371 protein-coding genes, 3 tRNA genes and 4 pseudogenes (1 of these 378 running past the window's edge) are annotated in these 397,903 nt (G+C 65.7%); 232 read left to right on the forward strand and 146 right to left on the reverse strand.

Going from position 1 to position 397,903, the window contains the following annotated elements:
* From ACIBW7_RS11340 to ACIBW7_RS11350, 3 genes are all read left to right on the forward strand, one after another.
* Window positions 1-562 carry the 3' portion of an NAD-glutamate dehydrogenase gene (locus ACIBW7_RS11340; RefSeq protein WP_397046160.1) on the forward strand. 4,376 nt of this gene lie to the left of the window's left edge, so only the last 562 of its 4,938 coding nucleotides appear in the window; the start codon falls outside the window, past its left edge; the stop codon is at window positions 560-562.
* Window positions 559-1,026 carry an acyl-CoA thioesterase gene (locus ACIBW7_RS11345; RefSeq protein ID WP_397046161.1) on the forward strand — a complete coding sequence of 156 codons (468 nt, stop codon included), beginning with the start codon at window positions 559-561 and terminating at the stop codon, window positions 1,024-1,026. The genes ACIBW7_RS11340 and ACIBW7_RS11345 overlap by 4 nt, the downstream gene beginning before the upstream one ends.
* A 133-nt stretch (window positions 1,027-1,159) precedes the next feature.
* On the forward strand, window positions 1,160-1,825 hold the full coding sequence (locus ACIBW7_RS11350; protein ID WP_397046162.1) for a hypothetical protein: 666 nt from the start codon (window positions 1,160-1,162) through the stop codon (window positions 1,823-1,825).
* Between the two features lie 78 nt (window positions 1,826-1,903).
* Here the strand turns inward: ACIBW7_RS11350 and ACIBW7_RS11355 are convergent, their stop codons facing one another.
* Entirely contained in the window at window positions 1,904-2,224 is a 321-nt protein-coding gene (locus tag ACIBW7_RS11355) for an AzlD domain-containing protein (protein WP_397046163.1), read from the reverse strand.
* A gap of 148 nt (window positions 2,225-2,372) precedes the next feature.
* A complete protein-coding gene (locus tag ACIBW7_RS11360) occupies window positions 2,373-3,077 on the reverse strand; it encodes an AzlC family ABC transporter permease (RefSeq protein WP_397046164.1) in 705 nt (234 codons plus the stop codon).
* Between the two features lie 122 nt (window positions 3,078-3,199).
* Between ACIBW7_RS11360 and ACIBW7_RS11365 the strand changes: the two genes are divergently transcribed.
* Window positions 3,200-3,760, forward strand: coding sequence for a helix-turn-helix domain-containing protein (locus ACIBW7_RS11365; protein WP_397046165.1), 561 nt, complete (start codon window positions 3,200-3,202; stop codon window positions 3,758-3,760).
* A gap of 194 nt (window positions 3,761-3,954) precedes the next feature.
* Here ACIBW7_RS11365 and ACIBW7_RS11370 read toward each other — a convergent pair whose 3' ends face one another.
* Window positions 3,955-4,560, reverse strand: coding sequence for an HNH endonuclease (locus ACIBW7_RS11370; protein ID WP_397046166.1), 606 nt, complete (start codon window positions 4,558-4,560; stop codon window positions 3,955-3,957).
* Between the two features lie 292 nt (window positions 4,561-4,852).
* On the opposite strand from ACIBW7_RS11370, the gene ACIBW7_RS11375 reads away from it, so the two are divergent.
* The 4 genes from ACIBW7_RS11375 to ACIBW7_RS11390 all read left to right on the forward strand — a co-directional run bounded on the left by ACIBW7_RS11375 (window position 4,853) and on the right by ACIBW7_RS11390 (window position 7,782).
* Window positions 4,853-5,257: a globin gene (locus tag ACIBW7_RS11375; protein ID WP_397046547.1), complete on the forward strand. Its 405-nt coding sequence runs from the start codon at window positions 4,853-4,855 to the stop codon at window positions 5,255-5,257.
* Between the two features lie 133 nt (window positions 5,258-5,390).
* Window positions 5,391-6,995, forward strand: a complete 1,605-nt coding sequence (locus ACIBW7_RS11380; RefSeq protein WP_397046167.1) for a glycoside hydrolase family 13 protein — start codon at window positions 5,391-5,393, stop codon at window positions 6,993-6,995.
* 60 nt (window positions 6,996-7,055) lie between these two features.
* Window positions 7,056-7,331, forward strand: coding sequence for a hypothetical protein (locus tag ACIBW7_RS11385; protein WP_397046168.1), 276 nt, complete (start codon window positions 7,056-7,058; stop codon window positions 7,329-7,331).
* Window positions 7,318-7,782: a DUF5130 domain-containing protein gene (locus ACIBW7_RS11390; protein WP_062992034.1), complete on the forward strand. Its 465-nt coding sequence runs from the start codon at window positions 7,318-7,320 to the stop codon at window positions 7,780-7,782. The genes ACIBW7_RS11385 and ACIBW7_RS11390 overlap by 14 nt, the downstream gene beginning before the upstream one ends.
* A gap of 137 nt (window positions 7,783-7,919) precedes the next feature.
* Here the strand turns inward: ACIBW7_RS11390 and pepN are convergent, their stop codons facing one another.
* Window positions 7,920-10,502, reverse strand: coding sequence for an aminopeptidase N (gene pepN / locus ACIBW7_RS11395; protein WP_397046169.1), 2,583 nt, complete (start codon window positions 10,500-10,502; stop codon window positions 7,920-7,922).
* 138 nt (window positions 10,503-10,640) lie between these two features.
* On the opposite strand from pepN, the gene ACIBW7_RS11400 reads away from it, so the two are divergent.
* Complete coding sequence (locus tag ACIBW7_RS11400) at window positions 10,641-11,477, forward strand: phosphoribosylaminoimidazolesuccinocarboxamide synthase (RefSeq protein ID WP_397046170.1); 837 nt, start codon at window positions 10,641-10,643, stop codon at window positions 11,475-11,477.
* A 189-nt stretch (window positions 11,478-11,666) separates the two neighbouring features.
* Here ACIBW7_RS11400 and ACIBW7_RS11405 read toward each other — a convergent pair whose 3' ends face one another.
* From ACIBW7_RS11405 to ACIBW7_RS11420, 4 genes are all read right to left on the reverse strand, one after another.
* On the reverse strand, window positions 11,667-12,143 hold the full coding sequence (locus tag ACIBW7_RS11405) for an NUDIX domain-containing protein (protein WP_397046171.1): 477 nt from the start codon (window positions 12,141-12,143) through the stop codon (window positions 11,667-11,669).
* A 241-nt stretch (window positions 12,144-12,384) separates the two neighbouring features.
* On the reverse strand, window positions 12,385-13,608 hold the full coding sequence (locus tag ACIBW7_RS11410) for an RNA polymerase sigma factor (RefSeq protein WP_397046172.1): 1,224 nt from the start codon (window positions 13,606-13,608) through the stop codon (window positions 12,385-12,387).
* Between the two features lie 9 nt (window positions 13,609-13,617).
* Window positions 13,618-14,016 carry a YciI family protein gene (locus tag ACIBW7_RS11415; protein ID WP_397046173.1) on the reverse strand — a complete coding sequence of 133 codons (399 nt, stop codon included), beginning with the start codon at window positions 14,014-14,016 and terminating at the stop codon, window positions 13,618-13,620.
* Window positions 14,017-14,113: 97 nt separating this feature from the next.
* Complete coding sequence (locus tag ACIBW7_RS11420) at window positions 14,114-15,361, reverse strand: NAD(P)/FAD-dependent oxidoreductase (protein WP_397046174.1); 1,248 nt, start codon at window positions 15,359-15,361, stop codon at window positions 14,114-14,116.
* A gap of 163 nt (window positions 15,362-15,524) precedes the next feature.
* Between ACIBW7_RS11420 and ACIBW7_RS11425 the strand changes: the two genes are divergently transcribed.
* Window positions 15,525-16,187, forward strand: a complete 663-nt coding sequence (locus ACIBW7_RS11425; protein ID WP_397046175.1) for a DsbA family protein — start codon at window positions 15,525-15,527, stop codon at window positions 16,185-16,187.
* Between the two features lie 9 nt (window positions 16,188-16,196).
* Here ACIBW7_RS11425 and ACIBW7_RS11430 read toward each other — a convergent pair whose 3' ends face one another.
* Both ACIBW7_RS11430 and ACIBW7_RS11435 read right to left on the reverse strand, forming a co-directional pair.
* The gene (locus tag ACIBW7_RS11430; protein WP_397046176.1) at window positions 16,197-17,339 is read right to left on the reverse strand and encodes a M48 family metalloprotease; all 1,143 of its coding nucleotides are present in this window, start codon (window positions 17,337-17,339) and stop codon (window positions 16,197-16,199) included.
* 169 nt (window positions 17,340-17,508) lie between these two features.
* A complete protein-coding gene (locus ACIBW7_RS11435; protein WP_397046177.1) occupies window positions 17,509-18,060 on the reverse strand; it encodes a hypothetical protein in 552 nt (183 codons plus the stop codon).
* A gap of 167 nt (window positions 18,061-18,227) precedes the next feature.
* Between ACIBW7_RS11435 and ACIBW7_RS11440 the strand changes: the two genes are divergently transcribed.
* From ACIBW7_RS11440 to ACIBW7_RS11450, 3 genes are all read left to right on the forward strand, one after another.
* Window positions 18,228-18,701, forward strand: coding sequence for a ribose-5-phosphate isomerase (locus tag ACIBW7_RS11440; protein WP_327096189.1), 474 nt, complete (start codon window positions 18,228-18,230; stop codon window positions 18,699-18,701).
* A 76-nt stretch (window positions 18,702-18,777) separates the two neighbouring features.
* The gene (locus tag ACIBW7_RS11445) at window positions 18,778-18,930 is read left to right on the forward strand and encodes a hypothetical protein (protein ID WP_397046178.1); all 153 of its coding nucleotides are present in this window, start codon (window positions 18,778-18,780) and stop codon (window positions 18,928-18,930) included.
* Window positions 18,923-19,738, forward strand: coding sequence for an Fpg/Nei family DNA glycosylase (locus ACIBW7_RS11450; RefSeq protein ID WP_397046179.1), 816 nt, complete (start codon window positions 18,923-18,925; stop codon window positions 19,736-19,738). Before ACIBW7_RS11445 ends, ACIBW7_RS11450 begins: the two co-directional genes overlap by 8 nt.
* Window positions 19,739-19,747: 9 nt before the next feature.
* Here ACIBW7_RS11450 and ACIBW7_RS11455 read toward each other — a convergent pair whose 3' ends face one another.
* Genes ACIBW7_RS11455 through ACIBW7_RS11480 form a run of 6 tightly spaced genes read right to left on the reverse strand, consistent with a single transcriptional unit; the run spans window position 19,748 to window position 26,142 of the window.
* Window positions 19,748-20,206: a MaoC family dehydratase gene (locus tag ACIBW7_RS11455; protein WP_397046180.1), complete on the reverse strand. Its 459-nt coding sequence runs from the start codon at window positions 20,204-20,206 to the stop codon at window positions 19,748-19,750.
* A 28-nt stretch (window positions 20,207-20,234) separates the two neighbouring features.
* Complete coding sequence (locus tag ACIBW7_RS11460) at window positions 20,235-21,749, reverse strand: long-chain fatty acid--CoA ligase (protein WP_397046181.1); 1,515 nt, start codon at window positions 21,747-21,749, stop codon at window positions 20,235-20,237.
* Window positions 21,746-22,621, reverse strand: coding sequence for an amidohydrolase family protein (locus ACIBW7_RS11465; RefSeq protein WP_397046182.1), 876 nt, complete (start codon window positions 22,619-22,621; stop codon window positions 21,746-21,748). Before ACIBW7_RS11465 ends, ACIBW7_RS11460 begins: the two co-directional genes overlap by 4 nt.
* Window positions 22,618-23,541 carry an SDR family oxidoreductase gene (locus ACIBW7_RS11470; RefSeq protein ID WP_397046183.1) on the reverse strand — a complete coding sequence of 308 codons (924 nt, stop codon included), beginning with the start codon at window positions 23,539-23,541 and terminating at the stop codon, window positions 22,618-22,620. The genes ACIBW7_RS11465 and ACIBW7_RS11470 overlap by 4 nt, the downstream gene beginning before the upstream one ends.
* Window positions 23,542-23,567: 26 nt before the next feature.
* Window positions 23,568-24,668, reverse strand: coding sequence for an NAD(P)-dependent alcohol dehydrogenase (locus tag ACIBW7_RS11475; RefSeq protein ID WP_397046184.1), 1,101 nt, complete (start codon window positions 24,666-24,668; stop codon window positions 23,568-23,570).
* A gap of 19 nt (window positions 24,669-24,687) precedes the next feature.
* Window positions 24,688-26,142 carry an aldehyde dehydrogenase family protein gene (locus ACIBW7_RS11480; RefSeq protein ID WP_397046185.1) on the reverse strand — a complete coding sequence of 485 codons (1,455 nt, stop codon included), beginning with the start codon at window positions 26,140-26,142 and terminating at the stop codon, window positions 24,688-24,690.
* A gap of 194 nt (window positions 26,143-26,336) precedes the next feature.
* Between ACIBW7_RS11480 and ACIBW7_RS11485 the strand changes: the two genes are divergently transcribed.
* From ACIBW7_RS11485 to ACIBW7_RS11510, 6 genes are all read left to right on the forward strand, one after another.
* Window positions 26,337-26,795 (forward strand): MarR family transcriptional regulator, encoded by a 459-nt coding sequence (locus tag ACIBW7_RS11485; RefSeq protein ID WP_327096197.1) that lies wholly within the window; start codon window positions 26,337-26,339, stop codon window positions 26,793-26,795.
* 12 nt (window positions 26,796-26,807) lie between these two features.
* A complete protein-coding gene (locus tag ACIBW7_RS11490) occupies window positions 26,808-27,551 on the forward strand; it encodes an IclR family transcriptional regulator (RefSeq protein WP_397046186.1) in 744 nt (247 codons plus the stop codon).
* 95 nt (window positions 27,552-27,646) lie between these two features.
* Window positions 27,647-28,726: a Rieske 2Fe-2S domain-containing protein gene (locus tag ACIBW7_RS11495; protein WP_397046187.1), complete on the forward strand. Its 1,080-nt coding sequence runs from the start codon at window positions 27,647-27,649 to the stop codon at window positions 28,724-28,726.
* Window positions 28,723-28,917 carry a hypothetical protein gene (locus tag ACIBW7_RS11500; protein WP_040687624.1) on the forward strand — a complete coding sequence of 65 codons (195 nt, stop codon included), beginning with the start codon at window positions 28,723-28,725 and terminating at the stop codon, window positions 28,915-28,917. The genes ACIBW7_RS11495 and ACIBW7_RS11500 overlap by 4 nt, the downstream gene beginning before the upstream one ends.
* A complete protein-coding gene (locus ACIBW7_RS11505) occupies window positions 28,914-29,849 on the forward strand; it encodes a PDR/VanB family oxidoreductase (RefSeq protein ID WP_397046188.1) in 936 nt (311 codons plus the stop codon). The genes ACIBW7_RS11500 and ACIBW7_RS11505 overlap by 4 nt, the downstream gene beginning before the upstream one ends.
* Before the next feature lie 25 nt (window positions 29,850-29,874).
* Window positions 29,875-30,657, forward strand: coding sequence for an alpha/beta fold hydrolase (locus ACIBW7_RS11510; protein ID WP_397046189.1), 783 nt, complete (start codon window positions 29,875-29,877; stop codon window positions 30,655-30,657).
* A 43-nt stretch (window positions 30,658-30,700) separates the two neighbouring features.
* Here the strand turns inward: ACIBW7_RS11510 and ACIBW7_RS11515 are convergent, their stop codons facing one another.
* Window positions 30,701-31,654 carry a diguanylate cyclase domain-containing protein gene (locus ACIBW7_RS11515; protein WP_397046190.1) on the reverse strand — a complete coding sequence of 318 codons (954 nt, stop codon included), beginning with the start codon at window positions 31,652-31,654 and terminating at the stop codon, window positions 30,701-30,703.
* Between the two features lie 513 nt (window positions 31,655-32,167).
* Between ACIBW7_RS11515 and ACIBW7_RS11520 the strand changes: the two genes are divergently transcribed.
* The 4 genes from ACIBW7_RS11520 (at window position 32,168) to ACIBW7_RS11535 (ending at window position 35,620) form a co-directional block, all read left to right on the forward strand.
* Window positions 32,168-32,241, forward strand: a tRNA-Gly gene (locus ACIBW7_RS11520).
* Window positions 32,242-32,285: 44 nt separating this feature from the next.
* Window positions 32,286-32,359: transfer RNA gene (locus ACIBW7_RS11525), tRNA-Pro, on the forward strand.
* 745 nt (window positions 32,360-33,104) lie between these two features.
* Window positions 33,105-34,211 (forward strand): GAF domain-containing protein, encoded by a 1,107-nt coding sequence (locus ACIBW7_RS11530; protein ID WP_397046548.1) that lies wholly within the window; start codon window positions 33,105-33,107, stop codon window positions 34,209-34,211.
* Between the two features lie 134 nt (window positions 34,212-34,345).
* The gene (locus tag ACIBW7_RS11535; RefSeq protein WP_397046191.1) at window positions 34,346-35,620 is read left to right on the forward strand and encodes a cytochrome P450; all 1,275 of its coding nucleotides are present in this window, start codon (window positions 34,346-34,348) and stop codon (window positions 35,618-35,620) included.
* A gap of 30 nt (window positions 35,621-35,650) precedes the next feature.
* On the opposite strand, the gene ACIBW7_RS11540 is transcribed toward ACIBW7_RS11535, so the two are convergent.
* Window positions 35,651-36,892, reverse strand: coding sequence for a styrene monooxygenase/indole monooxygenase family protein (locus tag ACIBW7_RS11540; protein ID WP_397046192.1), 1,242 nt, complete (start codon window positions 36,890-36,892; stop codon window positions 35,651-35,653).
* A 156-nt stretch (window positions 36,893-37,048) separates the two neighbouring features.
* Between ACIBW7_RS11540 and ACIBW7_RS11545 the strand changes: the two genes are divergently transcribed.
* From ACIBW7_RS11545 to ACIBW7_RS11580, 8 genes and pseudogenes are all read left to right on the forward strand, one after another.
* Entirely contained in the window at window positions 37,049-39,652 is a 2,604-nt protein-coding gene (locus ACIBW7_RS11545) for a LuxR C-terminal-related transcriptional regulator (RefSeq protein WP_397046193.1), read from the forward strand.
* A 65-nt stretch (window positions 39,653-39,717) separates the two neighbouring features.
* A complete protein-coding gene (locus ACIBW7_RS11550) occupies window positions 39,718-40,434 on the forward strand; it encodes a response regulator transcription factor (protein ID WP_397046194.1) in 717 nt (238 codons plus the stop codon).
* Window positions 40,435-40,483: 49 nt separating this feature from the next.
* Window positions 40,484-41,983, forward strand: a complete 1,500-nt coding sequence (locus ACIBW7_RS11555) for a sensor histidine kinase (RefSeq protein ID WP_397046195.1) — start codon at window positions 40,484-40,486, stop codon at window positions 41,981-41,983.
* A 256-nt stretch (window positions 41,984-42,239) separates the two neighbouring features.
* Window positions 42,240-43,448: an RNA-guided endonuclease InsQ/TnpB family protein gene (locus ACIBW7_RS11560; RefSeq protein WP_397046196.1), complete on the forward strand. Its 1,209-nt coding sequence runs from the start codon at window positions 42,240-42,242 to the stop codon at window positions 43,446-43,448.
* Between the two features lie 97 nt (window positions 43,449-43,545).
* Window positions 43,546-43,626: pseudogene (locus tag ACIBW7_RS11565) on the forward strand (hypothetical protein); the annotation flags it as partial.
* 80 nt (window positions 43,627-43,706) lie between these two features.
* Window positions 43,707-43,922, forward strand: coding sequence for a GMC oxidoreductase (locus ACIBW7_RS11570; protein ID WP_397046197.1), 216 nt, complete (start codon window positions 43,707-43,709; stop codon window positions 43,920-43,922).
* Window positions 43,923-44,018: 96 nt separating this feature from the next.
* Window positions 44,019-44,165: a hypothetical protein gene (locus ACIBW7_RS11575; protein WP_397046198.1), complete on the forward strand. Its 147-nt coding sequence runs from the start codon at window positions 44,019-44,021 to the stop codon at window positions 44,163-44,165.
* Entirely contained in the window at window positions 44,113-44,415 is a 303-nt protein-coding gene (locus ACIBW7_RS11580; protein ID WP_397046199.1) for a hypothetical protein, read from the forward strand. The genes ACIBW7_RS11575 and ACIBW7_RS11580 overlap by 53 nt, the downstream gene beginning before the upstream one ends.
* A gap of 35 nt (window positions 44,416-44,450) precedes the next feature.
* On the opposite strand, the gene ACIBW7_RS11585 is transcribed toward ACIBW7_RS11580, so the two are convergent.
* Window positions 44,451-45,152 carry an NAD(P)-dependent oxidoreductase gene (locus tag ACIBW7_RS11585; RefSeq protein WP_397046200.1) on the reverse strand — a complete coding sequence of 234 codons (702 nt, stop codon included), beginning with the start codon at window positions 45,150-45,152 and terminating at the stop codon, window positions 44,451-44,453.
* A gap of 98 nt (window positions 45,153-45,250) precedes the next feature.
* Here ACIBW7_RS11585 and ACIBW7_RS11590 point away from each other — a divergent pair, with 98 nt between their 5' ends.
* Entirely contained in the window at window positions 45,251-45,967 is a 717-nt protein-coding gene (locus ACIBW7_RS11590; RefSeq protein WP_397046201.1) for a TetR/AcrR family transcriptional regulator, read from the forward strand.
* A 172-nt stretch (window positions 45,968-46,139) separates the two neighbouring features.
* Here the strand turns inward: ACIBW7_RS11590 and ACIBW7_RS11595 are convergent, their stop codons facing one another.
* Entirely contained in the window at window positions 46,140-47,378 is a 1,239-nt protein-coding gene (locus tag ACIBW7_RS11595) for a serine hydrolase domain-containing protein (RefSeq protein WP_397046202.1), read from the reverse strand.
* A gap of 156 nt (window positions 47,379-47,534) precedes the next feature.
* On the opposite strand from ACIBW7_RS11595, the gene ACIBW7_RS11600 reads away from it, so the two are divergent.
* Window positions 47,535-48,125 (forward strand): short chain dehydrogenase, encoded by a 591-nt coding sequence (locus ACIBW7_RS11600; RefSeq protein WP_397046203.1) that lies wholly within the window; start codon window positions 47,535-47,537, stop codon window positions 48,123-48,125.
* A gap of 27 nt (window positions 48,126-48,152) precedes the next feature.
* Here the strand turns inward: ACIBW7_RS11600 and ACIBW7_RS11605 are convergent, their stop codons facing one another.
* Genes ACIBW7_RS11605 through ACIBW7_RS11615 form a run of 3 tightly spaced genes read right to left on the reverse strand, consistent with a single transcriptional unit; the run spans window position 48,153 to window position 54,763 of the window.
* Complete coding sequence (locus ACIBW7_RS11605; RefSeq protein WP_397046204.1) at window positions 48,153-50,723, reverse strand: polynucleotide kinase-phosphatase; 2,571 nt, start codon at window positions 50,721-50,723, stop codon at window positions 48,153-48,155.
* The gene (locus ACIBW7_RS11610; RefSeq protein WP_397046205.1) at window positions 50,723-52,240 is read right to left on the reverse strand and encodes a 3' terminal RNA ribose 2'-O-methyltransferase Hen1; all 1,518 of its coding nucleotides are present in this window, start codon (window positions 52,238-52,240) and stop codon (window positions 50,723-50,725) included. The genes ACIBW7_RS11605 and ACIBW7_RS11610 overlap by 1 nt, the downstream gene beginning before the upstream one ends.
* 54 nt (window positions 52,241-52,294) lie before the next feature.
* A complete protein-coding gene (locus ACIBW7_RS11615; protein WP_397046206.1) occupies window positions 52,295-54,763 on the reverse strand; it encodes a phosphoketolase in 2,469 nt (822 codons plus the stop codon).
* A gap of 293 nt (window positions 54,764-55,056) precedes the next feature.
* Between ACIBW7_RS11615 and ACIBW7_RS11620 the strand changes: the two genes are divergently transcribed.
* The 6 genes from ACIBW7_RS11620 to ACIBW7_RS11645 all read left to right on the forward strand — a co-directional run bounded on the left by ACIBW7_RS11620 (window position 55,057) and on the right by ACIBW7_RS11645 (window position 61,193).
* Window positions 55,057-55,647, forward strand: a complete 591-nt coding sequence (locus tag ACIBW7_RS11620; protein WP_357473902.1) for an FKBP-type peptidyl-prolyl cis-trans isomerase — start codon at window positions 55,057-55,059, stop codon at window positions 55,645-55,647.
* Window positions 55,648-55,815: 168 nt separating this feature from the next.
* Window positions 55,816-57,189 carry a trigger factor gene (tig, locus tag ACIBW7_RS11625; protein WP_397046207.1) on the forward strand — a complete coding sequence of 458 codons (1,374 nt, stop codon included), beginning with the start codon at window positions 55,816-55,818 and terminating at the stop codon, window positions 57,187-57,189.
* A gap of 337 nt (window positions 57,190-57,526) precedes the next feature.
* Window positions 57,527-58,135, forward strand: coding sequence for an ATP-dependent Clp protease proteolytic subunit (locus tag ACIBW7_RS11630; RefSeq protein WP_397046549.1), 609 nt, complete (start codon window positions 57,527-57,529; stop codon window positions 58,133-58,135).
* Window positions 58,136-58,182: 47 nt separating this feature from the next.
* Window positions 58,183-58,851: an ATP-dependent Clp protease proteolytic subunit gene (locus ACIBW7_RS11635; protein ID WP_063044696.1), complete on the forward strand. Its 669-nt coding sequence runs from the start codon at window positions 58,183-58,185 to the stop codon at window positions 58,849-58,851.
* 428 nt (window positions 58,852-59,279) lie between these two features.
* Window positions 59,280-60,560: an ATP-dependent Clp protease ATP-binding subunit ClpX gene (gene clpX, locus ACIBW7_RS11640; protein ID WP_063044679.1), complete on the forward strand. Its 1,281-nt coding sequence runs from the start codon at window positions 59,280-59,282 to the stop codon at window positions 60,558-60,560.
* 276 nt (window positions 60,561-60,836) lie between these two features.
* Window positions 60,837-61,193, forward strand: coding sequence for an STAS domain-containing protein (locus ACIBW7_RS11645; RefSeq protein WP_397046208.1), 357 nt, complete (start codon window positions 60,837-60,839; stop codon window positions 61,191-61,193).
* Between the two features lie 60 nt (window positions 61,194-61,253).
* Here the strand turns inward: ACIBW7_RS11645 and ACIBW7_RS11650 are convergent, their stop codons facing one another.
* A complete protein-coding gene (locus ACIBW7_RS11650; RefSeq protein WP_397046209.1) occupies window positions 61,254-61,631 on the reverse strand; it encodes a nuclear transport factor 2 family protein in 378 nt (125 codons plus the stop codon).
* Between the two features lie 662 nt (window positions 61,632-62,293).
* On the opposite strand from ACIBW7_RS11650, the gene mihF reads away from it, so the two are divergent.
* Entirely contained in the window at window positions 62,294-62,608 is a 315-nt protein-coding gene (gene mihF, locus ACIBW7_RS11655) for an integration host factor, actinobacterial type (protein WP_040687687.1), read from the forward strand.
* A 52-nt stretch (window positions 62,609-62,660) separates the two neighbouring features.
* On the forward strand, window positions 62,661-63,071 hold the full coding sequence (locus ACIBW7_RS11660) for an NUDIX domain-containing protein (protein WP_397046210.1): 411 nt from the start codon (window positions 62,661-62,663) through the stop codon (window positions 63,069-63,071).
* A 65-nt stretch (window positions 63,072-63,136) separates the two neighbouring features.
* Here the strand turns inward: ACIBW7_RS11660 and ACIBW7_RS11665 are convergent, their stop codons facing one another.
* The 3 genes from ACIBW7_RS11665 to ACIBW7_RS11675 form a co-directional block, all read right to left on the reverse strand.
* On the reverse strand, window positions 63,137-63,670 hold the full coding sequence (locus ACIBW7_RS11665) for a hypothetical protein (RefSeq protein ID WP_397046211.1): 534 nt from the start codon (window positions 63,668-63,670) through the stop codon (window positions 63,137-63,139).
* Window positions 63,671-63,738: 68 nt separating this feature from the next.
* Entirely contained in the window at window positions 63,739-64,572 is an 834-nt protein-coding gene (gene fdhD / locus ACIBW7_RS11670; protein WP_397046212.1) for a formate dehydrogenase accessory sulfurtransferase FdhD, read from the reverse strand.
* Window positions 64,569-66,878: an FdhF/YdeP family oxidoreductase gene (locus ACIBW7_RS11675; RefSeq protein ID WP_397046213.1), complete on the reverse strand. Its 2,310-nt coding sequence runs from the start codon at window positions 66,876-66,878 to the stop codon at window positions 64,569-64,571. Before ACIBW7_RS11675 ends, fdhD begins: the two co-directional genes overlap by 4 nt.
* Before the next feature lie 649 nt (window positions 66,879-67,527).
* Between ACIBW7_RS11675 and ACIBW7_RS11680 the strand changes: the two genes are divergently transcribed.
* Genes ACIBW7_RS11680 through ACIBW7_RS11690 form a run of 3 tightly spaced genes read left to right on the forward strand, consistent with a single transcriptional unit; the run spans window position 67,528 to window position 71,197 of the window.
* Window positions 67,528-68,226, forward strand: a complete 699-nt coding sequence (locus ACIBW7_RS11680; protein WP_397046214.1) for a hypothetical protein — start codon at window positions 67,528-67,530, stop codon at window positions 68,224-68,226.
* Window positions 68,223-69,059, forward strand: coding sequence for a hypothetical protein (locus tag ACIBW7_RS11685; protein ID WP_397046215.1), 837 nt, complete (start codon window positions 68,223-68,225; stop codon window positions 69,057-69,059). The genes ACIBW7_RS11680 and ACIBW7_RS11685 overlap by 4 nt, the downstream gene beginning before the upstream one ends.
* Window positions 69,056-71,197 carry a protein kinase gene (locus ACIBW7_RS11690; protein WP_397046216.1) on the forward strand — a complete coding sequence of 714 codons (2,142 nt, stop codon included), beginning with the start codon at window positions 69,056-69,058 and terminating at the stop codon, window positions 71,195-71,197. Before ACIBW7_RS11685 ends, ACIBW7_RS11690 begins: the two co-directional genes overlap by 4 nt.
* Before the next feature lie 266 nt (window positions 71,198-71,463).
* Here the strand turns inward: ACIBW7_RS11690 and ACIBW7_RS11695 are convergent, their stop codons facing one another.
* The 3 genes from ACIBW7_RS11695 to ACIBW7_RS11705 form a co-directional block, all read right to left on the reverse strand.
* The gene (locus tag ACIBW7_RS11695; protein WP_397046217.1) at window positions 71,464-73,509 is read right to left on the reverse strand and encodes an FHA domain-containing protein; all 2,046 of its coding nucleotides are present in this window, start codon (window positions 73,507-73,509) and stop codon (window positions 71,464-71,466) included.
* 420 nt (window positions 73,510-73,929) lie between these two features.
* The gene (locus ACIBW7_RS11700) at window positions 73,930-74,760 is read right to left on the reverse strand and encodes an SDR family oxidoreductase (RefSeq protein WP_397046218.1); all 831 of its coding nucleotides are present in this window, start codon (window positions 74,758-74,760) and stop codon (window positions 73,930-73,932) included.
* A 25-nt stretch (window positions 74,761-74,785) separates the two neighbouring features.
* Entirely contained in the window at window positions 74,786-76,210 is a 1,425-nt protein-coding gene (locus tag ACIBW7_RS11705) for an MFS transporter (protein ID WP_397046219.1), read from the reverse strand.
* A 130-nt stretch (window positions 76,211-76,340) separates the two neighbouring features.
* On the opposite strand from ACIBW7_RS11705, the gene ACIBW7_RS11710 reads away from it, so the two are divergent.
* Entirely contained in the window at window positions 76,341-77,012 is a 672-nt protein-coding gene (locus ACIBW7_RS11710) for a TetR/AcrR family transcriptional regulator (RefSeq protein ID WP_397046220.1), read from the forward strand.
* A 20-nt stretch (window positions 77,013-77,032) separates the two neighbouring features.
* The gene (locus ACIBW7_RS11715; protein ID WP_397046221.1) at window positions 77,033-77,560 is read left to right on the forward strand and encodes a GNAT family N-acetyltransferase; all 528 of its coding nucleotides are present in this window, start codon (window positions 77,033-77,035) and stop codon (window positions 77,558-77,560) included.
* A 2-nt stretch (window positions 77,561-77,562) separates the two neighbouring features.
* Here ACIBW7_RS11715 and ACIBW7_RS11720 read toward each other — a convergent pair whose 3' ends face one another.
* Window positions 77,563-79,116, reverse strand: a complete 1,554-nt coding sequence (locus tag ACIBW7_RS11720; RefSeq protein WP_397046222.1) for a glycerol-3-phosphate dehydrogenase/oxidase — start codon at window positions 79,114-79,116, stop codon at window positions 77,563-77,565.
* 60 nt (window positions 79,117-79,176) lie between these two features.
* Window positions 79,177-79,785 (reverse strand): TetR/AcrR family transcriptional regulator, encoded by a 609-nt coding sequence (locus ACIBW7_RS11725; RefSeq protein ID WP_397046223.1) that lies wholly within the window; start codon window positions 79,783-79,785, stop codon window positions 79,177-79,179.
* Window positions 79,786-79,970: 185 nt separating this feature from the next.
* On the opposite strand from ACIBW7_RS11725, the gene ACIBW7_RS11730 reads away from it, so the two are divergent.
* Together ACIBW7_RS11730 and ACIBW7_RS11735 are read left to right on the forward strand one after the other, a co-directional pair.
* Window positions 79,971-81,548: an FAD-binding oxidoreductase gene (locus ACIBW7_RS11730; protein WP_397046550.1), complete on the forward strand. Its 1,578-nt coding sequence runs from the start codon at window positions 79,971-79,973 to the stop codon at window positions 81,546-81,548.
* A complete protein-coding gene (locus ACIBW7_RS11735) occupies window positions 81,545-82,501 on the forward strand; it encodes a YegS/Rv2252/BmrU family lipid kinase (protein ID WP_397046224.1) in 957 nt (318 codons plus the stop codon). The genes ACIBW7_RS11730 and ACIBW7_RS11735 overlap by 4 nt, the downstream gene beginning before the upstream one ends.
* A 10-nt stretch (window positions 82,502-82,511) precedes the next feature.
* Here ACIBW7_RS11735 and ACIBW7_RS11740 read toward each other — a convergent pair whose 3' ends face one another.
* On the reverse strand, window positions 82,512-83,192 hold the full coding sequence (locus tag ACIBW7_RS11740; protein ID WP_397046225.1) for an AAA family ATPase: 681 nt from the start codon (window positions 83,190-83,192) through the stop codon (window positions 82,512-82,514).
* Between the two features lie 414 nt (window positions 83,193-83,606).
* Here ACIBW7_RS11740 and ACIBW7_RS11745 point away from each other — a divergent pair, with 414 nt between their 5' ends.
* From ACIBW7_RS11745 to proB, 9 genes are all read left to right on the forward strand, one after another.
* Window positions 83,607-86,285, forward strand: coding sequence for a valine--tRNA ligase (locus tag ACIBW7_RS11745; protein ID WP_397046226.1), 2,679 nt, complete (start codon window positions 83,607-83,609; stop codon window positions 86,283-86,285).
* A gap of 86 nt (window positions 86,286-86,371) precedes the next feature.
* On the forward strand, window positions 86,372-87,742 hold the full coding sequence (locus tag ACIBW7_RS11750) for a bifunctional folylpolyglutamate synthase/dihydrofolate synthase (protein ID WP_397046551.1): 1,371 nt from the start codon (window positions 86,372-86,374) through the stop codon (window positions 87,740-87,742).
* 170 nt (window positions 87,743-87,912) lie between these two features.
* Complete coding sequence (locus ACIBW7_RS11755; RefSeq protein ID WP_174566316.1) at window positions 87,913-88,254, forward strand: DUF4233 domain-containing protein; 342 nt, start codon at window positions 87,913-87,915, stop codon at window positions 88,252-88,254.
* Between the two features lie 45 nt (window positions 88,255-88,299).
* A complete protein-coding gene (gene ndk, locus ACIBW7_RS11760) occupies window positions 88,300-88,716 on the forward strand; it encodes a nucleoside-diphosphate kinase (protein WP_327096241.1) in 417 nt (138 codons plus the stop codon).
* A 543-nt stretch (window positions 88,717-89,259) separates the two neighbouring features.
* Window positions 89,260-92,427 (forward strand): translation initiation factor IF-2 N-terminal domain-containing protein, encoded by a 3,168-nt coding sequence (locus tag ACIBW7_RS11765; RefSeq protein ID WP_397046227.1) that lies wholly within the window; start codon window positions 89,260-89,262, stop codon window positions 92,425-92,427.
* Between the two features lie 305 nt (window positions 92,428-92,732).
* Complete coding sequence (rplU, locus tag ACIBW7_RS11770; RefSeq protein ID WP_040687720.1) at window positions 92,733-93,044, forward strand: 50S ribosomal protein L21; 312 nt, start codon at window positions 92,733-92,735, stop codon at window positions 93,042-93,044.
* A 40-nt stretch (window positions 93,045-93,084) separates the two neighbouring features.
* Window positions 93,085-93,351, forward strand: a complete 267-nt coding sequence (gene rpmA / locus ACIBW7_RS11775; RefSeq protein ID WP_063047669.1) for a 50S ribosomal protein L27 — start codon at window positions 93,085-93,087, stop codon at window positions 93,349-93,351.
* Between the two features lie 155 nt (window positions 93,352-93,506).
* Window positions 93,507-94,961, forward strand: coding sequence for a GTPase ObgE (gene obgE, locus ACIBW7_RS11780; protein WP_397046228.1), 1,455 nt, complete (start codon window positions 93,507-93,509; stop codon window positions 94,959-94,961).
* Between the two features lie 228 nt (window positions 94,962-95,189).
* Complete coding sequence (gene proB / locus ACIBW7_RS11785; RefSeq protein WP_397046552.1) at window positions 95,190-96,305, forward strand: glutamate 5-kinase; 1,116 nt, start codon at window positions 95,190-95,192, stop codon at window positions 96,303-96,305.
* Window positions 96,306-96,541: 236 nt separating this feature from the next.
* Here proB and ACIBW7_RS11790 read toward each other — a convergent pair whose 3' ends face one another.
* From ACIBW7_RS11790 to ACIBW7_RS11800, 3 genes are all read right to left on the reverse strand, one after another.
* Entirely contained in the window at window positions 96,542-97,927 is a 1,386-nt protein-coding gene (locus ACIBW7_RS11790) for a hypothetical protein (protein ID WP_397046229.1), read from the reverse strand.
* Between the two features lie 652 nt (window positions 97,928-98,579).
* A complete protein-coding gene (locus ACIBW7_RS11795; RefSeq protein ID WP_397046230.1) occupies window positions 98,580-98,954 on the reverse strand; it encodes a hypothetical protein in 375 nt (124 codons plus the stop codon).
* Window positions 98,955-99,040: 86 nt separating this feature from the next.
* Window positions 99,041-99,754 carry an ESX secretion-associated protein EspG gene (locus ACIBW7_RS11800; protein WP_397046231.1) on the reverse strand — a complete coding sequence of 238 codons (714 nt, stop codon included), beginning with the start codon at window positions 99,752-99,754 and terminating at the stop codon, window positions 99,041-99,043.
* Between the two features lie 252 nt (window positions 99,755-100,006).
* Between ACIBW7_RS11800 and ACIBW7_RS11805 the strand changes: the two genes are divergently transcribed.
* Genes ACIBW7_RS11805 through ACIBW7_RS11840 form a run of 8 tightly spaced genes read left to right on the forward strand, consistent with a single transcriptional unit; the run spans window position 100,007 to window position 110,980 of the window.
* Window positions 100,007-102,766, forward strand: coding sequence for a phosphoenolpyruvate synthase (locus ACIBW7_RS11805; RefSeq protein WP_397046232.1), 2,760 nt, complete (start codon window positions 100,007-100,009; stop codon window positions 102,764-102,766).
* Window positions 102,753-106,157: an AMP-binding protein gene (locus ACIBW7_RS11810; protein WP_397046233.1), complete on the forward strand. Its 3,405-nt coding sequence runs from the start codon at window positions 102,753-102,755 to the stop codon at window positions 106,155-106,157. Before ACIBW7_RS11805 ends, ACIBW7_RS11810 begins: the two co-directional genes overlap by 14 nt.
* Complete coding sequence (locus ACIBW7_RS11815) at window positions 106,154-106,426, forward strand: acyl carrier protein (RefSeq protein ID WP_397046234.1); 273 nt, start codon at window positions 106,154-106,156, stop codon at window positions 106,424-106,426. Before ACIBW7_RS11810 ends, ACIBW7_RS11815 begins: the two co-directional genes overlap by 4 nt.
* Window positions 106,423-107,517, forward strand: a complete 1,095-nt coding sequence (locus ACIBW7_RS11820) for an SDR family oxidoreductase (protein ID WP_397046235.1) — start codon at window positions 106,423-106,425, stop codon at window positions 107,515-107,517. The genes ACIBW7_RS11815 and ACIBW7_RS11820 overlap by 4 nt, the downstream gene beginning before the upstream one ends.
* Entirely contained in the window at window positions 107,510-108,430 is a 921-nt protein-coding gene (locus ACIBW7_RS11825; protein ID WP_397046236.1) for a nucleoside-diphosphate kinase, read from the forward strand. The genes ACIBW7_RS11820 and ACIBW7_RS11825 overlap by 8 nt, the downstream gene beginning before the upstream one ends.
* Window positions 108,427-109,413, forward strand: a complete 987-nt coding sequence (locus tag ACIBW7_RS11830) for a ScbA/BarX family gamma-butyrolactone biosynthesis protein (RefSeq protein WP_397046237.1) — start codon at window positions 108,427-108,429, stop codon at window positions 109,411-109,413. The genes ACIBW7_RS11825 and ACIBW7_RS11830 overlap by 4 nt, the downstream gene beginning before the upstream one ends.
* The gene (locus tag ACIBW7_RS11835) at window positions 109,413-110,045 is read left to right on the forward strand and encodes a nitroreductase family protein (protein WP_397046238.1); all 633 of its coding nucleotides are present in this window, start codon (window positions 109,413-109,415) and stop codon (window positions 110,043-110,045) included. The genes ACIBW7_RS11830 and ACIBW7_RS11835 overlap by 1 nt, the downstream gene beginning before the upstream one ends.
* Complete coding sequence (locus ACIBW7_RS11840) at window positions 110,042-110,980, forward strand: hypothetical protein (protein ID WP_397046239.1); 939 nt, start codon at window positions 110,042-110,044, stop codon at window positions 110,978-110,980. Before ACIBW7_RS11835 ends, ACIBW7_RS11840 begins: the two co-directional genes overlap by 4 nt.
* Before the next feature lie 21 nt (window positions 110,981-111,001).
* On the opposite strand, the gene ACIBW7_RS11845 is transcribed toward ACIBW7_RS11840, so the two are convergent.
* The 8 genes from ACIBW7_RS11845 to ligD (ACIBW7_RS11880) all read right to left on the reverse strand — a co-directional run bounded on the left by ACIBW7_RS11845 (window position 111,002) and on the right by ligD (ACIBW7_RS11880) (window position 119,897).
* On the reverse strand, window positions 111,002-111,469 hold the full coding sequence (locus ACIBW7_RS11845) for a hypothetical protein (RefSeq protein ID WP_397046240.1): 468 nt from the start codon (window positions 111,467-111,469) through the stop codon (window positions 111,002-111,004).
* Window positions 111,470-112,405: 936 nt separating this feature from the next.
* Window positions 112,406-113,176, reverse strand: coding sequence for a MerR family transcriptional regulator (locus ACIBW7_RS11850; protein WP_397046241.1), 771 nt, complete (start codon window positions 113,174-113,176; stop codon window positions 112,406-112,408).
* A 102-nt stretch (window positions 113,177-113,278) separates the two neighbouring features.
* Window positions 113,279-114,802 carry a flavin-containing monooxygenase gene (locus ACIBW7_RS11855; protein WP_397046553.1) on the reverse strand — a complete coding sequence of 508 codons (1,524 nt, stop codon included), beginning with the start codon at window positions 114,800-114,802 and terminating at the stop codon, window positions 113,279-113,281.
* Between the two features lie 38 nt (window positions 114,803-114,840).
* Window positions 114,841-115,767 (reverse strand): ferritin-like domain-containing protein, encoded by a 927-nt coding sequence (locus ACIBW7_RS11860; RefSeq protein ID WP_397046242.1) that lies wholly within the window; start codon window positions 115,765-115,767, stop codon window positions 114,841-114,843.
* 2 nt (window positions 115,768-115,769) lie between these two features.
* Window positions 115,770-116,675: an SDR family NAD(P)-dependent oxidoreductase gene (locus tag ACIBW7_RS11865; RefSeq protein WP_397046243.1), complete on the reverse strand. Its 906-nt coding sequence runs from the start codon at window positions 116,673-116,675 to the stop codon at window positions 115,770-115,772.
* 1 nt (window position 116,676) lies between these two features.
* Window positions 116,677-117,663 (reverse strand): alpha/beta hydrolase, encoded by a 987-nt coding sequence (locus ACIBW7_RS11870; RefSeq protein WP_397046244.1) that lies wholly within the window; start codon window positions 117,661-117,663, stop codon window positions 116,677-116,679.
* A 211-nt stretch (window positions 117,664-117,874) separates the two neighbouring features.
* Window positions 117,875-118,831: a D-isomer specific 2-hydroxyacid dehydrogenase family protein gene (locus tag ACIBW7_RS11875; protein ID WP_397046245.1), complete on the reverse strand. Its 957-nt coding sequence runs from the start codon at window positions 118,829-118,831 to the stop codon at window positions 117,875-117,877.
* A gap of 109 nt (window positions 118,832-118,940) precedes the next feature.
* On the reverse strand, window positions 118,941-119,897 hold the full coding sequence (gene ligD, locus ACIBW7_RS11880) for a non-homologous end-joining DNA ligase (RefSeq protein WP_397046246.1): 957 nt from the start codon (window positions 119,895-119,897) through the stop codon (window positions 118,941-118,943).
* Between the two features lie 113 nt (window positions 119,898-120,010).
* On the opposite strand from ligD (ACIBW7_RS11880), the gene ACIBW7_RS11885 reads away from it, so the two are divergent.
* The 4 genes from ACIBW7_RS11885 (at window position 120,011) to ACIBW7_RS11900 (ending at window position 122,749) form a co-directional block, all read left to right on the forward strand.
* The gene (locus ACIBW7_RS11885; RefSeq protein ID WP_397046247.1) at window positions 120,011-120,451 is read left to right on the forward strand and encodes a MarR family winged helix-turn-helix transcriptional regulator; all 441 of its coding nucleotides are present in this window, start codon (window positions 120,011-120,013) and stop codon (window positions 120,449-120,451) included.
* A complete protein-coding gene (locus tag ACIBW7_RS11890; RefSeq protein ID WP_397046248.1) occupies window positions 120,448-121,851 on the forward strand; it encodes an MFS transporter in 1,404 nt (467 codons plus the stop codon). The genes ACIBW7_RS11885 and ACIBW7_RS11890 overlap by 4 nt, the downstream gene beginning before the upstream one ends.
* Window positions 121,852-121,894: 43 nt before the next feature.
* Window positions 121,895-122,476 carry a hydrolase gene (locus tag ACIBW7_RS11895; protein WP_397046249.1) on the forward strand — a complete coding sequence of 194 codons (582 nt, stop codon included), beginning with the start codon at window positions 121,895-121,897 and terminating at the stop codon, window positions 122,474-122,476.
* 63 nt (window positions 122,477-122,539) lie between these two features.
* On the forward strand, window positions 122,540-122,749 hold the full coding sequence (locus ACIBW7_RS11900; RefSeq protein ID WP_397046250.1) for a hypothetical protein: 210 nt from the start codon (window positions 122,540-122,542) through the stop codon (window positions 122,747-122,749).
* A 28-nt stretch (window positions 122,750-122,777) separates the two neighbouring features.
* Here the strand turns inward: ACIBW7_RS11900 and ACIBW7_RS11905 are convergent, their stop codons facing one another.
* Window positions 122,778-122,936: a hypothetical protein gene (locus tag ACIBW7_RS11905; protein ID WP_397046251.1), complete on the reverse strand. Its 159-nt coding sequence runs from the start codon at window positions 122,934-122,936 to the stop codon at window positions 122,778-122,780.
* A 122-nt stretch (window positions 122,937-123,058) separates the two neighbouring features.
* The gene (locus ACIBW7_RS11910; protein ID WP_397046252.1) at window positions 123,059-125,182 is read right to left on the reverse strand and encodes a RecQ family ATP-dependent DNA helicase; all 2,124 of its coding nucleotides are present in this window, start codon (window positions 125,180-125,182) and stop codon (window positions 123,059-123,061) included.
* A 208-nt stretch (window positions 125,183-125,390) separates the two neighbouring features.
* On the opposite strand from ACIBW7_RS11910, the gene ACIBW7_RS11915 reads away from it, so the two are divergent.
* The gene (locus ACIBW7_RS11915) at window positions 125,391-125,873 is read left to right on the forward strand and encodes a hypothetical protein (RefSeq protein ID WP_397046253.1); all 483 of its coding nucleotides are present in this window, start codon (window positions 125,391-125,393) and stop codon (window positions 125,871-125,873) included.
* A 722-nt stretch (window positions 125,874-126,595) separates the two neighbouring features.
* Here the strand turns inward: ACIBW7_RS11915 and ACIBW7_RS11920 are convergent.
* Window positions 126,596-127,819: an RtcB family protein gene (locus ACIBW7_RS11920; protein ID WP_397046254.1), complete on the reverse strand. Its 1,224-nt coding sequence runs from the start codon at window positions 127,817-127,819 to the stop codon at window positions 126,596-126,598.
* A gap of 168 nt (window positions 127,820-127,987) precedes the next feature.
* Between ACIBW7_RS11920 and ACIBW7_RS11925 the strand changes: the two genes are divergently transcribed.
* Entirely contained in the window at window positions 127,988-128,728 is a 741-nt protein-coding gene (locus tag ACIBW7_RS11925; RefSeq protein ID WP_397046255.1) for a DsbA family protein, read from the forward strand.
* On the opposite strand, the gene ACIBW7_RS11930 is transcribed toward ACIBW7_RS11925, so the two are convergent.
* Both ACIBW7_RS11930 and ACIBW7_RS11935 read right to left on the reverse strand, forming a co-directional pair.
* A complete protein-coding gene (locus ACIBW7_RS11930; protein ID WP_397046256.1) occupies window positions 128,725-129,780 on the reverse strand; it encodes an amidohydrolase family protein in 1,056 nt (351 codons plus the stop codon). The two genes, ACIBW7_RS11925 and ACIBW7_RS11930, sit on opposite strands and share 4 nt — an antisense overlap.
* 1 nt (window position 129,781) lies before the next feature.
* Window positions 129,782-131,155 carry a glutamine synthetase gene (locus ACIBW7_RS11935; protein ID WP_397046257.1) on the reverse strand — a complete coding sequence of 458 codons (1,374 nt, stop codon included), beginning with the start codon at window positions 131,153-131,155 and terminating at the stop codon, window positions 129,782-129,784.
* Window positions 131,156-131,400: 245 nt separating this feature from the next.
* Here ACIBW7_RS11935 and ACIBW7_RS11940 point away from each other — a divergent pair, with 245 nt between their 5' ends.
* The 3 genes from ACIBW7_RS11940 to ACIBW7_RS11950 all read left to right on the forward strand — a co-directional run bounded on the left by ACIBW7_RS11940 (window position 131,401) and on the right by ACIBW7_RS11950 (window position 136,649).
* On the forward strand, window positions 131,401-134,844 hold the full coding sequence (locus ACIBW7_RS11940) for a protein kinase (RefSeq protein ID WP_397046258.1): 3,444 nt from the start codon (window positions 131,401-131,403) through the stop codon (window positions 134,842-134,844).
* 291 nt (window positions 134,845-135,135) lie between these two features.
* Entirely contained in the window at window positions 135,136-135,303 is a 168-nt protein-coding gene (locus ACIBW7_RS11945) for a hypothetical protein (protein WP_397046259.1), read from the forward strand.
* Between the two features lie 158 nt (window positions 135,304-135,461).
* Complete coding sequence (locus ACIBW7_RS11950; protein WP_397046260.1) at window positions 135,462-136,649, forward strand: alpha/beta hydrolase; 1,188 nt, start codon at window positions 135,462-135,464, stop codon at window positions 136,647-136,649.
* Window positions 136,650-136,874: 225 nt separating this feature from the next.
* Here ACIBW7_RS11950 and ACIBW7_RS11955 read toward each other — a convergent pair whose 3' ends face one another.
* The 3 genes from ACIBW7_RS11955 to ACIBW7_RS11965 are packed head-to-tail and all read right to left on the reverse strand — an operon-like array spanning window position 136,875 to window position 138,373.
* Complete coding sequence (locus tag ACIBW7_RS11955) at window positions 136,875-137,090, reverse strand: DUF397 domain-containing protein (RefSeq protein WP_397046261.1); 216 nt, start codon at window positions 137,088-137,090, stop codon at window positions 136,875-136,877.
* Window positions 137,077-137,286 (reverse strand): DUF397 domain-containing protein, encoded by a 210-nt coding sequence (locus tag ACIBW7_RS11960; protein ID WP_397046262.1) that lies wholly within the window; start codon window positions 137,284-137,286, stop codon window positions 137,077-137,079. Before ACIBW7_RS11960 ends, ACIBW7_RS11955 begins: the two co-directional genes overlap by 14 nt.
* A complete protein-coding gene (locus ACIBW7_RS11965; protein ID WP_397046263.1) occupies window positions 137,273-138,373 on the reverse strand; it encodes a helix-turn-helix domain-containing protein in 1,101 nt (366 codons plus the stop codon). The genes ACIBW7_RS11960 and ACIBW7_RS11965 overlap by 14 nt, the downstream gene beginning before the upstream one ends.
* 33 nt (window positions 138,374-138,406) lie before the next feature.
* Between ACIBW7_RS11965 and ACIBW7_RS11970 the strand changes: the two genes are divergently transcribed.
* The 3 genes from ACIBW7_RS11970 to ACIBW7_RS11980 are packed head-to-tail and all read left to right on the forward strand — an operon-like array spanning window position 138,407 to window position 139,369.
* Window positions 138,407-138,775: a hypothetical protein gene (locus tag ACIBW7_RS11970; RefSeq protein ID WP_357469994.1), complete on the forward strand. Its 369-nt coding sequence runs from the start codon at window positions 138,407-138,409 to the stop codon at window positions 138,773-138,775.
* Window positions 138,775-139,104, forward strand: a complete 330-nt coding sequence (locus ACIBW7_RS11975; RefSeq protein ID WP_397046264.1) for a hypothetical protein — start codon at window positions 138,775-138,777, stop codon at window positions 139,102-139,104. The genes ACIBW7_RS11970 and ACIBW7_RS11975 overlap by 1 nt, the downstream gene beginning before the upstream one ends.
* Window positions 139,105-139,114: 10 nt before the next feature.
* A complete protein-coding gene (locus ACIBW7_RS11980; RefSeq protein ID WP_327096284.1) occupies window positions 139,115-139,369 on the forward strand; it encodes a hypothetical protein in 255 nt (84 codons plus the stop codon).
* A 289-nt stretch (window positions 139,370-139,658) separates the two neighbouring features.
* Here ACIBW7_RS11980 and ACIBW7_RS11985 read toward each other — a convergent pair whose 3' ends face one another.
* Window positions 139,659-141,056, reverse strand: coding sequence for a PQQ-binding-like beta-propeller repeat protein (locus ACIBW7_RS11985; protein WP_397046265.1), 1,398 nt, complete (start codon window positions 141,054-141,056; stop codon window positions 139,659-139,661).
* 154 nt (window positions 141,057-141,210) lie between these two features.
* Window positions 141,211-141,417, reverse strand: a complete 207-nt coding sequence (locus ACIBW7_RS11990) for a DUF2510 domain-containing protein (protein WP_397046266.1) — start codon at window positions 141,415-141,417, stop codon at window positions 141,211-141,213.
* 75 nt (window positions 141,418-141,492) lie between these two features.
* On the opposite strand from ACIBW7_RS11990, the gene ACIBW7_RS11995 reads away from it, so the two are divergent.
* From ACIBW7_RS11995 to ACIBW7_RS12015, 5 genes are all read left to right on the forward strand, one after another.
* On the forward strand, window positions 141,493-142,758 hold the full coding sequence (locus ACIBW7_RS11995) for a glutamate-5-semialdehyde dehydrogenase (protein ID WP_397046267.1): 1,266 nt from the start codon (window positions 141,493-141,495) through the stop codon (window positions 142,756-142,758).
* Between the two features lie 69 nt (window positions 142,759-142,827).
* Entirely contained in the window at window positions 142,828-143,724 is an 897-nt protein-coding gene (locus tag ACIBW7_RS12000; protein ID WP_063046837.1) for a MoxR family ATPase, read from the forward strand.
* A 3-nt stretch (window positions 143,725-143,727) separates the two neighbouring features.
* Window positions 143,728-145,143 carry a VWA domain-containing protein gene (locus ACIBW7_RS12005; protein ID WP_397046268.1) on the forward strand — a complete coding sequence of 472 codons (1,416 nt, stop codon included), beginning with the start codon at window positions 143,728-143,730 and terminating at the stop codon, window positions 145,141-145,143.
* Window positions 145,144-145,234: 91 nt separating this feature from the next.
* Window positions 145,235-147,088: an HSP90 family protein gene (locus ACIBW7_RS12010; RefSeq protein WP_397046269.1), complete on the forward strand. Its 1,854-nt coding sequence runs from the start codon at window positions 145,235-145,237 to the stop codon at window positions 147,086-147,088.
* Window position 147,089: 1 nt separating this feature from the next.
* Window positions 147,090-149,042, forward strand: coding sequence for a hypothetical protein (locus ACIBW7_RS12015; protein WP_397046270.1), 1,953 nt, complete (start codon window positions 147,090-147,092; stop codon window positions 149,040-149,042).
* On the opposite strand, the gene ACIBW7_RS12020 is transcribed toward ACIBW7_RS12015, so the two are convergent.
* A complete protein-coding gene (locus ACIBW7_RS12020) occupies window positions 149,043-149,477 on the reverse strand; it encodes a nuclear transport factor 2 family protein (RefSeq protein WP_397046271.1) in 435 nt (144 codons plus the stop codon).
* Window positions 149,478-149,593: 116 nt separating this feature from the next.
* On the reverse strand, window positions 149,594-149,872 hold the full coding sequence (locus tag ACIBW7_RS12025; protein ID WP_397046272.1) for a hypothetical protein: 279 nt from the start codon (window positions 149,870-149,872) through the stop codon (window positions 149,594-149,596).
* Between the two features lie 43 nt (window positions 149,873-149,915).
* Between ACIBW7_RS12025 and ACIBW7_RS12030 the strand changes: the two genes are divergently transcribed.
* The 8 genes from ACIBW7_RS12030 to ACIBW7_RS12065 all read left to right on the forward strand — a co-directional run bounded on the left by ACIBW7_RS12030 (window position 149,916) and on the right by ACIBW7_RS12065 (window position 155,847).
* Window positions 149,916-150,452, forward strand: a complete 537-nt coding sequence (locus ACIBW7_RS12030; protein ID WP_397046273.1) for an RsiV family protein — start codon at window positions 149,916-149,918, stop codon at window positions 150,450-150,452.
* A gap of 65 nt (window positions 150,453-150,517) precedes the next feature.
* The gene (locus tag ACIBW7_RS12035) at window positions 150,518-151,198 is read left to right on the forward strand and encodes an RsiV family protein (protein WP_397046274.1); all 681 of its coding nucleotides are present in this window, start codon (window positions 150,518-150,520) and stop codon (window positions 151,196-151,198) included.
* A gap of 48 nt (window positions 151,199-151,246) precedes the next feature.
* Window positions 151,247-151,888 carry a nicotinate-nucleotide adenylyltransferase gene (nadD, locus tag ACIBW7_RS12040; RefSeq protein WP_397046275.1) on the forward strand — a complete coding sequence of 214 codons (642 nt, stop codon included), beginning with the start codon at window positions 151,247-151,249 and terminating at the stop codon, window positions 151,886-151,888.
* Window position 151,889: 1 nt separating this feature from the next.
* A complete protein-coding gene (gene rsfS, locus ACIBW7_RS12045) occupies window positions 151,890-152,327 on the forward strand; it encodes a ribosome silencing factor (protein WP_397046276.1) in 438 nt (145 codons plus the stop codon).
* The gene (locus ACIBW7_RS12050) at window positions 152,324-152,983 is read left to right on the forward strand and encodes a histidine phosphatase family protein (protein ID WP_397046277.1); all 660 of its coding nucleotides are present in this window, start codon (window positions 152,324-152,326) and stop codon (window positions 152,981-152,983) included. Before rsfS ends, ACIBW7_RS12050 begins: the two co-directional genes overlap by 4 nt.
* Complete coding sequence (gene octT, locus ACIBW7_RS12055) at window positions 152,973-154,190, forward strand: diglucosylglycerate octanoyltransferase (protein WP_397046278.1); 1,218 nt, start codon at window positions 152,973-152,975, stop codon at window positions 154,188-154,190. Before ACIBW7_RS12050 ends, octT begins: the two co-directional genes overlap by 11 nt.
* A gap of 3 nt (window positions 154,191-154,193) precedes the next feature.
* Window positions 154,194-155,036, forward strand: a complete 843-nt coding sequence (locus ACIBW7_RS12060; RefSeq protein WP_397046279.1) for a DegV family protein — start codon at window positions 154,194-154,196, stop codon at window positions 155,034-155,036.
* A 310-nt stretch (window positions 155,037-155,346) separates the two neighbouring features.
* Window positions 155,347-155,847 carry an HIT family protein gene (locus ACIBW7_RS12065; protein WP_397046280.1) on the forward strand — a complete coding sequence of 167 codons (501 nt, stop codon included), beginning with the start codon at window positions 155,347-155,349 and terminating at the stop codon, window positions 155,845-155,847.
* A 3-nt stretch (window positions 155,848-155,850) separates the two neighbouring features.
* On the opposite strand, the gene thrS is transcribed toward ACIBW7_RS12065, so the two are convergent.
* Together thrS and ACIBW7_RS12075 are read right to left on the reverse strand one after the other, a co-directional pair.
* The gene (thrS, locus tag ACIBW7_RS12070) at window positions 155,851-157,053 is read right to left on the reverse strand and encodes a threonine--tRNA ligase (protein WP_397046281.1); all 1,203 of its coding nucleotides are present in this window, start codon (window positions 157,051-157,053) and stop codon (window positions 155,851-155,853) included.
* A gap of 206 nt (window positions 157,054-157,259) precedes the next feature.
* Window positions 157,260-158,015, reverse strand: coding sequence for an SDR family oxidoreductase (locus ACIBW7_RS12075; RefSeq protein WP_397046282.1), 756 nt, complete (start codon window positions 158,013-158,015; stop codon window positions 157,260-157,262).
* Between the two features lie 106 nt (window positions 158,016-158,121).
* Between ACIBW7_RS12075 and lexA the strand changes: the two genes are divergently transcribed.
* Window positions 158,122-158,781, forward strand: a complete 660-nt coding sequence (gene lexA, locus ACIBW7_RS12080) for a transcriptional repressor LexA (protein WP_397046283.1) — start codon at window positions 158,122-158,124, stop codon at window positions 158,779-158,781.
* Window positions 158,782-158,867: 86 nt separating this feature from the next.
* Window positions 158,868-159,359, forward strand: coding sequence for an FBP domain-containing protein (locus tag ACIBW7_RS12085; protein ID WP_397046284.1), 492 nt, complete (start codon window positions 158,868-158,870; stop codon window positions 159,357-159,359).
* 149 nt (window positions 159,360-159,508) lie between these two features.
* On the opposite strand, the gene ACIBW7_RS12090 is transcribed toward ACIBW7_RS12085, so the two are convergent.
* From ACIBW7_RS12090 to ligD (ACIBW7_RS12100), 3 genes are all read right to left on the reverse strand, one after another.
* Complete coding sequence (locus ACIBW7_RS12090; RefSeq protein WP_397046285.1) at window positions 159,509-160,018, reverse strand: SRPBCC domain-containing protein; 510 nt, start codon at window positions 160,016-160,018, stop codon at window positions 159,509-159,511.
* Window positions 160,015-160,332: an ArsR/SmtB family transcription factor gene (locus ACIBW7_RS12095; RefSeq protein ID WP_397046286.1), complete on the reverse strand. Its 318-nt coding sequence runs from the start codon at window positions 160,330-160,332 to the stop codon at window positions 160,015-160,017. Before ACIBW7_RS12095 ends, ACIBW7_RS12090 begins: the two co-directional genes overlap by 4 nt.
* Window positions 160,333-160,396: 64 nt before the next feature.
* Entirely contained in the window at window positions 160,397-161,320 is a 924-nt protein-coding gene (gene ligD, locus ACIBW7_RS12100; protein WP_397046287.1) for a non-homologous end-joining DNA ligase, read from the reverse strand.
* 142 nt (window positions 161,321-161,462) lie between these two features.
* Between ligD (ACIBW7_RS12100) and ACIBW7_RS12105 the strand changes: the two genes are divergently transcribed.
* On the forward strand, window positions 161,463-162,089 hold the full coding sequence (locus tag ACIBW7_RS12105; RefSeq protein ID WP_397046288.1) for a histidine phosphatase family protein: 627 nt from the start codon (window positions 161,463-161,465) through the stop codon (window positions 162,087-162,089).
* On the opposite strand, the gene ACIBW7_RS12110 is transcribed toward ACIBW7_RS12105, so the two are convergent.
* Entirely contained in the window at window positions 162,082-162,669 is a 588-nt protein-coding gene (locus ACIBW7_RS12110; RefSeq protein ID WP_397046289.1) for a TetR/AcrR family transcriptional regulator, read from the reverse strand. The genes ACIBW7_RS12105 and ACIBW7_RS12110 overlap by 8 nt on opposite strands.
* 63 nt (window positions 162,670-162,732) lie before the next feature.
* Here ACIBW7_RS12110 and ACIBW7_RS12115 point away from each other — a divergent pair, with 63 nt between their 5' ends.
* The 4 genes from ACIBW7_RS12115 to holA all read left to right on the forward strand — a co-directional run bounded on the left by ACIBW7_RS12115 (window position 162,733) and on the right by holA (window position 168,596).
* A complete protein-coding gene (locus ACIBW7_RS12115; protein WP_397046290.1) occupies window positions 162,733-163,548 on the forward strand; it encodes a class I SAM-dependent methyltransferase in 816 nt (271 codons plus the stop codon).
* Window positions 163,549-163,940: 392 nt separating this feature from the next.
* Entirely contained in the window at window positions 163,941-164,819 is an 879-nt protein-coding gene (locus ACIBW7_RS12120) for a helix-hairpin-helix domain-containing protein (RefSeq protein WP_397046291.1), read from the forward strand.
* Entirely contained in the window at window positions 164,816-167,392 is a 2,577-nt protein-coding gene (locus ACIBW7_RS12125) for a ComEC/Rec2 family competence protein (protein WP_397046292.1), read from the forward strand. The genes ACIBW7_RS12120 and ACIBW7_RS12125 overlap by 4 nt, the downstream gene beginning before the upstream one ends.
* Window positions 167,393-167,624: 232 nt before the next feature.
* Window positions 167,625-168,596 (forward strand): DNA polymerase III subunit delta, encoded by a 972-nt coding sequence (gene holA, locus ACIBW7_RS12130; RefSeq protein WP_397046293.1) that lies wholly within the window; start codon window positions 167,625-167,627, stop codon window positions 168,594-168,596.
* A 254-nt stretch (window positions 168,597-168,850) separates the two neighbouring features.
* Here holA and ACIBW7_RS12135 read toward each other — a convergent pair whose 3' ends face one another.
* The gene (locus ACIBW7_RS12135; protein ID WP_397046294.1) at window positions 168,851-169,921 is read right to left on the reverse strand and encodes an aldo/keto reductase; all 1,071 of its coding nucleotides are present in this window, start codon (window positions 169,919-169,921) and stop codon (window positions 168,851-168,853) included.
* A 180-nt stretch (window positions 169,922-170,101) separates the two neighbouring features.
* Here ACIBW7_RS12135 and ACIBW7_RS12140 point away from each other — a divergent pair, with 180 nt between their 5' ends.
* Entirely contained in the window at window positions 170,102-170,956 is an 855-nt protein-coding gene (locus ACIBW7_RS12140; RefSeq protein ID WP_397046295.1) for a helix-turn-helix domain-containing protein, read from the forward strand.
* Window positions 170,957-171,005: 49 nt separating this feature from the next.
* On the opposite strand, the gene ACIBW7_RS12145 is transcribed toward ACIBW7_RS12140, so the two are convergent.
* On the reverse strand, window positions 171,006-171,251 hold the full coding sequence (locus ACIBW7_RS12145) for a hypothetical protein (RefSeq protein WP_040687907.1): 246 nt from the start codon (window positions 171,249-171,251) through the stop codon (window positions 171,006-171,008).
* Window positions 171,252-171,603: 352 nt separating this feature from the next.
* Window positions 171,604-171,864 (reverse strand): 30S ribosomal protein S20, encoded by a 261-nt coding sequence (rpsT, locus tag ACIBW7_RS12150; protein ID WP_397046296.1) that lies wholly within the window; start codon window positions 171,862-171,864, stop codon window positions 171,604-171,606.
* Between the two features lie 432 nt (window positions 171,865-172,296).
* Between rpsT and ACIBW7_RS12155 the strand changes: the two genes are divergently transcribed.
* From ACIBW7_RS12155 to ACIBW7_RS12170, 4 genes are all read left to right on the forward strand, one after another.
* Entirely contained in the window at window positions 172,297-173,886 is a 1,590-nt protein-coding gene (locus ACIBW7_RS12155) for a circularly permuted type 2 ATP-grasp protein (protein ID WP_397046554.1), read from the forward strand.
* Complete coding sequence (locus ACIBW7_RS12160) at window positions 173,886-174,860, forward strand: alpha-E domain-containing protein (RefSeq protein ID WP_397046297.1); 975 nt, start codon at window positions 173,886-173,888, stop codon at window positions 174,858-174,860. Before ACIBW7_RS12155 ends, ACIBW7_RS12160 begins: the two co-directional genes overlap by 1 nt.
* Complete coding sequence (locus ACIBW7_RS12165) at window positions 174,857-175,699, forward strand: transglutaminase domain-containing protein (protein WP_397046298.1); 843 nt, start codon at window positions 174,857-174,859, stop codon at window positions 175,697-175,699. Before ACIBW7_RS12160 ends, ACIBW7_RS12165 begins: the two co-directional genes overlap by 4 nt.
* 128 nt (window positions 175,700-175,827) lie before the next feature.
* A complete protein-coding gene (locus ACIBW7_RS12170) occupies window positions 175,828-176,616 on the forward strand; it encodes an aquaporin (protein ID WP_397046299.1) in 789 nt (262 codons plus the stop codon).
* 6 nt (window positions 176,617-176,622) lie between these two features.
* On the opposite strand, the gene ACIBW7_RS12175 is transcribed toward ACIBW7_RS12170, so the two are convergent.
* Window positions 176,623-177,201, reverse strand: a complete 579-nt coding sequence (locus ACIBW7_RS12175; RefSeq protein ID WP_387290927.1) for a type II toxin-antitoxin system PemK/MazF family toxin — start codon at window positions 177,199-177,201, stop codon at window positions 176,623-176,625.
* Between the two features lie 72 nt (window positions 177,202-177,273).
* A complete protein-coding gene (locus tag ACIBW7_RS12180) occupies window positions 177,274-178,002 on the reverse strand; it encodes a hypothetical protein (RefSeq protein ID WP_397046300.1) in 729 nt (242 codons plus the stop codon).
* A 65-nt stretch (window positions 178,003-178,067) separates the two neighbouring features.
* Between ACIBW7_RS12180 and ACIBW7_RS12185 the strand changes: the two genes are divergently transcribed.
* Window positions 178,068-178,721 carry a DUF6304 family protein gene (locus ACIBW7_RS12185; protein WP_397046301.1) on the forward strand — a complete coding sequence of 218 codons (654 nt, stop codon included), beginning with the start codon at window positions 178,068-178,070 and terminating at the stop codon, window positions 178,719-178,721.
* 62 nt (window positions 178,722-178,783) lie between these two features.
* Window positions 178,784-180,670: a translation elongation factor 4 gene (lepA, locus tag ACIBW7_RS12190; protein ID WP_397046302.1), complete on the forward strand. Its 1,887-nt coding sequence runs from the start codon at window positions 178,784-178,786 to the stop codon at window positions 180,668-180,670.
* 15 nt (window positions 180,671-180,685) lie between these two features.
* On the opposite strand, the gene ACIBW7_RS12195 is transcribed toward lepA, so the two are convergent.
* The 3 genes from ACIBW7_RS12195 to ACIBW7_RS12205 all read right to left on the reverse strand — a co-directional run bounded on the left by ACIBW7_RS12195 (window position 180,686) and on the right by ACIBW7_RS12205 (window position 183,218).
* Entirely contained in the window at window positions 180,686-182,038 is a 1,353-nt protein-coding gene (locus ACIBW7_RS12195; protein WP_397046303.1) for an ATP-binding protein, read from the reverse strand.
* Between the two features lie 83 nt (window positions 182,039-182,121).
* A complete protein-coding gene (locus ACIBW7_RS12200) occupies window positions 182,122-182,817 on the reverse strand; it encodes a response regulator transcription factor (protein WP_397046304.1) in 696 nt (231 codons plus the stop codon).
* A 26-nt stretch (window positions 182,818-182,843) separates the two neighbouring features.
* Window positions 182,844-183,218 (reverse strand): hypothetical protein, encoded by a 375-nt coding sequence (locus ACIBW7_RS12205; protein WP_397046305.1) that lies wholly within the window; start codon window positions 183,216-183,218, stop codon window positions 182,844-182,846.
* Between the two features lie 417 nt (window positions 183,219-183,635).
* Between ACIBW7_RS12205 and ACIBW7_RS12210 the strand changes: the two genes are divergently transcribed.
* On the forward strand, window positions 183,636-185,867 hold the full coding sequence (locus tag ACIBW7_RS12210; protein ID WP_397046306.1) for a hypothetical protein: 2,232 nt from the start codon (window positions 183,636-183,638) through the stop codon (window positions 185,865-185,867).
* Window positions 185,868-185,952: 85 nt separating this feature from the next.
* Window positions 185,953-187,752, forward strand: a complete 1,800-nt coding sequence (locus ACIBW7_RS12215; RefSeq protein ID WP_397046307.1) for a hypothetical protein — start codon at window positions 185,953-185,955, stop codon at window positions 187,750-187,752.
* A gap of 258 nt (window positions 187,753-188,010) precedes the next feature.
* Here the strand turns inward: ACIBW7_RS12215 and ACIBW7_RS12220 are convergent, their stop codons facing one another.
* The gene (locus tag ACIBW7_RS12220; protein ID WP_397046308.1) at window positions 188,011-188,298 is read right to left on the reverse strand and encodes a hypothetical protein; all 288 of its coding nucleotides are present in this window, start codon (window positions 188,296-188,298) and stop codon (window positions 188,011-188,013) included.
* A 106-nt stretch (window positions 188,299-188,404) separates the two neighbouring features.
* Here ACIBW7_RS12220 and ACIBW7_RS12225 point away from each other — a divergent pair, with 106 nt between their 5' ends.
* Window positions 188,405-190,393 carry a glycoside hydrolase family 15 protein gene (locus tag ACIBW7_RS12225; RefSeq protein WP_397046309.1) on the forward strand — a complete coding sequence of 663 codons (1,989 nt, stop codon included), beginning with the start codon at window positions 188,405-188,407 and terminating at the stop codon, window positions 190,391-190,393.
* Between the two features lie 175 nt (window positions 190,394-190,568).
* Here the strand turns inward: ACIBW7_RS12225 and ACIBW7_RS12230 are convergent, their stop codons facing one another.
* Window positions 190,569-191,639, reverse strand: coding sequence for a M48 family metallopeptidase (locus tag ACIBW7_RS12230; protein WP_397046310.1), 1,071 nt, complete (start codon window positions 191,637-191,639; stop codon window positions 190,569-190,571).
* A 72-nt stretch (window positions 191,640-191,711) separates the two neighbouring features.
* Here ACIBW7_RS12230 and ACIBW7_RS12235 point away from each other — a divergent pair, with 72 nt between their 5' ends.
* From ACIBW7_RS12235 to ACIBW7_RS12275, 9 genes are all read left to right on the forward strand, one after another.
* Complete coding sequence (locus ACIBW7_RS12235; protein WP_387290907.1) at window positions 191,712-191,801, forward strand: Ms4533A family Cys-rich leader peptide; 90 nt, start codon at window positions 191,712-191,714, stop codon at window positions 191,799-191,801.
* A gap of 166 nt (window positions 191,802-191,967) precedes the next feature.
* The gene (locus ACIBW7_RS12240) at window positions 191,968-193,026 is read left to right on the forward strand and encodes a sulfate ABC transporter substrate-binding protein (protein WP_397046311.1); all 1,059 of its coding nucleotides are present in this window, start codon (window positions 191,968-191,970) and stop codon (window positions 193,024-193,026) included.
* A gap of 208 nt (window positions 193,027-193,234) precedes the next feature.
* Window positions 193,235-194,035 carry a sulfate ABC transporter permease subunit CysT gene (gene cysT, locus ACIBW7_RS12245; protein WP_397046555.1) on the forward strand — a complete coding sequence of 267 codons (801 nt, stop codon included), beginning with the start codon at window positions 193,235-193,237 and terminating at the stop codon, window positions 194,033-194,035.
* Window positions 194,032-194,838, forward strand: a complete 807-nt coding sequence (cysW, locus tag ACIBW7_RS12250; RefSeq protein WP_397046312.1) for a sulfate ABC transporter permease subunit CysW — start codon at window positions 194,032-194,034, stop codon at window positions 194,836-194,838. Before cysT ends, cysW begins: the two co-directional genes overlap by 4 nt.
* Window positions 194,835-195,830: a sulfate/molybdate ABC transporter ATP-binding protein gene (locus ACIBW7_RS12255; RefSeq protein WP_397046313.1), complete on the forward strand. Its 996-nt coding sequence runs from the start codon at window positions 194,835-194,837 to the stop codon at window positions 195,828-195,830. Before cysW ends, ACIBW7_RS12255 begins: the two co-directional genes overlap by 4 nt.
* Window positions 195,831-196,057: 227 nt before the next feature.
* Window positions 196,058-196,768, forward strand: coding sequence for a hypothetical protein (locus tag ACIBW7_RS12260; protein WP_397046314.1), 711 nt, complete (start codon window positions 196,058-196,060; stop codon window positions 196,766-196,768).
* 514 nt (window positions 196,769-197,282) lie between these two features.
* The gene (locus ACIBW7_RS12265) at window positions 197,283-198,395 is read left to right on the forward strand and encodes an Hsp70 family protein (protein WP_397046315.1); all 1,113 of its coding nucleotides are present in this window, start codon (window positions 197,283-197,285) and stop codon (window positions 198,393-198,395) included.
* A gap of 127 nt (window positions 198,396-198,522) precedes the next feature.
* A complete protein-coding gene (locus tag ACIBW7_RS12270; protein WP_397046556.1) occupies window positions 198,523-199,527 on the forward strand; it encodes a diiron oxygenase in 1,005 nt (334 codons plus the stop codon).
* Between the two features lies 1 nt (window position 199,528).
* Window positions 199,529-201,148, forward strand: a complete 1,620-nt coding sequence (locus tag ACIBW7_RS12275) for an FAD-dependent oxidoreductase (protein WP_397046316.1) — start codon at window positions 199,529-199,531, stop codon at window positions 201,146-201,148.
* 156 nt (window positions 201,149-201,304) lie between these two features.
* Here the strand turns inward: ACIBW7_RS12275 and ACIBW7_RS12280 are convergent, their stop codons facing one another.
* Window positions 201,305-202,066 (reverse strand): SDR family NAD(P)-dependent oxidoreductase, encoded by a 762-nt coding sequence (locus ACIBW7_RS12280; RefSeq protein WP_397046317.1) that lies wholly within the window; start codon window positions 202,064-202,066, stop codon window positions 201,305-201,307.
* A gap of 588 nt (window positions 202,067-202,654) precedes the next feature.
* Here ACIBW7_RS12280 and ACIBW7_RS12285 point away from each other — a divergent pair.
* The gene (locus ACIBW7_RS12285; RefSeq protein WP_397046318.1) at window positions 202,655-204,787 is read left to right on the forward strand and encodes an Hsp70 family protein; all 2,133 of its coding nucleotides are present in this window, start codon (window positions 202,655-202,657) and stop codon (window positions 204,785-204,787) included.
* A 571-nt stretch (window positions 204,788-205,358) separates the two neighbouring features.
* Window positions 205,359-206,168: an HAD family hydrolase gene (locus tag ACIBW7_RS12290; protein WP_397046557.1), complete on the forward strand. Its 810-nt coding sequence runs from the start codon at window positions 205,359-205,361 to the stop codon at window positions 206,166-206,168.
* Window positions 206,169-206,495: 327 nt separating this feature from the next.
* On the opposite strand, the gene ACIBW7_RS12295 is transcribed toward ACIBW7_RS12290, so the two are convergent.
* The gene (locus tag ACIBW7_RS12295) at window positions 206,496-206,894 is read right to left on the reverse strand and encodes a VOC family protein (protein ID WP_397046319.1); all 399 of its coding nucleotides are present in this window, start codon (window positions 206,892-206,894) and stop codon (window positions 206,496-206,498) included.
* 89 nt (window positions 206,895-206,983) lie between these two features.
* Between ACIBW7_RS12295 and ACIBW7_RS12300 the strand changes: the two genes are divergently transcribed.
* Window positions 206,984-207,925 (forward strand): helix-turn-helix transcriptional regulator, encoded by a 942-nt coding sequence (locus ACIBW7_RS12300; protein WP_397046320.1) that lies wholly within the window; start codon window positions 206,984-206,986, stop codon window positions 207,923-207,925.
* Between the two features lie 442 nt (window positions 207,926-208,367).
* Here ACIBW7_RS12300 and ACIBW7_RS12305 read toward each other — a convergent pair whose 3' ends face one another.
* Window positions 208,368-209,054, reverse strand: a complete 687-nt coding sequence (locus tag ACIBW7_RS12305) for an SGNH/GDSL hydrolase family protein (RefSeq protein WP_397046321.1) — start codon at window positions 209,052-209,054, stop codon at window positions 208,368-208,370.
* Window positions 209,055-209,062: 8 nt separating this feature from the next.
* A complete protein-coding gene (locus ACIBW7_RS12310; RefSeq protein WP_397046322.1) occupies window positions 209,063-210,478 on the reverse strand; it encodes an MFS transporter in 1,416 nt (471 codons plus the stop codon).
* 105 nt (window positions 210,479-210,583) lie between these two features.
* Between ACIBW7_RS12310 and ACIBW7_RS12315 the strand changes: the two genes are divergently transcribed.
* Window positions 210,584-211,198 (forward strand): TetR/AcrR family transcriptional regulator, encoded by a 615-nt coding sequence (locus tag ACIBW7_RS12315; protein ID WP_397046323.1) that lies wholly within the window; start codon window positions 210,584-210,586, stop codon window positions 211,196-211,198.
* Window positions 211,199-211,219: 21 nt separating this feature from the next.
* Here the strand turns inward: ACIBW7_RS12315 and ACIBW7_RS12320 are convergent, their stop codons facing one another.
* The 4 genes from ACIBW7_RS12320 to ACIBW7_RS12335 are packed head-to-tail and all read right to left on the reverse strand — an operon-like array spanning window position 211,220 to window position 216,723.
* A complete protein-coding gene (locus ACIBW7_RS12320) occupies window positions 211,220-212,752 on the reverse strand; it encodes a bifunctional 3-(3-hydroxy-phenyl)propionate/3-hydroxycinnamic acid hydroxylase (RefSeq protein ID WP_397046324.1) in 1,533 nt (510 codons plus the stop codon).
* 22 nt (window positions 212,753-212,774) lie between these two features.
* Complete coding sequence (locus ACIBW7_RS12325) at window positions 212,775-214,652, reverse strand: acyl-CoA synthetase (RefSeq protein ID WP_397046325.1); 1,878 nt, start codon at window positions 214,650-214,652, stop codon at window positions 212,775-212,777.
* Between the two features lie 2 nt (window positions 214,653-214,654).
* On the reverse strand, window positions 214,655-215,593 hold the full coding sequence (locus ACIBW7_RS12330; RefSeq protein WP_397046326.1) for a fumarylacetoacetate hydrolase family protein: 939 nt from the start codon (window positions 215,591-215,593) through the stop codon (window positions 214,655-214,657).
* Entirely contained in the window at window positions 215,590-216,723 is a 1,134-nt protein-coding gene (locus ACIBW7_RS12335; RefSeq protein WP_397046327.1) for a VOC family protein, read from the reverse strand. The genes ACIBW7_RS12330 and ACIBW7_RS12335 overlap by 4 nt, the downstream gene beginning before the upstream one ends.
* A 126-nt stretch (window positions 216,724-216,849) precedes the next feature.
* On the opposite strand from ACIBW7_RS12335, the gene ACIBW7_RS12340 reads away from it, so the two are divergent.
* Complete coding sequence (locus ACIBW7_RS12340) at window positions 216,850-217,506, forward strand: TetR/AcrR family transcriptional regulator (RefSeq protein ID WP_397046328.1); 657 nt, start codon at window positions 216,850-216,852, stop codon at window positions 217,504-217,506.
* Window positions 217,507-217,567: 61 nt separating this feature from the next.
* On the opposite strand, the gene ACIBW7_RS12345 is transcribed toward ACIBW7_RS12340, so the two are convergent.
* From ACIBW7_RS12345 to ACIBW7_RS12355, 3 genes are read right to left on the reverse strand one after another with little or no spacing between them, the layout of a single operon-like run.
* Window positions 217,568-218,704 carry a 2Fe-2S iron-sulfur cluster-binding protein gene (locus tag ACIBW7_RS12345; protein ID WP_397046329.1) on the reverse strand — a complete coding sequence of 379 codons (1,137 nt, stop codon included), beginning with the start codon at window positions 218,702-218,704 and terminating at the stop codon, window positions 217,568-217,570.
* Window positions 218,705-218,716: 12 nt separating this feature from the next.
* Window positions 218,717-220,204: a phytoene desaturase family protein gene (locus ACIBW7_RS12350; protein ID WP_397046330.1), complete on the reverse strand. Its 1,488-nt coding sequence runs from the start codon at window positions 220,202-220,204 to the stop codon at window positions 218,717-218,719.
* Window positions 220,201-220,617, reverse strand: a complete 417-nt coding sequence (locus tag ACIBW7_RS12355; protein WP_397046331.1) for a nuclear transport factor 2 family protein — start codon at window positions 220,615-220,617, stop codon at window positions 220,201-220,203. The genes ACIBW7_RS12350 and ACIBW7_RS12355 overlap by 4 nt, the downstream gene beginning before the upstream one ends.
* A 124-nt stretch (window positions 220,618-220,741) precedes the next feature.
* On the opposite strand from ACIBW7_RS12355, the gene ACIBW7_RS12360 reads away from it, so the two are divergent.
* Window positions 220,742-221,341 carry a PadR family transcriptional regulator gene (locus ACIBW7_RS12360; RefSeq protein WP_397046332.1) on the forward strand — a complete coding sequence of 200 codons (600 nt, stop codon included), beginning with the start codon at window positions 220,742-220,744 and terminating at the stop codon, window positions 221,339-221,341.
* A 92-nt stretch (window positions 221,342-221,433) separates the two neighbouring features.
* The gene (locus ACIBW7_RS12365; RefSeq protein ID WP_397046333.1) at window positions 221,434-222,150 is read left to right on the forward strand and encodes a PP2C family protein-serine/threonine phosphatase; all 717 of its coding nucleotides are present in this window, start codon (window positions 221,434-221,436) and stop codon (window positions 222,148-222,150) included.
* Between the two features lie 70 nt (window positions 222,151-222,220).
* Here the strand turns inward: ACIBW7_RS12365 and ACIBW7_RS12370 are convergent, their stop codons facing one another.
* The 6 genes from ACIBW7_RS12370 to ACIBW7_RS12395 form a co-directional block, all read right to left on the reverse strand.
* Window positions 222,221-223,018: a sirohydrochlorin chelatase gene (locus tag ACIBW7_RS12370; protein ID WP_397046558.1), complete on the reverse strand. Its 798-nt coding sequence runs from the start codon at window positions 223,016-223,018 to the stop codon at window positions 222,221-222,223.
* 106 nt (window positions 223,019-223,124) lie between these two features.
* On the reverse strand, window positions 223,125-224,414 hold the full coding sequence (locus ACIBW7_RS12375; protein ID WP_397046334.1) for a sulfate adenylyltransferase subunit 1: 1,290 nt from the start codon (window positions 224,412-224,414) through the stop codon (window positions 223,125-223,127).
* Between the two features lie 108 nt (window positions 224,415-224,522).
* On the reverse strand, window positions 224,523-225,452 hold the full coding sequence (cysD, locus tag ACIBW7_RS12380; protein ID WP_397046335.1) for a sulfate adenylyltransferase subunit CysD: 930 nt from the start codon (window positions 225,450-225,452) through the stop codon (window positions 224,523-224,525).
* Window positions 225,449-226,234 carry a phosphoadenylyl-sulfate reductase gene (locus ACIBW7_RS12385; protein ID WP_397046336.1) on the reverse strand — a complete coding sequence of 262 codons (786 nt, stop codon included), beginning with the start codon at window positions 226,232-226,234 and terminating at the stop codon, window positions 225,449-225,451. The genes cysD and ACIBW7_RS12385 overlap by 4 nt, the downstream gene beginning before the upstream one ends.
* Window positions 226,198-228,009, reverse strand: a complete 1,812-nt coding sequence (locus ACIBW7_RS12390) for a nitrite/sulfite reductase (RefSeq protein ID WP_327096352.1) — start codon at window positions 228,007-228,009, stop codon at window positions 226,198-226,200. Before ACIBW7_RS12390 ends, ACIBW7_RS12385 begins: the two co-directional genes overlap by 37 nt.
* Window positions 228,010-228,145: 136 nt before the next feature.
* The gene (locus ACIBW7_RS12395) at window positions 228,146-228,238 is read right to left on the reverse strand and encodes an Ms4527A family Cys-rich leader peptide (RefSeq protein ID WP_357470198.1); all 93 of its coding nucleotides are present in this window, start codon (window positions 228,236-228,238) and stop codon (window positions 228,146-228,148) included.
* Window positions 228,239-228,450: 212 nt separating this feature from the next.
* Between ACIBW7_RS12395 and ACIBW7_RS12400 the strand changes: the two genes are divergently transcribed.
* From ACIBW7_RS12400 to ACIBW7_RS12415, 4 genes are all read left to right on the forward strand, one after another.
* On the forward strand, window positions 228,451-228,840 hold the full coding sequence (locus ACIBW7_RS12400) for an SgcJ/EcaC family oxidoreductase (RefSeq protein WP_397046337.1): 390 nt from the start codon (window positions 228,451-228,453) through the stop codon (window positions 228,838-228,840).
* Between the two features lie 44 nt (window positions 228,841-228,884).
* A complete protein-coding gene (gene hemW / locus ACIBW7_RS12405; protein ID WP_397046338.1) occupies window positions 228,885-230,090 on the forward strand; it encodes a radical SAM family heme chaperone HemW in 1,206 nt (401 codons plus the stop codon).
* 223 nt (window positions 230,091-230,313) lie between these two features.
* On the forward strand, window positions 230,314-230,529 hold the full coding sequence (locus tag ACIBW7_RS12410; protein WP_397046339.1) for a hypothetical protein: 216 nt from the start codon (window positions 230,314-230,316) through the stop codon (window positions 230,527-230,529).
* Window positions 230,530-230,886: 357 nt separating this feature from the next.
* Window positions 230,887-231,690, forward strand: coding sequence for an alpha/beta fold hydrolase (locus ACIBW7_RS12415; RefSeq protein WP_397046340.1), 804 nt, complete (start codon window positions 230,887-230,889; stop codon window positions 231,688-231,690).
* A 19-nt stretch (window positions 231,691-231,709) separates the two neighbouring features.
* Here ACIBW7_RS12415 and ACIBW7_RS12420 read toward each other — a convergent pair whose 3' ends face one another.
* Window positions 231,710-232,381, reverse strand: a complete 672-nt coding sequence (locus ACIBW7_RS12420) for a hypothetical protein (RefSeq protein ID WP_397046341.1) — start codon at window positions 232,379-232,381, stop codon at window positions 231,710-231,712.
* A gap of 252 nt (window positions 232,382-232,633) precedes the next feature.
* On the opposite strand from ACIBW7_RS12420, the gene hrcA reads away from it, so the two are divergent.
* The 3 genes from hrcA to ACIBW7_RS12435 all read left to right on the forward strand — a co-directional run bounded on the left by hrcA (window position 232,634) and on the right by ACIBW7_RS12435 (window position 235,654).
* Window positions 232,634-233,665 carry a heat-inducible transcriptional repressor HrcA gene (hrcA, locus tag ACIBW7_RS12425; RefSeq protein WP_357470211.1) on the forward strand — a complete coding sequence of 344 codons (1,032 nt, stop codon included), beginning with the start codon at window positions 232,634-232,636 and terminating at the stop codon, window positions 233,663-233,665.
* A 93-nt stretch (window positions 233,666-233,758) separates the two neighbouring features.
* Window positions 233,759-234,910 carry a molecular chaperone DnaJ gene (gene dnaJ / locus ACIBW7_RS12430; RefSeq protein ID WP_397046342.1) on the forward strand — a complete coding sequence of 384 codons (1,152 nt, stop codon included), beginning with the start codon at window positions 233,759-233,761 and terminating at the stop codon, window positions 234,908-234,910.
* 3 nt (window positions 234,911-234,913) lie between these two features.
* On the forward strand, window positions 234,914-235,654 hold the full coding sequence (locus ACIBW7_RS12435; protein WP_397046343.1) for a 16S rRNA (uracil(1498)-N(3))-methyltransferase: 741 nt from the start codon (window positions 234,914-234,916) through the stop codon (window positions 235,652-235,654).
* On the opposite strand, the pseudogene ACIBW7_RS12440 reads toward ACIBW7_RS12435, so the two are convergent.
* Window positions 235,616-236,758 (reverse strand): annotated as a pseudogene (locus ACIBW7_RS12440) (hypothetical protein); the annotation flags it as partial. The gene ACIBW7_RS12435 and the pseudogene ACIBW7_RS12440 sit on opposite strands and share 39 nt — an antisense overlap.
* Complete coding sequence (locus ACIBW7_RS12445) at window positions 236,758-237,690, reverse strand: metal-dependent hydrolase (RefSeq protein WP_397046344.1); 933 nt, start codon at window positions 237,688-237,690, stop codon at window positions 236,758-236,760. The pseudogene ACIBW7_RS12440 and the gene ACIBW7_RS12445, both read right to left, overlap by 1 nt.
* 229 nt (window positions 237,691-237,919) lie before the next feature.
* Between ACIBW7_RS12445 and ACIBW7_RS12450 the strand changes: the two genes are divergently transcribed.
* The gene (locus tag ACIBW7_RS12450) at window positions 237,920-238,546 is read left to right on the forward strand and encodes a TetR/AcrR family transcriptional regulator (RefSeq protein WP_397046345.1); all 627 of its coding nucleotides are present in this window, start codon (window positions 237,920-237,922) and stop codon (window positions 238,544-238,546) included.
* A 278-nt stretch (window positions 238,547-238,824) separates the two neighbouring features.
* On the opposite strand, the gene ACIBW7_RS12455 is transcribed toward ACIBW7_RS12450, so the two are convergent.
* The gene (locus ACIBW7_RS12455) at window positions 238,825-239,271 is read right to left on the reverse strand and encodes a zinc-ribbon domain-containing protein (protein WP_397046346.1); all 447 of its coding nucleotides are present in this window, start codon (window positions 239,269-239,271) and stop codon (window positions 238,825-238,827) included.
* 306 nt (window positions 239,272-239,577) lie between these two features.
* The gene (locus tag ACIBW7_RS12460; protein ID WP_397046347.1) at window positions 239,578-240,813 is read right to left on the reverse strand and encodes an MFS transporter; all 1,236 of its coding nucleotides are present in this window, start codon (window positions 240,811-240,813) and stop codon (window positions 239,578-239,580) included.
* An 88-nt stretch (window positions 240,814-240,901) separates the two neighbouring features.
* Between ACIBW7_RS12460 and ACIBW7_RS12465 the strand changes: the two genes are divergently transcribed.
* The 8 genes from ACIBW7_RS12465 to ACIBW7_RS12500 all read left to right on the forward strand — a co-directional run bounded on the left by ACIBW7_RS12465 (window position 240,902) and on the right by ACIBW7_RS12500 (window position 246,787).
* On the forward strand, window positions 240,902-241,819 hold the full coding sequence (locus ACIBW7_RS12465) for a LysR family transcriptional regulator (RefSeq protein ID WP_397046348.1): 918 nt from the start codon (window positions 240,902-240,904) through the stop codon (window positions 241,817-241,819).
* A 184-nt stretch (window positions 241,820-242,003) separates the two neighbouring features.
* Window positions 242,004-243,062: a PhoH family protein gene (locus ACIBW7_RS12470; protein WP_357470608.1), complete on the forward strand. Its 1,059-nt coding sequence runs from the start codon at window positions 242,004-242,006 to the stop codon at window positions 243,060-243,062.
* Window positions 243,063-243,126: 64 nt separating this feature from the next.
* Window positions 243,127-243,681, forward strand: a complete 555-nt coding sequence (gene ybeY, locus ACIBW7_RS12475) for an rRNA maturation RNase YbeY (RefSeq protein ID WP_040688009.1) — start codon at window positions 243,127-243,129, stop codon at window positions 243,679-243,681.
* Window positions 243,678-245,027 carry a hemolysin family protein gene (locus ACIBW7_RS12480; protein ID WP_397046349.1) on the forward strand — a complete coding sequence of 450 codons (1,350 nt, stop codon included), beginning with the start codon at window positions 243,678-243,680 and terminating at the stop codon, window positions 245,025-245,027. Before ybeY ends, ACIBW7_RS12480 begins: the two co-directional genes overlap by 4 nt.
* Window positions 245,024-245,383, forward strand: coding sequence for a cytidine deaminase (locus tag ACIBW7_RS12485; protein WP_397046350.1), 360 nt, complete (start codon window positions 245,024-245,026; stop codon window positions 245,381-245,383). Before ACIBW7_RS12480 ends, ACIBW7_RS12485 begins: the two co-directional genes overlap by 4 nt.
* A complete protein-coding gene (era, locus tag ACIBW7_RS12490; protein WP_397046351.1) occupies window positions 245,352-246,287 on the forward strand; it encodes a GTPase Era in 936 nt (311 codons plus the stop codon). Before ACIBW7_RS12485 ends, era begins: the two co-directional genes overlap by 32 nt.
* Before the next feature lie 120 nt (window positions 246,288-246,407).
* Window positions 246,408-246,563 (forward strand): hypothetical protein, encoded by a 156-nt coding sequence (locus tag ACIBW7_RS12495; RefSeq protein ID WP_397046352.1) that lies wholly within the window; start codon window positions 246,408-246,410, stop codon window positions 246,561-246,563.
* Complete coding sequence (locus ACIBW7_RS12500) at window positions 246,533-246,787, forward strand: hypothetical protein (protein WP_397046353.1); 255 nt, start codon at window positions 246,533-246,535, stop codon at window positions 246,785-246,787. The genes ACIBW7_RS12495 and ACIBW7_RS12500 overlap by 31 nt, the downstream gene beginning before the upstream one ends.
* Before the next feature lie 2 nt (window positions 246,788-246,789).
* Here ACIBW7_RS12500 and ACIBW7_RS12505 read toward each other — a convergent pair whose 3' ends face one another.
* Entirely contained in the window at window positions 246,790-248,220 is a 1,431-nt protein-coding gene (locus ACIBW7_RS12505) for an amidase (protein ID WP_397046354.1), read from the reverse strand.
* A gap of 163 nt (window positions 248,221-248,383) precedes the next feature.
* Here ACIBW7_RS12505 and ACIBW7_RS12510 point away from each other — a divergent pair, with 163 nt between their 5' ends.
* Window positions 248,384-249,250 (forward strand): alpha/beta fold hydrolase, encoded by an 867-nt coding sequence (locus ACIBW7_RS12510; protein WP_397046355.1) that lies wholly within the window; start codon window positions 248,384-248,386, stop codon window positions 249,248-249,250.
* Window positions 249,237-249,836, forward strand: a complete 600-nt coding sequence (locus ACIBW7_RS12515; RefSeq protein WP_397046356.1) for a TetR/AcrR family transcriptional regulator — start codon at window positions 249,237-249,239, stop codon at window positions 249,834-249,836. Before ACIBW7_RS12510 ends, ACIBW7_RS12515 begins: the two co-directional genes overlap by 14 nt.
* 97 nt (window positions 249,837-249,933) lie before the next feature.
* Here ACIBW7_RS12515 and ACIBW7_RS12520 read toward each other — a convergent pair whose 3' ends face one another.
* Window positions 249,934-250,707 carry a M15 family metallopeptidase gene (locus ACIBW7_RS12520; protein ID WP_397046357.1) on the reverse strand — a complete coding sequence of 258 codons (774 nt, stop codon included), beginning with the start codon at window positions 250,705-250,707 and terminating at the stop codon, window positions 249,934-249,936.
* Between the two features lie 21 nt (window positions 250,708-250,728).
* Window positions 250,729-251,229 carry an HIT family protein gene (locus ACIBW7_RS12525; protein WP_397046358.1) on the reverse strand — a complete coding sequence of 167 codons (501 nt, stop codon included), beginning with the start codon at window positions 251,227-251,229 and terminating at the stop codon, window positions 250,729-250,731.
* 87 nt (window positions 251,230-251,316) lie between these two features.
* Between ACIBW7_RS12525 and recO the strand changes: the two genes are divergently transcribed.
* The 7 genes from recO to ACIBW7_RS12560 all read left to right on the forward strand — a co-directional run bounded on the left by recO (window position 251,317) and on the right by ACIBW7_RS12560 (window position 257,974).
* Complete coding sequence (gene recO, locus ACIBW7_RS12530; RefSeq protein ID WP_397046359.1) at window positions 251,317-252,102, forward strand: DNA repair protein RecO; 786 nt, start codon at window positions 251,317-251,319, stop codon at window positions 252,100-252,102.
* Window positions 252,103-252,289: 187 nt separating this feature from the next.
* Complete coding sequence (locus ACIBW7_RS12535; protein ID WP_063040848.1) at window positions 252,290-253,114, forward strand: isoprenyl transferase; 825 nt, start codon at window positions 252,290-252,292, stop codon at window positions 253,112-253,114.
* A gap of 13 nt (window positions 253,115-253,127) precedes the next feature.
* Window positions 253,128-253,556 carry a hypothetical protein gene (locus ACIBW7_RS12540; RefSeq protein WP_397046360.1) on the forward strand — a complete coding sequence of 143 codons (429 nt, stop codon included), beginning with the start codon at window positions 253,128-253,130 and terminating at the stop codon, window positions 253,554-253,556.
* 84 nt (window positions 253,557-253,640) lie between these two features.
* Entirely contained in the window at window positions 253,641-254,603 is a 963-nt protein-coding gene (locus ACIBW7_RS12545) for an ABC transporter ATP-binding protein (protein ID WP_397046361.1), read from the forward strand.
* Between the two features lies 1 nt (window position 254,604).
* Window positions 254,605-255,384 carry an ABC transporter permease gene (locus tag ACIBW7_RS12550; RefSeq protein ID WP_397046362.1) on the forward strand — a complete coding sequence of 260 codons (780 nt, stop codon included), beginning with the start codon at window positions 254,605-254,607 and terminating at the stop codon, window positions 255,382-255,384.
* Between the two features lie 730 nt (window positions 255,385-256,114).
* Window positions 256,115-257,275 (forward strand): sensor histidine kinase, encoded by a 1,161-nt coding sequence (locus ACIBW7_RS12555; RefSeq protein WP_397046363.1) that lies wholly within the window; start codon window positions 256,115-256,117, stop codon window positions 257,273-257,275.
* A gap of 93 nt (window positions 257,276-257,368) precedes the next feature.
* The gene (locus ACIBW7_RS12560; protein ID WP_397046364.1) at window positions 257,369-257,974 is read left to right on the forward strand and encodes a response regulator; all 606 of its coding nucleotides are present in this window, start codon (window positions 257,369-257,371) and stop codon (window positions 257,972-257,974) included.
* Between the two features lie 154 nt (window positions 257,975-258,128).
* Here ACIBW7_RS12560 and ACIBW7_RS12565 read toward each other — a convergent pair whose 3' ends face one another.
* On the reverse strand, window positions 258,129-258,740 hold the full coding sequence (locus tag ACIBW7_RS12565) for a TetR/AcrR family transcriptional regulator (protein WP_397046365.1): 612 nt from the start codon (window positions 258,738-258,740) through the stop codon (window positions 258,129-258,131).
* Between the two features lie 102 nt (window positions 258,741-258,842).
* On the opposite strand from ACIBW7_RS12565, the gene ACIBW7_RS12570 reads away from it, so the two are divergent.
* Window positions 258,843-259,820 (forward strand): ABC transporter permease, encoded by a 978-nt coding sequence (locus ACIBW7_RS12570; protein WP_397046366.1) that lies wholly within the window; start codon window positions 258,843-258,845, stop codon window positions 259,818-259,820.
* A gap of 130 nt (window positions 259,821-259,950) precedes the next feature.
* Here the strand turns inward: ACIBW7_RS12570 and ACIBW7_RS12575 are convergent, their stop codons facing one another.
* From ACIBW7_RS12575 to ACIBW7_RS12585, 3 genes are all read right to left on the reverse strand, one after another.
* The gene (locus ACIBW7_RS12575; protein WP_397046367.1) at window positions 259,951-260,910 is read right to left on the reverse strand and encodes a hypothetical protein; all 960 of its coding nucleotides are present in this window, start codon (window positions 260,908-260,910) and stop codon (window positions 259,951-259,953) included.
* Window positions 260,911-261,023: 113 nt separating this feature from the next.
* Complete coding sequence (locus tag ACIBW7_RS12580; RefSeq protein ID WP_397046368.1) at window positions 261,024-261,458, reverse strand: Fur family transcriptional regulator; 435 nt, start codon at window positions 261,456-261,458, stop codon at window positions 261,024-261,026.
* 2 nt (window positions 261,459-261,460) lie between these two features.
* The gene (locus tag ACIBW7_RS12585) at window positions 261,461-261,811 is read right to left on the reverse strand and encodes a helix-turn-helix transcriptional regulator (protein WP_062991218.1); all 351 of its coding nucleotides are present in this window, start codon (window positions 261,809-261,811) and stop codon (window positions 261,461-261,463) included.
* Window positions 261,812-262,005: 194 nt separating this feature from the next.
* On the opposite strand from ACIBW7_RS12585, the gene ACIBW7_RS12590 reads away from it, so the two are divergent.
* Entirely contained in the window at window positions 262,006-263,397 is a 1,392-nt protein-coding gene (locus tag ACIBW7_RS12590) for a glycine--tRNA ligase (RefSeq protein ID WP_397046369.1), read from the forward strand.
* Window positions 263,398-263,478: 81 nt separating this feature from the next.
* Here ACIBW7_RS12590 and ACIBW7_RS12595 read toward each other — a convergent pair whose 3' ends face one another.
* On the reverse strand, window positions 263,479-263,928 hold the full coding sequence (locus ACIBW7_RS12595; protein ID WP_397046370.1) for a DUF1707 domain-containing protein: 450 nt from the start codon (window positions 263,926-263,928) through the stop codon (window positions 263,479-263,481).
* Window positions 263,929-264,051: 123 nt separating this feature from the next.
* Between ACIBW7_RS12595 and ACIBW7_RS12600 the strand changes: the two genes are divergently transcribed.
* The gene (locus ACIBW7_RS12600) at window positions 264,052-264,972 is read left to right on the forward strand and encodes an NADP-dependent oxidoreductase (protein ID WP_397046371.1); all 921 of its coding nucleotides are present in this window, start codon (window positions 264,052-264,054) and stop codon (window positions 264,970-264,972) included.
* Here ACIBW7_RS12600 and ACIBW7_RS12605 read toward each other — a convergent pair.
* Window positions 264,969-265,595, reverse strand: coding sequence for a TenA family protein (locus ACIBW7_RS12605; RefSeq protein WP_397046372.1), 627 nt, complete (start codon window positions 265,593-265,595; stop codon window positions 264,969-264,971). The genes ACIBW7_RS12600 and ACIBW7_RS12605 overlap by 4 nt on opposite strands.
* A gap of 72 nt (window positions 265,596-265,667) precedes the next feature.
* On the opposite strand from ACIBW7_RS12605, the gene ACIBW7_RS12610 reads away from it, so the two are divergent.
* Entirely contained in the window at window positions 265,668-266,933 is a 1,266-nt protein-coding gene (locus tag ACIBW7_RS12610; RefSeq protein WP_397046373.1) for an acyltransferase, read from the forward strand.
* Between the two features lie 12 nt (window positions 266,934-266,945).
* On the opposite strand, the gene ACIBW7_RS12615 is transcribed toward ACIBW7_RS12610, so the two are convergent.
* Window positions 266,946-267,341: a PPOX class F420-dependent oxidoreductase gene (locus ACIBW7_RS12615; protein WP_040688039.1), complete on the reverse strand. Its 396-nt coding sequence runs from the start codon at window positions 267,339-267,341 to the stop codon at window positions 266,946-266,948.
* Between the two features lie 48 nt (window positions 267,342-267,389).
* Between ACIBW7_RS12615 and ACIBW7_RS12620 the strand changes: the two genes are divergently transcribed.
* Entirely contained in the window at window positions 267,390-267,812 is a 423-nt protein-coding gene (locus tag ACIBW7_RS12620; protein WP_397046374.1) for a MarR family winged helix-turn-helix transcriptional regulator, read from the forward strand.
* 56 nt (window positions 267,813-267,868) lie between these two features.
* Window positions 267,869-269,305, forward strand: coding sequence for a molybdopterin-dependent oxidoreductase (locus ACIBW7_RS12625; protein ID WP_397046375.1), 1,437 nt, complete (start codon window positions 267,869-267,871; stop codon window positions 269,303-269,305).
* A 68-nt stretch (window positions 269,306-269,373) separates the two neighbouring features.
* Here the strand turns inward: ACIBW7_RS12625 and ACIBW7_RS12630 are convergent, their stop codons facing one another.
* On the reverse strand, window positions 269,374-271,353 hold the full coding sequence (locus ACIBW7_RS12630; protein ID WP_397046376.1) for a TPM domain-containing protein: 1,980 nt from the start codon (window positions 271,351-271,353) through the stop codon (window positions 269,374-269,376).
* Between the two features lie 30 nt (window positions 271,354-271,383).
* On the opposite strand from ACIBW7_RS12630, the gene ACIBW7_RS12635 reads away from it, so the two are divergent.
* Window positions 271,384-272,058 carry an MBL fold metallo-hydrolase gene (locus tag ACIBW7_RS12635; protein ID WP_397046377.1) on the forward strand — a complete coding sequence of 225 codons (675 nt, stop codon included), beginning with the start codon at window positions 271,384-271,386 and terminating at the stop codon, window positions 272,056-272,058.
* 3 nt (window positions 272,059-272,061) lie between these two features.
* Here the strand turns inward: ACIBW7_RS12635 and ACIBW7_RS12640 are convergent, their stop codons facing one another.
* Window positions 272,062-272,931, reverse strand: a complete 870-nt coding sequence (locus ACIBW7_RS12640) for an NAD(P)-dependent oxidoreductase (protein ID WP_397046378.1) — start codon at window positions 272,929-272,931, stop codon at window positions 272,062-272,064.
* Between the two features lie 177 nt (window positions 272,932-273,108).
* On the opposite strand from ACIBW7_RS12640, the gene ACIBW7_RS12645 reads away from it, so the two are divergent.
* From ACIBW7_RS12645 to dnaG, 3 genes are read left to right on the forward strand one after another with little or no spacing between them, the layout of a single operon-like run.
* Window positions 273,109-273,792 carry a YdcF family protein gene (locus ACIBW7_RS12645; RefSeq protein ID WP_397046379.1) on the forward strand — a complete coding sequence of 228 codons (684 nt, stop codon included), beginning with the start codon at window positions 273,109-273,111 and terminating at the stop codon, window positions 273,790-273,792.
* Between the two features lie 6 nt (window positions 273,793-273,798).
* Window positions 273,799-275,040: a deoxyguanosinetriphosphate triphosphohydrolase gene (locus ACIBW7_RS12650; RefSeq protein ID WP_397046380.1), complete on the forward strand. Its 1,242-nt coding sequence runs from the start codon at window positions 273,799-273,801 to the stop codon at window positions 275,038-275,040.
* 46 nt (window positions 275,041-275,086) lie between these two features.
* Window positions 275,087-277,012, forward strand: coding sequence for a DNA primase (gene dnaG, locus ACIBW7_RS12655; RefSeq protein ID WP_397046381.1), 1,926 nt, complete (start codon window positions 275,087-275,089; stop codon window positions 277,010-277,012).
* 39 nt (window positions 277,013-277,051) lie between these two features.
* Here the strand turns inward: dnaG and ACIBW7_RS12660 are convergent, their stop codons facing one another.
* Window positions 277,052-277,297 (reverse strand): hypothetical protein, encoded by a 246-nt coding sequence (locus ACIBW7_RS12660; protein WP_040688111.1) that lies wholly within the window; start codon window positions 277,295-277,297, stop codon window positions 277,052-277,054.
* 213 nt (window positions 277,298-277,510) lie between these two features.
* On the opposite strand from ACIBW7_RS12660, the gene ACIBW7_RS12665 reads away from it, so the two are divergent.
* Both ACIBW7_RS12665 and ACIBW7_RS12670 read left to right on the forward strand, forming a co-directional pair.
* Window positions 277,511-277,583 (forward strand) — tRNA-Asn (locus tag ACIBW7_RS12665).
* Window positions 277,584-278,170: 587 nt separating this feature from the next.
* Window positions 278,171-278,512, forward strand: a pseudogene (locus tag ACIBW7_RS12670) (heavy metal translocating P-type ATPase); the annotation flags it as partial.
* Here ACIBW7_RS12670 and ACIBW7_RS12675 read toward each other — a convergent pair.
* Window positions 278,440-278,691: a hypothetical protein gene (locus ACIBW7_RS12675; RefSeq protein ID WP_397046562.1), complete on the reverse strand. Its 252-nt coding sequence runs from the start codon at window positions 278,689-278,691 to the stop codon at window positions 278,440-278,442. The pseudogene ACIBW7_RS12670 and the gene ACIBW7_RS12675 overlap by 73 nt on opposite strands.
* Before the next feature lie 516 nt (window positions 278,692-279,207).
* Here ACIBW7_RS12675 and ACIBW7_RS12680 point away from each other — a divergent pair.
* Genes ACIBW7_RS12680 through ACIBW7_RS12710 form a run of 7 tightly spaced genes read left to right on the forward strand, consistent with a single transcriptional unit; the run spans window position 279,208 to window position 286,105 of the window.
* A complete protein-coding gene (locus ACIBW7_RS12680) occupies window positions 279,208-279,609 on the forward strand; it encodes an SCP2 sterol-binding domain-containing protein (protein ID WP_387288342.1) in 402 nt (133 codons plus the stop codon).
* 13 nt (window positions 279,610-279,622) lie between these two features.
* Window positions 279,623-281,164, forward strand: coding sequence for an acyl-CoA synthetase (locus ACIBW7_RS12685; RefSeq protein WP_397046382.1), 1,542 nt, complete (start codon window positions 279,623-279,625; stop codon window positions 281,162-281,164).
* On the forward strand, window positions 281,161-282,417 hold the full coding sequence (locus ACIBW7_RS12690; protein ID WP_397046383.1) for a cytochrome P450: 1,257 nt from the start codon (window positions 281,161-281,163) through the stop codon (window positions 282,415-282,417). Before ACIBW7_RS12685 ends, ACIBW7_RS12690 begins: the two co-directional genes overlap by 4 nt.
* Before the next feature lie 23 nt (window positions 282,418-282,440).
* A complete protein-coding gene (locus ACIBW7_RS12695) occupies window positions 282,441-283,229 on the forward strand; it encodes a coniferyl-alcohol dehydrogenase (RefSeq protein ID WP_397046384.1) in 789 nt (262 codons plus the stop codon).
* 7 nt (window positions 283,230-283,236) lie between these two features.
* Window positions 283,237-284,628: an aldehyde dehydrogenase family protein gene (locus tag ACIBW7_RS12700; RefSeq protein WP_397046385.1), complete on the forward strand. Its 1,392-nt coding sequence runs from the start codon at window positions 283,237-283,239 to the stop codon at window positions 284,626-284,628.
* Window positions 284,629-284,681: 53 nt separating this feature from the next.
* Entirely contained in the window at window positions 284,682-284,873 is a 192-nt protein-coding gene (locus ACIBW7_RS12705) for a ferredoxin (RefSeq protein ID WP_397046386.1), read from the forward strand.
* Window positions 284,870-286,105, forward strand: a complete 1,236-nt coding sequence (locus ACIBW7_RS12710) for an NAD(P)/FAD-dependent oxidoreductase (protein ID WP_397046387.1) — start codon at window positions 284,870-284,872, stop codon at window positions 286,103-286,105. The genes ACIBW7_RS12705 and ACIBW7_RS12710 overlap by 4 nt, the downstream gene beginning before the upstream one ends.
* A 39-nt stretch (window positions 286,106-286,144) precedes the next feature.
* Here ACIBW7_RS12710 and ACIBW7_RS12715 read toward each other — a convergent pair whose 3' ends face one another.
* Entirely contained in the window at window positions 286,145-286,690 is a 546-nt protein-coding gene (locus tag ACIBW7_RS12715; RefSeq protein WP_387288328.1) for a TetR/AcrR family transcriptional regulator, read from the reverse strand.
* A 108-nt stretch (window positions 286,691-286,798) separates the two neighbouring features.
* On the opposite strand from ACIBW7_RS12715, the gene ACIBW7_RS12720 reads away from it, so the two are divergent.
* From ACIBW7_RS12720 to ACIBW7_RS12770, 11 genes are all read left to right on the forward strand, one after another.
* Entirely contained in the window at window positions 286,799-286,975 is a 177-nt protein-coding gene (locus ACIBW7_RS12720) for a hypothetical protein (protein WP_387288326.1), read from the forward strand.
* A 610-nt stretch (window positions 286,976-287,585) separates the two neighbouring features.
* The gene (locus ACIBW7_RS12725; RefSeq protein ID WP_387288324.1) at window positions 287,586-288,467 is read left to right on the forward strand and encodes an MlaE family ABC transporter permease; all 882 of its coding nucleotides are present in this window, start codon (window positions 287,586-287,588) and stop codon (window positions 288,465-288,467) included.
* 3 nt (window positions 288,468-288,470) lie between these two features.
* Window positions 288,471-289,331, forward strand: a complete 861-nt coding sequence (locus ACIBW7_RS12730) for an MlaE family ABC transporter permease (RefSeq protein ID WP_387288323.1) — start codon at window positions 288,471-288,473, stop codon at window positions 289,329-289,331.
* Between the two features lie 75 nt (window positions 289,332-289,406).
* Entirely contained in the window at window positions 289,407-290,393 is a 987-nt protein-coding gene (locus ACIBW7_RS12735; protein WP_387288321.1) for an MlaD family protein, read from the forward strand.
* Window positions 290,390-291,406, forward strand: a complete 1,017-nt coding sequence (locus ACIBW7_RS12740; protein WP_397046388.1) for an MlaD family protein — start codon at window positions 290,390-290,392, stop codon at window positions 291,404-291,406. Before ACIBW7_RS12735 ends, ACIBW7_RS12740 begins: the two co-directional genes overlap by 4 nt.
* Window positions 291,407-291,453: 47 nt before the next feature.
* Window positions 291,454-292,395 carry an MlaD family protein gene (locus tag ACIBW7_RS12745; RefSeq protein ID WP_397046559.1) on the forward strand — a complete coding sequence of 314 codons (942 nt, stop codon included), beginning with the start codon at window positions 291,454-291,456 and terminating at the stop codon, window positions 292,393-292,395.
* 44 nt (window positions 292,396-292,439) lie between these two features.
* Window positions 292,440-293,501 (forward strand): MlaD family protein, encoded by a 1,062-nt coding sequence (locus tag ACIBW7_RS12750; protein ID WP_397046389.1) that lies wholly within the window; start codon window positions 292,440-292,442, stop codon window positions 293,499-293,501.
* Window positions 293,498-294,517, forward strand: a complete 1,020-nt coding sequence (locus ACIBW7_RS12755) for an MlaD family protein (protein ID WP_387288314.1) — start codon at window positions 293,498-293,500, stop codon at window positions 294,515-294,517. Before ACIBW7_RS12750 ends, ACIBW7_RS12755 begins: the two co-directional genes overlap by 4 nt.
* Window positions 294,514-295,479, forward strand: coding sequence for an MlaD family protein (locus ACIBW7_RS12760; protein ID WP_397046390.1), 966 nt, complete (start codon window positions 294,514-294,516; stop codon window positions 295,477-295,479). Before ACIBW7_RS12755 ends, ACIBW7_RS12760 begins: the two co-directional genes overlap by 4 nt.
* 261 nt (window positions 295,480-295,740) lie before the next feature.
* Complete coding sequence (locus tag ACIBW7_RS12765) at window positions 295,741-296,205, forward strand: hypothetical protein (protein WP_397046391.1); 465 nt, start codon at window positions 295,741-295,743, stop codon at window positions 296,203-296,205.
* A gap of 111 nt (window positions 296,206-296,316) precedes the next feature.
* Window positions 296,317-297,324, forward strand: coding sequence for an ABC transporter ATP-binding protein (locus ACIBW7_RS12770; protein WP_397046392.1), 1,008 nt, complete (start codon window positions 296,317-296,319; stop codon window positions 297,322-297,324).
* Between the two features lie 534 nt (window positions 297,325-297,858).
* Here ACIBW7_RS12770 and ACIBW7_RS12775 read toward each other — a convergent pair.
* Together ACIBW7_RS12775 and ACIBW7_RS12780 are read right to left on the reverse strand one after the other, a co-directional pair.
* Window positions 297,859-298,392 carry a TetR/AcrR family transcriptional regulator gene (locus ACIBW7_RS12775; RefSeq protein WP_397046560.1) on the reverse strand — a complete coding sequence of 178 codons (534 nt, stop codon included), beginning with the start codon at window positions 298,390-298,392 and terminating at the stop codon, window positions 297,859-297,861.
* Between the two features lie 570 nt (window positions 298,393-298,962).
* Window positions 298,963-299,064, reverse strand: a pseudogene (locus tag ACIBW7_RS12780) (hypothetical protein); the annotation flags it as partial.
* A gap of 209 nt (window positions 299,065-299,273) precedes the next feature.
* Here ACIBW7_RS12780 and ACIBW7_RS12785 point away from each other — a divergent pair.
* The 11 genes from ACIBW7_RS12785 (at window position 299,274) to ACIBW7_RS12835 (ending at window position 311,917) form a co-directional block, all read left to right on the forward strand.
* Window positions 299,274-300,503, forward strand: a complete 1,230-nt coding sequence (locus ACIBW7_RS12785; protein WP_387288304.1) for an acetyl-CoA C-acetyltransferase — start codon at window positions 299,274-299,276, stop codon at window positions 300,501-300,503.
* A 53-nt stretch (window positions 300,504-300,556) separates the two neighbouring features.
* A complete protein-coding gene (locus tag ACIBW7_RS12790) occupies window positions 300,557-302,731 on the forward strand; it encodes a 3-hydroxyacyl-CoA dehydrogenase NAD-binding domain-containing protein (RefSeq protein ID WP_397046393.1) in 2,175 nt (724 codons plus the stop codon).
* On the forward strand, window positions 302,728-303,612 hold the full coding sequence (locus ACIBW7_RS12795) for an SDR family oxidoreductase (RefSeq protein ID WP_397046394.1): 885 nt from the start codon (window positions 302,728-302,730) through the stop codon (window positions 303,610-303,612). The genes ACIBW7_RS12790 and ACIBW7_RS12795 overlap by 4 nt, the downstream gene beginning before the upstream one ends.
* Window positions 303,609-304,766, forward strand: coding sequence for an acyl-CoA dehydrogenase family protein (locus ACIBW7_RS12800; RefSeq protein ID WP_397046395.1), 1,158 nt, complete (start codon window positions 303,609-303,611; stop codon window positions 304,764-304,766). Before ACIBW7_RS12795 ends, ACIBW7_RS12800 begins: the two co-directional genes overlap by 4 nt.
* On the forward strand, window positions 304,763-305,590 hold the full coding sequence (locus tag ACIBW7_RS12805; protein ID WP_397046396.1) for an enoyl-CoA hydratase/isomerase family protein: 828 nt from the start codon (window positions 304,763-304,765) through the stop codon (window positions 305,588-305,590). The genes ACIBW7_RS12800 and ACIBW7_RS12805 overlap by 4 nt, the downstream gene beginning before the upstream one ends.
* A complete protein-coding gene (locus ACIBW7_RS12810; RefSeq protein WP_397046397.1) occupies window positions 305,587-306,090 on the forward strand; it encodes a nuclear transport factor 2 family protein in 504 nt (167 codons plus the stop codon). Before ACIBW7_RS12805 ends, ACIBW7_RS12810 begins: the two co-directional genes overlap by 4 nt.
* A gap of 40 nt (window positions 306,091-306,130) precedes the next feature.
* Window positions 306,131-306,964, forward strand: coding sequence for an enoyl-CoA hydratase/isomerase family protein (locus ACIBW7_RS12815; protein ID WP_397046398.1), 834 nt, complete (start codon window positions 306,131-306,133; stop codon window positions 306,962-306,964).
* Window positions 306,961-308,565 carry a class I adenylate-forming enzyme family protein gene (locus ACIBW7_RS12820; RefSeq protein ID WP_397046399.1) on the forward strand — a complete coding sequence of 535 codons (1,605 nt, stop codon included), beginning with the start codon at window positions 306,961-306,963 and terminating at the stop codon, window positions 308,563-308,565. The genes ACIBW7_RS12815 and ACIBW7_RS12820 overlap by 4 nt, the downstream gene beginning before the upstream one ends.
* A gap of 88 nt (window positions 308,566-308,653) precedes the next feature.
* On the forward strand, window positions 308,654-310,174 hold the full coding sequence (locus ACIBW7_RS12825; protein ID WP_397046400.1) for an acyl-CoA synthetase: 1,521 nt from the start codon (window positions 308,654-308,656) through the stop codon (window positions 310,172-310,174).
* A gap of 40 nt (window positions 310,175-310,214) precedes the next feature.
* Entirely contained in the window at window positions 310,215-310,976 is a 762-nt protein-coding gene (locus ACIBW7_RS12830) for an enoyl-CoA hydratase/isomerase family protein (protein WP_397046401.1), read from the forward strand.
* Window positions 310,977-311,071: 95 nt separating this feature from the next.
* Window positions 311,072-311,917 carry an acyl-CoA thioesterase domain-containing protein gene (locus ACIBW7_RS12835; RefSeq protein ID WP_397046402.1) on the forward strand — a complete coding sequence of 282 codons (846 nt, stop codon included), beginning with the start codon at window positions 311,072-311,074 and terminating at the stop codon, window positions 311,915-311,917.
* A gap of 15 nt (window positions 311,918-311,932) precedes the next feature.
* Here ACIBW7_RS12835 and ACIBW7_RS12840 read toward each other — a convergent pair whose 3' ends face one another.
* The 3 genes from ACIBW7_RS12840 to ACIBW7_RS12850 form a co-directional block, all read right to left on the reverse strand.
* Window positions 311,933-312,811, reverse strand: a complete 879-nt coding sequence (locus ACIBW7_RS12840) for an SDR family NAD(P)-dependent oxidoreductase (protein WP_397046403.1) — start codon at window positions 312,809-312,811, stop codon at window positions 311,933-311,935.
* A gap of 53 nt (window positions 312,812-312,864) precedes the next feature.
* Window positions 312,865-314,592, reverse strand: a complete 1,728-nt coding sequence (locus tag ACIBW7_RS12845) for an AMP-binding protein (protein ID WP_397046404.1) — start codon at window positions 314,590-314,592, stop codon at window positions 312,865-312,867.
* Between the two features lie 64 nt (window positions 314,593-314,656).
* Entirely contained in the window at window positions 314,657-315,916 is a 1,260-nt protein-coding gene (locus ACIBW7_RS12850) for a beta-ketoacyl-[acyl-carrier-protein] synthase family protein (protein WP_397046405.1), read from the reverse strand.
* 134 nt (window positions 315,917-316,050) lie between these two features.
* Between ACIBW7_RS12850 and ACIBW7_RS12855 the strand changes: the two genes are divergently transcribed.
* Window positions 316,051-316,929 (forward strand): PaaX family transcriptional regulator C-terminal domain-containing protein, encoded by an 879-nt coding sequence (locus ACIBW7_RS12855; protein WP_397046406.1) that lies wholly within the window; start codon window positions 316,051-316,053, stop codon window positions 316,927-316,929.
* A gap of 55 nt (window positions 316,930-316,984) precedes the next feature.
* Here the strand turns inward: ACIBW7_RS12855 and ACIBW7_RS12860 are convergent, their stop codons facing one another.
* The 3 genes from ACIBW7_RS12860 to ACIBW7_RS12870 all read right to left on the reverse strand — a co-directional run bounded on the left by ACIBW7_RS12860 (window position 316,985) and on the right by ACIBW7_RS12870 (window position 320,237).
* Window positions 316,985-317,743: a hypothetical protein gene (locus ACIBW7_RS12860; RefSeq protein WP_397046407.1), complete on the reverse strand. Its 759-nt coding sequence runs from the start codon at window positions 317,741-317,743 to the stop codon at window positions 316,985-316,987.
* Between the two features lie 320 nt (window positions 317,744-318,063).
* The gene (locus tag ACIBW7_RS12865; RefSeq protein WP_397046408.1) at window positions 318,064-319,041 is read right to left on the reverse strand and encodes a zinc-binding dehydrogenase; all 978 of its coding nucleotides are present in this window, start codon (window positions 319,039-319,041) and stop codon (window positions 318,064-318,066) included.
* Between the two features lie 527 nt (window positions 319,042-319,568).
* A complete protein-coding gene (locus tag ACIBW7_RS12870) occupies window positions 319,569-320,237 on the reverse strand; it encodes a hypothetical protein (protein ID WP_397046409.1) in 669 nt (222 codons plus the stop codon).
* A gap of 203 nt (window positions 320,238-320,440) precedes the next feature.
* Between ACIBW7_RS12870 and ACIBW7_RS12875 the strand changes: the two genes are divergently transcribed.
* Window positions 320,441-320,971, forward strand: coding sequence for an AAA family ATPase (locus ACIBW7_RS12875; RefSeq protein ID WP_397046410.1), 531 nt, complete (start codon window positions 320,441-320,443; stop codon window positions 320,969-320,971).
* A gap of 232 nt (window positions 320,972-321,203) precedes the next feature.
* Here ACIBW7_RS12875 and ACIBW7_RS12880 read toward each other — a convergent pair whose 3' ends face one another.
* The gene (locus tag ACIBW7_RS12880; RefSeq protein WP_397046411.1) at window positions 321,204-321,557 is read right to left on the reverse strand and encodes a hypothetical protein; all 354 of its coding nucleotides are present in this window, start codon (window positions 321,555-321,557) and stop codon (window positions 321,204-321,206) included.
* Between the two features lie 117 nt (window positions 321,558-321,674).
* Between ACIBW7_RS12880 and ACIBW7_RS12885 the strand changes: the two genes are divergently transcribed.
* The gene (locus tag ACIBW7_RS12885; RefSeq protein ID WP_397046412.1) at window positions 321,675-322,196 is read left to right on the forward strand and encodes an OsmC family protein; all 522 of its coding nucleotides are present in this window, start codon (window positions 321,675-321,677) and stop codon (window positions 322,194-322,196) included.
* Between the two features lie 304 nt (window positions 322,197-322,500).
* On the opposite strand, the gene ACIBW7_RS12890 is transcribed toward ACIBW7_RS12885, so the two are convergent.
* Window positions 322,501-323,451 (reverse strand): TIGR03564 family F420-dependent LLM class oxidoreductase, encoded by a 951-nt coding sequence (locus ACIBW7_RS12890; RefSeq protein WP_397046413.1) that lies wholly within the window; start codon window positions 323,449-323,451, stop codon window positions 322,501-322,503.
* Window positions 323,452-323,996: 545 nt separating this feature from the next.
* Window positions 323,997-324,755, reverse strand: coding sequence for an IclR family transcriptional regulator (locus tag ACIBW7_RS12895; protein ID WP_397046414.1), 759 nt, complete (start codon window positions 324,753-324,755; stop codon window positions 323,997-323,999).
* 283 nt (window positions 324,756-325,038) lie between these two features.
* On the opposite strand from ACIBW7_RS12895, the gene ACIBW7_RS12900 reads away from it, so the two are divergent.
* Genes ACIBW7_RS12900 through ACIBW7_RS12935 form a run of 8 tightly spaced genes read left to right on the forward strand, consistent with a single transcriptional unit; the run spans window position 325,039 to window position 332,731 of the window.
* On the forward strand, window positions 325,039-326,082 hold the full coding sequence (locus ACIBW7_RS12900) for an NrtA/SsuA/CpmA family ABC transporter substrate-binding protein (RefSeq protein ID WP_397046415.1): 1,044 nt from the start codon (window positions 325,039-325,041) through the stop codon (window positions 326,080-326,082).
* Window position 326,083: 1 nt separating this feature from the next.
* Window positions 326,084-326,929 carry an ABC transporter permease gene (locus ACIBW7_RS12905; RefSeq protein WP_397046416.1) on the forward strand — a complete coding sequence of 282 codons (846 nt, stop codon included), beginning with the start codon at window positions 326,084-326,086 and terminating at the stop codon, window positions 326,927-326,929.
* The gene (locus ACIBW7_RS12910; RefSeq protein WP_397046417.1) at window positions 326,926-327,681 is read left to right on the forward strand and encodes an ABC transporter ATP-binding protein; all 756 of its coding nucleotides are present in this window, start codon (window positions 326,926-326,928) and stop codon (window positions 327,679-327,681) included. Before ACIBW7_RS12905 ends, ACIBW7_RS12910 begins: the two co-directional genes overlap by 4 nt.
* Window positions 327,682-328,731: an ABC transporter substrate-binding protein gene (locus tag ACIBW7_RS12915; protein ID WP_397046418.1), complete on the forward strand. Its 1,050-nt coding sequence runs from the start codon at window positions 327,682-327,684 to the stop codon at window positions 328,729-328,731.
* On the forward strand, window positions 328,728-329,867 hold the full coding sequence (locus ACIBW7_RS12920) for an LLM class flavin-dependent oxidoreductase (RefSeq protein ID WP_397046419.1): 1,140 nt from the start codon (window positions 328,728-328,730) through the stop codon (window positions 329,865-329,867). Before ACIBW7_RS12915 ends, ACIBW7_RS12920 begins: the two co-directional genes overlap by 4 nt.
* A complete protein-coding gene (locus ACIBW7_RS12925; protein ID WP_397046420.1) occupies window positions 329,864-331,027 on the forward strand; it encodes an LLM class flavin-dependent oxidoreductase in 1,164 nt (387 codons plus the stop codon). Before ACIBW7_RS12920 ends, ACIBW7_RS12925 begins: the two co-directional genes overlap by 4 nt.
* Window positions 331,028-331,039: 12 nt before the next feature.
* On the forward strand, window positions 331,040-331,747 hold the full coding sequence (locus tag ACIBW7_RS12930) for a class II aldolase/adducin family protein (protein ID WP_397046421.1): 708 nt from the start codon (window positions 331,040-331,042) through the stop codon (window positions 331,745-331,747).
* Window positions 331,748-331,780: 33 nt separating this feature from the next.
* Window positions 331,781-332,731 carry an ABC transporter substrate-binding protein gene (locus tag ACIBW7_RS12935; protein WP_397046422.1) on the forward strand — a complete coding sequence of 317 codons (951 nt, stop codon included), beginning with the start codon at window positions 331,781-331,783 and terminating at the stop codon, window positions 332,729-332,731.
* Window positions 332,732-332,858: 127 nt separating this feature from the next.
* On the opposite strand, the gene ACIBW7_RS12940 is transcribed toward ACIBW7_RS12935, so the two are convergent.
* Entirely contained in the window at window positions 332,859-333,797 is a 939-nt protein-coding gene (locus ACIBW7_RS12940) for a DMT family transporter (protein ID WP_397046423.1), read from the reverse strand.
* 157 nt (window positions 333,798-333,954) lie between these two features.
* Between ACIBW7_RS12940 and ACIBW7_RS12945 the strand changes: the two genes are divergently transcribed.
* Window positions 333,955-334,407, forward strand: coding sequence for an Lrp/AsnC family transcriptional regulator (locus ACIBW7_RS12945; protein ID WP_063040920.1), 453 nt, complete (start codon window positions 333,955-333,957; stop codon window positions 334,405-334,407).
* A gap of 975 nt (window positions 334,408-335,382) precedes the next feature.
* Here the strand turns inward: ACIBW7_RS12945 and ACIBW7_RS12950 are convergent.
* Window positions 335,383-336,330, reverse strand: coding sequence for an alpha/beta fold hydrolase (locus ACIBW7_RS12950; protein WP_397046424.1), 948 nt, complete (start codon window positions 336,328-336,330; stop codon window positions 335,383-335,385).
* Window positions 336,331-337,023: 693 nt separating this feature from the next.
* Between ACIBW7_RS12950 and ACIBW7_RS12955 the strand changes: the two genes are divergently transcribed.
* Window positions 337,024-337,257 carry a hypothetical protein gene (locus tag ACIBW7_RS12955; RefSeq protein WP_397046425.1) on the forward strand — a complete coding sequence of 78 codons (234 nt, stop codon included), beginning with the start codon at window positions 337,024-337,026 and terminating at the stop codon, window positions 337,255-337,257.
* 201 nt (window positions 337,258-337,458) lie between these two features.
* Window positions 337,459-338,436 (forward strand): fatty acid desaturase, encoded by a 978-nt coding sequence (locus ACIBW7_RS12960; RefSeq protein WP_397046426.1) that lies wholly within the window; start codon window positions 337,459-337,461, stop codon window positions 338,434-338,436.
* A gap of 348 nt (window positions 338,437-338,784) precedes the next feature.
* Here ACIBW7_RS12960 and ACIBW7_RS12965 read toward each other — a convergent pair whose 3' ends face one another.
* Window positions 338,785-339,072, reverse strand: a complete 288-nt coding sequence (locus ACIBW7_RS12965; RefSeq protein WP_397046427.1) for a putative quinol monooxygenase — start codon at window positions 339,070-339,072, stop codon at window positions 338,785-338,787.
* 327 nt (window positions 339,073-339,399) lie between these two features.
* Between ACIBW7_RS12965 and ACIBW7_RS12970 the strand changes: the two genes are divergently transcribed.
* Both ACIBW7_RS12970 and ACIBW7_RS12975 read left to right on the forward strand, forming a co-directional pair.
* Entirely contained in the window at window positions 339,400-339,768 is a 369-nt protein-coding gene (locus tag ACIBW7_RS12970) for a hypothetical protein (RefSeq protein ID WP_397046428.1), read from the forward strand.
* Window positions 339,750-339,965, forward strand: coding sequence for a DUF6186 family protein (locus ACIBW7_RS12975; protein WP_397046429.1), 216 nt, complete (start codon window positions 339,750-339,752; stop codon window positions 339,963-339,965). The genes ACIBW7_RS12970 and ACIBW7_RS12975 overlap by 19 nt, the downstream gene beginning before the upstream one ends.
* A gap of 92 nt (window positions 339,966-340,057) precedes the next feature.
* Here ACIBW7_RS12975 and ACIBW7_RS12980 read toward each other — a convergent pair whose 3' ends face one another.
* The 4 genes from ACIBW7_RS12980 to ACIBW7_RS12995 form a co-directional block, all read right to left on the reverse strand.
* A complete protein-coding gene (locus ACIBW7_RS12980) occupies window positions 340,058-341,521 on the reverse strand; it encodes a short-chain fatty acid transporter (RefSeq protein WP_397046430.1) in 1,464 nt (487 codons plus the stop codon).
* 11 nt (window positions 341,522-341,532) lie between these two features.
* Entirely contained in the window at window positions 341,533-341,868 is a 336-nt protein-coding gene (locus ACIBW7_RS12985) for an IclR family transcriptional regulator C-terminal domain-containing protein (RefSeq protein ID WP_397046431.1), read from the reverse strand.
* A 78-nt stretch (window positions 341,869-341,946) separates the two neighbouring features.
* Window positions 341,947-343,224 carry an RNA polymerase sigma factor gene (locus ACIBW7_RS12990; RefSeq protein WP_397046432.1) on the reverse strand — a complete coding sequence of 426 codons (1,278 nt, stop codon included), beginning with the start codon at window positions 343,222-343,224 and terminating at the stop codon, window positions 341,947-341,949.
* A 9-nt stretch (window positions 343,225-343,233) separates the two neighbouring features.
* Complete coding sequence (locus ACIBW7_RS12995) at window positions 343,234-343,653, reverse strand: YciI family protein (RefSeq protein WP_397046433.1); 420 nt, start codon at window positions 343,651-343,653, stop codon at window positions 343,234-343,236.
* A 235-nt stretch (window positions 343,654-343,888) separates the two neighbouring features.
* Here ACIBW7_RS12995 and ACIBW7_RS13000 point away from each other — a divergent pair, with 235 nt between their 5' ends.
* Window positions 343,889-345,208, forward strand: coding sequence for a cryptochrome/photolyase family protein (locus ACIBW7_RS13000; RefSeq protein WP_397046434.1), 1,320 nt, complete (start codon window positions 343,889-343,891; stop codon window positions 345,206-345,208).
* 65 nt (window positions 345,209-345,273) lie between these two features.
* Here ACIBW7_RS13000 and ACIBW7_RS13005 read toward each other — a convergent pair whose 3' ends face one another.
* On the reverse strand, window positions 345,274-346,131 hold the full coding sequence (locus tag ACIBW7_RS13005) for a MerR family transcriptional regulator (RefSeq protein WP_397046435.1): 858 nt from the start codon (window positions 346,129-346,131) through the stop codon (window positions 345,274-345,276).
* 77 nt (window positions 346,132-346,208) lie between these two features.
* Window positions 346,209-346,445, reverse strand: a complete 237-nt coding sequence (locus ACIBW7_RS13010; RefSeq protein WP_397046436.1) for a hypothetical protein — start codon at window positions 346,443-346,445, stop codon at window positions 346,209-346,211.
* Window positions 346,446-346,463: 18 nt separating this feature from the next.
* Here ACIBW7_RS13010 and ACIBW7_RS13015 point away from each other — a divergent pair, with 18 nt between their 5' ends.
* Entirely contained in the window at window positions 346,464-347,114 is a 651-nt protein-coding gene (locus tag ACIBW7_RS13015; protein ID WP_397046437.1) for a hypothetical protein, read from the forward strand.
* Window positions 347,115-347,247: 133 nt separating this feature from the next.
* Here the strand turns inward: ACIBW7_RS13015 and ACIBW7_RS13020 are convergent, their stop codons facing one another.
* Entirely contained in the window at window positions 347,248-347,808 is a 561-nt protein-coding gene (locus tag ACIBW7_RS13020) for a TetR/AcrR family transcriptional regulator (protein ID WP_397046438.1), read from the reverse strand.
* Window positions 347,809-347,886: 78 nt separating this feature from the next.
* On the opposite strand from ACIBW7_RS13020, the gene ACIBW7_RS13025 reads away from it, so the two are divergent.
* On the forward strand, window positions 347,887-348,606 hold the full coding sequence (locus ACIBW7_RS13025) for an SDR family NAD(P)-dependent oxidoreductase (RefSeq protein ID WP_397046439.1): 720 nt from the start codon (window positions 347,887-347,889) through the stop codon (window positions 348,604-348,606).
* Window positions 348,607-348,751: 145 nt separating this feature from the next.
* Here ACIBW7_RS13025 and ACIBW7_RS13030 read toward each other — a convergent pair whose 3' ends face one another.
* Complete coding sequence (locus ACIBW7_RS13030; protein ID WP_397046440.1) at window positions 348,752-350,092, reverse strand: family 1 glycosylhydrolase; 1,341 nt, start codon at window positions 350,090-350,092, stop codon at window positions 348,752-348,754.
* A 107-nt stretch (window positions 350,093-350,199) separates the two neighbouring features.
* Window positions 350,200-350,583, reverse strand: coding sequence for a VOC family protein (locus tag ACIBW7_RS13035; protein ID WP_397046441.1), 384 nt, complete (start codon window positions 350,581-350,583; stop codon window positions 350,200-350,202).
* 414 nt (window positions 350,584-350,997) lie between these two features.
* Here ACIBW7_RS13035 and ACIBW7_RS13040 point away from each other — a divergent pair, with 414 nt between their 5' ends.
* Both ACIBW7_RS13040 and ACIBW7_RS13045 read left to right on the forward strand, forming a co-directional pair.
* Entirely contained in the window at window positions 350,998-351,516 is a 519-nt protein-coding gene (locus ACIBW7_RS13040; RefSeq protein WP_397046442.1) for a hypothetical protein, read from the forward strand.
* 215 nt (window positions 351,517-351,731) lie between these two features.
* On the forward strand, window positions 351,732-352,370 hold the full coding sequence (locus ACIBW7_RS13045; protein WP_397046443.1) for a glyoxalase: 639 nt from the start codon (window positions 351,732-351,734) through the stop codon (window positions 352,368-352,370).
* Here the strand turns inward: ACIBW7_RS13045 and ACIBW7_RS13050 are convergent.
* The 5 genes from ACIBW7_RS13050 to ACIBW7_RS13070 all read right to left on the reverse strand — a co-directional run bounded on the left by ACIBW7_RS13050 (window position 352,352) and on the right by ACIBW7_RS13070 (window position 357,947).
* The gene (locus tag ACIBW7_RS13050; RefSeq protein WP_397046444.1) at window positions 352,352-353,989 is read right to left on the reverse strand and encodes a bifunctional 3'-5' exonuclease/DNA polymerase; all 1,638 of its coding nucleotides are present in this window, start codon (window positions 353,987-353,989) and stop codon (window positions 352,352-352,354) included. The genes ACIBW7_RS13045 and ACIBW7_RS13050 overlap by 19 nt on opposite strands.
* Window positions 353,990-354,052: 63 nt before the next feature.
* Entirely contained in the window at window positions 354,053-354,919 is an 867-nt protein-coding gene (locus ACIBW7_RS13055) for a class II glutamine amidotransferase (protein ID WP_397046445.1), read from the reverse strand.
* A 649-nt stretch (window positions 354,920-355,568) separates the two neighbouring features.
* Entirely contained in the window at window positions 355,569-356,264 is a 696-nt protein-coding gene (locus ACIBW7_RS13060; protein ID WP_397046446.1) for an NAD(P)-dependent oxidoreductase, read from the reverse strand.
* Window positions 356,265-356,276: 12 nt separating this feature from the next.
* Window positions 356,277-356,849, reverse strand: coding sequence for an NADPH-dependent FMN reductase (locus ACIBW7_RS13065; RefSeq protein ID WP_397046447.1), 573 nt, complete (start codon window positions 356,847-356,849; stop codon window positions 356,277-356,279).
* 18 nt (window positions 356,850-356,867) lie between these two features.
* A complete protein-coding gene (locus ACIBW7_RS13070; RefSeq protein WP_397046448.1) occupies window positions 356,868-357,947 on the reverse strand; it encodes an NAD(P)/FAD-dependent oxidoreductase in 1,080 nt (359 codons plus the stop codon).
* Between the two features lie 150 nt (window positions 357,948-358,097).
* On the opposite strand from ACIBW7_RS13070, the gene ACIBW7_RS13075 reads away from it, so the two are divergent.
* Window positions 358,098-359,006 (forward strand): RNA polymerase sigma-70 factor, encoded by a 909-nt coding sequence (locus ACIBW7_RS13075; protein WP_397046449.1) that lies wholly within the window; start codon window positions 358,098-358,100, stop codon window positions 359,004-359,006.
* Window positions 359,007-359,078: 72 nt separating this feature from the next.
* On the opposite strand, the gene ACIBW7_RS13080 is transcribed toward ACIBW7_RS13075, so the two are convergent.
* Window positions 359,079-359,219, reverse strand: coding sequence for a hypothetical protein (locus ACIBW7_RS13080; protein WP_397046450.1), 141 nt, complete (start codon window positions 359,217-359,219; stop codon window positions 359,079-359,081).
* Between the two features lie 143 nt (window positions 359,220-359,362).
* Complete coding sequence (locus ACIBW7_RS13085) at window positions 359,363-359,782, reverse strand: SRPBCC family protein (RefSeq protein WP_397046451.1); 420 nt, start codon at window positions 359,780-359,782, stop codon at window positions 359,363-359,365.
* Between the two features lie 531 nt (window positions 359,783-360,313).
* On the opposite strand from ACIBW7_RS13085, the gene ACIBW7_RS13090 reads away from it, so the two are divergent.
* Window positions 360,314-363,346, forward strand: a complete 3,033-nt coding sequence (locus ACIBW7_RS13090; protein ID WP_397046452.1) for an alpha-mannosidase — start codon at window positions 360,314-360,316, stop codon at window positions 363,344-363,346.
* An 18-nt stretch (window positions 363,347-363,364) separates the two neighbouring features.
* On the opposite strand, the gene ACIBW7_RS13095 is transcribed toward ACIBW7_RS13090, so the two are convergent.
* Window positions 363,365-364,228: a hypothetical protein gene (locus tag ACIBW7_RS13095; protein ID WP_397046453.1), complete on the reverse strand. Its 864-nt coding sequence runs from the start codon at window positions 364,226-364,228 to the stop codon at window positions 363,365-363,367.
* A gap of 3 nt (window positions 364,229-364,231) precedes the next feature.
* Between ACIBW7_RS13095 and ACIBW7_RS13100 the strand changes: the two genes are divergently transcribed.
* From ACIBW7_RS13100 to ACIBW7_RS13135, 8 genes are all read left to right on the forward strand, one after another.
* Window positions 364,232-364,741, forward strand: a complete 510-nt coding sequence (locus ACIBW7_RS13100; protein ID WP_397046454.1) for a hypothetical protein — start codon at window positions 364,232-364,234, stop codon at window positions 364,739-364,741.
* A gap of 10 nt (window positions 364,742-364,751) precedes the next feature.
* On the forward strand, window positions 364,752-365,246 hold the full coding sequence (locus ACIBW7_RS13105) for a hypothetical protein (protein ID WP_397046455.1): 495 nt from the start codon (window positions 364,752-364,754) through the stop codon (window positions 365,244-365,246).
* Window positions 365,247-365,415: 169 nt separating this feature from the next.
* Window positions 365,416-365,568, forward strand: coding sequence for a hypothetical protein (locus ACIBW7_RS13110; protein WP_357470511.1), 153 nt, complete (start codon window positions 365,416-365,418; stop codon window positions 365,566-365,568).
* Window positions 365,569-365,632: 64 nt separating this feature from the next.
* On the forward strand, window positions 365,633-368,026 hold the full coding sequence (locus ACIBW7_RS13115) for an FxsB family cyclophane-forming radical SAM/SPASM peptide maturase (RefSeq protein ID WP_397046456.1): 2,394 nt from the start codon (window positions 365,633-365,635) through the stop codon (window positions 368,024-368,026).
* Complete coding sequence (locus tag ACIBW7_RS13120) at window positions 368,013-369,167, forward strand: aKG-HExxH-type peptide beta-hydroxylase (protein ID WP_397046457.1); 1,155 nt, start codon at window positions 368,013-368,015, stop codon at window positions 369,165-369,167. Before ACIBW7_RS13115 ends, ACIBW7_RS13120 begins: the two co-directional genes overlap by 14 nt.
* Window positions 369,168-369,311: 144 nt before the next feature.
* A complete protein-coding gene (locus tag ACIBW7_RS13125) occupies window positions 369,312-370,553 on the forward strand; it encodes a cytochrome P450 (RefSeq protein WP_397046458.1) in 1,242 nt (413 codons plus the stop codon).
* A 48-nt stretch (window positions 370,554-370,601) separates the two neighbouring features.
* Entirely contained in the window at window positions 370,602-371,468 is an 867-nt protein-coding gene (locus tag ACIBW7_RS13130; RefSeq protein ID WP_397046459.1) for an LLM class F420-dependent oxidoreductase, read from the forward strand.
* A gap of 106 nt (window positions 371,469-371,574) precedes the next feature.
* On the forward strand, window positions 371,575-372,042 hold the full coding sequence (locus ACIBW7_RS13135; RefSeq protein ID WP_397046460.1) for a PaaI family thioesterase: 468 nt from the start codon (window positions 371,575-371,577) through the stop codon (window positions 372,040-372,042).
* A gap of 43 nt (window positions 372,043-372,085) precedes the next feature.
* Here the strand turns inward: ACIBW7_RS13135 and ACIBW7_RS13140 are convergent, their stop codons facing one another.
* From ACIBW7_RS13140 to ACIBW7_RS13165, 6 genes are all read right to left on the reverse strand, one after another.
* The gene (locus tag ACIBW7_RS13140) at window positions 372,086-372,928 is read right to left on the reverse strand and encodes an acyl-ACP desaturase (RefSeq protein ID WP_397046461.1); all 843 of its coding nucleotides are present in this window, start codon (window positions 372,926-372,928) and stop codon (window positions 372,086-372,088) included.
* Between the two features lie 9 nt (window positions 372,929-372,937).
* Window positions 372,938-373,771, reverse strand: a complete 834-nt coding sequence (locus tag ACIBW7_RS13145; RefSeq protein ID WP_397046462.1) for an SAM-dependent methyltransferase — start codon at window positions 373,769-373,771, stop codon at window positions 372,938-372,940.
* A 64-nt stretch (window positions 373,772-373,835) separates the two neighbouring features.
* Window positions 373,836-374,096, reverse strand: a complete 261-nt coding sequence (locus tag ACIBW7_RS13150; RefSeq protein ID WP_397046463.1) for an acyl carrier protein — start codon at window positions 374,094-374,096, stop codon at window positions 373,836-373,838.
* A complete protein-coding gene (locus ACIBW7_RS13155) occupies window positions 374,093-374,620 on the reverse strand; it encodes a PaaI family thioesterase (RefSeq protein WP_397046464.1) in 528 nt (175 codons plus the stop codon). Before ACIBW7_RS13155 ends, ACIBW7_RS13150 begins: the two co-directional genes overlap by 4 nt.
* Window positions 374,621-374,623: 3 nt before the next feature.
* Entirely contained in the window at window positions 374,624-375,412 is a 789-nt protein-coding gene (locus ACIBW7_RS13160) for a ferritin-like domain-containing protein (protein ID WP_397046465.1), read from the reverse strand.
* 24 nt (window positions 375,413-375,436) lie between these two features.
* On the reverse strand, window positions 375,437-377,170 hold the full coding sequence (locus ACIBW7_RS13165; protein ID WP_397046466.1) for a fatty acyl-AMP ligase: 1,734 nt from the start codon (window positions 377,168-377,170) through the stop codon (window positions 375,437-375,439).
* Window positions 377,171-377,311: 141 nt separating this feature from the next.
* On the opposite strand from ACIBW7_RS13165, the gene ACIBW7_RS13170 reads away from it, so the two are divergent.
* The 12 genes from ACIBW7_RS13170 to ACIBW7_RS13225 all read left to right on the forward strand — a co-directional run.
* Window positions 377,312-378,550, forward strand: a complete 1,239-nt coding sequence (locus ACIBW7_RS13170; RefSeq protein WP_397046467.1) for a cytochrome P450 — start codon at window positions 377,312-377,314, stop codon at window positions 378,548-378,550.
* The gene (locus tag ACIBW7_RS13175; protein WP_397046468.1) at window positions 378,547-379,797 is read left to right on the forward strand and encodes a cytochrome P450; all 1,251 of its coding nucleotides are present in this window, start codon (window positions 378,547-378,549) and stop codon (window positions 379,795-379,797) included. Before ACIBW7_RS13170 ends, ACIBW7_RS13175 begins: the two co-directional genes overlap by 4 nt.
* Before the next feature lie 70 nt (window positions 379,798-379,867).
* Window positions 379,868-381,247, forward strand: a complete 1,380-nt coding sequence (locus tag ACIBW7_RS13180) for an FAD-dependent oxidoreductase (RefSeq protein ID WP_397046469.1) — start codon at window positions 379,868-379,870, stop codon at window positions 381,245-381,247.
* A 91-nt stretch (window positions 381,248-381,338) separates the two neighbouring features.
* Window positions 381,339-382,601 (forward strand): cytochrome P450, encoded by a 1,263-nt coding sequence (locus ACIBW7_RS13185; protein ID WP_397046470.1) that lies wholly within the window; start codon window positions 381,339-381,341, stop codon window positions 382,599-382,601.
* A gap of 240 nt (window positions 382,602-382,841) precedes the next feature.
* Window positions 382,842-383,774, forward strand: coding sequence for a LysR family transcriptional regulator (locus tag ACIBW7_RS13190; protein WP_063041076.1), 933 nt, complete (start codon window positions 382,842-382,844; stop codon window positions 383,772-383,774).
* 88 nt (window positions 383,775-383,862) lie between these two features.
* Complete coding sequence (locus ACIBW7_RS13195; RefSeq protein WP_397046471.1) at window positions 383,863-385,539, forward strand: AMP-dependent synthetase/ligase; 1,677 nt, start codon at window positions 383,863-383,865, stop codon at window positions 385,537-385,539.
* Between the two features lie 49 nt (window positions 385,540-385,588).
* Window positions 385,589-386,839 carry an NAD(P)/FAD-dependent oxidoreductase gene (locus tag ACIBW7_RS13200; RefSeq protein ID WP_397046472.1) on the forward strand — a complete coding sequence of 417 codons (1,251 nt, stop codon included), beginning with the start codon at window positions 385,589-385,591 and terminating at the stop codon, window positions 386,837-386,839.
* Window positions 386,836-387,441, forward strand: a complete 606-nt coding sequence (locus ACIBW7_RS13205) for an SGNH/GDSL hydrolase family protein (RefSeq protein WP_397046473.1) — start codon at window positions 386,836-386,838, stop codon at window positions 387,439-387,441. Before ACIBW7_RS13200 ends, ACIBW7_RS13205 begins: the two co-directional genes overlap by 4 nt.
* A 28-nt stretch (window positions 387,442-387,469) precedes the next feature.
* Complete coding sequence (locus ACIBW7_RS13210) at window positions 387,470-393,529, forward strand: SDR family NAD(P)-dependent oxidoreductase (RefSeq protein WP_397046474.1); 6,060 nt, start codon at window positions 387,470-387,472, stop codon at window positions 393,527-393,529.
* The gene (locus ACIBW7_RS13215) at window positions 393,526-395,661 is read left to right on the forward strand and encodes a beta-hydroxydecanoyl-ACP dehydratase (RefSeq protein WP_397046475.1); all 2,136 of its coding nucleotides are present in this window, start codon (window positions 393,526-393,528) and stop codon (window positions 395,659-395,661) included. Before ACIBW7_RS13210 ends, ACIBW7_RS13215 begins: the two co-directional genes overlap by 4 nt.
* Window positions 395,658-397,220: a PfaD family polyunsaturated fatty acid/polyketide biosynthesis protein gene (locus ACIBW7_RS13220; protein WP_397046476.1), complete on the forward strand. Its 1,563-nt coding sequence runs from the start codon at window positions 395,658-395,660 to the stop codon at window positions 397,218-397,220. The genes ACIBW7_RS13215 and ACIBW7_RS13220 overlap by 4 nt, the downstream gene beginning before the upstream one ends.
* Window positions 397,221-397,297: 77 nt before the next feature.
* On the forward strand, window positions 397,298-397,903 hold a 606-nt coding region (locus tag ACIBW7_RS13225), incomplete at its 3' end, for an SGNH/GDSL hydrolase family protein (RefSeq protein ID WP_397046477.1).

Genomic DNA, 397,903 nt, shown 5'->3' on the forward strand with positions numbered 1-397,903 from the left:
GGTGCGGGAACTCGCCCCGAAGGTGCCCGGCTGGCTGCGCGGACATCACGTCTCGACACTGACCGATCAGTCCGCCGAAGTGATCGCCCGCGGCGCGCCGACCGACCTCGCCACCGAGGTCTTCGGACTGCTGAATCTGTTCCCGCTGCTCGATGTGTTGGATATCGCAGATATCACCGATCGCAGCGGCGAGGAGGTCGGCTCGCTGTACTACGCGCTCAACGACCACCTCAAGATCGATTGGCTCTTGCAGGCGGTCAGCCACCTGGAACGCGGCGATCGCTGGCATGCGCTGGCGCGGCTCGCACTGCGCGACGATATGTACGGATCCCTGCGCTCGCTGACCCTCGACGTGCTCTCCGGGGGTGACCCGGAGGAGACAGCGGACGAGAAGATTGCATACTGGGAGTCGAAAAACCAGTCCCGGCTCGGGCGCGCTCGGGCAGCGCTGTCGGAGTTGTTCGAGTCCGGAACCCACGATCTCGCCACGTTGTCGGTTGCAGCGCGGCAAGTGCGAAGCATGGTGAGCGGGGTGGGCGCTCAATCGGAGGTACCGCGTTGACCAGTTCGTTCAACGGTAATGGGAGCGCGCTCGGTAGCAGCCTGCTGCTGCCCAAGCGCTTCCACGCCAAGGTAGACGTCAGGTGGTCGGACATGGACGTGTTCCAGCACGTCAACCATGCCCGCATGGTGACGCTGCTGGAGGAGGCGCGGATTCCGTGGCTGTTCGAGGACGGACGCCCGACCGCGCCGTTGCGTGAGGGCTGCGTGCTGGCGGACCTTCGGGTCCGCTACCGCGGCCAGCTACGTCACGAGGACACCCCGCTCGATATCGCCATGTGGATCGAGCAGCTGCGCGCGGTCGACTTCACCATCGGTTACGAGGTCCGGGCCAATGGCGCGGCCCCGGACTCGCCGCCCGCGGTGATCGCCTCCACCCAGATCGCCGCCTTCGATATGCGCACGCAGCGCCTGCGTCGGCTCACCGATAGCGAACGTGATTACCTGTCCGAGTGGAAAGACTGACAGCGGCGCCAATCGGCTCGGCCAGAGTTGGTGGCCGAGCCGGCGGGCCTGTTCGCCTCGATCGCGGGCAGCGGTGGAATGGTCGCGTGTTGATTGCTGAATCCAGTTGCGGCGCAAAGGCGGTGGCGCGCTGATGTCGGGTCAGCGGGTGCTCGATGTTTCCGATCCGGCCGAACGTGAGAACCTGGCGACGTTTCTGACCCGGGCGACGCGCTTGGACCCCGCGGCGGTGGTGCGTATGCGCCGTCGCGGGGAACGGTACGTAACCGCGTGGGTGGCAACGGGTTTCGAGGCGCTCGCGGTGCGCACCGTGGTCGCCGAGCTAGGTGTCGACGATGTCACCGTCGGCGCCGATCTGGTGCTGGCCGGTTTACCGTCCGGCAGTCCGATCGATCTCGGCTACTCGATGGATTCGGCTTGGCGGGGTGCGCTGCCGCCGGATGTCGGCTTCGAACATGTCGACGATGTGCCCGCGCGCACCCTTGTCGAACTCGCCGAACAGGGTGTGGCGCTGGCCAAGGAGCACGGCAGCAGTCACGGCCCACCCGCCTCCCTGCTGGACCAGACGGTGCTCACGGTATCGGCGGCCGAGGCTCGCGTGCAGGTTCCGATGCGCGTCGTATTCGCCCTCACCGCAATGGATTTCATCCCCCACTCCGGTGACAAGGCCGACTCCCGCCGCATCCCGCCCACCGAAATCGTCCGCGTCCGCGCCACCAGGACCTGGCTCCGCTTGGACGCCCGCTACGGCTCCGTCGCCCGCCGCCTAGGCGGCGGAATCCCCCTCACCCCCAGCTGACCAGTCACCGACGGTAGTCGGACGGTGGCTTCCACGGAGTTTCCGAGCCACCATTCGACTACCGTCGGCGCGCCGAACCTATGTGGCGCCGAGGAGGCGGAGCAGGGCGGTGGTGGCTGCGGCGGCCAGGATTACGACGAGCATGGGTTGGTTGCGCCAGGCCAGCAGACCGCCGACGAGAACGCCTGCGGGGAGGGCGAATCCGAGATGGCCGGAGCCGGTGGGCAGGGTGGTGATCGCGACCATTGCGGCGAGCAGGACGACTGCGCCGATCTCCAGAAGCTTGGTCGCTCGCTCTGGGAAACGGATGCGGTTGCGCAAAGCCGGGCCCGACGAACGGAAGGCGTAGGTTCCGGCGGACAGTGCTGACATGGCCACCAGCAGGGTCGGCGTACTCATGCTTGCGCCCCGACTACGCGCGACGCACCGACGAGCAGGCAGTGGCTCCAAAGATCGCTGGTGCGATATATCTGTGTGACCACAGTGGCATCGACGGCGCGTGGGCGGGTCCCGCATGCGTCTGTCGCACCGCTATTGGTTCGCTTGCTCATGCCGACTCGACCTCCCCCGGGCTCTGCGCGCTGCCGTCCCGCGCCGATATCGCGAAGAACAATCCCGAAAGTGCCACCAGCACAGGCATTCCCGCAGGTAGAAACGGGGCGCTCGCCACGGCCGCGATCGCCCCGATCAGAGCCGCGCGCAGTGTGCCGCGTGCTCGCAGGGCGGGCATGATCAGCGATAGCAGCACCGCCGGGAACACCGCATCCAATCCGATCGCACCGGTATCGGGCACCACCGTGCCGATCAACGCACCGATCGCCGCACCACCTGGCCATGCGATGAGCACGCCCAATCCGCTCATCCAATATGCGGCCCGCCGTCGCGCCACATCGGGCTGGGCCAGTGCCAGCGCGACGGATTCGTCGTTCATCACATGTACGCCGATGCGCCGCCGCCATCCGGTGCCGACCACATCGGGTACCGACAAGCCGTACGGCAGATGCCGGGCATTGACCAGCAGTCCGGCCAGCACCGCCGCGATCGGGCTGCCACCGGCGGCCATGATCCCGATGAACAGGAATTCCGCGCCGCCCGCGAGCACCACGACCCCGAGCACAATCGGTACCCAGAGCGGAAATCCGGAGGTGACAGCGGTCGCGCCGTAGGAAACACCGATCATCCCGACCGCGAGCAGTACCGCCGCGATCCCAGAGACCGTGTCCCGATCGAGTGTTCGCCATGTCGAACGCATGTAGCTTATAGTGAACATGGCGGGACGATTCGTCAATATGGTTCTCTGTTGGGCGGTCAGCTGTATTCACCCACCCCGGCCGGCTCCGCCGGCCTGCCATCCCCGAGCCGACGGGAGCGGAAATGGAGCAGAGTCCGACGACGCCACAGGCGGTGATCGCCGCTGCCCTGCGCCGCGAACGCACGCGCGCCGGGCTATCGCTCACCGAGGTCGCCAACCGCGCGGGTGTGGCGAAATCCACACTTTCCCAACTGGAATCCGGTACCGGCAATCCGAGCCTGGAGACCTTGTGGGCGCTGTGCGTCGCCCTGGATATGCCCTTCTCGCGGCTGCTCGACCCGCCGCGGCCCACCATTCACGTCATCCGCGCGGGGGAGGGGCCGGTGGTCGCCGCCGCCGAGTCCGAGTACCGCGCGACGCTGCTGGCGGCCGGTCCGGCCAACTCCCGCCGCGATCTGTTCCGCATCACGTCCGAACCCGGTCATGCGCGCAAATCGGAGCCGCATATCCCGGGCGTGGTCGAGCACGTGCTCCTCGCTAGTGGACGCGCGCTCGTCGGCCCGATCGACGCACCCGTTGAGCTAGCGCCCGGCGACTACATCGCCTACCCGGGCGACGCACCGCACGTCTTCGAGGCCCTCGAAGCCGACACCTGGGCCACGCTGGTCGTCGAATACACGTGATCGGCTCGTCCGAATCCTGACGATCACCGGGCTGCCGGAATTCCGGCCCGGGCTACAACCTCGCCGATGTGTTCGGCGACGACCTCGCCTATCACATCGCGGCCTCTCCACCTTGGTTGAGTAACGACCTCCGGTCGCGCCATATCTCGCCTAGGCCATGCGAAAGCCACTCAGGTCGCGCATACCTCGAAGCTTCAGGCCGCGCCTTCGCCGAGATACTGCAACCACACCGGATCCAGATCGGCGGTCGTGGACAACAGCCGCCAATGTGGCCCCTTCGGCGAAACCAGCGGCGAACGCAGCGTCCACCCGAGCTCGCTGAGCAGCTTGTCGGCCTTGCGGTGGTTGCACGGCGCGCAGCTGGCGACGCAGTTCTCCCAGGAATGTTCACCGCCGCGGCTGCGCGGGATGACGTGGTCGATGGTCTCCGCCTTCCCGCCGCAATAGCCGCAGCGGTAGCGGTCGCGATGCATGAGGGCGGCGCGGGTCATCGGGACGCGCGCGCGATAGGGCACGTGCACATAGCTGCGCAGCCGGATGACGGACGGAATCGTGACGGCGGATTCGGCGGAATGCACCACCGAACCCTCGGGATCGTGGTGGACGGTGTCGGCTTTATCGCAGATGAGAAGAACGACGGCGCGGCGCGCGGACAGTGCGGTGAGCGGCTCGTAGGTGGCATTCAGAAGCAGCACCCGGCGCTTCAACCAGCTGACGGCCTCGTTCTGGACCGGCGTGAGGTGTGGAATGTGGTGAGCAGGCTCACCGGTGCGATGGGCACCCGGATAGTGGTCGGACAAGATGTGCAGCGGAGTAGCCCCCGACCCACGATTGTGGACGTCGGCGGGCTGGAGTTGTCGGTGCGTCCTGGCCTCATGTGATCGGCCGTGCCGCTGCTTCATGGTGACCCCGGTTTCGTCGTAATCAAGATCATGTGGTATCTCGGGCAGAGACTGCCACCCAGTTGACCATGGAACGCCTGCTATTGCACGGTGATTTCGCACAATGTCGGATGAACTGTGGTTGAAGGGCCGCCCGTTCGTAACGCGGGCACAATGGACGGCGGCACATTGCCCCGATCGAGAGGACCTGATGAGTTCCGGCGAGCAGACAGCCACGTCGTTCTACGAGGCGATCGGTGGGGCGGAGACGTTCCAGCGGATCGTCGCGGCGTTCTATCGCGAGGTGGCGGCCGATGAGGTGCTGCGCCCGCTGTATCCGGAGCAGGACCTCGGACCGGCCGAGCGGCGCCTGCGCATGTTCCTGGAGCAGTACTGGGGCGGGCCGCGCACCTACTCCGACGAACGCGGGCACCCGCGGCTGCGGATGCGGCATATGCCGTTCAAAATCGGTCCGGTGGAGCGCGACGCGTGGCTGCGCTGCATGCACATCGGCGTGGCGGAAATCGAACCAGAAATTCTGGACGACGAACATCGCAAGGTATTGCTCGACTATTTGGAGATGGCGGCAAATTCGCTGATGAATGCGGCTTGGTGAGATCATTTCGTCCAGTTCCGGGTCAGCACCGGGGTTTCGGCTCGGGTTATGCAACGCTGAAAATTTGCCGGATGTCGCAGAACACAGTTGAGCCTGGGCGAATTTACCGAACATCTTTGGCACTATTGCGGATGTGACTGATACACCTGCCGTGCCGGCGTCGGTGGATCGCACCGCCCAACCTTGGTGGCGGTCGGCCGTGTTCTACCAGGTCTATCCGAGATCGTTCGCGGACTCCGACGGTGACGGGATCGGCGATCTCGGTGGAGTTCGCGAGAAGCTCGGCTACCTCGAACTACTCGGGGTGGACGCGCTCTGGATCTGTCCGGTGATGCGATCGCCGATGGCCGATGGTGGCTACGACGTCGCCGATCCGCGCGATATCGACGCGCTGTTCGGCGGTATGGCGGCGATGGACGAGTTGATCGCCGAGGCGCACGACCGCAATCTCAAGGTCACCATGGACTTGGTGCCGAACCACACCAGTGATCAACATCCGTGGTTCGCCGCGGCACTGGCCGCCGCACCCGGCAGCCACGAACGCGAGCGCTACATCTTCCGCGACGGCCGCGGACCCGACGGCGCCACGCCACCGAACAACTGGCCGAGCATCTTCGGCGGACCTGCCTGGACCCGGATCACCGAGGCAGACGGCACCCCCGGCCAGTGGTACCTGCACATTTTCGCGCGCGAGCAACCCGATCTGAACTGGCAGAACCCCGAGGTCGCCGCCGATTTCGAGCAGACGCTGCGGTTCTGGCTCGACCGCGGCGTCGACGGCTTCCGCCTCGATGTCGCGCACGGCATGGCCAAACCGGACGGCCTGCCCGATATGGTGCGCGTCGATACCAAGATGCTCGTGCACGACGACAGCGATCCGCGCTTCAACAATCCCAATGTGCACGAGATCCACCGCCGCATCCGCAAGGTGCTGGACGAGTATCCGAACGCGGTCTCGATCGGCGAGGTGTGGGTCGACGACAACACCCGCTTCGGCGAGTACGTCCGACCGGACGAACTGCACCTGGCCTTCAATTTCCGTCTCGCCGAGGCGGAATTCGCCGCCGATCCGGTGCGGGCCGCCATCGACAATTCGCTCGCGGCCGTCGCGCCGGTGGGCGCCTCGCCCACCTGGACCCTGTCCAACCACGACATCGAGCGCGAGGTCACCCGCTACGGCGGCGGTCCGGTCGGGGTGGCGCGGGCTCGCGCGATGATCATGGTGGAGTTGGCGCTGCCCGGTGCGGCCTTCATCTACAACGGCGCCGAACTCGGACTGCCGAATGTGGACGATCTGCCCGAGGCAGTGCTGCAGGATCCGGTCTGGGAACGCTCCGGACATACCGAGCGCGGACGTGACGGCTGCCGGGTGCCGATTCCGTGGGAGGGTGCGGCGCCGCCGTTCGGCTTCACCACGGCCGAGCAGTCCTGGCTGCCGATACCGCCGGAATGGGCGTCATCTTCGGTCGAGGCGCAGTTGGAGGCGTTGGACTCCACGCTGTCGCTGTACCGCTTGGCGATCGAATTACGCGGTGTCCGACCGGAATTCGCGGGTCCGCGGATCGAGTGGTACGGCAGTCCGTCGGGTTGCCTGGCTTTCCGGCGACCGGGTGGACTGGTCTGCGTGCTGAACGCATCACCGGTGCCTATCTCGCTGCCGCCGGGCGATGTACTGCTTGTCAGCGCCCCACCGGTGAACGGACAGTTGCCCGCGAATGCCGCTGCCTGGCTGGTGTGAGGGGACACACGAGTTCGACCAGAGCGCGAACTACTACAGAGGATCGTCTACCGTAAGTCCGTGAGCATTCTCGAGACAGTGCTGATCTTCCTCGGCATCCCGCTGGTGATCTACGGCGCGATCGCCGGATTGTCGTTTCTCGGCAAGCCACTGCCCGGCGAGAAGCCGGTCCACTTCGATCTCGGTCAGAAGTGGACCCAGCCTCCCGTGGTGTGGAGTGCTACCGACGAGGTGACCGGATCGGGTCACCACGCTGAGTCGTCGCATGGGCATCATGCGGCAATCGAATCCACCGACGTGGAGCTGATCGGAGGCCGGGCAAGTGGCAAGTTCTAATTGGCCCGCGGTAGTCGAATCCGAACTGCCGCACGGTTCGGTGGTCACCAGCAGCGGCCGCGTCTCGGGTGTGCACGAGGCCGGCGCGGTGTTCAAGGAAGCCCCGTTCAGCGATGACGAGCGGCTCGCCATGGATAACGTGCTCACCGAGGCGACCCGCGCGACCAAGGTGCGCTTCAACATCTACATCGGCGATCTCGGCGCGGATCCGGCCGCCGGTGCGGACGCGGTCTTCCCCGCGACCCCCGAGGCCGCGCGTTCGGTGCTCATCGCGGTTTCGCCCAATGACAAGGCCATCGAGGTGCGCTCCGGCCACGAGGTCGCCGATCGCGCCAACGATCGCGTCTGCCAGCTCGGCGTCACCGCCGCACTGAGTTCGTTCCGGCAGGGCCAGCTCATCGACGGCCTGGTCTCCGCGGTTCGCGTGATGGCCGCGGCCATCGGTCGCTGATCCAGTAGTTGCATTCGGCGTGCTCTGGCGCGTTCACCGCTGAGGTGGACGCGCCGCTTGCGTCTCGGCTGTCGAAACGTGAACGGGGCGTGCGCATCACGATGGATGGCACGCCCCGTCTCAGTGTCGCGAGGGCATCAGTCCTGGGCGTCGAAGGTGCGGGCGCGCAGTGAGCGTTCGATGCCCGCCTTGCCCTCGATCACCAGGCGGCGCAGCGCAGGCGGATGGTCATCGGCGAGGAACTTGTCCGCCGTCGCGACGGCTTCCTCGCTGATCGCCCAGGCCGGATAGAGCCCGATGACCACGGTCTGCGCGACCTCGCTGGAGCGGCGCTCCCAAACGCCGGGAACCTCGGCGAAATAGCGCTCCACGTACGGCGTCAGCAGCTCACCCTGGCCGTTGGGCGCGAAGCCGCCGACGATCGAGCGGGCAGTGATATTCGGGACCGAATCGTCGGACATCACCGTCGTCCAGGCCTGCTCCTTCACCTCGGCAATCGGACGGGCCGTCGCCGCGGCCGCGGCGTGCCGCTTACCGGCCGCGGTCGGATCGTTGGACAACTCCGTATCGATCGTGGGAGTGGCGAGACCGTCGGCGTCGATCTCACCGGCGGCGGCCAGCGCGGTGACGAGCCGCCAGCGCAGATCGGTATCGACGATCAGACCGGGGAGACCGACCTTGGCCGGATCGCCGTCGAGCAGTTCGCCCAACACCTCGGTATGCCAAGCCGACAGCTTGGCGCCGGTGAGCGCGTTGACGAAGGCGAGTTGGTGGTCCGAACCCGCCTCGGCCTCGCGGGCGAGTTCCAGCAGCCGGTTGGCGTATTCGGGCCAGCCGATGGTGGTGGCCCATTCCGGATCGGCGTAGTTGCCGATCGCGGTGTTGGCCTGCATCAGAAGTCGTTGCACCACACCGATTTCGGATTCGACGCCGATGCCGCGCTGGACCAGGGCGACGAAATCGCGGGCCCGGAATTCGGCCTGCCTGGTCATCTCCCAGGCAGCCGACCAGGCCAGCGTGCGGGGCAGCGGTTCGGCGATATCGGCGATGCGGTTGACCAGCACGTCGAGCGAATCGGCATCCAGGCGTACCGAGCAGTAGGTGAGGTCGTCATCGTTGACCAGCACGAACTTGCCGCGTGGCACGCCGACCAACTCGGGGACGTCGGTGCGCTCGGCGGCATCGAGATCGAGCTCGACGCGCTTGGTGCGCACCAGCTTTCCGTCCTGGTCGTCGTAGACACCGACGGCGAGGCGATGGACGCGACGTTCGCCCGCACCGGGTGCCGCACCCTCCTGCACCACGGCGAACGAGGTGAACTTGCCCTCGGTGTCGACCTCGAAATCCGGCCGCAAGATATTCAGGCCGGTGGTCTTGAGCCACTGCGTGCCCCAGCCGGACAGATCACGGCCCGAGGACTGCTCCAGCGCCGACAGGAGATCGTCGAAAGTGGCATTGCCGTAGGCGTGTTCGGTGAAGTAGGCGCGCAGACCCGCGAGGAACGGCTCCAGACCGACATACGCGACAAGCTGTTTGAGCACGGAAGCGCCCTTGGCATAGGTGATTCCGTCGAAGTTGACCTCCACCGCATGCAGGTCCGGGATATCCGCGGCGATGGGGTGAGTGGAGGGCAGCTGGTCCTGCCGGTAGGCCCAGGACTTCTCCACATTGGCGAAAGTGGTCCAGGCACTTGTGTATTCGGTCGCCTCGGACTGGCACAGCACCGAGGCGAAGGTCGCGAACGACTCGTTCAACCACAGGTCGTCCCACCACTTCATGGTCACCAGATCGCCGAACCACATATGCGCCATCTCGTGCAGTACGGTCTCGGCGCGCCGCTCGTAGGAAGCGCGGGTCACCTTGGACCGGAAGACGTAGTCCTCCAGGAACGTAACGGCACCGGCGTTCTCCATCGCGCCCGCATTGAACTCGGGGACGAACAGCTGGTCGTACTTGCCGAAGGCGTACGGCACACCGAAGTTGTTGTGGTAGAAGCCGAATCCCTGCTTGGTCTCGGTGAAGAGGCGCTCGGCATCCATATGTTCGGCGAGCGAGGAGCGGCAGTAGATGCCGAGCGGGATGGTGCCGTGATCGTCGGTGTAGGCGTCGGTCCATTCCGCGTACGGGCCCGCGATCAGTGCGACCAGATAGGTGCTCATCCGCGGGGTGGTGCGGAACAGGTGCTTGCCGGGATCGGCGATGAGCGTATCGACCGCGGCGGCGTTGGAGATGACCTTCCAGCTCGGTGCGGCGGTGACGCTGATATCGAAACTGGCCTTGAGGTCCGGCTGATCGAAGCAGGCGAACATGCGCTTGGCATCGGCGGTTTCGAATTGCGAGTACAGGTAGACCGCGTCATCGGCGGGGTCGACGAAGCGGTGCAGGCCCTCACCGGTATTGGAGTATTCGCAGTCGGCCTCGACGACGAGTTCGTTGCGCTCGGCCAGACCGGTGAGGGTGATGCCCTTGGCTTCGTCGTAGTCGGCGACGTCGATCGGCGTGCCGTTGAGCACGGCGGAGCGGACCCCGCGGGCGACGATATCGATGAACGTGCTCGCGCCCGCGGTCGCGGTGAAGGTGACCGTGCTGCGGGAGAAGAAGGTCTGCTCGCCCGGCTGCCCCGCCCCGTCGGTCAGGTCGAGCTCGATGCGATAGTTCTCGACCTGCACTGTCGAGGCGCGTTCGATCGCCTGGTCGCGAGTCAGGTTCGGTGCGGACATTGGACTCCTTCGTGGTTCGAAGAACATGCGCGGGCGGCCCCCCGGCGGGCACAGCACTCACCACAATGCCACCTCGGTAAGGTTGCCCGCGCGGGACTTTTTCCCATAAACCCTATCGACCAGGATCGGAGCTGCGACGTGAAGCACATCCACGCCGGAAAGGTGCGCGACCTCTACGAGGACGGCGACACCCTGCTGCTGGTGGCGTCGGACCGGGTATCGGTCTACGACGTGGTGCTACCGACGCCGATCCCGGAAAAGGGCGCACTGCTGACCCAGCTGTCGAACTGGTGGTTCGAATACTTCACCGAGGTGCCCAACCACGTGGTCTCCGCGACCGATGTGCCCGCGGAATTCGCCGGTCGCGGCATCCGGGTCAAGCCGCTGAAGATGGTGCAGGTCGAGTGCATCGCGCGCGGCTATCTGACCGGGTCGGGGCTGAAGGAATACGAGCGCACCGGGACGGTTTCCGGCGTCGCACTGCCGCGCGGCCTGCGCGATGGCGACATAATGCCCGAGCCGATCTTCACCCCGACCAGTAAGGCCTCCGAGGGGCACGACGAGCCCATCACCTTCGCGGATGTGGTGAATCAGGAGGGCCGCGAGGTCGCCGAGCAACTGCGCGACCTGACTCTCCGGATCTACACCCGCGGTGCCGCGCACGCCGCCGTGCGTGGCGTCATAGTCGCCGACACCAAGGTCGAATTCGGTTGGGACGGCGATATTCTCACCCTCGGCGACGAAGTACTGACCTCCGACTCCTCCCGTTTCTGGCCTGGCGCGGAATGGGAACCCGGCCGCCCCCAACGCTCCTTCGACAAACAGTTCGTCCGCGACTGGTCCACCTCCACGGGCTGGAACAAGGAGTATCCGGGGCCGGAGATCCCCGCCGAGATCGTCGATGCGACTCGGCAGAAGTACATGGAGGCATACGAGCTGATTACCGGGCAGACCTGGAGTAGCGCGTCGTGCTGACCATCTGGACGGTGCGCTGGCTACCGGGCGCTTCGTCCCGAGAATCGGGCACCCTCTACGCGGGGTGCCCGATTTTCTCGGGGGTGCGGTGCTAGGCGGACGCGTTGTGCCCGGTTGCTGTACCGGGTGTCCGGTGCCTGGTGGGTGTGGGTGCTCGGTTGAGGCCGGGTGTTCGCTGGGCCGGAGCGGTCAGGCGAGGTGTTCGGCCAGTCGCTCGAGGTAAGGCCGCTGGCCCGCACTCAGTTTGTCGTGCGCGGTGGCGAGGTCGAACCACTCGGCGCGGTCGATTTCCGGGAAGGTGGCGAGGCGGCCGGATTTGGGCGGCCATTCCATTTCGAAGGTGCCGGGGACAACGGCGGCTGGATCCAGATCGCTTTCAACGGCCCACACGGTGAGGTTCTTGGTGGATTTGCCGCTGCCGTAGCGAACCTCGCCCAACGGCACCCGCTCGCCCTCGGGCACCGGCAGCCCGAGTTCCTCGAGGAACTCACGCGCCGCGGCCACCTCGGCGCTCTCGTGCTCCGGCTCGTACTCACCCTTCGGAATCGACCACGCCCCCGCATCCTTCCGCGCCCAGAACGGCCCACCCATATGCCCGATCAGCACCTCGGTATCACCGGCGGTCCGACGGAACAACAGAATCCCAGCACTGAATTTGCCTGCCACACCAAGCAGTCTGCCGCCTGCCGCCGCATGGGTGCGCACAAGACACGGCCGATCCGCGAGGGCGCGGGATTTCGTCAGAGCGCTGAGGCCGCGGTTCAGCGGCAGCCGGTGCCGCTGATCGCGATGCCGATGTGGGTGTCGGAACCGTATGTGCGGCAAGTGATTCACGACTTCGACGAGAAGCGGTCCGGACTCGTTGGAAAACCACGGAGACCGATTCGACGCGCGATGCGTTGGCTCGCTATGCCCGGGTTTGGTGGCGGAGGTGGGCGGCGCGGAGGGTGAGGTAGTCGCGTTCGGGGAGGCTGGTGGTGTGGTTGGCGGCGTGGGTGTAGCAGGTTATGGCTGCAGGGAAGTCGCCTGCCATTTCGTGTAGGTGGCCGCGCACGGCGTCGAGGCGGTGGCTGTCTGTCAGTTGGTCTTCGAGAGTGTCGGCGAGTTCGAGTGCGGCGGCCGGGCCGTGCACCATCGCGGTGGCGACGGCGCGGTTGAGGGTGACCATCGGGTTCTTCGAGATGCGCTCGATCATGTTGTACAGGGCCAGGATTCGACGCCAGTCGGTGTCCTCGGCACGCAGCGCCTGCGCGTGCAGTACGGCGATCACGGCCTGGATCTGGTAGGGGCCGGTGAGGCCCGAGGTGAGTGTGCTGGTCGTCAAGGTGATGCCCTCGGTGATCAGCTTGCGATCCCACAGTGCGCGGTTCTGTTCGGCGAGCGGAATCAATTCACCGTGCGCTCCGGTGCGTGCGGCGCGCCGGGAGTCGGTGAGCAACATGAGCGCGAGTAGCCCGGTTACTTCGGTGTCGTCGGGGAGCAGCCGATGGATCGACCTGGTCAGGCGGATCGCCTCGTTCGAGAGGTCGGCCCGCTGTAGGTCGGGTCCCGCGGTGCTGGTGTGCCCCTCGTTGAAGATCAGGTACAGCACATGTAGCACCGCTCCGAGCCGCTCGTGCCATTCCGCGTCACCGGGCCGGGTGAACGGGCGGTCGAGGGTGGCCAGCTTCTTCTTCGCACGCGTAATCCGTTGCGCCATGGTCGCTTCCGGCAGCAGGAAGGCATTGGCGATCTCCGCCGTGCCGAGCCCGCCGACCGCACGCAATGTCAGTGCGATGGCACTCGCGGACGACAGCGCAGGATGGCAGCAGAGGAAGAACATGGCGAGCGTATCGTCACGATCGACGGCCTCGGCATCGGGCACGTCGCGCTCGAAAACCGTTGTCTCCCTGCGTCGCCGGGCCACCTCGGCGCGCACCACATCGGCCATCCGCCGCTGCGCGACCTGGATCAACCACGCTCGCGGATTATCCGGCAACCCATCGGCGGGCCATTGGGTCGCCGCCGCGAGCATCGCCTCCTGGAGCGCGTCCTCGGCGGTGTCGAAATCGCCGAATCGGCGTACCAACGTGCCGAGGACCTGCGGCGCGAGTTCGCGCAACAGGTCCTCGATGGGCGGTGCTCCGTGCATGGACAACTATTACTCGGTCGCCGGGGCGCCCATCACCGCGCGCACCTCGATGTACTCGCCGATCGGCTTACCACCCGGTCCGGGGGCCGCCGATGCCTGTGCGGCGATCTCCAGCGCACGCTCCGGACTTTCCACATCGACGATCCAGTATCCGGCCAGGAACTCCTTGGTCTCCGGGAACGGCCCATCGGTGATCACCGGCGCCGAACGCCCGTCCGAACTGACCAGTCGTGCCTCGTCCGGCCCGGCCAGGCCCTGCGCGTCGACCAGTTCACCGGTCTTGGCCAGCTCCGCGCCGAGCGCCCGCTGGAAGTCCATATGCGCCTTGATCTCCTCCGGCGTCCACTCGGTGATCGGGATATCGCAGCTGGCGGCGGGCCCATAGGTCTTGAGCAGCATGTACTTCATTTTCGGTCTCCTAGCCTGCGGTGCGCCCCGGCGGCGCGCTCGCGATGAGGTCGGAGCTGGGTGCGCCGATTCGACGCACCCTCGATAGTGATCCGCATCACAGTGGCGCGGCGGTATCGGCGAGCCGTTCCGGATCGACCTGCTGACCGATCAACTCCTTGATCCGGTCGGTCACATCCCAGATGTTCACATTCATCCCCGCCAGCACCCGGTTTTCGGCGTCGAGCCAGAATGCGACGAACTCGCGCCGGGCCACATCGCCGCGCACGACCACCTGCGCGTACTCACCGGTCGCGGCGTATCCGGTGTACTCCATGCCCAGGTCGTATTGGTCGGTGAAGAAGTACGGCAGGCGTTCGTAGGAAGCCGGCTTGCCGAGCATCGTCTGCGCCGCGACGGCGGGCTGATTGAGGGCATTCGCCCAGTGCTCCACCCGAATTCGACGCCCGAGCAGCGGATGCTGCGCGTCGGCGATATCGCCGACCGCCACGATATCCGGGTCACTGGTGACCAGGCTCGCGTCGACAAGTACGCCGCCGTCGGTCGCCAGCCCCGCGTTCGCGGCCAGTTCGATATTCGGCCGCGCGCCGACCGCGACAAGTACCGCATCACCCTCGATCACGGTGCCGTCGGTGAGTCGGACGCCGCTCGCCACATCCACCCCTCCCTGACCAGCGGTGATTGCCCCGGCCTGATGAGTGGTGATCGCCTCGACCTGCGCACCGAATCGCAGGTCGACGCCGTGGTCGCGGTGCAGATCCGCGAAGACCCGCCCCATCTCGGGTCCGAGTGCCGCCAGTAGCGGCAGTTCGGCCGATTCGACAATGGTGACCTCGACCTGGGCGGCGCGCGCGGCCGAGGCGACCTCGAGCCCGATCCAGCCCGCCCCGATGATGACCAGCCGCCGGGCCGAGCCGAACAGCTCGATCAGACTGTCGGAATCGCCGATCGTGCGCAGCGTGTACACCTCGCGCGCATCCATGCCCGGAATCGGCAGGCGGCGCGGTGTCGAGCCGGTCGCGAGTGCGAGCTTGTCGTAGCCGAGCGTCGAACCATCCGGCAGCGTCACGGTTTTCGCGCTCGGATCGATCGCGCCGACCTCGGTGCCGAGCCGGACGTCGATATGGTGATCGCGGTACCACTGGCCCGGATCGACGGTGAATTCCTCGAGCGATTTCTTACCGGCCAGATGTTCCTTGGACAGCGGTGGTCGCTCATAGGGCAGGTAATCCTCGGCGCTGATCAGCGTCACGGTTCCGGCGAAATCGTTGGCGCGCAGCGCTTCCGCCAGTTTGGCCGCGGCCAGCCCGCCGCCGACGATGACGAAATGCTGATCAGAGGTCATAACGGACTCCTTTTCGGGAGGGAACCGGACGCCTGCGTGTCACCCTACTGGGACCCCGGGCCGCCTTTTCGGAAAATCGGGCGTCCGGTCCGGGAACGAATCGCGCGCTCGCGTGGTTGGCCACGGATAGTGGCGCGGCGAATCCGCGCGTTACAAGCGTGCGATGGAGAGGAACAGCTCTGTGAGCGAGACGACCGCCAAGAACGTTGCCGATTTCTGGTTCGACCCGCTGTGCCCCTGGTGTTGGATCACCTCCCGCTGGATTCTCGAGGTCGAGCAGGTCCGCGATATCGAGGCCCGTTTCCACGTGATGAGCCTGTCGGTGCTGAACGAGGGCAAGGAGGGGCTGCCGCCGCAGTACGAGGAGTTGCTCGCGACCGGCTGGGGGCCGGTCCGGGTTGCCATCGCCGCCGCCCAGGAGCATGGTGACAAAGTGCTCTCCCCGCTCTACACCGCGATGGGTACCCGCATCCACAACCGTCGCGAGGAGTACGCGCGCGACTCCCGCAAGGAATCCCTCGCCGCGGTGATCGCTGATTCGCTCGCCGAGGCAGGCCTGCCCGCCGAACTCGCCGCAGCGGCCGAGAGCACCGAATTCGACGAGGCACTGCGCAAGAGTCATCACGCGGGCATGGACAAGGTCGGTCCGGATGTCGGCACCCCGACCATCCACATCAACGGCAATGCCTTCTTCGGTCCGGTGCTGTCACGGATCCCGCGCGGCGAGGAGGCCGGGAAGCTGTGGGATGCGGCGGTCACGCTGGCCGACTACCCGCACTTCTTCGAGCTGAAGCGGACCAGGACCGAGGATCCGTCCTTCGACTGACCGCGGACCCTACGGCACCGGTTTGGGCGGCAACGTCGGAACCTCGCCGTAGCTGCTCGGGTACGGACCGGCCGGTGGCGCACCGGCCGGTCGGTTCGGTCGCCAGAACAGCTTGCCGTGCCTGCTGCGGTCACGCAGAGCCCACATCCGCCAGGTCAGCACCGGATGCGAGGACATGGCATTGCTGATCCAGACGAAGAAGCCCTTCTCGACCGCGGCCCGATCGGCCATCTCGTCGAAGCCGACCAACTTGTTCAGGTACTTGCCCGCGGCGAGGGTGCCCATGGCGCCCGGTGCACCGACGTGCCGGTTGCAGTAGCCGTGGTTGTCGGCGGTGTACTCCTGGGACCGGATCAGCGAGCTGCCGATGATCGGCAGCGACGGTGCCACGAACATGCCGAGCTGACGCCAGTACGAGGTGTGCCCGGCCGCGATATGTCCGACCTCGTGACCGATGATGAAGGCGAGAGCCTCGGGTTCGCGTGCGGCGCCGCCGATTTCGAACAGGTCGCTGTAGACCGCGACATAGCGCCGGAACCCGTGACCGGAGGCGAAGGCATTGATCTGGCCGTTGCCGAGCACGACGTAGGCATCCGGCACCTTGGCCATTCCGAATCGGGCCGCCGCCTCGACCACCAGCTGATAGCCCTCCGGAAACTGGGTCGGCGACATCTTGACGCCGTTGACCCGCATTGCCGCGTAGCCCATTCCGCGCAGGAACCACACCACGATCGGCGCGAAGACCAGGATGATCAGGTAGATATTCGGCTGCTTCCCATCCAGCACGAGGCCGATGCACGCCGCCAGCGCGATCAGCATCGCGAGCGTGGTGATCACACAGACCACGACCAGCAGCGGAATCTCCCACGGGTGCCGTGCGGGCATGCCGTACGGGGACAGGCCGCGCGGCTGCCGCTGCGGGGGCGTACCGGGCGGGACCGGAGCCACACCGTATCCGTACGGCGCGGGTCCATAGTGGGGCGTGGGGAATCCGGGGTACGGCGCGGCGGGGTATTGCGGCGTCGATGGGTACTGCGGCGAATTGTCCGGTGTGGCGGTCGCGTCCTGAGCCTGCGCCCATCCGCCGAGAGCGGGATAGGGATCGGCGGGTCCGCCCGGCTGCTGGGGCGGCTGGGAGTCGTGCGGCTGCATGCGAAGAACTCTATTCATTTGCCGGGGACGAGGTTCGGGCTGTTGCCGTGCGGTCGGCACTGGTGGCCGCGAACACCGCTGACATACCTGTCGATTCGCCGTGGCGGCCAGTGGTGTTAATGCCGGGCCCGATGGTGTGACACCCGCACGGATGCCGCACCGTTTCGACTCAGTGGTTCGGCGGCAAGATCACCGGGTCGGGCAGGCACAGGCTGGCCGAGCGGGTCGTCGGCGCGGGTCCTTTACCAGAGTCGAAGCTCCACTGCGAGATCGAGCCCGCCGCCTTCCACCGCAGCGCGCCCGTCGCATCGGATACCACCTCATATATTTGCTCGCTGCCGCCGATGAGCTGAGTGCCCACGCAGTAGTCGTTGTACTCGGTGCCCGGTTGCAGCGCCCCGGCGCTGAAGTTGCCCGAGGGATCGGCGGTGGCGCCGGGATTCGCGACGGTGCTCGGTGTGCGCACGGACGCGCCCCGGAGCCACCGGGGTGCGCCGCGCTGATCTGTCACGCAGGTGAAGGTCGAGCCACCGGCCACTAGTGTCGCGCCTTGCGCATGGCCGGATCCGGCCCACAGACAATCGACAGCCGGTGCGGCACTCGCATGTCCGGTTGCCGCACCGAGCAGGCCGACCGTGGCCGCCGCGGCGATCGAGCTGGCCAGTCCGCGACGCAGCCGTGGCGTGGTGCGTCCGGACTTGGTGCAGAGCAGCGACTTCATGATGTTTCCTTCGGCTGGCAGCGGTGTACTTCCGCCATCAACGATCACGTTGCGGACCCGTTGCCACGAGGGAGCGCGATCCCGAATCGATGGTGTCGCCAGATGCACCATGGCAGTGGTGCCGCCCACCGCGCGGCACGCGAAACACGCCTGACACAATCGCAGCCATGCGCGTATACCTGGGTGCCGACCATGCCGGTTTCGAACTGAAGAATCACGTCAAGGCCCATCTGGAGCAGGCGGGCCACGAGGTCGTCGACTGCGGCGCCCTCGAATACGACGCACTCGACGACTACCCCGCATTCTGCATCGAGGCGGCTCGCCGCACCGTCGCCGATCCGGGCAGCCTCGGGCTGGTCTTCGGCGGCAGCGGCAACGGTGAGCAGATCGCCGCGAACAAGGTGCCCGGCGCCCGCTGCGCCCTGGCCTGGAGCGTGGAGACCGCCCAGCTGGCCCGTGAGCACAACAATGCCCAGCTGATCGGCATCGGCGGCCGCATGCACTCCACCGAGGAGGCGCTGGCGATCGTGGACGCGTTCGTCTCGACCAAATGGTCCGACGAGCCGCGCCACCAGCGTCGCATCGACATCCTGGCCGAGTACGAGAAGACCGGTGTGGCCCCGGCCGTTCCGGCCTACTGAGCGCGTAATCCGTCGTCCCGCTAGGTAAGCCGAACGGCGATGCGCGTCGGCGGACCGGAGAGGATCTCTACCTTCGATGCCTGAGGGCTATGCGCTGCACCGGTTTGCGCGGCTGCGGCAACGGCGCTTCGCGGGCAGTGTGGTGTGCGTTTCGAGCTCGAAGCAGCGGGTCGCCGCCCCTGCCGCGTGCGTCGGCGGGCCGGAAAGGATTTCGACCTTCGATGCCTGAAGGGCACACGCTGCATCGGCTCGCGCGACTACATCAGCGGCGCTTCGCTGGGGGAGTGGTGCATGTTTCCAGCCCACAGGGCAAGTTCGCCGCCGGTGCCGCGCGGGTCGACGGACAGGTGCTGACCCGAGCCGAGGCATGGGGCAAACACCTACTGCACCACTACGAGTCGGGTCTGGTCGTACATGTGCACCTCGGGCTGTACGGGGTGTTCACCGAGGTGTCGCTGCCGATGGGTGAGCCGGTCGGACAGGTGCGGATGCGGATCGTCGGTGACGCGTCGGCCGATGATCGCCTGTACGGCACCGATTTACGCGGCCCGACCGCCTGCGAGGTGTACACCCACGCCGAGGTGACGGCGCTGACCGAGCGGCTCGGCCCCGATCCACTGCGGCGCGGCGCCGATCCGGAACGGGCCTGGCGGCGAATTCATCGCTCGCGCAGGCCCATCGGCGCACTGCTGATGGATCAGCAGGTATTAGCCGGCGTCGGCAATGTGTATCGCGCGGAACTGCTTTTCCGGCACGGTATTTCGCCACACCGACCGGGCACCGCGCTCACTGTCGACGAGTGGGACGCAATGTGGACCGATCTCGTCGCGCTGATGCGGGTGGGCGTGCGGGTCGGCAAGATGGTCGTCGTCCGCCCCGAACACGACCACGGCGAACCGTCCTACGCGGCCGACCGCCCACGCACCTACGTCTACCGCCGCCCCGGCGCGCCCTGCCGCCTCTGCGGCACCCCCGTCGCACACACCGTGCTGGAGGGCCGAAACCTCTTCTGGTGCCCCACCTGTCAGGCCAGCTGAACCTCAGCTCTACCGGAAGTAGCGGTGCACCATCTGGGCGATGCATACAGGCTTGTCGGCGCCCTCGCGTTCCATGACGGCGTCGACGGTGACTTGGACGGCGCCGTCGCCGAGGTCGGTGGCGTCGGCGAGGGTGGCGGTGAGGCGGACCTTCGAGCCGGCGGGGACGGGGGCTGGGAATCGGACCTTGTTGAGGCCGTAATTGATTGCCATCGCGCGGTGTTCGATGACGAGTATTTCCGACCAGAGCGGAATGAGTAGCGACAGGGTCAGGTAGCCGTGGGCGATGGTGCCGCCGAAGGGGCCGGTCTTCGCGCGTTCGACATCGACGTGGATCCACTGCTCGTCGTGGGTGGCCTCGGCGAACATGTCGATATCGCGCTGCGGGATCTCGAGCCAGTCGCTGCTGCCGAGTTCGGTGCCGATGAGGTCGAGTAGGTCGGTGGGTTTGTCGACGGTGGTCGCCATGTGGCGCACTCCTTCGGTTGTTGTGGATTTACGGTGTCAGCCCGCGCATTTGACGAGCATCGTCGCGGAGCAGCAGGCGCTGGAGCTTGCCGAGGGCATTGCGCGGCAGCTGCTCGCGGAAGACGTAGTACTTCGGGATTTTGTATCGGGCGAGATTTGCTTCGAGATGGGTGCGAATCGCGTCTTCATCGATTTCGTGACCGGCGCGGACGACGATGAACGCCAATCCGACCTCACCCCATCGCTCGTCCGGCACCGCGACCACAGCGCAGTCGCAGACGCTGTCCAGGCGGGAGATGGCCGCCTCGACCTCGACGGGATAGATGTTCTCGCCGCCGGAGATGATCATGTCTTTGACGCGGTCGACGATGTGCGCCCAGCCGTCATCGTCGATGCGGACGATATCGCCGGTGCGGAACCAGCCGTCGACGAATGCCTGTTCGGTGGCGTCGGGTCGATTCCAGTATCCGGCAAAGACGTTGGGGCCCTTGACGAGTAGTTCGCCCTGTCCGGGGCCTTCGATGATCTCGCCGGTCGGGGTGAGCAGCGCGACGTCGGTGAAGAAGTGCGGAACACCCGCGGATACCGGATGTGCGTCGGCGCCGTGGCGCAGTGCCATGAGCACGCCGGGTGCTGCCTCGGTCATGCCATAGCCCTGTAGGGCCTGGATGCCGCGGGCCAGCCACGCCTTGGCCACGTGTTCGAGGACGGGGGAGCCGCCGAAGGCGACGCAGCGGACGCTCGACAGATCGGTGGTCTCCCACTCGGGTGCCTCGCACAGCATTTTCAGCATGGTCGGGGCGAGCGGGAAAACCGTGGCCCGCCTGCGCTCGATGGTGGCAAGGAACTCGCCGGGCTCGAATTTCGGTATGACAACCACGGTTCCGCCGGCGTACAGGGTCGGCAGTGTGATCTGTCCCAGGCCGAGTACGTGGAACAGCGGCGCGGAACACAAGCTGACATCGTCGCGGCCGAGACTGAAGTGGGCGAACTGGTTGAGGGTGTTCCAGACGATATTGCCGTGGGTGAGCACGGCGCCCTTGGGGCGGCCGGTGGTGCCGGAGGTGTAGAGGATCAATGCGGGATCGTCGAGTCCGACCGCATGGGCGGGCGGTGTTCGGCCGGTGTGGTCGTTGATCGCGTTCTCGTACTCCGCACCCAGGTGCAGCAGCCGGGGAGTGGCGGAGCTTCGTGCGAGCGCATCGATACCGGTGTCGGCACCGACGACGAACACAGTTGGGTCGGCGTCGTCGAGTAGACCGGCGATCTCCGGCGCAGCCAGCCGAGTGTTGAGTGCCACGAAGATGGCACCGAGATGCATTGTGGCGAACAGGGTTTCGAAGGTCGCGATATCGTTGTGCCCGAGATAGGCGACCCGGGCGCCCGGCCCGACGCCGAAATCGGCGAGGGCCGCGGCGAGGGCGTCCACGCGATCGGCGAGGGTGGCGTAGTCGATGTGCCGGTCCTGTTGGATCAAAGCGATCGCATCGGGCTCCATCCTGGCCCGCCGCCGCGGCCACGAGCCGACTCCCTGGTCCATCATGTCGACCTCAATCCCAATGCGGTGATGGCGTTTTCACGCAGGATCAGGGGCCGGACCTCGTCCTTGATATCGAGTTGCTCGAAGTCATTCATCCAGCGATCCGGGGATATGAGCGGAAAGTCCGAGCCGAACAACACCTTTCGTTTGAGCAGGCTGTTGGCGTACTTGACCAGTTGCGGCGGAAAGTATTTCGGCGACCACCCGGACAGATCGATATAGACGTTGGGTTTGTGCGTGGCCACGGCCAGTGCTTCGTCCTGCCAGGGAAACGACGGGTGCGCGATGATGATCGTCAGCTCCGGAAAGTCGACGGCCACATCGTCGAGCAGCATCGGATTGGAGTACTTGAGCCGGATGCCGCCGCCACCTGGGAGTCCCGATCCGATTCCGGTCTGGCCGGAGTGGAACAGGGCGGGCACCCCGAGTTCGCTGATGGTCTCGTAGAGCGGGTAGACGGCACGATCGTCGGGCCGGAAAGCCTGCACGCTCGGATGGAATTTGAAGCCGCGGACCCCGTGCTCGACGACCAGTCGCCGGGCTTCGGCCAGTCCCGCCTTTCCTCTGGCCGGATCGATACTGGCGAACGGGATGAGGACGTCGCTGTGTGCGGCGGCCGCGGTGGCGATGTCTGCATTGCTGATCCGCCGGTGGCCGAGTGCGGCTTCGGCGTCGACGGTGAATACGACCGCGGCCATGCGGCGTTCCCGGTAGTAGGCGGCCATCTCGTCGATGGTCGGCGGGCCCGATTCGGCGCCGAAGTAGGCGTCGGCACCTGCCCGGAGCTGCTCCGGTAGCGAATAGTGGCCGCAGCCATCGGTTTCGGCGTGCGTGTGCACGTCGATCGCGACGAGTCGGTCCAGGTCCAGACTCATGACAGCTGCTGCGCGGTGGTCGGGATCTTGGGCAGCGGGATGCCGTAGGTTTCGAGCTGCTCACCGATCGAGGAGTCGAACGCCTCGGCGATCGCGTCGGCGGTCCAGCCGCCGTCGAGGAAGGCGCTGCGGATTTCGCTCGGATGCGACCAGAGCGACAGCCGGTCGCCGCCGATCCCGATGCATTGGCCCGTGATATCGGCGGACGCGTCGGAGGCCAGGAAAACCACCAGTCCGGCGACATCCTCCGGGGTGCCGAACGACGCGGCGCGGCGCACCACCGAGGGGATCGGCTCACCGTTCTTCATGCCCTCGACGTAGGGGGCGAGGAAGGGGATGGTCTCGGTCATCGCGGTCGCCGCGTTGGGGATGACCGCGTTGACCGTGACTCCGGCCTTCGCGCATTCCATCGCCCACGTGCGCGCCATCGCCGCGATACCGGCTTTGGCTGCCGCATAGTTGGTTTGACCGAAGTTGCCGCGCTGCCCGGCGGGGGATCCGGCGAGCACGACCCGCCCGCCGTGACCGGCCTGACGGAAGTGTTTGACCGCCTCCCGGACGCAGGTGAAGGTGCCGCGCAGATGGACGTGGATGACGGCGTCGAAGTCGTCGTCGGACATATTCCACAGCACCTTGTCGCGCAGGATGCCCGCATTGGTCACCATCGCATCCAGTCGCCCGAACGCGTCGACGGCCGCCGCGACCAGTGTCTGCGCAGCCTCGGTGGTACCGACGGCGATCGGTACCGCGAGTGCCCGACCACCGGTTTCGGCGATTTCGGCGGCGGCCTTCTCGGCGCGGTCGGCGGCCACATCGTTGACCACGACGGCCGCGCCGGCGGCGGCCAAGGCCTTGGCGTAGGCGAGGCCGAGGCCCTGGCCGCTGCCGGTGACGACAGCGACTTTGCCGGTGAGATCCATATGCACTGTTCCTTTCGAAAGAGGGGTCAGAAGATGAGGACGGGTTTGATCGCCTTGCTCGAGGTCATATCCGCAACGGCCTGGCCGATGTCGTCGAATGGGTACCGGGTGATCAGCTTGTCGATCGGGAGCCGCCCGTTGCGCACCAGCGACACCAGAGCCGGTATGACGGTGCGGGTTTCGTTGTCGCCCAGGGTGAGTCCGACGACCTTGCGGCCCGGCAGCATGGCGTTGACGTCGAGCGCCACCTCGGCGCCGAACGGTGGTGCGCCGACGATGACCAGCGTGCCGCGTGCGGCGAGGACATCCGCGCCGGTGCGCAGCACAGCGGTACTGCCGGTGGTTTCCACGACGGCGTCGGCGCCACCGGTGATTTCGGTGATCGCGGCGGCGGCATCGGTCGTCGTCGCATCGATGATGTGCGTCGCGCCGAGTTCCCAGGCCAGTTCGAGACGTTCGGCGACCTTGTCGACGGCGATGATCGTCGTGGCCGGTGACAGCGTGGCCGCCATAATCGCGGACAATCCGACCGCACCGGCGCCGAGTACGACAACGCTCGATCCCGGGCGCGGCTGTACGACATTCCAGATCGCGCCGACACCGGTCTGGACTCCGCACCCGAGCGGGGCAATCGATTCCAGCGGCACATCGGGGTCGACGACGATCATGCTGCGCTCGTCGACCAGCGCGAGTCGGCTGAACGACGACTGTCCGAAGAAGTGCCCGCCCAAGGGTGCGTTGTCGCGGGTGATGGTGTGGCTGTCGTCGGCTCGCGCACCGCCGATCAGGTTGAGCGGCAACCAGGTTGCGCAATAGGCGGGGTGGCCGTCGCGACAATTCGTGCACGCTCCGCATGAGGTGAACGACAGCAGTACGTGATCACCGGGTACCACACCGGTGACTTCGGATCCGACGCGTTCGACGATGCCCGCGCCTTCGTGACCGAGGACGCCGGGAAGTGGAAACGGCAGTCCGCCACTGGCGACGCCGAGGTCGGTGTGGCAGACACCGGCCGCGACCATGCGCACGATCGCCTCGTGCGGTCGCGGTTCATCGAGTTCGATCGCGGAGAGGGTGAACGGCGCACCGCCGGATTCGACGACGGCTGCCCAGGTGGTGGTGGTCATGGTGGATGTCCTTGCAGATTCAATCGAGGGCGATGACAACGGATTTGACCTTGGTGTAGGACGCGAGGGCCTCGGGTCCGTATTCGCGTCCGAAGCCGGAGTCCTTGACACCGCCGAACGGCATTGCCGGGTCGAGCATGGCCCAGTCGTTGACCCAGACGATTCCGGCCTGCAACTTGTCGGCGACGCGGTGTGCGCGGGCGAGATCGGTGGTGTGCAGGCCGGACGCGAGTCCGTAGCGGGTGCCGTTGGCCAGCGCGATCGCTTCGTCCTCGGTATCGAAGGCCTGCACCGTGAGCACCGGTCCGAAGATCTCCTCCTGCACTACGCGGGAGTCGTCGGTGAGGTCTGCGATCACGGTGGGCTGGTAGTAATAGCCGCCGTCGAGATCCAGGCGTTCACCACCGCACACCACCCGGCCGCCCTCCCGGCGGGCCAGCGCGACATATTCTTCGACCTTCGCGACGTGCCGTTCCGCGGCCATCGGTCCGACCACGGTCGCCGGATCGCGAGGGTCACCGACGCGTACGCCTGCGACGGCGTCGGCGAGGATGCCGACGACGGTCTCGTAGAGCGGCCGAGCGACCAGCAGCCGGGGACCGCCCATGCAGAACTGCCCGGTATTGAAAACGAAACCCTTGATGATCGCGCCGATGGCCTTCTCGACATCGGCGTCGGCGAACACGATCTGCGCGGCATTGCCGCCGAGTTCCATGGTCACCGGCTTCAACGCCGCACCTGCCGCACTCGCCGCGCGCCGGCCGATCTCAGTGGATCCGGTGAACGCGATCTTGTCCACGCCCGGATGCTCGAGCAGCGCCGCACCCACCACCGGCCCGGAGCCGGTGACGACGTTGACCACACCCGGCGGCACACCGGCCCGTTCGAACAGCGTCGCCATGAACAGCGCGCTGAGCGGTGTTTCCTCGGCGGGCTTGTGCACGACGACATTGCCCGCGGCGAGCGCGGGCGCGATCTTGGAGGTCGACAGGATCAGCGGAAAGTTGAACGGTGTGATGGCGGCGACCACACCGAGTGGATCGCGGCGGGTGTAGGCGAACGCGGGCAGCGGCGTACGGCGGGTAACACCGTCGATGGTCTGCGCGAGCGCGGCGCAGTACTCGTACTGTTCGACGGTGGTCGAGACGTCCACCGATCGGCACAGGGTGACCGGCTTCCCGACGTCGAGACTTTCCAGCCGCACCAGCTCGTCGGCGTTCTCGCGCACCAGTTCGGCGATCCGGAGCAGGATGCGCGCTCGTTCCCGGCCGCTGCGGCCGCCCCATTCGGCACCGGTGAATGCCGCGCGCGCGGCGGCGACCGCGTCGTCGACGTCGCTGCGGTCGGCTTCGGCGACGGTACCGATGACCCGGCCGGTCGACGGGTCCACCACATCGCTGCGGCCACCTGATGCGGAGTTCCGCCATTTGCCGTCGATGAACAGCTGTCCGTCGATGTTGTCGTTCGTGCTCATGCTTTCTCGGTCCCGTCCCGACGATTCCGGCCGCTCGGCCGAGATACGCCTGCGCTCATCAACAGGAAACCTGATGGTTTTAGTGATGTCAGCCACTATTCGCTACTGACAGGATTCCTGTCAATGGTCTATTCTCGATTCGCCGAACATCCCGGTTCGGCGCCCGCGACGACACAGAGGTGAGGAGAGTGCTGGTGACGATCTCGGAGGCGAAGCCGACCGCGAGCCGACTGCCGGGCAGTCAGACCTCGCTGCTGTACGCGGTGAAAAGGGTCGAGCTTGCGGTGCGGGCGCGCCTGGACGAGCTGCTGCGTCCGGTCGGGATCACCACGTTGCAGTACACCGCGCTGACCGTGCTCGAGCGGCACGACGGCTTACCGGCCGCACAGCTGGCGCGGGATTCGTTCGTCACGGCACAGTCGGTCGCCGATGTGGTCCGCGCGCTGGAGAGTCGCGGACTCATTGCGCGCGAACGCAACTCACGCAACCGGCGCGAGCTGCTCATCCATCTCACCGAGGCGGGGCGGCGGTTGCTCGCCGATGTCGCCGACGAGGTCGACGCGGTGGAACAGCAGATGATCAGCGGTATGACGGCAGAGCAGGCCGATGATTTCCGCTCGGCGCTGGTCCGAGCCTGGCATGCGCTGTCCTGACAGGCTCCGGCGATGACCCAGTCGTCGGTCCTGGCCCGCGCACTGGTTCTGCTGGAGGCATTCGACAACGCCCACCCGGTATTGAAGCTGTCGGAACTGGCCGAGCGCACCGGTCTGCCGCAGACCACGGTCTACCGCCACGTCGTCGATCTCGTGCAATGGGGTGCGCTGGATCGGGCCGCGAGTGGCGGCTATCAGATCGGTTTGCGCATGGTGGAGATCGCCTCGTACTGCCCGCGCGCCAGGCCGATCCGTGATGTCGCGGTGCCGTTCATGGAGGACCTGTACGAGGCGACGCACCAGAACGTGCAGTTGGCGGTCCGCGACGGCACCGAAGTGGTCTATGTCGAATTCCTCGCCGGCCGCGACGCCGTATTCGTTCGCACCCGAGTGGGTGCACGCTGGCCGATGCACGCAACCGGCGTCGGGCTGGCCATCCTGGCCTACACTCCCGCCGAGATCGTGGACAAGATCGCCGACCGGCCGCTGGCGGTATTCACCACGAAGACGATCAGCACGCCCGAGGTGCTGCGTCGGGCACTGGCCGAGGTACGCCGCACCGGGGTCGCGATCAGCGACGGACAGGTGACCCTCGACGGATATTCCGTCGCCGCACCGATTTTCGGTTCGGACGGCCAGGTCGCGGCGGCGGTGTCGATTGTCGTACCGGCCGGGGACTCTCGCCGGGCCATCTGGGCTCCGGCGGTGCGCACCGCGGCCCACGGCATCACCCGGCAGTTGGGTGGCGGGCGCTGACTTCCGTTCGACGGAAGTGTGTCTTGGCTCACGCATCGGCGGCCCACACGATGGACCGCACAGCCCGCCAGGGGAAAGCATTCAGGAGCATTCCGATGAGCCCGACAACCGCAATTGCCCGCAACCAGTGGTATGTGGCCGCCTACAGCCAGGAGATCGGCCGCGATTTGTTCGCGCGGACCATCTGCAACGAGCCGCTGGTGTTCTACCGGACCGAGGACGGCGCGGTGGCGGCACTGTCGGACCGCTGCATCCACCGTCGCTACCCGCTGTCGGAGTCGCGGCTGGTCGGTGACCGTGTCGTCTGCGGCTACCACGGCTTCACCTACGACCGCACCGGTGCCTGTGTCGCGGTACCCGCACAGACCCGCATTCCCCGCAGTGCCCGTGTCGCCTCCTACCCAGTGGTGGAACAGGATTCGTTCGTCTGGGTGTGGATCGGGGACCGCGAGTCGGCCGACCCGGCCGCGATCCCGCGCGCACCGTGGCTGGTGCGGGACGGGTGGACCACTATCCGCGGCCTGGAGACCATCCGGGCCAGGCATGCGCTGCTGATGGACAATCTGATGGATTTGTCCCACGAAACCTATTTGCACGGCGGCTATATCGGCACCCCAGAGGTCGCCGAGACGCCGATCACCACCGAGGTCGACCAGGCTGCCGGTGTCGTGTGGGTGAGCAGGCATATGGACGATGCCGAATGTCCGCCGTTCTATGCCAATTCGACCGGCATCACCGGGCGCATCACCCGCTGGCAGGACATCGAGTTCCAGCCGCCGTGCCTGTACCGGCTGCACAGTCGCGTCGCGCCGCAGGGCAACTATCCGCCCGAGGGCTACCTGCCCGGACGCGGTGCCGACACCGATCCCGGCGCGTTCCACACCGAAATCGTGTACGCCCTCACTCCGGAAACCGAGCATTCGGTGCACGACTTCTGGATGGTGGCAAGAGATTTCGCGATCGACGACCAGGACGTGACCGACTACCTGCACAAGAGCAATCACACCGTGGTCATGCAGGACGTGGTGGCGCTGAACCTGGTCGAGGAGGTCATCGCCGCGGAGGAACGCGCCGGAGGCACCTACCAGGAGCTGTCGATCAATATCGACACCGGCGCGCTGGCGGCACGGCGGCTGATCGCCGAGCTCACCCGGACCGAAGCGACCCGGGCATGACCGCGGCTGCTTGCCACCGCGTGCAGTGGTTTCCGGGCAGCGATCAGCTGCTCGGCCGATGCCATTGCGGCGCAACCCGGATCGCCGATGACCCGATCGAAATCTGGCAGTGGTTGCTCGCCCACCCCGACGGTCACCACGACCGCGCGCCCGATCCGCGGCCCGCGACCCTGATCGGAGCCGGAGCGTGACCGCCGAACCGGAATTCACCGTCACCGTCACCGACCGCCGCACCGTCGCCGACGGCATCATCGAACTCACCCTCGCCGTGACCGACGGCCACATCCCGAAATGGCAGCCGGGCGCCCACGTCGACTTGATCCTGCGCCCGGACCTGGTGCGCCAGTATTCGCTGTGCGGCGATCCCGACGACCACGACCGACTGACGGTCGCGGTCCTGCGTGAGCCGAGCAGCCGTGGCGGATCGGCCTACGTCCACGACCGGCTGACCGTGGGCGAGCGTCTGCGAATCCGAGGTCCCCGCAACAACTTCCCGCTGCGGGACGCGGAACGCTATCTGTTCATCGCCGGCGGTGTCGGCATCACTCCGCTGCTGCCGATGATCCGCATGGTCGCGGGTCGCGGCGGCGAGTGGAGCCTGCACTACGGCGGCCGCACCCGCGCGAGCATGGCTTACCTACCCGAACTGTCGGCGCTCGGGCCGATCGAGGTGTGTCCGCAGAGCGAGACCGGTCCGCTCGATCTCGACGCCATCCTCGCCAAGCCGGAACTGGGCACCCTGGTGTACTGCTGTGGTCCGGAGTCGCTGCTGGCAGCCGTCGAAAGCCACTGCGCGGCAACCTGGCCCGCCGACGCCCTGCACCTCGAGCGATTCGCGCCGAAGCCGACCGAAGTGACTGTCGATTCCGCCTTCGACGTCGAATGCGCGCAATCCGGTGTCACCGTGCACATCCCGGTGCACACCTCCGTCCTCGACGCCATCGAACAGGCCGGTATCGCGGTCTTGTCCTCCTGCCGCGAAGGCACCTGCGGTACCTGCGAAACCGTAGTCCTGGACGGCATCCCCGACCATCGCGACAGCATCCTCACCGCACAGGACACCGACGTGATGATGATCTGTCGCTCACGCGCCCACACCCCGCGCCTGGTCCTGGATATCTGATCCTCTTATCGAGAAGGTTCCCGCTATGCCCGTCGTCCGTGTCTCAGATACCGATGTCCACTACTCCGTGTCCGGTGCCGGACCGGGATTGGTCCTCGTCCACGGCACCAGCATGAGTGCCGAATCCAATTTCGGGCACCTCATCTCCGAGTTCACCGACCGCCACACCGTTGTCGCGCCGAACTATGCGGGCAGCGGCGAAACCACCGCACCCGACGGCCGACTGACGCTGGACCTGCTGGCCGCGCAGATCATCGCGGCCATCGAGGATGCGTCGACCGGCCCGGTCGACCTGGTTGGCTTCTCCCTCGGCGCGGTCGTCGCGGCAGCAGTCGCGGGGCGGCGTCGCGACCTGGTGCGCAGACTCGTCCTGGTGGCGGGTTGGTCGGTGACGCAGGATCCCCGGCAACTGCTCACCCTGCACGGCTGGGCGGCGTCATTGGAGGCCGGACCCGAAATGGCCTCCGCATTCGGTCCGTTGCTGGCGTTCAGCCCGGCATTCCTGAGCGGACTCGGCCATGCGGGTCTGGCGCAATTGCGCGCTACGAAACCCGAACCCGGAACGCTGCGACAGATCGAGGTGAACCTCGAGGTGGACATCCGGGACGAGCTGAGCCGTATCGCCGCACCGACATTGGTGATCGGCTGCACCCAGGATCAGCTGGTACCGGTCACCCACGCCCGTGACCTGCACGCCGCGATCCCGAACAGTCGATACGCCGAAATCGACAGCGGCCATGTGGTGTTCTTCGAGAAGCCCGCCGAACTCGTGTCGCTTGTACAAGGTTTCCTGCACCCTGCCAGCTGACTGGACAGGTCCTCTGGGGGTGACCCAGAGGGCCTGTATCGGATCAGCCTGCGACGGCCTTGATTTCGGGTTTATCGGAATCGGCGAGGACGAAGCGGCGGCCGCCCGCGGTCTTCGCCGAATACATCGCGCGATCGGCGCTACGCAGCAGATCGGTGAAATCGCAGGAGTCGCCCGGCGGACAGTATGCGGTGCCGACACTGGCCGAGACCGGCACCGGACCGGCCGTCGTCCATACCGGATCCCGCAGCGCGGCCACGATCTGATGCGCGATTTCGCCGACTTCTTTGTACAGCGGGTTGGTGGCGAGCACGAATTCGTCACCGCCGTAGCGGCAGATGACCGTATCCGGCGGGCAGATCTCCCGCAGCCTGCGGGCCAGTTCGACGAGCACCTCGTCGCCGACGGCATGTCCGTAGTTGTCGTTGATCTGCTTGAACCGGTCCAGGTCGATCAGCAGCAGACCGACGCCGCGGTTCGGATCGGCCGTCATCAGCCGCACCTTGTCCTGCAGCAGCGTCCGGTTGGCCAGATCGGTGAGCGCGTCATGGGTGGCCTCGTGCCGCAGTCGATGCTGTAGCGCGGCGATCTCCTGCACCCGCAACGACACCGCGGCCGAAATGTGCTGCTCCTGCTGGGCCAGCGCCCGCTCCTGCAGCGCCTGGGCATAGCTGTCGATGGCCTGACTGGCGACCAGCGGCCAGCGCGTGGCGACCAGCGACCCGGGCGCCCCCGCCGGGAAGCCGAGCAGCCAGCGGGTGGCCTGGGCCAGCATTCTGGTCCGTTCGAACGGCGCCTCGACCAGTCGCGCCCCCAAGTTCCGCGCCTCGGGCACCGGGAATGGCTCGGACCTGGCCAGCAACAGCAGCCGCTCGATGATCTCGACCAATACCGGCTGCAAGTGTTGTGGTGACGCGTGTGATCCCGGTTCCGCGCAGACCGCACGCGCCCACGCGCCTGCCATCTGCGCTACGGGTGGCTCGATATCCGCAGACATCGCACTCACCCGCCACGGGTGATGTCGGTACCCGGGTGCCCTGTTCCCACGCAGGTGCCGGCGTCACCCCGATCGTTCCCACTGCTACGCGGTTGTGTCCACCTCGCTTGGTGCACGCTCACCGCCCCCTTTCCAGATACCCCCGTCCGGCAAAAAGGATCCTAGCAAGCCACTCGGCACTGAAAAACGCTGTTTTATAACGAGTTATCGGTCCCTAGCGAATGGCGATCGGGTATGTCATCGCTGTCGCGCCGCCGGCGTTACACATCAATTTTGTTCGCCGGAAAGTCGCGGACCGACACGCCGACAGCACGCCGAAAGCGGAGGTTTCCGGCTCGCTCGCCAGCTCGACTCGATCAGTGATAGCGATCCGCTACTGCTGACGGCTCGGATCGTGGGCACGTTGGTCTCGCTGGACGCTTTGGTGGGGGCTGATTGGCGTATCCGAGGCCCGATTCGGTACAGTCGGTTCGCACACGACATCGTGGCGATCCCATCAGATGTCGTATGCCTGCGGGTGTAGTTCAATGGTAGAACCTCAGCCTTCCAAGCTGATGGTGCGGGTTCGATTCCCGTCACCCGCTCCACGCAGGATTCATCCTCGTCGGCACCGTCTTTCGCCGCGAGGCCACGGGGTGTAGCGCAGCTTGGTAGCGCATCCGCTTTGGGAGCGGAGGGTCGCAGGTTCAAATCCTGTCACCCCGACAGCGTCGGCAGGTCGGAGGCCCTTTTCTAGCCTCGCCGACCCGCCGGGATTCGACTTCGCGACACGGTTCGATGAGTCGGCTGTACAGGTTCAGCACGTGGTGCAGTTGGTCACTTGCTTCGGTGCGTCGAGGTAGTGGCGCTCGGCGGTGCGGGTGTACTTGTGTCCGAGTTGGTTTCACTGTCTCGGCGCCGTGCTTCTCGGCTACCGCGGTGCCCCCTCGTCTCGGAAACTGGAGGGCGTGACCCGGGCGAAGGGGCGGTGGTGTGGCCGGAGTGGTTTGCTGGTAGTCGCACTCGTGGATAGCCAGCGGTTCGCCATGGGCTGTTCCGGTGTCGAGAAACTTCGGCGATGTCGAGGATCGTCGGGCTGCGCGGCGGTCCGCTCTGGTAGGCGGGGCAGCCGGGAATCTCGTGCGGCGCTTGATGCGTCGCGTCTCGCGCGCCGGATACTCGGCGGTGGCGCACAGCCAGGTTCATGATCTCGAGCCGTGTCGACCGCGGTGAGATCGCGGGGCTTCCACCACGGACGGTGATGAATCGTGCAAGGCGCGTAAGCGTATTCGGGGAGGTGCGGCGCTGGTTGGTGCGGGAGCGATCGCGGGCGCCCGCACACCTAGGTAGTGAACTCGGTTGCTCACCTTGCAGCACCCGATGTCGACACCTCCCCTATCTGGGAATACTGAACCGACGTGCAGACAGTCGCATGTGCAGGCAGGGAACGGTCGGGGCGGAGGGAGGTGTGATGATTCCGTGGGCGACGGTGGAGACGTTGGCGCCCGGGGTCGCTTCGGTGGCTTCGATGGGGGAAGCGTCGCGCAATTTCGCCAGTTGCGACCGCGTTGTACAGCGATTGCTGGCGAAGAGTCCGGCGTTCTATGACACTCTGACCACCCGCGATATCTCCGGGATGATCCGCTTGGTGCACCTTCGGGGCGAGGATATGGATCTGACGATCCCGACCGGCGCTGGGCCGCACAAGCTGATGCTGCGGCCGGTGCTCGGTCCGGCCGGCGATGTGCACGCGGTGCGGTTGTGGCTCGGTCCCGCGGCGGCGCCCATCCCCCCGTTGCGCCCCGCGGTCGGTCTGATCTGGGAACTCGATACCCAGTTGATCCACCAGCCCATCGGCCTTCGGCGGTTGTGCGGTGTCGAGGACCAAGAGTACGTGCCGCGACGTTCTATTGCCGAACTGTTCCACCGGATTTCGAAATTCGATCGACATGTGGAGGTGCTCGATCTGCTCTACGGTCCGGTGCCGGGGCACAAGCTCCAGTTCGACGTGATCGTGACCAGTGGGTCCGCACGACGAGGGCAATGGCGGATCACCATGCGGGCTCGCGATGACGAACGGACCCGCGGCGCCTGGTGGTTGATCGAAGACACGACCTCGGACACCATGCCCTCGATGGCGCCGACACTCGATCACGTCGGGCTACGGGAAGCGCACCGTCGTGCCGGGACCCATTTGGCTATCGTGCAACTCGAGCACACAACCATCTCTCATTGGCTCACCGAGCCTGCCCCCTGGGTCCGGTGGGATTACCTGTTCCGGCCGGTCGATGTATTCCATCCCGGTGATCGTGCTCGATTGGTCGACCTCGGCGGCAGGCTCGCATCCGGCGATGCGACGGAGGTCACCGTACGCACATTGAACTACGGTGGCGGATACACACCGACATCATTGTTGCTCTATCCGTATCCCGGATATTCGGTACGCAGGCTCACCATCGCCCAACTCGTCTTCATCGGCGACGACCTCCCGTTTACGCAACCGAGCAAACCCGTCGGCTACGACGAACAACTGTGGCGCTGTCGGTCCAACCGAATGGAACATATCCCGGCTCACTGAATGATGATGCACCGTTGGGTAGCGACCCACCGGTGCTTGCTGGGCGGCGGTGCCGAAATGCCCGTGGATCTACCGATGTTCGGGACATACCTACTGCGCAATCGTTACGGCGACCCACCACTTGCCTGAGTGACATGGCCAGCGTTCGGAGTTTCGTTTTGAACACGCAACAGTCTCCACCCGAGCCCGATACTTGTCCGGTTCCGCACCACGTGTCGCCCGCCAGGGGCGATGGTGACTACGTCCCCCTGTTCTCCCCGGAATTCGCCGCCGATCCACACACCGCTTATCGGGAGATGCGTAGCCGCTACGGCGCGATGGCGCCGGTGGAACTCGCGCCGGGAGTGCCCGCGACCCTGGTGCTCGATTACTACACCGCAGTGCGCATCCTGAATGATCCAGACCATTTCCCTGCTGATCCACGCGGCTGGCAGCAGACGATCCCCGTCGAATGTCCGGTACGGCCGATACTCGAGTGGCGTCCGAACGCACTGCGCAGTGCCGGTAACGAACACACCCGCTATCGGCAGGCCATCGCCGCGGCCATCGATGGGGCCGATCTGCATGCCCTGCATGCCACCGTGGAGTCCATTGCCGTACCGCTGGTCGAGGCCTTCAGCGCGTCCGGTACGGCGGACCTGATCAGCCAGTACGCCTTACCGCTCGCATTCGGCGCGATCAACGCGATGCTGGGCTGTCCACCGGAGATCGGCCAGCGGGTCGCACAAGCGACGGCCGCGATTTTCGAGGGGGTCGACGCCGAACAAGGCAACAAAATGCTCAGCGAGGCTTTGCTGGACCTGATCGACTTGAAACGAGCCGAACCCGGCGATGACATCACCACGCGACTACTCGAACATCCCACCCGACTCGACGAGTCGGAGTTGATTCATCAGCTCGTCATCTTGTATGGCGCGGGAATCGAACCGCAACAGAATCTGATCGTCAATACGCTGCTGCTGATGCTCACCGACGAGCGGTTCGCGGGAAATGTGTTGGGCGGTAGCCTATCGACCCGGGACGCACTCGACGAGGTCTTGTTCGCCGACCCGCCGATGGCGAATTTTTGCGTCACATATCCACGCCAACCGATTCTGTCCAGCAATATCTGGCTGCCCGCCAACGAGCCGGTCGTCATCAGCATGGCCGCCTGCAACAACGATCCGACGATCAGCGGCGGTGAGTATCTCGGCAATCGTTCGCACTTGGCATGGGGCGCTGGACCGCACGCCTGCCCGGCGCGAACGGCGGCCTATCTGATCGCCCAAGATGCCATCGATCAACTCCTCGACGCCCTGCCCGATCTGGCGCTGGCCGTGCCGGTCGATGAACTGAACTGGCGGCCCGGTCCGTTCCACCGCGCTCTTGCTTCCCTACCAGTGGCATTCCCGGTATCGAATACGCGCTGACCGCCATGGCGTTCGGCGACCCGCACTCGCTCAGTGGAGTGTGGTTTCGACATAGCCGTCGGGGTCCGGGTATCCCGTTGGCGCGGCAGCGGCGAATTTCACCATATTCGCTGGGCGGACGAAGGTTTCGGCGAACGCGTCGGCCAGTGCGGTGTTCTCCTGTGCGGCCAGCATCAATTCCCGCACGGCCGGTGGGGGGTCGAGCACGGCCATTGTCCAGCGTGCCGCGGCATGGGCGATTCCGGTCAGCCACGGCTGTGCCGCCGATGTCATCCAGGCCCGATCGAACGGGCCGGTGGGATTGCCCAGAATCGCCGCGCTGTACAGCGCGGCGCAGTGCGCGGCGCTGTTGGCGCCCTGCGCACCGCCGGGATCCATCCGGCACACGACATCGCCGCCGCCGAGTACGAGGGTGCCGGAGGGCAGTGTGCCGATCGGCTCGCGCATGGTCGGCGGTACGGCGCCGACCAGAGTCGCGCCACCGTCGGTCAATTCGGCATTGCGATACCGATCGGCAAGTGCCGCAGGCAGATATCGTTGCAAGAGTTGTGCGGCCCGCGGCAGTCGCTCGGCCGGGACCGTGTGCGCGAAAACATCCAGTCCGCTGCCGGGCAATCCCTCGAAAAGCAGTATTTCGCAACGCCTCTCCTGTCCGGGAGGACCGGTCAGGCCCGGATAGGAGATGATTTCGCCGTGGCCGGGAAGGGCCGTGTAGGTTCCGAGGCCATCCGGATCGGGCTCGACCCCGTCGAGGTACAGCACCGCCAGTCGACGCATCGGCTCGGCCGGAACCGACCAGCTCGGGTCGACGGGAAAGTATGCGGCGAGCTCGCGCGATGCTCGGGTGACGACGGTCAGATCGTATGCGGCGGTCTGCTGATCCAGTTGCGGCACAGACAGTTCGGCGATCTCCAGATTGCCGCCCGCAGCCGCGAAGTCGGCAAGCCAGCGCGCGAACACCGTCCGCTGGTCGACACTCTGTGCGGGTTCGCTGAAGCGTCCGGCCCATCCGGACACCAGATTGCGGTCGATGACCAAACTGAACCGGATGCCTAGGATCCGGGGCGCAATCGAGCGCCAAATACCCAGCCCCGCTCGAGATTCGAGGTCCAACGTCGGTACGAACTTCACCTGTGTGCTGGTCACCGAGCCGGACAGCACCGCGGCCGCGTCGCGATCGGTCACCAGGGTGACCGGGATGCCGCTGTGCCGCAGCCGCAGTGCCAGCGGTAGGCCACACTCGCCGGCGCCGAGTATCTGAATTCCGCGCACGTGAAATCCTTCCGATGGTGAATTCGCTGGTCTCAGCTTCGTGACATAGGTAGGTCACGTACATCGGGTGCAACGACGAATGTTTCAGATGTTGCCGCCGAGTCGACGGTTGGATACCGGCTGCTCGGCGACTACCGGCTGACTAGTGTGCTCACCATGACCGGGCGATATTCATCGAGCCTCGGATCGCTGCCGTCAGCCGTCAGTGATTTCGTCGGACGCGAACGGGAGCTGGACAAGATCGCGAAGTTGCTGCTGGATTCGGCGCGTCTGATCACCTTGATCGGTTCCGGTGGTATCGGCAAGACTCGCCTTGCCACCGAGGCGGTGCACCGCTATCACAAGGCTCGTCGGGTTCCCGTCCATTGGGTTCGGCTGGCCCGGCTGGCGAGCGGGGCGGATATATCGGCGGTCGAGGACGAGGTCGCGCAGGCGATCGTCGACGCCGACTTCTCCGATCGATCGGTATGGGCCGCTCTGGTCGGCACCCTCACTCGTTCCGACGCCGTGGGCCACCGACTGCAGACGATCCTGGTGATGGACAATTGTGAGCACGTCCTCGACGGCGCCGGGCGATTGATTTCCGACCTACTCGACGCCGTGCCGGGGTTGACGGTGCTGGCGACCAGTCGCGAGGCAGTCGGCTGGGTGGATGAGCAATTGGTGCCGATCGGTTCCTTGCCGCGAGAACAGGCGCTGCGGCTGTTCCGCAAGCGAGCGGAACTCACCGGGCGTGCCATCGCCGATGATCAACTCGCGCTGGCCGATTCGATCTGCAGGCATGTGGACAACCACCCGCTCTACATCCGGCTGGCCGCCGCCCGCCTACGGCGCCAACCGTTGCCCATGATTCTGCGCGACCTCAGCGGTGAGGCCGGCGATCGGCGGCTGCGGTGGTCGCCCGGTCCACGTGTCGGCACCGAGGAACGGCATCAGGGCATCCGGGATGTCATCGCATGGTCCTACGACCTGTGCACGGACCAGGAACGTCTACTCTTCGATCGGATGTCGGTATTCGCCGCGGGTTACGACGTGGATCCGGACGATGAAGCCGATTCATCGGTTCTCGATGTCGGTGCGGAACTGGATGCGATCGAGGGGGTCTGCGCAGATCTCGACATCGTCGGCGGCGACCCGCGCGTCAGCATCGCGACGGACGAGGTCGAGGGTCTCTTGGAGCGTTTGGCGGATCAGTCTCTGGTGTCGGTCCACTTGACTTCCGATACGGTCCGTTACTCACTGTTGGAGAGCTTCCGCGTATTCGCTCAGCAGCGATTGCGCGAGCGCTCGACCGGCACCGAATGGGAGCGACTGACCGCCCGGCATCGGCGGTACTACCGCGACAAAGTGATGCGAGCCTGCGCCGAATGGTGCAGCCCGGCGGAACAGGATCTGCTCGATTGGGCGCGGGCGGCTTGGGACAACCTGCTCTGCGCGATCGACGGAAGTCTCACCACCCCGGGGGAATCGGTGATCGGACTGGAAATCGCCGTCGGCTTGATCTCATTGCGCGTTCCCTTCATCAAGGGGTCGCTGCGCGAGTCTCGGCGCTGGGCCGAGCGAACGCTGGCGGCGACGCGCGAACTCGACCCACAGCCCGTCGAACTCCAGATATCGGCAATGGCCCTGATCGGCTGGATCAGCATGTGCCAGGGTGTGCACGACGACGCCGAGCGGATGCTCGAGGAGTGCGTCACCGCGTGCGTGACAGATCCGGCGGTACGGGCGAACTGGCGCCATACCTTCGAGCATGACCTCGGTCTGCCCGCACCCGTCGAGTTCATGCGCGGTAGCGAGCTGATGCTGGTGCAGGGCGACGCGCGTGCGGTAGCGGTGCTCGGGCGCGCTCGCCAGAAGTTCGCCGCTGGCGGCGATCTCGGTGGTGCGGCCATGAGCGAGCTGTTCGAGGCACTGGCCGCCGGTTTCGGTGGCACCGCTGTGCAGGCCATGGAGATTGCCCGGCGACATCTCGACAACGCCGTTGCGGCGGGTGCGCGCTGGGCGAAATCCTGGGCCGAATTGGCGTGGGCGATTGCCCTGACCAAATATGGTGACCCCCGAGAAGCGCTCGCCGTCGGTCGCTCCGCGTTGGCGGATCAGGTCGCGATGCGTGACCAATGGGGTGCCCTCTGGGCGGTGCACATCCGGATGTGGACGCTGGCGCGCATGTCGGGCGATGCGCGGACCCTGGACGGCGCTGTCTCGGACCAGGTGATTGCGGGGGCCACCGAAATCGCACTGCTGGGCGGCGGAGTCGCCACCTGGCGGCAGCGCTTGGGGGTGAACATAGCGAACTTGGTGCCATTCGAAACCGAAACCGGCAACGCTATCGACATCGCACGGGATGTGCTCGGACACCAGCTGTTCGAAGCCACTCGGCGCGAGGGTGCCATGCTGCGGCCGGAGCACGGTGAGGTGGCACGGCTGGCGTTGGGCACGTTGTCGATGGGCAAGCTGGAGGTGGACCATCCCATCCGGCGCGACCGCCCGTCACCCTGGCAGGAACTCTCGACTGCCGAACAGGAGGTGGCTACGCTCGCGGCGGCGGGCTGGACCAATACGGCGATCGCGGCCAGTCGCGGCAATTCGTTCAAAACCATAGACGCACAGATGGTTTCGATCTTCCAGAAGCTGATGATCACATCGCGAGCCGATATCGTCACCTTCGTGCCCGCGGACCGGCGAAGCGACGTCGCGAATGCGGCCGCACGTCGACCCAAACGTGCGCGGCGCAGGCCGGCACCCGAGCGCGGCCGCTGACCGGCGAAAGCGATAGGGCGATGTGCGGGGCCGGTCCGGTGGACGGTGCGGCATAGTGTGTAGCCGTGCCCGACCGTGACACGTCGCCGGCCGCGACCGTTCTCGTGGTCGACGATGAGCCCAACATTCTGGACCTGCTCTCCGCCGCGCTGCGGATGAGCGGATTCGACGTGCATACCGCCGCGAGCGGGTACGCCGCGCTGGCCGAGGCGGCGGCGCATCCGCCGGACATCGTGGTGCTGGACGTGATGCTGCCGGATCTGGACGGCTACGCGGTGGCGCGGCGGCTGCGGGAGTCCGACAGTCAGGTGCCGGTGCTCTTCCTGACGTCCCGGGACGCGGTCGAGGATCGGATCGCCGGGCTGGCCGCCGGTGGCGACGACTATGTGACCAAGCCGTTCAGCATCGAGGAGGTCCTGCTGCGGCTGCGCGCGATTCTGCGGCGCACCCTCGGCCCGGAGTCCGGCGAGGATCGGGTGCTCAAGTATGCGGACCTGGAACTGGACGTCGATGCACACGCGGCATATCGAGCGGGCACCGAGATCTGGCTGTCGGCCACCGAATTCAGCCTGCTGCGGTATCTGGTGGTCAATGCCGAGAAGGTGGTCAGCAAGCAGCAGATCATCGATCGGGTGTGGAGTGCGGAGACCGGGCGCGACGCGCGGGTCGTGGAGACCTTCATCAGCCAGCTCCGGCGCAAGGTCGATGCCCGGAATCCGCCGCTGATCCACACGATTCGCGGTGTCGGCTACACCCTGCGGCTGGGCGGCGAGCGTTCGTGAGCGAGCGAACAATCAACACAGCCGGGCATCGCTCGGTCATGGCGGAGTCATGAACGGACGCCGGGTGTGGAATCGGGCTCGCCGGTTGACCTTACGCACTCGGCTGCTGCTGGCCCTCGTCGCGATTGCCGGTATCGGAATGGCCGTCTTCGGGCTGCTCAGCGTGACCATGTTGGATCGCGCGCTGCTCGATCGGGTGGACGACCAGCTGAATCGTGTTGCCAGCGATATGACTTCGACCAAGCGGCCGCCGCCGCCCCCGCCGTCCGGCCCGCCGGAGTACGAGCAGTTGCCTACGGATTTCCGGCTGATGTTCTTCGATGTCGACGGGCATCAGATCGGCAGGCTCGGCGCACCTGCCCAGGTGAGCACCGTGCCCGCGCTGCCCGCGATGGATGCGGCATCGGTGCGCGCCCGCCCGGATGCCGCGTTCACGGTCGGCGACCAGAAGAGCGATATCCGTTGGCGGGTGCGCACTGTCGTGCAGCCGGCGACGGAATGGCAGCCCGATGGCGGTACCGTCGCGATCGCGATGTCGCTGGCGACCACCGAGGCGACCACCGGCAACCTGCGCACGATCGAGTTGGCGGCGGGTGCGATGCTGCTGCTCGCCATCTGCGTGATCGCGGCGGTCCTGGTGCGCATCGGCCTGCGACCGCTGACCAGGATCGAGCACACGGCCGAGGCTATCGCCGCCGGGGATCTGGATCGCCGTGTCGCACAGACCGATCCGCATACCGAGGTCGGTCGGCTCGGTACCGCGTTCAATGTGATGGTCACCAGGCTGTCCACCGCACTGCGCCAGCTCGCCGATTCCGAGCAGCGGATGCGGGCGTTCATCGCCGACGCCTCGCATGAACTGCGCACCCCGCTGACCTCGGTGCGCGGCTACGCCGAGCTGTATCGGCGCGGTGGTGCGTCCGACGAGGTGGGCGTGCGGGAGATGATGAGCCGGATCGAGGGCGAGGCGATCCGGATGGGGGTGCTCGTCGACGACCTGTTGCTGTTGGCCAAATCCGATCAGGAACGGGCGCTGGATCTGGCGGAGGTCGATCTGGTGGTGCTCGCGATGGAAGTCGTGCGCGACGCCGCTACCCGGGCCCCGGATCGGGACATCGGTCTGGAGAGTTCGGATTACCCGGTTCGGGTGGTCGGTGACGAGCATCGATTGCGGCAGGTCGTGACCAATCTGGTCAATAACGCGCTGGTGCATACGCCATCCGAGGCTTCGATCACCGTCACCGTCGGGATCAGAGCCGCGGCTGCGTTGACCGATCCGGTCGCCGCCGAAGCGGGTGCGGAACTACCCGACGTGTCCGAATTCGCCGTACTCGATGTGCACGACGACGGACCCGGCATCGCGCCGGAGAACGCCCCGCGCATCTTCGATCGCTTCTACCGGGCCGCGGAATCGCGTTCCCGCACCGGCGGTTCGGGACTCGGACTCGCCATCGCCGATGCGATCCTGGGTGCGCACGGCGCCCGGATCCAGCTGTTGCGCACGCCCGGTGCGGGTGCGACTTTCCGGATCCTTTTCGCCGTTTATTGATCGTCGGCGGATTGGGCACGCAAGTGGCACGAGTGAGTTGAGTTGATGACCGTTCTGGTTCCGTTGCAGGAGACCGATGTCGTTACCAGTCGCCGAGCGCACGACGCTCGGCCGCATCGGATTGCTGTAGCGCGAAGGCAACCCTGCTCGAGTTGTCGGAGTTGGCGCGTCTGTTGCATGCTCCATGATCTGTGCCGAATATGATTCTGACGCAGATTGTCTCACTGGTTACAACCTGACTTGTTAATGTGTGCGCATGGGGGAGAGCTTGGTGAAGCGGGCGTACAAGTACCGCTTCTATCCGACCGAGCAGCAGGAACGGGAGCTTGTGCGCACGTTCGGATGTGTCCGCTTGGTGTACAACAAGGCGCTGGAAGCCAGGACGACCGCCTGCTACACCGAGCGGCGTCGCGTCAACTACAACGAGACCTCTGCGATGCTGACCGCGTGGAAGAAAACCGATGAGCTGAAGTTTTTGGGGGAGGTGTCCTCGGTGCCGTTGCAGCAGGCGTTGCGGCATTTGCAGGGTGCGTTCGCCAACTTCTTCGATAAGCGGGCGCGTTATCCACGTTTCAAGTCGCGGAAGAAGTCTCGCTCGTCGGCGGAGTACACGCGGTCGGCGTTCACATTCCGTGACGGGGAACTCACCCTCGCGAAGATGGCCGATCCGCTGAATATCGTGTGGTCTCGGCCGTTGCCCGAAGGTGCGCAACCTTCCACGGTCACCGTGTCGTGTGACAGCGCGGGCCGTTGGTTCGTGTCGCTGCTCACCGAAGCTGTGGTAACTCACCACCCGCCGACCGATGGCGTTGTTGGTGTGGATGCCGGGGTCACCTCGCTGTTGGCGTTGTCGACCGGTGAGAAGATCTCCAATCCCAGGCATCAGCGACGAGAACAGGCGCGGCTGGTGAAAGCTCAACGCGCCCTTGCCCGCAAGACCAAGGGGTCGGTCAATCGGGATAAGGCTCGCCGGAAGGTGGCGCGTCTCCACGCTCGTATCACCGACCGCCGCACAGACCATTTGCACAAGCTGAGTACTCGGCTCGTTCGTGAGAACCAAACGATCGTGATCGAGGATCTGAATGTGGCGGGGATGCTTCGCAATCACCGTTTGGCGCGTGCGATCTCCGATGCCTCGTGGTCGCAGTTGCGTTCGATGTTGGAGTACAAGGCCGCCTGGTACGGGCGTGAGGTGATCGCCGTGGACCGATGGTTCCCGTCGAGCAAGACCTGCTCTGCGTGTGGGGTGCTGAACGACACGATGCCATTGCATGTGCGGGAATGGGTGTGCCGGTGCGGTGTGGCCCATGATCGCGATATCAACGCTGCGAGGAATATTTTGGCCGCCGGGCTGGCGGTGTCTGCCTGTGGAGGCGGTGTAAGACCAACCCGGCAGTCGTCGGCGCGGCAGTCGCCGGTGAAGCAAGAAACACGACCTGTGAAGGTCGGAATCCCCCACCAATAGATGTGGGGGAAGAAGCCAATTGTGACACCTTCGCGTGGTGTCATCACTCGCGACCACGGCATCCCGCTACCGCCTGTCCGGATACGACCAAGCGCATATGCATGCCGGTATCGCGGGTGCAGCAAGGATTTTGGAAGCGGCAGGGGCGCTCCGGATCTTCTCCGGGCACCAGTCGGGACCGGTCTACGAGCCCGGTGTCGCAGGCTCACACGACAGCTTCGTCGCCGAATGTCTGCGCGCCGGTTACGATCCCGGCCGTTGCGCGATGGGTGCACTGCACATCATGGGCTCGGCACGCATGGGCGGCTCGCGCGCGGATTCGCCACCGATCCGGACGGCGTGGTCTGGGATTTGCCGAATGTCGTTGTCGCCGACGCCTCCTGCTTCCCGACCGCCTCAGGGGTGAACCCGATGGTCAGCATCGAAGCCATCGCGTATATGAACGCGTCACGTCTGGCCGCGCGACTGACCTGAGCGATGCCCGGCCGGTCGGCGTGCCAAGCGCCGGTCGATCATCGGATCGGCAGAAATCGTGCGTGATCAGGCACGGATTGTGCTTGGATCGGTCGCATGTCCTATCGGAAGGACCCGCGCGTCGACGCCTACATCGACCCGCTGCCAGAGTGGCAGCAGGCCATCTGTCGTGAGGTGCGCGAGCTGGTGCATGCCGCCGACCCCGAGGTCGTCGAGACAATCAAACGCACCGTTCAGCCGTAACTTCGTACTGGACGGCAATATCTGTGCTCTCCTCGCGGCCAAGTCCCACGTGAATGTATTCCTCTACGACGGCGGCATCGTACCGGATCCGGAGGGCATCATCACTGGCGGCCACGAGAACAAGACCGGGCGCACCGTGGCCATCCACGAAGGCGAAAAGCTGAACACCCCAGCACTTCTCGCGATGTTCGAACAGGTCATCGCCAACAACCGCGCGGGCGGTTGGCGCAAGTTGAAAAACGAAAGCTGAACTCCCGCACCGAATATCGGTGCGGGAGCATCGGGTCAATATCCGATAGTGAAGCGGCGCTGGATAAATCGTGGCAGTTCTGCCTCGTCGAGTAGCGCGACCGCGGCGTCTTCGACGGAAATGCGGCTGTGGCCGTCGGTGTCGCGGACCGGTTGGTCACCGCCGACGCGGTAGCGACCGGTGCGTTCGCCAGGGGCGATCAGCTCAGCTGGGCTCAGGTAGGTCCAGAGCCGATTCGAGGTGCGCAGGATATCGAGGGCGGCACGGTGGCCGCGTACCGCGGCGGCGTACTCGCGGGGGAGGCCGAGTCCTTCGAGGGTATCGGCGAGGCGTTGGTCGTCGTCCGCGGTGACTCGGCCGGGCTCGTACTCCAGACTCCCCGCGCCGCCGACGACGATCAGTCGCGTGCGCGGGTGCGTGTGCAGTGCTTCGAGCAGTGAGCGAGCAGCACTCGCGTAGACCGTCGGATCGGCGATGGAGCGCGCGACGGTGTCATCGAAATCCGCTGCCGCATTTCCCGGTTGGTAGCAGCTGATCAGAACGTCCATGCCGGGGAGGGCCGCGGCAATGGCCGCGCTGTCGAAGATGTCGAGGCTACGCCAGGTGACGTTCGGCTGGCTGGTGGTGATCTGGCGGGCGTCCCTGGTGAACGCCGTGACGTGGTGGCCGCGGGCGACGGCCTCGGTGAGTACCCGCTGGCCGATATTGCCGGTCGCGCCGACGATTCCGATGAACATGGTTCTCCTCGAACTGATTGATACGGCGTGTAGAAACTATACGCCGTGAAGTATTTGAGCAACGTCTAGTTTTCTCACACCGCTGTAGAGTTGCCACCGTGGGCACTGCGACGCCGAGCCGGCGGGAGTTACGACGCTCCGAGACGACAGCGGAGATCAAGCAGGTCGGGCTCCGGTTGATGGCCGAGGGCGGACCGGGCGCCATCACGCTCCGGGCGATCGCGCGCGAAATGGGCATGACCGCGAACGCCGTCTACAGCTACTTCCCGACCCGCGATGACCTGATCACCGCGCTGATCAACGATGTGTACTCCGAACTCGCCGATGCGGTCGAGGCGGCCCGCGATGCCCGTCCCGCAACCGATGCCTCCGGCCGAATCCTCGCGTGGGCTTGCGCGTTTCGTGATTGGGCCTTGGCGAACCCGGCCGGGTTCCGCCTCATCTACGGCGATCCGGTGCCCAACTACGAGCCGCCCGAGGGCGGCGCGGCCCCGGACGCGGAACACCGAGTGTGCGCCGGCCTGACCGGTTTGGCCGCAGGTGCGTGGCCGCACGCCGAAAACTTGCACGCGGACAACGGTTTCGAGTGGTCGGACTTCGAGCCGAAACTCGTCGAGGAGGTCAAGGCGGAGTTCCCCGGCCTACCGCCCGCCGCGGTCGCGATCGCCCTGCGCATCTGGGGCCACCTGCACGGCCTGGTCTCCCTGGAAATCCTCGGCCACCTGCGATCGCAGACGACCGATCCGGAAAAGCTGTACCGCAACGAGATTCGCCATCTCATCCGTTCGCTGGGCCTGCAGCCGCCCGAGCGCTGAGTCCGGTTGCGGACGCCGCGGCCACCGTTTCGGCGGTCTTCCTGATCGGCGTCGCACTGCCAGGCGGGCATGCGGACTGGAATCTTCGGCCGACCGTTGCGTACTGCGCTGTCGGGATGACCGTGGCAATTCGCGAGGTGTGGGCAGGCGGCTTCGAGCCGATGGTGCCCTATCAGCTGGCGGCGCGGGTGCCGTCCAGTGTGTCGGCAGCCGGATCGCCGATGGCCGCGCGGGCGGCGCGTTCGGTGAGGGCGGCGAGGAAGGGGAGGCGGGCGTCGCCGAGGGACATGGCGTGGTTGCCGAGGTGGTTGGTGACGAAGCCGATGCCGAGGCCGAGGCCGGGATTGGCAATACCGCCGGAGCCGCCGATGCCGAAGTGGCCGAGGGCCTGGCGGGTGAGACGGGTACCGACGATGGCGCGGTGGTAGCCGAGTGCGAAATGCGGTGGGGCGCCGAGGACATAGTCGTAGCGGCTGTTCGGCGGCATTTCCGCGATGCGGCGCGTGGTTTCGGGACGCAGCAGGCGGCGGTGGCCGACCAAGCCGTCGTTGCCGATTGCACCGTACATCTTGGCGATGGCACGGGCGGTGAAAACGCCGTTCCACCCGGGCATCATCGCATCGTAGGGGCGCATGCCGAGGGTCATATCGGCCCAACCGTCGTAGACCGCGCTGCGAGCGGAGTTCATCACCTTCACCGAGGCGAAGGGTGCGATGAGCGTGTCGAACGGGACCCTGGCGATGCCGAGACGGGGCGAGAGCCGAGCCAGCCGCTGCCGCTGGTTGTCGGGTACACCGAACCAGAAATCGTTGTCGCCCAGTGGCTCTCGAAGTTCACTGCGGACGAGGTCGGTGAAGTCGCGGCCGGTTGCGCGCTGTGCGATCTCCGCGACCAGCGTGCCGAAGGTCAGGCCATGGTATCCGGAAGCCCGCAGCCGCAATGGATCCGGCGCGGATGCGGCCATCGCCGCCGCCACGGCATCGTGGTCGAGCAGATCGTCCGAATCGGCGACCAGATCGCGGGTGCGCTGCAATCCGGCGCGGTGATTCAGTACCTCGCGAATCGTGATGCCGCCCTTGCCCTGCGCGGCGAATTCCGGCCAGTAATCCGCCACCGGCGCGTCCAACTCGAGCACGCCGCGCTCGATCAGCCGATGCGCGACCGTCGCGGTGACGCCCTTACCGGTCGAATAGGACAGTGCCATGGAGTCGCCCCGCCACCGCCGGTCGCTATCCGCCCACCCTGCCCAGATATCGAGCACCGGCTCTCCGTGGAGGTACACCGCCAGCGCGCCGCCGCCCTGGCTCTTACGCCGGAACATCGCAAAGAACTTGGCCGCGACGGCGGTGAATCGGTCGTCGACCAGCATGTGGCCGGGCACGCCCGCGCCATCGGTGCTCGCAGCCGGCATGGTCAGACTCCTTTGTCTGTCAGATAACGCCACACGGGCTGCTGCTAACAGTTGCAAGCAGCCTGCTAACTTACTGTAACCAGCGTTTCTGGATAGATGCAATGGTGCGTACCGGTGGCCGGAATAGCGCGCGATCCGACGAGGTTGGGCTGACCCGTGAAGATTGTTGTGATCGGTGCTACCGGAACCATCGGCTCGGCCCTCGTCGACGCACTCGAGGCGAAGCCGGAGCATCAGGTCGTTCGCGCTTCGCGGCGCGGACCGGTCCAGGTCGATTTGGCCGATCCCGGGTCGATCGCCGCGTTGTTCGATGCGGTGGACCACATCGACGCGGTCGTCGCCGTAGCCGCCAGCGGTCAACTCGCAGAACTCGCCGACTCGACCGACAACGGGTACTTTCTCGGTCTGGAAGGCAAATTCCTAGGCCAAATTCACCTGGTTCGACACGCCGTCCGGCACCTCAATGACGCCGGATCCATCACGCTCACCAATGGCATCTCGACCTTCTCCGAGCCGGGTCTGTCCTTCGCGGCCGCGGTCAATGCGGGTCTCGGCGGCTTCGTGCCCGCGGCGGCGCTCGAGCTGCCGCGCGGAATCCGTTTGAATTCGGTGAGTCCGGGCTGGATTTCGGAGACCCTGACCGCACTGGGGCGTGACGGTTCCGCGGGCACTCCGGTCGCCGAGGTGGTCCGGGCCTATGTGGAGCTCATCGAAGGATCCGCCCACGGCCGGGTGGTCGAGCCATGACCAGGTACCGGCCGCGGGCGTGATCTTTCACAGGCGTGGGTCGACCGGCTCCGATTCGAGGGCGAGGACCGCGAACACCGCTTCGTGCACGCGCCACAGCGGTTCGCCTGCGACTAAACGGTCCAGCGCTTCCAGGCCCAGTGCGTACTCGCGCAGCGCCATCGAGCGCTTGCGGCCCAGACCGCGGGTGCGCAACCTGCGTAGGTTGTCGTCGCGCAGGTATTCCGGGCCGTAGATGATCCGGAGGTATTCGGGGCCGCGGCATTTCACGCCCGGCTGGACCAGGTGGTCGCCTTCGCTACGGACCATCGCGTCGTACGGCTTCACCACCATGCCCTCGCCGCCCGCGGTGGTCAGCTCGGTCCACCAGCTGGTGGCGGCGGCTTCGCTGTCCGGATCGGTCAGATCGACGATCTTTCGGCCGGTCGGGGTGAACAGGTCGGCGTCGGCGGCGACCAGCCGGTCGACAGTCGTCAGATGCCAATCATGGTCGCGCACCGCATAATTGGTCCCGGCACCGGCCAGGATCTGGAACGGCGCGATCCGTAGACCGGCCAGGCCGTCCACCGGCCAGCAGTAGCGGCCGTAGGCGGTGGTGAAGGCCGCCGCGTCGGTCTTGCGTGCGGCGGTGCGTTCCGCGAGATCGGTGACGTCCAGGCCGCGGGCGGCGACGGCAGTCAGCAGATCGGTCGCGGTGCCGAGTGCGGCACGGGCGGCCGCACCGACGGCGGCGTACTGATTGCGCAGCAGGCCAACGGCTTTGGCCGACCATGGCATCAGCTCGGCATCGAGCAGCAGCCATTCGGTGTTCAATTCCTCGAACAGGCACGCAGTTTCGGCCGCGGCTCGCACCCGGGCGAGCAGTTCCTCGGTCTGCGCGGCGTCGTCGAAGAACGGACGCCCGGTGCGGGTGTAGAGCGCACCGGTACTGCCGTCGTCGACGCCGAACCGATCGGCCGCGGCCTGCGCCGAGCGCGTCACGAGGACGATTGCGCGCGAGCCCATGTGTTTCTCCTCGCACACCACGCGTCGCACACCCTCGGACCGGTAGTAGTCGAAGGCCTCGGCGGGATGTTCGAGGTGGCCGTCCAGTTGGGTGGTCGCACACGGCGCCATGGTCGGCGGCAGGTACACCAGCCAGCGCGGATCGATGGCGAAGCGGCTCATCACTTCCAATGCGGCCCCGGCGTTTTCCTCCCGCACGCCGACGCGGCCGTGCTGCCGGGTCTCCACCACTCGGCGGCCCAGCACATCGTCCAGATCGAGCACGCCGGGATCGCGGTGCATTACCCCGCCGGGCGTCGCCATGGTGGTGGCCTGCAGCGGACGCACCGGCTCGTACCAAACCCGTTCGGCCGGAACCGAAACCGGCACGCGCTCCGGATAGCGCAGGGCTGAGAGCGTGCCGCCGAAGACGACACCGGTGTCCAGGCAGAGTGTGTTGTTCACCCAGCGCAGATCGGTCACCGGCGTGTGGCCGTACAGCACGGTGGCGCGGCCGCGATAATCCTCGGCCCACGGATAACGCACCGGCAGACCGTATTCGTCTGTCTCCCCGGTGGATTCACCGTACATCGCGAAGGCGCGCACCCGGCCCGACGCACGCCCGTGGTACTCCTCCTTCAGCCCGGCGTGCGCGACTACGAGACGGCCGCCGTCGAGCACGTAGTGGCTGATCAGCCCGCGGCAGAAGTCCAGCGCCGCCTTGCGGAAATCCTCGTCTTCGGTCTCCAACTGAGCCAGCGATTCCGCGAGGCCGTGCGCGATACGCACCTTCTTGCCGTCGAGTGCGCGCACCAGCTTGTTCTCGTGATTTCCGGTGACGCACAACGCCGTTCCCGCGCGCACCATCCCCATGACGAGTCGGAGTACACCCGGGGTATCCGGTCCGCGATCGACCAGATCGCCGACGAATACCGCGGTGCGCCCGGCCGGGTGACTCGCGCCGACAGCCCGGCCCGCGTCGTCCCGGGTCAGGTCGTAGCCGAGTTCGCCGAGCAGCGTCTCCAATTCGGCGCGGCAGCCGTGCACGTCGCCGATCACATCGAAGGGTCCGGTGAGTTCACGCTTATCGTTCCAGGCCTTTTCGTCGACAAGGGTCGCCGACTCGATCTCCTCGACGCCGCGCAGTATGTAGACCTTCCGGAAGCCCTCGCGTTCCAGACCGCGCAGGCCTCGGCGCAGTTCGCGCTGCTGCCGGGACACCACGTGCCTGGCCAGGTGCGCCCGGTCGGGGCGTTGCGTATTGCGCTCGAAGCACACGTCATCGGGCACGTCGAGCACGATCGCCACCGGCAGCACGTCGTGCGCTCGCGCCACCGCGATCAGTTCCTGACGCGCCTTGGGCTGCACATTGGTGGCGTCGATAACGGTGCGCAGGCCGCGCCGGAGCCGGATGCCGGCGATGTGGTGCAGCAGTGCGAAAGCGTCCGGCGTCGACGACTGATCATTCTCGTCATCGCTGACGATGCCGCGACAGGCATCCGAGGAGACGATCGCGGTATGCCGAAAGTGCTTGCGCGCGAACGTCGATTTGCCGGATCCGGTACTACCGATCAGCACGACGAGGGACAGCTCCGGGACGGACAGCTCGGTCATCACGCGGCTCCTTTCGTACTGCGGTCGGCTGTGGCCTTGGTGAACAGCGCCAGTTGCGTGGGTGGGCCGAATTCGGGATGTTCGACACCGACGGGTACGAAGCGCACCGCGTAGTCATACTGTTCGGCCACGCGAGAGGCCCAATCCGCGAATTCCGCACGGGTCCATTCGAAGCGGTGATCGGAGTGCCGAAACTTGCCGGCGGGCAGCGTTTCGTACACCACATTGTGCTCGGCATTCGGCGTCGTCACCACCACGGAACCCGGTGCGGCCGAAGCGAATACCGAGTATTCGAGCGCACCCAACCGCGGCTCGTCGATATGCTCGACGACCTCCATCAGCACGGCAGCGTCGTATCCACGCAACCGCGCATCGGTATACGTCAACGCACCCTGCAACAATGTCAAACGCTGCGCCACCCGCTCCGGCATCCGATCCAGCCGCAACCGCCGCTCGGTGATGTTCAAGGCGCGCATCGATACGTCGACACCGACAATTTCGGTAAAAGCCTGGTCCGCCAGTAATTCTCGCAACAATGCCCCTTCCCCGCAGCCGAGATCGAGCACCCGATGCGCCCCGACCTCCCGCAGCGCGGCCAAGGCCGCGGCCCGCCGCATGACCGCCAGCGACGGTGCCCGCTCCCGGCCATCGGCCACCGGCACGGCCTGCGTCGGCGCGGGGGTTGTCTCGGCGCGCTCGGTAGCTGCGGTGTCCTCCGCCTCGTCGACCCCCTCCTCGACCGCATCGAGCTCCTCGGCCTCCACATCGTCCACCTCGGCCAGCCGAGCCAGCGCGGTCCGCACCAATGATTGACGTCGCGCCAGGTAGCGCCGCGTGATCCAGCCCCGTTCCGGATGCTCGGCCAGCCACCCGGCCCCTGCGCGGATGAGTTTGTCGACCTCGTCGGCGGCCAACCAGTAGTGCTTGGCCCCGTCGAGCACCGGCAGCAGGACATACAGGTGCGCGAGGGCGTCGGCAAGGCGGATGGTTCCGGCGAGTTCCAGTCGCACGTAATGCGAATCGCCCCACTCCGGGAAGGCCGGATCGAGGGGGAGTGGTTCGGCGATCACGGTCCAGCCGAGCGGCGCGAAAACCCGCTCGGCTGCCTGCGGTCCGCCCTTGCACGGCACCGCCGGCAACACGATTCGCAAGGGGAGTGCCGTCTGCGCCAACTCAGGCCGCTGATCGCAACGTCCGTGCAGTGCCGTGCGGAATACCGCGCCGAGTGCCACCGACAGCAGCGACGACGCGGCATACGGCCGATCGTTGACATACTGCCCGAGACTGAAATCCGGTGTGCTGCGCGATCGCCCGCGCACCAACCGAATCGGATCCACCTCCAACAGCAGCGCCGCCGTACACCGCGCCGCGGTCGCCTCCGGGTACACCACATGCGCGGTGCCATAGGACTGCTCGAACGCCTGCACCCGGTCCGGGTTCTTGTGCAGCAAGAAGCCCAGATCGGTCGCGGGCCAGGCCGCGTCCTCCGGCGGTGTGCAGGTGATCGTCAACAACATCTTGCGATCGTCGCCGAGCCGCACAACGCACGCAAGGAAGTTTCGCGGGGCTTATCAGAGACTGAGGTTCGGCCAGGTCCAGTCGGCGACCGCCGGAATGTCCTCGCCGTGTTCGCGAGTCCAGGCGCGGGCATTCCACCGGGCGTCGACCATCTCCTGTCGCAGCCCCGCCGCCTTCTCCCGCAAGGTCGGAACCCGGTCGATCACATCCATAACCAGGTGGTACCGGTCCAGGTCGTTGAGCATCACCATATCGAAAGGTGTTGTTGTGGTGCCCTTTTCCTTGTAGCCGCGCACGTGCAGCTCGCTGTGGTTGGTGCGCTGGTAGGTGAGCCGGTGGATCAGCCACGGGTACCCGTGGAATGCGAAGATCACCGGACGGTCCCGGGTGAACAGCGTGTCGAACTCGCTGTCGGACAGACCATGTGGATGTTCGTCCGATGGTTGCAGTCGCATCAGGTCGACCACATTCACCACTCGCATACGCAGTTCCGGTAGACGTGCCCGCAGGATCGCCGCTGCCGCAAGCGTTTCCAGCGTCGGTACGTCCCCGGCGCAGGCGAGTACGACATCGGGCGTGGTGCCCGGATCGTCGTTCTGTCCGGCCCAGCCCCAAATTCCGGCACCGCGCGCGCAGTGCACCGCGGCATCGGAAACCGAAAGCCAGTCCGCCTGCGGCTGTTTCCCGGCGACCACCACATTGACGTAGTGCCGTGAACGCAGACAATGATCGTAGGTCGACAGCAGCGTATTCGCGTCCGGTGGCAGATACACCCGCACGACCGATGGCTTCTTGTTCAGCACCACATCGAGGAATCCGGGATCCTGATGGGTGAAGCCGTTGTGGTCCTGTCGCCAAACATGTGATGACAGAAGGTAATTCAGGCTCGCAATCGGTCGCCGCCACGGCACCGCCGCACTCGCGTCCAGCCATTTGGCGTGCTGATTGAACATCGCGTCGACGATGTGGATGAAGGCTTCGTAGCAGGTGAACACCCCGTGCCTGCCGGTCAGCAGATACCCCTCGAGCAGCCCCTGGCACATATGCTCGGACAGCACCTCGATCACCCGTCCGGTGCGGTCGAGATCCACATCGAATTCGCCGATTTCGGCCTGCCAGTTACGACCGGTGACCTGCAGAATGTCCTGCAGCCGATTGCTCGCCAATTCGTCGGGGGCGAAGGTCAGGAAGTTGTCCGCATTGCGTGCGGTGACATCGCGCAGCCAGGTGCCGAGCACCCGGGTCGCCTCGTGCTGTGTCGCGCCCGGCTCGCGCACTTCGACGCCATAGGATCGCCAATCGGGCAGCCGCAGATTCCGAACGAGCATGCCCCCGTTGGCAATTGGATTCGCGCTCAGCCGCCGATCGCCATCGGGCACCAGTTCGCGCAGCGTCGGCACCGGCCTGCCCGACTCATCGAAGAGCTGTTCGGGCTGATAGGAGCGCAACCACTGTTCGAGCACCGCTCGATGCCCGTCATCGGTACGTGCGGCCGCCAGCGGCACCTGATGCGCCCGGAAGGTGCCCTCGACCGGATCGCCGTCGACCACCGGTGGGCAGGTCCACCCCTTCGGCGTGCGCAGCACGATCATCGGCCAGCTCGGGCGCGCCCCATCGGTCCCCGCGCGTGCGGACCGCCGCATCTCCGCGATGCGATCCAGGGCGGTGTCCACGGCAATGGCCATCTGCTGGTGCACGGCCGCGGGATCGCTGCCCGCGACGACGATCGGCTCGTAGCCGTATCCGCGCATCAGCGTCAGCAATTCGGATTCCGGAATGCGCGCGAGGATGGTCGGATTGGCGATCTTGTACTGATTCAACGCGAGAATCGGGAGCACCGCACCGTCGCGCACCGGGTTGAGGAATTTATTGGCGTGCCAGCTGGTGGCCAGCGGCCCGGTCTCCGCCTCACCGTCGCCTACCACGCAGAACACCGTCAGATCCGGATTGTCCAGCGCCGCCCCGAACGCGTGCAGCAGCGAATAGCCCAGCTCTCCGCCCTCGTGGAAGGAACCCGGCGTCTCCGGCGCACAGTGACTCGGCACGCCACCGGGGAAGGAGAATTGCGCGAACAGCGCACCCATCCCGTCGGCGTCTTGCGGAATATGGCTGTATAGCTCGGAATACGTGCCCTCGAGCCAGGCGCAGGCGTTCGGCCCCGGCCCGCCGTGCCCGGGTCCGGCGACGAAGACCGCGTTCAGATCGCGCTGCCGGATCGCACGATTGGCATGCACCCAAACCAGATTCAGGCCCGGGACGGTCCCGAAATGTCCGAGCAGCCGCGGTTTGATGTGCTCGGGCTCCAGCGGTTCACGCAGCAGCGGATTGCTCATGAGATAGATCTGGCCCACCGCGAGATAGTTCGCGGCGCGCCACCACGCGTCGAGCACTTCCAGTTCCGCGCGCTCGAGCGGGCCGGGGACCTCCGCGAGCCGATACGCGCGCGGCGCGATGGTCGCACCGCCACTGGCTTCGACATTGTCGGCCGAGGTATCGCCCCCCAGACTGGCCATCTGCGTCATACGCCGACTCTCCTCACACTCGGGCATCGGAAGCGGCACCTGTCGGGACCGCTGTCGGGTCTGCACGGTTGCCGATAGCAATCGACAACGCCGGTTGGAGAATTCATCGTCAGCCTACCCACCGATCGCACCCGTAAATCGGTCTTCACGATCTCGCGGCCACGGTCGGTCCGTCTGGTGCCGGATGTCACCGCGCTGGGGCCATCGGTCCCTATTCGACCGCACGACGGTCGCCGGGGCCCGAACACAGGGTGGCTGGGATGAGCGCGGCGCGGTGTATTACGGTCCGCCGCATGCAAACACTGCGCAGGATCATCGGTATCGGCACCATCGCCGCCGCGACATTCGCGCTGGCCGCCTGTGGCTCGGACGATGACAAGGGCTCGTCCGCCACCACGTCTGCCGCCACGTCATCGGCCGCCGCGGCATCGGCGCAGCCCACCTTCGGTCAGCTGCCCGCGCAGAACACCGGCGCCGAATGCACTGCCGACGACATCGTGGTGGTCGGCGGCTTCGGCGCGACGCCGAAGATCACCATCCCGGACACCTGCACCCCGCCGACCCAGCTCCTCGTCAAGGATCTCGTGCCGGGCAGCGGTCCCGGTGCGGTCGCCGGTCAGCCGCTCACCATGAACTACACGCTGATCACCTGGTCGGATAAGAAGAAGCTGGACAGCTCGTTCGACCGCGGCAAGCCCTTCCAGCTGACGCTCGGTGCCGGACAGGTCATTCCGGGTTGGGAGCAGGGTCTGGTCGGCGTGCAGGCGGGTGCGCGGCGGCTGCTGATCATCCCACCGAACCTCGGGTACGGCGCGGGCGGCAACGGCATCAAGCCCAACGAAACGCTGGTCTTCGTCACCGACGCGGTCGCCGTCGGCAAGTAATCGCGACGCGCGGTCCGCGGCGGTGGTGCTGCCTGCAGCCCGCCGCGACGGGTCAACTAACCTGGTCGCGATACGCACGTTGAGCCGTGCGGCGATTTCGCTCGTGATTACCCCCAGCAAGTCGGCCACAAGCAAGTCGACCAGAACCAACGAACAAGGAGCATGTCCGTGAAGAGCACCGTCGAGCAGCTGAGCCCGACCCGGGTCCGGATCAACGTCGAGGTGCCTTTCGAGGAGCTGAAGCCGGACTTCGACAAGGCCTACAAGGCGCTGGCCAACCAGGTCCGCATCCCCGGCTTCCGTCCGGGCAAGGCCCCGGCCAAGCTCATCGAGGCCCGCCTGGGCCGCGGCGCGATCCTCGAGCAGGTCGTCAACGACGCGCTGCCCGGCCGCTACAGCGAGGCCGTCACCACCTCCGAGGTCAAGGTCATCGGCCAGCCCGAGATCGAGATCACCAAGATCGAGGACGGCCAGGAGCTGGCGTTCACGGCCGAGGTCGACGTGCGCCCGGAGATCGTCCTGCCCGCCTACGACGGCATCGAGGTGACCGTCGACTCGTTCACCATCGGTGACGAGGACATCGAGGAGCAGCTGCAGTCGCTGCGCCAGCGCTTCGGCACCCTGACCGGTGTCGAGCGTGCGGTCCAGGACGGCGACTTCGTCTCCATCGATCTGTCGGCCACCGTCGACGGCGAGGACGTGCCGGAGGCGGCCACCACCGGCCTGTCCCACGAGGTCGGCTCCGGCCAGCTGATCGAGGGCCTGGACGAGGCGCTCAGCGGGCTTTCGGTCGACGAGTCCAAGGAGTTCACCTCGACCCTGGTCGCCGGTGAGCACGCGGGCAAGGAGGCGGTCATCACCGTCACCGTGCGCTCGGTCAAGGAGCGCGAGCTGCCCGAGGCCGATGACGACTTCGCCCAGCTGGCCAGCGAATTCGACACCCTCGACGAGCTGAAGGAAGACCTGCGCAACCGGGTCGAGCGCGTCAAGAAGGTCGAGCAGGCCGGTCAGATCCGCGACAAGGTGCTCGAGACCCTGCTCGAGCAGGTCGAGGTGCCGCTGCCGGAGGCGGTCGTGCAGGCCGAGATCGACGCCGTGGTGCACGATGCCGTGCACGGCTTCGACCACGACGAGACCAAGCTCGCCGAGGCGCTCGAGGCCCAGGGGTCCAGCCGCGAGGAATTCGACAAGGACACCAAGGAGTCCGCCGAGAAGTCGGTGAAGACCCAGCTGCTGCTGGATGCCATCGCCGAGGCGGACAACACCCAGGTCGGCCAGGAAGAGCTCACCGAGCGGATCCTGTTCCAGGCGCAGCGCTACGGCCTCTCGCCCGAGCAGTTCATCCAGCAGGTGCAGCAGGCGGGCCAGCTCGGCGCGGTCTTCGCGGACGTGCGTCGCGGTAAGGCGCTGGCCGGTGTGGTCGGCAAGGTGAAGGTCACCGACTCCGACGGCAACGCCGTGGACACCGCCGAAATGTTCGGTGCCCCTGAGGGTTCCGAGCCGGAGGGCACCGAAGAGACCACCGCCGCGAGCGCCGAATAATTCCATGGAGGAGCAGCGTGATCTGGACTCGTGTGGTTTGGTGATTGCGCTGTGAGCGAGCGTAGCGAGTGAACTGGGAACACAGTGCGCTCTCGCGCATAGTGCAATCGAGCGTCAGCGAGATTGCGCCGTGAAGGAGCGTAGCGAGTGAACCGAGAACACAGTGCGCTCTCGCGCATAGTGCAATCGAGCGTCAGCGAGATTGCGCTGTGAGCGAAGACGGGCGGTACCGGGAGTTCGGTGCCGCCCGGCTTCGTTAATGTTTGTGACAAGCGAACCAGAGATGGCTGTTCGGTATCAGCAACGAGCCGGTAAGAGAAGGCAGGTATCCGTGACAATGAACAAGGCAGGGGTCGTCATGACATCCGCGACTGCTGGTCTGAACCTCAGTGATTCGGTGTACGAGCGCCTGCTGCGTGAGCGCATCATCTTCCTCGGCACCCAGGTCGACGACGACATCGCCAACAAACTGTGCGCGCAGATCCTGCTGCTCTCGGCGGAGGACCCCACCCGCGACATCTCGCTCTACATCAACTCGCCCGGTGGTTCGGTGACCGCGGGTATGGCCATCTACGACACCATGCAGTTCGCCGAGTGCGATATCGCCACCTTCGGCATGGGTCTGGCCGCGTCGATGGGGCAGTTCCTGCTCACCGCGGGCACCAAGGGCAAGCGCAGCGCGCTGCCGCACGCGCGGATCATGATGCACCAGCCCTCGGCGGGCATCGGCGGTTCCGCGGCCGATATCGCGATCATGGCCGAGCAGTTCGCGCACACCAAGCGCGAGCTCAACGAGCTGCAGGCGCTGCACACCGGCAAGTCGATCGAGCAGGTCACCGTCGACGCCGACCGTGACCGCTGGTTCACCGCGAAGCAGGCCCTCGAGTACGGCTTCATCGACCGCGTGATCACCCACGCGGCGCAGGCGAACGGCGCGGGTAACTAGCAGCTGTCGAGCTGCCCCGTTCCCTCTCAACGACTTTGGAGACGAAGATGGCCAATCTGTTCGATCCGCGCGCCGGCCTCGGCGGCACCGCACCGGCGAGCCCGCAGTCGCGCTACATCCTGCCTTCGTTCATCGAGCACTCGAGCTTCGGTGTCAAGGAGTCCAACCCGTACAACAAGCTGTTCGAGGAGCGCATCATCTTCCTCGGCGTGCAGGTCGACGACGCCTCGGCCAACGACATCATGGCGCAGTTGCTGGTGCTGGAGTCGCTCGATCCCGATCGCGACATCACCATGTACATCAACTCGCCCGGTGGTTCGTTCACCTCGCTGATGGCGATCTACGACACCATGCAGTACGTGCGTGCCGATGTGGCCACCGTCTGCCTGGGTCAGGCCGCTTCCGCCGCGGCCGTGCTGCTCGCCGCCGGTACCCCCGGCAAGCGCGCCTGCCTGCCCAACGCCCGCGTGCTGATCCATCAGCCGTCGCTGGAGGGTGGCATCCAGGGGCAGGTTTCGGACCTGGAGATCCAGGCCGCCGAGATCGAGCGCATGCGTCGCCTGATGGAGACCACGCTGGCGCGCCACACCGGTAAGGATGCGGACACCATCCGCAAGGACACCGACCGCGACAAGATCCTGACGGCCGAGGATGCCAAGGAATACGGGATCATCGACACGGTCTTCGATTACCGCAAGCTCAGCGCCCAGAAGTAGGGCGGACGCGCCGCGCGCGGCGCGCCGATCGCTCGTAAGTTGCTCTATGTCAGGAAAATCCGGCCGGGCCGCATGCCGCTCGGCATGTGCCCCGGCCGGACTGCTTCAGGGAAGCCGACCGGCCGGAAGGGTGTCGGGCGGAAGGGTTTCCGAAGCGGGCGGCCAGGAGTGTCGGATGGCCGTCGATCGGGGTGAACGTGTTCCATAGTGGTAAGAACTCGGACGACCCCCGTGAGAAACATGCTCGAGTTGTCGACCTCCGTCGCACACACCGGGTACGGTCGACCTAGGGACCTTTGCTCCCGGTTGACGGCAGTGCTCGAACCGTCGGAATCGCTCGAGGTGTTCGTGATTACACCCGAGGGTGGCGGATTGCTGGCAACCTGGATAGACGGTTGCACGCGGACAAGGAAGTAGGGACCCACGAGATGGCGCGCATCGGAGATGGCGGCGATCTGCTGAAGTGCTCGTTCTGCGGAAAGAGCCAGAAGCAGGTCAAGAAGCTCATTGCGGGACCAGGGGTGTACATCTGCGACGAGTGCATCGATCTATGCAACGAGATCATCGAGGAAGAGCTGGCCGAGTCCAGCGAGGTCAAACTCGATGAGCTGCCCAAGCCCGCCGAGATCCGGGACTTCCTGGAGAACTACGTGATCGGGCAGGACACCGCCAAGCGCACCCTCGCGGTGGCCGTCTACAACCACTACAAGCGCATCCAGGCGGGCGACAAGGGTCGCGACAGCCGTGGCGAGACCGTCGAGCTGGCCAAGTCCAATATCCTCATGCTCGGTCCCACCGGCTGCGGTAAGACCTACCTGGCGCAGACGCTGGCAAAGATGCTCAACGTGCCGTTCGCCATCGCCGACGCGACGGCGCTGACCGAGGCCGGATATGTCGGTGAGGATGTGGAGAACATCCTGCTGAAGCTGATCCAGGCCGCGGACTACGACGTCAAGCGAGCCGAGACCGGGATCATCTACATCGATGAGGTCGACAAGATCGCCCGCAAGAGCGAGAACCCGTCGATCACCCGCGATGTCTCCGGTGAGGGTGTGCAGCAGGCGCTGCTGAAGATCCTGGAGGGTACGCAGGCGAGTGTGCCGCCGCAGGGCGGGCGTAAGCATCCGCACCAGGAATTCATCCAGATCGACACCACCAACGTGCTTTTCATCGTTGCGGGTGCGTTCGCGGGGCTGGAGAAGATCATCTCCGATCGCACCGGACACCGCGGCATCGGCTTCGGTGCCGAGGTGCGGTCCAAGGCGGAGATCGATACCGATGACCACTTCGCCGAGGTGATGCCGGAGGATCTGATCAAATTCGGTCTGATCCCCGAATTCATCGGTCGGCTCCCGGTCGTCGCCTCGGTGACGAACCTGGACAAGGATTCGTTGGTCAAGATCCTCTCCGAGCCGAAGAACGCACTGGTGAAGCAGTACGTGCGGCTGTTCGAGATGGACGGCGTGGACCTGGAGTTCACCGATGACGCGCTGGAGGCGATCGCCGATCAGGCGATCCTGCGCGGCACCGGCGCCCGCGGCCTGCGCGCCATCATGGAGGAGGTCCTGCAGCTGGCGATGTTCGATATCCCCAGCCGCGACGACGTCGCCAAGGTGGTCGTGAACGCCGACACCGTCAACGACAATGTGCTGCCGACCATCGTGCCGCGCAAGGCGCAGCGCGCCGAGCGTCGGGAGAAGTCGGCGTAGCACCGCAGTACGCATACGTCACGAGTGGGCCGGAGAATTCTCCGGCCCACTCGATGTGTATCGGCCCGCCGGTTTGGGTACTCGTTGGTCACGGTTGAGCAACCAGCCCAGTCCTGGTCCTTGGATGATCGGGGCGAAAAGGTCCCGCCGACAAAGGTTTCTGCCCGGCGGATGCGACGGACCGAGGTCCTCATGTCGACAGTTCTAGTTTCCTCAGATCAACGTATCGCTGCCGTGGACGGATCCGGACCGAAGCGGTCCGCCGATCGTCTGTGCGTGGTCGTATCGCCGCCAGTGGATTCGGTGACCTTGTGTGCCGTCGGCGGCGAAATGGACTACCTGACGGCCGACGCCTTTCGGCAGTCCCTGCTAGAGGCACTGCCGACGGCGGGCGCGGTGGTGGTTATCGACCTATCGCGGGTGACGTTCTTCGGCGTCGCCGGGCTGCGGGTGTTGATGGAGGCCCGATCCTGGTTCGGCCACAGCGGCCGTCGACTCCAGTTGATCACGGGCCCGCGCTGCGTGGATCGGCTACTCGAGGTCGCGGGTCATGCCGCGGTCTTCGATGTCATCCCGAGCCTCGCCGCGGTCGCGCGGCCGAAATCGCTGGAGTTGGCTCGCGCGAGCGCCTGATAATCGAAAACGCGGGTGCGGCAGTCGGATTCGGCTGCCGCACCCGCGGTCTGGGTGGACTCAGGACGCTTCGTTGCGCATATCGTCCTGGCTCCAGTAGGCGCGCATCGCAACAATCTTGCCCTCGTCGTCGAAGTCCATCGCATCGATGGGCGAGAGGGTGAAGCGCTGATCGCCGAACTTGGTAACGAGCGTGAACATGAAGGCGGCGTGGTTGCCTGCGATGCGAACCGAATCCGCGTGCAGCTCGGTTTCCCGATCGAGGTTTCCGAGTACCTCGTAGAACTCGCGAATGGCGTCATGGCCGCGCTTGGGTTCGGTGCCGATCGGATCCTCCACCACCGCATCGGGTGCGTAGAGGTCGACGATCGCCTCGGTCGGGCCGGAACCGACCAACTTCACATACTGCTCGATCACATCGCGGATCTTGGCTGCCATGGAAACCTCTCACGAATTGAAACGTGTTCTAATTCGGAGCGTAGCAGTGTCCGGTGATCGCGTGACATGGAATCCCGTTGGCCGGGGCAGACGTACTGGCGCAGATGCCCCCCGCGCCAGTACTCGTCGAACGGTATTGCGCACCGAACGGGCCGATCCTCGCCCCTCGGCTATCTTGTTGGCGCGCTAGTGCTTCTGGATACGGTGACGACCGCTTGTCACATCACTGTGCCGCCCGATCGCGCCCGGACTCGGAATCGCCATTGACTCCCTGGTTCGCCATTGAACCTTCTGTCCCGCACTTGTGCGTCTGCTTTTTGTGTCGCCATGAACCCTCCATGTGTTACCGCCCCCCGCAGCTTTTCCGGGCTCGAACGGCGGGTTCGGCCGAGTGAGAAGCCGTCGCTGCGGCCACCGTCGCCCTGGTTGACGCCATCGAGAGGGATGGCCTGGAGTCGCGACAGGTTCATGGCAGGATTCCTTTTGTCCTTTTCGCCTGGTCCGGGTGGGTCTCCAGCCCGGTGGGGCGGGGGTGTTTCAGAAAACTTGTCGCTATTTCTCGCTGTTCGAACCCGGTGTGTCGAGCTTGTGTGGTGCTCGTCGTGCTGTTTACTCGGTCCGGTCAACCAGATGTTCGAGTGACGAGTGAAAGCGGAGGAGACATGGCACTGCCTACCATGACCGCGGAACAGCGCACTGAGGCGTTGGCCAAGGCGGCTGCGGTCCGCAAGGCGCGCTCCGAACTTATCGGCAAGGTGAAGGCCGGCAAGGTTTCGGTCGCCGACCTGTTGAAGAAGGCGGACAGCGATGACCTGGTCAAGAAGACCAAGGTCGCTGCCGTGATCAAGGCGCTGCCCGGTGTCGGACCGGTCAAGGCGGCCAAGCTGATGGACCAGGCGGAGATTCCTGAGGACCGCCGCATCGGTGGACTCGGCGCCCGCCAGCGTGCGGCGTTGCTCGAAGCGCTGAAGGACTGACAAGTCGTCCGTAGCGATTGCTTGCGGGTCGCTCGAAAGGGTAAACCGGATCATGATCGGGGAACGAACGCTCACGTCGGTGGCGTGGCTGTGCGTCGAGAACGGCCGCTTACTCGCGGTCCGGACCGAGGGACGCGACGCCTTCTATCTGCCGGGCGGCAAGCCCGAATCCGGAGAAACCCTGGCGGGAGCGCTCGTTCGGGAGGTTCGCGAGGAAGTCGGCGTCGAATTGGAGGCGCACCGGATCACGCCCGTGGTGACGATTACTGCCCCCGCCCACGGGCGTCCCGGGACGCTGGTCGAGATGCACTGCTTCCGCGCACCCGGTCACGGCACGCCGGCCCCGGCGGCGGAGATCGCCGAGATGGCGTGGCTCGGACCGGAGGACGGACACCTGTGTGCGCCGGCCGTGGTGCAGGCCCTCGACCATTTGACCGAGGTCGGAGGATGGCACGCGTCCTGAACGCGCCCACTTCGCACGGAGAACGCCCCACAGCATGCGCTGTGGGGCGTTACTGTTTCGGCGGTCTAGCGGTTCGTACGGCGGCGGGGTCGTTGGAAGGTCAGCGGGGCGGGATCGCGCAGCTGCGGCCCGCGCGGGGTGACCAGGATCAGGGCCAGTCCGAGCGCGACGATCAGCGCCGCACCGATGACGCTGAGGGTGAAGCTGGCCCCGGCCATATCGGCGGGTTTGTGGAAGGCGTGATAGATCAGGTGCGGGAGGCCGAAGACGAGCCAGCCGAGGCCCGCGACCTGGGCGAGTGCGCTGCCGCCGAGGAATAGCGCGGCCAGTGTCACCGCGGTCAGCGCCAGGAAGAACGAGCCGACATCGGAGGCCAGATGGTGGTTGTACGGGCCGTCCGCGGAGATCCACTGCATGCCGAAGCCCGGAAAGCTGGTGTACCAGGAGTGCGGCGCGAGGACCGCCCACAGTCCGACGACCGCGCCCTGAAATGCCAATACCCCCAACATAATTCGCACCGCCAGCCAGCGATTGCGCTGCTGTTGGAACCGCATCCGCACCCGTAGTCCGCCGGATTTGCCATCTACCGTGATCCGCATCGGTCTCTCCGTTCATTGCCGAACCAGGGATCTGGTGCTGCAACCGTAAGTCGGACCTCGGGTCTCGATCAATAGGCGGCGACCTCGTCGGTGATGGTCAGCCGGTCCGAGCGGGAGTAGATGTTCATGGTGTCCCCGCGCAGGAAGCCGACCAGGGTGAGGCCGGATTCGGCGGCCAGATCGACGGCCAACGAACTGGGGGCCGAGACGGCGCCGAGCATCGGGATGCCCGCCATCACAGCCTTCTGGACCAGTTCGAAGGAGGCCCGTCCGCTGACGATGAGTACGAGATCGTTTGCAGGGATACGGTTTTCGAGCACGGCCCAGCCGAGCACCTTGTCGACGGCGTTGTGCCTGCCGATATCCTCGCGCACGGCGAGTGCGGTGCCGTCGGCGGTGAACAACCCCGCTGCGTGCAGACCGCCGGTGGCATCGAAAACCGTTTGGCGGGTGCGCAATTGGTCCGGCATGGCGGCGAGGGTTCCGGTATCGACGGTGATAGAGGTGGTCGGCAGCGGGAATCTGGTCCGGGTGCGGACCTCCTCGAGTGCGGTTTTGCCGCAGAGGCCGCATGCGCCGGTGGTGAGGAAGTTGCGGCCGTGCACCGGGATCGGGGTGCGCAGGTGGACATCGAGGACGTTGTAGGTGTTCTGCCCGTTCTCATCGGTGCCCGCGCAGTAACGGGCGCTTACCACATCCTCGGCAGTTCGAATGATGCCTTCGCCCAAGAGGAATCCGTGCACCAGCTCGATATCGCTGCCCGGGGTGCGCATGGTGACGGTGAGTGATTGGCCGTCGAGGCGCAGCTCCAACGGTTCCTCTACCGCGACGGAGTCCGGGCGTTCGATCACGCCGTTGGGTGAGATGCGGCGCGTCTTGCGGCGCGCGGTCACTCTACTCACGATGGCTGCCCCACATGGACGTGCGGCTCCACCCGGATGGTCACGGCCTTGGACACCGGTGTATTCGACCGTGCCGCAACGTGATCCAGCGGAACCAGCGGGTTGGTCTCAGGATAGTAGGCGGCGGCATTGCCGCGCGGGGTCGAGTATTCGACGATGCGGAACCCGGTCACCTTGCGCTCGGTGCCGTCGGTCCATTCGGAGACCAGATCCACCAGATCACCATCCACGAAACCGAATTCGGTGATGTCGTCGATATTCATCAGGATCACCTTGCGGCCACCGTGCACACCGCGATATCGGTCGTCCAGGCCGTAGATGGTGGTGTTGTACTGGTCGTGGCTGCGCAGGGTCTGCAGGATCAACCGGCCCTCGGGCACCGGCACCCAGGTCAATTCGTTCACCGCGAAATTGGCTTTGCCGGTGGCGGTGCGGAATTCGCGGGAGTCGCGCGGTGGATGCGGCAGTACGAAGCCGTTGCGATCGCGCACCCGCTTGTTGTAGTCGTCGCAACCGGGCACGACACGGGCGATCGCATCGCGGATCTTGTCGTAGTCCTGCTGATACTGCGCCCATGGCACCGGGTGGTCGACGCCGAACAGCGTGTGCGCGAGTTCGCAGACGATGGCGACCTCGCTGCGCAATTGCTCGCTCACCGGCTTCAGCCGACCGGTGGACAGATGCACCATCGACATCGAATCCTCGACCGAAACTTGCTGTTTCGCGCCATTCTGCAGGTCGAGATCGGTGCGGCCGAGGGTGGGCAGGACGAGTGCGGTCGTGCCGTGCACAACGTGGCTGCGGTTGAGTTTGGTGGAGACTTGCACGGTCAGCGCGCAACTGCGCAGCGCCGCCTCGGTCACCCCGGTATCCGGGGTGGCGGACACGAAATTGCCACCCATGCCGAAGAACACCTTCGCCGCACCCGCGCGCATGGCCCGGATGGCATCGACGGTGTCGTAGCCGTGTTTGCGCGGGCTGGTGATGCCGAATTCGCGGTCGAGTGCGTCGAGGAAGTCCTCGGGCATCTTCTCCCAGATGCCCATAGTGCGGTCGCCCTGCACGTTGGAGTGGCCGCGTACCGGACAGACGCCCGCGCCGGGCTTGCCGATCATGCCGCGCAGCAAAAGCAGATTGGTCGCCTCCTCGATGGTGGCGACGGCGTGTTTCTGCTGGGTCAGGCCCATCGCCCAGCAGATGATGATGTTCTTCGATTCGGCCAAAAGTGCTGCGGTGCGGTGCAAATCGTCGTCGGTGAGTCCGGTTGCCGCCCGCACCGTGCCGAGATCGACTGTGCGCACATTCTTTTCGTATTCGGCGAAGCCCGCGCAGTGCGCATCGACGAACTCGCGGTCGACCACCGTGCCCGGTGCGCGGTCCTCGGCCTCGAACAGCAGTTTGCCCAGGCCCTGGAACAGCGCCATATCGCCGCCGAGCCGGATCTGCAGGAAGTCGTCGGCAATGGCGACGCCGCTGGTGAAACCCTTGACCGTCTGCGGGTCGCGGAAGCCGAGCAGTCCGGTCTCCGGCAGCGGGTTGACCGCGATGACCTTGGCGCCGTTGGCCTTCGCGTCCGCCAGCGCGCTGAGCATCCGCGGATGATTGGTGCCCGGATTCTGGCCCGCGACGATGATCAGATCGGCCTTGCCGAAGTCGTCGATCGAGACCGAACCCTTGCCGATCCCGATGGAACTGGTCAGCGCGGCACCGGAGGATTCGTGGCACATATTCGAACAGTCCGGCAGATTGTTCGTGCCGAAGCTGCGGACCAGCAATTGGTAGAGGAATGCGGTCTCGTTGGCGGTGCGGCCGGAAGTGTAGAACAGGGCCTCGTCGGGGGAGCTCAGCGCGCGCAGGTGCTCGACTATGAGCTGGTAGGCGTCGTCCCACTCGATGGGCGTGTAATGGGTCGCGCCGGGGCGTAGCACCATCGGATGGGTGAGGCGGCCCTGTTGGCCGAGCCAGTATCCGGATTTGCTCGCCAGTTCCTCGATCGAATGCCGAGCGAAGAATTCGGGGGTGACGGTGCGTAGCGTCGCCTCCTCGGCGACGGCTTTGGCGCCGTTCTCACAGAACTCGGCCGGGCGGCGATGCCCGGTCGGCTCCGGCCAGGCACAGCCTGGGCAGTCGAAGCCGTGCACCTGGTTGAGGCGGGCCAACGTGCGCGTGGTGCGGAGCACCCCCATCTCCTCGACCCCGCGTTTGAGCGCGACAGCCACGGCCGTCACGCCCGCGGCCTGCTCCTTCGGCTGGGTGACGGTCAATGCGGACTCGTCGATGTCCTGTGTCGGCCCGTTGCGGTGCATGCCCGATATTGTCCTCTCCCCACGAAGTTTGTCGCGGACCCACCCTTTGTCCTGATCCCGGGTGCTCGCGTCGCGGTTGTCGGCTCCTGCCATGGGGGGTACCACGCGGTTCGGATCGTATGCACTCGTGGCCGGTTCGGCAGGGTTCGCGCCCGGCCGTGTACAGCGGTGACGCTACCTGGTAGCCAGCGGTTTTCGCCTGGTTCGGGCTCCGCGAGAAGGCTCCGCGTCGGCGGGTGCGGGCTTACCATTGCTACTGATCAAATCGCTGATCTGAGGCATGGGCGATGGGGACGCTGGCGGCAATTCCGACGCGTGCCGGCGGGGAGCGTCGGCACGCGGCGTCCCGGCGCGCGAAATTCGGTGTTCGGTGGGGGAGCCTCTGTTCTGCCGCACTGTTGGTCGCATTGGCACTGGTCGGGTTCGGGGGGGGGGGGGGGTATCGGCCTTCGGTATTCCAGTATCGGAAGAGCCGACTTCGCCGATGGTTTCGCCATCGCCTACGCCCGGGCACCACGGGTCGGGGACGCGGGATGGGTCCGCGGCACAGTCCACCACGGCGGTGCCGAATGACAATTCCGACGGTGGCGGAACTCGCGACGGTACCGGGACGCGCGACGGGACGGGGACGCAAACGACGACCAGTCGGGTGCCGACCGATCCGTGCACCGGACGCTCGTCGGATGGGTGCCCGGGACCGACTTCCAATCCCGAGCAACCGCGGCCGCCGGACATTGTGCTGCCGCCGATCACCGTCACCTTCCCGCCGCCACAGCAGCCGATCACGCCGAATCCGCAGCAGCCGATCACGCCGGACCCGCCTGCGGATTCGTCCACTACGGTGCCGCCGCAGCAGCAGATACCGGAGAATCCACGGCCGCCGAGATCTCCGTCGAATAGGCAGTCCGAGGTGGTTGTGCCGACCGTCGGGCCTGCGCCGATGCCAACGACTGTGGCGCCGGCGGCGCCGATTGTGCCGCAACCCGCCACGCTCGAGCTCACCCCCACGGCCATCGGGCTCGGTGGCGATGTCACCGCGGCCGGAGCGGGGTGCGATCCGCAGTCGCAGGTCAGCTTGCTGGTCGGGGAGACACCGGTGGGTAATACCGTCGCGGGGGCCGACGGCGGGTTCCGGGCGCCGCTGGCGCTGACGTCGATCGAAGTCGGGCGATACGAGGTGACGGCGCGCTGCGGTCGCACGCTCACCGCGCCGCTGGATGTGGTGCTGGTCAGCCGGGTCAGCTCCGCCACTTCGACATTGACGGTGATTCTGTTCTTCTTGTTGATCGGTGCCTGGTTCTACGGGCATCGGCTCGTCTCGCACCTACCCGCGCGGAGGGAACCATGATGCGAGCCCGCGTCTCGGCGGCGACGCGAATTATCCTGCTGCCCAGTGTGTTCGCCCTCGTGCTCGCCGGGTTGTTCGCGGCGCCGGTCGCGGCCAAGCCGCAGGGCGTCGACCTGTCGGCGACCATCGACGATCGCGATATCGCCGAGACCTCCGCCACCGAACCGCTACGGCTGCAACCGAACAGCACCATCCGGGTGGCTATCGCGTTGACCAACAACAGCGATGGGGCGTTGCATATCCGGCGGGTCGATCTGGCCGGGCATGTGCTCGGGCTGACGTTCTTCTCGTACTCGACCGCCGTCGAATTGACCATCGCACCGGGAAGATCCGAGGCGCTGAAGTATCGCCTCGATCTGACCGGACTCGAGGGGCAGGCGACTGGCCTGATCGTCGCGGATTTGGCGGTGATCGGCGACGACGGCGCACCGATCGCCTCGATACCGCTGGACACCGATGTGCGCGGCTCGTTGTATTCGGTATACGGGCTGTTCGGGATCGCGCTGGCGGTGCTGACCGCGCTCGCCATTGCCGATGCGGCGCTGGCGATTGCCCGGCACCGGCTGTCCACCAACCGGTGGCAGCGCGGGTTGCGGTTGCTCGCGCCGGGTATCGGCATCGGATTGATATTCGGATTCACCGCATCGGTGTTGCGGTGGTGGGTTCCGGACACCGGATTGTGGCTCGCGGTTGCCGGTGTCGCGGCTTCGGTCGGTTTCCTGCTCGGATACTGTTCGCCGACACCGGAAGTCGAGGATCTCGCGCCGAGCGAGGAGTCCGGCGAAACCGCCGATGTGGAAACCGTGCGCTTCCCGGATGGGGCGACATCTTGATATCTGATACCGGCCGGTTGCGGGCCGTGCTGCCCGCGTATGACATCGGTGCGCAGGTCGGCAGGGGCGGATGCGGTGTGGTGCTCGCTGGTACGCATCGTCGGTTGGGTCGACCGGTTGCCATCAAGCAGATTCCACCGCAGTTCGCGCACGACGAGCATGTGCGGCGCCGGTTCGTCGCCGAGGCGCGCTTGCTTGCGGCCATCGATCATCCACATGTGGTGCGGGTTTTCGACTATATCGAGGCCGATGAGCTGTGCCTGTTGGTTATGGAGTATCTGCCCGGTGGGACGGTTGGCAGTCGGTTCGCGACCGATGGATTCGACGCGGCTACCGCGGTCGCGGTCGGGCTGGCCTGTGCCGCGGGGCTGGAAGCGGCACACCGCCACAAGATCCTGCACCGCGACGTCAAGCCGTCGAATCTCATGTTCGGTACCGGCGGTGCGATAAAGCTGACCGATTTCGGGATCGCCAAGATCGTCGGTGGCGATGAGACATTGGTGACCAGAACCGGTGAGATCGTCGGGACCCCGTCCTATATCGCACCGGAACAGGCACGCGGACAGCCACTTTCGCCAGCCACCGACGTCTACGCGTTGGCGACCATGCTGTATCAGCTGCTGTCCGGGGTGCTGCCGTTTCCGCCGAATGAAGACCATCTGGCAACGCTTTTCGCACACGCCTTCGGTCACCCCATACCACTCGTCGAGGTTGCACCAGGCGTGCCGGAGCCGATCGCCGATGTGGTGATGCGCGGCCTCGCAACCGATCCCGCCGATCGCTTCGACACCGCCGAACTCTTCGGGATCGCTCTCGCGGAACTCGCCGCCTTGTGCTGGGGTGGCGATTGGCTTACGCCCGTGGGCATTCCGGTCATCGGTGCGGACACCATTGTCGCCGCCGCAACCGGGAGCAGTCGCGCCGCCCGGCGATCCGGTGTTCAGACGCCGCGAGCGCAAGGCGGGTTCGGGCAGGCCGCTGTCACACAGCGGACAGGCGCGGCTCCCGCGAGCTTCGGACCCCGCACGCCGGTTCCCGCCGACCCCACCCTGCCTTCGACCGGCGCCTCATCGCCACGCACCGCGCAGCCCGCTGCGGTGCCACCGGCTTCGTCGGCTCCGACCGAAATCTCGCTGACGCCGCTGCCAGATGGTTCGGATTCGGCTCCCGGAGATGTGCCACCAGGACCACCTTCGTATGGAGCTGGTCCGGCGTCGCAGGAGTATGGCAAGTCGGCGCGAGGGCCGTCGTTCGGGAGTCCGGCGGCTAGTGGGATCGGGCAATCTGGGCCGACGTCATTCCGGCCGCCGATGGCTCGGGTGCGTCCGGTGCATGGGTTGCAGGACAACGGTGTTCGGTTGGCTGATGTCGATCGTCGGGATCTGGTGCCGATCCGCGATGTCGTCAGCTTTGCCTCGCCTTGGCCGTTGTTCTTGGTGGGCGCGTTGCTTGCGGTGGCTGCTTGTGCGGTTGCGGTGATCGGGGTGGGTGCGCCGACCGCCGGAGGGGATCTAGTGCATGGCACTGTCACCATCGCCGGTGTCGATGCGACGGGGCCGAATCCGATCGAAGTCGATCTGTCGGAGCCGGTTCCATTGCAAGTCACCGGAATCGATGTCGACTCCGCTGTGCTCACAGTGGAAGTATTCGGCGTGCGGTTGGGTGGGGATCCGGTGCCGCTGCAGCCCGGTGGCGTGGCCGACCTGCCCGATCCGGTCAACTCACATGTGCTGGCCGGAAACCTCGACGGCGAGCTCACGCTCCTACGCAGTGGAACCGAAATCGCCACGCAGCGGATCGAATTCCGCACTACCCAGAGTCCGACACGCACCGCCGCGGCGGCCGTAATCGTTGTCTTCTTCCTGTTCGCCGTGGCCTACCTGGAGTCCAACACCCGGACGTTACGCCGCGGCCACGGCGGCCTCGCCAACATCATCGGCCTGTCCGTGAGTTCGGCCATCCTGTCCGCCGCAGTTGCCGGTGGCGCCTGGATTCTCCGCGACACCCCGCCCACCAGCACCACCCTCGCCGTCGCCGCTGTACTCGCCGCCGGTGCCGGGGTCGCCGCCGCACTGGGTGCACGACGAATCGGGAAGCGCCACCACTTCCTTCGCCGCGCACGACGCGATAACCGTTGAGGGCGGCCCTGGAACGCAACTGCTTTTCCGCGAAACTCGGTTGCCGGTGACATTTGGATTCTCCGCGATACCCTGCGCTCGCACGACCTGGGCCGTGGACGGTGCGCGCCCCTTGTTCGCCTCACAGTCGTAGTCGGCGCGCGACGGATCCGCAGCGTCCTTCGCCGCGTAGCGCTGTCACCGTTGACTGCGCCAGTTGCCGAATGGCCCTACGCAGGCCTTGTGCGCTGAATGTCGGCAGGCTCGACGAATCGGCCGCTCACCACTCAGGAGCGGCGGCGTTTGCTCGTGGCCTCGGTTGGGTGTTTCGGGTGGGCCTCGGTGCGGTAGGTGAGGATGCGTTGGCCTATGCGGAGGCTCCAACCGGGATGTAACTCAGTGGGGGTGGTGCCGATGCGGGTCCATTCGTCGGCACCGGGAGCGGCGATGAAAGTGCCTGCGGGGGTTGCGGCGTCGCGGACGTAGACCTTGCCGCGGTCGACCGAGACGTAGGCGTGCACCCGCGAGACGTGGCGGTCGCGCGGGACCGCAAGGGGCGTCGCAGTGGCGGCACGCACCGTCTCGTCGATCATCGGGCTGCGGCCGACAACATACGGCCGGTCCAGCGGAAATGCGGAGCCATCCGCGAGAACCAGCGCCCCGACGGGCTGCCCCGCCCCCGAGTTTTCCGGGTTTTTCGCGCCGCCAACCGGTCGCAATGGCCGCGGTCGTACGCCCCGCAACGCCGGAATCTTGTGCAGTGCGATCGGTTCCGGCCGCGCTGCCACTGCCGACCGCGTTCCGGCGGCCTCCTCCCGTTCCTGGGCGGACATGGCCTGGGTACCGATATCCTCCGGAGCGTCTTCCGGCCCGGACCCACCGGACGGTGCCGAACCACTCGGCCGCGGCTCCGATGATGCCGCGCCCGGCCGGGCAGCGGCAGTCGATCCGGCCGGCTCGGGCTTATCGCTCGCCTCGTCGAATCCCACGGCCTGCGCCGCCGATCGTTGCGGGGACCGGCCCGAGTCCGTCGATCCGGTGGGGCCTGCTTTCTCGGTTGGCTCGCCGTATTCGGCGGAGTTGGCAGCGGCTTGCTGTGCGCGCCGGCCGGAGTGTATCGATCCGGTGGGACCTGCTTTCTCCGTTGGCTCGTCGTGTGCCGTGGACTCGGCACCGGATTGCGGGGACCGGCCAGGGTGTATCGATCCGGTGGGGCCGGCCTTTTCGGTCGGCCCGTCGTATTCGGCGGCGGATCGTTGCGGAGACCGGCGAGCGTGCGCCGATCCTGCGCGGCGCGTCTTCTCGGCGGACGGATCGGCTTCGGCTGACCGCGCAGCGGGCTTTTGTAGGGATCCCGTTGGGCGGGCGGATCCGGCGGCGCGCTCGAAGCCGGTGGCTCCGGCGGATCCAGTGGCTTGCGCTGCGCCGGTGGGCTGATCAGTTGTGGTGGGTCGGGCGGGATTTCCGGCCACCGCCGAATCTGGTCGCTGTCCCTGCGTGGCGGACCGTGCAGCGGAGTGTTGCGTTGATTCGGATGAGCGCACGGACTCAGCGGCTTGCGATGAGGCATGGGGCTGAGCCGTTCGCGGCGATTCTGCCGACTGTCCCTGGGCGACGGACCGTGCAGCGTAATGTTGCGTTGGTTCGACAAAGTGGGCTGACTCGGCGGCTTGCAATGAGGCGCTGAGCTGGGCAGATCTGGCGGGTCGCGGCGTGCCGACGCGTTGGCCGGTCGGGGTGGGTTCGGATTTCGCGGTCGGCTCGCGCAGCGCTTCCGATCCGGCCGGAGCGGTGGGTGGCGGCTCAGCGGTGGGGGTGCCGGTGGTGCGAGCTCGGGTGGCTGCGGATTTTCCGGTGCGACGGGCGGCTATGCGCAGGACGAAGCCACTGCCGGGGACTATGCCGCCGCGCAGGTCGGTGCGTGGCAGTTCGTGGATCGGGAAGGCGCTATCGGCGCCGACCGAGATCCGGCGCACCGGTTCTCGCACGATTTCGTCTACCCAGGTGAACGCGCGGGCTCCGGAGAGTCGCCGGGTTCCCTCCGCGCCTTGGATCTCCGCGCTGACCTGCCCGCGCAGCAGAATGACGGTGCCGTCGGCCGTCGGTGCGATAACGCCGAACGGTGGCGGTTCGGAATTGCCGCCGAAAACCACCGCGGCCAGCCGCTGCGCGATCGCCGCACCGGGATGACGCGCATCGGCCACGGCCTCGATCGCACCGAGTATCCGGTCCGTGGAAGGGGTTTCGCCGGCGAGATAAACGACAACCGCACCGAAGCGTGCGATCAGACCATCGCCCAGCGCAATCCCCACCGTCGACGCGTCATTCCGCACTCGCGCCTCCTTCCCGGACCACTACCGGCGTCCAGCATAGAACGTGCCCGGCACCCCACACCGGCCCTCGACGAACCGAAAGCGCGCACCCGCGGTGATCCTTACCCGCCTTGATCTCTGACGTGTCGTGCATCACTCGATGCCGAGAAGTCGGGCTCCCTCGGCGCTGCCCGCTGCGAGCCTGCAAACCGTTGCGGGTGAGCTCGTGCGTCAGCAGGTGAACTTCGGCGTGCTGAGCATTTGGCAGACAGGGTGGTCGTCGGTGCCAGTCCCGGAGGGCGGCCGCCGTGACTCCGCACGATCGGCCAACGCCCCTGGGCGGCACGGAATGTCTGTGCCGCCCAGGGGCGGGGTGAATCCCGTTGAGCCGCATTCCGGCGGTGCGTGAGCCTGCACGATCAGCCAGGTCAACTCGCAGGGTCAGCCGGTGAACTCGGACGCGTGGTCTTCGAGCCAGGTGGTGAAGGGCCGGGCCGGGCGGGTGGTGAGCGTGGTGATGGTATCGGTGACCGGGGTGGGGACGCCGTCGCAGCGGCGCCAGTAGTCGAGGAGGCCGTCGACGTAGTGGGCGGGGATCAATTCGGCCATCTCCTGTCTCCACGCGTCGGGGGTGACGTGGGCGATGGTCGCGGTGCGGCCGGTCATCTTGCCGATCAGATCGATCTGCGCGGTGAACGTCAAGGTCTGCGGACCGGTGAGGGTGTAGACACCACCACGGTGGTCCGGTTTCGTAAGTAGCGCGTGGGCGCACTCGGCGACGTCGAGTTCGTGGATCGGATCGGTGTAGGCATTCGGGTAGGGGAGACTGACCGGGCGGTCGGCCTTGATCGCGAACGACCAGCCGCGGGCATTGCCCGCGAAGGCGCCGGGGCGCAGCACGGAGACGGTCATCGGTGCGTCGGCGAGTCCGAGTTCGGCGTCGAGATGGGATTTCGCGACCGGATTGGTGACGGCATCGGGATCGAGCACCGCGGACGAGGACAGCAGCACGATGTGATCGACTCCGGCTTCGGTTGCGGCGGAGACGAATTCGGTGATGCACTTGGGTTCGGCGTACAGGAATACCGAGCTGACGCCGTCGAGTGCGGCGGCGAAGGTGGCCGGGTTCCGGAGATCGCAGGCGACTGCGGGCACTCCCGCGGGAAGCTGCTCGGGCCGGCCGGAACCGACGCGGACGGCGTGGCCGTCGGCGCGTAGCAGGGACAGGAGATCGGTGGCGACCGCGCCGCGGCCTCCGGTAATGAGAATCATCAGAAGTCCTCGGGTCGAAGGTGATTCAGTGCTGCGGCTCGGCCTGGGCATTTCGCGGCAGCAGCCGCACCAGACCGAGGCTGATCAGCGTGATGGCGGTGACGAATACGAGGCTGGCCGTGAGTGCGTGCGCCGTACCGGAGCCGACCGTATGGAAGTACACCGTGGTGATGGCGGCGGCGCCGATCGCATTGGCCAGTTGCTGTACGGCGGAAAGGGATCCGCTTCCACTACCGGTCTCGGACGGATCGATATCGCCGATGGTGACAACGAAGATGCTGCCGAAGCAAGTGCCCATACCGAGACCGAGCACGAGGATCGCCACGGCGAGAGCCCAAGGGGCAATACCGATTCCGGTGGTGAGTGCGAGAACCAGTAGCAGACCGGTGCCGAAAAGGGTGATCAATAGTCCGATCAGGATGAGATTGCGACCGAGTTCGGCCAATAGTCGGTGCGCGGCAATCGACGCGATGATGATCCCGACGGCCAGCGGCGCGAGGCCGAGCGCGGCTTCGGTCGGGCGATAGCCGAGGCCGTTCTGCATGAACAGCGACAGCACGTACAACAGCCCGGAGACCGCGGCGAAGAAGACGAGTCCGAGGATCAGACCCGAGGTGAAGCCCCGGTTCCGCAGCAACGTCGGCTCGATCAGCGGAGCGACCGCGGTGACCTGCCGACGGGCGAACAGCGCGAAGGCCGCGGCTCCCGCCGCCATGGACGCGAACGATGAAGCGGTCCAGCTGTGGGCCGAGCCGTCGATCAGACCGAATAGTGTGCCGAGCATCGCTGCGGCGAGCAGCACAGCGCCGAGTGCATCGATGGTGACGGTCCGATCGCCCGGTTCGGTCGGCAGCAGGCGATAGGCGGCGGCGAATGCGAGCCCGCCGAGCCCGATATTGATCAGGAAGATGGCGCGCCAGCCGAGGCCGAATAGATCGGCATCGACCAGAAATCCGGCCAGGATCGGTCCGCATACTCCGGACAGGCCCAGGGCCGGGCCGAAAACGCTGAATGCCTTACCGAGCTGTTCACGGGGAAAGACACTGGTCAGAATGCCGAAACCCTGCGGGATCAGCATCGCGCCGAAGGCGCCCTGTACGAGCCGGGCGCAGATCAGCGTGGTCGGATCGACGGCGAGGCCGCAGGCGATCGAGGCGAGGGTGAACCCGGCCAAGCCGATCAGGAACAACCGGCGTTTACCGAAGCGGTCGCCGAGTCTGCCGCCGACGACGAGCAGAACGCCGAGGGAGAGGGCGTATCCGGCGCCGAGCCACTGAATCAGCGCTGGTCCGCCGCGCAGATCCCGGGCGATCGTCGGCGCGGCGATATTGGTGATCGTCGAGTCGAGTAGATCGAGGATGTCGGCCGCCAGAATTACCGCCAGTATCGCCCATATTCGGGCGCTGACCTTGGTATCTGGTGGTGCTGCTTGCTGTGTTGGGGTGGTCATGTCCAGCTCTCGAGGAAGAAGTATCGGAAGCGAACGTCGATCGTTACGAACATTGTTCGATTCGGTCGAACCATATGACGCGAACAACGTTCGTGTCAAACGCTGTTCGTCGAGGCGTATGCTCCGGGATATGAGCGCCGCACCCGTCAGCCGCCGGGCCCGTCCCGCGAAGGCACCCCTCAGTCGTGAGGCCATCATCGAGACCGGCCTGCGCATCCTCGATCGCGACGGTTCGGCCGCCCTCACCATGCGCCGTGTCGCGCAGCACCTCGATACCGGCGCGGCCTCGCTCTACGTCTACGTCGCCAATCGCGACGACCTGATGGCCGCCATGCTCGACCACGTGCTCGGCACGGTGCCCGAACCGGCGGGTGACACCTGGCATGACCGCCTCACGACACTGGTCGAGACGACCGTGGACGCGATGTCCAAACACGAGGGGCTCGCACTGGTCGCGCTCGGCTCGATACCGACGAGCCCGAACGCCCTGCTGATCGTGGAGCGCCTACTTGCCCTGCTCGCCGAGGGGGGAGTGGACCCGCAGACCAATTCCTGGGCCGTCGACCTGATCTACCTGCACATATCCGCGCAGGCCGTGGAGCAGAGCGCGTACAACACCAAGGACACCAGCGAGCAGGACTATGTCGCCGAGGTCGCCCGGCACTTCGCCGAACTACCCGCCGACCGATATCCGATGCTGGTCGCCATGCGCGAACAGATGCTGGCGGGCGGCGGCGACGATCGATCTCGCTGGGCGTTGCGCGCACTGGTCAACGGCATCCTGGCTACTCCGGTCGAATGAATGCCGTGGGAGAATCGTCCATGCGGATGATTCGACCGGCGGTCGAGGACGACCTGCCGACACTGCAAGATATCGAGCGTGTGGCGGGCAAACCATTCGCCGACATCGGGATGATGGCCGTTGCCGATGACGATCCGCCGTCACTGGATACGCTCCGGGAATTCCAGCGGGCGGGCCGCGCCTGGATCTATCCCGATGACGCGGGCCGCCCGATCGGCTATCTGATCCTCGGAATCGTCGACGGTAACGCCCACATCGACCAGGTCTCGGTGGATCCGGACCACGCGGGCAAGCGGATCGGCAAGCGGCTCATCGACCATGCCGTGCGCTGGGCGAAAGCCCAAGGGATGCAGGCGATCACGCTGACCACCTTCATCGATGTGGCCTGGAACGGCCCGTACTACGAACGCCTCGGCTTCCGCTTTCTGACCCCTGCCGAGGAGACCGCGGAACTACGCGAAATTCGTGCTGCCGAGGCCGCGCACGGCCTCGACCTCTGGCCGCGCGCCGCCATGCGAGCCGAACTCGGCGCCTGGCAGCTGGACTGAAGCTAATGCTGCCGCGCGAAGGCGGCCTCCGCTGCGGGCATGGCCGCGGCGCGGTCCTCGGGGACGAGACCGATCCGGGTGCGGCGGTCCAGCAAGTCGTCGGTGTCGAGGGCGCCTTCGTGGGTGATTGCGAAGGCGAATTCGGCTGCGGTGACGTCGATTCCGGGCGCGACCTGTTCGGCAAGGGCGGGATTCCGGTCGGCCGGTTCGAGTACGGACGCAGACTCGCTGCCGTAGCGCTCGACCAGCACGGTCGGGGCTTTGATGCGGTCGCGGGCGGCGCCGGAGACCGCGCCGACCAACGGAAGTCGCTTGGTTCGGCACGGCTCAGCGGTGAGGTTGCCGTGCGCGATCGCCGCATCGACGGCGTCCTCGGCCATCTGGCGGTAGGTGGTGAGTTTGCCGCCGACGATGGTGACGACGCCGGCGGGGGAGTGCAGGACCGCGTGCCGGCGGGAGATATCGGCGGTGCTGTTGTCGGCCGTCCTCAGTAGCGGGCGCAGGCCCGCATAGGTGCCGCGAATGTCCTTGCGGGTCAATGGATCTCGTAGTGCGGTGTTGATGGTGTCGAGGAGGAAATCGATTTCCGCTTCGGTGGGCTTCGGCTCGTCGGGGACCGGACCGGGGGCGTCCTCATCGGTGAGACCGACGTAGACCCGGCCGTGCGCGGCGGGGAAGGCGAAGACGAAGCGGCTGGTGCTTCCGGGCACCGGGACGGTCAGCGAGGCGGTGAGACCGCCGAATGATTCGGCATCGAAGACCAGGTGGGTGCCTCGACTCGGACGGAGTTCGATGCTCGGGTCGACCTGATCGGCCCAGACGCCGGTGGCATTGATGACGGTGCGCGTCCGGATGGTCATGGCCGCACCGGTCAGGGTGTCGCGCAGGGTGGCCGAATCTCCGGTCACGTCGAGGGCTTCTACGCGGGTGAGGATCGTCGCGCCCTGCGCGGCCGCGGTGCGGGCCAACGCAACGACCAGCCGCGCATCGTCCACCAGCTGTCCATCCCAAGCCTGCAGGCCGCCGCGCAACCCGTCGCGACGCACGGTCGGCGCCAACCGCAGCGCTTCGGCGGTGGCGACCCGCCGCGAACGCGGCAGCGTCGCGGGCGAGGTGCCCGCACTGCGGCGCAGCACATCCCCGGCGACGAAGCCCACGCGAATCAAAGTCCGTTGTGCGATACCAATTTCCGGAAGCAGCGGCACCAGTTGCGGCAGGGGGCGAACGAGATGCGGTGCGGTGGTGGTGATCAGGATCCCACGCTCGACCGCACTTTCGTGTGCGATGCCGACCTGTCCGCCGGCCAGATACCGGAGTCCGCCGTGTACCAGCTTCGAACTCCACCGGCTCGTGCCGAATGCCAGATCGTGCCGCTCCACCAGCACGGTTCGCAGCCCGCGCGCGGCGGCATCGAGCGCCGCACCGGCACCGGTCACGCCGCCGCCGATCACCAGCACATCGATTTCGCCGCCGTCGCCGAGCAACTGCAGCTCACGGTTGCGGCGTCCGGCATTCAGCGCGGAATTTCCGTAGGTATCAGCCGAATTCGCGGTCATTACAATCCTTTTCGATGGCGTACCGATGGCCGAAGCATTCGGTCATTGCAATGGGCTTCGTCATTGCGCCTTCTCGACGGGAGCCAGGTAACCGTCGATCGCACGGGCCAACTCGGTATCCAGCGCCGGCCCGGCCAGCAGGGGCGCGACCGTACCGGCCGACTGCACCGCCGACTGCGCGATGAGCAGCATCATCGTCGCCATCTCCTCCGGATCACCCGCGCGAATCGTGCCGTCCCGGTGGCCTTCCCGGATACCCGCGCTGAACAGCTCGATCAGCGCGCGCTGGTTGCGCCCGAGGCGACCGAAGACGTAGGTCAGCATCAGATCGGTATCGGTGCGAAAGATCTTGCCGAACAACGGATTCGAGCGAATCGTCGCCGCACCCGCGACCACGCCTTCGACCAGCCGGATGCGCGCACCCCCCGCGGCGGGCATGGTGTCGGCGACGATCGCGCGCAGTTCGCGCACCAGCAGTTCGGCCACCAGCGATCCGGTGTCGGGCCAGCGCCGGTATACGGTCGGCCTGCTGACGCCGGCCCGGCGGGCCACCTCGGTGAGCGTGGTGCGGCGCACCCCGAACTCCTCCACGCAGGCCCTGGCCGCGTCGAGGATCGCGAGATCAGTGGCCGAGAGCGGATCATCGGGGGCGGACGCTGCGGAGGTCATCGAGTATCACCACCGGGGGTCGGGGGCACCGAAGTGCCGGAAAACGAGTGTCTGATCGTTACTGCTTGACAGTATATGTCAAACTGTAACGCATGGTCGAGACGCAACAGCACACCGACGAAATCGGATCGTCCGGGACCGGGGCGCCCGCCGCAAACCCGGGCGCGCCGACGTATGCGGCGAGTATGGTTTGGGACGCCTGGGGCATCCCCGCCGGACACAAGCCGCTTTCGGCTTCGATTCGGAACCTGTTGACACAGGTATTCGGAGTATCCGGTGACCCGGTGGCGCGCCGCGATGAGGGCGATGTGCCGCTACGCGAGTCGACGCTGACACCGACTCAACGGGACGGGTTGGTCGCGGTGGTCGGCGTGGGCAGCATTTCGGTCGACCACCACGATCGTCTGCTGCACGCGGGCGGTAAGAGCACCCCCGACCTGCTGCGCCGTCGCGCCGATGGTCCGCAGGACGCCCCGGACGCCGTGGTCTTCCCGGCCGATCACCAGCAGGTACTCGCGGTGCTCGGTTACTGCGCCGACAATGCCATCGCGGTCGTCCCCTTCGGCGGCGGTACCAGCGTGGTGGGCGGCGTCGATCCGGTCCGTGGTCGCTTCGACACCGTCATCGCACTGGATCTGCGCCGCCTGGACGGTATTTCGGACATCGACGCGGTCAGCGGCACCGCCACCCTCGGCGCGGGACTCACCGGCCCCAAGGCCGAGGAACTCCTTGCCGCCCACGGACTTTCGCTCGGCCATTTTCCGCAGAGCTTCGAATTCGCCAGCATCGGCGGATTCGCCGCAACCCGGTCCTCCGGTCAGGCATCGGCGGGCTACGGACGCTTCGACGACATGGTCCAGCACCTCGAGATCGCGACACCCAGCGGCACCATCGAACTCGGCCGCGCGCCCGCCTCCGCCGCGGGTCCGGACCTGCGTGAACTGTTCGTCGGGTCGGAGGGGGCGCTCGGCGTGATCACCGGGGTCACGCTGCGAGTGCATCCGGCGCCGGAGACCATCGGCTACCAGGCGTGGTCGTTTCCGGACTTCGAAACCGGCGCTGCCGCACTGCGTTCGGTGGTGCAGGCGGGTGCCGCGCCCACGGTGCTGCGGTTGTCCGATGAGGTCGAGACCGGAGTCAACCTGGCGCGCTCTGCCGATGTCGGCGGCGAGGCGGTGGCCGGTTGTCTGGCGATCACCACTTTCGAAGGTACCGAGGCGCATGTCGCGGCCCGCAGCGCCGAGGCGGGCGCATTGCTCGCGGCGGCGGGCGGGACTGCGCTGGGACAGACCCCGGCCGAGGAATGGGAGCACGGGCGTTTCGCCGCACCCTATATGCGCGATGCGCTGCTCGATCTCGGCGTGCTCTGCGAAACCCTGGAAACCGCGACCACCTGGTCGAATCTGACCGAGCTCAAGGCGAAGGTGACTGCGGCACTGACGGATTCGCTCGCCGAGCAGGGCACTCCGCCGCTGGTGATGTGCCACATCTCACACACCTATCCGACCGGAGCGTCGCTGTATTTCACCGTCATCGCCAAGCAACTGGACGATCCGATCGCCCAGTGGTCGGTCGCGAAACACGCGGTCGGTGACGCGATCGTGACCGGGGGCGGCACCATCACCCATCATCACGCCGTCGGCACCGACCACCGCCCATGGATTCCGGACGAGATCGGCGATCTGGGCGTGCGCGTGCTGCGCGCGGTGAAGCGGGAATTGGATCCCGCTGGCATTCTCAACCCCGGAAAGCTGGTCCCGTGATACCGGATTCGCATCCGGTGCGTGCGGTCACCGTGGTGACCAATCCGCAGTCCGGTGTCGGCAGAGGGCAGGAGGTGGCCGCGGCCGCGCTGGCGCGCTTCGCCGCGCAGGGCGTCGAGGTCACCGAGGTGCGCGCACCTTCGGCCGCCGAATCGGTACGTCAGGTGCGGGATTCGATAGACGGCGGCACCAAGCCGGACGCGGTGGTCTGCATCGGCGGCGACGGGTTGATGAACGTCGTACTGGAAGCCATCGCGCAGACGGGCGTGCCGCTCGGTCTGGTCCCCGCGGGCACCGGCAACGATCTCGCGCGCGAAATCGGCGTGCCCACCGACGATCCCGTCGCAGCCGCGGACCTGATCCTCGGTGGTCGCACCCGCACCATCGACCTCGGCCGCATCGAATCGCCCGTGCCAGGATTCATCCCCAAGTGGTTCGCGACCGTCACCGGCACCGGCTTCGATGCGCGAGTCACCTTGCGCGCCAACGATATGCGCTGGCCCAAGGGGCCGCTGCGCTATACCTTCGCCGCACTGGCGGAGATATCCGGCCGCTTCACCGTGCCGTACCGAATCGAGCTGTCCGGCGTCGTGCCCGGCGCACTCGACAATCCCGAGGCCGACACCGTCATCGAGACCGACGCCGTCATGGTGGCCATCGGCAATACCCGCACCTACGGCGGCGGCATGCGGGTCTGCCCGGACGCGGTAATGGACGACGGGCTACTGGATCTGACTGTCGTAGGCGCGGTTTCGCGCCTGGATATGCTTCGCATGCTGCCCGCTCTGTCGGCGGGTAAGCGAATCGATCACCCGGAGTCCAAGCAGTATCGCGTAGCCCAGGTGACGCTGACCGCTCCCGGCGCTCCTGCCACCGCCGACGGCGAACCGGCAGGCACCCTCCCCGTCTCCCTTCGCGCGGTCCCCGGCGCGCTTACCGTGCTGGTTCCATGATTGCTACTGGTCAAGCCGCGAAACTGACCCGGCTGAGGCGGTCGACGGCGGTCCGGTCGAGGACAACGGTCGATACCGGCGCGGGCGGGGGTGGACGGCCGGAGTCGACGGCGCGGATGAGGCGATCCCAGCGTCGGCAGTGCAGGGTGAAGGCGACCGGATTGATACGGCGTCCGCGGGCGTGCTGACCGGCCCGTGCCACACCGGCGGGCACATCGAGCAGGATCACGTGTAATTCCCGGCCGTAGCGTCTTGCCCAGCGGCCGATCATTCTTCTGGCCCAGCCGAAGGTGGCGCAATCATGGATCACCACAGGTCCGGCACCGTCCCGCAGCGCGGCCCGGATTCCGGCGTAATGCGCCACATGCACCACTGGTCGCCACAGCGGATATGGGAGTCGACCGAGCTTGTGCCGCCATCGATTTCGGGAATGGTGCGAATCCAGCACCACCGTGCCCCCGGGGCCACGCGGCGGCTCCTCGGCATCGGCTTGCGCGCCGAAGAACAATCGCAACGCCGTACTCTTGCCCGCCCCCGGAATCCCGGCCACGAGCAGCGCCGACCGCGCTGGATACCGCAGTTCCTCGATCGTGCGGCCGCGCAGATCGTGCACGGAATCCGGTGTTACGACCCGGATATCGGGGAGTCGCGGTTGCGAACTGGGATCAGGCGAATCAAGCGGAGGGTCCACCTCTTCCAGGCTCCCCAGCCCGATTCGATCAGGCAACCGGGAAAACCCTGATTCTTGCCGGGTATTTCAAGAGTTGGGATACCACCCGTCGCGCACACGGTCATTCCCCATTACGGAGCCCTGCTCGCGCACAAGCACGACCGGGTTGTCGCCGCCCATCCGGTCGGCCCAGGATCCGGGGGGCCGGGCATCAGACGCGCCGTCGGGGCGGGAGAAAGTGCTGTTCCGGTGACCGCGTAATGAACGCGTCAAGAAGCTGAGAATTAGTTGTGGATTCGGGGCTCGGGCCGGTTTCGGCGGTAAGCTCTCCGGGTGTAGGCGGAGTCTTCGGTGTCCCTCATCCACCGAAGACTCCGCCGCTTTTATGCCCCGGCCCTTTTATGAGCTCAGCGGGCATCCCACTAGAATGCCGGGGTGACCAGCGCAGCCCCTGACAACCCGCGTAATCGTGCCGATGCCCTCCCCAAGAGCTGGGTTCCCAGCGAGGTGGAGGCCGAGATGTACGAGCGCTGGGTAGCGGCTGGTTACTTCGCCGCCGATCCCGCCAGTGACAAGCCCGGTTACTCGATCGTGCTGCCTCCACCGAATGTCACCGGCAGTCTGCACATGGGCCACGCGCTCGACCACACCCTGATGGACACCCTCTCGCGCCGCAAGCGCATGCAGGGGTACGAGGTGCTGTGGCTGCCGGGCATGGACCATGCGGGCATCGCCACCCAGACCATCGTGGAGAAGCAGCTCGCGGTCGACGGCAAGACCAAGGAAGACTTCGGCCGCGAACTGTTCATCGACAAGGTCTGGGACTGGAAGCGCGAATCCGGCGGACAGATCCAGTGGCAGATGCGCGCGCTCGGCGACGGCGTCGACTGGAGTCGCGACCGCTTCACCATGGACGACGGGCTCTCGCGGGCCGTGCAGACCATCTTCAAGCGCCTGTACGACGCGGGCCTGATCTACCGGGCCGAGCGTCTGGTCAACTGGTCGCCGGAACTGCGCACCGCCATCTCCGATATCGAGGTCAAATTCGAGGATGTCGAGGGCGAGCTGGTTTCGCTGCGCTACGGCTCGCTGAAAGACGATGAGCCGCATGTGATCGTGGCCACCACCCGGGTGGAGACCATGCTCGGCGATACCGCGGTGGCGGTGCATCCGGAGGATCCGCGCTACAAGGATCTGATCGGCAGCACCCTCGAGCATCCGATCACCGGCCGCCAGATCCCGATCATCGCCGACGACTATGTCGATCCCGAATTCGGAACCGGCGCAGTGAAGATCACGCCCGCGCACGACCCCAACGACTTCGAGATGGGCCTGCGGCACAACCTGCCCATGCCGAACATCATGGACGAGCGTGCCCGGATCACCGGCACCGGAACCGAATTCGACGGCATGGACCGGTTCGAGGCGCGGGTCAAGGTGCGCGAGCGGCTCGCCGCCGAGGGCCGGATCGCCGCCGAGAAGCGGCCCTACCTGCACAGCGTCGGACATTCCGAGCGCAGCGGCGAGGCGATCGAGCCGCGCCTGTCGATGCAGTGGTGGGTCAAGGTGGAGTCGCTGGCCAAGGCCGCCGGTGACGCGGTTCGCAACGGCGACACCGTGATTCACCCGACCAGCCAGGAACCGCGCTGGTTCGAATGGGTCGACAATATGCACGACTGGTGTATCTCGCGGCAGCTGTGGTGGGGCCACCGCATCCCGATCTGGTACGGCCCCGACGGCGAGGTGGTCTGCATCGGTCCGGACGAGACCGCCCCCGAGGGCTGGGTGCAGGACCCGGATGTGCTCGACACCTGGTTCTCCTCCGGCCTGTGGCCCTTCTCCACCATGGGCTGGCCCGATTCCACCGAAGAGCTCCAGAAGTTCTATCCGACAAGCGTTCTCGTCACCGGCTACGACATCCTGTTCTTCTGGGTGGCCCGGATGATGATGTTCGGCACCTTCGTCTCCGACGATCACGTGCTCACCGCGGGTAAGGGCGGCGCGAAGCAGGTGCCGTTCAAGGATGTGTTCCTGCACGGCCTGATTCGCGATCAGTACGGCAAGAAGATGTCCAAATCACGCGGCAACGGCATCGACCCGCTGGACTGGATCAACTCCTACGGCGCGGACGCGCTGCGCTTCACGCTGGCGCGCGGTGCGCAGCCCGGCGGTGACCTCTCGGTCGGCGAATCGCATGCCCTCGCCTCGCGCAGCTTCGTGACGAAGCTGTTCAACGCCACCAAGTTCGCACTCATGAACGGCGCGCAGCCGGGCGTGCTGCCCGACCGCGCCGAACTCACCGACGCCGACCGCTGGATCATCGATCGGCTCGAACAGGTTCGCGCCGAGGTGGATTCGGCCTTCGACGCCTACGAATTCGGCAAGGCCTGCGAGGCGCTGTACCACTTCGCCTGGGATGAGCTGTGCGACTGGTATCTGGAACTGTCCAAGGTGCAGTTCGCCGCCGGTGGTTCGCGCGCCGAGTCGACCAGCGTCGTGCTCGGCAATGTGCTCGACGCGGTGCTGCGGCTGCTGCATCCGGTGATCCCGTTCGTCACCGAATCGCTGTGGCGGGCGCTGACCGGCGGCGAATCCGTCGTCATCGCCAGCTGCCCGGAGGCCACCGGGGTGGACACGGATGCGATTGCCGCACAACGGATTTCGGATACGCAACGCTTGATCACCGAGATCCGTCGCTTCCGTAGCGATCAGGGGCTGGCCGATAAACAGAAGGTGGCGGCCAAGCTGATCGGCCTGGATACCGCCGGCCTCACCGAACTGCACGATTCGGTGACCAACCTGGCCCGGCTCACCGAGCCCGGCGCGGAATTCGCCGCGACCGCCTCGGTCGAGGTGCGCCTGAGCGGGTCCACCGTGACGGTCGAGCTCGACACCTCCGGCGCGGTCGACCTCGATGCCGAACGCCGCCGCCTGGAGAAGGACCTCGCCGCGGCCGAGAAGGAATTGGCAACCACCACAGCCAAACTCGGTAACGAGGCGTTCCTGGCCAAGGCGCCGGATCAGGTGGTCGACAAGATCAAGGGGCGTCGTGATATCGCCGAGGGCGAGGTCGCGCGCATCGGCGCCCGACTCGCGGAATTGAGCGGCAAATGAACGCAGAACCGGAACCCCAGTACGCCGACGACGAGCACCCGAAGCGGCGGCTCGGCTCGGGGCCGTCCCCGGTGGACCTGGCCGAAATGGCGTTGGTCGAGGCGGAATTGGATCGGCGGTGGCCGGAGACCAAGATCGAGCCCTCGCTCACCCGGATCACGACGCTGATGGATCTGCTCGGCTCGCCCCAGCAGAACTATCCGGCCATCCATATCGCGGGCACCAATGGCAAGACCTCGGTGACCCGGATGATCGATGCGCTGCTGACCGCGCTGCACCGGCGCACCGGCCGGATCACCAGCCCGCATCTGCAGCTGGCCACCGAGCGGATCAGCATCGACAACGCGCCGATCACCCCGGCCAAGTACGTGGAGACCTACCGCGAGCTGCTGCCGTATATCGAAATCATCGATAAGCAGTCCGCCGCCGCGGACGGCCCGGCCATGAGCAAGTTCGAGGTGCTCACCGGCATGGCCTACGCCGCCTTCGCGGAGGCCCCGGTGGATGTCGCCGTCGTCGAGACCGGTATGGGCGGCCGTTGGGACGCGACCAATGTCATCGACGGACAGGTCGCGGTGATCACCCCGATCGGGCTGGACCACACCGATTTCCTCGGCGACGATCTCGCGTCCATCGCGGGGGAGAAGGCCGGGATCATCAAACGTGCCCCGGAGAGCCTGGTGCCGCGCGATACCGTCGCCGTCATCGCCGAACAGGAACCCGAGGCCATGGATGTGCTGCTGCGCCGGGCAGTCGAGGTCGATGCCGCGGTGGCGCGCGAGGGTTCGGAGTTCCGGGTGCTGGCCCGCCAGATCGCGGTCGGCGGCCAGCAGCTCGAATTGCAGGGCCTCGGTGGGATTTACGACGAGATCTTCCTGCCGCTGCACGGTGAGCACCAGGCCCGCAATGCGGTGCTCGCGCTGGCCGCGGTCGAGGCGTTCTTCGGTGCCGGTGCGGATCGGCAGCTCGATATCGAGGCGGTGCGGGCGGGCTTCGCGAGTGTCACCAGCCCTGGCCGGATGGAGCGCATGCGCAATGCCCCGACCATCTTCATCGACGCCGCGCACAATCCGGCGGGCGCGCAGGCCCTGGCCGCGGCGCTGACCGCGGAATTCGACTTCCGCAAGCTGGTCGGTGTCGTCGCGGTGCTCGGCGACAAGGACGTGGCGGGCATGCTGGACGCGCTGGAACCGGTACTCGACGAGATCGTCGTCACCAACAACGGTTCGCCGCGCGCCATGGATGTCGAACGCCTCGCCGACCTCGCAGTGCAGCGCTTCGGTGACGAACGAGTGGTCACCGCCGAGACCCTGCCCGACGCGCTGGAAACGGCCATTGCTATTGCCGAGGAGGTCGGCGATGCGGGCGAGATGGTTTCCGGTGCGGGCGTTGTGGTAACCGGATCCGTGGTCACTGCCGGTGCGGCGCGGGCGCTGTTCGGGAAGGACCCGGCATGAGCTGCGCGGTTCGGATGCGGCAGCATGCGTAAGCACGTGGGGCCCGCTAATGCCGAGAAGGAGACAGCGTGACCGAGTCGACCGGCGACGCCGCCGAGCCCGAGCGGACCGACGGCGAGGCGCAGGTCCCCCCACCCGCAGCCGACCCATGGAAGGGTCTGCGCGGCGTCATGGCGGGCACGCTGATTCTCGAGGCGATCACGGTGCTGCTCGCATTGCCCGTGGTCGGGTCGGTCGGCGGCGGCATCGGCTGGTTCTCCGGCAGCTACCTCGTCGTCCTCGCGCTGGTGATGATCCTCGGCGCCGGACTGCAACGCCGCCCATGGGCCATCCCGTTCAATCTGGGCCTGCAGGTCCTGCTGATCCTCGGCGTCTTCGTGCACATCTCCATCGGCGTCATGGGTGTCTTCTTCGCCGTCGTCTGGGGCTTCATCCTGGTGCTGCGCGCCGACGTCAAGCGCCGGATGGAACTCGGCCTGCTGCCGAGTCAGCGCATCCAGGGCTCTTCGTAGCCGCCGGTTCGGTCACCGGGGGTATCGCCCATTAGGCTGTTCGCCGTGACTGAGCAGACGTTGGTACTCATCAAGCCGGACGGTGTGGCCCGTGGCCTCGTCGGTGAGGTGCTGGCCCGGATCGAGCGCAAGGGGCTGAAGATCGCCGCCTTGGAGCTGAAGCAGGTATCCGACGAGTTGGCGCGTGGCCACTACGCCGAACATGCCGAGAAGCCGTTCTTCGGTTCCTTGATCGAGTTCATCACCTCCGGCCCGGTCGTCGCGGCCATCCTGGAGGGTCCGCGCGCCATTGCGGCGTTCCGTCAGATTGCCGGCGGGACCGATCCGGTCGAGAAGGCCGTCCCCGGCAGCATTCGCGGCGACCTGGCGCTGGAGACCCAGGAGAACCTGGTGCACGGCTCCGATTCGCCGGAATCGGCCAAGCGGGAAATCGCTCTCTGGTTTCCCGAGTTCCCGGCCTGATGTATGTAGGGCCTCGAGGCGCGAGCTGCGCGAACAGACAGCGCAGCTGGCATCGCCGCGAGGCGAAGGGCGTGAGCTGCGCGAACAGATAGCGCAGCCGGCATCGCCGCGGGGCGTAGCCGAGCGCCGGCGAGGCGAAGTCGTGCGGCGATGGCGAGACGTCGCCGCACTGTGTGGGATACTGGCAGTGGTTGCTGACGATACCGACTGTTCGCGCAGGTACGCGGACGATCGGTGCCGGACGGTAACCGGATGACACTGCGGTTCGATGCCGATCATCGCTGCTACGAACAGCTGGCCTGTTGCTGGGGCCGGAGGTTCGCGTCGGCACGCTGGATGAGCGCTCGCGCCGTGGAGTTCAGCCAACAGCCAGGCGCCGCGTGACCAGTTAGCCCGACCGACGAAAACCATGGGTGTTAACCGGACACGCGGGGCGAGACCACTTGACCTTGCGCCAACCGCGTGAGGTGAACGGACAGTGCCCCCGCGTCGGCCGCGTCACTCCTGCCAGGAGGGACGCGCCCGGGGACCCGAGGAGACTTCGTGGCCGATCAAGAGCCGCTGACAACAACATCACAGGATGCCGAACAATTGCCGGAGCGAATCCGAGTTCACGCGCTTGCCAAGCGGCTGGGGGTAACCAGCAAACGCATCCTGGCCAAGCTCGCCGAGTTGGGTGCCGACGCACGTAGTGCGCAATCGAATGTCGATCGAGCGGTAGCGGAATCTGTCCGCGATGCGCTCGGCACGGTGGAATCGGAGGTCGTCGAACCCGAGGCGCCCGAGACCGCCGTGCAAGAGCCGGTTGCGGCCGAGCCCGAGCCGCCGGCGCCTGAGCCGGTTGCCGCGGAGCCCGAGCCGGTTGCGGCCAAGCCCGAGCGGGGACCCATTTTTTCCGCGCCGGACGAGGCGATCGACCAGTCCGAATCGCTGCCATCAGGGGAGCAGCCTGCGGCGCATCAGCCGTCGGTGCAGTTGTTCACCCATTCGGTTCCGCAAGAGCAGCATGTAGCGACGCCGGTCGTCTTCGAGGCCGCAGCCTCGGTTGCCGCACCGCTGTTCCTGCCGCCGGACGCGGGGGCCGCCGAGGAGGCGCGTCGAAAGCGTCGGGTCGAGCGCGACAGCCGTCGCGCCGAGGAAGCCGCGGTCGAAACCGTCGAGGAAGAGCCCGAAACCACCGAGGACGAATCCACCGAACAGCAGGGCGAGGCGGATCAGCCGCGTCGTCGTCGGCGTGGCCGTCGGGGCCGGGGGCGGGGCCGGGGTGAACAGCACACCGACGCCGAATCCGAGGGCGACGACACCGAAGCCACCGACGAGAGCGCCGAGGACGATCAGGCCGCGGTCAAGAGCGAGGCCGAAGCCGAGCCCGGCGACGACACCGAGACCGAGGACGACGAATCCGGTGTGCCGGAGGGGTCGAGCCGCCGTCGCCGTCGCCGTCGTCGCCGCAAGGTGGCGGGGGATGGCGCCGATAGCGAGAGCGTCTCCGATGACGACCCGCCGAATACCGTCGTGCACGAGCGTGAGCCGCGCAATAAGAGCCGCAGCCGCGCCACCGTCGACGAGGTGCAGGGCATTACCGGCTCGACCCGGCTCGAAGCCAAGCGGCAGCGTCGGCGTGACGGTCGTGAGGCCGGTCGCCGTCGCCCGCCGATTCTGACCGAGTCGGAGTTCCTGGCCCGCCGCGAGGCGGTGGACCGGGTCATGGTCGTGCGCGAGAAGACCTTCCCGGAGCACCCGACCGCGACCCAGGTCGCCGTGCTCGAGGACAACATCCTGGTCGAGCACTTCGTCACCAATACCGGCTCGGCGTCGATGGTCGGCAATGTCTACCTCGGCAAGGTGCAGAATGTGCTGCCCTCGATGGAGGCGGCATTCGTCGACATCGGCCGAGGCCGCAATGGTGTGCTCTACGCCGGTGAGGTGAACTGGGAGGCCGCCGGTCTCGGCGGTAAGGAGCGCAAGATCGAGCAGGCGCTCAAGCCCGGCGATCAGGTGCTGGTCCAGGTCTCGAAGGATCCGGTCGGGCACAAGGGCGCCCGGCTGACCACCCAGATCAGCCTGGCCGGACGCTTCCTGGTGTACGTGCCCGGCGGTTCGTCCACCGGCATCAGCCGCAAGTTGCCCGATACCGAGCGCAAGCGGCTCAAGGAGATCCTGCGCGATATCGTGCCCGCCGATGCCGGAGTGATCATCCGCACCGCGTCGGAAGGTGTCAGCGAGGCCGAACTGGCCCGCGACGTCGAGCGGCTGCAGGCCACCTGGCGCACCATCGAGAAGGCCGCGGGGACCAAGGACAACGGCGGGCCCAAGACGCTGTACGAAGAGCCGGACCTGCTGGTCAAGGTCATCCGCGACCTGTTCAACGAGGACTTCTCCAAGTTGGTCATCGAGGGTGAGCGGTCCTGGAGCACCGTCGAGAACTACATCCGCACGGTCGCGCCGGACATGCTCGCCCGGGTCTCCCGGCACGAGAACAACGGTGTCGACGTCTTCGAGACCTATCGGATCGATGAACAGCTCGCCAAGGCGCTCGATCGCAAGGTGTGGCTGCCCTCGGGCGGCACCCTGGTGATCGACCGGACCGAGGCGATGACCGTCATCGACGTCAATACCGGCAAGTTCACCGGTGCGGGCGGCAGCAATCTGGAAGAGACGGTCACCAGGAACAACCTGGAGGCGGCCGAGGAGATCGTGCGCCAGATGCGGCTGCGCGATATCGGCGGCATGATCGTTGTCGACTTCATCGACATGGTGCTGGAGTCGAACCGGGATCTGGTGCTGCGCAGGCTGACCGAGGCATTGGGCCGCGACCGCACCCGCCACCAGGTCTCCGAGGTGACCTCGCTCGGCCTGGTGCAGATGACCCGCAAGAAGCTCGGCACCGGTCTGGTCGAGGCGTTCTCGACGACCTGTGAGCACTGCCATGGTCGGGGCATCGTCGTGCACACCTACCCGGTGGAGCTCACCGGTGCCGAGGACAGCACGCGCGGCAGCCGGGAGACCGGCTCGCGGCGGCGGCGTGGCCGGGACAAGGGTGCGGCGGCGAGTGCGCCCGCCGCGGCCGGCAATGGCACCGCGCATGCTGTCGAAGACGAGGCGGAGATCGCGGTCAAGCGTGCGCATCCGGTGGCATTGGCAATGGCGGCGCATCAGTCGGAGGAAGAGCACACGGAAGATGTCGCGGACCTCGAGGACGTTGCGGTGGCAGCAGCCGTTGCGGATGTCGTCGCCGTAAGCGATGAGGCTCCGGTCGAGGAGGTCGTCGTCTCCGAGTCCGTCGCGGCGGTCGCCGAGGAAGCCGCGGAGGCCGTAGCCGGGGAGGTCGCAGAGGCGGAAGTGGTGGCCGAGGAGGTCGTCGCGCCCGCAGCCGAGGAGGTCGTCGCGCCGGTCGCTGCCGCGGCTTCGGCGCCCGTTGCCGATGAACCCACGGAGCCCGCGGTAGAGCCGGTTGCGGCATCGTCCAACGGTGTGCCCGAATCCGCCGCACCCCGTTCGACCGGCCGCAGACGTCGCGTCGCGCGTTCGGCCGCCGCACCGGCCGCCGACAGCGCCGGAGCGGTCTTCGTGCTGCCGACGGCGGATCAGGGGCCGGCAGGGCCTGTCGTGGACTACACGGCGGATGTGCCGGTCGTGGTGCCGACGCGCAAGCCGCGCCGCCGGGCCGTCGGTCGTCCCGCCGGACCTCCGGTGGACGACGCGAACTGATTGCCACGATCGGATCGAAAACCTGGGACCCCCGCCGCATTCCGCGACGGGGGTCCTGCCTTTCGCGGGCACCGGTTTGGTCGGGGTGGTACCCGTCCTGTAATCTTGGACAGTCGCTGCCCGGCGACAGCGCTTATCCGCGCTGTGTTTGTGACTCGGCTCGAAGCCGAGAGCCATCAGGTTGCTGAGGCGGCGGTGACTACCAGACCAGAGTGCTGTGGTTTCCAGCCGGAGTCATCCGGGCGGGAGCACGCAGCCGCGCGAGCACGAGCCGCGCGCTTTACAGGAAGAAGGGCAGCCGACCGATGGCAACGTACGCGATCGTCAAGACCGGCGGAAAGCAGTACAAGGTCGCGGTCGGTGACCTGGTGAAGGTCGAGAAGATCGAGGGTGCGCCGGGTTCGTCCGTGGCGCTGGCCCCGGTTCTCGTGGTGAACGGCGCCGAGCTGACCACCGATGCGGACAAGCTGGCCAAGGTTTCCGTGGCCGCCGAGGTCGTCGAGCACACCAAGGGCCCGAAGATCCGCATCCACAAGTTCAAGAACAAGACCGGCTACCACAAGCGTCAGGGTCACCGTCAGCCGCTGACGGTCCTCAAGGTCACCGGCATCAAGTAAGCCTCCGCGCTTTCTCGAATTACTTCACAGGAGTTCAGAAATGGCACATAAGAAGGGTGCATCCAGCTCCCGCAACGGTCGCGACTCGAATGCCCAGCGACTCGGCGTCAAGCGTTTCGGTGGCCAGACCGTTTCGGCGGGAGAGATCCTGGTTCGCCAGCGTGGCACGCACTTCCACCCCGGTGTGCTTGTCGGCCGTGGCGGCGACGACACCCTGTTCGCCCTGGCGGCGGGCAAGGTCGAGTTCGGCACCAAGCGTGGCCGCAAGACCGTCAACATCGTTGTTCCGGAGCCGGCCGAGGCCTGACCGCCTCTAGCCAATTCCGGAAAAGCTGAGCGGGTCAGGGTGCATTCCCTGGCCCGCTTTTCGCGTTCTCGAAAGATCGCGTTCCCACAACACAGGTCCTTTCGAGCGACCTGCAAGCAGTCGCTACGGCTACCACCGAGGAGGATGATTCGGACATGTCCAAATTCATCGACCGTGTCGTATTGCACGTGCGTGCGGGCAAGGGTGGTCATGGCTGCGCTTCCGTGCGCCGCGAGAAGTTCATGCCGCTCGGCGGACCGGACGGCGGCAATGGCGGCCGCGGCGGGGATGTGATCCTCGAGGTCGACCCGAATGTGCACACCCTGCTGGATTTCCACTTTCATCCGCATGCCAAGGCGAGCAACGGCAAGCCGGGCGAGGGCAGCAACCGCGACGGTAAGCAGGGCACTGATCTGGTGCTGAAGGTGCCCGACGGAACCGTGGTGCTCGACGACGACGGCAAGGTACTCGTCGATCTGGTCGGTTCGGGCAATAAGTTCATCGTGGCCCGTGGCGGACGTGGCGGACTCGGCAATGCCGCGCTGGCCTCCAAGGCGCGCAAGGCGCCCGGTTTCGCGCTGCTGGGCGAGGACGGCGAAGAAGGCGATCTCGTCCTCGAGCTGAAGTCCGTCGCGGATGTGGGGCTCGTCGGGTTCCCGTCGGCGGGTAAGTCCTCGCTGGTGTCGGTGCTCTCGGCCGCCAAGCCGAAGATCGCGGACTACCCGTTCACCACGCTGGTGCCCAATCTCGGTGTCGTCTCCAGCGGTGACACCACCTTCACCATCGCCGATGTGCCCGGTCTGATCCCGGGTGCGAGCGAGGGGCGCGGGCTCGGGCTGGATTTCTTGCGGCATCTGGAGCGCTGCGCGGTGCTCGCGCACGTCGTCGACTGTGCGACCCTCGAGCCGGGACGCGATCCGGTCTCCGATGTCGATGCGCTCGAGGCCGAACTCGCCGCCTACCAACCGGCTCTGGATGCCGATACCGGACTCGGTGATCTGGCCGATCGGCCGCGGGTGGTGATCCTGAACAAGGTCGATGTGCCCGATGCCGCCGAGTTGGCGGAGATGGTCACGCCCGAATTCACCGCACGTGGCTGGCCGGTCTTCGAGATCTCGGCGGTGAGCCGGGCGGGCCTGCGTCCCTTGACCTTTGCGCTCGCCGAGATGGTCGAGCAGTATCGGACCGCGCATCCGAAGGCCGCGCCGAAGCGTCCGGTGATCCGCCCGATCGCGGTGAACGAGTCCGGCTTCAGCGTGATCGCCGATCCCGAGGAGCCGGGTGGCTTCATCGTGCGCGGGCCGCAGCCGGAGCGTTGGGTGCGCCAGACCCAGTTCGACAACGACGAAGCCGTCGGCTACCTCGCCGACCGTCTGGCCCGCCTCGGTGTCGAAGACGAACTGGTGAAGCAGGGCGCTGAGCCCGGGGCGCCGGTCACCATCGGCGATGTCACGTTCGATTGGGAGCCGCAGATCTCCGCAGGTGTGGATATGGTGCCCACCGGCCGCGGCACCGATATCCGCCTGGAGCAGAACGAACGGATCAGTGCCGCCGAGCGCAAACACGCGTCGCGGGTGCGCCGTGGTCTGGTCAAGGACGACGAGGAATAACGTGAACGCCGTGGGCTTGTGGTGTGCGCCGGGGTCTGGCACGGCGTTTCGGCGAGCGCTGCGGTTCGGTTCGCCCATCCGGCGAGTGTCGGAATTCGATGGCGGCCAGTCCGTTCGGGATGCAATGTTGCGCCCGGCGGCCTCGGCTGGACTGGCGGGTACGACGAGTTCTGTTGTGGTACAGGGAGTTCGGTTGCGATGCAGGTGAGTCCGGGGATGGCCGAGGTGATGTCGCAGTCCGGGCTGAGTGAGGCCAGGACGGCGATTGCTTCGGCGCGCAGTGTGGTGGTGAAGATCGGGTCTTCGGCGCTGACCAGCCTTAAGGGCGGTCTCGATGTGGCGCGACTGGATCGGCTGGCCGACGCGGTGGAGGCGCGGATGCGGGCCGGATCGGATGTGGTCGTGGTGTCATCCGGTGCGATCGGTGCGGGTATCGCGCCGCTAGGATTGACAAGTCGCCCAAGGGATCTGGCAACCAAGCAAGCCGCCGCCAGCGTCGGTCAGTTGGCATTGGCGCATGCGTGGGGGACCTCGTTCGCGCGGTTCGGGCGGACGGTCGGGCAGGTGCTGTTGAGCGCTGACGACTTCTCCCGGCGCGAGCATCACCGCAACGCGCAGCGCACCCTGGATCGGTTGCGCTCGCTCGGCGCGGTCGCTGTGGTGAACGAAAACGACACTGTCGCAACGGAAGAGATCCGCTTCGGCGACAATGACCGGCTCGCCGCGCTGGTCGCCCATCTGGTCGGCGCGGACGCGCTGGTGCTGCTCTCCGATGTCGAGGGCCTCTACGACGGCGACCCGCGCAAAGGCGCCGCCAACTTCATCCCCGAGGTCCGCAGCAGCGCCGACCTCGACGGCGTCATCGCGGGCAGCGGCGGTGCACTCGGCACCGGCGGTATGGCCTCCAAACTCTCCGCGGCCCGGCTGGCCGCCGACGCGGGCGTCCCCGTCCTGCTCGCCGCCGCCACCGAGGCCGATATCGCGCTCAGCGCGGGCACCGTCGGCACGGCCTTCGCCGCCCGCCCGGTCCGCCTCTCCGCCCGCAAATTCTGGGTCCGCCACGCCGCCGACAGCCGCGGCGCCATCCTCATCGACGAGGGCGCCGTCCAAGCCGTCGCCCACCGCCGTCGCTCCCTGCTCGCCGCGGGCATCACCGGCGTCCGCGGCCGCTTCCACGGCGGCGACGTAGTCGACCTCATCGCCCCCGACAACCGCATAGTCGCCCGCGGCGTGGTCGAATACGACAGCGCCGAACTATCCGGCATGCTCGGCCGCTCCACCACCGAACTGCCGGACACCATGCAACGCCCGGTAATCCACGCCGACGACCTGGTCAAGGTGTAGAGCCTGGTTCCGATCCTTCCCGCCGACGAATGGCCTTTCCTGTCGACCTTTGGAAATTGGACCGCGGCGATGTCGGTGCGTGGGAAGTCGTTGCCTTTGAAGGGCAGAGGTTTTCGATTGCTGCTTCGAAACGGGTCCGCTTCAGGTTCGTTGTTCGACATGGCGACGACCGCGGAGAGCTGTCGATGACCATCAGGTCGGCAGGCCGTGCTCGTTGACTCGATGCTGATGGGAGCTCATCGCTGACTACCCTCGGGGGTTGGGATGACGCCGGGTTGGTTGGTGGTCGGTGGGGGTTGGGATGGGCCGGTTTGGTCGGGGATGGGGCCGGTGATGCCGGGCTGGCCGCCGGGGTCGGGGAGGGCAGGGGTTGGTTGCGACGGGACGGGGGCCGGGGGTGCGGGTGGGGGTGCTGGAGGTTGGGTCTCCTGCGTTGGGGGCGCCTGTTGGGGTGGGGCCGGCGGGGGTGCTTGTTGGGTTGAAGGTTCCGGCGTCGGGGCAGGCTGCGGCTGTGGGGACGGAGTGGGCTGTGGCGCCTGGGATTCCGGTGTCGGGTGCGCTGGGTTTGGTTGCGGCGCCGGCGATTCCGGCGTGGTAGGTGCCGGCGAGTCAGGGGCAGGTTGGGGAGGTGGAGCCGGGGTGGGCTGTGGTGCCTGGGAATCAGGGGTTCCAGGGGCTGGAGTGGTGGGTGCCGGTGTCGACGGGTCCGGAGTTGGTTGCGGCGCTTGTGATTCCGGCGTGGAGGGCACGGGTACCGGTTCGGGGGTGGTGGGAGCCGGGATGGGTGCCGGGTCCGGAGTTGGTTGCGGCGCCGTCGATTCCGGCGTAGACGGCGCTGGTGTCGGCGACGGGGTGCTGGGTCCCGGGTTTGGTTGCGGTGCTTGGGATTCTGGCGTGGATGGTGCCGGAGTACCCGGGGTTGGGGTGGGTTGTGGTGGTGTTTCGGGTTCCGGAGAGAGGTTCGGCTGTGGTGCTTGGGATTCCGGGGTGGCGGGCGCGGTTTCGGGGAGCTGTGCGCCGGGCTGAGCTGGTTCGGGGGTGGCCGACTGTCGGGGTACCGACGGTGTCGCGCCTGGTGTGCCGGGTAAGGCAGGGGGCGTGGGGAGGGCGGGGACGGCGGTGCCTGCCATTTGGTAGGCGGGTTTGTAGATCATGTTCATGGCGAGGACGGCTTCTTGGCGCAGCGCCTCTTCCGCCATTTGCGCATTGATCACATGGGCGGCTTCGAGCAGTCGGGCTATGGTGCCGATCGGGCCCGAATTGCCCGGTGGGACAACGGCGATCTTCACGGCTTCGGCGGCCGCGGCCACCGCGCCGAGGCGGGTGCCGACCTGTCCCATGATCGCGGCGAGTTCATCGGCGGAAGCGGCGTAGCTGCGGGCACTCGCATAGGCGGCTTCGGCGGCGGCGCCCTCCCATGCCATCGAATTCATTACCCGATCCGAGCCGGCTCGAGTCAATGGAAACGAACTGGCCAGCGTCCCCGCGACTTCCAGCCACGTGACCGATGCGTTGAGGATCTGCGCGGCGTCGATCTGCTGGGTCTTGGCGTAGATGTCCTCATGCTTCATCGACTCGAAATGCTCCATCGAGCTGATGTAATCGGGATCATTACCGCTCATCGCCGCGCCTCGCTGACGCTCGTCCCCGCCATCCCGTGGCGCGCCATATCCTGCCCCGCCCGGCAGCCACCCTCGCCGATGCGCGGCCACGCCATTCGCACAACGCGCTGTGTCCTGCCTTGCCAACCAGGCGCCCGAAAACGACCCGGCGCGCATGCCTCGCCGACGCTCGACCGCGCCTTCCGTGTAATGCGCTGTGTCCGGATTCGCCCACCGGGCAACCTGATTCGCCCATCGGGCGCGTGAGAGCCATCCTGCGCGTATGCCTCGCCGACGCTCGACCACGCCTTTCGCACAATGCGCTGTGTCCGGATTCGCCCACCGGGCATCCTGATTGGCCCATCGGGTGCGTGGGAGCCATCCTGCGCGTATGCCTCGCCGACGCTCGCCGACGCCTTTCGCATAGTGCGCTGTGTTCGGATTCGCCCACCGGGCATCCTGATTGGCCCATCGGGTGCGTGGGAGCCATCCTGCGCGTATGCCTCGCCGACGCTCGCCGACGCCTTTCGCGTAATGCGCTGTGCCCGGATTCGCCGATCCGGCGCGTGAGAGCCATCCTGCACAGATGCCTCGGCGACGCTCGACCACGCCATCTGAACAGCGCGCTGAGTCCTACCGGGCGCGCGACAGCCGCCTTGCGCGGCATCACCACTCATCGCGGCACCCGCGTTTCGATCGCCCGCAGCGCCGCGGCGTTCGCGGCATCGGCCTCCTCGAATAACCCGCCGCTGATCAGGAATGCCTCCTTCATGCGGTAGGCGGCTTCGATGTAGTGGTCGAGCAGGGTGGCGGCGTCGCGGGCCTTGTGCGCGAATCCGGCCTCCAACTGCTGTGCGGAGACGAATCCGCCGAAGCCGTCCAGCTCGCCCACCGATTCGAGGCGTTGGCGTAGATAGATGAGTCGGTCGGCCTGGTTGTCGTACATTTCGGCGCAACGTCGCGCCGCGTCCGGATCGAACTTCACGGTGCCCGCCTGTGCCTCCTGTTTGAAGCGGGCAATATCGGCTCGGCTGCTCTCGATCGTCATGAACCACACCCCCGGGGATCGGTCGGTCCGCCTCAGACTAACCGTTAGCCATGCCTCCGGATGAAATAGTTCCGGCCGGTGACGACTTATCGGGCCTGCGCGGGAATACGTTTCTGCAGCTGCGTTGCGAGTTGTTCGGCCGAGGCGGGCACGATGTGCACGGTATCGCCCGCCTTGATCAGATAGCGCCCGTCGCCCTTGACATCGATCCAGGTGTAGTGGATCGGCGGCTGCGGTGACGGGTGGTTCAGCCGGCCCTCGATCCGGATATGCCCCTCGGCGGTATGCGGCTTGAGCAGCAGCCGCCGGATCGAGGGCACCGCTCGCTGCGATACGACCACCGTCTCGTCGTCGCGGATCGCATCGGCGGATGCCGCCCGCGCCGGTTCGTGTCCGGCCGGGACCGCGGGCAGCAATGCCGCGATCCGCGCGCCGAGCTTGGCACTGAGTCCGATCGAAAGTCGTACGCGTCCACCGAAATCCGGTCCGGAACCGGGTTCCTGGATGGCGAGGACGGCGCGGTCGTAGATCGCGCAGGCCAGCAGCCGGATCTCGGTGCCGGGACCATGTCCGCCGCCGATCGCCACGATCCTGGTCTGCGGTGCGGCCATGATCCGCAGGCACGCCGATAGGTCCGGATCGCTGCGCGGCGGTAGTCGCTCCGCCAGCTTTGCGCGCAATTTGTCGGCCTCGGCCTCGGTTCGCGGAGTCTCGAGAATGCGCAGCGGATACGGGTGACGGTCCACTTCGGTCTCGCGCCAGATATGGGCGAACTCGTCCGGGGTGAAGGTCCAACCCACGCCGAATCACTCCTTAACAACCCACGAACGTCATCGCGCCGCTAGCGACTGCTTGCAGGTCGCTCGAAACGGTCAGCTTACTGGTGCCTCGAGGCGTTCGAACCAAGTCTTTACCAAGCAGTACCCAAGGTTTGCGGGCTAACGTCGAAAGCAAATCTCGGATATATCCAGACAGCCCCTTCGGTTTGCACTGCCTTGTTGTGCCGGAGCGCCTGCTCCGGTGCGGTGAACGGGGGTGATGGGAGAAAAGTCTTGCAGGTACTCGGACCGTGGACCGACTCGGCGACATTTGCCGCGCTAGGCGGGGGTAAAGCGCGTGGGTTGTGCACCTTGCACAATGGTGGCTTCCGGGTCCCCGACTGGGCGGTGCTCGGCACCGACGTCTTCGACCGGTTCCTTATCGAGGCCGCCACGGACGCCGATTTGGCGACTATTGTGTTGAATGTCACATCATCGGACGATCTGGATTCGGCGCTGGCCGCCGGTGCGGAACTGCGCGCCGCGATCGTCGATGCGCCACTGCCGCAGCCGGTCCTCGAACTGATCGCCGATGCTTACGGCTGCCTGGGGGCGGGTGCGATCGCGGTCCGATCGTCGGCGGTCGTCGAGGACGGTCCCGGCCAGTCCTATGCGGGCCAATTCGATTCGTTCCTCAATGTCAACGGCGTCGATGCGGTCGCGGCGCGTGTGCGCGACTGCTGGGCCTCGGCATTCTCGGAACGGTCCATCCGCTATGCCTTCGCGCACGGACAGCCGCGCGCCGACTCCATAGCCGTTGTCCTGCAACGTCTTATAGATGCGCGGTCCAGCGGAGTGATGTTCACCGCGAACCCGATCAGCGGCGCCGCAGACGAATTGGTCGTCAGTGCGGTGTACGGGCTCGGCGAGGGGTTGGTGTCGGGTGCGGTGGACGCCGATTCGGTCGTGGTCGAAAAATCCTCCGGCACGGTGCTGGAAACGACTGTGGGGGACAAGGATCGGAGCTATGCACCCGCGGGGGACCAGGGCTGCGCGGTGCTCGAGGTCGAGCCGCAGCGTCGCGAGAGCGCCGTGCTCACCGATGCAGAACTGGCCGAATTGGTGGAGTGGGGACGCAAGCTGGAGGCCGATTTCGGTGCGCCACAGGACATCGAGTGGGCCATCGATGCCGACGGCCTCTGGTTCCTGCAGTCGCGGCCGATCACCACAGCGGTCACCGACGGCCCGGTGCGCGGTGCGGTACTGCGCGGCGCCGGCGAGGAGCTCGACGACGGCGACGAGCGAATCTGGGACAACTCCAACATCATCGAGAGTTTCAGCGGCATCACCTCCCCGCTGACCTACACGACCGCCGCCGACATCTACGGCCGTGTGTATCACGGTTACGTGAAATCGCTGCGGGTGCCCGACGCGCAACTGCGCCAGACCGATCGCTGGACTCCGGTGCTACTCGGCTACTTTCACGGCCGGGTCTACTACAACCTGCTGCACTGGTACCGGATGGTGGGCATCGCACCCGGGTATCCGTTGAACCGAAAGGTGCTGGAGGCCGCGCTCGGCGTCGACGAGCCGCTACCCGACGAGATCGCGAAGACCCTGCGCCCGTTCACCTTCCGCACGCCACTGGCCCGGCTGCGGTCGCGTGCGATCACCACGGTGACCTATGTGCGGCGGCTGTTCGGTATCGACGATATGGTCGAGCGCTTCATGACCGACTTCTACCGCGTCTACGACGAATACGATGCGCTCGACTACTCCACGCTGACCGGCGAACAGGCCTACGCGGCTTATCGTAAGGTCGACCGGGACCTGGTCGAGCGCTGGGGTCCGCTGATGGTCCTGGACGCAATCCTGTTGACCTGCACCGGTCTGATGTATCTGCTGACCAAACTGCTGCTGCCGAAGGCGCCGGAGTGGTTCCTGTACGCCGTTGTCGGCCCCGGCGCGGATGTCGAATCCGCCGAACCGGCCCGCGCCATGACCGAGCTCGCGCAGTTCGTTCGCCAAGATCCCGAATTGGTTTCGTTGATCAATTCGACTGCGCCGGAACAGATTTACGACGCCGTAGGTGACCGCACCGAATTCCGCGACCGGATCGACAATTACATCGATCGCTACGGCTATCGCAGCCTGGACGAGCTCAAGCTGGAAACCCCTGATCTGCGCGAGGATCCCGCGAGCCTGTTCATCATGCTGCGCAGCGCGATCGGCCGCGTCGGGGAGGCGGCGCAGCACAGCCGCAGTGCGGAGGCCGACGAATACCTCGACGCCAATCTGCGCGGCTTCCGGCGGCGGATCTATGAACGCCTGCGCGGCAAGGTGAATCGGTGCGCCGCGCATCGGGAGCGGCTGCGGTTCTGCCGCACCAGGGCCTTCGGCATGGTCAAGCGGATGATCCGGGTAATGGGCCGAGATCTAGTCGCGCGCGGCGTCATCGACGAATTCGACGATGTCTTCGCGCTGACCGTCCAGGAGTTGCGCGGCTGCTACGACGACAGTGCGGTTTCGAGCGACCCGCAAGCAGTCGCCGGCGGCGGACTGCGCGATCTGGTCGCGGCTCGGAAAGCCCAGCGCGCCAGGGATGCCGAGCTGGTCGCCCCGGCCCGCTTCGTGACCTCGGGGCCGACCTTCGGGCGCGCGGAGCTCGCGCGCCAGGGCTGGGTGCCGGTCACCGAAACCCCGGCCGCGACCGTCGGCACCGTACTGCCCGGCACGCCCTCGGCGTCGGGAATCGTCGAGGGCGCCGCGGTGGTCGTCGACGAGCCACGCGACGTGGCGGGCGGCATTCTGGTGGCATACCGCACCGATCCGGGTTGGGTGGCCGCGCTGCCCTCGGCGTCGGCGTTGGTGATCGAGCGTGGCAGCCCCCTCACCCATGTCGCGATCGTGGCACGGGAGTTGGGAGTACCGACGGTGGTCCAAGTCAAGGACCTGACCAAGAAGATACGTTCTGGTATGGGAATACGGGTCGACGGCACGAACGGTACCGTTACCGTGCTGTCGGGAGGAGAGCTGCGGGATGAAGCCGGATAAAGACGTTGCCGCAGTTCGCAATTGGCTGGCCGATCCGGCGCCCGACGCCGGGATCCATCTGGCCGACGAGGCCGACGGCTGGGAGTACCGCAGCTATCACGATCTCGCGGAGCTGAGCTGGTCGATCGCGGCGCGCATGCGCGAACACGGTATGGGCAGCGGCGATGGCGCATGTGTGATTATGCCGACTGGATTCCCCTGTGCCGCAGCATTTTACGCGGTTTGGGCCTGCGGTGGGGTCTTCACCCCGGTCGCGCCGCCGATGTTCGGCGACCTCGACCAGATCATCGCCCATATCGCGGCCATTCTGGAGCAGGCCCGGCCGCGATTGGTGGTGACCTCGATCGAGTTCGAGCAGTTGGTGCGCAAAGCGTCCGAGGCCGCGGGCCGCACGGACGAACCGCTGGTGATCGATGCCGCGAATCTGGGTCCCGCGCCGACGGAGCGCGAATTCGGCGAGCCCGATGAATGCGCGCTACTGCAATTCACCTCCGGGTCCACCGGAACGCCGCGCGGGGTGCGGGTCAGCTGGCACAATCTGGCCAACAACATTTCGATGATCTCGACGCTGATCGACTGGCGGCCCGGCGAAACCTTGGTTTCCTGGCTGCCGCTCTATCACGATATGGGCCTGGTCGGCGCATTCCTCACCACCGTGACCAATCAGGGCGAGCTGTATCTGATGCGCCCGGACCAGTTCGTCCGTGATCCCGCGCGCTGGCTGCGCGCCATGTCGCACGCACAGCACACGCCGTCGCCGTCGTTCGCGCTCGGTTATGTGGCGCATCGCGTCGCGCCGGAGGAGATCGCGGATCTGGATCTGTCCGGCTGGCGAACGCTGGCCGTCGGTTCCGAGCCTGTCGAGGTGGCCGATCTTCAGTCCTTCGCGGGACTCGCTGGCAGACAAGGCTTTTCGACCAACGCGTACACCCTCGCCTATGGTCTGGCCGAGGCCACGCTGATGGTGACCTCTTCCGCGCGCAACCGGCCGGTCACCGCACTGCGGCTCGACAATCCGAATCTTCGCTTCGGCCAACCCATTACGATCTCGGCCGAGGAGTTACTCGACGACACCCACCGTGTCGAGGGCTCCGGGTGGATCACCGGACTCGGCTACTCGACGCCCGAATCGACCGTGCGGGTGGTCGACGAAGACGGTCGGGAACTGCCCGACGGCACTCTCGGCGAGATGATCGTCGTCGGGGATTCGGTAGCGCTGGGTTACTCCGGCGAACCGACCGCCGGTTCGTCCACGCGGATCGTCGAGCGGGTGCTGTTCACCGGCGATGCCGGATTCCTGCACAACGGGGAGGTTTTCGTACTCGGCCGGATGGGTTCGAGCCTGAAGGTCCGCGGCCGGTCGGTGTTCATGGAGGACATCGAATCCCGGGTGGCCCAGGAGACCGGAATCACCAAGGGCAAACTCGCCGCCGTCGCGATCACCGAGGCCGGTGCCCAAGGCATCGCGCTGTTCGCCGAATCGGCACCGGGAGAATGGATTGCCGAGGCGCGCAGAATCATTCGCGGCGAACTCGGGCCCGCGCAGACGGTGAACATCGTGACCGGCCCGCGCGGCATCATCCGCCGCACCTCGAGCGGCAAACCGCGGCGTCGGCATATGTGGCAGCTGTTCGCGGACGGCGCGTTGGCGGGCGCGGTGGTGCACGCGGCCGATGGCACCATCGAATCGGAGCTGCACACGGACCTCCCGGGTACCGACGATGCCGTGCCCGAGCCTGCGCTGCCTGCCGAACGAGTGCGACAGTTGCTCGATCGGGCATTGGAAAGTGTTGCGGTACCGCGTGATTCGGCCGTGCTGTTCGAGGGTTCGCTGGCGGAGGGCTTCGGCAATGCCGGATCCGATGTCGACTTCCTGGTTGTCGCCCCTGGTGACGACGAGTTGCCGACTCTCCCGACGGTGTTGTTCATCGATGGTCGGCGCGTGGAGGTGCGGACGCGGTCCGAGGCGCAGCTGCGCAATCAGCTGGAGCTGGCGGCGAGTGGTTCGGACAAGATCGACGAGGACCTGCTCAACCGGTGTCAGCGATTCCTGCGCGCGACCGTGGTCCGGTCCGGGGAATCGAACGTCGCGGAATTGCGTGCACTGCTGCCGCATTCGAGCTTCACCGCGCTCGTGGCCGACTGGTGGACTCGGCGCGCGACACAGGCGCTGCGCTACGCGGTCGCGCTGCGGGCCCTGCACGCCGAGACCGAGGCGGCCGACTGGGCGCGCGATGGACTGCTCCAGGCGATGAAGGGCTGGGCCGCCCGCAAGGGCGAAAGCTACCTGGAAACCAAGTGGCTGCCGAACCAACTCGACCGCATCGGAACCGATGTGCTCATCGATCGCTTCAACAGCCTCACCGCGCCGGCCGAACAGGTCGCGTGGGAACAGGTTCGGGAGCTGGCGGCGGCGCTCGGCGTGCCCGAGATCGCCGATGATCCGCACCAGATCCTGTTCGCACGCCGACCGGGAGTCACCACCTGGACGATCGGCGGCCGCATCCACGTGATCCGGGACGACCGCGACGTTTTCGCACTCTCGGACAGCGCGGCCCGTGCCTGGCGTTCGGTGGTTTTCCGGCATTCGCTACGTGACGTTCTCGGCCGCGCGGAACATGACATCGCCGAGGATCTGCTCGAGTTCCTCGGGCTCGGTCTGGTCGGATTGCAGTGGCGCGGTGCCGAACTCATCGAGCCCGCGCTGGCGATGTGCAAGCCGGTCAAGCCGTACACCCCGGTGCCCTACGCGGCCGCACCCGCCCTCGGCCTGACCGGTGCCGCCCGCGACGATGTGATCGCGACGCTGTCACCCCTGCCCGCAACCAGATTCACCGAATGCGCGCTGAATCTGGTGTGGTCGAATGTCGTCCTGGAGAACGCCAGAGAGGACCTGGCCGGTGCGGTCAAGAACTCCCAGGGTGCGGTCGCCGATATCGCCGCACATCGGCTCATCGCCATGGCGGTCCGTGTCCTGTTGTCCGCATTCGGGATTCACTCACTGCCCGCCGACGTCGCGCCCGCCCAGACTCTGCGGCGGCTGTTGCCGAACCACGCCCTGCGTCGTGACGATCTGCTGACGCAGCTGGAATCGGCACGGCGGGTCCGTTTCTCGGAGATAATCGGGGCGGGCGGAGATACTCTCGCGGGTCTCGCGGTGCTGGACGATTTCGTCACACTGGTCCGATGGGTCGCGGCGGGGGCGGAGATGACAACGGGATTCCCGGCCTCCTTCGATTCACGTGAGCAGTGGCGGCGCACGCTGGCGATCGGTTACGACTGGCTGCGCATCGCCGGGTATCTGAATACCGACCTGCCCCTGGACGAGGCCCGCGATCTGCTGGCATCCGGTGGCCAACAACCGCATCTGCGGGAAGGAGAGTCGTCATGACGGCGGTGGCCGGCACTACGACTGCCGATAAGGTGCGCCGGATCGTCCTGGCCATGGCCCCGGAACCACCCGCGGAGTTGTCCGACGAGCACCGCCTCGTGGAGGATCTCGGCTTCGATTCACTGCGTCTGATGGAACTCACCGTCGTCCTCGAGCGTGCGTTCGAACTGCCGCGCTACCGGCCCGAGAAACTGGTGGGCGTGCGCCGGGTCGATGCGGTGATCGCCTTGGTCTCGGGCAGTTCGGCGGCTGGCGGGGTTCCACTATGAGCTCCGGCGATACCGTCCTGGTGACCGGTGCGGCCGGACTGGTCGGTGCCGAGGTCGTCGCCAGGCTCGCGGCCGCGAGTCGGCCGGTTGCCGCTGTCCTGCACAGTAATTCGACCATCGTGCGCAATGACGGCACCCTGATCGAGGCCGGTACCGCCGTCGCGGGTGACGTGCGGTTGCCCGGATTGGGCCTGTCCGAGCGCGATACCGAGGATCTGGCCGAGCGGGTCGGCATCATCGTGCACTGCGCGGCCACAACGGCATTCGACGCATCGGCAGCTGACTACGAGGAACTCAATGTGGTCGGCACCGCGAATGCCATCGCGCTGGCACGCGAGTGGGAGGTGCCGCTCGTGCACGTCAGCACCGCTTATGTCTGCGGCATGCGCGGCGGCACTATCACCGAGGACGAACTCGACGCCGGTCAAACCTTCGGAAATGGCTACGAGGACAGCAAGTTTCGCGCCGAAAAGCTGGTGCGGGCGGCCGGGGAGCAGGGCCTGCCGTGGGCGATCGTGCGGCCCGGCATCGTGACCGGAGCGAGCGACACCGGCACGATTCGGGAGTACAAGAACCTCTACACGGTCGTGAAACTCATGGTCGAGGGCAAGCTGCGCTCGTTGCCCGGCCGCTACGACGCGACCCTCTCGCTGGCGCCGGTCGACCATGTCGCCGATGTAATCGCCGCAGCCGTCCTGGATTTCGACTCCGCAGTGAACCGCACGCTGCACGCGCTCGGTCGCGACACCCTCTCGCTGCGCGAGGTCTCCGACGTGCTCGCCGAATACCCGTCGTTCGAGGTCGCCACCTTCGTGCCGGAAGGGACCTTCGCCGAGGACGATCTCGAGCCGATCGAGCGCGAGTACTACCGCCGCATCGGTTCGCTCTACACCAGCTATTTCCGGCGGCGGCTGGTATTCGACACCGCGCACGCCGACGTGCTGCTCGGCAAGCCGTCCCCGGCCAGCGGCAAGGAGTATCTGCGGGTACTACTGGACTACTGCCTGGAATCGGGATACCTCGGCATGCCGCTGCCCTCGATAGCGGACATCCTGGCCGGCAACGACTTCGACGGAGCGGCCCATGAGTGAGTCGTTGCGGGAATTGCTGAGCGCGCTGACGCCGTCGCCGCAGAAGGTCGACGCTTACGTCCCCGACACCTACGTCCAGGAATCGGTGGACCAACTCGATCGACTCGGCGTCGACGCGGCTAAATTCGCCAGGGAGCATTCGCTGTTGCTGCTCAAGCCGGACGCGATTGTCGCGCGTTCCGTCGAGCCGACACTGAATTGGTTGGCCGACAACAGTTTTCGGGTTGTCAGCGCGTTCCGCGTTCCGGTCGACCGGCATCTGGCTCGCGCACTGTGGTACTTCGCGTGGAATATCGCCTCCCCCGAACGCCGCCGCCTGGCCGATCTGCTGGTCGCCATCTCGGATGTGCTCGTACTCGTCGTGCACGCGCCCGACGGCGAATTGCCCGTACCGGTGCGGCTGACCGAGGCGAAGGGCGCCACCGATCCGCGCAAGCGCCGCCCCGGTGAGCTGCGGTATCTGCTCGGCCGTCACAACTACCTGCTGAACCTGGTGCATTCGCCCGACGATCCCGCCGACGTCCTGCGGGAACTCGCTATCTACCTGGACGAATGGAGCCGGGAAGCGGTGATCGCACAAGCCTGCACCGGTGCGGACCGCGCGGCGGACGCGGTCGCGATCGCCGAGGAACTGTATGCGCGCGCACCCGCGCGCAGCTTCGATCGGGCAGACGCGCTCGACCGGGTGCTACACGATTCGGCACTGGGCGGTAGGTCGGCCCCATCCGGCTTCGATCCGGCCTCGGATGCGGACTGCGCGCAGTTGCTGTATCAGGCCTGGGCCGATGGCCAGGAGCTGGATCCGTGGTCGGCGATCGTACTCGGATCCTATGTACTTCCCATGCGGACCGGCACCGCGTCGCAGACGTTGCGGCCGGTGTCCGCCGAAGAATGGTTGGAGGGTCGAACGTGACCACAGACGCGGCCGCCGTACAGACGGCGAGCCATACCCGCACGATCTCCCGGGAACTCGCACACCGATGCGCGGTCTCCGAGGTGTTCGTCACCTCATTGGACACCGTGGGCGAGCACACCTTCGTCGCCGGAGCCCAACTACCCAGAATGCACGCGTATTACGGCGATCACGCCGGATCGCTCGCGGTGCGCCATGATCCGCTGGTGGTCATGGAGGCGGCCCGGCAGGCCGCCATCGCATTGACGCACAAGTTCTACGGAGTGCCGAACGAAATGGCCTTCGTGGTTCGCACTTTCAACGGCACCGGATCCGACACCGCCGCCTGGGAGGTGCGCACCGCGCCCGCCGATCTGGTGATGCATGTGCGAGTTCCGCAGCGCCATCAGCGCGGTGGTGTGCTGCAGGGTCTCGATATGGTGCTCGAGATCGAATCCGACGGCGAGCCGATGCTGACGGTCGACGGATCCTTCTCCTGGGTGACCGCACGACAGTGGTCGGCGCTGCGCAGCGGATTCCGGGACAGCCTGGGGCTCGGCGAGTTTCGCGGTGCCTCGGCACTCACCGAACGCGCCGCACCCGCCGCGGTGGGCCGGGAGAACTGGCGCAATGTCGTGATCGGCACGCCGGTGCGCAACGGTGCGATCGCACGGGCACGGCTGGTACCCGATCTCGGCCATCCGTTCCTTTTCGACCACCAGCTCGACCATGTGCCCGGCAGCCTGCTCATCGAGGCCTGCCGTCAGACCGCATTGTCGATGGTCGTGCGCGATCTGCCCCAACTCGAATGTGTGGCAAGTACTTTCGACCGATTCGTCGAGCTCGACCTGCCTGCGGAATGCACCGCGGAGATCACCGGCCAAGGGGCAGGTAACACCGTCATCCACTGCGAGATCCTCCAGGCCGATGCCGTGGCCGCCCAGATCGATCTCGAATTCGCCGAGGACGCACTGGTTTCCGAGGCCGATCCCGAAGGAGTCTGATGGGCGAGGAGTTCGCGGGCACCGACCTGCTGACCACCACCCGCGCCTTCCGCCGCCGCCTCGACCTGACCCGTCCGGTCGCGCGCCAGGACCTGCTGGACTGTCTGGACATCGCGGTGCACGCGCCGAGCGGCACGAATCGTCAGCCGTGGCGATTCCTGGTCGTCGAGGATCCGGCGACCAAACAGCAGATCGCCGAGTACTACCGAAAGGGTTTCGCCGCTTACCTTTCCGCGCGCACACCCCGCCCGGACCAACTCGGTGATCTGGCCTCCGGGCAGCATCTCGCGGCGCATCTGCACGAGGTGTCCGCGCTGGTCATCGTGTGCTCCCTCGGTCGCCCGCCCGCGAATGCCTCGCCGCTGCTGCTGGCCAGTTTCTACGGCTCGATCTACCCGGCGGTCTGGAACTTCATGCTCGCGCTGCACGAACGTGGGCTCGGCTCAACCATGACCACCGCGCATCTGGCCTATGAGCGCGACATCGCCGACCTGCTCGGGATTCCGTTCGAGCAGGTCACCCAGGTCGCCATGCTGCCGGTCGCGCATCTGCTGCCCGGCACTCGGGGTCCGGGCTTGCGGCGCACGCCTGCCGCGGAGGTGACCATGTGGGATCGGTGGACCGAGGCATGAGCGACGTCGCCGGGACGTCGTCCTCCGGTCTGCTCGATTCCGTCGTCCGCGTCGTCCGCTTCACTGCGGTTATGTACAAACCGCACTACGTCCTGTACGGCGTGCTCTGGGTGCTTGCGTTGGAGGGCACTGCGGCCCTTGTGTCACAACCGGATTCGGCCTGGCATCCGGCCGGGTCCACCGTTTCGCGCATTGTCGTCGTCGCGTTCGTCCTGCTGTATCTGCGTATGGTCGACGAGCAGAAGGACCTCGACTACGACCGCGTGCACAATCCGGACCGCCCGTTGGTCACCGGCGCTATCTCCGCCACCGAACTGCGTGCCGCCATGGCCGTCATCGCCGTCGGTGCGATCGCCGCCAGCCTGACGCTCTCGGTGGTCTCCGCGCTCATGATCGCCGCAGTCCTCGCCTACGGCCTGGCGCTGTGGGGTCTCGAGCGCCTGTCGGCGACCATCCGAACCGATATTCTGGCGAATCTGGCCGTCACCTATCCGGTCCAACTCCTGGTCACCGCCTATGTCGTCCTCTCTGCCGCCGACACCGGCGAAGTCCGCGCCATCTGGAGGACCGCGGCCGTCGCTCTGATCTTCGCGGGCGCGTTCCTGCAATTCGAATTCGCTCGCAAGACATCTCGTACGCCACGCGCCGACGAGCACTTCTACTCCAATACCCTCGGCGCGACCGGGAGCACCGCGCTCGGGCTGCTGTGCGCCGCCATCGCCGCCGTCACCGACATCGCCCTGGTCCAACCATGGACGCACCCATCAGCGCAAGCGGTGCTCGCGTGGATTCCGTTGGTGCTCTTACTGCTTCCCATCTGGGGAGCAGTGAAGTTCGTGCGCGGCAGCAAGCCGGACTATCCGGTGCTCCCGGCCGTCCTGTTCATCCTGACGCTGTACATCGTGCTGATCGCGCAGGCGATCACCCTGACGTAAGTCCGACGCCCGCAGCAGGTTTCAGCCGGTCGGCAAGCATGCCGACCCGAGATCGATGCCCGTCCCGACGCGCACCACAACCGAGCCCTCCGACTCCGGCGTGTAATTGCCGCCCACATACTTCGCCCGCACCGTGTGATTACCGGTCGTGGCGGGCTTCCAATCGACCTGGGCGGTCAACGAAACACCGTTCGACGGCGTCGCCTTGTTCACCGTCGGCGTGACACTCCCGAGGAACGTTCCGTCATCCCAGAACTCCACGGGCGGAATGTAATTCCCGAGTCCGAGCGCGGAACTCCCTGCCACCGTTGCCTTCACCTGCGTCGTGCATCCGGTGGCCGCCTGCCCCGATAGCGTCACCGTGGTGGTGACATCCCCCGGTGCGCCGACGGCGGCGCCGGACGCCAGCAACGACCCACCTCCCAACGCAACGACGGCGGTGAGAACCGCGAACCCGGACGAGATACGACGAACAGCTGTGACGGCCATGTTGGCTCCTGCACTCGCGAGACTTCGACCGATCCAGTGTCGACAGAGACTCGCCCTATCGCAAGATCTGAAATGCCTCAGCCGCCGTAGAGCCGGATGAAATCCTGTCGTGGCCCAACTCGGGGGAGCCGATCGCGGGGCAATTGCTGAATATCGTCGGGTTCCCGACGGGGCGTTGCACATCGTCGATGTCTGGGAATCGGCGGCGGCGGCCGATATGCGGCCGAACGGCTGTTCCCGGCATTCGAACGTGCGCACACTCGGAACTGCCCGACGCACCGCCGTTCTGGCTGTGGCGACAGGCCTTGGCCGACCTCCTGATCCGCCGCGGCGCCACCGAGGACGGCCCGAGCATGGCCAAATCCGCACTGCCACTGGCGGAGTCCTACGGTATGGCTCCTGGGTGCAGCGCCTGCGCGCCCTCGCCGCGACACCGCTGAACCGCGCGTCGCTCTCACCACGGAACGCGAAGTCGCCGCCCTCGCCGCCGCCGGTAAGCAACCACGAAATCGCGACCGAACTGACGTTATCCGAGCGCACTGCGCAGAACCACGTCCAACACATCCTGACCGAGCCGGGATTCGCCAACCGCGGCCAGATCGCGGCCTGGGTGAGCACGAACCGGGTCCGAAGTAACGGTTGTGTTGCCATGGGCGCACATGGCATTGATTCCGCTGGAATTGGGAATTCCTGGTGACACGTCCCGTGAGCGGAATGAGGTGCCACATGAACACAGTGGTATGCGGCGATTGCTGGCGTCGCGAAAACTTGACGTTCGCACAGCGACTGGACCCGGCATTCATCCGGCCCGGATTTGCCTATCTGTGCCCGGAGCACCGAGCCTGTCGAGCCGAAACGCTCGGCCGGCCCGAGCTCGGACAATCGGCGGCGTGAACCCCCGAAACCAACGCACACCCCAGCGAATTTCGCTGGCGGTCAAGGCGCGTCGGGCAATGAACCGGTACGTCCGCGTTCGCGCTCCGCGGCGGTGGCGAGGTAATCGCCCAACTCGCGCCGCAGCGTGACATCGAGCGACCGGGCCAGGGTGGCGTGCACCGAGGCGACGGCCAGTTCGCGCATTTTGTTGAGCATCGTTGTGGTGTCGGCGATTTCGCTGCTGGTCTCCGGCAGCCAGCCGGGCCCGTGTTCGTCGACGATGTGCTCTTTGGCGGCCGTGATCATGATGTGGGTGATGTCGTCGATGCGGTCGGCGACCTTGGCGTAGATCTCGATCAGCGTGCGCAGTTCCAGGCCGTATTCGTGCAATTCGGCGAATGAGGTGAGCAGTGCGGTATCGGTGAAGGCGACGGTATCGCCCTCGATCCGCACGAGCTTCATCTCCGCGAGCCGGTCGACGAGTTCGTCGGTATCGGTGCCGAGAATGGTCCCGATCAGTTCGCGGGGCACCTCGAAGGTTTCGTCCTTGGCCCAGCTGGCCGTCACCGCATGCTGCAGGCCGAGCACCTCGGTGAGGTCCTTGCCGGTCTCCCAGCTGGTGATGAAATCGGCGATATGGGCGGTGGTGAAGCCGCGTTGCAGCAGTGCGTCGATGAGTCGCAGCCGCTCCAGATGCGAATCGTCGTAGATGCTGGCGCGCCCGTCCTTGCCGACCGGGGGCGGTAGCAGTCCGCGCTCCTGGTAGGCGCGCACATTCCGGCTCGTGGTGCCCGCAGCGCGGGCGAGATCATCGATCCGATACTCCGGCACCGATATCACCTCCCATAGCGACTAGGGCACGCTTGCACCGGCGGCCGGAATGTGGTCTTCGAACCGACCGAGTCTAGCGTCCCGGCCACCAGTGCCCGTCACCTAGGAAACCGCCGCGATCCGCGGCTTTGTTGTGCGCGCGGTGGGTACGACGTGGTAGTCGTCGAGGTTCACGGTCCGCAGCTGGCCCACGTACTGGGTGGCGAAACCCGGATACATGGTCGCATTGAACCCGTCCTCGGTGAGATACCAACTGCGGCAGCCGGAATTCCACGTGGTGCTGCCCAGGCGGCGCTGGATCGCCGCGTTGTAGCGGTCCTGCCGGTCCTTGCGCACATCGAGCATGCGTAGATTCCGGTCCAGGATGGTGCCGATCGCGCTCACCAGATAGTCGATCTGGGCCTCCATGTACACCAGTGCCGAATTGTGTCCCGGCCCCGAATTCGGCCCGAAGGTGAAGAACAGATTCGGATACCCGGAAACCGCGATGCTCTTGTACGCATATGCGCCGCGGTGCCACTCGTCGGCGAGTACCCGCCCGTCCCGCCCGACCACCGGGATGGGCGTGCCGGTCTTGGAGACATCGAATCCGGTGGCGAAGACGATGCAATCGGCTTGGTGCTCAATGCCTTCCGCGGTGCGGATGCCGTGTTCGGCGATGCGGGCGATCGGCCAGGCGACAAGCTTGCAGTTGTCGCGTTGCAGGGCCGGGTAATAGTCGTCGGTCATCAGCAGTCGTTTGCATCCGGCCCGGAAATCCGGGGTGAGCTGGCGGCGCAGCCACGGATCCTTCACCTGCCTGCGTAGTTGGGCCCGCCCGACCAGCTCGACGACCCTGGTCAGCGGGGTATTCCAGACCACACCGAGCGCGACGGATTCGTGCCCGTAGAACCAGGCCAGGCGCGAGAGAGATTCGGCCGCGGGCACCCGGCGGTAGAGCTGCTTGGTCAGCGGGGTGGTCCGCCGGTTGACCCGGGGCAGTACCCATCCCGGCGTCCGCTGGAACACCTTGACCGAGGCCGCCCGCTCCACCAGCTCCGGAATGATCTGCACCGCACTGGCCCCGGTGCCGACGACCGCGACCTTCTTACCGGTGAAGTCGTAGTCGTGATCCCAACGGGCACTGTGGATCTTGTGTCCCCGGTAATCCTCGATGCCGGGAATGTTCGGCAGACTCGCATTGGCCAGTGGCCCGGCGGCCAACACCACCGCTCTGGCGCGGACGGTCTCCGCGTGATCCTCGATCGTGATGTGCCAGACCCCGGCGTCCTCGTCGAACGCGATTCCGGTGACATCGTGGCGGAAGCGGAAGTGCTTGTGCAGTCCGAACTTCGCGGCCATCGACTCGATATAGCCGAGAATTTCGCTGCTGCCGGAGTAGGTGTGCGACCAATTCGGGTTCGGCGCGAAACTGTAGGAGTACAGCCGCGACGGAATATCGCACGCCGCGCCGGGATAGGTGTTGTCGCGCCAGGTCCCGCCGATCGCGGCGCCGCGTTCGAAGATCGCGAAATCGCCGATTCCCTTTTGCTTCAGGCGAATCGCGGCGCCGATACCGGCGAATCCGCCGCCGATAATGGCGACATCCAACGTATGCCCACCCGTCGCCCGACTGTCGCCCCTCATCGAATCGCTGCGCGATGCTGTATTCATCTCGTCCCTCGTCATGCCGCAGGCTCGTACGTGAGTTCCTTGGACCAGGTCGGCTGCGGGCGCAGCAGCCGCTTCGGTACCCGGGCGGTGATCTTGACCAGTGCGTCGGCCAGCAGGTGATAGGGGTGGCCGCGGTTGATCACCCAGCCGCCGTGCATCTTCACGATCTGATACATCGGCAGCCTGCGCGCGAATTCACTGCGCTCGCCGACATTCGCGTAGCGCTTCAGCGCCGCGTACAACTTCTCCTCGTCGACGCCCATCTCGACGATGTTGTCGCGCATCTTGTTCAGCAGCGGCACATAGCTCAGCACGCCGATGATGAACGTCGGCTTGGCCCACCCGCCCACCAGATCGATGAGCAGCTTGCGCATCTGTGCGTGGCCCAGCAGATCCATCACCGCGAAATCCACGGCCAGATGCCGGGATTCGTCGGCATTGATCTTCTTGAAGGCCTCCTGGCAGATCGGATCCTCGATCTCGTCCATGATGAACTTGATCAGTGCACCGTCGAGGGCGACCTCCAGCATCGGAATCACCGTGCCCAGGAACGACAGCGACATATCGTCGGAGTACTGGTCCAGGAAGTCGATGACCAGTTTGACGTTCACATTCGGCTGCGGAATCTCATCACCGTCGAGCATGCCCCAGCGCCGCATCAGGGCGAGTTCGGCATTGGCGTGCTTCTGCTCCTCGGCGTGGAAGTAGCGGTAGATCTCGCGCAGCGTTTCGGTCGGCGCCTTCTTCGCCATGGCGGCGAAGCCGCGCGCACCGACATTCTCGATCCACATCAGATCGGCCATGAACGGCTCGAGTTTGGCGTGCAGTTCGGGCGAAATCATTTCCGCGCCGGGGGCATCCCAGTCGATATCGGCCAGCGCCCATTGGCGATCCTTGATCTTGCGGAGCATGTCGTCGAAGTCCATACCGTTGGCCATGATCAGACTCCCGTCTTATCGGAGACCGGAGACCGGTCCGTGGTGGTCGAGTTCTCCTGTGGCAGTAGCCGATCCAGGAGTCCGAGGGCGTAGGTGTACTGGGCGGGGAAGTAGCGCTTGAGCCGCCAGATGAGGTGCGCGTCCAGTTGCGGCAGCACATACAGCTGCCCGCGGTCGTGGGCGTCGAGGGCGGTGCGCGCGACACTGTCGGGAGAGAAGCCGGTCAGGCGCATGAGGGTGTCGGCCAACCGGGCCGATTGCGGTGTGATGCGGCCGTCGCGAGCCACATTCGTCTTGACGAAGGTCGGGCACAGCACGGTGACCGCGACTCCGGTGCCGCTCATCTCGGCGGCCATGGTCTCCGAGAGCGAAAGCACCGCGGCCTTGGACGCGTTGTAGACCGCCATCGATGGTGCGGCAGCGAAGGCGGCCGCGGAGGCGACATTGATGATGCCGCCGCGGCGGGCGGCACGTAGTTGCGGTGCGAAGATCTCGCATCCGTGCACCACACCCCACAGGTTGATGCCGAGCGCCCACTCCCAGTCGTCGAAACCGATTTCGCCGACCGGCTTTCCGCCGATGCCGACACCGGCATTGTTGACCACCAGCGTGACCGGGCGTTCGAACAGCGATTCGGCGAAGCGCGCAAGCACTTCCACCTCCTCGCGCCGCGAAACATCGCAGCGGAACGCATGCGCGGCACCCGGATGACTGCGCTCGATGAGGGCGACTGTCTCATCGGCGCGGGATTCATCGATATCGGCGCAGATCACCTGTCCACCGCGTTCGGCGATTTCGAGTGCGAAGGCCCGGCCGATACCGCTGCCCGCACCGGTCACCACCGCGCGGGCGCCGTGGCTGCGCCGCGGACGGATGCCGATCGGAATGAGCCTTTCCAGTCCGAACATCTCAGCTCACCTTCTTCGTGACGGTTTGGGAAATCAGTGCGGTACGCAGGAATTCGGCGGCCCGATCCAATGCCTTGTCCGCCTCCGGAACCAGTAGCGGCAATGCCTGGAAGACGTGCACCTGGCCCGGCCAGATCTCGAGTGCGCAGTCGCCGCCCGCATCGCGCACCATCGCGTGCAGGTGTCCGGCGTCGGCGCAGAGCATTTCGGCGCCGCCCGCCTGGATCAGCAGCGGTGGCATGGCCATGCCCGGCGGAATTCGTAGCCGCAGGCGCGGTGCGTCCGCGGGCAGGTCGCGGGTGTAGGCGTGGGGGAGTCGGCCGGCCGCGCGGGCCGAGATGACCGGATCCCGTTGCCGCCGTTCCTGTTCGGCGGCCAAGCCGAGGGTGAGATCGATCAGCGGGGAGAACATCGCGACGGCGGCGGGTTGCGGCCGGGCGTGGCGGTCGTTCTCGATCAGCAGATCCAGTGCCAGATGCCCACCCGCGGAATCGCAGGCGATTACCAGGTCTTGGGCGGCGAAACCGCGGTCGAGCAGCCAGCGGTATCCGGCCTCGACATCATCGGCGGCGGCCGGAAACCGATGCTCCGGCGCGAGCCGGTAGTCGGTGAGGAAGACCGGCAGTCCGGTCTTCTTCGACAGTTGTGCGGCCAGGCCGCGGTGGGTGCGGGCCGAGCAGAGGACGTAGCCGCTGCCGTGGATGTAGTAGATGGCGCGCTGTCCGAAATCCACACCGGGTGCGCGGACCCATTCGCCGCGGACAGCTCCGGACCTGACCTGGACGACGGATATGTCACGCGGGGTCGGACCCGCCGTGGCCATGATCGTCGCGATCAGCTTGCGTGCGAACCACACTCCCGGTGCGTTCATGGGTACCGCATTGTTCAGCGGCCGCAGTCCGATCTCGCATGCCGCGGCAGCGAGTCTGGACCGTGCCGACGGCACCGTCGGAACGCCGGGGACCGAGGTCCTCGTTGACCTTGTCATGAGCTAAGCGTCAGGCATGAATGTGCCAGTTGTCAATGGCACATTCAAAACGGGCTTTTTGTGGCGCGGCCATTGTCGGCCAGGTCTCGATCAATCCGAAGGAATGCGGCGCTGCCCGTTCGGCCTTCGCGACAGGGTGCCGAAGGTCGCCGCGCACCGCGGTGGATCACCAGTGCGCGTAAAGCCGACACCGACCTGGGTCCTGGGTGGGTCAGTAACCTCGTTCGGTATCGATCGGAGCGAGCAGGTCGCGCCCAGTGGTGAAGCGCTGCACATTCGCTCCGACATGGTCCGCGAAAGCCGCGAGCCGCAACTGTGGGGGATTCGAATCATGCGGTGTGACAATGGCATTCGGCAGCACCCAGAGCGGGTGGCCGTCCGGCAGCGGTTCGGGATCGGTGACATCGAGACCGGCGCCGCCGATCGCGCCGGAGGCCAGTGCGGCCACCAGCGCGTCGGTATTGATGAGGCTGCCGCGCGCCACATTGATCACCCAGGAAGACGGCTTCAACCGGGCCAATTCCTCGGCCCCGACCAGGTGCTTCGTCTCGGGTGTCGCGGGGGCGGCGATCACCACGTGATCGGTGCGCGGCCAAATGCGCGCGAGATGTTCGGCCGGAAGGGTCTCGACGGTGTCCGGAATGCCGGGGCCGGTCACCGGGCGACCGGAGCGATTGACGGCGATGATGTGCGCGCCGAGTGGGACGAGCATGGGAATCAGAGCTCGCCCGATCCCGCCCGCACCGACGATGGTCACCGTCTTACCGTGCAATGTGCCGACATGCGGGAAGAAATCGTACTGTCGCCAACTTCCCGCCCGCAGGTGCTCCGGCAGATAACGCACTCCGGCGAGCAGCAGCATCAGTGCGTGCTCGGCCACGCTCGCGGCGAAAGCGCCTGCGGCGGAAGTGAATCGAACCTCCGGATGCCGAGCGAGAATGCCCGCGGTGAACCAGTCCTCGACACCGGCCGCGGGCAGCTGCACCCATTCGACGGACGGCGGCAACTCGTCCGGGAATTCGCCGGGCCCGCCCGCCCAGATCAAGGCACGAGCCTGCGGCAGATCCGCGACGGTCGCGCCGCCCTCGACGACGGCCTTGCGCAGTAACGTCGGCGGGGGCGTCGACGGGCCGATCGCGACCGGCACCGGAACCTCGGCGGGGCTCATGGACGACCTCCTGTCGCGGGCAAAACCACTGGCACGGCGCCTGCGGCTGCCTCTGCAGCGAACCGTAGCACCGGTGTCTTTTGTCCGGTCCGGGGCCACTGGGCTGCGGTCAGTCCTCGTCCAGGTCGACGTCCAGATTGTCGCGGTCGGCCCACTCCAGCAGCTGGTCGATGCGGAACACCGCGTCGTCGATGCCCTCGTGCAGATCGCCGAATTCGGCGAAGCGGGCGGGGACCGTCTTCATGGTGAAGTCGCGCGGGTCGACGTCGGGTATCTCGTCCCAGCGGATAGGGGTCGACACTGTCGCCTCTGGGACGCCGCGCACCGAATAGGCGGCGGCGATGGTGTGGTCGCGGGCGTTCTGGTTGTAGTCGACGAACAGCAGTTTCGGATCGCGGTCCTTGCGCCACCAGGTGGTGGTCACATCGTCGGGTGCACGGCGCTCGACCTCGTGCGCGAAAGCCAGCGCCGCTCGGCGCACCTCGGTGAAACCCCACTCCGGCGCGATGCGCACATAAATGTGCATGCCCTTGCCGCCGGAGGTTTTCGGCCAGCCGACCGCGCCCAGCTCGTCGAGCACTTCCTGCGCGACGCCCGCGACTCGCTGCACCCGCGACCACGGGCAATCCGGCATCGGGTCCAGGTCGATGCGCCATTCGTCGGGTCGTTCGGTGTCATCGCGGCGCGAGTTCCACGGATGGAATTCGACCGTGGACATCTGCACCGCCCAGATGACATCGGCCAGCTTGTCCACGCAGAGTTCGTCCGCGTGTCGGCCGTAACGCGGAAATAAGACGCGCACGGTGGGAATCCAGTCCGGCGCGCCGGCGGGAAGCCGCTTCTGATGCACCTTGTCGCCCGCGAGCCCCTTGGGGAACCGATGCAGCATGCACGGCCTATTCCGCAGCGCGCGGACGATGCCGTCGCCGACGCTCAGGTAGTACTGCACCAGGTCGAGCTTGGTCGCACCGGACTCCGGGAAGTAGATCCGGTCCGGGTTGGAGATGCGGACGGTGCGGTCGCCGACATCGAGTTCGACAGCGGGCGATGCGGACTTACTGGCCACCTGTCCGACGATAACGGCTCAGTGGGTCCGCCGCGCGCATCCCGCGCGATATACAGCTCTAACTGTGTAGTTGAAACTGTACAGTTGAGACTGAATAAATTAGAGTCGATGGTATGGACGAGAAGATCTCCGAATCGGCCGTCCGAGCCGCCAGTGAGGTGCGGGTGGTCGTCGGCAGGCTGCGGCGGCGCCTGCGCGAACTGGCCACCGATGACGACCTCACCCCCTCCCAGACGGCGGTGCTGAGTCGCTTGGATCGGGACGGCGCGGCATCCACCAGTGATCTGGCGGCGGCCGAACGGGTGCGGCCGCAGTCGATGGCGATGACCGTCGCGGCGCTGGATCGCTACGGATTCGTGGAGCGTCGTCCGGATCCCACGGACGGGCGCAGGCAATTACTGTCCCTGACCGATGCGGGCCGCGCGCGACTGACCGGCGACCGGCAGGTGCGTCAGGAGTGGTTGGCGCGCACGCTGCACGAGCGGTATACGGAGGCGCAGCGGCGCACCATCCTCGAGGCGCTCGCACTGCTGGACGATGTGGCGCAATCATGACGGCTGTCGAAGAGCGCTCCGAATCATCGACTGTTGCAGGGGGATTCGATCGCAGGCTGATCGCGCCGATGATTCTCGGCTCGATTCTGAATCCGATCAACTCCTCGATGCTGGCGGTGGCGCTGGTGCCGATCGGCAAGGCGTTCGGCGCGCCGCCATCGGAAACCATCTGGCTGGTGTCGGCGCTGTATCTGGCCACCGCGGTCGGGCAGCCGGTGGTCGGGCGGCTCGTCGACCGATACGGGCCGCGCACGCTCTATCTGCTCGGTACGGCTTTGGTCGGTATCGCGGGCGTACTCGGTGCCTTCGCACCGGGGCTCGGTGTCCTGATCCTGGCCAGGGTGCTGCTCGGCTTCGGCACCTCGGCGGCATATCCGGCCTCGATGTTCTTGTTGCGCAGCGAATCCGAGCGCACCGGTTCGCAGAGTCCGGCCGGGGTGCTCGCCGTATTGTCGATCGCCAATCAGGTGATGGCGGTGGTCGGGCCGACGCTGGGTGGGGCGCTGATCGGTATCGGCGGTTGGCGGCTGATCTTCACCATCAATGTGCCGTTATCGCTGGCTTGTCTTGCGCTCGGGCGGATGAGTTTGCCCAAATTGGCCGAACTACCCGCGAGCGTGCGGGCACGGCAGGGCGGTGGCGTGGATATCACCGGCATGGTGTTGTTCGCGGGAACGCTGGTCGCCTCGATGCTGTTTCTGATGAAACCAGCTGCCGCGCACTGGTATCTGCTCGTGCTCGCTGGTGTGGTGGGTATCGGATTCGTGCTGCGGGAGTTGCGCGCTGCCCAGCCGTTCATCGATCTGCGAGTGCTCGGCGGCAATGCGCCGCTGCTGGCCACCTATGGCCGTCAGGTGCTCGCCTTCGTCACGGCTTATGCCTTCCTGTACGGCTTTACACAATGGCTGGAGGAGGGACGGTCGCTGAGTGCGTCCGTGGCCGGACTGGTGCTTTTGCCGATGTCGTTGAGCGCCATCGCGATTACCGCGATCACCGGGCGGCGTCGCCAGGTGCGCGGCAAACTCGTCGCCGGTGGTCTGCTGCAAGTCGCGGCGTGTGCGTGCCTGCTGCTACTCGGTCCGCACACCGGGATCTGGCTGCTCATGGTGGTCGGTGTGCTGAGCGGTCTGCCGCAGGGACTCAACGGGCTCGCCAATCAGAACGCCCTGTACCACCAGGCCGATCCGGCGCGGATGGCGTCGTCGGCCGGATTATTGCGCACCGGAACGTATCTCGGTGCGCTGATCGCGGCCGCGGCCGATGCCGCGGTATTCCCGCACGTCGCGGACAGTGCCGGAGTGCACGAGCTGGCACTGTTGCTGCTCGTCGTCTCGGTGCTGCTGGTCCTCGTCACGCTCTCCGACCGCTCGCTCGCGCAGGTCGGACGCGACTCCGCCTGAACTTGTTATGTCCCAAAATAATTCAGCTAAGAAAGGGTAATTCATGCCGGTCACCACACTCGACGAACGCAGCGCCCTGGTCGTCATCGACCTCCAGCAAGGCATTGTCGCCGCACCGCGCCAACCGCATTCGGCCGCCGCGGTCATCGAGAATTCCGCCGCACTCGCCCACGCGTTCCGGGAGCACGGCCTGCCGGTCGTCCTTGTCCGCGTCTCGTTCGCGCTCGATGGTGCCGATCAGGTGAAGGGGCGCAATGAATTTCCGTATCCGGGCGGAAATCCGCCCGAGGGTTGGGACCGGATCGTGGACGAGCTCACCGGCCATCCGGAGGATATCCACGTCACCAAGCGCAACTGGGGCGCGTTCTACGGCACCGACCTCGATCTGCAACTGCGTCGCCGTGGCATCACCCAGATCGTGCTCGCCGGAATCGCCACCAGTATCGGCGTCGAATCCACCGCCCGCGCCGCGCACGAACACGGCTACCACGTCACCCTGGCCGTCGACGCCATGACCGACTCCGATGCCGAGGCCCACCGGCACAGCATCAGCAAGATCTTCCCGCGCCTCGGCGAAACCGGCAGCACCGCCGAGATCGTCGAACTGCTCGCCGCGACCCGCTGACCCGCGGCTTCGCCGGTTGTGAACACCGATGCCATCCGGAGCGAACGGGCGCACACTGGCGAGATGATGACCAAGCTGATGCGAGCGATTCGTCGACTGTTCGGCCGGGGCGCGCTGCCCGCAGGCGGTGGTCAGGGGCCAGGCGAGGCCGGTGGTGGCGCCGCGGGCGTCCGCGAGCCGCGCAGGCCGATACCACCGGACAACAGCCTGAGCGACACCTTGCGGATCGAGCCGGATCCGCCGACGCTTCGACTACCGGACGCGCGCCAGTAGGGCCCGTTCGGTGACCGAACGCGCAGGCTCAATCGAGCCCGCGCAGCTCCGGCATGGGTGGTAGCTCGGTGGTGTCGGCCATCGGGTCGATGCGCAGGTTGTCCAAGGATTCGAAGAATGCCTCGGCCGAGCCATACCGCGCTTTGACCTCCTCCAGCAGCCGCTTTGCGGGAAGGTTCGAGTACATACGCATATCGTGACCGATGATTCCCAGTCCGAAACGTAAGATAGCCAAATGTTCGCCAGTTTGTTAGTTACTAATTGGCAAACAGCGGATTTGCGGAGATGGGCGACCGCGAGCCAATCCGACTAGGTCTGGGTGGCGAGTGCGAACGGCAGCACTGCTGGTGCGCCCGCGTTGCGCAGGGCGTGCGCGGCCACGGTCAGCGTCCATCCGGTATCGGAGAGTGCGTCGACGAGCAGGATCGGACCATCCACCGAACTCAGGTCCGGAATCAGCCAGGAGTCGAACAGGCCCGCCACCCGATGTGCCGAGTTCGCGGCGGACACCGGCGGCCGGTCCGGACGCAGTTGCAAGGTACCGAGGTCACGCAAACGGCCGACTTCGGCGAGGCGGGCGGCGAGGGAGGCGGTGAGCACCGGATAGCGGTGCGATTCGAGGGCCATTACCGCGGTCGGGCGCGTCGTCCAATTCCATTCGCGCAGCACCGCGATGCAGGCGTCGAAGACCGCATCCGGAACCGGATCGTCGGGCGCGTCCAGCAGGGCGCGCAGGCGCTGACCCCAGCCGAGATCGGTGAGCCGACCCAGCGCACGTCCGGTCTCCGCACCGCTGGTGATCTTGCCGGACAACGGAATACCGAGTTTCGCCATGCCGGTCGGCCACTGCTTGCGCGGGGCGAGATCGAGGCCGGGACGGTCCAGCCGGGCGCGGGTCGCGGCGATGGCCGAGGAGTCGATGGTGGTGTCGAGGCGGGTGCCCGTGCAGTTGTCGCAGCGGCCGCAGCCGGGCGCGTCGGCCTCGAGTGCGGGCAAGCCGGGATCGTCGAGTTGGCGGCGCAGGAATTGCATCCGGCAGCCGGCGGTGCGCTGATAGTCGATCATCGCCTGCTGTTCGACTTCGCGGGCCGCGGCGAGACGTTCGTAGCGCTCGGTGTCATAGGTCCACGGCTGCCCGGTGGCGATCCAGCCGCCGCGGACCCGCCGCACCGCGCCGTCCACATCGAGCACCTTGAGCACCATTTCCAGTCGCGAGCGGTTCAGTTCGACCATGGGCTCGAGTGCGACGGTCGACACGGCCCGGTCGAAATCCAGTGCGTCGAGTACCGAGCGCACGATGTGTTCGCGTGGAAAGGCGACGGAGGCAAAGTAACTCCAGATCCTGGCGTCCTCCGGACCGGGCAGCAGCACTACCTCGGCACGATCGGTGCCACGACCGGCACGACCCACCTGCTGGTAGTAGGCGATGGGGGAGGATGGTGCGCCGACGTGCACCACGAAACCCAGATCGGGTTTGTCGAAGCCCATACCGAGCGCCGAGGTCGCGATGAGCGCCTTCACCTCGTTGTTCAGTAGTGCCGCCTCCAGCGCCTCGCGTTCGGCGGTATCGGTCTGCCCGGTGTAGGCGGCGACATTGTGTCCGTGCGAATTCAGCACGTCGGCGAGGTCGTGCGCGGCGGCGACGGTGAGGGTGTAGACGATGCCGGAACCGGCCAGCTTGTCGAGGTGTCCGCTGAGCCATGCGGTGCGCTCGACGGCGTCGTCGAAACGCACCACCGACATGTGCAGTGATTCGCGATCCAAGGTTCCCCGCAGCACCAGCGTGTCGGTACCGATCTGGGTGGCGACGTCGGTGACCACCCGATCGTTGGCAGTCGCGGTGGTGGCGAGCACCGGCACATCGGAGCCGAGATCGGCGATCAGGGTGCGGATGCGGCGGTAGTCGGGCCGGAAGTCGTGACCCCAGTCCGAGACGCAGTGTGCCTCGTCGATCACGACCAGTCCGGCGTCGGCGGCCAGTTTGGGCAATACCTGGTCGCGGAAGTCCGGATTGTTCAGTCGCTCCGGGCTGACCAGCAGCACATCCACCGCGCCCGCCGCCACCCGATCGTGGATCTCATCCCATTCGGTGACATTGCCGGAGTTGATGGTCGCCGCGACGACACCCGCCCGTTCGGCGGCCGCGACCTGGTTGCGCATCAGCGCCAGCAGCGGCGACACGATCACCGTCGGCCCGCGCCCCGCTCGCCGCAGCAGCTTGGCCGCGATGAAATACACCGCCGATTTACCCCAACCGGTGCGCTGCACCACCAGCGCCCGTCGTCGCTGCACGATGAGCGCCTCGATCGCCGTCCATTGATCCTCACGCAGTTGCGCTTGCGCACCCGCCAGGTCGCGCAGCAACTCCTCGGCCCGCTCGCGCAGGTCGGGAGAAGTGAGGTCGATCGGTGACGTACCGGCCGCGGTGGTCATGCGCTCCATCGTGCCTGATGGCACCGACATCGATACCGACGACCGTGCCGCGCGGTATCCGCTCAGGGGATCGAAGGTCCCGATCGTTACCGGTGGACATCGATATCTCCGGCGCCGCCAGGGCGGCCGAAACGGCGAAATAGCCCTGGGCAACCGACAATAGGATGAGACGATTGCTCCGCACCGTGGGACCGCGCAGGAGGCAGCCATGACCAACTACGAGCCGCCGCCGGGTTGGTCGCCACCCGGTGCCCAATTCCGCAGTACCGGTGGATTCGGGCGGACCGTTTTCGGCATACTGACCGGTCTGGTGGTGACGCCGGTCGGGATCGGACTTGCCGCGCACGCGGCGCTGGATACCCGGCAGTGGGTCATTCTCGGGTCCGCGGCAAATCGGGCCGGGTCGACGTTCCAGATCGTCGGCGGGGCGCTGCTATTGCTCTTGGTGGCCGCGCTCGCCGCGTACTCACCGGCGGGCACGGTGCTGGCCGGGCTGGTCTGGGGTGCGGTGCCGGGATTCGTGTACTTCTTGTTCCCGGACGACACCTGGCGGATCATTCACGACGATCTACCGATGTTGTCCGACGAAATGCGGTTAGCGCTGATCATCTGGGTGACGAGCGGCTACGCATTCATCCTCGGCGTGCTCCTGATCGGCGCTGGCGTAGCCGGGACGCTGCGGCGGCGCTGAGCGGACGAATTGCGGCTGCTCCCACCGCAATTCGGCTGCTGGTCCTTGTCTAGAAGGCTTCGGCAAGTCCCGCAATCTGTTCTCGGACCGTGTTCGTCAACCGACGTCGCGAAGTGCCGGAGCTTGTTGTGACGACCGTAACCCGTTGTACCGCAAAGTGTTCGATCTTATTGGCGATGTGGCGAAACATTTCGCGCCACTGTAACGGTAGGGCGACCTACTCCTCTTCATCGCGTATGACCTCACCCGATCGCCTCGATGTCTGCCGGACACGAACGACCCGACCATCCTGCACCACCAGATCGGTGTTATATCCGCGCGGTTTGTTGAGGTAGGTCAAGAATCTTTGACGAGGTAGCTTCGAACCGCCTGCGACGAACTTGTAGCCCGCGAGAACGTCTTCGGTACTCGACTGTCGTTTCGTCTGTCCAAGCAAAGCGACGAGCTCTGCCTCACTCATTCCGAGAACGACCTGCTCCGCACGGACAGTGTCCCTTTTCCGACCGAACATGATCCAAACCTCCTCCGTGGCCTAAGATCCCGGATCCGACCGTACTCGCACGGTCACTGGCAGGTCGACATTCCGGCGGATTCCGAATCAGCGGAAGTCGTGGGTTGGGCTCGTCAGCATGATGCGCGTCCATTTCAGCAGCGCGAACCGAATACACCGCCGCTCCACGATCTTCGCAACACCTGCGTGCGACGACCGCTCGGGAATCGCATCACCCCTTCACACACAGCACCTGACGCAACGTCGCGACGATATCGACCAGGTCGCGCTGCGCGGCGATGACCTCGTCGATGTCCTTGTACGCGGCCGGGATCTCGTCGACCACACCCGCATCCTTGCGCGATTCCACGCCCTCGGTCTGCGCGATCAGATCCGCGACGGTGAACTGCTTCTTCGCCGCGTTCCGGCTCATCCGCCGACCCGCACCGTGCGATGCGGACTGGAACGAAGCCGGATTTCCCTTGCCGCGCACCACATATGAGCGGGTGCCCATCGAACCCGGAATCAATGCCAGATCGCCTGCGCCCGCCCGCACCGCGCCCTTACGGGTCACCAGCATCGGCACACCCTCGATCTCCTCCTCCGCCACATAATTGTGATGACAGCTGATCGGGTCGTCGAAAAGCACCTCGCGCCCGGCGAATTCCGCGCGCACGGCACCGCACACGAGCGACAGCATGACCGCGCGGTTACGTGCGGCGTATTCCTGCGCCCAGGTCAGATCGCGCCGGTAGGCTTCCATTTCCGGTGTGCCGGAAAGGAATACGGCCAGATCGCGATCGGGTAGGTCCTGGTTGTGCGGCAGTGCGCGCGCGACCGTCATATGCCGTTCGGCGAGTTCCTTGCCGATATTGCGGCTGCCGGAGTGCAGCAGGACCCACACCGAGTCGTGCTCGTCCAGGCAGACCTCGATGAAGTGGTTGCCGGAGCCTAGCGAGCCGATCTGCTTGTGCGCCTTGGACTCCAGTGCCTGTACGCCCGGATTCAGCGAGCCGAACTCGGACCAGAAACGCGCCCAGCCACCGACGTGCTTGGCCAGCTCGCCATGTGAGGCGGCGAACTGCGCGCCCAGCTTCGCGACATCGACCGCATCCTTGTGCGACTGGAACCCCACCGGTACCGCCGCCTCGATGCGCGAGCGCAGCGAATGCAGATTATCCGGCAGGTCGGCGGCGGTGAGGTCGGTCCGCACGCTCTCCATGCCGCAGCCGATGTCCACGCCGACGGCCGCGGGTGCGACGGCATCGCGCATGGCGATCACGGAGCCGACGGTCGCACCCTTGCCGAGGTGCACGTCGGGCATGACGCGGACGCCGTGGACCCATGGCAGTTGCGCGATATTCCGCAGCTGCCGCAGCGCGGACTGCTCGATTTCGTGCTCGTTGGCCCACATGAGCGTCTGCGCCCTGGTGCCGCGCAGCTCGACGGGAAACATGGGAAGCGTCCTTTCTGCTTTCGGTCTGTTCCCCATCAACGCTAGATTCCCGCAGGTCCATGCGCACTTCATTATCGATGGTCAGTTACCGGACGAGCATGCCGCGCTCCGCAACCGCTATCGTGCGGGGCGGAAAGATTCGGCGAGCGAAAGCATGGTGAAACTACGGTGAGCATCCCTCAGGGTGGATGGGCGGGTCCACCGTCGGCGTCGCAGTCCAGCAACCGCGCCGTCGTCATTCTGGTGGCGGTTGCCGCAGTGCTGTTCGTCGTCGTGGGCGTTGTCGGCGTCGTTGTGGTGCAGAAGAGCAACGTCATTTCGGGTGCCGCGACGGCCGCGGGCGCCAGTTCCGGGACAACCCCGGCGGGTGTGACCGCCACCGGCGCGGTCCGCGTCGGCGATTCGAACGCGAAGGTCGTCGTTCGCGTGGTCGCGGACCTGCAATGCCCCGCATGCAAATCATTCGAGAAACGCAATGCCAAGACGCTCGAAGACGCCGCCAAGAACGGCACGGCAATCATCGAGTACGACGTCATCTCGTTCTTGGACCGCGCCTCCAGCACCCAGTACTCCTCGCGCGCCGCAAACGCGTCGTATTGTGTTGCTGGACAAGATCATTCGAAGTACCAGGGCTGGTTCGCCGCGATGTTCGAACAGCAGCCCGCCGAGGGCGGCAATGGGCTGCCGGACAGCAAACTCATCGAGATCGCCAAGAATGCGGGCTACACCGACCCGTCGGTTGCCCAATGCATTACCGATCGCAAATACGACACCTATCTCCGTGACAAAACCGAGCAGGTCCTCAACGGCGACGTCAACGCCACCCCGACCGTCTTCGTCAACGACAAGAAACTCGACTCCAGCCAGCTGTCCAACGGACTCGACGCCGCCATCGCCGCCGCACGCTAGGGGTAGGTGCGTACGGCATTTCCACGGGCGATCGCGATGACGAGCCCTTCGGCATCAGCGAGGGTGATGGCGTCGTCGGCGATCCATTCGTCCAGCAGGCGGCCGAGACCGCGCCGCCACAGCACTGCGCCGAGGTAGTGCAGCTCGGGGAGTCCGTAGCCGTCGGAGGAGTAGAGCATCGACCGGAACGGCGCGAGTTCGAGCGCTTCGCCGAGTACCGCCGAGGCACGTTGTCCCACGTAGGGGATTGTCAGGCCGAGGTCGAGGTGCACATGGTCGAAGGCGTGCGCGAGGTAGGCGGCATTGCGGTGGAAGGGCCAGCAGTGCAGCAGCATGACCGATAATCCGGAGCCCGAGGTGGCGTGCAGGAAGTCGGTGAGCAGCAGCGGATCGGTGTGCTGGAGCCGCAGATCCGTATCGCCGAATCCGGTGTGGAACTGCAGCGGCAGGCCGAATTCCGCTCCGATGCGGGCACCGAGTCCGACCAGCCAGCCGAGCGTCGCCGGATCGGTGAGGCGCAGTTCGTGGATGATCGTCGATGGCAGGGCATCGGTGACGGGAAAGTTCAGACCGTAGCGGTAGGCCACGATCGTCTTGAGGCCGACGGCATTTCGGGCCCGACCGCGCAATGTGGTTTCGATATCCTCGAAAGGCATTGTCGCGATGCTGACTTCGGCGATTACCTGTTCGGCTACCTGTTCGAGCCGGACGATCTCGCGCACCTCGCCGGGGGCGACCGCGGCGAATTCCGCTCGGCCACCGCCGAATCCGGTATCGAGAAACCATCGTGTGGTGCCGGAGGCGCGCAGCAGGCGGGTAGTCGCCGCACGCCAACCGAGTTCGGCCCGGCGCGCCAGATACCTTTCCGGATCGGCATGCGGCTCCAAGTCGAGAATCGGTGCGCACCAACGTCTTACGGCAAGGCCAATAGCAGAATCGAATGTGCCGTGCGCCCCTTCACCGAGCAGTCGCTCGAAGCCGGGACGGTCCAGATCCGCGGCGACGACGCCGTGACAATGGTGATCGGTGAGTGCGACACCATCGGTGAGCACGCTAGAACCGCCAGCGGGTCATCTCGATCACCTTGGCCGGGCTGATATCCCGATAGCGTTCGGCCTCGGCGCGGCGCACGGTGAGCAGCGCGTCGTGCAGTTCGACCCCGAGTGCCTCGGCAAGCACCTTGGAGTCGGCGAGTGCGTCGGCGGCCTCCATCGAACTGGTCGGCAACCGCCGCACACCCGACAGCATGAGTTGTTCCGCATCGAATCCCATTGGATCGCCGGTGATTTCGGCGGGTAACCGCAGTTCTTCGGCGATACCGGCGAGTCCGGCGGCAATGACCGTACCGACGATCAGATACGGATTGCCGGTCGCGTCGAAACATTTGACCTCGGCATTGGCGGCCCATTCCTCGGTGCCCTGCACGCCGGTGATGAAACGCAGCGCCGCCTCCCGTGTCTCCCGGCCCCAGCACTGCCAGACCCCGGCCCACCGTGAGGGTTGCAGCCGGAGGAAACTCGCCGGATTGCCCGCGCCGATCGCTACCAATGCGGGCAGTTCCCGCAGCACACCGGCCAGGAACGCCTCGCCCGCACTGCGCATGCCGTAGGGTCCGTCGCCCTGCGCCAAGAGCGGTCCTTCGTCGTCGTGCAGCGAAAAATGCAGGTGCGCACCGGAACCCGCACCGTTGGGCTCGATACACGGCGCGAGCAGCGCGCGCCAGCCGTATTGCGCGCTCACCTGCCGGATGGTGTGCCGCACCAGGATCGCGTCATCCGCGGCAGCGACCGGATCATTGGGTGCGACCGACAATTCCAGTTGCGACAGCGCGTACTCCGGATGCAACTGATCGACAGCGACCTCCTGACGCTCCAACGCCGCGACGAGATCACTGGCGTACTCGCCCACCTGACTCAACCGGATCAAACTATAGGCCGGTCCGAATACCGCTGGGACGAAATCGTTTTCGACATCTCCGCGCCCGACCGACCACTCCGTCTCGAATGCCATCGACAGCCGCAGACCGGCATTCTGCGCGGCCTGTGCCTGCCGGGTCGCGAAGGCGCGCTGGCAGGCGACGAAGCGGGTGCCGTCCTGGGTGAACTTATCGGCGGGCGCCCAAGCCCACCCCGGCTGACAGGCGAGTTCGGTCAATCGCGACAGATCGGGAATCAGCCGCAGATCACCATCGGGCCCTCCGAGATACCGCCCGACCGACATCAGATCATCGAAGGTGAACGTCTCGAAACAGGGCGACACTCCGATCCCGAATTTGGCGGCATGTGCCAACCGCCCCTTCGGCACCGTCTTCACCCTGGTTATCCCGGCATTGTCCACAAAAGTCAGGGCAACCATATGGGCCTCGAGGTGCCCGATCAACGCATCGTGGGCACCCTCGGCCGGTATCCGATCCGGCATGGTGGGCATGAGTCCCAAGATAATCCGCCCTCGCCCGCTTCGGGACGGACTCGGCCTACCTCGTCGCGCTGCGGCCAGTTCGGCGGCTCGCCCGCTGTCCCTGTCGTCGCGGCTTATGATCGACTTGTCGGGACCAGCTGGTTTTCGCCTCGAGAGGTAAGTACATGAGTCGCTCGTGGTGCGGTCGGAGTGCCAGGCCGCCGCAAACGCGCGAATTTCCGGGAAGTCCGCACCTGTGATCGGGTGAGCGGTCGGTGTCCGACGGTAAGGCCGAGGGGACGCAACGCGACCTGACTTTCGGCATCGCAGCGGAACTGGCTGCGGCCGGGTTCGCCGATGCCCAAGAGATCGGCCGCGGCGCATTCGGCATCGTGTACCGATGCACCGAGTCCGCACTCGATCGGGACGTGGCGGTCAAGGTTCTCGGATCCACGGTCGACGACGAGGACCGGATCCGCTTCCTGCGTGAACAACGAGCGCTGGGGAAGTTCTCGACCCACCCGAACATCGTCCAGGTGCTGACGACCGACGTCACCCCGACCGGCCGGCCGTTCATCGTGATGCCCTTCCACCCCAGAGGCTCACTCGACGCGCGGATTCGCGCGGACGGCCCGTTGCCGTGGCAGGAGGTATTGGCCGTCGGCGTGAAGCTGGCGGGCGCGCTGGCGACCGCGCACGCCTGCGGTGTCATCCATCGCGACGTCAATCCCGCTAACGTGCTGATCAGCGACTACGGTGAACCGCAGCTGGCGGACTTCGGTATCGCGCGCGTCGGCGGCGCGTTCGAGACAGCGGCCGGGCTTGTCGCGGGGACCCCGGCCTACACGGCTCCGGAGGTAATACGCGGCGAACCTCCGACGGTTCTCTCGGATATGTATGGGCTGGGTGCGACGCTGTTCGCGGCTCTCACCGGCCACGCCGCGTTCGAGCGCCAGGCGGGCGAGTCGATGGTGGCGCAGTTCGTGCGCATCACCTCCGAACCTGTCCCTGACCTGCGATCTGCCGGGGTACCGGCAATGGTGTGCGCCATCCTGGAAGCCGCGATGGCCGCCGACCCCGCTCTCCGCCCGGCCACTGCCCAGGACTTCGGTGAACGGTTGCGCACCGCGCAGTTCGCCTGCGGGCTGCCGGTGGATACGATGGCCGCCCCGGAGCATGACGGATCCGTCGAAACGGTGTCGGTCGCGGGCGGTCGGCCGATCTCGTCGACAATGTCGGCCGCCGCAATCGCGTTGCCGCCGCAATCGGCCCCGAAGACCCGGTTCCGTCCACCGACGACGCTGCGCCGGCTGGTGAATCGCCCGCGGTTGCTGGAGACCTTACGGGAGGGACAATCCAAGCGGCTGGTCCTCATTCATGGCCCCGCCGGTTTCGGCAAGAGCAGCCTGGCCGCACAGTGGGCGCACGCCCTCGACGTGGTCGGCATCCGGGCTGCCTGGCTGGCGATCGCGGAGGACGACAACAATGTCGTGTGGTTCCTGAGCCACTTGGTGGAGGCGATTCGCCAGGTTCGTCCCACGCTGGCGATCGAACTGGCGCAGATTCTCGAGGAGCATTCCGCCGCCGCGGCGCAGCAGGTGATGACGGCCCTGATCAACGAGATCGACGACAGTGCGGAGCCCGTTGCCGTCGTGATCGACGATTGGCACCTGGTGACCAGTCCGGCGACCCTCGCCGCGATGGAGTTCCTGCTCGACAACGGGGGCGACCACCTGCGATTGATCGTCACCAGCCGCACTCGCACCGGTCTTCCACTGGGGCGCATGAGCGTTCAGGACGAACTGGTGGAAATCGACGAGAGCGCACTGCGCTTCGATTCCGGGGAGACAACGGATTTCCTGGTCGGTGCGAAGAGATTGCACCTTTCCGACGCCGACGTCGATCGGCTGCGCGAGTCGACGGAGGGCTGGGTGGCGGCGTTGCAGCTCGCCTCACTGTCACTGCGCGGCAAGGAGGATCCCGGGGGCTACCTGGACCAGATCACAGGGCAGCACTACGCCATCGGCGAATACCTGATGGAAAACGTCGTCGGCGAGCTAGAACCGGCGATGCTCGACTTCGTCATTCGGACCGCCGTCACCGACACCATCTGCGGAGATCTCGCGGAGGCGCTGACCGGAGTGCGGTCCGGGCAGGAGCAGCTCGAGGAGGTGCGGCGCCGAGACCTGTTCCTGCGCAGCGTCGATGACGAGCTGCGGTGGTTCCGCTATCACGCGCTCTTCGCGGACTTCTTGCGCCGCAGACTGATCCGGCAGCATCCCGGCTTGCTCGAACAGCTCCATCTGATCGCGTCGACCTGGTTCGCGGGGCACGAAATGCTCACCGAAGCCGTGGATCACGCACTCGCGGCCGGCGCCGCCGAGCAGGCGAAACAGCTGGTGCAAGAACACGCCGACACGCTGATCGAAGATTCCCGCATGGCCACTTTCCTAGGCCTGGTGAAGAAGCTGCCCACCGAGATCACGGTTGCCGATCCACGGCTGCAACTGTCGGTGGCCTGGGCCAACATCTCGCTTCAGCGTCCCGCCGCCACCCGGACCGCGCTGGAACGCGTTGACGCGGCACTGGCAACCGCCGCACCGGACGATCCCGGGATCGCGGATCTGCGCATCCAGGCCGATGTGACGCGAGCCGCGGAATATCTTGTGACGGACCGGTTCAAGGATTTCCCGGATGCCGCGGTGGCATGGCTGCAGCGGTCGGTACGACCGTTCTTCGCCAGCGTCGCGGCCACCACCGCGGAAGCGGCCGCCTACTATCGTTTCGATTTCGCGGGTGCCCGCCGCTGGCACGCATGGGCCGAGCCCTACCGGACCCGCATCAATGGCCCGGCGGGCGTGGTATATGGCGCCTGCATCGCCGGCCAGGCTGCCGCCGAACAACTCGACATCGCCGGAGCCGAGGAGCTCTTCCGCTCCGCGTTCACCCTCGCTCGGAATACCGGCAGCCAATCCTACGCGACCAGGATGGCCAGCGGCCTGCTCGGCGAATTGCTTTACCAGAAAGGGGAATACGCCGAAGCCGCCGAGCTGCTGGCACTCGGTCCCGGCGTCGCGACCGGCGCCATGGAATTCCTGGTCGCCGCCTACGGGACCGGTGCCAGGCTGGTGGCTATGCGCGGTGACCTCGATGCTGCACGTCGACGGTTGGACGACGGGCAAACGGTCGCGGAGCACATCGCTCTGCCACGGCTGACCGCCCGCATTGTGAACGAGCGGGTACGACTGGGTCTGCCGATCACCGACGAAGACCGGCAGACACTCGAACACCTACCCACCTACCAGCGGCAACCGAACCACCCACTCGCGGTCACCGCCGAACTCACCCACGAGTCGGCCATTCGTCTCCTGCTTGCCCAACAGTCACCGGCCGCCATCGAGCGCGGCGTCGCCGCCGCCGAACAGATCGTCGCCGAAATCCGCACCCAACCTCGCCCCCGCGCGCTTCTGCAGGCCCAATTGCTATACGGCGGTTGCCTTTCCGTGGCCGGACGCACCGAACAGGCGATTGCCTGCCTGACTCCGGCACTTTCTCGGTGCGCCGAACTCGGTCTCGTCCGGATGGCCGTGGACAGCGCCCCCGCGATCGGTCCGATCGTGGAAACCCTGCTCGCTGCCCCAGAGGCATCCGGCCAGCCACCTCGGCCTTTCCTGCGACAGATCCTGAACGAGATCCACTCCGGAGAGCCGAAACAGTAACGACCTCAGATCCATTACGTGTCGAACCGAGGTTGTTGACCCCGATCGCTTCGGGGAGCTGTTACGTGATGGGCGGGGTCGACTCGCCGTCTTGCACGCCTGCCGCGAATGCATCCCATTCGCCAGGAGTCGGATTACCGGTCGCATCGAAACACTTGACCTCGGCATCGGCCGCCCAGTCCTTTTTGCGCGTGCAGATGCGACGCGATATCGCACAGATTCGGTTTATCAAACAAGGCGAGGGGGCTTGTGGTGACATCACTCGCCGCAAGAGCGACATAGAAAAAGCCGGTGACGGTTGCCACAGGCGTAGGTGTAGTTGGGGTCGTTGTCCTCGCGGAATTGGCGGATGGTGTTGTCGAGGCAGCTCTGCAAGTGGGATTGGAGGAGTTGGGGGCCGGCGGGGTCGTCGCGAAGGACATTGTCGTTGTGGCGCAACAGGTATCGGCCATCGGGTAAGCCCATGGTGTGGAGATCGCGGGCCGTGGTGGGACGGCGATCGGTGGCGGGCTCGGGCACACGGCGCCGCCAGCATCATCCAAACACCCGCGACAACTAAAGCAGAATCAATCCGCCCAGCAGTGAGAAAAGTAGCTTTGTGATCTTTACTTAGCGGTGTGTCTTGCTATCTCGGAGAACCCGCAGCACGGTCGGTCAGCGTCGGCGTACGGACCAAAGGGGATGAATTACCCGAAAGCTCCGATATCGGACTCGAGCGTCCAGCGTGGTGGGCCGCGACGTTGCGGGTTGCCGGCGAGGTTGCCTCGGTAGTGTCGGTAGTGCTGCTGGCCGTCGGCACGGCTGTTGCCGAGGCGCCTACGTCGGGCCCGGACCTCGGCCCGCCGGGCGGATATCACGCTCCCGCCGAGAGCGGCACCGGTTTTCCTGCCCAGCCGGTCATTACCAGGATCGAGCCGATCACCGACCGTTGGCTGAGGGTGTCCGTGCAATCGCCGTCGATGAACCGGGTCGTACAGGTGCAGATGCTGCTCCCGGCCGACCGCAGCCGGCCGCGACCCACCCTGTACATGCTCGACGGGCGCGGCGCTCCCGAGAACGCCAGCAGTTGGACCGAGTACGGGCACGCTGTGGAGTTCTTCGCCGACAAGAACGTCAACGTCGTGCTGACCACCGGAGGGCCCGCCAACCTCTACACCGACTGGCAACGCCGAGACCCCGTCCTGGGCACCAACAAATGGGAAACCTTTCTCACCCGCGAACTGCCCCCACTGATCGACGCCCAATTCGAGGGCAACGGGCACAAGGCAATCCAAGGCGTGTCGATGGGCGGCGAGGCCGCGATGATGCTGACGATGCGCAACCCGGGCGCCTACCGGGCGGTGGCGGCCCACAGCGGCTGCTACAGCGTCGCCCCAGGGGCCGGTCAAGCCCAGGCCCGCGCGATCGTGAAAACCTACGGCGGCGACCCGGACAACATGTTCGGGACCGTCGACGATCCCGACTGGCTCGCCCACGATGTCATGACACACGCGGAAGCTCTGCGCGGCACCGCAATCTACCTGTCCAGCGGCAGCGGGATTCCGGGTGAACACGATATCTCCGGCGAGGTGGACGACCTCACCGACGCCATCACCGTTGGTGGCCCCCTGGAAGCAGGCGCGTACGCATGCCTCGCCAAGCTCTCCGATCGGCTGGCACAACTGCGGATTCCCGCGACGGTGAACCTGCGGCCCACCGGCACGCATTCGTGGCCGTATTGGGCCGACGAATTGGTCCGGTCCTGGCCGCTTATCGCCCACGCGCTCGATATCGACACGTCGTTCTCGGCTGCGGACCACAAGTAGGGCCGGTACACGCCTCATGTGGTCGGGCTCGTAATAGCCGAAGCATTCCTATGTCGCGGACTGGATGACCGCCGGAGTGGCAGCGGCGGGTCGACGTACGCATCTTCGAAGCGTCTCTCGCCACTGCTCAGTGGTCGATCTGGATACGTTGGGCTGAAAACCTAACGGCCTCAGTCCATTACGTGTGGGACTGAGGCCGTTGACTGTGGTCGGGTAGGGGAGTTGTTACGCGGTGGGCCGGGTGAACTCACCATTTTGCATGCCTGCGGTGAAGGCGTTCCACTCGCCAGGGGTGAATATCAGTGCTGGGCCGGTTGGGTTTTTCGAGTCTCGGACGCCGACTCTGTCTCTGTCGAGCCATGCCACCTCGACGCATTGGGCGCTGCCTTCGCTGTAGCTGCTCTTGAACCAGTTCACCCCGGATAGTTCAGCGTTGATCACTCTTGTGCCCCTTTACTACCTGGGTGAAGGCATCCCACTCGCCGGGAGTGAATACCAGTGCTGGGCCTGTCGGATTCTTCGAGTCTCGGACGCCGACTCTGTCTCCGTCGAGCCAGGCCACCTCGACGCATTGGGCGGCGCTTTCGCTGTAGCTGCTCTTGAACCACGTCACCTTGGATAGGTCAACGTTCACCACGCTCGTGCTCCTTCGCCACCTGCCGCAGCAGGCTTCTGCTTTCTACCTCGCCCAGACAGGTGTCCTCGATGGCTGTAGCAAGGTCGACATAGTGCCGAACTTCGTCGGGCTTTTCGAGGTACACGTCCTGAGCAGCTCCGCCTTCAATGAATACCACGGTGGGTTCGACGGGGTCCCCTGTGGCGGTTCGGTCGAAGTCGAGGATGATGAACGAGCCACGAGGTATTCCCCACGTCAGCCCTGCGCTGTACGGCTGAATTCGCAAGGTGATGTTGGGCCGCTTCGACATCTCGGCGAGGTGCCTCAGCTGAGCGGCCATGATTCTCGGGCTGCCGATCACCCGGTAGAGCACCGAAACGTGTAGCAGAACGTTCATGTGGACAGGATTCGTTCTACGAGTGACTAGCGCTTGCCGTTTCGTTCGATGTTCGACGCGCCGGTCGACGTCCTCGGGGCTGGTGAATCCGGGCAACGCGGCGATGATCGCCCGTGCGTAGTCACTGGTCTGGAGCAGGCCGGGAATCGATTGCTCGTGGTAGGTGGTCAGCCGACGGGCAGCCGCTTCGAGTCCGACGTACATGTTGAATGCATTGCCATAGAGGCCGCCGTATACGTGGTACCAATTCTTGGACCGGGCCTGGGTCGCGAGATCGACTGCGGCGCGGGTGTCTTCGCGTCCAACGTCGTACACCTCGCATAGCGCCTGCACATCCTGCCTCTGGACCTTCTGAATCTGTCCGGTCTCGATGCGCTGCAGCACGGCTCGCGATAGGTCGACCAATTTGGCGGCTTCGGCGATGGTGAATCCGGTTGCTTCTCGACGGTCGCGAAGGAAGCGTCCGAGCTGGCGGCGCGGCAGGGTCGACGATGGGCCATCCTCTTCGGTGCTGGTCACGGGGGTCTCCTGGAATCGAGTCATGTCGGATCGGAAACTGAGCCTGTTTTCATCACGGAACCGAGTTCTGTTCTGGCGCTTTGGAGCAATCGCAATCGAGTTCTCGCTTCTGCTGGTCGCGAGCAGTTGCTGATGCTGTGCTGTGGACGGCGTTCGAGATGAGAACTGATGCGAGACCTGCTCGGCCGCCACCCACCGTAATCCATCGATCGACGGGGCGGAGCGATGACGAACAATCAAGTGGCAGAACGAGATACCGGGCGATTCGACACGCCGAAGGCGGTGGGATTCGTGCGCGGCGACGTGTCCGGACTCGCTGCACCCAGGCACGCGAGCGCGGTGATGCAGCACGCCGGGCTACTGGGCTATCAATACGTGTATACGATACGGCCGCCGCAGGACACCCCCGATCCGATCGGATATGCCCTCGGCATCGCGTCCGGGCTCGGTGTGGCCGCGATCGTGGTCTACGACCTGGCACAGGTCGATGATCAACCGGCGCGGGTCTGTGACGACTTCGATCTCGAAACCGTTTGTCCCGCAACGACATGGGCCCGGGTCGCGCACCCGGCAATCGAGACCGGGGCGGCGTGATGGGGGAGGACACGATCCTGGCGCCGCCGAGTGTTTGCGGGTATGCCGATATCGAGTTGGCGCACGAGCAGATGCGCCAGCATCGCGCCTGTCGGATCGGGCGGTGCGTGTGGAAGGCGGCGGCGTACTACACGCTGGTCGATGCGGGTCGCCTTGCGCCGCAGTCGTTGACACCGCGTGAGCGCGCTGCCGCGAGGGGACTCGAATTCCCGCCGCTCGACAGCCAGGTGCGCGCGGACGGCGGGCCGACGTTGCGAACCCTGCGTGACGTGCTGGACAAACTCACCGAACTAAGGCTGCCGGGCGCGGACGGCGGTGGCCACGGGTAGTCGGTCCGGGATGAGCGAGCATCGCACCGAGGTGGACGGTTGGCAGGCGATCTGGCGGATCGACAATTGCTGCATTCGAATGATGTTGGTGCGCAATCTATCCGAATCGGAAACGCTGATCTCGATGCCGAGCGTCGTCGCCGCGCCGGATCTGGTGCAGGTCCGCGAGCGGTTCCCGGAACTGGCGCGGTTGTGGGACGCGGTACGGCACGAATATTGGGTTGAATCCCTTGGCCCCGGGAGCAACGGCGCACGATCTGACTGACCGGCATCGATCACGTGAATGGCCCGCACGGGCATAGGTCGGAAGTAGTGCCGCGTCCAGATTGCTTGCTGCGCTATCCGCCTCCGGCAGCTCGCCGAGCGTAGTGACATGGCGGTCGAATTCGGCGTGGGCGACCACCATTCGACTACGTTCGACGGAACCCACCGCTCGAGCAACGATACGGGCAGGAGCTTTCTGGATACGGAACCAGCTGCCGGCCCGGCTGTTCGGGGCCCTTGCGATCGCCAAGTGAATTCACCGGTGAGGTTGCGGTTGAATGCCGAAGATCTTATGCCGCACCGTATCCGGTGAATTCCTGCGCGGTCACGGTGACCATGCGGCCACCCATTGCCTTCACCGCCGTGCGAAAGTTGGGTCTACCACTGGGCGGTAACGGCATCGACCAAGCGCTCGAACCGTCTCCGGGGTCGATCGCATGGACGGTGGTGCCGTCGGTCAGGATGAGGTGACTCGCGTCGGTTATGCCGTCGTAGCGTGCGGTGTTCGCGAACGGCGTCGGCTGCTGCCAGATCTGGTGTCCGTCCGTGAGATCGAGGCCCGCTAGCTGTGATCCATCGAGCGATCGGACGATCACAGTGTTGGCCACTACTCCTTCTACGGCGGGCATACGTCCGGTGTGCTCGTCGATGCCGATCTGCGCATTGGTCCAGAGGACTCGGCCTGTCGTTCGCTCGTAGGCACTTTCGCCGGTGAGGATCGGCGGCGGCGTCGCGGTAGCGGTCGGGTACCACTCGAGGAGGAAGCTCGCGTTGCTGACCTCGGTGATCGGGTGGCCATTGCGATCGAGAAGCGTGACCCGTCCCGGGCCCCGGTCGCGGCCGATCACCTGCGAAGCGACAATGCCGCCGTCGAACGTATGGCCAACGGGGCCGGTGAACAGCAAATCGCCGGTGCGCAGATCGTAGACGCGAACGCCATGGTCGTGCCCGTCCATGAAGTAGTCCTGCGCGATCCTGGGCCTGACCGGATCGCCGGGAACGGGCGTCGGATACGTCCGCCGCCAAGTGGCGTCGATAGCGGAAACGGTCCCTCGTGTGACGACGGCGGTCATCCAGTCCGCGGTTCGGCCGGTTACCGAAACCACGCCATGGCGCACCGCCACGTCCATGACCTCGAAGTCCGTCGCATGGTCTCCGAGTACCGCGCCCGTGGCAGCCTCGATGATCAACACCCGATTCGTGCCGTGGCAGGCGATCTTTCCGTCGGATACCTGCTCACGGCAGCCGAGGAGTTCGCCGACATCGGTCGTCCATCGCAGTTGGCCGGTGTCCGGATCGATGCCGTGCATCCGCACTCGACCGACGGTTGATCCAGCATTTTCACCCGGCGCAGGCGCGCCGGGCACCGCGGTTGCGGCGACGATCATCGTCCCGGTGTCCATCGGTGAGCCATAGCCGTAGTAGCGACTCAGGGTCTGCGGCGCGGCCAGCAAAACCGCACCGGCCTCATCGGACAAGTCGGCCGCGCGCAATGTCCACTGCGGCACCGGAGTGGAGTCGAGCCGGGGCGAAATCCGGAACCGGCCGCCACTCGCGGATATCTCCTGCGGCTGCACAGGCGATCGGTTCACCCACACGACCGCGGTGATGCCCGCCACCACAGCCACGACCAGCACCGTGATCCAGATCCTCCACTGATCGGTGAGCCACCTTGCAGCTCTGTTCACTCGGAGGTCTCCTTCATGTACCTATCGGGACCAGGCGCTGGTCGGTCCGATATGCAAGGTATCGGCTTGTCAAGGCTGAGAACTCGGACCGGACCGAGGCCGATGTGCCGGTCCGATATGCGGCGTGGATCCGGGAAGACGCGTTGGGGCAGTGTCAGTGTGTCCGCGGCTGCGGCGTCCACTGCTGTCCGTCGAACCAGCGCACTGCGCCGGGATTCGCCGGATCCGGATACCACCCAAGTGTCATCGATTGCGCGGGATGGCTCGGTCTGCGAGATCCGGACTGCACGATGAGCAGGACGAGCCCGACGCCCACTCCGACGACCACCAGTGCCACCATCAAGAGCAGCAGCAGTTCCATCCGGCAAGTATCGCGGGGCCGCCGGTCCGCGCCGTGGCTGGAACCGCTTTCGCACCGGTCAGTAGGCTGTTACCCATGACGGCTGGAACCACGACCGAGCAGGATATCCGCGAGACGGTGCACGATGCCGCGCGCAAGGCTCGGGTCGCTTCGCGGGTGCTCGCGCAGCTGACCACGGCGCAGAAGAACGAGGCGCTGCGTGCGGCCGCGGATGCGTTGCTCGCGGCGGCTGATACCGTGCTCGCCGCCAACGCCGAGGACATCGCGACCGCGCAGGCGGCGGGGACCGAGGAGTCCCTGCTGGACCGGCTGCGGCTGACGAAGGCGCGCATCGACGGCATCGCCTCCGGCCTGCGCCAAGTGGCCGGGCTGCCCGATCCGGTCGGTGTGGTCGTGCGTGGATCGACGCTGCCGAACGGGCTGGAGATCCGTCAGGTCCGGGTGCCGCTCGGCGTGGTGGGCATGGTCTACGAGGCCCGCCCGAATGTCACCGTCGACGCATTCGGACTCGCGCTCAAATCCGGCAATGCGGCGCTGCTGCGCGGATCCTCCTCGGCCGCGCACTCCAATGCCGCCCTCGTCACTGTGCTGCGGGAAGCCCTTGTCGCACTGGACATTCCGGCGGATGCGGTGCAGCTGCTGCCCAGCCACGACCGCTCCAGCGTGACCCATCTGATCCAGGCCCGCGGCCTGGTCGACGTGGTCATCCCACGCGGCGGCGCGGGTCTGATCAATGCCGTGGTCCGCGATGCCCAGGTGCCCACCATCGAGACCGGCACCGGCAACTGCCACGTCTACGTGCACGAAGCCGCCGATCTGGAGATGGCCGAGCAGATCCTGATCAATGCCAAGACCCGCCGTCCCAGCGTGTGCAATGCCGCCGAGACGGTGCTCATCGATGACGCGATCGCCACCACCGCGGTGCCCCGGCTGATCGAGGCGCTGGAACGTCATGGCGTCACCGTGCACGGCGACCTTCCCGGACTGGTGCCCGCCAACGATCAGGACTGGGGCGAGGAGTACCTCACCCTCGATATCGCGCTCAAGGTCGTCAAGGATCTCGATGAGGCGGTCGAGCACATCAACACCTGGGGTACCGGCCACACCGAGGCCATCGTCACCGCTGAGCTGGCCGCGGCCCGCGAATTCACCAACCGCGTCGATGCCGCCGCCGTCATGGTGAACGCCTCCACCGCCTTCACCGACGGTGAGCAGTTCGGCTTCGGCGCGGAGATCGGCATCTCCACCCAGAAGCTGCACGCCCGCGGCCCGATGGCGCTGCCGGAGCTGACCTCGACCAAGTGGATCGTCTGGGGCGACGGCCAGATCCGGCCGGTCTAGATTTCGTTCGGTGTAAGAACCGCCGAGCGCTTGCTTCGGGTACTCCCGTAGCTTTAGGGGTGGGATTGAATGGAAGGACGCTACGTGGGTACCGAAAGCGCAGTGCAGGAGCCGATCTTCACCTCGGTCGACGATGTGATCGAACGGCTGGCCACGACCGGGTACCTGGCCGATAAGGCGACGGCGACCTCGGTATTCCTGGCCGATCGGCTCGGTAAGCCGCTGCTGATCGAGGGCCCGGCCGGTGTCGGCAAGACCGAACTGGCCAGGGCGGTCGCGCAGACCGCGGATGCGGAGTTGGTGCGGCTGCAGTGCTACGAGGGTGTCGACGAGGCCCGCGCGCTGTACGAGTGGAATCACGCCAAGCAGATTCTGCGGATCCAGGCGTCCAGCGAGAACGATTGGGAAGAGACCAAGGCCGACGTCTTCACCGAGGAATTCCTGCTCTCGCGCCCGCTGCTGACCGCGATCCGCCGCGCCGATCCGACCGTGCTGCTCATCGACGAAACCGATAAGGCCGATGTCGAGATCGAGGGTCTGCTGCTCGAGGTGCTCAGCGATTTCGCGGTCACCGTCCCGGAACTCGGCACCATTACCGCCAGCCGCAAGCCGTTCGTGGTGCTGACCTCCAACGCGACGCGCGAACTCTCCGAAGCGCTCAAGCGCCGCTGCCTCTACCTGCACTTGGACTTCCCGGACGAGGAACTCGAGCGCCGCATCTTGGCCAGCCGGGTTCCGGAGTTGTCCGCCTCGGTCGCTGCGCAGTTGGTTCGGATCGTGCACGTGCTGCGCGGGATGCAGCTGAAGAAGCTGCCGAGCGTCGCGGAGTCGATCGACTGGGGACGCACCCTGCTCGCGCTGGGGCTGCAGGATCTCGACGAAACCACCGTGCGCGCCACCCTCGGTGTCGTGCTCAAGCATCAGGCCGACCACCAGCGCGCGCTGGCCGAGCTGAAGCTGGCCTGAGTCATGGCGGCCGGATCGCAGCCCATACTCGAAGCGCCGCACGGGATTTCGGGACATCTCGTCGGTTTCGTCGAGGCACTGCGGGCGCGCGGCATCCCGGTCGGTCCCTCGGAGACGGTGGACGCGGGCCGTGTGGTGTCGGTGCTGGATCTGATGGACCGCGATGTCGTGCGCGAGGGTCTGGCCTGCTCGCTACTGCGCCGCACCACCCATCGCAGTACTTTCGACGGCCTGTTCGACCTGTGGTTCCCGGCGGCCCTCGGCGCGCGTAGCAGCACTCCGGATGATCTCGAGGTTCCGCGCACGCCGTCGGGTGAGATCGATATTCCCGCGCTGCGCGGACTGCTCGCGGCCCTGCTGACCAGGGAGGATTCGACGCAGCAGCAGGAAATGATCGCCGCGCAGCTGGTCGAACAGCTGGGGCAGTACGAATCCTCGCGCGGGCCCTCGTTCTCGGCGTACCGGACGCTGCGCGAGGTACAGCCGGAAACACTGCTGGCCAGGATTCTGCAGGGCTTGGCCGCCGGACCGGATACCAGCGAATTCGATACCGAGATCGCCCGCCGCATCGGCCGGCAGCGCATCGCCGGATTCCGCGCCATCGTGGAGGCGGAAACGCACCGGCGGGTGGCCGAGAGCATCGGCAGGGAGCGCGTCGCGAGCTATGCCGTCGCCCGGCAGGTCGAGGACGTCGATTTCCTCCGTGCTTCGGAAACCGAGCTGGCGGAGATGCGGCGCGGTACCCAGCGACTGGCCCGGATTCTGGCGTCCCGACTTGCCGTGCGCCGCAGGCACGCTCGTCGCGGGGAGATCGATTTACGCAAGACGCTGCGCAAATCCATGTCGACCGGCGGCGTACCCATCGATCTGGTGAATCGCAAACCGCGACCGGGGCGCCCCGAACTGGTGCTGCTCTGTGATGTGTCCGGCTCGGTGGCCGGATTCAGCAACTTCACTCTCTTGCTGGTCAATTCGCTGCGCGAACAGTTCTCCCGGGTGCGGATATTCGCCTTCGTGGACCGGACCGATGAGGTGACCCGGTTCTTCGATCCGAACACCCAGCTGGACCAGTCCATGGCCCGCATCTTCACCGAGGGCAAGGTGGTCGGCCTGGACGGGCACTCCGACTACGGCCATGCGCTGTCGACCTTCGTCGAGCAGTGGCCCGATGCGGTGACCTCGCGCAGCTCGCTGCTGATTCTCGGTGATGCCCGCACCAATTACCGTGATCCGGATCTGAATACGCTGCGCGAGCTGGTGCGCACCGCCAAGCACGCGCATTGGCTGAATCCGGAGAAGGAAAGCAACTGGGGCACCGGCGATTCCGCCGCCGACAGGTATCGCGAAGTGATCGAGATGCACGAGTGCCGCTCGGCCAAACAATTGACCGCGGTGGTGTCCCGGCTGCTACCGGTGTGATGCGATTGTGACCGAACTCATTATCGGTCTCCGTTAACACCATCAGCATTCGTTAAGGGAACTATTGGCGCTGCGCACCAGGATTCGATCCATGGTGAACAACGCGCCGGGTGGGGCCGGCCGCAGCGGTGGTGGGGATTATTCGTTCCAGGTCGATCTGCGCGGAATCGTCGATCTGCTCTCGCATCACTTGTATTCGAGTCCCCGGGTCTACATCCGTGAGCTACTGCAGAACGCGGTCGATGCCGTCACCGCGCGCAGGCAGCGCGATGCGTTGGCGCCCACCGCGATTCGGCTTGTCGTCGACGAATCGGGGCTGCGGATAACCGATCACGGCATCGGTCTCACCGAGGCGGATGTGCACCGCTTCCTCGCCACCATCGGACATTCGTCCAAGCGCGACGATATCGAGGGTGCGCGCCGAGAGTTCCTCGGGCAGTTCGGCATCGGGCTGCTGGCATGCTTCACCGTGGCGGAGACGATCCGCGTGGTCACCCGCTCGGCCATCGACCCGGCCGCACCACCCGTCGAATGGCTGGCCGCCGCCGACGGCACCTACTCGCTGCGTCTGCTAGATCCGGCAGCGCAGCATGAGCCGGGCACCACGGTGCATCTCACGCCGCGAGCCGGTGCGCAGGCGTGGTTCACGCCGGGGCGGGTGCTGGATTTGGTCCGCGATTACGGTTCGCTGCTGCCCTATGAGGTGACGGTCGAGGCGAATGGTGCCGGATTGCGCGCGACCGATGGTCCGCCGGTATGGCGGCGCACCTACGCATCCCCGGCCCAGCGGCGTGCGGCGCTGTTCGAGTACGGCGAGCGCGTGCTCGGCTTCACCCCGCTGGATGTGATCGATCTCGATGCCGAGTTGGCGGGGGTCAGCGGGGTCGCGTTCGTGCTGTCACAGCCGGGCAATCCCGCCGAAAGCAGTGCGCATCGGGTGTATCTCAAGGGCATGCTGCTCGGTGACGCGGTGCGCGGACTGCTGCCGGACTGGGCCTTCTTCGTGCGCTGTGTCATCGATACCGACAGCCTGCGCCCGACCGCCTCGCGTGAGGGCCTCTACGAAGACGAACGCCTCGCCATCGTCCGCGACAGCCTCGGCGACCGAATCCGCGACTGGCTCACCGAAATCGCCGCCGAACAGCCCGAGCGGCTTGCCGCATTCCTGTCCGTGCACGCACTCGGTGTCAAGGCGATGGCACGGCATTCGCCGGACATGCTGCGGATCATGGTGCCGCACTTGCTGTTCGAGACGACCGACGGCCGGGTTGCGCTGACCGAATTCGCGCGCAACCATCCGACCGTGCGGGTGACCGCGACGGTCGAGGAATTTCGCCAGGTGGCCGCCACCGCGGCCGCGCAAGGCATCGGCGTCGTCAACGGCGGCTATACCTACGATGCGGAACTCGTCGCGTTGCTGCCGACGATCCTGCCCGGTATCACAGTGACCGAGCTGGACGCGGCCGCGGTTACGGCCGCCCTCGACCTGGTGGATCCCGCCGAGGAACTGCTGTTGGCGCCGGTGCTCGCCGCGGCGCGCACCGCACTGGATCCGCTTTCCTGCGATGTGATTCTGCGTGCGTTCCATCCGGTTTCGGTTCCTGCACTGCATCTGGACAGTCGGGGTGCGCGTAATGAGCGAGCACGGGTCGAGACCACCGTCGGCGCGGATGAACTCTGGACCGAAATCCTCGGCGCGCTGGAGGCGAGCGCACCCCGCGCGCAGCTGGTGTTGAACCACAACAGCCCGGTGGTCCGCCGCGCGAGCCGGATCGACGACCCGGCGTTCCTGCGGACCGCGGTCGAATCGCTCTACGGCCAAGCGCTATTGATGACGCACCGGCCGTTGCGACCGGCCGATACCGCACTGCTCAATCGCGCTTTCGGCGAATTCCTCAGCTGGGCGACCCGGCGTGCGGCGGGCGAGACCGCGGAGGAGGCCTGAGATGGATACCTCCGAAATCCGATCCGCGCTGACGCAGAGCCGATCGCTGCCGCACGGTCGCGGCCGCGCCGAGCGACTGGAAATGCTTGCCGCCGAGGCGAAGTCGGGTCCGGACCGGGCGCTGGAGGGGAGTGTCCTGTTGGAGCTGGCCCAAGCGTATGCGTATGCGGGCGAACGCGATCTGGCACCGGTCGCCTACGGCAGGCTGTTGCGGATCTACGACGATTTCCCGGCCGAACTCGGCCCGATGACGCATTCGGTGCACTGGTATCTCAAATGGCTGACCTGGGGCCTGATCGAGAATCCCGCGGTGCCGCTGCAGACCACCTACCGTTGGCTCGACGAGCTCGAAAGTCGTTACCGGCAGCGGGGATACAGTGCGCGTCCGGTGCTCGCATTGCGCTCCGACCTGGCGCGGGAACTGGGTCAGGACGACTTGGCCGCCGAACTGCTGGACGCCGCGCGTGCGGCACCGCGCGACAGCATGTCCGATTGCGACGCCTGTGAACGCAACCAGTGGGGAGCGAACTACGCGCAGGCCGGTGCCGACGAGTCCGCCCTGGAGAGCTGGCGTCCGGTCATCGACGGTGCGCGCAGCTGTGCAGAGGAGCCGCATCGGGTGCTCGGGCAGGCCTTGCTGCCGATGCTGCGCACCGGGCGCACCGCCGAGGCACGCAGTGCGCATTTGACGGGTTATCCACTGGTGCGCCACCTTCCGGATCTGCGGCGCTCGGTTGGCGAGCACATCGAGTTCTGCGCACTGACCGGGAACGAGGCGCGTGGTCTGGAGATGCTGGCCGAGCATGCGGCGTGGGTGACCGATCCCGGCGCGGATGCCGCCATCCGGCTGGCCTTCATATCGGGAGTGTGCGTGCTGTTGCGGCGGCTGACCGAGCTGGATCTCGGTGCACTCGAAGTCGGTGCGGGCACAGTGGATTCGGTACGCGCCGAGCTGAGCATCGAAATCGCCGAGCTCACCGCACGCTACGACGCGCGCAACGGCAATACGGTGGTCAGTGAGCGGGTCGCGGCCCGGCTCGCGCAACAACCGCTGGTCGACCATCTTCCACTCGGTGTGCGAAACACCTTGCCGCGCAAGGTTGCCGCCGTGGTGCCTGCGGGGACTGCCACCGCTGAGGAACAAGCCGAGGATGCACTGCAGCTGGCCGAACTTGCCGCGGTACGCCTCGTCGACTATCCGAAGGATGCCGAGCAGTATCTGCGCCGAGCACTTTCGATCGGCGCGACCGCGCTGCCAGCCGAACATCTTGCCCGCCTGAGTTCCCAACTGGTCATGGTGCTCTCCGGACAGCCGGGCCGCGAATACGAACTGGCCGACGTTGCACTCACCGCCGCTGCACGCTGGGAACCGATCTCGACCGCGGATGCCATACACCTCACCTTCGTCGCCGCGCGCGCCTGCCACCGGGCCGGACGGCACGGCGAGGCGGCCGCCCTGTTCGAACAGTCCCTCGCGGCCGGTGAGCAGCCGTACCCACCCGCCGAAATGGCGATCGTGCGCCGCCAATACGGCGAATCCCTGCGCAAGCTCAACCGATTCCGTGATGCGGCACAGCAATTCGTCGAGGCGGCCCGTCTGGTCCACAACGATCCCGACCGCGTCGAACTCGAAGCCGAGCTCGCCTGGTCGGCCGCCTCGGTCCTGGACTACTGCGGCGAAGACGAACAAGCTGTCGTCGCCTTCCGCCGCGCTGCCCACCTCTGGGGCACCCTCGACCGCATCGGCCCGCGAGCCAAATGCCTGCGCTCCGCCGCCTGGCTACAGCTCTACGGCGCCGGTATGGAATCCGACCGCCCCTGGCTCACCACTATGCGCGACCTACTCGCCGAACTGGAAAACATCGCCGAAACCTCCCCAACGCCCGAGGTGACCACCGAACTCCTCAACACCCGCACCCAACTCGCCGACATGCAGCGCGACGACGACCACTGATCACCCAGCGACAAGCCCGCCGAGCAGTGCCTCGACCTGGTCGAAAGCAATGGCACCGGCAAGCGGATTCGAGTAGCTGCGAGTCGAGACGATCAACCCGTCACGCACCCGGGAGACGTTGATGACCAGCAGGTCGAACCGCTTGCCGGTGGCCAATACCGTTCCGTTGATCCGATACTCGGCGATGACGACCTCGGGGTCGGCCGTCTCGTGAATGCGGACGTCGTCGACGGAATCGAAGCGCTGAATCCGCGCACCCTCCACCAGATGAGCCCGGAACGCCTCGCGCCCGACCTCGGGATGCTGCGCACCCGGCGGCAGAAACGGCAATTCGAACACCGCGTCGACGGAATACACATCGGCCATCGCCGGCGTCGGGCCGCCAGCGGTCAGCGACAGCAGGCGTTCGATGGTCTGACGAGGGGTGACGGACATGGTGCATACTCCTGTTCGACAGTTAACCGGGGTGATCCCCCCGGTTAGTATACGGGGCGAACGCCCCGGTTATCCGCGATTGCTGCTTCGGTGATTTGCGGACGATAAGAAAACCGTTAGGTGGCATCGGCATTGTTAGGGAGGACACCGAGATCGACTCGGTGCGTTGTCGATTCGGAGCTCCGGATGAAGAAGACCGCTGCTGTTATCGGTGCGCTGGCCAGCGCCGCAGTACTCACGGCCTGTGGGCCGGACGAATCGCCGACGACCGTGGACGGATCGTCGGTGACCGCGACACCGGCCGCATCGACGACCGCGACACCGGCCGCATCGACGACCACGACACCGGCCGCGTCGACGACCGTCGCCGGATCGCCTCGAGCCGAAACCTTCACCGCGACAACAGTTCGTCTCGAAGGCACTGGGTACAAGATCGACGTGCCTCAGGTGAGCGGTGGAAAGGCCGATGCCAGAACCGAATTCAACGAGGCGATGCGGGGCGGGGCGCAGGAGTGGATCGACCGCATCACCCGTCCGGGCGATTCGGTCACCGGCGGGGACAGTCAGGTCGTCCGCATCGGTTCGCGGGTGCTCAGTGGGCATCTGGTCGTCATCATGTACTCCGAAGGCGCCGCGCACCCGAACAGCTTCGACGCCGCGCATGTCACCAATATCGATACCGGCAAGGCCATCACCCTGTCCGACCTGTTCACCGATCTGCAGCAGGGCCTGAACACGCTCTCGACTCAGGCCGAGGCCCAGGTGCAGCAGAATCCGCGAGCGACCGGCTACAGCAAGAGCACACTCACCCCGGTCGCCGAGCACTTCCAGACCTGGGTTGCCACGCCGGAGGGCATGCGGATCTATCTCGGTGAAATCGCCTCGCATGCCGCGGGCAACATCGATGTCACCGTGCCGTGGTCCGCGTTGGACGGCGTGCTGAAGCCGGGGATGCGCGGGGTCGTCAGCAGCTGACGAACCCTCGACAGCTCGCGGTGGTACGTTCTCGGGCACGAACGCGAGCTATTCGGGGAGGCGAAATGAGGAAGACCGCTGCCGCTGTCCTGGTCGGCGTTCTGTTCGCCGTACTGACGGCGTGCGGGTCCGCCGAGCGGGCCGATTCGCCCGCGGCGCCGGCCTTCACCGCGACCTCGATTCGGCTGGAGGGCCCCTGGTACTCCTTCGACCTGCCGCAGGTCGAAGGCGGAACCGAGGATGCGCGCACCGACTTCAACGACGGCTTGCGCGCCGAGCTGGATCCGTACCTCCGGGCCGCGGCGGAGAATCGGAAGGTGAAGGGGTACAAAAGCGAGGTCGCGCATATCGGCCGCCATGTGCTCAGTGGTGTGCTCGGCATCGAGGTCGACGACGGCTATGTGCATCCGACGACCTTCAAGCGCACCCACGTGACGGATATCGACACCGGCAAGGCGCTCACCCTGCCGGATCTGTTCACCGATCTGCCGAAGGCCCTCGATCGGCTGTCGGCGCAGGCCGAGGTGCAGATCCCCAAGACCCGCGTCGGCACGAATCCCTACGACAAGCAGCGCATCGCACCGGCCGTGGAGAACTTCAAGGACTGGCTGGCCATGCCCGACGGTCTGCGCGTCTACCTCGGGGAGATCGCCTCGCACGCGCTGGGCTATATCGACATCACGATCCCGTGGTCCGAACTCGACGGAGTGCTGAAGCCGGGTCTGCGGGCGGTCGTCAGCAGTTGACCGTCCGGCCCCGGCTCGGACCGAACCGACCGGTTAAGCTCGGCTCTCATGCAGGAGAACGGTCGGCGTCGACGCAAGCTGGGGGTGATGGGTGGCACCTTCGACCCCATCCACCACGGCCACCTCGTCGCCGCCAGCGAGGTCGCGAATCGGTTCGAACTGGACGAAGTGATCTTCGTCCCAACCGGACAGCCGTGGCAGAAGGCCGATAAGCAGGTCAGCCCGGCCGAGGATCGTTACCTCATGACCGTGATCGCGACCGCCTCCAACCCCCGATTCTCGGTCAGCCGGGCCGATATCGACCGGGGCAAGGTCACCTACACCGTCGACACCCTGCGAGAGATGCGCACCAAGCATCCCGAGGCCGAGCTGTACTTCATCACCGGAGCTGACGCGCTCGCCAACATCTTGACGTGGCAGGATTGGGCGGAGTTGTTCGAACTGGCGAAATTCGTCGGGGTGAGCCGACCGGGGTATGAGCTGAACACCGATCATCTCGAGGAGCATCTGCGTGACCTGCCGGTCGATGCGGTGACCATGATCGAAATCCCGGCATTGGCGATCTCATCGAGTGAATGCCGTCGCCGCGCCGCCGAGAACCGGCCGGTGTGGTACCTCGTGCCCGACGGCGTCGTGCAGTACATATCGAAGCGGCATTTATATGTGCCCGTAGGAGTGGAAGGTAATTAATTTGAGCGCATCTGTCGAGTCGGTGGAGATGGCGCAGGTCGCCGCGCGCGCGGCGGACGAGAAGCTGGCCACCGACGTCGTGGTGCTCGACGTGTCCGAACAGTTGGTGATCACCGACTGCTTCGTGATCGCTTCCGCGCCGAACGAGCGTCAGGTCAATGCCATCGTCGACAATGTCGAGGAGAAGCTCCGCGAAGCCGGGCACAAGCCGGTCCGGCGCGAGGGGACCCGCGAGGGCCGGTGGGCACTGCTGGATTACGTCGACGTCGTCGTGCACATCCAGCACAATGACGAACGCAATTTCTATGCGCTGGAACGGCTCTGGAAGGATTGTCCGGTGGTTCCGGTGGACGGGATCGCGGCCGGGACCGAGGTGTTCAAGCACACCGAGTCCGAGGGTGTCGTGGTGCGTGGTGAAGCGGGGGAAGAACGCGAGTGAGTAAGTATGCCGGCGTCCGCACGCTGATCCTGCTGCGGCACGGGCAGACCGAGTGGAATGCTTCGGACCGGATGCAGGGGCAGATCGACACCGATCTCACCGAGCTCGGTCGTCGTCAGGCGAAAGAGGCCGCGCGCGAACTGGTTTCGCGCAATGCGATCGCCATCGTGTCCTCCGATCTGCGGCGCGCCTTCGATACCGCCTCGGCACTGGCCGACCACACCGATGTTCCGGTGGTCCAGGATCAGCGGCTGCGCGAAACCAACCTCGGCGACTGGGAGGGGTTGACCCATCTGGAGGTCGACGCCGACTATCCGGGCGCGCGGGTCGCGTGGCGCTTGGATGCGGCCTATACCCCGCCCGGCGGTGAGAGCAAGCTCGAGGTCGGCGCACGGTCCCTACCGGTTGTTCGAGAATTGTTCGCCGAGCGGCAGGATTGGCCAGGCCGGACTATCATCCTGGTGGCGCACGGCGGGCTGATCGCCGCCCTCACGGCCGCGCTGCTCGACCTGCCGCCGCGGAACTGGCCTGCCCTAGGGGGATTGGCCAATACCAGCTGGGTGCAGCTGAGCAGTCACGGTCCGAGCATCGATCAGCCCGGTTGGCGCCTGGATGTGTGGAATGCAGCGGCGAAGGTGGCCCCGGATGTCCTCTGAAGAACCGGTTCGGCAGGTACCGGATGAATTGTTCCGTCGGGTTTCGGCGAAGCCCGAACGGGCGATCCCGGACGCCCTATTCGGACCTCCCCCGGTGAAGACGGTCGAGCCGGAGGAATCGCCCGAGTCGCAGTCGGCCGAGTCCGACAGCGACGAGTCGGTCGCCGACTCCGGGGAAGGTAACGAAGAGCCCGCCGCGCACGCGGCCGAGATCGGAACCGGCACGGAGCCGGCGGAACCAGCGAGTGAACCACCGGAAGGTGTTGCGGCAGCTTCCGATACGGATATCGCGGCGTCGACCGATGAGTCGGTGATCGGCGCTGCTCCCACAGACGAGTCCATAGCTCGCGCAGCGGAATCCGCGCCCGGCATCAGGGCCGCGGTTTCGACGAGCGGTGACGAATCCACAGTGGATTCGGTCATCGACGATCCCTCGCTCGAATCGGTTATCGACGATAAGGTTTCGGCCGCCACGGCCGAATTGGCCTCGACCGATGAATCGGATCGCCCGGTGCTGCTGGTGATCGCGGACTCGCTGTCCTACTTCGGTCCGAAGGGCGGCCTGCCCGCGGACCATCCGAAGATCTGGCCGAATCTGGTCGGCGCCGAACTCGATTGGGACGTCGAGCTGATCGGGCGGATCGGCTGGACCTGCCGGGACGCGTACTGGGCGCTGATCGGCGACCCCCGGGTGTGGGCCGCGGTACCGCGCGCGGGTGCGGTCGTGTTCGCGGTCGGTGGCATGGACACCTTGCCCTCGCCGCTGCCGACCGCGCTGCGCGAGTTGATCCGCTATGTGCGCCCACCGGTGCTGCGTCGCGGCGTCCGCGCCACCTACAACTGGCTGCAGCCCAAGCTGTCGAAACTCGGTCGTCCCGTGGCATTGCCGCCGAAGGTGAGCGTGGACTACCTGGAGCAGTCGCGCGAGGCGCTGGCCCAGTTGCGTCCGGATCTGCCGGTCGTCGCGGTACTGCCGTCCGTGCACAACTGCGCCGCCTACGGGCATGTGCACAGCGGTCGGGAGCCCGCCGTCAAGGCACTGCGCGAATGGTCGGCCAAGACTTCTGTGCCACTGGTCGATCTCGGTGAAGCGGTGCGCGAGGACATCTTCTCCGGCGACGCGAATCCGGACGGCATTCACTGGGGCTGGGCCGGACATACCGCTGTGGCGAATTCGATGGTGAAGACCTTGCAGGAGGTTCGGTAGTCCGTGGCCGTTGTGGTCGTCACCGATTCGTCCGCCAGCCTCCCTGCCGAACTCGTCGCTGAGTTGGACATTGCCGTTGTCCCACTGCATGTGCTGGTCGGCGACCGCACCATCCGCGAAGGCGTCGACGCCGTCGATATCGACTACGGCTCGGATACCGTGACGACCTCGGCGGCCTCACCCGGTGAGTTGCGTGCCGTCTACGAGCAGGCGCTGGAGCGCAGCAATGGGGACGGCGTTGTCGCGGTACATCTTTCGCGCCAACTCTCCGGTACCTGGGAGGCGGGACGGCAGGCGGTCCGCGATATGGATGCCGCCGATCGGGTACGGCTGGTCGATTCGCTCGGGGCCGGCCTGGCCACCGGCCTGCCGGTGCTCGCCGCCGCACGCCGCGCGCACAGCGGCGCGCCATTGAATGTCGTCTATGACACCGCCGTTGCGGCAGCCGGCCGATCACGCACCTTCATCCTGGTGAACCGCACGGAGCAATTGCGTCGCGGCGGCCGATTGAGCAGCGCCGCAGCCTTTTTCGGTAGCGAACTGGTGAGCAAACCGCTGCTGCAGATCGTCGAGGGCCGCTTGGAACTGCGCGAAAAGGTGCGTACGCGCTCAAAGGCCTACGCCAAACTCGTTGCGGCAGCGGTGGATGCGGCCGGTAACGATGGTGCCGCCGTCGGCGTACAACACCTGGGTGCCGAGGATGCCGCGAATACCGTCGCCACCCAACTGCGCGAGTTGCTGCCCGGCATCGGCGAATTGATCGTCGCGGAATTCGGGCCGACTCTGGCCGTTCACCTCGGCGTCGGTGCGGTCGGTGTGTTGGTCGTCCCCGGCGGCTGCGCGTGATCGGCTACGGTCCAGCACTCGCGGGTGTGCCGCATCTTCGGTCGAATGGCGTGGTGGGCGTAATAATTTCTGCGTGATCGCAACCCCTTCGGTCGGCACCGGAGGTGACTAACGTCGCGGCATGACGAGTTCCGCAACTCCGATCAATCCGCCGCTGACCATCGAATCGGTCGAGGGCTTCGCCAAGGCTCTGAACTGATCGCCGATGCCACGATCCACAATGTGCGACGGTGCCGCCAGGCGGCACCGCCCGACCCGACCGCGTCAGCGGGATATCGCCAAGTGCCGCAGGGGCGCTCGGCGATATCGAGTGGGATGGCGGAGCTTCGATATCGAGGCGGTGTACGGCAGCTATGGTGACGATATGGGGAGCGAATGCCCGATCTGCGATAAGCATCGGGGGATCGGTGCGCTGGTCGGTCCGGTGATCTACGCGGACGACCTGGTATTGGTCACGCATCGGCCGCTCACCGAGGGCACGCCGGTGCCGGGCTACCTCTTCGTAGAGACCCGGCGGCACGCACCGACGTTGTCTGCCCTGACCGACGCCGAGGCCCGGGCGGTGGGCTGGGCCGCGCGCCGCGCCGCGCACGCGTTACACGTCGAGCTGGCACCGGAATTCGTGTTCTCCGCGATCACCGGACTGAGCGTCGCGCACTTCCATCAGCACGTATTCGCTCGTCCGCACGGCATCCCGGCGTCGGTGCCGTGGACGAACGCCGATGCGTGGCCGGACGCGCCGCACATCGATGCGTGCGCACTCGGTGAACTGTGTGACCGCTTGGCGATCCACTTCGGCACCGAGCATTGACGGTCAGAGCAGGGTGCTGTGCGCTGCGATGAGTTCGGTTATGCGGGAAAGCAATTCGCCGGCAGGCAGCGGCTCGAGGCGTTGTCCGTCCCGAAGCCGCACCGCGACAAGGTTGTTCGCTACCTCCTTCGGACCTATCACGACTTGGTAGGGGACCAGGCGAGCTTCGCGAATGCGCGCGCCGAGACTGCCCTGATCGGCGATCTCGGCGCGCAGTCCCAGCTCGAGGCAGCGTTCGATGAGCGATTCGGCGGGTGATACTTCGGCCGCCGAAACCGGTAGGACGACCAACTGGGTCGGGGCAAGCCAGGCCGGGAACGCCCCGCCGTGCACTTCGATCAGGTGCGCGACGGCCCGCTCGACGCTGCCGATAATGCTGCGGTGCACCATGACCGGGCGGTGCTTGGACCCGTCCGCGCCGATGTAGTGCAGGTCGAATTGCTCCGGTTGGTGGAAGTCGACCTGCACGGTGGAGAGGGTGAATTCGCGGCCCGCGCTGTCGGTGAACTGGATATCGATCTTGGGGCCGTAGAAGGCGGCCTCACCTTCGGCTGCTTCGTAGGGCAGGCCGGAGCGGTCGAGCACATCGGTGAGCATGGCGGTCGACCGCTGCCAGAGTTCCGGGGCGGCAACGTATTTCCCGCCCGGTCCGGGTAGCGAGAGTCGGTATCGGGTGGGCCGGATGCCCATGGCCGCGTGCGCCGATCGAATCAGTTCCAGCGCGCCCGCGACCTCGTCGGCGACCTGATCCACGGTGCAGAAGATGTGTGCGTCATTGAGCTGGATCGCGCGGACACGGGTGAGTCCGCCGAGGACGCCGGAGAGTTCGGATCGATACATCCCGCCCAGTTCGGCCATCCGCAAAGGTAATTCGCGGTAACTGTGCGAGCGGGAGCGGAACATCACCGCGTGATGCGGGCACAGGCTGGGGCGCAGCACCACCTGTTCGCCGCCCAACTGCATGGGCGGGAACATATCGTCGCGGTAATGCGACCAGTGCCCGGATATTTCGTAGAGCTCCCGCTTTCCGAGCGCCGGTGAGTACACGTGTCGGTACCCGGCTCGTCGCTCCGCGGTGCGGATGAATTCCTCGAGTGCGTGGCGCACGGTGGCGCCGTCGGGCAGCCAGTACGGCAGGCCGGATCCGATCAGCGGATCGGTATCGAACAGGCCGAGTTCGCGGCCGAGTTTGCGGTGGTCGTGCACGGGGACTCCTCGCGGACAGCGGGCGAGTGACCACAAGACGAAGCCCCGGGCACTCGCCCGGGGCTTTCGATCAGGACAGCAATCAGCGCGCCGGGACGGTCTCCGGCGTCGTCGTCACAGCAGCGCGCTTCATGTCGGCCACGGTAGCAGAGCAGTCGCGGCGTCGGCACATCACTTTTCCTGCGGTCGCGCGAGGAGATTCGCTGTCATACCTGCTCGGCGAGGAAGTTCTCCCAGGTGAGCTTGCCGACCGTCGCACCATCGAGGGTCAGATTCTCCTTCGCGCGATACGCGCGCCCGATCTTGCCCGGCACCGGAACCGGCAGGAACAGCCGTCGCTTGCCCTCGGCCTTCAGGTATCCACGGATCAGCTCGGCCATCGTGTACACCGTCGGCCCGACCAGATCGGGTACCCGCCCGGCCGGTGCGTCGCGCGTCAGCTCCACGAGCCGCGCGGCCACTTCCCGCGAATCGACCGGCTGCCACAGGATCGCGCCCGGTGCGGGAACGATCGGGCTCTTCGCCATGGCTTGTGCGGTCTTCAGGGCGAGGTCGTGGAACTGGGCCGCGCGCAGAATGGTATGCGGCACACCCGATTCGATAATGGCCTGCTCGGCAGCGAACTTGGCCCGGAAGTAACCGATCGGCAGCTTCCCGGCGCCTACCACGCCGATGTAGACGATGTGCTGCACGCCGGCGTTGGCGGCGGCGTCGACCAGGTGCCGGGTCGCGATGTCGTCGCCCTTGGGTCCGCCCGCGAGGTGCAGGATGATCTCCGCGCCGTCGACCGCGGCCTCGACGCCGGTGCCCGCCAGCAGATCTCCGGTCACGAACTCGATGCCGTCGGTCGATTCGTGGGCATTGCGGCTGAGCATTCGAATCTTGAAACCGGCTTCGACCAGCAGTGGTGTGACGTGGCGGCCGAGTGTGCCGGTGCCGCCGGTCAGCAGGATGGTCGTCATGATTCCTCCAAGGTTCGCAGGTGCTGGTCTTCACCGGTATGACGACGCAGGCGGGCCGGGTGTGACAAAGCGGGGAATTGTCGGCGTGCACCTCTAGGATTCCCGGGTGACCGGATACGACCACGATGCCTTCGAGCACCTCGACACCTCGACCCTGCCGCCGCGCCAGCAGCGGATCCTCGCCACGATCCGGGACTGGGTGCTGCGGTACGGGTACGCGCCGAATACCAGGGAGATCGGCGATGCTGTCGGCCTGCGGTCCTCGTCCTCGGTCTCGAAGCATCTGAAGTCCTTGGAGGACAGGGGTTTTCTGCGTCGCAGCGAGACCATGTCGCGGCCGATCGATGTGCGCATGTTCCTGCGGGCGTCGGTGGTTCCGGAGCAGGCCGAGGATTCGGTCGCGGTTCCGGTCGTCGGCGATATCGCGGCGGGTGCGCCCATCCTCGCCGAGGAGCATGCCGACGACATGATGACGTTGCCGCGTGAACTCGTAGGTCGCGGAACGGTTTTCGGGCTGCGCGTGCGCGGCGATTCCATGATCGACGCGGCGATCTGCGATGGCGATCTGGTGGTGATCCGCAAACAGCACGAGGCGCATTCCGGTGACATCGTCGCCGCGATGATCGATGGGGAGGCGACGGTCAAGGTGTATCGGCGTCGCAACGGGCATGTCTATCTGGAACCGCGCAATCCGGCCTACGAGGTGATCGATGGCGATGAGGCGGTGGTGCTCGGAAAGGTCGTGTCGGTGATGCGCCGCGTATGAGCTGAAAATTCCGTTGCCTGGGCTAATGACCAGCTGTAGCGTTCCTTCGGTTTGTCAACCGATCGATCGAAGGAGTCGATGCCGTCATGAAAGCCGTCACCGAACGCGACATCAGGTCGTCGTTCATCAACTGTTCCAAGACGACCGCCAAGAAGTTGCCGGTGCCCCGGGACCTGGACGCACAACCGTGGGATGACCTGGATTTCCTCGGCTGGAGCGATCCGTCGCTGCCCGGCCGCGGCTATCTCGTTGTACCGCAGGACGACCGTATCGTGGGCGTCGCGCTGCGGTACGAAACGGGCGGATCCGGCCGGACCCAGATGTGCGCGATCTGCCTGACCGCGCATACCGGTGGGGGCGTCTCGCTGATGACCGCGCACAAGGCAGGCGAATCCGGACGCCGGGGCAACTCGGTCGGTACCTATATGTGCACCGATCTGGCGTGTTCGCTCTACGCGCGCGGTAAGCGAACGCCCGCGCTCGGCAATCGGTACCGCGAAGATCTCATCACCGAGGAGACCAAGATCGAGCGGGTCCGGGACAACATGAACGCCTTCGTCACCAGGCTGTTCACCTAGATCCGTCTATTCGGTCCCAGCTATGAAATGGAGGTAGATGCCATGTGCCGACACTCAACAGAACTCGGGATGCCCAGGATTCCTCTCCGGTTGAGCAGGCCCGGATCCGGTCCGGACCCACTCATCCGGAGAGGAATCACTCTTTCGGGTCAGCCCTTGTAATCGGCGGGTGGGCCTTCCTGGGGACCGAGAGCCGGCTCGAATGCCGCCGAGTAGACCGCGAAGCGGGATTTCCAGGCATCTGGCGCCGGCGCAACTCCGGCTAGGCGGTCGAGGCACTCGTCCCAACCCGCGGCGTTGCGTGCTGCCGCGCCCGGTGGGAGTTCGTCGACCAGCACGAGGCGGGTACCGCCTTCGTGCTCGGTCAGCTCGAAGCGCAGGGTCTCTTCGCCCCAGGTGAAGGACAATAGGTTCGGTTCGTCCACGGCCAACACCTCGCCGCTGAGCGTCATGTCGATGACATCACTCGGGAAGCGGAAGGTTATCGCGGCGCCAACTTGCCAGACCCCGCCGTCCACGATGACGTCGCAGGGGAACCAGGATTTGAGCTGTTCTCGCTGGGTGATGGCCTGCCACACCACTTTCAGCGGGTCGGGTAGCAGCCGCTCCAGTCGTACGGCCGGGCGTGCGCCATCGGTAATCAGCTGAGCGTCGGTCACGATTGCCTCCGTCGGTTGAGATGTTCTTCCAGTCGGTCCAGGCGCGCGCTCCACAACCGGCGATAGGGCTCGAGCCAGTCGTCGAGTTCGACCAGCGGCTCGATTCTGATGCGGTAGAGGCGACGTTGGGCATCCGAGCGCACCTCGACCAGCCCGACATCCTTGAGCATGCGCAGATGTTTCGACACCGCGGGCTGGCTCAGGCTCAACCGTTGCGCCAACACCCCAACCGGTTGCTCTCCCTCGCGCAGTACCTCGAGAATGGCCAGCCGATTCGGCTCGGCCAGCGCCTGAAATGCCTTCGGCGTCGTCACGTAACCGACTATTCCTCATCGGTTATATAACTGTCAAGGCATATAATGGTCGGGTTCGCTGACGTCATGGCTGAGGTTCGCGTTTGACTTGTCGTGGTTCCTTGTCGAGACGGAGTCCGCGCCAGGACGGGTGTCGAAGTCGGTCGTCACCGGTCCATTCGGTGAACGACACCTCACCGACAAGCTGGGGCTCGACCCAGATGGCGTCGGGAACACTGGTGTCGACGGTGGGTGTCTTGCGTTGCAGCGGTTGGAGTCTCGCCTTCAGCTCGTCGAGCATCGCCTGGGTGAATCCGGTGCCGACGTTGCCGATATAGGTCAGTCTTCCGGCGTTGTCGTAGACGCCCATGAGCAATGAGCCGATGCGCCCGGCCCGGCGGCCGATACCGGGGCGCCAGCCGATGATGACGACTTCCTGGTCGTTGACATTCTTGACCTTGGTCCAAAGCGGGCTGCGTCGCCCGGGCAGGTAGGGGCTGTCGAGTCGCTTGCACACGATCCCTTCGAGGCCGAGCCGTCGAGATTCGGCGAGGACCTCGGCGCCGGACCCGTGCAGGCGCGGCGGAACCCGCCAGTGCGGGCCCTCGAGGCCGAGTTGTTCCAGCAGTTGTCGTCTCTGCTCGTAAGGCAGATCGATCAGAGAGCGCGTGCCGATATGGAGCAGATCGAAGATGAGGTAAGTCGCTTTGACGGATTTGGCGAGGATTCGAATCGCTGCGGGATTGCGCTGGTGCATCCGTGGTTGCAGCGCCTCGAAGGAGCTGCGACCGTCGGTGGTGAAGGTGACGATTTCGCCATCGATGACGAATGGCGGGGTCGCCGGGGCGAGATCGGCGAGTTCGGGCCACGCCGGAGTGATGTCGTTGCCGTTGCGTGAGATCAGGCGCAGGTCGCTGTCGACATGGCCGACGGCACGAATACCGTCGAATTTCACCTCGTATGCCCAGCGTTGGTCATCGCTGGGGAGGTGGCCTGCGAGCGCCAGCATAGCCGCATACCGCGGCAGCCCTGTCACATTCGCCTCGACACCATCGCCTGGCCTTTCGCCGGAGGTGACATTCAGTTGAATGGTACCGATTGGTCTGGATAGCTGATTAGTCGCTTACCGTGTTTTCGACGAGGATCGGCTGGTGCGAACCGTCTATGTCATCGCTCATCCGGAGTCGACACATCACGTCGACGGTCTGGTCGGTGGGTGGTACGACTCGCGGCTCACGGCTGCGGGATTACGCGCCGCGAATGCCGTCGCCGATACGCTTCGGTCGAGGATTCCGGCGCAGGTCGACGTGGAGTTGTTCTCGTCGGATCTGCGACGTGCTGCGAGTACTGCGACCGTGATCGGCAATGTGCTGCAGGTGCCGCCGATTCTCGATCCGAGACTGCGCGAGAAGTCCTATGGCGAGGCCGAGGGGAAGCCCCAGGAGTGGCTGGATCGGAGATTCGTGCGGCCGCCGGTTGTCGGGGAGCGAATGGACCACGATGAAGGCATACCGGGATCGGAGACCATCGCTGCGTTCGCGCAACGCTTCTATTCGGCGATGGATGTGATCCGGGAGCGCTACTGTGATCGTCAGATCGTCGTAACCCACGGTGGCGCAATCACTTTCATCGTTGCGGCGTGGACGATGTTGCCGATCGAATCACTCGGTTACGCCCGGTTCCATGCTGCTCCGGGAAGTATCACGGAGCTACGGGAGGATGACTACTTCCACAACCGCCAGGTCGTCAGCCTCGGTGATACCCGCCATCTCACCTGAGAGTGCTTGCGATGACAGTGGTTACGACTTTGCGGGTGGCTTCAGGGGTTGGTGTGGGGTTGCTGCGGTCGGCGAAGAGGAGGTGGGCGCTGCCGATGAGGGTCAGGGCGAGGGTGTCGGTGTCGGCTTCGGGGGTGAGGCGGCCGAGGGCCTGTTCGGCGGTGAGGTAGGTGGCGAGCATGGTTGTTGCTTCGGTGAGTACGGGGACGCCGGAGGGGCGGACCTGGCGCAGGCGGGTGCGGAGTTCGTCGCGGAAGGTGACGAGGCTGACTATGGCTACCGCGACCGATTCGAAGACAGTGGTCAGCGCGTCGATGAGATTGTCGGTCACCGTGCGGGTGCCTGCGGATTCGCGCAGGGTAGCGGACTGCTGATCGATTCGGCCGATGCGGTCGAGTACGAGTTCTGCGAGGAAGGCGTCGAAGTCGGCGAAGTGCCGGTGCAGGACGCCCTTGGCGCAGCCTGCCTCGGTGGTGACAGCGCGGCTGGTCAGTGCATTCGGGCCGTCTCGCAACAGGATTCGCTCGGCGGCATCGAATAGCTGCTCGCGCGGATCGCGCATTGCCACGCCTGTCGGCACGGTATCTCCTTTTCTCGGGCGCACCCGGTTGGCAGGTGGGCATGTGCCCACTATGGTGGGCGCATGCCCACTTTACCTCCGGAGCGCGCATTCTCCGACCAACGTGAATCCCATCAAGCCCGTGAGCTGGCCGAATCGTTCGGTTCGGATCCGGAACGCTATGACCGGGCCCGGCCCAGCTATCCGGCTGCCATGGTGGATGCGATCGTCGCCGCCAGCCCCGGACCCGAGATCGTCGATGTCGGCATCGGCACCGGCATAGCGGCCCGGCAGTTCCGGGCGGCGGGTTGCCGCGTGCTGGGCGTGGAGGTCGATGCGCGGATGGGTGAGTGGGCGCGCAAGCACGGCTTCGAGGTCGAGGTGTCGGCCTTCGAAGGCTGGGACCCCGCAGGGCGAATCTTCGACGCCGTCATCTCCGGCCAGACCTGGCACTGGGTGGACCCGGTCGCGGGTGCCACGAAAGCTGCTGAAGTGCTGCGACCCGGTGGACGGCTGGCCGTCTTTTGGAATACCGGCCTACCGCCGACGGACTTGGCCCAGGCCTTCGCCGCGGTCTATCAACGGGTCGCACCCGACTCGCTCGCTGCCCGCTGGGCGTCGTCGGCGACGACTGCGTATTCGATGCCGATAGCGAAGGTGACCGAGGGGATTCAGGCGGCGGGTGGCTTCGGTGAACCCGAGCAGTGGAAGTTCGACTGGGAGCGGAGCTATACCCGGGACGAGTGGCTGGACCAACTGCCGACGACCGGAGGTCATGCTCAATTCTCCGCTGGCACACAGGAAGAGGTGCTGGAAGGCGTCGGGGCGGCCATTGACGCGGCGGGCGGTTCCTTCACAGTGCGGTTCACCACAACGGTAGTCACCGCGGTGCGGATCTGACCTGTGTTGCCTCAGCTCGAGGCGCGTAATGTGCGTCCGCCGCCGCTGTTGTCGGACAAGTATTCGTGCCTTCGCGGGCCGGGTTGTCCACAGGCTCGGAGTTATCAACAGACTTTTTATTTCGCCTGGTCGGCACCGATTCCCGACCTTGCGGCGGGACTAGCGTCGCCGCCATGTCCCCACATGACGAGCGCGAGCGGATTCGCCGACGACTGAGTGTGTTGACCGAGCGAGTCGGTGCCGGCCGAACGATCGGTGCCGGAAGTCCGGCGCGTACCGACGCTGAGCTGTGCCGAAGTTCGCCGCGTTCGTCGAGGTCCGGAAAGCGATCGGGGCGAAGCAAGCCGCCGGTCCGCGGTGGTCGGTGGGATGACGAGGAGTTATCCGAGGCGGTGGAGTCCGATCCCGAGGTTTCTACCGAGGCGGCCAGGTCCGATCTCGATGATGATGATGAGGGCTGGGCGGACGGGGTCGGCGAGGTGCGAGAACCGGGTTGGCTGGACGAGCCGCAGCGGCGCTCCGCCTGGCGGGATCGGCTTGTGCCGGAACGGTTTCGGGGAACTCGACTGGATCCGGGGTGGCGGGGACTGGCGACGCTCGTCGCGGTCGGACTGGCGGCGGTGGTCGTCGCGGCTGTCGTGGTGTTGCGTGAGCGACCGGTCGCGCAGACGGTGCCGCTGCCCTCCGCGGTGCGCATCAGCACCGGCACGGTACCCGCTGGGCTGTCCGGCGCCGGCACGGCGGCATCGTCCGGAGCTGGACCATCGGTCGTGCCGGTAACCACCAGTGCCGCAACGGAATTGGTGATCAGTGTGGTCGGCCTCGTACATCGCGGTGGCCTGGTGCGATTGCCCGCCGGGGCACGGGTCGCCGACGCGCTCACCGCCGCTGGCGGTGCCAAGGACGGCGCGGATCTGAGCGGACTCAACCTCGCGCAGCGTCTCCAGGACGGCGACCAGGTTCTCGTTGGTCCACGTGGCCCGAACGCGGGGCCGCAACTCGGCAGCACCACGATCGGTGCAGGCGGACGACCGCCAGGCGGATCGTCTCCGAATTCCGCTGCGGTACAACGCCCATCGAGCAAGGTCGACCTCAATACCGCAACCGAAGCCGAACTCGATGCTCTCCCCGGCATCGGGCCCGTCACCGCCCGCGCAATCGTCACCTGGCGCACCACGAATGGACGATTCACCGATGTCGCACAACTCGGCGAGGTCGATGGCATCGGCCCGGCCCGCCTTGCCCGCCTGCGCGATCTGGTGACGGTATGACCGCATTCGAGGGTGCGTCGGACGGACCGGGCGATATCGATCGGCGGGCTGCCGAGGACGGCGCACCGTCGATGGAGGCGGTACCGGTGCTCGACGCACGGTTGCTGCCCGCGGCGCTGAGTTGTTGGGGTGCAACGATTGTCGCGCTGACGGTGGGGTGGATGGCCGGTCTGGTGCTGGCGTCGGCGCTGGTGCTGCTGGCGATCGGGCTCTGGGTGGTGCTGTTGCGCGCGGTGGCCCATCCCAGTGAGCGGTGGCGGGTAGTCGCCGTTACGACACTTGCCGCGCTGCTGCTCGGTGCCGGGTTCGCGGTGGCCGGGGCGTGGCGCGAGCACCGGGTGGCGACGCATCCATTACGTAACACAGCGGCTTCGGTGCATGTGGTCGTCACACCCACCGATGATCCGAAACCGGTGCGGTCCAGCACATTCGGGGGTGAGCAGCGGTGGACGGTGCGGGCACACTTGCGCGATTACCGTCAAGGCGGTTCGACGGTGCGGGCGGGTGGCACGGTGGTGGTTCTCGCGTCCGGTGCGGAGTGGGGCGAGCTGCTACCCGGCCGGGCGGTGGAGTTTCGTGCCGAGCCGGAGCCGCCGTGGCACCGCGATCTCACCGTCGCCACGCTGCGTGCTCAGGGACCGCCGATGGTGGTCGGCGCGTTGCCCTGGTGGCAACGGGTCGCCGCAGCAGTGCGCACCGACCTCGCGTCGGCCGCGCGCGTGCTGCCCGAACAGCAGGCCGGGCTGTTACCCGCGCTGGTTGTGGGCGACACGTCCGCTTTGTCCGACGAAGTCCGTGAGGAGTTCGAAATCGCTGGGCTGGAACATATCTGCGTGGTCAGCGGGGCAAATTTCACGATCTTGTTGGCGGTTGTACTCGGTGCGGTGCGGCTGCTCACCCTGGGCCCACGCGTCGGTGCAGCGGTCGCGGCGGCGGCACTGCTGATGTTCATTGTGGTGGCACGTCCGGACCCGAGTGTGCTGCGGGCTGGGGCAATGGGGGCGATTACCTTGCTCGCCTTGATAACCGGACGCCGCAAGCAGGCATTGCCCGCGCTCTGCACAGCGGTTATCGGTCTGCTCGCGCTGTGGCCGGAACTGGCGGTGCGTGCCGGATTCGGACTGTCGGTACTGGCGACCGCCGGACTGATCCTGTTGGCACCGAGTTGGGCGGACTGGTTGCGTGCCCGCGGCTGGTGGCGGGTGCCGGCCGAGATCGTCGCGGTATCGACCGCCGCGTTTGTGGTGACGACACCGCTGGTGGTCGCGCTGACCGGACGGCTCAGTTCGGTTGCGATCCTCGCGAATATCCTGGTCGAACCGGCAATCGCGCCGATCACGGTGCTCGGGGCTATCGGCACCGCGCTCGCTGCGGCCTGGCCTCCGCTGGCCGAACTGATACTGCGTTGCGCGCAACCGCCACTGTGGTGGCTGCTGTTCGTCGCCGAACACGCGGCGAATGTGCCTGGCGCGGAGATCTCCGTACGCGGTGGGCTCACCGGCGGGGCTATCGCGTGTGCGGCAGTAGTTCTCGTTGTGCTGGCATTGCGGTCGGCGGTAATGCGTCGTCTTGCTGCTGCCGTTCTGCTCGGCGTCGCGGTCGTGCTGATTCCGGTGCGGGTCTGGCATCCTGGCTGGCCACCCGCCGGCTGGGTATTGGCTGTCTGTGATGTCGGACAGGGTGATGGACTCGCATTGTCTGTCGGTAATCACACGGCGGTGGTCATCGATGTCGGTCCGGACCCGCGCATCATGCGCACTTGTCTGAATCGCTTGCGCATCAACCGGATCTCGCTTCTCGTGCTGACACATCCGCACGCCGACCACATCGCCGGACTGGCCGGTGCCTTACAAGGCCGGAAGGTCGATGCCCTGGCGGTCGGGCCTGGCGAGCTATCCGGAACAAAGGTCAACGTCGGATCCACAAACACCGGTGACGAGCAAATATCGAATTCGTCGAGATCCCAGGCGGATTCAGGTGAGTCGAGGGGTGCATCCCGTGAGCGAGGTTCTGCCCAGGAGCGGCGCGCATCGGTCAGCGGTCCGGAGCAGGTCGCCAGTCTCGCAGCACAGGCTCACATCCCGGTGCTGGAGCTGTCCTCGGGACAGGTATTGCGTTTCGGCGCTGTCGAATTGAACGTACTCGCCCCGGCTCCACTTGCGCACCGCCCAACCGGCCCGCCCAGCACCGACGATGCCAACGACCGTTCGATCGTCATCGCCGCCACTACACGTTCGGGCCGAATTCTGCTCACCGGTGATATCGAGGCACCAGCGCAACAACGACTGCTCCACTCGGGTGCTCCCGTTCAGGCCGACGTGCTGAAGCTGCCACACCACGGATCCCGAACGACCACCAAGGAATTCATCGCCGCTGTCCACCCTCGACTCGCCTTGGTCAGCGTCGGTGCCGACAACACCTTCGGCCATCCGCACCCCGGTGTACTCGCGGATCTGGCCGAGCTGGGCGTCGCCATCGCGCGGACCGATCAACAAGGCGACGTACTGGTCCTGGGTGAAGGTCGCCAGCTGCTAACCCTGACCACTCGACGAGCCAGATCGCCGTCCCGATAGTCCGCCGATCTGGAGAAGCTGATGGACCCCGGGGCAGTTTCGGAGCGCAGGGTCTCCGTTGGACCCGCGTCCGGCCGAAGTCGGGACAGCTATCCGGCGACTACAGCGCCCGTTTGTGGATGAAGGATGGACAGCCAGACGACCGGGAGGCCCGAGTTCGAACACATGCGGTGACAAAACGGGTGCCTGTGAGGGGTGAGGACGTGTCGGTGACGGACCGTAGGATGCTCCCGTGAGCGAACGGACTGCGGCAGTGCACCTGGTGCTCGGTGATGAAGAGCTGTTGGTCGACCGGGCCATCGCGGGGATTACGGCGCAGGTGCGGGCCAATGCGCCGGACCCCGATGCGGTACCCGTTGATCGACTGCGGGCCGGGGATGCCAGCACCGCGGAACTAGCGGAGTTGTTGAGCCCTTCGCTGTTCGCCGAGGATCGGGTGATCGTGCTCGAGTCGGCGGCGGAGGCGGGTAAGGAGGCGGTCGCGGTGATCACCGCCGCCGCCGCTGATCCGCCCGAAGGCGTCGTGCTCGTGGTGCTGCACGCCGGGGGCGGCCGGGCCAAGGCGCTGGCCCCTGCGCTGCAGAAATCGGGTGCACAGGTGCACGACTGCGCCAAGTTGACGAAGGCGGCCGAACGGGTGGAGTTCGTGCGCGGTGAATTCCGTAATGCGGGGGTGCGGGTTTCGAGCGAGGTCGTGCAGGTGATGCTGGAGGCGGTCGGCTCGGATCTGCGGGAATTGTCTGCCGCCTGTTCGCAATTGGCCGCCGATACCGGCGGCAAGATCGATATCGCCGCGGTACGCCGTTACTACTCCGGCAAGGCCGAGATCTCCGGTTTCGATGTCGCGGAACTCGCGGTGGCCGGCGATCGGCCCGGTGCCATGGAGGCGTTGCGCTGGGCCAATGACCGCGGCGTACCGCATGTACTGCTCGCCGACGCACTCGCCGACTCCGTCCACACCATTGCCCGCGTCGGTTCCGCGGGCCGCGGCGACCCGTTCAAGCTGGCCCAGCAACTGGGCATGCCGCCGTGGAAGGTGAAGAAGGCCCAGGCCCAAGCGCGGGGCTGGAACCAGGCCAGCATCGGCACCGCCCTCCAAGTCGTCGCCACGCTGAATGCCGACGTCAAGGGAGGTGCTGCCGACGCCAACTACGCCTTGGAACACGCACTCACGCAGATCCTGGACCTGCATTCCGCAAGCTGAGTGGGTGCCGCGAATGCAGCGGAGGGTCGCCGAGCGCGGGTTGACGGCGACAGTTCACCGCCCGTGCGCGAAAGGCTCGGCGTCAGCGCAATAGGCGACCGAGCTGAACCGGAATCCGGCGTTACCGCTCAGTCGTCGCCGACTTCATCGTCATTTCCATCATCGTGCCCCAGCCTCTCGATCGCCGCTGATCTGTGGCCGACGCGGTGATGCGGTGGTGCGAGCTGGGCTCGCACCACCGCATCAGGTGAAACTCAATTGCGTCCTTCGATTTTCAGGTCGCCGAAGGTGACGCCGCGGGTCATCGGACGGGCGAGCATGTTATGGGGGAAGCCCAACTCGATCGCGCTGGCCTGCTGCAGCCGGTCCAGCTGCGCGGTGTCGAATTCGACCTCGAGCGCTCCGAGGTTGTCCTCCAACTGTGCGGCCGTGCGTGCGCCGATGATCGGTGCCGTGACGCCCGGATTCTGCAGTGTCCAGGCGAGCGCTACCCGCGACGGTGTCTTACCGAGTTGTGTCGCAACATCTTTCACCACGTCGGCGATCACCAGGCCGCGTTCGGTGAGCGACCCGTTGGCGGCCGCCACGTTCTTGCGGGTGCCCTCGGGTGAGCTGGCCGCATCGTGCGCCAGATCGGCGCGGCTGTACTTGCCGGTGAGCACTCCGCTGGCCAGCGGCGACCACGGCACCACACCGAGGCCGAGTTCTTGTGCCATCGGAATGAGATCGCGTTCGACGGTCCGCTCGATCAGGCTGTACTCGATCTGCAGCGCGATCAGCGGCGACCAGCCGCGCAGGTCGGCGATGGTCTGCATGCGTGCGACCTGCCAGGCCGGTGCGTCGGAGATGCCGACATAGAGCACCTTCCCGGCGCGGACCAGATCGTCCATGGCGCGCAGGATCTCCTCGACCGGGGTCAGGAAGTCCCAGGCGTGCAGGTACAGCAGGTCGATGTAGTCGGTGTTCAGCCGACGCAGGCTGGCCTCCACCGAACCGACCATGCTCTTGCGGTGATTGCCGCCGGAGTTCGGATCGGTCGGGCGCCGCAGCATCGTGTATTTCGTTGCCAGCACCAGACTTTCGCGATTGGCGGCGCTGAACTCGCCGAGCAGCTGCTCGGAGGTGCCATTGGTGTACTGGCTTGCGGTATCGATGAAGTTGCCGCCGCGCTCGACGTAGGTGTCGAAGATCTTGCGGGCCTCGTCCTTATCGGCGCCCCAACCCCAATCGGCGCCGAACGTCATGGTCCCGAGGGACAGCGGAGACACCCGAAGACCCGAGCGGCCGAGCAACCGGTAGGTATCGAGGGTGCGGGCTCCGGACATATCGTGCTCCTGTCGTTCGTACTTCGTTTCCGGTGTCATCGAGTCTGGAACGGCGCGAGAGTTTGGGTAAGGGAAGGTTTTTCCTGGGAAAGCCAGTCCTAGTCAGCCGTAAGATCGAGGGCGATGACGAGCACGGTGAATGCGACACGGCGAAGCGAGCTCAGGCCCGGAGGCGGTAGCTTGCGTGACCACGGAGGGCCAGAGAGCTCCGCGAATTGGGCACAAGCACTCGCGGCCTTTCTGCGCGCTCGGCGCGAGCGATTGAATCCCGGCGACCTAGGGCTGCCCCCACGCAAACAGGCTCGGCGTACCCCTGGTCTGCGCCGTGAGGAAGTCGCCGAGCTGGCGGGTGTGAGCACCGACTACATCGTGCGGCTGGAACAGGGACGCGGCCTGCGCCCATCCGCAGACGTCCTGGAGGCGCTCGCACGCGCGCTGCGCCTCGATACCGACGAGCGCGCCTACCTATTCGATCTGGCCCAGCAGCGCCAGCCGAATACCGGGAAACCGAGCACCGTACCCGCGCCCGCGCTGGAGCTGCTGGTGCACGATCTGTCGCCATTGCCCGCGATGCTGGTCAACCACCGCTACGACATCCTGGCGTGGAATCCGGAAATGGCACGGTTGGTCGTCGACTTCGGCGCGCTGCCGCCGCGACAGCGCAACTCCATGTGGCTGTGCCTGTTGGATCCCGCTATGCGCGATTTCTACTGCGACCGGGATCGGATCATTCGCGAGGGCATCGCCGATCTGCGCGCCGCGTGGGCGGCCCATCCGGACGATCAGGAATTGGCCGATCTGGTCGCCGAGTTCACCGCACGCAGCGAGGAGTTCGCGCAGGGGTGGGCCAGGCACGACGTCCGGGTGCAGGGGCGCGGTAGGAAGCCGCTGCGCCACCCGGAGGTCGGGCCGCTGGTGGTCGATTTCGAAGTACTCATGCCGCTACAGGATCCGGACCAGCGCATCATCATCTATCGCGCGGCCGATGCGGACTCCCAGGCGGCGCTGGATCGTTTGAACGCCGCCCTGGATTGAGCACTCAGCGATCCGCACCCGCTCGGTGCGGGTGCGGATTCGCAGGGATTTATTCGACCGAGCTGAGAACCAGTTCGATGTCCTCTTCGGACTCCTCGTACCGGCCTTCCCACTCCTCGTAGACCGGTATTTCCTCGTCCCGGGTGACGATCCACTCCAGCGAGTAGCCGCCTTCCTCATCGGGGACCATGACGTTCTCGATCTTCAGCCCGATGCCTAGGACCTCGGCTGCGCGGATGATGTCCGGCAGATCTTCGGAGCGAACCGGCGTCTGATTGGCGTAGACGGTAACCATGCGCCGAATCGTAGCGGGAACCTCCGACATGTGGTGCCCGATCAGAATTCGGCTCGAGGAGTGGGATGCGGGGATGACCTGGGAATGTTGGCAAGGACGCCACTTTCCTGCCGATTTGCCAGGGCAGTCTCGATGACATGGCACCTGCCGGGACGGTTCCGCTCAACGCCCAGGGGGCGGCATCGGCACCGGAGTGAAAGATTGCTGAAGTATTGCTGCAGAAAATTTATCTGTCGGACCGAAAAAGTGATCCTCGCAATAGTCGATCAGCGACGACAAAAGCCGCCGTGGTCATCGAGGCCACGGCGGCTGCGTCAACGTATGGGTGGTACCGCGGTCGGTACCGATGTGATCAGAGCTTGTTCAGCGCCAGCGCGAGGGCCGACTTCTTGTTGGCGGCCTGGTTGGCGTGGATGACGCCCTTCGAGGCGGCCTTGTCCAGCTTGCGGCTGGCACTGACGACCAGATCGGCGGCCTTGGCCTTGTCGCCGGCCGCAAAGGCCTCGCGGACCTTGCGGATCTCGGTGCGCAGCTCGGACTTGACCGACTGGTTGCGCTGGCGCGCCGCCTCGTTGGTGCGGATCCGCTTCATCTGGGACTTGATGTTGGCCACGCCTGTTTCCTCGTGTTCCTGTCGCTGGTGGACTGTGCTGAAAAGTTCGCGAGCGCGCGTTGACAACCGGAGTAATCAGGTAACGCGACGCCGAAGATCGAGGGTACCAGTCGCCGCGTCGCACACGAAATCATCACCACCCCGGCACGCGCAATCGCCACCGCGCGAGCGGCTCGACCGGCAACGCTACCGACCGCTGTAAGGGGGCGTTAACCCGGAGTGATGCAAGAAATTTACCTATGTCTCACACGGCATCGACGCTGCGTGTAGCACGATTTTTGCATGACTCCCGCCTCGCCGCCACGTTCGGCACGATCACCTGCGCCGACCCGTGTCCGGTCGAACGGGCATGCGAACGGCAACGGCAGAGCAACCACATCCGGACTATTCGAGGGCTATGGGCCCGGCCGGTACGCGGACGCCTTCGACGAGATGTTCGACGGCCAGGGCCGGGTTCGTCAGCCATATAGGGGAATCTTCTCGGCGCTCGCGCCCATCGACGTGGCCGATCTCGCGGCCCGCTCGGACGCACTCGACCGCGCCTTCATCGATCAGGGCATCACCTTCTCGCTGTCCGGACAGGAGCGGCCCTTCCCACTCGATCTGGTGCCCCGGGTGATCGCGGCCGCCGAATGGGCCAAGCTGGAGCGCGGGATCAAGCAGCGGGTGACGGCGCTGGAGCTGTTCCTCGCCGATGTCTACGGCGAGCAGAACATCCTGCGCGACGAGGTCATCCCGAAGCGGCTGGTCACCTCATGCCAGCACTTCCACCGGGAGGCCGCCGGACTGGTGCCGCCGAACGGGGTGCGTATCCATGTGGCGGGTATCGATCTCATCCGCGACGAGCGCGGCGACTTCCGGGTGCTCGAGGACAATCTGCGCTCACCGTCCGGGGTTTCCTATGTCATGGAGAACCGGCGCACCATGGCGCGGGTCTTCCCGGATCTGTTCTCCTCGCACCGGGTGCGCGCGGTCGGCGACTATCCGACCCACCTGCTGGCCGCATTGCGCGCCTCGGCCGCACCCAATGAGGCCGACCCGACGGTCGTCGTGCTCACGCCAGGCGTATACAACTCGGCCTACTTCGAACATTCGCTGCTGGCCAGGCAGATGGGGGTGGAACTGGTCGAGGGGCGCGACCTGTTCTGCCGCGACAATGTCGTCTATATGCGGACCACGGCGGGGGAGCGTCAGGTCGACGTGATCTATCGCCGCATCGATGACACCTCCCTCGATCCCATGCACTTCCGGCCCGATTCGGTGCTCGGCGTCGCCGGACTGGTGAATGCCGCGCGGGCGGGCAATGTGGTCATCTCCAGCGCGATCGGCAACGGCGTCGGCGACGACAAGCTGACCTACGCGTATGTACCGACGATCATCGAGTACTACCTCGCCGAGAAACCGGTGCTGCCCAATGTCGATACCTATCGCTGCTGGCTCGACGACGAGCGCGAGGAGGTGCTCGACCGCATCGCCGAACTGGTGATCAAGCCGGTCGAGGGGTCCGGCGGCTACGGCATCGTCATCGGTCCGGTGGCTACGCCACGGGAATTGGAGACGATCCGGCGCAAGATCAAGTCGGATCCGCGGGGCTGGATCGCTCAGCCGGTGGTGCAGCTGTCCACCGTGCCGACCAAGATCGGTAACGAGCTGGTGCCGCGTCATGTCGACTTGCGGCCCTTCGCGGTCAATGACGGCGACGACATCTGGGTGCTGCCGGGCGGGTTGACGCGGGTGGCACTGCCGGAGGGATCGCTGGTCGTCAATTCCAGTCAGGGCGGCGGCAGTAAGGACACCTGGGTGCTGACCGGTCGCGCCTCACCCGCCGACCGTGAGCTCGCGGGCGAGGAACTGGTAAGCGACCCGCCGCAATCCGATCAGCGTGAGCTGGGCCGGGAATTGATCCTGACGCAGTCGAATCAGCAACAGCAGCAGCAACAACAGGAGCAGCGGCTGGGATCGATGCGGCAGAGTCAGCGACTGGGGCAAGGCCAACAGCAGCAGGGCGGGGTGACGCGCTGATGCTGGCCCGCAACGCCGAATCTCTTTATTGGATCGGACGATACGTCGAACGTGCCGACGACACCGCCCGCATCCTCGACGTCGCGGTGCATCAGTTGCTCGAGGACGCCACGGTGGATCCGGACCGAACCTCGCGAGTCCTGCTGCGAGTGCTCGGTATCGAACCGCCCGATGTCGAACTCGATGTCTGGTCGGTCACCGACCTGGTGGCCTTCAGCCACGACCACGGCAATTCCATTGTCGACTCGATTGCCAATGCTCGCGAAAATGCCAGGGGCGCACGCGAAGTCACCTCCAGCGAGATGTGGGAGTGCCTGAACGCCACCTATATCGGGCTCACGGCCACCGAGAAGGCGGCACGAAGTCTCGGCCCGCACGAGTTCTTCCACTACATCAGGGGTCGGGCGGCGATGTTCGCCGGACTCTCCGATTCCACCCTCAGCCGCGACGACGGCTACCGCTTCCTGCTGCTCGGTCGCTCCATCGAACGCGTGGATATGACTGTGCGCCTACTACTTTCGCGTGCGGGCGACCGCACCTCGTCACCGGCTTGGGTGACCGTTTTACGCTCGGCCGGCGCGCACGACACCTATCTGCGCACCCATCGCGGCGCGCTCGACGCCAATCTGGTCGCCGAATTCATCCTGCTGGACCGGCTTTTCCCGCGTTCGGTGTTTCATTCGGTGCGGGTGGCCGAGGCCTGCCTCGCCGAACTCGATCAGCGCCCGAGCAGCCGGGTCGGCGCCCGGCACGAGGCGCAGCGGCTGCTCGGCAGGGCGCGCAGCGAACTCGAATTCCTGCCGCCCGGTGCGCTGCTGGAGGATCTGCAGAATCGCCTGCTTTCGCTGCAGAAGACCTGTCGCGAGGTCAGCGAGGCGATCGCGCTGCAGTACTTCCACGCCGCGCCGTGGGTGGCCTGGACCGATCTGCGCAGCAGTCACGACAATCATGCGCAGGTGGAGGGAGAGCTGTGAGCTGGCGGATCAGGGTGGTGCACACCACCGGTTATGTTTACGACTCCCCGGTCACCCGTTCGTTCAACGAGGCTCGGCTCACTCCGCGCGCGGACAGCAGGCAGAATGTCATCCTGAATCGGGTCGAGACGGTGCCATCCACCCGGTCTTATCGCTACACCGACTACTGGGGCACCGCGGTCACCTCCTTCGATCTGCACGCGCCGCATACCGAATTGGAGGTCACCGGATCATCGGTGGTGGAGACCGAACCGTTCGCCGGTCCGGCCGAGGAGTTGTCCTGGGAGGAGTTGCGCTCCGAACATATCGGTGACCGTTTCGACGAAATGCTCTCGCCCACCGCCTATGTGCCGCAGGACAAGAAGCTGGCGGCGATCGCGAAACAGCTCACGCGCGGTGTGCCGCCCGCGAAAGCTGTTGTGCGCGCGGCCGAATGGGTGCACGGCGAAATGAATTACATCGCGGGTACCACCTCGGTGCACACCTCGGCCGTGCAGGCCTTCGCCGAACGTCAAGGCGTATGCCAGGATTACGCGCATCTGACCCTGGTTCTATTGCGCAGTATGGGGATTCCGAGCCGATACGTCTCCGGATATCTGCATCCCAATCCGGCCACCGAGATCAATACGACGGTCGCGGGGCAGTCGCACGCCTGGATCGAGGCCTGGACCGGTGCCTGGTGGGGATACGACCCGACCAACAATATCGCCATCAACGAACAGCACATATCCGTCGGCGTAGGCCGTGACTACGCGGATGTGCCGCCGCTGAAGGGCATATTTTCCGGCGGCGGTTCGACCGATCTGGAGGTTGTCGTGGAGATCACGCGGCTCGCCTAGCCCAGTTGTAGCGTTGTAGTGCTCCCCCGTCTCGCGTAACGTCCAGTTTCACATCAGCCGTAATTTCGTAGCAGGTCCAAGGCAGAACCCCGTGCACACGGGGAAGATCCTCTCGGAAGGTGGCGCGTATGTCTCCCACTGCTCAGGAAGTCGTCGAGGAAGTCACCGAACTGGAGCCGACGCCGGAGGCCAAGAAGTGGGCCGCCGAGGCGCTCGGCACATTTGTCCTGGTCATGAGCGGTGTCGGCACCGCGGTACTGGCCGGCGAGCGCGTCGGGCCGCTGGGGGTGGCACTGGCCTTCGGCCTTTCCCTGTTGTTCCTGGTCTACGCGATCGGGCCGATCTCCGGCTGCCATGTGAATCCGGCCGTGACCCTCGGGCAGCTGCTGCTCGGCAGGCTTTCGGTGATCTCCGCGGTCGGCTACGTGATCGCGCAGCTGATCGGCGGATTCCTGGCCGGACTCGTGCTGTTCGCGATCGCGAAGAATCTGCCCTCCTACGATCGCTCGGTCAACGGGCTCGGGGCGAACGGCTGGGGTAAGCACAGTCCGTCCGCGGTGCGCGGTCCGCTCGGACAGGTGGTGATCGAGAACGGATACGGCCTGTCCGCGACGATCATCATCGAGGTCATGTTGACCGCGCTGCTGGTATTCGTGGTGCTGGCCTCCACCGACCAGATCTCCGACATTCCGCTGGCCGGTCTGTCGATCGGCGTCACGCTCGCGGTCATCCACCTGATCTCGATCCCGGTGGACAACACCTCGGTGAATCCGGCCCGCAGCCTCGCCGTCGCCTTCTATCAGAACGGTGCGGGACCCCAGGTCTGGGTCTTCGTGGTGTTCCCGCTCATCGGTGGCGTACTCGGCGCACTGATCTACGGCTTGCTGTTCGGCCGTTCCCGGGAAATGGTGTCTTGATTCCGGTCAGTGCCAAGCGTATTCGGCGCACAGGCGGTGGGCGACCAGGTCGAAGGTCTTGCGAGCGAGGATCGCGCCTTCGCGACGGATGCCGTCCTCCGGGACGTCGAGTACTCGATCGAGGCGGACCCAGCTCGGCCTGCCCTCGTGATCCCAACTGCCACTGCCGATTCCGACCCAGTCACGGTCGTGCGCGCGCTCCGGATTCGACGACAGCATCAGCCCGAGCAGGGTCCGGCGGTCGCGCCCGACGACGAGCACCGGGCGGTCCTTGCCGTTATTCGGATCCTCCTCATAGGGCACCCAGGTCCATACGATTTCGCCCGGATCGGCCCGACCGTCCAACTGCGGGCAGTAGACGATCTGCCTGGCCCGCTCGGCGGTCGGTACCGGGGTCGAGGCGGTCGGCCGGATCGCGACCGCGGGCGCCTTACGTGTCGCCAGCGACCCGACCGCGCGCTCGAGCAGCGATGAGCGCTGCAGCTTGTCCACCAGCTTCGGTCCCTGCTGCTTGACAATCTTGGGACCCTGCTCCTTCGCGATGAGGCCTAGCTGCTTGCCGATCGTGTTCCAAGTTCGGGCCATCCTTGGATGGTAACGGCGCGATCTCGCGTTCTCATCAGCACTGCCTACCGCCCGGTAGGGCGAGTTCGTGCTTCATGCGCCGGTCCGTTGCTTTGTCCGTGTCGAAAACGGTTGCAGCACGGGATATCTGCTGGCGGAGACGGTATCGAGGTCGCGATCGGCGCCGATCCGCGCGACCGAGTCGAGCATGCGCCGCACCCGATCCTGGAACTCGGCCGTGTCGCGCGCGCCGTACCAGGCCAGCGGATCGGTGAGCGCCGCGACCGGAAACTGTTCTTCGACAATGGCATCGATGGCGGGCGCGTCCGGGGTGATCGCCCGGACCACCACGTTCTGTGTGTAGCCGAACGTCGACTGGGTCTCGATGGCCACGGCGGTGTGCCGTCCCTGCCAATCGCTCAGCCATTCCGCCGGTGTGAGTTCGGTGGGCCGGCGCAGGAAGGCGAGATTGCCGAAGCCCTCGGTGCGGGTCGGGACCGAATCGTCGAGCCGCAGCGGCACCGACTCGGTCACCAGATAGCCGTGTGCTGCGGTCGCGAACTCGGCGAGGATATCCGCCGCGGCCGTGGCCTCGGGACCGTAGCTCTGCTCGACCCAGACCGTGACCGCCGCCGCGATCGGTGGGTCCAGCGTCACCATTCGCATCAGCGCGGCCTGGACCGCCGTGTCACGGACATAGACGGTGACACCCGCAACCCCGAGGTCGACCAGGCGCGCGGCCACGGTGGTGCGCAGCGATTCGCACCACGACTCGGTCGCCTCGGCATCGGATCGGCGCAGGACGAAAACCAATTTCTCCACCCGCCGAAAGTACGGCGAATTCTCCGTTAGAGTCGGGAAATTCGTCGCGGGAGAAGGATTCAGCTGTGCAGCCGCAGGTTTTTCCGGGAACCTACACCGACGAGCACGGTACCGAGCACATCATGTGGCGGATCGGGCCATCGCGGCACTGGGGCGCGAACCGGTTCGATATCCGCACGGTGATCCGTGGCGTTCCGGTGTCGGGTCCGGACTTCGACGCGCTCGGCCCGTATGACAAGGGCGCCGCACTTCGGGTCGGACTGCCCGTCGACCAGTGGGATGCCATCTCGGGCTGCGTATTCTCCGGCGAACTGCCCTGCTCGGTGCAGGTGAACGACCAGCGCCAACTCGGTGTGATCCACTTCCGGTTGACCCTGCCGCCCGGCGCGACGGGTGAGTCGCTCGAACTCGCCATCGAGATCGACGGGCTGACCTACCAGGGCACCGACAGATACTTCGAGGACGCGCTGTTCCGGCTCGGGCAACAGTTCCCGGACGACATCCGCCTGCTCTCCTGCATTACCTGTCTGTTCTCCGACTACTCGCCGTACGGCCACGGCCTCACCGGCATGTGGTGTCATCGTGATGCCAAGGACCAGTACCTCGCGGTCCGCACCAAGGACGACTATTTCGAGGTGCCGGTGACCGAGCAGGTACCCGAGACCTACCTGTGCGCCGACTACTCGCACCGCATCCCCGGCACCGGCTACCGCGGCTGAAAAGTGGTACGGAACGCAGAACGGTGAACCGCTGACAGTGCCGCTACCTCGCGCATGGGACGATGGACGGCAGTTTGCCGATACCCATGAGGAGTGGAGTGCCCGCCAGCTTCGCCGACACGACGTTCACCGATCCCGCCCGGATCCGGAACTTCTGCATCATCGCGCACATCGACCACGGCAAGTCGACGCTGGCCGACCGCATGCTGCAGCTCACCGGTGTGGTCGAGGAGCGGGCGATGCGCGCCCAGTACCTGGACCGGATGGATATCGAGCGCGAGCGCGGCATCACCATCAAGGCACAGAATGTGCGGCTGCCCTGGCAGGTCGACGGCACCGACTATGTGCTGCACCTGATCGATACGCCCGGCCATGTCGACTTCACCTACGAGGTGTCGCGCGCGCTCGAGGCGTGTGAGGGTGCGGTGCTGCTGGTCGACGCGGCACAGGGCATCGAGGCGCAGACGCTGGCGAATCTGTACCTGGCGCTGGACAAGGATCTGACGATCATCCCGGTGTTGAACAAGATCGACCTGCCCGCCGCCGATCCGGACCGCTATGCCGCCGAGATCGCGCATATCGTCGGCTGCGAACCCGATGACGTGTTGCGGGTCTCCGGGAAGACCGGTGTCGGGGTCACGGAGCTGCTGAACGAGGTCATCAAGCAGGTGCCCGCGCCGGTCGGCGATCCGGACGCGCCCGCGCGCGCCATGATCTTCGACTCGGTCTACGACACCTATCGAGGTGTGGTCACCTACGTCCGCGTGGTGGACGGCAAGATCGTTCCGCGCGAGAAGATCAAGATGATGTCCACCGGTGCGACACACGAGTTGCTCGAGGTCGGCATCGTCTCCCCGGAGCCCAAGCCCACCCAGGGCCTCGGCGTCGGCGAGGTCGGTTATCTGATCACCGGCGTGAAGGACGTGCGCCAGTCGAAGGTCGGCGATACCGTGACCTCCGCGCGCGGCGGTGCGAGCGAACCGCTCACCGGCTATCGCGAGCCGCGCCCGATGGTGTACTCCGGTCTCTACCCGGTCGACGGCTCGGACTATCCGGACCTGCGCGACGCGCTCGACAAGCTCCAGCTCAACGACGCCGCCCTGACCTACGAGCCGGAGACCTCGGTGGCGCTCGGCTTCGGATTCCGCTGCGGCTTTCTCGGCCTGCTGCACATGGAGATCACCCGCGAGCGCCTGCAGCGCGAATTCGATCTGGACCTGATCTCGACCGCGCCGAACGTGGTCTACAAGGTGGAGATGGAGGACGGCGCCGAACACGTCGTCACCAATCCGTCGTACTGGCCCGAGGGCAAGGTCCGGCATGTGTACGAGCCGGTGGTCAAGTGCACGATCATTTCGCCGAGTGAATTCATCGGCTCGATCATGGAGCTGTGCCAGGCGCGGCGCGGTGAGCTCGGCGGCATGGACTATCTGTCCGAGACCCGAGTCGAGTTGCGCTACACCATGCCGATGGCCGAGATCATCTTCGACTTTTTCGACTCGCTGAAGTCGCGCACCCGCGGGTACGCCAGCCTCGACTACGAGGAGTCGGGTGTGCAGGAATCTGCGCTGGTCAAGGTGGATATTCTGCTGCAGGGCGAGGCGGTGGACGCGTTCAGCGCGATCGTGCACCGCGACGCCGCCCAGGCCTACGGCCACAAGATGACCACCAAATTGCGCGAACTCATTCCGCGCCAGCAGTTCGAGGTGCCCATCCAGGCCGCCATCGGCTCGAAAATCATTGCCCGCGAGAACATTCGCGCCATCCGCAAGGACGTGCTCGCCAAGTGCTACGGCGGTGACATCAGCCGTAAGCGCAAACTGCTCGAGAAGCAGAAGGAGGGTAAGAAGCGCATGAAGACGATCGGCCGCGTGGACGTCCCCCAGGAAGCCTTCGTAGCCGCCCTGTCGTCCGACGCCGCCTCCGATAAACCCAAGGGCCAGAAGTAGATTCGGTACCCCGGGTCAGTGCGTCGGATTGATTCGGACGCGCAGGCGCACGCCGCCCAACGGGCTGGAGTCCAGTTCGGCTGTGCCGGAATGGAGTTCGGCTTGTTGGCGGACCAGGGCCAGGCCGAGGCCGGAGCCTGGGGAGCCGGGGCCTTTGGCGAAGCGGTCGAAGGCGGTGGTGCGGAGGGCTTCGGGGATGCCGGTGCCGTCGTCGTCGATGGTGATTTCGACTGTGTCGGAGTCGCGGCGCGCAGCGACCGTGATGGTGTGTGCGTGACCGTGCTGTACGGCGTTGGCGACCGCGTTGGTGACGATCAACATGAGGCCGCCGGGTAGACCGGTCACCGTGGTCGGGGCGCATTCGGTGAGGTCGATGTTGACCTCGGGGTGTCTGCGACGAGCGTCTTGCACTGCGCGGTCGAGGGTTTCGCAGAGTTCGAAGGGTTCGAAGGCGTCGGATTCGGTGAGTTCGCCGACGGCGAGTTGTTCCAGATCGGTCAGGGTGTTCTCGATCTGGCGCTCGGCCAGCAGGACATCGGCGAGTACCGCGCGCTGCTGATCGGCGGGCAATTCCTTGGTGGCCAAGACTTCCAGGTCGGTGCGCATCGCGGTGAGCGGTGTGCGCAGTTCATGGGCACAGACCGCGGCGAAGTCCCTGGCACTGGCGAGTGCGCGATTGGTGGCGCCGTGTGCCGCCTCGAGCCGTGCGAGCATGCGGGTGATGGCGTCGGAGAGTTCTTCCGCCTCGCGGGCTCCGCGGCCGCTCAGCGGCGGGAGCTGTTCGAGAGTATCGATGCCGTGCGTCGCGGTGGCCAGTCTGCGCAGTGGTCGCGCGGCATAACCGGCCAGAAACCAGCCGAGCACCGCGGCGAGCAGCACGCCCGCGATGCCGATCCCGACGCCGATCAGCTGGCTGCGTCGGATGGCCGAATCCACCAGTGCGCGATCGGGTTCGAGCCGCACTACTAAACCGGGCGCGCCTGCGACGACGGTGCGGAGGTCACCGGGGCCCACGATCACCCGCCCAGGTAGGGCGGGGTCCGGTTGCGGGGCGGGGATGGCAAGACCCGGTTGCGGGGTGGGCAGGGTCTGTGGTGCGGGGATGGGGACGGAATCCGGTTGGGGGGCGGGAAGGGTCCGTGGATCGGGAAGGGTTCGAATCACCACGTGTGGTGGCATATCCAGCGGTGGTGCGATGGCGACGCCCATGGTCGAGACCGTGTCGTCGAACTGACGGGAACCGGTGGCGTCGAGCAGTGCGGTGTAGGCGATGCCGAGTGTGACCGCGACCAGCGCCGCGACCACGCCCGACACCAGTGCCACGCGAACGCGCAACGACAGCGACACTGTGCCTTTCGGCGGCCTCACCGTTCGGCGCCACCGGCTCGTCGGCGTTGGGCCCGGTTGTGCTGGAACCGATGCCGATACTCGCTCACGACCGCCCGTAGCGCTCACCCTTCCTCCCGCAGTACGAATCCCACCCCGCGCACGGTGTGGATCACCCGAGATGCACCGTGCGCCTCCAACTTCCGCCGCAGATAGGAGACGAACACATCCACCACATTCGTATCGGTGGTGAAGTCGTAACCCCAAACCGCGGAAAGGATCTGCTCGCGGCTGAGCACGATGCCGATGTTCTCGGCGAGCAGTGCGAGCACCTCGAATTCCCGTTTGGTCAGCTCGACCTGCTGTCCGCTCGCGAACACCCGATGTCCGGCCCGATTGATGCGGACCTGTCCGACCTGGCGTTGGTCATCGCCGGACGGCCGGATCAGCGCGGGCCGACGGCGCAGCAACGCGTGCAGGCGGGCGACGAGTTCGCCGAGGTCGAAGGGTTTGGTCAGGTAGTCATCGGCGCCGCGCTCCAGGGCTGCTATGCGATCGCTGACCGCGGTGCGGGCGCTCAATACGCAGATCGGAATGTCGTTGCCCATCGCGCGCAATGCCGTAACCACGCCCGCCCCATCGAGATTCGGCATATTCACATCGAGCACCATGGCGTCCGGATCGGCGCTGCGGACCATCGACAGCGCCTCGGCGCCGTCACCCGCGGTGACCACCTCGAAGTCCGAGAGTTCGAGCCCGCGCCGTAGCGAGGCGAGAACTCGAACCTCGTCGTCCACGACCAAGATGCGTTGTCCGGTCATGGGGCCACCATAGAGCCGCCCCTCGGTCAGCTGCCGCTACTGCCGGACGGCGCCGGACGTGCGGGCTGGACGTACAAGACGCCGGGCCCGACAGGTCCGCCGGGCCGGGCGGGCCCCACGATGACCGGTCCGGACGGATCGATATCCGGGCAGCCCGGCAGCGCGAGATCCGGCGGCGGGGCGGCCGGAACGCCGAGCATCCGACCCGGCCGCTCGAGGATTACCACGTGGGGTTGGCCGGGGGCCTGCACCACGCATGTCACCGTCACGTCCCCGTCGCCCGGTAGCGGCGGCTGGGCCGAGGCGACTCCGGCGACCAGCGCGGCCGCGGTGGCGGCGAATGCGGTACCCGTGGCGATGGTGACAATGCGGGCTCGGCCGCGTCCGAGGGTGGCAGTCATGATGCGATCTCCTTCGCGTCGGCGCCGGGTTCGTCCCGGCGAGACCGACGCTAGGGCGCCGAACTTCACCATCTCTTGAGCAATCATTAGAGATCTCTTGCGGCGCATCGAACTTCGGGCTGTACGCGTGGCCGCCGACGAGTTAGTCTCGTCGACACGGTTTCGGGGCCGCCGCGTGGCGCGGGCTCGGAGCCCTCGAGCAGGTCCGATCGCAACACCGGCCCCCATTCGGGATGCCCGCAGAAACAGGGCTTCCGTTCTGGTTTCTCCAATGGCAAGGTTATGTTGCTCGTCACAGTCGTATGCTCTGCGGACCTGCAGAATGTGACAGTTGGGTTTTCCGGAATATCGTTAGGTGATCTTCACTCGGTCTGCCCGGCGTGGTGAGGATGCTGGAAACCTGAGAGTGGAGCTTGCATGACGAGTGACCTGCCCTTCGACAGCGATGCCACCGACGCTGACGACCGTGCGGGCGACACCGCCTATCGCGTTGCCACCGGCGTCGCGCGGGTAGCGAGGGCGGGCGCGTACGTGACCGGCGGTGCGCTGGTCGCCACCAATGGCGGTACCGCACCCGTCCATCCAGGCGGGCAACGGCTCGACAGCTGGACTTCGGCCTACACCCGCGACCCCGATGCGGACGCGCCGAGCCCCGTGGTCACCTTCCCGGATCCGGACCCGAATTCGACACCGCCCGCACCACTGCATTCGTCGACGCCGACCCCGCGCGATGTGAGCGTCAACGCGCCGTTCACCATCCCGAATGTGCCCAATTCGGGCGTGTACATCGGACCTGTTCCGCAGCAGCATTCATCGCAGCCATGGCAGAACACCGGGTACGGAAGCTATCAGCCCGGCCTCGCTCTCGGAACCGAGAGCGAACGGTCCGGACTCGACCTGCACAGCGACACACCGCAGTCCGGCCTCGATCTCGGTACCGGACACGTGCCCGGCGGCTTCGGTAACCTGCCCGGACTCGACTTCGGTCAGGGCGGCCACGGCTTCAACCTCCCCAGCCCGAACGGCTTCCTCGCTCCGGGTTCGAATCCCTTTACCCTGCCCCGTGTTCCGACGTCGGGGACGGCCATCAGCGAGTCGGTGAGCAGCGATGCCGAAAGCGCCGACGACGGCGATGCGGTCGCGAGCAACGTTCCGTTCTACGGCGGCAACATGTTTCACAGCGGCGCGACCGGGGGCAGCGGTGAGCTGTTCCACGGCAGCGACGCGTTCCATGGCAACGACGCATTCCACGGCAGCGACGCGCTCCACGGTGCCGACATGTACCACGGTGTCGGCAGCCCGGATGCTTTCGGCGTATTCATCAATGCCGAAGCCGGTTTCAGCGTGCACACCGAACTCCAAGTGGACTTCAGTGCCGGCCCGAACGGGGTGTACCTCGCCACGCAGTCCAAGATCGAGGTCGAGGGCGCGCTGAAGGTCGAGGTCGGCGCAGGCCGGGTCGGCGACAATATCGACAGGTACTCCGATTGGCTCGGCCAAACCCCCGGCACCACTGGACGTACCGGCCTCGACAATGCCGGCACGAACGCTACGGCCAACCCGGTCGGCACCCAGCCCGTCGGATCGCAGTACTCAGCCGTGCAGCCCGTCGCGGTGCAGCCCGTGCAGCCGTTCGCGGCGCCGCTGCCCGCTCCGGTCGCGGCTGTCGCGCCCGCAGCGGTGGCCCCCGCGGTCGTGGCGCCCGCCGCGGTGGCGGCGCCGGTTGCGGCCACTCCGCTGCAGACCACGATTCAGCCGGATGTGGCGAGCACCCCGGTCGCCAACGTCCTGGTCGCCCCGGCGGGTCCGTCACCGCTGACCGCGCCCGCCGCGACGGTGCCCGCGCTGTTCGAGCCGAGGCCCGTTCCGGCGAAGCATCCGGTCGTCGTCGACGATTCGCCGTCCACCACGACGCCGCTGACGAACACTCCGACCACCGTCACCAAGACGGTGCCGATCCCCGGCGACAACACCACCGGGCATCCGACCAAGACACCCGAAACGGGCAGCACCAAGCCCGGCCACACCACTGTTCCGGACACGGATGCCACCGGGACGACGAAGATCCCGACCGCGACCCACGCGCCGACCACACAGGCTCCCACCACGCACGCACCGACCCACACCGCGACGCCGACGACACCGGACGACGACGATGTGACGATCCCGAGCACCGGCAACGGTGGCGGCACCAGCACCGGTCACAGCGGCGGGACTACCCCGAGCACCGTCAACGGCGGCACGGGTGGCAACTCGGCTCCGAATACGCACACCACCCAGCCGGACGTCGACGACCCGACCGTGGATGTCCCGACCGTCTCGGTGCCGACGATGACCCACTCGGCGCCGACGGTCCCGCCGACCGCTGATATCGATATCCCGACCGCGAATTCCCCGGCACCGATCCCGACTCAGCAGCCGCACGTGCCTGCGCCGACGATGCCCGCACCGGTCACCCCGATGAAGCCGCCTGCGCACCCGATCGCCGCCGAACTCGGCGATCCGGCCGATTTCGCGCACCCGGTGTACGAGCCCGATCACACGGCACTGACCCTCATGGCCGCCGGGCTGTCCACCCCGTTGCTGCCCGATCCGGGTGTGGACGACGGCCACCACTTCGTGGCGGGCCTGGATATCACCCTGATCTAGGAGCCGCACGGGGGTCGCGCGCATCCGTCGCGCCGGCGCATGTCATCGTCGAACGCGATATTCGTACGACAGTTAGGAGGAGCGGTTGTCTGCCGCAGCCGGGCTGGAGGCCGCCACGGTGAAACATCCGGCGGCGATGGCGCCAGTGATCGGAATCCTCGATCAACTGCAGGAGATGACCCGCTCCGCGGGCCGGCAAGACCTGGGTGGCCGACTGAGCATGGTCCGGGCCAGGGTCGGTGACCCACGGCTGCGCCTCGTGGTCGTCGGCGCCGCGAAGAACGGTATGAGCACCCTGGTCAATGGTCTGATCGGGGCGCGGGTGAGCGCCACCGAGAGTGCACTGAGCGTGCCGGTGATCGCGGAGTTCGGACCGGAGCCGACCGCCGTACTGGTGAAATCGCTGGGGGCGGGCCGGATCGAACGCCAGCCCGTCGATCCGCTCGACCCCGGGCCCGCGCTGGCCGCCGACGGGGTGATCCGCGCCGAATTCACCGAGCCGAGCCCGCTGCTCGCCGAGGGTCTCGTCCTGATGGACGCACCGGGCGGCAACGGCGACGATCACATCACCTGGTCGATGATCGCCGCCGCGGATGCCGTGCTCTACGTCGGTGACGCCGGATCCGAGTTCAGTGCGGAACAGATCGGCTACCTCGAGCGCATCCAGCAGCTCTGTCCGACGGTCATCTGCGCGCTGAACAAGATCGACCTGCACCCGCACTGGCAGCACACCCAGCAGCGCAATCGCGAGCTTTTGGACGCCGCCGGACTCGGTTTCGCGGTGGCGCCGGTTTCCGCGCTGCTGCATCTGCAGGCGGGCAATTATCAGCGTGATATCGAATCCGGCGTGCCCCAACTGGTCGACCACCTGCGCGATTATGTGCTGGCAAGGGCCGACAGCCTGGTCCTGGAAGCCGCGGCCAACGACATCCGCCTGGTCGTCGACCACCTGGCCGTGACTCTGCGGACCGAGGCCGAGGCGCTGCGCGATCCGCGGCGCCGGGTGGAGATAACGGAACAACTGGTCGCCGCCCGCGACCAGGCCGACCAACTGCGGCAGCGCTCGGCCAATTGGCAGGTCACTCTCGGTGACGGCAGTACCGAACTGATGGCCGATATCGAACACGACTTGCGGCACCGGCTGCGCAGTCTGGTGCGCGATGCCGAGGCCGAGATCGTCAACACCGATCCGGCCCGCCGCTGGCAGGATTTCGGCGCGGATCTGGATGCGCGCATCTGCGAGGCCGTCGAAGAGAATTTCGTGGTGGCTCACTACCGGGCGGTGGAACTGTCCGAACAGGTGGCCGCCAAATTCCCCGCCGATCACCGCACCCCGCCGCTACCGGACCTACGCCTGGAAAATCCCGGTGAAGTGCTCGACCAGGTCGCGCCGCTGGATCCCCTGATCAGCGGGAAAGCCGGTGTGCTCGGCCAATTCCTGACCGTCATGCGCGGGTCCTACGGTGGCCTGCTGATGGTCGGTGTGCTCACCAGTCTGCTGAAAATGCCGCTGGTGAACTGGTATTCGGCCGCCGCCGCGTTGCTGCTCGGCGCCAATGCGCTGTGGGACGACCGCAAGGCGCGCAAGCAGCGCCGTCAGGCCGAGGCCAAGGTTTCGGTGGCCAGACTCATGGACGACGTGATCTTCCAGGTCGGTAAGGAATCGCGAAATCGGTTGCGCGCCATGCAGCGCACACTGCGCGACCACTTCACCGATATCGCCACCGATGTACTCCGCGCCGCGGACGAACGCTTGCGCGTCGCCGAGGTGGCCTACGGAAAATACGGCGATCACCGCGAGGAGCGCATCGCCGATCTGGACGTGCAACTCGGCCGGTTGCGCGGGCTGCGCGCCGAGGCCGATGGGGTCAGCGCGGCCGCGTAGGCAAGCCGCGGCGCGGCCGCGTCAGCAGGACGCAGCTCGGCCGCGCAAGCAGATCGCAGGGTGGCCGCATCGGTAGGGCCGTACGCGATCCAGCGCGCGATACGGGCTTCGTGATGAGCTGAGGTCGGCGAGCCCGCCCCAAGATCGGCAAAGAAGTAGACGAGCGGTGCGGACTACTCAGCTAGCGGGTGACGAGCCAGGCGATGACCACGAGCACGAGCAGGGCGATCAAGGCGAGCTGAACGCGGGAACGCGGCATCAACGCGCCCCGCTCTGCGCGGTCTCGCGCACCGCCACCGGCGGCGCGATCGGCTCGGGCATCAGGGCGGCCTCGGGGCCCACGACGTCTTCGGCGGTGAGTGCCGTCGAGGTCGCGCGATTACGGCCGAGCAGTTGCAGCGAGACCCGCAGCAGTCGGTCCAGCAGGTAGGCGATGGCGAAGCTGACCGGAACCATGCCGACCAACACCACGATGAACTGCGGGATAAACGGCAAACCCGCCACCCACAGCTCGAAGCCGTCCCACCACCCTGCAATCTGATGCACGGCACCAGCCTAGCGGTGTTGAATTTGCCGCGCCGTCGGCACCGCGTGGTGGCCGGGTTTCGGCGCGCTCGGTGGACGACACGGGCAGACGGACCGAAGATGAGGTATGGCGTCTTCCGATGATCTGACCGTAGACGAACCTGCCGACCTGCCCGTGCTCAGTCAGCTGAGTGACATGCGTCAGCACGCCACCTATCCGCCGATCGACGATTACGCATTCCTGTCCGACTGTGAGACCAGCTGTCTGATAGCCAGCAATGGCGGCGTCGAGTGGATGTGCGTGCCACGGCCCGATTCGCCGAGCATCTTCGGCGCGATGCTCGATCGCAGCGCCGGACATTTCCGGATCGGCCCGTACGGGGTCAATGTGCCCGCGGCGCGACGGTATCTGCCCGGTGGCATGATCCTGGAGACCACCTGGCAGTCCGAGACCGGCTGGCTGATCGTGCGCGACGCGCTGGTGCTCGGTCCCTGGCACAACAACGATCAGCGCAGCAAGACCCATCGCCGCACGCCGATGGACTGGGATGCCGAGCACGTCCTGCTGCGCACGGTGAAGTGCGTGAACGGCACGGTCGAGCTGGAGATGAGCTGCGAGCCCGCCTTCGATTACCACCGCGCCCCGGCCCGCTGGGAGTACACCGGCAAGGTGTACGAGGAGGCCACCGCGGTGCGCAGCACCGATCCGAGTGTGGGCCCCACACTGGTGCTGACCACCGACCTGCGGCTCGGACTAGAGGGCCGTGAGGCCCGCGCGCGGACCAGGATGAAGGAGGGCGACGAGGTGTTCGTCGCGCTGACCTGGTCGGAGCTGCCCGCACCGCGCACCTTCGACGAGGCGGCGCAGAAGATGTGGCAGACCACCGAATGCTGGCGGCAGTGGATCACCCTCGGCGATTTCCCGGATCATCCATGGCGCAACTACCTCCAGCGCAGTGCGCTGACGCTCAAGGGACTCACCTACGCGCCGACTGGTGCGCTGATGGCCGCCGCAACCACCTCGCTACCGGAAACCCCTGGCGGCCAACGCAACTGGGACTACCGCTATACCTGGGTGCGCGATTCCAGCTTCGCTTTGTGGGGCCTGTACACCCTCGGCCTGGACCGCGAGGCGAATGACTTCTTCGCCTTCCTCAACGACGCCACCACCGGCGACAACGGCGAACCCGTTCCGCTGCAGGTGCTCTACGGCATCGGCGGTGAACGCGACATCACCGAGACCACGCTCGACAACCTGACCGGCTACGACGGCGCCAAACCTGTGCGCATCGGCAACGGCGCGTACAACCAGGACCAGCACGACATCTGGGGCACCATGCTCGACGCGGTGTACCTGCACGTGAAATCCCGCCAACAGGTGCCGGAGTCGCTGTGGCCACTGCTGGAGCGCCAGGTCGAGGCGACCATCGCGCGCTGGCAGGAACCCGACCGCGGCATCTGGGAAGTGCGCGGTGAGCCACAGCATTTCACCTCGTCGAAGGTGATGTGCTGGGTTGCGCTGGACCGCGGCGCGAAGCTGGCCGAACTGCACGGCGAATACGAGCGGGCCACCGAGTGGTACACCATCGCCGACCAGATCAAGGCCGATATCCTCACCAACGGCGTGAATGCCGACGGTGTCTTCACCCAGACCTACGGCGGCGACACCCTGGACGCGTCACTGCTGCTGGTGGTGCTGAACCGCTTCCTGCCGCCTACCGACCATCGGGTGCGCGCCACCGTGCTCTCGATCGCCGACCGGCTCACCGAGAACGGTCTGGTGCTGCGCTACCGGACCGAAACCACCGATGACGGATTGACCGGCGCGGAGGGCACCTTCACCATCTGCTCGTTCTGGCTGGTCTCCGCACTCGTGGAGATCGGCGAACTACAGCGAGCCCGGCACTTGTGCGAGCGACTGCTCGGCTATGCGAGTCCGTTGCGGCTCTATGCCGAGGAGATCGATTCGCGCAGCGGACGTCATCTCGGCAACTTCCCGCAGGCATTCACCCATCTGGCGCTGATCAATGCGGTGACGCACGTGATCAGGGCCGAGCAGTCACACACCTCCGGCGCGTTCCAGCCGGCACACACACCGGCGACTCACCCAGCCTGAGCCCGTGGGGCCGGTACACGGCGAGCGATGTCGACGCCAGCTATCGGGACGATCAACCCTCGTCATCGAATGCGTCGATCCACCCGTTCTCGTCGACCTCACACAATGCTCCATCAGCCAGGTGGACTGTCGGCTGATGTTCAGGCGCGCCCACGCAAGCTTGCGCGAGCGGTTGTTATTCGTCGGATTCCCGGTCGGCTCCGCTGCGCCAGTCATTGAACCGCTTGCCGATCTTGGAGACGGTCTCGCCGACCTCCTGACCGACCGTGCTCACCGCGGATCCGACATCGCGCCCGAGATGGCGCACGGTGCGGATCAGCGGATCCTCGGATTGGTCGAAGTTCTGCCGATAGGTGCGCGCGGCCTCCTTGATCTCGTCGCTGATCCTGGTGGTCTTATCGTGTTCGCGGCGTGGGTAGTCACCGCCGAGCATGCGGTTGTATTCGCCGGATTGGATCCAGCGGCGCAGTTCCGCGGCCCGCAGCACCGAGAACGGATGGCTCTGCAGTTCCAGATTGAGCAGCTTCAGTACACCGTCGCGCAGATCGCCGGAGCGCTCGTAGTCATCGGCCTGCTGCAGGAACGCGCCGTGGTTCATCTCCTTGATCCAGGTGCCGCCCGCGGTCTTCATGTGCACCCGCACCGACGCCTCGACATCCTGACCGCACAGCAATCCGGCCCGGTCGCCGGACAACTCGGATTTGCGGCTCCACTCCATCAGTGCGGCAACGATTGCGCGCAGTGCCCAGCCACCGACCGGCATCCAGCCCAGATTGGCCGAAATGCGCAGTAGATGCATGAGCATGGTGCGGTACACCGCATGTCCGGACAGCGCGTGCCCGAGTTCGTGACCGACGACGAAGCGCAGCTCCTCGGTGTCCATCAGATCGATCAGTCCGGTTGTCAGCACGATGAACGGCTGGTCCATGCCGATCGTGAGGGCGTTCACGTGCGGGCTCTGCAAGACGAACATCTCGGGGGTGATGCGCGCGTCCAGGATTTCCACACAATCCTGACGCAGCTGGTGCAGCGAACGGAACTGGCGCTCGTCCACCCGGACCGCGGTCGCGAGGTACAGCAGCCGGTGCTGGCGTTCTTGCAGCAATCCGGACAAGGTTCGCAAAACGGTATCGAACCCGCTGAGTGAGCGCAGCGTCACCAACGCCGTGCGATCGGCGGGATGCTCCCACGCGCGAGTGCTGATATCAGGGAATACAGTGCGCACGCGGTCCGGGCTGGTAGTCATGGGATGAAACCCCCCTCTTCCTGGAACTCTGTTGATTCGAGCTGGTGGCATTTCCTCTGATACAGTCTGCCCGTGTCTTCGATTGTCGTCCCGCAGGTCCGCCATGAATTGGCGTTGATCGCTGTCGGCAATCTCGCGGTCGCGGACATTCTCTGTCGCTGATCGGCGCCGGGCGCTGCTGCGCACCCATCTTTCTCTAGACTGGCGCGCAAACTTTTTCGCAGCAGTGTCCGTACCCCCGACCTTCGGTCGACAAGTCGCGCCACAGTTCTACCGCCGCGACAACTAGTCCACGTCGCGGCGGAGCGCATTAGGAAAGGTTCCACCCATGTCACCCAGGTCCTTGCTCCTCGGATCCTCCCGATCGCACCGTCGCCCGGTGATCGCCGCGCTAACGGCCGTCGCCGCCGTCGTGCTCACCGCGTGCGGTGGTGGAGCGAGCGACACCGTGGGCGCAGGTGGGCCCGACGGCAGCGGCGGCACCCTCAACCTCTACGCCTACGCGGTCCCGAAGCCCGGTTTCGACAAGGTCGTCCCGGAATTCAACAAGACCGATAAGGGCAAGGGCGTCCAGATCAACGGCTCCTACGGCGCGTCGGGCGATCAGTCCCGCAAGGTCAAGGACGGCGCCGAGGCCGATATCGTCAACTTCTCGGTCGAGCCCGATATCACCCGCCTGGTCGACGCCGGTCTGGTCGATCCGAGCTGGAATGCCGACGCTACCAAGGGAATTCCGTTCGGCTCGGTCGTCGCGATCGTGGTGCGCAAGGGCAATCCGAAGGGCATCAAGGACTGGGACGATCTGCTCAAGCCGGGTATCCAGGTCGTCACCCCGAACCCGTTCAGCTCGGGCTCGGCCAAGTGGAATCTGCTCGCGCCGTATGCGGCCAAGAGCGACGGCGGCAAGAACCCGCAGGCGGGTCTGGACTACCTGAGCCAGCTGATCTCCAAGGAGCACGTGCAGGTGCAGCCGAAGTCGGGCCGTGAGGCCACCGAGACCTTCCTGCAGGGCACCGGTGACGTGCTGCTGAGCTACGAGAACGAGGCGATCTTCTCCGAGCGCAACGGCGATCCGATCGAGCACATCGTGCCGCCGACCACCTTCAAGATCGAGAACCCGGTCGCGGTACTGAAGAACAGCAAGCATCTGGACACGGCGAACGCCTTCCGCGACTTCCTGTTCACCACCGAGGGCCAAAAGGCTTGGGCCTCGGCGGGATTCCGCCCGGTCGACCCGAAGGTGGCCGCCGACTACGCCAAGGACTTCCCGACTCCGCAGAAGCTGTGGACCATCGCCGATCTCGGTGGCTGGAAGACTGTCGACAAGGACCTGTTCACCGCGAACACCGGCTCCGTCGCGGTCATCTACGACAAGGCCACCAAGTAAGTCGGTGATCCGGAACACCCCGCGGTGTGTGCGTTGGGCCCGGAGGAGGCAGCTTGCGTAACGCCGGAAGGCACCGCGCACACCGCAAATCGAAGCAGGATACTGGACGATCGTGACTGACAGCAGCAGCGCCGGGATCGGGCATGCGCCCGCTCCCGGCGGCTCCGAAGACGCCACACCCAAAGCCGCTGGTCGCACCTGGTCGTGGCTGCGGGTAACCGGTTCGGTGGGGCCGCTCGGCATCGCCACCGCGGTGCTCTGGCTCAGCATCATCGTGCTGCTGCCACTGGCCGCGCTCACCGTCACCTCATTCGATGACGGCTGGTCCGGGTTCTGGGATGCGATCACCGCACCCGCGGCCATCGACTCGTTGCGCATCACGGTGCTCGTTTCCGTGGTGGTGGCGATCATCAATGTGGTGATGGGCACGCTGATCGCGTGGGTGCTGGTCCGTGACGAGTTCCCGGGCAAGAGCATCGTCAACGCGCTCATCGACCTACCGTTCGCGCTACCGACGATCGTGGCGAGCATCGTGCTGCTGTCGCTCTACGGGCCGCAGAGTCCGATCGATATCCACCTCAACGCCACCCAGCCCGGCCTCGTGGTAGCGCTGGCGTTCGTCACGCTGCCGTTCGTGGTGCGCTCGGTGCAGCCGGTGCTCATCGAGGCCGACCGCGAGGTCGAGCAGGCCGCGCTGTCGCTCGGCGCGGACAACTGGACCACCTTCCGCCGCATCGTCCTGCCGACCCTCGCGCCCGCCATCATCAGCGGCGGCGGGCTCGCTTTCGCCCGCGCCATCGGCGAATACGGTTCGGTGGTGCTGATCGGTGGTGCCATTCCACGTAAGACCGAGATGGCCTCGCAGTACATCCAGAAGCAGATCGAGATCGACCGGCCGGTGAACGCGGCCGCGGTGTCGGTCGCACTGCTGGTCATCTCGTTCGCGACCCTGCTCGTGCTGCGGCTGTGGGCCGAGCGCACGGCGCGCAAAGAGCAGGAGGCGCAATGAATCTGTCCTCGCCGACTCGTATTTCGCTGCGCGTGATTGCGCTCGGCTACCTGTTCATCTTGCTCGTGCTGCCGCTGATCATCATTCTGTGGCGCACCTTCGAGAAGGGGATCGGCGCGTTCATCGACTCGATCTCCACGCCCGCGGCGATCTCGGCATTCCAGCTGTCGATCCTCATCGTGGCGATCGTGGTTCCGGTGAATGTCATCTTCGGCATCGTCACCGCGATCGCCCTCGTGCGCGGCAAGTTCCCGGGCCGCACACTGGTGCAGGGCATCGTGGATCTGCCTTTCGCCGTCTCACCGGTCGTGGTCGGCGTCTCGCTGATCCTGCTGTGGGGTGCGGACGGCTGGTTCGGCGGACTCGAAGACGTCGGTTTCAAGGTGATCTTCAATCTGCCCGGCATGGTGATCGCGACGATCTTCGTCACGCTGCCGTTCGTGGTGCGCGAGGTCGAGCCGGTGCTGCACGAGATCGGCGACGATCAGGAGCAGGCCGCGGCCACCCTCGGCGCGTCCCGCTGGCAGACCTTCTGGCGGATCACCCTGCCCGCGATCCGCTGGGGCCTGACCTACGGTGTCGTGCTGACCGTCGCGCGTGCGCTCGGCGAATTCGGCGCGGTGATCATGGTGTCCTCCGCGCTGCCGGGTAAATCGCAGACGCTGACCCTGCTCGTACACGGTCGATACATCAACGACCACAACACCTTCGGCGCCTACGCCGCCGCGACCCTGCTGATGGGCCTTGCCCTCGTAGTCCTTCTGTTGATGACCCTCCTCGAACGTAAGCGGGGCACCAAGTGATCACCGTGACCAATGCGAAGAAGAACTACGGTTCCTTCGCCGCCCTGAACGATGTCAGCATCGAGATCCCGTCGGGAGAGCTGACCGCCCTGCTCGGCCCATCGGGTTCGGGCAAGTCGACGCTGCTGCGCTCGATCGCGGGCCTGGAATCGCTGGACGCCGGCGTCGTCGCCATCGCGGGCAACGATGTCACCCACATACCACCGCAGAAGCGCGATATCGGCTTCGTATTCCAGCACTACGCCGCGTTCAAGCATATGACCGTGCGCGACAATGTGGCCTTCGGACTCAAGATCCGCAAGCGTCCCAAGGGCGAAATCGCAAAGCGCGTCGACGAATTGCTCGGCATCGTCGGCCTCGACGGCTTCCAGCACCGCTACCCGGCCCAGCTCTCCGGCGGCCAGCGTCAGCGCATGGCACTGGCTCGCGCGCTGGCGGTCGACCCGCAGGTGCTGTTGTTGGACGAGCCGTTCGGCGCGCTCGACGCCAAGGTGCGCGCCGATCTGCGCACCTGGCTGCGCCGGCTGCACGAGGAGGTCCATGTCACCACCGTGCTGGTCACCCACGACCAGGAGGAGGCCCTCGACGTCGCCGACCGGATCGCGGTGATGAACAAGGGCCGTATCGAACAGGTCGGCAGCCCGGAGGACGTCTACGATCGGCCCGCCAACGAATTCGTGATGTCCTTCCTCGGCGCCGTGGCCCGGCTCAACGGACATCTGGTGCGTCCGCACGATATTCGCGTCGGCCGCGACGCCAGCATGGCGCTCGCCAAAGACGAGGGCACCGCGGAGTCGGCGGGTGTCACCCGCGCCACTGTGGAACGCGTTGTGCACCTCGGATTCGAGGTGCGCGTCGAGTTGCGCAATGCGGCCACCGGCGATCTGTTCGCCGCCCAGGTGACCCGCGGTGATGCCGAGGCGCTGCAGCTCAACGACGGGGAAACCGTCTACGCCCGCGCCACCCGTATTCCGGAACTGCCTGCGGGATAAGGGCGAATTCGACGCTGCTTTATGGCTGCGGATTCCGTATACGCGAAATCCGTGGCCATTCCTGGCGTGTCGAAACCGAACTCCGGTTTCCGCGTCTCATATTGTGCTGAATGCGAAACACCCGCTAGTGGGTTCCGGTGAATTATCGGAACGTAATCCGATGTGAGCATTCGCAATGGTCGTCGAACGCGGCCCGTATGCGGGCGGCGGGAAGTTGAACGATCACCATGTCAATTCGAAGACAGATATTTCTGGCGCTGGCCGCTGCCGGCGTCGCGGTGATAGTCCAATCCGGTCCGGCAATCGCCGCACCGCCACCCGGAACGCCGGCAGTGCGCGCACCGGATGGCCCGGTTATCACCGAGATTCCCGCGGACTCGCCCGAGGTGGCCGCAATCGGTCCGGAATCGGTGGGGAAGCCGATCCCGAACTCATCTGCCGGTCTCACTCCGGCGCAGTTGGTACCGCACGGAATCGAGGGCGAGCAACGGCATTTCACGCCGAATCCGGAGCAATGGGACAACGCGCGAACGATTGTCGACGTGGTCCTGCGTCGCGATCTGCCCGCCTATGCGGCGGTGGTCGCGCTGGCCACCGCACTGCAGGAATCGCTGCTGCGCAATCTGACCGAGGCGGTCGATCACGACTCGCTCGGGGTGTTCCAGCAGCGGCCGTCCGCGGGCTGGGGTACGCCCGCGCAGCTCACCGATCTGCGCTACGCGACCGAGCGATTCCTGGACGCACTGCTGGTCCACGCGCCTGAGTACCAGGCGATGCCGCTGTGGCAGGCGGCGCAGGCCGCGCAGCGCTCAGGCTTTCCGACGGCGTACGCGCGGTGGCAGGAGCAGGCCGCGCAGATGGTGTCGCGATTGCTCGGACCACGGCAGGGACCGATGCGGCGGGCGACGAGTGCCCAAGCGGTGCTGGGCTGTTGCTGATGAGTTGCCAATGGGGGTAAAGGTTTTGATTTCCCGCACCGGAATCGCTCGTGAATTCCGGTGCGGGGAGTCGGAACTCGTTGCCGGATCGGGCTCATCCGGCCGATGGCGGACTGGTCGGTTTCGATACGGCTCGGGTTCGGCTTGTTGTGGCGTACTCGGCAACCTCGACTGGGGTCTGATTGTGGGCTGTTTTCGCATGTAAGAACATGTATTGGAAGCCGGTGGGATGAGCCGGCCGCCTGCTGGCAAACAGTGACAGGGCATCATTGAATTCCGGCGCGCCGTAAGAAGTTCCGGCTGCGACATCGGCGCGTTACGTCCCGTGCCAGGTGAGCCGGGATCGGTGCTCTTGCTGTGCAACCTGTGTTGGTGGCGGCGGCATGCGGACAACCGTGTGTCCGGTGGTTGGCAGGCCGGTCGCGGAGTGGTTGCGTGAACAAGGTTCGAAGCAAATCGGCTCGGCGATCAGAGGATTGCGATGGCGGTTGGTCTCGGTTTGAGCATAGGCACGGTGAACACGGTTTCCGCTCTGGCGGAGGAGGGTTCGGCCAAGGCTCCACCCGGTCGCCGCTCCGCCGCCGAACGCTCGCCCGCCGTCACCCGCCGCACCACCCTCACCTTCGACAGCACCGGAATGGCCAGGGTCGGCATGATTCCGCGGCACGGGCGCGCTATCACCGAATTCGCCGATCTGAGCCAACGCAAGACCAAGCAGGCCAGGGTCGGGCACCGCGCGCTGACCGCGGCCGATCTGATCGCGGTCGTCGCGGATTGCCTGATCACCGAGGCGCGTCGTGATCGTCGAGCGGTCGGTGCGGGTGTCACCCTGACGCATCCGGCGGGCTACACCGAAGGCCAGCTGGGGGAGTTGCGCGCGGCGCTGGACGCGATCGGCCTGACTCATGTCGCGCTGGTCGCCGAACCCGTCGCGGCGGCCACCTGGCTCGAGGTCGAACGCGGGCCACTGATGCCGGGCCTCGCCCTGGTCTATGACCTAGGCGGAGCAAGCCTCGATATCACCCTGGTGCGAGTCGGCGCGGGCTGTCCGCACAATCCGATCGTCGGCGTGCCGATCCGTTCGACGGAATTCGGCGGACGGGCCTTCGGCGCGCTGGTCGCAGCGCGGGCCGGGAACGGGACCGTGCCCGCCTCCATCTCCGGTGCGGTCACCGGTGTCACCGCCGACGAACTGCGCACCATCCATATCCGATCGTCACTGAAGCTGATCTATCGCTGTCTGCGGATGGCGGATGTGACCATGGCCGATGTGGACTGCGTGCTGGTGGTCGGCGGCGCGGCCCGGCCGGTCGAGGTGGCCCAGGTGCTCGCCGGTGAACTGGCGCGCCCGGTGATTACGGCCCCGGATCCGGAACGCACGATCGCCGACGGCGCCGCCCTCATGGCGCGTCGAGCCGCCGCCGCGGACGAGGAGGCGACCGGACATCACCATCGGCGCAAACCACGCAGCGCGACGACGCGCGCCCTTTTACTTTCACGGCGCACCAGGCGCCGCTTGACCCGGGTGGCGATCGCGGCGGGGATGTCGGCCGCTGGAGTGGCGCTCGCGCTGGCGCTGCCCGCCGACTCGGTGGTCGCGAGCCTGTCGCAACTCGGGCTGCGGTAGCGGCGGACCCGGCGGCGCACCGCACCGTCGCCGGGGATGCCGATCGTCTGCCAGGTTGACGTGACTCCTCGTAGGTGTAACTATGGGATACAGTAAATGTGTCCCACGAGGAGAGGCAGTGACGACGATGTCTACAGCCGTGACGCCCGCAGTCGATCCCGATCTGGCGAAGGCGCAGGAGTATGCCGCCAAGCTGCTGCTGCTCTCCGAAGGTTCGGTGAACAAGCACTTCGACCCCTTCGAGGACATCGACTGGGACAATCCGGATTTTGCCGCCGATGCCGGTGAAGAGCGCTGGGTGCTCCCGGTATCCGGCGATGCGCTCGGTCGCCACCCCTGGTACCAGGCATTGCCGCTGGAACGGAAGATCGCGATCGGCAAGTACCGCCAAGCCAATGTCGCCAAGGTCGGTCTGCAGTTCGAATCCATCCTGATCAGCGGCATGGTGACGCACAGCTTCGGCCTGCCCAACGGTTCGCCCGAATTCCGTTACTGCTCCCACGAAATGATCGAGGAGCACAACCACACCCTGATGTTCCAGGAGATGGTCAACCGGATCGGCATCGACGTTCCCGGTATGGGTCCGCTCGTGCGCAAGTTCAAGTACATCGGTGCGCCGGTGGCCGCCCTGTTCCCCAATCTGTTCTTCATGGCCGTCCTCGCGGGTGAGGAGCCGATCGACCACATTCAGAAGGCGATCCTGCGCTCGGGCGAGGATGTGCATCCGATCATGCGCGGCGTAATGGCGATTCACGTCGCCGAGGAAGCGCGCCACATCTCCTTCGCGCACGCATTTCTCGAGCAGCATGTGCCCGAGAAGAATGCGGCCAATAAATTGGTGCTCTCGATCGTCATGCCGATCGTCATGTTCATCCTCGGCCGCTCCATCTACACCCCGCCCCGGTCGTTCTTCAAGGAGTTCGATATCCCGGACGAGGTGCGCAAAGAGCTGTTCTACGGTTCGAAGCAAGCCAAGCAGGAGTTCAGCGACTTCTTCGGCGATGTGCGCACCCTGGCCACTGACATCGGCCTGATGAACCCCATCGGCAAGGCGGTCTGGAAGCTGCTGAATATCGACGGCCACACCACCCGCTATCGCTCCGAGCCGTTGCGCACGGCCAAGGCCGGCTGACGTGCCGTACGTCGTCACGCAGTCCTGCTGTAGCGACGCGTCCTGCGTCTACGCCTGCCCGGTCAACTGCATCCATCCCACGCCGGACGAACCCGATTTTCGGACGGCGGAGATGCTGTATGTCGACCCGCAGGCATGCGTGGACTGCGGCGCGTGTGCGAGTGCGTGCCCGGTCGATGCCATCACGTCATCGAAGAAGCTGACCGACGAGCAGAAGCCGTTCATCGAGATCAATGCCGACTTCTATCGGCAGCAGCGGCTGCGGCCGCTGCTGGCGCAGCCGGTGCCCGCGGCCGAGATCCGCACCGAGCGTCAGCCGCTGCGGGTGGCGATCATCGGATCCGGGCCCTCGGCCATGTACGCGGCCGATGAACTGCTGACCCAGCCCGATGTCACTGTGACGGTCTTCGACCGGCTTCCGGTACCGCATGGACTCGCCAGGTACGGCGTCGCGCCGGACCATGTCAAGACCCGGCAGGTCAACAAGCTCTTCGATATCATCTCGGCGCAGCCTGGTTTCGAGTCGTACCTGAATATCGAAGTGGGCAAACATATTTCGCATGCGGAGCTGCTCGCGCACTTCCATGCGGTGATCTATGCGGTCGGTGCGTCCTCGGATCGTAAGCTGGACATTCCTGGAGAAGGGTTGGCGGGCAATGTATCTGCCACCGACTTCGTCGCCTGGTACAACGGGCATCCGGATCACGCCGGGCGCACCTTCGATCTGTCGCAGCGCCGGGCCGTCATCGTCGGCAATGGCAATGTGGCCCTGGATGTGGCGCGCATTCTTGCTTGCGATCCGGAAGCGTTGGCGGGCACCGATATCGCACCCCGTGCGCTGAAGGCCTTACGGGAGAGCAAGATCGAGGAAGTGGTGGTGCTCGGTCGGCGCGGTCCGGCCGAATCCGCTTTCACCGTACCGGAATTCGTCGGGCTGCTCGGCGCGGATGTCGATATCGCCATCGAGGGCGAATTGCCCGCGGTGACCGGCGAACTGCCGTATCAGGTCGAGCAGAAGCTACGGCTGCTGCGCTCCGTAGCGACTGGTTTCAGGTCGCTGGACGGGGGCAGCGTGGCCCAGCAGCCCTTCGGTGCGCGCAAGCGGATCGTCTTCCGTTATCTGGCCGCGCCGACCGCGATTCTGGGCGCCGACCAGGTGACCGGGATCGAGCTGAGCCGCAACGAACTCGTCACCGACCCGGATGGTCGCGTCCGTGCGGTGGCGACGGGGGAGACCGAGCGGTTGGATACCGGGCTGGTGCTCACCTCGGTGGGTTATCGCGGTGTTGCCCTACCGGGCTTGCCATTCGACGAGCAGGCCGCCGTGATCCCGAATCTGAACGGCCGCGTGCTGGAACAGTCCGGTGGTGCGGTGCTGTCCGGAACGTATGTCACCGGCTGGATCAAGCGTGGTCCCACCGGATTCATCGGAACCAACAAATCCTGCGCGCAGGAGACGGTTCGGCAATTGGCCGATGATTTCAACGCCGGTCGGTTACGTGAACCGGCAGGTAAGGCGGCGGATTTCGATCGCCTGGTGCACCGCCGTCGGCCCTCGGTGCTGGCCCGCCGAAGCGCGGTGCGAACCGGTATCGTGCGCCGCCTGCTCGCCCGCGCCTGAGCGGCGCAAGCGCGCCCATGTCTTATTCGTGCTGTGTAACGGTTTTCGCCTCCCGCCGACATGGTGTGTGCGCGGTAGGGTCCGTGACGACGGTCGGCACCTCGGCGCACGGCGACGCGATGAGGGCGAATGCCGGGCCGAGGTGCCGATTGGCGACTATTTGGCGGTGAACCCACCGTCGATCGCGAGGGCCGCGCCGGTGATGAAGCTGGCCTCATCGCTCAGCAGGTAGGCGCAGAACGACGCGATCTCCTCCGGCTTGCTGATCCGGCCGAGCGGATGCAGTGCGGCGATCGCCGCTTCCCCCTCGGGCGTCGCGCCCATCGAGTTGCGGAAAGCGGGCGTATCGACGGCGCCGGAGACCAGCGCGTTGACGCGAACACCCTGTTCAGCGGTCTCCAGCGCCACCGCGCGGGTCAGCCCGACGACGCCGTGCTTGGCCGCCACATACGGTGCCACCGAACCCATGCCGACGACACCGAGATTCGAGGCGTTGTTGAGGATCGCGCCGCCGCCCGAGGCGACAATCGCCGGAACCTGGTGGCGCAGACCGTAGAACACGCTGGTCAGATTGAGTTCGAGATCGGCACGCCATCCCGCCTCGTCGATCTGCTCGATCGGGCCGAAGGCACTGACGGCGCCCGCATTGTTGAATGCCGCGTCCAGACGACCGTATTCGGTGAGGGCCGCCTGCGTCAGCCGGGCGACCTCGTCCTCGATGGTGACATCGGTCGGCACGAAGATCGCCCGGCCACCCGCCGCGCGGATATCGGCCGCGACCTGCTCGCCCGCGTCTTTGCCACGTGCGCCGAGCACCACCGCCGCGCCCTCGGTCGCCGCCCGCAGGGCGACCGCCTTGCCGACACCCGAGCTGGCCCCGGTGATGAGCATGACCTTGTCCGCGAAACGTGTCGACATCGTCTTCGAATTCCCTTCTCGTTCTTGTGATTTCATGAGCGATGAGGTGGCGCGGGAACTCGGTTCGTCCGAGCGCTTGCTCATCGCTGAATCCAGTCAAGCGGTCGGGGAGTGGTGCTGCTGGCGTAAATCAGCCGTGGCGTTTGACGCGTCATATTCCGATGATCGGGACGCCCGTACTATGAAATCTCCAGCGCTGGCAACAATTTGGTTACCGACCAGTCGGTGTGTGTTGTCGCTTCTGGGTGGTTCTGTTCAGTATGGCGGATCTGGGCTCGATTCGAGTTACTGTGCGGTAGCGGAATCTGGCTTACCGCAGTGGAATCGGGCTTTCGGTCGCGAAACGCCGGACGTCCAGGGGTCTGAATGAATCTTTCTCATGCGATCTAGCTGGGAGTTTGAAACAGAGTCAACGGAAGCCAAACGTTTCATATCAATTCGACATCCGAATCGATCCAGCAGCAGCTAACCTGTGGGTGCTGTTTGGGAAGCGACCGCGGCCACATGGATCTCCTGTGTGATGGACGTGGTCTCGGTGCGTTGACGGGATAGCGAATGACTACAGGTCTGGGTTTCAGCATCGGTTCAGTGAACTCCGTATCCGCCATGGTGACCGGCGAGCGACCGTTGTCGTCGGTGCGGACGCGCCGCACGGCAGTGACCTTCGACAGTGCGGGTGGCATCCGAATCGGGGGGATCCCCCAATTCGACATGGCGGTAACGGATTTCGCCGATCTGGCGCGCGATCCGGAGTCGGTCGTCGTGGGTGGTCGGCTCTGGTCACCAGCGAACCTGGTCGCCGCCGTGGTGAACGGCTTACTCGAATCCTTCCCGCCGACCGCGGGAGCCGTGGCCACCTATCCCGCATGCTATTCCGATAAGCAGCTGTCGCTGCTGCGGCAGGCATTGAATCTGGCCGGTGCCGCGGATGTGCTGCTCATACCCGAACCCGTCGCGGCCGCGGAGTGGCTCGAACAGGAACGCGGACCGATGGAGCCCGGCTTCGTGCTGGTGTACGACCTCGGCGGGGCCAGTCTCGATGTGTCGATGGTGCGGGTCGGACCGGACTGGGACGATCACCCGATCGTCGGAAAGTCCGTGCGTTCATATGATTTCGGTGGTCGGCCGCTCGGTTCGATGATCGCGCGGTATGCCCGGGTCGCCGAACCCGGCGACAACGGGTCGATGCTGCAGATGACCTCGATTGTCGATATCACGAGTATGCGTGCCCAGCACATCCGGGATTCCCTCGATGTGGTCCACGAATGTGTGGAATCGACGGGAAGGTGCCTGTCCGATATCAGCTGCATTCTGCTGGTCGGTGGCGCCACCCGTCCCGTCGAGGTCGCGCGCATCCTTGCCGAACTCGGCCGACCGGTGGTGATGTCGAGCGATCCGGGGCAGACCGTCGCCGCCGGCGCCGCCGGCTATGCGGCCCGCAGCTTCGCACCGCTGTCGACCGGTGGCCGGCATCGAGCGCCGAAGGTCGCCGTATTCTCCAGTGCCGCAGTGGCTTCCGCGGTGGCGGTATCGGCCGTCACGGTATTCGGCGGCCCGAACATTTCGCAGATGCCGTCCCTGGTGGATGCCTTGCCGGGTAGCTTCCCGATAGACAACCTGCTGCTCGAGCCCGATGTCGAAGCGCTCGCGGCGGCCGGTTCCGCGGCGGTTGGCTGGGCGACCACGACGGCGGGCTTCGGCTATTCCGGTCGGCCGGCCTACGGGATCGCTCCCGTCGCCCATACGACGACGCCGATCGGACCGACAATCGGCCCGTCCGTGGCCGAGGCGCACGGCGGCAGACACAGCGAACCACGCGGTGGGACAGGACATTCCGATGGCGTCACCTACGCCAACCCCGCCCAGTTCCTGAACCCGCTGCCATTCATCCAAAGGCCGCGGACGATCCCCGCCGTGCCCAACCAGCCTCCCGCTGGTACGCCCATCCCGGGCGTCGGCCTTCCGGGTTCGGTTCCCGCCCCGGCTGATTCGACTCCCACCGTTCCGGCTGGCACCACGACCACCCCGGGTCCCGCGACCCCGGCGACCGGCGGCACCTCGACGGGCGCTGGTGTGCCGGGTACGACTACGGGCGAAGCATCCACCGGGACTGTGACATCGGGCGCAACCGCCTCGGGTGGCAGCACGGGTGATGCGTCCGGCGGTACGACTTCGGGCACCAGTGGTTCGACATCGGGGAATTCCACCAGCGGCGGTTCGTCGGGCAGTACCTCGGGCGGCTCGACAAGCACTGGTGCTTACGGTGGTTCGACCGACGGCAGCACCTCGGGTGGTTCTGCGGATGGTGGCGCATCGGGCGGATCCACGAGCGGTGGTGGATCGGGCTCTACGGGTGGCGATTCGTCGGGAGGCTCGACGAGTGGTGGTTCCACGAGTGGCGGTACTTCGGGTGGCTCCGCGAGTGGTGGCGCCTCGGGAGGTTCCACGAATGGCGGTACTTCGGGTGGCTCCGCGAGTGGTGGCGCCTCGGGAGGTTCCACGAATGGCGGTACTTCGGGAGGTTCTACGAGCGGTGGTACCTCGGGTGGTTCGACGGGCGGTGGCACGGTTGGCGGTTCGACCGGAAGCCCCTCTTCCGGCGGTAAGTTCTCCGGCGGAACCAATTCCGGCGGCGGCACCAGCTCTGGTGGCACATCCTCCGGTGGTATTTCCTCGCACGGTTCGGGTGGCTTCGGCGGCGGCGGCGGTGCCCGCAGATAGTCCGCGGTAGGACTCCCCGGGCGACTCGCAGCGCCTCGCCGGCACGGAGGTTCGCGGCGGACCGTGGGATTCGCACTCCTAGCGCTGTGCGGATTGCCGTCGGAGTTGACGTGACATTCGCGATCCGCCGATATCCGGCGTGGCTGCGCGTTCGGGACCATTTCGAGATGAAGTGCTGCTGTGCGCGGTCGGCATCACTGCTTTCGCTGCACTGGTGCAGGTGGCACTTCGTGCCGAGATCCGCTGGGGGATCAGTGGTTGGCGGCTCTGGTGGGCGGGCGATGGGTCAGGGGTGGAGACCGCACTATAGCGACGGGCAGCGTCTGCGAATAGTCACTGCAGCATCGGCGGCTGGGTGAAAGTCGCTGGTCCGCATGGCTGTTGGTTACGAGGCGGACTGCCATGCCCGGGCAGAGATCCGCCACCGTTTGTCAGAATTCGCACTTCGTCTGGGCGCTCATGAGGGGCGCGGACTACGTGAAGTAGTGCGGCTGTTCGTTTCGCTGGTCTGTTAGCGAGTGATAGGTACATTCGGACCGGTCGAATTTCGATGACGCCGAGTGCCATAGCGATGCACAATGGGTTGGTGGTACACGGGGGACCTCAGCTTATTGCGCTGGATGTCGATGGAACGTTGCTGCAGACGGGATCGCCGGTCAGTGAACGGGTGATCGATGCTGTGCGGGCGGCGGTGGCGGCGGGGGCGCATGTTGTTGTGACGACCGGGCGGACGTTGATGACGACGCGGCCGGTACTGCAGGAGCTCGGGCTTATCGATGGACATGCGTTGTGTTCCAACGGCGCGGTGCACATCGATGTGGCGAGGGGGGAGCCGGTGGCGGTGCAGACCTTCGATCCGGGGCCCGCGGTCGTCGCCTTGCGCGCTCTGTTTCCGGAGATGATCTTCGCGGTGGAGAAGGTCGGCATCGGCACCTGGGCCACGGGGGCCAGTCCGGGCGAATTCTCTGTCGGCGAATACGTTCTCGTCGATGACGGCGCGTTGAGCAGCGAGCCGACCCCGCGACTGAACGGCTGGTGGCCCGACGGTTCCCTGGAAGAGATGCTGCGCCTGCTCACCCAACTGCGGGTGCCGGGGGCGAGCTGGGTGCACGGCGAATTCGGCCCGTGGCTTACCGTTTCGCGCCGTGGCGTCTCCAAGGGTTGGGCATTGGAGCGACTGCGCACCGCACTGTGCGTTCCCCGTGCCGCCACCCTCGCCATCGGCGACGGCTACAACGACCGCGAAATGCTGCACTGGGCAGGACATTCCGTAGCAATGGCGAACGCACCGAACGAAGTCCGCAACTGGGCGGACGAAGTCGCCGACGATGTCGCCGACGACGGCGTCGCCAAAATCCTGGAGCGCTGGTTCGGTCACTGAGCTGAACCGATGATCACCATGCGTCGGTGGTGCCAAACACCCGAGAGCGCCTCGCCACCAACGCATTCTCGGGGCAGGGAATGCTTCGGGTGGCGGCCGAAGGGGCGGACGGAACCCTGCGAGTACCCGTTCCGCCAAAATCCTGGAGCGCTGGTTCGGTCACTGAGCTGGACCGATGATCACCATGCGTCGGTGGCGGTAAACAAGCGAGAGAGCCCCTCCACCAACGCATTCTCGGGAAGGCAAGCCACTTGCGACGGCATGGAGGGAGTGGGCATACCCGGGAGTGGACTCGCCACCGACGCGCTCTCGGGCTAGGTGTGCGCTTTAGGTGCGGCCGAGGATTTCCAGGTAATGGGGGTTCTGCATGATGCCGAGGACGTTGCCGAAGGGGTCCACTACCGAGGCGGTGATGAAATCTCCGTCGCCGCGCGGCGTGATCGGCTCGTATTCCTCGGCACCGAGGGCCACAAGTCGGTCGAAACTCGCCTGTACATCGTCGACATGCCAGTTCAGGATGGCGCCGCCGGGGGCGTTCTGTGCGCCTGCGGGGGCGAATTTGCGATTGATGATCCCCAGTTCGTGCTGGTAGTCGCCGATGCGGAATTCGTAGTATCCACCGGGCACCGTGTAGTACGGCTCGAGGCCGAGCACCTCGGTGTACCAGTCCTTCGCGGCCTCGAGGTCGTCGGCATAGAACGAAACGGTGGCTATTCCTCGCAACATCTTTGTCTCCTCTGATCGTGGTCTGTGTGATCCATGATTCCGCTTGAAGTGCTCACCGAATGAGCACTTTTAGCGGCAGAATTGTGCTCATGCGAGCAGACCGATTGGTGGCGACCCTGTTACTGATGCAAACCCGCGGACGGGTGACGGCTTCCGAGATCGCCGCCGAACTCGAGGTGTCGGTCGCCACCGCGCGCCGCGACCTGGAGGCGCTCTCGGCCGCAGGAGTTCCGGTCTATCCGCAGCCGGGTCGGGGCGGCGGCTGGTCGCTGGTCGGCGGCGCGCGCACGGATCTAAGTGGCCTCACCGAACCGGAGGCTCGCGCGCTGTTCCTGTTGGCGGGCCCGTCCGCGAGCGCGGTGCCCGAGGTGAAATCGGCGCTGCGCAAGCTGGTACGCGCGCTCCCACAGACCTTCCGCACCGATGCGGAGGCCGCGGCCGACGCGGTCGTGATCGATCCCGCGCGCTGGGGTGAGCACGATCAGACCCGGCCGCAGCTCGTCGAATTGCTGCAGCGCGCGGTAGTCCGGCGTCGCAAAGTGCAGCTGACATATGAGCGGGTGGGGGAGCGCACCCGGCGGGTCGTCGACCCGTGGGGCCTGGTCGACAAGGACGCCATCTGGTATCTCATCGCAGGCACCGACCGTGGCAGGCGCACTTTCCGCGTCGATCGCATCGTCGAAGCCACGATTGCCGACGAAATCGCCCACCGTCCTGCGGATTTCGATCTATCCACTGCCTGGGCGGAGGTGGTCGGCGAGGTCGAACAACGTCGCGCTGCCACATCCGCCACCGCACTCATTGCGCCGCGACTACTTCCGGTCCTGCGCAAGCAGCAGGGGCGACACTGTGAGGTGGATGGTCCCGCGGCCGACGGACGCGTTCAGGTCCGCATCTCCGCACCGACACCGCGCATGATCGCCCAGCAATTGGCGGGCTGGGGTGCCGAAATCGAGGTGCTGGCACCGCAATCGGTGCAGGCGGAGTTGGCCGAACTCGGTGCCGAGCTCGTCGATCGATACGGTGAATGACCGCACGGCAAACCGAATCTTGCACATCGATTCGTGCACCGCGAATGATTGTGATTCGTGCTTCTTGATGGCCGAAATCACTTGTGGCACACAAGTTTGCCATCGCATAATCGATCGGCAATAGATAGGTCCGGCCGGGTTTGTCAAGGACCGGCCAGTCTGTTCGACCGACGTTCGAGTTGTCGGGGTCGGGGATTCATCGTCATGGCGGTATCAGCGCCGCGCTCTCCGCCGCGCGGTGGGGCACGTTATCGGTCTGTTGGTCGGGGCCACTGCTTCGGAGGTGTGCCGCAGGTGCTGCCCTGATCCGCATTCACTAGGAGATTCGGCGTTTGCGAAGGCCGATCAGGTATCCGGCTCGGCGGTTGCAAACGCCGGGGAAAAGACCACCGGGCCGCGTCCGAGCGACAAGCTCCGACCGCAGCCCGGTGCCCGGTTTCGATCAATGCGCGGGTTCAGGCAGCAGTCCGTGCAGTGCGCGCACCATTTCGGTCGCCACCACCGCATGCCCGCTCATCGTGAAGTGAATGAGATCGGCGCTCATCACATCCGGCCGCAGCCGCAGCGGATGGTCCCATAACTCCACCAGCACAGCGTCGTAACGAGTGGCCAACTCGCGGGTGATGTCGTTGAGCGCCGCCATTCGGTCCCGCATCGGACGCATCGGCGCCATCCGTTCCGCCTCCCACACATCGGCGAGGGTGAAGGTGCTCATTTGCGCCCCGCTGCGGGCAAGCGTGCCGAAGATCGCGTCGAGATTCGTGCGCAATTCGTCGAGATTGCCGCCGGGAGTGAACAGATCGTTTCCGCCGCAGCTGATATGCACCAGGTCCGGTGCGAATTCGAGCACCCGCGGCAGCTGATCGGCGCGTACCTGCGCGGACGTCGCGCCGATCCGGCCGGTATTCAGATATGCCAGAGCGGGATTCGCCGCCGTCAATACCGCGGCGACGCGATCTGCCCATCCGGCGGTGTCGTACCCGGGACTCGGATCGCCGACGCCATGGGCGATCGAATCCCCGAGCACCGCATAGCGCTGCCAGCGCGCGTCGGCGAGCAGTTCGAGTGCGGCGGTGTTCGACAACAGCATCGGGTCGTTGGCTTCGGTACGAATATCGTTGTGCGTCAAGGTGACTCCTAGCTCTGCGTCGGAACGGCAGCAGGGATGCGCGCCGGAATCGCGATAACCAGTGCGGATGCGATGCCGATGCCCGCGCAAACGGCGAACAGCGTGTGGAAGGCGGCCAGCGCATCGTCGGCATTGGCGGCGAAGACCGCGGCCAGCACCGCGACACCGAGCGCACCGCCCACCTGCCTGGCGGTCAGATTCATCCCGATTCCGGCCGCGAAGCGTTGCGGCGGAAGTGAACTCGCGGCGGCGGTGCCGAGCACTGTGACGACGATCCCGACGCCACCGCCACCGAACAGCCCGGCCGGTACCCACGCGGACCAGAGAGCCGGTGTCGGCCCGAAGGCGTCGGTGCTCATCCACACATTGGTTCCGGTGTACATCAGCGCCCCGAGAACACCGAGCAGGCGCCGCGTGCTCGCCGCCGTGACGCGACCGGCAACCGTCGCGGTCACCATCGAGGACACCGCGCCCACCGTCAATGCCGCGGCCGAGCCGAGCACCGAATACTGCCAGATCGCATCCAGGAACAGCGGTCCGGCGAGCAACCAGGCGAACATGGTCGCACCGAAGACGAACGAGGCGGCATTGGCCAGTGCGTACGGCCTGCTCTGCCACAATTCGACCGCGATGGCCGGATTGTGGTGGCGCACAGAGCGAATCAGCGCGGCGACGATCAGCAGTGCGCCGACGCCGAGTGCAGCGAGTGTGCCGGGGGCGCTCCAGCCCCAGCGCTGCCCCTCGGTCACCCCGGCCACCACGCCGCCGAGTCCAAGGGCGATGGCGATAGTCCCGATAGGGTCTGGCAGCGCGCTGCCGGGCTGACGGATATCGGGCACGGGAATGCGCAGCCCGGGCGCGATCAGCGCGATCGCCACCGGGATATTGATGACGAATACCGCCCGCCAGCCGAACGTCTCGACCAGCGCGCCGCCGATCGCCGGGCCGACCACGGCGGCGAAACCGCCTGCGGCCGACCAAGCTCCGATGGCCGCACCGATCTTCTCGCGCGGCGTCACGGTGAGGACGAGTCCGAGTGCGGACGGCACCATCAGCGCCGCCGTCGCACCTTGCAGCAGGCGCCCGGCAATGAGCCAACCTGCGGTGGGTGCGAGGCCGCACAGCAGGGAAGTCACGGCGAAACCGACCAGTGCGATCAGGAACAGCCGGCGCCGTCCGAGGGTGTCGGCGAAGCGTCCTGCCGGGGTGAGCAGTGCCGCGAATGCGATGGCATATCCACTGACGACCCAGGTCAGCGTGGTTGTCGCGGTACCGGGAAAGTCGCGGGCGATCGAGGGAAACGCGATATTGACGACGGACAGGTCCAGGAAGGCGATGAAGGCTGCGCCACAGGCGATGACGAGCGTGCGCACTGCGGCGTTCGAGGTCGGCGGACTGTCGGTCCGCTCGGACACTTCGGTCATGAGGGAGATCCTTCGGTGAGGCGAAATCTAAACGTACGACCGTTCGTGCAATAAACGTACGACCGTACGTTCGTATTTGCAACCCGGAAGTGGAAGAATGGCCTCATGGCCGAGTCGACAACTACCGCGCAGGGCACCGATCAGCGCCTCGCCAAAGGCGCCCGCTCCCGAGCCTCGATCGCCAGACATGCCGCCGACGTGGCCTCCATCGAAGGGTTGACCGGCCTGAGCATCGGCCGTCTCGCGACCGATCTCGGCATCAGCAAAAGCGGCATAGCCACTTTGTTCGGTACCAAGGAAGCGCTGCAGGTCGCCGCGGTGAAGGCGGCCCGCGAAGCCTTCGTCGAACGAGTGATCGCGCCGAGTCTCAGCCAACCGCGCGGCCTACCGCGCCTGCGCACCATCATGGATCGCTGGTTCGACCACATCGTCGACTCGACATTTCCAGGCGGCTGCTTCCGCGTGGCCACCATCGCCGAATTCGACAGCAAGCCCGGCCCGGTCCGCGATGCCATCGCCGAGGATCACAGCGAATGGCTCGACTTCTTGGCCAAGCAGATTCGGCACGCGCAGGAACAGGGCGATCTCACCGGCCGCGACGCCGATACCATGGCTTTCGAACTCGATGCGGTGATCAGCGCGGCCAATACCGCCCAGCAGATGGGTGATGATCGCGGTGTCGCCACCGCGCACACCATCGTGAACGGGCTGCTGGGCTGAGATCCTCTTACCGGTGCGTGCTCACGCGTCGGGACTCGGTACGCGTGATGAATCACCCGGAGCGGGTGCCTTGAATCGCGGCAAGTCGGCGACGAGATCGGACAACTGGCGGCTGGTTCGCTGCACTGTACCGTCGGGACGGACGAGGGCACCGCGTCCGCGCCCGAGCCAGTGCCGCAGGGCGCCCCGAGCGATGACTATGACGCCGCCGCGCTGTTCGATCTCGCGGCGCTGTGCCGGTGTCGGTTGGACAGCGGTGACGATCGCGAAACGGCCCGCCGCGATATCGTCGAAGCGACGGCCGTCGAGAAGTGCGTTCGGGACCAGTTTGCCCGCCAGGCCTCGGTAAAAGCGATGCGCCACAACAAGTTCGGATCGGTGCAGCGGCGGCGTCTGTCCGTTGGTGACCAGTTCGGCGAAGCCGGGCAGGTGGTGCAACCGCGGCGCGATGAGGCGGCGCAGCAGATTTCCGAACTCACCGCCGTCGGTCATCGCCCGTCCAATCAACTTTGCGAGCCGGATCATGGCGTGCGCGTGCGGTTTTCGTTCGATTTCGTAGGTATCCAGGACGCTCGCAGGCAGGCCCTCGGCGAGGACGCCCGCGAGCTTCCAGGCCAGGTTGGTCGCATCGCGTAGCCCAGCGCCCATGCCCTGGCCGATGAACGGTGGGGTCAGGTGGGCGGCATCGCCGAGTATGAACATCCGGCCGGAACGCCAGCGGTCGGCGAGTTGAGCGCGGAAGGTGTATTCGGCGACGCGCACGAGCCGGAGTTCCTCGGATGGAGTGTTGCCGGTCCACGGCGCGATCAGTGGCTGCAAGCTCGTCGAATCGCTGTAGCCAGCGGTGGTTTCGCCGGGGCGGAGCCGGAATTCCCAGCGGTAGCGAGTCGCTCCGATTCGCATGTAGGTCGCGGCTCGAATCGGGTCGCAAACCTGGTGCACCCCTTCCCATTCCCCGAAGTCGGCAGCGGTATCCAGATCGACGACGAGCCAGCGCTGTGCGAAGTTCAGATCGCGCATCGTGGCTCCGATCGCGGAGCGGACCACACTGTTGGCGCCGTCGCAGCCCAGCACATATCCGGCCAGGACCGACTCGGCGGCACCGGTAGTGCGATCGATGAAATCGATACGCACACAGTCGTTTTCCTGCGCAACGCGGACGACCTCGGCATTGCCGCGGAGGGTGATGCAAGAATACCGCCGCACATTTGCGCGCAGGATTGCCTCGAGCTCCGGTTGGTCGAATAGGTTCGCCTCCGGGTAGCCATTGGCGCCGCCCGCCGGATCGCGATCGAATTGGGCGAGTACCCGCATATCGGGGTCGATCAATCGCAGGCCCAGCGCCGGACGCGAGATCGCCTCGAAGTCGTCTCCGACGCCGAGACGTGCAAGTATCCGGCGGATTTCGCCGTCGAGATGTACTGCCCGGGGCTGCGGATATATGCCGTCCCAGCGTTCCAGCACCAGGGTTTCGATGCCGTATTGGGCCAGCAGTGTCGCCGCGGTGAGGCCCGAGGGGCCCGCACCGACGATCACCACCGGAACCGAGTTCATCGACTCGCTCCGATCACCAGATTCATCGCCGGACCACGGCTTTCCAGCGGATCGCATACCGGCCGAGGATTGCGGTGGCGGCACCGTCGGAGGCGGGGTCCAGTTCGACGGTCGCGACGATCGCCCCGTCGTCTACTGCCGCCGTGACGCTGTGCACTCCGGCGACCTGCTCGAGTGCGTCCTGCAGCTCACGTCGAGTCGCATCGGCGCGCAGCCCGAGCTTGTAGGGTTTGCCGACATCGGTAACCGGCAATGCATCCAGGACCACAACGGATTTCGGCACGGCCGCTCGCTCGGGCACCCGTTCGCTCGCCCACGTGAGCAGTTCCGACTCGGTGACATCGGCGTCGGCTCCGAGCGTGACATAGGCGACGGGTACTTCACCGGCGTGGACATCGGGGCGTCCGACGGCACCGGCCGCGGTCACCTGTGGATGTGACAGCAGTGCGTCCTCGATCAGCGCCGGGTCGATATTGTGCCCGCCACGGATGATGAGATCCTTGGCGCGGCCGTGCAGATGGATGAAGCCGTCCGCATCGATGTGCGCGAGGTCGCCGGTATCGAGCCAGCCGTCGATCATGGTGCCGAGCCCGTCGAGAAGGTGGCCCTGCTCATTGCGGCCCGTCACATAACCTGCGAAAACCGTTGGACCACTGATCTCCAGCACGCCGATCTCACCGTCGGCCAGCGGCTCCCGGCTGCCCGCGCGCACCACCCGCACCTGCTGGTAGGGCATCCGCTGCCCGACCGCACCCGGTCGCGGCCGGTCCGGATAGCTGCGGGCGGTCGCGCAGGTCGCCTCGGTGAGTCCATAGCCTTCGACCAGGGTCACACCGGTATGCGTCTGGAAGTTCGCCCGCACCGCGGACGGCAGCGGTGAAGCGCCGACCATCGCGTAGCGCAGACTGCTGATATCGGCGTCGACGGCGCACTGCGCCAGTACGGCATATACGGTTGGGACCGCGCTCATCGCGGCAATGCCATAGTGCGCCACGATCTTCCAGAATTCGCCGTACAGCGCGAGATCGCGGTAGCCGAGCGGACCGGCCCAGACCACCGGCTGCCCCTTGAACAGCGGCGCGAGCAGCGTCACCACCAGGGCATTGACATGGAACAACGGGAGTGCGGCGAAGATCGTCGCATCCGCGTCGAGCAGGGAGTTGGCGGCGATCATCCACGCGTTGGCGATCTCGCCGGAATGGGTGTGCGCGGCCAGTTTCGGCACGCCGGTGGTGCCTCCGGTGTGGAATAGCGCGGCCAGATCGCCGGATGCCGGGAGCTGTCCGGCGAATATGGTCGAATCGTCCTCGGCGGCAAGCTCATTCAGATAGCCGATATGCACACCGTCGAGCACGGGCAGTGGGTGCGGCTCGGCGGCGCCGGTGGGGCGCAGCACGAGTACGGCGTCGAGCAGCCCGTCGCTCGCCAGCGCGAGTGCGGATTCCCATGTGTCGATGGCAAGTTCGGGACCGGCCGCGATCAGCACTCTGGCACCGGAGCGGCGCAGCAGTTCCGCGATATGCCGACCGGACATCGCGCCATTGATGGGTGCGGCGATACCGGCCAGCTGCGCGGCGAGCGTCGCGGGGATCAACTCCGCGCAGTTGGGCGCCATCAGTGCGACCGCGTCGTCGCGTCGGACGCCGAGCCGGTGCAGCAGATTCGCACAGCGGTGCACCTCGGATAGGAGTTCGGAGTAACTGCGCTGCAGAGGTTCTCGCCATCGCGCGGCCTCCGGCAATACGGTGAGCGCATTTCGATCGGGCCAGAGTTCGGTGGCCCGGACCAGCAATGCGTAGGTCGATTCCGGTAGACCACGCTCGGCCAGCGGCAGAGATTCGATCTCGGCCAGGTCGCCGGGGCCCGAGTAGCGCGGCCACAGCAGATCCGTTGTCGTCATGTTCACCGCGCGTACCGCACGACCGTACGCTGGCGACCCAGATCGATCGCGCCGTCATCGGTGGCCACCGTGGCCTCGATGATGTCGCCGTCGCGCAGATACTTCGGGTTCTTGGCCTGCCCTTTGAAGAACAGCTTCCACTTCGTCGCCGCCGGGAGCAGCGAGGCGATGAACGCGACCGGTTTCGGCGGGGCGCTGATCGCGGTGCCGATCGGGGTACCGGTGAGCAGCAGATCACCCGCGTCGAGTCGCTGGAATCGGGTCAGCGCCTGCAGCGTCTCCGCGGGGGCGTAGATCATATCGGCGACCGTCATATCCTGGCGCACTTCACCATTGACCCACAGCCGCAACCGGAGGTCGGTGAACCGCTTCAACTCGTCGGCATCCAGCAGCACCAGCGCCGGACCCACCGGTGTGAAGGTCGGATACGACTTCGCCTCGTAGAACTGGGTTTTCGGCAATTGCACATCGCGCGCCGAAACATCATTGGTGACGACGAGTCCGGCGACGTACTCGGCGAGATTATCGGCGGTGATCGCGGTTCCGACCGGCATCTCCTTACCGAAGACCAGTCCGATCTCCACCTCGTAGTCCAGCAGCTGCACATGCGCGGGCCGGATGACATCGTCGAGCGGTCCGCTGATCGAACCGGAGGATTTGCGGAAGAACGTCAAGGGCACGGTCTCGGGGTCACCGCCTGAATCCCGCACGTGGGACGCGAAATTCGTCATCTGCGCGACCACCCGGCACGGTGCGGTCACCGGTGACACCAGCGCAAGGCTCTCGACGGGGACGATCTCGGTACTCGACGCGGCCGCCGCCAGCGCCGCCCGGTCCGCGAGCAACTGACCGGTGGTGGTCGCCGCGGTATCCACCCGCGCGGCCCCGGTCGGCGTCGATACCCACCAGGCATCGGCGGTACGAAGAACGGAAATACTCATGAGTTGGCAACTTTCAGTAGACCGCGCAGGCGGCGTAGGTCGAATTCGTTGTCCGCACGCAGCGCGTCGAATATGCCGCGCAATTCGCGAACCGATTCCCGGCCGGGTTTGAGGCCGAGGAAGTCCTTGGTGGCGGGCGGTCCCCACTGGGCCAGCCCGGATGCGGTCATCGGCGCCCAGCCGGGCTCCAGCGTGCTGTCGAACATGTCGCCATCGCTGAAGTGCTCGACCAAGAACCCGTCCGGATCGCGCCAGTAGTCGAAGATCTGACTGCCCTTGATATGCCTGCCGATGCCCCATGACCGCTGGTAACCGTGGTCGAGCAGATATTCACCGCCCGCGGCCAGGGCATCGAGGTCGGCGACCTGATAGGCGGAGTGCATATACCGGTTGACCGGGCCGAGCGACAGCGCCAGCGTGTGGTGGTCGGCGGGGGCGCGGCCGCGGTCGCAACGGATGAAGCTCATGACCGGGCCGCGGTCTCGTTGACCCGAGTAGTAATGGAAATCGCTGACGATCAGGCCCAGGTGTTTCAGATACCAGTCGAGCGTCTCCCGATAGCGGGTCGTCTGGACCACCACATGCCCGAGCCGCTGCACCTGCGCCGGTTCCCGCGGCGGGCGCTGGGTCCGGTTCATGCGCGGGATTTCGTGGCCGAAATTGAGGGTGTGCGGCTGCTGGGCGGGCAGGGCGGCGAGCACATGCGTATCGGCGACCACTCGCACCCGCAAGCCGCTCGGGTCGGATAGGTCGACGGAGAAACCGCCGATACTCTCCGGCAGCGGCGTCGGCTCGGGTCCGGTGGCCTGCGCGAGCCGGAGCAGATCCGTGGATGCTGCCGCCTGGAATGCGGGGCCGATGAACCTCGACCGCGAACCCCGGCGAATGACCACACACGGTGCGCCCGGGTCTGTGCCACGCAGCTGCAATTCGTCGGCGGTGCGCAGCACGGTCGTGAAACCGAAAGCGCAAGCGAAGATTTCGGCAGCCGCCAGGTCGGGCTTCTCGAACTCCAGCCACGCCAGATCGTGCACCTTGATGATCGGATTCCGGGCCCGTCCGGGATGCTCACCCGCCTCGGCGCCGAACTCGCTGTGCAGATCCGCGTGCGGGTCGTGCTGGTCGATCATCGGCCTCTCCCTTCAGGTAACTGAATATATCGTCACTTACGAGGGTGTATTCAGTCAAGATATTCTGAGGAATTCGTCATTACTGACTCGACAGGTTAGGATGTCGAGATGGACCAGGGAGAGGTGATGAGCGAGCAAACCGGTGCCGAACCCAATCGCTTGGAGCGGCGCAAAGCACGTACCCGGGCAGCGCTGGTCAGCGCGGCCCAGTCCTTCCTCGCCGCCGGGAAACCGAATGTGCCGATCCTGGAGATCACCCAGGCCGCCGATGTCGGGATGGGATCGTTCTACAACCACTTCGAAAGTCGTGAGGATTTGTTCCGCGCCGCGATCGAGGAGGCGCTCGATCGGCACGGCTCAACCCTCGACGTGCTGACCGAGGGCATGGACGATCCCGCGCATATCTTCGCGCAGAGCTTCCGGTTGACCGGTCGTCTGCACCGCAGAAATCCCACGTTGAGCAAGGTGCTGCTCAATCACGGTCTGGCCCTTGTCAGCTCCACGAAAGGCCTCGCGCCCCGCGCACGCCGCGATATCGATGCCGCGGTGCGCGCGGGACGGTTCCAGGTCCGCGATGTGGAACTGGCGATGACCATCGTCGCCGGCGCCTCGCTATGCCTCGGTCAGCTCCTGCACGACAACCCCGAACGCGACGACGCCGCGGCCGCGGACGAGGTCACCGAGGATCTGCTGCGCATGTTCGGCATTCCGCCGGACGAGGCCCGCGAGATCTGCGAGCGACCGCTGCCGCCGATTGGCGCGTTGCCGGACACCGCCGCCTGATCTCACGACGCGGCGTGACCACTGAAGCCGCGTCAGAGGGCGGATTCGGGGAGGGTCATGTTCACAGATCGATCTCCACATCGCTGATCGGGTAGGCCACGCAGGAGTGGGTGTAGCCGAACTGCTCGTCGGACAGCCGCAATTTCGCTTCTTCGGCGGTGTGCACTTCGCCTTTGACGATCCGTACCCGGCACAGGCTGCACTCACCGGAGCGGCATGCCGCCTCGGGCCGAATACCGTTGTCCTCCAATGCATCCAGCAGTGGACGGTTGCGCGGTGTACGGAAGCTGATGCCGCCGACGGTGACGGTCACCTTCTCGGCGGGATCCACGTCGGCGGGCCAATGGGGTTGGGCGGCAGGGTCGCTTGGGGCGCCATTGGCTTCGAAGCGGATTCGCTTGCGCGGCTGGCCGAGTGCGCGGAGCTGTCCGAGCGCGTACGGGTAGAGCGCTTGCGGGCCGCAGACGTAGACCATGCGGCCGTCGAGTTCGCCGGTCAGTGTGCGGAGGGTGTCGGCGGTGAGGAATCCGGTTGGCCCGGTCCAGTCGGTGTCGGGCTCGGTGATGACGTGGTCGACGACGACACCGGGATATCGGGTGGCGAGTGCGTCGAGTTCGGCGCGGAAGATGATGTCGTCGGCAGAGCGGGAGCCGTAGACGAGGTGGAATGTGCGGTCCAGATCGCGGTCGACGATCTCGCGGAGCATGCTCATCGCCGGGGCGACACCGGAACCACCCGCGAGGAATACCAGGTCGTCGCCGTGGAAGAGCGGGTTGTGGTGGAAGGTGCCCATCGGCCCGGTCGTGGTGAGGACTTGCCCGACCTGCACCGTTTCGATGAGCAGATTGCTGATGCGTCCGCCGGTGACGCGTCGCACGGTCAGGTCGTAGTGGTCCAGCGTGGTGGGGCTCGAGGAGATGGCGTACGGGCGGCTGGTGCCGTCGACGAAGACATTGACGTACTGTCCCGCCAGGAACGGCGGCAGCTCGAGTTGGTCGACACCCTCGAGCCGGAAGGTCTTCGTGGTCGCGGTCTCGTCGACGATCTCGCTGACGATAAGCCGCAACCGCTGGGGGTGGTAGGCGTCGATGGTGGCGCGGGTTTCGCCGGGGTGGTCGCGGGTGTCGGGGATGCGCGAATCGATTTCGACGAAGATCTGCGCCGCGCCCTCGAAGCGGTCTGCGAGAGGATGTTTCATGATGTGCTCCGTTCAAGCGGACTTGGCGCGCAGCAGGCGGCGCGCGACGCGTGCGCCGGCTTCGAGGGTGGGCTGGAATCCGCCGATGCCTGCCCACGAACCGGCCAGATGCAGTCCAGGAAGGTGGGTTTCGCGTTCGCTGTTGCGGAACAACCAGTTCTCGGTGGCGTCCTGGTCGTAGCCGTAGATCGTGCCGCCGGGATGGCCGAGGTAGCGCATCATGGTCAACGGCGTTGCGACATCGACCTCTTCGATGGCATCCCGGATGCCGGGGGTGATGGTCTCGCACAGGTCGAGCAGCGTTTGGGCATAGGCGAACTTGGTGCGCGCGTATTCCGACGGAGCCACATTGCGCCAGATATCGCCGTACTGCAGGGTCATCAGGCTGACATGGGTGGAGCCGCTGGGCGCGAATCCGATCGGCGCGACATCGTAAGAGCTGACGCAGATTCCGCGCGCGGGCTGGAAGGAACGCCACGCGTTGTAGGTGCGGTCGTCGTCGGTGTCCATATTGACGAAGGTTGTGCTGGTGGTGAACCCGAGTTCGGCCGGGGTGGCGTCCAGGCCCATGTGCAACACGAATCCGGATACGCCGATTCGCCTGGTGGCCAGATCATCTCGTACCGCGGCAGGCAGGTCGATGCCTTCGAGCATTCCGTACGTGGTCGGCAGCGAGGCGTTGGAAACCACGTCGGGTGCGGTGACCTCGGTGCCGTCATCGAGCCGGACGCCCGATATCCGGCCCGCATCGGTGCGGATGGCTTCGACCGCGGTGTTGAACCGCGCCTCACCGCCCGCCTGCAGGAAGGCGTCGAGGATGGCGGTGGACATGGCTTGCGAGCCGCCGCGCAGATGCCAAGGCTTGAATTCGAAGTAGGCGAACAAGGTCAGCGCCAGATCCTGGAATCGCAGCTTCGACGGCGGCTGCCCGAGATAGGTCCAGTACATGCCGAGGGCGACCTTGATCCGGTCGTCGTCGAAGAACTCGTCGAGCACCGCCTTCAGCGGCCGCAGCCCGTATTCGAACAGCACCGGATCGATCTGCTCGACCGGCATCCCGCGCATGGCGGCGATCTGCCAGAACGTCACCTGTTTCACCAGTTCGAAGAACTTCGCCGTGCGGTCGCGGCTGCCGGGGAACTCGGCTTCGACAGCGTCGATCGCGGCGTCCCAGTCGGCGGGCAGCGTGAGGTCGAGTTGTCCGGGAATCACCGCACGGTACAGGTCGTGCTCCTGTACGAATTCCAGCTTGTCGACGATGCCCAGCTGCTGGAACAGTCCCTCCCGCAACGACATCGGCTGCCCTTCGACGCCCACGCCCGAAAGTTGGTGCAGCGCAACCTCGAATTCGAAACGTCCACGGCGGAACGAAGTTCCGCAGCCGCCCGGAACGTTGTGCCGCTCCAGCAACAGGGTTCGCGCACCCGCGCGCTGCAAGGTGGCCGCGGCAGTCAGCCCGGCATTGCCGGCGCCGATGACGATGGCGTCGTAATCGGTCACGCCTGCGCCGCCTCGCGCTGAATCTGCTCGGTGGCCTCGGCCTTGATCTGCTCGAACTGTTCGCCCATCCGCGCGGCCAACGCCTGCGCGGCCGAGAGCGGACGCACCATCACCATGAAGTCGTCGATCTTGCCGTGTTCGTCGAAATGCAGGAAGTCGCAGCCGGTGAGCTGCTTGCCGTCGACGGTGGCCTCGAAGACGAAGGCGTGGTCGCGGCCATTCGCGTCGGCGATTTCGCGTACGTAGCGGAAGTTCTCGAATACGCGGATCACCCCGCGCAGGATGGCCGCGGTGATCGCCTTGCCCGGATACGGCTTGAACGCGACGGGGCTGGTGAACACCACGTCGTCGGCCAGCAGCGCCTCGATTGCGGCCTCGTCGCGGGCCTCCACGGCTGCACGGAAGGGATGCATCACTCCACCTCTCATGGTCAATTATTTGCCTATCCACTCCGAACATTATCCCTGCGTGCGCCAAAGTGTCCATAGTTCAGTAGACAAGAATTTGTATAATCATCGAGACTGGTAACCTGGGCGAGTGGCGTTACGTGACGCGGTGCTGGCCGCTCTGCTGGAAGGGGAGGCGTCCGGATATGACCTGGCCAAAGGCTTCGACGCCTCGGTCGCCAACTTCTGGATGGCCACGCCCCAGCAGTTGTACAAGGAACTCGAGCGGATGGCCGCCGAGGGCCTGATCGAGACCCGGGTCGTGCAGCAGGAACGTCGTCCGAACAAGCGTTTGCACGCCATCACGGCAGCCGGTCGGGCCGCGCTGCGCGCATTCATCGCCGAGCCCGCCAAACCGACCGCCGTCCGCGACGAATTGATGGTCAAGGTGCAGGGCATGGACGCCGACGATGCGCCGGCCGTGCGCGCCGCGGTGGCCGAGAAGCTGGACTGGTCCAAGGCGAAACTGGCCCGCTACGAACGCTTGCGCGCCCGGCTGCTCGACGGGCGCAGCGAGCAGGCGTATCTGGCCGAGGCCGAGCGCATCGGTCCCTACCTGACCTTGCTGCGCGGAATCTCCTTCGAGCAGGAGAACATTCGCTGGGGGGAGTTCGCACTGGCTGCCATCGACCGGCGCATCGCTTCGGGATCCGCGACCGCGGCCGATCCGGACCCGATCATCCCGCGGTGAGGGTCGCCGGACCATATTCGGCGAGTGCGTTCCAGGACTTCCCACGAGGCTGATGCGGCCTCCGCGATGGCGCGGTGTGCCAGAATTCGCGGGTGCGCAGTCCCGTGATCGACGTTGCGGTGGGCAGCGATATCGGCAGACGCTATTCGGCGAATTTCGATGTCACCTATCTCCGTGAGCAGCCGTTGCTAGCGCTGGTGGCCGATGGCATGGGAGATGGGCCGGGTAGCGCGGCGGCGGGGCGGACCGCGGTCGATATCTTCGTCGACCACGTCACGGATGCGGTGGAACTCGGGCCCGAGGCGCTGCGTGCCGCGGTGGCGGCGGCGCATGCTCGGGTGAGTCGGATCGGTCGGGAATTGCGGACTTTGGCCGGATGCACACTGACCGCCATGATCGCCGCGCCCCAGGGCTGCTGGCTCGTGCAGATCGGTGACTCCCGGGTGTACCGGCTGCGCGCCGGGCTGCTCGAACTGCTGACGACCGACCATACGATGGCGTGGCTCGGCGCTGTGCACGGTTGGTATCCGTTCGATTCGCCGCAGGCCGCGGCGGCGCGGTATCAGCTGACCCGCTACATCGGACACGGTGACGCGCCGGAACCGGATGTGCTGAGCGTGACGATGCAATCCGGCGACAGGTACCTGCTGTGCACCGACGGTGTATCCGAGCAGGTCGGCTATGACGACCTGCGGAACTGGTTGAGCCGTGGCGTCGATCCGCAGTCCGTTGTCGTCAGGCTTTTGGCTGCCGCCGATCGGGCGGGTGGAAACGATAACGCGACGGCTATCGTCGCCTACGTCGACTGAATTGCGTGGGCCGCGTGGTTGCCGTTCGTTCCGTGAACCGAGGTGCGGTCGGTCGGCTGTTCGGCCAAGATCAGGCAGAGAGGCTCAAAGCGCCGGTCAGCGCGGTGTCGTAACGGTCCCAAACTATTTCGGTCAACGCCGTATCCGGTCCGATGACCTGCGCATGCACCACATCGGGCGCGGCGGCCACCAGACGGTCGGTCAACAGCCCCGGCGCGAGGAACCACGGCGCGACGAGCACTTCCTCGGCGGCCCTGGTGCGCAAATGCGAAATTGCCTGGGTGACAGAAGGTTCGGTGGTAGCGAAGCAGACCTCGGTAAGCCAGCCGGTCATGGCCGCGAGCCGTCTTGCCACCTCGCTGGTCTGCGCATTAGCCGCCGCCGATGCCGCCCCGACTGCGGCCACCACGACCCCCACTGTTTCACCGTGTCGCGGCCACACCGCTGGTGCAAGCGCGGCCAGGGTGCGGTCGCGGAGGGTAGTGATGAGTCGCGGGTCCGGCCCGAGAACGCCGGCTTGGGTCAGCACGAGTTGGGGGTGGGCGGCGCGGGCGGCAGCCAGCAGTCCCGGTAGATCGACTCGCGCATGATAAGCGCTGCCCAACAGCAACGGCGCCACGACCGCATGCGTGTGTCCTTGCGCGGCAACGGCATTCACGACCTGCTCGACCGACGGCGCATTCAGATCGAGGAATGCGAGCCGCACATCGATATCGGGCCGGGCGGCGGCAATATCGGCGACGACCGCCGACATCGTCGCGGCCGAGCGTGGATCCCGACTGCCGTGGGCCACCGCGATGAGCGCCGGCCTGGGCTCCGCGTATCCGCCGATCGGTGTGGCAGCCGTGACCCGGACAGGCCCGAACATCGGTCTACTCGGTCCCTGTCCGTGGTCCGATAAGCGCTCCAGTTCCGCCCACATGGACCCGCCCGGCAGCCGCGCCACCGAGCCGATACCATCGGGCGAATTCACCTCAGACTCCGACCTCGACCGCGGTCAGCACGTCACCGACCAGACCGGCAGCGAGGGTATTGCCGCCCGCCGGATCGATGAGCAGGAAGCTGCCGGTGTGCCGGTTGACGCGGTAGTCGTCCGCCGCGATCGGCTCGGCGACGCGCACGGAAATCCGGCCGATATCGTTGAGCGCCAACGACTCCGGGCTCGCCTCCGCGGTCAGGTTCTGCTCGTCGAACCGCTCGACGAGCGCGCCGACGATCGCCTGTGTGGTGCGGGTGCCGTGCTTGATCAGCAGGCGCGCGCCGGGACGCAGCGGCTTATCGCCGAGCCAGCAGACGGTCGCGTCGAAGGAGTCGATCGGCTCCGGCGCATCGGCGGGGGAGGCGATGATGTCACCGCGCGAGATGTCCACATCGTCGGCCAGGATCAGCGTGACGCTGCGGCCGACCTGTGCGACGGCGAGTTCGCCATCGGGGGTATCGACCCGTTCGACGGTGGAGCGAATGCCCGACGGGAGGACCACGATTTCGTCGCCGGGCGAGACCGAGCCTGCCGCGATCTGGCCCGCGTAGCCACGGTAGTCGGGGTATTCGGCAGTGCGCGGACGGATCACGTACTGCACCGGGAAGCGCAGGCCGATCGCGTGCTCGCCCGAGCTGTCGGCGTCCACCGGCACCGATTCGAGGTGCTCGATCAGCGAAGGTCCGTCGTAGTACGGGGTGTTCGCCGAGCGTGAGGCGATATTGTCACCGTGCAATGCGGAGACCGGAATCTCCAGCACATCCTCGGCGGCCCAGCCGAGCGTGCTGGTGAGGGTGTTGAATTCGGCCGAGATCGCAGCGAATACGGTCGCCGGGTCATCGACCAGGTCGATCTTGTTCACCGCGAGCACCAGCTTCGGCACGCCGAGCAGCGCGAGTACCGCGGCATGCCGACGGGTCTGCTCGATGACGCCCTTGCGCGCGTCGACGAGCAGGATCACCAGCTGCGCGGTGGACGCGCCGGAGACGGTGTTGCGGGTGTACTGCACATGCCCGGGTGTATCCGCGAGCACGAAAGACCGCTTGGGCGTTGCGAAGTAGCGGTAGGCGACATCGATGGTGATGCCCTGCTCGCGTTCCGCGCGCAGCCCGTCCACGAGCAGCGAAAGATCCGGCGTGGCAAGACCTTTGTCCACCGACGCGCGGGTGACGGCGTCGATCTGGTCGGCCAGTACGGATTTCGTATCGTAGAGCAGGCGTCCGACCAGGGTGGACTTACCGTCGTCGACAGAACCGGCGGTGGCCAGCCTCAGTAGGTCGGACATATCAGAAATATCCCTCTCGTTTGCGGTCTTCCATCGCGGCCTCCGACACTCGGTCGTCACAATCGGGCACCAGCCGCCGCGCTCGGTCGATCAACAGCGTTGGCCGCATCAGAAGTAGCCTTCTCGTTTGCGGTCTTCCATCGCGGCCTCCGACACTCGGTCGTCACCGCGGGTAGCGCCGCGTTCGGTCAAACGGGACGCGGCCACTTCGGCGAGAATCGCCTCGTTATCGGCCGCGTCGGAAAGAATTGCACCGGTGGAGGATCCGTCGCCGACGGTGCGGTAGCGCACCGAACGGGTCTCCAGCGCCTCACCATCGCGCGGGCCGCCCCAGACGCCGGGCGTCATCCACATGCCGTCGCGCTGGTACACCGGACGTTCGTGCGAGTAGTAGATGCTCGCCAGATCGATATCCTCACGCGCGATGTAGCGCCAGATATCGAGTTCGGTCCAGTTGCTCAGCGGGAAAACCCGGACGTGCTCGCCGGGAGCGTGCTTGCCGTTGTACAGATTCCACAGCTCGGGCCGCTGCCGCTTCGGATCCCACTGCCCGAAGGCATTGCGCAGCGAAAAGATTCGCTCCTTGGCGCGTGAACGCTCTTCATCGCGGCGGCCACCGCCGAAGACCGCGTCGAAGCGGTGCTCGGTGATGCCGTCCAGCAGCGGAACCGTCTGCAGCGGATTGCGGATACCGTCCGGGCGCTCGGTGAGCCTGCCGTCGGCCAGGTAGTCCTCGACCTTCGCGACATGCAGTCGCAGACCGTACTTTTCGACCACCTTGTCGCGGAATTCGAGTACCTCGGGCAGGTTGTGCCCGGTGTCGACGTGCAGCAGCGCGAAGGGCAGCGGTGCGGGCCAGAAGGCCTTGAGCGCCAGGTGCAGCAGCACGGTGGAATCCTTACCGCCGGAGAACAGGATCACCGGCCGCTCGAATTCGCCTGCCACCTCACGGAAAATGTGGATCGACTCCGACTCCAACGCCGCGAGGGTGTCGAAGTCGGTGATGCCCAAGGAACGTGCGCTGATGGTTTCGGTCATGACTGATGCAACCCGCATTCGGTCTTGGCGAGGCCGGCCCAGCGGCCGCTTCGCGGATCGGAGCCCGGCTCCGGCTTCCGTGTGCACGGAGCGCAGCCGATGGACGGATATCCCTCCTCCACCAGGGGATTGACGAGGATGCCGTGCTGTTCGATATAGGCCTGCATCTCGTCGTCGGACCAGGCGGCGATCGGGTTGATCTTCACCAGTCCGAACGCCTCGTCGAACGAGATGAGCGGGGCGTTGGCCCGGGTCGGGGCCTCCACGCGGCGGATGCCGGTGACCCAGGCGTTGTAACCGCCGAGCGAGCGCTTCAGCGGCACAACCTTGCGCAACCGGCAGCATTCACCGGCATCACGCGCGAACAAGTCCTTGCCGAGCAGCTGATCCTGTTCGGCCACAGTGCTTTCCGGCCGCACATTGATCACATTGACGCCGTATACGGCCTCCACCGCATCGCGGGTGCCGATGGTCTCGGCGAAGTGGTAGCCGGTATCCAGGAACAGCACGTCCACGCCCGAATGCACTTGGGCGGCAAGGTGAACCAGCACGCCGTCCTGCATATTCGAGGCGACGATGTAGCCGGTGCCGAAGACGTCCTCGGTCCATCGCAGCAAATCCAGCGCCGTGGCGTCGGCACCGAGTTCGGCCGCGCCTTTTTCGGCGATCGCCCGCAAGTCGTCTTCCGACAGCTTCGCGGGTAGGTCCGCCGTTACTTGATCCGTTGTCACGCTAGTTCTCCCATTTACCGAAGGTCGGCCTCGTCGGCACGAACCGCCCATTGAGCGAACCGTTCGCCGTCCTCGCGGTGCTTGATGAAGTTGCGCACCACCCGTTCGATGTAGTCACCGAGCTCGTTGGTGGTCACCTTGTGCTGACGCAGTTTGCGACCGAAGGCGCTGTCGAAGCCGAGGCTGCCACCGAGATGAACCTGGAAACCCTCGACATGATTCCCGGCGCCGTCATCGATCAGCTGACCCTTGAAGCCGATATCGGCGACCTGCGCACGCGCGCAGGAGTTCGGGCAGCCGTTGATATTGATGGTCACCGGAACGTCCAGCTGCGCATTGAGATCCGCGAGTCGCTCCTCCAGTTCCGGCACCAGCGCCTGGGACCGCTTGCGGGTCTCGGCGAAGGAGAGCTTGCAGAATTCGATTCCGGAGCAGGCCATCAGGTTCCGGCGCCACAGCGACGGACGTGCCTGCAGGCCAAGGGGTTCCAGCTCGTCGATGAGCGCGTCGACCTTGTCGTCGGCGATATCGAGCACGATCAGTTTCTGGTACGGGGTGAACCGGATCCGGTCCGAGCCGTACTTCTCCGCCGCCTCGGCGACCTTGGTCAGGACGGTGCCCGAAACCCGGCCCGCGATGGGGGAGAAGCCGACCGCATTGAGCCCGTTGCGCAGCTTCTGCACGCCGACGTGATCGATCGGCTTCTTCGGCTGCTCCGGCGCGGGGCCGTCGATCAGCTTGCGCTTCAGGTACTCGTCCTCGAGCACCTGGCGGAACTTCTCGATGCCCCAGTCCTTGATGAGGAACTTCAGCCGGGCCTTGGTACGCAGGCGGCGGTAGCCGTAGTCGCGGAACAGCGAGACGACGGCCTCCCACACATCGGGAACCTCGTCCAGCGGCACCCACACGCCGACGCGCTGGGCCAGCATCGGATTCGTCGACAGACCGCCGCCGACCCACAGATCCAGACCGGGGCCGTGTTCCGGGTGATTCACCCCGACGAACGCGACGTCGTTGATCTCGTGCACCACATCCTGCTGGCCCGAGATCGCGGTCTTGAACTTGCGCGGCAGGTTGGAGTACTCCTTCTTGCCGATGTAGCGGCGCACGATCTCGTCGATCGCGGGCGTCGGGTCGATGATCTCGGTCAGCGATTCACCGGCCAGCGGCGAGCCGAGCACCACGCGCGGGCAGTCGCCGCACGCCTCGGTGGTCTTCAGGCCGACGCCTTCGATCCGCTTCCAGATCTCGGGGACGTTCTCGACCTCGATCCAGTGGTACTGGACGTTCTCGCGGTCGGACAGGTCGGCGGTGTCGCGGGCGAACTCGGTGGAGATCTGGCCGAGGGTCTTCAGCTGCGCGACGTTCAATGCGCCCGCATCGCAGCGGATACGCATCATGAAGTACCTGGCCTCGAGAATGTCGATGTTCTCGTCACCGGTCCAGGTGCCGTCGTAGCCCTGTTCGCGCTGGGTGTAGAGACCCCACCAGCGGAACCGGCCGCGCAGATCGCCCTTGTCGATGCTGTCGAAGCCCTGCTTGGAATAGATGTTCTCGATCCGGGCCCGGACATTGAGCGGGTTGTCGTCCTTCTTGGACTGCTCGTTCGGGTTCAGCGGCTCGCGGTAGCCGAGCGCCCACTGGCCCTCGGCCTTGCGGCGCACCGGCTTACCGGTGCGGACCCGCGGACCGGCCGCTACCTCGGTCCGGGGACGGTCCGGGCGGACCCGTCGTTCGGAGGCCGGGCGGACCGGGCGCGCGTGCTGCCCGGGCCGGGATTCCGGCTGGGGCTGATCCGTGGGACCGGCGTCGGTGCTCGACGTCATGGGGGTCGCTCCTGCTGGGTGAGGGTACATCCGTGCTGAAGGCGTGAGGGGCTGACTCACGCCTGCGGTGTCAGCGTGCCGATGTCCGTCGAAATCGGGGAATCACCGGGCAAACCCGGGAATGCGCGCCGCTGAGCTACCGAAGAGAACCGGGCAGACAGCAGGCGCTACAGACGCGCTTGTAGTCGACGTGGCGACGTGCCACAAGTCGTACTCCAGATCCGCGCATGGGGCCTATTGTGCCACGTCAGGGCGGCCCTTCCGACCGCGTGGTCATATTTCCCGCGAAATCGAGGGAAATTCCCTGGACTATGCGGGCCGATTGTGATGGCTGTCATAGTTAGTGGTCGCAATGCGTCGCATGATTCGTCAAGATCATCACCGGTGAAGCGAGTCACTCGGATTGACCTCGAGCTAGGTCGAGGTAGCAAGCTCGGTGGCATGAGTACCGATACCGATCTGGACGCCATTCGCGAGGTCGTCGCCACCATTCAACATTCCCAGCAGAACGAGCTGGTCGACGAATTCGTCGGTCTGTTCCGCGAGGACGCCATCTGGACGACCGGAGGCGGCAAGCGACTGTTCGGCCGCGCGGCCATCGGTGAGTTCACCGCCCAGGTGCTGCCGGGTGCGATGCGGGACGGTACCGCGACCTACGAGGTCGAGCATGTGCTGTTCATCCGTCCGGACGTGGCCGCGGTCAAGGTGGTCCAGCGGTACTTCGACGGTGACGGCCAGCTGTCCGGTCAGGGCTCGCCGATGTACGTCATGGCCAAGGAGGACGGCCGCTGGCTCCTCACCGCGAACCAGAACACCGTGGTCGCCGACTGAACCCGCCCGCAACGGCCCAAGGGAGCGGCGGTCACACTGGAGGGGTGAGTTCCGCCGCCGCCCCGATCGAAGCCGAGACGCCTGCCCTGGTGCTACGCGACTTCGGCGGTGGGCCGTTCGGGATCTACATCCACGTTCCGTTCTGTGCCACACGCTGCGGATATTGCGATTTCAACACCTATACCGCGGGTGAGCTGGGCACCTCGGCGTCGCCGCAGTCCTGGCTCGAGGCGCTGCGCGGTGAATTGGCGACGGCGGCCGAACGGTTCGCTGCGCTGCCGACCGACACGCCCGAGGTGGCGACGATCTTCGTCGGCGGTGGCACGCCGTCTCTGCTCGGCGGCGACGGCTTGGCGGACGTGCTGGACTCGGTGCGCGCGAACTTCACCCTCGCCGCCGACGCCGAGGTGACCACCGAATCCAATCCGGAGTCGACCGCACCGGAGTTCTTCGAACGCATCCGCACGGCCGGATTCACCCGGGTATCGCTCGGCATGCAATCGGCGGCCCGGCATGTGCTGAAGGTGCTCGACCGTACCCACACACCGGGCCGGGCTGTGTCCGCCGCGAAGGAGGCGCGCGCGGCCGGATTCGAGCATGTGAACCTCGACCTGATCTACGGCACGCCCGGCGAACGTGACAGCGATCTGGACGCGAGCCTGGACGCGGTGCTGAGCGCGGGCGTCGACCACGTCTCGGCCTACTCGCTCATCGTCGAGGACGGCACCGCACTGGCCCGCCGCGTGCGTCGCGGCGAACTGCCCGCCCCCGATGACGATGTACTCGCTGCCCGCTACGAACGCATCGACGCTCGTCTCGATGCCGCGGGCCTCACCTGGTATGAGGTATCCAATTGGGCCGCAGGCGATTCCGCGCGTTGCCGGCACAACCTCGGCTACTGGGACGGCGGCGACTGGCTCGGCGCGGGGCCCGGCGCGCACAGTCATGTCGGCGGCGTGCGCTGGTGGAACGTCAAACATCCTGCGCGCTATGCCGATACCGTCGCGCGCGGTGGTTTTCCGGCGGCAGGCTGGGAGATGCTCACTGCCGACGAACAGCACACCGAACGCGTCATGCTCACCGTTCGCTTGCGCACCGGTCTGCCGCTGAACGAGTTGGCCCCAACGGAATCCGCCGCCGCAACCCGGATTGTCGCCGACGGCCTGGCAGTTCGCTCCGGTGACCATCTGATTCTCACCGACCGCGGCCGCCTACTCGCCGACGGCGTTGTTCGAGACCTCCTGACCTGACTCCGCTCGGGCAATATCGTTCGTCGCCGGCTCGATCACTCGCACCGCGGGGCGGCAAGGACATCGTCGAGCTGCTGGACACCTGTGAAAACGGCGAGCAGGCACCGGCATAGCGCGGCATTGTGACTTATCTCCACTTCACGGCCGGGTTCGCGGATGACGGCCGTTGCACTGTCACAGATCGGTAAAGACGCGTAGGCTTCGGACCAACCCAAGGAGTCTTATGCCATCGGCACGACATATCACCCTTATCTCCGAGCAGAGCGAGTTCGCCGAGGCGCGCGCCGCCGAGAAGGCCGAAAACGCGCGACAGTGCGCGATAGCCGCCAGGACGGTCGCCAGCCACGCCGAGAACGCAGCGGATTGCGAGTCGCTCCTCGCCATGCTCGGCCTCGACGCACTGGCGGGCAAGATGGCAAGAACCGCGTCCGAGCTCTAGCAGCGGGCTCGTCCGCCTCGCTCCGTGCCGCCTCGAGGTGTCTCTGCCGCAGCGGCATCCGTCCCGGCTGCGCTCCCGCACAAGCTGTCGCTACGTCGCACAACGTCTACTGCGTGCGACGTAGTGACCCGCTATGCGAGATACTCGAGCCTTTACGAGAGCGCGGAATAGGCGTCATACACGCTCGGGTTGGCGGGCTCCACGTTGTGGTGCGCTGATTCAGGCGGGTTGATGAGCGATCGTCGGTGCTCACGCAGAGCGCCGTAACCGACCGATCGGTCCGGCTGTCTGTTGGTGCTCGGTAAAAGGTGACAACATCATGAGCCGACAGCATCAACGACGACAGGCAGGACTCTGATGAATATCACCCGTAGTCTCCGCGCCTGCATCGCGGCGCTCACCCTGGCTTTCACACCCGTCCTCGCGGCCGCCCCCGCGACTGCCGAACCCCTCCCGACGATCGTGCTCGTGCACGGCGCCTTCGCCGACACCACGAGTTGGAACGGCGTGGCCGCGACGCTGCGCGACCACGGTTATCGAGTGGTTGTTCCCGACAACCCGCTGCGCGGCCCCGCCAACGACGCCGCGGCCATCCAGCGAACCCTGGACACCATCTCCGGACCTGTTGTCCTGGTGGGTCATTCGTATGGCGGCTTCGTCATCACCAACGTCCACGACCCGAAAGTCCAAGCGCTGGTCTACATTGCGGCCTTCGCCCCAGTGCAAGGCGAAACCGGTCTCCTCGAACTCAACCCGATCAGCTTCCCCGGCAGCCAGTTACTGCCCCCGGCGCTCCAGGTAGGGGTCGTCGACGATCCAAATGGCTTGGCAGGCAAGAACATCGACGGCTACGTAGCCCCCGCCTACTTCAACTCCGTCTTCGCCCAAGACGTATCCCCCGAAGTAGCCGCCGACTTGATCGCCCACCAACACTCCCTGGCCGTATCCGCCAACGTCGAGCCCTCCGGCGCCCCCTCCTGGTCCGCAATCCCCAGCTGGTACCTCGTCTCAGCCAACGACCGCATAATCCCCCCTGCCTCCCAACGCTTCATGGCAAACCGCATGGGTGCCCACACCAGCGAAATCGACGCATCCCACGCCTCCCTGGTCTCCCGCCCCACCGAGGTCGCCGCCGTAGTAGAAGCCGCCGCCGGTCGATAACAGGGTCCGATCACCGGGCCTAGTAGGTGAGTACTTGGTAAGCGCCGAGCACCATGGCCAGGATTGCTATCGAGGTGAACAACAGCCAGCTGATGATGCCGGGGATCCAGCGCTGTGGTTGTGGTCCGAGTCGGCCCGGGGTGCTGACGGCCAGGGATGCCCTGGAGTAGACGCGGGTCTGGTGCCCTGCGGTGACCGGCACCATGATGTCGGCGGGCATGGGGTGGCTGCCGAAGCGTGACCAGGGCGCTCGCCATGGCGGTGGTCCGACGCGCAGATGGTGCAGTCCCGGTTCGGCCGGGATGAAGGTGACGCCCCAGCCGACCTTCTGTCGCACATGCTGTCCGTTGAGCACGACTTCCGGGCGGGTGAACAGATGCGCCAAGACCCTCGGCAGGCAGGACGCCACCAAGGCGATTCCGGTTTCCGCGGGTTCCGGCTGGAAGCGGGGCATCGGATCGTTCTCGTCGACGCCGTGCGCCAGGATGAAGTTGAACGGTAGGAGGGTGCCTCGATAGGGCGGCATCGGGGTCTGGGGGAGCGAGCCGTCCGGCAGCATATAGTCGGCCAACTGCAGCACGCGGTAGTCCGGCGCTTTCGGAGGCAACCCGAAGGGGCGGAAGCCGATCGGTGGAGTCGCTGGACCGCCGAGGGCGGGCGCGAGGATTTGCGGATAGTCCGGTTTGTTCACTGCCTTCGAACCCCCTGTCACACTGGCTGCGCGGTGAGGTTAGCAGTCGGATCTCGCTCCGGCGCAACGTCGGTCGGTCCCGAGGGGATCTGGATCAGATGCGTCCATGGTGCGCGAACGGGCAATTGTCGAATAGGCAATTAGACTTGATAAAAAGACGTACCTAGTAACCTGCATCGAATTCGGGTCGATGCGGACGGTGCGCGCGTGACCGTTACGACGTACCCGAGGACGAGCAAGGAGGTGGGGCCCATGTCGAGCACCGAGGATCGGCGCTTCGAGGTCCTGCGTGCGATCGTCGCGGACTATGTCGCGACCAAGGAGCCGATCGGGTCGAAGACCCTGGTGGAACGGCACAACCTCGGGGTATCCAGCGCGACGGTTCGCAACGATATGGCGGTGCTGGAGGCCGAGGGCTATATCACTCAGCCGCACACCAGTTCCGGTCGCATTCCGACCGATAAGGGCTACCGGCAGTTCGTCGACCGCATCTCCGAGGTGAAGCCGCTCTCGTCGGCCGAGCGCCGGGCGATCATGGAATTCCTGGAGTCCGGCGTCGATCTCGACGACGTGCTGCGCCGTGGTGTTCGGCTGCTTGCTCAGCTCACTCGCCAGGTCGCGGTCGTCCAATATCCGACGGTGTCGGCCTCCACGGTCCGCCACATCGAGGTGGTCGCGCTGAATCCGGCACGGTTGCTGCTGGTCGTGATCACCGATACCGGTCGCGTCGACCAGCGTCTGGTGGAACTCGGCGCACTCATCGATGATCAGGACCTTGCCGCGCTGCGCGGCATGCTCGGTGGCGCGATGGACGGCAAGCGCTTGTCCGACGCCTCCGCGGCCGTCGCCGAACTGCCCGAGCGGGCGCCGGTGCGACTGAAGGATGTGCTGGTGCGCGTCTCGACCGTGCTCGTCGAAACGCTGGTCGAACATCCGGAGGAGCGGTTGGTCCTCGGCGGCACCGCCAATCTGACCCGCAATGCCGGCGACTTCGTCTTCCCTGGTTCGCTGCGCGATGTGCTCGAGGCATTGGAGGAGCAGGTGATCGTGCTGAAGCTGCTCGCCGCCGCACAGCATCCGGGTACCGTCACGGTACGTATCGGTGAGGAAACCCAGGTCGAGCAGATGCGCGGAACTTCGGTGGTGTCGACCGGCTACGGTGCTGCGGGTGCGGTGCTCGGTGGTATGGGCGTGCTCGGACCGACCCGGATGGACTATCCGGGGACTATCGCATCGGTCGCGGCCGTTGCCCGTTATATCGGTGAGGTGCTCGCGGAGCGCTGATGGCCCCCGTCGCTGATACGCTCGATCCTCCGGCGGATAAAGTTGAGTGCATCCGACTAATGCTGTTGCAAACCAAGGACTAGAGAACTCAAAGTGGCACGGGACTACTACGGACTGCTCGGCGTCGCGAAGAACGCGACCGACCAGGAGATCAAGCGCGCCTACCGCAAGCTGGCGCGGGAGCTCCACCCCGACGTCAACCCCGACGAGGCGGCGCAGGCCAGGTTCAAGGAAGTGTCGACCGCCTACGAGGTGCTGTCGGACCCGGAGAAGCGGCGCGTCGTCGATATGGGCGGCGATCCGATGGAGTCCGGCGCCGGCGGCGCGGGCTTCTCCGGCGCCGGTTTCGGCGGGCTCGGCGACGTCTTCGAGGCCTTCTTCGGCGGTATGAGCGGCTCCAGCGGGACGCGCAAGCCGCGCGGCCGGGTGCAGCCCGGCGCGGATTCGCTGCTGCGGACCCGGCTCAGCCTGGCCGAATGCGCGGTCGGTGTCACCAAGCACCTGACCGTCGACACCGCCATCCTCTGCGATATCTGTCACGGCGCAGGCACCAACGGCAAGTCCAAGGCGGTGCGCTGCGAGACCTGCGGTGGTGCGGGTGAGGTCCAGTCCGTGCAGCGTTCGTTCCTCGGTCAGGTGTTGACCTCGCGTCCGTGTCCGACCTGTCGTGGCGCGGGCGAGACCATTCCCGATCCGTGCCACAAGTGCGGCGGCGACGGGCGGGTGCGGGCACGTCGCGAGATCGCCGCGCCGATTCCGGCCGGTGTCGCCAATGGCATGCGGGTGCGGCTGGCCGCGCAGGGCGAGGTCGGTCCCGGCGGCGGGCACGCGGGCGATCTGTATGTGGAGATCGTCGAGCAGCCCCACGATGTCTTCGTTCGCGACGGCGACGATCTGCACTGCACCATTCGGGTGCCGATGGTCGATGCCGCACTCGGCACCACCGTCGTCATCGACACCATCCTGGACGGCCCGACCGAGCTGACCATTCCGCCGGGCACCCAGCCGGGTGAGATCTCGGTGCTGCGTGGCCACGGCATGCCCCGCCTGCGCTCCGGCGCGCGCGGTGATCTGCTCGCGCATCTGGACATCGTCGTACCGACCAAACTCGACGCCAAGACCACCGATCTGCTGCGCAAATACAAGGGCATGCGCACCGGTGAACGCGCCGAGGTGATGTCGGCGCAGTCCGAGCACAACAGCGGCCTGTTCGCCCGGCTGCGAGCGTCGTTCAGCGGGCGATAGTCGTTGGCCGCCACGGTCTTCTATCTCGCCGATATTCCGGAGCCGGGTGCTATCGCGGTTCTGGACGGTCCGGAGGGACGCCATGCCGCGACGGTCCGTCGCATCCGGGTCGGCGAGCCGATCACGCTGTCCGACGGCTCCGGTCTGCTCGCGGAATCGGAAGTCGTTGCGGCGCAGAAGGATCGGCTCGAGCTGAAGGTGCTCGACCGGGTGCTCGCCGTGCCCGCGACGCCGCGGGTGACCGTCGTGCAGGCGCTGCCGAAGTCCGACCGCTCGGAGCTGGCCGTCGAGCTGATGACCGAGGCGGGCGCCGATGTCATCATCCCGTGGCAGGCCGCGCGCTGTATCGCCAACTGGGAAGCCAAGGCGGGCAAGGCCGTCGAGAAATGGCGTGCCGCCGCCCGCACGGCCGCCCGGCAGTCCCGCCGCGCCTACATTCCCGAGGTCGCCGACCTGCACCGCACCCGCGACCTGCTCGACAAGATCCGTGCGGTCGTCGCGGGGGGCGGCATCGCGGTGGCGCTACACGAATCCGGCACCGCCCGCTTCGTCGAGCTGCCGTTCGACAAGGCCACCGAAATCCTGCTCATCGTCGGCCCCGAAGGCGGTCTAGACGACTCCGAGCTCACCGCCTTCGCTGCTGCGGGCGCCGACGTAACCCTGCTCGGCCCCACTGTCTTGCGCACCTCCACCGCCGCCACCGTCGCCCTCGGCGCCTTGGGTGCGTTGACCTCCCGCTGGTAGCGACTCGGCTGCTCGGTACGGCACCGTAAAGATCGCGAGCACGCAAAGTATTGCGACCGCGAAACACGACAGCGTGTACCAGAGATTCCCGATGGGGTCGCCATTGCTCGTCGAACCGTCGACGGCAGCGAAGTAATCGGGCAGCGCGCTCACCCAGAGCAACGCCATCACGCCCAGATACACGACGCTGTAAATCTGTACGAAGCGGTTCGTGTAGTCCGAATGGTCTCGCCGTAGCCGTAGCCACTGGCGCGTGAGAATCGGAATCGCGACGATGCTGACGATCACTAGTTCGGCCGCATAGAGGAATCCGCGCAACGGGGTGCTCCCGGCACCGAAAACTGTAGCCGGGATCGGCAATACGCCCGTACCCAACGAACCGAGAATGCCGATGACAAGAGTGCGCCAGACCAATTGCGGTCCGGAGAAGGTCCGCCCCTGGTCGACATGGCGACCGACGAACAACTGGACGAAGAACGCCAGCGACATCGGCCACAGCGCGGCGAATACCACCACGCTCGGCAGCGGAACCGAATCGAACATCGGTTGATTGAGCGGGTTTTCGGTCGACCACTCCCACCAGCGCAGCTGCGGGCCCAGATGGTCGAAGATCTCATAGAAGCCGTGGTGGACGAAGCCCACGCAGACGGCGCCGACGAGAACACCGTATCGACGGAAAACGCCCAGCATTCGGACGATTTCGAAGGCCAATGTGGCCATCAATGGGTAGATCGCCACGATATAGAGGGGGAGCCGACCCCAGAGGAAATCCACGGTGAAGACGTTGTGCGCGAACATCGTGTCGACGTGTGCGTCGATACCGAAGGCTGCCGGAAAGTAGAGCGGCGGTTCGATGATGAACAGATACGCGGTCGCGCCGAACCAGACCACGAGATTTGTGGGATCGCCATGACGTCGCAGGCGCACGATCGCATAGATCAGCGCGAGCACCGCGCCGAGGACGATGGTGAACTCGAGAACCGGCAGCGTCCAGTTCTCCAATGCGAAAGGGTTTCGCACCTCGACGAGTCCACCGGTCTCCTGACAGGAAAAGCCGAGCGCCTTCGCGAGTTCGTCGAAGGTGGGTGCGCAATGATCGGCCATCAGTCCCCCTGCGCTGCGACGGCATCAGCGGTGTACCAATGTGATACGTCGTAACCGGCGTCATAGCGCTTGAACCACACATCGGCGAGTGCGGGCAGCTTCTCGTGATCCGGGTTGTGCTTGGGCAATTGACTGCGGACGATGCCGACCATCGCGATCAGTTGTTCGCCGAGTCGTAGATCGTCGAATGCGCGCGACATCGGGCCGTTGTCCTCGACGGGCAGTCGCAACAACTTCCGCAGCTTCTGCTTACCCCGGTGCGTCGCGAACATCGCCAGTGCATCGATGCGCCGATCCTCCTGCGGCACATGCTTATTGAACCCTGCGCAGGCCACCTTGACGACCTTCATGACGTGTCGGAAGATCGACGGAGCCATGCGCATCCGGTAGGTGTCGCTGCCGACAATCGAATCGAAAATGATCAACGCCGAACTCCGATGTTCGACTTCCTCGACGAAGTGCCAGATGAACAGCGATGCGACACGGTCGTCTCCCGGCCGGAACAGGGTCGAATCGTTGTCGAGCATCAGTTTGAACACCGGGGTGAAGGTGGCCTCCAGATCGGCGGTGTAGGCGAGCCGATATTCCAGGGAGGTATGCACGGTGAGGCGGTCGAATTCCGCGATCACTTCGTTGAGGGTCTCCTGGAGCCCGGGGTATCGCCTGATCAGGCCATTGGCGTGCTGGCGGTGGGCGGTCGAATGCTGGCCCTCCTGGCGCACGAATGCGTCCGCTTCCTCCGCGACGGCGGGATCGGTTATCCGCGGCATGGCCTCGCGAATCATATTGACGATCATCTTCTCGAAGCCGATGGCCAGGAAGGACACCGCGTTGGCCATGGACGAGAAGGCCGGATTCTCTTCGTTCCACAGGAACGGTACGTCGTAGTCCGCGAAGGCGAATCGCATCTTTCGGACTTGCAGATCGGTCACTTGGCTGTACCTCGTAATTCGGAAGGGGGCTGTAGCCGTGTTCGGACGTGCCGAAGCCTCGATGCGGCTGATCATACACAGAACGGGCCGAATGTATGATAGGAATTGCTCGAGCTGGGACAACCACAGCCCTGTGGTAGCGTCGAGCCCCTGAACTGGACGGTCGGCGGGGTTGTCCCGCTGTCGGTTTCGCATGCGAGGGACATCGTTCGAACCGAGGAAGCGAGCAGTGGCAGGAAGGCGCGGGTGGGGCGGGAGTCCGCCGAACAGCGATGCTGAAGCGTCCCGTCGAATAGTCGCCGCCGCAGTCGATCTGATCGGACGGACGGGTTCGGAGATCAGCATCGCCGACGTCGCGGAGTCGCTCGGTGTCATCCGTCAGACGGTGTATCGATACTTCCCCAGTGCGGACGCACTGATGCAGGCCGCGGCGATCGCATCGGTCGACGGTTTTCTGGACCGGCTGACAAAGCAGGTCAGCGGTATCGAGGACCCTGTCGAAGCCATGACCGAGGGCGTGGTCTTCACGCTGGCCGATGTGCCGCGGACGCCCCACCTGGGCATTCTGCTGTCGAGCACGTATTCGAGTGTGCACCCCGAAGGCCTTACCTCCGAAGCGGCACAAACCTTCGGCATGACGATGATCAAACGCTTCGACGTCGATTGGGAGCGATACGGATACGACGACGCGTCCCTGCACGAACTCGTCGAATACATTCTGCGAACGATGCAGTCGTTCTTCGTTTCTCCGGGCAATCCGCCACGCAGCGATGATGAGCTGCGTCGGTACTTACGACGCTGGATGGGAGCGGCGATCATCGCTCAACCGAAGTCGGGCGGACGACGCGGGGGCTGACCGGGTTGTTGCGGAGGGGGAAGCCGCCGTCGGTGGCGGTAGGTCGATCAGGTCAGCGCTGCCAGTGGGCGTTGGGTGCGCCGAGAGTGGGCTGCTGTCAATGGGCGTTGGATCGCTGGGAACGGGCTGCTGTCAGTGGGCGTCGGGCGCACACAGGAGGGCGGGCTGTTGAGCGCTGGGGGGCTGTTGCCGAGGGCGACCTGCCGCGGATGGGCATTGGGCGCGATGGGGCGAGCTGCTATTCGACTGCGGTCGGTGCGGGCCGACCGTCGCTCGGGTCAGTGCTGCCAAGGGGCGTTCGGCGCGCCGGGGCCGGGCTGCTGCCAGTTGGCGTTCGGTCCGCCGGGGCCGGGCTGTCGCCAGTTGACGTTGGGTGCGCCGCTGGCGGGCTGCTGCTGCCAGGGTGCGTTGGGTGCCGAGAGGGCGGCCTGTTGCGGGTGGGCGTTGGGTGTGCCGGGCGCGGGCCACTGGGCGTTGGGGCCGCCTGGGGCAGGCTGCTGGTACTGGGCGGAGCCCATATTCTCGGCGTTGGCGTTGGCGCGGGCGATGAGGCCGGTGACCTGGGGGACGGCGAGCGGCGTCGATGCGCCGCACCAGGTGCATTCCATGTAGTGCTTGTTGCCGAGTGGGAGGATCGGGATGAAGAAGACTGTGAACGTGGTGGCGAGTCTGCGCAGGGCGTGTGCGGCGGGGTTGCCGCAGCGGCCGCAGACCAAGGTGATCATGGCGAGCGTGTGGAGACGCCGCTGCCAGCCGAAGATCAGCATGTGAAACCCCCGAAGAAAGAGAATCTGATGTCGGTCATAGTAGTGAATCGGCGAGGTGGCCTATCTGGTTAACAGACGGCCACCTTTGCGGTCTGCGCATATAGCCAAAATGCTGCGGTTTTACCCGTTGAGCGGTATCCGGCGACATTGCTTTTCGATTGCTGGAAACGTCCGGACTCAGGTGTATACAGCCGTACGCCCTCGCCACCGAGATCTTTGGCCTGCGACCTCGCGGTCATGAGCGCCACGGGTGACCGTCGGATATCACGCCGTCGGCGCGGCGCATACTTCGGAAGCGGCAACGGTTTCGAATCCGCGGCGAGCGTGAATCATCAAGTACCACACCAGAACTGCGGCCACCACCATCAGCCCCCCGACGCAGGCCGCCAGACCGGCCCATCCTCCCTTCGCATATGCGATGCCTGCCGTACCGCCGATGATGGCGCTGCCGAGGTAGTAGGTGAACAAGTACAGCGATGATGCGGCGCCACCGGGAGCTATCGCACCGACCCAGGTGCTAGCCACCGCGTGGGCGCCGAAAAACCCTGCGGTGCACAGTGTTATCCCCAGGATGACCGCGATCAACTGGTCCGGAATCGTGACCAGTACGCCAACGCCCATCAGCGCGACGGAGGCCGCGAGCACCCGGTGCTTGCCGATGCGATCGGCCCAACTTCCGGCCGCGGCCGAGGCGAGCGTGCCGGCCAAGTACAGCAGGAACACCGAACCCGCAACGGCCGCAGGCAATTCGAACGGCGGCCGGGTCAGCCGGTAGCCGAGGAAGTTGTAAATCGATACGAACCCACCGACCAATACGAAGGCCAACCCGAACAGCGCCAGCAGCTCGCCGTGCCGCAGTGGCGCGCCGATATCGCGCAGCACGGTACGCATTCCGGCGGGTCGAGCGACGAATCCACGCGACGGCGGCAACCCACGCACGAACCAGACGGTGCACCCGGCCGCCGCAACGCCGACCGCGGCCTCGGCCCAGCGCCACGAGGTCAGATCCAAAGCGAATGCCGGAATCAACCGCCCGGACAACCCGCCGATCGACGTGCCCGCGACGTAAACACCCATCGCCGCGCCCAACCCGTCACCACCGATCTCCTCCGCCAAATACGCCATCGCGACGGCGGGCACCCCGGCCAACGCCACACCCTGAAGCGCCCGCCCTACCAAGAGCGCCTCCAGCGATGGACTCAGCGGCAGCAGCAGCCCGATGGCCGCCGACACCACCGCCGACCCCGTCATCACTCTGGTCCGCCCGATCCGCGAGGACAACGCACTTACCGGCACGATCGCCAACGCAAGAAACCCGGTGGTCAACGACACGGCCAACGCGGCCTGCGCCGGAGCGACCCCGAATGCCGCCGACAGACTCGGCAGCAACGCCTGCGCGCTGTACATCGACACGAAGGTGGCCAGCCCTGCGGCGAACAGCGCAGTTGTGATCCGACGTTCGTGCGATGTGCTGGTCGAGCGGATATCCGTGCTGGTCATGGCACCAGGATCGGCACTCGCCGTTAAGAAGGGAAATGAATAGTAATCTGGTTTCTAATGCCGCAGATGCATAAGGAAAGGTCCGTACGTGCTGGGTGACGACCTGCTGTGGTTCACGACACTCGCCGAGCTCGAGCGCGTCGGCGCGGCCGCCGAGCGGTTGCACATCGCCCAGCCGACGCTCTCGCGCATGCTGGCCCGCCTCGAGCGCCGCCTCGGCGTCGAACTCTTCGACCGCCACGGAAAACGCATCGTGCTGAACGAGTTCGGCCGGACCTACTACGAACACGCCCGCCGTGCCCAGTCCGAACTCGATGCCGCCGCCCAGGCCGTCGCCGACCTCGCCGATCCCGCGAAAGGCGTTGTCCGCCTGTCGTTTCAGCACTCCTTCGGTAGCTGGCTGATCCCGCAGCTGATCGGCGGTTTCCGACGCGGTTCGTCCCGCATCTCCTTCACTCTCTGGCAGGGCGCCTTCGACTTGGTAATCGATCAGATAGTCGATGGCACAGCGGATTTGGCGATCGTCTCGCCCCGCCCTTCGGTCCCGGGCATCGGCTGGCGCAAACTGCTGTCGCAGCCACTTGCGCTGGCCGTGCCCGCGGAACACCGGCTCGCCACCCGCCGACAAATCCGTCTCGCCGAGCTCGGCGACGCCGAATTCATTACCATGCATCCGGGTTTCGGTATGCGCCGCATTCTCGACGAACTCTGTGCCGCCGCGAATATCCGCCCCCGCATCACCTTCGAATCGAGCGATCTGCTCACCGCCGCGGGCCTGGTCGCGGCCGGACTCGGCGTCGCGCTGCTGCCGCTGGAAGATCCCTCGCCCGCAGCCGGTTCGCTATCGGGCATCGTGACCGTGCCGCTCGCCGATGCCACAGCGGCCCGCGATGTGGGGCTGATCTGGTCGGCGACCGCTCCGCCATCGGATGCGGTGCGTCGATTTCGTGACTTCACCGAGGATTGGGCACGCCGGCGCGGGGGAATCCAGATGCCACGACGGTAGGCAGCGATCAGCGGGCAATCACGACGCCACCAGCCCCCGAGGTAGCCGTTTATTCACTGCCTGTTGTCGGTGGGGCGCGTTAAACTTTCATCAACGACGCAGCAATTCGAGACCGGAAAGCAGGCTATAGCCACTTTTGAGAACACAAGGCGAGATCGGCGACCCGACTACCCCCACTGCAGGCATCGGTGCAGACAACGGTTCGGGCCCGGCAGCGCGTACCGTGCGTTCCAGCATCGAACTCGCTCCCGAATCCGTGTTCCCCTTCCTCGGTTCGGCCGACCAGAACCTGCGTGAACTCGAGCAGCTGCTGGATGCGGATATCCATGTCCGCGGCAATTCCGTCACTCTCACCGGCAAGGCGGCCGATGTCGCCCTCGCCGAGCGCGTGATCGAACAGCTCGTCGCGCTGACCGGTCGTAATCGCGTGGTGACCCCGGAGGCGGTGCGCCACACCGTATCCATGCTCACCGAGGGTTCTTCGGAGTCCCCGGCCGAGGTGCTGAGCCTGGACATTCTGTCCCGGCGCGGTAAAACCATCCGGCCCAAGACACTCAACCAGAAGCGCTACGTCGACGCGATCGACGCCAACACCATCGTGTTCGGCATCGGCCCCGCGGGTACCGGCAAGACGTATCTGGCGATGGCCAAGGCCGTGCAGGCATTGCAGACCAAGCAGGTCAACCGGATCATCCTCACCCGTCCCGCGGTCGAGGCGGGCGAGCGGCTCGGCTTCCTGCCCGGCACGCTCAACGAGAAGATCGATCCCTATCTGCGCCCGCTCTACGACGCGCTGCACGACATGATGGATCCGGAGGCCATTCCGAAGCTGATGGCGGCCGGTGTCATCGAGGTCGCACCGCTGGCGTACATGCGCGGTCGCACGCTGAACGATTCGTTCATCATTCTCGACGAGGCGCAGAACACGACGGCCGAGCAGATGAAGATGTTCCTCACCCGGCTCGGATTCGGTTCGAAAATCGTGGTGACCGGTGACGTCACCCAGGTCGACCTGCCCAATGGCGCGCGCTCGGGTCTGCGCGCGGCGAGTGAGATCCTGACCGGCATCGAAGATATCCATTTCGCCCAGCTGACCAGCAGCGATGTGGTTCGGCACCGGTTGGTCTCCGATATCGTCGACGCCTACGAGCGGGCCGAGGCCGAGCGGGTCACCCAGGTCGGACCGCACTATCCGGGCAATCGTGCACAGCGTCGCGCCGCGAGCCGGGGAGATCGGCGATAGTGCGACGGACGTGTCCGGGCCAGCCGCGCGGTGCGGGTCCGGGCACACCGAATACCCTGATCAGGTGAGCATCGAGATCGCCAACGAGTCGGGTGTCGACGTACCCGAAGAAGACCTGGTCAGTGTCGCGCGATTCGTGATCGGCCGGATGGACGTGCATCCGGCGGCCGAGCTGTCGATGGTGCTCGTCGATCTCGACACCATGGCGGATCTGCACATGCGCTGGATGGACCTACCCGGACCGACCGATGTCATGTCCTTCCCGATGGACGAACTGGAGCCCGGCGGTCGACCGGACAGCGCCGAACCGGGTCCGTCCATGCTCGGCGATATCGTGCTGTGCCCCGAATTCGCCGCCGGTCAGGCCCGCAAGGCCGGTCACTCGCTCGATCACGAACTCGCCCTGCTCACCGTGCACGGCGTGCTCCACCTGCTCGGCTACGACCATGCCGAGCCGGAGGAGGAGAAGGAGATGTTCGCGCTGCAGGCACGGCTGCTCGAGGAGTGGTACGAGAGCCTGCGCGAGGCACAGCGACGAGCCGAATTGGCCGAGCGCGATGCCCGGCTGCTGGGGAAGGCCGGTTTCACAACGCCCGGTGAGGCGCTGGGCCCCGCGTGAATTCGCTGACCCTGATCCTGCTGGCGGTTCTGCTCGTCCCGGTCGGTGGGGTGTTCGCCGGAGTCGATTCGGCGCTGAACACCGTCTCACCGGCGCGTCTCGACGATATGGTCCGGGCCGAGCGACCCGGCGCGGTGCGGCTGACCAGGATCGTGGCCGATCGGCCACGATATGTGAATCTGCTTGTGCTGCTTCGTATTCTGTGCGAGATCTGCGCGACGGTGCTGTTGGCGGCGGCGCTGATTCCACTGTGGGACGACAATTGGGCGCTGCTGTTCACCGCGGCCGTGATGGTGCTGGTGGACTATGTGGTGATCGGGGTCGGACCGCGCACACTCGGCCGTCAGCACGCCTACTCCATTGCTTTGGCCTCGGCGCTGCCGCTGCAGTTCATCGGCACGGTACTCGGTCCGGTCAGCAGGCTGCTGATCCTCATCGGTAATGCGATCACCCCGGGTAAGGGATTTCGCAACGGCCCCTTCGCATCCGAGATCGAGCTGCGGGAAGTGGTCGAGATGGCCAGTGAACGCGGTGTGGTGGCCGACGACGAACGCCGCATGATCCAGTCGGTCTTCGAACTCGGCGATACGCCGGCCCGCGCGGTCATGGTGCCGCGCACCGAAATGGTCTGGATCGAGGCGGATAAGACTGCGGCACAGGCGATGTCGCTCGCGGTGCGCAGTGGTCACTCCCGCATTCCGGTGGTCGGCGAGAACGTAGACGACATCCTGGGTGTGGTGTACCTGAAAGACCTTGTGCCGTATGCGGATAGAAGTCGCAAGGTGCAGGTGCGCGATGCCATGCGCCCGGCGGTGTTCATGCCCGACTCCAAACCGCTGGACAGCCTGCTCGACGAAATGCAACGCCGCAGAAACCATATGGCGCTACTGGTCGACGAATACGGCGGCATTGCCGGACTGGTGACGATCGAGGATGTGCTCGAGGAGATCGTCGGTGAAATCGCCGACGAATACGACACCGACGAAACGCCGCCCATCGAGGACCTCGGTGAGGGACGCTACCGGGTTTCGGCGCGACTGTCGGTCGACGATCTGGCCGAACTGTACGGCCTGGAAATCGAGGAGGAGGACGTCGATACCGTCGGCGGCCTACTCGCCCACGCACTGGGCCGGGTGCCGCTGCCCGGCTCCAAAGCCGTTGTGCACGGCCTGGTGCTGCGCGGTGAAGGCGGTGCGGACGCGCGGGGACGGGTGCGGGTGCACACCGTCGTGGTGCGCAAGGCGCCGGAGAAATCGCATGCCGAGAAGGCCGACGGCAAGCGCAAAAGTAACGGATCCGAGCGGGAAATCCCGACCGATCGTGATGAGAACGGAGACAGCGAATGACCGAATTGGACGCCGAGGACACCAAACTCGTGGTGCTCGCCAAGGGCGCGCTCGGCCGCACCGGCGGCAACTCGGGCGCGGCCATCCGCGATACCGACGGCCGCACCTACGCGGCCGGCGATGTCGCGCTGCAGTCCCTGCGACTGACCGCCCTGCAGGCCGCCGTCGCGGCCGCGATCTCCAGTGGCGCAGAGGGATTCGAGGCGGCCGTGGTCGTCAGCGGCAAGCTGTCGGATGCGGGCGTCTTCGCGGTTCGCGAGGTTTCGCCCGAGGCGCGCATCGTCTTCACCGACCGCTCGGGTGCGGTCTTCGAGATCGTCGACGATGCCGCGGGTGCGGAGGTGCACGGTGGCTGATAAGTCCACCGAATTCCGTTCCGGCTTCGTCTGTTTCGTCGGCCGCCCGAATACCGGCAAGTCGACGCTGACCAATGCGCTGGTCGGCCAGAAGATCGCGATCACCTCCTCGCGCCCGCAGACCACCCGCCACACCATCCGCGGCATCGTGCACCGCGAGCACGCCCAGCTCATCCTGGTCGACACCCCTGGTCTGCACCGCCCGCGCACGCTGCTCGGCCAGCGCCTGAACGACCTTGTCCGCGATACCTATTCCGAAGTCGACGTGATCGCGCTGTGCATTCCGGCCGACGAGAAGATCGGACCCGGCGACAAGTGGATCCTGCAGCAGATCAAGCAGATGGCCCCGAAGACCGCCCTGCTCGGTGTGGTCACCAAGATCGACAAGGTGAGCCGCGACCAGGTCGCCCAACAGCTGATGGCGCTGTCGCAACTGCTCGGCCCGGACCACGACGTCGTACCGGTCTCCGCCGTCAAGGGCGAGCAGGTCGAGGTCCTCGTCGACGTCATCGCCTCGAAAATGCCTGAGGGCCCGGCCTTCTACCCCGACGGCGAGCTCACCGACGAGCCCGAGGAAACCCTCATGGCCGAGCTCATCCGCGAGGCGGCCCTGGAGGGCGTCCGCGACGAACTCCCGCATTCGCTCGCCGTGGTCATCGAAGAAGTCCTCCCGCGCGAAGAAAACGAAGACCTGCTCGACGTGCACGCCCTGCTCTACGTCGAACGCCCCTCGCAGAAGGCCATCATCATCGGCAAGGGCGGCGCCCGCCTCAAAGAGGTAGGCACCAACGCCCGCAAACAAATCGAACACATCCTCGGCGTGCGCATCTACCTACACCTGCACGTCAAGGTCGCCAAGGATTGGCAGCGCGACCCGAAACAGCTCGGCAAGCTCGGGTTCTGACGCAGGGATATCCCCAGCTGTCGCCGGGACCTCCTCGAACGCTGGTGGCGAAACGCACCGACCCAGCACCGAGAGGTCTTGTACCGTCGTGGTACTGAACAACGGGGGGAGGTCACTGCGGTGCGAGGTGCCAACGATATCGGCAAGCTCCTGGAGTTGTTGCGGACGCTGTATGTGCTGCATGAGCGCCCCCGGGTGCTGCGAACCCTGGTGCGTAGGCGGCGCAAGCTGCCGCGCCCGCTGATATGCCTGGTCGGGCCGGCGGCAAACGGGTAGGCAGCGAGATCCGCTACGAGCCTGGGCAATTCACCGCACAGCTCCTGAAAGTCGATAGTGGGCGCTTCGATACCGACAACACCGTTGCCCGCCTCGGGACGTCCGACCAGCCGCGGCAGTGCCTGCTGATGTATCCGCAGGGCGTCGTCAACGGCCGGGGTCCGGACGGGTGCCCGGCGGGCACCAAGAGCGATACCGAGGTTTGGACCCCACCCGATCGCTGAACTCACCACCAGGGTTCGGGACGGTTGCGATCCCAGCGGAGTTCCGATTCCAGTTGTGCCGCAACGGAAACCAGCAGGGGCTCGGTGTTCTCGGTGCCCATGAGTTGTGCGCCCACCGGCAGGCCGGCGTCGGTGAATCCGGCCGGGACATTCGCCGCGGGCCAGCCGAGTACATTCCAGGGCCAGGTGTACGGGCATGCTGCGGTGATGAGGTCGTTGGTGGCGTTGACGCCGATGCCGTCGATCTCTTCGGCGCGTGGCGGGGGAGTCGCGGTGGTCGGCGCCAGCACCAGATCGTAGTCGCGGAAGAAGCCGCCGATTCGCTTGTGCAGCAACGTTTCCGCCTGACGTGCCGCGAACAGTGCCGGTCCGCTCAGGGCGCGGCCGAACCAGACGTTCGCGGTGGTGCGTGGATCCACTTGTATGCCAGGCATGTTGTCGTAGACGTGGCGGACGCCCGCGAGTGAGCGCGGCAGGAAGGACGCACCGATCATGATTCCGTAGTGCAGATCCGCCACGGTTACCGAATGACCGAGGCGGCGCAGTGTGGTGGCGATGCGCTGCACCGCGACTTCGACCTCCGGATGCAGCGCGGTTCTGGTGGCGGTGAACGGGATGCGCAGCGAAAGGGCGATACGCAGTCGTCCCGGATCGCGGCCGACCGCATCGGAGACGGTGAGCGGTTCGGGGGTGTGCAGATCGCCGGGATGCGGTCCGGCGGCGGTGTCGAGCAGTAGTGCGGCATCGGCCACGGTGCGGGCCAATGGTCCGTTCACCGTGAGGCCGTGGAATGCCTCGGCGGCGGGCCAAGTGGAGATGCGGCCGCGCTGTGGTTTGATGCCGACGAGATTGGTCCATGCGGTCGGGATGCGGACCGAGCCCGCGCCGTCGGAACCCAGTGCGGCGGGTACCAATCCGGCCGCGACGGCGGCCGCGGAACCGCCGGATGAGCCGCCCGGTGTGTATTCGGCACCCCATGGGTTGCGAGTGTGGCCGAAGGCGACGCCGCTGGTGAACGGCAGTTGGCCGAGTTCGCAGGTGTTGGTCTTGCCGACGATCACCGCACCGGCCGCACGCAGCCGTCGAACCGATTCCGCGTCTTCGGTTTTCGGCGGGAGCTCGCCGCCGCAGCCGAATGCCGTTGGCTCACCGGCGATATCGGTGTCGTCCTTGATCGCGATCGGCACGCCTAGCAGTGGGAGTCGTTCACCGGCGGCCAACCGTTCGTCGGCCGCGGCGGCCTCGGCGAGTGCCTTTTCGCGCCGGACGATGCGGAAGGCGTTCAGTGTCGGCTGACTCGCCTCGACCCGGTCCAGCGCGGCGCCGACCGCGGCCACGGAGCTGATCCTGCCCTGTGCGAGGGCGGCCGCGTGGTCGGCGAGGCCGAGTTCGGCGGTCTCGAATGGGCGCAGGGTGGCGTCGGACACCGTCATGTGAGCTCTGTCTCCTTCGATCTTTCGTTGCACCGTAGCGCGATAGCTGGTCAATCGTCCATATCGGCTCCTGAATCTCCACCCCAGGTAGGAGGCGGGACTATAGACATACATACCGTATGTATGTAATGGTGGACACGAACTGCCAACACATGGAGGAACCATGGGAATCAGTACGTCACTCGGCCGCACGCATGAGGTGGATCTCCCCGGCGGTCGCATCCGGTATCACGACACGGGGGAGGGCGCGCCGGTCGTTTTCGTGCACGGCCTGCTCGTCAACTCCGATCTCTGGCGCAATGTCGTCCCCACCATCGCGGCGGCGGGCTATCGCTGTCTCAGTCCGGACCTGCCGCTCGGTTCACACGAAATCCCGGTCCCCGCAGCGGATCTCACGCCTACCGGGGTCGCCGATCTGATCGCCGACTTCCTGGAGCGACTCGATCTCACCGACGTCACCGTTGTCGCCAATGACACCGGCGGCGCGATCACCCAGTTGTTGCTGACCCGTCGTCCGGAGCGGATCGGCCGCGTCGTACTGACCTCGTGCGACGCCTACGAGGGGTTCTTCCCGCCTGCCTTCGCGGCGCTGCCCGTGCTGGCGCGGGTACCCGGCTCACTGCGGCCGCTGACCGAGTTGATGCGGATCCGTGCGCTGCATCGTCTGCCGATCGCCTTCGGGTGGGTGACAAAGCGCCCGGTCCCGCCGGAGATCGCCGACTCTTACCTGCTGCCGAGCCGGAATTCGGCGGCGATCCGCAAGGACCTGCGCCGGTTTCTGAAGACCGTGCATCGCCGGTACACGCTCGAGGCCGCGACCCGATTCCCGTCGGTGCGGGTTCCGGTGCTCGTCGCATGGGCTCGCGAGGACAAGATCTTCCCGGTGAAATACGCCGAACGCCTGGCCGCGGACCTGCCGAACGCGACCCTGAAGTTCATCGACGACTCTTACACTTTCCTGTCCGAAGATCAGCCCGAGTTGCTCTCCGAAACGATTCTGGAGTTCACTCGGGCGCATGCAACGCCGTAGTCAGGAGGATCGCTCCCGTGCCACCCGAGCCGCGCTCGAGCAGGCCGGTCGCCGGTTGTTCGCCGAGCGCGGTTTCGCGGCGACCTCGGCCGAGGAACTCGTGACCGAGGCGGGAGTCACCCGCGGCGCCCTGCACCACCACTACGGCGATAAGCGCGGTCTGTTCCTGGCCGTGCTCGAAAAAATAGAAATCGAGACCACGCAGGAAATCGAAAACGCTATCGGCGCAGGGAATCCCGATGACATTCTCACCTCGATGGCCATCGGCCTGGATGTCTTCCTGGAGATCTGTCAGCGCCCGGAGATGATCCGCATCACCCTCTACGACGGCCCCGCGGTCCTCGGCTGGCAGGCGTTTCGCGAATTCGAGGCGCGCCATGGGCTGGGGTTGGTCATCGCCCAATTGGAACGCGCCCGTGACGCGGGGCTGATCGCCGATGCGCCGATTCAGGTCCTGGCCCAGCTGATCTTCAGCGCGGTCACCGAGGCGGGACTCATCGTCGCCCACGCCACGGATAAGGACGCCGCCCGAGCGCAGGCACAACAGTCCCTGATGCTGCTGATCGGTGGCATTCTCCGCACCTGACGTATGTGCGGTTGCGCGGGTGTCGCATAACTAGTGGTTTCCGCGCAGAGGTTGCGATTTGTGTGAGGTGACCACTAGCTATGCGAGGGTGGGCATGTCATTGGATGGGGAAGTCGAAGTAGGTGTTCGGGAAGGGCTCGCTCTTCAAGGTGAAGTGCCACCACTCCTCTGGGAGGTTTTTGAAACCGTGCTCGTCCATGAGGGTCGTCAGTAGTTCTCGGAGGGCGCGCTGGGTGGCGCTCGGTGCCGGGTCGGCCGTGTGCGCGAGCGGGTCGAAGCAGTCGTAGCCGGTGCCGAAGTCGAGGCTGTTGTCCCGGAAGCGCTGGTCGGCGGGCAGTGTGCAGGCGCGCAGCGGATCGCCGCCGTGATACTGCTCTTGATCGGCGGGCGGTAGCGCGACGATCGTGAGATCCAAGGTGCTGCCCCGGCTGTGCCCGGACTTCTCCGCGATGTATCCGTCCCGGAACAGATTCGCCTTGTCCACCGTCGGATAGAACTCCGCCCGCATCCTGGTATCGCCGAGATCCTTTGCCCAACTGACGAATTGGTCCACCGCCCGCTGCGGTCGATAGCAGTCGTAGGTCTTCAGCCCCAACCCCATCGGCCGCAATTCCAGCTGCACTTCCGCAAGCGCCGCAGCCGCCTGTTTCGTCAACAAGCATTTGGGCGCGTCATATCCATTGATCCGCCCACCGATGAAGTTGTGCTCCCCGAAGTACCGCGCATCGACAATGATCGTCGAATCCAACTCCGTCACCGAAACGAACGCCGTCTCATCAGCGACAGGCGAACTCGGCTTATCCCCACACCCCGCGACCACGACCGCCGTGACCGCCGCCAAAACCACTGAGCAGAACCGAATTCCGCGCATCCGCAGATCATAGCCGCGGATCTATGTTCCCGAACCGAGTTCCGTCCGCAACCGCCCGCCCAACTCCGCCGCCTCCGCACCCGACCAAGGAATCACCCCGTTCTCCGCCGTCAACGCATGAAACTGCTGATGCTCATACGGCGTGCCAGGAGTGAGCGGCTGCACATGCCAGTGCACGTGCGCGTTCCCCTGCTGGCTGCCGAGCGAGAGCAGATAGGTGCGCTCGGAGGGCACGACGGCTTCGACAGCGCGCGTGACCCGATGAACCACCGCCTGCAATCGCAGGTACGCGTCCTGGTCGAAATCGCGAACCACATGCTCGATATGCGCCTTCGGAGCCACCAGCACATGCCCGTACATCGTCGGATATCTCCCGAGGAATGCGATATGCGCGCCGTCATCGAGGACGATCTCGTGCTCCGACCCGGGCACACCCGCGACCAGGTCGCAGATGAAGCAGGCACCGGATCGCACCCGCTCTTGATAGCCCGCCAGATCGAAGGGCACCCGCTCTTCACGCACGATTTCCTCCCCGGTCAGGCCTCATCGGTCGACGCTATTGGGCCGCGCCTGGGGGTGGGGGTCAGGGGTTCGTGGGAGGATGGTGGGGTGCGGTTGTACAGAGACGAGGCGGTGGTGGTTCGCCAGCATAAGCTGGGGGAGGCGGATCGCATTGTCACGTTGCTGACGCGGCAGCACGGGTTGGTGCGGGCGGTGGCCAAGGGGGTGCGGCGGACCAAGTCGCGGTTCGGGGCGCGGTTGGAGCCGTTCGCGTATGTGGACGTGCAGTTGCATCCGGGGCGCAATCTCGACACGGTCACCCAAGTGCACACCATGGAGGCATTCGCCGCCGATATCGTCGACGATTATGGCCGCTACACCACGGCCTGCGCGGTACTGGAGACCGCGGAGCGACTGGCCGGTGAGGAGCGCGCACCCGCACCGAAGCTGCACGCATTGACCGCGAGCGCGCTGCGGGCGATTGCCGCCAAACAGCGCCCGCACGAGTTGATCCTCGACGCATACTTGTTGCGCGCCATGGGTTTTGCGGGCTGGGCGCCCGCGCTGGACGAATGCGCGCGCTGCGCGACACCCGGCCCGCATCGCGCCTTCCATGTCGCGGCGGGCGGTGCGGTCTGCGTGCACTGCCGCCCGCCGGGGTCGGCCACTCCGGCCCCGGGCGTGCTCGAACTGCTGGTCGCTTTGCTGAAAGGCGAGTGGGATTACGTCGAGCAGGTCTCCGATCAGATCCGCAGACAGGCCAGCGGCCTGGTCGCGGCGCATCTGCAGTGGCATCTCGAGCGTCAGCTGCGCACACTTCCACTGATCGAGCGTTCGCGTTCGGCAGACGGAACGACCGGGCTGGAGTCGTCAACCGCCGCACAGGTGGGCTGAGGAGGCGAGACGTCGTCGCATTCCCGCCCGCGTACCCGTCCGAACCAGGGCAGACCGCTGATGATCTGGGCACAGACCGGCATCATCGAATCGGAGCCGTATCCGACCCGAAACGCATGACGAGCGCCGTCACCGGGTATCGGTGGTCCGCACAATCCCTCCACAACCATCAGGCAGGATAGGTGCCGTGATCCTCCGTCGAGACTCTGCCGCGCCGACCAGGTCGACCAGCGCACGGTCGGGTGCCGAACGCACCGTCCGTCCGCCGTCGCCGCATCCATCGGGGGCGACTCCGCCGGAACTGCCTGCGGAGTTGGTGCCCAAGCACGTGGCGCTGGTGATGGATGGCAACGGTCGTTGGGCGCAGGAGCGCGGGCTGCCACGTACCGCGGGGCACGAGCGCGGCGAGGCGGTCCTGATGGACACCGTCGAGGGCTGCATCGAGATCGGCGTGAAGTGGCTCTCGGCCTACGCCTTCTCCACCGAGAACTGGCGGCGCAGCCCGGAGGAAGTGCGCTTCCTGATGGGGTTCAACCGGGATGTCATCCGTCGCCGTCGCGACGAGATGCACGAGATGGGCGTGCGAGTGCGCTGGGCCGGGCGGCGACCGCGCCTGTGGCGCAGCGTGATCAACGAACTCGAGACCGCGCAGGAGCTGACCAAGGACAACACGGTGATGACCCTCACCATGTGCGTCAACTACGGTGGTCGCGCCGAAATCGCAGATGCGGCAAGGGAAATCGCGCGTCGTGTGGCCGCCGGTGAGATCGATCCGGAGCGGGTGACCGAGGCGACGATCGCCAAATACCTGGACGAGCCGGATATGCCCGACGTCGATCTGTTCCTGCGCCCGTCCGGCGAATTCCGCAGTTCGAACTTCCTCATCTGGCAGTCCGCCTATGCCGAGTACGTCTACCAGGACACGCTGTTTCCCGATTTCGACAGGCGCAACTTGTGGGAGGCCTGTCTCCAGTACGCTTCGCGTGATCGCCGCTTCGGGGGGACCAAGTGAACGGCGGCAGCAAATGAACGGCGGCACCGATATGGACGCAGCAGTCACCCCCGAACAAGAGCTACAGGCACGCGCCGGCGCGTGCCTATCGCTCTACGACGTCGATGTGCGCGTCGATCCGGAGGGGTCGATCGGCTTCGAATACGAGGGCGCGCTGTGCTCGTTGCGCGCGGTAACGCTGGCACCCGGCTTGGATGTGCTGACGCTGACCTGCGTGCTGGCCTGGGACCGCCCGCTCAAGCCACAACTGCACAAGCGAGTCGCCGAGCGCAACAGCGCGATTCAGTTCGGTTCGATCACGCTGATCACCCGCGGCAACCAGGCCGATGTCATGTTGCGCTACACCTTCCCGGCCGCCGGTCTGGACGATCAGGCGCTGGCCACCATGCTGCTGCTCGTGCTCTCCGGCGCGGGTAAGGCGCGGCAGGGACTGCTGCCCTGAACCGCTGACCGCATGACAGATGTCATGGCAGGCTCGTGACACTCGTGCGAAGTACCGGCCCCCGGTTTGCGTGATCGTTGAGTCATGACTTCGGCACTGACATCGACGGCCATTTTCGCCGCTGCCGGCGGCTCGGGCAGGCACCGGGCGTCGTCCGCGATCGAACTGCGCGACCTGTACAAGAGCTTCCGACTCCAGGGCGGCGGCGAGGTGCATGCCGTCGACGGACTCGACTTGGTGGTCGCGCCGGGGGAGATCGTCGCCTTCCTCGGCCCCAATGGCGCGGGCAAGACCACCACCATCGATATGCTGCTCGGGCTGGCAACGCCGGACTCCGGCAGTGTCCGGGTTTTCGGCGGCCCACCGGCGGAAGCGCTTGCGGCAGGCCGCATTTCGGCGGTCATGCAGTCCGGCGGCCTACTGCCCGATCTGACCGTCGGCGAGACCGCGCAGCTGGTGGCCACGCTGCACGCGCATCCGCGTTCGGTCGATGAGGTGCTCGCGCGCGCCGGTATCGCCGATATCGGCGGTCGACTGGTCGGCAAATGCTCGGGCGGCCAGAAGCAGCGGCTGCGCTTCGCGCTCGCGCTGCTGCCGAATCCGGACCTCATCGTGCTCGACGAGCCGACCACCGGCATGGATGTGGAGGGTCGCCGCGAGTTCTGGAATGCGATGCGCGAGGACTCCGATCGCGGCCGCACCGTCCTGTTCGCCACCCACTACCTCGACGAGGCCGACGCATACGCCGACCGGATCGTGCTGGTGCGCGCCGGCCGGGTCGTCGCCGACGGCAGTGCCGCCGAGATCAAGAACCTGGCCGCGGGACGCGCCGTCAGCGCGACGCTGCCCGGTGCCGATCCGGCCCGCCTGCTCGCGGTCCCGGGCATCGACGACGTCGAGCTGCGCGGTGACCGAATCATCGTGCACACCAAGGATTCCGACGCCATCGCCCGCTATCTGCTCACCGAGACCGCCGCGGTCGATCTCGAAATCACCTCGCACAATCTCGAATCCGCATTCCTGGCGCTCACCACCGGAGACAACTGAAATGACCACCCTTGCCCCACAAGCTGTTTCGACGCGTGTCCCGCTCGGCGGGTTCAGTCTCGGCTTCCTGCGCCTGGAACTGCGCCGCATGCTGCGCAATAGGCGCACCATGATCTTCACGCTGGTGATGCCGCCGCTGTTCTTCGTCATCTTCGGCCTGCAATCCGATTACCGGACAGAATCATTCGGATCGGGCAATGTGACCGGCTATGTGATGGTGTCGATGGCGGTGTACGGCGCGATGCTGGCCACCACCAGCGGCGGCGCCATGGTCGCGATCGAACGTGCGCAGGGCTGGAGCCGCCAATTGCGGCTCACCCCACTGCGTCCCGTCGCCTACATCGCCACCAAGGTCGCCGTCGCGATGGTGCTCGGCCTGGTCTCGGTGACAGCGGTCTTCGTCATCGGTGGGATCTTCGGCGCCCACCTGACGGTCACTGCCTGGGTGAGCTGCTTCCTGCTCGCGTGGATCTGCTCGCTGGTCTTCGCCGCCTTCGGCCTGTTCGTCGGCTACCTGCTGCCCTCGGAGAATGTCATGCAGCTGCTCGGTCCAGCCCTCGCGGGCCTGTCCTTCGCGGGCGGCCTGTTCATGCCGCTGCACGGCTGGTTCGAGACTGTCTCCAAGATCTTCCCGACAAACGGCGTCGCCACCTTGGCCCGCATGCCCTTCGGTGACACCAGCGGCGGGTCGATCGCACTGGCCATCCTCAATGTCGTCGTCTGGGCCACGATCTTCGTCGGCGGCGCGGCCATTCTGTTCCGCCGTGACACCGCACGCTGAACCGCGCCATCAAGCCGCCCGCCCAACCGGGCGGGCGGCTGTGCCGTGCAGGTGGCACGCCGTGCACGGCGCTGACATGCGAGTCGGGCACACGATGCGGTGTCGGCGTTCGGACGGGGAGGCGGTGGCGTGCGAAGCAGTTGCGCGATACGGAGTGGCGATGTGGCCCCGGGCCGGCATATGGAGCCAAGAGGCGATGGCGTGTCGGGCGCGGTGCGAGGCAGCGTTAGTGCGCGCTGTGCGCGGCGGCGATGCGGTGTTGGTCCGGAGTGCAGAGTGAGGAGGCTGTGGCGTGCCGGATGCTGTGCGAGGCGGTTGCGCTGTGCGGAGTAGCGATGCGGTGTTGGTCCGGCGTGTGGAGCGAAGAGGAGATTGCGCGCCGGGCGTTGTGCGAGGTAGTGGTGATGCGCGAGGCGGTTGCGCTGTCGGGGTAGCGATGCGGTGTCGGTCCGGAAGTGCGCAGCTAGGATCGCGATGGTGTGGCGGTGACTGTGCTGGGCGGCGTTGACGTGCCAGGCGACAGTCACATGCGAGGCGGCGGCGTGATGCCGGGCGGTCATCCTGGGGCGGTTGGCGCGGCGGAGCCGCTCGACTGGGGAGATCATGCGGGGCGTGGGGTTTCGGCGGCGCGGACAAGTGCGGGTTCGGTAGCGTCGAGACTCGTGATCGACCACTGTGCGCGCAACCGGGGTCGGGGTTCGGCGTGCGTGCTGTCGGTGTGGGCGTGCCGATGCGTGTGAAGCCCGTGCTGCGCAGTGGTGTGGCATCCGAATTACTCGATCGGGTGGTCCGAGACGGCGGCATCGGGGCGAACGGGAAGCGGCGCGGATGGTTCGGCGGGTTCATGTCGGTCATCTGGCTGTCGTACATGATCGGACCGATCCTCCAGAGCTGGCAGGACGCGGATCAGCCGACGGCGAGCCTGGCGACCGCGACACTGTTCGCGTACGCGGCGCTGATCGTCGGTTCCTTCGTTGTCTTACGGCGGACCGATGGCACCAGCCGGCTGGTGCGGCGTCCGGTCGATCGGCGCATGTGGCCGGTGCTCGTCGGTATGACGGCGTGCAGCGCGGGACTGATGGCATTGCTCGGCGCGGTCGCGCTGCCGACATTGATCTTTGTCGGCGTGATCGCGATTTTTCATATGCCCTCGCGCGAATCCGGATATGTCGCGTTCACGGTGACGCTCGCGATGTTGCTCGTGCCGATGGTGCTGCCGCGCCTGTCCGGGGTGCCGTTCTACGTGTCGTTCGTACCCGCCCTGGTCTGGGTGGCCAGGCAGTTGGGTGTGCGTGGCGAGCGGTTGGCCGAGCTGGCCCGACGGCAGCAGGCCGAACTCGCGATCGTCGAGGAACGCAACCGGGTCGCGCGCGACGTGCACGATATCCTCGGCCACTCGCTTACCGTGATCACGGTGAAAACCGAACTCGCGCAACGTCTCATCGATGTGGATTTGACACGGGCGAAGGCCGAGATGGCCGATGTCGAGCGGCTGGCGCGGGAGGCTCTGGCCGGAGTGCGGGATACCGTCGGCGGTCTGCGCGAGGTATCGCTGCGCGGTGAATTGGCCAATGCGCGAACCGCACTGGCAGCCGCCGATATCGACGCCGCGCTGCCGGATGCCGTACCCGATACGCGCAACAGTGAATTGTTCGGTTGGGTGCTGCGCGAGGCGGTCACCAATGTGATCCGGCACAGTGCCGCACGACACTGCACGGTCACGGTGACCGATACGAGCATCGAGGTGGTCGATGACGGCCGTGGTCTGGGGACAGTCGATTCCGGGTCGGGACTGTCCGGCCTGCGTGAACGGGTGCGGGCCGCCGGGGGAACATTGACGCTGTCGTCGTCCGAGGGAGGTGTTCGTGTTCGTGCAACGGTGCCCGAGTGATCCGGAAATGGGTTTGCACTCGCGCGGTTTCTGCCGCGATTCGGCCGAAAGTGCAGGCTCAGACCAATTCCCGTCATCGAAGGACCACGTCGCATGATCCGCCTGCTCCTCGCCGACGACCAGGCACTCGTCCGCGGTGCACTCGCCGCACTGCTCGGCCTGGAATCCGATCTGGAGGTCGTTGCCGAGGTCGGTCGCGGTGACGAAGTCCTCGACGCGGTCGCGCGCAACACACCCGATGTGGTGCTGCTGGATGTGGAAATGCCGGGCATGGACGGCATCGCCGTCGCGGCGCAACTGCATGCCGCTCATCCGGATCTCCGTATCCTCATGGTCACGACCTTCGGCCGCCCTGGCTATCTGCGGCGCGCAATCGACGCGGGCGCAAGCGGATTCGTCGTGAAGGACACCCCGGCCCGCGAACTCGCGGATGCGGTGCGCCGAGTCCACATGGGCTTACGTGTTGTCGATCCCGCGCTAGCCACCGAAACCCTGACTGTCGGCACCTCGCCACTCACCGCCCGCGAACGCGAGGTCCTCGCCGCCGCGGCCGACGGCGCCACCGCGGGTGCCATCGCCAAGCAGCTGCACTTGTCGGAAGGCACTGTCCGCAACCACCTTTCATCCGCCATCGGCAAAACTGGAACCAGCACCCGCGCCGAAGCCGTCCGCGCCGCCGAACGCCTCGGCTGGCTCTGACCGGGGCGCTGCCGCATACCTGGCGGCTACCTCGCACAGGGTGCGCCTTCTGCGAGGTAGTGACTGGCTGTGCGCCGACTACCTCGTCACGGCCTGCCGTACCAATGTGTGCTCACCGCTCGGTCGACTCCGACGGGCGGCAGTGCGGCTCTGATTACGTCTGGGCGGCAGGCTCGCCATAGGGCAATAGGGTCGCAACGCCACGAGCCAGGGTTTCCGGATCCGGATCGCCGATGATCAAGTGCTGCAATATGAATCCCGGCATGAAGCCGATTATCGCTGTCGTGACCGCGTGGATATCGGTATCGGCCGGCAACCAGCCGACCTGCACCATGCGCCCGACGTATTCGGTCCATCTGTCACGCATCGCGACCACGGCGCCCTTGACGTATTCGGCGGCCTCCGCGTGCACCAGTGCCAGCGCCCATGCCTGCGGCGCGAGCCGGACCGGACCGTCCGGACCGCTGTGCGCGACTACATACTCGGCGATGACCCGGACGAGCTGGGCCGGGGTCGGCAGCGGGTCGGACCGGATCGTCCTGGTCATCGCGGCGCGCAGCTCGACGGTTGTTTCGGCGGCCAGGGCGGCGATGATTTCGTTCTTGCTCTTGAAGTACCGGTAGACCGCCCCGGCGGACAGGTCCGATTCGGTGAAGATTTCCTGCATCGATGTCTCATAGAACCCCTTGCGGGCAAAACAGAGCTGCGCGGCGTCGAGGATCTGTTGCCTGCGACGTTCCAGGTGTTCTGCACTGACTCTGGGCATGGCTCCAAAGTAAAACGAATGCTCGTTATTGACAAGCTCGAGGGGTCGTGCGACGGTATCCACATCGAAAGAGAACGATCATTCGATTTTCGGGAGAACGTCATGAATACGATCCAGCGGGCAGTCGGTGTCGGCGTCGCCGCGGCCCTGCTCCAGGCATTGATGCTGATCGCCTTCGCCTGGCCCGCGGCCCATATCGCGCCGCGCGATCTGCCCATCGCTGTCAGCGGCCCGCAGGCCGCCGTGGTCGCCGACAAACTGACCCAGCACGATCCCGATGCCTTCGATATCAGCAATCCCGCCGACGAAGCGTCGGCGCGCGAGGCGATCGAGAACCGGGACGTCTACGGCGCCGTCGTCACCGGCGGCGGCGCTCCGCGCGTATTGGTCGCCTCCGGAGCGAGTCCTGTGGTGGCACAACAGCTCACCGCAATCGCCCAGCAGCTGTCCGGTGTACCGGCCACGCCGGTCGAGGATGTCGTGGCGGCCGATCCGGACGATCCACGCGGCACCGCCTTCGGCGCGATGGTATTGCCGCTGGTCATGTCCGGTATCGCGGCCGGTGTCGTGCTCAGCCTGTTGATTCCGTCGGTCGGTGGTAAGGCGATCGGCCTGATCACCTTCGGCATTGCGGGTGGGCTGTTGAGCATCGTGATCATTCAGACCTGGATGTCGGTGGTTCCCGGCCCCTATCTGATACTGGCCGCCGTCGCCGGTCTGGTGTCCTTCGCGGTCTCCGGTACGGTCGTCGGCCTGTCCAGCGCGATCGGCCGCGCGGGCATCGGCATCGCCGCGCTGACCATGCTCCTGGTAGGCAACCCGTTCTCGGCCGCGACCTCGGCTCCGGAACTGCTGCCGCAGCCGTGGGGCACCGTCGGTCAACTGCTGCCGCCGGGCGCCGCCGCGTCACTGCTGCGCTCGGTTGCCTTCTTCGACGGTGCGGCCGCCACCAAACCCCTTGTGGTCCTGAGTATCTGGGCTCTTGCCGCCCTGGCTCTGCTTTGGGTCGGCGCACTCCGCGGACGACGTTCGGCCGCCGGGCCGACCCCGGTCCGCTCCGGCGAACCGGTCACCGCCTGATCAATACCGCTTCGCAATCGACTGCGGGCCGTCACTACCGGTAGCTCCGGCAGTGACGGCCCGCGTCATGTGCAGAGACAAGCGGGCCACCATCGCTCGGCTATCCGAATGATGGTGGACCCCAGGGTTGTCAGGAGATGGTGAAGGAGAAGTTCGGGGCGCTGCCCTCACCCTTTTGTGCGTCGTAGGTCACCACGTAGGTACCGGTGGCCGGGGACGGAACCACGAAAACGATGTAATTCTTCGCGTTGTCGATGGTTTCGTTGGTATTCAGCAGCTCGTTGATCGGCCCGCGGATATCGGCCGGAATCGTTTGGCCGTCAGGGGTTTTCACGGTGAAGTAGTCGTAGAAGACGTTCAGTCCGCCCGCGGAGATCCCGGGTCCACCAATGATCTTGATGCGCAACGAGAGATCCATCTTGTCGCGCTCGTCCTTGGTGTAGCTCGGAGCCAGTGTGCCGCCGGTGATTTCGATCGTCGTCTGATCCTGCACCAGTTTGCCGGAGGCATTCAGCGTCTTCGGCGCGACACCTTCGACCTGAGCCGAGGCCTTCAGTGGAATCTTGGTCTGGTTATCCGAGGCCTGTCCATAGATCACCGCAATGGTGTCGAGCAGGTGCTCGGCATCGTGCAGCGTCTTCACCGACGTGGTGACTTTGCCGGTGGCCGAACCCTTTCCGGGCACGGTCGGCGAGTCGAAGCTCGCTCCGCCGTCGACCTCCTTGTCGACCTGCAGGTAGGTGTTATTGCTGATCGTCTTGTTGTCGGGTGTGGTGTTCTTGTAGGTGATATCGATCAGCACCTTGGCGCCGCCGAATTCGTCGGGCACCACGGTCGCCTTGTCCACCGTGATATCGAAGCCCTCGTACCATCCGGTCTTGCCGATATTGCGGACGGTCGACTGACCGTTTTTCGCCCCCGACTGCCCCTGGCCGACGGTGCTCTGCGCGGACGCCGTCGTGGTCGGTCCCGACTTGGTGTCCTTGTCGTTGCACGCGGTCATGAGCAGGGCGGAACTGCCGATCAGTACGGCCGCTCCGATTGTGGTGATTTTCCGGCGTCTGTCCGCCGCAAAAATGGTCGATCGCACGCTGCCTCCCAGAAGATTTCGATCTCAGTGCGCGACGCCCGGAGCCCCCGGACGTTATGTGATTCGCAGTGAAATCTTCCTCGGCGCCAGCGCCGTTAACCATGTGACTGCAGTCACGCTTTGGAGCAGTCCGCCTTCGCGCATTCGCAGCAGGTTCCGAAGATCTCCATGGTGTGGCTGACCTCGGTGAATCCGTGTTCGCCAGCGATGGCTTCGGCCCATGCCTCGACCGTCGGGCCCTCGACCTCGACGGTGCGACCACAGTGTCGGCAGACCAGGTGGTGATGGTGTCCGGTGGAGCACTGCCGGTAGACGGATTCGCCGGTGTCGGTGCGCAGTACATCGACGAGGCCGGCATCGGCCAGCGACTGCAGGGTGCGGTAGACGGTGGTCAACCCGATGCCCTCGCCGCGGCGGCGCAATTCGTCGTGCAACTCCTGCGCGGAGCGGAACTCTTCGATATCACCGAGCAGCGCGGCGATCGCGCTGCGCTGGCGGGTACTGCGAATGCCCACCGGCTTTTCCGGCAAGGCCGTCTTATCTGGCACGGTCACCCTTCCTCGGCGTGGGCCACGGCATCGACAACGATATGCGCCAGGTGGTCGTCGACGAGTTCGTACAGCACTTCCCGGCCGGAGCGTTCCCCGTGCACCACGCCCGCGGATTTGAGAATCCGCAGATGCTGGCTGACCAGCGGCTGGGTGACACCGAGAACATCGACCAATTCGTGTACGCAGCGCGGCGATTCACGCAATTGCAGCACAATGGCGATGCGTACCGGGGCGGCGAGGGCGCGCAGCAACTCGCCCGCGTCCTCCAGGACGCTCCGCGTCGGCACCGGTACCGGCGCGGGCGATCGGTACGGGTTGTGCGGGTGGGCGGTAGCGGTCTCGGCGGTCATCGAACCAACTCCTTATTGGAAAGCGATTCCATTTTGATATGCACAGTTGCGCATGTCAAACGAGCGCGCCGACGACTAGGCGTGTGCGGTGCAAAACCGGTTGGCCGGTGCCGATAGGCTGGAGGGCAATCTTCCGCCGAGTCGAGCGACTCGGCGCAATCGAATCCGACTCGTAGTGGATGGAGAATTCTCGAGTGGCACCCAAGTCGAAGGTGGACACCGTTGCCAACCTCGCCAAGCGCCGGGGTCTGGTGTACCCGTGTGGTGAGATCTACGGCGGCACCAAATCGGCGTGGGACTACGGTCCGCTGGGTGTCGAGTTCAAGGAGAACATCAAGAAGCAGTGGTGGCGGTCCATGGTCACCAGCCGCGAGGATGTGGTCGGCCTCGACTCGTCGGTGATTTTGCCGCGTCAGGTGTGGGTCGCCTCCGGCCACGTCGGCGTGTTCAACGATCCGCTGGTCGAATGCCTGAACTGTCACCACCGGCACCGGCAGGACCACCTGCAGGAGGCCTACGCGATCAAGCACAAGATCAACGATCCGGACTCCGTCTCGATGGAGCTGGTGGTGTGCCCGGACTGCGGCACCGTGGGTCGCTGGACCGAGCCGCGTGACTTCAACATGATGCTCAAGACCTACCTCGGCCCGGTCGAGTCCGAAGAGGGTCTGCACTATCTGCGCCCGGAAACCGCGCAGGGCATCTTCATCAACTTCGCGAATGTGATGACCACCGCGCGCAAGAAGCCGCCGTTCGGCATCGCGCAGATCGGCAAGAGCTTCCGCAACGAGATCACCCCCGGCAACTTCATCTTCCGCACCCGTGAGTTCGAGCAGATGGAGATGGAGTTCTTCGTCAAGCCGGGTGAGGACGCGGAGTGGCACAAGTACTGGATCGATACCCGGTTCGCCTGGTACACCGACCTCGGCATCGACCCGGAGAACCTGCGGCTCTTCGAGCACCCGAAGGACAAGCTGTCGCACTACTCGGCGGGCACCACCGATATCGAGTACCGCTTCGGCTTCCAGGGCAATGAGTGGGGTGAACTGGAGGGCATCGCCAACCGCACCGACTTCGATTTGAAGACCCATTCGGAGCATTCCGGCAACGACCTGAGCTACTTCGACCAGACCACCAATGAGCGCTACACCCCGTACGTCATCGAGCCCGCGGCCGGCTTGACCCGCTCGCTGATGGCGTTCCTTGTCGATGCGTACACCGTCGACCAGGCGCCCAATGCCAAGGGCGTCATGGAGGAGCGCATCAGTCTGCGGCTGGACCGCAGGCTCGCGCCGGTCAAGGCGGCCGTGCTGCCGTTGTCGCGTAATGCGGATCTGACACCGAAGGCGAAAGATCTTGCCGCACAGCTGCGTAAGAGCTGGAATATCGAATTCGACGATGCCGGCGCCATCGGCCGTCGCTACCGGCGCCAGGACGAAATCGGCACGCCGTTCTGCATCACCGTCGACTTCGACACTCTCGACGACCAGGCGGTCACCGTTCGCGAGCGTGATTCCATGGCGCAGGAGCGAATTGCACTGGACAAGGTCGAGGGCTACCTGGCGCAGCATCTCATCGGCGCCTGAATTCGATAGCGATCAACGCCCTGCCGCGCTGCGGCAGGGCGTTTCGCATATCGATGTGCCCATAGGACGAATCCGCAACCGCTAGGTGGATTCGGACGTACCCGGGGGTCGCGGGTTTCTTACGCCGGAGGTGAATTCGGCACCAGGTTTCCGGTTCGACTGGACGAGCATCCCGATCGCACTCGGGATCAACAGCGCGCACCCCCACGGCACCGCGACCCAGAACGGCCAGAAGTATCCCGCGCCGGTAGCCACCCAGATCGTGAGGCACAGTGCGTTGACCGCGGCCCATGGAATCCACATGATGATGACCCATTGTGGCACTCGCTGTGCCGCAGGTGCCGCTTTGCGCGGTACGGGCAAGTCCGAGAGCAGCGGGTTCAGCTCGCCATAGGTTTTGGCGGCATACACCTGTTTTAGTCTGTCGTCGTACTCGTGCAGCGACAATCTGCCGTCGTTCATCGCCACCCGCAATTGCTCGGCGATTTTCTCGCGGTCTGCGTCCGATGCCCGCAGCCTTTCCTCACCCACGGGTGTCAGCTTAGGGCCTGGTGCCGTCCATGGCAGTGCGTCGCGAAGATCGTCGGTGCATGGAAATTTCCTGCGGGGTTACTCGGTTGACGGCGTATGTCACCGAGTAGGCGGGAGCCGGATATGGCAAGAGCTGTGAAGTTCGATCGTTATGGCGGAATCGAAGAGCTGAAGGTGGTCGAGGTACCGACGCCGAAGGCGGGACCCGGTCGGGTCGTCGTCGAGGTCGTCGCGGCCGGTATCAATCCGGGGGAGGGGTATATCCGTTCGGGTGCGCTGCACGAGCGTTGGCCCGCGACCTTTCCTTCGGGTGAGGGTACCGATTTCGCGGGTCGCATCGTCGAGATCGGCTCGGGCGTCGGCGGGATCGAGATCGGTGCCGAGGTGCTCGGATTCACCGATGAGCGGGCCAGTCATGCCACCCACGTTGTGGTGCCCGCCGAGCAGGTGACGCTCAAGCCCTCGAAACTGGATTGGGATGTCGCCGGATCGTTGTATGTCGCCGGGACAACGGCTTTCGCCGCCGTGCGGGCTGTGGATCCGCGAGTGGGCGATACGGTCGCGGTCTCGGGTGCGGCGGGCGGCGTCGGCTCGATCGTCGTACAACTCCTGCGGGCCAGGGGCGCAACGGTTCTCGGCATCGCGAGCGAGGTCAATCACGATTGGCTGCGCAAGGTCGGGGTGATTCCGGTGGCCTATGGCGAGGGGCTGATCGACCGGATCCGTGCGGCCGCCCCCGAGGGCGTGAACGCGTTCATCGACACATTCGGTGCCGAATATGTCGATATCGCAATCGAACTCGGCATTGCGGTCGAACGCATCGACACCATTATCAACTGGGAGGCCACCGAGAGGTACGGCGTGAAGACCGACGGCAATGCCGCCGCGGGCACCATCGATGTGCTTGCCGAACTTGCCGATCTGGCCGCCGCAGGCACGGTGGAGGTACCCATCGCGGCTGTTTATCCGCTCGACAAGGTCCAGGAGGCGTATCGCGAACTGGAGCAGCGCCACACGCGCGGCAAGATCGTGCTGCACCCCTAGCCCGGCACGTCCCAGAACTCGTATTCGTGGCGCATGCCCTGCAGAAATAGCGCTTCTGCACGCGCCGGGTCGCCACCCGCCTCATCGAGCATCTGCCCACAGCGGCGGGTGAGCGCCGCGAATCCGGGGTCGGCGTAGGTGTCGACCCAGCGTCGGTAGCGCGGTTCCGACGGCGGATTCTCGGCCAGCATTGTGCCGAGGGTCGAATAGCCCCACATGCACGGGTACAGCGCCGCCAGTCCGTCGGCATAGGACGCGGCCGACTCCAGCAGAAATGCGATGTATGCCGCGCACGGCGCACCCTTCGTCGCACCATCGAGATCCGCGCCGAATTCGGCGGCCAGCGACCGATGCAGGGACAGCTCCTCGTGGTACGTCGCGTGCGCGAGATCCACCAGATCGCCCAGATGTGACGCGGGTGCCTGCCAGGCCAGCCGGGCGAACACCCGCACATAGTCCAGCAGGAACAGATAGTCCTGTTCGAGCCAGGACCGGAAGACCGGTTCGGGCAGATCGCCCTCGGCGATGCCCGCCACCGTCGGATGCGCCAACTGGCCTACCACCAACGGAAAACCGAGCTCTTCCAGATGCGTCGTAAGACTGATGTGTGCGGCGGGACTCATGTGGGCAGTCTCTCTCAGTCGGAGTGGCTCCGGGATTGCGCCCCGGTCTGTAGTTGCCGCACCCTGAGCGATGTGTTGTGGGATAAGGAGGTTTTGGTGCGGGTGTTGGGTGCGTCGGAACAACGTTTCGTGCGCGCGGGGACCTACACCGGACGATCCGTCACGGTCGTCGGTGATCTCGATACGAATGCGCTGGGGGCGGCCTTCACCGCACTACAGCGTGCCTATCCGGTGGTGACCTGCCGGATCAGCGAGGACGCGACCGGCCGCGGCTATCTGCTACGACGTGGCGAGGCCCCGGAGATCGGCATGACGGCGAGCCTCGGTGATCCGGACGCCATCCGCATTCCGGAGCCGATCGATCCGGCGGGACAGCTGGCATACCTGGATGTTGTGCGCTCCGAGCGCGGCCGCTCGCGTGTGACACTTTTCGCCCACCACAGCATCGCCGACGCGGGCCACTGCGTCGAACTCCTCGCCCGACTATGGGACTTCTACACCGATTACGTCGAATCCGGTACGACAACCGTTGTGCCGCACGACTATCCGCAATCGCTGGAATGGCATGTGTCGGCGCGCGGGATCGCCCGCTCTTCGGTCTCCGGTTTCGAGGATGTGACCAAGCCGCTGGAGCCCGTGGTCATTCCGCGCGCACCCGCGATTCCCGCGCCCGCCGCGCTGGTCCAGCCGCGGCGGATCATCCTGGACGAGCAGGCGAGCGCCCGCATCATCGGTCTCGGGCGCTATCCGGGAGTGACCGTCAACGGCGTGGTCACCGCCGCCCTGCTGCGCGCATTCGCCTCGGAAAAGGCCAGGGCCACCGGCGATCCCGTGCCGCTCGGCTGTCTGTATCCGGTGGATATGCGCACCCGCCTCGACCCGCCGGTCGCGCGCGCGGAAGGCACCAATATGGCGGGTCTGGCCTCGTTCGCCGCGGCGGTCGACCTCTCCGCGGACATCCTCGAATTGGCCCAACACATTTCGGCCCGATTGCGACATGATCTGGCCGAGGGCATCGTTCAGCAGTCGGTGCTGCACTTCCCGGATTACTTCGGCCCAACCCGGATCCACTCCCTGGCCGGACACGTCGCGGTGACGAATACCGGTGCCGTGCCCGCCTTCCGCATTCCCGCGAATATCGCGCTCACCGACTACGAGATCGTTTACGTCTCCGCTCATCCGCGTCCCTCCGCGGGCGCCTCGGCGGCAGTCACCTTCCTGGTCTACACCTTCGAGGGCCGACTGACCGTCGGCGTGCTCGGCGGCGATGCCGACCGGCTCGTGCCCGCGGTGCGCGACGAATTGACGGCCCTCGCGGAGGAGGCCGTGAGCTCCTGAGGGCGCCTGCCGCTACTGGTAAGTGGCGTGTGTCGGGCGCATGACGAGCACGACCCGGCGCGGATGGTCGGCGACCGGACGCTGATACGGCAGGTCGTAGCGGCGCGCGAGCACATCGAAGAATTCCCCGTTCGGATCGGGTTCGATGGCCTCGATGACGCCGCGGACCTCGAGGTAGCGGTAGGGCTTCTCCGGATCGTTGATGCTCACCGCGACTTCGGGATTCTGCTTGGTATTGACGGCCTTCCGTCGATCGATCGTGGTCGTGAAGCGCAGGCGCCCGCCATCCCACACCTGCCATACCGGCGTCACTTGTGGAGTGCCGTCCGGGTTCAGCGTTGCGAGATGGGCGAACAGCGGTCGCGATAGCAAATCGGCGTGGCTCTCGGGGATTACGGGATTGTCCATGCTTCAAAGACTATCAAGGCTTTGATAGTTCAGCTATCTTTGACACTTATGAAATTGCCTGCGGAGCAGCGGCTCGGTCTGGACCTCAAGCGCGCCGAGCAGGAGTTGATGGCCGTCAAACACGAGGCGGTCAAACCGCTTACGGTGCCGCAGTACGCGGCGCTCTACGCGCTGTCGGAGAACCCGGGCGTTTCCGCCGCCGCCCTCGCCCGGGAATGCATGGTGACGCCGCAGGCGATGACAGTGGTGCTCAAGAACTTGCAGGAGCGCGGTTTCGTGGAACGCACACCGCATCCCTGGCACCGCGGTGTGCTCGAAACCCGCCTGACCCCCGCGGGGCGCAAAGCCTTCGCCAAGGCCGATGCCAAGGCCGCCGCCATCGAGCGCCGCGTGGCCGCCGCCTTCAGCGCGCAGGAGCGCGAACAGTTGCGAGAGTTGTTGGCCCGGTTCACCGAGGCCCTGCGGGAGTGAGGGGCGGTAGGTTCGTAGTGAAGGCGTTGTGATCGAGGAAAGCGGGTGTTCGAACGGTGCGGACCAACGAAGAGCGCGGGGGTGTGCTCGGTGCCGCCGCGATCGGTGTCGGGGCGCTCGGCGTCGGCGAGTTGATCGCGGCTTCGCGCGGTGATTCGCTGATCGACGCCGTCGGCCGGGTCATGGCCGATACCGCGCCGGTGCCGGTGGTCGAGACGACCGTCGCCTTGTCCGGCAAGCACGATAAGGCCGTGACGCGCCTAGGCGTCGGGGTCGGTGCGGTCGCGGCGTCCGTCGGGCTCGCAGCGCTGTCCGATCAGGCGCGTACGCCCGCCGTCGCCGCCTTCGGTGCCGCCGCGGCCGCTTTGGGCTTTCGTCGACCGACCCGCTCGCCCGCTACCGTCGCCGGTGCGGCCGCCGCCGCGGGTGTGCTCGGTCTCGGATTGCGCAGGCGCCCGCATGGGCTGTTCGGCGCACTGCTGTGGGCGGGCGCCGGTGCCGGACTGCTGGCCGGGGCGCGGGCGCTGATAGGTGACTACGACCGCAGGCAGCGCGATGCGATCCGTCGGGTCGGTCCGCTGGGCGGGATTTCGATGGTGCCGCAGGACGGCCTGGAGGACGAGCCCGGACTGTCGTCGCTGATCACCGCGAACCGGAGTTTCTATGTCGCCGATGTCAATCTGAGTCCGCCGCGGATCGATCCGACGCGCTGGCGGCTGTCGGTCACCGGCAAGGTCGCGCATCCGTTGCGCCTGTCCCTGGCCGAATTGGCCACGGACGCAGTGGAATTCGATGCGGTCATGGTTTGTGTGCACAATCGGCCCGGTGAGCGTCGCGCGGGTAACGGCCGCTGGTACGGGGTTCCGCTGGCCAAGCTGCTCGCGCACGCGATTCCCGAAACCGGTGCGACCCGGCTGGTGACCAGGGCCGTCGACGGCTACACCATCTCACTGCCGGTGGAACCGCTGCGCTCCGGCGCGTGGCCCGGATATCTGGTGATCGGCGTGAACGGCGAGCCGCTCGCCCCCGAGCACGGATTCCCGGCCCGCGTCTTCGTGCCCGGCCTCTACGGCCAGTACACCGGCGCGAAATGGCTTGCCGAACTGGAACTCACCGACGACAGCCACATCGACTACTGGTGGAAGCGCGGTTGGCCGTCGGATCCGATCTGGGTGACACCGCAGGCCCGCATCGACGTCGCCACGCCAGGCCGTACCGCTGCCGGCATTGCCGGGGTGGCTTGGGCGCCGCCGCACGGCGTCGAGTCCGTCGAGCTCCGCATCGACGAAGGAGATTGGCGCCCAGTCGATCTCGGCACCGAACTCGCCCCCGCCGCCTGGCGCCGCTGGCGCACCACCCTCGACCTGCCCGCAGGCGAACACACCATCCAGGCCCGCGCCATCAGCCGCTCCGGCGAGATCCAAGACGGCACCCCGCGCTCACCCTTCCCGTCCGGCCCAACCGGCTTTCACACCGTCACCCTCGAGATCTGACCGCGGCTGTCAGGTGTGGACGGGCTCCTGGAGTTCGGAGTGGCCTCACACGGTGTCGGGGTCAACCCTCAGAACCGGCCGCCCCGGCTGATGCGGCGGGATCCGCTGGAACCGCCGAACGAACCGGGGGTGTAGCCGCCGGAGTGTCGGCCGGTGGCGTTGCCCGCGCCGCGCAGCAGTCCCTCGATCAGTATTCCGCCGAGTACCGCACCCGCCTGCGCCGTGCCCGATGGCGGTTGGCTGTTCTCCCAGGCCCGCACGCTGGCCTGTGCCTCCTGCAATGCGCGAGCACCCAGGTCGGCGGCGGTGTGCGCGCTGGTGAGTGCCCGCGCCGGATCGCTGGTGGAAAGCTGTTGTGCCGAATCGAGATTGCGCTGTGCCTCGGACAAGCGGGTGCGTGCCTGTGCGTCGATGCCGCCGCGTCGGGTGTTGATGTAATCGGCTGCCGCGCCGATCCGGGCGCGGGCATCGGTCAGCGCCCGGTCGAGTCGGCGCTGTAGGTCCTCGGCGGCCAGTTTGCGGTCGGTGGCGGCGGCATTGGCCAGGTCCAGTGCGTTATCGGCCGCGACGGCGTCGTGGAAGGCGTCCAATGGGTCGCTGGTCGCGGTGGCGGTGGCGATGGTCAGGGCCGTTTCCGCCGCCGTGATGGCGGCGTGCAGATCGACACCGCCATAGCCCGACAGCTCCTGCGCGGTAGCGATATCCGCGCGCAGCTCGGCGAGTACCGCGGGCAGCCCATCGGCCGCCTGTCGGATATTCGTCGCCGCATTGTCGACGGCATCGAGCAGCGTGCGAGCCTGTCCCACTGCGCCTTCCGCGGCCCGGATCGCGGCAACCGCGCCGCCCTGTTTGCCGACCGGTTGAGTGAGGGCAGCGCGTCCCGCGTCGATGTTCTGCTCCGCGAAGGTGATTCGCTCGCGCGCCATGGTCACGTTGTCTCGAACCGGCGCGAGCACACTGGCCGGATATGCGGTGGTGAGCCGGGTGAGTTCGGTCTCCGAACTCGGCGTGCGCCCGGTCAATTCGACCAAATCCCTTGTCAACCCGTCCAAGCGGGCGGACGCGTTGATGAGCAGATCCCGCATCGCATCGAATTCGGCCACCTGAGCGTCGAGTTCCCGATCGGCCCGCCCGACCGTACCGATCAGATCGACCAGCATGGTGCGCTGCTGATCCGGCGTCTCGGGAATATTGTCATCGAGCTGCTGCCTGATCGAGAATGCCTTGGCGGCAGCCGATTTCGCATTCGCCAGGGCGGTGCTGAACGGAGTGACCGCGGTATCGCCGAATTCACCGGTCGCCAACTCCAACTCCTCGGCGCTGGTCCGCACGGCATTGTCGATCTCGACCAGCACCTCCTTCGACCGGTCTTGCAATGCATCCAGTGACAATGCCGCGAGCGCGGTGGAATTATCGGGATCCAGTTGCCGTGCCGCCGCCAACTCGGTACGCCTGCGGTCGGCGCGCCGCTTGCGCGAATACAGCACCAGCCCAACGACAATCAGCACGATCGGGAGGGCGACGAGCAGGAGCGTCCGTAGGCTGACCCCGCCGCCGCGCATCGCCGAATCCAGTCCGTCGGCCAGCGCGACCCCGGCGTCGGCCCACTGGCCGTTGCGCAGCGCGGGCTCCATATCGCGGGTCAATACGCTGTCCAACTCCGAATCGCTGACACTGCTGGGCAACTCGCCTTTGAACCAATACGCGCGATCCTGGGTGGCAACGGCCAGCAACAGATCACGCCCACCGAATCCGGACATGGCCGCGGTGCGATCGGCCCACGCCTGCGGACTCATCCCGTTGAAATCGTGCACATAGGCAATCCAGAGCCGGATCTGCTGATCGGCGTAGAGATCGTCAACCGCCGCTGACACCCGATCGAGTTGACCTTGATCGAGCACCTGCGCCGAGTCGACGACATACGGTCCCATCCGCAGCGGTGGCTCGGCGCCGACCGTGCCACCGACCGGCGCGACACAGAGAAACGCCACGCTGAGGACCACCGCGGCGAACCAGCGGATTCGACGAATCGGCGCTATCAACGGCATGGGATGAATCTAGCTCGCTAGCATCGAAGCGTGATCACGATCGACCTGCCGTACACCGGTCACGTGTCCCCTGGATCGAATCCGCAACAGCGGGACGTCCCCGGTGCCCGCATTATCAAAATGTCCGTCGGTGGCATGGACAACAACTGCTATCTCGTGCAGTGCACCGCCACCGGCGCGGCACTGCTCATCGACGCCGCCAACGAAGCCGACCGCATAATCGAACTCGTCGACCAGGAGACGCCGGGCCGCGTCGCCCTGGTCGTCACCACCCATCAGCATCGGGACCATTGGTGGGCCCTGGAAAAGGTCGCCGCCGCCACCGGCGCACCGACCGCCGCGCATCCACTCGATGCCGAACCGCTCCCGGTGCGCCCCGACCGATTACTCGCCGACGGCGACCTCATCGAGGTCGGCGACCTGGCCTTCGAGGTCGTCCACCTGCGCGGACATACCCCCGGCTCGGTTGCCCTCGCCCTGATAGACGGCCCGGGCGTCCACTTGTTCACCGGCGACTCCCTATTCCCAGGCGGAGTCGGCCGCACGACCAACCCGGAAGATTTCAACTCCCTCTACACCGACGTCAGCACCAAGATCTTCGATCGCTACCCGGACGACGCCGTCGTCTATCCGGGTCATGGTGACGACACAACGCTCGGCGTCGAACGCCCGCACCTCGGCGAATGGCGTGAACGCGGCTGGTAGGTCTCATGCGGCGCGCGGGTTGAGGCTTTCGAACATCCGCTCACTGCTGTCCGCGCCGTAGCCGTCGGCGACCTGGCGATCGACGAGATTCTTGATCGCGCCGACGATGTCCAGGTCGACGCCCGCATCGCGGCTGGCCGACACGATGGCGTCCACGGCGGCCTTGGTGAAATCCAAGGGCTGGAACGGTTTCGAGTAATCGCCGGAGTCGATGGTGGCTCCGGCCCTCGGGAGTGATCCGGTCATCGCGGCGATCCAGCCGGACGCTCGTTGGCCGAATTCCTCGGCCGACATGCCGATCGTGCGAACCATGGCGGCGCCGTGATAGAAGCCCGCGAACATGGCGTACATCCCGGCGAGCAGGGCGAAGTCGACCAGTGCGGCCTGCCCGGCGTCCGCGCCGAAATACTCTGTGCTGCCGAGTAATTCGAGAGTTGCTCGATTGTTGTCGAAGAGCTCACGGGAGCCGCTGTAGAGCACGGACGAGCCGGGCCGGCCGATCATCGGTGGGACGGCCATGATGCCGCCGTCGAGGAAGTCGATGCCGTGGGTCGCCGCCCATTCGGCCAGTTCGCGCGATCCGCGCGGCTCGGTGCTGGTCAGGTTGACCAGCGCGCGGCCGGCCAGGATATCGGCTACCGGGTCGAGTACCTCGTGCACGGAGCTGTGGTCCAACAGGCAGGCCACCACGAGGTCGCTCGCGGTCACCGCCTCGACCACGCCCTGTGCCGACTTCGCTCCTGCCGCAACGAGTTCCGTATCCCGACCGGCACTGCGGTTCCATACTGTCGTCGGGTGTCCGGCCCGTACGAACGCCGCGGCCAGCGCCTGTCCCATCGCGCCGAGCCCGAGGACCGTCACGGATGTCGTCATTTGTCCACTCCTCAAAGTGTCGAGATGCTGGTTCGGCGCCGGAATTCATTCTTGATACTCACTGCGCTATCGACAAGTACTGACTAATAAGTTCAGTACTAACCGAAAGGTAAGTGTGGGCCGATCGATATCCGTCGGTTACGTTCTCGTCGAGGGTGACCTGGCAAACTTGGTGAGATGAATTCGGCGACCCTGGCCTCGGCTCCCGGATCCGGCGCATCCCGCAGCGTCGGAGGCGGGCTGGTGCGCTGGGCGCGACGGCTGGTCATGGGCGCGATCGTGATGGGCGCGGTGCTGGTCGGCGGCACGGCATTCCGGGTCTGGCAGGTCGCCCGAATCGACGACTACACCAAGGCCGACGCGATCGTCGTACTCGGCGCCGCGCAATACTCGGGCACCCCGTCGACAGTGTTCGAGGCGCGATTGGACCAGGCCTACAAACTTTTCAAGGCCGGTGTGGCGCCGAAGGTGATCACCGTGGGCGGTAAGCAGGAGGGCGATCTGTTCACCGAGGCCGCCTCCGGCAAGAACTATCTGGAGCAGCGCGGCATACCGAGCGACCGGATCCTCGCGGTGGAAACCGGTTCGGACACCTTGCGCAGCATCGAGGCCGTCGCGACCGCCATGAGTGCCCGCGAGATGTCCTCCGCGGTGCTGGTCAGCGATCCGTGGCATTCGCTGCGCACCAGAACCATGGCCCGCGATGCCGGGCTGGAGGCCTGGACCGCGCCGACCCGGACCGGCCCCGCCGTCTACACCAGAGAGTCGCAGGCACACGGAATCGCAAGGGAGACCGGCGCTTTGCTCTGGTATCAGCTCACGCACTTCTCGTCGGACTTCAAATACTCAGCGGGGCAGTGAGATTCGATGTATACCGAGCACGATCGCGAGCGAATGGTGGTAGAGGGAGCCAAGACCGCCGGACTCGGCCCGCCGCGCAGTGAATTCGAAACCGGTCACCGCACCGAATTCGCCCGCGACCGCGCTCGTGTGCTGCACTCCGCGGCCCTGCGCAGACTCGCCGACAAAACCCAGGTCATGGGGCCTCGTGATGGTGACACCCCGCGCACACGCTTGACCCATTCGATCGAAGTGGCCCAGATCGGGCGCAGCATCGCCGACGGTCTCGGCTGTGATCCGGATCTGGTCGATCTGGCCGGACTGGCGCACGATATCGGCCATCCGCCCTACGGCCACAATGGCGAGAAGGCCCTCGACGTCTTCGCCGACGCGTACGGCGGATTCGAGGGCAATGCGCAGAATCTGCGCATCCTCACCCGGCTGGAACCGAAGGTGCTGGATGCGGACGGCACGAGCGCGGGCTTGAATCTCACGCGCGCCGCACTCGACGCGGCCATCAAATACCCTTGGGGCAGAACAGGTTCGGGCACCAAGTTCGGTGCCTACGATATCGATCTGGATCGGCTGGAATGGGTGCGCAAGGATGCGCCGGACCGTCGCAAGAGCCTCGAATGCCAGATCATGGACTGGTCCGACGATGTCGCGTACTCGGTGCACGATGTGGAGGACGGTGTAATCGCCGGGCGCATCGAATTGCGGGCCCTCGCCGATCCGTCCGAACAGGCGGCACTAGCCGAACTCGGGCACGGCCAGCACCCCACGCTTTCGGTGGACGACCTGATCGGTGCCGCCCAGCGGCTCTCCGAACTGCCGGTGGTGGCCGAAGCCGCCTGCTACGACGGCACCCTCGCCAGTTCGGTCGCGTTGAAGCGCCTCACGAGTGAACTGGTCGGCCGGTTCGCCACGGCCGCGATCATGGCCACCCGGGAGGTCGCCGGGCGCGCGGTGTTGTCCCGCTATGCCGCGGGTCTCGAGGTTCCGCCGATCGTCGCCGCCGAGGTCGCGATGCTCAAAACCGTCGCCCTGCGCTACGTAATGTCCGATCTCGTGCACAAGCAGCGTCAGGCCGTGCAGCGCGAGCGGATTCAGGCGGTCGCGAACCGACTGCTGGCGATGGCACCGCACGGGCTGGACCCGCTGCTGCTCCCGTGGTGGCACGCCGCGACCGATGACACCGCGCGAGTCCGGGTAATCGTCGACCAGATCGCGTCCTATACCGAGAGTCGACTGGAGCGAGTGGACGCGTGACCAGCCGCTGGGCGTGTCGAGGCCGGACTAGCCTAGACTGACCGCCGTGGCCGGACGACTCCCAGATCGCGATATCGCGGCAATACGCGAACGAGTCCGGATCGAGGATGTGGTGGGGGAGTACGTCGCGCTGAAGCGGGCGGGTGCGGACTCCATGAAGGGCCTGTGCCCGTTCCACGACGAGAAGTCGCCGTCGTTCCATGTGCGGCCCAACCATGGCCTGTACCACTGCTTCGGCTGCGGTGAGGGCGGTGACGTCTTCGCCTTCCTGCAGAAGGTCGAGCACGTCGGCTTCGTCGAGGCGGTCGAGCAGCTTGCCGATCGGATCGGCTACCAGATCAACTACGAGGGCGGCGGCACCTCGGTGCAGCGCGACCGCGGCACCAGGGCCAGGTTGGTCGCCGCCAATGCCGCCGCACACGAGTTCTACATGGCCAAACTGCGCGAGCCCGACGCCGAGGTGGCGCGCAGGTATTTGACCGACCGCAACTTCGACGGCAATGCCGCACAGCAATTCGGCTGCGGCTACGCCCCCGCGGGCTGGGACGTGCTCACGAAGCATCTGCTGCGCAAGGGCTTCGACTTCAAGGAGCTCGAGGCGGCCGGGCTGTCGCGGCAGGGGCAGCGCGGCCCGATCGACCGCTTCCATCGGCGGCTGCTGTGGCCGATCCGCAATCTCGGCGGTGACGTCATCGGCTTCGGTGCGCGCAAGCTCTTCGACGACGACACCATGCCCGGTAAGTACATCAATACGCCGGAAACCTTGCTGTACAAGAAGTCTCAGGTGCTCTTCGGCCTGGACCACGCCAAGCGCGAGATCGCCAAGGGACACCAGGCGGTGGTGGTCGAGGGCTACACCGATGTGATGGCCATGCACCTGGCCGGAGTGAAAACCGCCGTCGCCTCCTGCGGTACCGCCTTCGGTGACGAACATCTCGCCCTGTTGCGTCGGCTGCTCATGGACGACAACTTCTGGCGCGGCGAAATCATCTACACCTTCGACGGTGACGCGGCCGGACAGGCGGCGGCGCTGAAAGCCTTTGCGGGCGACCAGAAGTTGGCCGGGCAGACCTACATCGCCATCGCCCCCGACGGCCAGGACCCGTGCGAACTGCGCCAGCGCTCCGGCGACGGCGCCGTGCGTGATCTCGTAGCCCGGCGAACCCCGTTGTACGAGTTCGTGATTCGCGGCCTACTCGCCGACCACAACCTGGACACCGCCGAGGGACAGGTCGAGGCGCTGCGCCGCGCCGTGCCGGTGGTGGCGCAGATCAAGGACAACGCACTGCGCAAGGCGTACGCGACCAAGCTCGCGGGTTGGGTCGGCTGGGACGACATCCAGACCGTGGTGCGGCGCGTCGGTGAGGAAGCCAAGCGCAATCGCAACGGTGGGAGTGCGGGCGGCCGTGGCCCGGCGGCCGGCGCGCCACAGCCCAGCGCGGCCGTCGCCGAACATCCCGCCGCCCGCCCGAACCCGAACGACCCGACGCTGCTGCCGCAACGGCAAGCGCTCGGTGCGGCATTGCAGTATCCGGCGATGGCCGGTGCGGTTTTCGATTCGATCGAGACCGAGGCCTTCACCCATCCGGCCTACGCGGCCGTTCGTGCCATGATCGCCGAGGCCGGCGGCACGGCATCCGGGCTCAGCGGAGCGGAGTGGGTCAACGCCGTGTCCGACGGCACCGACGATCTGACCATGCGTGCACTGGTCTCCGAGCTGTCGGGTGAGCAGATGCCGGTGAAGTCGGCCAACGACATTCCGCGGTTCGTCACCGGGGTGCTGGCTCGTGTGCAGGAGGCCTGGGTCGGCCGCCAGATCGCGGAGCTGAAGTCGAAGCTGCAGCGGGTGTCGTCGACCGAGCAGGCCGAGGCCTATATGGCGCTGTTCGGCGATCTCGTGGCGTTGGAGCAGTACCGCAAGAGTTTGCTCACCCAGGCGATGGGGAATCACGACGACTTCGCCCCGGCCTGAGCTGCGGCTCGACGCTTCCCCGGTTCGTCGCCCGCGAACTCAGCGGCGCAGCTGATCCTGCGGCACCAGAACCGTTGTCCGCTCGTCCAGCGGCACCATCGGCTCCAACTTCGCCTGGGTGCTGAGCTTGTCCGACAGCTTCTGTCGCCCGAAGAGAACCAGCTTGCGAGTCACCGGACTTCCGGTCACCGCGCGGGTCGCCGCACTGATCTGTTCATAGCGACCCCGCCCGGCCTTCGTGCCGAGCACGTATCCGGCCGCAATGCCGATGATCAACCGCAGCATCTCGTAGAGCTCCTCCCAAAGTGCCTGTGCGCGGCTACCATCCTGCCCGACGCCGGGTACGCCTGTCGATCCGGATCCACCCCGACCGCGCGCCACCCCCAGACACGCCGAAGCCCCCGCATGTCTCCAGGTAGAGACGCGATTTGGGAAGGCAAGCGCCGATACGCTAAAGTTTCACCTCGGCCCGCCCAATACGGACGAGCCAAAGGATAGTCCCCTATAGCTCAATTGGCAGAGCAGCCGACTGTTAATCGGCAGGTTTCTGGTTCGAGTCCAGATGGGGGAGCAGAAACAGCAGGTCAAGCCCGCTAGTCGGGCTTGACCTGCTTCTTTTCTTGGTATGTAACCAGGAATACACCAAAGTTTCCGGGCCGACCTTCCAATCAGTTGAACGGCCTGGCGGTCGTCCGTCGCAGGTTCGTTCCCTCGGCAGGGCACGCAAAACATGGGCAACTGAGAAACGCCTGGTCGTTGTGGATATGTACCCAATCTAACGGCGCCGCGCCCCCGCGTCGGGCGCCCGCTGTTCCTATCTCTTCTGAGCCTTGGACGGGAACATCGGAGATGGAAACGGAGCGAACCGCTGTTTTGGGTGAGCCACCGAACGGTTCGACACCTCCACCCCGATTGGCCAATCGACAGGTGCCCGGTCCAAGAAGGCTTATGCCTGTGGCCAGAGCCCGATGGAACCGGTTGGGATTGACGCAACTTGGTGGAACTTGGGGGAGGCTACTACAACACGAAACGCCAGGTAGAAGCGCTGGAGGGGCTGGTTCGGAAGCTTCCGGACCCCAGCGCGTCCATGCCGCCGGTCGCCGACCGGTCCAAACCTAGAAGGGCACGCCGACTCAACGCTGTCCAGGCTGGGGAGCTGAGCTGATCGCCACGGTGGAAGCGACCGGCTATACGGCCGCTCTTCCGGCGCCGGTAGCGGAGGCCGGCCCGGAGGCCGCTGCAGCAGAACAGGATCCGACCACCGCTCTGCGGCAGCGGCCGCTGGTGCTGACCGTGCCCGTGATTGCCATGGCGATGATTCCGGCACTGCAGCTCACCAACTGGCAGTGGTTGTCGCTGACGTTGGCGGCGCCGGTCGTCATCTGGGGGGCGCTGCCGTTTCACAAGGCCGCGTAGGCCAACGCCCGTCACGCCACCGCGACGATGGACACGCTGATCTCGATCGGCACCCTGGCCGCGTTGGCAATGGCGACGCATTCCCGGAGATGAGAGATCTCGTCTCCGGCGCGTGCGGACGAACGGTCTACCAGCTCGGCGATACGGAGGCGGGTATTGGGCCGTAAGTGAATGGCCCACGGTTGATCGGCAACATTCCTTCGGTCGGGGACCTGGTTGCTCGCATAGGTTGCGGAAAGCCGAGGATTCGTTGCGACCCGCATCGGCCGGTTCGTGTGACGCGAGGATGACGTCGCGTCGTCCAGCTGGACAGTTTCGGTCTCCGGGATCGATCCACTGAGCCGAACATCCGCGTGAGAACCGGTACGCCCATGCAAAAACATAATCTAGATTATCTATTCTGGCTCGGAGCCCCCTCTGTGCACCTGGTCTCAGAATTCCCCTGTGGCGGAGTCGGCCGTTCCGGCTTGGCGCGGCACCGCCGGTCTCGAGTCGTCATCCTGTCTGTAACACCAGGCTGGACTGGTAGTTTTGGCAAGTCACGCGGTCGAAGCCTGGTCGGTCGCCGCCGTGTGATCGCTCCCGAAACCTTGCCGTTGGTCGCTGCTTTGCCGCAACCATCGAACCAGCTGATGACACAGAACATAATGACTGCTATGTTAGAGACGTAGGTCACCGAGATGTGGGTCACACCTGAGTTCTCGGGTACGTGGACGACCGCAGCAACGCCTCGTGACGGCGAGCCACGGGCTACACGGTTGAAACTAGGAGTAAAAATAATGGGCTTTGCCAACGCCGACGAAGTCGTCAAGTATCTGGGCGGGATCTTCGAGGACGCCTTTGCCGACCCCGAACTGGGGCCGAAATTGCGCGCGACGGGTGCACGGTTACGGACCACATACAGCGACCCGGACGTCAGCCTGATCATCGATTTGGGTGCCGGAGAGATCCGGCCTGTCGGTGAGGACGACGGTGATGTTGCCGAGATGCAGATGAGTGCCGATACCGGGAATGCCTATTGGCAGGGAAAGGTGAATCTTCCCCTGGCCATGGCGAAGGGCAAGGTCAAGGTGTCGGGAAATATCGCCTCCCTGCTGAAGATGGCACCGTTGACCAAGAAGCTGGTGCCGAACTACGTCGAACGCCTCAAAGTCGACGGTCGGACCGACCTGCTGGTATAGGGCGGTACGACACATGTTTCCAGGAATCTTTGCTCAGAAAACCCCCGACAAGCCCGCGGTCATCGCGTCCGACTCCGGGGCGGCCATGTCCTATCGGGAGCTCGACGATCAGTCGGCAGCCATCGCTGCGGAACTGTACGCGCGTGGACTCCGACGCGGCGATACGATCGCGATGCTGGCAGACAATATCAACGAAGTCTTCGCCATCTATTGGGCGGCAATTCGGTCCGGGCTGTACATCACGCCGATCAATTCGCACCTCGCGCCGGCGGAGGTCGCCTACATTGTCGACGATTGCCAGGCGCGGGCGCTGTTCGTATCGGCCGCGCTGGAGGAGCTCGCGTTGGCTATCGCCGGGCTCACCCCGGCAGTCGAACATCGCGTGGTCGTGGGGGGCACTTTGGAAGGCCACGTTCCCTATCGGGATGTGATCGAAACCAGCGCGCCGAGACTGACCGACCAGCCGCGCGGTTCGGACATGCTCTATTCGTCGGGAACAACGGGACGCCCCAAAGGGATTCGCCCGTCGCTGCCATCCACTCAGGTCGACGAGCCCGGGGATCCGATCGTCACGATGATGGCGCAGTTCTTCGGCATCGGCGACACCGACATCTATCTGCAACCGGCGCCCGCATACCATGCGGCTCCGCTCAAATGGGCCGCCGCCGTCCAGGCTCTCGGCGGAACCGTCGTGCAGATGCCGAAGTTCGATGCGGAGAATGCGCTGGCGGCCATCGCGAAGTATCAGGTGACCCTGGCTCAGTTCGTGCCGACCATGTTTGTCCGGATGCTTCAGCTGGACGAGTCGGTACGACACCGGTACGACCTCTCATCGCTCCAGATGGCAGTACACGCTGCCGCGCCGTGCCCGCCTGAGGTGAAGCAGGCGATGATCGACTGGTGGGGCCCGATCCTGTTCGAGTATTACAGTGCCAGCGAACAGCACGGCCTCTACATGATTTCGACCCAGGAATGGCTGGAAAGGCCGGGATCGGTCGGCAGGCGAGGGTTGGGAACCGCGCATGCGTGCGATGAGTCCGGAGTTGAGCTGCCGGCCGGTGAGGTCGGCACCATCTACTTCGAACGTGATGTTGTGCCGTTCTCATACCACCGGGATCCGGAAAAGACCGCCAAGGCGATCCACCCTACGCACCCGACATGGACAACGGTGGGCGACTTGGGGTACCTCGACGACGAGGGCTACCTGTATCTCGCAGAGCGTCAGGATTTCGTCGTCATCTCCGGCGGAGTGAACATATATCCGCAAGAAGTCGAGAACGCTCTCACATTGCACGACAAAATATTCGACGTCGCGGTCATCGGTGTCCCGGATGCGGAAATGGGCCAGCGCGTGAAGGCCGTCATTCAGCTCAAAGACGGTGTGGAACCCAGCAGCGAATTGGTCGAGGACATCCTCGCATGCGCTCGTGAGAGGGTGGCCGGCTTCAAGGTGCCGCGCGAAATCGAATTCGTCGACGAGATCCCTCGGACCGCGACAGGAAAGATTTTGAAACGCAAACTTATGCAGGATTCTGATCAGGAGGTCGAGGTATGACCGCCGAGTTGGCGCCTCCCAGACCTTACGATCCGTTGGATATTTCCGGATTGGGTTTCTGGGCCCAGCCCGCGGAGGAACGTGACAAGACCTTCGAGATCCTGCGAAACGAGCGCCCGTTGTCGTGGCATGCGCCGCTGCAGGGTGGGCTCACCATCCCCGACGTCGCGGGGATGTGGGTGGCCACTTCGCACGAGATGATCTGTCACATCAGCAGGCGGCCGGAGATTTTCAGCTCCGCGCAGGGCGTGACCATGGAGGAGCTGCCCGAGGACGTGCTCGAAGCGGCATCGTCCTTTCTGGGGATGGACGATCCCAAGCATGCTCGCCTGCGAAAGATGGTCAGCTCTGCGTTCACACCTAAACGTGTGGAACAGATCCGTGAGCAGATCAGGAATCAGGCTCGGCGCATAGTCGACGATTTGCTCGAGGTTCCCGATGGTGATTTCGTCCAGCTGGTATCGAAAAGGCTGCCGATGTGGACAGTATATGAGATGTTGGGTCTCGAGGAGGACCAGCGGGAGCAGGCTGCCTATTACGCAGAGCAAATGGTTGCTTGGAACGATGAAGATGTCGCGGGCGGGAGGTCGCCGCTCGAGTTGCTCAACGAGGCGTTGGTCCAGCTTTTAATGATCGGGATGGACTTCGCGGCTAGGCGGCGGTCGTCACCCAAGTCCGATCTCATGTCCGCCCTCGTACAGGCCGAGGTCGACGGCCAGCGGCTCACCGACGATGAGATAGCCGCATTCTTCGTGCTGCTGTCCGTAGCCGGCAACGATACGACGCGGAATACCACGACGCTGACGATGATGGCATTCCAAGAGTTTCCCGAGCAACGCGAGTTGCTGCTGACGGACTACGACGCCCGGATTGCCACTGCTGTCGAAGAATTTGTGCGCTTCGCGTCCCCGGTAGTGACCTTCAGGCGCACGGTCACCGAAGATACGGAGCTTGCCGGACAGTGCTTGAAAGCAGGGGACTGGGTGGTTCTGGTATACCCTTCCGGGAATCGCGATGCCAAAGTATTCGATAACCCGCACAGCTTTGACATCACCAGGAACCCCAATCCGCACGTCGCATTCGGCGGCCGAGGGCCGCACTTCTGTATGGGTAACTTTGTTGCCAAAATTCAGCTCCGCGAGATCTTCGACCAGTTGTTGCATCGTGCCCCGAACCTCAGGGTGGGGGAACCGGAATATCTGACCGGATGCCTGATTCGCTCGGTGAAATCGTTGCCCTGTACGGTGCGCTGAATTTATAACACGTGAGGAAAGAAATGTCAGACTTCAAGGGAAAGCGAATTATCGTCACGGGCACGGCCTCCGGCATCGGCGCCGCAACGACCGATCTATTGATCAATAGCGGAGCCGAGGTGTACAGCCTGGACCGTCGCGATCCTGCCGTGGAAGTCACCCGACACATCAAGGTCGATCTCGCGGACGAATCGAGCATCGATGCCGCGGTCGCACAGTTGGACGGTAATTTCGACGGTCTGCTGAATGTGGCAGGTATTCCGGGAACCGCGCCCGGAGATGTGGTTTTCGCGGTCAACGCCCTCGCCGTTCGTCACCTCACCGAATCGCTTCTGGACAGGCTCTCGGGAGGAACTGTCGTCATAGTCTCCTCTTCTGCCGGGTTCGGCTGGCCGGACCGCCTGGACGCGATCAAGGACGTGTTGGCGACCGATACTTTCGAAGAAGGCCGGCGCTGGTTTGCCGAACACACCCCGGAGGGCAACGCCTACAACTTCTCCAAAGAAGTCACAACGGTATACGCGATGATGATGGGTATCGGGCTGGCGGCGCAGGGGGTACGAATCAATGCGGTCCTTCCGGGGCCGGTGGAGACGCCGATTCTCGGTGACTTCGAGGAGACGATGGGCAAGGAAACCCTCGATGGCGTGAAAGATCTCGTCGGCCGCCATGCCACGCCCGAGGATATCGCCGAGGTCATCGCGTTCCTTGCTTCCGAGTCAGCGGGATGGATCAACGGACAAGCGATCGCGGTCGACGGGGGAGTCACCGGGGCCTTGGTGACCGGGCTCTTTCCTCGGCCCGAGATCTGAGCACGCGATGACGACAGCATCGGGAACCACCCCGCCTTCGGCCGGACATCGGATCCGGGAACAGCTGCGCGAGGTTCATGCGAGTGGCCGGACGAAAAGTCTCCGATGGCGGCTCGAGCAACTGAATGGAATCGCCGATCTCGTCGAGAAGGAGGAAGAGCGAATCGCCGAGGCACTCGAAGCCGACCTGGGCCGCAACGCGGTCGAAACCTGGCTCGGCGAGATCGCCTCGACGCGAGGTGAGGCAGAATATGCACGCAAACGACTGCGATGGTGGATGCGCCGCAGGCGGGCCCGTATCCCGTTGACCCAGCTTCCGGGCAGCGGGTGGGTGCAATATGAGCCCGTGGGGACGGTCCTGATCATCGGACCGTGGAATTATCCGGTCTATCTCACCCTTGGACCGCTGGTCGCGGCGGTGGCTGCGGGCAACTGTGCGGTGATCAAGCCGTCCGAGCACGCACCGCACACCTCGTCGCTGCTGGTCGAGTTGGTTGGGAAGTATCTCGATGCCGAGGCAATACGCGTCGTCGAGGGAGATGCCGAAACCACTCAGGAACTACTGGCCGCGGGTTTCGATCATGCATTGTTCACCGGTGGCACGGAAGTCGGTCGTCACATCATGGCCGGTGCGGCTCCCACCCTTACCCCGGTCACTCTCGAGCTCGGCGGCAAGAGCCCCGTCCTGATTGATTCCGATGCCGATCTGGATGTCGCGGCCCGCCGGATCCTCTGGGTGAAGTTGTTGAACTCCGGGCAGACATGTATCGCACCCGACTACATCCTGGTCTCCGATGCGGTTCGTGATCGCCTGGTCGACAAGCTCGTCGAAGTAGCCTGCCAATTTCGTGCCGATGCCACGGCAGGGTTGCGTGTTGTCAATCAACGACAGCACCAGCGGTTGGCGAAGGGTTTACGCGAGACGGCAGGGAAGGTCGTTTATGGTGGCGGCTGCGACGAGGAGAGTCTGACCATCGATCCGACCATCATTGTGAACCCGGGTCTCGACGAGCCCCTGATGAAAGAAGAAATCTTCGGTCCCATCCTGCCGGTGATCGGTGTGCGATCAATGGATGACGCGGTCGCGTTAGTCAATAGCCGGCCGAAACCCTTGGCTGCTTACGTGTTCTCCGGCTCCCGATCACGGGCCCGTCATCTGGTCGACCGCATCCCGGCCGGTGGGGCCGTGATCAATCACGTGGCTATGCACTGCGTGGTACCGGGGCTACCGTTCGGCGGTGTGGGCGCCAGCGGAATCGGCGCCTATCACGGAGAGACGGGCTTCAAGTCATTGAGCCACGCCAAGTCGGTGCTGTCGCGGACACAGCGGCCCGATCCGCTGTTCGTGTATCCGCCCTACAGCGCACGGGCTCTCAAACTGTTTCGGCGGATGTTCTGATCGCGCACACCCGGAAACGCCACGGCGTCCGGTAGAAGAAAGGAGAGCAAACGATGAAGATCAGGGTGGATCACGGTAAGTGCACCGGGCTGGGCGTCTGCGAATCCATTGCACCGAACTATTTCGAAGTCACCGAGGACGGTGATCTGGAAGTCCTCATCGAGGATATCGCCGACGGCGATCTCGAGATGATCGAGCAAGCAGTCGTCGGCTGTCCAACCTTCGCACTGTCGATCGAGAAATGAACAACGTCGAGATAGAGCGACTCGTCGTTGTGGGCGGCTCGCTCGCCGGTCTGCGGGCGGTCGAAGCAGCACGCAAGTCCGGGTTCGCGGGTCGAATCACCCTGGTCGGGGCAGAGGATGCACTGCCCTATGATCGACCGCCTCTGTCCAAGGCATTTCTCGAGGACCGATCGGCGCCCGTGTCCTACTTCTGTGAACGCGAATATCTCGCAGACCAGTTGGGCGTCGAACTCTGTCTCGGCGCCGCGGCGACGGCCCTGGATACAGTGGGTCGCAACCTGTATGTGGGCAGCCGGGAAATCGGCTACGACGCCGCGGTCATCGCCACCGGCGGAAATCCCAGGGTCCTGCCCGATGCGCAGGGCCTCGACGGCGTATGCGTGCTGCGGACTCTGCACGACGCCGAGCGTATTCGCCGCAAGCTCACGACGGGGGCCGAGGTGGTCGTCGTCGGTGCAGGGTTCATCGGGGCCGAGATAGCCTCCGCCGCAACCAGAATCGGCGCAAACGTGACGATTGTGGAAGCCCAGCGGACGCCCCTTGCGCGTGCGGTGGGAAGCTTGGGGTCAGCGGTCGCGCTCCTGCACCAGCGCAATGGCACCGCACTTGTTTGCGGGACCGGCGTCGCCGAGGTCGGTGGAGTCGGCCACGTTCAGCACGTGGTGTTGGACGACGGTCGGCGTCTGCCGGCGGATGTTGTGGTTGTCGGGATCGGGATGCAACCAGCCACCGAATGGCTGCACGGCTCGGGTCTGCACATCGACGACGGAATCGTCTGTGACGCAACCCTGTTTACCGGTGCGGCCGGGGTCTACGCGGCCGGCGATGTGGCGAACTGGCCCAATCCTGCGTTTGGATTGCGCCAGCGCATGGAGAACTGGACTGCCGCGGCCGATCAGGGTTCGCATGCAGCGCGTAATGCGATCACCGGCCGAGGCAGGCCTTACAGCACTGTCCCGTACTTCTGGTCGGACTGGTACGGGAGCCGTATCCAGTTCGTCGGCATCGCGGATCCAGCCGATAACATCGCGATCGTGGAAGGCGATCCGGCGCACAGTGATCGATGGATCGCCCTGTACAGGCTGGGTGATCGACTGGTCGGTGCTCTCACGGTCAACGGCCGCTCCGACATCATGAAGTACCGCGCGATGATCGCGAGGGAAACCGACTGGCCGGCCGCGATCGACTTCGCGGAGAGGCGGCGAATCAAGAGACTGACGCCCGCGACATGAAGTCGTCGACCTGGACCAGCCGAGTGGTCGTCGTCCCCGTCAGAGGTTGTCCTGCGTTCCCGCGTGCAACCTCACCAAGCCGATGAACTGGGCAAGCGACCAGTCCAACTCGGCCGGATCCAGGTGTTGGTGGCCGATCACAATGCTCAAGGCGAGCTCGGCTAGCCGGTGTGCGAGCGGCTGTGAGATATTCAGATCGGACATTGTTTGCTCGATCAATTCCAATCGCAACTGGTCGACGTGATACTGCACGTCGGCGACGCGTTTGTCGGTCGAACTCCACGCGCGCATGGCGACCTCGGCCGCATGGGGCGTTTCCCGCGCCAACGTGCGCATACGGTCCAAGCGTGCGAGCGGATCTACGATTCTCGTTGCCTCGTCGGCCACATTCTCGGTCTGCGCGGCCTTCCAGTAATCGAGGAACTGGGTGACGAAGTCGTTCCAGTCCTTGAACCAGTTGTAGAACGAGCCGGACGTCACTCCGAGCGACTTGCACAAGCTGGTGAGACGCAGGTTGCCATACCCCGACTTTGCGAGCATCTCGAGCGCGGCATCGAAATAGTCCTGCCGGTTCACCATCGCCATCGAGTCTCCCTCGGTTGCCGCATCGTCGAGCCACAAATCGGCCTAAACAAACGTCCATTTTCTTGACTATTAGACAGTACGAAGTCGGAGCTCGGTAAGGAGGTCTAAATGGCGTATCAACTGAACTGCCCTTGTGGAACCATGATCGTCGCAGCGGATGACGATCTGGTGCCGGCCGTGCAGGAACACCTACGACTAATGCATCCGGGGCGCTCGTACTCTACGGGGGAGATCATGATGCTCGCGATGCCGGTGCCCGACGGCGTCCTCGGCCCCGACGCGTAGGCGCAGCCGATGCTGGTCCGGGCGTCGGCAGCGCTGTCAAAGATGGTCCAAGCCCATAGCGTATCGCCAGATAAACATAGTAGTCATTATGAACGGCCGGATCGAGTTCAGCAAGTGGGCCACGCTCCCTGTCGGCTCTCGACGGGAAAATTTGGAGCGTTTGTGGGTCACATTCTCGGCCCGACCCGTTCTCAGAGGCCTGAAGTGGTACTACGTGCAAAATTGCGGCTCGGCGGTAGAGGCGAAGTTCCCACCGTCTGCCGGTTTGTGGCGCAATTCGCGAACGGTGCTGCACGAGATGCTTGTCACAGCGCATCCGATAACATAAGATCCATCATGCAAGAGCGCGGATGTTATCCCGTCGCAGTCCAGTTAGAGGCCTCACAGCTAACGGCCTCGATCGGATCAGCAGGTTTGTGAATGCGAGCACCCTTGTCGCGAACTCCAGTCGCCGCGGTGCTCCCTTAATTCTTGGCAGGTGCCGGACTAAACGTTCGGATTATGCCTGTGTGCCCGCTGCCCCGAATATCACGCTCGTGGAGGTTGTGATGCAGTACCCGCTGTCCGAGATGCGCGACCCGAAGCGGTCTTCCAAGGACGGGGCGGGCCTGTGACGACCGTGCCCGAATCGATCCGTACGCGGCGGTTCCAGGGAGGCCCTTCATGGTCCGGTTTATCCTTAGCCGGGCGTCGAGCCGGGAACTATCTGCACACCGTTCCGAAGCAGTCGATGGCGACGTTCGGCCGTGCGGTTCTCCTGTTCGGCGGTGTGGTCAGATATGCGGTCACATCGACCCTCCAGCTGAAACTTCCGCTTCTCGAGATGCTGCAACAGGCTTGGTTCCTGCTCACGGTCACCGTATTCCCGGCAATTTTGATCGCGCTCCCGTTCGGAACGGAAATCTCGGTACAGGTCGGTGCGATCGTCAACCAGGTGGGCGCCAAGTCGCTGGCCGGCGCGGCCAGCGGAATTGCGGTGATTCAACAGGGCGCGCCGATCGCGGCGGGATTGCTTCTCGGTGGCGCGGCCGCCTCGGCGATAGCCGCCGATCTCGGTGCGCGCTCGATCAGGGAAGAGATCGATGCTATGCGGGTCATGGGAGTCGATCCGATACAGCGTCTGGTGCTACCGCGGTTTATCGCGATCTTGATTGTCTCGCCCATTCTCTGTGTGGTCATCGTCGCCTCGGCAGTGATAGCGGGATATACGTTGGCGATCACTGTGAACGGCGTGATCCCGGGAAGTTTCTGGCAATCGTTCGGCGCTTTCGCGTCAAGTACGGATCTCTATTTCGCCATCGCGAAATCGATGATATTCGGAATGCTCGTAGTCGTGATCGCCAGCCTGCGAGGACTGGGGGCCAAAGGTGGACCGCGCGGCGTCGCAGATGCTGTCAATGCGTCTGTGGTGCTGGGATTCGTGGCGATCTTTATCACCAACCTGGTCACCACGCAGCTCCAGTCCATGTTCTTTCCCAGTCAGGTGGGCTGAGTCGTGGGTACACCGAGCGCATATCACAATTGGGCGACGGGACTCCTCCAGGGGCCGAACCGTGGCCTGCAAACGGCAAGCGAGGGGACCGGCCGGTGGGTGCTGTTCACCGCGCAGACGATTCTCTATCTTCCGATCACTTTCCGGCATTACCGAAAACAGACGATGAAGACCATGAATTCCATGGCATGGGGACGCGGGTCGATCGTCGTCGACGGCGGTGTGATCTCCCTTCTGATGGTTCTCGGCGTCGCGATCGGCATATCGGTGGCGATCGAGGCATACAACAGCCTGAACTTGATCGGATTCGGTCCACTGACGGGCGTCATCGGGGCATTCTTCAATATCAGGGAGATCGGCCCGATTATGACCGGGATCGGTTTCGCCGCCCAGATCGGATGCCGGATGACCGCGGAGATCGGCTCGATGCGGATCTCCGAAGAAATCGACGCGACCGAGACATTGGGTATCCGGTCGATTCCCTTTGTGGTCGGAACACGTCTCATCGGAGGCATGCTGTGCGTCATCCCGGGCTATCTGCTGTCCCTCGCAATCGGCTTCCTTACCTGCAGCCTTTTCGTGAAGACATTCCGTAATGCGCCCGCCGGCACCTACGACCACTATTTCAGCCAGTTCCTGGACCCTGTCGAGGTCGCCTACTCGTTGACGAAAGCGGTCGTGTTCTGCGGTGTAATCACGATCATCCACTGCTATTACGGCTTCTTCGCCAGCGGCGGGCCCGAGGGTGTCGGCCGGGCAGCGGGGCGGGCGATCCGAGCGAGCCTGGTAATGACGATCGTGCTGAACCTCGCCATGACCGTTGTCCTGTGGGGTCTGCACCCCGACCTGATCTTCAAGGGGTGAATCGTGTACTCAGGATTTCTCATCGGCTCGGAAGTCAAGCAGAGCAGACTGCTTCGCCGAGTCGGGGTGGGCAGCGTGGCTGCTGTCGTGGCCGTAGTCATGGTGGTCGTTTCGCTGCGAACAGTGCTGCCCGGGCAGCCGTCCGGTCGATTGACTTTCACCATCGACACGCCCGCGGTCGGTATCGGAGTCGAGACCGGGACACCCGTCATCCTCAACGGCGTCCCGGTGGGTCGTGTCGATGACTTGGCAATCGGTCGTTCGGGCGCGGCGATGACCCTCGATCTGGACAAAAACAGCGTCACCGGGCTCCGGCAGAATTTCGGGTTCGATTTCCGGCCGCAGAACTACTTCGGGGTCAGCGCCGTCAATATCGTCGACGCCGGCAACGACACTCAACCCATCTTGCTCAGCGGCGCGCGAATCTGGCGGCCGGCAGGCGGCGATTTCACGATGGGAACGATGATCGACACCGGCTCCGAATTCGTCAACGGTGCGCTACTGCCACCGATGATGGACGCCATACGACGCTCGTTGGACTATTCCGCGTCGCTGCAACCGCTGGTCCACACCGGGGTGGTCGTGGCCGAAACAGTGGAACAGACACAACGATCGATGCCTGACTACCTCATCGACCGGTACAACGACATTGCCGGAGCGCTGCCTCCGTTCACTCTCGGAGTGATCGACGCGGGCTTTCACGTTTACAACAGTGAGCTACGTCCAGCGGGCGACGATATTCAGAATCGGTACGCGAAAGCGCTCGAAGCAATCGCCAACCAGTTCTTCACCCTCGTCGGCACCCTGCTGACCTCCAACAGATCGAATCTGGAATCGACCGTCGAGATTGTCAAGAGCGCGGCGGATCTGCTGCCCGCGATGGGGGAGGGCGTACTCACCCCCGTCACTCTCCGCACCCTTATCAGCAACCTCGACGGAGCTTTCGACCCGGGCCCGGATGGTGCCCGAACTCTGAAGGTCAAGCTCGATCTCGATCTGCTGCCGGTGCTGCAAACACCAGTAGTCGGACTCAGTGCCGCATCCGAATCGAGGCCCAGGTGACGAAATACATCCCGGTCAGACTGGTCGGTCCAGCGTTGCGCCTCATCGCCGCAGGCGTCGTGGCCTCGCTGCTGTTCGTACTCATTCAGAACGCAATCAAGAACCCCACCGGCGAACGTCCGGTCCAGTACAGCGCCGACTTCAGCGACGCGTCGGGGCTGAGACCCAATGCGGACGTACGAATCCGAGGGGTCCGAGTCGGAAAGGTGGAGGCTGTCGATCTTCACCAGGCCGGGGACAGTTCTTTCGCGCGTGTCGATTTCACGGTGAACGAAACACAGAAGTTGACAGTTGAAAGCAAACTTGCGATCAAATACGCGAACCTGTCCGGAGTGCGGTTCATAGACATCACCGGTAGCGGTGATGCCGGAGCGCCCACACGACACATCGGACTGGACCGCACAGTCCCCTCATTCGACATCACAACCCTGTTCAACGGCTTGCAGCCCGCTCTGGAAACCTTGCAGCCCAACGAAATCAACGAGTTCACGCGGAACGCACTCACCCTGGTTCAGGGCGACGGCAGCGGTCTCGCGCCGATGCTCGACAGCGTCGACAAGCTGTCCCGATACACCACCGACCGCGCCGCGGTGATTTCGACGCTCGTGGCCAACCTCAGTCGTATTGCCGAGACACTGGGCGGAAAGTCGCCGCAGATCATCGAATTCCTCAGGGACATCGAACGACCGATCGACTCCGCGATGACAGTGCTCGACGAGTTTCCCAAGGCAGCCAAGTTCGGACCTCCCCTGATGGGTACGTTCAATCACATCCTGTCAGGTTTGGGGATCGAGCCGTCGACAGATGTCGACAAAATTCTCAACGATGCCTTTCCGACCGTGGCCAACCTGCAGTCGGCGCTGGGTCTGTTTCCCACGATCATGACCGGATTGGCGACACCGGTGGCATCCCCGCAATTGGGCTCTGCGCAATGCAGCCACGGAGCTGCGCAGTTGCCCGCGACAGTGAGGGTTCTGATGGGCGGAAGCAGTGTGGTCGTATGCAACGCATAGCGGGACTGAAGAAGCGTCGGCCACTCAGCGAACCGGTTGTCGGCGTGATGGCGCTCGGGCTGGTCGCCGTCGTCACGGTGATCACCACATATTTCTATGTCATGCCGCCCAATCGGCAGACCGTGACGTTCACTACGCGCGATGCCGTGTCGCTACGCGGGGGAGAAGATGTGCGCATCGCGGGCGTGTCGGTGGGAAAGGTCGATCGTTTGAGGTTCGACGGCCGGCAAGTGACAGTGGATTTGTCCGTCAAATCGTCGGTCGAGCTGGGTGATCGGACACGCGTCGACGTTCGGCTGCTGACCGCGGTGGGAGGGTACTTCGTCACCCTTGTGCCGCTCGGTCGCGCGGGGAACGCCCATCACATATCGGTGCCTATCGAACGCGTGACAGTGCCCTACACCATCGCCGACATACTGCAGCAGCTTCCGCGGGTGACCGGCCAGGTGAACGGAGTGCCCATCGACAAAATTCTGGAGCAGATCAACAGTGGTCTCGGTGAGAACCCGGAAGCACTGCGGAATGTCGTTTCCGGGATGCAAACCTTGGCCACGGTACTCGATCGACAGAAACAACAAGTGCAGTCGACCCTGGGTTTGGTCAGCGAATATTCGTCCACTTTCAACGCGAGCCGCGAGTTCGTATTCATGCTCGCAAACAAAATCAATGTCGTGCTGTCGACGTACTACACCTATCGAGCCGGATTCTCCGAAGCGTTCCGTCAACTCGGTGAGGTTCTCCTCCGGATCGGTGCCGTGTCGAAGTTCTATGTGAACCACGAAACCGATATTGCCCAGTTGGTCGAACGCGTCCGGTTGGGTGCCGGCCAACTTCGTGACGGAATGAACGACCTGATAAACAATCTCACTCCTCTGCAGCAACGGCTGAAAGAGCTGGTCGGACCGCAACTCTCGAGTGGCAACGCTGCGGCGGGCGAGACGATCGATGGTTCGGCAATCTGCTTGCCAGTCGCGGGAAGGGCTTGCTGATGCGACGTCGTAAGAAGGTGCTCACCTCGGTGGGAGTAGTGGTCGTGATTGCCGCGACCGTTTGCGGGATTGCGGTGTACATCAAATCCGATGACGAAAAGTCGAGCGCCACAGAAGGTTACTGCACGATGCTTCCGGACTCGATAGGTCTCTATGTGGGAAACGAGGTCACCCAGATGGGGTATCCCATCGGCACGATCTCGTCGATCACGCCGCAGGCCGATGCTGTCAAAGTCGAATTTTCCCTGAAGCAGGGCCGCTCGGTCTCGGCCGACGTACGGGCGGTCACCCGGTCGAAATCCGTACTCGCCGACAGGTCGCTAGAACTCGTTGCGCCCGAGCAGCCGTCGGCCGCGAAACTGACGCCGGCGAACTGCATCAAAGTCGAAAACGCGTACACGCCGAAGAGCATCTCGGAAGTTGCCGGTTCGGCAGCCGACTTCCTGAAACAGCTGGCACCACAGGGTAACTCGCAGACCATCGAAGAAGCTGTCGACTCTATGGCCCGAAGCGTTCAAGGGGTGGGTCCGTCGGCCGCGACGCTGGTTCGGACCGCGTCGGCGGCGGCTGCTGATCCGGACAAGCTGATCACCGATATCGGGACGATCATCGTTTCCATGGCGCCGCTGACGACATCGGTTTTGAATCAGTGGTCGGATATCGAGTCGGTGGTCCGCAAGCTTCCCGATGCATCCGTCGTTGCGACCACGAAGCTGTGGCCCGGCGCATCCAATATGGTGGAGGGACTGATTCCGCTGATCGACGCCATAAACGATGTGCAGACCAAATACGGGCAGGAACTCTGGGCCGCGGCCGATGTAGTCGCCGAGGGTATTCATATCGCCGCGACACACGTTCCGGAGCTGCAGAACGGACTGAATGTTCTTCCCTCGCTGGCCTCGGTTGCCACGCTCGTGTCACAGCCAGGACACGGCCCAGCGTTTCAGACCGCGCCGGTCATGATCCAAGTCAAGGTAGGCAACCCGACCCAGGTGTGCGCCGCGGTCAATCAGGCCGTCTCTGCGACTTGTCATGTCGCGCCGAACGATCCGGCGGCGATCGCAGTTCGTCTCGACGCGGTGCTGGCGATCGGAGGTGTCCGATGACGAACGGCGGGCGAAATCTGACGCACCTCCAATGGCGGGTGGTGCCACTGCTGTGCGGATTGGTCGCCACGGTTGCGACCGGCTGTTCCCTGAATCCGGGCACCCTGGCCACCGAAGTCCAGTCCGCCGGTTCGGGTCAGAAACTGACCATTCAATTCGCGACCATACTGAACCTGACGGACGGTGCGGACGTGACTGTGAACGGCGTCAAGGTGGGGCACGTCGACACGGTGAAACTGAGTAGCTCCAGCGCGGACGTCGTCGTCGGCTTCGACAAGAAGATCTCGATCGCCCCCGACGCGCACGCATCGATTCGCCAAGCCACGGTCCTCGGCGACTCCTTCGTATCCATTCAGTCGTCGGGGTCGGCCGACACGGAAACCGCGCACAGCGCCGGCACCAAACTCCTTCCGCTGAATCAGACCACATCGCCTCCGCCATTGGAGAACACGCTTGCCGTCCTGGCGAACTTCGTCAACGGCGGGAGTATCCGGAGTGCGCAAGACGCGATGCGCATGATCAACAAGAGCTTTCCGGTTCTCGAACAGACTCAGCGTGTCTCGTCGATCGTGTCGGTCGACACGCGCGACGTCGCCGCGCACACAACGAGCGTCGACGTGATGATCGACGCAATGAATGCCACGGCAGGGGCGATCAACAGCCGGGCCGACGAACTCGGCAAGATGTTGTCGGCGGACGGTATGCACTACTGGAGCCAGCTCTCGCTCGGGCTCCAGCAGGTCGGGGTGGTTCTGCCCAGTGTCGGCAGTGTATTCGAGGGCGGATACTGGCTGCTGCCGCTACTTCACTCCGCCGATGGATCGATATCCACTGTGCGCGATGGTATCGATGCGGTCGGCAGTAATGAGGAGCTCCTGCAGAAATTCCTGGACGACAACCTGTTTCCGTTCATCCGGCGGCCTGATATCACAATCGTTTCCGCAACCTCGCCGGCGGGCAACGACATCCTCGCAAATGCCGAGACGATCCTGCGCATGCTGGGGGCAATTCGATGAACGTGCGCAATATCACTTCCATCGGGGCGATGATCATGGTTGTCGCCGCATCGCTGGCATACATGGTGTCGGTGGGACTTCCGGTTACCGACAAACTAGGAGTCCGTACCGCGCAATTGAAGATCTCACACAGCAACGGACTCGTCGTGGGCTCTCGAGTTCTGTATCGAGGTGTGCCGATCGGGCGAGTCACCGACGTGCACACCTCGCTGACCGGCGTCACCATCGGCTGGAACTACAAGGATTCCTATACGATCCCGGTCCGATCCCAATTCCGGGTCGACAGTCTCTCGGCCCTGGGCGAGGCATATCTGAATGTGGTTCCACCGAGCAGTGATTCGGGCCCGGTGCTGCCCGCAGGAGCGGTGCTCACCGCGCAGTCGGTGTCGGTACCGACCAGCTTCGACGAACTCTCGCAACGCCTAGTCAAGGTCCTCGAACAGGTTCGCACCGATAAAGTCGACCAGATCGTCGCCGAAATGAACCAGGGGCTGGTGGTCGATCAGAATGTGCTCGCCAATCTCAACCGAGCCGGAGTTCTCCTGCAGACCACGATTCTGTCGACCCGCACGCCGTTCACAGCATTGCTCGACAAGTTCCAGGATTTGCTTGCCCGCGGCGCTGACCTGAGTGGTTCGCTGGCGGAGTCCGGGGACCCTGTCCGGGATCTCGGCGAACAAATCAAGGTCTTCCTCGACTGGTGCACTCAGTTCGTCCGAACCGACAACCTGCCGACCGAATTGACCAACGGAGCCGGGCCGTTCCTCGAGCGGCTCCAGGGCTTCCTCGACAAAGCAGCCCCGAACATCAAGGTAATCGGTGATGCGTCGTTGCCGGCGATCTCAGCCGTGACGTCACAACTACGAACCGTGGATCTGGGCCAGCTCATGCGAATTGCGATGTCGGTTTCGGGCACTGGCGACGGACTCGTAGTAAACGTTGGCGCGCCCCGGCCCAACTGAATCAAACCCGACCAGAGAAGGTGAGGTCAAGAAATGCCCACATCAACCGCCGACAGCAAGTCACGAGCCGCCAACCACAGCGACGCGGACGAGGCCGACACAACGACAACAGGGCGGTCCGTCGATTTGCCGTCGCCCGCGGAATCGAAACGAGACGGACGCAGACAAGCAGAGTTCGCGAACGCAGAACGCGAGGACGACAAACCTGTGTGGCGGCGTGGCCGGGCCATCGGTGCCGCAGCGGGAGTTCTGATCCTCGCCTTGGCGACAGCGACCGGCCTCTTCGGATATCAACTCACGGACAAGAATCGTGATCTGGCTGAACTGAAAAACGCGGCACACACCGCACAGCAGGCGGAGCAGAGCGCGCTCACCTATGCGACCGGCGCGGCCACCATGGATTACAAGGACCTCGCGGCGTGGCACAAGAAACTCGTCGTGAACACGTCGCCGGATCTGAGCGCGAAACTTTCTGAGGCAGCGACGTCGATGGAGCAGGTGATAACCCCGCTGAGCTGGACTTCGACGGCGCAACCGATTGCAGCGCAGGTGAAGTCGCACAATGGTGACAGCTATACAGTTGTCGCATTCGTGAACGTCACGACGAAGAACGCGCAGGCGCCGGACGGTGTTCAGTCCACCGCCGCTTACACGGTAACCATGGACCGCGCGAAGAATTGGCTCATCACCGATGTCGGTGGAATGGCTCCAATCGGTCCGAAGTGACCGGAAGACGGCCGAAAGCGATTGCACCCGACCATGTCTCAGTGCCGGTGGGCAGCTGCGCCGACCGGTAGCAAGGCGTGTCCCGGTTCGACAAATTGGAAGGATATCGTGATGGGCATAGAGGTCAGGACCGAAGGTGTTACGAAATCTTTCGGGTTCCAGCGGATTTGGCAGGATGTCACTCTGACTCTGCCCACGGGGGAAGTCAGCGCTCTGCTCGGCCCCTCCGGTACCGGTAAGTCGGTGTTTCTGAAGTCGCTGATCGGTCTGCTGCGCCCCGAGCGCGGTTCGATCTACATCGACGGCACCGACATCACCACCTGCTCCAACAAGGAGCTCTACGAGATCCGCAAGTTGTTCGGTGTTCTGTTCCAGGACGGCGCACTGTTCGGTTCGATGAACCTGTTCGACAATGTGGCCTTCCCGCTGCGCGAGCACACCAAGAAGTCCGAGTCCGAGATCAAGCAGATCGTGATGGAGAAGCTCGAGCTGACCGGTCTGCTGGGCGCGGAGGGCAAACTGCCCGGTGAGATCTCCGGTGGTATGCGCAAGCGTGCTGGCCTGGCGCGTGCGCTGGTGCTCGACCCACAGATCATCCTGGTCGATGAGCCGGACTCCGGTCTGGACCCGGTGCGTACCACCTACATCAGCCAGCTCCTCCTGGACATCAACGCTCAGATCGACGCCACCATCCTGATCGTGACCCACAACATCAGCCTCGCACGGACTGTCCCCGACAACATTGGAATGTTGTTCCGCCGCCAGTTGGTGACGTTCGGCCCGCGCGAGGTGCTGCTCACCTCGGAGGAGCCGGTCGTCAAGCAGTTCCTCAACGGCCGCATGGTCGGTCCGATCGGTATGACCGAGGAGAAGGACGAGGCGCAGATGGCTCGCGAGCAGGCGCTCGCCGACGCCGGCCACTACGACTCCGGTATCGACGAGGTCGAGGGCATCCCGCCGCAGATGCGCACCCAGCCCGGTATGCCTGTCCGCCAAGCGGTGCGGCGACGGCGCGAGCGCGTCCGTCACATATTGCACACCCTGCCTCCGGTCGCGCAGCAAGCCATCATCGCTGAGCTGAAGAAGGGCGAATCTGCCGCGATCACCGAGTACGCGTAGTCGAAGGCGGTCACCACCGCCCACAGGTGCAGTTGTCGGAGGAAAGGAAAGCTGTGCCGCCACGTCAGCCCGTGCTACCGGTTCAACGCAGGGTGGTCCACGAGAACGCTGGCTGTGGTGATGCCGGCGCGGCGGCAACGTTGATCCGGTCCGCCCACTCGTCGGGTCCAGCAGTCACTCCGTCGATGAATCTGTGAAACCCGAAAGGCTCACCCGCCCTACAGAACTGATCTCGAATTGGCCGTTCCACGGTCGCTTCGGGGTTCGGATCGACTGTCATCAAGATGTGTACGTCGCCCAGTCGCGCCGCGCGCGTCGGAGAGCCTGCTCCGAACGGCCCTGATGAACACCGGAAACGGCCGCTGAACAGAGAGTGGGGTGATTCCTGTGCTCGCAGGCCCCCGGGGACTCCAGGGTTGACTGCTCTCACCGAATCTTCACAACCTGGCTATGACCCGATACCTATGAGCATCGCCAACTCGACCTTGATGTGGAGATCTTCGTTCGGAGTTCGAGTCCGGACCGGCCGCCCGATCAAGCGCCAGCGGGTGTGGTTGCAAGATCGGTCCAGAGTACCGCTCGGACCATGGTCATGAGCTCTGCAGCGATCGTCGGGCGTTCGTGGAGGTGGCCGATCCTGACCACGTCATTGACGACCGCCCGGGCTGCGTGGACCAGGATGGTGGCCTCGATGTCGGTGAGATCGGGCCGTGCTTCGACGAGGGCCTCGGTCCATGCGTCGATGTCGGCGTCGAGGGCTCGGCGGATCGCCTGGCCCGCCTCCTCAGGAAGGCTGACGGCCTCGAGGACGTATACCCCGAACAGAAGTCGCTCGCGTACGCCCAGGCCGACGTAGATCGCGACCAGATCATCCAAGGTCACGGTGCTCAACTCGTCGCGGGCTGCCGACAGAGAGGCGCTGGCGCGGCTGAATGCCTCGATCAATAGATCGGCCTTCGCCGGGAAGTGGTAGAGGATGCTCGGGCCTGCCATGCCTATTGCGGCGCCGATATCGTCGAGACTCATTGCGGCGTAACCGTGCTCGTGAAACAACCGGATCGCTGTCATGAGTACTTCCTCGCGTCGGGCCGCTGGTACCGCGTCGTTGCGGCCAACCGCCGCGACAGACGGTTCACTCTGGCCGAAGCCGGGCCGGGCGCCGTCGACTGCCGGTGCGGCGGGCGATGGAATGGGGGGCCACTCGATCCGCGAGAGAGCTGCGGCCGCGGCGCGGAGAACCCGACGTCGCTCCGATCTCGGGCTGCGCGCCGGGTAGGCCGATTGGCTCGAAAACACCGCAAGAACGGCAGTAATTAGCAGCCTCGAGTCAGCCGTCGGCAGGTCCGCTCGTACCGTACCGAGTTGGCGCCGCAGTTCCGTGGTCACAGCCGTGAATCGGGTCTCGAGTGGCTCCCGGTCCGCTGGGGGGAGGTGACGCATCTCTCGCTGCAGCAGAGCCCAGAGATCGCGGCGGTCGGCGGCCGCGGTCGCAAGGCGCTCCAGCCGGTCGTCCCAGGACGCATCGGGTGGCTGCGTGACGGCCGCTTCTACCAGGGTCAGGCCACTGTCGATCGCGCCTACCAGCAAGGTCTGCTTGTTCCGGAAGTGCCGATACACCGCGGGTGCCGTCACGCCGACATCGGCGGCCACGGCGGCGAGGGTGACCCGGTGGAACCCGAGATGGTGAAACTGCTTGGCCGCCGCGACGGCGAGCTGCTGCCGCCGCGCTGCTGCGCTCATCCGACTTCGGGGGCGCGCCGCTACGTCCTCTTCGACTGCTTCGCCCGTCACCACTGTTCGTCCTCTGCTTCCTCCGGCTGCCTCGGTTTCGAGTGCTGAGAGCCGGGCCCGACTCTACCCGGGGCTTGCCTAGTGAATATTAACTAGAATAGAGTCCGATGCGAGGCGAGCTCGAGACTCGCGACACTTCACCAGGAGGGCACACGGCGATGTCGGTCTCTGTACCCACGTCCGAAGCATTCATCTACGACGCCATCCGGACGCCCCGCGGCCGGGGCAAGAACACGGGGGCGCTGTACTCGGTCAAGCCGGTCTCACTGGTCGTCGGCCTCATCGATGAGCTGCGTAGCCGGCATCCCGAACTCGATCCGCACATGATCGACGATCTCGTTCTGGGGATCGTGTCTCCGGTCGGTGATCAGGGGTCGGTGCTGCCGCGGACCGCTGCGATGGCCGCCGGATTGCCCGACACGGTCGGTGGGGTACAGCTGAATCGCTTCTGCGGTTCCGGCCTCGAGGCGGTCAACACCGCGGCGCAGAAGGTGCGCTCGGGGTGGGACCGCCTCATCATCGCCGGCGGTGTGGAGTCGATGTCGCGCGTGCCGCTCGGTGCGGACGGTGGAGCCTGGATGAACGACCCGGAGACCAACCTCGCGACCTCGTTCATCCCGCAGGGTGTCAGCGCCGATCTCATCGCCACGATGGAAGGCTTCAGCCGCGACGTTGTCGACGCGTATGCGGTTCGGTCACAGCAGCGTGCGGCCACAGCCTGGTCGGGCGGCTACTTCGCGAAATCCGTTGTGCCGGTCCGGGACCGCAACGGCGAGACGATTCTCGATTACGACGAGTACATGCGGCCACAGAGCACGACCGAATCTCTTGCAGGTCTGAAGCCCGCGTTCGCGACCGTCGGTCAACACGGCGGCTTCGACGCGGTGGCGCTGCAGCGATACCACTGGGTCGAGCGCATCGACCACGTCCACCACGCCGGCAACTCGTCCGGCATCGTCGACGGTGCGGCGCTGGTGCTGATCGGGGACGAAAGCGTCGGCTCCTCCCTCGGACTCACACCCAGAGCGCGGATCGTCGCGACCGCCACCTCAGGCGCGGACCCTACAATCATGCTCACCGGACCGATCCCCGCGACCCGGAAGCTGCTCGACAGAGTCGGACTGACCGTCGACGAGATCGACCTGTTCGAGATCAACGAGGCATTCGCCGCCGTGCCCCTCAAATACGCGAAGGACCTCCGCATCCCCGAGGAGAAGGTCAACGTCGTCGGCGGTGCCATCGCGATGGGTCATCCGCTGGGGGCGACCGGCGCGATGCTCGTCGGCACGATGCTCGACGAGCTCGAACGCCGGGATGCACGCCGCGCGGTCGTGACGCTCTGCATCGGCGGCGGCATGGGGGTCGCCACCCTCATCGAACGCGTCTAACCGTTGGCCGGCCACCGCACTACCGAATCCCCAAGCAGTAGGAGACCATTCGGATGACCTACCCATTCGACCACGACATGTTCCGGTGGGACGTCGACGACGACGGCATCGTGACCATCACCATGGACGACCCGACGCAGTCGGCGAACACGATGAGCGCACGGTTTACCGAGCAGCTGCCGACACTCGTCGACCACTTGACTACCGTCCGCGAGGAGATCACCGGTGTCGTCATCGCCTCGGCGAAGAAGACCTTCTTCGCCGGGGGCGACCTCGCCATGATGAAGCGCGCCACCGCTGCTGACGCCCCCACAGTCCGCCGAATGCTCGACACCATCAAGGCGGCCTTACGGAAACTCGAGACCCTGGGCCGGCCGGTCGTCGCGGTGATCAACGGCGCCGCGCTCGGTGGCGGGCTCGAGATCGCCCTTGCGTGCCACCACCGCATCGCCGTCGACTCCCCAGAGGTCATCGTCGGCCTACCCGAGGTCACCCTCGGACTGCTGCCCGGAGCTGGAGGAACCACCCGCACCGTCCGCATGTTCGGAATCCGGACGGCCCTTGACGACATTCTGCTGCCCGGAACCAGATTCGGCCCTGAACAGGCGCTGGGCGCAGGGCTTATCGACCAACTCGTCCCCAGTGTCGCCGATCTCGCCACTGCCGCACGCCGGTGGATTGCGGACAACCCGGACGCATCCCAGCCGTGGGACCGCCCCGGCTATGTGATCCCTGGCGGCACCCCGGCCTCGGCGGACCTGGCCGCGGTACTGCCGATGCTGCCCGCAACTCTGCGGAAGCGCTCGCACGGCGCACCGAACCCCGCGGCGAACCATCTGCTCGCCGCCGCCGTCGAAGGGGCACAGGTCGACTTCGAGAACGCCCAGACCATCGAGTCGCGGTACTGCACCGATCTGATCTGCGGCCAGATCTCGGCAAACATCATCGGATCGAGTTTCTTCGACATGCAGGCCATCAGGCGCGGCGCGAGCCGACCATCGGGCTACGACCGGCACCGCGCCGCGAAAGCCGTGATCATCGGCGCCGGGATGATGGGCGCCGGAATCGCGTACGTCTGTGCGCAGGCCAGACTCGATGTCGTGCTCCAAGACATCAGCGTCGACGCCGCCGAGCGCGGAAAGGGCTACAGCGCCAAGATCCTCGACACGGCAGTGGCAAAGGGCCGACTCACGGTATCCGACCGTGACCAGGTACTCGCGCGCATCCGGCCATCCGCCGACCCCGCGGACGCGTCGGGGGCCGATCTGCTCATCGAAGCCGTGTACGAGAACCCCGATCTCAAGCGGCGCGTTATCGCGGAAGCAATTCCCCACCTGGCCCCAGGTGCGGTGATCGCATCCAACACCTCCACATTGCCGATCACAGACCTGGCCAGCGTCTTGGCTGCACCGGATCAGTTCATCGGCCTGCACTTCTTCTCCCCGGTCGACAAGATGGCGCTGCTCGAGATCGTGGTCGGTGAGAAGACGAGCGACGCCACGCTCGCCAAGGCCATCGACATCGCCCAGCAGATCGACAAGACCCCCATCGTCGTCAACGACAGCCGAGGATTCTTCACCAGCCGCGTCATCCTGGAATTCGTCAACGAGGCCATCGCCCTGGTCGGCGAAGGAGTCCCCGCGGCATCGGTCGAGCAGGCAGCGATCCAGGTCGGCTACCCGGTCGGCGCGCTCGCACTCGTCGACGAACTCACCTTGACGTTGATGCAGCGGATCCGTGAGGAGACCCGAGAGGGATTGCGGGCCAACGGCGTCGAGTCCCCGGTTCACCCCGGATGGGCCGTGCTGGACCGCATGATCGCCGACTTCGACCGCAAGGGACGGTCCACCGGCGCCGGGTTCTACGACTACGCCGACGGGCGCCGGACGGGGCTATGGCCCGGCCTGAAGGACGCTTTCGGCGGCACGAGCACGGATGTCCCTCTGCTCGACATGCAGGAGCGGATGCTGTTCGCCGAGGCCCTCGACTCTGTGCGCTGCCTCGACTCCGGGGTGCTGCGGTCGGTGGCCGACGCCAACGTCGGCTCGATCCTCGGTATCGGCTTCCCGGGCTGGACCGGCGGTGTCCTCCAATACATCAACCAATACAGCGGCGGCCCAGCGGGTTTCGTGGATCGTGCACGAGAACTCGCAGACCGATACGGGGCGCGCTTCCAACCGCCGGCGTCGTTGGTCGCCTTGGCGGAGAACGGCGGTGATTACCGATGAGCAACCTCACTTCCCCCACAGCGATCTGGACCGAGTCACCGCGTCCGCTCGAGGGCCGGACCGTGCTGATGTCGGGCGGCAGCCGCGGCATCGGTCTGGCGATCGCCACCCGCGCGGCTGAGGACGGCGCCAACGTCGTCATTCTCGCCAAGACCGACACCCCCGACCCCCGGCTATCGGGGACGGTGCATACCGCGGTGGAGCAGATCGAAGCGGCGGGCGGCCGCGGCCTGGCGGTTGTCGGCGACGTCCGCCGCGAGGAGGACGTGACCCGCGCGGTCGAGGCCGCAGTGGACACCTTCGGCGGGATTGATGTGCTGGTCAATAATGCGTCCGCGATCGTTCTGGCACCGATCGGGAAGGTGCCGCCGAAGCGCTACGACCTGATGCAGGACATCAACGCGCGCGGCACGTTTCTGATGATCAGCGCCGCACTCCCGTACCTGCATCGATCGGACTCCGCGCAGGTGCTCACCCTGTCCCCGCCGATCAATCTCGCACCGCATTGGCTCGGGGCACACGCTCCCTACACCCTCAGCAAGTACGCGATGACCATTTTGACGACCGGCCTCGCCGCACAGGACCATCCGGTCCCGCTCTCGGCCAACTGCCTGTGGCCGCGGACGACGATCGCAACCGACGCGGTCCAGAATATCGTGGGCGGCGAAGCCGCGATGGCGGTCTCCCGCAAGCCGCGGATCATGGCCGATGCCGCACACACGATCCTGACCCGCCCCGCAGGAGCAGTCACCGGCCGCACGCTGATCGACGACGAAGTGCTCGCATGGGCAGGCGTGACAGGCCTTGCGGCCTACCGCTACGGCGACGCCGCCGAATCCCGGCTGAAAATCGATCTCTTCCTCGACGGGGCCCCGGAATGAGCGGCCACGGCCTCCGCACGGTCTACAACGCAGACCACGAGCAGTTCCGCCGGACGGTCCAGGGGTTCATCAAGACCCAGGTCATACCGAACGATGCGAAATGGGAGACCGCCGGCATCGTTGACCGGTCCCTGTTCACAGGCGCCGGCGAGCTGGGACTGCTGATGCACGCGACACCGGAGCAGTACGGCGGGCCGGGCATCGACGACTGGCGGTTCTCGGCGGTGGTCGACGAAGAGTTCGCACGGGCCGGCCTCGCCTCGGCCGGGCTCTCCCTGGCGCTGCAGAACGACGTGGTCGGCCCGTATCTCCTCGACCTCACCGACAACGACCAGAAGCAACGCTGGCTGCCCGGCCTGGTCTCCGGGGATCTGATAGGCGCGATCGCGATGACCGAGCCCGGCGCGGGCAGTGACCTGTCCGGTATCGCGACGACCGCCGTGTGCGAGGGCGACATCTACGTCGTGAACGGCTCGAAGACGTTCATCTCCAACGGCCAGAACGCCGACCTGGTGGTCGTCGCGGTCCGCACTTCACCGGACAAGCACCGCGGACTGACCCTGCTCGTCATCGAACGCGGGATGCCAGGCTTCGAACGCGGCCGCAACCTCGACAAGCTCGGGATGCACGGCCAGGACACCAGTGAACTGCATTTCGACAACGTCCGCGTCCCCGCCGCCAACCGCCTCGGGGAGGAGGGCCAGGGCTTTTTCTACCTGGTGCGCAATCTCCCCCAGGAACGGCTGTCGCTCGCGGTTACCGCGGTCGGGGCGGCCGAGGGGGTGCTCGGTCGTACGGTGGACTACGTCACCGAGCGGCGTGCCTTTGGCCAATCGGTCGGGAGTTTCCAGCACAGCCGGTTCCTGCTCGCCGAGCTGCAGACCGAGATCGACATCGCTCGGGTATTCGTCGACCACTGTGTGGACTTGCACACCCGCAAGGAGCTGACCGCGGCGCGGGCCGCGAAAGCCAAATACTGGTGCTCCGAATTGCAGGTCAGGGTCGCGGACCGGTGCTTGCAGCTGCACGGCGGATATGGCTACATGCGCGAACACCCGGTCTGCCGGTCGTTCGCCGACGCCCGGGTCCAGACGATCTACGGCGGCACCAGCGAGATCATGAAAGAGATCATCAGCAAGGACATGGGCTTGTGAGCGCGCCGGATACCGGCTCCGGCGACGTCGTGATCGTCGAGCTCGACCGACCCGAGTGCGGTAACGCGATCGACCTCATCTCCGCTCGACGACTGCGCTACCGGCTGGCCGACATTGCCGCTGCTGACGAGATCGGCGCCGTAGTACTCGCAGGCCGCGGCCGGGACTTCTGCGTCGGCGGTGACTTGCGAGACTTCGCTCACGCACCAGCGCCAGCCGACTACATCCGCGACCTCGCCGATGTGGTTCACCAAGCCATCACGGTGATGCGATCGCTGCCGATGCCGGTGATCGCGGCCGTCCACGGCAACTGTGCGGGCGCCGGCCTCGGTCTGGCACTCGCCGCAGATCTCGTCGTCGCGGAGCCGACCACCATATTCCGGTCTGCGTACATCGGCGTCGGGCTCTCCCCGGACTGCGGCGTGTCCTGGGGCCTGCCTCGCGCCGTCGGAGCGGCCCGGGCATGCGACATGCTCTTGACCAACAGCCCCCTCGGCGGCATCGAGGCACGCGATCTAGGCCTGGTCAGCCGGGTCGTCGACACCGGGAGCGCACGCGCCGTAGCGCTCGACCTCGCGTCCGCCCTGGCCTGCGGACCCCGCATCGTCGCCGGCCATACGGTCCGGCTGGTTCGGCGAGCCGGGGACAGTTCCCTGGCAGCGCAATTGTCCGTCGAGGCCACGCTCATCGCCGACGCCCTCGCCTCGCCCGAGGGCTCCGAAGGTGTCGCGGCCTTCCTCACCAAGCGGCGCCCCGACTTCCCAGCCGCCCGGATGCACCGCACCTCCGACCACAACCCCATCGATCCCGAGGAATGTGAATGACAACGACCGAGCCCATCGAGCACCCACCCGTCACCGACGCGTTCATCCAGGCGTTCGGTCGGCGATGGCTCGACGCATGGAACTCCCACGACACCGACCAGGTGCTCGACCTCCTGCATCCGGACATCCTGTGGGACGAACAGGTGTTCTGGCCTCAGCCGCTGCGCGGCCGCGAGGCCGTCCGCGCGTACGTCGACGCCATCTGGAAGGCGATGCCGGACGTGCACTTCGAGGAGGTACAGACCTTCAGCGCACCCGCCGACGGCCGCGGCCTGTTCATGTTCCACCAGAGCGGCGGAGCGCCGAAGCAATTCGGCCGCACGGACAAGACGTTCGCGACCACTGGCTGCGACATCTTCCTCGCCTTCGACGAAGGCCTTCTATCCCACTACACCGCGGCGTTCGACATCGTCGGGATGCTCCGCCAGCTCGGTGCCCTTCCTCCCCGCGGTGACAAGAACGGCGGCGCCTATCTGATGTCCATCGCCCACCGTCCGTGACCCCGACACGCCCACCCATCGAACCGGAGGAAGGACGTCGATGACTGGCCCCCAGTATCTGATCACGACCGTCGAAGACGGCGTCGGCATCATCCAGCTCAACCACCCCGAGAAGCGCAATGCCCTCGGTTGGGAACTGCACAACGAGATCATCGCCGCCCTCGAAGGGTGGGCGTACGACGACGAGGTCGCTGCCGTCCTGCTGGTCGGCAACGAGGACTACTTTTGTGCCGGCTGGGCCCTCGACGTCCTCCAGAGCACCAGCGGCGACGAGCGCATCCGATTCAACGATCTCGCGCACAAGCTCATGACCACTCTCTACGACTACCGCAAGCCCACCATCGCCGCGGTCGCCGGAGTCGCCCCCGGATATGGCATGGACCTGGCCAATATGTGCGACATCACGATCGCCTCCGAGAACACGGTCTTCGGATCCACCCAGGTCAAGTACGCGATGAACGGCTTCTACCACGCCATCGCGCACCGCGTCGGTGCCCAGCGCGCGCGGCGGATGTTGTTCACAGGAGACCCCATCACCGCCACCGAGGCGCTGCGCGTCGGCCTGGTCGACGAGATCGTGCCCACGGGCGCGGTCCGCGCCAACGCGCTGCGTCTGGCCAAGGAAATCGCCGAAGCCGGCAGCGAGCTGACCACGGTACTCAAGGAAGTCGCCCTGCGCGCGGACAACATGGACCACATCGCAGCCACCGCCTACGAACTGCGCGTGACATCGGACCTGCTGCAGCGAGACCTGTTCACCCGGCGCATCGCCGAAGGACTCGATCGACTCCGGGCAGGAACGAGCAAAGCCACCGAACGCCTGCGCCCGACACCGGCCACCGAGGCGATCTCCACCAACGAGGTATCGCGATGACCTCGACACATCACCGCGGGTGGAGCGGGCTGCGCATCGGCGACATGCTCGGTGACCAAGCCGCAGGGAACCACGATCGAGAACTGTTCTGCTTCGAAGATCACCGCGTCACCTACGGCACATTCCATGCCTGGGTCGAGGATGTCGCCGCCGACCTCGTGGCCCACGGTGTCCGGCCCGGCGACCGCGTCATGGTGCAATTGCCGAACTGTCTCGAGGCACTGGTGCTGCAAATGGCGGCGTTCCGTATCGGCGCGATCAACACCCCGGTGGTGCCGATATACCGCGAACACGAAGTCCGGCAGATCATCTCCGACTGTCTGCCCGCGGCCATCGCTGTCGGGGAAGCATGGTCCGATCGTGACCCGGCGGCCGAGATCGACGCCCTCCTCGATGATCTCGGGCACATGCCAAAGGTTCGGTACCTCGTCGGCGCACACCGCGACGGCTGGAGTCGGCCACCGGCGATGGTGCCCGCGGAGCAGGGGAGCGCCGATCGACGATCCGCGGATCTGCCTGAGCCGCGGGATCCGGAGGAACCCGCGCTGTTGCTCTACACCTCGGGAACCACCTCGGCGCCCAAGGGTGTCCTGCTTACGAGCAGGGCACTGATTGCGCATCTGCGAAACTTTCAGACCGCCCTGCGGGCAGGGCCGGACAGCGTAATCCTCGTTGCCACACCGCTGTCGCACCTCGGCGGATTCATCGCGGGCGTCGTGTTCCCCGCCTTCCTCGGCGCACGTTCGGTCGTGATGCCCGCGTGGCGACCCGACGAAGCTGTCGATGTCATCGAACGCGAACGCGCGACCATCGCGATGGGAGCGACCGTCTTTCTCAGCGATCTCGTGCAGCGCTACGAGGCCGGTGCTGCGCCGCACCACCGACTCAGCCTGTACGCCTGCGCCGGGGCCACCATCCCGCCGTCCGCGATCACTCGTGCCGAAGCAGTCGGTGTCGAAGCGATGCGCTGCTACGGCATGACCGAGACCGCGGGGGTCTGCGCGGCGGCTCCCAAGGACGCTCCGCTGTACCGGCGGGCCGAATGGGACGGGCGAGTCTTGCCGGACATGCGGATCGAAGCGGTGGACCATGACCGGCAGCCCTTGCCCGCCGGAGAGGAAGGCGAGCTACGAATTCATGGACCGCAGCTGCTCACCGCCTACACCGACCCGGGGTTGACTGCCGCTCAGATCGACGACGAGGGCTGGTTCTACCCCGGTGACGTGGGCATCGTCGACGACGAGGGCTGGGTCCGCATGACCGGTCGGATCAAAGACATCATCAACCGTGGCGGAGAGAAATTCTCGACCCTCGATATCGAGGCGGCCCTCAGCTCACATCCCGACGTCGACGCCGTTGCGGTGACCGCGATCCCGGACGACAGACTCGGAGAGGGGGTCGGCGCCTGGCTGGTCCTGCGCGCCGGCGCGCAATGGAACGGGCCCAGGACGTTCATCGAACACCTCGAGGAAGTGCACCTGGCGCGCCAGAAGATCCCGACGTACTGGGAGATCGTCGACCACCTGCCGAGCACGGCCAGCGGCAAGATTCGCAAACAGGAGCTGCACGTCAGCCCCGAAGGGGTGCGCATCACACGATGAAACACATGGCGCGACAACAACTCTGCGCACCGATAAGCACGCCTCATTCCGACCGTCGACGTCTGCCAGACCTTCCCGAGGAGCCCTGATGTATCCAGGAGCCTTCGCCACCACACACCCAGACCGGCCCGCGGTGATCATGGCGGAAACCGGCGAGACCATCACCTACCGCACGCTGGAGGACCACTCGATCCGGTTCGCGAACCACCTCGCGGCCGCAGGGATCCGGCCGGGCGACGTGCTGGCCATGCTGACCGACAACGTCGCGACGGCGTTCGAGGTCTATTGGGGTGCAATACGGTCCGGCTTGCACGTAACAGCGGTCAATCACCACCTCGCACCCGCGGAGATCGCGTACATCATCGCTGATTCCGGCGCCCGCGCGCTCGTCGTCTCGGCGGCGAAGGCCGCCCTCGCCGCGGAGGTGCTCTCCTTGGTAGGCCCCCTCGACGTGCACCTGGTGTACGGCGGAGCGGCGTCCGGGTTCGACGACTACCGCACCGCGATCGCCGCTGCCAGTCCGGTTCCACCGACGGACCAGCCGCGCGGAATCGAAATGCTGTACTCCTCCGGCACCACCGGCACTCCGAAGGGCGTCCGAGCGCCACTACCGGGATGCCAGGTCCACGAACTCGAAGTCCCGGTCGTCGCAATGCTGCACCGCGCTTTCGCGCTCGACGAGGACACGGTCTACCTCTCGCCCGCGCCGATCTATCACGCCGCCCCGTTGCGATGGGCTGGAGCGGTGCACTCCGCCGGCGGCACGGTCGTCATGCTCGAGCAGTTCGACGCCGAGCGTTGCCTCGCCGCCATCGAGCGCTACCGCCCCACCCATGCCCAGTTCGTACCAACCATGTTCATCCGAATGCTCAAGCTGCCCAAGGCGATACGAGAGCGCCACGACTTGTCCAGCCTGAAGCTCGTCGTCCACGCGGCGGCACCGTGCCCGGCCGAGGTCAAGACCGCGATGATCGACTGGCTCGGACCCAAGATCGTCGAATACTACAGCGCCACAGAGGCCAACGGCGTCACGATCATCACCAGCGCCGAGGCCGCCGACCACCCCGGATCGGTAGGCAAACCCGCACTGGGCATTATCCATATCTGCGACGCCGAAGGCCACGAACTCCCGACCGGATCGGTTGGCACCGTGTACTTCGAACGCGAGACCCTCCCGTTCCGCTACCACAACGACGATGCGAAAACACAAGCGGCACAGCACCCCGACCATCCGACCTGGACCGCCATCGGCGACCTGGGCCGCATCGACACCGACGGCTACCTCTACCTCGCCGACCGTCAAGACTTCGTGATCATCTCCGGCGGGGTCAACATCTACCCCCAAGAGGTGGAGAACGCCCTCGCCCTGCACCCGGAGATCCGTGACGTCGCCGTCATCGGAATCCCCGACCCCGAAATGGGACAGTCCGTCCACGCAGTCGTCGAACCCGTCAACCGATCCGCGGCCGGTCCCAAGCTGGCTGCACAGATCATCGCCTTCGCTCGCGCTCGCATCGCACATTTCAAGGCTCCCAAGACAGTGGAGTTCGTCGACGAACTGCCCCGCACGCCCACCGGCAAGCTCGTCAAGGGCCGCCTGACCACGTAAACCTGCACTCCGCAGCGATATTCACATAAGGAGACTCGACATGACCGACCATGCCATCCACGCCGCTGTTTCCGGCGGCGTCGGAACCATCACCTTCAACCGCCCCGAGCGGCGCAACGCTCTCAGTCTGGAACTGTTCGGCGCCATGGGTGACCAACTCGATGCCTGGCGACGCGACGACGACGTTGCGGCCGTGGTGCTCACCGGCGGCGAGGATGTATTCTGCGCCGGCCTCGACCTCGACCTGCAGTCGGGCTTCACCCCCGAGACCCGCAAAGCCTACGGTGATGCCTGTCTGCGAGTCTACGGCGCACTGCTGGACTACCCGAAGCCGACCATCGCCGCATGCGCGGGCCCCACACTCGGCGGCGGCTGCGATATCGCTGTGTTCTGTGACATTCGCATCGGTGCGCAGAACGGCCGGTTCGGTTTCCCACAGGTGAAGTTCGGACTCACCCCCTATTTCTCGCCGCTGTGGAAGATCGTCGGCCTGAGCCAAGCCAAACTCCTCACCCTCGCCGGCGATCTCATCGACGCCGACGAAGCACTCCGGATCGGTCTGGTGGATCGGCTCGTCCCCACCGGCTCCGTCGTCGCTGAAGGCACACGCATCGCCGCCAGCATCGCCGAGACGACCACCAAGTCCGCGATGTTCAACAAGGAGATGATTCTTCGGTCTCCGGCCATGGATCCGATCTCCGCGCTGTCGTTCGAGACCATGGCCTACCGCGAGATCGTGTGGCACCCGGATGTTGTCGACCGTGTCGGGACCGCCTTCGCCCGTATTCATCGCAATCGGTGACACCACTGCGCCGCTAGTCGCCGCGGGCATCCAGACTCCTCAGAACGGGATGCCCGCGGCGAGCTATCCGCCACTACTTTCGAGGACTCGTATCCATGTCACCAGCGTTGCATTCAGACCCCTCGCAGTGCGCTTTCTCCGACGACTTTGCCCGGTGTGCTCGCAACAACCATGGAATTTTCGGGCCCACCGGCCTGCCGGACGAACTGTTCGGCGTTCGGTTCGTCGGTGACGCAATGCCTTGCAGCGCAGCTGAATGCGTCAAGCCGGTTCCGGCCGGCAATCCTGGCTGGCTGATGCCGTTGATCGATCTGATCCTGGCGCGCAGCGCATTGGGCGACCACGCACCGCGCAGTTGCGTCACCCGGCGCATCGACCTGCACGTCCACCCGGACAGGCTGAGCGACGCAGATACGGTGCGCGGTGTGGCGCGGCGTTGCTTCGCCACCGGTGCCATGCTTGTGAGCACCGCCGAACTGCGCAGCCCCAGCGGCATGGTATTGGGCACGGCGACAGGGAATTTCGTCGCAAGCGACTCCTTCCTGCCGGTACCTTACGAGGCAGATCCGCAGCACATCGAAGCCGGCTCGTTGATCGATCTGCTCGAGCTGCGGTTCGACCCCGATCCCCACACCGGGACGCTTCCCAGCGGGCCTCGCACCGCGAATCCGTCGGGCGTCGTTCATGGCGGAGTCCAGGCTGCGGCGCTGTGCGCCGGCATCGAACATGTGGCGCGTACCGGCGATGGTGGGCGAAGCGACATCGTCAGTGTCGGAGTGGATTTCGTGCGACCACTTCCAGCTACCGAGACGCCGCTGGTATTTCGCGTGACTCCGCAGCGGGCAGGGCGACGGTTCGTGACCGTCGAAGCCAGTATGTTCACAGCGGAAGGGCAGATCGGGACGCGGGTCGAGGCGACCCTGTACCGACGGGGCAGGTAGTGCCCTGGGCGTTCGCTATCCTGCTGTGCCGTCACAGGCCGCGCGCAGCGAGTCGGTGATCGAGGTGGGGTTATCAGAGCCGACGCCGTAATCGGTGATCCTGCTCCACTGCGCCGCGACGTCTGCGCTTGTCGCGCCTGACGGCAGGCGCACGCCCGCGGCCCGTTCCCAGCGCACCGTGGCGGCCCACCCGCCGCCTGTTTCGATAACCTCGCCGCTGAGCGGGCAGCTGTCGTGGGCGAGGGCCAGCGCATACGGCACCACCGCGTCGGTACCGAGCTGCGTCAGTGGACCGTCGCCGAATACGTCGGCGGTCATGTCGGTCAGTGCCATCGGTGCCACGGCATTGACCCGTATTCCATAGCGCTTGCCTTCGAACGCGAGACTCTTTGCGAGGGAGATGATCCCGCCCTTCGCCGCGGCGTAGTTGGCCTGCCCAATATTGCCGTGTAGTCCCGCGCCCGAAGTGGTCAGCACGATCGACCCCGCTCCCTGCCCGACGAAATGTGGCCATACCGCCGCGCAGCCGCGGTAGGCGCCGTCGAGGTGCACTCCGAGGACCTCGTACCAGTCCTGCTGGCTCATCTTCCGGAAGGTCCGGTCCCGAGTGACACCGGCGTTCGCGATCAGTGCGTCGACCCTGCCGAACGCGGAGACCGCGGCCGCGACGATGCGCTCGCCTTCACGCGCATCTACCGCGACGGCAATTGCGCGGCCTCCGCCCGCGACGATGTCGGCGGCCACCGCCTCGCTCGTTTCTGTGCTACGAGCGTTGACCACGACGCATGCGCCGGCGGCGGCCAGACCCAACGCGTAACCACGTCCCAAGCCACGCCCTGCTCCGGTCACGATGACGACCCGGTCGGTGAAGTCGAGTCCGACGTCTTGTGTCATGAGCAGATCACTCGCATACGGAGCATCGGTTTGGCCCTCTCTTTCTGCATGTGTCAGTGCTGGCACGGTCGTCGGGCGGGCGCGTCGAACACGCCCCGGCCGATGTCTCGCTGCAGGTCTTCGCGGAGTCGAAACTTCTGGATCTTGCCCGCCGGCGTTCGGGGCAGCTCGGAGCGGATCTCCAAGCGTTCCGGCCAGTACTGCTTCGCCATACCCTGCGTGGCAAGGTGGGCGGTCACGTCGGAGAGCGTTGGTGGTTCGCCGACAGGAACGACGACGGCACACGCGCGTTCGCCGAGCCGGTCGTCGGCGTAACCCACAACCGCCACCTCCGCGATATCGGGATGGGTGAACAGGGCGTTCTCGATCTCGACGACCGGAATGTTCTCGCCGCCTCGCACGATGATGTCCTTGGTGCGGCCGCTGATTCGGACGGCGCCGTCGTGCGTGCGATAACCGACGTCGCCGGTGTCGAACCACCCGTCGGGATCGACAACCGCGTCATACAGATCGCGGCGCCCCAGGTATCCGACAAACATGCTCGGCCCCTGTGTGAGCAGTCGGCCCTGCGTACCGTCGGCAACGTCGTCACCGGACTCGTCCACAACGCGCACCCGCATCACCGACGTGGCGTAGCCGTCGCTGGCGGCCACCTGCTCCGGAGTGTTTCCCGGGCTATGGATCGTGCAGATTCCACACTCCGATGTGCCCCACAGCGCCATCACCCGGGCCCTCAGAACATCGCAGGCCTCCGTCGGGAGCGACGACGGGATCGGCGCTCCCGCGCAGACGAAGAATCGGAACGACCGCAGGTCGGCTCCGATATTCCGCTGGGCCGCCATGGTGTCGACGACGAAAGGTGTCGCGGACAGCGTCCAGGTCACCTGCTCCTCACCCACGATCCGGACGAACGCCGCGGGATCCCACACGTCCTGGAACACGACTTTCATCCCGCGAGACAGCGGCTGCAGCATGCCCCACAGGAACCCTGTGAGGTGTCCCATCGTCGACGCCATGAAGGCTACATCCTCGCTGCCGAGCCCGAGACTGTCGAAGAGAGGGTTGCCGGCCGACCACAGCGTATTGTTCGTGTGCAGAGTGCCTTTCGGCTCGCCGGTGGTGCCCGATGTGTACATCAGGGAGACGATCTCGTCCGGACGGCGAAGCAGCGGCGCGATCGCCGCACCATCCGCAGGGTGAGCACGCAGGAACGTGTCGTCGAACCGCAGCCGTCGATCGGTCGGTGCCACCGACGGAGCGGCACCGACGACCACGGCGTGGCGCAGACTCGGTACGGCATCGAGGAGTTCGTCGGCGAGACCGGCATGGCTGAATCCGCGGAAAGTGTCCGGTACGAACAACACCCGAGAACCGGCACGGTTGAGCATGAACTCGAGTTCTCGTCGCCGGAAGATCGTCACCAGCGGATTGACTACAGCGCCGATACTCATCGCCGCGAGGGTTATCGCCGCGAACTCCCATCCATTGGGCAATTGGATCGACACGACATCGTCGCGATCGACGCCCAGATCGAGCAGCGCTCGCGCGATGCGCCGACGGGCGACGTCGATCTGCCGGTACGTGAGAGTGACGGGCGTGTCGCGGCCGTTGCGATATGTCACGATGGCGGCCTTGTCGGGATGGTTCGCGACCATCTGAACAAAGTCGTCGAGCATGGTGATGTCGCGCCAGTAGCCGGCCGCCCGGTAGGTAGCTGCCGCGGACGGCGCGTGGGGCCGCCGGGATCGGGCCAACGCGTCGGCCGGTTCCGTATACGTCATGAGTGACTCCGAAATGCCTAGAGCCAGTGGGGGATCGGGATGTCGCCGGTTTTTCGCATCGCGGCTACTCGGATCGGTGCGCGCTGACGACGAGCGATGCGTTCTGGCCGCCGAAGCCGAACGCGTTCGTCTGTATCCAATCGATCTCTCGCACGCGGGGCGCACCGAGAACAAGGTCGAAGTCGATCGAGGGTTCCGGATCTGTCGTCCCGCCGGTAGGGACCACGAGTCCCCGCCGCATGCCCTCGATCGCGGCTATCAAACCGAGTGCGCCGGCCGCACCTGCGGGGTGCCCCAGCGTGCCTTTCACCGACATGACCGAGACGTCACACGCTGGGGCACAGAAGAAGTCGTTTATGGCCGCGATTTCGGCCACGTCGCCCTTCGGTGTTCCGGTCGAATGAGCCGCGAGGACATCGATCTGCTCGGGCCGGGCGCCGGCCTCTCCGGCGGCCAGCTCCATCGCCAGGCGCTCCCACCGCCCGGACGGATCCGGGGTAGACGGATGAAACGCTTCCGACGAGGTGCCCCATCCCTGTACCCACGCCTGCACGCGCGCCCCGCGTCGAAGGGCGTGGTCACCGCTCTCGAGGACCAGCATCCCGGCGCCTTCCCCCATAACCATGCCGACGCGATTCACATCGAACGGTCGACACGCCAACCGGGGGTCCCGCACCCCACCACCCATCCCGTACTGGTATCGGGCATACGCGCTGGCCGGAACGAAGCCGTCGTCGTCTACTCCCCATGCGAGTCCTCCCTCGGTTCCACCGACCAGCGCGACGTCAACGGCTCCCGAGGCGATCATCCGCGCCCCAGTACCGATCGCATCGAGGGATGACGCGCACGCCGTCGACAAAGTCAGGCACGGACCGTGCAGGGCCCAGTTCATTGCGATCTGCGCAGCAGCCATGTTCGGCCAAACCTTGATCATCAACTTCGGCTGCGCCGCCGAGCGTCCGCGGCGTTCGACATCGAACTGCGCGCGTTCCAGGGTCTGAGTTCCTGTTTTCGCGGTACCCACGACAATCCCTGTACGGATCTCGTCAAGCTGTTCCAGCCCTGCATCGACGAGTGCGGAAGTGACTGCACCAGCTGCATGTTGGGCGAACGGGTCGATGCCGGAGATCTTGTCGTGCATCCAATCCGGTGGGGTGAATCCCTCGACCGGCGCCCAGTATTCGAAGCGCTCGGAGTCCGGTCTGGTCCATGGGGTCTCCTGGATAGCCAGATCACCGGCGAGTAGCCGGTCGACATACTCGCCCGGCGAGAAGCCCAGCGCCGAAACAACACCTATCCCCGTCACTGCGACGTCGAGACCCATCACCTGTCCTTCCGCTGGGATCCCCCAACAGGACTGTAGCCATAAAAAATGCGCAAGTCTAGAATTATGTCCACTATTTGATTCTGGTGGGCCGTGCGGACGGTTGTCTGCATGGCCCGATACGCTGCCCGGCAGTGAACAACGCTCCGGAAACAACCCGCCGCAACGCAGGAGGCAGCGCCGCGCAGGTGCACTCGTTGCTGCGCGGCCTCCATCAGGGCAGCGCGAAGGCGCTGTTGCTAGTCGTTCTGGGGGAGTTCGTCTGGCCGCAACGGCAGCCGGTGTGGTCGGCGACACTGCTCGCCGCACTAGCGGAGTTGGGCATCGAGCCGAATGCTGCGCGGAAGGCACTTAGTCGTACAGCAGAGTCAGGGCTGATTTCTCCAGAGCGATCGGGGCGCCGCGTCCGGTGGGCGTTGGCAGAGCGAGGAAACCGGATAATGCAGTCCGGCTACGTCCGAACCTACGGCTGGGGCACCCGCGAAAACGATTGGGACGGACGGTGGTTGCTGCTATCGGTCACGATCCCCGAGGCTCGACGGGCCACGCGCCAGCGCCTTCACGCACGACTCGGGTGGGCAGGGTTGGGAAGTCCCCTTCCCGGTCAATGGCTGACCCCGCACTGGGAGCGCGGTGCCGAGATCGTAGAAATCGTGACCGGCCTCGGGCTCGAAGAACATGCCCACGCGGTCATCGGGCCGATCGGACCGATCGGGAACGAGCACAGACTTGTTTCCGCTGCTTGGGATCTCGACGAGTTGCGTTCACGGTATGACCAATTCATCGCGACCTACTCATCCGCAGAGCCTGCTGGCGACCGAGCCTGCTTCCAGGCACGGATAGCTCTCGTTCAGGACTGGCGATACTTCCCGTACTCCGATCCTGATCTGCCACCGCTCTTCCTGCCTCGGGGATGGCCCGGAGATGAAGCTGCGCGCATTTTCCATGTTCGCCATCGCGAGTGGGAATCGGCCTCGCAACGCTACTGGACGCGAATCATCGAGTCCGTCTAGGGAGCTGGTCTGGACGGGTATGTCCCTGGCGGGCCGGGGCCGATGACGTCGAGGTTCAGTCGAGGGAGTAACGAAGCACCCTGTTCGCTGTCACTTGGACGAGCCAGACCGCGTTTCCTGGACCGCAGTTCAGTTCGCCCGGAACCGAGCCTACGGAGTCCGGTAGTGGAATTTCGACGACCTGGCCGGTGCGGGGATCGAGTTTGCTCAGGGTATCCGTAGTTGCATGACTGACGTAGATATAGCCGGCCGCCGACGCGCACACTGCAGTCGGTGTCGAAGCGGGCGTCGGCATCGGATACTCGACGATCTGCTTGGTGGCCAGGTCGATCCGCCCGACCTTGCCCGCGGCGATCTCGGTGAACCACACGTAACGGCCTGCTGTTTCCGCGCGGACAACGAAGGGGGTCCCAGCAGGTGTCGGGATTGGGTATTCACTTACGTGCCTGGTCGGTATGTCTATTCGGCCTATCTTGCCGCCCAGTGCCTCGGTGAACCACACACCGCCGTCGGACGCCGCGAAGATTCCGACCGGAAACGCCGCGGGCGTGGGAATCGGAATGTCGGTGAACGTCTTGGTCGTCAGATCGAAGCGCCCGATCGCGGCGGCGCTTGTCTGAGTGAACCAGATGGCCTGGTCCGGCCCGACCGTTATGTCGTTGAAGGGGTTGAGGTTACCCGCTGGACTCGGGGACTGGTAAAGCTCGATTTTCTTCGTGGACGGGTCGATGCTGCCGATCTGGTTGCGCACCCCGTTAGCGAAATAGACCTTCCCGTCCGAGGCTGCTTGGATAGCGCAAGGCAGCGGCGTCACCCAACCGGGCAGTGGTGGACTGCTCGCCTGCGGCACGAGAGATTCGGGCGACCACGGGATCGGATAGTCCGTGACCCGACCCGTCGCGGTGTCGATCCGGCCGATCTTTCCGGCAACCGTCTCGACGAACCAGGCTGCACCGTCGGGACCCGGGCCGGTAACGCAGGGCCCGGAGAGCGGTGTAGGGATGTCATAGATGGTGAACCGCGACGGTGGTTGGGCCGTCGCTGAAGTCGCGAGGGCCGGTGCTGCCGCGGATAGAACCAGGACAGCTGAAACTGCAGTAACCAAGCCGCGTCGGCGAGGGCGTCTGCCGCCGATCATTCCGCGCCGACTTCCACCAAGATCTTGACCCCTTGACCCGAGCTCAGGCGGTCGAACCCTTCGGTAACCAGCTGCTCGAATGGGATCGTCTGCACCCATCCGTCCAGTGCGAAGGCTCCGGCATCCAGCTGGCGGAGCACTTCAGGAAAGTCGTTGTGATATCCCATGGACCCGGTAATCGAACGTTCGGCCATCAGCAACTGATTCGTGTCCACTGGGACTGGGGCGAGATGCGCCGCCACGACCACCAGCTGCCCTTGCGGGGCGAGCGCGCGTATACCCGCGGTCACCGCATCGGATACGCCCGCCGCATCGACGGCGGCATGCACGCCCTCTGTCGAGAAGTCCGCCACCCGGGCCTGAAAGTCGTCGGCCCCAGGGTCGACCGTGTCCAGGCCGAGTTTGCCGATGATCTCGCGCCGGGAGGCGGACGGCTCCACCACGAGGATGCGATCGATTCCGCGGGCCCGCAGGCTCATCGCGGTACCAAGGCCGATCGGGCCGCCACCGAACACAAGCCCGGCCTGACCGGGGACGAGGCCGGTCCGCACTGCGGCATGCCAGGCTACCGCCATGGGCTCGGTCAGCGCCCCGGCCTGCAGGCTCACCCTGTCCGGCAGGATGTGCACGGCCGACTTCGGCACTACCGCCGTTTCCGCGAGGAAGCCATGTGCCATCAACCCGTAGAAGGCCGCCCCCAGGTTGTAGTGGTCATCGTCGCCTGGCTTGCGGATCACGGGCTCAATCGCCACCCGCTGGCCGGCGAGCACGTCGCTGACTCCTTCGCCGACCGCCATGACGGTGCCCGATGCCTCATGTCCCATGATCAGCGGTCCCAGGTGGCCGGTAAGCGGGTTGGCTTCGTGCACCGGGATGAACAAGGGGCCATGGAGGTACTCGTGCAGGTGCGATCCGGAGGTTGCCTTCCCCTTCTTTGAACGGGCACGGGAGCGCGGCTTGAAGACCGTGGCCATTCATAAGGCCATCCCGTTCGGTGATGTACCCCGGGGTGACCGCGACGTAGGGCGGCAACGCGGCGAATACCACCGATTCCTCATCGAGTAGATAGTGCGCCGGACGACCGACCTGATCCGCCTGACCGATGGGTTCGAATCGGCGTGAAATACATTGCGGTTCTTCGGATTCGAATGTGGCATTGAAGGCCTTCGTGCCGACCCGAAGGGATCAACTCCTGTCGGACCTGCTGCCGCACTGGATAAATAGCTGCTTTGGTGACATGCCGGAGACCGCTTGTTCGAAGAACGACAACGGCGCTCGGCTGCGAGGCGGTTCGAGAGTACGGGCTTCGAGTTGTTGCGGCTCAGGATCGATCGCTTTTGCGAATGGGATCTTGCTCATCGGCGTCATCTGCGCACCACAATCACGGGCCAGTGTACGTCGCTCGCCGTCGCGGAAACCCGAAATCCAGCCGTCGATCGGGGTGCGATTGCCTTGCGTTGTTGACGTGTGTGGGCGTTCGTGACGGGACCCGTAATTCAGTTCAGGGCCATGGCGGGCCGTATGGCGGGGGATGCGAGTCATAAGGACGGGGACCCGGGCAACCATTGCCGATGCACGGCTCATCAGAGCTGCCGTTTACGACGACGGTCTTGGCGTAGACGCAGCTCGGCCCACCAGTCGGGGTGTCTTGTCCGAAGAAGAGTCCCAAGATCTGCCCCGGTCCCATCTCGGTCAGCCGGCTGTAGCGAACCACGTACTCGTGTCGGGTCCGACCATATGACGGCAGCACGATTATCTGCGTACGGTTCCGTGTCGACTCCCACGGAACTGTGCCCACCAAGGGGGGAAAGAAATTCAAGTTGAGGAAGACGAAGTTGACGCCCGATGCCGGCGAGAGGACCCCCGGGTTGCTCGAATCGTCAGAGGTGGCAACCCATGACGAGTAGACCATCGCCGCGACATCCGGGCCGTCGGGCTGCGCGTTGACCTCGAAACCGAATACGGACTTGTCGCAGCCTGGCGGTCTTTCGTCCCAGACCTCATTGATCGCCCGATTTGCGTGCGCGGTCGGCAACCCCATATCCCCGTTGCGGGCAACGAACTCCTTCAACGCGACCAGGCCCGGATCAGCAGCCGATGTTCCGTGCATTTCCAAAAGGGCGATAACCTCACCGAGGCTGCCCGGAGTTAGAGGCTGCGCATCGGCCATAGATGGGGTTATTGTCAACGCCGCGACCATGGCTGCCGCAGCTGAGAACCTCTTCACGCAACTCGTCGTGGGCATGGTGATCGCCTCATTCCGAAGAAACGAAAATTCAGCTCAGCAGATCTATTGAACGCCTTCGCCGCCACGCGAGACAAGGCAAGCGAAGCTTGCAACGACAGATGAATACCTGCTGGCAGCATGACCACATGCTTATCGTCATCGGCGGACTTCCCGGCACCGGCAAAACCACACTGGCTCGACTGCTCGCCGGACGAATCGGTGCAGTGCACCTGCGAATCGACACCATCGAGCAGGCCATCGTCCGGTCCGGGCTGACCCGGCACCCCGTTGGTTCGGCTGGCTATGCCGTCGGATATGCGCTGGCTCAGGAGCACTTGCAGCAAGGGCACACTGTGATTGCTGAATCGGTGAATCCGCTGGCCGTAACCCGTGACAGCTGGCTGAGTGCGTCGCAGAACGCTGGAGTGGCGGCTGTCGAAGTCGAAGTAGTCTGCTCGAGCCTGACCGAGCATCAGCACCGCATCGGATCGCGATCGGTCGACATCCCCGATCTGCCGCTACTGCGGTGGCAGGACGTGCTGGACCGCGATTACGAGCCCTGGAGCCGCGACCACATCATCGTCGACACAGCAGGCGAAACCCCAGACCAGTCGCTCCGGCAACTTCTTCAGCGACTCGACAGCCGCAGCACTGACTCCCCGAAATCCGCAACCTGAGTTCGAACAAAGCTCCAATCGAATTGGCCAGGGCAATTCTTCGGATTCGGGGTCAGGCGTCCCTCCGTCCGCGAACTCGACGCGGAACGGACAGGGGCGGAGCAGCAGTGAGTGCGGTTGCGTGGTGGTGTGTGTGGAGTGCGGGGAGTTGTGGCGTGAGGTGGAGTAGTGGGTGAGGTTCGATACAGCTCAGCGCGATCGCGTCCGCGCCATAGCCCTCGACGGCGTTCGCTCAGTGGGTACCGACCTGTGGGATCACCGCGGCGGCGGTTGACCCCTCACGCGCAAAAGAGTCCGTGAAACGGGCAGGCTGTCGACCGGTGATGTCGGCGACTGTCGTAGTGGTCCTGGCCAGCGTGCCACTCGCGACTTCGGTGTGAAGTACGGCGACGTCCCTGGCAAATTGCGTCGGCAGCCCCTGCGCCACAAGGTGTTGCGCGAATTCCCTGGGCTTCATGTCGACATACGCCACGGTGCGGCCGAGCGCCGCCGAGAGTTCCGCGGCGAGCTTGTGCGTGAGGACTTCCGGCCCGGTCACTACGAACCGCTCTCGGTTCCCCTGATCGGTACGGTCGGTATGCGACATCCGCATCTCCGAATGCAGAACCGATAAATTCTCGCTGCGTGAAATCGTGTCCGGACCTGGATCGGGAGCGGAAAATTATGCGCCGCAGGGGAATTCCGGCACCTCCAGGGAGCGCTCGTGACCGCCGATACCAATACTCGTCTCAATGAGGTCGACCTCGACGCCGTCGGCGGCTTGGTGAAAGCCATCCAGGTCGATCCTGCCAAAGCGCAGACCACGTGGGCGGCGCACGTGACATGGAAGGGCGCGTTCGGTTCGGAGGCCCGGATCCGCAACTTCTCGCCCACGCCGTCGGACGAGCCGGCCACCCTCGGGGGCGGCGACAGCGCACCGAATCCGGTGGAGCAGCTCCTCGCCGCGCTCGGCAACTGCCTGGCGGTCGGGTATGCAGCGAATGCCACGATCGCCGGTATCCGTATCGACAGTTTGCGGGTCGACCTGAAAGGCAACCTCGATCTGCGCGTATTCCTCGGGCTCGCCGAGGGGCACGCCGGCTTCGAATCCGTCACCGCCACAGTGCGAATCGACTCCGACGCCGCCCCGGAACAGCTCGCGGAGTTGCATGCGAAGGTGGTGGGCAGCTCGCCGGTGGGACATACGGTACGCAACGTGGTGCCGCTCGATATCGTCCTTGCCTAGCCCGGGACCGTACGGGGCGACGGCGCCGCGTTCCGGCGCGGCGGGGGCAAGGCATCCGGCTCGTCGGCAAGCCGGACGGGCAGCCGCGACGGCGTCGCCCAGTCTCCGGCTCGCTGTGCAACGTCATCAGATGCGACGACTTGACGAATCCGAGGTCGAGGGCCTGCTGGCCCTCGATGCTGTCGCACATTCGGCGTCGATCGCCCCGGGGGTGGGATACCGGCACGTCACCCCGATTTGGTTTTTGTGGGTCTTCGGGTCAGCCGGCGACGCCGTGCGCGGGCGCGTCCGGAATTGCGCGATGCTACCCCGCGGGCAGGGCTGCAGCCGCCGAGGAGCCGACCCCGTCGGCCGTGAGTGCCCCGGCCAGCGCCCAGGTGCGGTGCTGATCGTCTCGACCGGCCAGATCCGTGGTGGTCAGCACGACCTCGGTGGCGCCTGCGTCGTAGTAGCGCTGGATTCCGGCGGCGATGGTCTCCTCGTCGCCGATGAGCGCCAGTTCCGCCGCCCGCGAGGCACCTTCGAGTTCGATGACCCGGCGATAGGACGGCACCTGCTCGTAGAACGCCAGCTGTTGCACCGCCGTCGCACGGGTGCCCTCGACATCGGAGGTGACGACTGCCGGGACGAAGGCGACGATGCGCGGTGCGGATTCCGACGTCTGCGTGATCACCGGCACGATGTGCTCGCTCAAGGTCTTCGGGCCCGCCAGATACGGCAGGGTGCCGTCGGCGAGTTCCCCGGTGACGCGTAGTGCCTGCGGCCCCATCGCGGCCACCAACACCGGCACGCGTGGTTCTGCCCCGGGAACCGCGGTCGGCAGCGGCGGTGTGACCGTCAGCAGTTCGCCGTGGAAGTCGGCGGTGCCCGTGTCGAGCAATTCCCGTAGCGCGGTGAGGAACTCGCGCAAGCGGGTAATGGGCCGATCGAAGGTTGTGCCGAACGCGCCGGCGGCGAGCGTCGAGCCGACGGCCATACCCAGGTGATACCGCCCGTGCGTCGCGGCTTGGGCGGTCTGCGCCTGAGAGGACACCAGCAGCGGATGGCGGCCGACCACGGGGATGGCCGAGGTGCCGACCTGTAGGCCCGGCACCTCCCGGCCCACGATTGCGGCGAGGGCGGGGGAGTCGTAGTCCATCCGCTGTCCGAACCACACCGACCCGATACCCAGCTCGGCGACCGAGCGGGCCTGCGCCACGATCTGGTCGACGTAGTTGCCCGAATTCGAGGCAGCGAGCGCAATTCCGAGAGTCATGCCAGGGGCAACCTGCGCGCGTGAGCGCCTGTTCCCGAACGGCGAGATGAAATCAGCTTGATCACAAGGATTTTCGTCGTCCGGGAGTTTGTGGGCCGATCCTCTGGGAAGGGGACGTGCCGATGCGGCAGTGGCGACTGGGCGCGCTGTCATGAGCAGGACCTGTACTCCACCAGTTCGGCAGGTGGACGGCGCTCATGGGTGCAGCGCGCGGCGGGCATGCACGATGTGCGAATCCTCGATGGTGGGCTTGCGGCGGTCGGGGTGTACTGCGGGTCCAGGGTGACCGCGGCGATGGACATCGCCGCGCTGGCCGCGCTCGGGACCGAAGCCACGTTGTTCCCCGGCTCTTGTGGCAGTGGAGCGCCGACCCGCCCGGTGCGCCCGGCCCGTCGACCTCTCGCGTCGAGGACTCGCTGTCGTGAGTCCGACCGCCACGCGGCGCGCGTGGCGGGACCTGCTGGAGCGGTCGTCGACGGCTCGGCACGGCTTGAACATCTGACAAGGAAGCTCATGGATACCTTGCACGGCAACATGTTCGGGTCTCATTCGCCGGTCTGACCGGCGGCGAAGCGAGCGGCGATCTCGGCGGCGGTCACCTTGGCCAGTTCGACGAGGAACGGGAGGCGCTCGGGGATCATGAGGGTGGTGGGGCCGCGCAGGCCGAGGGCGAAGCGGGCGTCGCCGGTGGGGGTGAGGATGGGCAGGCCGATGGTGCGGAAGCCGGGGTCGAGTTCTTCGTCGTTGTAGGCGTAGCCGCGGGATCGGGTGCGGGTGAGTTCTTCTCGCAGTTCGGCGGGGGTCGAGACCGAACGGGCGGTGCCTTCGTCGTAGGGCAGGGTGGCCAGGAAGTCGTCGGGGGTGTCGGACCAGGCGAGCAAGGCTTTGCCCAGGGCGCTGGCGTGCAGGGGAAGTCGAACGCCCATGAGGCGGTGGCCGTCGCTATCGCGCCAGCGGCTGGTTCCGAGCAGCACGGCGTGGATGCTGTGGCGGATGGCGACCGAGGCGCTCGCGCCGGTGGTAGCGGCAAGCTGTTCGAGGCTGGGTTCGGCGAGGTAGATGCGGTGCTGGCGGTAGGCGATCTGGCCGTATTCGGCCAGGGCGCCGCCCATGCGGTAGCGGCTCGACGTTTCGTCCTTGTCGAGGAATCCGGCCTGCACGAGGGCGCTCAATAGCCGGTGGGTGGTGCTGACCGCCAGGCCCTGCTGGCGGGCGATCTCGGATACGCCGCGTTCCTCGCCGCCGCGGAAGCAGTCCAGCACAGACAGGGCACGGGCGACGGTCTGCACTCCGGAAGCTTCCACACCGGGGACGGTAACACGCTGCGGTGGTGCCACTGGGCGACAGAACTTTCCGATATCTGGAAAGGCTGGCGCGATCGGGTTCTGCTCACGGTGAGCGAAAAGTGGCACAGCAGCTGGGCTTTCGCCCGGTTCACCAAAATCGGGTGCGTAATAACGCTTCCACTGTGCATGTGTCAATCGTTCCGATCCTCGGAAAGCATTACCTCGCGACGCCGCGGCTGCGCGCTTACTGTCGCTGCTCATTGATCGGCTTCGATCCCTGATTCGGAAGAGGTGCTCCACGATGTTCCGCACGCGCAGGCCGAACCGTTGGCGTCTGGCGCTCGCGCTGGCCCCCGTCGTTGCTCTGGTGGCGGCGTGTGGCTCGGGAACCGGCACCCAGGCGGGCCCGCAGTCAGAGCTGGTGCTGAAGGTGGCCGACCCCGGCAACTCCGGTCCGCTGGCGGTGGCCAAACGCGACGGCACCTTCGACAAGGCGCTCGCCCCGCTGGGCGCGAAGGTCGAATGGGTCACCACCACACCGGGATTCAGCTCCATGCTGAAACTGTTCAACACCAAGGAACTCGACGTCTCCGGCGCCGCGTTCAGCCCGGTAGTCGGCGCGCTGTCCAAGGACGTGGCCGTGCGCATCGTCGCTGTGCAGGACCCGGCGGGCAAGGATCAGAGCGGCATCATCGCGGGCAAGGATTCCGGGGTCCGCTCCGTCGCGGATCTGGTCGGCAAGCGGGTCGCGGTCAATCCGGCAGGCAAGGGCGAATACATCCTGCTAAAGGCGCTGGCGCAGGCCGGTATCCCAGCTGACAAAGTGACGCGAGTGCCGTTGCAGCAGAAGGACGCAGCCTCGGCGTTCGCGACCGGCAAGGTCGATGCGTGGGCGTCATTTCTGGTGCCGTATCAGGAGGCCAAGGCCAATGGCGGCGTGGAGATCGCCACCGAACAAAGCATCGGCTCCAAGGACAACTCGGTGGTGGTGTTCCGCACCGAGATCCTCGACAAGCGGCCCGAAGTCGCGGCCAAGTACCTCGAAGTGCTGCGGAGCCTGACCGCTCAGCAGCACGACAATCCCGCCGGGTTCGAGAACGTCTTCGAGCAGACCGGTCCGCGCGCGCTCAGTGGTGCGCGCCTGTCCGACGCCGTGCGGGTCGGGGCGGAGGCGACCGTGCCGCGGCTGCCGGCCGATTCCGATGCCGCCGATCTGGCCGATGTGGTGAATCTGTTCGCCGACAACGGTGTGATCACCCGCAAGATCACTGCATCCGACATCTTCTACGACCTGAAGGCCAAGCTCACTCCTGAGCAGCTGGCCGCACTCGAGACTGGTCACTGACATGGCTGTCCTCACTGTCCCCGCTGCCGAGGAAGACCTCGCCACGTTGGCTCCGCCGCGGACTCGGGTCGAGAAAGCGCACCCGGCTTGGCTGTCGGTACCGCTGCGTGTGCTGCTGCCCGCGTTGATCGTCGCCGCCTGGTGGATCGGCTCGGCCACCGGTGTGCTCTCGCCGCAGGTGCTGGCCGGACCGCCCAAGGTCTGGTCGGCGTTCACCGAACTGCTGGGCAGTGGCCAGCTGCTCGACTTCGCGGTGGCCTCCTTCACCCGCGCCGCGTTCGGTGTCGGGCTGGGTGTCGGTGTCGGGCTGCTGCTCGGCCTGATCGCCGGATTGTCCAGCCTCGGTGAGGAATTGGTGGACTCCACCATGCAGATCGTGCGCGCGGTGCCGTTCCTGGCGCTGGTGCCCTTGTTCATCGCCTGGTTCGGCATCGACGAGCTGTACAAGGTGGCACTCATCGCGGTGGCCACTGTCGCGCCCATGTACGCGTACACCTATCTGGGAGTGCGCAATGTGGACCGCAAAGTGGTCGAGGCTGCGCGCGGATTCGGTTTGAGCGGGGCTCGGCTGGTGCTCGAGGTGATCCTGCCCTCGGCGCTGCCCGGGATCCTCATGGCGCTGCGGGTGTGCTTGTCCATCAGCATCACCGGCCTCATCGCCGCCGAACAGGTCGGCACCACCGAGGGTGTGGGCTATCTGGTCACGTTGGCGCAGGAGTACAACCGCACCGACTACATGGTGCTGTGCGTGGTGCTGTATGCGGTGCTGGGGTTGATCTTCGACGCCGTGGTGCGGTTGGCCGAACGGTATGCGATGCCCTGGCGGCGGCAGGTGGCAATCCGATGACCGCCGTCGAACAGTCGCCGCGTGCTACCGCGCCGGCCGCCGTACGGATCACCGGACTGCGCAAGGCCTTCGGTGACAAGATCGTCCTCGACGGGGTCGATCTGACCATTCGCCGCGGCGAGTTCGTGGTCCTGCTCGGCCCCAGCGGCACCGGCAAGACCACCTTGCTGCGCCTGCTCACCGGCCTGGAAACCCCTGATGCCGGGCAGGTCCTGGTGCCGGCGGTGCGCACCACCGTCTATCAGGAGCCGCGGCTGATCCCGTCCAAGCGGGTGCTGGCCAATGTGACGGTCGGGCAACGCCGTTCGAAGCAGACCCGGGACGCGGGCCTGCGCGCGCTGGCCGAGGTGCATCTGGACGGTAAGGCCCGGCAGTGGCCGGCGACCCTGTCCGGTGGTGAAGCCCAGCGTGCGGCGCTGGCGCGGGCGCTGGTGCGCGAACCCGAACTGCTGTTGCTGGACGAGCCGTTCGCCGCGCTGGACGCGCTGACCCGGTTGCAGATGCAGGACCTGGTGGGGGAGTTGGTGACCCGCCATCACCCGGCGGTGCTCATGGTGACCCATGACGTGGACGAGGCGGTGCGCCTGGCCGACCGGGTGCTCATTCTCGATCGCGGCCGCTTCGCGGTGGACACCGAAATCGACCTGGCCCATCCGCGCGACGGCAACGACGCTACCGCGCTGCGCTATCGCGCGGCCTTCCTAGCCGAACTCGGCGTCGGCGCCGCGCCCTCGAAGAACTCAGGAGCATAGATGACCACCACAGCACAGCCCGAGCCTGCCGGTACCCTCTGGTACACCCGCTGCCCGGTGCCGACCGCCAGCGGGCTGGCTCACAGTCTGGGCTGGCTGGGCGAGACCGCCCGCACCCATGGCCTGGATTTCGGGATCCTGCAGGACGCCGGTCCGGAGCTGGCTGCCCGCCACTTCGACCACACTCTCGAGGGTTTGGTGCGTGAAGGCGGTAACGTGCCCGCGTTGGCCGCGCGCGCTCAGGGCTCACCGACCCGGCTGATCGGGCTGACCTGGATCGACGAAGCGCAGGCCATTCTGGTCGGACCGCAGTCACCGGTGAGTTCACCGGCCGAACTGGCGGGACTGCGGATCGGCATCCCCGCCTGGGCGCAGGATCAGGCACGCAGCTTCCCGCGAGCGATGGCCCTGCACGGTTTCACCAGCGCCGTGCGCCTGGGTGGGCTCACCCTCGCCGATGTGCGGGTCGTGGAACTGGAGGTGGAGCGGGATCCGCAGGTGCGCACCGAGGTTCAGCAGCGTTCCCGGTCCATCACCTGGGGCGCCGAGGAGTTGCTGCGCGGTGAGGTCGACGCCATCTACGTCAAAGGCGCCCGCGCTCAGGAACTCGCCGCGCAGCACGGGCTGCGGGTAGCGGTGGACCTGGACGCCACCGACACCAAACGTCTGCGCGTCAACAACGGCACCCCGCGCCCGATTACGGTGCATCAGGATCTGCTCGACACCAACCCGGACGCGGTGATCGGGTTCCTGGCTCAGAGCCTGCGGGCCGCGGACTGGGCGACCGAAAATCTCGACGGCGTGCGGGAGGTGCTGCAACGCGAAACCCTGTCGGGGCCTGCGGGAGTCGTGGCCGCCTACGGCACCGAGTTCCATCGTGGTCTGCATCCGTCGTTGGATCCCGAACGCCTGGAGCTGCTCGGGGTGCAGAAACAATTCCTCTATACCCACGGTTTCCTGGCCGCTGATTTCGATCTCGACTCCTGGGTCGTCCATGAGCCGCTGGCGCGGGCGCGGGAGCTGGTCGCCGCCGGGCAGGTCGCGGCATGACCGAATATCTGTGGCGGCTGCCCAGCCATGGTGACGGTCGCCGGGCTCGACCGCAGTTGCGTCACCGCGGTGGATTCGGTGACCCGGTTCCGACACCGGCGGGCGGGCCCTTCGGTGCGCGCCCGGACGACCGGGAGCCGACCGATGTACGCCCCGGGCACTTCGGGCCTTTCGACGATCTGCACCAGGTGATCGACGCCGCCGAGCTGGCGGGCCTCGACGGTGTGCTCGCGCCGTACGACCCGCTGGGCGAGGAATCGTGGATCGTGGCCGGCGGTGCGTTGCGCGCCACCCGCCACGCGCGCGTGATCGTCGAATTCCAGCCTGCTTTCGGAACTCCGGTGTACGCGGCGAAGGTCTCGGCCACCCTGCAAAGGCTGTCCGCGGGACGGCTGGGCTGGCGGCTGGCCGTCGACACCGATCCCGAAGATGCGCGTACCCGCGGCGACCGGGTCAGCGGGGACGACCGGTACGCGCGGGCAGCAGAGTTCCTGACCGTGGCGCACGGGGTGTGGAATGCCGACCCGGTGCCCGGCGCCGGATTCCAAGGCACCGGGTTCGATTTCGCGGGCGAATACTACAACGTGATCGACGGCGGCTTCCGCGGCATTTTGTCCGGGTTGCCGTTCCCGACGGTGTACCTGTCGGGTACTTCGGAGCCGGCACTGGATCTTGCGGCCCGCCACGGTGATGTGCACCTGTTCACCGAATCCAGCGATGGTCTCGATGGTCCGGCCGCGGCGCTGGCGCAGTTGCGAGAGCGCACCGCTGAGACCGGCCGCTATGTGCGCGCGGGGCTGGAGCTGCCGGTGATCGCCCGGGAAACCGAGGACGAGGCGTGGGCGCGCGCGGAACGCCAATGGCGCGAAGTACATCCCGACGGTCCCGGCGCGCGGTCGCTGAGTCTCGACGGTGCCCGTTGGGCCGGGTTCGCCGAGCTCGGCTACCTGCAGCCGGTCGGCCTGGTCGGTAGCTACGAGCAGGTCGCCCACCAGTTGCGGGTCTACGAGGCCGCCGGTTTCGACAGCATCGTGTTGTCCGGGCACCCGCATATCGAGGAAGTGCACCGCGCCGGTGAGCATTTGCTGTTCCTGGCCGATCCGGCCGGCCGCACCCTGCAGGAGACCACGGCATGAGCATCGACATCTATTGGCGCATCGGCATGGAAGGCGACCATGCCTCCCTGCGTACCCCGCGCCGCTACAACCGCGGCCACGCCAACGGCTACGGCCCCGGCAATATCGCTCCGGCCGTGCGCGGCGGCGCACTCGACGGCTACAGCTACATCGACCACGTCGCCGCCGTCGCCAAAGCCAGTGAAACGGCCGGGTTCCTGGGCGGTCTGCTGCCCTCGTTCCCAGTGACCGAGGACCCGTGGGCCTTCGCCGCGGCGCTGGCCCGCGAGACCACCACCTACCGGTTCATGGTCGCCTTCCAGCCCGGGTTTCTGCATCCGGTGCAGGCCGCGCGCATGTCGGCCAGCCTGCAACGCGCTACCGGCGGACGGCTGGTCTACAACATCATCAGCGGAGGCGGCGGCCCGGCCCAATTGTGGTGGGGCGACAAGGTATCCCACGACGACCGCTACGCGCGCACCAGCGAATTCCTCGATGTGCTGCGTGGGGTGTGGGACGGGCAGCCGTTCACTCATGACGGCCGGTTCTTCGGCACCGACGCCGCCGCGCTGCCGCCGGGGCTGGCCGGGCAACCGTTCCCGGAGGTCTACTTCTCCGGGTCCTCGGGTGCGGCAGTGCAGGCCGCCGGCCGTCACGCCGACTACTATCTGTCCTGGCTCGAGCCGTATGCCGATCTGCGCGCCAAGTTCGACGGGGTGCGCGCGCACGCCGAAACGATCGGGCGCACCCCGAAATTCGCGGTCCGCATCGACATCGTGGCCCGCCACACCGAGGAAGCGGCCTGGGCCGAGATCCGCAAAGGCTGGGCCTTCGTCGATCGCGACGCCGCCAACCGCGCCGCTCGAGGTGATTCGGTCGGTGCGGCCCGCATCAAAGGCTGGGTGCCCGAAACCATCACCGGCTACCGCGATCTGGAAGTGCAGCCCAATGTCTGGTGCGGGTTCAGCCTGATTCGCGGCGGCCCCGCCTTCGGTCTGGTCGGCAGCTACGAACAGGTCGCCCAACGCCTCGACGAGTTGATCGATCTCGGTGTGGACGCCTTCATTCTTGCCGGTAACCCGCATCTGGAAGAGGCCTACCGGATCGGTGAGGAAGTTCTGCCGCTGCTGGGTCGCACCCGTCTGACCACCCCGACCACTCCCGTGCTCACCCACGCCTGACCAGGAGAAGCCATGACCGCCACCGAGATTCGGCTCGACGAGACCGTGCAGGCCTTCGTCGCCGCCGCGACCCGCGACGCAGAGACAGCCTTCCGAGTGCTGCGTGAGACCGGCACCGTCACCGGCAATGGCACTGTCAATTTCGTCGAACGCGTACCGGGCACCGAGATCGCCGTCGCCCTCAACGAACCGGGCCCGTGGGCCGACGACCGCACCCTCGTGCCGGTCGTGGCCGGCTTCAACGGAGAGGTGCTCTCGGGCACCGGATCCGCTGGGTTCGTCACCGGCTACGCCAAGGTGTTCCGCGCGCATCCGGAGATCACCTCCGTGGTGCACGTGCACAGCCCGTGGCTGGGCGGCTGGGCCCAGACCCACCGCGTATTCCCCATCCGCTACGCCGCGGTGCAGCGGCTGACCCTGTCGCGGCAGATCGCACCGCATATCGACCGCAGCATCGGCGCCGGGGATTTCATCCTCGACCAGCTCACGCGGGACCCCGACCTGATCGCCATCTTCGAAGCCAACGGCGGTGCCAACGTCATCGGCCGCGCCGGACTGCTGGAGCTGGCCAAGCTGGTGGTGTTGCTCGAGGAAGGTGCCCAGTATCAGGCCATCGCCGAAACACTCGGCGGCTCGGTCGATTTCGACAATTCCAACCTGGCCGTCCAGTGGGGCCGCACCGGCCTCGCCGACGAAGCCCGCCGCCGCGGCCTGATCTGACCATCACTTCCCAGCATCCCCAGGAGCCTTTTCATGACCGTTCGGGTCGGCTACTTCCCGCACAACAACTCCCTGTTCGTCCTGCGCCACCGCGGCATCCTCGAGCGCACCCTGCCCGAGGTGGAATGGGTGGACCTGTGCGCCCTGCCGCAGCCGGAGCGCGTGGATGTGAAAACCGCACTGCCGTCGCTGCATTCGGACTTCTTGTTCACCGATCCCGGCTACGACTTCATCGGCACCGGCTTCACCCCGCCGGTCACCGCCTTGGCCCACGGCCGTGACATCGTCTACGTCGGCATCTCCGGTCCGCGTATCGAGAACGGGCGCCTGGTCACCAAGGCCGACAGCGGCGTCGAATCGGTCGCCGATTTGACGGGCAAGCGGGTCGGCATCGCCCATGGATCCTGGCAGACCACCCTGCTGCTGTTCGCGCTGGAGAAGGCCGGACTGGGCTGGGCCGACATCGAACCGGTCGATACCGATGTGCACGACGGTAGCGCCGCACTGCTGGCCGGCGACCTCGATGCCTGGGTCGGCGCCTACCCGGGCTTGACCGCCGTGGAGGCAGTCACCGAACTGCGGACGCTGATCGACACCGAGTCGCTGTTCAGCCATCCTTCGCTCTGGTTCACCCGCCGCGACTTCGCCGATAGCAATCGCGAAGCCCTCGAGGCGATCATTGCCGCGCTGCAGGAATCCGATGCGTGGATCGTGCAGAACCCACGCGCGGCCGCCCAGTACTTCGTCGACGATGTCGTCGCCCGGGGTGGCAGCGCCGATCTGGATGCATGGGAGGCGGCGCTGCGCGGGCGGCCGTTCGGCATCGGCCCGGTGACCAAGGAATTCCTCGACGAACAGCAGCACGCCGCGGACTTGCTCGCCGCGAACGGGTTACTGCCCCAGACGATTCGCGTGCGCGATGCGGTCGACGCCTCGATCGGCGAGTTCGTCGTCGCGAGCCACGAACCGGCGACCGCCAGCTGACAAACGCTGTCCGGCCGCTCGAGTGAGCGGCCGGACAAAATCGGCGCGAGGACACGGACCCTCGCAGGGAAGTGCAGCTCACTGAGGTCGAGATACGGGCTCCTGCAGCGTTTTCCTGTTGATCCGTTCAAGCGCACTCGCCGACCGTGGTCGGCTCGGAAACCGCGGCTTTCTCGACCGCTGTTCGGCGCTCGATCAACCCGACTGTCACACCGGCGACGATGATCACGCCGCCGAAGACCTGCCCGAGCCGGACCGTCTCGCCGTTGATCCCCACCGCACCCAGCACGCCGAACACCGGTACCAGGTTGAGGATGTTGACCGCGACGCTCGAGGTCATCCGGCGCAGACCGTAGTTGTAGAGCAGGAAGCCGCCGACCGAACATGCCACGGCCAGATAGGCGAGCAGCGCTGAGGTCGTGGCGTGCGGTATCCGCAAGTCTCCGATCTCCGGGAGCGAGGCGAGCAGGAAGCCGGCGGCGCCCGCCATGGTCTGGTAGTAGGTGAGATTCACCGCGTCCTGCCCGCGCCCCGCGTACTTGCCCAGCACGTTGTACCCGGCCCACACCAGCCCGCCGAGCAGCAGCAGGATATCGCCCAACCACCGCCCGCTGCCTCCGACTTCCGCTCCGTTGCGCACTACCAGGAAGGCTCCCGCCGCGGCGAGCAGCACGCCGCCGACCCGCAGCGGCGGCATTCCGGCCCGGAAAACCACCAGCTCCACGAGCATGGTCATCAGCGGGTAGGTGGCCACGATCAACGAGGCGTCGGAGGCGGTCGACAGCTCGACGCCGATATTTTCCAGCACGAAGTAGACCGTGATGCCGAGCACGCCGCTCAGGTAGATCATCCGCCGCTGACGGGCATCCGGCCGTGCGGCCGGGGTGCGGCGCACGCGCACCATGATCCCGAGCAGCACGGCGGCGAGCGTGAAGCGGATGGCTCCGATGGTCAACGGTCCGACGTCTGCCAGCACCTGCTTGGTCACCGCGTACGAACTGCTCCAGAACAGCGCGGCCGCCACGACCGAACAGATCGCCAAGATCCTGGTCCTCGGCTCGTCCACCCCAGATACCCCTTCCCATCCGACCTTCTCATCGCCGCCCGACCGCATCGTGGAGAAGCGCATTATGAACGGAACGACAGCCAGCAAGCTAGCAATTAGTCCGGGTATATGGCACGCTGGCCGAACGAAATTCGGCTACTTGCAAGTGAGACGGAACATGGACGAACTAGATTCGGCGTTGCTGCGGCTTCTGCAGCAAGACGGTCGGCGCACCAACCGGGATCTGGCGCAGGAGTTGGGCATCGCCCCCTCCACGTGCCTGGAACGGGTGCGCTCCCTCCGCGAGCGGGGTGTGCTGCTCGGATTTCACGCCGAGGTGGACCTCCCCTCGATCGGCCGGGGGCTACAGGCGATCATCGCCGTGCGGGTACGGCCGCCGACGCGTGCGATCATCGAGCAGTTCCAGGCCTTCGTGGCGCGGATGCCCGAGGTGATCGGAGTCTTCGTGCTCACGGGCACCGAGGACTTCCTGCTCCATGTGGCGGTTCGCGACACCGACCATCTGCACGCGGTGGTCCTGGACAAGCTGACCGTGCGGCAGGAGCTCGCGGACGTACGCACCTCGGTGGTCTACGGGCACCTGCGCAAGAGCGTCATCGAGCCGATTTGAGGCGCCCCCGATCGGTTCCTTGCTTACCCGCGACGGAAAGCCCGGCGGCGAACCGAAATAAATTCGAACAATTAACAGGCACTCGATGCGAATCGAAATTTCGGATGCCGGGTCAGCGATGCGGTAGACCGAAAAGTGGGCGCGACGCGGCGGAGGTGCGCCCAGCGCCCGGCGGTCCGGTGGCCGGGCGGGATCTGATTCTCGGTTGACAGGTATACCGCCGTTGACCTTCGTGAACGAGCACAACATCGCCGCTCACCTGATCGCGAAGTCTGGTAGTACGAGATGCGAGCATCCGAAGCCATCGCAATCGCCCGTCTTATTCAGTGTTCACGTTACCCAATTCATCGACCAGAATATTCATACAGATCGAACAGGTGCCATAGACATGCGGCAAACTGTCACCTATGCTCGGAGATACTCCGAAGTCTTTCGATATGGCTGTCGGACAGAAATATTGGAGTCTGAAATCTCCTTTCCTATGAAAGGGATATATCTATGGGCACAAGCAAACACAGGGCTCCCGGCCCGCGTCGACAGAAGATGGTCTCGATCGTCGTGGCGGGAGCGGTTCCACTGGCGCTCGTGCTCGGGGGGACTGCGATCGCGAACGTCGCCGCTACGTCGGCCACAGTGACCCGGTCCGACTACGCACTGGCCGAGCCGCCTCCGCCGCACGTGCCTTCGCCCGAAGAGCCTCTGCTCGAGCAACAGCACCCAGAGCAGCAGCCGGAGCAGACCCAGCCCGAGCAGCCTCCGTATGACCAGAACACGCCTGGCCATCCGGCCCGGTGATTCGGGGCCGCGGTGTCGAACGTATGTCCGGTTCGGCCGCCTGCAACGTCGCGAACTCGAAGTCGAGGTCTGATCCGCGCGCAGGAAGAGTCCTGCCGTTGATCATCTGCGCGTCGCGGAACGCCGCCGGCGCACCTTGTCTCGATAGTGCTTGTCCAACGGTTGCTGCGGTTCGAGGCGCTACGCTCGCAGTTCCTCGGCCGCGATTTCGAGCAATTCGTCCGCCGATCCGACAGCTACGAAGTGCCCGGCACCCTCGACTGGATGCCATACCGAACCAGGCATTCGATCGGCCACCGCTTTGTTGATGGGATCCGGCACCAGTCGGTCATCCAGTCCTTGCCACATGTGGACTCGGCGCTCGATCGTTGTCACGTCGAAAGCCCAATTCCGATAGAGGAATTCACTGTCGCGGACCAGCCCGTCGGAACCTTGGGCGAAGCATTCGGCGCTCGCTTCAGAGAAGTCGCTTGCAAAGCTCTGCTGAAGCAAGATCTGCCGATCGTAGCCGTTGACGGCTTTCCGGGCTTGTTCGAGGTAGGGCTTGCGGAAGCGTTTGGCGGTTATGCCGAGGACTGCGTACATGAGGCGAAAGCCAGGTGTGCAGCGCAGTGCGAGGGAACCCCCCAGCGCGTCGACTTTGGAGAGGTAATCTGCCGCCCAGTTGTCCCCGAATGCTCCGTAGCTGCCGCCTGCGATGCTGCTGACGTGGCGCAGTCGAAGCGGATCGATGTACGCGGCTGCCGCAAGTGCCCACGGACCACCCTCCGACCAGCCGGTCACTCCGAATTCGTTGCATCCCAACGCGTCAGCAATTGCTGTCATGTCGTCGGCCCATCCGGCGTACGTCCGTGTTCTCTGCGGACTGGACTGTCCTATCCCGGGACGGTCGACGCATACGAGTCGTAACCGCTTCTTCGTTGCGGAAGCTGCGAAAAAACGGGCCTCGATCCGGCTACTGGGGCCACCATGATTATGAATTACGAGCGGACCATGCGGATCTCCGACCTCGAGATAACTGAGCTGACGGCCGTCTCGGGTTGTAAACGACTTTGTCGGTCCGTTGTGGGGTCTTCGCGAGGGGGAGACGCGGCCGTCGGTCGGCGATCCATTATCCGTATTGTTCATCGTCCGCTCCGATACCTCCTGGTGCGCGAGCGTTTGTAGCGATCATAGATCGGTAGGGATTCCGCAACAAGCGTCGATAACGAAGAAGCGATGAATACATTTGGTTTCTTCGTTTCAAACCGGAAAATCGCGATTTAACTCTGAAAAATAGCCAGCGGTCATCAACCGGGGTCCCGATACCGCGTCGGCGATGACGGCGTCGCGGATTGTGAAAAACCGTAGTAGTCAACGGCAGCTGGCTCGCAAGGGCGAACTATTGTCGAGCAATCGTGGTGCGAGTTGCTGTCGCAATGGTTGTGGCACCGACAACGCCGCGTCCGGATCGAATTCGGCTGCGGTGTAGCGCCGTTGGATCCAGTCGACCAGGTGTTGGCCACGTGTGATCACGCGCAAGTGTGCGGCGCGCCGGGTGGAGTGACCGGTGTCCGAATCGGCGCCTCGGTCCGATTCGGTAGCTCACCTGCCGATCGTTAAGGTTCTTGCAAGGTCGACTGGCGAGGATGGTGCCCAAATCGGCCATCTATTAATGGATTTCATATGCGCTCGGACTCTCACCGACGACTCAGCCACTCCGGCAGCGCTTCTGCGCGGGTGAGGGCGACCACGATTCCCTCGCCGACCTGGCGCACTCTCGCTGAGACCATAGCCGAGGACTGACGCTGGTACGCAATCACCGAACTTGGAGAAACCCCGATGCATAACACCCGATTCCGCGCCACCGGGATCACCATGGCAATCGCAGTAGCCGCCGGACTCGGCCTCACCGCATGCGGCAAGACGGAACGCTGGTGCGAACGAGACCAAGACGATGCTGTCGTCGAAAACTGGCACTGTGAGCAGAATCTGGCGGGCTTCGAGTGGGAGCCTGACCACGACAAGCCGAAGACAAAGAAGAAGCCGATCAAGTCGAAGAAACAGAACAGATGACCGACCTCGATCGCTGAGGATGGCAAGCCATGGCGAATCATGGGCAGTACTGCGCTGGTTGCGGGTCTGCCGCTGCCGGACCTCCCGATGGCCGCCGCGGCCGCCCAAGGTGAACCGTGACCGGACATTCGATGAAAAGATCGAGTGTTCCTGGTCGGCAGCATATTTCGACCTCGTCCGATTCTTGTCGGTGGTGGCACGATGAGCCGTGGCAGGCTCGATGTGAACGAGGGCAGCAGAATGACCGAGGTGCGCACCCGTGACAGGATTCGCGGGCCCCGGAGACCGGTGCGACCGGCTCGGGCTATCAATGGTTGGTTGATCGGCATCGCTGTTGGTCTCGGGTTCTTCCAGATGTTCTTGCTGCCGCTGGTGTTGCTGCCGCGCGGTGCGATGTGGGGCTGGACGCTGGTGGTCATGGTTTTGTCGACGACACCGTTCTGGTCGCTGATCCATGAGGCCATCCACGGCAGCCTGATTCGCGGGCGCGGGGTCAACGATGCTTGTGGGCGTGTGCTGGGGATGCTGTACGGCTCACCGTTTGCGATGCTCGAGGCCGGCCACCTGCTGCATCATCGGTACAGCAGGACACGGGAGCGCACCGAGATCTACGACCCCGCGACATCGAGTTGGGTAAAGGCCGCGCCCGGGTATTACCTGCGGCTGTTCGGCGGTCTGTACCTGCTCGAGGTCGCGGCGGTGCTGCTGGCCGTGCTGCCTGTCTCGGTGCTGCGTCGTCTCGGTCGGCTGATGGACGCACCGGACTCTGTCGCGGGGCTGCTTTTCGAACGTATCGCGCAGGCCGGGGTGCTGGGTCGGTTCCGTGTCGATGCGGCTGCGATCGTTGTGCTCTATGCCGCCGCGTTTGTTGCCTACAGTGCGGACGGCTGGATGCTGTTGGCGGCACTGGGCGGGCGTGCGTTGGTTATCTCCCTGTCGGACAATGCTTATCACTACGGCACCGAACTCGACGCACCGCTGGAGGCGATGAACCTGCGTACGTTTCGATCGCTGGAGCGTTTCGCACTGAGCTTCGATCTGCACGGCGTGCACCACCGGCACCCGGGTCTGCGCTGGTACGAACTGCGGGCGAAGTTCCTGGACGAGGGCGGCCACTACCACCTCGGTTGGGCCACTGCGGCGGCGCGCCAAATCCGCGGCCCGATCAAGCTCCGCTGACGGGCTGGTGCCGCGCTCGAACCACCGCGACCACTTCGGTGTGAAGGACGATAAGGATCCCGGTAGCTGAGCATGAGCGAACTTCCTGACCGTCGGATCGGCAATCCGCTATGTCGAGGCCGTGGCGGCCGGTGCTGCTCGCGGCGGCCGGGTCGCGCCATACCGCGTGCATACAGCTCGCACCCTGCGCACGACCGTGACGCGTCGTGCCGGTGTCGCGTCCGTCGGGGATCGGCGACATCGGTTGGGTCGCTTCCAGGCGGCGGCCGAAGCATTTCATTCGGCGGATGCACGTGCGGCGAGCTGGATTACCCTCTGCGGACGGTTCGGGTCCGCAGAGGGTGGGGTTCAGAGAGTGTCGAAGAACTCGAGCTTCGGGGGCGCGGCCAGAAGTGGCGCCATGAGCTTGCCGGCGGCGCGGAAGTGGTCGGAGCGGGAGTGAGCGTCCAAAGCTTCCTTGTCGGAATAGATTTCGAAGAACCGGTAATTGTTGGGATCGGCCTGCGAGCGGACCAACTGATAGGCGTGATTGCCGGGTTCGTTGGCCCGGACCTGGGTGACGAGGTCGGCGACGACAGATTCGAACTCGGGGCCGGACCCGGCCTTGACAGTCACATCGGCGGTTACTGCGAGCATGGTTCTCCTTAGGGTGAGTGGACGACCGACTGAATGGTTTCATCGATGCTCAGTCGACGGGCTGGTTGATGGCGAGATCGCCGTCGGCGGAGAAGCCGGATGGGTCGGCGTTTGGTGCGAACTCGACCGCGGCGATGTTGTCGTCGAAAACCGGCACTGCGAACAGAACCTGCCGGGCTACGAGTGGGAGCCCCACCACGGCAAACCGAAGGTGAAGAAGAAGCCGAACAAAGCCGCGGCGGTGCCACCGAACCTACCCGAATCCGGTGCTCAGAGGCTTATTCTGCCCAGGTGACAGGGGAACCGGCGCGACCATTCCGGCGGTGGATGCTGCTGCTGGCCGTCGGTGTTGTGCTGGCGGCGGGTGGGGCAGGCACCCGGCCGTTCAGTTGGCCGGCAACCGTGCTGGTGGCGGTCCCGGTGGTGGTGGTGTCGGTGCTGGCATTCCGCGCGAGGCCCGAGCAGATTCCACGCACCGCCCGGCTGCGGCGTGGCGTGGTCGTGTGGTCGGCACTGGTGGTCGCCGCGTCGGTGTGGGAAGTGTATGCCTTTGTGCAGCAACCAGATTGGACGCAGCCCAACGATCAACATCCGACCTTGTCGACGCTGCTGGATCCGGCGCTCGAGCAGTTGCCGCTGCGGTTCGCCGGATGGCTCGTGTGGCTGGGTGCCGGCTGGTGGCTGATCTCGAGATGAGCGATCGGGTGATCGTCATCGTCGGGTTCGCGGTGGTGCTGGTGGTCGCGCTCGGCGTGGCCGTGGTCACGCATGTGCGCCGGGATCTGGTCGCGCCCGTCGGGGAAACCATTGCTTACCTCATGCGTAATCGGACGGCGAGGATTGTCGCTGTGCTCGTGTGGGCATGGGTCGGCTGGCATTTTCTCGCCCGATAGCGGGGGCGGCTCGTCGAGGTCCGCGGTCGTGAGATCGCCGAAGAGGCAATCGAATACACAAGAACCCACTGGACCTGGCTCGGCAGGTGAGGTCACGGGGTGGCGGGCAGGATCGGGGGCACGTATTCGAATGTCATTCCGAGCAGCCATACGAGAAGCAGAACCACCGGCAGGTGGAACAGGAACTGCAGGAACGTGAATCCGACGAGGTCGCGCGCCCGCAGTTTGAGCACCGCCAGCAGCGGCAGCATGAAGAACGGGTTGATGAGGTTCGGCAGCGCCTCGGCCACATTGTAGATCTGTACCGTCCAGCCGAGGTTCATGTGCACATCGGTCGATGCCTGCATGACGTAGGGGGCTTCGACCAGCCATTTTCCGCCACCGGACGGGACGAAGACGCCGAGTACCACGGTGTAGAGGGCGATGACGATGGCAAAGCTGCCGCCGCCGCCGATACTCGTGAAGAAGTGCGCGAGGTGTTCGGAGATGGTGAGGCCACCCCGGCCCTTGGCTTTGGTGAGGATTGCGGCCATGGCGGCGTACAGCGGGAACTGGACGAGAATTCCGGCCGTGGCGGGGACGGCGAGGGAGATGGCCTGCAAGAACTTGCGCGGGGTCCCGTGCAGCAGCAAGCCCAGCATGAGGAAGACGAGCAGATAGCCATTCAGGCTGCTGACCACGGTAAGCACCGGTTTGCTGGTGAGCTGGGAGATCAACCAGCCCACCGTCAACACCGCGGCCAGGATCGGCAGGATACGGCTGTACTCGAGCCATTCCCCGGGACGGGAGCGTGGAGCCACTTCCGCGGGATGGTCATCCAGATCGACGTCCAGTTCCTGGGCGGTCTTGATCGCTGCGTCCTTCGGTGCGGAGAAGTGCGCGATCAGCACAGTGAGCGCCATGATGATGGCGCACATGAGCAGGGACTGCCACGTGAAGATCGTGTGCCCGAAGTCGAGGACACCGGTGATTTTCAGCAGGGCCGGAGGCAACGAGGCGGCGGTGGCCTGTAGCTGCGCGGCCGAGGAGGATATTCCCAGCGCCCACACCGCACCCAACCCCATGAATGCCGCCGCGCCCAGCGCGCGATAGTCCACGCGTAGATCGGCCCGACGGGCGATCGCACGAGCCAGCAGACCGCCGAAAACGAGGCTGAGTCCCCAGTTCAGAAACGATATCGACATCGAGAGGAACGCAACGAAACCCACTGCGCTGCTAGCGGTTCGCGGCAAGGTGGCCAGCCGGTCGATCAGCCGGGCGACCGGTGGGGAGGTGGCGATGACGTATCCGGTTAGCACCACCATCGCCATCTGCAGGGTGAACGCGGTCAGATCCCAGAAGCCGTCGCCGAACGCATTCGCGACTGTCCGCGGCGACGAGCCGTTGGCCAGTGCGGCAACGGCCACGATGAATACACCCGCCAGCGCGACGACATAGGCGTCCGGGAACCACTTCTCCGTCCACCTGGCGAGCGACTGCGCAACTCGCGCAAGGCCCTTCTCAGAGCTAGTTGCTTCAACCTTGTCGGGGCCGGCTTCTGTACTGGCGGACGTCATCCCGTCGTACCTCATCTTTCTCTCCGCACGAGGCTGACCGGTGCATGTGATGCACCGCACAAGACTCGCTTGGCGAGTATTGATGTCTCACTTGTGTCCAGACAAGAGGGAAAGTTGCAGGTGCGGTCTGCAAAAATGCAGATGTGCGCTTCGGTCTCCTCGTCGTCGACGGCGTACCCCCGTTCGGTCACGGCGGCGAGACGGGCGATCAGCAGGTCGGGATTGATGATCGTGCGCGGTGTCACGGCGGTGGGCCGAATACGCGCCGGCACCTCTCGCAACTCCGCCCGGGACAGACCGGACAGGATCGCTTTGCCGATTGCCGTGCAGTGCAGTGGAATCGACAAACCGACCGGGAGCGCATCGCATACGCGTGGTCGCCCTCGAGTTTGTCGGCATAGACCGCCTGTCGCCCGAGCGCATTGTCAGCCGAGCGCAGCGAGCTTGCGCCGCAGCACCGTTCGCTCGCGCTCGTTGCCGCATAGCTGTGCCGCGCGCTCGAGTTCGGTGCGTGCCTCATCGGTGCGTCCCAAGCGGGTGAGCAGCTCACCGCGAACGCTCGACAGTAGATGCGAATTCGGCAGCGCCCCAGCCGCCGCCAACCTGTCCACGATCGGCAGCGCCGCAGCCGGTCCCTGGGCCATGGAGACTGCCACCGCCCGGTTGAGGTCGACCACCGGGGACGGGGCCAGTCTGCCGAGTGCCTCGTAGATGAGCACGATGCGCTCCCAATCCGTCGCCTGGACGCTGGCTGCGACGGCATGACATTCGGCGATCGCCGCCTGCAAGCCGTAGGCGCCGAGGCCACGGCCGGCCTGCTCCGCGCGGGCCAGGGCGGCCCGGCCCCGGCGGATCGCGGCACGGTCCCAGCGGCGGCGATCCTGCTGCTCCAATAGGACCGGCTCGCCGTCCGGTCCGGTGCGGGCCGGGAAGCGCGCCGCGGTCAGTTCGAGCAGTGCGAGCAGACCGTAGACCTCGGTTTCGTTCGGCACCAGCCGGGTGAGCACCCGCGCGAGACGCTGTGCCTCACCCGCTAGCTCGAATCGGATCAGCTCGTCACCGGAGCTGGCCGTGGAGCCTTCGGTGAAGATCAGATAGATCACGCTGAGCACCGAGCCGAGGCGCTCGGCCCGCTCTTGTGCCGACGGCACCTCGAACGGCACCCGGGCCGCCGCCAAGGTCTTCTTCGCGCGGGTGATCCTGGCCTGCACGGTGGCGGTCGGTACGAGGCACGCCTTGGCGATCTCATCGCTGGTCAGACCGCCGACCACCCGCAGGGTGAGCGCCAGCCTCGCCTCCCGCGACAGCACGGGGTGGCAGGAGATGAACATCAATGCGAGCACGTCGTCATCGATCCGATCCGGATCCCAGAGGATGTCCTCGGCCTCGCGAGTGGGTTCGCGCCCGGAGACCACACCGCCCTCGCCCAGATCGCGGGCGAGGGCGGCATATCTCTCGTCGAGGGCGCAGCGCCGACGGAACGCGTCGATCGCGCGACGTCGACCGACGGTGAGCAACCACCCCGCGGGATTGCGGGGCGCGCCGTCACGTGGCCAAGTCACCAGGGCCTCGGCCAGCGCCTCCTGAGCGAGGTCCTCGGCCAGCGCGAAATCGCCGGTGTACCGCGCGAGTGCACCGACGATCCGTGCCGACTCGATGCGCCAGATGGCGGCGACGGCTGCGCGGCCAGGGTGCTCAGCCATTCGATCCACTCAGAGCTGACCGGTCGCTTCCCGCCACTTCCGCTCCTTCTGGATCCACTCGTTGTCCTGCGGGAACTCATCGATCGTGGTGACCCGGCGGATCTCGGTCTTGAAGCCGGGACCGGTGATCGGGGACCGCTTGGCCCACTCCACGGCTTCCTCCTTGGATGCCACGTTGAGAATGTAGAACCCGCCGAACAGCTCCTTGGTCTCGCCGTACGGTCCGTCGGTGACCACGGGCGTCTCGGAGGAATAGTCGATGACCACGCCATCGGCGGCATCGTCGAGACCCTCCGCGGCGACCAGCACGCCCGCCCGGATCATCTCCTCGTTGTACCGACCGACGGTTTCGAGCATCTTGTCGAAGTCGAAATTCTCCATCCCCGCGTAGGCCTCGTCGGTGGCGCGCCAGATCAGCATGTACTTCATGGTTCGTTTCTCCTCGAGTATCCGGGTCCCTCTCGGACCCTCTCACTCTCGAGTCGAACGGGGAACGGGGAAAATCGACGCGCCGCCGAAAGATCTTTCCCGGGGCCGAATTCACCGGTAGGTCCATCCTCGGACGACAGCGCCGAACGGACGGCGGCCGCCGCCGGATCCGCCCATGGCGGCACGTGGATGCAGTTGCATCGTTTGTGCATCAATATGGATCTACAGTGAGGACATGGCCGCCTCCATCGTGTTGTTCACCCGGGATCTGCGTGTACACGACAACCCGGCACTGACCGCCGCATGCCGCGAAGCCGAGTCGGTGGTGCCGCTATTCGTATTGGATGTCGACATCCTGGCCAGGGTGCGAAACGCGCACAATCGGATGCGGTTCTTGGCTGCGGCGCTGCGTGAGCTCGACGAGCAGTTGCGGGCACGGGGTGGCAGGCTGATCATCCGCCGCGGCCGGGGCGTCGATGAGGTCGAGCGGGTTGCGATCGATGCCGGTGCGCGGAGTCTGCACCTCGCCACGGACGTCACCCGCTACAGCCGCGGTCGGGAGCACGCGCTGCGGGAGCGGCTTTCGCGCATCGGCTGCGGCGTGCAGAGTCACGCGGCTTCGATCACCGCCGTGGATCCGGGTGCGATCCGGCCCGATACCGGGCGCGGTCATTACGCGATTTTCACGCCGTACTTCCGCCGGTGGCTCGATACGCCGATCCGGCGACCGCTCGCTGCGCCCGGCACGGTCACGGTGCCACGGATAACCAGTGAGCCGATACCGGACCCCGCCGACATCGGTGCGGGTTCACCCGAACTAGCGGTGGGCGGCGAGACGACAGGCCGGAAAATGTTGGAGCAGTGGCTGTCCGGGCCGGTGCGCCGCTATGCCGAGGACAAGGATGTGCCCGCCGCCGATGGCACCTCGGGACTATCACCCTTCTTGCATTTCGGGTGTTTGTCCGCGGCCGAGGTGGTGACATGCACCGACACGGCCGATCCGGGCGGATACGCTTTTGTGCGGCAACTGGCCTGGCGCGACTTCTATCACCAGGTGCTCGCCGACCGGTGCGATGTGGCCGTGTCCGACTACAAGGCACCGCTCGAACCTTGGCGGTCGGATCCCCGGGCTGAGGCGGCCTGGCGGACCGGGCGCACCGGATACCCGATGGTCGACGCCGGGATGCGACAGCTGCTCACCCAGGGGTGGATGCCAGGGCGTGCCCGGTTGATCGCCGCGAGTTTCCTGGTCAAGACGCTGCGTGTGGATTGGCGGGCCGGTGCCGAACATTTCGAACAATGGCTGGTCGATGCCGATATCGCGAATAACCGGCTGAATTGGCAGTGGATGGCGGGTACGGGCACCGACACCCGCTCGAGTCGTGTGCTCAACCCACTGCGCCAAGCCGAGCGGTTCGATCCCGAAGGCGACTATGTGCGCCGCTGGCTGCCCGAGCTGGCGATGTTGCCCGGCGCGGAGATCCATCGACCGTGGCGGGCGGGTATCCGTGCTGCCGACTACCCGCCGCCGATCGTCGAATTCAACGGAATGTGAGCATGATTCAGCGCGGTATTGCCCGGGGCGCTCAGGCTCGGACCCACCGCCTTGTGCATGCCCGGCTAGAGCGGAGTCCGGCCGAGCCGTTCGACCGTCTCGGCCAGGCTGCCGATCCGAATGACGGCATCGGGCAGGATCGCCTGGTCCCAGCCAGGTCCCCCAAGGTAGACCCGGGCACCGGCGTCGATGCACGCGAGTACCGCTGAGGTCAGAGCCGTCGCCGCTTGCTGGGACCAGAGCATGACGGCTGCGGGGACGGCAATTCTGGTGAGCGTGTCGTGCAGCGCGGCGGTGGGTACGTCCGGGCCGAGCAACTGCGCACCCGTGCCACGCTCTGCCAGCGCGGCGCGCGCCACCTCCAGTGGCAGGGAATGGGACTCGCCGCTGGTGCAGGCGAGGATCGTCGGCACCGGATCATGGGTGCGGGTCGGCGGTACGGTCCGGTGCAAAGTCGCGATGATGCACCATGACAGCAGATGCTCGACATCCACGCACCCCTCGCCGTCGAGCTGGCGGACGACGATATCGGCAAAAGCGGGGCGGCACAGGCGATCCCACGTGTCGACGACCCCGAAGGTGCGCACATGCTTGTCCAGGAGTTCGCACACCAGCGGCGTGTCGAGGTCGAACGCGGCGGACAGCAGGGCTTGCCGGTCGCCGAAGGCCGGCGCGGGTCCGCGCGCCGTGGCGGCCGCGCCGGCCGGTGTTACGCCCGCACGAATGAGATCGAGCATCCGGGTCAGCACTGCGATATCGGCTTCGGTGTACAACCTGTGCCGCCCGGGACGCTCCGGCTGCGGCCCGATTCCGTATCGGCGATTCCAGCTACGCAGCGTGGCAGTCGGGATCCCGAGCCGCTCGGCCGCCGTGCGGACCGAATAACCGGCCTGGTCCGGAGCGGGCATCGAGCGGTGCGGCATGACCTGATTCTGCCTGTTCGTGGTTCGCGGATGCCTTCTCGACTCCGGCTCTCGGAGACGCAACCCAGGTCCGCGAGTCAGCGGTGGAACAGACGCCGGATACGGCTGCGGATGCCGGGGGTGTTCCGGGATAAGGGAGTGGCGGGTTCGGTGGCCGTCTCCGTCGAGGTTGCCTGAGCGAATCGCACGTGTAGTTGTTCGCGGACCTGGTCCGAGGTGTAGGCGCGGCGGCGGCGCTCAGCGCGTACGACCACCACACCGGTTGCGACCACGCCGGCCGCACCTGCCAATCCCACTGCCTTCCACCACCTCATACCGCATAGGCTACTTCCATGACGGGGACGAGCATCAGTCTCGATCGGGCGCTCGAGCTCACCAGGACCGGCGATATCTGGTTGTTCCGTGGGCATTCGGCGGCCGATCGTGCGATTCGGATGACGACGAACAGTCCGGTGAACCATGTGGGAATGTCGGTCGTGCTCGATGATCTGCCCGCGTTGATCTGGCATGCGGAACTGGGCCGATCACTGCCCGACATGTGGTCGGGTGTCGCGCACCGCGGCGTCCAGTTACACAATCTGCGTGATGCCGTATCGGTGTGGGCGCACCGCTACGGTCAGCAGGCCTGGTTGCGCCAATTGAACCGTCCGGCAAGCAAAGAGATGGAAGACAGCCTGCTGCGCACCATCGCCCGATTCGATGGAACCCCCTTTCCTTCTACTGCCGGTCTCGCCGGACGCTGGCTACGCGGCCGAGCACGCTTCCCGCGAAGCCGGTCGCGCCGAACGGTCGTCCAGGAGTTGGAGAGCGCGTATTGCGCGGAGATCGTGGCCGCGACCTATCAGTCGATGGGGCTGTTGTCGCAGGACCGAAGCCCCAATTGGTATGACCCCGGACGGTTTTGGAGTGGAGACGGGCTGCAGTTGAGTGGCGGCTACGAACTGGGTGGCGAAATCGCGGTGCAAACACCCGCCGACTCCTGACCGGGCCGATGGTGTGATGTGCGTCGGCGCCTCACCGCGGCCGATGGAGTGATGCACGTGGGCGCAACTGGGGTTCAGACGAGAGGTGCTGCACGAGAACGCAGTTCGTGACGTCGTGGTCCTTTTGGCAGGTTCAGGAAGCGCGGAGACCGTCGAGTACGAACCGCAGGGATCGCTGCCATGCCGATTCGCCGGCGTTGTCGCCGAGCAGCGACAGCGCCCAGACAAGCTTCACCACGTCGTCGTCGGTGGCGTCGGCGCGTAGCTTTCCGTCGCGGCGAGCGCGGTCGAGCACCGTCGACAGATGTGTCATTCCCCGCGCGCATGCCTGGGCGAGTTGTGCGGCGGCGGGGTGATCGCCGGTGAATGCTTCGAGCAGGCCGCGGTCGGCGGCGAGTCGCGTCAGCAGGTTTTCGACGAAACCGGTGAGCGCGGCCCAGGAATCCTGTTCGGCCGCAGCCTGTTCGGCGAGTTCGTCCACGGCGGCCAGGCGGGGCGGCAGCAGTGCGTCGATGAGGGCGTCGCGGGTCGGGAAGTGGTTGTAGAGCGTGCCGATACTGACTCCGGCCCGCCGTGCGATCTCCTCCAGTGACCCGGACAGTCCTTGTGCGGTGAACACGCCGGCGGCTTCCTGTAGCAACCGGTCGCGGTTGCGGGCCGCGTCGCGGCGCATCGGTCGAGTCACGACGACCATTATACAAACTTGAGGACCCCCTCACCCTAGTGTTAGCCTCGTTGAAAGTGAGGTACCCCTCAATATTTGGAGGTAGAGATGACGAACAGCGCACGCACAGCCGTGATCGTCGGTGTCGGGCCGGGATTGGGCATGTCGATGGCCAGTCGATGGGGTCGGGAAGGATTCCGGGTCGCGCTGATCTCTCGCAGTGACGCCCGGCACGGTGCGTATCTGGCCGATCTCGCCGCGCAGGGCATCGACGCCACCGCCCACACGGCCGATGTCACCGATCCGGATCGACTGATCGAGGTCCTGGATGCGATCAGCGCCGGCGGGGATGTCGAGTTCGTCTATTACGGTCCCGGCCCGACGCAGCTGCCGGTCCCGATCGCCGAGATCGACGTCGCGATCGCGCGATCGGCATTCGACTGGGTATGGCCCGCGGTGCATGTCGTCGGCGCCGTGCTGCCCGGCATGCTCGAACGCGGTACCGGCGGGCTGGTTTTCGCGGGCGGGTTGTCCAGTGTGCGTCCCATGCCGATGCTGGGCCAACTGGCTTTGGCCGCCGCGGCGCTGCGCAACTACGCGCTCACCCTCAACGCCGCGCTGGCCGACCGCAATATCTACGCTGGAACGCTCACCATCGGCGGCTTGGTCGAACGCGGCGACATCCATGCCATGGTCACCGCTGACCCAGCGAAATATGGCGCTGCAGAAGGACATACGCTCGATCCCGACCGAATCGCCGAGACTGGCTGGCACATGTACGAGACGCGGGATCGCGCAGAGGCGGTGTTCGACGCCCTCGGCCAGTGACAGCGCGAGAACGCAGAACGCAAAGTGTGCCAAGGTAATCGAGGCTGTTGCGGTGTGTACAACGGCTTCGAGAGGACATGGTCGGCGACTTGGCATCTGAGAGCGACCGCGCGCGGCGGTTTCGGCGTGCTGTCGGCGGCGCAGGCTACGGGTTTGCGACCGGGCTCAGGCAGCTGGCCGGTGGGTCGACGAGCACGCAGATCGACGGGCCGCGGGTGGGGCGGTAGTCGGCGGGGAGACCGCCCGCGGCGATGATCTGGGTGTAGGTGCCGACGCCATCGGTGGGGCGGCGGGTCAGGGTCGGGTCCGTGCGCACATCGACGGTGTAGAGGCCGAATCGTGGTGTGTAGCTGCCCCATTCGTAGTTGTCGGTGAGGCTCCAGTAGTTGTAGCCGATGACGTTCATGCCGTCGGCCTTGGCGCGCTGGATCCAGTAGACGGTGTCGCGCAGGTGATCGCTGCGGGTGTAGCCGTCGCCGCGGGGAATGCCGTTCTCGGTGGGCATACCGTTCTCGACGATGTAGAGCGGTTTTCCCGGAAAGCGGCGCGAATAGTATTGCAGCGCATAGTAGATGCCCTCGGTGCGCACCGGCAGTTCCCAGATGCGCTGTCCGGGCAGCTGCGGCATCGCCGACCCGATGGCCCTGGTGATGGAACTCAGCAGCGACTGCACCGGATCGTAGGCGAAGTAATAATCGACGCCCACGTAGTCGAGCCGGTTGGCGATGCGATCGACGAACTCGCCGTTGACCTGCGCCTCCGAGCCGGCCACGTAGCCGACATTGCTGGTCACCTGGGCGCCGGGCTGGGCTTGGTGGATGTAGTCGTATATGGCGTTGTGGGCCTGTGCGAGACGGTCGAGCATCTCGGGCCCGCTCGCCGCGCCCCGGCTGGTCTCGTGCACGATGTAGGCGACCGGCTCGTTCACGGTGACCCACAATGGATTTCGAGATGCGTAGCGGTCGACGACCGTGCGCATATTGGCCAGCCAATCCTCGACCATGCCCGGATTGCGCCAGCCGCCGCGGTCGGCGGCCCAGCCGGGATAAACCCAGTGGTCCAGGGTGATCATCGGTCGCATCCCGGCAGCCACGATCTTTGTGATCACCGCGTCGTAGAAACCGAACGCGGCGGCATCCCAGGCGCCCGGCGTGGGCTGTACGCGAGCCCATTCGATCCCGATCCGGAACACCTTCGCACCCAGCTCGGCCGCCAGGTCGATGTCGGAGGCGTATCGGTCGTAGAAGTCGACCGAATCGCGCAGTTCGTCGGCACCGGAGTTCGCGACGTAACGCGTCCAATTGCTATCGGGCGCATGGCCTTCGGACTGGAAACCGGATGACGCGACACCCCACAGGAAATCCGAGTCCAGTACCGGTAGCGCGTTCGACCGGATCGGCGGGACAGCCGAGGAGTTCGTGCACAGCAGCAAGGTCGACGCCGCGGCGGCGAGCGCGGCCAGGACGTACCGACGGAACCAACGCATCAATTCAGGGTAACTCGATCGCCGCCGGCAATGGACGAATCAAGAATGCTGGGCAGATTTCGCGATGCCCAGCGTCGGCCGCTATGGGGCGCTCGGTTATTCGCGAATTACAGCTCCGGCAACCGTTGACGCAGTAGGCAGAACTCGTTGCCCTCCGGATCCTGCAGCACGTGCCAGGGCTCGTCACCGGTCTGCTCGACGTCGGCCGGTCGCGCACCGAGCGACAGCAGCCGCTCCAGTTCGGCGTCTTGGTCGCGGTCGACCGGGTTCACGTCGAAGTGCAGCCGGAGCTTCGCGGTCTTCGGCTCGTGGACCCGGCTGAACACCAGCGTCGGAGCGGCCCCGCCGAATCCGGACGGCGGTCCGATCTCGATGCCGTCATCCCGCTCCTCCCTGCCCAGCTCGACGTAGTCCAGCACGGCGCACCAGAAACGGGACAGGGCAACGGGGTCGGTGCATTGGACGACCAGTTCGGACAGGCGACAGCTCATACGCTCAGACCCTAGACGCCGGGCGGTCTTCAGGTGGTGGGTCATGGCAGCAGGGCGTCGAATGGTTCGCGCCGGGAAAGATGTTCGGCATCAGCGATTCGCTCGGCGTGTCGAGCCGCGACCTCATCGGTGAATCCGAGGCGCTACCAATCAGGTCCGATCAGGCCACTGACTTTTCACCGGCCACGCAGCGCCGACAGCGGCAGCGCGGCGATTCCGGGAGGCAGTTCGAGGAAGTGATTCCGCGTAGAGTTCGGTCGAGGGCATCGCCGAGCGCGGATCAGGCGTTGGGGCAGAAGTCGAGATGGGGAGGCTCCGATCGAAACATCGCGCGCTCATGACGGGCAGGCCGAGGGCGGACTGAACACCGCCACGGCGCCGAGTTTCATGGTCCTGACGGGGACAGTCGTTGGTGTGGTGTTGCTCTTGTGCGTCCACCTCGACCGGGCTCCGTTCGTTGGGAACTCGACCGGTCCCGATCGGCTTGTCGTCTTGGTGATCGGCGGGATTCTGCTCAGTGCTTCCCTGTTGGGGTGGGCGATCAAGACGCTGTATCTGCTCGGTCGAGAACGCCGGTGGTCCTGGAAAGTCGCCGCGGTGCCGGTGGTTGTGGTCGCGGGGCTGGTGGCCGGGTTGATCTTTCGGCCTGCGAGCTTCGGCTCCGCACGTCCGGAAATGGAAGCAGTCGCGGTCGGGATGCTGCGCGAGGATGGGCCGAATATCCGTCAAGGCCTGAGTCTCGGTGGGCTCGACATAAGTTCGGTTCATCGCGAGTCCGATGGTCGCGTCTACTTCTATGACGCCGACGGCTTCGTGGGTTCCACTGTCCGCGGCTGGGTCTACTCGCCCAGCACCGAGCCGGCAGGGGATGGTGCGCGACGGTTCGAAAGGCTGTCCGGAGATTGGTATTCGTTCGTCTTCGACATCGACTGAGGTCGGCTCCACTCCGTCGGGCCCGATCGTGAAACGTCAAGTCACAGTGCCCATCTGCACGGCCATCACTCGACAATCGGCTGTGTGCGGCAATGGTGGGACGGCACCCCCACGGTGGCGAGATGCCACTGGGCAACGGGCTGATCCAACACAGGGGTCCAAGCGATCAGGAATCGAGAAGCGCTGGTCGCCGGGTAGAAAATAGCGTTAGTGCCATGAACATCACCATTAACCAAGCCGCTATCGAATCCGTCATCCTCGAGGTGTCCGACGCTGCGGCCGCAGAGGCCTTCTACACCGCCGCGTTCGGTCTCGGCGACAAGGTGCGCGTCCGCACCTCGGAGGCGCCGACGACCGGCTTCCGTGGCTTCATCCTGTCACTCGTGGTGTCGCAGCCGAGTACCGTCGACAGCCTCATCGGCACCGCTGTCGACGCAGGTGCGACGACGCTGAAACCCGCCAAGAAGAGCTTCTGGGGCTACGGCGGCGTCGTCCAGGCGCCGGACGGGGCGATCTGGAAGATCGCGACGTCGTCGAAGAAGGACACCGGCCCGGCCACCCGCGAGATCGACGATTTCGTGGTCCTGCTCGGGGTCGACGATGTCAAGGCGACCAAGCAGTTCTACGTCGATCACGGCCTGGCCGTGGCGAAGAGCTTCGGCAGCAAGTACGTCGAGTTCGAAACCCCGGCGTCCTCGATCAAGCTGGCGCTCTACGGGCGCCGTGCCGCCGCCAAGGATGCTTGTGTGCCGCAGGAGGGAACCGGGTCGCATCGCATCGTCCTCGGGGGCAGTGTTGGAGCCTTCACCGATCCGGACGGGTTCGCGTGGGAACCTCATTTGGCGTCCCAGTAGCACTCCACCACCGCGGTCGTGAACGGGAACCGCACCGGTGTCGATCCGAACGCGATCCGGCCCGCGGTCTCGGCCGCGGCCGCGATCAGTTCGGCGACAGTCGTGGCTTCCTCGGCTGGGCAGTGCACGATTACCTCGTCGTGCTGGAAGAAGACAAGCTCGGCTCGGAGCCCGGCGTGTGTCATGGCATGACGCACGCCCGCCAGTACCAGCAGGGCCCAGTCGGCGGCGCTGCCCTGCACCACGAAGTTGCGGGTGAAGCGGCCGCGAGCGCGCGTCGCGGACGTGCTGCCATACCCGTCCGTCTCAGGCGATGCGACCGAGGCCGGGGGACAGGTGCGGCCAAGCCAAGTGCGCACCAACCGGCCCTCTTCACCGGCGCGAGCCGCGTCGTCGACGTACGCCACCGCGGCCGGATAACGTCGGCGCAGTTCGGCCATGTGGGTGAGGGCATCGCCGGAGGTCTGGCCGTAAATGGCGCCCAGCAGGGCGATTTTGGCCTGGGCACGGTCGCCGCCGAAGACGCCTGCGTACAGGTCTTCGCCGCGACCGGCCACCTCCATCAATCCCGGGTCGCGGGAGATCGCGGCAAGGACTCGCGGCTCCATTTGGTCGGCGTCGGCGATCACCAGACGCCAGCCCGGGTCCGCGCGTATCGCTTGACGGATCACCTTGGGGATTTGCAGGGCGCCGCCACCGTTGGTGGTCCAGCGGCCGGAAACCGTGCCGCCGGGCAAGTATTCGGGACGAAAGCGGCCACCGTGCACCCACTGCTCGAGCCAGGACCAGCCGTGGGCGGTGTACAGGCGATACAGCGATTTGTAGGCCAGTAGTGGCGCTACGGCGGGGTGATCGATCTGCTGGAGTTCCCATTTTCGGGTGGAGGACAACAAGATCCCGACGCGGCCGAAGGCTCTGATGATGTCGTTGGGCAGGTCTGGCCGTACCCGCACACCTTCCCCGAAGGCCCGCGACACTTCGTCGGCCAACTCCGCCATCCGGCGCGGCTCCAGCCCGCCGGGATAGCGCTCACCCAGCAGCTTGTCCAGCAGCTCGCGGTGGACGTCGGCGTGCCAGGGGATCCCGGATCGGGACATCTCCGTGGCAACCAGCATGGCCGCCGATTCGGCAGCAAGGAGCAGCCGCATACGTTCCGGACGTTCGGTCTTCGCCGTACGAGCCAGCTGGCCCGCGTAGACCTCCAACAGGGCTTCGAACTCATCCGTGCCGGGTGGCAGCGGTACCGGGCCGGATTCGAACAGCGATGGCTGGGTCTCGGCGGCACGTGCGGGCGCGTCCGGCGGGACGGGCAGGTTGTGCAGTCGCGCCCAGGCCGCCGCCAGCGAGCGGGCCTGGCCCGACTGGCCCTCCTCATGGCCGATCAGCAGCGCCTCCGCGGCCTGCACGTCGTAGCACCGCTCGACCCGCACGCCCGCCGCCAGCAACGGTCGGTAGATCTCGGCCGTGGATCGCCAAACCCACCGCTCGACCTCGGGCCGTGCGCGCACCGCCTCGGCGAGCGAGGGCTCGCGCACTACTGGTCCGGCGGGCCGACCATCCTGATCGAGCGGACACAGAGTCGCACCTCCGTCGCCCGTTTCCGCCACCGCCCATCTCACGTCCCGAGTCTTGCATTGGGGTGGGACATCTACCGCGGTAGCGGGCTCGGATCGGGAGGTTGGTCACCGACCCGACTGTGCTGCCGCCGCACGGCTGTCGAGTTGTGCCAGCGAGAGTGGGTGGCGCGGTGCGGAATCCAGGACGGTGGTCGATCGGACGCGCAGATGGTCGTCGACGTGGAGTAGTTCGCCCGGGGCGAGTGGTCGCCAGCGTGGGTCCTCGTCGGTGCGTTCACTGGCCACCACGACCGCGGGGAATTTGCGCAGGTGGCCGCTGCGGGTTCGGATTCCGGCTCGTCCGGCTTGGTCCAGGTGCCGGTCGCCCTGTGGGCCGCCTGCTGCGCGTTCGAGGACGAAGAGGCTGTGTGTGTCGGGGTATCGCAGTGCCCACAGGTTTGTTGCCGTGGTGAGTACGAGGTTGAGTGCGTAGACGGGGAGTCGGTCCGCGATCCACCTGACCGCGTCGGTGACACCGGCGGTGACGTCGCCGTCGTGCTGATCGGTGCGCTTGGTGATCAGGGCGAAGAATCGTTCGGAATCGGTGTCGCCGTGTACCAGGTCGAGGTAGTCGCCGAGTTCGGAGTCCAGTTCGTCGAGGCCGTGCAGCACACCGTTGTGGGCGAACAGGCGGCCATGTTGTTCGAACGGGTGGGTATTGATGGGTTGCAAGCCGCCTGTGGTGGCGTAGCGGATGTGCGCGACGAACGTCATCGATTCGCGTTCGCGCGCCTCCCGAGCGAATTGGACGTCCTGGTACGCGGCGATCGGTTGTTTCTCCACCAGCGGGGCCCCGTCGGCGGTGAAGGTGCCGAGGCCGACGCCGTCGGGGTCACGTCTGCTCTGTATCGACAGACTGTCCGGCGCATCCAGTAACCAGAACGTGGCCCGCACGCGCCGCGGTGCGGCCGACAAACCGAACAAGCGACACATGGGACTCCTGCCTGGGCGTTGTCCGCGTGTGATGACTGTCCTGCGATCGTAGTCCCAGGTCAGCTGATCTTTGCGTTCCGGTCCGGAATCCCCGGGTCCGGTCCGGAATTCTTGTCCGCCCGGTGGACCAGGAGGTTCAGGGTGCAGGCGGCCGCAGCTTCTCGATCGGGACGGGGTGCGCCCATATCGTGATTGCGACGCATGAGCGCGGGGTGGGATGTCTGTAAACCGCGCGTGCGCAAGCAATTTCGATTCTCAGGGGGACGGGTTATGTGGGAGTGGAGCAAGCATGTGGCCGAGCACGCCGCCGCTGCGGCGTGGACTCGTCGACAAGACGCGTACCGACCGACGATTTGCGATCCGAAGCCCGAAGCGGCACCAGGCAGCGCACGTGCCGCGAGCGGCGGTTGCGCCGCGGCTGAGGACAACGGCGAGGAAGATTCGACCCACGACGATCGAGTAGGCGTCGATGTTCGACCGGAACGACCGTTGTGCCTGCGCTGGCGGCGATGCGGGTTGCGACTTCACGTGGTTGCAGCCCGGTGGTGTCGATGACGTGGGCTTCCTGGCTGTGCCACGAGCGGGCGGCGTCGTAGTCGCCGAGGTTCGGCGTCGCAGCAGACGGTGTCGACGCCGAACCCTGGTCGGTTCAGCTCTTGGCGAGTGCTTCGTGACGAATCCACTCGAGCAAGGTGGGGTTGTCGGCGGTGGTGATGACGCCGATGGTGGTGCGGACGTAGCGGTGGTCGTTCAGCAAAGCGAGCATGCTCGCGGCCAGGTCCGCGCGGGCGGTGAACCTGCCGTCGGCGTGGCCCTCGACGACGGTGTAGTCGGTGACCGACGGCAGATGGTAGAGCCCGCTCGGACGCACGATCGTCCAGTCCAGATCGGTGGACTGGATCAGGGATTCCATTCGCCGCATGTCGTCGTACAGGGTCTTACCCGCCACCCGCGTCACATATGGCAGCAGTACGCGGTTGAACAGGAATCCGCCGTCGGAGTACGGATGCGGGTCGACTCCGCTCGAGCTGACGACGGCGAGCCGACGCACCCGATGCCGTTCCATCGCGGCGACAATATTGGCCACACCACGCGAATAGGTGCTGATCGGTTCCTTCCCGGCGGGCACCCCGAGCGTCGACAGCACCGCATCCCGCCCCGCCACGACGGCGTCGACGGCACCCGGATCGAGCACGTCGGCACCGACTATCTCGAGCCGATCATGGTGCAGCGGAAACGAATCCGGCTGCCGGGTGACCGCGGCGACGTCATGTCCGGCGGCGAGTGCCTGGCCGGTGAGCAGGCGACCGGTGGGACCGTTTGCTCCGAAGACTGTGATACGCATGAAGATTCGCCCCTACGACACCAAAGCCGTGCGCAGCGGCGCCAGCGCCCGCGCCCATGCCGACAGTTCGTCGACCAGCCCGTGCACCGCCGCAACGTGCAGCTCACGCGGTTGGAAGTCGGCGAAATTCACGAAGTCCTCGCGCAGTGTCAACGCCACCTGCGGCCCGATATCGGCCATCCGCAGCACACCCGCCTGCGCGCGCAGCTTCTGCACCGCCATCACCGCGCCGTAGATGCCGTAACCGACGTAGGCGACCGGCTTGCCGCCCCATTCCCTGTGCAGGAAATTGATGGCGTTGGTCAGGGAGGCGGGCGGGGCGGTGTTGTACTCGGGCGTCACGAAGATGAGGGCATCGCAGGAGCCGATGCACTCGGCCCATCGCCGGGTGTGCGGCTGTCGGCCCGGCGCCTGGCCCGCCGGGATGGGCTCGTCGAGCAGTGGCAGCTGGTAGTCCTGCAGGTCCACGAGCTCGAAATCCGCGGCGTCGCTTGCGTATTCGGCTGCCTGTTCCTGGACCCATCGGCCCACGCGGTCGCCGATGCGGCCGGGACGGGTGCTGCCGATGACGATGCCTATCTTCATATTCGATTCTCCTGTTGATCAGAAACTGGAAACGCCCGCGCGGGCGGACGAGAACGCGCTATGGGTGGTCATTTCCTTGAGTGCGACCGCCGTGCGTCCGGCGAAGTAGGCGCGCCGGACCGTGTCGTCGGTGTGGGTGAACTGGGCTACCGCGTCCTTCCTGCCCAGCGAGAGGCCGCGGCTGAAGTACGGGAACGAATGCGGTTTGGGCCTGCGGCCCGCGAGTAGGCGAGCGAAGTTGTCGGCCGCGTGGATGGCCTGCGGTAGGGCGGTGTAGCAGGCGAAACGTGCTCCGGGCACGGCAGCGCAGTCACCGACGGCGAAGATCCGCTGGTCGCTGACGCTGCGCAGGAACTCGTCGACGACCGCACGTCCGCGCGCGTCGACCTCGAGACCACTGTGCGTCGCGAGGTCGGGAACGTCCGACACGATCGCCCACAGGGTCAGGTCCGAAGCCATATCCCGACCCGACCGCAGCCGCACGGCACCCTCGAATTGCTTTGCGCCCGAACTGACTTCGGCCACCTCGTCATAGATGATCTCGACGGTCAGTCGCTCCAGCCCGGCGCGTACCCGCCGATAGGCCCCACCCGTAAGGCCGCCGCCCACCGAAGAACCGATCAGCCGCACTCGCAGATCGGGTCTGGCCTCGGCGATTTCGGCCGCGGTCTCGATGCCGGTCGGACCACCCCCGATGACGGTGACATGGTCACCCGGGGTGAGCGCCGCCAGCGCCGCGCGAGCTTGCTGCGCGCCTTCCCACGTGCCCACCGGCACGGTTCCGGGTATCGGCGACACCGTGCTGCCGACGGCCAAGAAGGCGTAATCGAAGTCGATCCGTTCGCCGTCGGCGAGGGCGACGGCGCCGTCACCGATCTTGTCGACCGTGCCTACCCGTGCCGTGATCCCTTCCCGCAGTACCTCTGCGAGAGGTGTTGCCGCCGAGTATGTTCCCGCGATCTGCTGGTGCAGCCGGACCCGCTCCACGAAGTCCGGGCGCGGGTTGATCACCGTGACCTCGGCATCCTTGACCTTCCTGGCCACCCGGTTCGCCACGAGCGTGCCCGAATAGCCGCTGCCCACTACGACGACCTGCATGTCAGCCTCCTGTCTCGGTAACTGGACGAACACAAGACGCACGTGACCGCGGTCCTGTGACGTCCGCACCTACGTGACGTGCATCACTGATGGTGGGTGTCACAAAGCGGGTGGGACCGGCGTCTGGTGTGTATGGCACAGTCGAGAGCAATGAGCGAACGAACGGGTGATGCCGGCCGCCCCGACGCCGCCACGGAGGCGTTCCTCGCCCACCGCAACCTGCTGTTCACCGTTGCCTACGAGATGCTCGGCTCGGCCGCAGACGCGGAAGACGTCTTGCAGGAAACCTGGCTGCGCTGGGCCGATGTCGACCTGGCCCCGGTGCAGGACAAGCGCGCCTACCTGGTCCGGATCACCACCCGCAAGGCACTCGATCGGCTGCGCACCCTCGACCGGCGCAAGGAGTCCTACGTCGGTCCCTGGCTGCCCGAGCCGTTGCTCACGGCCCCCGACGTGGCCGACGATGTCGAACTTGCCGACAGTGTCTCGATGGCGATGCTGCTCGTGCTCGAGACGCTGGCCCCGACCGAGCGCGCGGTGTTCGTACTGCGCGAGGTATTCGATCTGGCCTACGACGAAATCGCCGAAGCCGTCGACAAATCCCCCGCCGCGGTCCGCCAGATCGCCCACCGCGCACGAGCACACGTCGCCGCGCGCCGACCCCGCGGAGTCATTTCCTCGACTCAGACCCGCGACGCGCTCGCCGCCTTTCAACGCGCGGTCGAAACCGGCGACCTACAGGGCCTGCTCGAAATCCTCGCGCCCGACGTCGTCGCCCTCAACGACGGCGGCGGAATCAAACAGGCTCTCCCGCGCCCTATCGTCGGGGCCGAGCGAGTGGCTCGGCTGTTCGCCGCCTACTGGAACACGATCGGCGCCGCGGCGACACTGCAACCGACGCAGGTCAATGGCTACCCGGCGCTGATCATCCGGCTCGACGGGGAGCTCGACAGCGTGATGGCGGTGCGCATCGACGACGGCCTCATCAGCGGCATCTACTCGGTGCGCAATCCCCAGAAGCTTTCGCATATGCGACGCGAAATCCCGCTGCACCGTTGAGACCGGAGCACTAGGTTTTCCCGTTGCGGAAACTGCCGTGCGCCGCGGACAGTGCTTATGCCGACGCGAATATCACCGGATCCACGAAGAGGGGTCGCGAGCGATTTCGGTGAAGTAGGACTCGCTGATGTTCTCGGAAGATTCCTCCGCCTCGGCCAGGCGGTCGACCAGGTCGAAGAAGCGGGCTTCGACCGGGCGCAGGTCGGTGATCACGCCGGTGAGATCGATATCCGCGGTGAATCGCGACTCCTTCGCACCGACCTCGAGTGTGGCCAGCCAGCCAGGCGGTTCGCAGTGCGACTACAAGATCACGTTCGGGCGGTGCGGTCCAGCCTCCGGTCGACGCTCTCCCGGCGTCAAGGCAGTCTCTTCGGTGCCGATGCTTCGATTGCCTGTTTCATTTCCTTGATGCCGTACTCGGTGCGGATTCGGATTTCGGGGGCGCTGCTGTCGGGAAGGACGTCGGTTGTCCAGATCAGTCGGCCGCGCTCACCTTCGCTTCGGACCTCGAAGGACGCGTGGTGGTAGTCCAAGGACGGCCTGGCGCCTTCCACGACGGAGTAGGCCAGTCGGCGGGTTTCGTCGTCGATGGAGATGATCAGTTCCCGGATTATGTGGCCGTCCGGAAATGTGAGGAAGCGCTCGACGCCCTGGATGCGTGTGCCGGCGACTCGGCCGGGGAGCAGGCGTATGTGCACGGCCCCGACATCACGTACCACATCCCAAATGTGTTGTGGGGAAGCATCGATGCCGATTTCGGTGCGGATGGTGGCCATGGGGTCGAGTCTTCCCCATCTCGGGGCGTGATCGACACGCAGTGCTACGAGTCGCGGATTGATCGGGTCGCCTGCTGGGGGTTCACCCGAAATCGCGCGCAAGAACAGCTCGGGCGCGAGCATCGGCCAAAAGCAGGCCCGCTTCTCGGCGCAGTCTGCCGAGTTCACGACGTCGCTGGACAGAGTCGGCCGTGCTCTCGAGTTCCTGGTCCAAGGAGCCGAGGGCGGATTGCAAGTCACCTACCGTCTCAACAGTCGCCCCGGTGCCCAGGTTTCTTGCTTCCTTGACAAGCTGGGCCAGTCGACCTTCCAGACTGAGCATTTCGCCTCCCGAGCGCGCGCAGCTGCATGTCCGTCGGCGTCACCGAAGTCCGGTCCACCGATTGAATAAACCGCATCTATTGAGCCGTTAAATAACGGTACATCAAATGATGGAATGATGAAAGGGGTTGGTATCACCCGGAATTCACTGTGCTGTCGGACAATGGGACGGTTGGTGATCACTCCTCCGGTCCGATGGGAGCCAGCGCTGTGCACGATGACCGTCGGTTGATCGAAAGCCGCCTCGGGCGCGTTCTTACCGAGCGGATCGTTCCGGCGATCTATCCGGAGTCGGTGCCGCTGCGGGCATCGATCTGGGTCGCGCCGGATGAGCCGGTGCCGGTGGCCGAGGGCTTGGCCGCGCCCCGGACGCCGATCGAATCCGGTGCCAGGTGGGGCGCACCCTGGGGGACCAGCTGGTTGACGGTCGAAGGCACGGTCCCTGCCGAGTGGGCGGGCAAAACCGTCGAGGCGATTATCGATCTCGGTTTCGACCGGAATATGACCGGCTTCCAATGCGAGGGTCTGGTCTATCGGCCGGACGGATCGCCGGTGAAGGGGCTGCACCCGCGGAACCAATGGGTGCGGGTGGCGTCCCCGGCGGTCGGTGGCGAGGAGGTGCTGCTGCATGTCGAGGCGGCTTCGAACCCGATCATCCCGTTCTTTCCGCCGATGGGTCTCGGCGACAAGTCCACAGCTGGTGACGAGCCGCAATATCGGCTGGGCCGAATGGATCTCGCGGTTTACGACGACGAGGTCTGGCAGCTGGTGCAGGACCTGGAGGTCCTCGGCGAGCTGATGCACGAGATGCCCGAGGAGCCCGCTCGCCGCTATGACATCGTGCGTGCGATCGAGCGCGCACTCGATACCGTCGATCTGCAGGACGTCAACGCGACCGCCGCGGCGGCGCGCGAATGTTTGGTCGATGTGCTGGCGAAGCCTGCGGTACCGTCCGCGCATACGATTTCCGCGGTCGGGCACGCGCATATCGATACAGCGTGGCTGTGGCCGCTGCGCGAGACGGTGCGCAAGGTCGCGCGTACGACCGCGAATATGACCGCGTTGCTGGCCGACGAGCCCGAGTTCATCTACGCGATGTCGCAAGCCGCGCAGTTCGACTTCATCAAACAGCACCGTCCCGAGGTCTACCAGCGGGTCGAACAGGCGGTATCGGAGGGACGGTTCGTACCCACCGGCGGGATGTGGGTCGAGGCGGATACGAATATGCCGGGCTCGGAGGCGATGGCGCGGCAGTTCGTGCACGGTAAGCGGTTCTTCCTGGCGGAATTCGGTGTCGAGAACGAAGAGGTGTGGCTGCCCGACACCTTCGGGTTTGCCGCCGGACTACCGCAGATCATCAACGCGTCCGGATCGAAATGGCTTCTTACACAAAAGATTTCGTGGAGCCAGATCAATCAGTTTCCGCACCATACGTTCTTGTGGGAGGGTATCGACGGAACCCGGATCTTCACCCATTTTCCGCCGGTCGATACCTACAACTGTTCGATGCACGGGCGTGAGATCGCCCATGCCGCACGGAATTTCAAGGAGAAGGGCCGTGCGTCGATATCGCTCGCGCCGACCGGCTGGGGTGACGGTGGCGGCGGCACCACGCGGGAGATGATCGCGAAGGCCGCCAGGATGGCCGATCTCGAGGGTTCGCCCAAGGTGGTGTGGGACTCCCCGTCCGGTTTCTTCGCCAAGGCCGAGGCCGAGTACGAGAACCCGCCGGTGTGGGTGGGGGAGCTGTATCTGGAGTTGCACCGCGGCACGTTGACGAGTCAGGCGAAGACCAAACAGGGCAACCGCCGCAGCGAGCACCTGCTGCGGGAGGCCGAGCTGTGGGCCGCCACCGCGGCGGTGCGGAGGAACTACGAGTATCCGTACGCGGCATTGGACCGAATCTGGAAGATGGTGCTGCTGAACCAGTTTCACGACATTTTGCCCGGCTCGTCGATCTCGTGGGTGCACCGCGAGGCGGAGCAGACGTATGCGGCGGTGGCCGAGGAGTTGACGGCGATCATCGAGCGGGCGCAATGGGTGCTCGGCGGTGGGCGGGTGGGGCCGAATATGTTCAACCCGACGCCGCATACCTGGCGATCGGTTCCGGCCGGTGCGGCGGCTCCGGTGGATTCGGATGAACCATGCTCTGTGGTCGAGCGTGCAGGTGGCGGGTTCGTCCTCGACAACGGTCTATTGCGGATAGAAGTGGACGCGCGCGGCCTCGTCGCATCGGTGTTCGACCTCGAGCATCAGCGCGAGACGCTGCCACCGGGTTCGGTCGCGAATCTCTTACAGCTACACCCGGATTTCCCGAACTCTTGGGACGCTTGGGATGTCGATCTCTTCTACCGAAACCGGGTCACCGACCTGACCGAGGCGAAATTCGTTGCGGCAGAACCAGATTCGAAGGGCTCAGCCGTCGTGCGGGTCGGCCGCTCATTCGAGTCTTCCACGGTCGAGCAGTCCCTGACATTGCGGGCTGGCGCGCGTGGACTGGATATCGACACCACCGTCGGCTGGTACGAGACCGAGAAATTCCTCAAACTTGCCTTTCCCCTGGACATCCGCGCCGACCGCTATGCCTCCGAGACTCAGTTCGGGCACGTCTTCCGGCCCACCCACACCAACACCAGCTGGGAGTACGCGAAGTTCGAAGCCTGCAATCACCGCTTCGTCCACTTCGCCGAGCCCGGCTATGGTGTGGCGCTCGTCAACGACTCCACCTACGGCCACGACGTCACCCGCACCGTTCGAGCCGATGGCGGAACGACGACAACACTGCGGTTTTCGCTGCTGCGGGCACCACGATTTCCCGATCCGGAGACCGACCACGGTACGCACCACTTCCGGCACGCCCTGATTCCCGGCGCTTCGATCGGAGATGCCGTGCGCGCGGGCTATCGCATCAACCTCACCACCTCGCGCCCCGGAGTCGCCGAACCCGTTGCGCCACTGTTCATTATCGACAATGACGCCGTGGTGACCAGTGCCGTCAAACTCGCGGACGATGGCAGCGGCGACGTCGTACTCCGCGTCTACGAGGCATACGGTGGCCGGGCGACGGCGTTGGTGACGCCAGGGTTCGGTATCGCCGGATTCGAGATCTGCGATCTGCTGGAGCGACCGCTGGATGGGGATACGGCCGCTGTGCCGGAAGGCACGGGAGTTCGCTTGCGGCTGCGGCCTTTCCAGCTCGTCACGCTCCGATTCGCCCGGTCCGCTGAAACCGATGCCGGGTGAACAATACGCCGATCGGTGTCAGTACAGGGACGACAGGTATTCCCGGTAGAGTTTCTCGACGTCGGCTGCGTATTCGGCAACTTTGGCCGAGATCGCATCCACTGTCGTGGGGTCCTTGTCCTTGATCACGTCCGCGTGCTCGGTGGCGACCGCGGACACCGCCGCCGCGTAGCAAAGGATCCTGACAACGTCGCCCGCATCCATGTCTATGGCACCGATCAGCTCCGGGGTGACCGGCGTCAGTTCCTGCCCGGCGCTGTTGAACGCGGCCGGGGTGGTCACCGGTAATTCGTCCAGTGCGCCGATGGTGACATTTTGGTTGATAACGCATCCGGCGAAAGACCCTTGGGCGTTGATACATCCGAAGAATGGATTGCTGAAGATGACGGCATCGAGGCAACCGGCACCACCGATGACATTCTGACCGGTATTCGCGAGGTAGTGCGTTTCGCCCAGGGTCGGCACCAAAACGTATTCGGTCTCGAAAAGGCTGATCGCCCGCGACAGCGCGGGTACGGCCGACACCCCTCTGCCGGACAGGGACGAGATGTCGATTCGGCAGAGGTAGGGGGTTCGGTTGACGATATTGAGTACCTTCTTGTCGCCGCCGGAGGATGCGGCGACACCGATGAGCGCACCGATATTGCGGCAGAACGATGATGTGCGCACCCGCGGGTCGTTTTTCTTGTTTCCGCCGCTGTGCTCCCCGATCAGCTCGATGATCGTCGCTATCGCGGTAGCGGGCTGGATCGACACCAGTTCTGTCGACGGCAGGCTGCTGAAGCGCCAGATGTATTGGTGATCGGTATCGAAATCCAGCGCGGTGAAGTGGGGCACGGTTGTCGAGGCGGGCATCGCCGCCGATGCCGAGGTACGGAGCATGTCATGAGCATTCGCCGAATCCTGTTGGCCCTGCTGTTCGCGGCCTTCGGTATCGCGTCGATCAGCGGTTGTGGTTCGACGGTGCGCGGTCTCGCACTTCCGGCCCCGCTCGGTGCCGCTGACACTGCGGATCCGAATATCGTTCTGCGCGCTGGCTTCTCGACGATGTTCGGTTGCCGGCCGCAGAGCGACAACTCACCCGACGACGCTTACGCCCGCGCTCGTCCGTACCTCACCGATCAACTCGGCGCCCGCGCTCGCGAGACCACCTCCGGCGGTGCGAAGACCCAGTGGAAGGCGTGGGCGGACGCCAAGGCGAAGGTCAAGGTCACCGTGCAGGTCACGACCGACGAACATCCGGCGGATCAACCGGCCCGCATCGATCGTGTGGTGCCGATCGGGCAGGCCATCACCGATGCCGCGGCGAAACCGATCGAGAACATCGAAATCACGGTCTGGGCAACCGTTGTGCAGACCGAACAAGGCCGGCGCATCCACGCCATGCACTTCTGAGGAGGTTGCCATGTCCAAACTGCGGTACGCATTCATCCTGCTCGCGTCGCTCGCCGCGGCGCTGTGCGTCGCGTGTTCCTCGACGCCGTCCGGCAGCGATGACAAACCCGCCGACAAGACGGCGATCGAGACGATCACCTCCGGACTGCAGACCATGTTCACCTGGCACCCGGGGGCCGATACCAGCAGGCTCGACGCATTCCGCCGGGCAACACCCTGGCTCACCGACAAGTTCGCGGCGACGTCGACCACGACCTCGGAACGGGGACCCGGTGTGCAGTGGGATCAGTGGGCGCGTGCGCGTTCCACCGTGGAGGCCACTGTGCTCATCCTGGGTACCGAGCACGGCGCCGATACCGATCAGCGGATCGATCGGCTGGCGATGATCACCCAGGATGTCAAAGCGCCCGGCGGCACCGTTGTCGACAGTATCGACCTCACCGCCAAGGTGACCCTGCAGCGCTCCGGCCGCGACTGGCGCATCGACTCGGTCGAATTCGTCTGAACCACAATAATATTCACGCGGGCTGCGATTTCGCCGAATGCCACCGCGCGAGCCCGAGTGCGCGGTGCCCCGTTCGGACAGACTCCCAAGTTTGGGAAATGGGTGTGCGGCGTCGTGTGTAGCATTCAGCAAGAGCGCCAAAGGGTTTCGCTCGTTAGGAGGACTAATCATGAAATCGAACAATCGTATGGTGGTGTCTGCTGTGGCCGATCTGCGGGGCACTCCGCTCGGGCAGCTTTCGGGTCAGAGCCTGACCGATCTGCTTGCGAATCTGGCCAACTCCTCGACCACCGGTATCTCATTCAGCTCCGCTCTCATCTGATCCGAATACCGCTCGGCGTACCGGCTATCCCGTGAACCGTAAACCGCTTCCTTTTCGTCAGTTTGTGATCAAGGTGCATAGCCGGTGCGATTTGGCGTGCAATCACTGCTATATGTATGAGCACGTCGACCAATCCTGGCGTGGTCGCCCGATGGGGCTGGCCCCGGAGACGGCCACCCGGATTGCGTTCCGAATCGCCGAACATGCGGCGGCGCACGCGCTGCCCGAGGTCGCCATCGTGCTACACGGCGGCGAACCGCTGCTGCTCGGTGTGGACCGCACCAGGGAATTCCTGGCCGCTCTACACGCGGCCGTCGCCCCGGTGGCCCGCCTGAATTTGCATATCCATACCAACGCGATCCTGCTCAGCGCGGCGTACCTCGACCTGTTCACCGAATACAATGTGCGGGTTGGTGTTTCGCTGGACGGCGATCGCGCCGCCAATGACCGGCATCGGCTGTACCGCAACGGACGCAGCAGTTACGACCAGGTGATCGCGAGCCTCGACCGGTTGCGCCAGCCGCAGTATCGCGCGCTGTATTCCGGCCTGCTGTGCACGGTGGATATCGCCAACGATCCGATCGCCGTCTATCGCGGGCTGCTGGAGCAGCAGCCGCCGCGCATGGATCTGCTGCTACCGCACTCGAATTGGGAGCATCAGCCGCCCGGTTTGCGGATACCGCGCGATCCGGACACTCCAGCGCAGGGTGGGGGCGAGTACGCGCAATGGCTCATCGCAATGTTCGACGCCTGGAATGCCGACGGCCGACCGGTACCGCTGCGCACCTTCGAATCGGTGGTAGCGGCCATGTACGGTCGTCCGAGCACCGCCGAGGCCATCGGACTCGATCCGGTGGATCTGCTGGTGATCGAAACCGACGGCACGCTCGAGCAGGTCGATTCGCTCAAGACCGCCTTCGAAGGCGCTGCGGCAACCGGACTGAACGTGTGGGACAACAGCCTCGACGAGGCCGCCGTGCTCCCCGGCATCACGGTGCGTCGTGACGGCATCGACGGCGTGAGCGCCACGTGCCGGTCCTGTGACGTGGTCCAGGTCTGCGGTGGTGGGTTCTATCCGCACCGGTACCGGCCCGGCACCGAATTCGACAACCCCTCTGTCTACTGCTCCGATCTGAAGGAGATGATCGATCACGTGGCCGAGTCCGAAGCCGCGGCGGGGAGAGGCGGCGCGCAAACCTCCGCACATGACGTTGTCGTCGAGTCGCACAGATTGTCCGATGACGAATTCGACCAATTGGCAGCCGGTTTCGGTGATGCCGCCACAGTGAATTGGTTGGCGCAGGCCCAGGCTTCGCTGCAGCGCGAATTGTTGTCTGCCGTCGGCCGATTCGGTCCACAGGATGACGAAAGATTCACCGCAGCCTGGGATGTGCTCGTCTCCCTGGACACGTCGGCGCCCGACGCGGTGGCCACGGTGCTGGCCCATCCCTACACGCGGGTATGGGCCACCGCCCTGCTGGAGGGGGTGAGCAAGGGCGAGATGGTGGCCGAGGATGTCCATCACCTGCAAGCGGTCGCGGCGGGTGCGGCGCTGCACGCGGGTAAGGATTTGCGGCTGCCGGTGCCGGTGCGCGGCGGGGTCGCGCCACTGCCTACCTTCGGCGCACTGAAAGCCGGTGCGGACGAACAGGTTTGGATCAATACCGGCTCGATCGACAGGCTGGATCTGGTACATCCATTGCGCTGGCTGACGGCCACCGACCTGATCGTCCCGCTGGAGGACACCGACCCCTATCGCATCGGCCACAGCTATGCGGCCGACCGGCTCAGCGATGCCGAGACGCACCGCTGGCAGCTCGCCTTCGCCGCGGGTATCGACTTCATCGACGCATATCTGCCCGTCTACGCGCCCGGTCTGCGCTCCGGTTTGCGTGCGGTCATGCCGATGGACCCGGATGAGAAATACGACCGAAGCGCCTCCATGCGACTGGCTTTCGGCGCGGTCGGCATCGGGCTGCGACGGGAGCTGGTATCGGCCGCGCTGCCGCTTATCCACGAATTCCAACACGTGAAGATGGGCGCCATCCTCGACATGTTCGAACTGTTCGACCGCTCCGATACCGCGCTGCGGTACTACGCGCCGTGGCGACCGGATCCGCGTCCGATCGAGGGGTTGTTGCAAGGCACCTACGCCCATATCGGCGTGACCGATTTCTGGCGGGTGCATCGCACGCGGGCCGAGGGGGCGCAGCGCCAGGAATCGGAGCGGGAATTCGTGCGGTGGCGCATGATGACCGCGGAAGCTATTCGCCAACTCCAGGGATCCGGATCACTGACCCCGCTAGGGGAGCGGTTCGTTGCGGGCATGAGTGCGACAGTGCAGCCGTGGCTCGCCGAATCGGTCGATCCGGCCGCCGAAAGTGCTGCGGTGCGTGCCGCCGAAACGCACCGCGCCGCCTTCGACGAGCGCATGAAGGTCAGCCGTGTCGTCGATTGAGTCCGCGCACGGTCTGTCAGAGGATCAATTCGCCCAGCTGGCATCGGGGTTCGGCGATGCGGAGACGGTGCGTTGGCTGGTGCAGGCCCAGGCCTCGGTGCAACGTGAATTGTTGGCGGCGGTAGGCAGATTCGGTCCGCACGACGATGCGCGCTTCGCCGCCGCCTGGGATGTGCTGGTGGGCTTGGACACATCGGCACCGGACGCGGTCGCGGCAGTGCTCACTCATCCCTACACGCGGGTGTGGGCGACCGCATTGCTCGAAAACATCAGTCGCGCAGAGTTCGTCGCCGCGGATGTTTACCACTTGGAGGCGGTGGCGGCGAGCGCCGCGCTGCTGGCAGGCGCGAAGCTGCGAATGCCGGTGCCCGCGCGCGACGGTGTGGCACCTTTGCCGATGTTCGGCGCGTTGCGGGCCTCGGAGCTGGTATGGATCGATACCGGCCACGGGGACGTCGTACTGGCCGAGCCGGTGCGCAAGCTGAGCTATGGCGATTTGACGGTCACGCTGGAAGATACCGATCCCTATCGAGCGCTGCCCTATCTCGGGAGCGAAATTCACCCGACCGGGCGGTTGAGTGATGTCGAGGCCGAGCGGTGGCAGCAGGCTTTCGTGGGCGCTCTCGGATTCATAGAAGAGCATCTGCCCGCGTATCTGCCCGGCTTGCGTGCCGGTCTGCGGACGATATTGCCGCTGCGACCGGATGGCCCGACGAACCGGAGCGCCTCGGCCAGACTGGCATTCGGCGCGGTGGGCATCGCTGCCCGGCACCTGGATCCGCAAGCACTCGCCGAACTGCTGGTGCACGAATTCCAGCACGTCAAGCTCGGCGCGATGATGGATGCCTTCGAACTCTACGACCGCGCCGATATCGAACCGCGCTACCACCCACCATGCTTTTCGCATCCACGCCCGATCGAAGGCCTACTGCACAGCACCTACGCCCACCTCGCCATCACCGATTTCTGGCGAGTCCAGCGCACCGTGACGACTGGAGCGGCAGCCGAGGCCGCCGAGCGGCGCTTCACCGAAGTTCGCCTGCTCACCGCCGAAGGTATCGCGCTACTGGAGGCCGCCGGATCGCTCACCGCCCTCGGTGACACCATCGTCGAGGCAATGCGAAGCAGGATTGCCGCCTAGCGTCGGGTGCCGCCACGCGCATCGTGATTGTCTGACCAGCCTGTCGGCGGTCAGGGGTGGGTGTAATTCGCGTTCGGGATGCGTGGGGTTGGGTGGGTGCATAGGCTCACGGGGCTTGTATGTTCGACGCCTGGAGTTTTCTCGATGACGATTCCGTCTTCGGCGCACAGCCGTGCGCCGTTCACTTCGCCGATCGGCACGGATGGGCCGCGGGTGGCGTTGTATACGCCGGAATTCGCGGCGGATCCGCATCGGGCGTATCGGGATATGCGGGAGCGGTACGGGGCGCTGGTCCCGGTGGATCTGGCGCCGGGGGTGCCCGCCACATTGGTGGTCGGCTATTACTCGGCGTTGCAGATCCTCAATGATCCGGATCATTTTCCGGCCGATCCGCGCACCTGGCAGCAGAGTGTGGCCGCGGACTGCCCGGTGCTGCCGATGATGCAGTGGCGACCGAATGCCCTGCGCAATGCCGGTGAAGCGCATGCCAGGTATCGGCAGACCAATGTCGCGGGCCTGGAGAAGGTCGATCAGTACGAGCTGCACGATACGGTGGCGAGGCTGGCTGTCCCGCTGATCAATTCGTTCTGCGCCGATGGCTCGGCGGATCTGGTGCGCCAGTACGCGTTTCCGCTCGCCTTCACGGTGCTCAACGCCATGCTCGGGTGCCCGGACGATATCGCGCAGCAGGCCGCGACCGGTATGGCCGCGATCTTCGAGGGCATCGATGCCGAGCACGGCAACCAGTTGCTCGTCGGGGCGATGCTGGAATTGACCCAGCTCAAACGCGTCGAGCCCGGCGACGACATCACCACTCGGATGCTGCGGCATCCGGCGGCGCTGAGCGATACCGAGATGGTGCACCAGTTGGGCACGCTGTACGGCGCGGGCATCGAACCCCAGCAGAATCTGATCGTCAACGCCCTGCTGCTGATCCTCACCGACGAGCGGTTCGGCGGCAGCGTGCTCGGCGGGACCATGTCGACCAGGGACGCGCTCGACGAGGTGCTGTTCAACAATCCTCCGATGGCGAACTTCTGTATCACATTTCCACGCCAGCCGATCCTGATCGACGATGTCTGGCTACCCGCCCACCAGCCGGTCGTCATCAGCATCGCCGCCTGCAACACCGATCCGGCGATCGTCGCGAATCAATACGCGGGCAATCGCTCCCATCTGGCCTGGGGCGCCGGACCACACGTATGCCCGGCGAATTCGATGGCCTACCTGATCGCCCAGGACGCCATCGACCAACTACTCGACGCCCTACCCGAGATCCGCCTCGCGGTGCCGCCCGATCAGCTGACCTGGCGGCCGGGGCCGTTCCACCGGGCACTCACCGCACTTCCGATCGCCTTCCCACCATCCCCACCGCTGTTGTCCTAGGACCGGCGGTGCCTCCCCGGCGCGCGCCGGTCGTGCCAGGCTCGGCTCATGCGACTGAGTATTTCCCTCGCCGACTTCACCTGGCCGGATTCACCGGGTGCGATCGGCCCGCGAGTCGACCGGATCGTGCGCGCCGCCGATCAGTCCGGGCTCGACTCGGTATTCGTCATGGATCATCTGTTCCAGATAGGTTCGAACGGCCCGGCGGAAAACGACATGCTCGAGGCATACGCCGCGCTGGGATATATCGCGGCGCGGACCGAGCGAATTCGGTTCGGCGCCTTGGTCACCGCCGTCAGCTACCGGGATCCGGGTCTGCTGGTCAAGAGCGTCACGACCCTTGACGTGCTCTCCGGTGGCCGCGCCTGGCTCGGCATCGGCGCGGCCTGGAATGCCGATGAAGCCGCGGGTCTCGGCCTGTTCTTCCCGCCGACCTCCGAGCGATACGAGCGCCTGGAGGAAACCCTGCGGATCGCGAAGCAGATGTGGGCGGGCTCCGAAAAGCCTTTCCACGGAAAGCATTACACCCTCGAACGCCCGCTCAACGTCCCCAACGCGCTGACCCGCCCGCACCCGCCCATCATGATCGGCGGCCAAGGTGAGCGAAAGACATTGCGCTTGGTCGCGCAATACGCCGATGCTTGCAATCTCTTCGGTGAGTCCGTCGACGCCGTCACAACCAAACTCGAAGTCTTGCAAGGACATTGCGAAGCAGTCGGACGACCGTACGAGGACATCGAAAAGACCATGGTCGCGTACTGGTATCCGGATAAATCGGTTGCGGAGCAGACGGATTCATTCGCCCGCTTCGCCGAGGTCGGCATCCAGCACGTCGTACTCGGCCGCCCCGGCCCATTCGTGGACGAGGACTTCGAGCAGATCGCCGAATTGGTGCGCGCGGTCGCCGACCTCTGATTTCGATCAGCCGATCGAAGGTGGATATGCAGCGGGTCGTGGCCAGGTGGAATTCACCGGGCACTGGTCGAATGGGCTGGCATTGTTCGTCAGGGAGGAAGAGGCCATGACCAGCATCGATACTCACAGCAATGGGACCGTCACCACCCGCGTCGCGGAATTGACGGCGGTATTCGAGCGGGGGCTGCAGGAGAATCTGGGGGTCGGCGCGTCGCTGGGGATTCGGCTGGAGACGGCGGGGGACGGGTACACGCGGTACTATCTCGATCCGAATCCGGCCACCATCAACGCCATGTTCACGGTGCACGGCGGGGTGATCGCGACGCTGATGGATACCGCGATGGGGAGTGCGGTATTCACGAAACTCGGTGACGGCGTGGCCTATACGACGTTGGAGCTGAAGGTGAATTTCATTCGGTCGGTGACATTGGACGGATCGCGGCTCACGTGTGAGGCCAATGCGATTCATGTCGGGCGACGCACCGCGACCGCGGAGGGCCGGATCGTGGATGCGAACGGCAAGTTGATCGCGCATGGTTCGACCACGATTCTGGTGCTGAATCCGGAGCAGTGAAAAAATAGCCCTGCCTCCGAATATGTGGAGGCAGGGCTATTTGTCAGGCCAGCGCGTTGCACTCTCCGATGAAACGAACCAATTCGTCGAGCCGGTCGGATCTGGCATCGACCGTCCGGTCGATCACCTTCACCAGATGCTCATAGGCCTCGGTGTGGTCGTAGGAGGCCACATCGGCGATCTTCAGCGCCCACCGCCAGTAACCGCGCATGGTATCGGCCAGTGGCATGCGGAAATTGGCGATGACATCGCGGATCGGCTCCACGGTCGCATCGCCCTGCACCCGCAGATAGCGCCCGACTACATCGGCCATGAAGCTGAAATGCCTTGCCTCGTCCCGGGATAACCGGCCCAGCACCGCCGCGAGGATCGGATCGTCGACCACATCGCGCAGGTGCTGGTAGTACATCTGTGTCGCCTTCTCCTGTACCAGCGCGTAGGCGAAGAACTGCACCGGATGGTCGTAGGGCAGATCGAACGGCTTCTGTCCTTCGATAGCCAATTCTTCACGGAGAGAACCACGTTCGGCCAAACCGGACGCTTCCTGGTATCGAGTGAGTGCGCGTGCGTGGGTATCCTCCTCCAGCGCCCACCGCACGGTGAAGTGGTAGAGCTCGCGGTTGTGGATGAAGGTGGCCCGGTCCACGGTGTCGTCCACCGGGAAATGCCGGTGGTACACATCGAAATAGCCGGGCAGATGATCCTCGATGAGGGTGACGAACTGCACCGCCGAGCGCTGCCCCTCGGTGAGTCGCCCCGCATCGGCGAGCGACCAGTCGAAGGCGGTCTCCACATCCCAGGCCCGCGCGGCCGGGGAGGCGGCGAGGAAGCCGTCGACCGCGGCCGCCACCTCGTCGACCGGAATCAGAGCTGACTCCATATTCATCTGCGTCTCCTACCGGGCATTGCGACAGGTCAGCGCGTAATGCTTGGTCGTATAACCCCATCCGGCATTGGCGATCTCCAGGTAGTGCCGCAGCTTCGCGGCCAGCCCCGGGCCATGCGCATCGATGCGCTCGGCGGCCGCGTCGACATTGGCGATCCAGTCATCGATGGTGCGGCGGTAGTGCTCGGTGAGGTCGTCCACCGCGATGATCGAGAAACCGGCGTCCTCGGCGGCGGTCAGCAGCTCCGACAGTGGGCGCAGATCACCCCAGCCGAAAATGTCCTCGCGGACGAATTCGGTGCCGACGCGGGTGTCGAAGGCATTGCGGGCGGAAGCATTTCGGAAACAACTCTCCGAGACATAGAGTGCGCCACCACGCCGCAGCACCGCCCGTGCACGCCGGAAAACCGCGCCGAGGTCGGGCATATGCACGATCGAGCCGAGCAGAGTCACCGCGTCGAAGCTGCGCACCGGCAGGTCGAGCTCTTCGAAGTGTCCGACCTCGGTGTGCACCCGCTCGGCGACACCGTGCGCGACGGCCTGTTCGGCGATGTACGCGTGCTGGCGCGGTGCCGGACTGACTCCCATTGTGTCGCAACCGAATTCCTCGGCCATGAACAGGATCAGCGAACCCCAGCCGCAGCCGACATCGAGCAGTCGCTCCCCGCCGCGCAGTCCGAGCCGGCCGGCGACGAAGCGCAGCTTCTGCCGCTGCGCCTGTTCGAGGGTGTCGGTCGGCGAGTTGTACAGCGCCGAGCTGTATTTGCACAGCGGGTCGAGGAACTGGCCGAAGATATCCGGATCCAGGTCGTAGTGCTGGTTGGTATCGGCGGTGACAGTCACGACTCCACCTCGCTAGCGCTCGGCTCCACCGTGAAAGCTAGTGCTGTGTCTTTGGTCGGCTCGCTCACATCGCCGCCTCGTGCAGGGCCCGATCGACCACCTTGACGACATCGGCGAGCGTGGAGAGACCGAAGACGTCCTGGTCCTCCAGCTCGATGTCGTAGGTGCGTTCGATCTTCGCGACCATGCGCAGCACGCGCACCGAATCGACGCCCGCCATGCCGCGCAGGTCGACGTCGGGTCGTAGTTCGGCTTCGGCGATGCCGGTTTCGGTGGCGGCGATATCGGTGACGGTGCGCAGGATGTCGTCGGCGGTGTGGGTCATTGCTGAACTCCATTCGAAGAGAGGGCATTCGCGGTGGTCAAGGCGTGCGATAGCAGGGCGACCTCGTCGTCGCGGAGGGTGAGTTGATGGCGGACCGCATCGAGTTCGAACGGCTGATAGGCAGCGCTGGAGGTGGCGCAGACGGTGCCGTCGGCGTCCAGGATCTCGGCAGATGCCTGAATCGGCTGCTGCGATTCGGATAGTGTTGCCACACAGTGGTATTCGTGGTCGATCAGCAGCGGGGAAATGAATCGGGTGCGCTGCGAGACCGTGAATGCGGGATGGTGGCGCGCCAGTACGATGAGATTGCCCATCACCTCATCGCAGATCACGCCGATGAGCCCGCCGTGCACGACCCCCGGGTAGGACTCGAAGCTGCGTCCGAGCCGGAACCCGGCCTGCAGGCCGTCCGGATGCGGTTCGAACTCGAGCCGCAGCCCGGACGCGTTGTGCGGGGAGCAGCCGAAGCAGTGGTAATCCGGAATCACCGACCAGGGCACCTGAACCGAGCTAGGTCGCTCCATGAGCTAGGCGATCGCGTCAGCGAGGGCGCGGCGGACCTTCGCATTGGTGGACAGGTCGAGGCCGGTCATATTGGCGAAGGTGCGACGTACCTTGTCGTGCAGTACATCCAGCTCACCCTCGGCGGCGACCTGTTCGAGGAACAGATCGAATCCGGTGTCGATGGTCTCGTGGTCGCCGAGTTCGCTGATACCCGCCTTGAAGGTGCTCACCGGATGCTTGATCTTGGCCTCGGAGCTGTAGACGTAGAGCGTCTCCAGCACCGATGGCAGCTCCTCGGGTCGCTGCTCCAGCCGCTTGGTGGCGTAGTGGATGAATTCGCGGGCATGTCCGGCCTCGTCGCGACTCGCATCGAGCAGCAGGCCCTTCAGCACCGGCTCCTGCACCCAACCGGCGACCGCGCGGTATATGTGGTTCACCGTGAGTTCGGAGATGATATTGGTGGCCAGGGTGGCCGAGGGGGTGGTGCCGGGCGCGTACGGCTCACGCATGGAGTCGACGGCCTTCTCGTCCACGCTCTCGCCGACCGCGCCGAGCCAGGACCGAAATGCGTAGTGGTGCTGCACTTCCTGGTAGCCCCACACCACGGCGAAGGTGGAGAAGTCGTAGTCGTCGACGAATTCGTTCATGAACCCGTGTACCGCGGCGATGACATTGGATTCGCCCATCGTCGCGCTCTTGGCCAGGGTCACGTATTCGGGGCGGACCAGCGCGCGGTCGACGGCGTCGAGGTCCAGATCGGTCAGCCGCCAATGCAGGCGCTCGTAGTGGCGGAAGACTTCATAGCTGTGCACAGGAGGCTCCAGTTCGGTCGAAGGTCATTGCCGTGGGGAGATGAGGTCGCGGGCGGCGAGGCGCTGCAGCTTGCCGCTGCTGGTGCGTGGAATGCTGCGTGGCGCAACGAGATACACATCGACTACGGCGAGTCCGAGCTCGGTGGAGATCCGGCCGCGGATCTGATCGGCGAGTGCGTCTGCCGCGGCGCCGGTGCATTCGGATTCGGCGATCAGCGCGATGACATCCGCGCCGTCGGGATCGGTTGCGGCGGTGCAGCGGCCCTTGTAGATGCCATCGAGGTCGCGTACGGCGGCCTCGACATCCTGGGCGTAGTAGTTGACGCCGCGCACGGTGATCATGTCCTTGCAGCGACCGGTGACGAAGAGTTCACCATCGCGCTGGTAGCCGAGATCGCCTGTGCGCAGCCAACCTTCGGTATGCAGTCCCGCCACGTTCGACGGATCGGCGGTCAGGTAGCCGTCGGTCACCGATGGGCCCTGGATGTGGATTTCGCCGACCGCACCGTCCGGGAGTTCCGCGCCGGTACCGAGATCCACAATCCGCAGTCGCAGATCGGCTACAGCGGAGCCGACACCGGCAACTGCGCGCGCACCGGGAGTGTCGGGCGAAACAACCCGTGCCCGAGCATCTTCCGCGAGTCCCGTGCGGTCAACCCACTCGAACAGCGGCTCCCGCCCGAGCGGTGGGAAGGCCACGGCGAGGGTGGCCTCCGCCATGCCGTACACCCCGAACATCGTCGAGGGCGCGAAACCGGCGGGCGCGAAACGCTCGCAGAACGCCTCGACCACATCGCGGGAGATCGGTTCGGAACCGTTGAAGGCGATGCGCCAGCGCCGCAGGTCGTAGTCGGTGACCTCGTCCGCCGGAATGGCGTTGAGCAGCGCCTCGTAGCCGAAGTTCGGCATGGCGGTGATCGTGGTGCCGCCGGCCGCGAATTCGGCGAGCCAGCGGGCCGGATCCTTGACGAATGCCAGCGGCGACCAGATGTGCGCCGGAATTCCACGCAGGATCGCCGACAACGTGCCGAACAGGCCCATATCGTGGAACAGCGGCAGCCAGAACCCGCCCTGATCGGTCAGATCGAGCTCGATGCCGGTGCGGATCGCGGCCAGCCCGCTGAGGGCGTTGTGATGGGTCAGGCGAACGCCTTTGGGGGTGGCGGTGCTGCCGGAGGTGAACTGCACGATGGCCAGGTCGTCGGCGCTGATGGCAGGCAGCAGGGTGCTGTCCTCGGTGACCAGCGTTGCGGTGTCGACCAATTCGACGTTCACGGCGGTGTCGAGCAGCGCGGCCAGATCGGCGAACCGGTGCGACACCAGCACCGTGCGCATCCCGGCGGCCGCCACGATGGTCGCGAGCTTGTGTGGGTATCCGCTCATCTGCGCCGAACCGGCGGGCAGGGGCAGGGGAGTCGCGGCACCGCCGGCCGCCGCGACACCGAACAGCCCGATCAGGAATTCGGGTGCGTTCGGGCACAGGATGCCAACGGGCTCGCCCCGCTGTATTCCACGCCGGACCAGCGCTGCGGCAGCTCCGCGGGAGAGCCGGTCGAGTTCGGCGTAGGTCAGCGTTTCCGAAACCGACCAAAATGTGGCGGCCACCTGGGGGTGCTCGGCCGCGATCCGGGCCAGCCGGCCCGGCAGCGTATCGACCGATTCCGCAGAATTCATGTCTGCCACGACAACAGCGAATTGTGACAGCGCATTGAACGCATTGTGAATTACGGCCTGCGATAAACAAGCGCGATCATTCAATCGCGTTGCCCGATAAGGTATTCGGGCTATGGCGCGATAGGAACGGACAATCGTCGCCGTACCGCCGGGTGCAACGGCACCACGATGGACCGGAATTGTTTTCGCCCGGTGTCCATTTCGCATTCCATTCAGGAGTTGCCGGTGAGTTCCGACCATTCCGCGGTCGAGGAGTTGACCCCGGTTCAGCTGGCGGTCGTCGAGAGCGTCGCACCGCATATGCGACACAATCCGTATGACAGTTATGCGGTGCTGCGCGACGCGGGACCCTTTGTGCCCGGACCGCACGATATGCAATTGGTGACCCGTCACCACGAGGCACAGACGATCATGCAGGACCCGCGCTGGAGCCACGCCGAGGAACCACAACTGCTGCACGGCGACAGCGATGTCGAACTGCCCGGCTCGTTCCTCTGGATGGAGCCGCCGGAGCACACTCGGCTGCGCGGACTGGTCAGCAAGGCATTCACCGCGCGCACCGTCAGCGGCATGCGGGACAGGGCCGAACAGTTGGTCGACGATCTGCTGGCGAAAATACTCGCCGCGGGCGAGGTCGATCTACTGGATGCACTGGCCTATCCGCTGCCGCTCACCATGGTGTGTGAGCTGCTCGGCGTCCCGACCGAAGCGCACGAGCACGTGCGCCAGATCTCGACCGGCATCGCCCGCGGCCTCGATCCGGATCTGCTGCTCTCGCCCGAGGAATTGGCCGCGCGCACCGCGGCGGTACACGCCTTTCTCGAGTTTTTCGGCGATCTGGTGGAGCAGCGCCGCAAATCCCCACGCGAGGACCTGATCACGGCGCTGGTACAGGCCGATGACGCGGGCGCCCGGCTGACTCGTACCGAATTGCTCGGCACGCTGCTGATTCTCGTCGTCGCCGGGCACGAGACGACCGTCAACCTGATCGGCAACGGGGTGCTCGCGCTGATTCGCAATCCCGCGGAGTTCGAGCGGCTGCGCGAATTCCCGGAGCTGTGCGAATCCGCCGTCGACGAGGTGCTGCGCTACGACGCGCCGGTGCACCTCACCACTCGCACGGCGCACGACGTGATCACCGTTTCCGGACGGACTTTCGCACCCGGTGACGCGGTGATCGTCCTGCTGGCCTCGGCCAACCGTGATCCGCTGGCCTTCCCGGACGCCGACAAGTTCGATATCGCACGGTACGCCAGGGGCCGAAAGGCCGAGCGGCACTTGTCCTTCGGCCTCGGCCTGCACTACTGCCTCGGCGCGCCGCTGGCCCGGCTGGAGATGCAGGTGGTGCTGCGTGCCATCGCCGACCGCGTCGGTGCCATGACTCTGCTCGAGGAACCGCCGTATCGGCCGAATGTGGTCGTGCGCGGCATGTCCGAACTTCATGTGCGGCTGGAGGGAAAATGAATACAGCACCGCGGAGCGATTCCATGGGGGGTGGCGGGCGCACAGCCATTCCGATTACGTTCGACGCCTTCGATCCCACTGAGCGGGCGGACCCGTATCCGGCATACCGTCGGGTGCGCGATGCCGCCGCACTGTTCCCGTACGAATTCGGTGATGTCCCGGTCACCTTGATCACCCGTTACGAGGAATGCGCCGCCATCCTCACGGGCTCGGACTGGGGTCACGGCTACGCCGCCGGAATCAGCCCGTTCCGCGACACCACCGCCGCGATTCCGGGTTCGTTCGTCCGGATGGATCCGCCCGAACACGGCCGCTACCGCAAGCTGGTGGCGAAGGCATTCACGCCGCGGCTGATGGCGGAGCTGGTTCCGGTCGCCGGTCAGGTGGTCAGCGACCTGGTCGACGCGGCAGTGCGTCGCGGCGAACTCGATGTGCTCAACGATCTCGCGGTACCTCTCGCTGTGGCGATGGTGCCGGTACGCCTGCTCGGGGCCGATCCGGCCGATGGCGCACTGTTCCGCGAGTGGCAGCTGGCGATCGCGCGGGGCAGCGATCCGGATTCGCTGCTCGGCCCGGACGAAGTGGCCGCACGCGGCACCGCGGCAATGGAGTGCATGGGCTACTTCGCCCGGCTGATCCAGCAGAAGAAGGCGCATCCGACACCGGATCTGTTGAGCGCGCTGGTGGCCGCGAGCGGTGCGCAGCTGACCGAGCCCGAGGTGATCGGGATCGCGCTGCTCACGCTGGTCGCGGGCATGGAGACCTCGATCAACCTGATCGGCAACGGCATGCTCGCACTGCTGCGCAATCCGGCTCAGCTGCAGCTGCTTCGGGACAATCCGGAGTTGATCGGCCCGTCGCTGGACGAGATGCTGCGCTATGACGCCCCGACCCAGTTCACCATCCGAGTCGCCCTGGCCGACACCACGGTCGGCGAGCACGAATTCCGGCGCGGCGACGGTGTGGTCGTACTCACCGCCTCGGCCAGCCGGGACGATCGGGTATACCCGGATGCGGACACCTTCGATGTCACCCGCTACTCCGGAAACCGTCCGGCGCGCAAGCATCTCGGCTTCAGTCTCGGCATCCACTATTGCGTCGGTGCGCCGCTGGCGCGAATCGAGGCCGAGGCGGCCCTCGGCACTCTGCTGGAGCGGGCCCCGAAACTCGAACTCGCCACCGGCACCGTCGAATACCGGCCCAGCCTGATCCACCGCGGCATTGTGTCGCTGCCGGTGTCCCTGTGAGCGAGCGAACCGAAGACACTGCCGGGCATCGCTCGGTCATGGCGGAGCCGAGCGCCGGCGAGGCGGAGTCATGAACGGGCACAGCGAAGGCGAAGGCATGAACGAGCGGCGGCACGCGGTGGTGCTCGGCGCGGGCATCGCCGGATTGCTCGCCGCCCGGGTGCTCTCCGAGCACTATGCCCGGGTCACCATTTTCGATCGCGACATGGTGGCCGGCACCGCCATGCGGCGCGGTGTACCACAGGCACGGCACCTGCACGGGTTGCTGGATCGCGGCCGGACCATCATCGAACAGCTGTATCCGGGTTTCACCTCCGAAATGGCCGATCGCGGTGCAACTACTGCCGAGGCTTTGGTCGGAACCCGTTGGTACGTAGGCGGATTGCGGGCAGCGCCGACTCCGACCGGACTCACTTCGGTAATCGCGACCAGGCCGCTACTGGAAGAGGTACTACGCCAGCGGACGCTCGCCACACCCGGTGTGCGCCTGTGCGAGGGGATGGCGCGCGGCCTGATCGGCGATGCCGCGCGGGTGCGTGCGGTATCGGTCTCCGGCGGCTACGGTGCGGAGGCGCATGCCACCGACCTCATCGTCGACGCGACCGGCCGTGGCTCCCGGGCGAGCGTATGGCTGGCGGCCCTCGGCGCGCGGATCCCGCTGGAGGAACGCCTCGAGGTCGATCTCGGCTATACCTCCGGATTCTTCCGCTGGCGGCCAGGACAATTGGGCGGCCAATCCTCGGTGATCATCTCCACCGGCCGGAACGGCCGTGGTGGTGGCGCGATTCGGGTCGAGGGCGACCGCTGGCACATCACGCTGGCAGGCATGCTCGGCGACCATCCGCCGACCGATCCGGACGGCTTCGCCGAATTCGCCGCCACCATCGCCGCACCAGATATCCACGAACTCATCACCACCTCCGAACCGCTCGATGAGTTGATGCCGCATCGTTTCCGCTCACCGGTGCGCCGCCGATTCGAGCGGCTTTCCACTGTGCCGCAAGGCTTTCTGGTACTCGGCGACGCGTTGTGCAGCTTCAATCCGCTGTACGCGCAGGGCATGGCCGTGGCCGCCCAGCAAGCTCTCGTCCTGCGTGACTGTCTGCGCGCCGGATCCGAGGCCGGGCTACCCGCCCGGTTCTACTCCGCCGCGGGCAAAGTGGTCGATGTCGCGTGGCAGCTCGCGGCGGGTGCCGACCTCAGCCATCCGGGCGTTGTCGGCCCGCGTACGACGCGCACGCGCCTCACCAATGCCTATGTCGCCCGAGCGCATCGTGCCGCACATGTCGATCCGCAGGTCGCGCGCACCTTTCTGCGGGTCGCCAATCTCGTCGAACCACCCACGGCACTCCTGCGCCCGTTGATCGCGGGCCGAATCCTGCTGCGCGGCAACACAAAATCGGTCGCAATAGCCGAACGCACACCGCTCCTCATCGAACCGACCAGGTGACGGGTCCGCAATGTCGCGCCCCGCACCGCCACATTCCGACCGCCCGCACCGCCAGTTCGGCGATGCACCGCACAGAAGGGACCACCCCGACATGTCGCAAGCGAATACGGCGGTGGCGGACCAGGATGCCGCCATCCAGACCGCCATCGCCCACTTATTCGGCCCGGAAGGCAGGCCAGACCCCTACACACCGGCACGGGTCCTGCGCGAAGCGGGACCGCTGCATCAGACCCCGCTCGGCTACCATCTGCTGACCCGTTACGAGGACTGCACGGCCGTGCTGTCGACCACCGCGTGGAGCCATGCGGAAGAGGCCGCGATGATGCATCCCACCGTGTCGGCGGATGATGCGCCCGAGGAACTGCCCACTTCGTTTCTCTGGATGGAGCCGCCGGACCACACCCGGCTGCGCAATCTGGTGACCAAGGGCTTCACCCCGCGGATGGTGACCCGGCTGCGCCCGCGCATCGAGCAGCTCACCGAGGAGCTCGTCGACAATGCCCTGGCCGCGGGCGAATTCGATCTCGTCGAGATGATCGCCTATCCGCTACCGCTGATCATCGCGTGCGAGTTGATCGGCGTGCCGCCGGAGGCCTATCAGCAGGTGCACCAGTGGTCCCAGGACCTGGCGCGCGGCTTCGATCACGACTACACGCTGCCCGAAGAGGCGCTGAAGGCCCGCAGCGCAGGTTCGCGCGGCTTCATGGGTTACTTCCGTGAGTTGCTGAACGAACGGCGCCACGATCCGAAGGACGACCTGCTGAGCGTGCTGTCGCAGGTCGAGGACCGCGGCGATGTGCTCACCGAACAGGAACTGCTGGCCACCTGCATCACCACCTTCGTCGCCGGGCACGAGACCACCGCCAATCTGATCGGCACCGGCATGCTGCAGCTGATGCGCAATCCGGGCGAAATCGCGGCTCTGCGCGCACGTCCAGAGCTGACCGCATCCGCACCCGACGAACTGCTGCGGCTGGAGCCGTCGGTGCAGATCACCACCCGCGCCGCCACCCGGCCGATCACTGTCGCCGGCCATGAGTTCGAAACCGGCGAAGGCGTTGTGGTGCTGATCAATTCGGCCAACCGCGACGATGCCGTCTTCCCCGATCCGGATCGGGTCGACGTCGCCAGGTATTCCGATCCGATGAATCCAGCCAAGAAGCACCTCGGCTTCAGTCTCGGCATCCACTACTGCCTCGGCGCGCCCCTGGCACTGCTGGAGATGGAGGTGCTGCTCGACGTGCTGTTGCGGAAAGTGCGTGATATCGAGCCGCTTTCCGACGAACCGCCCTATAAGCCGAACGTTGTCATCCGCGGCCTGGAAGCTCTGCCGACGAGGTTCACCGCCAAGTGAGTTGTGCTCGGACCCGGTGTGATAGCGCACCGGGTCCGAAGGTGAGCCATTCGCTATTGCCTAGGTCCGTCGTTTCGGCGATGCTGGATAGTCGCGGCTCCGCGATAGCACATATGCGAAACGCATAAGGGTCAGTTCACCCGGCCGCAATGGTCTCGGCGAAAACCGTCCGACCGCGGTTCATCCTCGGTTACCTGGCTCCGCTAACGTTTCGGGTACGCGGAATAAGGAGCCTGCGGCATGGAGTTCCGACATCTGGTTTCATTCATCACTATTGCCGAAGAGCTGCATTTCGGCCGCGCAGCGCAGCGCCTGCATCTCACGCAGCCCAGTCTCAGTGCCCAGCTGCAGAAGCTGGAGAAATCACTCGGCGTGCAACTGGTCGCACGTAACTCCCACGAGGTCAAGTTGACCCCGGCGGGCCGAGAATTCGAGAGTCAAGCCCGCATCATCGTGGCCCAGATGGACCGGGCCGCCCAGGTCGCCAAGGCGACCGCCGAGGGGCGAGCGGGCACCCTCAATATCGGTTACAACCTTCCGGCCAGCAGACATGTGCTGCCGGAGGCGCTCACCGGAATGACCGAACGACATCCCGATATCGTGGTGTCGCTGTGGGAGAAGCGCACCGGCCCGCAGCTGGCGGCGCTGGCCGACGGCTCGCTCGACGTGGCGCTGGTCTACGGCCACCCGAGCACCTCGGACTTCTCGTATCGCCGATTGCTGCACCGGGTTCCGCTGGTCGCGGTGGTCGGGCGCAGACACCGCTGGGCCGACCGGCCCGGCGTGCCCTTCGCCGAACTGGCCGGGCAGGAGTGTGTGCTGTTCGCCCGCGAACAGTGTCCGGCCATGTACGACTCCATCTTCCGCGCGGCCGCGGACACCAGGATCAGCCTGGCGGTCGCGCATACCGCGGATGATCCCGGTGCGACCGCGCATATGGTTTCGGTGCGTCCGTTCGTCGGATTCGCCTCGCTACCGCGCGCGATCTCGATGGGTATGGGTGCGCCGGGCAGTAGCTCGGTGGCGGTCAAACTGTTCGATCCGGTGCCGACATTGGATTTGTACGCGGTGTGGCGTACAGATGAGACGAATCCGGCGGTTTCGTTTTTCCTGGACTGCATCGATTCCCCCGAACCGGCACGTATAGATATTGCCCGCGCGCTATCGGCTTGAGTCCTTCGATAGGCCATGACATTCGCGCGGTAGGAACCTCTGTATCGGCGGGGACGTAATTCGTTGCCGCCGACCAGAATTCGACATTGTGAATACAGTGTCAGTGACCGAGAACGGAATCGACCTCCCGGACGACGCGAGTTTGTACTCGGTGATTTCCGGTGCGGCCGCGGCACATCCGCAACGGCATTCGCTGTGCGGCGCGGACGGGACCCAACTCACCTGCGCCGAAGTGGACCGGCGGGCACGGGCGCTGGCCTCGGCGCTGGCCGGGCGTGGCGTGCAAGCGGGGGATCGGGTCGCGATCCTCGGCCGCACGAGCCTGGAGTGGGCGCTGCTGGACTGCGCACTGCTCGCCCTCGGCGCGGTGGTCGTGCCGGTGTATCCGACCTCCTCGGCGGCGCAGATCGAGCACATCCTGCGCGATAGTGGCAGTGCGTATTTCGTCGCCGAGGACGAATCCGATGGCGCGCGCCTGCGTGCCGCGGGTGCGGGCGAGGTCTGGACCTTCGCACTGATCGCGGAGTGGACGGCCACCGAGATCGACGCGGATCTCGATGCCCGCATCGCCGCGGTGCACGCCGACGACCTGGCCATGATCGTCTACACCAGCGGCACCACCGGCGTCTCCAAGGGATGCCTGATCACGCACCGCAATATGTTCGTATCCTCGGCCAATACCGTGCGCCGGACCGGCGAGCTGTTCGACGGCACGACCGTGCTCGCGCTGCCGCTGTCGCACGTCTTCGGCCAGACCATCCTGTTCGCCTGCCTGTTCGGCAGCAGCCGCACCCATCTGCTGCCCGGCATTCCGGACCTGGTGCCGGTGCTGCCGACGCTGCGGCCCACCTTCCTGGCGCTGATTCCCTACGGCCTGGAGAAGATTCGCAAGTACTGCCGAACGCTGCTGTCCGGCACCGAGGAGCAGGAGGCGGTGGCGCGCGGCCTGGCAGTGTTGCGAGACCAGGCGACACCGGACCCGTCAGACCATCCGGTGGCGGCCGCGCTCGGTGGGCAGCTGCGCTCCGTCATCTCCGGCGGCGCCTCGCTCGACGAGTCGACGATCGGGTTCTACGCCGGATTCGGTGTGGTGCTGCTGAATTGCTACGGGCTCACCGAGGCGGCGACCGCCGTGACGGTCAGTGCCCCGGAAACCAATCGGCTCGGCACCGTCGGGCGACCGATTCCGGGCACTTCGGTCGCCATCGCGGACGCCGACGGCGAGGTCCTGGTCGGTGGCCCGCATGTCTCGCCGGGCTACTGGGGCGCGGCGGCGGACCAGGCCGTGGTGGACGACGAAGGTTGGCTGCACACCGGCGATATCGGTGAACTCGACGCCGACGGCTACCTGCGGATCACCGGCCGCAAGAAGGAGATCCTGGTGACCTCCGGCGGGAAGAATGTCGCGCCCGCGCCGCTGGAGGACCGGGTGCGGCTGCATCCGCTGGTGAGCAACTGCATGGTGGTCGGTGACGGCCGCGACTACGTCACGGCGCTGGTGACGCTGGATCCGGTGCAGGTCCAGCGCTGGCGCGGCGACCATCCCGACGACGATCTCGAAGCCGCCGTGCAGTCCGCGGTCGACGACGCGAATTCCCTTGTCTCCCGTGCGGAATCGATCCGCGCATTCCGAATTGTGGACGGCGACTTCACCGTTGACGACGGATTGCTGACCTCCTCTCGGAAACTGCGCAGAGCCGCGATCGCCGCGGCCTATTCCGCCGATATCGACTACCTCTACCCGGCACGCCAACCCGCGCAATAAGCGCGGCCGATCTCGAAATCGAATTCGACTACCGGAAAGTGATGCGAACATGTACGACGTCATCGTTGTCGGAACTCGGGTTGCGGGTTCCCCGCTGGCCATGCTGCTCGCCAGGAAGGGTTACCGGGTCCTCGCCGTGGACCGCGCCACCTTCCCGAGCGACACCCCCTCGACCCACTACATCCACCAGGCCGGACTCGGAATGCTGAAGTCGTGGGGTCTGCTGGACCAGGTGGTGGCCTCCGGCTGCCCGCCCATCCGGCACCTGAACTTCTCCTACACCGACATCGTCATCAAGGGCTTCGCCGACGTGGCGGCCGACGGCATCGACGCCGTGTACTGTCCGCGCCGCACCGTGCTGGACAAGATCCTGGTCGACGCGGCCGGTAATGCGGGCGTCGAGGTGATCCACGGATTCTCCGTCACCGAATTGGTGTTCGACGAGGATCGGGTGGTCGGCATCCGCGGGCGCATTCGCGACGGTGCGGAACAGGAGTTCCGTGCCGGTCTGGTGATCGGTGCCGACGGATCGAATTCGACCGTTGCGAAGGCGGTCGGCGCCGAGGTGTACGAGGGCTCCCCGGCGGCGTGCTTCATCTACTACTCCTACTACGACGGCGTCGACTGGGGGATGCAGCACCGCACCGGATTCGGTGAGCAGCAGTTCGCGTCGTGGCCGACCAATGACGGACTCGCGCTGGTCGCGGTGATGCGCAAGCGTGACCGTTTCCGCGACTTCCGCACCGATCCGGATGCCGGTGTGCAGGAGATCGTCGACCAGATCGACCCGGAACTCGGTGCGCGCCTGCGGGATACGGGTAAGCGCGTCGAGCAGTTCCGGCCCATGCTCTACCCGGACAACTACCGTCGCCGTTCCTACGGACCCGGTTGGGCGCTGGTGGGAGACGCCGGTTACCACAAGGATCCGTTCACCGGCTGGGGCATTACCGACGCCTTCAAGTACGCCCAGCTGCTGGCCGATCTGGTCGACGCCGGCCTGTCCGGCGCCCGGCCGCTGGACGAGGCGCTGGCCGAGTACCAGGTGGAGCGCGACGCGCAGAGCGCGAGCACTTACGAACTGACGCAGAGCATTTCGGAGCTGTCGCTGACGCCGTACTACGACTCGGTATTCCGCGCGACCAGCTATGACGAGGACTACTCGAAGAAGTTCTTCGGGCTGATCGCCGGAATCTACTCGCCGGACAAGTATTTCGGCGAGCAGGAGCTCACCGAGCTGTACGAGAAGGTCGACTTTCCAGTCGACGCGCGGCATGTCACCAACGATGGGGTGACGGCATGAGTGGCCCCGGACTAACCGCCCTGGGGGACAGCTTCGTCGAGGGCCGCGGTGACGCCGCGGCCGGTGGCGGCTACCGCGGCTGGGTGCCCCGATTGGGCGGCCAGCTCGGCCTGCGTCCCGCTGCCGTGCGCAACTTCGGTGTGCACGGGGCCACCACCGGCAATGTGCTCGAACAGCAACTGCGCCGGGCTGTTTCGGCGCGATCGGGTCTTTTCGGTGTCGTCGTCGGCGTGAACGATCTGGTCAGCGATTTCGATCCGGACCGGTTCGAACGCAATCTCGAAACCCTCTTCGGTACGTTACGTAGCACTGGCGCAACGGTTTTCACGGCAAGTTACCCGGATATTCCGGCTCGGCTGCCGGTGCCGGACGGGTTCCGTGCGCTACTGCGGGAGCGGTTCGTCTTCGCCAATGCGGTGCTGGCCGCCGTCACCGCCGAAACCGGCACCCTGCTGTTGGATATCGCCGCCCAGTCCGAGTGGGAGCGGCCCGAGGTGTGGACCGCCGATGGTCTGCATCCGAGCTCGCTCGGTCATCACATGTTCGCCGCGGGTGCGGCCGAACTCATCGCGTCGCGTACCGCGACCACCGTCGCCGCCTGATTTTCCACCCGGTTCGAGAGGAACTTTCGTGACAGACGACAGACGCCTGGCGCGCAACCCGATCGCTATTGTCGGGATGTCCGGGCTGCTGCCCAACGCGCACAACCATCGAGAGTATTGGCAGAACATCGTCGACGGCGTGGACTGCACCATCGAGGTGCCCACATCGCGCTGGAGTCTCGACGATTACTTCGACGCCGATCCGGACGCGCCGGACAAGACCTACTCGCGTCGCGGTGCGTTCCTGCCCGATATCGACTTCGACCCACTGGAATTCGGGCTGCCGCCCAATCAGCTCGAAGTCACCAGCACCATGCAGACGCTCAGTCTCGGTGTGGCGCGCGATCTGCTGATCGATGCGGGCGCGGTCGATTCCGCCTGGTACGACCCGGGCAAGACCGGCGTCGTGCTCGGCACCACCGGACCGGTGCCGCTGATGCATCCGCTGGCGGCTCGACTTTCGACACCGGTGTTGAAGGAGGCGGCGCGCTCGGTCGGGCTCTCCGATGCCGACGCCGATGCGATCGCCGATAAGTTCGTCGCGGCTTTCGCGCCGTGGGAAGCGAATTCGTTCCCGGGCTTGCTGGCCAATATCACCGCGGGCCGGGTCGCCAATCGGCTCGGCCTCGGCGGCATCAACTGCACCGTCGACGCGGCATGTGCGGCATCGCTTGCCGCACTGCGGACCGCCATTGCCGAACTGCAGGACGGCCGGGCCGACATGATGATCACCGGCGGTGTGGATACCGAGAACACCATCTTCATCTACATGTGCTTCAGCAAGGTGGGGGCGCTGTCGGCGAACGGACAGATCAGCCCGTTCTCCTCCGATGCGAACGGCACCCTGCTCGGCGAGGGCATCACCATGCTCGCCCTGCGCCGGCTGGAAGACGCACGTCGTGATGGCAATCGGATCTATGCCGTCATCCGCGGCCTGGGTTCCTCCAGTGACGGCCGGGCGAAGAGCATCTACGCGCCGCGGGCGGGCGGGCAGCGGGTCGCCCTCGATCGGGCCTATGCCGACGCCGAATGCTCACCGGCGGATGTCGCGCTCATCGAGGCGCATGCGACCGGTACGCCGGTCGGCGACAAGACCGAGCTCACCGCGCTGAAATCACTGCTGTCCGACGCGACTTCGGAGTCCCGCTTCGCGGCGCTCGGCAGTGTGAAGTCGCAGATCGGGCACACCAAGGGTGCAGCCGGTACCGCCTCGGTCATGAAGTTGGCGCTCGCACTGCACCAGAAGGTATTGCCGGGCACCATCAATGTGGACGCACCCAATGCGGAGATCGCGCCGGACGACGCGCCCTATTACGTGAATACCCGGACGCGGCCGTGGATCCGGGATCCGCAGCGTCCGGTGCGCCGGGCGGCGGCCTCGGCATTCGGATTCGGCGGCACCAACTTCCACGTCGTGTTGGAGGAGGCCGACTCCGGTCGCACCGAGCCGGTATTGCACCGCACCGCGCGGGCGCATCTGTGGCATGCGCCCGATGTGGCCGGGCTGGTGGACGCGGTCCGCAGCGTGGATGGTGTCGACGGCGGCGATATTCCGGAGGATCACTCGCGCATCGGATTCGTCTCGGTCGACGATGAGAATGCCGCACACCTGCGGGCGCTCGCGGTGGACGAACTGGTGCGCAATCCCGAGGCCGTGGCGTGGGATCACCCGGAGGGCGTGTACTTCCGGGCGTCGGCGCTGCCGGAGCGCAAGATCGGTGCGCTCTTCGCCGGGCAGGGCAGCCAGTACGTCGATATGGGAGCGGATGCGGCACTGAGCAACCCGGCGGTCGGCGCGGCCTTCGATGCGGCCAATATCGCATTCACCGGGGCGCCGGTGCGGCTGTCTTCGGTGGTGTTCCCGCCTCCCGCCTTCGACGAAGAGACATCGTCGGAGCAGGAAAAGTCTTTGCGTCGAACCGAATTCGCGCAGCCCGCGATCGGTGCGCTGTCGTCCGGGCAGTTCCGGGCGCTGGCGGAGTGCGGGTTCCGTGCGAACGGATATCTGGGGCACAGCTTCGGTGAACTCACCGCGCTGTGGGCCTCCGGTGCGGTCGGCACCGAGGACTTCTTCGCCCTGGCCCGGGCGCGCGGTGCGGCGATGACGCCGGCCGCCGGGGTCGAGGCCGGGACCATGGTGGCGCTCGGCGCGTCGCGGGAGATCGCCGAGGAACTGCTCGCCGGTGTCGACGATGTGTGGATCTGCAACCACAATGCGCCCGATCAGGTCGTTGTCGGCGGCGGGCCGGAGGGGATCGCCGCCGTGGTCGAGCGGGCCGGTGCGCGTGGGGTGGCCACTCGGGCACTGCCGGTGTCGGGTGCGTTCCACACGCCGTATGTGGCGCATGCTGTGGACGCGTTCGCCGGCGCGACGGCGGCGGTGACGATCGCTGCGCCCGACGCGCCGGTGTATGCGAATACCCCCGATGCCCGCTATGGCGATGATGTCGCGGCCAATCGCGCGCTGCTCACCGGACAGCTCAGCAAGCCGGTCGAATTCGTCGCCGCGCTGACCGCGATGCGTGCGGACGGCTGCACGGTATTCGTGGAATTCGGGCCGAAGCAGGTGCTGACCTCATTGGTGCGGCGCACCCTCGGCGACGATGTCGTCGCCATCCCGACGGATTCCGGTCCCATCGGCAATAGCGATCTCGCGCTGGTACGGGCGGCAGTGCGGCTGGCCGTGCTCGGCTTCGGCCTGCACGGCATCAATCGGCACGCCGCGCCTTTGCCCGCTGCGCGCACCTCGAATCGTGCGATGACCGTGACGATCTCGGCGCCCGAGTATGTGCCCGAGAGCCGGCGTGCGGCGTATGCGGCCGCACTCGACGACGGCTATCGCGTCAGTGTCGCCGCACCAACTCCTGTCGACACCGTCGTCGATCCTCAGCCTGAAACGCTGCCCGTGGCAGCAACTTTCGCCGAACCAACGGAGACGACCGTGTATCAGCCCTACGACTCGGGCTCGGACGCACTCGACAGTGCGCTCGTGCAGCACCTACAGACCCACCGGCAGTTCCTCGACGGGCAGCTGGATATGGCCCGCAACCTGGCCGGGGCGCTCGGCAATGGATCGCTCGACGAGGCGACCGTGCGGGCGATCGAAGCCGTGAAGGATCACGGTGTGGCGATCAGTGAAAGTCATTCGCGGGCAAGTGAAGTGCTCGGGCAGTTGGCGGAGCTGGAGGGTGGTTTCGCGCCAGTTGCGCGGACGGCGGCGGTGACGCGGCGGGTGGAATCCACTCGGCAGGCGGCCATCGAGTCGGCGCCTGAGCGTCGGCCGTTGGCTTCGGGGGGCGTCGGCACATCGGGTGCTGCCGAAACCAATGCGGCGCATTCGGGGATCTCCACCAACGGTGGACCGGTCACTCCGGAGTTCAACGGTGGCGCTTCCGCCGCTCCCCAGTTCAACGGTGGCGTTGCCGCTGCTCCCGAGTTCCAGGCTGATGGTGGCGTGGCTGCTACGGAGTCCGGCGCGGCATCCAGCGCTCAGGCATCCACCGACGCACTGCTGAGCGCGTTGCGGGAGGTCGTGGCCGAGAAGACCGGGTATCCGGTGGAGATGGTGGATCCGTCGATGGATCTGGAGGCCGATCTCGGGGTGGATTCGATCAAGCGGGTTCAGGTGATCGGCGCACTCCAGGAAAGGTTTCCGGACTTACCCAGCCTCGGTCCGGAGCAGCTTGGCACGCTACGCACAGTGGATCAGATCGTCGACGAGCTCGCGACGTCGGTGGGTGGTGATGTCCACCCAAAAGCTGAGGCCGCGGCCGAAACGCCGCGGTATGCCGTCGAACTGATCACCCTGCCGTCGCTGGACCGGGCCGTTGCCCCGTATCGCGAGGGCGGTGTGGTCGCGCTGGTCGACCTCACCGGCCAGGCGGATGCAGACTGCGCCGCCATCGAATCCGTGCTCACCGAGCAGGGCTGGTCGGTGCACCGGACGGATTCGGCAGGCCTGTCGGACCTCGATTCCGTCGATGTCTGCCTCGCGGTGCTGAGCTGTGAGTTCGCCGATTGGGAGGCCGCGCAGCGGTGGCTCGGCGCGGCCGTGCTGACCGCCGGTCATGCGGTGCCGCGCCTGGCGAAGACCGCTGATCGGGCGGCGTTTGTCACCGTGACCCGGCTCGACGGTCACCTCGGCTTCCGCGGCACGGCCGGTCCGATCGCCGCACTGCTCGGCGGTGTCGGCGGTGTCGTGAAAACCCTTGCGGCCGAACAGCCCGCGCTGTTCTGCCGGGCACTGGACATCGACCCGGAAATCACACCGGCGCGACTGGCCGAGCTGGTCACCGCGGAGTTGCACGACGCCGCACGTGACACGCTCGAGGTCGGTATCGATGCGGCGCAGCAGCGCAGGGCGCTGGTGCCTAGTGCGCATGCGCCCGCCCGTTCGGTCACCATCGTGCGTCACGAGCAGGGTCCGAGTGTGCTTACGGCACAGGATGTTCTGCTCGTCACGGGTGGTGCGCGTGGCGTCACCGCCACATGCGTCCGGGCGCTGGCACAGCGGAGCGAGGCGCGCTTCGTCCTGCTCGGTCGCTCTGAGTCGACACCTGAACCGGACTGGGCTGCGGGCATTTCCGATACCGAGCTCAAGGCTGCGGCGGTGCGCGCACTCGTCGGTACCGGAGCAAAGCCGCGCGATATCGAGCGTGCGTGCGCCCAGGTACGGGCGACCCGCGAAATCAGCGAAACCCTGACCGAATTGGGTTCGCGGGCAGAGTATCTGGCCGTCGACGCGACCGACGAGGCGGCGGTGCGCACCGCACTCGCACCGTGGCGCGGCACCATAACCGGCGTCGTGCACGGGGCAGGTGTGCTGGCGGACTCCATGATCACCGACAAAACTGCCGAATCAATCGAGCGGGTACTGGATCCCAAGATCTCCGGGCTGGCCACCGTGCTGGCCGCACTCGGCGAACTACGGCATCTGGTGCTGTTCACCTCGGTGGCCGGACTGTTCGGTAACGCGGGTCAGGCCGACTACGCGGCCGCGAACGAGGCACTGTCTCGATTCGCGGTGAGCTATCGGCGCCGCCATCCCGACTGCCACGTCACCGCGATCGACTGGGGTGCCTGGGACGGTGGCATGGTGACGCCCGAACTGCGCGAGCATTTCCACGCTCGCGGCATCGCCCTGCTGGACCCCGAGACGGGTGCGGCGGCCTTCACCGAACAGTTCACCGCGGATCGCCGCGACGACGCGGTAGTACTGATCGGTCCAGCCGAAAGTCTCACGGGCGATTCGGCAGTCGATCCACCCGCGATGCAGGCTCGGCGGATCATCACCGGGCTCACCGATGATCCGATTATCCGAGCGCACCGAATCGGCGAACATATCGTGCTACCAGCCACATTCGGCATCGGGGCGATGGTGAATCTGGCCGAGCGCAGCTTGCCCGGCCGAATGGTCATCGGTGCCCGGGATTTCCAGGTCCTCAAGGGAGTCGTGTTCGACCATCCGGTGGATGAACTCGAACTCGATCTCGTCCCCGGCGAGTCCGTCGATGGCCTGGCGCTGGTCGAGGCGACTGTCCGCAGTGACGATGCGCTGCACTTCCGGGCGACACTGCTGCTGGCTGCCGAACCCGATCAGCCGCCGACCATGACGATCCCGACCGGATCGGTCAGCGACGCGAATATCTACCGCGATGCCATCCAGTTCCACGCGCCCGCCCTGCAGGGCCTGCGCACGGTACTGGCCGCATCGGACGAGGCGATCGTCTTCCAATGCGCCCTGCCCGCCGCACGAGTGGCCGACGGCGCCTACGCCGGTCGCCTGCACGACCCGGTCGTGGCCGATCTGATCCTGCAGGGCCCTCCCGTACTGGGCTACCGACTCCTCGGGGCGGCCTGTCTGCCACTGGGTGTCGGCCGCGTGGACTACTACCGGCAGCTGCCAACGGACGAGCCGTTCCTTTTGACCGTGGACAACCCGCGGCCCGGCAGCTTCGATGTCCGGATCGACGCCACCGCAACAACATCGGATGGAACAGTGCTGCAACGCTTCTCGGATGTCACCGTGGTGACGACGCCGGATCTGACCGCGAAATTCCAGGCTTCGGTGCGGGGGTGGTCGGCATGACGGTGATCGAGTTCGACGGGGTGCCGTTCGATCCGGTCGGCACTGCTGCCGTCCGGGGCGCGTCGGCTGCGATGCACGAAAGCTCTGCGTTCCGCGAAAGCTCTGCGGTCCGCGAGAGCCCGGAGATGTACGAGAGTTCCGCGGTCCGCGAAAGCCAGGCGGTCAACGAAAGCCCGGCAGTCCACGAAAATTCGGCGGTCCACGAACGCCTGGCGGTGCACCGTAGCCCGGCCGCGCGCCAAACGTCTGCGGGCCATGAAACGCCAAGGATGCACGAACCGCCTGCGGTGCAGGAAGTTGCGACCTCGACGGCCGTAGCAAAGGCACGTCCGCAAACCCCTGGCCCGCTCACCGAGATCCGTTCGGGAGTCGTCGCCGCCCACCGCGCCGCGCTGACCGCCCAGGTCGCACTGCAACGGGCGATTTGGCAGCGGGCGGTGCACCCGCAGGTCCCGGGGACCGACCATGGTCACGGCGGCCCGTCCATCTCCGGTGCACGCATCGCCGCCGCGCCGGAGTGGACATTCAAGCCGCTGGCCCGCACCACTCGCACCAGCCTCGATCGAACAGCGCTGGCGCGCCTCACCGAGGGCGATGTCGCCGACGTATTCGGATATCGGCGCTCCGGCGTCGAATCCGTGGCACGACTCGCGGCGGCGGGCCCCTTGGTACTCACCGATGTCGTGGCTATCGAATTGCGCGGCGGCACCGGAAACGGCCGCTTGGTCGCGCATTTCGACGGCGATACGCGAACGGCCGCGGTACAGGCGGCGGAGGTATTCGCACTGTTCACCGGCATGCAGCTGTGCCTTTCGCGGAGCACGCTGGTGAGCGAGCCGGGCACGACCGAAAGTAGAACTGGCACCGTCGAATTCGTAGTCAGGGAAATCGACCTGGTGCCCCGGCCGCATGTCACCGGCACCGCGACCATCGCGGGTTCCGCTCCGCTAGAGGTCACCGTGACGGTGACCGAACCGGCGGGCGCGGGCGTCGGCCCGGGGGCCGCCGTACCTGGCCTACTGCTCAACGAATTCCACATGACCCACCTCGCCCGCGGCGATCAAGCCATCGCCATGGGGCACGAATTCGCCGAATACACCGGCGTCCGAGCGACCCGCCTACCGACGGGCGGGCTGCTGCTGGTCGATCGTGTCATCGAATTCGACGGTGCCCGTGGCAAATTGGATGCCGCGACGTACCGCACCGAATACGATTCACCCGCCGATTCCTGGTACTACGGCGATACCGCCAACGAATCCATGCCGCATTTCGTGTACATGGAGACCTCGCTGCAGGCGGCACTGCTGATGGGCTACTACGCCGGTCCCACCCTCACCCAGCCGGGCGTCACCCTGAGCCTGCGCAACCTCGGCGGCACCGCGACCGTCCTGCGCCAGGTAGATCTGCGGGACAAGACGATCGAGCAGACCTCGCGCCTGCTGTCGACGACGATCCTGCCCGGCTCGTCACTGCAGAATTTCGACTACACACTGAGCGTGGACGGTGAACCCTTCTACACCGGCGAGACCATGTTCGGGTACTTCAGCGACGAAGCACTGGCGAACCAGACCGGCCTCGACGCCGGACGGTCCGTCCCGACCTGGCTGGACGAGCATCCACAGGCCACCCGCACCATCGATGTGGCCGCTCGCCGAGCGGATCCGGATGCCCGGTTGTGTGCCCGCCGAACCCTGGCCCTGATCGACCGGATCGACGTGGTCGACGGCGGCGGAAAATACGGTGCGGGATATCTGCATTCACTGCGCGAAATCGATCCGGCCGATTGGTATTTCGCCCGCCATTTCCACCTGGACCCGGTGATCCCGGGATCGCTCGGAGTGGAATCGGTCATCCACGCCATCCAGGAGTGGATGCTCGACGCCGGATTCGCCGACACCATCGGCGCTCCGGTCTTCCGCATCCCCAGCGATATCGCCTTCAGCTGGCGCTACCGCGGCCAATTCCTGCCGACCGACGCAACGGTGCGGCTGGAGGCCCACATCAAGGAAATCCGCAGGGGCGCAAGCGGTGTCACCGTGATCGCGGACGGTTCGCTGTGGAAACCGGGTCTGCGCATCTACGAACTGGTCGACCTGGCAATCGAACTCGGTGAGCGAGAGGAGCGGCCGTGACCGCATCGTCAACCACCGTCGTCGCGGAAACCGCCGACGACATCACGGCAGTACTGCTCGACGTGCGGCAACCGTGCTGGATCGTGCGGCACGACGGCCGGGTGGGCGCGACCTCGGATGCGGCGGTCGCGGCACGGTCGCAGGTGCTGACCGCGGTCGCGCCGCTGCCGCCGGAGTTGCTCGGGGACAGGCAGTTCCACGCGACGCACGGCGTGCGCGCGGCATACGCGGCAGGTGCGATGGCCAATGGCATCGCCGCTCCGGCTTTGGTGACGGCGCTGGCGCGTGCGGGCTACCTGGCGTCATACGGTGCGGCCGGGGTGACACCCCCGGCCGTGGATGCGGCGCTGGCCGAACTCAGTTCGCTGGGAAAGCCCTTCGCCTGCAACCTGATTCACAGTCCGTCCGAACCGGCACTGGAACGCGCGATCGTCGATTCCTGCCTGCGCCACCGCGTGCGCTGCGTAGAGGCCTCGGCGTTCATGGGCCTGACCACCGAGGTTGTGCGATACCGAGCGGCGGGCCTCGGCATCGACCGACACGGCCAGATCGAGGTGCGCAATCGCCTGATCGCCAAGGTGTCCCGAGTCGAGGTCGCCGAACCCTTCCTGCGACCGGCACCCGTCGCCCTCCTCCGCCGACTGGTCGAATCCGGTGATCTGACACCGGAACAGGCCCGCCTGGCCGAGCAGGTGCCGATGGCCGACGACATCACCGCGGAAGCAGATTCCGGCGGCCACACCGACCGCAGGCCACTGCTCGTGTTGTTCCCGGAACTGGTCGCCGCGCGCGACCGAATTGCCACCACCGTGCCCGCGGCGGCGGCGGTGCGGATCGGCGCCGCGGGCGGTATCGGCACCCCCGCTGCCGCGGCGGCGGCCTTCGCGCTCGGCGCCGCCTATGTGGTGACGGGATCGATCAACCAGGCCACCCGCGAGGCGGCCCAGTGCGAAACAACCAAACAGCTACTGGCCCAAGCGGATTTCGCCGACTGCACAATGTCGCCGTCCTCCGACATGTTCGAACTCGGTGTGCAGGTCCAGGTCCTGCGCCGAGGCACCATGTTCGCCGCCCGCGCCCAACGCTTGTACGACACCTACCGCGCTCACGCCGGATTGGACGATATCCCCGCCGACCTACGCCGCGACCTCGAGGCCACGCTCTTCCGCCGGCCACTGGAGACGGTATGGCAGGACTGCGTCGCCTACTTCACCGAACGTGACCCCGGACAGTTGGTCGGCGCAGACGAAGATCCAAAACGCAAGATGGCCTTGGTATTCCGGTGGTACCTCGGGTTGTCCTCCGGCTGGAGCATCCGCGGCGAAGCCGACCGGACCGCCGACTACCAGATCTGGTGCGGCCCCGCCATGGGCGGCTTCAACAATTGGGTCGCCGGAACCTACCTGGCCGCCCTCAACAACCGCCATGCGGCCGACATCGCCGACCAAATGATGCTGGGCGCCGCCTATCTCACCCGAATCGCCCAACTCCGCACCGCAGGCGTACGCCTCCCCGCCGAATGCACCCGCTTCGTGCCGCGACCGATGGAGCGCCGATAGCCACGTTCGGAACCGGAGCCGGCCGGTAGACGGTGAAGGCTTGAGAAAAACATACGGTCGACCGTATGCTCTCGTTTATGGAGCAACAAACCTTCACCGAGGCGGTCGACCCGTTCTGCCTGGACCAGGCGGATGCCGCGGCATTGCTGACAGGGGCCCCGTGGGGCAGGTATGCCGTTGTGGGAGACAGCCTTTCGGCCGGAACCGGCGATCCCACCCCGGGCTACCGGAATCAGGGCTGGTCAGACCGAGTTGCTGGTGTCTTGCGGTCGGTCCGGCCGGATCTGGACTACCTCAACGTCTCCGAGATCGGGGCGACAACCGCCCAGACGCTCGAGAACCAGGCGGCCCGCATGCTCGAGTTCGCCCCGGACCTGCTCCACGTGCCATGCGGGGCCAACGACATCGTGCGGCGGAAACCGGACTTCGGTGAGATAGAGCGAACGCTTCGGCAGATGTACGACCTGGCGAAGGGGACCGGCGCCCTGCTGACCACTTTCACGCTCGGCAGGGCGTATGTCGTGCCGGTCTTCCCCGACTGGCCGGAGCGGATTGCCGCGGTCAACGAGATCGTGCGCGGGCTGGCTAAGGGGACCGGCGCCCTGCTGACCACTTTCACGCTCGGCAGGGCGTATGTCGTGCCGGTCTTCCCCGACTGGCCGGAGCGGATTGCCGCGGTCAAC

The organism is Nocardia sp. NPDC049526 (assembly GCF_044465765.1).
Lineage (GTDB): Bacteria > Actinomycetota > Actinomycetes > Mycobacteriales > Mycobacteriaceae > Nocardia.

Coding starts and splice junctions, on each gene's coding strand:
- ACIBW7_RS11350 (WP_397046162.1), top strand. CDS start 1,160: ATGTCGGGTCAGCGGGTGCTCGATGTTTCCGATCCGGCCGAACGTGAG.
- ACIBW7_RS11355 (WP_397046163.1), bottom strand. CDS start 2,224: ATGAGTACGCCGACCCTGCTGGTGGCCATGTCAGCACTGTCCGCCGGA.
- ACIBW7_RS11360 (WP_397046164.1), bottom strand. CDS start 3,077: ATGCGTTCGACATGGCGAACACTCGATCGGGACACGGTCTCTGGGATC.
- ACIBW7_RS11365 (WP_397046165.1), top strand. CDS start 3,200: ATGGAGCAGAGTCCGACGACGCCACAGGCGGTGATCGCCGCTGCCCTG.
- ACIBW7_RS11375 (WP_397046547.1), top strand. CDS start 4,853: ATGAGTTCCGGCGAGCAGACAGCCACGTCGTTCTACGAGGCGATCGGT.
- pepN (WP_397046169.1), bottom strand. CDS start 10,502: ATGTCCGCACCGAACCTGACTCGCGACCAGGCGATCGAACGCGCCTCG.
- ACIBW7_RS11410 (WP_397046172.1), bottom strand. CDS start 13,608: ATGCACGGAGCACCGCCCATCGAGGACCTGTTGCGCGAACTCGCGCCG.
- ACIBW7_RS11415 (WP_397046173.1), bottom strand. CDS start 14,016: ATGAAGTACATGCTGCTCAAGACCTATGGGCCCGCCGCCAGCTGCGAT.
- ACIBW7_RS11420 (WP_397046174.1), bottom strand. CDS start 15,361: ATGACCTCTGATCAGCATTTCGTCATCGTCGGCGGCGGGCTGGCCGCG.
- ACIBW7_RS11425 (WP_397046175.1), top strand. CDS start 15,525: ATGGAGAGGAACAGCTCTGTGAGCGAGACGACCGCCAAGAACGTTGCC.
- ACIBW7_RS11430 (WP_397046176.1), bottom strand. CDS start 17,339: ATGCAGCCGCACGACTCCCAGCCGCCCCAGCAGCCGGGCGGACCCGCC.
- ACIBW7_RS11435 (WP_397046177.1), bottom strand. CDS start 18,060: ATGAAGTCGCTGCTCTGCACCAAGTCCGGACGCACCACGCCACGGCTG.
- ACIBW7_RS11440 (WP_327096189.1), top strand. CDS start 18,228: ATGCGCGTATACCTGGGTGCCGACCATGCCGGTTTCGAACTGAAGAAT.
- ACIBW7_RS11445 (WP_397046178.1), top strand. CDS start 18,778: ATGCCTGAGGGCTATGCGCTGCACCGGTTTGCGCGGCTGCGGCAACGG.
- ACIBW7_RS11450 (WP_397046179.1), top strand. CDS start 18,923: ATGCCTGAAGGGCACACGCTGCATCGGCTCGCGCGACTACATCAGCGG.
- ACIBW7_RS11455 (WP_397046180.1), bottom strand. CDS start 20,206: ATGGCGACCACCGTCGACAAACCCACCGACCTACTCGACCTCATCGGC.
- ACIBW7_RS11460 (WP_397046181.1), bottom strand. CDS start 21,749: ATGATGGACCAGGGAGTCGGCTCGTGGCCGCGGCGGCGGGCCAGGATG.
- ACIBW7_RS11465 (WP_397046182.1), bottom strand. CDS start 22,621: ATGAGTCTGGACCTGGACCGACTCGTCGCGATCGACGTGCACACGCAC.
- ACIBW7_RS11470 (WP_397046183.1), bottom strand. CDS start 23,541: ATGGATCTCACCGGCAAAGTCGCTGTCGTCACCGGCAGCGGCCAGGGC.
- ACIBW7_RS11475 (WP_397046184.1), bottom strand. CDS start 24,668: ATGACCACCACCACCTGGGCAGCCGTCGTCGAATCCGGCGGTGCGCCG.
- ACIBW7_RS11480 (WP_397046185.1), bottom strand. CDS start 26,142: ATGAGCACGAACGACAACATCGACGGACAGCTGTTCATCGACGGCAAA.
- ACIBW7_RS11490 (WP_397046186.1), top strand. CDS start 26,808: ATGACCCAGTCGTCGGTCCTGGCCCGCGCACTGGTTCTGCTGGAGGCA.
- ACIBW7_RS11495 (WP_397046187.1), top strand. CDS start 27,647: ATGAGCCCGACAACCGCAATTGCCCGCAACCAGTGGTATGTGGCCGCC.
- ACIBW7_RS11500 (WP_040687624.1), top strand. CDS start 28,723: ATGACCGCGGCTGCTTGCCACCGCGTGCAGTGGTTTCCGGGCAGCGAT.
- ACIBW7_RS11510 (WP_397046189.1), top strand. CDS start 29,875: ATGCCCGTCGTCCGTGTCTCAGATACCGATGTCCACTACTCCGTGTCC.
- ACIBW7_RS11515 (WP_397046190.1), bottom strand. CDS start 31,654: ATGTCTGCGGATATCGAGCCACCCGTAGCGCAGATGGCAGGCGCGTGG.
- ACIBW7_RS11530 (WP_397046548.1), top strand. CDS start 33,105: ATGATTCCGTGGGCGACGGTGGAGACGTTGGCGCCCGGGGTCGCTTCG.
- ACIBW7_RS11535 (WP_397046191.1), top strand. CDS start 34,346: ATGGCCAGCGTTCGGAGTTTCGTTTTGAACACGCAACAGTCTCCACCC.
- ACIBW7_RS11545 (WP_397046193.1), top strand. CDS start 37,049: ATGACCGGGCGATATTCATCGAGCCTCGGATCGCTGCCGTCAGCCGTC.
- ACIBW7_RS11555 (WP_397046195.1), top strand. CDS start 40,484: ATGAACGGACGCCGGGTGTGGAATCGGGCTCGCCGGTTGACCTTACGC.
- ACIBW7_RS11560 (WP_397046196.1), top strand. CDS start 42,240: ATGGGGGAGAGCTTGGTGAAGCGGGCGTACAAGTACCGCTTCTATCCG.
- ACIBW7_RS11575 (WP_397046198.1), top strand. CDS start 44,019: ATGTCCTATCGGAAGGACCCGCGCGTCGACGCCTACATCGACCCGCTG.
- ACIBW7_RS11580 (WP_397046199.1), top strand. CDS start 44,113: ATGCCGCCGACCCCGAGGTCGTCGAGACAATCAAACGCACCGTTCAGC.
- ACIBW7_RS11585 (WP_397046200.1), bottom strand. CDS start 45,152: ATGTTCATCGGAATCGTCGGCGCGACCGGCAATATCGGCCAGCGGGTA.
- ACIBW7_RS11595 (WP_397046202.1), bottom strand. CDS start 47,378: ATGCCGGCTGCGAGCACCGATGGCGCGGGCGTGCCCGGCCACATGCTG.
- ACIBW7_RS11605 (WP_397046204.1), bottom strand. CDS start 50,723: ATGACCGAGCTGTCCGTCCCGGAGCTGTCCCTCGTCGTGCTGATCGGT.
- ACIBW7_RS11610 (WP_397046205.1), bottom strand. CDS start 52,240: ATGTTGTTGACGATCACCTGCACACCGCCGGAGGACGCGGCCTGGCCC.
- ACIBW7_RS11615 (WP_397046206.1), bottom strand. CDS start 54,763: ATGACGCAGATGGCCAGTCTGGGGGGCGATACCTCGGCCGACAATGTC.
- ACIBW7_RS11620 (WP_357473902.1), top strand. CDS start 55,057: ATGCAAACACTGCGCAGGATCATCGGTATCGGCACCATCGCCGCCGCG.
- ACIBW7_RS11630 (WP_397046549.1), top strand. CDS start 57,527: ATGAACAAGGCAGGGGTCGTCATGACATCCGCGACTGCTGGTCTGAAC.
- ACIBW7_RS11635 (WP_063044696.1), top strand. CDS start 58,183: ATGGCCAATCTGTTCGATCCGCGCGCCGGCCTCGGCGGCACCGCACCG.
- clpX (WP_063044679.1), top strand. CDS start 59,280: ATGGCGCGCATCGGAGATGGCGGCGATCTGCTGAAGTGCTCGTTCTGC.
- ACIBW7_RS11650 (WP_397046209.1), bottom strand. CDS start 61,631: ATGGCAGCCAAGATCCGCGATGTGATCGAGCAGTATGTGAAGTTGGTC.
- mihF (WP_040687687.1), top strand. CDS start 62,294: ATGGCACTGCCTACCATGACCGCGGAACAGCGCACTGAGGCGTTGGCC.
- ACIBW7_RS11660 (WP_397046210.1), top strand. CDS start 62,661: ATGATCGGGGAACGAACGCTCACGTCGGTGGCGTGGCTGTGCGTCGAG.
- ACIBW7_RS11665 (WP_397046211.1), bottom strand. CDS start 63,670: ATGCGGATCACGGTAGATGGCAAATCCGGCGGACTACGGGTGCGGATG.
- ACIBW7_RS11675 (WP_397046213.1), bottom strand. CDS start 66,878: ATGCACCGCAACGGGCCGACACAGGACATCGACGAGTCCGCATTGACC.
- ACIBW7_RS11685 (WP_397046215.1), top strand. CDS start 68,223: ATGATGCGAGCCCGCGTCTCGGCGGCGACGCGAATTATCCTGCTGCCC.
- ACIBW7_RS11700 (WP_397046218.1), bottom strand. CDS start 74,760: ATGATTCTCATTACCGGAGGCCGCGGCGCGGTCGCCACCGATCTCCTG.
- ACIBW7_RS11705 (WP_397046219.1), bottom strand. CDS start 76,210: ATGACCACCCCAACACAGCAAGCAGCACCACCAGATACCAAGGTCAGC.
- ACIBW7_RS11710 (WP_397046220.1), top strand. CDS start 76,341: ATGAGCGCCGCACCCGTCAGCCGCCGGGCCCGTCCCGCGAAGGCACCC.
- ACIBW7_RS11715 (WP_397046221.1), top strand. CDS start 77,033: ATGCGGATGATTCGACCGGCGGTCGAGGACGACCTGCCGACACTGCAA.
- ACIBW7_RS11720 (WP_397046222.1), bottom strand. CDS start 79,116: ATGACCGCGAATTCGGCTGATACCTACGGAAATTCCGCGCTGAATGCC.
- ACIBW7_RS11725 (WP_397046223.1), bottom strand. CDS start 79,785: ATGACCTCCGCAGCGTCCGCCCCCGATGATCCGCTCTCGGCCACTGAT.
- ACIBW7_RS11730 (WP_397046550.1), top strand. CDS start 79,971: ATGGTTTGGGACGCCTGGGGCATCCCCGCCGGACACAAGCCGCTTTCG.
- ACIBW7_RS11750 (WP_397046551.1), top strand. CDS start 86,372: ATGGCGTTGGTCGAGGCGGAATTGGATCGGCGGTGGCCGGAGACCAAG.
- ACIBW7_RS11755 (WP_174566316.1), top strand. CDS start 87,913: ATGGCGGGCACGCTGATTCTCGAGGCGATCACGGTGCTGCTCGCATTG.
- rplU (WP_040687720.1), top strand. CDS start 92,733: ATGGCAACGTACGCGATCGTCAAGACCGGCGGAAAGCAGTACAAGGTC.
- rpmA (WP_063047669.1), top strand. CDS start 93,085: ATGGCACATAAGAAGGGTGCATCCAGCTCCCGCAACGGTCGCGACTCG.
- obgE (WP_397046228.1), top strand. CDS start 93,507: ATGTCCAAATTCATCGACCGTGTCGTATTGCACGTGCGTGCGGGCAAG.
- proB (WP_397046552.1), top strand. CDS start 95,190: ATGTCGCAGTCCGGGCTGAGTGAGGCCAGGACGGCGATTGCTTCGGCG.
- ACIBW7_RS11790 (WP_397046229.1), bottom strand. CDS start 97,927: ATGAGCGGTAATGATCCCGATTACATCAGCTCGATGGAGCATTTCGAG.
- ACIBW7_RS11795 (WP_397046230.1), bottom strand. CDS start 98,954: ATGACGATCGAGAGCAGCCGAGCCGATATTGCCCGCTTCAAACAGGAG.
- ACIBW7_RS11810 (WP_397046233.1), top strand. CDS start 102,753: ATGAAGCCGGATAAAGACGTTGCCGCAGTTCGCAATTGGCTGGCCGAT.
- ACIBW7_RS11815 (WP_397046234.1), top strand. CDS start 106,154: ATGACGGCGGTGGCCGGCACTACGACTGCCGATAAGGTGCGCCGGATC.
- ACIBW7_RS11820 (WP_397046235.1), top strand. CDS start 106,423: ATGAGCTCCGGCGATACCGTCCTGGTGACCGGTGCGGCCGGACTGGTC.
- ACIBW7_RS11825 (WP_397046236.1), top strand. CDS start 107,510: ATGAGTGAGTCGTTGCGGGAATTGCTGAGCGCGCTGACGCCGTCGCCG.
- ACIBW7_RS11835 (WP_397046238.1), top strand. CDS start 109,413: ATGGGCGAGGAGTTCGCGGGCACCGACCTGCTGACCACCACCCGCGCC.
- ACIBW7_RS11840 (WP_397046239.1), top strand. CDS start 110,042: ATGAGCGACGTCGCCGGGACGTCGTCCTCCGGTCTGCTCGATTCCGTC.
- ACIBW7_RS11845 (WP_397046240.1), bottom strand. CDS start 111,469: ATGGCCGTCACAGCTGTTCGTCGTATCTCGTCCGGGTTCGCGGTTCTC.
- ACIBW7_RS11855 (WP_397046553.1), bottom strand. CDS start 114,802: ATGAGGGGCGACAGTCGGGCGACGGGTGGGCATACGTTGGATGTCGCC.
- ACIBW7_RS11860 (WP_397046242.1), bottom strand. CDS start 115,767: ATGGCCAACGGTATGGACTTCGACGACATGCTCCGCAAGATCAAGGAT.
- ACIBW7_RS11865 (WP_397046243.1), bottom strand. CDS start 116,675: ATGTTCGGACTGGAAAGGCTCATTCCGATCGGCATCCGTCCGCGGCGC.
- ACIBW7_RS11870 (WP_397046244.1), bottom strand. CDS start 117,663: ATGACAAGGTCAACGAGGACCTCGGTCCCCGGCGTTCCGACGGTGCCG.
- ACIBW7_RS11875 (WP_397046245.1), bottom strand. CDS start 118,831: ATGAGCCCCGCCGAGGTTCCGGTGCCGGTCGCGATCGGCCCGTCGACG.
- ACIBW7_RS11885 (WP_397046247.1), top strand. CDS start 120,011: ATGGACGAGAAGATCTCCGAATCGGCCGTCCGAGCCGCCAGTGAGGTG.
- ACIBW7_RS11890 (WP_397046248.1), top strand. CDS start 120,448: ATGACGGCTGTCGAAGAGCGCTCCGAATCATCGACTGTTGCAGGGGGA.
- ACIBW7_RS11895 (WP_397046249.1), top strand. CDS start 121,895: ATGCCGGTCACCACACTCGACGAACGCAGCGCCCTGGTCGTCATCGAC.
- ACIBW7_RS11900 (WP_397046250.1), top strand. CDS start 122,540: ATGATGACCAAGCTGATGCGAGCGATTCGTCGACTGTTCGGCCGGGGC.
- ACIBW7_RS11905 (WP_397046251.1), bottom strand. CDS start 122,936: ATGTACTCGAACCTTCCCGCAAAGCGGCTGCTGGAGGAGGTCAAAGCG.
- ACIBW7_RS11910 (WP_397046252.1), bottom strand. CDS start 125,182: ATGACCACCGCGGCCGGTACGTCACCGATCGACCTCACTTCTCCCGAC.
- ACIBW7_RS11915 (WP_397046253.1), top strand. CDS start 125,391: ATGACCAACTACGAGCCGCCGCCGGGTTGGTCGCCACCCGGTGCCCAA.
- ACIBW7_RS11920 (WP_397046254.1), bottom strand. CDS start 127,819: ATGTTTCCCGTCGAGCTGCGCGGCACCAGGGCGCAGACGCTCATGTGG.
- ACIBW7_RS11935 (WP_397046257.1), bottom strand. CDS start 131,155: ATGCCCACCATGCCGGATCGGATACCGGCCGAGGGTGCCCACGATGCG.
- ACIBW7_RS11970 (WP_357469994.1), top strand. CDS start 138,407: ATGACGAACAATCAAGTGGCAGAACGAGATACCGGGCGATTCGACACG.
- ACIBW7_RS11975 (WP_397046264.1), top strand. CDS start 138,775: ATGGGGGAGGACACGATCCTGGCGCCGCCGAGTGTTTGCGGGTATGCC.
- ACIBW7_RS11980 (WP_327096284.1), top strand. CDS start 139,115: ATGAGCGAGCATCGCACCGAGGTGGACGGTTGGCAGGCGATCTGGCGG.
- ACIBW7_RS11990 (WP_397046266.1), bottom strand. CDS start 141,417: ATGGAACTGCTGCTGCTCTTGATGGTGGCACTGGTGGTCGTCGGAGTG.
- ACIBW7_RS11995 (WP_397046267.1), top strand. CDS start 141,493: ATGACGGCTGGAACCACGACCGAGCAGGATATCCGCGAGACGGTGCAC.
- ACIBW7_RS12000 (WP_063046837.1), top strand. CDS start 142,828: ATGGAAGGACGCTACGTGGGTACCGAAAGCGCAGTGCAGGAGCCGATC.
- ACIBW7_RS12005 (WP_397046268.1), top strand. CDS start 143,728: ATGGCGGCCGGATCGCAGCCCATACTCGAAGCGCCGCACGGGATTTCG.
- ACIBW7_RS12010 (WP_397046269.1), top strand. CDS start 145,235: ATGGTGAACAACGCGCCGGGTGGGGCCGGCCGCAGCGGTGGTGGGGAT.
- ACIBW7_RS12015 (WP_397046270.1), top strand. CDS start 147,090: ATGGATACCTCCGAAATCCGATCCGCGCTGACGCAGAGCCGATCGCTG.
- ACIBW7_RS12020 (WP_397046271.1), bottom strand. CDS start 149,477: ATGTCCGTCACCCCTCGTCAGACCATCGAACGCCTGCTGTCGCTGACC.
- ACIBW7_RS12035 (WP_397046274.1), top strand. CDS start 150,518: ATGAGGAAGACCGCTGCCGCTGTCCTGGTCGGCGTTCTGTTCGCCGTA.
- nadD (WP_397046275.1), top strand. CDS start 151,247: ATGCAGGAGAACGGTCGGCGTCGACGCAAGCTGGGGGTGATGGGTGGC.
- octT (WP_397046278.1), top strand. CDS start 152,973: ATGTCCTCTGAAGAACCGGTTCGGCAGGTACCGGATGAATTGTTCCGT.
- ACIBW7_RS12075 (WP_397046282.1), bottom strand. CDS start 158,015: ATGACGACCATCCTGCTGACCGGCGGCACCGGCACACTCGGCCGCCAC.
- ACIBW7_RS12085 (WP_397046284.1), top strand. CDS start 158,868: ATGAAAGCCGTCACCGAACGCGACATCAGGTCGTCGTTCATCAACTGT.
- ligD (WP_397046287.1), bottom strand. CDS start 161,320: ATGCTGGCGCTCGCAGGCCACCTCCCCAGCGATGACCAACGCTGGGCA.
- ACIBW7_RS12115 (WP_397046290.1), top strand. CDS start 162,733: ATGCCCACTTTACCTCCGGAGCGCGCATTCTCCGACCAACGTGAATCC.
- ACIBW7_RS12125 (WP_397046292.1), top strand. CDS start 164,816: ATGACCGCATTCGAGGGTGCGTCGGACGGACCGGGCGATATCGATCGG.
- ACIBW7_RS12135 (WP_397046294.1), bottom strand. CDS start 169,921: ATGTCCGGAGCCCGCACCCTCGATACCTACCGGTTGCTCGGCCGCTCG.
- ACIBW7_RS12145 (WP_040687907.1), bottom strand. CDS start 171,251: ATGGTTACCGTCTACGCCAATCAGACGCCGGTTCGCTCCGAAGATCTG.
- ACIBW7_RS12155 (WP_397046554.1), top strand. CDS start 172,297: ATGTTCGACGGCCAGGGCCGGGTTCGTCAGCCATATAGGGGAATCTTC.
- ACIBW7_RS12160 (WP_397046297.1), top strand. CDS start 173,886: ATGCTGGCCCGCAACGCCGAATCTCTTTATTGGATCGGACGATACGTC.
- ACIBW7_RS12170 (WP_397046299.1), top strand. CDS start 175,828: ATGTCTCCCACTGCTCAGGAAGTCGTCGAGGAAGTCACCGAACTGGAG.
- ACIBW7_RS12175 (WP_387290927.1), bottom strand. CDS start 177,201: ATGGCCCGAACTTGGAACACGATCGGCAAGCAGCTAGGCCTCATCGCG.
- lepA (WP_397046302.1), top strand. CDS start 178,784: ATGGACGGCAGTTTGCCGATACCCATGAGGAGTGGAGTGCCCGCCAGC.
- ACIBW7_RS12200 (WP_397046304.1), bottom strand. CDS start 182,817: ATGACCGGACAACGCATCTTGGTCGTGGACGACGAGGTTCGAGTTCTC.
- ACIBW7_RS12205 (WP_397046305.1), bottom strand. CDS start 183,218: ATGACTGCCACCCTCGGACGCGGCCGAGCCCGCATTGTCACCATCGCC.
- ACIBW7_RS12210 (WP_397046306.1), top strand. CDS start 183,636: ATGACGAGTGACCTGCCCTTCGACAGCGATGCCACCGACGCTGACGAC.
- ACIBW7_RS12225 (WP_397046309.1), top strand. CDS start 188,405: ATGGCGTCTTCCGATGATCTGACCGTAGACGAACCTGCCGACCTGCCC.
- ACIBW7_RS12230 (WP_397046310.1), bottom strand. CDS start 191,639: ATGACTACCAGCCCGGACCGCGTGCGCACTGTATTCCCTGATATCAGC.
- ACIBW7_RS12240 (WP_397046311.1), top strand. CDS start 191,968: ATGTCACCCAGGTCCTTGCTCCTCGGATCCTCCCGATCGCACCGTCGC.
- cysW (WP_397046312.1), top strand. CDS start 194,032: ATGAATCTGTCCTCGCCGACTCGTATTTCGCTGCGCGTGATTGCGCTC.
- ACIBW7_RS12260 (WP_397046314.1), top strand. CDS start 196,058: ATGTCAATTCGAAGACAGATATTTCTGGCGCTGGCCGCTGCCGGCGTC.
- ACIBW7_RS12270 (WP_397046556.1), top strand. CDS start 198,523: ATGTCTACAGCCGTGACGCCCGCAGTCGATCCCGATCTGGCGAAGGCG.
- ACIBW7_RS12280 (WP_397046317.1), bottom strand. CDS start 202,066: ATGTCGACACGTTTCGCGGACAAGGTCATGCTCATCACCGGGGCCAGC.
- ACIBW7_RS12290 (WP_397046557.1), top strand. CDS start 205,359: ATGCACAATGGGTTGGTGGTACACGGGGGACCTCAGCTTATTGCGCTG.
- ACIBW7_RS12295 (WP_397046319.1), bottom strand. CDS start 206,894: ATGTTGCGAGGAATAGCCACCGTTTCGTTCTATGCCGACGACCTCGAG.
- ACIBW7_RS12300 (WP_397046320.1), top strand. CDS start 206,984: ATGCGAGCAGACCGATTGGTGGCGACCCTGTTACTGATGCAAACCCGC.
- ACIBW7_RS12310 (WP_397046322.1), bottom strand. CDS start 210,478: ATGACCGAAGTGTCCGAGCGGACCGACAGTCCGCCGACCTCGAACGCC.
- ACIBW7_RS12315 (WP_397046323.1), top strand. CDS start 210,584: ATGGCCGAGTCGACAACTACCGCGCAGGGCACCGATCAGCGCCTCGCC.
- ACIBW7_RS12320 (WP_397046324.1), bottom strand. CDS start 212,752: ATGAACTCGGTTCCGGTGGTGATCGTCGGTGCGGGCCCCTCGGGCCTC.
- ACIBW7_RS12325 (WP_397046325.1), bottom strand. CDS start 214,652: ATGACGACAACGGATCTGCTGTGGCCGCGCTACTCGGGCCCCGGCGAC.
- ACIBW7_RS12330 (WP_397046326.1), bottom strand. CDS start 215,593: ATGAGTATTTCCGTTCTTCGTACCGCCGATGCCTGGTGGGTATCGACG.
- ACIBW7_RS12335 (WP_397046327.1), bottom strand. CDS start 216,723: ATGATCGACCAGCACGACCCGCACGCGGATCTGCACAGCGAGTTCGGC.
- ACIBW7_RS12340 (WP_397046328.1), top strand. CDS start 216,850: ATGAGCGAGCAAACCGGTGCCGAACCCAATCGCTTGGAGCGGCGCAAA.
- ACIBW7_RS12345 (WP_397046329.1), bottom strand. CDS start 218,704: ATGAAACATCCTCTCGCAGACCGCTTCGAGGGCGCGGCGCAGATCTTC.
- ACIBW7_RS12355 (WP_397046331.1), bottom strand. CDS start 220,617: ATGCATCCCTTCCGTGCAGCCGTGGAGGCCCGCGACGAGGCCGCAATC.
- ACIBW7_RS12370 (WP_397046558.1), bottom strand. CDS start 223,018: ATGTTCGGGCCTGTCCGGGTCACGGCTGCCACACCGATCGGCGGATAC.
- ACIBW7_RS12375 (WP_397046334.1), bottom strand. CDS start 224,414: ATGTCCGACCTACTGAGGCTGGCCACCGCCGGTTCTGTCGACGACGGT.
- cysD (WP_397046335.1), bottom strand. CDS start 225,452: ATGACCGAAACCATCAGCGCACGTTCCTTGGGCATCACCGACTTCGAC.
- ACIBW7_RS12385 (WP_397046336.1), bottom strand. CDS start 226,234: ATGGGCGGTTCGTGCCGACGAGGCCGACCTTCGGTAAATGGGAGAACT.
- ACIBW7_RS12390 (WP_327096352.1), bottom strand. CDS start 228,009: ATGACGTCGAGCACCGACGCCGGTCCCACGGATCAGCCCCAGCCGGAA.
- ACIBW7_RS12395 (WP_357470198.1), bottom strand. CDS start 228,238: ATGCGCGGATCTGGAGTACGACTTGTGGCACGTCGCCACGTCGACTAC.
- ACIBW7_RS12400 (WP_397046337.1), top strand. CDS start 228,451: ATGAGTACCGATACCGATCTGGACGCCATTCGCGAGGTCGTCGCCACC.
- ACIBW7_RS12410 (WP_397046339.1), top strand. CDS start 230,314: ATGCCATCGGCACGACATATCACCCTTATCTCCGAGCAGAGCGAGTTC.
- ACIBW7_RS12415 (WP_397046340.1), top strand. CDS start 230,887: ATGAATATCACCCGTAGTCTCCGCGCCTGCATCGCGGCGCTCACCCTG.
- hrcA (WP_357470211.1), top strand. CDS start 232,634: ATGTCGAGCACCGAGGATCGGCGCTTCGAGGTCCTGCGTGCGATCGTC.
- ACIBW7_RS12455 (WP_397046346.1), bottom strand. CDS start 239,271: ATGATCACCTTGGTCTGCGGCCGCTGCGGCAACCCCGCCGCACACGCC.
- ACIBW7_RS12460 (WP_397046347.1), bottom strand. CDS start 240,813: ATGACCAGCACGGATATCCGCTCGACCAGCACATCGCACGAACGTCGG.
- ACIBW7_RS12485 (WP_397046350.1), top strand. CDS start 245,024: ATGACCGAATTGGACGCCGAGGACACCAAACTCGTGGTGCTCGCCAAG.
- era (WP_397046351.1), top strand. CDS start 245,352: ATGCCGCGGGTGCGGAGGTGCACGGTGGCTGATAAGTCCACCGAATTC.
- ACIBW7_RS12500 (WP_397046353.1), top strand. CDS start 246,533: ATGCCTGGTCGGGCCGGCGGCAAACGGGTAGGCAGCGAGATCCGCTAC.
- ACIBW7_RS12505 (WP_397046354.1), bottom strand. CDS start 248,220: ATGACGGTGTCCGACGCCACCCTGCGCCCATTCGAGACCGCCGAACTC.
- ACIBW7_RS12510 (WP_397046355.1), top strand. CDS start 248,384: ATGGGAATCAGTACGTCACTCGGCCGCACGCATGAGGTGGATCTCCCC.
- ACIBW7_RS12515 (WP_397046356.1), top strand. CDS start 249,237: ATGCAACGCCGTAGTCAGGAGGATCGCTCCCGTGCCACCCGAGCCGCG.
- ACIBW7_RS12520 (WP_397046357.1), bottom strand. CDS start 250,707: ATGCGCGGAATTCGGTTCTGCTCAGTGGTTTTGGCGGCGGTCACGGCG.
- ACIBW7_RS12540 (WP_397046360.1), top strand. CDS start 253,128: ATGAACGGCGGCACCGATATGGACGCAGCAGTCACCCCCGAACAAGAG.
- ACIBW7_RS12545 (WP_397046361.1), top strand. CDS start 253,641: ATGACTTCGGCACTGACATCGACGGCCATTTTCGCCGCTGCCGGCGGC.
- ACIBW7_RS12550 (WP_397046362.1), top strand. CDS start 254,605: ATGACCACCCTTGCCCCACAAGCTGTTTCGACGCGTGTCCCGCTCGGC.
- ACIBW7_RS12555 (WP_397046363.1), top strand. CDS start 256,115: ATGCGTGTGAAGCCCGTGCTGCGCAGTGGTGTGGCATCCGAATTACTC.
- ACIBW7_RS12560 (WP_397046364.1), top strand. CDS start 257,369: ATGATCCGCCTGCTCCTCGCCGACGACCAGGCACTCGTCCGCGGTGCA.
- ACIBW7_RS12565 (WP_397046365.1), bottom strand. CDS start 258,740: ATGCCCAGAGTCAGTGCAGAACACCTGGAACGTCGCAGGCAACAGATC.
- ACIBW7_RS12570 (WP_397046366.1), top strand. CDS start 258,843: ATGAATACGATCCAGCGGGCAGTCGGTGTCGGCGTCGCCGCGGCCCTG.
- ACIBW7_RS12585 (WP_062991218.1), bottom strand. CDS start 261,811: ATGACCGCCGAGACCGCTACCGCCCACCCGCACAACCCGTACCGATCG.
- ACIBW7_RS12600 (WP_397046371.1), top strand. CDS start 264,052: ATGGCAAGAGCTGTGAAGTTCGATCGTTATGGCGGAATCGAAGAGCTG.
- ACIBW7_RS12605 (WP_397046372.1), bottom strand. CDS start 265,595: ATGAGTCCCGCCGCACACATCAGTCTTACGACGCATCTGGAAGAGCTC.
- ACIBW7_RS12615 (WP_040688039.1), bottom strand. CDS start 267,341: ATGGACAATCCCGTAATCCCCGAGAGCCACGCCGATTTGCTATCGCGA.
- ACIBW7_RS12620 (WP_397046374.1), top strand. CDS start 267,390: ATGAAATTGCCTGCGGAGCAGCGGCTCGGTCTGGACCTCAAGCGCGCC.
- ACIBW7_RS12630 (WP_397046376.1), bottom strand. CDS start 271,353: ATGCCGTTGATAGCGCCGATTCGTCGAATCCGCTGGTTCGCCGCGGTG.
- ACIBW7_RS12640 (WP_397046378.1), bottom strand. CDS start 272,931: ATGACGACATCCGTGACGGTCCTCGGGCTCGGCGCGATGGGACAGGCG.
- ACIBW7_RS12645 (WP_397046379.1), top strand. CDS start 273,109: ATGAATTCGGCGACCCTGGCCTCGGCTCCCGGATCCGGCGCATCCCGC.
- ACIBW7_RS12650 (WP_397046380.1), top strand. CDS start 273,799: ATGTATACCGAGCACGATCGCGAGCGAATGGTGGTAGAGGGAGCCAAG.
- ACIBW7_RS12660 (WP_040688111.1), bottom strand. CDS start 277,297: ATGCTGCGGTTGATCATCGGCATTGCGGCCGGATACGTGCTCGGCACG.
- ACIBW7_RS12675 (WP_397046562.1), bottom strand. CDS start 278,691: ATGCGGGTCGCAACGAATCCTCGGCTTTCCGCAACCTATGCGAGCAAC.
- ACIBW7_RS12680 (WP_387288342.1), top strand. CDS start 279,208: ATGGGCTTTGCCAACGCCGACGAAGTCGTCAAGTATCTGGGCGGGATC.
- ACIBW7_RS12685 (WP_397046382.1), top strand. CDS start 279,623: ATGTTTCCAGGAATCTTTGCTCAGAAAACCCCCGACAAGCCCGCGGTC.
- ACIBW7_RS12690 (WP_397046383.1), top strand. CDS start 281,161: ATGACCGCCGAGTTGGCGCCTCCCAGACCTTACGATCCGTTGGATATT.
- ACIBW7_RS12695 (WP_397046384.1), top strand. CDS start 282,441: ATGTCAGACTTCAAGGGAAAGCGAATTATCGTCACGGGCACGGCCTCC.
- ACIBW7_RS12700 (WP_397046385.1), top strand. CDS start 283,237: ATGACGACAGCATCGGGAACCACCCCGCCTTCGGCCGGACATCGGATC.
- ACIBW7_RS12705 (WP_397046386.1), top strand. CDS start 284,682: ATGAAGATCAGGGTGGATCACGGTAAGTGCACCGGGCTGGGCGTCTGC.
- ACIBW7_RS12710 (WP_397046387.1), top strand. CDS start 284,870: ATGAACAACGTCGAGATAGAGCGACTCGTCGTTGTGGGCGGCTCGCTC.
- ACIBW7_RS12715 (WP_387288328.1), bottom strand. CDS start 286,690: ATGGCGATGGTGAACCGGCAGGACTATTTCGATGCCGCGCTCGAGATG.
- ACIBW7_RS12720 (WP_387288326.1), top strand. CDS start 286,799: ATGGCGTATCAACTGAACTGCCCTTGTGGAACCATGATCGTCGCAGCG.
- ACIBW7_RS12745 (WP_397046559.1), top strand. CDS start 291,454: ATGGCGCTCGGGCTGGTCGCCGTCGTCACGGTGATCACCACATATTTC.
- ACIBW7_RS12755 (WP_387288314.1), top strand. CDS start 293,498: ATGACGAACGGCGGGCGAAATCTGACGCACCTCCAATGGCGGGTGGTG.
- ACIBW7_RS12760 (WP_397046390.1), top strand. CDS start 294,514: ATGAACGTGCGCAATATCACTTCCATCGGGGCGATGATCATGGTTGTC.
- ACIBW7_RS12770 (WP_397046392.1), top strand. CDS start 296,317: ATGGGCATAGAGGTCAGGACCGAAGGTGTTACGAAATCTTTCGGGTTC.
- ACIBW7_RS12775 (WP_397046560.1), bottom strand. CDS start 298,392: ATGACAGCGATCCGGTTGTTTCACGAGCACGGTTACGCCGCAATGAGT.
- ACIBW7_RS12785 (WP_387288304.1), top strand. CDS start 299,274: ATGTCGGTCTCTGTACCCACGTCCGAAGCATTCATCTACGACGCCATC.
- ACIBW7_RS12790 (WP_397046393.1), top strand. CDS start 300,557: ATGACCTACCCATTCGACCACGACATGTTCCGGTGGGACGTCGACGAC.
- ACIBW7_RS12795 (WP_397046394.1), top strand. CDS start 302,728: ATGAGCAACCTCACTTCCCCCACAGCGATCTGGACCGAGTCACCGCGT.
- ACIBW7_RS12800 (WP_397046395.1), top strand. CDS start 303,609: ATGAGCGGCCACGGCCTCCGCACGGTCTACAACGCAGACCACGAGCAG.
- ACIBW7_RS12810 (WP_397046397.1), top strand. CDS start 305,587: ATGACAACGACCGAGCCCATCGAGCACCCACCCGTCACCGACGCGTTC.
- ACIBW7_RS12815 (WP_397046398.1), top strand. CDS start 306,131: ATGACTGGCCCCCAGTATCTGATCACGACCGTCGAAGACGGCGTCGGC.
- ACIBW7_RS12820 (WP_397046399.1), top strand. CDS start 306,961: ATGACCTCGACACATCACCGCGGGTGGAGCGGGCTGCGCATCGGCGAC.
- ACIBW7_RS12825 (WP_397046400.1), top strand. CDS start 308,654: ATGTATCCAGGAGCCTTCGCCACCACACACCCAGACCGGCCCGCGGTG.
- ACIBW7_RS12830 (WP_397046401.1), top strand. CDS start 310,215: ATGACCGACCATGCCATCCACGCCGCTGTTTCCGGCGGCGTCGGAACC.
- ACIBW7_RS12835 (WP_397046402.1), top strand. CDS start 311,072: ATGTCACCAGCGTTGCATTCAGACCCCTCGCAGTGCGCTTTCTCCGAC.
- ACIBW7_RS12840 (WP_397046403.1), bottom strand. CDS start 312,811: ATGACACAAGACGTCGGACTCGACTTCACCGACCGGGTCGTCATCGTG.
- ACIBW7_RS12845 (WP_397046404.1), bottom strand. CDS start 314,592: ATGACGTATACGGAACCGGCCGACGCGTTGGCCCGATCCCGGCGGCCC.
- ACIBW7_RS12850 (WP_397046405.1), bottom strand. CDS start 315,916: ATGGGTCTCGACGTCGCAGTGACGGGGATAGGTGTTGTTTCGGCGCTG.
- ACIBW7_RS12865 (WP_397046408.1), bottom strand. CDS start 319,041: ATGGCCACGGTCTTCAAGCCGCGCTCCCGTGCCCGTTCAAAGAAGGGG.
- ACIBW7_RS12870 (WP_397046409.1), bottom strand. CDS start 320,237: ATGGCCGATGCGCAGCCTCTAACTCCGGGCAGCCTCGGTGAGGTTATC.
- ACIBW7_RS12875 (WP_397046410.1), top strand. CDS start 320,441: ATGCTTATCGTCATCGGCGGACTTCCCGGCACCGGCAAAACCACACTG.
- ACIBW7_RS12880 (WP_397046411.1), bottom strand. CDS start 321,557: ATGTCGCATACCGACCGTACCGATCAGGGGAACCGAGAGCGGTTCGTA.
- ACIBW7_RS12890 (WP_397046413.1), bottom strand. CDS start 323,451: ATGACTCTCGGAATTGCGCTCGCTGCCTCGAATTCGGGCAACTACGTC.
- ACIBW7_RS12900 (WP_397046415.1), top strand. CDS start 325,039: ATGTTCCGCACGCGCAGGCCGAACCGTTGGCGTCTGGCGCTCGCGCTG.
- ACIBW7_RS12905 (WP_397046416.1), top strand. CDS start 326,084: ATGGCTGTCCTCACTGTCCCCGCTGCCGAGGAAGACCTCGCCACGTTG.
- ACIBW7_RS12910 (WP_397046417.1), top strand. CDS start 326,926: ATGACCGCCGTCGAACAGTCGCCGCGTGCTACCGCGCCGGCCGCCGTA.
- ACIBW7_RS12915 (WP_397046418.1), top strand. CDS start 327,682: ATGACCACCACAGCACAGCCCGAGCCTGCCGGTACCCTCTGGTACACC.
- ACIBW7_RS12920 (WP_397046419.1), top strand. CDS start 328,728: ATGACCGAATATCTGTGGCGGCTGCCCAGCCATGGTGACGGTCGCCGG.
- ACIBW7_RS12925 (WP_397046420.1), top strand. CDS start 329,864: ATGAGCATCGACATCTATTGGCGCATCGGCATGGAAGGCGACCATGCC.
- ACIBW7_RS12930 (WP_397046421.1), top strand. CDS start 331,040: ATGACCGCCACCGAGATTCGGCTCGACGAGACCGTGCAGGCCTTCGTC.
- ACIBW7_RS12935 (WP_397046422.1), top strand. CDS start 331,781: ATGACCGTTCGGGTCGGCTACTTCCCGCACAACAACTCCCTGTTCGTC.
- ACIBW7_RS12945 (WP_063040920.1), top strand. CDS start 333,955: ATGGACGAACTAGATTCGGCGTTGCTGCGGCTTCTGCAGCAAGACGGT.
- ACIBW7_RS12950 (WP_397046424.1), bottom strand. CDS start 336,330: ATGAACAATACGGATAATGGATCGCCGACCGACGGCCGCGTCTCCCCC.
- ACIBW7_RS12955 (WP_397046425.1), top strand. CDS start 337,024: ATGCATAACACCCGATTCCGCGCCACCGGGATCACCATGGCAATCGCA.
- ACIBW7_RS12960 (WP_397046426.1), top strand. CDS start 337,459: ATGAGCCGTGGCAGGCTCGATGTGAACGAGGGCAGCAGAATGACCGAG.
- ACIBW7_RS12965 (WP_397046427.1), bottom strand. CDS start 339,072: ATGCTCGCAGTAACCGCCGATGTGACTGTCAAGGCCGGGTCCGGCCCC.
- ACIBW7_RS12970 (WP_397046428.1), top strand. CDS start 339,400: ATGCTGCTGCTGGCCGTCGGTGTTGTGCTGGCGGCGGGTGGGGCAGGC.
- ACIBW7_RS12980 (WP_397046430.1), bottom strand. CDS start 341,521: ATGACGTCCGCCAGTACAGAAGCCGGCCCCGACAAGGTTGAAGCAACT.
- ACIBW7_RS12990 (WP_397046432.1), bottom strand. CDS start 343,224: ATGGCTGAGCACCCTGGCCGCGCAGCCGTCGCCGCCATCTGGCGCATC.
- ACIBW7_RS12995 (WP_397046433.1), bottom strand. CDS start 343,653: ATGAAGTACATGCTGATCTGGCGCGCCACCGACGAGGCCTACGCGGGG.
- ACIBW7_RS13000 (WP_397046434.1), top strand. CDS start 343,889: ATGGCCGCCTCCATCGTGTTGTTCACCCGGGATCTGCGTGTACACGAC.
- ACIBW7_RS13005 (WP_397046435.1), bottom strand. CDS start 346,131: ATGCCGCACCGCTCGATGCCCGCTCCGGACCAGGCCGGTTATTCGGTC.
- ACIBW7_RS13010 (WP_397046436.1), bottom strand. CDS start 346,445: ATGAGGTGGTGGAAGGCAGTGGGATTGGCAGGTGCGGCCGGCGTGGTC.
- ACIBW7_RS13015 (WP_397046437.1), top strand. CDS start 346,464: ATGACGGGGACGAGCATCAGTCTCGATCGGGCGCTCGAGCTCACCAGG.
- ACIBW7_RS13020 (WP_397046438.1), bottom strand. CDS start 347,808: ATGGTCGTCGTGACTCGACCGATGCGCCGCGACGCGGCCCGCAACCGC.
- ACIBW7_RS13025 (WP_397046439.1), top strand. CDS start 347,887: ATGACGAACAGCGCACGCACAGCCGTGATCGTCGGTGTCGGGCCGGGA.
- ACIBW7_RS13030 (WP_397046440.1), bottom strand. CDS start 350,092: ATGCGTTGGTTCCGTCGGTACGTCCTGGCCGCGCTCGCCGCCGCGGCG.
- ACIBW7_RS13035 (WP_397046441.1), bottom strand. CDS start 350,583: ATGAGCTGTCGCCTGTCCGAACTGGTCGTCCAATGCACCGACCCCGTT.
- ACIBW7_RS13045 (WP_397046443.1), top strand. CDS start 351,732: ATGAACATCACCATTAACCAAGCCGCTATCGAATCCGTCATCCTCGAG.
- ACIBW7_RS13055 (WP_397046445.1), bottom strand. CDS start 354,919: ATGTGTCGCTTGTTCGGTTTGTCGGCCGCACCGCGGCGCGTGCGGGCC.
- ACIBW7_RS13060 (WP_397046446.1), bottom strand. CDS start 356,264: ATGCGTATCACAGTCTTCGGAGCAAACGGTCCCACCGGTCGCCTGCTC.
- ACIBW7_RS13065 (WP_397046447.1), bottom strand. CDS start 356,849: ATGAAGATAGGCATCGTCATCGGCAGCACCCGTCCCGGCCGCATCGGC.
- ACIBW7_RS13070 (WP_397046448.1), bottom strand. CDS start 357,947: ATGCAGGTCGTCGTAGTGGGCAGCGGCTATTCGGGCACGCTCGTGGCG.
- ACIBW7_RS13075 (WP_397046449.1), top strand. CDS start 358,098: ATGAGCGAACGAACGGGTGATGCCGGCCGCCCCGACGCCGCCACGGAG.
- ACIBW7_RS13085 (WP_397046451.1), bottom strand. CDS start 359,782: ATGGCCACCATCCGCACCGAAATCGGCATCGATGCTTCCCCACAACAC.
- ACIBW7_RS13095 (WP_397046453.1), bottom strand. CDS start 364,228: ATGCTCCGTACCTCGGCATCGGCGGCGATGCCCGCCTCGACAACCGTG.
- ACIBW7_RS13100 (WP_397046454.1), top strand. CDS start 364,232: ATGAGCATTCGCCGAATCCTGTTGGCCCTGCTGTTCGCGGCCTTCGGT.
- ACIBW7_RS13105 (WP_397046455.1), top strand. CDS start 364,752: ATGTCCAAACTGCGGTACGCATTCATCCTGCTCGCGTCGCTCGCCGCG.
- ACIBW7_RS13110 (WP_357470511.1), top strand. CDS start 365,416: ATGAAATCGAACAATCGTATGGTGGTGTCTGCTGTGGCCGATCTGCGG.
- ACIBW7_RS13125 (WP_397046458.1), top strand. CDS start 369,312: ATGACGATTCCGTCTTCGGCGCACAGCCGTGCGCCGTTCACTTCGCCG.
- ACIBW7_RS13130 (WP_397046459.1), top strand. CDS start 370,602: ATGCGACTGAGTATTTCCCTCGCCGACTTCACCTGGCCGGATTCACCG.
- ACIBW7_RS13135 (WP_397046460.1), top strand. CDS start 371,575: ATGACCAGCATCGATACTCACAGCAATGGGACCGTCACCACCCGCGTC.
- ACIBW7_RS13140 (WP_397046461.1), bottom strand. CDS start 372,928: ATGAATATGGAGTCAGCTCTGATTCCGGTCGACGAGGTGGCGGCCGCG.
- ACIBW7_RS13150 (WP_397046463.1), bottom strand. CDS start 374,096: ATGACCCACACCGCCGACGACATCCTGCGCACCGTCACCGATATCGCC.
- ACIBW7_RS13155 (WP_397046464.1), bottom strand. CDS start 374,620: ATGGAGCGACCTAGCTCGGTTCAGGTGCCCTGGTCGGTGATTCCGGAT.
- ACIBW7_RS13175 (WP_397046468.1), top strand. CDS start 378,547: ATGAATACAGCACCGCGGAGCGATTCCATGGGGGGTGGCGGGCGCACA.
- ACIBW7_RS13180 (WP_397046469.1), top strand. CDS start 379,868: ATGAACGGGCACAGCGAAGGCGAAGGCATGAACGAGCGGCGGCACGCG.
- ACIBW7_RS13185 (WP_397046470.1), top strand. CDS start 381,339: ATGTCGCAAGCGAATACGGCGGTGGCGGACCAGGATGCCGCCATCCAG.
- ACIBW7_RS13190 (WP_063041076.1), top strand. CDS start 382,842: ATGGAGTTCCGACATCTGGTTTCATTCATCACTATTGCCGAAGAGCTG.
- ACIBW7_RS13200 (WP_397046472.1), top strand. CDS start 385,589: ATGTACGACGTCATCGTTGTCGGAACTCGGGTTGCGGGTTCCCCGCTG.
- ACIBW7_RS13205 (WP_397046473.1), top strand. CDS start 386,836: ATGAGTGGCCCCGGACTAACCGCCCTGGGGGACAGCTTCGTCGAGGGC.
- ACIBW7_RS13215 (WP_397046475.1), top strand. CDS start 393,526: ATGACGGTGATCGAGTTCGACGGGGTGCCGTTCGATCCGGTCGGCACT.